Raw genomic sequence first — 427,223 nt, 5'->3', positions numbered from 1 at the left:
ATACTCTGATTATGGTTCTGCTTTTTATGGAGAAGAATTAGTATTTGCTTCAGCAAGAGATACAGGAGGTGTTTTTAGTAGAAAACACAAATGGACCAACCAATCGTTTACTAATTTGTATCAATCAAAAGTAGGTGGCGATGGAAATTTACAAGAAGCAGATAAATTCTCAAAATCTACCAATTCAAAGTTTCACGAATCAACACCTGTTTTTACTAAAGATGGAAAAACAATGTACTTTACCCGAAACAATTATGTTGATGGTAAAAAGGGAAGAAGTGGCGAAAAAGTAATGCTATTAAAAATATTAAAAGCAACTTTAGTTGACGATAAATGGGGAAATGTAGTCGAATTGCCTTTCAATAGCAATGAATATAGTGTAGCACATCCAGCACTTTCACCAGACGATAAAACGTTATACTTTGCCTCAGATATGCCAGGAACTCTTGGAGCATCTGATTTATACAAAGTGTCAATTGATGGAGATAGTTATGGAGAACCCGAAAATCTTGGAGCCGTATTCAATACAGAAGCCAGAGAAACTTTTCCGTTTATAAGTGATGAAAACGAATTGTACTTTGCCTCAGACGGACAATTAGGTCTTGGAGGTTTAGACATCTTCGTATCAAAAATGGAAGAAGATGGAACTTTTAAGGAAGTACATAACGTTGGAGCACCAGTAAATGGTAAAGATGATGACTTTGCTTTTCTAATCGATACGCAAACAAAATTCGGTTTCTTTACCTCCAATAGAGAAGGTGGACAAGGATATGATGATATTTATAAGTTTAAAGAAAACATTCCGTTGCCATATAAATGTGAACAAACATTGGCCATTGCGGTGGTAGATCAAGAAACAGGAGCAGTTATTCCAAATGCGCAAATCACCTTAATGGATGAGAACATGCAAACAATTGAACAGGTTTTTGCAGATGAAAACGGAAAATACACTTTTGAGAAAGATAAAATTGAATGTGATAAAGATTATACAGTTCGTGTAACCGGAATCAATGGATATTCATCAAATGAAAAACCAGTTCACACAGCAGAGAAAACAGGAGAAACATTTGTTGAAATTCCGTTAGAGAAAAACAGAAAACAAATTACTACTGGAACCGATTTAGCAAAAACATTTGGAATTGAAATGATTTACTTCGATTTAGATAAATCAAATATTAGAAAAGACGCAGCAGCAAAATTAGCTATAATTGTAGAAGTAATGATTGATCATCCAACAATGAAAATTGATGTTCGATCTCACACAGATTGTCGTCAAACGTATGAATATAATATGGCTTTATCTGACCGAAGAGCTAAATCAACTATTAATTGGTTAGTCAAACAAGGAATTGCAAAAGACCGTTTAACAGGTCGCGGATATGGAGAAAGCAAATTAGTAAACGATTGTGGTTGTGAACCAACGAATGATTCTACTTGTACAGAAGAAGAACACCAAAAAAATAGACGAAGTGAATTTATTATTTTAGAAATGTAATCATAATAAATCAAGATAAAGCATAAAAAAGCCATCTCAATAACGAGATGGCTTTTTTTTATACTTTACAATATTGACTAAGTTTATTTTTTTATAAAAATATTGGTGTAGAATTTTTGACCAATTTCATTCTCTCTAATTGATATTCCGAAGTGAGTATAATCCCCATCTAAATTATCTTTATGACTTTGGCTTTTTAACCAAGCTTTTATCACTGATTTTGGAGTTGAATAATTATAAGCAACATTCTCTCCAACTTTCAAAGCACCAAGAGCACTGTGTAAATTTGATTGTCTTTGTGCAAAATTAGCGTGACCAATTATATTAGTTTCAACCATCTCATCTGAATGTTCAGAAGATATATAAGAAATGTGATTAATTTTTTCCAATTTAGTAAACCCTACTGAATCCCTATATTTATTTATTAGATCTAAAGTTTCATTTTCAACTTCACTATAATCATAAAACTGTACAACTTCTACTGATTCAATTGAAGCTTCTTCTGGGCTTGAACAAGAAACCATGGTGAATATAACAACTGCTGCAGTTGCCATAATTCTTAAAAATTTAGCATTCATAGTAGGTTAAGATTTAGAATTTTTAAAAGTTTTAGGGATGCTTTTAAAAAACTTATTAATATTTATATTTGTTTTGTTTTACTAAATTATAAATAATTAATACACAAAAAAACCTTTTTGCTAAATATACAAGGAAACAGTAAAACCTTTACGGTAAAACCACATTATGGAGCTAATCTTTCAATTTTCCATTCAAAATCATCCATAATAGTAAAAATTATTCTATCATGAAGTCGGTTAGGACGACCTTGCCAAAATTCTACTGAAATTGGCTTAACTAAAAAACCTCCCCAATTTTCCGGTCGTGGTATTACTTTTCCTTCAAAAGAATGTTCAAGTTCTTTTAATTTATTCTCTAAAAATTCTCTATTTGGAATTACATTACTTTGTGGAGAAACTATTGCACCTAATTTACTTCCGTCGGGTCTTGAGTCAAAATAATTATCTGAAATTAAATCTGGAGTTTTTTCAGCAATTCCTTTGATAATGACTTGTCGTTCGGCAACTGGCCAAAAAAAAGATAAACATACATTTGGGTTTTGTAGTAATGCCTTACCTTTTTCTGAATCGTAATTGGTATAAAAAATAAAACCTTCTTCGTTAAATTTTTTTAATAGCACTACTCTACTTTTTGGAAAACCATCTAATCCAATTGTAGAAACTGTCATAGCATTTACTTCTCCAACACCATCATATTCTTCTACTTCATGAAACCACTTGTGAAATAAATTGATTGGATCTTCTGGAATTGAATTTTCTAACAATTCACTCTTTTCATATGATTTTCTATAGTTTCCTAAATCTTTCATGGTTAACCTAATGTTTTATGTTACAAATTTACGAAGAATAAACTTTATAAGTATGCCTAACAAATGTTAAATAGCCCTGATGGGAATGGCATCTCCCGATTTATCGGGAATAGAATGGACAGCAGGAAAATGGTAGCTAGATAAAGACGAAAGTTTCGCTTAAAAAAAAGATTCTGAATCAAGTTAAGAATGACAAAAAACAAAAATGTTTAAAACTCAAAACTTTTTCCGTCATCAGCTAAGTGGATGCTCTCAAAAATGGGTTGCGCTTCTTCTTTAAACAGTTCAATGTTTCCATAACGCGTAGAATAATGTCCCATTATAAGATTTTTGACATTAGCTTTTTTTGCAATTTCAGCAGCTTGTTTTGCCGTTGTGTGCATGGTTCTTTCTGCCAAATGAGCTTCGGTTTCCAAGAAAGTACTTTCGTGATACAAAACATCAACATCTTTAATTATAGGTAAAATATCTTCGTTATAAACCGTATCGCTGCAAAAAGCATAACTTTTTTCGTAATCTGGTTCAAAGGAAAGTTCAGTATTTGGAATAGTTCTTCCGTCTTCTAAAGTCACATCGCCCCCAAACTGAATTTTTTGGTAATAGCAAGTATCAATTTTGTAACTTTCTACAGCTTCAATGTTTAACTTACGCTTGATGTTTTTTTCTTTGAACAAATATCCATTGGTGTAAACTCTATGTTTTAAAGGAATAGTTTTCACTTGAACTTTTTCATCTTCAAAAACGACTTCACTTTCGGTTGAACTTAATTCTTGAAAGTATAAATTATAACTTGTGTAAGAATTGGAAATTTTTAGTTGCAACAGAATAATTTCTTTAATGCCAACTGGACCGTAAACATGTAAATCGTTTTCTCTATTTAATAAAGTGAAAGTTGAAATTAAACCGATTAAACCATAAAAATGATCACCATGTAAATGTGAAATAAAAATATGATTGATTCTTGAAAATTTGATTTTTTGCTTGCGCAATTGCACCTGAGTTCCTTCGCCACAATCGATTAAAAAAAGTTGATTTTTTAGCTCTAAAACTTGAGAAGTTGGATTTGTAAATGTTCTTGGTGTAGCAGCGTAACAACCTAAAATATTAATTTTCAATTTATTTCTTGTTTTCTAATTTGCTTAATAGTATAATTTGATATAAGGCTAATCCTGTAGCAAAAAGAGAAATTACTATTCTAATATATTCAAAATTTCCAGATTTGAAACCGTTTATAATATGCAGTGCTAATGAAAGACTAAAAAGTATTAAAAGAAAAGCGTATAAGAATATTTTAACTTTGTTTGTCATTTTTTATGTTTTTAGAATCCTAAATCACGTTCAATTTCTTCCATTTCGATTATATCATGAGCTTCTAAAACTGTTGGAACTACTAATAAATTATCTGGAATTGCATTAAAATCGATATTTTCTGCAACGAAAACTAGTGTTTTATTCTCTTTTTTGTGTTTTTTGGCTAAATCTTTAACTTCTAATAAATTATTGATGCTTAGATTTTCGTCTTTTGTTACATCTAAAATTAGGTTTTGCTCTTTATAAGTATTGAATTGATCAGACAACTTTTCAATAAAACTAGAAAAATTCCCTTGAGTATCTCTGATAATGGTTGTATGTCCTTTTTGTTCTACTTTCATTTTATGCTGAATTAATTTCAGTATCTTTTCAAATAAACTGAAATATTATTTTACTTTATTGTTTAATCTTACTTGCTAAAAGATAAATCACAGCCATTCGAACTGCTACTCCATTTTCAACTTGGTTTAATATTACTGAATGATTTGAATCAGCTACATCTGAAGTGATCTCAACACCTCTATTTATTGGTCCAGGATGCATGATTAAAATTTCTTTGTTTAATGAATCTAACAAAGTTTTATCTAAACCATATTGCTGTGTATATTCTCGTGTTGATGGAAAATAATTCACATCTAGCCTTTCGTTTTGAACACGTAACATGTTAGCAACGTCACACCATTCTAGAGCTTTTCTTAAGTTGGGCTCTACCAAAACGCCTAACGATTCAATGTATTTTGGAATTAAAGTTTTTGGTCCACAAACCTTAACTTCAGCACCTTGCATTTGCAAAGCATATATATTTGACAAAGCAACTCTTGAGTGTAAAATATCACCAACAATCACAACTTTTTTCCCACCTACATCACCTAATTTTTCACGAATAGTATAGCTGTCTAACAATGCTTGCGTTGGATGTTCGTGCGAACCATCACCAGCATTTACAATACTTGCTTTGACATTATTTGCTAAAAAATGAGCTGCTCCAGCATTACTATGCCGCATAACAACCAAATCTACTTTCATAGAAAGAATGTTATTAACAGTATCTATTAAGGTTTCTCCTTTTTTAACAGAAGATTGAGCAGCAGAAAAACTAATAACATCAGCTGAAAGGCGTTTTTGAGCTAATTCAAATGATAATTTGGTTCTTGTACTGTTTTCAAAAAAGATATTTGCAATAGTAATATCCCTTAATGAGGGTACTTTTTTAATAGGACGATTAATGACTTCTTTGAAATGATCTGCCGTTTCAAAAATTAAATCAATATCGTTTTTATTAATGTATTTTATGCCTAGTAAATGATTTACTGATAGTTCTTTCATTTATTTTGTTGTTGTTGTTGTTGTGTGTTCTCTTTTCTCTTTCTTCTTTGTTCTATTTTCTTTCCAAATAAACAGCATCTTCACCATCATTTTCTTTCCAATTTACGACTACTTTTTCATTATTAATCGCATCCACTTGTCTTCCTCTATAATCGGGTTGAATAGGCAAATGACGACTAAAACGTCTGTCAATTAATGTCAAAAGTTCAATTTCTGCTGGTCGTCCGAAAGATTGAATGGCTGTTAAAGCCGAACGAATACTTCTTCCTGTATATAGCACATCATCGATAAAGACGATTTTTTTATCTTCAACTATGAAATTAATTTCGGTTCTATTAGCTTCAAGGGGTTTTTCTCCTCTCCTAAAATCATCTCTAAAAAAAGTAATGTCTAAAAAACCAACTTTTAAATCTTTGATTTGGTAATCTTCTTTTAATATTGAAGCTAATCTATTGGCTAAAAATGTACCTCTTGGTTGGATTCCAATAAGGATTGTATTTGAAAAATCGAGATGATTTTCAATTAACTGACAAGCCAAACGATGCAGTATGATATTGACTTCCTTTGCAGTGAGCAATATTTTTTGACCCATAATGTAGTGTTGTGTTTGGTTGGTAAAAATACATAAAATTTTGGATATTCGGATATTGGATGTTCAGATTTTCGGATATGTAGCCGTAAAATAACTATTATCTGAAAATCTATTGTCTGAAAATCTGAAAATCTATAAAAATTCTTTCTATTTTTGCACCATGGGAAAAAAACGTACAGAAAAAGTAATTTTCGAAAATGTAGAAGTTCTTGATGCAGGTGCAAAAGGAGTTTCAGTAGCAAAAGCACCAGAAGGACAAGTAATATTTTTACCTAATGTTGTGCCTGGTGATGTAGTTGATGTGCAAACTCTAAAAAAGAGAAAAGCCTATTTTGAAGGAAAAGCCATAAAAATTCACAAATATTCTGAACATAGAACTGAGCCCGAATGCCAACATTTCGGTGTTTGTGGTGGTTGCAAATGGCAAAATATGAAGTATAGCCAACAACTTTTCTACAAAAATCAGGAAGTTTTTAATAATTTGAAACGTATTGGTAAAATTGAATTACCTGAATTTGAAGCCATTTTAGGTTCAGAAAAGCAATTTTTCTATAGAAATAAAATGGAATTCGGCTTTTCAGATTCGCGTTGGATGACTTATGAAGAAATCGAATCTGGAAAAGAATTTGACAATAAAAATGCACTAGGATTTCATATTCCAAGAATGTGGGATAAGATTTTAGATATTGAAAAATGTCATTTGCAAGAAGATCCTTCAAATGCTATTCGTAATGAAGTTAGAAGTTTTGCCAATGCAAATAACATGACTTTTTTCAACCCAAGAAATCATGAAGGTTTATTGCGAACTTTAATGATAAGAACAGCTTCAACTGGAGAAATCATGGTATTGATTCAGTTTTTTGAAGATGATAAAGCAAATCGTGATTTGATGATGAATCATTTGGCTGAAACTTTCCCTACGATTACTTCATTATTATATGTAATCAATAGTAAACCTAACGATACTATTTACGATCAAGATGTGAAATTATTTAAAGGTCGCGAATATATTTTAGAAGAAATGGAAGGTTTGCATTTTAGTATTAATGCTAAATCTTTCTATCAAACAAATTCTGAACAAGCTTATGAATTGTATAAAATTACTAGAGAGTTTGCTGGTTTAACAGGAAATGAACTAGTTTATGATTTATATACTGGAACAGGTACAATTGCTCAATTTGTTTCAAAAAACGCAAAAAAAGTAATTGGTGTTGAAGCTGTACTAGAAGCAATTTTAGACGCTAAAGCTAATGCTGAACGCAATACTATAACAAATTGTGAGTTCTATGTTGGAGATATGAAAAATGTCTTTAATGACGAATTTATAGCTCAACACGGTCATCCTGATGTTATCATAACTGATCCACCGAGAGATGGAATGCATAAAGATGTTGTGGCTCAGATTTTAAAAATTGCTCCAGAAAAAGTGGTTTATGTAAGTTGTAACAGTGCAACACAGGCTAGAGATTTAGCTTTGATGGACGAGCAATATAAAGTTACTCGAGTTAGACCAGTTGATATGTTTCCACAAACACATCATGTGGAAAATGTTGTACTTTTAGAAAAACGTTAAATAATATTGTTTCGGGTTTAATAAGAATAACTTTGAACTTGCAATTGAAATTTGAACTTAAACTTGAATATGAAAAAATATATAATTACATCTTTAGTATTGCTATTAGCGGTATCCTTTTGGAATTGCGAAAAAGATGATATTTGTGCAGAAACAACACCAACAACACCAAAACTTGTTATTGAGTTCTTCGACAAACTAAATGGTGACAATAATAAAAACTTAACTAATCTTCAGTACTTTGAAATTAATTCTACAGATACACTCACTTCAAATGCAGTAAGTACATTAAGTATTCCTTTAAGAACAACAGAAAGCAGTACAACGTTTAGACTTATATTAAACGGAAATGATAATGATCTTACAAATGATATAATTGATGATATAACTATAAATTATGAAAGAAATGAAATCTACGTTTCACGTGCTTGTGGTTATAAAACTAATTTTATATTAAATGAATTAGATGGCTTTACAACAACAAACAATTGGATATTTGTTTCAGGAATAGCAAACAACATAATAGATAACGAAGATGAAACACATGTCAAAATATATTTTTAGTTTACTTTTCCTGTGTTTTTCTTTTATTGGATTTTCACAAGTAAAAAACGATACTATAAAAGAGAAATATGGTGTTCGTGTTGGAGTTGATTTACATCGCATAACAAAATCATTATATGACAAAGATTATCAAGGAATAGAATTTGTAGGTGATTACAGAATTTCGCAAAAGTTTTATGTGGCTGGAGAATTAGGCAACGAAGAAAGAACTTCAGATGATGACAGATTCAACTTCACAACAAAAGGAACCTATTTTAAAGTTGGTTTTGATTACAATTCTTACGAAAATTGGTTGGACATGGAAAACATGATTTTTGTAGGAATGCGTTATGGTGTAAGTACTTTTAATCAAACGTTAAACACCTACTCTATTTATGATTCAACAAATTATTATGGCTTAACGACTCTTGAATCTGGTGAAAAATTTGACGGTCTAAATGCAAGTTGGATAGAAATTGTTGGAGGTTTAAAAGCAGAAGTTTTTAATAATTTATATGTTGGATTTTCTGTTCGATTAAACTATTTAGTTTCCAATAAAAAGCCAAATAATTTTGATAATTTATTCATTCCAGGTTTCAACAGGACATATGATGGTAAGTTTGGAACTGGATTTAATTACACACTAAGCTACATGATTCCTATTTATAAAAAAAATAAGAAAAACTGATATTGTAATATAACTTCTTCATAAACATTTGTTATTAAAATATTATTTTTTCATTTAAATTTTTATATCAAGATCTAAAGTTTTATTTTTACCTACTTAGTACATATAAAATGAAGATAATCAAAGAGATCAATGTTTTTAGAAGGAAAGTAACTAAATTATTAACTAATTCGATTGGTAATTCCCATAGAAATTATTCTGATATAAAATTCATTGATGATCTTTCTAAAATTAAACGAATTTTAATTATTAGACCTAATCATAGATTAGGAAATACTTTACTGTACACTCCAATGATTCAGGAAGTTATTGAAATTTTTCCTAATGCAAAAATTGACTTATTTGTTAAAGGAGAAGTTGCTAAAGTTGTTTTTCAAAATTATGAACCTATTAGAAATTATATAGTTTTACCTAAAAAACATTTTAAAAAATTACATCAATACTTATACAGATGGTTTTTATTAATTTTCAAAAGGTATGATTTAACAATAAATATTGAAGCAAAATCATCATCCGGTAAGATTGCTACTGAACTTTCAAATGCAAAATATAAATTTTATGGGACCGAATTTGATAATATCATCAAATTTAATGCTAAACAAAAACATTTTGCAAAATTACCTGTTTACAGGTTTCGCAATTATATCTATAATTCTTCTCTTGAAAAAATAAATGAAGAACCAATAAAAGAACTTAATTTACGCATAAGCGAAAGTGAAATAATAAATGCTAACGAAAAATTAAATTTAATAGTTCCTTTTAAGGAAAAGCAAACTATATCTATTTTTACATATGCAACTGGAGACAAATGTTATAGTGAAAATTGGTGGAATGAGTTTTATTCAAAACTACTTATTAAATTTCCAAATTATAATATAGTTGAAATTTTACCTGTTGAAAACGTATCACAAATTAATTTTAAAGCTCCAACTTATTACAGCAAAGACATTAGGGAAATAGCTGCATTTATATCAAATACAAAATATTTCATCGGTGCTGATAGTGGAATGATGCATTTAGCCTGTGCTACAAAAACTCCAGTAATTGGTCTTTTCGCTGTTACTCCTATTGAAAAATATGGCCCTTTTGGAAAAAACAAAACCGGCATTAACACTAATACTAATTCTATCGATCAAATAATTGAACAAATCGATAAAACATTAACTAAATAAGCTTACTTAATCTCTCTCAATCCTTTTATAAAAATCCATTTCATAAATAATTTTTCTCCTTCACTAGTTTTTACCGTTTGAAATTTTGGAGCCAAAAGAGTTGAAATCACAAAACTTGTAGCTGCAATCCATAGGCCTTGTAAAACACCAAATGTCATTACTACAAAATAGGAAATTATGTAGAAAAATGTAAATCCTAAAAGGTTAAATAAAAATGCTTTTGTTTTTTTGCTCATTTTTTTAATTTTAAAAGGTTAAAAGGCAGTTTGAAAATCTAAAATCTGAAAATCCGTTATCCAAATTAATCTACTTGAAACTTAGTTCTCTTGCTTCCTGCATACATTTCATATTTTACAAAACGAGTTTCTAATTTTCCATTAAACAATTTAATTTTTCTTGAAGGTCTTAAACCTACAAACTTTAATCCTTCTAAATTAGCTGTAATAAACCAAGCATTTGTGTTCGAATAATTATTCTTTAAAGTATCACCAATTTCTCTATAAAAACGCTCCATTTTAATATTCAAACGTTCTCCATAAGGTGGATTAAAAACCATGTGTAATGGTCCTTCTGTTTGCTTTTCTGTTTCAAAGAAGTTAGCTTCTCTAATTTTTACAAACTCATCTAAATTAGCATTTTTGATATTATCTTTAGCTTTCATCACAGCACTTGGAGCTTTATCATATCCAGTTATTGTGTAATGAAAATCACGTGTTTTCTTTAATAATGATTCTAAAATCTTATCAAATAATTCACTATCCCAATCGCTCCATTTTTCAAAAGCAAATTCTTTTCTATTGATATTTGCTGGAATATTACAAGCGATCATAGCCGCTTCCGCTAAAATAGTTCCACTTCCACACATTGGATCTATAAAATGTGATGTTCCGTCCCAACCAGATAGCAACAACATTCCTGCTGCTAAAACTTCGTTTATAGGTGCAATATTTGTTGCCGTTTTATAACCTCTTCGGTGTAAAGATTCACCTGAAGTATCTAAAGAAACTGTTACTAAGTCTCTATCAATATGAACATGAATTTTTACATCTGGAAAATCTTTATCAATATCAGGACGAGTTCCTGTTTTGTCTCTAAATTGATCCACAATAGCATCTTTTGATTTCAAAGCCACAAATTGACTGTGATTGAAATGATCTGAATGCAAAGTCGTTTCAATTACAAACGTTTGGTGTTGGCTTAAATATTTACTCCAATCTATTCTTTGAATTCCATCATACAAAGACTTATCATTAAAAGCCTTGAATTCATTTATAGGTTTAAGGACTTTTAAAGCTGTACGCAAAGCTAAATTTGCCTTGTACATAAATCCTTTGTCTCCATAAAAAGTCACTACACGAGTTCCAACTTTAACATGTTGAGCACCTAATTGTATTAATTCTTTTTCTAAAAGCTCTTCAAAACCAAATAAGGTTTTGGCAACCATTTTAAAATTTTCTTCCATTCTTTGTTAAATTCCAAATTTAAAAATTCCAAATTCCAAAAAATCGGAATAAGTTCTGCAAAAATACACTAATTTTGCAAGATGAATCCAATGGAAAAAGAATTAATGTCAATAAATACGAATAAAGAGAATGAAAAATGGTTTGCTTCATGGTTTGACACCAAGTATTACCACATTTTATATAAAGATAGAGATTACAATGAAGCGCAAGTTTTCATGGATAATTTAACCCATTACCTAAATTTACCAGAAGAAGCCAAAATATTAGATTTAGCTTGTGGAAAAGGGCGTCATTCTGTTTATTTAAATTCTTTAGGATATGATGTAACTGGAGCTGATTTATCTGAAAATAGCATTATTGAAGCTTCAAAATCTGAGAATGAAAAACTACATTTCAAAGTACACGATATGCGTGATGTTTGTGATAGTAAATATGATGCTATTTTCAATTTATTTACCAGTTTTGGTTATTTTGAAAGTGATGATGACAATTTAACAACTTTAAAAGCCATAAAGCACAGTTTAACCGAATATGGTTTTGCTTGTATTGACTTTATGAATGTTGATTTTGTAATTGAAAATTTAGTTCCAGAAGAAGTAAAAACGGTTGAAAACATTGATTTTCACATTAAAAGATATGTTAAAGACAATCATATTTATAAGGAAATAGATTTTGAAGATAATGGTGAAAAATTTCATTACACAGAAAAAGTTCAAGCTTTACGTTTAGCCGATTTTGAACGTATGATGGAAGAAGCTGAAATATATTTACTAGATATTTTCGGAAATTACAAATTACAGCCTTTTTACAAAAACAAGTCAGAACGTTTAATTATGATTTTTAAATAATGAACTATTCTATTTATATATTCCCTTTGTTATCAGTTGTTATAGGCTATTTGATTGCAAGTTTCATACAACCAAAAAACAAAAAAAACTTAAAATTACTTTTAGCTTTTAGTGGTGCTTTTTTGTTATCCTTAACTGTAATGCATTTGTTGCCTGAAGTTTATGCAGCAGAAGCCCTTTTGCATGAAGGTCACAATCATGAAGGTCATTCTCATGGAACAAGTATAATTGGTCTTTTTATTATGATTGGAATTGTGTTTCAAATTATTTTGGAATATTTTTCAAAAGGTGCTGAACACGGTCACGTTCATGGTCATGACAAAATGAATACGATTCCTTGGTTATTGTTTTTTAGTTTGTGTTTACATGCTCTTTTAGAAGGAATGCCAATTAGTCAACACAACGAATTAGCTTACGGAATTGCGATTCACCACTTCCCTATTGCGATTATTTTGACTTTGTTTTTTATTAATGCTGAACTAAATAGAAAAGCAATTCTATTTTTTATGTTGGTTTTTGCATTTATGACGCCTTTGGGAACTTACATTTCCTCAAATTTAAATTTCTTAACCGAATATTACACTCAAATTTCTGGAATTGTAATTGGTATTTTATTCCATATTTCATCAACTATAATTTTCGAAAGTAGTGAAGGCCATAAATTTAATTTAGCTAAATTAATTGCTATTGTTTTAGGAATTACTTTAGCTGTTTTTATGTAAAAGTCATGAATTATAAGATAAAATTGTTACTTTGTACTTTCCTTTTCAGTTCATGCTCTAAAATGACTTTAAAGAATATTGATCATAGTGTTATTCTAAATAATGAATCAACATTTTGTATAGCCAATAGAGAAGATAAAATTGGAACAGTTAGAAATTTAAGCCAATTTTTGGAAAACGAAGGCATACATGTTGTTCCATTTGAAAATGCAAAAAATGCAATCGAAAATAGACTAAATTATGCGAACAATGTTGTTGAAAAAGATATTGAAAAAGCATTTAACATAAAAAATATAAATTCAGTTTATTCTATTGTACTTGATTATGATTATCAAAAAGATTTTATTGATTTAAAATATAAGCGTTTTAGATATAGTATAGTTGATTTAAATACAGGAAATCCTATTATTTGGGGATTTTCATATAGCAATGATATGGAAACAACCTCAAAAACATTAAAAATATTAGCCAAAAAAATTAAAAAACGAATGACTAATTAATATTTCTCTAAACTTTTTAACTTACAGAAATGAATTTTACAAAAACAACTGAGCAAGCTTCCAAGTACCAACATTTAGAAAAAATGTCGGTTTCAGAATTGCTTTCCAATATAAATAACGAAGACAAAACAGTTCCTTTAGCGGTTGAAAAAGCTTTGCCACAAATTGAAAAATTAGTCAAAAAAGTGGTTGCTAACATGAAACTAGAAGGTCGCTTATTCTACATTGGAGCAGGAACTTCTGGACGATTGGGAATTTTAGATGCCTCTGAATGTCCTCCAACTTTTGGTGTTCCATTTGATATGGTAATTGGATTAATTGCTGGAAGTGATGTAGCTATCAGAAGAGCTGTTGAAAATGCAGAAGACGACACCGAACAAGCATGGAATGATTTAAATGAATGCATGATTACTGACAAAGATATTGTAGTTGGAATTGCTGCTTCTGGAACAACTCCATATGTGATTGGTGGTTTAGAAAAGTGTAACGAAAAAAACATCACAACGGCTTGTATTACATGTAATGAAGGAAGTCCGTTATCCAAAGTGGCTAAATTTCCAATAGAAGTTGTTGTTGGACCTGAATTTGTGACAGGAAGCAGCCGAATGAAAGCGGGAACAGCTCAGAAATTGGTTTTGAATATGATTTCTACTTCAGCTATGATTCAATTAGGGAAAGTCAAAGGAAACAAGATGGTTGATATGCAGTTAAGCAACAACAAGCTTGTAGATAGAGGTGTAAAAATGATTATGGATGAAATTAATGTTGATTACAAATTAGCTGAAATATTGCTTAAAAAATACGGAAGTGTTAGAAAAGCGGTTGAAAACTTTAAACCTTAATTACTATAACATGCCAACAAACAAAAAAATACTAGCCAAAGGAATACAATATTTATCAGGAGCTTTACCTCTTCTGTTTATTGGACCAGTTGTTATAAATACTTCTTTTAAAAACCAAAATCATCCTTATTATGAAATAGTTTTAGGCATTGGTGTTTTTTGCTGTGCTTTAGCTATATTTTTTATGTTTAAAGGAGTTACCACAATTGTAAAAAGCCTTTTCGATGGAGATAAATAATATTTTTCTAGTTAGTGTAAAAAAGCAAATGCTTTATTATAAAACGGTTTCTGAAAAAGCAATGGATCAATTAGAAGAAGAACAACTTTTTGCTTCGGTTAATGAAAATACCAATTCAATTGCAACTATAATAAAACATATGGCGGGAAATATGCTTTCACGTTGGACCGGTTTTTTGAATTCTGATGGAGAAAAAGAATGGAGAAATCGTGATAGTGAATTTGAAAATACAGTTAATTCAAAAGAAGAAATCTTGAAAATTTGGAATGAAGGCTGGAATTGTTTTTTCAAAGCCATTGAAGAATTAAAACCTGAGCAACTTTCACAAATAATTTATATTAGAAACGAAGGCCAAACTGCTTTAGATGCAATAAACAGACAATTGGCACATTATCCATATCACATAGGACAAATTGTTTTTTATGCAAAAATGCTAAAAAAAGATGAATGGACAAGCTTAACAATTCCGAAAAATAAATCTAATAATTACAATGCTGAAAAATTTGCTCAAGAGAAAAGTAATAAGCATTTTACTGATGACGAATTAAAAAAATTACAATAAAAAAGATATTCAGATTTTCTGATTTTAGATTTTCAGAAATAAAAAAACAATTATGAAATACAATTTACAATTCACATTATACAGTTTACTTTTTCTTCTTACGTCTTGTTACAATCAAGAACGCAACTGTAAGGATTTTAAAACAGGTAAATTCAAATCGGAAATAGAGGTTGATGAAAAAAAATTTATTACTACTTTCGAACGTAATGATTCCATTCAAATAGAAACTTATGAAGGCATAACTGACTCATATGATGTACGATGGACAAACGATTGCGAATACATTATAAAAAATAGTAAGCCGAAAAACATGGCAGAAAAAAAAGCACTTCAAGTAAAAATATTGACTACTTCAAAAAATTCGTATACTTTTGAATACAATTTTGTAGGTGAAGCAATAAAACAAAAAGGAATCGTTTACAAATTAGATTAAAACAATACTAACAATAAATCTTAATTAAATGGAAGTTTTTTTAAATGCAGATGCTTGGATTGCCTTATTAACCTTGACTTTTTTAGAGATTATTTTAGGTATTGATAACATCATCTTTATTTCAATTGTAACAGGTAAATTACCCCAAGAAAAACGAAAAAAAGCTACACAAATAGGATTATTTTTAGCGATGTTTATGCGAATTGCTCTTTTATTTGGGATTACGTTATTAATTGCTATGAAAGCTCCTTGGTTTAGCTTTGATTTTGGGTGGTTCTCTGCCGAAATCACTGGTCAAGCTTTAATCCTATTATTAGGTGGATTATTTTTAATCTATAAAAGTACCAAAGAAATTCATGAAAAGGTAGATCATAAAGGTGAAGAAGAAATTACGCTGAAATCTGCTGCGAAAGCAACTTTTAGTAATGTTATTATACAGATCTTAATGATAGATTTAATATTTTCCGTAGATAGTATTTTAACTGCTGTTGGAATGACAAATGGTCTTGAAGGTGCTTTAATTATTATGATTACTGCAGTTGTGATTTCAGTTGGAATTATGATGCTTTTTGCAGTTCCTGTTGGAAATTTTGTCAACAAAAATCCATCTATTCAAATCTTAGGATTAGCGTTCTTAATCTTAATTGGTTTTATGCTAATTACAGAAAGCATGCATTTATCAAACGCTGAATTAGCTGGTCAACATGTTGGTGCGGTTCCAAAAGGATATTTATATTTTGCAATTGCTTTCTCTTTAGGTGTTGAGTTTATAAACATGACTATGAGAAAGAAAAAATAAAGCAAAAAAAAGCTTCTCGTAATTGAGAAGCTTTTTTTTAATTATTTTTTTTTTTAGTGAACAGTATTAGAACTTGCCACAACTTTAAACAAATTAGCCAAAACTAAATTGAGTTCTTTTTTAGTAATGCTATTTGAACCACGCCATCTACCAATAATAACACCATTTTTATCTATTAGAATTTTCTGTGGAATTGAATAAACAAAATAGCTTTCTAATAAAGGAACATCATTTGAAATTAAAGGAATATTTTTAAACATTTCAATTTTTTGTGCTACAATTGACTTTCTTAAAACTTCCATATTATCATCAATAGCTATATTTATTACCTCTAATCCATTTTGATTATACTTCTGAAAAACTTCTTTTAAATAAACATTTTCATCAATACAGGACTGTGAAGTAGTATTTCCAAAAGTTAATAAGACATATTTACTATTCTTAAATGAAGCTAAACTCAAAGTTGTATTGCTTATATCTTTAACAACAAAATCAGGAGCATCACTACCAATATTGCTGTTTTTAAAATTAATTAATTGTTCTTTTAATTGCAGTCCTTTTGGGCTGTTTTGTAAATCAAAAGATAACGAACTAAATAAGGCATTAAAAACTTCATACTTATCGGTTGCTTCCCGTTTTGTTACTTTATAGTGCAAAACATCTAAAGATATTTGATTAGAAGGAAACTGTCTAATAAAACCAAATTCATTATCTAATTCTTTAGCCGTATTTTTATCAGAAACAACGTCTAATTCTTCAATTTTTTTGAATAAATTATTCTTAATAATTGTATCTGTTGTATAACTTATCTTTTCATAAATAACTTTATAAATAGATGTTAAAGAATCGCGTGTTTTAAAAGTTGGTTTATGAACTTCGTTTAGCTTATTAATAATCTCTTTTTGTAATTTAGGATCTTGTGCATTTATAGTTAAAATACTAAAAAAAGCAATAACAAATAAAAAAATATTTTTAAGCTTTAGACCTTTCATGATATTTAGATTTAAAAATTGTACTTATTAACAGTAAAATTAATTATTTTATTATCAAATACAGTCAATAAAACCAGCTATTATTTTTCAGTTATTAACATTTTAAGCGGTTTTATTAACAGTTAAATAGCAGAAATGTTTATTATTTTAATCTAATGATAATGTAATTTGACCATCATCTTCTAAATCAGTTTTTATATCCTCAGACACATTGTCTTCTCCTTCAACTTCTATTTCTTCAGGAACTTCAGGAATTGGTTCTTCATAAGGAATTGGCTCTAATAAATTGATTTGTTTCACTTTATCCGTAGTCAATTGATTTCCTTGAGCTTTTATTCCTTTTAAAGCTATGAAATCTTCGATATCAACTTGTAACGTTTCTTTTTGTTCTCCTTTAACTTTGGCAAAAACTACCTCAGCCATTGGTTTCCAATCGGTTGAAACAATCTCTAATTGAGACTTTTCGTGCTCTGAAATAAAAATTTCTTCCTTATTTTCATTTTCCACCAAGAAACGTTTTATGTAATAACGTTCTTTTTCACCATCATAATAAATAGCAGAAATTGGTTTGTTTGGATTCCATTTTTCCATCACAATCATGTCTGAATCAAAGTGCGTTGTCAATTCGGGAATAATAGTTTTTAACTTACCTGATTGATTTATAATTAACAACCTATCATTGGGTCTAAATTCACCTAATAACTCACCTCTTCCATCCACGTTTAATCTTTGAACCGTGTCATCAAACCAAACTTTTCTTGGTCTTAATGTTGAAATTCCTTTCTCTTTTAATTCAATTTTCTTGATTGGATATTTTGTAACTGTATTTCCTTTTGAACTTCTTCCTTTTATTAAAATATCAGTAAAATCTAAATCCCATTTCAGTTTTTTAACACTACCTACTTGGCGTAAAAGTATCGTTATTGTTTCGGCTTCACCATTTGGATTTGCTGAAAAATATAAAATTTGTGACCCTGGTTTTTCTTGTGATAAATGATACTCTTTATCACGAGTAATGCTTGAAACATTAAAACGTTTTACAAACGAAGCACCGTTTTTTCCATCACGATAAATCACATTATAAATTGTACGCTTATCATTTTTATCAAAAATAGCAATGTGAATAATGTCTTTTCCAATAAATTTCTTTTCATCAACTTTTGTAACTACCATTCTTCCATCTCTCAAGAACACAATTACATCATCAATATCAGAACAATCCGCTACATATTCATCTTTCTTTAAACCTGTTCCTAAGAAACCTTCTTCTTTATTCACGTAAAGTTTTGTGTTTCTTAAAACCACTTTTGTAGCTTCAATATTTTCAAAACTTCTTAACTCGGTTTGACGTTCTTTGCCTTTACCATACTTGTCTTTCAACATCTGGAAAAAAGCTATTGTATAGTCAATTATAGTATCTAAATCATGTTTAACGCGTTCCATTTCGGCTTCTAACTTCGAAATAACATCATCAGCTTTATCAGAGTCAAAACGCGTAATACGAATCATTGGAATTTGCGTTAATTTCTGCAAATCATCATCATTAATTTCTCTAACGAAATCTTTTTTGAAAGGCTCAAAACTCTTATATAAATATTTATTTAAAGATTCTCTATCAGAATACAGTTTGAAATCAATATACATTTCTTCGCGAATGAATATTTTTTCTAACGTAGAGAAATGCCATTTATTTTCCAATTCATCTAACTGAATTTCTAATTCGCGTTTAAGCAATTGAACTGTTCTGTTAGTCGAAATTTTCAACATTTCAGAAACTCCGATAAACATTGGTTTATTATCTCCAATAACACATCCTAAAGGAGCAATTGACGATTCACATGCTGTAAAAGCGTATAAAGCATCAATCATTTTATCTGGTGAAATTCCTGGAGTTAAGTGAATTAAGATTTCAACCTCAGCAGCTGTATTGTCTTCAATTTTCTTAACTTTTATTTTTCCTTTATCATTTGCTTTCAGAATACTATCAATCAATGTAGAAGTATTTGTAGAAAACGGAATTTGAGTAATAACTAAAGTTTGCTTATCTAATTGTGAAATTTTAGCACGAACACGGACTCTTCCACCACGAAGACCATCGTTATAGTTTGAAACATCTGCAATTCCAGCTGTTGGAAAATCTGGATACAAGGTAAATGGTTTTCCTTTTAGTATTTTGATAGACGAATCTATTAATTCTACAAAATTATGAGGTAACACTTTTGTGGAAAGTCCAACTGCAATTCCTTCAGCACCTTGAGCTAAAAGCAATGGGAACTTAACCGGTAAATTTACGGGTTCAGCACGACGACCATCATACGAAGTTCCCCATTCTGTAATTTTTGGAGAAAATAAGATATCGTGACCCAATTTAGAGATTCGAGCTTCAATATAACGAGAAGCTGCAGCAGAATCACCTGTAAGGATATTTCCCCAGTTACCTTGCATATCGATAATCAATTCCTTCTGACCGATTTGCACCATAGCATCACCAATACTGGCATCTCCGTGAGGATGATACTGCATGGTGTGTCCAACGATATTCGCTACTTTATTGTAACGACCATCATCTAACTCTTTCATCGAGTGCATAATTCTACGTTGAACCGGTTTAAAACCATCTTCAATAGCAGGAACAGCACGTTCTAGAATTACATACGAAGCATAATCTAGAAACCAATCCTTATACATTCCGGTTACTTTCGTAATCGTTTCTTCTGGATCTTCGTTGTTTTCATAGAAATTATGTCCTGATGTATGTATTTCATCAAAACCTTGGTTTTCTTGTTCTTGATTCTCTTCTTCTGGGTTTATGTTTTCTTCGTCTTCGTCTTTCATTTTTATGCTGAATTATTTTCAGTATCTAATATCTAAATTCAAAATCACTGCTCACTTAAAACTGAACACTGAACACTACTCTTTTTCAATCACATCTAACTCAACCTTCAAGTTGTTTATGATAAACTCTTGTCGGTCTGGTGTATTTTTACCCATGTAAAATTCTAGTAACGTTTCAATTGATGTAGCCTTATCTAACATGACTGGATCTAATCTAATATCTTCCCCAATAAAAAACTTAAACTCATCGGGCGAAATCTCTCCCAAACCTTTAAATCGAGTTATTTCTGGTTTTGGTTTTAACTTTTCAATAGCTGCTTTCTTTTCTTCATCGCTATAGCAATAAATGGTTTCTTTTTTATTACGAACTCTGAATAAAGGTGTTTGCAATATATATAAATGTCCATCTTTAATCAACTCTGGAAAGAATTGTAAGAAGAACGTAATCAATAACAATCTAATGTGCATTCCATCGACATCGGCATCCGTTGCTATTACGATATTGTTGTAACGCAAATCTTCCATCGATTCTTCGATATTTAAAGCAGCTTGTAATAAATTGAATTCTTCATTTTCATATACAATTTTCTTTGACATTCCGTATGAATTCAAAGGCTTTCCACGTAAACTAAAAACCGCTTGAGTATTTACATCACGACTTTTAGTAATTGAACCCGATGCAGAATCTCCCTCCGTAATAAAAAGTGTACTTTCTAAACTTCTTGGGTTTTTCGCATCCATTAAATGCACTCTACAATCGCGTAATTTTTTATTGTGAAGGTTTGACTTCTTTGCTCTGTCTTTGGCTAACTTACGAATTCCTGATAATTCTTTACGTTCTCTTTCAGCTTGAAGAATCTTACGCAATAAAGCATCAGCAATTTCAGGATTTTTGTGTAAATAATTATCAAATTTGACTTTGATAAAATCGTTTATAAACGTTCTTACTGTTGGACCATTTGGACCAATATCTGTAGAACCTAATTTAGTTTTCGTCTGACTTTCAAAAACAGGTTCTTCAACTTTAACTGCTATTGCAGAAACTATTGATTTACGAATATCTGAAGCCTCGAATGGTTTGTTATAGAATTCTTTTATACTTCTGACAATTGCTTCTCTAAAAGAACTTAAATGCGTTCCACCTTGTGTTGTGTTTTGTCCGTTTACGAAAGAATGGTATTCTTCTGAATATTGAGATTTACTATGTGTTACTGCAATTTCGATATCTTCACCTTCTAAATGAATGATTGGATAAACCATATCTTCTTCAGCGATGTTTTCTTCTAACAAGTCTTTTAGTCCGTGTTCAGAAAAATATTTTTCACCATTAAAATAAATAGCTAAACCACGGTTAAGGTAACAGTAGTTTTTAAGCATCTTAATGATGTACTCATTTCGAAACTTATAATTTTTAAAAATGGCTTCATCAGCTATGAAAGATACTTTTGTACCTTTTCGTTTAGTTGATTCTTGAACATCTTCTTCTAAGATAAGATTTCCTGCAGAAAATTCAGCTGCTTTTTGTTGGTTATCTCTTACTGATTCAACTCTAAAATAATTTGATAAAGCATTTACGGCTTTCGTACCAACTCCATTTAGACCAACCGATTTTTTGAAGGCTTTTGAATCGTATTTTCCACCCGTATTCATTTTAGAAACTACATCAACTACTTTCCCTAAAGGAATTCCTCGGCCATAATCACGAACCGTTACCATTTTATCTTTTATGGTTACTTCTATTGTCTTACCTGCACCCATTACGAATTCATCGATACAGTTGTCAATAACCTCTTTGATTAAGATATATATACCATCATCTGGAGACGAACCATCACCAAGTTTTCCAATATACATACCTGGTCGCATACGAATATGCTCTTTCCAATCGAGTGAACGTATGTTGTCTTCGTTATACTGAATTTGATCTGACATAAGATGTTTGAGAATTTAGGCTAATATACTGGAAATAGAGAGAATTTAAAAGGTTTAGAATTAGAAGATATTAAGAATGTTATTCACAATTTTTGAGAGGAAATAGAGAAAAGAAGAAAGAAACTAGAAAAGTGATTATTGAAATTAAAATTTGTTTATATTTGACGAAATTACTTACAGGTGTTTTAATTTAAAGTATCAAAATATTAACTAAAAATAAAATGCATTTTAAAAAAATAACAATAGCATTAATCTTTTTCATTACCTCAATGTATAGTCAAAATGAAATGTATTTAGGTTTAAATTCTGGATTAACCTATTCTAAATTCAGAGGAAATGATTATTTCAAAAACATGGATTCTCAATTGGACTTTTTAATTGGAACTTCATTTGATATTCATTTAACAGAGAGAATATTATTAGCAACAAATATTAATTATGAACGTAATTCTGTAAAAAAATATTACGAATATTTTGGTCCTGGAGTAATCGGTGGAATAACTGGAATTCCTTTTGGACAAAGCTCTGCTTCAAGTTCCACACCAAAAAATAAATTTCAAACTCGATTTGAATACATAAACATACCCATAACGATTAAATACTTATTGAATTACGAAAAAAAATTATATGTAAATGCTGGTGGTTATTTAGGTCATCTTATCAATGTTAAAAACATTGATGATGGAAAAGAAAGTGATTTAGACTTTAATAATCAGTTTAAAAAAGCAGATTATGGTTTAGTTTTAGGAATTGGATATAACTATACATTCAACCCAAGTAATTTCTTATCTATTGAATTGAGAGACAATTACGGAATTAAAAATATAAATATAGATGAATCATATACCTTTAAAAACACAAAACGTAATTCACTTAATCTGATACTAAATTATCATTTTAAAATTTAAACTATTTTAATTTAGATAAAAAAACCTGCAATAAAATCGCAGGTTTTTCTATTTTTTATTCTCTATATTCTATTCTCTATAATTACACATTAAAACGGAAATGCATTACATCACCATCTTTAACGATATATTCCTTTCCTTCTACTCTTAATTTTCCGGCTTCTTTTACTTTAGCTTCTGAACCAAACGATGAAAAATCTTCGAAGGCAATAACTTCTGCACGAATGAATCCTTTTTCAAAGTCGGTATGAATAACTCCAGCAGCTTGTGGTGCAGTGTCTCCTACTCCAATTGTCCAAGCTCTTACTTCTTTTACACCAGCTGTAAAATAGGTTTGTAAGTTTAATAATTTATAAGCTGCACGAATTAAAACGGCTGAACCTGGTTCAGTCAATCCCATATCTTCTAAGAACACTTGACGTTCTTCGTAACTTTCTAATTCTGTAATATCTGCTTCTGCTCCTACTGAAAGGATAATTACTTCTGCATTTTCGTCTTTTACTAATTCTCTAACTTGTTCTACGTATGCGTTTCCTTTTACTGCAGATTCTTCATCTACATTACATACATATAAAACAGGTTTTAAAGTAATTAATTGAAAGTCTTCCATTAAAGCTTCTTCATCTGCATTTTGAGGTACAACTGTACGAGCCGATTTTGCTTGCAACAAAGCTTCTCTAATTCTATCTAGTAAAGCTTTTTCGGTTTGAGCTTCTTTGTTTCCAGTTTTGGCTGCGCGATTTGTTTTTTCTAAACGTTTTTCAACAGTTTCTAAATCTTTTAATTGCAACTCAATATCGATAGTTTCTTTATCGCTAACTGGATTTACTTTTCCTTCAACGTGAACGATATTATCATTGTCAAAACAACGTAAAACATGAATAATAGCGTTGCATTCTCTAATATTTCCTAAGAATTGATTTCCTAAACCTTCCCCTTTACTTGCACCTTTAACCAAACCTGCAATATCTACGATATCAACTGTTGCCATTTGCACACGTTCTGGTTTAACCAATTCTTCTAGTCTGTTAATTCTTGGATCTGGAACGTTTACTACTCCAATGTTTGGTTCAATAGTACAAAAAGGAAAGTTAGCACTTTGCGCTTTTGCGTTTGATAAACAATTGAATAAAGTTGATTTTCCTACGTTTGGTAATCCTACAATTCCTGCTTTCATATCTTAGGTAATGGGTTATGGGTAATCGATTTTAAAAGTTTGCAAATATAGAAAATGTAAACTTACTTTCTTAAGTTATTAATAATATCTTTTTCGGTTTCAGTTAACAAAACTCCTGTATCAACATCCCAATATTCAGTAAGAATACTATCTTTCTTATTTAATAACGTTTTTTCTTTAAAGATATCTGTTTCTTGGTATTTGAAAATATTGGTCCTAAACTCAGTTATGATAAGATAATTACTGATTTCAAACTTCGTTTCCTTTTTATTTTTTTCGGTTGTAAAACCTATCTCTTCTTTTGAATTGGCTAAATAATAATCTTTAGTTTCAACTCTGTAAGTAGTTCTGAAATTTGATTTATATGTTTTTCGGTTTTTAAAATCTAATATTTTTGAAGTTTTTTCAGCTCTATTTTCTGGTAAAAAAGAATTGACTTCTAAAATTAGTTTTTTCTTACTGTCATATAATATAGCGTACTCTGACATATAACCATCAACTGTTGTATAAGGTTTGATTTTTAAAAGTAGATAATTTTTATTTTGAGGATAAGTCAATAATTGAAAGTCATAATGTTTCTTAGCTTTTGAATCCAAAACTTCATCTAAATATTTAAATTGATAATAGTTTTCCATTAAGTTATTTAGGTTATACCCTAATAGATCTTTATCAAATTCGTCAACAAGACCAATGGTTCGATTTTGTTCTACTAAAATATCAGTCTTTAGCGTTCTTTTATCCTCTAAAATTTGAAAATTTACTATTCCATCATTGTAAAAAACATGCTTGTTATCTCTTTTAAAAAATTCTCTTGAAAAAACACGTAAATTAGCTGGAACAGTTATTTTCTTGATTGAATTTTTAATCAAATCTTTAAGGATATCTTGCGGATGTTTATCCGTTAAAATAACTTCTTGCAGTAATTCGGTTTCTTTTTCGAGCGTTATGATGTTAGTTCCATCTTGAATTAGCGTACTCGATTTAATTTGAAGTTTTTTATAAGAAGTATGAGAAATTTCTATTAAGGAAGGTCTTGTTAAACTCAATTGAAAAACACCTTCAGAATTACTTATTAAACCTTGATTGGTTCTAAGCACAGTAATTACAGCATCTTCAATGGGTAAATCTGTATCTGCATCTTTTAAAATTACAGTAATTTCTGCTTGAGAAAAACTCATCAGCGAAAAAAATAGAAAAAATAAAAGGCAAATTTTCTTGATATGTTTATCTTGTTTATACAATTTGCACCACTTTAAAATTCACAACAAATTTATTCTAAATTAATAGAATTCAAAGACTTTTCAATAAAGATTTTTTAACAAGAATTAGCCAAGTAATTAACAATCCAAGTGGTAATTATGTAATGAATTTAAAAAATAGTAAAACGCAAACTAATCAATTCCAACTAAATTTGTAGAGTAATTAACTAAAAATTTAAAATTATGAAAAATTTAATAGTAACACTATCCTTAATCTTATGTACAAGTTACGGATTTGCTCAGAACAAAAATGTTCAAACAGAAGAAAAAACCACCGTTAGAACCATTAAAGATTCGGATGGTGAGAAAAAAATTGTAAAAAAGGAAGAAACAAAAGAAATTCAAAATATTGAATTTGAAAAAGATGCTAAAAATACCTTAAACAAAGAAATGAAACAAACACCTGTAGAAGTAACTTCTACTACTGAAGTAAGTGTAGATGGTGTAACGCGCTCTATTGATGTAGATCGTTCTGCTTACTACGAATTAAATGGAAAAAAATATGAAGTTGCAGTAAACAAATCTGGGTATAACTTAAAAAATACAAGTGGTGAAAATTTGGGTATCTTAAGAAAAACTTCAAACAACAATTATATTTATGTTGAGAAAAACAAAGTTTCTGTCGGTTATTTTGACCAAGAAGGAAACTTAATTTTAGAAACTTATGATCCTAAAAATGATGTTTTGATTGTCAATAAATATATAATGGTTAAATAATAATATTAAATGTATTAAAAAAAAATCCTGAAACTAGTTTCAGGATTTTTTTTATTTTTATTCATTATGCAAAAATGCTTGTCTATTTAATAGCGTTTCTTCGCTTTCTACATGCTCATCATCAGGAACACAACAATCAACCGGACAAACTGCTGCACATTGTGGTTCTTCATGAAAACCTTTACATTCTGTACATTTTCCGGGAACAATATAGTATAAATCATCAGAAATTGGTGTTTGAGCAACATCTGAATCTACTTCTGTTCCATCAGGTAATATTACTTTACCAGAAAGTTTGGTACCGTCTTTATATCTCCAATCATCTGCTCCTTCATAAATTGCTGTGTTTGGACATTCTGGTTCACAAGCACCACAGTTAATGCATTCGTCTGTTATTATAATTGCCATTTTATATACTTTAAAAGTTATAAAGTCAAGTCGTAAGTCAAAAGCTAAATACTTTAGACATTATGATCTTAGACTTTGAACTAATTATCTTATTTTTGCACAAAATTACGATGTTATCTATTTAAAAACAAGTTACAAATGTTACAAATGTCAAAAATTGAAATAAAAAATAGTTTTGTTGAATTAGGAAATTTTCTAAATCAGTTTACATTAGATGAAAATACCAAAAATGAAGCTGTAAAAAATAATGATACTTTTTTTGATGCTTTTGTCGATTTGATTCACTTATCACAATCACATAATGGTTGGTTTACACCAGAACAAGTCTATTTTTCCATTCAATCTTGGGCTAAAGCTTTAACTGAAGAAAACCTTAGCCAGTGGCTTTCGGCTTATGATTTAAAAGAAACTGATCCAAAAAATATTGGATTAATTTTAGCTGGAAATATCCCATTAGTTGGTTTTCATGATTTCCTTACAGTTTTAATTACAGGTAATAATGTCTTAGTAAAAACATCTTCAAACGATCAACATTTAGTTAAGTTTTTAGCAAAATACTTAATAGCTTTAGATGAAAGATTTGAGAAAAAAATAACTTTTGTTGAAGGCAAACTAGAGGGTTTTGATGCTGTAATTGCCACTGGAAGTAATAATACATCTAGATATTTTGATTATTATTTTAAAAAAGTTCCAAATATTATTAGAAAAAACAGAAACTCCGTTGCCATTTTAACAGGAAATGAATCAAAAGAAGAGTTGACTAGCTTAGGGGAAGATATTTTTAGATATTTTGGTTTAGGCTGTAGAAATGTTTCTAAGTTATTTGTTCCAAAAGGATATAATTTCAAAGATTTTTTTGAAGCAATTTTCGAGTATAAAGATGTTATTTTCTATGAAAAATATGCTAATAATTACGATTACAACAAAGCAGTTTTTCTAATGAGTTTATACAAATTATTGGACAATGAATTCTTGACTTTAAAAGAAGATACAAGTTACTCGTCTCCTATTTCAAGTGTGTTTTATGAATTTTATGATGATTTGGATGAAGTTAAATCAAGATTAAAATTAGATGAAGAAAAAATTCAATGTATCGTTTCTAACAATATAGTCGAAAATAGTATTGCTTTTGGTCAAACACAAAAACCTATGCTTTGGGATTATGCTGATAATGTAGATACTATTGAATTTTTAAACCTTTTACAATAAAGAGAAGAGCCTCCTTTCGGAAAGCTCTTCTCTAACAAAAAACAAATCTAAACTAAATTTATGACTTAGGTGTAACCACTGAATCAATTACATGAATTACTCCATTTGATTGGTTTACATCTGAGATAGTAACTTTTGCTGACGCACCATTTTCGTCTGTTAAATAAATATCCTTTCCTTTCATCCAAGCTGTTAATGTTCCACCACTAACTGTAGTTAAAGTAGCTTTTCCATCTCCTTTTTTGATGGCTGCCATTAGGTCTTTTGCATTCATTTTTCCAGCAACTACGTGGTAGGTTAACACGGTTTGTAACAATTTCTTGTTTTCTGGTTTTAATAAAGCTTCTACTGTTCCGGCTGGTAATTTATCAAACGCTGCATTTGTTGGGGCAAAAACGGTGAATGGTCCTTCTGACATTAATGTTTCAACTAAGTCTGCGGCTTTTACAGCGGCTACCAAAGTTGTGTGATCTTTTGAGTTGATTGCATTTTCAACAATATTCTTTGAGGGATACATTGGTGCACCACCTACCGTTACTGTTTTTTCTTTTTGAGCAAATGCACTTCCTGTTGACATAAACGTGAATGCAATCAAAGCCATTGATAAAATTTTTGTAGTTTTCATAATTCTTTTTTTTTATTAAGTTATAATGTCATTTACGATAGAAGTCCAAGTTTGGTTTTAAAAATATTTACTTTTATAATATTTAACAATTACAATTGATAAAAAACTTGTTTTTTGCCTTAACTACAACGTTATTGTTAATAAGATAGCGGTATTTTTGCTAAATTAAAACCTTCGTTTTATTCTCGTTTTCCGAAATTTGCATTGTTAAATTAACTACTTACAACATAAAAAATGAAAAAACACAATTACAGTGCTGGTCCATGTATTTTACCACAAGAAGTTTTTGAAAAAGCTTCACAAGCCATATTAAACTTTAACAATTCAGGATTATCTATATTAGAAATATCTCACAGAAGTAAGGATTTTGTTGCTGTAATGGATGAAGCAAGAGCCTTAGCTTTAGAATTATTAGGATTAGAAGGAAAAGGGTACCAAGCGCTATTTTTACAAGGTGGTGCAAGTTTAGAGTTTTTAATGGTTCCTTACAATTTAATGAAAATCGATGGAAAAGCAGCCTATTTAGATACAGGTACTTGGGCAAGTGGAGCAATTAAAGAAGCTAAACCATTTGGAGAAACACTAGTAGTTGCTTCTTCTAAAGAAAGTAATTATACTTTTATTCCTAAAGACTATATTATCCCAACTGATGCTAATTATTTTCACTGTACATCAAATAACACAATATTTGGAACTCAAATGAAATCATTTCCAGAAACTAATGTTCCTGTGGTTTGTGATATGAGTTCAGATATTTTTTCAAGAACTTTAGATTTTTCAAAATTTGATATCATATATGCAGGAGCTCAAAAAAATATGGGTCCAGCTGGAGCAACTTTGGTAGTAGTTAAAGAAGAAATTTTAGGTAAATCTGGAAGAAATATCCCAGGCATAATAAATTATGAACAACATATTTCTAAAGAAAGTATGTATAACACACCTCCAGTTTTTGCAGTTTATACATCTTTGCTTACCTTGCAATGGTTAAAAAATAAAGGTGGAATTGCTGGAATTGAAAAAGAAAACGAAGCAAAAGCTGCATTATTGTATGCAGAAATTGATAGAAACCCACTTTTCAAAGGCGTTGTTGCTACCGAAGATAGAAGTACTATGAATGCAACTTTTACCTTAAATAATGAAGCACATCAAGAAATTTTTGATGCTATGTGGAAAGCAGCTGGAATTTCTGGTATAAACGGACACCGTTCTGTTGGTGGATATAGAGCTTCAATGTACAATGCTTTACCTATTGAAAGCGTTCAAGTATTAGTTGACGTCATGAAGGAATTAGAGAAAAGTGCTCAATAATGAGTCGCAGTATTCAGTTAAATAAATAATCATTGCTTTTCGGCTTTAGCCAAAGGAAAAATAAAATAATAACAATAATAAGCATCGAAAGATGTTGAAATAAATTAAGCATAAAAAATGAAAGTATTAGCCAACGACGGAATTTCAGATAGTGGAGTAAAAGCCTTAGAAAAAGCCGGTTTCGAAGTAATTACAACAAAAGTAGCTCAAGAACAAGTTGAAAATTATATAAACAACAACAAAGTTGACGTAATTTTAGTTAGAAGTGCAACAAAAGTTAGAAAAGACATCATTGATAATTGTCCAAGTTTAAAAATTATTGGTCGTGGTGGTGTTGGTATGGATAATATCGATGTCGATTACGCTCGTGGTAAAGGTTTACATGTAATTAATACTCCTGCTTCTTCATCTGAATCTGTTGCAGAATTAGTTTTTGCTCATTTATTTAGTGGTGTACGTTTTTTACATGATTCTAATAGAAATATGCCTCTTGAGGGAGATACAAATTTCAATGGATTAAAAAAGGCTTATGCTAACGGAATGGAATTAAGAGGTAAAACTCTTGGTATTATTGGTTTTGGACGAATAGGTCAAGCTGTAGCTAAAATGGCGTTAGGATTAGGTATGAAAGTTATTGCTACTGATAAATATGTTGGTGAAGCTGTAATTCGTGTTGACTTCTATAACGGTCAATTTATAAATGTAGATATTATAACAGAACCATTAGAAGATTTATACAAACATGCTGATTTTATTACTTTACATGTTCCAGCTCAAGATGGTTATGTAATTGGAAAAGATGAATTAAAAATGATGAAAGATAATGTTGGAATAATTAATGCTGCAAGAGGTGGAGTAATTGATGAAGTTGCCTTAGTAGAAGCCTTAGATGAAGGTAAAGTCTTATTTGCAGGTTTAGACGTTTTTGAAAAAGAACCAACTCCAGAAATGAGAATATTAATGCATCCAAAAATTTCTTTAACGCCACATATTGGTGCTGCAACAGACGAAGCACAAGATAGGATTGGAACAGAACTTGCTGAACAAATAATAAGTTTACTTAAAAATAATTAATATTTTTTTTATATTTAACAAATTTTAACTTTTAAAAAACTTATTTATGTCAGGAATTTTAGATTTATTGAATAGCGATTTAGGGAAGCAACTCGTTAGTAACATTTCAGAAAAAACGGGAATTAATGCTACTCAAGCTAGTGATGTAGTTTCGTCAAGTGTACCGGCTTTATTAGGTCAAATGCAAAACAATATACTTTCAGGCGAAGGTGCAAGTGGTTTGTTGAGTGCTCTAACAAGTGGCAAACATGATGGAAGTATATTAGATAATCTAGGAGGATTTTTAAATGGTGGAGATTTTTCTGACGGAGATAGAATTCTTAACCATGTTGCTGGCAACAAACAAGATACAATGGTTCAAGGTTTAAGTGCAAAAACTGGAGTAGATTCTAGTATTATATCTAAAATCTTACCAATGCTTGCTCCTATTATTATGGGATATTTAGGAAAACAAACAAAAAATAGCGGTGTATCTACAACTCCAGATTTAGGTGGACTTCTAGGAGGATTACTTGGAGGAGGAAATGATTCATCTGGTGGAAGTTCTTTGGGAGGCTCATTATTAACTTCAGTTTTAGATCAAAATGGTGATGGTAAATTAGACGTTAGTGACGCTATGTCTGCCCTAAGTGGGAGTGGAAAGAAAAAAGGTGGATTAGGAGCTCTTCTTGGAGGTCTATTTGGAAAAAAATAAAACTACTTAAAAATACTAATGTTAAAAGCATCGGCTATGTCGATGCTTTTTTTTATCTTTATAGACTAATTCATAATACTATGAAAACTTATATTTCAATATTTACCTTAGTATTTGTTTTGCTTTTTAGCTGTAACTCAACTAAAGAGACTATTAGTAATGATAAGCCTCGTATAGAAAGTGATACAATTCGTATTGCAAATGATGATATTGAATATGAAGTATTTATCATAGATGGCGGATTTACAAGTTGGTTTAATTCAAGAGCAAAACCAAGAAGTTTTTATACTCTAAGTTATCTAGAGGCTAGAAATCATTTTTGGGTTTTAGAATGGAATAGAAGAGCAAATATGCCTACCGTTTATAATTCAAATCTTTATGAAATGCCTATAAATTATGAAACTAGCATAGATTATGGGTTTGAAGTAAATTACATGATATTCAACTACTTAACTTATTTTCAGTTAACTAACAAGCAACAATTAGGAGGTTTTCCTGCACGATTATAACATAATGAACAAACTTAAAAAACGCTGGAATGTGACTTCAAACTGGCAATTAACTATAATTTTTATCGTATTTGCTATTACAGGTTCAACAGCAGCTTATCTTTCAAAACCAATTACAAATTATTTAGGAATAACTAAAGAAACAATGTCATTATGGATTTATTGGCCTATACGAATTCTAATTCTTTTTCCAATTTATCAAGTAATGCTAGTATTAATTGGCTCTTTGTTTGGTCAATTTAAGTTTTTTTGGAACTTTGAAAAAAAGATGTTAAACAGAATGAAATTAGGTTTTTTTACGGACTATATTGATAATAAATTAAATAAAAAAGACACATTTAAATAATGTGTCTTTTTGTTATTATAAAATATTAATTTAAGCTTCTTTTTTAAAAATATACCTGTAAATCCAAGTCAAAGTAAAAGTTGGAATAAAATCTATAAAAGGAAAAGCTTCTTCAATAAAACTTATAACACCGGCTACTTTGCCCGTTGTTCCTTTATACATTGCCATCATTATAAAACCTGAAATTGGAGCCCAAATAATATCTGTTGCTTCAGCAAAAACAGGAACTACATAAGATAACATTCCAATTAAATCGAAGATAATTCCTAAAACTAACTTCGTTTTTTTATCACTTTTAGCTTTAGAATGAATAATTTCTATATTCTGATTTGACATTCATAATAATTTTAAATTCAATTATAAATATACAAATAAGATGCCAATTATTTTTCCTTATTTATCAAACGATAAAAATCGTCTCTAAATTCTTTTTGATTAAAAACTCCTCCATATTGTAAAGTTGAAGTATAACTACTTTCATCTTTAATTCCTCTACTAGAAACGCACAAGTGAGAAGCTTCCATAATTACCATTACATTTTCTGTATCAAGAACTGTTTTCAATTCATTGAAAATCTGCATAATCATTCGCTCTTGAACTTGAGGTCTTCTTGCATAATAATCAACAATTCTATTCAATTTTGATAAACCTATCACTTTTCCTGAAGAAACGTAACCCACATGAGCCTTTCCTACAATTGGCAAAAAATGATGTTCACAAGTTGAGTTAAAGCTTATATTAGCTTCGACCAACATTTTATCATAATGATACGAATTGTCAAACACCGAAATTTTAGGTTTATTTGCAGGATTTAAACCCGAAAAAATTTCCTTAACAAACATTTTAGCAACTCTGTGAGGAGTTCCTTTTAAACTATCATCTGTTAAATCTAAACCTAATTCTTTCATGATGACTTCAAAATGCTCCTCAATTACAGACATTTTATCCTCATCTGATTTATCAAAAGCATCTGGTCTCAACGGAGTTTCCGCAGAGGTCATTTGGTGATTATCACCTACAATTTCAAATAATTCTTTTTCAATAGTGGTATTCATAGCAATTTTTCCCTTCTATTTTAATTTTGATTTATAATATTTTCTCAATTTCTCGAGCTTTGGCGCAATAACCATTTGACAATAACCCTGTGAACTGTTTTCGTTATAGTAATTTTGATGATACTCTTCTGCTTTATAAAAAACTACTGCAGGAGAAATAACTGTTACAATAGGATCCTCATATAATTTTTCTTTTTCAATCAATTCAATATATTCTTCTGCTTCTTTCTTTTGAGCTTCTGAATGATAAAAAATTTCACTTCTATATTGAGTTCCAACATCAGCTCCTTGTCTATTTAAAGTTGTTGGATTATGCGAACTGAAGAATATTTCAAGCAAATCTTTGTACTGGACTAGTTTGGGATCATAAGTGATTTCGATTGCTTCTGCATGACCCGTAGTTCCTGTTCCAATTTCTCTGTATGATGGGTTTTTAGTTGTGCCTCCCGTATAACCTGATACAACTTTTTCTACTCCTTTAATTTCTAAAAAAACTGCTTCTGTACACCAAAAACATCCACCTGCAAAAGTGGCAATTTCTTTTCCTTCTTCAATATTCATTTTAATAGGTTCTTTAAATTCTTTAATTTGACTTACAACTTTAGGCTCATTTGATTTACAAAATCCAAGTGACAATAAGGATACTAACAAAAATACTTTCATAATTTATGATTTTTTGTTTAACAAATATACAAAATAATTAAACAATATTAAGTTTTTAACTTTTATTTATAAAAATATATACGCTCAAAAAGATAAATTGGTTTTATTAAATAACAATAATCTCTATGCATACAAAGAAATGTTTTACAAAAAATAATTATTAAAACAAAGATAATCAGATACATTATAAAATAAAATTAAAAAAAAACATGAAATGGAAATACTATAAATAATCACAAAAATATTATAATTTAAAAAAGCACAAGAATTATAAATTTGTAAAGTAATAATAAACAAACCATTTGTTTTAAATACAAAACAATAAACTAATTACTAATTAAAAACTATTTATTATGTTAAGATGGACGATTATATTTATTATTCTGGCTATAATTGCTGGAGTTTTAGGATTTGGAGGAATTGCAGCAGGAGCAGCAGGTATTGCTAAAGTATTATTCTTTATTTTTATAGTACTTTTTATTCTATCGCTAATTAGAGGTAGAAAATAACAAACAAATTTTTATTTTAAAAAATGCAAGTTGAGTAATAATAAGTCTTCTTGCATTTTTTTATACTTAATACTTTAAATAAATATCAAGCTATTTTACAAAACACAAAAAATCTTTGTTTCTTTGTACAAATAGTTAAAAATGATAAGAGCGACTCAGTTACATAAATATTATGGTGATTTACAAGTTTTAAAAGGTGTAAATCTTCATATCAAATCTGGTGAAATCGTTTCAATAGTCGGTGCTTCTGGTGCAGGAAAAACCACATTATTGCAACTTTTAGGAACTTTAGACAAACCAACCATTCAAAACAATTCGTCTCTTTATATTGATGGAACAGATGTTTTGACATTAAATGATAAGGATTTATCAAAGTTTAGAAATCTTAATTTGGGATTCATTTTTCAATTTCATCAATTGTTACCTGAATTTACTGCTTTAGAAAATGTATGCATTCCAGCTTTTATTGCTAAAAAAAGTAAAATTGAAACAGAAACTGAAGCCAAACGGTTATTAGACTATTTGGGATTAAAAGATAGAATAAATCACAAACCAGGTGAGCTTTCTGGTGGTGAACAACAAAGAGTTGCTGTCGCAAGAGCTTTAATAAACAAACCGAAAATTATTTTTGCTGATGAACCTTCTGGAAACTTAGATACACAATCTGCGGAACATTTACATCAATTATTTTTTAAATTGCGTGATGAATTTGGTCAAACATTTGTAATCGTAACCCATAACGAAGAATTAGCAGATATGGCTGACCGAAAATTAGTTATGAAGGACGGAAATATTATGGTTTAATGAATAAATCCGAATTAAAAGATTTCTTGGACGAAAAGGTTATTCAATACAATAATTTTGATTTTATTGAAAGTGATCCTATTCAAATTCCACATTTATTTTCTTTAAAAGAAGACATCGAAATTGCAGGATTTTTGAGTGCAACAATTGCATGGGGAAATCGCAAAATGATTATCAAAAACTCCAAAAAGTTAATGAACATAATGGGAAATTCTCCTTATGACTTTATAATGAATCATTCTGAAGATAATTTAGAATCGTTTGATAATTTTGTACACAGAACGTTCAATGCCTTAGATGCCAAAACGTTTGTGAAAGCTTTACAAAACATCTACATCAATCATGATGGTTTAGAAGCTGTGTTTGCTAAAAATCAAGAGGAAAACAGCATGCAAAAAAGCATTCATGAGTTTAAGAAAGTTTTTTTTGAAATTAAACATTTGCAAAGAACACAGAAACACGTTTCAGATCCTTTAAACAATAGTGCAGCCAAAAGAATCAACATGTATTTACGATGGATGATTAGAAATGATTATAAAGTAGATTTTGGTATTTGGAAAACTATTCCCACTTCCAAATTATCTTGTCCTTTAGATGTACATTCTGGAAATGTAGCCAGAAAACTAGGCTTGCTAAAAAGAAAACAAAACGATGGAAAAGCATTAGCTGAATTAGATTTAGCTTTACGAAAATTAGACAAAAACGATCCAGTTAAATATGATTTTGCTCTGTTTGGTTTAGGTGTTTTTGAAGGTTTTTAAAATAAAAAAAATCCTAAACAAGTTAGGATTTTTTAATAGTTTGGTTGGTTTGGTTGTTTGAATCTTAGTTATAAACAGATTCTTTTTTGAAATGAACAGCAAGTAAGTAATAAACAACTGCTCTATATTTGTTTTTATTTGAACGTCCATATTTTTCAATTACGGCATCAATTGCTTTATCTAACTCTGGACCGTCTTTTAATCCTAATTTTTTAACTAAAAAATTGTTTTTTACTGTAGCTAATTCTTTTTCGTCAGAACCAGCAACAGTTGCAGAATCTGCATTGTAAATTGAAGGACCACAACCTACAGTTACTTTAGTTAATAAATCCATGTCCGGAGTTACTCCACATTTATCTTTTAAATCTGCAGCATATTTTACGATTAATTCGTCTCTTTTACTCATTTTTATATAGTTTTTTTATTAATAATAGAAATCAAATTTAGTTAAAAAAATTAACATTTAAAATAGTTAGTCAATATTTTATTATTAATTTTTTCTGGTGTGAAAATTTCTAATATTGAAGGATTATCATTTAGATTCATAAATAATTGCCATTGATTTTCTAAACTAGTTTCATCCTTTGCTTGATAATAAGTAAAGTCAAACATTTTAGCCAAATTAGATGCATTTAAATGATGTGAAGTTTCAAAAAATGTATTAAAAACTTCCGTTTCTTGATGTCCTGGCAAAATTCTAAAAATTCCCCCACCACTATTATTAATTAGTATAATTTTAAAGTTTTTAGGAATATAATTGTTCCACAAAGCATTACTATCATAAAAGAAACTAATATCACCCGTAATAAAAATAGTTGGCTTATTTGATTGTAAAGCAGCTCCAATTGCAGTTGATGTTGAACCATCTATTCCACTTGTTCCTCGGTTGCAAAAAACTTCAATAGATTTATCAATAGTCACTAATTGTAAGTAACGAATAGCCGAACTATTACTGACTTGCAGTTGAATATCTTTTGGTAAATTATGACTTACAAATTCAAATGCTTTAAAATCGGAAAAAGGAATTTCATTTATATATTCAATATGTTTGCCTTTTCTTACCTCATTTATTTTTGAATAAAAATCTTTATAAGTACTTTCAACTTTAATTGATTTAGTCAACAATTGTCTAAAAAAATCATTTGGTATTGTTTTAAAATGTTGAGATAAACTTCCGTAAGTATTGTAAGCTCTTAATGTATCAATATGCCAATGTTCTTTTGGTTTATATTTTCTCAAAAAGGCTTTGATTCGTTTTGAAACAACCATTCCTCCAAAAGTAATTAAAATTTCTGGTTGAAAATCCTTAAAATCATCATCCGAAAATGGAGTAATTAAAGTATCAATTGTATCAATAAAAGTTTCATGATGTAAATTAGAAGTCTTTTCCGTCAAAACTACAACAGAATCATCTTTGGCTAAAATTTCAATAAGTGAACTTTCAATCGAATTAGGTTTTAATTCACCTACTAAAATTAATTTCTTTTTAGCTGAATTCCATTGTTGAATAAACTTCTCATCTAAAGCGAATTCAATACTTTCATTTTCAAAAGGAAGCAATTTTGGAGTAACTGAAAGTGCTGAAACTAAATCATACAAAGGTTCTTCAAAAGGAACGTTAATGTGAGTTGGTCCTTTTTTTGAAATAGCTTCATGAATGGCAACATTAATTTTTATATCGTTATCATTAGAAGCGTATTCGGTTAAATTAGCATTATACAAACTGTGATTGGCAAATACATTTTCTTGACGAATGGTTTGTCCGTCACCAATATCAATTTTATCATGTGGTCTATCTGCACTAACTACAATTATTGGAATTTGACTATAAAATGCTTCAGCCACAGCTGGATAATAATTTAATAATGCTGAACCAGAAGTACAAACTAAAGCCACAGGTTGGTTTAATTGTTGAGCCATTCCTAAAGCAAAAAAAGCAGCACAACGTTCATCTGCAATACTATAACATTTAAAATAATCTTGTTGATTGGAAAAACCAATAGTCAATGGTGCATTTCTTGAACCAGGAGAAATTACGATATGTTGTATTCCTTTTGCTTTAAAAATTTCGATTAAACTTTGTGCTAAAGGTATTTTTGGGTAAATCATTTTATACTGAATTTACTTCTTCTGAATTTATTTCAGAATTTAAGTATTTATTTATTTTTACAAAGATACAAAGTTGTTAAGGTTATTACTTTTATTGAATAAACTTTTTACCTTTGACAAATATTAAATTTTTATGAATTTTAAAGTTAGAAATGCAACTGAAAAAGATTTAGAGGAAATTTTAGAAATTGTAAATTATAATATTCTAAATACAACTGCTATTTATGATTATGAACCAAGAACTTTGGAACAGCAAAAAGCAATTTTTGACGAGAAAACAAAAGCAGATTTTCCGTTAATTGTCATTGAAATTGATAATGAAATTGCAGGTTTTGGAACTTATGGTACATTTCGTTTTAAAGAAGGTTATAAATTTACAGTGGAACATTCTGTTTATGTTTCTATAAATCATCAAGGAAAAGGGCTAGGAAAGCTTCTTCTTGCTGAATTAATTGAATTAGCCAAAAAACAAAAACGCCACACCATGATAGCGGTTATTGATGCCGAAAATCAAAATAGTGTGGAATTTCATAAACAATTTGGGTTTAAAACTGCCGGAATCATTAAAGAATCTGCCTTTAAATTTGACAAATGGCTAGATACTGTTTTTATGCAATTACTGCTATAAATTTAAAATTTTACTTTTCCTGTTTTTAAATATTCTATTGCATTTTCAATTGATTTTTGGGAAGCTCTTTCTACGATTAGTTTATAATTTCTTTCTGAATAATCAGATTCACCAGTGGCGTAAAATTCGGCAACAGATTTTTTAATTATCTTATCATAAATCTTTACTCTACATCTCACAGTGCTCTTTTTCTTATCAGAATTACCAATGTTTGCAGAATAACTAGTGTTGTGAGAATCTTCGAAAAAAGCTGTAATTTTCACATCTTCAATTGAAATTATATAATCGAAATCAGTGGTGTCAAAAATTGTTTCAATATCTGAATTACCATCTAAAATGGTTACACTTTTGTATAATTGCTTTGATTTTAATTCTGCCTCGAAACTATCGATAAAGTAAGCAGAATACACATTTTTAGTTTGAAAATTTTTCTCAAACTCTTTATCAAATTCATATAACAGGACATTGTTTCTTGAAATTAAGGCTACACTTTTTGATCCATTGGTAATCGATTCTGGTGTTTTCTTTAACTCTTCAATGTATGTTTTTGAACAAGAAGAGCTAATCAAAAGGACTAGAAACAAACAGAAAACCTTAAATAATCTAATCATATTAAAAATAATTTAGTTTATCCTTCAATCCATTTTATAACAGAAGCATCAGTTGGCAATGTTCTTGGCGCGATCACTTTTTCTAATTCACCGTTTTCATTAATCAAATATTTTTGAAAATTCCATTGAACTTCACTGTCTTCTAATCCGTTTTTACTTTTCTGTGTTAAAAATTGATACAATTTATGCATGTCACTTCCTTTTACTGAAATTTTTGACATCATAGGAAAAGAAACACCGTAATTTTGCTCACAAAAAGCAGCAATTTCTTTATCTGTTCCAGGTTCTTGAGAACCAAAATTATTGGCAGGAAAACCAACAATTACAAAATTTTTGTCTTTGTATTTTTCATAAATAGCTTCCAAATCTTTGTATTGAGGCGTTAAACCACATTCTGAAGCTGTGTTTACTACCATGATTTTCTTTCCTTTTAAGGTAGAAAAATCAAATTCAGCACCATATAAATCAGTAACTTTAAATTGATAGATATTCTCTTTTGTCATAATTGTTGGGTTGTTTGCAGCAACTGTAGCTACTTTTTCTTGAGCTTTATTTTGACAGCTAAATAAAAGTGTAGTTAATACAATTGCAATGAATGAATTTTTCATGAGTTTTCTTTTTTATTTCAAATATACACAATCAAAAGTTTTCTCCTTGTTAACAAATGATAAATTATTCTAAAAAACGAAAGCTTTATGTACCTTTGCAAAAATTACATTTATGTCAAACAATTATATTGGATATCATTTTACAATAAGTCCAAAAGAATTAGGAAGCGAAATATTAGTAGCAGAGTTAGAAGATAAAGCTTTTGAAAGTTTTATGGAAACAGAAGAAGGAGTTTCGGCTTATGTTCAAAAAGAATTATGGTCTGAAGACATTTTAAATGATGTTTCCATTTTAAGTAATGAAGAATTCAAAATATCATATAAAGTTGAAGAAATTGAACAAGTAAACTGGAATGAAGAATGGGAAAAAAACTTCGAAGCTATTGATGTAGATGGAAAATGTCATGTTAGAGCACCTTTTCATGCTAAGACAGATGCTGAATTTGATATTGTTATTGAACCAAAAATGAGTTTTGGAACAGGTCATCATGAGACAACTCACATGATGATTCAACATTTGTTAGAAATTGATGTTACTAATATGAAAACCCTAGATATGGGTTGTGGCACAGCTATTTTAGCTATTTTAGCTGAAATGAAAGGAGCAAAACCTATTGATGCTATTGACATTGATAATTGGTGTTATTTGAATTCAATAGAAAATGCTGAACGTAATAATTGTTCTCAAATTACAGTTTATGAAGGTGATGCTGAACTTTTAAAAGGAAAAAAATATGATTTAATCATTGCAAACATCAACAGAAATATATTATTGAATGACATGCAGCAATATGTAGATTGTTTAAATCCAAAAGGAACAATTTTATTTAGTGGATTTTATACTGAAGACATTCCGTTTATAGATGAATCATGTACCTCAAAAGGATTAACATATGTTAAAAAGTTTGAAAGAAACAATTGGGTATCTTTAAAATATGTAAATTAGCGTTAACAAATTCAAGAATAAAACAAAACATATAACCTATTACCCATAACCCTTTACCAAAATAGAAATGAGTACTAGAGAAAAAATACAAGAAGAAGTTGACGTCCTAGAAGATTATGGACTAAACAACGAAATAGTTTTATATAATGATGATGTCAATACGTTTGACCATGTTATAGACACTTTAATAAGAGTTTGTGAACACACAAGTGAACAAGCTGAACAATGTGCTATTTTAGTACATTATAAAGGAAGGTGTACCGTTAAAACAGGAAGTTATGATGAACTCAAACCACAATGTTCCTCTTTATTAGAAGCTGGCTTGAGTGCTGAAATAGAATAAAAAAATCCCTTTCAAATTGAAAGGGATTTTTTATTTAAATCTTTTATAATATTATCTTCTAGTAAATACCGTAATATCTACTGAATCATCATCAGGATCAGTGTATTTTAATTTTAATGTAGTATCTGTTAATTCTAAAATTTCTGATGTGTATGTTTCACCTGAATCTGTTATAGTTAAATTATTTCCACTTCTAGCCCATGCAGCTTCATAAATAGATTCTTCACAAACAACACTTCCAAAAGTTTCATAATAGAAATCTTTTATAACACCACCAGCTAATATTTGAACATAATCCTTATTACAATCTGCTGTGTGTTGATAAGCCACAAGCTCTCCTGTAAAATTTGTTTCTTGAGAATATTCCCAACTTCCTTCGATTGAAGCTTCCTTATCATCATCTTTATTACAAGATACTAACGTTACTGTAGCTGCTAAAAATAACAATACTAATTTTTTAAATTTTTTCATTTTTTGTTTTTTTATTGATTAATTCCGGCAAATATATATTTTTTATTTAAACAAAAAATAGTTCATTGTTAATTTTATTAACAAAAAAACACTTACCAATAGTAAGTGTTTTTTAATATTAAACATATAAAATATTTTAACTCATTTTTCCAATTGCGCAACTCACATAAGATTTAGCTTTAGAGCCTAATGAATTATTTTCTCCATCTTCAGGATAACCAGCTTTTTTGAGTGATTCTTTTACTTTTTCAAGAATAATTTCAGTACAATTTAATGTAATTAAACTTTCGTCTACATTGACAATAATATCCGAAACTCCTTCTATCTCTTTTAATTTATTTGCAATTGTATTGGCACAACCACCACATTTTAAATTTTGAACGTATATTTTATTTTCCATGACTTTATAATTTACACAAAAATACAAAAACAGAAAACTTAAATGTGTTACAAAAGTTACTTTAACAGTTAATTAATGCGGTAATTTATCTTTTACAATCCCGTAAATGAAATTACCCAAAAGAGCTCCAACTAAAACCACTAAAATCGGAATTATTCCTACTCCCAATAAAACGAATATTGGGCCAGGACAACATCCAACTAAAGCCCAACCTAAACCAAACATTATTCCGCCAATAATATATCTAAAAGAGGCTCTTTCTTTGTCTAAAATCTCAATAGTATGACCTTTATAGTCTTTAATATCTTTTTTCTTTAGAAATCGAATACCAATTACTCCTGTAAAAATAGCCGTAAAAATAACGCCATACATATGAAAGGATTGAAAGTGAAACATTTCATATATTCTATACCATGAAATAGCTTCTGTCTTGGTTAAAACAATTCCAAATATAAATCCCACAAGTAAAAATCTAAATATCTTCATTTTAAAATAGTAAAGGAATTATGAAATATGAAGTAATTAATCCACCTATAAAAAAACCAATTACGGCAATTAATGAAGGAAGTTGTAAATTACTTAAGCCCGAAATTGCGTGTCCAGAAGTACATCCACCGGCATATGGAGTTCCAAAACCAATTAACAAACCTCCAATTAATAAGATTGAAAATCCTTTAGGTGTTTGCATAGTTTCCATACTAAAAATAGCATCTGGAACAATTTTTCCGTTTGGAGCATCAATATTTAAGGCATGTAGTTGCTCAATTGTTTTAGGATTAATTTTAACTATATTTTCACTGCTTAGAAATTGTGTGGCAAAATAACCTCCTAGAATTGCTCCTAGAACCATCGCTAAATTCCATTTTTGTTCTCTCCAATCAAAATCAAAATATTGACTAGCTCTTTTTGCTCCTCCGATTGTGCAAAGGGTTCTTAAGTTAGAAGACATTCCGAATGATTTACCAAAATAAACCAATGCTAACATTATCATACCAATTAGAAACCCAGAAATTGACCAATGCCAAGTTCCATATATAAAATCCATATAGTAAATTTTAAGCAAATATAATTAATGTATTCAATTCCATAAACATTTATTACTTTTATAGCGTTATTAATTTAAAAGAACAGAATGGAAAAGTTTAAAATCGAATTAAAATGGGCTATTATATTTTCAATAGGCTTATTAATTTGGATGTATTTTGAAAAAACAATGGGCTGGCATGATGAAAAAGTAAAATTTCAACCTATTTATACTATGCTTTTTGGAATTATTTCTATTTTAATTTATGTTTTGGCTTTACAAAATAAAAAGAAAACTTATTACAACAACAAAATTGATTGGAAACAAGGTTTTTTATCGGGAGCCATCCTTTCCTTGCTAGTTGCTATCTTTACTCCTGTTGTTTTGTACATTACATTCGAATATATTTCTCCAGATTATTTTACAAACATCATCAATTATAAAATTAAAAATTCTAAGATGACTTTAGAAGATGCTGAAAAATATTTTTCTCTATCAAATTATATGTATACAAATACTTTTTCGACCTTATCCAATGGGATTGTTATAAGTGCTATTATTTCATATTTTATAAAATCTAAAACCAATTAACATGAAAAAATTAATTTTAATTTTCACAATTATTTTTATTACTTCATCATGTATAAGTACAAAGTCAACTATTAAAAATATTGATAATGATGCAATAAGACCAATGATTAAGAATGGGATGTTTGTTTTTACCGAATATGCTACCGATTCAAAATATGGCGTTGATGCAGATTATCCAGTAAATATTGGACTTATTAGTGAAAGATCAGAAGAATCCTTCATCAACTATTTTTTTAAGGGACTTGAAGGTCCAAATGGAGAAAATATTGAATTTAAAAAAATAGATACCTGTTGTCCGTTTCCAACTTTACATTCTAATATGGGAGCAGGATTATTATATATGTATGAAGTAAATTTAGAAGGTTCGTCAAAAAAACAGACATTCTATTTTAATATATTTGAAAAGGGAAACATAGTTTGTCCTAAAGGTTTTAAAATTAGAAAAATTGAATAAGAAATTAAAATTATCCTAATGTAACATAAGTAACCTTTTAAACTTCGGATTAGAAGGTTTTTCTTTTTATCTTTGCAACTTCAAAAACAACACATTATGAACATAAACAATATTCCACAAATAAAGCATACAACTAGTGGTAATTTCTTTCTTTTAGCTGGTCCTTGTGCTATTGAAGGTGAAGAAATGGCAATGAGAATTGCAGAAAAACTAGTATCAATTACTGATAAATTAGAAATTCCATTCGTATTTAAAGGTTCTTTTAAGAAAGCTAATCGTTCTAGAATTGATAGTTTTTCTGGAATTGGAGATGAAAAAGCTTTAAAGATTTTACAAAAAGTTTCAAAAGAATTTGGAGTTCCAACGGTAACTGACATTCATACTAATGAAGATGCTGCAATGGCAGCCGAATATGTAGATATTTTACAAATTCCAGCCTTTTTAGTTCGTCAAACAGATTTAGTTGTAGCTGCAGCCAATACAGGAAAAACAGTAAACTTGAAAAAAGGACAATTCATGAGTCCTGAAAGTATGAAACATGCTGTTCAGAAAGTATTAGATTGTCAAAATGAAAACGTTATGGTGACAGATAGAGGAACCATGTTTGGCTACCAAGACATGATTGTAGACTTTAGAGGAATTCCAACCATGCAACAATATGCAACTACTGTTTTAGATGTAACGCATTCTTTACAACAACCCAATCAAACTGCTGGTGTAACTGGTGGTCGTCCAGATATGATTGAAACAATAGCAAAAGCTGGAATTGCAGTTGGTGTTGACGGAATCTTCATTGAAACACATTTTGATCCTGCAAATGCAAAAAGTGATGGAGCAAACATGTTGCATTTAGATTATTTCGAAAACTTAATGACAAAGCTAGTAGCCATTCGTAAAACCGTAAATCAATTTTAATTTTTAATACTATAATGAAGCAATCATTTTTAATGGTTGTACTAACTTTTTGTGTGTTTTCACAGTACACCTTTTCGCAAGAAACAGTCGAAAATCCTGAAAAATACACGGCACATAACAAAGGTAAATTTTATGTTTATTGGGGTGGAAATAGAGAAACTTTTTCTAAATCAGACATCCGTTTTAAAGGAGCAGATTATGATTTTACATTGTATGATGTAGAAGCACATGATAAACCAAAAGGATGGCATACAGATTATATCAATCCGGCAAGAATGACTATTCCTCAAACTAATTTTAGAATGGGTTATTTCATTAACGATCATTACAATATTTCTCTTGGTGTAGACCACATGAAATATGTAATGTATCAAAACAAAAGAGTTGATTATTCAGGAAATTATCCAAATCCTGGAACATATAACGAAAATCCTATAGGAAATCAATTGACTTTAGATGAACAATTTCTGACCTTTGAACATACAGATGGTTTGAATTATGTTAATACTGAAATTGCTCGTGTAGATGATATTTCAAAATTATTTAAATTACCTAATACAGATAAGTTTCAAGTGAATACAGTTGGTGCGGTTGGAGTTGGATTATTATTTCCTAAAACAAATGCAAAAGTACTTTCAAAAGACAGACACGATGATTTTCATGTTTCTGGATTTGGAGCTTCTGCTAAAGTGGGTTTAAACTTTACTTTTTTCAAACACTTTTTTGTACAAACTGAATTAAAAGGAGGTTATATAAATATGAACGATATTAGAACAACTACTTTAAGCGATGATACTGCAGAACAAAAATTTTGGTTCCTGCAACGAATAATTGTTCTTGGTGGAATTTTTAGGATTTAATCATTGAAAAACTAAAAAAAAGTCGCTTTATTAATTTAAAGCGACTTTTTTTTTATAATTTACTGATAAAGTTACTATACAAATCTTTGTATTGGTAACCCGAATCAACTCTGTTCTTGGTTAATTTCTTATATTCTACTAAAGCCCAAAGAATAAATTCTTTCATAAAGTAAGCATCTTCTTTTGAAGTCTCAGGTTGGTATTTTTTTACTAGAGTATCTAAAGGTTTTACTTCATCTAATATTTTTTGATATTCTGTATTACTCTCATCATCTAGTAATTCAAAACCGCTTTCGTTGAAAAACCATTCTAATAAATCCGTATAAGCATTTTTCTCATTTTCCTTTTCTAATTTTTCAATCTTTGGAAAATATCCTGGAAATAAAGTATGAATCGCATCGCCAATTAAAAATTGAGCAACTGTTGCAGCTCCTTCTTGTTCACCTTCATAAACTAATTCTACTTTTCCTGTGATGGCTGGAATAATTCCAATAAAATCTGATAATCTTACGGTAGTTTTTTCTTCTCCAGCTAATAAAGCTCTTCGTTCTGCTGTTGAAATTAAATTTTCAAAAGCTGTAATGCTCATTCTTGCAGAAACGCCACTTTTAGCATCAATAAACTCACTGTCTCTGGCTTCAAAACTTATTTGTTCTAATAAATCTTTCGCTAAACTTGGTACGTAAACAGTTTCTGACTGATTGTCATCCAATTTAGATTCTTGTTCCGTAATAGTTCTTGCAATTCCTATACTTTCGGGATAATGGGTTAATATCTGCGAACCAATTCTATCTTTCAAAGGTGTTACAATGCTTCCTCTATTGGTATAATCCTCTGGATTAGCTGTAAAAATAAATTGCAAATCTAAAGGCATTCTCAGTTTAAAACCACGAATTTGAATATCACCTTCTTGCAAAATATTAAACAAAGCTACTTGAATACGGGCTTGTAAATCAGGTAATTCGTTAATCACAAAAATACAACGATTTGCTCTTGGAATCATCCCAAAATGAATCACTCTTTCGTCAGCATAATTAAGTTTTAAATTCGCAGCTTTTATTGGATCAACATCACCGATTAAATCGGCAACCGTTACATCTGGCGTAGCTAATTTTTCAAAGAAACGTTCGCTTCTATGTAACCAAGTAATTGGAGTTTTATCACCTTTTTCTTCAATTAAATCTTTAGCAAATCTTGAAATTGGATTTAATGGATCATCATTAATTTCTGAACCTTCAACAACCGGAATATATTCATCTAAAAGTTCAATCATCTTTCTAGCCAAACGAGTTTTAGCTTGACCACGAAGTCCTAATAAATTAATATTATGTCGCGACAGAATAGCTCTTTCCAACTGAGGAATAACGGTATTTTCAAAACCGTGAACACCTTCAAAAGTAACATCACCTACCTTTATTTTGTTGCGCAAATTAGTTCTTAATTCGTCTTTTATGTTTTGGGATTTGTATCCTGATTTTTTTAATTCTCCTAATGTTTTTATGTTTTTCATATATAATTTTATAATGTGTGCTTATTTTTTTTTATTTTTTGGAACACAGATTTAAGAAATTTTAAAAATCTATGTAATTTTTAAATTGTGAAAACTATCGAATCTTCTTCTTCCTATTGGTTTCATAATCCTGAAAAATCATTTCTCCTAAACCTTTCAAACCGGTATAAAATGCTTTTCCTTGATTGGCTTCTGTAAAATGATTCACAAATTGTTGTAAATAAGGATCTTTGGCAATCATAAACGTAGTAATTGGAATATGTAATTTTCTAGCTTGAGCAGCTTGATTGTAGCACTTATCAACAATATATTGATCTAAACCGTTACTGTTCATGTAATATTCACCATTTTTCTCCCGAACACAACTTGGTTTTCCATCGGTTATCATGAAAATTTGCTTGTTGGTGTTTCGTTTTCGTCGTAAAATATCCATAGCTAATTGCAATCCAGCTACAGTATTAGTGTGATAAGGTCCAACTTGTAAATAAGGTAAATCTTTAATTTTAATGGTCCACGCATCGTTTCCAAAAACTAAAATATCTAAAGTGTCTTTTGGATATCGTGTTGTGATTAGTTCGGCTAAAGCCATCGCTACTTTTTTGGCTGGCGTAATTCGGTCTTCGCCATAAAGAATCATGCTGTGTGAAATATCAATCATTAAAACCGTGCTCATTTGCGATTTATGGTGACTTTCCTCTACAATCAAATCGCGTTCCGTTAGCATAAACTCTCCTACCCCATTATTGACTTGTGCGTTTTTAAGACTTTCGGTTAATGAAATTTGTTCGACTGAATCTCCAAAATTATATTCCCGAAAATCACCTGTTTGTTCATCTCCTTTTCCAGATTGTTTTGATTTGTGATTTCCTGATGCTGATTTTTTAAGATTGCCGAAAATTTGATCTAAAGCCGATTGACGAATAGCTCTTTCGGTTTTAGAAGTAATTCCCATTCCACCCGTTCCGTCAGGTTTTAGTTCTTCTCTGATGTATCCTTTTTTCTTTAAATCTTCTATAAAATCATCAATTGTATAATCTGGAGTTGTTAATTTGTATTCCATATCCAAATTACGTAACCAATCAATAGCTTCATCAAAATCTCCAGAAGTATGGATTATTAATTCTTTAAAAATAGTAAATAACTTATCGAATGGTGATTCGTAAGGTGCTTCATAATTTTTAAAATAGAATCCTGATTTGTTCACTTTATTCATAGGTATAAAATTAAGAATAAATGATTAAAGTAAATTATAACGAGTATTAATGTTTAGTTAAAGATATAAGGCCTTGACTTCCAATAAAACCTCATTTAAAACTTTATTATCAATGCTTTTTAGGTTAACATATCGCAATGAAGTAACCAATTTCCTGTCTTTATCAATCATTTTATCTTTATGTCTTTTTAAAAGATGCCCTTTCATAAAACACAAATCAATGGCATTTTCTTTTTTTAGTACATTTAGATAACAAAATGGTTTCTTCTTATAATAATAAAATGGCATATGCCATTTAAAAAGCAATTCAACTTCAGGAATAACCTGTTCAACAACAGCAAATAAATGCAAGATTATAGCTTGATAATGTTCAGGTTGTTTTAAGATGTATTCTTCAGCTGGTTTCATTTTTTATTGCTTTACTTCTACTTGATTAGTTTTTTTACGAATAAGTTTATTGCTATATTTAAATAACAAAAAAGCTAAAAAACTAGCAATTACAATTATTACAATCTGTCCTAAAACATAACCAGTTTCTTCACTTCTACTTACTACGTCTACTGGAATTTTTCCTGAAATCATACTATAAATTGTTCTAGCAATAGCTACAAAAATGTATAAACTCATTCCTTTTAATATGTATCCTAAAATTTTCATTTTTCTTTTTTTTCAAAAATAGTCAAAAAAAATAGTTCATCATTGAAAAATATTTATTTACTTTGCAATTCAAAGTACTTTATAATGGAAAACGAAAAATATCTTCAAGACATTGCCGAAATAAAAAACATGATGAACAAATCTTCTCGTTTTTTATCATTGAGTGGTTTATCCGGAATTTTAGCTGGTTTTTATGCTTTAATTGGAGCTTTTTTGGCTAATAATATTATTAAGTACACATATGATTCAAGATACATAATTGTTAGAGGTCAATCTAATCCTATAACAATTGAAAGTGCTATCAAGCAACTTTTTGTAATTGCAGCAGCAGTTGTAATTCTTTCCATCATTACGGGAATACTATTAAGTAGAACAAAAGCTAAAAAATTAGGAGAAAGTCTTTGGGATGTTTCTTCAAAACGATTGGTGGTTCAATTTGCAATTCCGTTAATTAGCGGTGGATTATTTTCTTTAGCACTACTCTATCAAGGATATTATGGCTTGATTGCTCCTGTCACGCTAATTTTTTACGGTTTAGCTTGTGTAAATGCAAGTAAATATACATTAGGTGATGTGAAATATTTAGGTTTAACCATGATTTTGATAGGATTAATTTCGACTTTCTTCATTGGCTACGGCTTATTTTTCTGGGCAATTGGATTTGGCTTTTGTCATATTGGATATGGATATGTCATGTTTAGAAAATATGATAGAAAATAAGGATTGAAGATTGTTTAAAATTTAAAATTGTAACCTTTTAAACTCACAACGTCTTAACCTTTAACAGATACTGAAACGAGTTCAGCATTAATTATGAAAAACATCATACAAAACATAAACAAAGCATTTGATCACAGGATTCGTCTTGGGATTATGTCTGTATTGATGGTCAATGAAAGTGCTGATTTCTCAACTTTAAAAGAACTGTTAGGTGTTACTGACGGAAATTTGGCCAGTCACGCAAAAGCTTTGGAAAATGAAGAATATATAACGGTAGAAAAACAATTTATTGGTAAGAAACCAAACACAAGTTATATTGCTACAAGAGAAGGACGAATTGCCTTTAAAAATCATATTGAAGCCCTTGAAAAATTAATCTCAAAATCATAAAACCTTTTTTTTATCTATTTACTTTGAAATTCAAAGTACTTTTAATTACTAAATTATGAAAGAAATCATCATCGAAAAATTGTACAAAATCGTAAAAGTTCCTTATGAATTTTTATTCAAAAATGCTTCTCCTTGGGAAGTTAGTATTTCAGAATTTATTAACCTTCCTGAAGAAAGTTTAGGATTTCATTTAGGTTGTTTGTTACTGAAATATAACCTTGAACCACAGCCAAAACTTGAAGAACACGATATCTATCATGTGTTAACTGATACTGGAGTTTTAGTTACAGATGAAATTAACATGCAGTTTTATTTATTGGGAAACGGTAAAAAATCACCTTTTGTGTTTATGGTTATTGCAACTGGACTTCTTTTCTACCCTTTTAAAATCAAAACTTACATTGAATCTTATAAAAAAGGCAAAAAAGCTCATCAATTCTATCACTTAGATTTTTTAAAAATGTTACCTATTCCATTAAAAACTATAAAATCTACTTTTAATATTCAATAATTATGCAAACTATTTTTCAATTGTATCAATCGAACAAAAGGCTCAATAATTTATTATTCGCTTTTGGCTTTTTTTGCCTTTGCTTATCATTAATTCGAGTCAAAATAACTACTTCAATTTACTTGATGTTTCTGATTTGGAATCTATTTTTAGCTGTAATTCCTTTTCTATTAACAAGTTATTTAAAAACTATAAATCCATTGGATAACAAATTCAAAAACGGAATAATCGTTTTAATTTGGTTGTTGTTCTTGCCTAATTCTTTTTACATCATAACAGATTTTGTGCATTTATCCTTATCCAGTTCTTACACTTTTTGGTATGATTTATTGCTGATTAGTTCATATGCAACTCTTGGTTTTTTATTAGGAATCATATCCTTACAAGATTTTGAAAAATCACTTTCAGCCAAATTCAGTTCCTTACTACTATCAATTTTAGTTTTTAGTATTTCAATTTTATCAGGTTTTGGAATTTATTTGGGAAGAGTTCTTCGTTACAACAGTTGGGATATTTTACAAAATCCTATTGATCTACTTACAGATTTATTAGACATTTTTTTTACAACAAAATCATTAGGATTTTCAATCTTGTTTGGTTGTTTCATCTATTTTATTTTTCGAATTTCAAACTATTTCACAATAACTATTAATTAATAACATCATGGAAGAAATATTAAAAAACCCGTTTTATCAAAAAAATTATATTCCTATTTTATCCTTTACAATTGGGACAATCCTATTGTCATTATATGCAATAACTAAAATTGATATGTTACCAATTATTGGACTTTTCTATATCTATTTAGCTCTATTTATTAATTTTTGTTATCTAATTGCTATGATAATTCTACACTTCATTGAAAAGCGAAATAATCAAGAAACATTAATAAGAATAGGAATTGCCTTATGTAATATTCCAATTACTCTTTTTTATATGTATTTAGTTTTTAACGTAATACATTAACCACAAAACCTTATAAACTTTTAAACACATAACCTTTTAACCATTAAAAAAAACACCATGGAAAATCAAACACAGTTACCTCAACAAAAGCCTTCGTTCTTTCAATCTAACACAGCCAAAATGATTATGGTTGGATTGCTTTGCCTCTTCTTGTTAATTCCCTTAGAATTAGTAAAAGGACTAATTTCTGAACGTTCACAACGTAAAAAAGAAATGACACAAGAAGTCAATACACTTTGGGGTTCAAGCATTAAATTTTATGGGCCAATTTTGAGTGTTCCTTATTATGAATCTTATAATGTTGAAGATACAAAACACAATGTTACAATTCAGACTAAAAAAGTTATTAAAACAGCTTATTTTTTTCCAGAAACGCTAAATAATTCTTCTGTAATTAAGAAAAGTAAGCCTTTAAAAAGAGGTTTGTATGAAAATGTTGTCTTTACTTCAACTATGGATTTTGATGGAAGTTTTAGCAAACCAAATTTTGAAAAACTAAATATTGCTCCAGAAAATATTATTTGGGAAAAAGCAGCTGTTATTATCAACACCACTAATTTAAAAAGTATTAAAAGTGATTTAAATATCAGTTTAAACAATACTAAATACGCAATTGAATCTAGTAATTTAAAAGTATCTTCAAAATTTGGAACCTTAAAATCGGATAGTTTTAATTTTAATGAAATTCAGAAAGAAGGTGAAATTAATTTCAACTTTCAAATGAAGTTCAACGGAAGTGAGAGCGTTCAATTTATTCCGATTGGAAAAACAACCAATATCAAATTAGATTCAGATTGGGATTCACCAAGTTTAATAGGAAGTTTTGCAGCCAATGAAGAAAATAAGAAAATTGACAGTACAGGATTTCATGCAGAATGGAAAGTTTTAGAAATCAACCGACCATTTTCACAACAATATGAAGAACAAATCCCCAACTTAAACGACTATTTATTTGGTGTAAAATTATTGGAAACTGTAGATCAGTACCAACAAAACGAAAGAGCTTCAAAATATGGCTTTTTGGTAATTGGATTAACGTTTTTAGTCTTCTTTTTGATTCAATCGATTAGTAAAATCAACATTCACATTTTTCAATATACTATGATTGGGTTGGCTTTAGTGATGTTTTACACTTTATTGATTTCGATTACAGAACATTCTACTTTCTCGATAGCTTATATAATTGCTGCGATTAGTGTCATTATAATGATTACACTTTATTCGATTTCGATTCTAAAAAACAAAAAATTTCCTTTCTTTATCGGAATTTCATTAACCGCATTGTATGCCTTCATATTTGTAATTATTCAATTAGAAGATTATGCTTTATTAGTTGGAAGTATTGGTTTATTCGCAATTCTTGGAGCAGTGATGTATTTTTCTAAAAAGATTGATTGGAATAATTAGAATAGATTTTCGGATTTTCGGATATTGGATTTTCGGATAAAAAAAAACCACAGATTCATATTTTAAATTTGTGGTTTTTGTTTTTATTTATTTCCGTTGGTTAAAAACCAAACGGCAATGAGCTGATCCATTTTCGAAAAATCAAATAATCTAAAAATCGAACAATCTATTTCCCATCTACATAATCTTGCAAATAGGCAAAACGTTCGGTTAATTTTCCGTTTTCTGTTACTCTTGCTCTTGCTAAAACGCCATCTTTATCCTCATTAAAAAATGCTGGAATTACTCTTTCTAAAAACACTTCGCCAAAACCTTCACTGGCATCTTTTGGTAATTCACATGGTAAATTATCAACGGCCATAACTACAACGGCTGATGGATGTGTAAATGGAACTTCTTTATCTTCACTTGCTAAATATCCATATAAAGGTTCAGCAATAGTACTTGGACGAATTGTACAAGCTACTGGTCCATCAATATCACATGAAATATCTGCTACAACTTTAAGTTTGCATTTTGAAGATTTAAGCATTTCTTTACTTAAGATAATTGGTGCTCCGTTTCCATAAAAATGTCCAGCCATGAAAACATCTGACATATTGGCAAACTTTTCAAAATCAGATTCATATTCTGATGGATTATTATAAAAATCAAGTTTTTCTAAAACTTGTCCGTCTTTTCTTTTGTTATAATCTAAAACATCAATAAAAGTATAAACAGGAACATCATATCTTTTATTCAAATAATCTTCTACAGAAACCTCTTTCATTTTCATTGCATCCAACATTTCTTTGGCACCATGAGCTACTTTTCCGCTTCCTGTTAAAACGATTTTTATATTTGGAAGTTGATTTCTTTTTAATCGTTCAATCAATGTTTTTTGATCAGGTAATGTTTCAGCTTTAGCTAAATTGAACAATTCGTATTTCATTCCGAAAGCTCTAATTCCGTTATAAGCACCAACTATTCCTGCATAACGACCAAAACCAATTAAACGGTGATTTTTTTCATTTACTATGGTTTCATGATCATATAATTGGATGTTTTTCTCTAAAATAGCTAAAAGTAAACTACGATTATAAGGCTGTTTTTTTATAGTATGTGAAAAGAAAAAATAATTTTTATCCGCAATTAAAGCATCTAAAGGAACTTCCTTAACTCCAATTAAAACATCACAATCAGTCATATCAGATACAACTTCAAAACCTTTTTCTTTGTATTGTTCATCCGTAAATATCCTTACATCAGAAGATTCAACTTTAATTTCAGCCTGAGGAAATTCATTTTTAAAAGCTTCTAATCTAAATGGAGAAAATACCACTCTTCTATCAGGTGGGTTTTTACGTTCTTTTATGATTCCGAATTTCATTTTATACAGGATTTTGTTCAACTACTTTCGAGGTAAACTTATTATTAATTTTAAGTCTACAAATATAGCTTTTGAATAACTAGTAACAAAAGATTTTTTAATTGATAAAATAATAGTAATTTTGGCATAGTTTTAGAGTTCATTGCAACAGTATTTACTGTAAGCTGAATACTGAATACTAAAAAAGGGGTCGACTGGTTTTGACAGCGAGTGGAATTAACTAGTAAGCACGTCGAGCATTGTATGTTTTGCTCGTAAATCCAAATGTATAACACTTTACACGGCGAAAATAATTACGCTTTGGCTGCATAATCTGAATTATAGTAAGATAATGCCTCGCTCCTACTAGGTAGGAAAGCCGGATTCTCCTTAAAAGCCTTGGTTTATGGCGTTTAGCTCAGGAGAACCGTAAAAGTAAACCTAGAGACGGTGATACTTTAAATCCGTTTTGAATTAGTAAAGTTAAGCAGAGAGTGGTTGTTTTTAACCTAGCTTTTTGTCGAAAATCTAATTAAAAACTAAGCGCGTAGAAAGCTTTTTGATTGCTTGTTTGGACGAGAGTTCGATTCTCTCCGACTCCACTTTTAAGAATTCATTTTAGACTAAAACCCTGTAAATCGTATGATTTACAGGGTTTTTTGTTTTCACTAGTCTTCAAATTATTCAATTAATAGTATTTCGTTGGTGCTAAAATCGGTTACCCAAAAAAATGTAAAACTAAGGTAACCGAATTTCATGTTAGCCCAGTAATGATAAGCTGTTCAAAAGATGAACATCTTGACAGATAATGATTAAATAATTAATTTGAATAACTCTAAAGTCACCACAAAATGAAACACAAAATGTCAATTCTTTTCTACGTGAAAAGTTCTAAAGCATCAAAAAAAGGACTATCTCCAATTTATCAGAGAATAACAATTAATGGTTCACGAATAGAATTAAGCACCTCAAAGTTTGTAGAAAAATCAAAATGGAATGCTGCAGCGGGTAAAATGAAAGGTAGTAATGAAGAAGCAAGACTAATAAATAGTCATCTTGACATCTTAAAATCTAAAGTTTATGAAACTGAAAATTGGATGATTAATAACAATCTTGAGATTAATACACAAACTTTTAAAAACAAACTTTTAGGGATTGAAGAAAAGCAGCGTAAACTAATTTTGATTTTTGAAGACCACAATAAAAAAATGAAGGAATTAATAGGCAAAGAATTTTCAATAAACACCTATAAAAAATATGAAACTACACTAAGTCATACCAAGGAATTTTTACAACACCAATATTCAATTAATGATATATCTATAAAACATGTTGGTATTGCATTTATAAATGATTTTGATTTCTACTTAAGAAATATCAAAAACTGCAACAACAACTCTACTATTAAATATATAAGAAACTTTGGTAAGATAATTAAACAATGCTATGTGAATGATTGGATTGAAAAGGATCCATTTCTAAAATACAAAGGAAAGGTCAGAGAAGTTGAAAGAATATTTTTAATCCAGGATGAAATAGAAATTTTATTAAACAAAGAATTTAAAATAAAAAGATTAGAGCTTGTTCGTGATATGTTTCTATTCAGTTGCTTTACTGGACTTGCTTATGTAGATGTTTTTAACTTGACCAAATCAAATATTATTATTGGAATAGATGGTGATAAATGGATTTCAACTCACCGTCAGAAAACTGAATCAGCTTCTAAAATCCCAATTCTCCCAGTTACTCAAATGATAATTGATAAGTATACTGATAATCCACAATGCTTAAATGAAAATCGCTTACTTCCCATTCTGTCAAATCAAAAAATGAACGCTTACTTAAAAGAACTAGCCGATATTTGTGAAATAGATAAAGAATTAACTTTTCACATAGCAAGGCACACTTTTGCAACAACTGTGACACTTAATAATGGTGTGCCGATAGAGAGCGTTAGCAAAATGCTCGGACATAAAAATCTAAGAACTACCCAACATTATGCAAAAGTACTAGATAAGAAAGTTAGTGAAGACATGAAAATTCTTAAAAATCTCTTTAATTTAAAAAACTGTCTGACAACTACAATTAAAAACATCTCATAATTGTTATAAATTCAACTAAAAATGACTTTATTGTTATAATATTAAAAATATTCAATATTTTTTAAATAAAAAAATCGATTAAATGTTAATATTTTTCGATTAAGTGAAAACCGTAAATAAAATGATTTAAAACCGTAATTAACATTTAATTCATAGTATTATATTTATAAAAATTAATTTAACCAATTGATTTTATTTTCATTATAATATAAAATTCTTATTTATGAAAAAAGCTATATCCCTTGTTTTTACATTATTATTTATTCAATTATCTTACACACAAGATAGAGTTACACATTCTTGTGCATCTGATGAAGTTCATATTAAAGCATTGAAACAGAATAATTCTTATAAAGAAAGGTTTGAAAAGAATAATGCAGATTGGATGGAGTATGCAAAAAAAAGAAAAGCTTTTAATCCTGTAAATGGTAAAAGTTCACAAGCATTAATATATACTCAAAAGAAATTAACTGTTGTTTTTCATGATATTACAAATAATGTTGCACCACAATCCTATTTGATTAATAGTAGTGGTAGTTATCAATATATTGTTGACAACTTAAATTCTATTTATTCAGGTGCTAATTTATCTCCAAAATTACCTGGCAACAATGTAGAAATTGATTTTTGCTTAGCATTACAGGATACTAATGGAGATTCCTATTCTGTGACACAGAGTCATTATCAAACCGATTTGACAGAAGTTGACGGTGACTCAAAACTAGACATAGTAGATGCCGTAACTAATTTTTCTACACAAATACGATTTCCGACTACTGAATATATAAACATATATATCGTTGATGTAATCGCTGATGGCACTATAGGAAATACAGCAGGTTTTGCTTCATTACCACCAGCTCATGGTAACATAGCTGATGGTATTTTTATTGAAAGAACATTCTTAATGGATAACATTAATTTAAACAATAACATGAATGTTTTAGCACATGAAATGGGTCATTATTTAGGTTTATTCCATGTTTTTGGAATTTGTGATCCTGATACTATAGCTAGTTTTCCTCAATGTTCTTGCGATAACACTAACCCATTTTATAATGGAGACATGGTGGCTGACACTCCTCCAAGTAAGCTTGATTTTTCACAGGTAAATTGTGCTACAACCTATGATACTTGTACACTAGATTCCTTTAATGATGACAAATCAAATTATATGGACTATGGTAATTTTAGTTGCCAAGATAAATTCACTGCTGGTCAAATCGAAAGGATTCATTTTATGTTGGAACATCATTTCGGACCAAGAGAATCTTTATTAAATACTAATTCTTGTGCTAATTGTTCGGCAATGGATGGTTGCTCATTTACAATTAATTCTCCTCAAATTGGAGTTAACAATGAAGTTTCGGCTGATACACCTAATATTACATTTAACCTAACTACTACCTGCAATAATAGTCCTACTTTAAATTATACTTGGCAAATTACAAATCTTGATAACGGGAATACTTTCGCAACTAGTAGTGGAAGCACTTTAAATACAACTATCGGTTTTGTAGGTAATTATCAAATTATTTTCACAGCCACTTTAAGTACAAATAGTAATTGTTTTGAACAAACTGCATATATATTTAAAGTAATACCAGCATCAAATAGCAGTGGTTCTCAGGGTACTCTTTTTTGTAATTCTATTTCAAACTTATCATGGACAAATCCTAATTTAGAAAGAGTTCAATATAGTGGAGGATGGAGTTTAAATCCTGGTGCCACAAATCTTACCGATTACAATTTTACATCAACAGCTCGTTATACGGATTCAGATTCCAACTTTGAGCCAGATAGTTTCGATATCATAAGTCAAGGTAATTTTAATGATGTCAACTTTCCTCGGTTAACTTTACCTGCTAATGTTAACGACATAATACGTGTAGGTAAAATTATTAATAGTACTAATAACCTTCATAATGGAGCTGCATATTATACAAAAGTGACTTTTAAGCCTACTCCTGACAATTGTAAATTTTTGGTACATTGTTTAGGTGCTAGGCAAATAACAAGTAATCAGAACGGAGCTAGTTTAGGTTTTTTGGTGCAATTGTCCTACGAATCACCGTTTGATCCTGGAAATATTAAACATATTGGTCTATCGGAGTGGGGTGAATTATGGGAAAATAGTGGAAACGGTGCCGTATCCCAATTTTACGATAAATATAATAATGTTTTCTCCCATCCTAGTCAATTTAATTCAATTCCTGTTAATACATACAATGGTGTTGATTATGTAACAACGGGACAATGGAATGCGCAATTATTAGATTTTAGTGAGTTTGCTATTTTAAACAATGGTTCTTCTCAAAATTTCGAAGTAACATAACCTTCTTTGCTAGAACGAATGATCAATTAAATGCCTCACAGCAAGCCTATGCTTATTTTGGAATAGAATGTGTAGGCGGTGGCTTTCCTGATAATTTTGATTTTGCTGTTTCCGATTATGATTTACCTTGCCAGATAGCAAACCCAGAAATAGCATGTATTGAGACAAATCCTCTACCATATCCCAGTTATTTTACTGAAGAAGCTATTTTAGATTATAGCATACTACTTAATAATGACATAAATTATGCTTTCTCTGAATTAACTTTTGAGGCTTCTTATAATAATGTGAACTTTTTCCCTTATTATCCTTTGCCATTAAATTATTTTTGCCATCAAGATGTTCTTAACAATCCGTTTAGATTTTTTAGAATTAATTATAAAACTTTTACACAGAGTATCAGTAAAATATTTAGAATTTCTAATCAATTTGTTAATCCTAATCCTCCTTGTCCAAACACTACTGCTACAGAAATTGCAGGCACAATTATACACAATCCCGCAACTCATATATATTACTTCTGTCCTGGTGATGCAGATTTTGATCTAGGTCCATTATTTAATCCACCATGCTTCTCAGCGGCATCACAACCAAGTAATCAGTATGTTTTCAGGTGGAAGTTAGATGATACAATTTATCCTACATTGGGGAATTCTTCAATAGTGGATTACACAAATTTAAATTTACTTTTGAATGAGCCTAATGCAGTTAACTGTTCAGCAAAATTAACACGAGAGGTTCAATATATCGATCCATACTGTCAAAATAAAACATGGTATAAAACTGAAGAAATAATATTTTATGTTATTAATATAGGTCAAGTACCTAATACTCTAAATATATCAGGTTTGAGTGATTTCTGTTTGGAAGATCATTTAAGCTTTACTATCGAAGACTTCCAACTTCGTAGCTGTCCTCAAACTCCTATACCACCATTGTTGCCTGGTATAATTAATAATATAGTTATCCAATTAACTACTTCAGTAGGAGTTCCAATTGGTGCTCCACAAACAATTGCCCTGCCATTTTTAAACGTATCAACTGATATAGTTTTTGATATACCTAATATAGATACTAGTGGAAACTTTCTGTTCCCTATTGGTTCCAATACTGTAAATCTTGAAGTTCAAATGAACTTATATGGTTGCTCAAAAACAATAATATTCAAGAATATAGATTTCAATATAGCCCCTCAAGCACTAGCTGGATCAATTTTACTTTCTATTGATTGTGAGGAAGAAGTTAATATAATAAGTGTAGATGACGGTATTACAAATGTCAACTACACTTGGGAATTTTCAACAAATGGAGGAGGCACTTATTTGCCAATACCCTTTGCTCCAGGAGATGCTAATTTAGATAGTGCAACTTCTTATTTTTCAACTTTTCCAGTTTTGGTAAGGAGGAGATCCAATGCGTTTCCATTATGTGGTGGACCTGCATTTACAGAGGCTATAGAATTGAATGATCCATCTACACCATTTTTAGCATTCAATTTACCTGCTACTTTATGCAACGGTGTTGTACCTCCTATATTACCTGAAATCTCAAACTACGGTATTTCTGGCAATTGGAATGAATCTACAATAGAGACAAGCGTACCGGGGACATATACCTACGTATTTACTCCAAATTCAGTAAATTGTTTAAATCCTTTCGAATATGTAGTAACAATTCTTGCTAACTGCGAAATATTCCTGTCATGGGATGGAGAGGTAGGTTGTCAACAAAGTTATGATATTGGTGAAGCACCTCCAGTAGAAGATGTCGATATTACCAATAATGATTGTATTAGAGTATGTGAAAATAGTGTATTTACTTTTTCACTAACAGGTAGTGTAAGTTTAATTACTTCAACGGACTGGCTTATTACAGGTGGAACGTTGTCCAATGAAAGTAGCACAAGTTGTGATATTACTTGGGATGCTGGTGTTTCTGCCTATGCTCTACAAGCTGTTGTTCATTTAACGGATGGTACTATCAAAATTGTAAACAAATGTATTGAAAAGGTCAATGCACCTATTGCACAAATTGGAATCTTACCAGATTTAGAAACTACATATTACTCGGCTTGTATTAATAGTCCAGTAAATTTTGAAAACCTATCATCAAATAATGGGGGAAATGAAAATCTATATTACCAATGGTATTTTGGAGATGAAACCTATTCTACCGAATTTGAACCAACACACACTTATACGCATCCAGGAGATTATGATGTAATTTTAACGGTTTCAAATGGATGTAGTTGTGTGAGTACCCACCAGGTTACTGTCCATGTATCTGAAGAATCAATTGAGATTACATGTCCATCGGTAGCATGTGAAGGGCAATTATCAACCTATAGTATCAACGAAGAACTACTTAACAGTAATTGCAGTGTCCAATGGACGGTAATTGGTGGTCAAATTGTAGGCCAAGATTATGACGTATCAAGTATACAAGTTATATGGGACAATATTGATCAAGATGGTTTTGGATATGTGTTAGTACAATCAAATGAATGTGCAGAATGTATCTCTTCAGTTAAAATTCCTGTTGTAAAAAGCGAAGGAGTTATTATTGGTGAAATAGATATTTGCTCATACAGCCAAAACTTATACACTTTACCACAATGGCCAACTACAGAGTTTAATTGGTCATTAAATAATAATGGTACTGGTTCTAATTTAGGAGTTTCAAACCAAAGAAATGAAATTTTTATTAATGCAGAAGATCCTGCAACGCTAGTGCTTTCATGTCAATATTACAACACTTTATTACAATGTGGTGGCAATGCAACATTAATCATCAATGTAAAACCAAATCTAAATGTCAATGGCCCTCTAACTACATGTCAAACCAACAACGAAGAGTATGAAATACTGCTGGCAAATGGTATTTCTGTAATTAATTTAAATTATACGGTTAATGGACCAAATAACTTTAACTCATCTGGAACTTCACCTACGTTTGACATTACTTTTCCCTACGCAGGTATTTATACGTTTACAGTAACGGCAGATAATTATTGTATGCAGCATCCTTTTGAAGTAAAAGTTGAATCCTTACCAGACGCTCCAACGACAATCGCTGGAAATGCAGTTATTTGTCTAGGAAATATAGAACAGTACAGCTGCCCTGCTCCAGAAGGTGCTTCAACTTCGTGGACAGTGGAAGGTGGCAGCATATTAGGATCTTCTGTAGGCAATCAAATAGTGGTTAATTTTGATAGTGCAGCTAGTGTCTACAGCGTTAGTGCCTCTTATGTTTACGAAAACTGTGCTACACTTCCTTTTGAAATGGTACTTAGCACACCTCAATTAGATACCACAATAACAAGTAATGAGACAACCGTTTGTGGTAGCTCTATGGGAACCTATTCTGTTGCAGAAACAGATTCTGATATTTATGTTTGGACTATTGATCCAGCAAGCGCAGGGAGCATCAGTACAGGTCAAAACGAAAATGAAATTACCGTGCTTTGGAACCAACAACCCCAAACGGCACAAGTAAAAGTGGCCATGCGAAAATGCGGACAAGACTTTAATGGAACACTTGGTGTGGTAATACAAGATGCCCCTACGGCTACAATAGCATTAGTTAGTAGTCCTGCCTGTGCAGGTTCACCCACATCTTTCACTTTAGATTTATCTCCTAATATTGCTTATTCTTACTCAACATGGGATTTTGGAGATAATACTGGTTTAGTCAACTTTTTTGCAGGTGATCCAATAATTCATGTATATAATGATCCGCTTTTAGACAATACCAATTATGATATTAATGTAACGGTACATGGTGTAAGCACTTGCGAATTTAACGTTACAGCTAATCTTCAAATTGTGGTTTCACCTTCCCCTATAATTGACGTTGTACCAAACAGAAATTATAATTTACAGTGGGAAATTATACCAGAGGTTGATATGAATTATACAGTAGTACTTCAAAATGGGTATAGCGCTTCAGATATAATACAGTGGTTTCACAATGATGCAGCTATTCCTGCTCCAATTGGGAATCAAGCTACAATTAATGCTTCTGAATTGGGGGAATATTATGCTATAGTAACTAATGAACATGGTTGTACTTCATCTACTATTACGTACACAACTATTGATTCCACACCAGGAGGAACAGGAACTGGAGGAACTCCAGGACCAACTTGTCCAACTCCTCCTGCCATTGCAACTACCGTAACGTCAACCGGTTGTCAAGAAATAACTATTGATATTACAAATTCTGGAGTACCAGGAACTATCTTCAACTGGGAGTCCATTTCTGGTTCAAATGCTAATGTAATGTCAACTACAAACAGTTCTTTTCAAGCTAATAATATACTTCCAGGACATTATTTTGTACCAGTATTTGCAACATACCCTGCGGCATCAGGATTTTGTGGTAGAAGGATTTTAGTAGAAGTCACAATACCATATCTTGCCGACTTAAAATACAATATCGTTTGTAATGACGCCACAGATGATTACACCGTCGAACTTTTAGATTACTCCCAGTATTTTGTAGATACACCCATAGAAACTTTTCAATTTACAATCAATGGTGGAACCTCATGGGTAAACGGTTCATTAAATGCGGATGGTATTAATAGTGCAATATTTCAACTACAACCTGGAACAACATATAGTATAGGTATTAAAATTGGTCGCTCTGGTTTTGAAGATTGTATAACATATAAAACCTTAACAATACCAGGATTACCTAATGCTGATTTTGTAGTACCCACAAGCGTATGTCTAGATACGGCTATGCAGTTTATAGCACCTACAAATACAGATCCTAATGTGACTTATACTTGGTATTTCATTACTGATGGATCTAGTAATTTACAACAACATCCTGTTAAGACATTTACTGAAGTAGGTACATATCCAGTTAAACTTACTGTAGCCAATCAATTTGGATGCGTAGATACTAGAACATATAATATCCAAGTGTATGGAGAAAAATATAATAATGGATTGTTAAATATCAATCCTTCTAATACTTGTATTGGTGAAGATTTAACAATAAGTTATGATACTGGAATATTCGGTATTGATTTACCATATACTTATTATTGGTATCATAATGAAGTAACAAATCCACCTTTTGCCGTTACATCTGCTCAAAACAATGAAATAATAGTCACAGATCCTGGTCAATATTTCGTATATGTTGCAGATATCAATGGGTGTTTAACATACACCACCAAACCTGTATCAGCTGTATTTCTCCCAGCACCTGCACAACCAGTTCTTACGGGCACGGAAACAATTTGTATTGGTGGAACAAGCATTGTAAAAGTGCCAACAAACCCTTCTTTAACTTATTTATGGTCGTTAAATGGTATTTTACAACCGCAGTGGAATGGGCTAGCGGAAGTTGGCATGATTCATAATCAACTTGGCAGCTATACGTATGAAGTTATTGCACAAATACAATCCGCTTCTGGTGATTTTTGCACAAGCGAAGTGGCAACTTTTGAGGTAGAGGTCATTGCACAACCTGTCGTGCCAACCATAGGTTTTGATTTTGACTCTTGTAGTCCCTACCATGTTAATGTTTTTGTAACCAATCCGCAAGCAGGTATAGCATATACTTGGAGTAATGGAGCTACAGGAGATAGTACGGAAATGATTCATGATGGCCCTATCAAGGTAACAGCAAAATCACCAAGTTGCCAAGTATCAGCTCAAATTGATTTGCCTTTAGACCTATACATGCATACATGGTATTTTCCAACAGGTTGTTACAATTTATGTGATTTAATTAGAAAAGAGCAAAATTATATCATTGGCCCTTTAGTTGAATTTACAGAGTGGCAATGGATTCAAGATAGTCAAGTAACTGGTGTAGGTTCAGGTCAAGTGCCTCATATTAATAGTCTGGAAACTGGAAACTATCAATTATTTTTACAGACACCTTTTTGCAATACCACACTTTCAAATCTAAGTATTGAAAAAAGAGAATGTAATAAATGTCAAATTGAGTTTGAGGTTGCTGGAATTACTCCAATGATGATTAATGAACAATGCTTTTACCAATTGGATTTATTCATTGGCAATTCTTACGGTACTAATTTTCAAGTCAATTTAGCTTCAGTTGGGTTAGAAGGGTATTTTGTACAAAGCTCATTTGTAGTACCTATGGGGGGTGCTATGTTTTCTGTTCTGTTTTTTCCTTTGAACGGCTTTAATGGAGGAACCACAACCCTGTCGGTTCAAGGTACAATTGACACTGAACAATGTTACAGTGAAATTGAATTTGAAGTACCTCCATTGTGCCAAGGGGCAGGAAAACAATTGGCTAATGATATAGAAAACCAAAGCTTTGAAGAGTTAAAATTACTTGTGGCACCTAACCCAACTGATGGTAACACTTCAATATATTACAATTTTGGAGTAACAAAAAACAACATGCAAATTGAATTAATGGATATGTATGGGAGAATATTAAAATTAATAAAAACAGATAAGGTCAGCGGATTAATTGAAATAGATTGCAGTCCTTTTGAAGCTGGTCAATATTTAATAGTAATGAAGCAGGAAGATCTAATCATTAAAAATAGCAAATTAATAATTAAATAATTTTTAGTATTTTTAAACAATATTATAAACAACAATATCCTTTTGTTTTGACTAAAGGATATTGTTTATAATTTTAAAAAACCTTGTTTTTAAGAGAAACTCAAATCTTGTCAAATAATAATATATTAAAAGAACATCATGAAAAAATTACTACTACTAACATTCTTAATAACAAACATAACCTTCAGTCAATCCTTTCAATGGGGAAAAAGAGGTGGAGGTAATAATAGCATATCATTTGAAGAAGATGCGGAGCAACCATTAAAAATAGTAACGGATGCAGCCAATAATGTGTATACTATTTCAAGAGTTACCAGTACAGGTTTAGATGTAGATGGCAATACAAGACCTTTTTATGATAGTGGTACGGAATATGATTTTGTAATAAGTAGTTTTGCTTGTGACGGGACGTATAGATGGTCTAAAACAATTGGAGGGTTTGGTTTTGAAAACTTATTTATGGAAAGTGATGGTTTCGGTAACATTTTTATTGGTGGTAGATTTGCTAATTGTGTTAATACCTCATACTTGTCTCAAATAGAAGGGGATATCGTTATATCTCAAACACCACAGGATTGCCGAGTCTTTTTTTTAGTAAAGTTTGATACTAATGGTGTAATGCAATGGTTTAAGAGACCACAAAGTATGGGTTTAACTCCATCACAAAGTATTAGTCAAACAGCAAATCTAGGGCTTCAAGTTGATTCTTTAGGAAATAGTTATTGGTTAGTAGCCTTACCTCCTGGTACTTATGCCGATGGAGCATTTATAAGTACAGAGTCAACCACAAAATTTTTCATTTTTAAATACGATACCAACGGAAATTTTATTAATGCTACTTTAATGGACTTTAATACATTAGGTTCATTTATACTAAACTTACGCTTTTATCGCAATGCACAAACGGGTCAATATTATTTAACAAGTTACAAAGCAAATTCGGGTAGTGCATCTGCAACTTTAGGAACTTCAACGGTTGCTGGGTCCTTTTTTATTGCCAGCTTTGATACTAATGGTCAAAAACTATGGCATCAAGAAGATGCCGCAGGAACTAATGGATATTATTTTGAGTCCCATAACTTAATAACGGACTCTTCAAACAATATTTATTTTGCTGGTAAAATTTTAGGTAATAATGGTGTAAATTTTATGGGATTTACAGTTTCAGCTATTGGCAACATTCCTTTTATTATTAAATTAAACCCCACAGGTAGTTCAATTCTTTGGTCAACTTATCCTAATATACCTGGCACCTATCGCGCTTGTGGTCTAGCCCTGAAAGGTAATGAAATAGGATATTCAGGTATGTGTTTTGGCTCAACAGTTACATGGGGAACACAAAGTATTTTTGGTTCAAATACCAATGAAGGTTCTGAAGTTTTATTAGGTCGTTTTAATACAACAACAGGGGATTGTCTAGGATTAGTCAAAATTCCTGGTAATGTTGGATTTGATGATTATGGAACAGCTTTGGCTGTAGATTCATCAGGTGATTACATCGTTGGTGGTCGATTTGGTCAAGAATTATTTATAAACGGTACTACATTAACCAATCAAGGCTCACAATCAGATTTCTTCATTGCAAAATATGCAACCACTCCTTGTTCAACAGCAAGTACAGATGGTTTTGATAAAGAACAAGGTTTAAACTATTACCCAAACCCAGTAAACGATATCTTAACCATAGACATTAAAGAAAATTCAAATTTCACACTATACAATCTACAAGGAAGAACAATAAAACAAGGAAAACTATCACCAGCACAAAACACCATTGATTGCAGTGCTTTATTTTCAGGTTGTTATATGCTTCATGTTGAAGACAGTAATAATAATAATAATAATAACAAACACGTGGTCAAAGTCATTAAAAACTAATCTTTTGAAAAAACTACTACTCCTAACATTCTTAATATCAAACATAACCTTCAGTCAATCCTTTCAATGGGGAAAACGAGGTGGAGGTAATAACAGCATATCTTATGATTTAGATGCTGAGCAACCTTTAAAAATAGTTACTGATTCTAACAACAATGTATACACTATTTCAAGAGTAACCTCTACTGGTTTAGATGTTGATGGCAACACCAGACCCTATTATGATAATAGTACAGAATTTGATTATGTATTAAGCAGCTTTGCTTGTGACGGATCCTATAGGTGGTCAAAAACTATTGGTGGTTTTGGATTTGAACGAATGTTTATGGATACAGACGGACAAGGTAATGTGTATGTTGGTGGCAAATTTGTTAACTGTGTAAATACCTCTTATCTCTCTCAAATTGAAGGAGATATTGTAATTTCACAAACTCCACAAGATTGTCGAGTATTGTTTTTGGTAAAGTTTGATACGAATGGAGTTATGCAGTGGTTTAAAAGGCCACAAAGTTCTGGTTTAACTCCTTCTCAAGGCATTAGTCAAAATGCTAATTTAGGACTTCAAGTTGATAATTTAGGAAATAGCTATTGGTTGCTATTACTACCTGATGGTACATATGCTGATGGTACATTTGTAAATACGGCAATGGGTTATAATATTTTTGTTTTAAAATATGATACAAATGGAAATTTTATAAGTTCCACCTTAATGGACTTTTCTGTTAGTGGTTCATTTGGTCAGAACTTACGTTTTTACCGCAATCCACAAACGGGGCAGTATTATCTAACCAGTAATAAATCCATTTCAGGTAGTGCTTCAGCAACTTTAGGCACTTCAAACGTGGCTGGTTCCTTCTTTATTGCCAGTTTTGATACCACTGGTCAAAAAATGTGGCATCAAGAAGACGCTGCTGGAACTACTGGTTCAAATTTTGAGTCATACAATTTAGTAACTGATTCTTTAAATAATATCTATTTTGCAGGTAAAATTAAAGGAAATAATGATGTAACATTTATGGGATTTACTGTTCCTGGTATTGCTGAATTAACTACATATATTATAAAGTTAAACCCTACAGGAAGTACTCTTTTATGGGCAACTAAACCCGACAACATATATGGTACATATTCAGCATGTGGTTTAGCAGTAAACGGCAGTGAAATTGGATATACGGGAATGTGTTTCGGTTCTTCTTACACATGGGGTACTCAAAGTATTTTTGTTTCAAATGTAAATGAAGGAACAGAAGTCTTACTAGCCCGATTTAACACTTCAAATGGTGATTGTTTAGGATTGGTCAAAATTCCTGGAAATATAGGTTTTGAAGATAGCGGAACTGCACTAGCAGTTGACTCTTCCGGTGATTACATCGTTGGTGGTCGATTTGGTCAAGAATTATATATAAACGGTACTACATTAACCAATCAAGGCACTCAATCAGATTTCTTCATTGCTAAATATGCTACTACTCCATGTACTGTAGCAAGTACAGAAGGTTTTGAAAAGATCCAACGTTTAAACTATTATCCAAATCCAGTAAACAATACCCTAACCATTGACATTAAAGAAAATTCAAATTTCACGCTATACAATCTACAAGGAAGAATCATAAAAGAAGGAAAACTATCACCATCACAAAACACTATCGATTGCAGTGAATTAGTTTCAGGTTGTTATATGCTTCATGTTGAAGACAGTAATAATAATAATAATAACAAACACGTGGTCAAAGTCATTAAAAACTAATCTTTTGAAAAAACTACTACTCCTAACATTCTTAATATCAAACATAACCTTCAGTCAATCCTTTCAGTGGGGAAAGCGTGGTGGAGGTAATAATAGTATTTCATCTGATGAAAGAGCAGAACAAGCTTTAAAAATTGTTACTGATTTAAACAATAATGTCTATACTCTTTCGAGAGTTACCAGTATAAGTTTAGATGTGGATGGCAATACGAGACCATTTTATGATAGTGGTACGGAATATGATTTTGTATTGAGTAGTTTTGCTTGTGATGGGACGTATAGGTGGTCAAAAACAATTAGAGGATTTGGTTTTGAACAACTTTTTATGGATACAGATAATCAAGGTAATATTTATATAGGAGGGAAATTTGCTAACTGTGTCAATACTACATATCTGTCACAGATTGAAGGTGATGTTGTAATTTCACAAAATCCACAAGATTGTAAAGTAATGTTTTTAGTGAAGTTCGATACAAATGGTCTAATGCAGTGGTTTAAAAGACCTCAAACTGGTAGTTTAACTCCCTCACAAGGAATCAGTCAAGCGGGAAATTTTGGACTTGAAGTTGATAATTTAGGGAATAGTTATTGGTTTGTAGCGGTTCCTCCTGGAACATATGCAGATGGAGCGTTTACAAGCACAGAATCATCCACAAAGTTCTTTGTTTTCAAATACGATACAAACGGTAATTTTATTAGTGCCACATTATTAGATTTTATAGTATCTGGCTCTTTTGGTCTAAATCTACGCTTTTATCGCAATCCACAAACAGGGCAGTATTATTTAACCAGCTACAAAGCCAATTCGGGTAGTGCCTCTGCAACTTTAGTAGCTTCCACTGTTGCTGGTTCGTTTTTTATTGCAAGTTTTGATACCACCGGGCAAAAACTATGGCATCAAGAGGATGCGGCAGGAACTAATGGATATTATTTTGAGTCCCATAACTTAATAACGGACTCTTCAAACAATATTTATTTTGCTGGTAAAATTTTAGGTAATAATGGTGTAAATTTTATGGGATTTACAGTTTCTGCTATTGGCAAATATGCTACTAGTCCGTGCTCTACAGCAAGTACAGAAGGTTTTGAAAAAGAGCAAGGTTTAAACTATTACCCAAATCCGGTTAACAATACCCTAACTATTGACATTAAAGAAAATTCAAATTTCACGCTATAAATCTACAAGGAAGAACAATAAAACAAGGAAAACTATCACCATCACAAAATACCATTGATTGCAGTGAATTAGTTTCAGGTTGCTATATGCTTCATGTAGAAGACAGTAATAACAACAAACAAGTAGTCAAAGTAATCAAGAATTAAAATAAAAACAGCAAGAAAGTTTAAAAAAATCAGCGAGAATTAGCGTTTGACAAAGTCAATCCGTTTCATTCGCGTTCCAAACCCACAAAATAGACAACCGACAACAAACAACAAATTATAAAGATTTCTCTAATTTTTTCAACCTGTGTTCCAAAAAACTAATTTCACTTTTCACTAAAAAAAACCAAGAACTAGAAAACCACAAATGAAAAAAATTTTACTCTTAACATTTTTAGTATCTAACCTAGCATTTAGCCAAACCTTTCAGTGGGCAAAACGAGGTGGTGGTAATAATAGTATTACAAGTACTACGATATATAGGGCTGAAGAAGCTATAAAAGTTGTAACAGATGCTAATAATAATATCTACACAATTTCAACTGTTACCAAAACTGGTTTAGATGTGGATGGGAATACAAGACCTTTTTATGATAGTGGAACTGAATTCGATTATGTAATAAGCAGTTTTGCATGTGATGGTTCTTACAGATGGTCAAAAACAATTGGAGGATATGGTTTTGAACAAATCTTTATGGATTCTGACGGACAAGGTAATATTTTTGTAGGTGGTAAATTTGTAAATTGTATAAATACTACCTACCTCTCACAAATTGAAGGTGATCTAGTAATATCGCAAAACCCACAAGACTGTAGAGTATTATTTTTGGTAAAGTTTGATACCAATGGGGTAATGCAGTGGATTAAAAGACCGCAAAGTATGGGTTTAACTTCTTCTCAAGGTATTAGTCAAAATGCTAATTTAGGTTTTCAAGTTGATAATTTGGGTAATAGCTATTGGTTATTAGTAGTTCCACAAGGTACTTATGAAAATGGTGCATTTGTAAATACACTAACAGGTATAAATTTTTTTATTTTTAAATACGATACTAATGGAAATTTTTTAAGTGCCACACCTATTGATTTTTCAGTTAGTGGATCTTTCGCTCAAAACCTACGATTTTACCGCAACCCACAAACAGGTCAATATTATTTAACCAGTAATAAATCTATTTCCGGGAGCGCAACCGCTTCTTTAGGTACTTCAACGGTGGCTGGTTCTTTTTTTATCGCTAGTTATAATACTGCTGGGCAAAAAATGTGGCATCAGGAGGATGCTGCTGGAACATCTGGTAGTCTTTTTGAATCCTATGATTTAACAACAGACACTCTTAATAATATTTATTTTTCAGGTAGCATATTTGGTAATAGTAGTGTTCTTTTTATGGGGTTTACTGTACCTCAAACTGGGGACAAACCTTTTATAATAAAGTTAAACCCTTCTGGAACATCTTTATTGTGGTCAACCTATCCTCAAGATATAAATGGTACCTATAATAGCTGTGGATTAGCGGTTAATGGTAATGAAATTGGTTATACAGGTATGTGTTTTGATTCTACATATACTTGGGGTACACAAAGTATTTTTGCATCAAACACTAATCAAGGTACAGAGGTTTTATTTGGTCGTTTTAATACTACAACTGGAGACTGTTTGAGTTTAGTAAAAATTCCTGGTGATAATGGATATAGTGATTCTGGTTCTGCTCTAGCTGTAGACTCGTCAGGTGATTACATTATTGGTGGTGGTTTTGGACATAATCTAACTGTGAATGGTACAACAATAACCAACGAGGGTTCACAAAGTGATTTCTTTATTACAAAGTATGCAACTACTGCATGCTCTACGGCAAGTACAGAAGATTTTGATAAAGAACAGGGTTTAAATTTTTATCCAAATCCAGTAAATGATATGTTAACTATTGATATTAAAGAAAATTCTAATTACATTTTATATAATCTTCAAGGAAGAATCATAAAACAAGGGAAATTATCTTCATCACAAAACACTATTGATTGTAGTGATTTAGATTCAGGGTGTTATATGTTACATGTTGAAGACAGCTTTAATAACAAAAAGGTTGTCAAAGTACTAAAAAACTAATCTTTTGAAAAAACTACTACTCCTAACTTTAATAATAAGTAATATAACCCATAGCCAAACCTTTCAATGGGCAAAACGTGGTGGTGGAAACAACAGTATCACAACAGGAGGTTTAACGGTAAGAGCCGAAGAAGCTATAGATGTTGTTACTGATTTAAATAATAATATTTATACTATTTCTAGAGTTACCAAAACTGGATTAGATGTGGATGGTAATACGCGACCATTTTATGATACAGGTACTGAATTTGACTTTGTAATAAGTAGTTTTGCTTGTGATGGTTCATATCGTTGGTCAAAAACTATTGGAGGAAAGGGTTATGAAATTATGAATTTAAGATCTGATGGCCAAGGAAGTATATATGTAGGAGGAAGATTTGGAGGTTGTCAAGATAATTCTTATCCTCCTCAAATTGAAGGGGATGTCCTAATTTCACAAAGTCCACAAGATTGTAGCTTAATCTTTTTAGTTAAATTTAATACCGATGGAGTAATGCAATGGTTTAAAAGACCCCAAAGTACTAATGTTTCTCCGTCAGTTGGATTTGGTCAAACAGGTTCTTATGGTCTCCAAGTTGATGATTTAGGAAATAATTATTGGTTGGTAGCAGTTCCACCAGGTTCATACGAAAACGGTGCTTTTATAAGCACAGAATCAACTACAAAATTTTTTATTTTTAAGTATAATACTAACGGTACGTTTGTTAGTGCTACACTTATGGATTTTATGGTTAGTGGTGCATTCATACAAACATTACGCTTTTACCGCAACCCACAAACAGGTCAATATTATTTAACCAGTAATAAATCTAATTCAGGCAGTGCAACAGCAACTTTAGGTACTTCAACGGTGGCTGGTTCTTTTTTTATCGCTAGTTATGATACTAATGGTCAAAAATTATGGCATCAAGAAGATGCAGCTGGAGCTACAGGTTCAAATTTTGAATCGTATGATTTAACAACTGATACTCTCAATAATATCTATTTTGCTGGTAGAGTATTTGGTAATAGTAGTGTTCTTTTTATGGGGTTCACTGTACCTCAATCAGGAGCAAAAACTTATATTTTAAAATTAAATTCAACAGGAACATCACTATTATGGTCAACCTATCCTCAAGATATAAATGGTACCTATAATAGCTGTGGATTAGCGGTTAATGGTAATGAAATTGGTTATACAGGTATGTGTTTTGATTCTACATATACTTGGGGTACACAAAGTATTTTTGCGTCAAATGCTAACCAAGGTACAGAAGTATTATTTGGACGATTTAATACAGCCACTGGTGACTGTTTAAGTTTAACTAAAATTCCTGGTGATAATGGGTATAGTGATTCTGGTTCTGCTTTAGCAGTAGACTCATCAGGTGATTACATTATTGGTGGTGGTTTTGGACATAATCTAACTGTAAATGGTACAACAATAACCAACGAGGGTTCACAAAGTGATTTCTTTATTGCAAAGTATGCAACTACTGCATGCTCTACGGCAAGTACAGAAGATTTTGATAAAGAACAGGGTTTAAATTTTTATCCAAATCCAGTAAACAATATTTTAACTATCGATATTAAAGAAAATTCAAACTACATTTTATATAATTTACAAGGAAGAACAATAATACAAGGTAAATTATCTTCATCACAAAATACAATTGATTGTAGTGATTTAGTTTCAGGTTGTTATATGTTACATATTGTTGATAGTAATGATAAAAAACAAGTTGTGAAAGTTTTAAAAAATTAATCTTCTAAATCGCATAAAATTATTATTTTCAAAATAGATTAAAGCAAATTAATACATAGAAAAATTTATGTTATAAAAAATATAGACACTTCCTTATAGGAAGTGTTTTTTTTATATTTAATACCTATCTATTTTAAAAAATTACGTTTAAATTTATACTACTCAATTCCCGAATCGAACACCATAACTTTAGTTTCAAACAAACCATTACTATAATTTTGAACATGTAAATGCTATTCATAAGCATACAAACTACTTCAAAATAAACTAGTAATAATGGCTCAAAACCAACAACAAATTAAAGACATTTATCAAATGCTATTTGAAATGGCAACTGGTAATTTATCATTGCGTATCACCGAACAATCAGAAAACTCATTGATAAACGAGGTAGCTAAAACGCTCAACACGATAGCAGAAAAACTACATCAAATCATACTTGAAAATGGATTTATAAACCCACACTACACCTACCAAAACTTAGTGCAAATCACCATTGTCCTCAACAGTGATTTCCAAATCATAAGCTTCAGCCCCAACCTCCCAAACTTTTTAAATAAAAAAACTAAAGATTTTATAAATTCAGAATTTATAAACCTCCTATCCAAACAATCAATTCCCCTGTGGAAAAAAATAAAAGACGAAATAAACAAAGACGATAAATACCACAACACAATCCAACTAATATTCATCGATAGCAACAAACAATTAGTTCCGACATTTTGCACAATTTACAGACTATACTTCACCAATAATATTTTCATATCATCAGTAACAACAATCCTACAAGACATCACATCTGATAATTCAAAAGCCACACCAAGAAAATCAGATGCTGTAATCATCCAAGAAGTATATGAATACATAATGAGTCATTTAGAAGAACCTTTACCAACCTTAAAAGAACTTTCCCATATTTTTGGAACGAATGAATTCAAATTAAAGGATGGATTCAAACACTTCTTTAAAACAAGCATTTATAGATTCTACACAGAGCAAAGACTAAAACAAGCTCATGCATTAATTCTTCAAACCAATTTCCCTTTAAAAGAAATAGCTTTCATGAGTGGATTCAATGACTACACCAATTTTTCAAAAGCATTCAAAAAACAATACCACTATCCTCCTAGCGATTTAAAAAGAAATGAAGACTAGAAGCTTAACTTTTTTTTGAACAAGTATAAATCCTTATCTAACAAGAGATATCAATTTTTATTATAGAATTTTACGAAACAATAAAGTAAAATTGATATAATGAAAAACAATTTAAAATTTGTATTATTATCAACAATAAGTTATCTATTTGTTTTCTTATTCACATATGCTGCAGTCAGTAAATTGATAGAATTTCAAAACTTTCAAGCGCAACTGGGACAGTCACCTTTAGTAAGCGCATACACAGGTTTCATTTCTTATGTCCTTTTAATTATAGAATTTGGCATCGCTTTACTGCTGGTAATACCTAAAACACGTTATATAGGTTTGGTAACTTCTTTTACTTTAATGGTAATGTTTACAGTTTATATAATCGTTATTCTAAACTATTCCTCATTCATACCATGCTCATGCGGTGGAATTCTCGAAAATTTAAATTGGAAAGAACATTTGGTTTTCAATTGTATTTTTACATTAATTGCTGCAACAGGTATATTCCTAATGGCTAGTAATAAATTTAAAACTATTCTTAAACTTTTTTCACTAACTATAACAAGTACAGCTATAATTCTGACTTTATACCTACTGTCAGAAGAAAGCATGCATCAGGAAAATCCATTTATTAGACGATTCATACAGGGATCATCTTATAAAATAGCAGAAGTAAAATTAGATAATAATTCAAAATATTTTGCAGGTACAGATGGAAAAAATATTTATCTAGGCGATAACCTAGCTCCACTACATATTATAGCATATGACTCGACTCTAAAAATAAAGAAGCACTATAAAATTGAGTTAGAAAGAGAAGATTTTCCTTTCATGTCCGTACAAGTAAGAATTGATTTCCCACACTTTTATTTAATGGATGGAACGGTACCAGTAATTTACAAAGGGAACATTTCTGACTGGAAAGCAAGATTATGGATGTATAACAACAATTACTATTTCTCAAAAGCAGAAATTATTTCAGAAAATAAAATAGTTTTTCGTGCTCAAGAAATTAAAACTTTAAACAACGTTTTAGGTATTTTTTCATTCAATGATAGCTTGGAGATAAAATATGCTCCTAAGTTATTAGAAAAACAAATTGATGGTTTTTTTGACACAGATGGTATGCTAAATGTAGATAGAAATAATAATAAAATTGTCTATACATATTACTACCGTAACCAATACATTATTGCTGATAAAAATATTGAACTTGTAAAACGAAGAAACACCATAGACACCACAACAAAAGCAAAGCTTAAAATAGTTAATATAAAAGAAACTGGACAAAGAAAAATAGCTTCACTTCCAGCTACGGTTAACCAAATTACAACAACTCACAATAATTTACTCTATGTAAACTCTAAATTAATAGGGCGTTTTGAACCTAAAGAAATGTGGAAGCAAGCATCAATTGTTGATATATATAATAGTGATAAAGGTACTTATTTATCAAGCATCTACATATATGATGTAAATAAAGAAAAATTAAAATCGATGTTTGTTTTAAAGGACAAACTTTATGTAATAATTGGGCAACACTTGCATATATATAAACTTAACATCATTAATAATAATATTAAGTAAAAAATTAATAAAACCATACTGGCCAGTGGCAGGATTGAGACTGAAAACCTGTAGAAAAGAGTAAGTCAAAAAATATAATTTAAATAACATTACCATGAGAACATTTGTAAAAGTGATTTTGCCTGTATTGGCATTCACATTAGCTAGTGCCGCAGCAGTTGGCACTAAAACAGCTAAAGTTGAAGAAGCAAATAAACCAGTTCTAATTACTGGATTTATTCAAAACCCTTCTCCTTTAAACTGTAAGCCTGTTCAAGTAGATTGTTCTGAAGCTATTACAGAGCAAACTTGTATGTCTACTGAAGCTATTCCAAGACAAGTTTGGAAAAAAAATGCTGCAAACGCTTGTAGTTTAACCTTGTACAAAGTAACTCACTAAGTACTAAAAAAGAATATGCAGTTTCCTTAAATTGAAACTGCATATTTTAATTTTAATCTTCCACATCAGCCTTCATCCATTTAGCCTTTGGCTCATCTTTCAAATAATATCCAAACCAATCAAACATTTTATGGGTTAAATCCACTTGATTTTTTGGACTAGTAAATATATGCCCATCATTTTCATATACTAACATTACGTGTTCCTTTTTCAATCTTCTCAAAGCAGCATATAAAGTTTCACTTTGTCGAGGTGACACAGCAGTATCCAATTTTCCTGCCCATGTCAAAAGTGGCGTAGTAATCTTTGATGCATTATGCAAAGGTGAATTGGAATAATAAGCCCCTTGATTGTCATAAAAAGGAAAACCCATGCGTAATTGCTGATTTTCATAACGCCAAGCTTCCATAGTGTTACCATTCAAACTAAAACTGAAATAACTTTCCACAATATTAGCTACACCACATCCACTAATAGCAGCTGCAAATAGATCGGTTTGGGTTATAATAATGTTAGTTTCATACCCTCCAAAAGACTGACCCATTAAACCTATTTTAGCAGCATCGGCAACACCCATAGCAATAACTTGATTCACAGCAGCAGTAACACAATCTTTAGCCGATTTTCCTGGATTACCACTTTCATAAACAATATCAGGTAACAAAACCGCATAACCATTGGTTGTAAAATTAGAAACATTAAAACCTACACCGTTATGCAAACTTGGGTTTACGTATGCATGAACTTTCTGTGAAAGATTTTCATAAATGGAAACAACCAAAGGATAGGTTTTACCTTTCTCATAAGAGGCTGGATAAAACAAAGCACCTTTTATAAAATTTCCTTTACTATCTTTATAATAAATCATTTCAGATGTTCCCCATTGATACCTATAATGTTGAGAATTACTTTGAAAAACAACCTTTGATGATTTTCCATTCTTAAAAAATAAAGCAGGCGGTTGGTCAAAGCGTTGTTTCATATAAATGTAAGCATCCTTTTCTTTTGCTTTGCTTAAATTAGTAATAGAAGCTTCTTCCATAACCAAAACCTTTGGTTCTTGATTAGTAGACAAACTATAGTAGCCTTTGGCACCAGAAACCAAATCTACTGACTCTAATAAAATATCTTGTGTCAAGTCATAAACAGATATAGGTGTTTTAGCATAGTTAAATTCCTGAACATTTGAAATTGCTGTTTCATGAATTCTAAATTGCAATTGGATTTCTTTCCCCTTGGTTAATCGTATTCTTTGCACACCATCAGGTGAGATTTTCCAAATATCGTTATAATCATAACACAACAAAAAGCCATCACCCTTCGTCCAGCCAGCTTGTCCCCACAAATGCAGTTCAGTACCCGGATCATTTACATAATTGTCCCAAACCACGTTGAGTCCTTTGGTCAGATTTACATGTTTTTGAGTAGCTATTGTATAACTCCACCAATTTCCATGCTTGTAGTAGGAAATATAACGCCCATCAGGTGAAAAACTCAAATGCGTATTATATCCCGAGAACGCTTCAAGAAAAAATACTTTCTTTCCTGTTGGTAGAGACATTAAATAATAATCCATCGGCGCAATCCATTCATATTGGGGTTCATATTGTTTCACATCAGCAACCAAAGCGTAATCTTGAGTACCGTTTAAAGCTATCCAAGATTGACTTTCAGTGCTAAGTTGCCTTACTAAACCATTCTTTGGATACCAAACAGCCAAATAGTTCGGATGACTATTTTCTTCTTTTAATTTTCTACTTCGATAAATAAATTGGTCTTGGGCATGCCAAATTTCAACATCTTCCTTTACAATAATAGTGTCTTTAGATAAAGTTGGAGTAATGCCAAAAAAAACTTTTTGACCATCTCGAGAAACACTTAATTCAGCGTTATAACTAGGTAGTATTCTACTGTTATTTATAAAATTACTAGCTATAGATTTTAATATATGTAACTTTTCAGCCCCCAAATCATAATAATTCAGAGATATTTCTCCATCATTAATAGCATAAAAAGCAAAAGAATTGGCGCTAACTTGCCACTTAAACAACTCCTCTACTTTGCCTTCAATTGTACTTAAAATTTTTGGCTTTAAGGCACCATTAAAACGCAACAGTCCAATAGTACTTTTACTACCATCCAAAGTAGCATAAACTAACGATGTATTTTGGTAATTAAAGGCATAGGTGCTAACAGCTTCAATGCTATTTACTATCTCACCATTCTTTCTTACAACAAGTGTGTTCTGATTTTCAAGGGTCACGAGATAAGTGCCATCTACCGATAAACCATAGTGCGTAACTTTAGGCATAACAATTTCTTTACCCGTTTTTAAATTAAAAAGGACTAAGTTGTCTTCACGTTGAAAAGCAAAACTTTCCTCTTTAATAAAATTCCCAGCCAATACATTAGGAAAAGTAATCTTTTGTTGTGTTGAGGTATGCACTAGAAAAGTAGTATCAATAGAATTTTCATACGACAAACGATAGCTAGTCCAGTTCCCTTTGTCAGAAAGCTGTTCACCACTCATTTTACTCCATAAGGAATAATCAGATTCAGTTAAGTTCTTTTGGGGTAGCTCCTGCCCCATTAAGGGACAGGGAACTAACACAAATAAGAGGAATGCAAGCACTCCATAAAATCCAGTTAAAAAAGAAGTTCTCATTAATAGCCTGGATTTTGAGTTAAATTCGGATTAACCAATAATTCATTTTCAGGTAGCGGCCAAAATTGGTCGGTAGTATTCCATCCTGGTTTTACTTGAGGTAAGACCGTATTAATAAAACCATTTCGTTTTAAATCAAAAAAACGATGACCATATTCTGTAAACAACTCGTGGCGACGCTCTAGCATAACAGCTGCAACAATTTCATCAGCAGTAACAGCAGTAGTACTGGCTAAACCAGCCAATTGTCTTACCTTATTTAGATCTTCTTTAGCACTACTCAATTCTCCCTGTCGAGCTCGTGCCTCTGCTCGAATTAAATACTGCTCACTCAAACGGAAAATAATGGAGTATTCTAAAGAAGTTCCCGTATTACTTTGTTGTTTATATTTATGCGCATGATACCAAGTAGTGGTGCCATCACTTATGGCAGCAACCCAATGCGTTTTTCGCAAATCATTTGTAGCAAAAGAGTTAAATAATTCCGAACTAAGTCCAATATAAGGAGGAGGCCCACTTTCAAAAATAAATAGCTCTCCTTCATCCGTATTATTCCCTTCTAATTTTGGAGAAAATTGCCAAATGGTAGTACTACTTTCTTTTAAGAAAACAGCATCAATATCATCTTCCCATGTATACAAAGAATTATTAATCACTGCTGAAGCAGCATTTGAAGCTTCTGCCCATTGCCCAGCATACATATACATTCTAGCCAATAAAGCTGAAGCTGTTGAACGATTCGGACGAACGCGTTCAGGAGAAACATAAGCATCAGGCAGCAAAGTAACAGCCCTTTCCAAGTCATTTATCATCATTTCAAATACATCAGCAACAGGCATGCGTTCTTCAAGCCTATTGGTAGCATAATCGGTACTAATAATGTAAGGCACATCTCCATAAACACCAACTAAATAACCATGAACCAAAGCCCTAACAAATAAAGCTTCTCCAATAAATTGGTTCTTATCGGCATTACTTAGCGCAGTTGAATTCTCACAGCCTTCAATAACAGCATTAGCACAATAAATCTGATGATAACTTGTGTTCCACTGTTGAGAAACGAGTGCATTAGTAGCCAAAAGATTATTAGAAAAAAACGGAAAGATATTCTCATCGGTACCACCATAATAAACTAATTCATCCACATACATCCCTAAAACAGCGGTCGAACCACCAGCACTTCCCGACAAAAAACCATCATCTCGAAGTTTAGCATAAATAGCTGCCATGGCAGCATTAGCTGTATTGCTGTCTTCAAAAACCGCACTCCCAGTTAATTGTGAATTTGGCGTGTCTACAGTTACGAACTCATCACAGCCTAAAAACGCCAAAAGCGTCAATACAGAAATCATTCTTAGTTTTAAATTTTTCATAAATAGTTAAGTTAGATTAAAAAGTTAGCTTCGTCCCCACTGTAAATACTTTTAGCGGTGGTAAAACATTCGTGAATTTAGTTTCAGGATCACCAGACTTATACTTTGTAAAAGTTAAGAGGTTTTGACCCTGTAAATAAAGTTGACATTGTATTTTCTGATGCCTAAGTAAAGGCAAATCATAAGTCAATGAAATGTTTTTTAAACGCACATAAGAAGCATCTTCAATGGCGGCATCACTTCGAACATAACGCGAATAGGCAGTAGTTAAAGCGCTATTTCCACCAGCCGTAAAAGGTTGTTGATTTTCCGCATCACTAACAGTGGCCAATTGATTTATAGCCAGACCAGGAACACCATTTATAGAGCTAAAGGCTTGTTGTTTAACAAACTGAAACAAAAAATCCAATTGTAAATTCTTATATTTAAATTGATTTTGCAATCCTCCAAAGAATTTCGGATTCAAATCAGCAACCGCTTTACGATCTCCAGCTGCAGTTATAATTCCATCACCATTCAAATCTTCAAACTCATAAGCACCGGTTGCTGAACTCATTCCTGTATAATGATAAATTTTAATAATACTTGTAGGTTCACCAACTACATATAAATTAGCATAGGTTGACCCTTCAAGTCCTGGATAGGATATCAGTTTATTTCGACTAGCTGAAATATTAAAATTTGTAGTCCAGTCAAAGTTTTTACGTTGAAAGTTTACGGTACGCAAAGTTAACTCCAACCCACTATTTTGTACCGTAGCATCAAGATTACCATTTAAGGAAGGAAAACCCGTAGTACCTGGCAATGGAATACCAACTAATTGATTCGAAGATCGATTGCGATAATAAGCAGCAGTCAAAAATATACGGTCATTAAAATAACCCGTTTCTACGGCTACCTCAAACTTTTTACTTGTCTCCCATCCAAAGGCTGGATTAAACAAACGGGTTGGGTCTAAACCAATCGTACCCTCATAATTGGTGCCCGAAGAAGCATAAGTATCCAAAAATTGATAATCTCCAATTTGGTCATTTCCAGTCGTTCCATAACTAGCTCTCAATTTTCCAAAACTCAAAACCGAATTATCTGCTAAAAAAGATTCCTTTGAAAACAACCAAGCAGCACCCACAGCACCAAAAGTGGCAAACTGTTTTCCTGGTCCAAAGCGGCTCGAACCATCTCTTCGTCCTGTAACATTTACTATATAACGATTATCGTATGTATAATTCAAACGAGCAAAAAAAGCTTGATACTTATAAATAGTCTCATCACTTAAATCAACTGTTTTTAAAGAGGCAGATGCCAGATCATTTAACAGACTATTACTAGCAAACCCATACCCATTTATATACAAACGATTCGTTTTTTGTTGCTGAAAAGTACTACCTACTAAAGCTTCAACTTTTCCCTTTCCTGTACTTGCATGCCAATGCAGTTGAGGTTCTGCAATCCAAGAAGTTCGATTTGTCAAATTAGTACTTAAAAATGAAATCTCACTACCCACACCATATGCAGGGTTATATATAGTTGAAGGCTGTGCATTTAGCTCATTATTCGTCAAATCAGAATACCCAAAACTACTTTTTAAGGACGTGTTTTTAAAAATGGTATAGGAAAGAAGCGTGTTAGCAACCAGATCTTTTGTTTTTGAAGTAAACTTTGATTGCAAAACAGCTAACGGATTGTCCCATGTACTGTCCTCCCAATTCAAATTACCTTCCTCATCATAAATGGCAGGTGCATTTGGTGATAAAGTTCGAGAAATCGCAGTTAAATTAACAGTCGGCTGATTGTTTTTTTGAGAGCTATAAGTTCCCGAAAAAGTTAAGGTAAACTTCTCATCTACCGATTTATGGTCCATACTAAAATGAGCAGCACCCTTTTTATAATTGAAATCTCCTGGGTAAACAGTCGTTTCATTGCGATAGGTTCCACTCAATAAATACTTAGTTTGACTACTACCTCCAAAAACGGAAGCCTGCACATTAGTGATGTTTGCCGTACCACCTATAAACTCCTTTTGCCAATTAGTGTAGCGATTTCTATCCCAAGTTCCGTTTACATCATAAGCATAACTAGGATAAGTAGTAACACCATCATTAGCAAAAGCTAGTTCTCGCATAGCAAGGTATTGTTGGGTATTCATTAATTTAGGCAAACGAGTTACTGTCCCAAAACTAGTGGAACTATTCACAGTAAAAGAAGTAGCTCCTGCTTTACCTTTTTTAGTAGTAATTAGCACTACCCCATTAGCTCCTCGTGAACCATAAATAGCAGTCGCATCGGCATCTTTGAGTACCTCTATACTCTCAATATCAGAAGGATTAATAGAATTTAAGGGACTAGTCAAACTAGGTGAAAAACCGGAAGTAGAAATCGCACCAATTGTCTCCGATGAATAAGGAACACCATTTATTATGTACAAAGGCTCATTACCATCAGCCCGCAAACTATTTTGTCCCCTAATTTTTATAGAAAATCCACCACCAGGTGAACCACTATCTTGCCGAATATCAACCCCTGCCATCCTACCTTGCATCGTAGCAAGTAGATTGGTTACAGGCTGTTTTTCAATATCATTTGCTGAAATACTAGAAATACTACTCGTACGTTCTTTTTCTTTTACAGTATAATAGCCTGCATTGACAATGACTTCTCGCAGTTGGGTAGTGTCTTCTTGCAACACAACATTAAACACATATTGATTGCCAACAGCAACTTCTACCGTTTTATACCCCACAAATGAGAATACTAAAGTATCGGTGGGTAAAACACTTAGAGTATAATTCCCCAACTCATCAGACAGCGTGCCTTGTGCTTTGTCTTTAACTTGAATAGTAACTCCAGCTAAGACACCACTGGCATCAGAAGTGCTGCCCGTAACGGTGACGGTTTGCGTATAACCCACTGTTATACAAAAAAATAAAAAAATAGAAAATAATTTGGGCAAAGGTAAAGCAGCCCAAAGCGGAAAAAGTGAAAATTTATTCATACTTTTGGTTTAGTTAAATGAAACATTAGTTTTCTTTGTCTAGACTTCCTAACGAGTTGGCCGACGAGGTAGGAAGTCATTTTTGTCATTGCGAGGTACGAAGCAATCTGCCTCTGCTCACCGAAGTGCATCCGTCTTTGCGAGGTACAGCCTGTTCCGTTTTTACGGAAAAGCAATCTGCCTCTGCTCACCGAAGTGCATCCGTCATTGCGAGGTACAGCCTGTTCCGTTTTTACGGAAAAGCAATCTGCCTCTGCTAACCGAAGTGCATCCGTCATTGCGAGGTACGCGGCAATCCGTCATTGCGAGGTACGAAGCAATCTCATCCCGAGAAACTCGAGACACATAAATGTATTTCTATATAATCATAGGCAATATTTTAAAATTTAATAACTTGTTTAAAAATATCTTGTTAAGCTGACTCACATATACTGAAGTAATTTCAATAAGTAAGTATCTATAAACCTTTCACTTCTTACTCAACAAAAACGCTATCGTAGAACAGACAAACAAAAGACAACTTAGAAATGTCAACCAACAACCAACAACCAATAAAAAAACCGAGAATGTACCGCATAAAAAAAGGCATGGAACTCAGCTTATTGCACTAGAGGTACTGGTAATACCGAGCAACAATAAGTGAGCCCACGCCATAGACGTGAGCATCTTACTTATCATTTCGTTCCTTTTAAAATTACCAGTTTTCTAAGACGAAATTCAAAGCGAATGCTTCAATATTGTATTTGAAGAATCGCAAATATATTAATTCAAAGACAAATATAAATAAAATATTTTTAATATGGTATATGTACCATTGATTTTTTATTAAAATTAGTTGCTCTTTGTAATACTAACATTTGAAATATATTTTGACTAAAATAGAACAATATATAATTGACAAAATTAAGACATTACGAAAAGAGCATTGTCTTACACAATTAGAGCTTTCGCAAAAACTAGATATGAGCGATAGTTTTATTTCTCATGTTGAAGCACCTTCTAAAAGAGCAAAATATAATATCAATCACCTCAACAGAATAGCAGAAATATTCAATTGCTCACCAAAAGATTTCTGGCCCGATAAACCTCTATAAAATAGTATTCAATTCGCGAATCACATACTATACTATTAGTTTTTGCAATTTCATTTTTTCAACTTTGAATTCAAATCAAGCAAACTTTCCTTGGTTCAAAGTCAAATTATGGAATGGTATGAAATAGTAATATTGGTTCCGGTTGTCATTTTAGGAATTTACATAAGAGGTAGAATTTATGACAATAAAAACAACTACCATAGAGGCAACGATTGGAAAAATAAAAAAAAGAACAGATTTTAAAAATGCTTCATAGTATTTTTTATTTATTGCAATCGAGAAAACCCGTAATATAGGTTTATCAACACAACAAATCACTATTAATGATGTTTCATAGTAAAATAATCAGGTTTATCCTGACAATACAACTATAAAGCATAATTAAATAATAATTGATACAACCTATAATTATATTTTGTATCATTGTAGTCAGGTTCATCCTGACATTAGCACTATGAAGCATAAATACATCTCTACACAATCCAACGAACTTTTATCGTACTTCAATGATAAAGGGAAAGTGTGTTTTGACTCTAAAACTGCTTTAAAAGCTTTTCCAGAGGCAAAAGAAAGTACAGTCAGAGAACTATTGAGCGATATGACTAAAAGAGGCTTGCTAATGAGAATTAAAGACGGTATATATTACATAATTCCGTACGAAGAAAATGCAGAAACCTTTATGCCCGATTGGCACCTAATAGTAAAATATTTAGTAAAAGACACAAAACACTACATCGGATATTATTCAGCATTACAAATTCACAATCTAATAACACAGCCTTCTTTAAAAGAACAAATTGTGGTTTCCAAACAAATAAGACCCTCTGAAATTAAAATAAAAGACATCACATTTCAATTCATATACCACAATGAAAGCCATTTTTTTGGCGAAAAGAAAACTTGGATTGACAACTTCAATAAAGTGACCTGTTCAGACATTGAAAAAACAATTATAGATTGCCTTTTCAAACCAGATTATGCAGGTGGAATTGTCGAGGTGGCTAGAGCAATATACAGTACAAAAGAAAAAATAGATTACCACAAGTTGTTAGAATATGTTATAAAATTCAAATCTCAAGCAGTCATTAAACGTTTAGGGTATCTATTAGAACTGTTTGAAATAGAAACACACATAATTCAAGAATTACAAAAAAGAAGAACAGCTTCTTATGTAGTGTTAGATACCGAATTACCTAAAACAGGTAAAAGAAACAGCCGATGGAGCATACAGCAAAATTTAGATACAGAAACCATTAAATCAGCCATGTTCACATGATTAAACCAGGTGAAATACAACAAAAAGCAAACAAAGTAGGTGTGCGTGACCAACAAATCGAAAAAGACTACATCTTATCATGGATTCTTTGGGGAGTAGCCTCGCACGAACAGCTATCAAAAACGCTAGTTTTCAAAGGAGGTACAGTGTTAAAGAAAGTATATTTTGAAGACTATCGCTTTTCAGAAGATTTAGATTTTACCTTATTGGATAATGAAATTTCTAACGAACAAATTTTTGAATGGTTCAAAGAGACTTTCGAAGAAATAAAGGAAGAAGCCAATATTCCTTTAGAAATTATTGACGATAACGAACATGAAGACGGTGGCATTAATTTCTATATAAGTTACATTGGCCCATTAGGAGGAATGGGAAACAACAAACGGGTTAAAGTAGATATCTCAAGAAGTGAAACTTTAGAATTTGAACCAGTAAAAAAAGAAGTACTTATTGACTATACAGATTTGGAAGAACACAGTTTACTATGTTATCCTTTAGAAGAATTATTAGTCGAAAAATTACGCTGTACCATGCAACGCATGCAACCAAGAGATTATTATGACATTTGGTATTTAGTAGAAATGGAAGGAATGGATGTGGAGTATTACACAAATGAGTTCCGGAACAAATGCACGAGCAAAGAATTAAAACCAGAAGATTTTCATAAAAAATTAGAACAAAAACTACCGCAATACAAAGCACGTTGGACAAAATCGATGAGCGATCAAATCAAAGATTTACCCGATTTTGAGCAAGTGGAAAGAGAAGTGAGTAGAAAGATTAAGGGATTTATGGCATAATAATGATTAAAAAAATCACTTTTAAATACAAATATTTTATTCTTGATTAAATATCATTAATGATGATTAAAAAAGTAAAATTATAAATTAAATAATTTGAAAAACGAAAAACATACTCGCAAAGAAATCATTGATATCCGACTAAAAGAATCGGGTTGGAATCTTAATGACTTAACGCAAGTAGTTGAAGAATTCAATATTAATGTAAATTCAAATAATATTGTTAATGACCCAGAATCGAAGTATGATAGTCGTCAATTTAGTGATTATGTTTTATTAGGAAAAGATGGTAGAGCATTAGCAGTTGTTGAAGCAAAAAAAACAAGTGTTGATGCAGAATTAGGAAGAGAACAAGCAAAACAATACTGTATAAATATACAAAATGTGTCTGGTGGTGAACTTCCTTTTTGTTTTTACACCAATGGACACGATATTTATTTCTGGGATATTGGAAATTATCCTCCAAAAAGAGTATTAGGATTTCCAAAACGTGATGATTTAGAGCGTTACTTATACATTAGAAAAAACAGAAAACCTCTAGCGACTGAATTAATAAATACTGATATTGCAGGTCGTGATTATCAAATACAAGCGATTCGTTCAGTTATGGAAGGTATCGAAAAGAAACATCAAAAATTTCTTTTAGTAATGGCTACTGGCACAGGGAAAACCAGAACATGTATTGCTTTAGTTGATGCATTAATGCGAGCAGGATGGGCAGAACGTGTATTGTTTTTAGTAGATAGAATTGCTCTACGAAACCAAGCTTTAGATGCTTTTAAGGAACACTTACCTAATGAGCCTCGTTGGCCTAAAATTGGAGAAAAGAATATAGCAACTGATAGACGTGTTTATATTTCTACCTATCCTACAATGTTGAATATCGTTAGAGATGAAGTAAATAGTTTATCTCCTCATTTTTTTGATTTGATAGTAGTCGATGAAAGTCATCGAAGTATTTACAATACGTATGGTGAAGTATTGGATTACTTCAATACTACTACATTAGGTTTGACAGCTACACCAACCGATGTGATTGACCACAATACATTTAAATTATTTGAATGTGAAGATGGTTTGCCTTCTTTTGCTTATTCCTATGAAGAAGCAGTAAACAATATCCCTCCTTATTTGTGTAATTTTCAAGTAATGAAAATTCAAACAAAATTTCAAGAAGAAGGAATTAGTAAAAGAACAATCACTTTAGAAGACCAAAAGAAACTTATTTTAGAAGGTAAAGAAGTCGCTGAAATTAACTTTGAAGGAACTCAACTTGAAAAAGCTGTTATTAACAAAGGTACTAATGTTACTATTGTTAAGGAATTTATGGAAGAATGCATAAAAGACCCAAATGGTGTTTTGCCAGGTAAAACTATATTCTTTTGTTCTACAATTGCTCATGCTAGACGTATAGAAAAAATATTTGACGCTTTATTTCCTGAGTATGTTGGCGAATTAGCAAAAGTAATGGTTTCAGATGATCCTAGAGTTTACGGCAAAGGTGGTTTGCTGCATCAATTTACTAATAATGATATGCCTCGTATTGCGATTAGTGTTGACATGTTAGATACAGGAATTGATGTTAGGGAATTAGTGAATTTAGTTTTTGCCAAACCTGTATTTTCATACACTAAATTTTGGCAAATGATTGGTCGTGGAACACGATTAATTGAACCTAAAAAAATAAAGCCTTGGTGTCCTGAAAAAGACACATTTTTAATTTTAGACTGTTGGGATAATTTTGAATATTTTAAAATAAATCCAAAAGGAAAAGAATTAAAATCACAAATACCTTTACCTGTTCGCTATTTTGCATTAAGATTAGATAAAATAGAATTAGCTTTGGAGCTTGATAAAAGTAGCATTGCAATCAAAGAAATTAATAAATTACGTTTACAACTTTTAGAATTACCTATAAATTCGGTCGTTATTCAAGATGCAAGTTCTGATATATCAATTGTAACTTCCGATGATTTTTGGAACAATTTAAACGCAGGTAGCATTGATTTTTTGAGACAAAGAATAAAACCTCTATTTAAGACAGTTTCTCAAACTAATTTTAAATCGATGCGTTTTCAAAAAGATGTATTAGAATTATCTATTTCACATCTAGCTGAAGAAATAGTACAATTTGATACTTTAAAAGAGAATATTATTACTATCGTTAGTGAATTGCCTTTAACAATAAATAGTGTTGCTAAACATAAAAACTATATACAACAAGTAAAAAGTAACCATTTTTGGAAAGTAATAAATGATGAAGGTTTTGATGAGTTAGCAGATATTATATCACCATTAATTCATTTTAGAGAAACTTTAAACGCAAAAACTGCTATAACTAACCTAAATTTACACGATGTTTTAAAAACAAAAGAAATGGTAGAGTTTGGCCCACAAAATGAAGCGGTAAGCATTACAAAATATAGAGAAATGGTTGAAGCAAAAGTTGCCGAACTTACTAAACAAAACCCTATTTTACAAAAATTGAAAGAAGGCAAAACTATAACTGAAGAAGAAGCACAACTTTTAGCAGATGAATTACACGAAACTGACCCTCATATAACAGAATCCTTATTGAGAAAGGTTTACAATCATCAAAATGCTAAATTCATTCAGTTTATTAAACATATTTTGGGAATTGAAATTTTGGAACGTTTTGACGAACAAGTAAGCAAAGCAGTTCAACAGTTTATTACAACACACACCTATTTGACTACAAGACAAATAGAGTTTTTAAGTTTATTGAAAAACTATATTATTGAAAGAGGAACAATTGAAAAACGAGATTTAATTCAAGCTCCTTTTACTATCATTCATCCAAAAGGAATAAGAGGTGTTTTTACACCAACAGAAATAAAAGACATACTAGTTTTAACACAAAAATTTGTAGCCTAATATGATAAAAGATATAAGAAATAAGTTAATTGAATTAGCGAGATTAAAAACAACTTGGACTTATTCTCATTTAAATGACCAATTACAACTAGGTCTCAATTTTGATAGCTCTTATGATAGGGACTTAATTGGTGAATGGCTAGGTGAAGTTTCTGTTCATGAATTTAATAAGAATAGACCTTTGTTAAGTGCTTTAATCACACATAAAAGTAATAAACGAGAACAAGGTGATGGCTTCTATAAATTATGTGAACAAATATATGGCAAATCATGGCAAGATTTAAAAGCAGATAAAAATTGGGAAAATAAAGTAATAGCTGATTGTTTTACTTTTTGGACTAATGCTGATAATTATAAAAAATTTAAAAATGACAATTAAAACACAATAAATGAGCTTAATAAACAGCAACCCTCAAATTGCCTCAAAAATAAATGATCTTTGGAGTAAATTCTGGAGCGGTGGAATTTCTAACCCATTGACAGCCATAGAGCAAATTACCTATTTGCTTTTTATGAAAAAATTAGATGAAAACGATTTAAAAAATTTATCTGATGCTGAATTTACTGGAGAAACTTTTTTCTCAAAATTTGAAGGAATTTACTATGCTACCAAGCAAGAAGAAGAACTACAACAAAATGGTATAGATAAACAAAAACTTCGTTGGAGCGAATTTAAACGCTTACCAGCAGATGAAATGCTTCAACACGTACAACGTTTTGTGTTTCCATTTATAAAGCAAATTGATACAGAAACCTCTCCGTTTGTTAAGCACATGGCAAATGCTGTTTTTATTATTCCAAAACCATCCTTATTGTTAGAAGCTGTAAAAAGCATTGACGATATTTTTGACTTAATGGAACAAGATGCCAATGAAAATGGACAAGATTTTCAAGACATTCAAGGAGATGTTTATGAAATGTTGTTAAGTGAAATTGCATCTGCTGGAAAAAACGGTCAGTTTAGAACACCAAGGCATATTATTAAATTGTTAGCAGAATTAGTTGACCCAAAACTTGGACAACGTATTGCTGACCCAGCTTGTGGAACTGGTGGGTTTTTATTAGGTGCTTATCAATATATGGTAACCCAATTAGACAAAGAAAAAGCCAAACAAATACCAGATGAAGACGGTTTTATTCGTAGCAGTAGAAGTGCTTTAATGACCGAAGAAGTAAAAAATATTTTAGGCAAAAGTTTACAAGGTTATGATATTGATCAAACAATGGTGCGTTTAGGTTTGATGAATTTAATGATGCACGGAATTGATAGCCCACAAATTGATTACAAAGACACATTAAGCAAAAGTTATATTGAAACCTCTGAATATGATGTCGTTTTAGCGAACCCACCGTTTACAGGCAACATTGATAAAGGTGATATAAATGAAGAATTACAGCTAGGCACTACTAAAACCGAATTATTATTTATTGAACGTATTCATAATATGTTAAAAATGGGTGGTACAGCTGGTATTGTAATACCACAAGGGGTATTGTTTGGTTCTGGAAAAGCTTTTATAGAAGCCAGAAAATTAATGATTGAAAAGTCAGAATTAAAAGCAGTAATTACAATTCCTAGCGGAGTATTTAAACCTTATGCTGGTGTTAGTACTGCCATTCTAATTTTTACTAAAGGTGGTGAAACCGAAAATGTTTGGTTTTATGACATGGAAAGTGATGGCTATACTTTGGATGACAAACGTGCCAAACTTAAAGAAAATGATGGTAGTGATAATTACGGTGATTTACAAGATATTATAAAAGAGTACAAAGTTAGAAGTGTTAAAAAAGAAAATGACCGAAAAGGAAAACACTTTTTTGTGCCTAAAAATGAAATAAAGGATGAAAGCTATGAATTAAGCTTTTCTCGTTATAAAACAGATGATTTTCAAGAGATTGAATACGAAAAGCCTAAGGTTATTTTAGTCAAATTATTAGGTAACTATAATGAAAAGGGAGAATTAGTTGAAAAAGGTTTAGAGCAAGAAATTTCGGAAAAATTGAATGAATTAAAAGAGTTGTTTTAATGGATAAAATGAAAACATTAAGTCAAATAATTAGCCCAAATGGAATATTTAATGATGGTGATTGGATTGAAAGTAAAGATCAAGATCCAAATGGAGAAGTTAGGATAATACAACTTGCTGATATAGGTGATGGTTATTTTGTAAATAAATCGAATAGATTTATGAATTTAGCTCAAGCAGAAAGATTAAAATGCACTTTTTTACAACCTGGAGATGTTTTAATGGCCAGAATGCCTGACCCAATTGGTAGAGCATGTATTTTTCCAAATATCAATACAAAAGCTGTTACTGCGGTAGATGTTTGTGTTATTCGTCCAAACAACCCAAAAATAGATAACCTTTTCTTAAAATATATAATTAATAATGATTTATTTCGTCGTGAGATAAATAAACATATAACAGGAACTACAAGAAAGAGAATTTCACGTAAAAACTTAAATAAAATTAAGTTTAACTTACCAATAATAGACAACCAAAAACGCATTGCGAAAGTATTAAGCGATTGTGAAACGCTAATTGAAAAAAGAAAAGAAAGTATTACTTTATTAGATGAATTATTGAAGTCTACCTTTTTAGAGATGTTTGGTGATCCTGTTAAGAATGAGAAAGGTTGGAAAATAGTTCCTTTATCTAAATTTGGCACAATAGAAAGGGGAATATCAAAACATAGACCACGAAATTCTCCTAAATTATTAAATGGTGTTCATCCATTAATACAAACTGGAGATATAGCTAATTCTAGTACATATATTGAAAAATATACTAAAACATATTCTGACTTAGGTCTTGCACAAAGTAAAAAATGGCCTGCAGGAACATTATGTATTTCAATTGCTGCAAATATTGCTAAGACGGGTATTTTGAAATTTGATGCTTGTTTTCCAGATAGTGTTGTTGGCTTTATTGTAGATAAAAATTCTGCAACAAACTTTTTTGTTCATCATTTATTTGCTTTTTTTCAAAAAATATTAGAAAAAAATGCACCAGCAGCTGCTCAAAAAAACATTAATTTGGCTATTTTAAGAAGTTTTAAAGTACCACATCCACCCATTGAATTACAGCAAAAATTTGATGAAATTGCATTAATAATTGAAGATTTAAAAAGCAAATATAAATATCACTTAAAAGAACTAGAAGACTTATACGGTAGTTTAAGTCAGTTGGCTTTTAAAGGACAACTTGATGTTAGTAGAGTATTACTGAGAAAAACAAAATATTTTTCAGCTGATTCAAATGAAACTCCAGAAGACTTTAAAAAGGAAATGGACAAGTCAATTGGCCAAATTACAACTCCAGTTGCTGGCTCTTTAGAACCTACAAAAGTTGTAAATAAAATTCCAGTGTTTTTAGAAAAGGAGATATTAAAGCTTAAAGTCATTCCAAAAGTAAAAAGAGACATAACTAATTTGTCTTTAGCTGACTTTTATGGTATTCCTGTAGATATTCAAGCTTCAAGAGAGAATATAGATTTTGACTTTATGGGTGATGATGTATTTTATCAATTTTTACTAAAAGACCATTTTAAAAATAAGTCTTTTACATCACAAGATTTGTTTGAAAAGCTACATAATTTTTTCTATCATAAAGGTGATATGGATTTTGATAATGAAAAATGGAAGAATATTATATTCCAATTTATAGATGCCAAACCACCTTTATTAGAACAAATTTATGATGATGAAGATAATACTGTAAAACTAAAACTAACCGATGAGGCTTATAAGGCTTAAAATAAATCAGACCAACGGTTTCCGTTCTCTTAAAAAAGGTTTCGAGATGTATTTCTTACGAGATTTTCATTTTAATGATGCTACCGAATTTAATCCTTACTTATTAGCAGGAACTAATGGTAGTGGAAAGTCGAATATATTAGAAGCTTTAGCCGAAATATTTTTCCATTTAGATTGTATTTATTTAAGTAAAAAGCCTGATTATTTTGAAAAAAGCAAAGAAAACCCAAAAGGCTTTGAGCCAAAAAAATCAAGAATAAATGCTTACGAATTAGAATATTTTACTTTTTTAGATAAGAATGTTTTTCCAAATGAAGTTGATTATACAAAAAAAGCTCATATTCGAATTGTAAAAAAAACTAATCTTCCTCCAAAAATTACTTGGTTATATAAAGAAGAGTTTATTCATGATTCAGAATTAAATGCTAAAGAAATAAAACACTTATTGCCTGAATATGTAGTGGGTTATGCATCAGGAAATAATGAAACGTTGAGTTTGCCTTTTTTCAAAAGTCGTTACCTACAATATGATGCCTATTTGCAAGATTTAATTAGTAGTGAATTTGTTGATCCAAAACCTGAAAACTCTTTAGTTTATTTAGATGAAACTTTTAGTCAAGCTATTTTGTTAACTAACTTATTAATGTATGATAATGTTGATGATGAAGAAATAGAGAATAAAAAAGAAAATAAAATTCTAAAACCTTTTAAAGATTACGTAAAACTTCAAGATGTAGAATCGTTTCAATTAATTATTAGAACAGATAAGGAAATTGAAACAGCTTCATTTGATAATACAGAGGGCAATCCTAGATATGGTGGTACAGATAAAATAAAATTATTACATAATATTGATTTACAATCTGATGAAAAAAGTATATTCATTAGGTCATATTTAGAGAAATTAAAACGTTGTGCTACTTATTCTCAAGAACAACGACATTATGATACATACGCAGAAGATGGTTATGCAGAAAATTATTTTGATGATAGAGGTTATTTAATTTTAGATTTTAACGTAAATAAGGCCACAAAGAAGGCTTTTCAATTTCATTTTGAAAAAAATCCATTAAAGCTTTTTGAATTGTTTCAGTTGTTATTAGTTTTAGATAACAATGAAGTAACTATTAAAAACAAACAACGAGCTTATAGTTCGGAAAATATTTTTATCAATCAAGATATTCATCAAATTCCACTTGAAGAAAGTAGAATCTTGAGATTTAAAGATTTTTACATAAGAAAGGAAAATTTAACAAAAGGTATTTATACAAAAGCATTATCTGATGGAGAACATCAATTTTTACACACTTTAGGTCTTTGCTTATTATTTAAAGACACACGTTCCTTATTTCTATTAGATGAACCTGAAACACATTTTAATCCAGACTGGAAAGCGAAGTTTATTTCTAGTATTAGAAATTGTTTTAACAAAGAAGAAGATGACAGCAGTGAAACAATGCGAGAAATGTTAATTACAACTCACTCTCCTTTTTTAATTTCTGATAGTAAAAGTGATTATGTTTATGTATTTAAAAAGAATGATAAAACTGGAAAAGTTGAAGAAATGGTACATCCTGAATTTCAAACTTTTGGTTCTTCTGTTAATAAAATAGGAATACGAATTTTTGAAATGCCAAATACTATTGGAGAATACGCACAGCAAAGAGTAGAAGAATTTAAAACTGAATTTCTATTATTAAAAACACCTAAACAAATGGAGGAATTAATAATCAGAATCAACAAAGAATTAGGAGAATCTGTAGAACGTATTTTATTAGTAAATGAAATTATAACTAAAATAGAAAGTTTAAAATAATGTTATTTACATACAATTACATACCACATCATATAGAAAAACTTCAAGAATATCTTGATTTTTTATTTTTTGAAGTTTGGTGCAAAGCAGATGGGGATTTTAATGTAGATAAACTGGAAAATCATGGAGAATTACAGCAGATATATATTGATTTAGGTAATTTAGAAGGGGCTTGGGCTTCGTTTTTTAATGGTAGCATAGAGACTATTTATAAAGAGTTTCTAAAACTAGATTCTGTCTATATCACAGAACTTATAAATAATTATGAAATTAATAACAATATCGAAAATCTTTGCTATAACAAAGATCTTCTGCCATTGACATATGATGATATTAAAGAGAATAATCCAAATTTAGCTAAAGCTCTTAAAGATTTTTATTCTAAAATTTATGGAAGTAATTCACCTTTTAATTTAGAAGTTTTTGGTTTCTTAAATAAAGTTTTAATTACTGATTATGACACCCAATTTATGACAGCTAATAACAAAGAAATTTGTCCTTTTTGTGGTATTAATCACTTAAAAGGTAATAATCATAGTTACAGAGAAGCCTATGATCATTTTATTCCGAAAGGTACATATCCATTTAATACTTTAAATTTTAAAAATCTTACACCAATGTGTAATGAGTGTAATTCTACCTACAAACTGACTAAAGTTCCTATATTTAAAAAAAATCCAAAAAAAATTGATCCAATTAAAAATAAAGATAATAGAAGTTTAGCTTTTTATCCATATGCTGAAAACCATCCAGTTATAGAGTTTTCTGTAAAAATTAATACAAGTAATATTTTACAATTAAAAACAGATGAAATTGAATTATCTATTGATTCGAAAGGTTATGAAGAACAAATAGAATCTTGGATTAGAGTTTTTGGTTTGGATGAGCGTTATAAAGCTTTGTTATGTAGTCCAAGTGCAGGAAAAGATTGGTTTAATTCAATAATGGATGAGTACCAAAATGCTGAAGCACTATCTGATATAAATGGAGCAGAACAATATTATAATGTAATTCTAAAAGATGCAAGAAAAAATATAATTTCAGGTCAAGGATTTATTAAAAGTGTTTTTCTAGAAGAATGTAAAAGTAAAGGATTGTTTGAAAAAAAATATAACGATTAAGTGATAATATATAAATTAAGTTTTATTCAAATAAATAACTTAAAATTAAAATAATTACAAAATAAAACGTTATTACAAGAATTAAAAAAAAAATTTAAGTCTACAGTATGAATCCTGAAAGTATCATAGCAATCCTAGCAAATATAGTAGCCGTTTTAGTTGCTGTTAAAAATGATATGCCTATATTATATCTTTTAAAAAAAACCTTTTTTTAATTTTTTTTGACACACAAATTTCTTCTGGGTAGTAAACTTTGCATATTCTATAGTGGTTTATATCATTTCAGGATTCAAACCTGTGACCTACTCTTATAAAATAATTACATAATTGTTCACTTATTTGTGAACAATTATGTATATTTGCAAAAGCATTTCACCACCAATATGAAAATAAAATTTCAAAAAGCATATTTAGAAGACATATACCAAGGGAACACCAAACCCTACAAAGAATATAAATCCAACAAGCAGTTGGTAGTCCAGTATGTAAAAACAATAAACAAGCTTAAAGCAATCACACACATTAAACAACTCTTTCAATTAAAAGCACTACGCTATGAAAAACTTACAGGTAATTTAAAAGGATTGAGTGCTGTAGCAGTTAATATGCAGTACAGAATCATCTTTAAAGAAGTAGCTTCCACTTCAAATGAACTCCTTATCGATATTTTAGAAATCGAAGAACTGAGTAAACATTACGAATAGTAAGAACGAACCTAACAAAATTGAAAAAATGACAACCACAAACACACAAATACCTGCTTTCGCAACACATCCTGGTACCATATTGCTAGATGAAATTGAGGCAAATGATTTCTCGCAAATAGATTTTGCTAAAATGATTGGGTTCAGCAGAACGCAATTAAATGAGATAATCAAGGGCAAAAGAAACATCAACGCAGATTTAGCTTTATTACTAGAAAAAACACTAGGTATAGATGCAGAATACTGGATGGAAGCTCAAAAAAACTACGACCTAGACAAAGCCCGCATTGAAGCAAAAAATAAGGCCCAATTAGAAGCTATAGAAGTTTGGAACGTAGGTAAAGAATTCATTCCAGTTTCTTTTTATAAAAAAGAAAAAATACTATCAGGTAATCCTGTAATAGACAATCAAACAGTTAGAGAGATTTATGGAGTTGCTAACATAGACCAATTAGCAGCATTAAGAGTACAACATACCTATGCACGCTTTAAAAAATCTACAAAATTAAAATACGACCTTGTAAATATTATGGGTTGGGTAAAACTAGTACAATTTAGAGCAAAAGAAATGGTAGTACCTGCTTTTGATCACGAAAACAAAGAAAAATTAGTAGAAGAACTTAAAACTATTATTCTTAAAAATAAAGAGGTACTAAATAAAGTACAATCAAAATTAAAAGAATACGGTATAAAATTAATTTACCAAACCAAAGGAGAAAAAACACCAGTAGATGGAGTTTCATTCTGGAGCAATGGAAACCCAGCTATTGGAATGACTTTAAGACACAAGCGTTTAGATAATTTTGCATTTACCCTTTTTCACGAATTAGGACATGTTTACGAACATTTAGTAAATAACAATACAGCTGAGTTTATAGACCTAGATATAAAAAGTGAAGAAGAAGAATACAAAAATTCAGCAGAAGAAAAAGAAGCCAATGCTTTCGCACAAAAAGGGTTAATAAATGAACAAGAGTGGAAAGAATTTAGTAAAAATTTAGAATTCAAAAACAATGATGAAAGCATAAAAGCTTTCGCTAAAAAAGTAAAAATACACCCATGTATTGTAAGAGGTAGAATCTGTTTTACTTTAAATGATTACCGTTCATTCACAGGAATCAGTCACGATATAAAGTAAATTGCCACTCCTTCCCAACGCTCCTAAAAAAAGTACTGTCATGGTTTTTGTCCCACCGCACATCAAGCGCTCTGCCTATTGGCTAAAATATTTTATTTAAAAATAAAAATATCTAGTACCACGTCATTCAAAAAGCTGGCTTAAGGCTCAAATTCTTATACCGCAGAATTGCAATAGGTGTTAACACACCTAAATGAAAAAAAATATATTTGAAAAAGCAATTCACAACTTATCAAGTGTAATTCAAATTATTTAAACAGTTGGCAATCATAAGTAAAAATACAATTTTGAATTAAAAATCAGTGAACACCTATAAAAAATAAAATTAGTGAAATAAAGCAACTCACAATTGGTCTTTGCTACTAATCATCCATTTTTTAGTATATTTGTATTTCCGAAGCAAGACATTGTCAAGCTTCCACCCAAATGCCAGTCGCTACAGATTGGCTTTTGGCTTTTCAGTCGAATTTCAGTAGTACAAATGAAATTTCAAATGCTTTACTCATCATCAACATGAAAATAGTCAAACTAAAAAGCTCAATGATATTCAATGATATCTTAAAGGATAAGTAAACAAATCGTAATGTAGATTATACACTTTTTTTATTTCTTTTAACCCTTTTCATTAGAGAGCTGTTCTTTTGCGTTCAACTAAAATAGTAAGTATTATTTTTTAATATGTAAACAAAAATGTTTACATTTGTGCTATGACATTTCAATTAGAAAAATACAAAGGCATTCATCCAGGTATCATTTTAGAGCGTTTATTAGCTAAAAAGAAGATGCCTCAACGTCCTTTTGCCTTATTATTAGGAGAACATCCACAAACAATTAATGCAATTACCAAAGGGCGTAGAAACTTAAACACTGCTCTAGCATTAAAAATTGAAAACGAATTGGGTTTAGAAGAAGGTGCTTTAGTTTTTCTTCAAGCGTATTATGATATAGCTGAAGAAAAAAATAAAAAGCTTCACAGTGCTAACTTACCAATTTTACGTAAAATTCTTTTTTGGGATACGGATATGTCTAAAATAGATTGGGAAAAACAATATAAAGCAATTATTCAAAGGGTATATGAACGTGGTAGTGAAATAGAAAAAAAAGAGTTAGAAAAGTTCTATGGAATTACTAAAATTGAAACAACTCTTCACGTTGCAAAAAGAAAGCCTTACACCATTTACAAAAACAAACAAAAAGTATAATGTTGCATTATAACACAGTAAACGAATTATTAAAAATTAGTCTCGTTACCATAATGAACGCTCCTGTTTTTCAAAATTTCAGATTGGTTGGGGGCACTGCTCTAAGTTTGCAAATTGGTCATAGAGAATCCATCGATATAGATTTATTTACAGATGCTGATTATGGTACTATAAATTTTGACGAAATCGAGTCTTATTTAAAAAGTAACTTCAAATATGTCGACTCATTAAATGTACCTCCTGCATTTGGAAAGGCATATTTTATTGGAGAAGATAAACATAATACGGTTAAATTAGATATTTTTTATACGGATACATTCATACAACCTATTATCGTGGAGGATGATGTAAGAATGGCTACAATTGAAGAAATTATTGCAATGAAGGTGGATGTAATTCAGAGAGGTGGTCGAAAAAAAGATTTTTGGGATTTACATGATTTAATCGATTCATATAGCGTCACTAAAATGTTGGAGTTACATCAACAAAGATATTCTTATACACATGACAGAGAATTAATTATTCAGAACTTTACAGAATTTGAACAAGCTGATGATGATCTAACACCAATCTGTTTCAGAGGCAAATACTGGGAATTCATAAAAGAGGATTTAGAAGAAATTATGGTGAAATTTAAAAGGGAGTAAAAAGGTTTTTAATAGTATATTTGCACACCCTTATTTCAAGGGCAATAGACAGCAAATAGAATAAAGAATGAATTTTATACTAAGAGATAATAAAAATAAAGTGTACCAAAGCTTTTGGGGAGAAAGCAAAGAAAACGAACAACGCATTGCCCAAAACACCAAAACAATATACCTCAAAACAAAACAACATCTGATCATAAATTACGTCACTCCAAATTTTGACATAGAAGAGCACCTAGGCACTGGTTGGAAAAACGATCAAGAATTATACAATCGCTTAATAGACCATTATAACAGCTTGGAGTACGAAAACCTTAAACCGTAGCAAGCATAGTACATAGAAGTTCCTCTACCACTTCCCTCTTATTCTAAAATACCTTTAGTAACCAAACCTTGAATATCCCTCAAAGAAGTATCAGTAGACACTTTTGTGATTTTAGTATATTTAAAAAAACTAAGTTTGCCAATAAATCATCTTACAGTAACTACAATATCTTTTGTTACCTAGCATTGAAAGTAATCTTAAGATGCATTTCCTCAAAAAAAAACCCCCTTTAAGGTCAAAGAAGTAGTGACATCAGTATATGTTTTAGAAACCAACAAGAAAGTAACAAAACTATTCAAGCAGGATAAAATAAAGATAATTACCTCAAAAAAGAACAAGGATTAAAAGAGGAGAAATAATTATCCAATAAATTTCGACATTAATAATACTACGCAATTCGGGAATTATACTATTCAATTCGGGAATTAAACAAACAACAATTTTTCATAATCAATACCAAACTATAGATTTGCTACCTAACTAATCAATGATCAGCTTAGCAAATGAAAAACTTTTCAGACGGTTTACTAACCTCACTAGAAAAACAGTTAGAAACAATTTACAGAGTAGATGACAGACCAATTGTACATGCCGAAAAAGCTATCAAAGCAACTATAAGTACATTTGAAGAATTAAAATCCTTTGTCATAAAATATACTTTTAACAGCAAAGACGAAGAAATAGAGTTTTTCAAAAATATAAAACCAAAAGTAGCCAGCAAACTGATTTACTACAACGAAATCTACAATATAGAAATTAACAAACCATCAGGTTCAAAGAAAGTTGTTAAAAAGTATTATGTAAAAGAACAAACTAAGCTTAAAGACTTCTACTACTCCAATAAAGACTTCTACAAATATTACAGATCTGGAAGTAATAGCTTAGACAAAAAATATTTCCTGAGAAGAAAGCACGATATTCGTTTGACACTCGACAGCTCCTACTTTCAATCGGATTATTCTTTTGCAACATCACACGATTTTAAAGTGGCCCAAATACTAGCGCATCAAGACTTGCAAAAGTATTTAGAATTAAAACTTAGAAAACATAAAATAAATCATATAATAAGTCCAAGCCAACAACAAAATACATCAGCCCTAAAATGGACGGGTTCAAAAGTAGCTTTAGTTGAACTAATGTATGCACTACATACAGAAGGAGTGCTAAACAATGGAAACCTTAGCCTAAACGAAACCGCTAAAAACATGGAAGTCCTATTCAACATAGAATTAGGTCAATTCAACAGAATCTTTTCCGAAATAAAAAAACGAAAAACAATAGAAACAACAAGTTTCCTAGACAACTTGAAACATAACCTAACCAAAAAAATCCAAGATGCTGATGAAAAATAATAGCATAAAAATTTCTCCAAAAACTTCACATCCCTATGCAGGAGCGAACCCACAAAACAGACAACAGATTTTCGGATGACAGATTTTCGGACAACAATCAACAAACGACCAACAACAAATTATAAAGATTTCTCTAATTATTTAAATCTGTGTTCCAAAAAATCAGCGAGCATCAGCGTTTAGCAAAGTCAATCCTTATCATCCGTGTTCTAAAACTACAATCTTATTCAACAACTAATTTCTGCTGTCTCAATACTGTATTACTATCCTTAACAACAATTAAATAAACCCCAGCTTGATAAGTACTAGTGTTTACTTGCAATTCCCCACTTGACGAAGATAATTTATATTGGTTAATAGCTCTACCCGAAATATCATAAACTTCAACGTTTGTATTCTCGACATCTAAATCATATTGAATAGTAACTAAATCCCGGGCAGGATTAGGATATAAAGAAAATACTTTATCTTTTTGAAAATTTGCTGAACTTAAAGGAGTAACACAAACGTTTGGACTTAATTGAGGTGTATTATAATAATTAGTATCATAATTTGTGCCATTCCCAAACTCTCCATAATAATTAGTACCCCAAAACCAAACTGTTCCATCTGTTTTAGTTGCCATTGTAGTATAAAAATTCCTAGCTTGTACAGTATCCCAATTGGTATCTGTCCCTATTTGGGTTGGTACTAAACGATTTGTTGATGTACCATCACCTAATTCACCACTGGAATTTACACCCCAAGCCCATAAAGTACCATTTGCTTTAACACCAAATGAAGTACCATTTCCAGCACAAAAAAACTTCCAAATTTCAGTTGTAACTTGTTGTGGAATATTAGTAACTGTTGGTGTTCCTCCAACACCTAAACCAAGCCCTCCTCCCCAAGACCATAATGTACCATCCGTTTTCTGAGCTAAAATATGAGATCCACCAACACTCATTCTTACCCAATTCGTTCCTGTTCCCACTTGTGTAGGAGTAGATACTGTATAAGTTCCAGAACCAGCAACAATTATTGATGAAGGATTGGAACCCCAACCCCAAATAGTACCATCGGCTTTTATAGCAAAAGCTGTTCTATTAGTTCCTGTTGCAATATCAACCCAGTCAGTGGCTGTTCCCACTTGTATAGGTGATAATTGCTGTGCTGTCGCTGGTGAATTACCTAATTGATATTCATCGTTTTGACCCCAAGCCCATATGGTACCATCTGCCTTAAGCGCTATAGTAAAAAAATACGAAGGAGCAACTTTTACCCAATTAGTAGCAGTGGTGATTTGTTGAAATGTATTAAATTGTTGTGTAGTAGAATTAACTCCTAAACAACCAAATTGATTATTGCCACATCCCCATAAAGTACCATCATTTTTAATGGCAAATGTATTAGCAACACCGTTTCTAACATTATTCCAATGCGTTGCTGTTCCCAATTGAATTGGATTCGGTTCTGTGTCATTTGTAGTTGTTAGATTACCATAAGATGCGGCTCCCCAACCCCATAAACTACCATCTGCTTTTTTTGCTGTTGTATGAGCACCTCCAAAAGTTAATTCTTCATAACATTGAGCATTAGCTCCAATACTAAAAGTGTAAAATAAAATAAATAGTAAAATTTTCTTCATAATAATTTAATTTAAAAGAGGCAGGCAGTGCCTACCTCTTTTGGTTTTTTAATATAATTTTTTGTTATTCTATAATTAATTTTTGTTGCAATAAAATTGTATCGTTTTGTTTTACAATAACAATATAAATACCAGCTTGATAAGTACTAGTGTTTACTTGCAATTCCCCTCTTGAAGAAGATAATTTATAATGGTTAATAACTCTACCAGAAATATCATAAACTTCAACGTTTGTATTCTCGACATCTAAATCATATTGAATAGTAACTAAATCCCTAGCAGGATTAGGATATAAAGAAAACACTTTATCTTTTTGAAATGCGGGAGTACTCAACGGTGTTACACAAATACCTGTAGTTTGTTGCGGTGTATCATAATAGGTACTGCCATAGTTAGACCCATTTCCAAATTCTCCATAATAGTTTAAACCCCAATACCAAACTGTTCCATCCGTTTTGGTTGCCATAGTAGTAGAAAAATTCCTTGCTTGTACAGTGTCCCAATTGGTATCTGTACCTATTTGTGTGGGAACATTGTGATTTGTAGAAGTACCATCTCCTAACTGTCCATTGGTATTAAGTCCCCAAGCCCATAAAGTACCATCGGTCTTAATTGCAAACGAAGTATTAGTTCCTGTAGTAAAATTTTTCCATGTAGCTGTTGATATTTGATGCGGAATATTAGTTACCGATGGAGTACCCCCAACACCTAAGCCTATACCCCCTCCCCAAGACCATAATGTACCATCTTGTTTCTGTGCTAATATATGAGCTGGTCCCAAACTCATCTTTACCCAATCGGTATCTGTTCCTACTTGTGTGGGTGTGCTTACGCTAGAAGTTCCAGAACCAGCAACAATTATTGAAGAGGGATTGGAACCCCAACCCCAAATAGTACCATCTGCTTTTATAGCAAAAGCTGTTCTACTAGTACCTGTAGCAATTTCTACCCAATCAGTTGCAGTACCCACTTGTATTGGTGATAATTGCTGAGCTGTTGCAGGTGAATTACCTAATTGATAAGTATCATTTTGTCCCCAAGCCCAGATTGTACCATCAGATTTTAAAGCAATAGTGAAAAAATAAGATGGTGCCACTTTTATCCAATTAGTAGCAGTGGTGATTTGTTGAAATGTATTAAATTGTTGTGTAGTAGAATTAACTCCTAAACAACCCAATTGATTATTGCCACATCCCCATAAGGTACCATCATTTTTAATGGCAAATGTATTAGCAACACCATTTCTAACACTATTCCAATGCGTTGCTGTTCCCAATTGAATTGGATTCGGTTCAGTGTCATTTGTAGTTGTTAGATTACCATAAGATGCGGCTCCCCAACCCCATAAACTACCATCTGCTTTCTTTGCTGTTGTATGAGCACCTCCAAAAGTCAACGATTCATAACATTGAGCATAAGTTCCGGTAGTAAAAGAGTAAAATAAAATAAATAGTAAAATTTTCTTCATAATAATTTAATTTAAAAGAGGCAGGCAGTGCCTACCTCTTTTGGTTTTTAATATAATTTTTTGTTATTCTATAATTAATTTTTGCTGTAATAAAATCGTATCGTTTTGTTTGACAATAACAATATAAATACCTGCTTGGTATGTACTAGTGGTTAATTGCAGTTCTCCTTTTGAAGCAGCCAGTTTATAAGTATTAATAGCTCTACCAGAAATATCATAAATCTCAACAATAGCATTATCAATACCTAAATCATACGCAATAGTAACAAAATCCTGAGCAGGGTTAGGATACATTGAAAACATTTTATCTTTTTGAAAAACAGGACCAGCCAGTGCAGTAACACAAACACCTGTAGTCTGCTGTGGAGTGTTATAATAATTAGTATCATAACTTGTACCATTACCAAACTCACCATAATAATTTTCTCCCCAATACCAAACCGTACCATCAGTCTTTGTTGCCATTGTAGTAGAAAAATTTCTTGCTTGTACAGTATCCCAATTGGTATCTGTTCCTATTTGGGTTGGTACTAAACGATTTGTTGATGTACCATCCCCTAACTGTCCATTGGTATTTACACCCCAAGCCCATAACGTTCCATCTGCTTTAATACCAAATGAAGTACCTGAACCATTTGAAAAATTTTTCCATGTATCATTAGTTACTTGTTGAGGAATATTAGTTACTGAAGGAGTTCCTCCAACTCCTAAAGCTGTACCTCCTCCCCATGACCACAAAGTACCATCTTGTTTTTGAGCTAAAATATGTTGACCACCAACACTCATTTTTACCCAATCAGTTGATGTGCCAACTTGTGTAGGAGTAGATACTGTATAAGTACTAGAACCAGCAACAATAATGGAAGATGGGTTTGAACCCCAACCCCAAATTGTACCATCGGCTTTTATAGCAAAAGCTGTCCTACTAGTTCCTGTAGCAATTTCTACCCAATCAGTTGCAGTTCCTACTTGAATGGGAAATAATTGTTGAGATGAAGCTGGCGAATTACCTAATTGATACTCATCATTTTGACCCCATGCCCATATAGTTCCATCTGCTTTTAAAGCAATAGTAAAAAAATAAGATGGTGCTACTTTTATCCAATTGGTCGCAGTGGTGATTTGTTGAAATGTATTAAATTGTTGCGTTGTAGAGTTAACGCCCAAAGAACCCAACTGATTACTTCCACAACCCCATAGAGTTCCATTATTTTTAATGCAAAAGGTATTAACAACACCATTTTTTAAAACACTCCAATCATTTGCTAGTCCTAATTGAATTGGTAACGGTTCTGAATCATTACTATTATTGGTACTCAATTCGCCCCAAGCTGATAATCCCCAACCCCACAAAGTACCATCAGCCCTTTTTGCTGTGGTATGAGAACCTCCAAAAGTTAATTCTTCATAACATTGAGCATTAGTACCAGTACTAAAAGTGTAAAATAAAATAAAAAGTAAAATCTTCTTCATAATAATTTAATTTAAAAGAGGCAGGCAGTGCCTACCTCTTTATAATAATCTAGATTTCCTTTATTCAACAACCAACTTCTGCTGTTGCAACACCGTATTATTATCCTTAACAACCACAATATAAACCCCTGATTGATAAGAGCTAGTATCCAATTGCAATTCTCCCATAGAACTAGCCAATTTATAGGTATTTATACCTCTACCAGAAATATCATAAACCGAAACAGTACCATTATCAATACCTAAATCATATTGAATAGTAACAAAATCCCTAGCAGGATTAGGATACATAGAAAACATTTTATCTTTTTGAAATTCAGGGTTAGACAATGCAGTAACACAAACACCTGTAGTTTGCTGTGGCGTATTATAATAAGTACTACCATAGTTTGATCCATTACCAAATTCTCCATAATAGTTTAACCCCCAATACCAAACAGTTCCATCAGTTTTTGTTGCCATTGTAGTAGAAAAATTTCTAGCTTGTACGGTATCCCAATTGGTATCTGTCCCTATTTGGGTTGGTACTAAACGATCTGTTGATGTACCGTCTCCTAACTGACCATTTGTATTAAGTCCCCATGCCCATAAAGTACCATCAGCTTTGATTCCAAAAGATGTACTCCCACCTGCACAAAAATACTTCCATACATCAGTAGATATTTGTTGCGGAATATTAGTAACTGATGGACTTCCTCCCACACCTAATCCAAAACCACCTCCCCATGACCATAAAGTACCATCTTGTTTTTGAGCTAAAATATGTTGACCACCAACACTCATTTTTACCCAATCAGTTGATGTGCCAACTTGTGTAGGAGTAGATACTGTATAAGTACTAGAACCAGCAACAATAATGGAAGATGGGTTTGAACCCCAACCCCAAATTGTACCATTAACTTTTATAGCAAAAGCTGTTCTATCAGTTCCTGTAGCAATTTCTACCCAATCTGTTGCTGTACCAACCTGAATTGGTGACAATTGTTGTGGAGTAGCTGGAGAGTTACCCAATTGATATTCATCATTTTGACCCCATGCCCAAATGGTACCATCTGATTTTAAAGCAATAGTAAAAAAATAAGATGGTGCCACTTTTATCCAATTGGTCGCAGTGGTGATTTGTTGAAAACTTGTGAAATTTTGAGCCGATGAATTAACTCCTAAACAACCATACTGATTAGTACCACAACCCCACAATGTACCATCATTTTTAATGGCAAATGTATTAGCGACACCATTTCTAACACTATTCCAATCCGTTGCAGATCCCAGTTGTATTGGCAAAGGTTCGGACACATTAGTAGATGTTAAATTTCCATAAGATGCCGCTCCCCAACCCCACAAAGTTCCATCAGCTTTTTTGGCTGTTGTATGAGCACCACCAAAAGTTAACTCACTATAACATTGAGCATTGATAGTAATTGAAAATGTATAAAATAAAATAAATAGTAAAATTTTCTTCATAATTTTTATAATGTAAAAGAGGCAGGCAGTGCCTACCTCTTTTTAGTTAATGTTAATAATTTTATTTTCTTAAAATTGTTATTCGATAATTAATTTTTGTTGCACTAGTATTGTATCGTTTTCTTTGACAACTACGATATAAATACCCGCTTGATAAGTACTCGTCTGTATTTGTTCTTCTCCTGTAGACGAAGATAATACTTTTTGACTAATACTTCTACCTGCTAAATCATAAATTTCTAAGGTTGCCGTAGATGTATTTAAGGTGTAACTAATGGTTACATTTTCTTTGGCAGGATTAGGGTAGATTTTTATTTCTTGAGTTTCGACAACTAAATTTGCTGTTTTATCCCCATTCATGTTTCCAATTTTAGTACTAAAACCATCACAAGTTGGAATCCTTACTTCAAAATCATAAAAACAATCCTCATAACCAAATTCTCCGACTCCACTTTTAAAATTTCATTTTAGACTAAAACCCTGTAAATCGTATGATTTACAAGGCTTTTTTATTTTTAATACTACTTAAGCTATTAATGAAAGATCAACTAGAAAAAAAACAGTTTACCAAAATAAAAATTGGTACTCTAATTCTTAAACACAAAACAACTATTCATTTCTATCTAAAAAAGTTTTATAGCCGCCAAAATAGTTGAGTAAAAATATTTATTTGTAGAAGTAATTAAATTCAAATTCTTACCTTAAGAAAAAAATCTTAAATACTTTATTAACTTTCGAGAGAAATAATTGTTTATTTATAAAAATAGTTGCTTAATCATAAAATATTTAAAGAACTAAATTTTTATCAAACAAGGAAAGACTCCATGATCTTGAGAAGCTTTGTAAATAATACCATATATTTATTGTAATTAATCAAGTTAAACAGCTTTATTGTGGTACAACTTTCTTACATATTTTTTTTAAAGATAACATTTAATTAAAATTATTACTTTTATTGACTACACATATACATTTTTTATGCAAAAAATAATCTTCATAAAGAGAAATATTTATGGAAATTTTATAAATATATTTTACAATTATACAATGTGAATTTTTAAATATTTTTTTACCTTGTAAAGTTCTTGCTGAGAAAGAATAAAAATTTACACAAATTGAAAACTGAATTAAAAATACTTCACCTAGAAAATAGAATTACTGATGCACAATTAGTAGAAAAAATCTTGAAAAAAGGAAATAATCAATTTGAGAAAATGATTGTTGAGAACATAACAGACTTCAAAAAGGCTATTAAAAATTTTAATCCCGATATCATAATTACAAGTCACACAATTCCATCATTAGATTCTTTCGAAGTAATAAAAATTCTTAAAAAAGAAAAAATAAAGATTCCCTTATTATTACTTTTGGATACTGTTTCTGAAGAATATTTCGAAGAAATAATGAAAGAAGGTGCAGATGGTTATATTTTTAAAGAACGCTTGCATTATCTTCCTTATGTTATTCTTGATGTTATGGAGAAAAAGAGATTAGAACAGAAACTACTAGAAAGTGAAACTTTTAATAAGAACATACTTTCAGCTATAAATACACACATAGGTGTGATAGATTTTAAGGGAAATCTAATAGCGACAAATGAGGCTTGGGATAATTTCGCAAATGAAAAAGAAATAACATCATTGCACAGTATTTCTATAGGTGGTAATTACTTTGAGACTTGTAAGCAAGCAATAGAAATTGGTGATAGTAATGCGACAGAGGTCTACAACGGAATTCAATCTGTTATAAAAAAGGAAAAACTCTCTTTTGAGATGGAATATCCTTGCCATTCAAAGAATCAACAACGATGGTTTGCACTTAGCGTCAAAAAATTTGGAATTAATATAAATAAAGTTGTCATTTCCTTACATGACATTACCAAAAGAAAGATAGCAGAAAACAAACATCTCGACACTTCAGTTGAATTGCAAAAAACACTTTCTGAACTAAGTAAAATACTCGATTCTTCATTAGATGTTATTTGTTCAATAAATACTCAGGGTGAGTTTGTGTATGTGAGTCCTGCATCCCAACAAATTTGGGGTTATACACCTGCAGAGCTAATCGGTAGTAAATTTATAAAAATAGTATATAATGAAGATATTGATTTTACAATCAAAACGGCTAAAAAAATTTATCAAGGACTTACAATACCATTATTTGAAAATAGGTACGTACACAAGAGCGGTAGATTGGTATCACTTTTGTGGTCAGTAAATTGGGATGAAAAGCGTCAATTAGTCTTTTGTATAGCAAAAGATATTACAGATCAAAAACGAATGGAGGAATCCATAAAAAGCGAAAGAGATCAATTTTATGATATGTTTCTAAAAGCACCATCTGCTATTGGTATGTTAAAAGGTAGCGAGCATGTTTTTGAAATGGCAAATCCTCTTTATCTTCAATTAACTGGTAAAAAAAATATTATTGGAAAAACAGTTGCCGAAGTGCTTCCTGAAGTAGTTGAACAAGGATTCATTAGTATCCTAGATCATGTTTACAAAACCGGGGAATCGTATACTGGTTCTGAGATGATGGTTAAAGTAGATACGAAAGAAAATGGTGAAATGACCGATTTCTATATAAACTTTGTTTACCAAGCCTACAGAAATATAAAAGGAGAAATAGAAGGTGTTTTCTTTTTTATAAATGATATAACAGAACAAATAATTTCTAGGAAAGAGATTGAAAAAAGTGAAAAGCAATACCGTCAGATTGTTGAAACTACACAGGAAGGAATTTGGCAACTTGATGAGCATAATAAAATAATTTTTGTAAATAAAAAGATCTGTGAAATACTTGAATATTCAGAAGAAGAAATAATAGGTAAAGAGCATTTATATTTCATGGACGAGCATGAAAAAGAAAAAGCTATTATAGCCTTTGAGAGAAGAAAAAGTGGAATCTCTGAAAATTTTCTCATTAATTTTATATCAAAAAATGGAAAACAAGTTCTAACCAATATATCAGCTACACCTATTATTGATGATCAATCAAATTTTAAAGGATCATTGGGCATGATTACAGATATTACTGAAATGAAAAAAGCAGATGAAGAAAACAAATTCAAAGCCAATCTTTTAAACACTATTGGACAAGCTGCAATTGCAACCGATATAAATGGTATAGTAAACTATTGGAACAAAGCAGCAGAAAATATTTATGGTTGGACAAAAGAAGAAGCTATTGGAAATCATATAGTCGATATTGCGACTACGGAAAACACGAAAGAACAAGCCGAGCAGATAATGGAGAAACTAAAAATAGGTAAAACATGGTCTGGCGAATTTAAAATGAAAAAAAAGAATGGGATCAATTTTCCAGCCTTAGTTACTAATTCTCCAATTTATAATGAAAATAATAACTTAACTGGTATAATTGGAATTTCTTCTGACATCTCTGAAATTAAGAAATTAGAAAAACTTTTAGAAAAAACTAATAGACTAGCAGCAATTGGTAGTTGGGAAATTGATGTGCTTAAAGGAACCGTTTTCTGGTCAGACATAACAAAAGAAATTCGTGAAGTAGATAAAGATTATGAACCAAAATTAGGTGTAGGAATAAGTTATTTTAAAGCAGGTAATGATAAAGACACTATACGTAAAAAAGTTAAAGAATGTAAAGAAAATGGCACTCCTTGGGATGAAGAATTACAAATTTTAACCTTTAAAGGAAATTATAAATGGGTACGTACAATTGGTGAAGGAGAATTTTTAGATGGTAAATGCATAAGAATACATGGAAGTTTTCAGGATGTTACTGACCGAAGAAAAGTAACGGAAGCTTTGCGAATATCTCAGTCAAACCTTCAAGCTATTATAGAAAACACAGATGCTGCTATTTTTTCACTTGATAGTGAATTGAGATACATAGCTTTCAACAAAAGTCTTGAAAATAAAGTTAGATATACATATGGAATAGAATTAAAAATTGGTGACCATGCTGTAACATTTCTTGAAAAATTAGCACCTGAAGAAGCACAATTCTGGAATGATATCTATACAAAAGCGCTCACTGGTGAAACAGTGAAATTTGAAAAAGAGTTTACTGTAGAAAGTAAATATAATTGTTCTAGTTTTACTATTTATCCAATATGGACCAATAAAACCATTATTGGTATTTCTTGTTTTGTTCATGATATAACCACTCAAAAAGAAGAACAAAATCAAAAAGAAAAAATGATTTATGATATTGTTCAGCGAAACAGTGACTTAGAACAATTCTCTTATATTGTATCTCATAACTTGCGTTCACCAACAGCTAATATTATAGGTTTTGCTGATATTTTACAAGATGAAACACTTACTTCGCAAGAACGCAAAGAATTACTTCAAGGACTTTCTGATTCAGTATTAGGGTTAGATACTATCATTAAAGATATTAATACCATTTTGCAAAGTAAACGCGAAGTCCACAAGAAAAAAGAAGTAATAATCTTTTCTAAACTTGTGGATGACATTCAAGTAAGTATAGGGAATTTAATTGATAAAAATACTACACAGATTATTACGGATTTTTCAAAAGTAGGCGAAATATTTTCTTTAAAAGTTTACATTTATAGCATATTTTATAATCTTATCAGTAATAGTATTAAATATAGCAAACCAAACGAACAACAGCTCATTGAAATTAAAAGTAAAGAAGAAAACGGAAAAATAATACTTACCTTTAGAGACAATGGTTTGGGTATTGATATGAAAACCAAAGGCGATAAAGTTTTTGGCCTTTATAATCGTTTCCATTCTCACGTTGAAGGAAAAGGTATGGGTTTGTTTATGGTGAAAACTCAAATAGAATCTCTTGGTGGTATAGTTTCTGTTGAAAGTGAACTTAATAAAGGAACAAAATTTACTATCGTATTTGATAACTAAATTCAAATTAAAATGATACAACTAACAAAACGTTTTCTGTTAATAGACGATGACCGAATTAACAATTATATCACAAAAATGATTTTACAAAAAACATTTGAAGGAGTAGAGGTTATAGATTTTATTGATGCAGAAGTAGGATTGGAATTTATAAAATCTGAACCTAAAAATATTGTTATTGATGAAAAAACTACTCTTTTTCTCGACATCAATATGCCTTCATTATCAGGATGGGAATTCCTCGAAGCATTTGCCCTTTTTGATGAAGAAATAAAAAATCAATACAATATTTACATCCTTTCATCTTCTATTAACACTAGTGACATAAACTTAGCAAATGAAAATCATTTTGTTTTAGATTTTATTGAAAAACCAGTTAACAAAGTAAAGCTTGTCAAACTCTTTAGTTAGTTAAAAAAAGTACCATATTCATATATTGTCATATAAAACAGATTAGATTACTTTTATCATTATTAAATTTTCTTGCAACTAAATATTTTTATTTGAAGAATAAAATCCAAAAGTTACTGTTATTTAACTTTTTTAATTCATCAATTTCCTTTAGAATTCTCTAACAAATTTACCACCAAACAATAAAAAAAGTAATATAAGACTCTTTATATTTTTGCCAACATAATAAAGCTTGTTTTTCTTTAATACTAATATTAATTTGTTTTTCAACACCTTTAAAGTCTGACCAAATTTCGTTTTCAAATGAATCCATTCCCCATTCTTTTTTAGAAGGTATAAAATAAGTTTTCTCTGGATTATCATGGTCAATAAATGTTTCCAAGTTTATGTAGTAGCCTTTTATAGCTTTTTCATAAATAGGGCTAAAACTTGCTTTATATTCATAAGGAATAAATAATGAAACTAATAAACAAAGCGCTTGAGAAACTTCGTTAATTTCTATAGCATTAAATATCGATTTAGCACAATCATGGTAAAGCAACGGAAATTGCTTTGTTTTTAATTTTTCTAATTTCTCTTTTAAAGAATCATTTCTATTTGGTCCAATCCAGTTATTTAATGGTTCTGGAGAAATGTTTGGATCAAATAGATAAAACTTATAGGCTAACTCTATATGAATCAACTGTTTTGTTTTTTCATTTTCAATAATAAAATCAATTTCTCCTATGGTTTTTTTATCTTCAATTACCTGAATATTTTCATATTGCACATTGTAGTTGGTAGATGCTTTAATTAATTCAGAGACTACTTTTTCTACCAAATGACCTAATCTTATGTTGGTTGGTAGTTGAAATTCCAAATCCGCTTTTAGATTTAGTTCTGATAAATCAAAAGTTTCTAAACCCGTAACAGAAAAATCTAAACTATTCGTTTTTAAAATTGATGTTATTCTTGCCTTTGCTTTCATTTAAATTTTTACTCTTTTATGTGAAACTTTAAATTTATACTCCCGTTTTTCTTAAATAAAGTTACCCTAAATCATGAACTTAAGTTACAAAATATTTTAGATGCTTTTGAAGTTGATTTGTATTATTTTTAACTAACTCTAATTTAATTAGCAAGAAAGAAGTTACATAAAAAATCGAATGCAAAGGAAAATTGAATGTCTATTTACAACAAACATAACGAGTAATTAATTAAAGATTTTGTTGTGCTCTAATTATCTTTTCGGCAGTTACATTAGCAGAATATATAGCACCATCCATATATCCAGGAAATTGTAAAGATGATTCAGAACTTGAAATTAATAATTTATCATCAAATAAAGTCTTGCTGAAAATTGGATTTCCATTATTCTCATGAGGATATAAAAAAGTATCTGATACTTCAAAAGTATTTTCTTCTTTGCTCCATACACATTCCTCATAATCAATAAATTCTTCTATTTTTACTCCAAAAGCTTTTTTTAATTGATTAATTACACTCAAACGTCTTTCTAAATAAGTAAGATTCTTAAAGGATGAATTGATAAAACCACATAGTGCGAATTTCGATCTTGCATGATTACAATGATCATATAATTCATTAATAGGACCTGTATTACTATAAAAAGTCCCACACAAGTTTTCTTCTTCCCAAAAGGGTTTACTATAAGTCAAAGCAACCTTAATTGAATCTTCCATCCATGTATGTGTTTGTTTGGCAACATCCATTAAATTTTGAGGTAAATGAGGCTCAAACACTATTTTTTTTGACCACAATTTTGGTGGAATGGCTAAAACAACCATTTTCCCCTCAAATATTTCTTTGGAAATTACTTGAACAGTATTTTTATGGAATTTAATACTCTTCACGGTTTGATTCAGCAAGATATCGTTTTTATCTAGTTTTTTTAACAATGTGTTTATTAAATTAGATGTTCCTTCAGAGATTCTATAACTAGGTTGTTGACTCGGAATTTGTATAGATTGAATAGGTGCAACATCTGAGGATTGAAAAAAGACATTACTATCCATATGTTGTTGAAAATAATCAATCTCTAATTCTTCTAGAAGCGCAAATAGATGTTTATGCTGATTAGTAAACCATGTTGCACCCATTTCTACAGGTGTATTATTTGTTCCATATACAGTGTTGATTCTTCCACCAACTCTATTCCTTGCTTCTAAAATTTTAAATGGAATTCCTTCTTTCTTTAACCGGTAACCTGTCAAAAGTCCCGATAAACCAGCTCCAATTATTATTACCATTTTTTAATTAATTCAATTTAATCTTTTTCTGAAGATTTTTTTATTTGTCATTCCTAATAAATCATAACTTTTTTCAAGTAGCATTAGTATTTTTAACCAATCACTAATTACAACAAATATAAAACAATAAATTACAATTATTAAAAATGGTTCTTTCGATGTCAGTGTGATTGTATACAACTAATATTTATAAACAATAAATTAAAGCTAAAAAAGTATCTAATCTCTTATTTTTATTTACTTCCTATTAATTGAAAGTAATTCTAAATATTTTCGATAAATGATTTATTATTCATATCTTCCTACGAAAATTAACTATGATATTCGCTAACACAAATAAAGAAATAACGCTAATTTATAATTCTGAAGAACATGTTGGTCGACAAATTTTGGCTTACGCACAAATTGACAATATACCTATTCATGACATAGATTTAGTACACATGAAATTGACAACTACACAATGGGCTGAATTAGCAACTAGAATGGGAGTTAATATGCGAGAATTAGTAAACACAGAAAGTTCTGATTTTCTGCAGAAATTTGGACATATGAAACAATTATCGGACGATGATTGGTTAAAATTACTAGTTCATAATCCAAGTATATTAAAAGCACCAATTGTTATGAAAGGAGATAAAATAGTGATGATGACTAACCCTCAAGACATGCTTTATTTTGTTAAATAAAGGTTCTAATAAGAATTAAATATTACTTCTGAGCATTAACTAATTGTTAATAGTTAATAATAAACCTTGTATAATAATTAGGCTCTTAAAAATATATTATAGCTAATCATTAATGAATTAGCTCTAAAACAAACAAGAACATTTTGTCTAATATAAAATTTAGTAAACTTTAAAATTTATAAATAATATATCAGATGCTTTTACTATTTTAGTTTTTTAAGTCCTAAAACATTTATGATTACTGATTCCTTAATAAAGTTTGTACCTTTCTCTCATGATGAATTAAATGACATCCTTTCTCATTTTGAAAAAGAATGTGTCCAAAAAAATCAAGTTTTAATAAAAGAAGGTCAGGTTTGTAATAAATTATATTTTGTAGAACAAGGTATTGGAAGAAGTTATTACCTTAAAAAAGATGGTAAGGAAGTAACGCAATGGTTCTTTGGTGTTGATAATTTTATGTCTAGCGCAGATAGCTTTTTTCATCAAAGTCCTAGCTTTTATTATTTAGAGATTTTAGAAGATTCAGTTCTATATAGTATTACAAAAGAAAAAATGGACATATTATTAGCCAAATACCACAAAATGGAAAAACTTATAAGGCTGTTGTCCATCGAAATGTTTACTAAAATTGTGCATAAACTAAATGCTGTTCAATTTCAGACAGCTAAAGAGCGTTATGATTATATGCTTGCTGAATTTCCAGATATTTCAAACCGTGTGCCTTTAGGTCATATTGCATCTTACCTCGGAATGACGCAAGAAACACTTAGTCGAATAAGAAACAATGTTTCATCATAATAAGTACTAGTTTCATTTTTTGATATAGGTCAAAAGAAGACAGTTTTAATTTGAGTAATTTTGCTTTATAATAATTAAACCCTTTTACAATGCAAACAAGACAACTCCCACTACATATTCTTTTTTTAGCCATTGCATTATTAATTTTATCAACTCCAGCAAAAGCTCAACAATTAGATCCAGCTGTAAAAGATCTTATAAGCAAAGCCTTAGATAAAAGTCATAGTATTCAAATCAAAAGTTTTGATGCACAACAAGCAACTATTGATCAAAAGTTAGCAAAGTCTGTATTTCTGCCTAAAGTTACATTTAATGGTAGTTACACTCGCTTAGATGATGATATAACTTTTGGAAGCGACACCGAAAACCTTTTGTTGGCAACACAAAAACTTCTTATTAAGGAAGCAGCAGGAATTCCTTTCAATAGTGCTTTCCCACAAGGAATTTCATTGACTCCTATTCCTAATTTACAAAATAAAAATATATTAAAATCGGCTATGGATGTCGATTGGATTCTATTCAGTGGTTTTGAAGCTAGTAATGCACTTAAAGCAAGCAAGCATAAAGAAGCCTCTATAAATTATTTAGCTATGGCTGAAAAGGATAAAATAGCTTTAAATATCATAGAGACTTATGATAAACTAGCTTTAGTTTATGCCTCCAAACGTGTGCTAATAGCTTCCGAAAATTACTTAAAAGAACAAGAGTTTTATGTAAAAAAAGCCATTGAAAATGGATTAGCAACGCCAATTGTCCGCAAAAAAATTGAATTAGCTCAACAACAATTAGCTGGAAAAATGTTAGAGTTTAATCAGAATAAAAAGATGCTGATTGAAGTACTTCATCAGCTGACTAGTGAAAGTAAGGAGCGTTTAACATTCCTTAATCCTCAATTAGAACCTTTTACATCAGACTCTTTATCAAAATCTGAAAAGAGAAATGAAATCAAGGCTCTTGAGGAAGCGGAAAAAGCAATCTTATTTAAATCTAAAATGGAAAAAAGCAGTTTTATACCAAAGCTCGCTTTAAAGGGACATTATGAGTTTTTAGAAAGAGATTTATCATTGTTAGACCCAAAATGGTATGTTGCTGTTGGAGTAAAGTGGAATGTATTTGATGCTAATCAATCTAGATTAAAAAGCGAGGCAACTCAATTAGAAGGCATGAAATACAGAGAGCAATTAGATGAAGCTGATGAAATGATTGCCTTAAGCATTATTAAAGCCGAATTGACTTATGAAGCTTCCTTACAAAATACTGATATGATTAAAAAAGAGATTGAATTAACTCAAGATACTTATGAAATGGTTAATAAACAATATAGAAATGATCTTACGTCAATAAGAGAGGTACTTGATGCCTTAAATGATTTAGAAAAAGCAAATTTTAAATTACAACAATCCTATTTTGATCAAAGAAGAGCAGTCACAAATCTTCTTTATGCTAAAGGGAAACTTAATTACTAATAACCGAATAAAAGTTTTAAAAATGAAATCAATAATAAGAATAGTTACTTTAAGCTTTATAATGATAGTTATTAGTTCTTGTGCTAATGATAAAATCACAGAATATAGAGGGAAAGTAAAATTTGAAACCATAGCAGTAAGTACAAAGCTTGCCGGAAGAATTAACAAAATTTATGTAAAAGAAGGCCAAACAGTCAAAAAAGGGGACACGCTTGCTTATATAGATATTCCAGAAGTAAATGCAAAAATGATGCAGGCAGAAGGAGCTATTACTTCGGCAAAAGGTCAATTAAATATGGCTTATAAAGGAGCAACCGCAGACCAATTAAATCAAATTGATGGTCAGATTGATGCCGGAAAAGCTCAATTAAACTTTGCCCAAGAATCCTACAATCGACTACAAGCTATGTATAAGGATTCTCTAGTGAGTTTACAACAGTTTGATGAAGTAAAAATGAAACTTAAAATGGCAAAAGCTCAAGTTGCGTCATTAAATGCTAAACGAAAAGAGGTAAGTAATAGTGCCCGTATTGAGCAAATTGATCAAGCTAAAGGGCAATTAGATAGAGCTGTTGGTGCTAAAGAAGAAGTACTTTCTGCAGAAAATGAAAAATATTTAATAGCTCCAGCAAACATGACTATTGAAACAATAAGTCTTCAAGTAGGTGAATTGTTAACACCTGGTTTTACTATGTTCAATGGATATGAAAAGAATAGCATGTATTTCCGATTTACAATACCAGAATCAAAAATTTACGATTTCAAAGTAGGGAAGAAATTGACTTTAGTTAATCCTTATACAAAACAAGAAACTAAAGGTGAGATCACAGCTATAAAACAACTAGCTAATTATGCTGACATTACAAGTACTGCACCTTTATATGAATTATCAGAATCCATTTATGAACTAAAAATTGTACCAACTTCTAAACAAGAGAATCAGTCTTTTTTTCTAAATGCTACCATTCTCCTAAAACAATAAAACAATGAAAGATTTTATTAGACTAGTTAAAGTAGAATTTTCACGTATTTTTTCAAACAATGTTTTGCTAGCCATTTTTATTGGTGCACCTATATTCTATGGATTTATATTTGGTTACGTCTATCAACAAGGTAAAGTCGTAAACTTACCAATTGTTATTGTAGATCAAGACAATAGCCCAGCTTCTGACAAGATAATTGATGCTTTTTCAGACAATGAAGTCTTAATGATCAGTGACGTTCGCTATAGTACAGGCCATATCCTTGCAGAAATGCCCATAAAGCAATATGCAGCTATCATAACACTTCCAACAAATTTTGAAGCTGATATTTTTCAAAAAAGGCATCCCGAAATACAAGTTGATTTAAACATGGCAAACATTGTAAATGCCAATACTGCAAGTAAAGCCATTCAGTCGGTTTTAATGACCATTAATGCCGGAATTGAAATTGAAGGTTTAAAGAAAACGGGCTTACACCCTACTCAAGCTGTTGCATCTTATGAAAGTTTCAAAATTAATTTTAATAAGCTTTATAATTCAACAGGAAACTATGTAACTTTTATGCTACCTGGTATGCTTGCGGCCATAATGCAACAAATTATTTTTTTAGCAATGGCCTTAGTTTTTTCAAGAGACTTTGAAGATAATTATTTTGGAAGTCTCGTAAAAGAAAGCAGGTTTTCTCTTTACCATATTGCAGTCAAATCTACACCCTTTTTTATAATGATTCCTATAATGTGGGCAATTGTAAGTTTGTTTATTCCTTACTTTCAAATTGAGGCAGATGTCTTTAATTTTCCCATGTTAATTTTAGTCACACTATTAACATTAGCGTCTATGTTTATTGGTATGTTGTTTTCTTTAGCAATTCCTAGTCAACTAAAGGCAACAGAACTTCTAATGGTTATATCTACACCAGCTTTTGTACTTAGTGGATTTACATGGCCAACAATAGCTTTTCCAGATGCTATATCGAATGTGGCACAATTTATTCCTTTAACACAATTTCTAAGTGCTTTTAGAAAGATAGCCTTTTACGGAGGAAACGTATCATCTATTGCTCCAGAAATTAATAAATTATTGCTTATAATTTTTGTTTCTTTTATAACTATGGTGCTATTACTTCAGTATAAAATTTATAAGCATAACAAAAGAACACAAGAAGACTTTAATCTCGAACAAAATTAATTAAGATGGTAGAGGAAAGTGCTTTAGAAAAGATTTATAATAATTATGATCCCGATGTTCTTGGTGATGGGTTTCAAAAACTAACACTTATACTTTCTGATGATTATGAGGGTAAGGTAACAGCTAATTTAATCCGTCGAAAATCAGAAAACGAGTCAGAAAAAGCCATCTTATATATACATGGTTTCAATGATTATTTCTTTCAGGAAGAAATGGCTAAAAAGTTTAATGAAGAAGGATTTAATTTCTATGCTTTGGATTTACGAAAATATGGACGATCTTATTTAAGCCATCAAAAACTTAATAATGTCCGTTCTCTTTTGGAATATGATGAAGAAATAGACCTTGCCTTACAAATAATTAAATTAGAAAAAAACCATCAAGTAATTATAAAAGGTCATTCTACTGGTGGTCTTATTTTAACTAATTACGCGGTAAATCATTTAAATAGCAATCTTTTTCATGGTTTAATCTGTAACAGTCCATTTTATGAATTTAATTTAAATTTCTTGGAACGTCAAATAGGCATTCCCCTTCTTTCATTTCTGGGTAATTATTTTCCTAACATTAAGATATCAGCTGGTTTTTCAGAATACTATGGTCACAGTCTTCATATAGGAAAGCAGGGAGAATGGAATTATTCCTTGGTATGGAAACCTCATAATATACCGAAAGTGAATTTAGGGTTTATTAGATCAATTCATATAGCTCAAAAAAACATAAGACAACATACTATTATAGATGTGCCCGTTCTTGTGATGCATAGTGATAAATCTATAGATGAAAAAGAGTGGTCTGAAAACTATAAAAAAGCTGATGCAGTTTTAGATGTGCATCAGATTAAAAAATATGCTAATAAACTTACTGGTAATGTAATGGTTATTGAGATTGAAAAAGGACTTCACGATTTAGTGCTTTCAAAGAAACCAGTAAGAGAAAAGGTTTACAAAGAAATGTTTGATTGGATTAAAAAAAAAATAATTAAATAATATGATTATGAAAAACGAAGTAAAAACAACACTTATTCAAAATATATTTAGAGTCTTATTAGCACTTTTTATGATTTACGCTGGATTTAGTCACTTGACTTTTAATCGAATTGATTTTCAAGCTCAAGTCCCTGATTGGATTCCATTAAGCAAAGATTTAGTAGTAATCTTATCTGGAATAGTAGAAATTGGATTAGGTCTTACCTTATTATTTTGGAAAACACAACGTGCCAACATTGGCTTAGCACTTGCACTATTTTTTATTCTAGTTTTTCCAGGAAATATTGCTCAATACCTAGATGGTAAAGATGCCTTTGGTGCTTTAGATTCGGATCGAGCACGTTTAATTCGGTTGTTTTTTCAACCTGTATTAATTGTTTGGGCTTTATGGTCTGCTGGTTCTTGGAAAGCTTGGAAAATGAGAAAAGAATAAAATTCTATTAAAAAAGGAAAAATGTTAATTCCTTATTTCTTACTAACTTTTTTCTTTGGTATTTTAATAAAAACTTGAGTGCCATTTCCATCGCTACTAATAATTTCAATTTTACCTTTGATAGTATTTATCCGCTGCTTAATGTTTTTCATACCAATACCGTCTGTTGTTTTTGAGGTATCAAATCCAATTCCATTATCGATTACAGAAATAGTAAGTAATTTTTTTGAGGTTGTTAGTATAATCGTACAATTTTCAGCTTTAGCATATTTGTTAACGTTTGAGCATAGCTCTTGTAAAATTCTATAAATATTAATTTTGATGACAGAGCTATAATTATCCCATTTTATTGATGGTTCAATTTTACATGAATATACTGTTGGAGAAATTTCATCTATTGTTTCTACAACTTTGTTTAATAAATATTTATAATCTATTTGATTAAAATCTGTTTCATGATCTAAATCGTGTGATAAGTCTCTTATTTCTCGTTCAATTTTTTGAAGTTCAGTTATATGTGTTAATCGCTTTTCTTTAGTAAATTCATCATCAGAACTATTTAAAAATCCGAGATTTAATCTAACGCTATAAATATCATTCATAACACCATCATGCAATTCTTTTGCAATCCTATTTTGAACATTTTCTTTGATTTTAACCAATTGAATTTGATTCTCCTTAACTAATTCATATAATTCATTATCAGCAGCTTTTCTTAATTCTAAAAATTCAATTTCTCTTTTCTGTGCTTTTCTATGTCTAATTCCTAAAATAATCAAAAAAGCAATTATTAAAAAAGAACCAATTAAAAGAAGATTAAAATTTCGTTTAATTAATTGTTCATTTGCACTTTCAAGCTTATTAGTTTCATATTCAATACGAGCAAATTTATTACTACTTGATCTTTGCTGTCTTATAATACTATCACTCACCTTTATATACTCATTTTTGTAATAGGCACTTTTGGGTAAATCTACCTTTGATAAAAAATCTAATGATTTAAGAATTTCGTTACCACTATTAAAACGCTTTGATAACATTAAAGCCTCATTAAAATACTCTTTAGCCTTTAATGAATCTTTTAGAATTAGACGAAATTCTCCATAATATAAGATCTTGTAGAGATAACCTTTATCATTTTTGTTGTTTTTATTTAAGAAAAGTGCTTCTTCAAACAATTTATTTGCTTCATCAAGATCTCCATTTTTCATTTTAGAATAAGCCAAATTTCCAATTACTAGGTTGTAAAGGTTTGGCCATTTCTCTTTTAATTCTTTGGATTTTACTTTACTTAATTCAGATATTGACTTTTTGTATGCTCCTTTTTTATCATATATATTACATAAGTTAATCACATTTAAAACATAATAATCATATATTGATTCGATATCGTCTTTATAGTCTTCGCTTAAGTCATAATAAACTTCTTCTGCTAAACGGAAATAATATAAAGCTTTATCATATTCTTCTAATTCGTTATGTATAGAACCTTGAAGTGAATAACATGAATATTTTAACTTGTAATTTGTAGAATTGCTTAAGTTTTGTAAAGCTTTTATAACTTCCAGTTCACTTTCAGCGTAATTTCCTTCATAAAAAAGCAAATATGACTTATTAAAATAGACTTTCGCTAACTTTCCCTTATTATCTAGTAATCTGAATATTTTCTCTGATTCTTTATAATAATAGTAAGCGCTGTCTTTTTTTGTGAATTCATAACAATCACCCATGTAATATAAAGCTCTACCCATTCCAACTGAATCCGATAGTTTTTGTGATATATCAAAAGCTTTTTTACTTAGGTTAAAAGATTTTTTATTGTCTTTTAAATAATAGTATTCCGCAGATAACTTAAGTGTTAAGTTTTTAGCAAAAGTGTCATTAGGCATATTATCAATTTTCTTTAAAATTGAATCTAAAAAAAAGGCTTTGTCTTCATTAGAAGACAAAGCATATTTTTCTGAACCTAAAAATGCAATTAGATTATTATCTTTTATTTCTTTTCTTGAACAAGAAATTAAAAAAGCGGTAAGTAATAAAATGAAAAGATATAAATATTTATTTCTCAAATCTTCTTTTTATCAAATATATAAAATCTAATTGAAACTATAATTAAATTAGTCTTTATCTTTTTTGATATATGGTTCACCTTCTACAGTTTTAGTGCTAGAGTCTCCTAGAGAATCACCTTCTCTTGCAAAAATAGATTCGTCAATATTTTGATTAACTTTTAAGTTTTGAGTTGGTTCAATTGATTCAGTTTCAGCAGTACATGAAACAATAAATAATCCTGATGCAATAGCGGCTAATGTTAAAAATTTTTTCATAATAGGTAAATTTAGATTTGTTTTTTTTTGGGGTTTGTATTCAAATTTTTTATTGGACACATATTTATATACAAAGGCAGGGAAACCTTTCTAATAATAATTAAAGAATTCCCTTTCTTTAATTACTAACAATGCATCAAATTTTAATTGTTTTGAACAGTACAAATTTATTGAACCTCTCAGAAAATGAACTATAAACCAAGTGACAATTAGTAAGTCGCATTATGGTTTAAGTAAGTAACCTATAATTTAATGTAACTGACAATATTTATTAACCAATTCTTCGAATAATGGTTTCAATATTGTCTTTATAAGTTCTTGAAAAAGGAAGTTTGTATTCATTATTAAACAAATAGCAATCAGATTTACTAATATTTATCCTACTCACATAATTAATGTTTACTATATAACTGTTGTGAATTCTAAAAAAATAAAAAGGCAATTGACTTTGGAAAAACTTTAATGTTTTGAATCCAGAAATTACTTTACCATTTTTTAAATAGAAATCTGTCGTATTGTTGTCAGCCATTAGATAAACAATATCTTCAAAAGGAATAAAATAATAATCGCTATTGGTTTTAATACATAAGTTTTCTTGTACTGATTTTTTAGAAAACATTCCATATTTCAAGAAGGCTTTTCTAATTTCAAATATGGTTAATGGTAATAAGATATAATCCATTACTCCATATTTAATAGCTTTATAGGCGTTTTTATCTTCTTTATTTATAGCTATTATATAAGGTAAGTGTTCGATATAACGTTGAAGTTCTAGTATAAAATGAAGAGGTATATCATCTGTAAAATGAAAAAAGATAAGTTCAGGCTTTTTTTCAATTATCGCATTAAGTGCATTTTCGAAATCACTATAAACTCCTACACATACAAAATCAACAAATTGCTGAAAATCATTCATATGATTTTCAACTGCTTTTGTTGAATCAATAATAATATAGGAATTAAGCACTAGTTATTAATTTTGAACAAAATTAATCTCCTAAAACGGTTATTCAATACGGTTAAACCGTAAAACACTTACGGTTTATGCCTTATCTTTAAAGCAAATTAGTTACAAAATGTTTTTTTAATATAATGGGATACTCATTTCAAGTAAAGTACTAGCTAGAATTAAAATTATATTTCTTTAAAAAAAACATTGTTAAAATAGATATTTAGATAAAAGGCACTGAAAATTAACTTATTGAAGTTAAAAAAACTTAATTTAATGTACCAAATTTTACTTAATTTAGCCCATCAAATAATAAAACAAAATTAATGCTAAGAATTTCCAAATTCTATTTAATTATAATACTCTTTTTATATAATAGTCAAAATATATGGTCTCAAAATATTTTAGACAACTTAATAATTAAAAAGACACTTTCTCAAGATTGGGAATTAGATAGTATCGATAAAAAAGGAACATTTAAATTAGTTTCTTATCGACCAATATATGTTACTGCTGGAAGATGGACAAGTAAACCAAATTCTAAACCTTTTAGCGAAAACCCAGACTATTCAGCTACAGAAATTGATGATTATAATAAATTTGAAGCTAAATTTCAGATAAGTTTTAAAACAAAAATTGTTCAATCTGCTTTTTTTGGTTTAGGAGATATTTGGGTAGGTTATACTCAAAAAGCACATTGGCAAGTGTATAACAAAAAGTTCTCAAGAGCTTTTAGAGAATTAAATTATGAACCAGAGGTAATCTTTAATTTCCCATTAAAAACTAAACTTTTTACAGGAAACATAAGGAATGTTGGTTTATCTCTAAATCATCAATCTAATGGAAAAGATTTACCCAATTCGAGAAGTTGGAATAGAATTATTTTTAATATCGGTTATGAAAGTGATGATTGGATAGTAAATTTTAAACCATGGATTCGTCTTAAAGATGAAGATGATGAAAATCCAGAAATCACTAAATATATTGGAGATTCTGAAGTTTATGTTGGCTATCACTATTTAAAACATGAATTTTATGCAATTGCAACTCACCCCTTAACATCATTAAAAAGAGGAGGAATACAACTAAATTACGTTTTTCCTATCAAAGGACACATTAGAGGACAAGCGCAGTTTTTTCATGGTTACGGAGAAACTTTATTGGATTATAATCACAGACAAACAACATTGGGAATTGGAATATCATTTGCTAATTGGTAATCTAAAAAGATTTTCATATTTTTAAATTAAATTTATATAGATAATGAAAAATAATTTTTTAATAATACTATTCATTTTTTCTACTACTTTAGTTTATTCTCAAACCGTTTCTATTGACAGTTTGCAACATTATGAAGGCAAGAAAGTTACAGTTTGTGCAAAAGTACAAGGTATATTTGTATCCAATAAAACCAAGAAAACTACGTTTATTAATTTTGGGAATCCTTATCCAAAGGAGAAGTTTGTGGTTGTAATATTCGAAAAAGACTTAGTAAATTTTAGTTATAACATTCCAACTCATTTAAAAAACAAAAAAGTTTGCATAACGGGAATTGTTAAAATGTATAAAGGAAAACCCGAAATTATTGCAACAAAAGAAGAACAAATCGTAATTCAGTAAAAATAAAATAAAACAAAATGAAATTATATTATTTACATGAAAACAATGTAAATGTTGGTCCATTTAATATTGAAGAATTAAAAGCAAAAAAAATAACATCATTTACTCCAATTTGGTGTGAAGGTTTTGATACTTGGAAAACTGCTGGTGAAATTGATGAATTAAAACCCATTTTAAATGAATTACCATCACCAATTCAAGCCTCTAATCTTAATGAGAAACCTATTTATATAGAACCAAAAGATAACTTTTTAGGTTTTAACAAAAGAAATGTCCTTTTAGTTATAGTAGGATTTGCTATCGTTTTGTTCACCTTAATTATTATGAATTATCAATCCAATAAAATAATTAATATTGAGAAAGCTAATAAAGAAACTCAAAAAGAAAATTACCTAAAAAAGATTGAAAGCCAAAAACAAAAGTTAGAAGAACAATCCAAAATTTTAACTGAAAAAGGTGAAGCCGAAAAAGATCGATTTAATAAATCGCGAATAAAAGCAGATGAAGATACTTATAAGGAGATTTTAAATGCTATTTCAAATAGTTATAAAGCATTAGAAGACGCAAAAGATGATTTAGAAAAAGCTAAAGGATATAGAATTTTTCGTTCGGCAAAAAAAAAGGAACAGCAAATTAATGATGCAGTTTACGAAATTGAAATTTGGCACCGTAAAATTGAACTCTTAAAATTAGAAAAACGCGAAATTGAAATTCGATTGAATTGATTAATCTTGAACCATTAAGAAGTTAAGGTTTTAAAATAAAAAATGTTTTACTTTACTTAGTAAATATAAGTCAAAAGGAATTGAGGTTTAAGAAATATTAATTTCTAATATTTCTTAATTTGTTACTAGTAAAAAAAACATAAAATAGCACATCTTAATTTTTGACATCGTATTTTTGCAATATGAATGATAATTTCACAAATGAATTTTTCGGTATTGGAATACAAAATGGTAAAACTCCAGAAAATCTTGGCGTTTTGTGGCGTTCAGCTCAAAATTTAGGAGCAAGTTTTATTTTTACTATAGGAAATAGATATGCAAAACAAGCTAGTGACACACATAATGCAGTAAAATCTATGCCTTATTTTCACTACGAAAATTTTGAAGATTTCTTTAAAAACCTACCTAAAGGTGCTCGTTTGGTTGGAGTTGAACTAGATGAAAAAGCCGAACATTTAGAAACATTTCATCACCCAAGACGTTGTGTTTATCTTTTAGGCGCAGAAGATAACGGATTAACGAAAGCTGCTATTGAAAAATGCCATGCTTTGGTAAAATTTAAATCAGAGATGAGTTTAAATGTTGCTGTTGCCGGAAGCATTGTACTTTATGATAGAGGAATTAATAAACCTAGGTCATAAAAAAACCGAAACTTACATTTCGGTTAATATTTTATTTTTTGTTTTTAACTTTACAAGTATTTACTCCAAAAATTGTATAAGCTGGGCAAAATTGAACTGAAGAAGTAACAACCATTAAAATCCCTACTACTAAGAGAACCCACATTAATGTTCCTTCAACGACATTACCCATAACTAATATTAGCGCAATAATTCCTATCATAATTCTTAGAAATCTATCACCATTTCCTACATTTTTTTTCATAGCCTTTTAGTTTTTTAGTTAATTTTCAATAGGTTTGCTTGCTGCATTCCAGCCAATCATTCCACCATCTAAATCATATACTTGTTTAAAGCCATTGTCTCTTAAAATAGCTGCTGCTTTAGCACTTCTTCCTCCAGATTTACAATAAACCATAACCGGTTTTTCTTTGTCCAAAGATGCAATTTTAGCTTCAAAATCGTCAGAAGTAACATCCATATTTACTGCATTGACAATATGCCCGTCAGAAAATTCTTCTGTAGTTCTTACATCTATTATTTGGCTAGTTGATTCTTTCATTTGTTCTTCAAACTTATTAGAATCTACTAAATTAACGCCTTCTTGTTGTTTTACACATGAACAAGCCATTACTAATAAAACACTTAAACTTAAAAATATATTTTTCATCCTTTTAATTTTTTATAAAAATACTAAAAATTTATTTAATTTTTATGTTGATTAATAATTTCTACTAATTGATTTTTGCTTAAAACTCCAGATTGTCTCCAAAGCATCTTTCCTTCTTTAAAAAGCATAAAGGTCGGAACTCCTCTCACCATAAACTCAGCAGCCAAATCTTGATGCTGATCAACATTAATTTTAATAATCTTTACAGCATCCTTTACAGCAGTTTTTGTTTCTTGTAAAATGGGTGACATCATTTTACATGGTCCACACCAATCAGCATAAAAATCAACTAGTACTAACTGACTTTGGTTTATTATTTCATTAAATTTTGCGTTCATAATCTTTAATTGTTTAAAACAAATTTACGACATTAAGCGACCTAAATATGTAATAAATGTTACAAATCTCAAATATGATAATTATCATTTTTAATTTGAAAAACCTACACTATTTTTGAGTAAATTAAAATAGTCATGTTGCAAACGCTTGTACAAAAATATAATGTTCCTGGACCAAGATACACAAGTTATCCGACTGTTCCTTATTGGGAAGAAAAATTATTTTCAGTAGAGAAATGGGAAGCTTCATTTAAAAAATCATTTGATGAATCAAATATTACTGAAGGTATAAGTCTCTATATTCATTTACCTTTTTGTGAAAGTTTATGCACTTTTTGTGGTTGCAACAAACGAATTACAAAACGTCATGAAGTAGAACATCCGTATATAGATGCAATTTTAAAAGAATGGAAATTATATTGTGACTTATTATCTAAAAAACCAATTATTAAAGAAATTCATTTAGGTGGCGGAACTCCAACTTTCTTCTCTCCTGAAAATTTAAAACGCTTAATTAACGGAATTTTTGAGAAAGCTGAAAAAGCACCTCAACATGAATTCAGTTTTGAAGGTCACCCAAACAATACAACACGCTTACATTTACAAACCTTATACGATTTGGGTTTTAGAAGAGTTAGTTTTGGAGTTCAAGATTATGCAGAAAAAGTTCAAGAAGCTATTCATAGAATTCAACCTTTTCATAATGTTGCAAAAGTCACTTTTTGGGCAAAAGAAATTGGTTATACTTCTATTGGTCATGACTTGATTTTTGGATTACCTTTTCAGACTTTAGAAGACGTTTTGGATACAATTGACAAAACAAAATCTTTACAACCAGATAGATTAGCTTTTTATAGTTATGCTCATGTGCCTTGGATAAAAGGAAACGGCCAAAGAGGTTTTAAAGACGAAGATTTGCCAAAAGATGATGAAAAGCGTGAATTGTATGAAAAAGGTAAAATTCAGTTAGCTAAAAATAATTATATCGAAATTGGAATGGATCATTTTTCTTTGAAAGAAGATAGCATGACCAAATCGTTTGAAGAAGGAAAATTACATAGAAATTTTATGGGTTATACTTCATCAAAAACACAGTTGATGATAGGCTTAGGGGTTTCCTCTATTAGCGATAGTTGGTATGCTTTTGCTCAAAATGAAAAGACTTTAGAAGATTATTATACTCGTTTAGAAAAAGATGAATTACCTGTTTTTAGAGGTCATTTATTAACGGATGAAGATTTAATCATTAGAAAACATATCTTAAATTTGATGTGTCAGTTTACTACTTCTTGGGAAGATGATGCTATGAAGTTCAAAGAAATCAATGACGTTATAAAGAATCTTCAGGAAATGAAAGCAGATGGTTTGTTAGCTATAGTAGGAAATTCAATACTAGTTACTGAAAAAGGAAAACCTTATGTGCGTAATATTTGTATGGCTTTTGATTTACGATTGATTAGAAATGCACCACAAACACAATTGTTTTCAATGACGATTTAGATTGTTAGATTTTTGGATTTTTCGAACTATCTAACTATCAACACTAATGGCAATTCGCTTCTGGTTGCACAAACAGGCTCATATTACTTGGAGAAATGTATGGAATATCTAACCCTAAACCTCTTACTATAAATAACATTCCAATTAAAATAGTTAGAATTGGAATAGCTTTTTGAATAGTGTTTCTTGTTTTTGGTGTGATGAAATTAGCAATATAAACTACAGCGCTCATCATAGGAATAGTACCTAAACCAAACAAAAACATATAGAATGTTCCCAATGATACACTTTGCATTGCAATTGCGCCAAATAAAGCCACATAAACCATTCCGCAAGGCAAATAACCATTAAGTAAGCCAATTGTGAAAAGAGACTTATAACTTTTGTTTTTGAATTGTTTTCCTAAACTTGATTTTACGTTGGAAATTACTTTATAAACAGGCCTTGAAAAATTATAACGAGCAAAAACTTTTTCAGGAACAATTGCTACAAGTATCATTAATAAACCTACTATAATTGAAAGTTGTTGTTGTAATCCGGCAATGAATAATCCTTTTCCCAATAAACCAAATAACAATCCTAAACTTGAATAAGCTGTTAATCTTCCTAAATGATAAGTGAAAATTTGAGATGTTTTTTTAGCAGGATTATTTCTATCAACAGGTAACATCATAGCAATTGGACCGCACATTCCTATGCAGTGAAAACTACTTATTAACCCTAATATGATAGCTGAGTAAATCATTTTTTTAAAATTAAAAAGTGTGTTTTAGATAATGGATTAAAATAAATACTAATAACCAATAAACTAATTAAGAATCACCATTACCTAAAAGCACACCTTTTTTTAAATTCTAATATTTTAAATTCTAATAATAAATTGTTTCTTTATTTAAATAGTTGGAATCATTATAAGACCAATCTACAGAAATGTCCCAAAGACCACCAACCAAATTACTATTAGGTATGAGCAAATTTGAAGAAGATAATGAAATTGGAATTTCAAAATCTAATTTTTGGCTTGATGGTCTGTATAAGGACACTTTTCCTTTAATGTTTTTATAATCAAAATCAGATGGGAAAACAATTGTTAATCCTTCAGCTGATTTTTTAACCACAACTTTTTGTACCAATTTATTAGCACTTTGTTGTTTTTCTATATTTCCTTGAACTTGTTGTTCTTTTTTATAGTAATCTTCTGTAACTAATTCATTATCATATTTGGAATCTGATTGTACTTTAAACACAAAGTATAAGATGAATGTAATGAATAGTCCAAAAGCTATAACTATTGCTGTTCCCCAATTAATTTTCATTTTTTTTATTTTCTATAATGAATTATCTAAATATTCGAAAATCTTAATTAAAACTTCTTGGTCCTAAAAAGTTAGTTTTTGTAGTTTCAATAAGTTCGTCTTTGTTGTATATTTCTATTTTAACTCTGGTTTTATCTCCTTCTAAGAAAGCTGGATTTATTTCAATAAACAATGTTCCTTGAGCTAAACCTTCTTTATCTATTTTTACGTAAGGATTTCCGACCAATTTAATAGTTCCTTTTGGACTAACCAATTTAAAATAAACACTATCAAAATCTTTAACCGTCTTATTTACGATTTTATAAGTAAAAATATTACTGATGTTTTCTCCTTTGTGTTCAAATAATTGTCCTGGTAATCTTAAAACTGTAGCTTCAACATCATTTCTCATGAATAACAAACTAATCAAAACTCCAATCAATATAGTTAAAACAGCAATATAACCTTTCATACGAGTCGTTATTCTAAACTTCTCTTTTGTAACGATTTCGTCTTCACTTGCGTAACGAATTAATCCTTTCGGTAATCCCACTTTTTCCATAATGGTATCACATTCATCAATGCAAGCGGTACAGTTTACACATTCTAGTTGAGTTCCGTTACGAATATCAATTCCAGTAGGACAAACGACTACGCATTGATTACAATCGATACAATCTCCTTTACCAGTTTCTGCTCTATTTTCTCTTTTATCCCATTTTGCTCTACCTGTTTCTCCTTCTCCTCTTACATGGTCATAGGTAACATTAATAGATTGATTATCTAAAAGAACACCTTGCATTCTTCCATAAGGACAAGCAATAATACATACTTGTTCTCTAAACCAAGCAAATACAAAATAGAAAATACTTGTAAAAATCAGTAAGGCAACTAATGTGCTTATGTTTTTAGCTGGTCCTTCTGTTATGTATTGAATTAATTTATCACTTCCAATTAAGTAAGCTAAAAATACATTCGCAATTATAAATGAAATTATAAAGAAGATAACCCATTTGGTTACTCGTTTTTTAATTTTATCAGCGTCCCATTTTTGTTTATCCAAACGCATTTGAGAACCTCTATCACCATCAATCCAATATTCTATTCTTCTAAAAACCATTTCTAGAAAAATAGTTTGCGGACAAAACCATCCACAAAATATTCTACCAAAAGCTACTGTAAAAAGTGTTAACCCTACAACACCCACAATCATTGCCATTACAAATAAATGAAAATCTTGTGGCCAAAAAGGAAACCCAAAAATGGAGAACTTTCGCTCCAATACATTAAAAAGTAAAAACTGGTTGCCATTAATTTTAATAAATGGTGCTGACAATAAAAAAGCTAATAAGATGTAACTTAATATCTTTCTTTTATCATAAAATTTTCCTGAAGGTTTTTTGGGAAATATAAAATTTCTTTTCCCTTCAGTAGTAATTGTTCCTATGGAATCTCTAAAACTTTCGTCTGGTAATTTTGACATAACTTCTGTGTTTTAAATACTTTGTTCTAAAACGAATTAAAAAAGGTTTTAAGCAACAACTTAAAACCTTTTTATTTTTTTATTTTGTTGCTGTAGAATCTACAACTGTTTCAACTTTTGCAGTGTCACTTGCTACTGCACCTTCTGCTTTGTATAGAACAGCTTCTGGTTCTGTTGGTTTTGGTTCTTTTGGATTAGAGCCTTGTAATGAAAGTACATAACTTGCTACTTTTTGCATTTCGGTTGGTTTTAATTGATCTTTCCAAGAAATCATTCCTTTTCCAGATCTACCTCCTTCTACAAGTGTATTAAATACATTTTTAATTCCACCCCCTAAAATCCAATATTCATCTGTTAAGTTTGGACCAATTGCTCCACCAGCATCAGCTCTGTGACAAGCTACACAGTTTGTTGTAAATATAGCTTTTCCTTCTGCTAATGATGTTGCATCAGTTAATAATGTAACACTTTCTTTATCCATTAAGTCTGGAGCTGTTTTTAAATATTCTTTAATATCTATATCAGCTTGAGCCATTTCTGCTTCAAACTCTTCTGCTTGAGTATAATCTCCATATATTTGAAAACGAATAAAGTAAACAACAGCAAAGATTACGCAACCATAAAACAAATATACCCACCAAGGTGGCAATACATTATCTAGCTCTTTTATGCCATCATAATCATGTTCTAACATTACATCTTCTTCTTGCTCAATTGACTTAGAACGTGTCATTTTTGCAACAATTCCTTGATAGAATTTACTTTCTGTAAAAGGTAATGCTTGTGCTTCTTTTAATTGTTGTTTTTGTTCTGCAGATAATAAATGATATGTTACATTATCAACTGCACTTACAACTATTTCTATTGCGATTAATAAAAACAGAAATACTCCTAAAAATAAGGATACCATTGGAAATTCTATAAAGGCAGGTTTAGCTCCTGAATCTATAAAGTATTCCATTGCTGCAAAAACAATTGCAAAAAGAACAGGAACTCTTACATATGCTGGAATTAATTTTTTCATCTTTAACTTGTTTTAATTTTAGCTTAGCTTTTAGTTTGAATAAAGTTCCTCTTTCCTTTTCAAAAAGCAAGAGGAAACTTTAATTATTGTTCGTCTTTAAATGGTAATTCACTCAATTCTTTAATCTTATCTTTGCTGTAAGTCATTGCCCAAACAAAGAAAGATACAAAAACTATAAAGAAAATAACCAACGATATTATAGGATAAATATCTACTCCATTGATAGTTTCAAGATTGTGTTTTATAAATTTTAACATAACTCTGGATTTTTAATTATTCTGTTTTTTTACTTTAATATCTGTACCTAATCGTTGCAAATATGAAATAAGTGCAACAATTTCTCTATCTTTCATTGGAACAAATTCTTCTCCTCTGGCAGCTGCAGCTTTTTTACTTGCCTCGTAAGATTTAACAAAATCTGGATCATTACTCAAGTTTTTCTCAATTTGAGCCGATTGTATATCCATATTTTTTCTAGCATTTGCAATATCTTCTTTAGTATATGGAACTCCTAAAGTTACCATTACTTCCATTTTCTTCTCAATATACTCATGATCCATTGGTTCGTTAGCATACATCCATTTGTAACCTGGCATAATAGAACCAGATGATGTACTTTGTGGATCCCACATGTGATTAAAGTGCCAATTATCATTATACTTTTGTCCAACTCTGTGTAAATCTGGACCAGTTCTTTTAGAACCCCATAAGAATGGGTGATCATAAACATATTCTCCTGATTTAGAATATTCACCATAACGTTTTACTTCAGAACGGAATGGACGAATCATTTGCGAGTGACAGTTATTACAACCTTCACGGATATATAAATCTCTACCTTCTAATTCTAAAGGTGTATAAGGTTTAACACTTGAAATAGTTGGAATGTTAGATTTTACAACCAACATTGGAACTATTTGAACAATTCCACCAATAGCAACTGCAACTGTAGTTAATATTGTAAACTGAATTGGTCTTCTTTCCAACCAAGAATGCCAAGCTTCACCTTTTAATTGTTTGTTAGAAATTTTTACTAAAGCTGGTGCTTCTGCTAATTCATCTTCCACAGGTGAACCTGCCATAACCGTTCTAACTATATTGTAAACTAACACAAGAATACCAATAAAATATAATGTCCCACCAACAGCTCTCATAGCATACATTGGCATAATTTCAGTTACTGTTTCAAGGAAATTTCCATAAACTAATGAACCGTCAGGATTAAATTGTTTCCACATTGAAGCTTGTGTAAATCCTGCAACGTACATTGGTAAAGTGTATAAAATAATACCTAAAGTCCCAATCCAGAAGTGGAAATTTGCTAATCCTGTAGAGAATAATTTTGTTTTTGTCATTCTTGGTATTAACCAATAAATCATACCAAAAGCCATAAATCCATTCCATGCCAATGTACCAACATGAACGTGTGCTACAATCCAATCTGTATAGTGAGCAATTGCATTTACGTTTTTAAGAGATAACATTGGGCCTTCAAAAGTTGCCATACCATAACCTGTAATTGCAACTACGTAGAATTTTAAAACAGGATCAGTTCTAACTTTATCCCAAGCACCTCTTAAAGTTAATAATCCATTAATCATACCACCCCAAGATGGAGCAATCAACATAATTGAAAATACAACTCCTAAATTTTGAGCCCAATCTGGTAGTGCTGAATATAATAAATGGTGAGGTCCAGCCCAAATATAAATGAAGATTAAAGACCAAAAGTGAATGATTGATAATCTATAAGAATAAACAGGACGATTTGCGGCTTTTGGCACATAATAATACATCAATCCAAGAATTGGTGTTGTAAGGAAAAACGCTACTGCATTATGTCCGTACCACCATTGCACTAAAGCATCTTGAACTCCAGCATAAGCTGAATAAGATTTAAATGCAGAAACTGGAATTTCGATACTGTTGAATATATGAAGCAAAGCAACTGCAATAAACGTAGCTAAATAGAACCAAATAGCCACATATATATGTCTTTCTCTTCTTTTTATAATTGTACCTATCATATTTACCCCAAAAGCAACCCAAATAAGTGCAATTGCAATATCAAATGGCCATTCTAATTCGGCATATTCTTTAGAAGAAGTATAACCTAAAGGCAAAGTAATTGCTGCTCCAAGAATTATTACTTGCCAACCCCAAAAGTTTAATTGACTTAAGAAATTGCTATACATTCTAGTTTTTAAAAGTCTTTGTAAAGAATAATAAACTCCTCCAAAAACAGAATTACCTACAAAGGCAAAAATAACTGCATTAGTATGTAATGGTCTTAATCTTCCGTAACTTAACCATGGAATTCCATCGGTCATATTTGGAAATAAATACATGAAGGCTACTAAAAGACCTACCAACATTCCTATAACTCCAAAAGCAATTGAAGCATAAAGGAAGTTTCTCACAATTTTGTTGTCGTAATAAAATTGTTCTTTCTCCATAATTAATTCATTTTTTGTTTATCTGTTTTTGTCAATTTGTTTGTACTCTTTACTAATTCATCATCGAATAGCATTCTGACTGATGGCGTATAATCATCATCATATTGTCCACTCTTAACTGCTTTTATAAAAGCAAACAAGAAGACAACCGCAACGAATATACTTACTGTGATTAAAATATAAATAACACTCATACCTTTAAGTTTACTTAGCAAATGTACTACCGATTAGAATCATAAAATATGACAAATGTCATACTTTAAAATTTTGTTAAAATTATTTTTTATTGCATTTTCTTAGCGTAAAAGTTACTCATTATAGTTACAAAACTAACCACTGTAATCGAACTTAATGGCATTATAATAGCAGCAACTAATGGTGACAGATTACCCGTAATAGCAAATGATAAACCAACAATATTGTACAATAATGACAAGCCAAAACTCATGTATATTGTTAGCATAGCATTTTTAGAATACTTCAAGAAATAACCAATTTTCGAAAATTGAGTTGCATCAATAATTCCATCACAAGCAGGTGAAAATACATTTACATTTTCTGAGATAGAAATTCCAACGTTACTTTGAGCTAATGCTCCAGCGTCATTTAAACCATCACCAATCATCATTACATTTTTGCCTTGTTTTTGAAGACTTTCAATATATTCTAGCTTTTGTTCTGGCTTTTGATTGAAAATTAACTCAGTGTCTTTTGGTAATAAAGATTGAAGGTTTTCCATTTCTCCTTCATTATCACCTGAAAGAATTTTTAATTCATACTTGTTACTTAATTTTTTAAACAATTCCTCTACTCCTTTTCTGTATTGATTATCGAAGACAAAATATCCTTTATATTCATTATTTATTTTTATATGAACTTTTGTTTGTTTGGTATCGCTTTCATCCGTAATTCCAATTAATGAAGCAGAACCTATTAATACAATCAAATTATTGGCTTTAGCAACAATTCCTTTTCCGGTTATTTCTTCAAATTCTTGTATTTCCAGTTTAGGTGAATTCGGCAAAAATTCATAAATCTTTCTACTTAATGGATGATTTGAACCTCGAATAACACTTTTTAATAGGGATAATTCTTCACTTGTTAAATCATTTCCTTCAAATTCAATATTTGATTTTTTATTGGAAGTAATGGTTCCAGTTTTATCAAAAACTATAGTATCTACTTTGGCCAATTGTTCAATTACTGTTGCATTTTTGAGATATAATTTTTGTTTTCCCATAATTCGTAATACGTTTCCTAATGTAAAAGGAGCTGTTAATGCTAAAGCACAAGGACAAGCCACAATTAAAACTGCTGTCAGCACATTAAAAGCTGTTGAAACATCAATAAACAACCAAAAAATAAAAACAACTAAAGCTAATAATAATAAAATAGGTGTGAAATATTGACTTACTTTATCCGTTATCGTTTTATGTTTTTGATCTATTTTCTTTTGAAAAATATCATTACTCCATAATTGGGTTAAGTAACTTTGTGAAACAGAAAATAAAACTTCCATTTCAATTACACTTCCTATCATTCTTCCACCAGCATATAATTTATCTCCTGATTTTTTTTCTATTGGAATAGCTTCACCAGTAACAAAACTGTAATCAATTGAAGCTTTTTCAGCAATCAAAATCCCGTCAACTGGAATTAATTCTTGATTTCTAATTAACAATCGATCTCCTTTTTCAATATCATAAACTTGAACCGGAATTTCAGTTCCGTCTGAATTTAATTTGGTAATTGCAATTGGAAAATAAGACTTATAATCCCGTTCAAAAGAAAGAAAACTATATGTTTTTTGCTGAAACAATTTCCCTAATAACATAAAGAAAATCAATCCGGTAAGACTATCGAAAAATCCTTGTCCGTAATCAAAAACAATATCAACTGTACTTCTAACAAACATAACTAGAATTCCTAAAGCAATAGGAATATCAATGTTTAACATTTTAGATTTGATGCTTTTATAAGCTGAAACATAATAATCTGAAGCTGAATATAAAAATGATGGCAAAGCCAATGCAAAAATCAACCATCTAAAAAATCCTCTGTATTGATTGATCCAAAATTCATCAACTTCAAAATATTCTGGAAAAGATAATAACATAATATTTCCAAAACAGAAAAAAGCAACTCCAGCTTTGTAAATTAAACTTCGGTCTACTTCTTTTTTACCTGTTTCGTAATTATCTAGACTTATGTATGGTTCATATCCAATTGAACTCAATAAATAAACAATATCTTTAAGTGAAGTGTCTGTTGAATTAAATGTAATTCGGACTTTCTTTTCAGGAAAATTAACTTGAGAAGAACTTATTCCACTCTGCAGTTTTTGTAAATTTTCCAAAATCCAAATACACGAGCTACAGTGTATGTGAGGAATATAAAGTGAAACAATAGAAGTTGTATCTTCTTGAAATTCCAGCAGTTTTGTAATAATTTTTTCATCGTCTAAAAAATCGTATTTTCCTTTAATCTCTTGTGGTGTTGCACCTGGTGCATTTTCAAAATCATAATAACAAGATAAATCATTCTGACTAAAAATTTCATAAACAGTCTTGCAACCATTACAACAAAAACTTTTTTCGTCAAAAACAACTTCGTCTTTTTTTATAATTTCATTACCACAATGGAAACAGTTATTTGTATCCATAAATTTGCTCTTTTTACCTGTAACAAAGGTTGCAATTGTTGATAAAATAAAATATGATATTTGTCATACTTTAAGTATATTTGTAAAAGGTTAAATAAATAATCAATGAGTAATTGCGACCAATGCATAGTTAGACAGTTTAGCTCTTTAAAAGCTCTTAGAAAAGAGGAATTAATTAAGATGGCTAATTGCAAAACTTCTTACACCATTAAAAAAGGGGACCCTATTTTTGAAGAAGGAGATACCGTTAATGGAGTTTATTGTGTAAAAGAAGGTGTTTGTAAAATGACAAAACTATCTGATAATGGAAAAGATCAAATAGTAAAACTAGCCAAACCAGGTGAACTTCTTGGTCAAAGGTCTTTAATTAGTGAAGAAGCTGTAAACTTAAGCGCAATTGCTTTAGAAGATATGGAAGTTTGTTTTATTCCTAAATCTGAAATCATGGGTTTCTTTAATGAAAACAATCAATTCTCAATGAATGTGATGAAAAACATTTGTGATGATTTAAAAATAGCAGATGACCATATGGTAAATATGGCACAAAAAAATGTAAAACAACGTTTGGCTGAAACCTTATTATATTTAGAAGAAAATTTTGGCATAAATGAAGACAATACTTTAAGACTTCAATTGTCTAGAGAAGAATTAGCTGGAATTATTGGAACAGCCACAGAAAGTTGCATTAGATTGCTATCTGAATTTAAAAAACTAAAATTAATAGAACTTACTGGAAAAAAAATTACTTTACTAGATAAGATAGCTTTAAAAAAAATAGCATAAAAAAAGAGCCAATTGGCTCTTTTTTTTTATTCAACAGGTCCATCCCATTCGGACATTCCTCCTAATAAATTGTAAGCTTTTTCAAAACCTAGTTGATTCATTATAGCACAAGCTTGAGCACTTCTTCCGCCAGCTGCACAATAAACATAGTAATTTTTATTTTTATCTAATTCATCTAACATATAGATAAAGCCTTGACCTTTATATATATCAATATTTAATGCTCCTGGTATTTTCCCATTGTTAAATTCATCATCGGTTCTAACATCAAGAATAACAGCATTTTCATCTGCTAAAAAGTTACTCCACCACTCTTTTTTATCTAAATTCATATTCTTATTAATTTTACAGCAAAGTTACACTCAAAAATATAATTAAAAAATTTTAACAAAAAATTAATTAACACTTGTATATACAATTAAAAAATATGTTACATTTGTACCGTTAATATTTGTATATACAATTATGAAAATTGAAGATATAATTAGAAGTAAAAATCCAGTTGCAATTGAAAAGAAAACACTACTTAATGTTTTGTATTCTCAAATAGTTATTGCTGAAAAATTTAATGAAATCTTAAAACCATTTGATGTATCTGCTGAGCAATTTAATGTTTTACGAATTTTAAGAGGACAAAATGGAAAACCAACGAATATGTTCACTATACAAGAACGAATGATTGCTAAAACAAGTAACACAACTCGATTAGTTGATAAACTTTTATTAAAACAATTAGTTACTCGAGAAATTTGTCCTGAAAACAGAAGAAAGATGGAAGTTGCAATAACTCAAAAAGGATTAGATTTATTAGTGACCTTAGATCCTTTAATTATTGAGCATGAACAATTTTTTGCCAAAAACTTGAGCGATTCAGAATTAATAATATTAAACGAATTATTAGAAAAATTTAGAAAGTTATAATTTACAAAAACAATTAATATAATATGAATACATTTTTAGAAAATCAAAATTGGCGCTATGCAACAAAGAAATTTGATGCTACCAAAAAAATATCAAATCAAGATTTAGAAACTTTAAAAGAAGCAATTCAATTAAGTGCTTCATCTTATGGCTTACAACCTTATAAAGTTTTAATTGTTGAAAATACTGAAGTAAGAGCAAAGTTACAACCTGTTTCTTGGGGGCAATCGCAAATTGTGGAAGCTTCTCACTTATTTGTATTTGTAAATTTAGTTGATGTACAAGACAATCATATAGATGACTACGTGACAAATTTGGCTACAACTAGAGGGTTAAAAGCAGAAGATTTAAAAGGATATAGTGATTTTATGAAATCGAAACTTGTGCCATTATCTTCAGAAGCAAAATCTACTTGGACATCAAAACAAACTTACTTAGCGATGGGTAATTTATTAAATGCTGCTGCTGAATTAAAAATTGATGTAACTCCAATTGAAGGTTTTGAACCAGAAAAATACAATGAAATTTTAGGATTAGATAAGTTAGGTCTTAATGCTTCATTAGTAGCAACTATTGGATATCGCCATGAAGAAGATGCTACACAACATTTTCCAAAAGTAAGAAAACCAATTAACGAATTATTTATAACAATATAATTAAAATAAAAACTAAAAATTAAAATAAAATGAAAAATTTAAAATCAATTGCATTAGCATTAGTAACATTAGTAACAATTTCTGCAACAGCTCAAAAAACAGTAAAAGTTGATGCTTCAAAAAGTAAAATTAACTGGGTTGGAAAAAAAGTTACTGGAAAACATGAAGGTACTGTAAACTTAAAAGAAGGTGCTTTAATTTTTGACGGAAAGAAATTAGTTGGTGGAAATTTCACTGTAGATATGACAAGTATCGCAGTTACTGATTTACAAGGTGGATCAAAAGCAAAATTAGAAGGACATTTAAAAGCTGATGACTTTTTTGGAACTGATAAATATGAAACTTCAAAATTAGTTTTCAAGAAATTCGCTGCTAAGGAAAATAACACTTACACTATTTATGCTGACTTAACTATCAAAGACAAAACAAATGAAGTTGTTTTTGACATAATAGTAAAAGACAATACTGCAACTGCTGAAGTAGTAATTGACAGAACTAAATACGGAATAGAATATAATTCAGGAAGTATTTTTGATGGCTTAGGAGACAAAGCTATTAGTGATGACTTTACTTTAAATGTAGTTTTAGTATTCTAATAAAAAAATAAATTGGGAAGAAATGCTATGAAAAAGGGCTATTCATGTTATGTGAATAGCCTTTCCCTTTTTTTATTCGGTAAAATTAAGTTTGATGATTTTATTTTTTCCAGCTGCAAAAGCCGTTTTATTATTTAAAAAACGAATGGTATATAATTCTTTATCTACATTTAATTGTTTCCAAGAATTCCCGTATTCATTTGAGTATTGAATTCCGTTTGCACCAACAGAAACCAATGACTTTCCTTTACTATCTGGAACAAACTGTACACAAGAACCGTAACCAAAACCTGCTCCATTTGCCACTAATTTCCAAGTTTTTCCACCATCAAAAGTCATCGCTTTATTATTTGAGTTATCATTTGGTTTTTCATAATTTCCACCAGTTATAAAACCAATTTTATCGTTATAAAAATCGGCTGAAAAAATTCCGGTCATTACTTCACCTTGAACTATTGGTGTTGCATAAACTTGCCAATTCTTTCCAAAATTATCACTTACAAAAACTCTTGATTTCTTTCCACCTGAAACTAAAAACACTTTAGAATTAGTTATTATTAAATTAGAATTACTTGCCGCAAAAGCAGCTTCTCCTTCTTCAACTTTCGGTAAATCATCACAGCTGACTTTTCTCCAAGAATTTCCTCCATCAGTAGTAATAATTACGGATAAACAATCATCTGTTGGATCACCCATTGCCATTCCATTTAAATCATCTTTAAATTGCATTGAATCATAAAAAACCTTTTCATTTAATTCAGTATAAACAATTTGTTGCGAATTATCTTTCTTGGAAATTCTATAAACATTAGCCGGATTTCCAACGGGCAACAAAAATAAAAAGTATTTGGTTTGAGCTATACTTCGTATTTCATTTACAATTGTATCCGATTGAATCTTGAATTTTGAAACTTCATTAGTAGTTAGATTTACTTTTCCATAATTACCATCATTTCCTGCATACCAAAGATAATTTTCATCCGTTAAAATAGCTCTAATACTTATTTTCTCATCTAAAATTGATTCTATTTCAACTTTAGAATAGTAAGTGTTTATTTCTTTTTGAGAACTACAAGCACTTATTATTAGCAAAATAAAAATGTATTGAAAATATTTCATCATAATTTGTTTTTGTAAAGTTAGGAAACAATTCTAAATTCAAACTATAAAACTACAATTTTACAACTTATTGATTAATAATGTATTAAGTGTTTAAATTAAACTTTGGCACGAATATTGAATATTCTTAATCGAATGTAAAAATTCAAAAAAGTTTAGTAACTTAATACTATATATCATGAAAAAATTATTTACCCTTGCCCTTTTATTTAGTTTAACAACAATGTTTGTTAATGCTCAAGATAAAACGACCGTTACAGCAAATTCATCTGAAATTAGTGATAATTTAGATTTAAGAGCTATTGCTACAATATTTGGAGAATCTTCTGACTTAGAAGATTTTGAAAAAAGAATAAACGATCCAAAAGCTCAAATTAGTAATCTAGACTTAAACGATGATAATTATGTTGATTATTTACGTGTAATTGAATCTATTGAAGGAAACGATCACATTATTGTAATTCAATCTGTAATTGACAAAGACTTATATCAAGATGTAGCTTCAATTGAAGTGCAAAGAGATAAAAACAATAAAGTACAAGTACAAGTTGTTGGAGATGTATATATGTATGGTGATAATTACATTTACGAACCTGTATATGTTCATACACCTGTAATTTACACAACATTTTGGGTAAACAATTACCGTCCATATTATTCTAGTTGGTATTGGAATTATTATCCTTCATATTACTCATATTGGAATCCTTTCCCAATATTCAGATATAGAAATCATATAAATATATACATTGGAGGATATGGTCACTCTTACAACTATGTAAACTATAGAAACTGTAGAGTTTCATATAATGCTTATTACGGAAGAAGAGCACATGGTTATGAAACAAGATATCCAAATCGTTCATTTTCTCATAGAAACGCAAGTGTTTCTAACAGACATGAATTAGACAGAACTAGAGATGTAAGAACTGTAAATACAAGAGAAAGAGGAAATACGCAACCTAGAATTGAATCTTCTCCAAGAGGCAGTAGAAATAATGCTTCAACAAGAGATGAAAGTCCTAGAAGTACAAATTCAACAAGAGCAACAACTTCAACAAGAGATGAAAATCCTAGAAATGCTTCATCTTCTCCAAGAGTAAATAGTTCTACAAAAAATGAAAATCCAAGAACTAATACTTCTACAAGAGATGAAAGTCCAAGAAACACCTCTTCTTCTCCAAGAGCAAATAGTTCTACAAGAAATGAAAATCCAAGAACGACAACTTCTTCTCCAAGAAGTAACACTTCTACAAGAAATGAGAGTCCAAGAAACACTTCTTCTTCTCCGAGAGCAACTAGTTCATCAAGAACTAAATCATCTCCTAGAGTAAATACTTCTTCTCGTTCAAATTCTGGTTCAAGTCCACGAGTTAGTTCACCGTCAAGAAGTTCATCTCCATCAGCGGGAAGCTCAAGAGGTTCTTCTTCAAAGAGAAGTTCATCAAGAGGTGGCTCATCAAGAGGTGGAAGAGAGTAAAATAATCATCAAGTTCCAAAAAGAAAAGACCGCATTAATTGTGGTCTTTTTTTATGATTAAAAAATTCCATAAACACATTATTAATACTATCTTTGCAAGCTGATTAAAAAAGAAATGAGATTACATAGAAATTTAGTATTTACAGTTATTGATTCACTAATGGCCATCTTTAATGAAGGTGCTTATGCCGATAAAATGGTAGCACAAGCCTTAAAAAAAGATAAACGTTGGGGAAGTCATGACCGAAAATTTGTTGCCGAAACTATCTACGAAATAGTTCGATGGAAAAGATTATACACCGAAATTGCCGAAGTAAAAGATCCTTTCACAAGAGATGATATTTGGAGAATTTTTGCAGTTTGGGCTGTTTTAAGAGGAATTAAATTACCCGATTGGAAATATTTTGAAGCTACTCCAACCCGAAAAATCAAAGGACGTTTTGACGAATTAACTAAAATTAGAAAATTCAAAGAAGCTATTCCAGATTGGATTGATGAATTAGGTTTAAAAGAATTAGGAAAAGAAGTTTGGGAAAAAGAGTTAACAGCTCAAAACGAACAAGCAAAAGTAATTTTAAGAGTTAATACTTTAAAAACTACGAAAGAAAAAGTGCGTTCTATTTTAATGGACAACAATATTGAAACAGAATTAATTAATGACCAACCAGATGCGCTTGTATTAAAAGAAAGAGCAAATGTGTTTATGATTCCTGCTTTTAAAGAAGGTTTTTACGAAGTACAAGACGCTTCATCACAACTAGTAGCTTACTTTTTAGATGTAAAACCTGGAATGAGAGTAGTTGATACTTGTGCTGGTGCTGGTGGAAAAACATTACACTTAGCTTCCTTAATGGAAAACAAAGGGCAATTAATTGCCATGGATATTTATGAAAGTAAATTGAAACAATTAAAAATTCGTGCCAAAAGAAATGGAGTATTTAATGCTGAATTTAGAGTAATTGATACAACAAAAGTTATCAAACGTTTACACGAAAAAGCAGACAGAGTTTTAATTGATGCTCCATGCAGTGGTTTGGGAGTTCTAAAAAGAAATCCAGATAGCAAGTGGAAATTGCAACCAGAATTTATTGATAACATCAAAAAAGTTCAAGAAGAAGTTTTGCATAATTATTCGAAAATTGTAAAACCAGGTGGAAAAATGGTATACGCTACTTGTTCTATTTTACCTTCTGAAAATCAAGAACAAGTTCAAAAATTCTTAAAAACAGAAGAAGGACAAAAATTTAAATTAGTAAAAGATCAAAGCATATTAGCACATCAATCAGGTTTTGATGGGTTTTATATGGCATTAATGGAAAAAAAATCATAATTAAATTGCTATGAAAAAGAATTACATTTTAATATTTTTATTGAGTGTGTCAATCGGTTTTGCACAAATTCCTACAGGATATTATAGTTCTGCAACTGGTACTGGCTATACCTTGAAAACTCAATTATATAACATAATAAAAAACCACAATGATCAAGGTTATGGTGCCTTATGGACTTTATATAGTAGTACTGCTTTTAGAGATAACTACTATGAAAACAATGGTTCTCTTTTGGATATGTATTCCGAAAATCCAACCGGAAGTGATAGTTATGAATATACTTCAACATCACAACAATGTGGAAATTATTCTGGTGAAGGTTCTTGTTACAATAGAGAACACTTAGTACCACAATCTTATTTTGACAACTATGCTGTTGACCCAATGAAAAATGATGGCCATTTTGTTGTGCCTAGTGATGGATACGTAAATGGGCAGAGAAATAACTTTCCTTTCGGAAAAGTTGGTTCAGCTTCATGGACTTCTACAAATGGTTCTAAAAAAGGAAACAATTTAAATTCAGGTTATTCAGCTGGATACAGCAATACAGTCTTTGAACCTATAGATGAATTTAAAGGGGATATTGCAAGAAGCATTTTTTATTTTGCAACAAGGTATGAAAATATAATGTCTAACTTTTACACGACTACAGGTGCATCTACTGATGCAAAAGTTATGTTTGATGGTTCAAATAATAAAGCATTCTCTGATACTTTTTTAAACATCTTAATCACTTGGCATACAAACGACCCTGTTTCTGCTAAAGAAATAGCTATTAATAACAGAGTTTTTCAACATCAAGCAAATAGAAATCCATTTATTGATCATCCAGAATATGTATGTCAAATTTGGCCAACACAATGCGCAACACTTTCAACGCAGGATTTTGTTAGTTTAGACGGTATTTCCGTTTATCCAAATCCATCAAATAATCATACCATTAATATTCAATCTGAAGTAGCTTTAGACGAAATTCAGTTAATAAATCTTAACGGACAGTTAATTCAAGTAATTAAAAAACCAGTATTTAACAACAATACTTATAGTTTAGATAATTTACCTCAAGGATTTTATTTATTAAGATTAAGTTCAGAAAATCAATCGGTAACGAAAAAGATTATCGTTAACTAATACAACATTTTGATTTCTTTTACTCCATAATTTTTTATGGAATCATCTTCTAGTAAAACTTGAAGTTGACCAACAGAAGAAACACCTTTAATAATTCCCATAAATTTTTGTTGATTTTTATCTTCAAAAGTTGTGGGAATTTCTTTTTTAAATAAGTTATCTAAATATTTTTTCCACAACAAATCACTTTTAATTCGCACTAAAGAAATGTTTTGTTTCAAGTTTTCTAATACATTATTTAGAACATTATCTAGGTTATAATCTAAACTTTCTAAAAGTTTTAAAGATGTAACATTATTAACAGTGTTAAAATAAATTTGATTAACATTCAAGCCAATTCCGATTACAGAATAAATTTCTCCATTTTGTTGAATAGCGTTTTCGATCAAAATACCAGCAATTTTCTTATTATCTGCCATAATGTCGTTTGGCCATTTAACAGCACATTTTTTACTTGTCAGTTGATTTAAGGTTTCTAAAACACTTAAAGCTACAGCAATATTTAATGCAAACAACTCAGTCGGACTCATTATTAAATCCCTGACTAAAACACTAAACGTTAAGTTTTTACCTGCTTGACTATGCCATTCAGCATCACGTTGCCCTCTACCCTTTTCTTGGTTGTTTGTTACTACAATTGTAAAGTTATCGACAAACTGTTTTCGCATTAAATGCTTTAAATAGTCATTAGTTGAGTTTGTGGCATCTAGTTTGATGATATTCATATGCAAAAATAATTTTTGTAAACTTTTGTTAACGTTCAAATGTAAAGACAAATTTTGTTAAATTTGCATAAAGTAAAAAAATTAGATGACTAAAAAGAAAGTGAATAATGATGATTTGATAGCAAATATCATTAAAGGTATAGAAGATGTAAAAGGAAACGATATTAATATTCTTGATTTAAGAGAAATTGACAACACCGTGAGCGATTATTATATTATCTGCAACGGAAATTCTAACACCCAAGTTAACGCTATTGTTAACTCCATCCAAAAAGTAGTTTCAAAAGAATTAAAAGACAAGCCTTGGCATGTTGAAGGTTCTGATAATGCAGAATGGGTTCTTATGGATTATGTTAATGTAGTAGTTCATGTCTTCCAAAAGCACATTAGAGAGTATTATAACATTGAAGGTTTGTGGGGCGATGCCAAAATCATTTCATTAGAAAACAAAAATTAAATATGTCAAAAGATAATAATAAAAAACCAAACTTTAAATTTAGTCCTTGGTATATATTCCTTTCAGTACTTGCCTTATTTTTCATTATTCAATTGGCATCTTCTGGAGTTGATTTAAGCAATCCTAAACCAACTACAATTTCAAAATTTAATGAACTTTTAGATTCCTCTCAATTAGAAAAAGTTGTTGTATTTAATGGAAAAACTGCTGAGATTTTCTTAAAAAAAGAAGTATTAAAAGATAAAAAATACGATGCGGTTAGCAAAGATGTACTAGGCAAAGTTAATGAAAAAGGACCTCATTATTTATTAGAAAATATTGGTAACGAAGAACTTTTTCAAAAGAAACTTGTAGAAGCTTCCGACAAAGGTTTAATAACTAATTATGATTTTAAATCAACTGGCGATTGGACTGAAATTTTCTTTTCATTTTTACCAATACTTATTTTAGTAGGTGTTTGGATTTATATGATGAGAAGAATGTCTGGTGGCGCAGGTGGTGGCGGTGGAAGTCAAATTTTTAGTATTGGAAAATCTAAAGCTAAATTATTTGATGAAAAAACAGATGTTAAAACAACATTTGCAAATGTAGCTGGCTTAGAAGGAGCAAAAGAAGAAGTACAAGAAATTGTTGAATTCTTAAAAACTCCAGAAAAATATACTGCACTAGGTGGAAAAATCCCAAAAGGTGCCTTATTAGTTGGTCCTCCTGGAACGGGAAAAACATTATTAGCTAAAGCCGTTGCTGGTGAAGCTAAAGTTCCTTTCTTTTCTTTATCAGGATCTGATTTTGTGGAAATGTTTGTAGGTGTTGGTGCTTCACGTGTTCGTGATTTATTCAAACAAGCTAAAGAAAAAGCTCCTTCAATTATATTTATTGATGAAATTGATGCTGTTGGTAGAGCTAGAGGAAAAAGTAACATGTCAGGTGGAAATGATGAAAGAGAAAATACTTTAAATCAACTTTTGACTGAAATGGATGGCTTTGGTTCAAATTCTAATGTAATAGTTATTGCCGCAACAAATAGAGCCGACGTATTAGATAAGGCTTTATTAAGAGCTGGACGTTTTGACAGACAAATATATGTTGATTTACCAGATATTAGAGAACGTAGAGAAATTTTTGAAGTACACTTAAAGCCACTAAAAAAAGTTGAAGGGTTAGATACAGAATTTTTAGCAAAACAAACACCAGGTTTCTCTGGAGCTGATATTGCTAATGTTTGTAATGAAGCTGCTTTAATTGCAGCCAGAAACGACAAAAAAGCAGTTGATAAGCAAGATTTCTTAGATGCTGTAGATAGAATTATTGGTGGTTTAGAGAAGAAAAATAAAATCATCACTAAAGAAGAGAAAAGAGCTATTGCAGTTCACGAAGCTGGTCACGCAACAGTAAGTTGGATGTTAGAACATGCTGCACCATTAATCAAAGTAACAATTGTTCCTCGTGGGCAAAGTCTTGGAGCTGCTTGGTACTTACCAGAAGAAAGACAAATTGTTCGAACAGAACAAATGTTAGATGAAATGTGTGCTACTATGGGTGGTCGTGCTGCAGAAAAAGTTATTTTTAATAAAATTTCTACAGGAGCATTAAGTGATTTAGAGAAAGTAACTAAACAAGCCAAAGCAATGGTTACTATCTATGGACTAAATGAAAAATTAGGAAATATCACATATTATGACTCTTCTGGTCAAAATGAATATAATTTTTCTAAACCCTATTCTGAAGAAACAGCTAGAATTATTGATGATGAAATTTCTATTTTAATTGAAGGTCAATATCAAAGAGCGATCAAGTTGCTTGAAGATAACAAAGACAAATTAAATCAATTAGCAGATATTTTAATTGAAAAAGAAGTAATTTTTAAAGATGATTTAGAAACTATTTTTGGTAAAAGAAAATATAATTCTGCAGAGGAAATTATAAGTCCAACAATCGAAGATATAGCCTAAGGTTATTAACAATTGTTTATTAATAAAAATTCTTAATTCATATTTAATATGAGTTAAGAATTTTTATCTTTGATTAAATTCAAAAATCCAGCCATACATGAACATTTTCAAAAAAATATTTGGCAACACTTCAGAAGACGATAAAGATTCACAAGGAAGTCCTTATGAACCAGAAATAGATACTCCAATAGACGAAAAGTTTACTTTTAATTTTAAAAATAACGGTGGCAAGTTTTTATACTGCGAAAACCTTAATGAATTAAGAGAACAGTTTGAAAACATATTAGAAGAAAACGATTGGTTCGAAAGTCAAGTTTTATGTCATGATGAAAAATTATTTTCCCTTTTAGACGAGAATAAGCTAGCATACAAAGACATCGGAACACCTAAATTCTTTTTTACAATTTGTGAAGATTTAATATCGGATGATGGCTCTATCTTGTTTTCTTCAAAACAATTTAAACAATATAAAGCGAACGAATTGCCATGTGATATGATAGTTTTTGCTACCACAAGTCAAATCGTTGGTAATAAAAGTGATGGATTAAGAAATATCAAAAAGAGATATGACAAAGATTATCCATCTAACATAACAACCATAAAATATTTTGAAAAAGCAAAAGAAGAGGACTTTCTTCATTACGGAAGCAGTCACAAAAACTTATACTTATTGCTATTAGAAGATCTATAAATGAATGAAACTTTAACCAGATTATTATCAGGTATAGTTTATATAGTTTTGTTACTGTCTGCTATTTCCTATTCAACCACTAGTTTTTTTATACTATTTGGGGTGTTTATGATAATTGCTATAAACGAATTCTGCAATCTTGTTAAAATTCCAAAGATTTTACCGCTTCTTATTGGTGTTATCATTTACTATTTTTTTACGTTTGGAAACATTACTGATGTCAGTATTGTAAATTCTCTATTAGCCGTTACTTTGGTAGTTTCCATAAAAGCTATGGCATTTCTCTTTTCTAAAGAAGGACTACCTTGTTCAACCATTGACAAGTATCTTTATACATTAGGCTACATTATTTTATCATTTCTTTTTATTACAAAAATTCCTTTCGGAATAAATGGCTACAATTCAAAAATAATAATCGGAATTTTTATTCTAATTTGGACAAATGATACTTTTGCTTATATTGTAGGTAAATCAATAGGTAAGAACAAACTCTTTGAACGAATTTCGCCAAAAAAAACAATAGAAGGGTTTATCGGTGGACTAGTATTTAGTATCTTAGCAAGCATTTTAATAGCAAAATACTTCATAGGTTCTTCTAGCAATAGTACTATGTATATTTGGATTGGAATTGCCTTCATCGCTAGCATTTTCGGCACTATTGGAGATTTAGTTGAATCGAAATTTAAAAGAATTGCTCAAGTTAAAGATAGCGGAAATATTATGCCTGGTCATGGAGGTGTGTTAGACAGGCTAGATAGTATTATATTTGTTGCACCATTTGTTTATTTATTTTATCAAATTTTATATTATGTTTCATAAAGAAGGAAGAAAAATTATTTTAATTACAGTTATTATATCTGTAGCGTTGTTATTAGTTTCTGATGTGTTTGACAATTTTTGGATAAGTAAGCTTATTCAAGTTTTAGCAGTAGTAATATTAATTTTAGTATTACAGTTTTTTAGAAACCCTAAAAGAGATGTCGATAATAGCGACAATCATATAATTGCTCCAGTAGATGGCAAAGTTGTAGTTATTGAAGAAGTTTTTGAACCAGAATATTTTAAAGATAAAAGAGTAATGGTTTCTATTTTCATGTCACCTATTAATGTGCACGTGACTCGTTATGCTTTAAACGGAATTGTAAAATACAGCAAATATCATCCAGGAAAATACCTAGTAGCTTGGCATCCAAAAGCAAGTGAAGAAAACGAAAGAACAACTGTAGTTGTAGAAAATCGTGTTTATGGCGAAGTAATGTACAGACAAATTGCTGGTGCATTAGCTCGTAGAATTGTAAACTATGCTGAAGTTGGAATGCGAGTTGTTCAAGGAAAAGACGCTGGTTTTATCAAGTTTGGTTCAAGAGTAGATTTATATTTTCCAATTGGAACTCCTATTGATGTGAAATTAGGACAGAAAGCAATTGGTGGAGTTACTGTATTAACAAAAAAACAATAAAATTGAACAGCGAAGAACTAAATATATTATTTGATGAAGCATTTGAAAATGCTAATAAAATCGAAAAAGAGTCGGTTCCACCAAATATGCAACTAGTTCTATATGGTTTATACAAACATGCCACTTCTACTCGACCTTCATTAAACATTGAAGCCTCACAAGACGCAAATGACTTAAAAAATGCCTTTAAAATGAATGCTTGGATGCAAGTAAATCATTTATCAATTGATGATGCTAAAGAACAATATATTACTTTAATAAACTCTCTTTTAAAGGAAAGAAAACTTTAATTTTCAAAACATATTATATCAAAATGAAAAAATTAGTACTATTTAGTCTGTTTTTTATTTCATTATTATTTTCTTGTAAAAGAGAAAAAGTACTTCAAGAAGTTCAATTACCAGATCCAAATGCCGTTGAAGAAATTATTTATGCAAATCCTGCAGAAGTAAAAACAAATGACAAACCATTTTCTATGAATGGATTAGCTTATCAGTATAATGATTTAGAACCTTATATTGATGCTAAAACTATGGAAATTCACTATTCAAAACATCATTTAGGTTATGCCAATAAATTAAATACAGCCATAAAGGACACTGAATTTAAAACAAGTACAATTGAAGAAATTCTAAATAAACTAGACTTAAACAATTCATTTCTTCGCAATAATGCTGGTGGATACTACAATCATAATTTATTCTTTGAAATTTTAAGTCCAAAAAAAGGAACTAAACCTAGCAGTACTTTTGGCGAAGCAATAATTAGAGATTTTGGTTCATTTAGTAGTATGAATGATAAAATCACTGAAACATCAACAAGTCTTTTTGGTTCTGGTTGGGTTTGGTTACTTGTGGATAAAGAAGGTAAATTAAAAATTTCTCAAACAATCAATCAAGATAATCCACTTATGTCAAACGCTATTGAAAAAGGAACTCCAATTTTAGCTATTGATGTTTGGGAACATGCTTATTATTTAAAATACCAAAACAACAGAACAGAATATATTGAAGGCCTTTTTAACATTATAAACTGGGATATTGTTTCAAAAAAATACGACAATTCTATAGCTCTTAAACTATAATTATGAAGAATATTATCTTTTTACTTTGCTTTACTACTTTATTTATTTCTTGTAAAGAAGACGAAAAAATAGTTAGCGAAGAAGTTGAGTCAGAAAATATAAACTCACAATGGAGTGATTTTGATTTAAATGGAAATGTAAAATCTACTTTAGAATACACTACAGCAGAAAAAAGAGATGAAACAAATATTAATTCAGTGCGTAAATTTGAAAATCAATTTAATCCTGATATTGCATTAACGTTTGATGAAAATGGAAAATTAATAAATAAAATTACTTATAGCGAAGACGGTACTATTTCTGAAGATATTATCTATGAAGGAAAAAACAAGATAATTTCCATTAAAAACTTTACTAATCCAAATGAATATATAGAAACAAAATACACTTGGGATAATACTAAAAACACTATTATTACACGACGTTTCAATGGTTTACAAATGTTAGATAAAGAAGTTTTTTTATTTGAAAATGGTAAGAAAATTGAAAAATACAAATATGATAGCCATGAAAATCAAGCAGATAGAACAAGTTATTCTTATGACAATGACAATAGAGTTACAGAAGAAATTTATTTTCAAGGCAAACCTATAATGCAATCTAGACTTTCTATTGAATATGACAATAATGGTAATAAATCAATAGAAATAATATACAATAAAGACTTTAAAGTCATTACCAAAACAACTTATGAATATGATGGTTCTAATCAGTTATTAAGCACAAAAACTTATACTGATAAAGGAAGTTTAGATGCTGAATTATTCAGAACTTATGATGACAAAAACCGTTTAATTTCTAAAGGAAGCTTTGAAGTTTTTGATAATTCAAACAACAAAGAAGATTTTGAATATGATGAAAAAGACAATACAACTTCATGGAAAATTTATAAAAACAAAAAATTACTTTCTAAAACAACGTATACGTTCGATGTAAAAAACAATCTAACTTCTGAAATTGTTTATTCACCAGATGGAAAAATAACACACAAAAAAATTGTTGAATATACTTATGACAAAAATGGAAATTGGATCACAAGAAAGTCAACAATTGATAATTTAGTTTTATATACTTCTAGAAAAATTGAATATTATAAATAATTTTCAAAACAATTAGTCTTCTAAATCATCGTAATTTTTAGCTGTAGAATACGTTCTCCATTTTTCAATACAAACTTGTATATCTTGAGGAATTTCTGAATCAAAACGCATAAATTGTTTTGTAATTGGATGTTCAAAACCTAATGTTTTAGCATGAAGCGCTTGTCTTGGTAACACTTTAAAACAATTATCTACAAATTGCTTGTATTTAGTGAAAGTAGTTCCTTTTAGGATTAAATTTCCACCGTAGCGTTCATCATTAAACAAAGTGTGACCTATATGCTTCATATGAACTCTAATTTGGTGAGTTCTTCCTGTTTCTAGCTTACAAGCAACCAAAGTTACATAACCCAAACGTTCTAAAACTTTGTAATGCGTTACAGCAGGTTTTCCTTTATCTCCATCCACATCGTAAACAGACATTTGCATTCTATTAGTAACGTGTCTATCAATATTACCTTCAATTGTACCTTCATCTTCTTCTACATTTCCCCAAACGATTCCAATATATTCTCTTTCAGACGTTTTATCAGCAAATTGCTTCGCTAAATAAGTCATAGCAAATTCAGTTTTTGCTACTACCAACAAACCAGAAGTGTCTTTATCAATTCTATGCACCAAACCAGGACGTTCAGAGCTATTCATTGGCAAGTTGTCAAAATGATAAGCCAAAGCATTTACAAGCGTTCCAGTATAGTTTCCATAACCAGGATGCACCACTAAACCAGCAGGCTTATTTACAACCAACAATTGATCATCCTCATAAACAATATCTAAAGGGATATTTTCGGGAATAATCAAATTCTCAAATGGTGGATATTCTAATAAAATACGAACAACATCAAAAGCTTTGACTTTATAATTCGATTTTACTGGAACATCATTTACAAAGATATTTCCGTTCGTGGCAGCTTGTTGAATTTTATTCCTGGTGGCATTTTCAACTAAGTTCATTAAAAATTTATCAACTCTTAATGGTGCTTGACCTTTAGTCGCTTCAAATCTAAAATGTTCAAATAAATTTTCGTCTTCTAATTCAGCTTCTATATTTTTTCCTTCTTCAATCATTAGTATTCTCCTTCTGTTTTTGGAACATCAGCATCAATTTCAGGTTTGTTTATTTGCAATGAATCAATCATTCCATCTAAATCAGATTCTTCAAAAGTTCTTTTCCCATCACCTAAATCTAGATCAATTCTAGAATTTTTAAGAACCTTATCCCCTTTTTTTAATACTTTTCCGTTATGTCTTGCTACTAAAACTAAGTCTTTTGCTAAATTTGGCTTATAGGTAATATCACCTTCTTGCAAACCTAATGCTCTGAATGTAGCTTGTATTTGTCTGTATGTTTTTTCTTCTAAATCTGGTAAAGTGATCATTGCATAACCACCAGAATTAATTTTGACATATATTTTTCGTCCATCTTTTACTTTTTCACCTGCTTCAGGATCTTGTTCCACAATAGAATAAGGTGGAAAATCCTTGTTATAATCAACTGTATCAAGAACTACCGCTTCAACACCAAGGTCAGCTAATTTTTCTTCAGCGATTTCAATTTTCATTTTCTTTAAGTCTGGCACATCGATTTCTTCACCATGTCTGGTTCTAAAATCTAAAAAATTCACCAATAAAAAGCCAAATACACCTACAATTATAATTGCGATTACTATCTGTTTAACAAAAGTCCAGCTCTTTAAAAATTCAAAAATTCTCATAAATTTTAATTTTAGCAAAGATATAAATTTATAGTTTGATTTACCTATCTAATAATAACCATAAAAGTAGCATTTTATTATTTATTCATTTATTTTTAATAAAACAGCAAATACTAACCCTCAGATAAATAAAATATGATATTTTTGTAAGGAAGTATATATTCAATTTAATATGAACATAGCAGTAGTAATGGGTGGATATTCTGACGAATCAGTAATTTCACTTCGAAGCGGACAATTAATTTTAAACAATTTAGATCAAGACAAATATAACATTTATGAAATTCATATCTTGTTAGAAGGTTGGTTTGCTATTGTTGATGGAGAAAAACTTTCCATTAACAAAGCCGATTTCTCCTTTTCTGATGGTTTTTCTACTACTCACTTTGATGTGATTTTAAATACCGTACACGGAACTCCTGGCGAAGACGGGCATTTACAAGCTTATTGGGAACTATTAGAAATTCCGTATGCTGGTTGTAATTATTATCAATCTAGTTTAACTTTTAATAAACGTGATACGCTTTCAGTGCTATCAAAATTTAATATTCCTAGAGCAAAATCTATTTATGTTTCAGAAGGAAATATTGATTTTACTTATGAAGATGTTGTTGTCGATTTAGGCTTACCTTTTTTCGTAAAACCGAATCAATCTGGAAGTAGTTTAGGAATTTCAAAAGTAAATTCGAAAGAAGAATATGAAAAAGCCTTGATTTTTGCTTTTGCAGAAGATAAAGATATTTTAATTGAAAGCTTCTTAGATGGAACGGAAATTTCTGTTGGCGTTTTAAATTACAAAGGAAAAACTACGGTTTTAGGTTTGACAGAAATCGTTTCTCACAATGACTTTTTTGATTATGAAGCCAAATATTTGGGTAAATCCGAAGAAATAACTCCAGCTAGAATTAGTCCAGAAATGACCGAAAAAGTCACTACAACAGCAATTAAAGTCTACGAATCATTAAGAATGAAAGGTTTTTCAAGAGCAGAATACATTATTATGAATAACGAACCTCATTTTATAGAAATCAACACGAATCCTGGATTAAGCCCACAAAGTATATTTCCACAACAAGCTACTTATGCAAATATTCCAATGAGTGATTTGCTAGATAGCGAAATTGAATTAGCTTTACAGAACAAACCTATTTGGAAGAAATAAAATAAATCATGATAAATTATCAAAAATATATTGAAATAGATTCTGAATTAAGATTCGGAAAACCAATTATTATTGGAACAAGAATTTCTGTTTATGACATTTTAAATTGGCTAGCAGATGGAATGACATTTGAAGAAATTATTATTGATTTCCCAGAGCTCAATGAAGAACAAATCAAAGCTTCTTTAGCTTATGCAGCTGATAAAGTACACAAAACTAGAGTTGCCTCGTGAAATTGTTATTTGACCAAAATGTTTCATTTAGAATTGTAAAAAAGATTGAAACATTTTTTCCAAATTCAAATCAAGTTGGACAACTTGGAATTGAAAACAATTCAGATAAACAAATATGGAAGTATACAAAAGACAATGATTTTTCTGTAGTAACTTTTGATGCTGACTTTTTTGAAATTTCAAATTTAAAAGGTCATCCTCCAAAAATAATTTGGTTAAGGACAGGTAATTTAACAACGAATAACATAATTGAAATATTAATAAGCAAAAAAGAAATTTTAATTGACTTTCTTCAAAACCCTTTATATGAAGAGATTAGTTGCTTAGAAATTAAATAAATTCAGCAAAAATGAAAAAAGCAATTTTCCCAGGATCATTTGATCCCATTACAAACGGACACTTTGACATTATTAAAAGAGGAATTTCCCTATTTGATGAAGTTATAGTTGCCATTGGTGTAAATGCTGAAAAAAAATACATGTTCACTCTTGAAGATAGAAAACGCTTTATTGAAGAATCTTTCAAAGACGAACCAAAAGTAAAAGTGATTACTTACACAGGATTAACAATCGATTTATGCAAAAAAGAAAAAGCGCAATTCATTTTAAGAGGTTTAAGAAATCCAGCTGATTTTGAATTTGAAAAAGCCATCGCTCATACTAATAGAGTATTATCCAAAATCGAAACTGTGTTTTTATTAACAGCAGCAAGCACTTCTTATATTTCGTCAAGCATTGTGAGAGATGTACTTAGAAATGGTGGTGATATTACTAAATTAGTTCCAGAAGCAGTCTTGAAAAAGGGTTAAAAGGTTAAAGGTTTAAAAGGTTATAAGGCAAAATTTCATCCTTGTCATTCTGAACTTGATTCAGAATCTCTTTTATATATTATGAGTTTGAATATTCGTGAAAGTTCGTCAAATCAGTGTTATCGTCGTTCTTTTTTAACCAAATAGGCACATAGAATTGTTTTATACTAAAAAAATGTTTCGCTTTACATATTATTCATATACTCTTTGCGTAAAACTTTGCTCCTTTGCCTTTAATTTTTTTTTATTTCTCCAATTTCTTTAATCTGTGTTCCAAAATCCAAAATCCGAACATCCAAAATCTGAAAATCAGAAAATCCATTACAAAACCTTACCTTTGCATCTTCAAAAAAAATAAAAGCCAAAATTATAATGCAAAAAGTACTGAATCTTTTCGATTTCAAACAAAAAGTAGATTATAAAACCGAAATCCTTGCAGGTTTAACAGTTGCTATGACTATGATTCCAGAATCGTTGTCGTTTGCTATATTAGCTGGTTTTCCTCCATTAGTTGGATTATACGGAGCATTCATCATGGGAATAATCACTGCAATTTTTGGTGGTCGTCCTGGAATGGTTTCTGGTGGTGCTGGTGCAACAGTTATTGTATTAATTGCCTTAATGAATTCTAACGGCCTAGAATATGTGTTTGCAGCTGTTGCCTTGGCTGGAATCATTCAAATAGTTGTAGGATTACTTAAACTAGGTAAATTTATTCGATTAGTGCCACAACCTGTAATGTTTGGTTTCGTAAACGGATTAGCCGTAATAATCTTTATGTCGCAATTAGAACAATTTAAAACCATTATTAACGGACAAAGTGAATTATTATCAGGTTCACCTCTATATATCATGGCTGGATTAGTGGCTTTAACTATTGCTATTATCCTTTTCTTTCCAAAAATAACTAAAGCTGTTCCGGCTTCTTTGGTTGCTATTATTGTTGTTTTTGCAGTCGTTTTAATCTTTAATATTGACACCAAACAAGTTGTAGATATTGCTTCTGTTAGTGGAAGCCTTCCTCCTTTTCATATTCCTCAAATTCCTTTTACATTAGAAACTTTTAAAATCATTTTGCCTTATGGTTTAATCATGGCAGCTGTAGGTTTAACAGAAGGTTTACTGACGTTGAATTTAGTAGACGAAATCACAGGAACAAAAGGAAACAGTAACCGCGAATGTTTAGCTCAAGGAACTGCCAATATTGCCAACGGGTTTTTCTTTGGTATGGGTGGTTGTCCAATGATTGCCCAAACTTTAGTTAATTTATCGTCTGGTTCTAGAGCTAGATTATCTGGAATTGTGGCTGCATTAACCATTTTAGCCATCATTTTATTTGGAGCACCTGTAATTGAATTATTACCAATGGCTGCTTTAACTGGAGTTATGATTATGGTTGCTATTGGAACCTTTGAATGGGCAAGTTTTAGAGCTTTTACCAAAATGCCAAAATCTGATATTTTTGTGATGTTGGTGGTGACTTTCGTTACGATTTTAATGCATAATTTAGCTTTAGCCGTTTTAATTGGAGTCATTATTTCAGCTTTAGTTTTTGCTTGGGAAAATGCCAAAAGAATTCGTGCAAGAAAATTCACAGATGATAATGGAGTGAAACATTATGAAATTTTTGGCCCATTATTCTTTGGTTCAACTACAGCTTTTGCTGAAAAATTTGATGTACAAAACGATCCAAATGAAGTTATTATTGACTTTGCAGAAAGCCGAATTGCCGATATGAGTGCCATTGATGCTGTAAATAAAATTACGGAACGTTATGCTGCCGTAAACAAAGTGGTTCACTTAAAACACTTAAGTAATGATTGTATTGAATTACTTAATAATGCCAAGGCTATCATTGATGTAAATATTATAGAAGATCCAACGTATAAAGTTGTTCCTGCTAAATAATTCAAAGTGTCTTCGACAGGCTCAGACTGACATTTCGGACTTCATTTATGTTTTGTTGAATATAGAACATAATATCTTCTATTAATTCATAAACAATTGATACCACAATTATCACACTGAGCTCGTCGAAGTGCTTGTATAAACAAAAAAGCTAAAAATCTACCTTTGATTTTAGCTTTTTTTGTTCCACTAAAAATATATTCTAAAATAAAACTTAAGGCTTTGTTAAGCAATTCCTCTTTCTGTGTTAAAAAAGTTAAAAGTAAATTAAATAAAATTTTTGAAACCTAAAATCATTCTACTTTTATTTGAAATAAAAACAAATCTATATTATGAAAAAATTACTTTTAGTAACTGCTTTAGCGGTTTTTGGATTTTCGAATGTAAATGCACAAGAAATTAAATTTGGTGTAAAAGGTGGACTTAACTTTGCTTACCTTAGTGGAGACAATACTGGTGACTTAGAACCTGTAACCGCTTTTAACTTTGGAGTTATGAGCGAAATTTCTATTACAGACAAATTCTCGTTTCAACCAGAACTTATGTATTCTGGACAAGGTTTTAGTTTTAAAAATGATGACAATCCTATTGCATTAAGTTACATTAACCTTCCTTTAATGGGTAAATACTATGTGATTAAAGGCTTAAGCCTTGAAGCTGGACCACAAATTGGTTATTTAATTGGTGCAGATTATGATGGTTTAGATCTTAAAGACAACTACAAAAAAGTTGACTTTGGAGCAAACTTTGGATTAGGTTACAAACTAGACAACGGAATTAATTTTGGTGTGCGTTACAATTTAGGATTATCTAATATTAACGATTTAAGAGGTCAATCGGATAAAATTAAAAACAATGTGTTGCAAGTTTCTTTAGGGTACTTCTTTTAAGAATCACAAACACCATTTTTATAATAAGAAAGCTAAAAGTTAGAAATAATTTTTAGCTTTTTTTTTGATTGTGGGAAACCGTAATGTTTGCTTGTTTTGTTTTTATATATTTACAATTGATTACAAATATTTATTAGTGTTTTTAAGTAATACACACTAATACTTTTATATTAAAGCAAAAAACTGCAAAAAAAAATGATAGATATTACCAAAAAATTACCCATTTCATTAATTACTCTTTTGAATAACTTTAATGCAAAATTAATTCCTTTTCGAAAAAAAACAGAATTAATTGCTACAACAAGTAGAGTTAATTTTAACAATAGTAATTATGAAAACATAAAAACAAAATATATTATTAAAGACACTAATTTCTTTTTTGAAATAAACTTTATAATTGATGTTGATCTAATTTATTGGCAATACTATCCTGAAACAAAAGATTCAAGTAAAAAAACATCTCAAAGAAAAATTTTATTTGACAAAAAATCATCTAGTCAATTAGAAACTGAATTAACAAAATGGGAAGAGAATATTTCATTAATTGATAAAATTGAAAATCCTTTAAATTTTTTTTCAAAAGATAAAATAATTGAATTTTACTCGAAAGAGATTCAACAAAAAATAAGTTTTAACGAATTTGAAGATGAACTGCCTCTTGCCTCTGAAAAACAAGAATTAGCAATAATATTAATTGAAAAACAAGAGGAGTTTTTAGAAGTTGAATTAATAGAAATAGAAGATATAACTTCCCAAAAGTATAAAGATTTAAGTAAAGCAAAGGACAATTTAAAAGAATTAAAAGAAAATATTTCTCAAATGACAATTTCTGAAGTAAAACATAAATGGAGTCTTTCGTTTGGAACTATTATTAAATGGTCAAAAAATAAATTCATAATTTTTATGAAAATAGACAAAGCAACTGGAAATGATATATCAAGATTAATTGGCAGTTTTTTAGGAGGCGTATTTGGAATACAAAAAATTGAATAAATTATTTATAGATTTTAACCTTTTAAAAAAACCTTCTCAAAAAGAAGGTTTTCTCTTATAAAATATAATATGAATCTTAATTAATAAGACCTATCTTCTTCCTCTTCTTTCTTCACAACCTTTCGAGCCACTTCAATTTTAAATTTCTTTCCTTTCATTTTTTGATCTTGGATGTTCTTTAAAAACTCAGTTACTTTTCCATATTTCACAGCAGCAAACGAAATAAAATCTTTTACTTCAATTAAACCCAAATCTCCTTTTTCTAATTTTCCTTTTTGCGAAAAGAACCCAACAATGTCAAATTTATTCAACTTGTTTTTCTTTCCACCACTAATATAAATCGTCTGAAATTGTGGTGGTCTTGGCAATTTTGTCGTTTCTGTAACTACTAATTTTTCTAAACTATAATCAAAGTACTCCAACTTCTTTTCACTTTCGTGAATCAAAGCGTAAGCCGTTCCAGAAGCTAACATACGAGCCGTACGACCATTTCTGTGGGTAAACTCATCTTCTTTTAAAGGTAAATGATAATGAATAACATGCTTCATTTCTGGTATATCCAAACCACGAGCAGCCAAATCTGTCGTAATCAAATAGCTCATACTTCCATTTCTAAACTGAATCAGTGCACGTTCACGTTCCTCTTGATCCATTCCTCCGTGATAAAATGTTGCGTAAATTCCTTTTTCATTCAACATATCACTAATTCTTTCTACAGCATCACGATGGTTGCAAAACACAATCGCACTTTCTCCTTTTAAAGAGCAAATCAACTGAAAAAGCGTATTTATCTTATCTTTTTCTTTAGAAATGACCAATTTCACGTCTAAATTGGAGTTTTCTTCTTCTTCAACAATAAAATCTAAAACCGTTGGATTTACAACTCGTGTATATTTCGGAATTTCAATTCCAGCTGTAGCTGAAACTAAAACACGTTTATTTAACTTCGGTAAACGACTAATGATAAAAGACATTTCTTCATGAAAACCCAGTTGTAAGGATTTGTCAAATTCATCTAAAACTAAAGTCGTGATATTTTCCACATCAAACGATTTTCTGTCTAAATGATCTCCAATTCTTCCTGGAGTTCCAATTAAAATCGCTGGTGGATTGCTTAAGTTCTTAATTTCTGTATCCAATGAATGGCCACCATAACAAATATTTACTTTGTAATTCGTTCCCATTTTCTTCCAAACTTGCTCAATTTGAAGTCCCAATTCACGTGAAGGAACTAAAATCAAACACTGAACATTATTGATGTTTTCTTCCAAAAGTTGAAAAATAGGCATCAAAAAAGCTAAGGTTTTCCCTGAACCTGTTGGAGAAAGTAATAAAACATTATTATCTTGAAGAATCGTAGTTTGTGCTACTTCTTGCATTTCATTTAGGCTTTCGATTCCTAAATTGACAAGTAAATTTGTCGAATGGTGATTTGTATTCATGGGGCAAAGATAAGAATGATTGTTGATTGAAGATTAACGATTTTTGATTTTTGAAGAATTAATTTAATTACAACAACAAAATGAAACAACTGAAACTAATTAAAACTAAAAAAACACTATTTTTGAGCTATTAAACCAAACATCATGCGTCAAATAATTACATTATTGCTTTTAAGTTCATTTTTTTCCTATTCACAAGAAAAATACTTGACTCCTTTTGAAAAAGGAAACGGCAATCAATCGACAACTTATGAAGAATGTATTGCTTACTATAGACAATTAGACAGTGCTTTTGAAACGGTTTATCTAAAAGAAATGGGTAAAACCGATAGCGGTGAACCTTTGCATATCATCATTTTTAATCCAGATAAGCAATTTAGTTTTACACAAATAAATAGAGATAAAGCTGTCATTTTAGTGAACAACGGAATTCATCCAGGTGAACCAGATGGAATTGACGCCACTATGATGTTAATTCGTGATTTGGCAACCAAAAAGGTTTCTGTTCCAAAAAACACCGTTTTAGTAGCTATTCCAGTTTATAATATTGGTGGAAGTTTGAATCGAAATTCACATTCAAGAGCTAATCAAAATGGTCCAGAGGAATATGGTTTTAGAGGAAATGCAAGAAACTATGATTTAAACCGTGATTTTATAAAAACAGATTCAAAAAATTCGAAGAGCTTTCAAGAGATTTTTCATTTGGTAAATCCAGATATGTTTATTGACAATCACGTGAGTAATGGTGCTGATTATCAATACACTTTTACTTGTATTGCGACACAACATCAACGTTTAGGTGGCAAATTAGGTGAATTTTATAAAACTGAAATGCATCCAGCCATTGTAAAAGATTTACAGAAAAAAAAGACAGAAAGCGTTCCTTACGTAAACATTCACGGTGATAAACCAGATGATGGATTTGCTCAATTTATGGATACACCAAGATATGCTACTGGCTACACAACACTTTTCAATGCAATTGGTTCTGTGCCTGAAACACATATGTTAAAAGATTTTTCAAATCGTGTAAAAGTGACTTATGAATATATGGTTTCGAGTATAAATTATGTGGATAAAAACTATCAAAAAATCAAAGCCTTAAAAGCTGAAAATCTAGAGAATTATAAAGTGGGAAATCTTTATCCTTTACTTTGGGAACTTGATTCTACAAAAATTTCTACCATTGCTTTTCGTGGTTATGAAGGTGCTTACAAACCAAGTGATGTTTCTGGAAAACCAAGATTGTTTTATGACAGAGCAAAACCATTTACCAAAAATATTCCATTTTATAATGATTATAAATCGACAAAAGACGTCGTGATTCCTGCTTATTATGTGGTTCCAAAATCACAGTGGACGATTTTAGATTTGTTGGAAGTCAACCAAATTAAAATGACGGAAATTCAAAATGATACCTTAATAGATGTCGAAAGTTATAAAATTGCAGATTATAAAACCTCTAAAAATCCTTATGAAGGACATTATGGGCATTATAATACCGTTGTAAGTTCAAAAGTAGAAAAGTTAAAATTCAGAAAAGGAGATTTTTTAATAAAAACCCAACAAAAAGGGGTGAAATATCTTTTAGAAACCTTAGAACCAGAAGCAGTTGACAGTTACTTTAACTGGAATTATTTTGATCCTATTTTACAACAAAAAGAGTATTTTTCAGCCTATGTTTTTGAAGATTTAGCTAAAGAAATTTTAGATAAAAATCCAACTTTAAAAGCTGAATTTGAAGCTAAAAAGAAATCAGATGTTGCTTTTGAAAAAAGTGGTGAAGCTCAATTGGATTGGATTTACAGACATTCAGAATATTTTGAAAAGGCTTATTTGCAATATCCTGTTTATAGGGTAAATTAAATAGTTTTAAATTAAATTTTCTTCTTTAAAAATTTTCAAAGCTTTTTCAGTTTCACTTTTACCATTAGAAAATGAACTTGGTAGCATTATTAATCTTTTATTTAATATATTATTTTCATCATTAAAATAAATTTCAAAATAAGCTCTAGTTAAAAAAGGTTTTGCTTTAATAAAAACAACTTTTTCAATTGAATTTCTAAAAACAATTGGAGTTGTTGAAGTATTTCTACTAGTTATAATTCCATAAAATAAATAGAGTCCAAGAGAAAGAAAAAACAACGAAAAAACATAATCTTTATTAATAAAGACTGCATAAGATTTATATAATAAAAAAACAGAAATCAATCCATAAATAATTAAAACTCTATTTATATTATTACTAACAACAACTTTACTAATGTCATCTATATTTAAATCTTTAGATAAAATAATTTTATCATTAAATACGTGACAATAACCAATTTTAGCTTTAAAGATTTTATTTTCTTCTGAATTCATAAGTTGTAAACGGTTTAAAAAAACAAATTTCACGAATTAACAAAGGTTACTTCGTGAAATTTGTGTGATAAATTATTAAATATTAATGATTGTGACCTTCATGACTTTCTACTAAATCCATTTCACAAACTGGACATTTACCTGGAGCATCATACATTTTTCCTTTTTCACAATCCATTGGACATGCATAACTTGCCATGTGCATTTCTTCTGCTGGCATTTCTCCTGTAGCTTCAACACTAGTTTCTGTGGTCACTTCTTCTTTTGCTTCTTCTTTACAAGACACAAATGTTAGCGTTGCGATTGCGAATACAAACATTACAATTGATTTCTTCATTTTTTTATATAGTTTAAAATTAATAATTCGATTTTTATTTTTCTTCTTCAAACAACAATTTAATATTCTCGTACGAATTTTCTAAAAGTGTTGGAACATCCCTTGGGTTAATCCATTCCACTTTTTCAATGCCTTCTTCGGCTTGTCCTTCCGTTGTCCCATCAAAAGTAGAATTCATTTCATACCAAGTCGTTATTTTTAATTTATAGCGACCATTTCGTTTAAAAACATGGTACGTTTTTTGTAATTTCTCAATAATTGATAAACCATTTACACCTGTTTCTTCCTCAACTTCTCGCATGGCTGTTTCTTCCATGGTTTCGTTTTTTTCAGTTCCACCTTTTGGCAAATCCCATTTTCCATTCCTAAAAATGAATAAAATATCTCCTTTTGCATTTTTTACCAATCCACCACCTGCTTTTACGACAGGTATTTTTGACTTCAATGTCTTTAATAATAAGGATTCATCAGGATGATACAAAAATGCTTTTTGAATTTTATTCTGAAATATTTTAACGATAAGTTTTTTGATATCAATGCTTTCCAGAAGAAATAGTTGAAAGTCGGTTTCTTTTTCTATTTTATTTGTCAAAAAAAGTGGCTTATCGTTCACAAAAACTTTATACATTTGCAATATGATTTTTAATAACAACACAGCACATAAAACAGCCGAATTGCTTTTACAAATAAACGCAATTAAATTAAATACTGAAAATTATTTTACTTGGGCTTCTGGCTGGAAGTCTCCAATTTATTGTGACAACCGTTTAGTACTGTCTTTTCCGCCTATTAGAAACTACATTCGAGATGAATTTGCTAAACAAATTGAAAACCAATTTGGAAAGCCAGATGTCATTGCAGGTGTTGCGACTGGAGCTATTGGAATTGGTATACTTGTTGCAGAAGAATTAGGACTTCCGTTCGTATATGTTAGACCTGAAGCTAAAAAACACGGTAGACAAAATCAAGTGGAAGGTTTTTTACAAAAAGGACAAAACGTAGTAGTCGTTGAAGATTTAATCAGTACTGGTGGAAGTAGCTTAATGGCTGTGGAAGCCTTACGCAACGAAGGTGCAAACGTTAAAGGAATGGCTGCCATATTCACTTATGGTTTTGATGTTTCAAAAGACAGCTTTAAAAAAGCAAACATAGATGTTTATACATTAAGTGATTATAACACACTTTTAGCAAAAGCCGTTGAAAAACAATATGTAACTGAAAAAGAAATGGAATCTTTGATTGAATGGTCAAAAAGTCCGTCTACTTGGAATCAAGAATAGTGTTCAGTGTTCAGTTTTTTTATTGGTCAGTCATAAATGTCAAATATAGAAGGTAGAAAAAATTAATAACTAAAAAAACACTTTTTACTATTAGTATTAGTGATAAAAAAATAAAAAATGAATTTAGAAAGTCCAAAAGTTACAGTAGAAAAATCGGCTCAATATTTATTTGAACAATTATCTGATGTAAAGAATTTTGAAAAATTAATGCCAGATAACATTGCGAAATTTGAAGTAATTGATGAAAATTGTTTCGAATTTGGTTTAAAAGGTATGCCTGAAATTAAATTAGTTAAAAAAGAATTCACTCCAAATTCAAAAATTGTTTTGGGAGCAGCTTCAAGCAAATTACCTTTTACATTAACAGGTAAAATCAACGAAATAGCAGAAAACAAAACTGAAGTTCAATTGCATTTTGATGGGGATTTTAATCCAATGATGGCTATGATGATAAAAGGTCCAATTGGTAAATTTATTGAAACATTAGCTTCAAATATGGGGAAATTGTAACATTTATGGACAAAAATCTTTACATAATTTCTGGATGTAATGGAGCTGGAAAACTACAGCATCTTTTACAATTCTCCCTGAAATACTAAATTGTAAGGAATTTGTAAACGCAGATGAAATAGCTAAAGATCTTTCACCATTTCAACCTGAAAGTGTTGGATTTGAAGCTGGAAGAATTATGCTAAACCGAATAAATGAATTATTAGACAAAGAGTGTACTTTTGCTTTTGAAACTACTTTAGCCGCCAAAAGTTACAAATCAAAAATTATTGAAGCCAAGGCTAAAGGATATAAAGTTAAATTATTGTTTTTTTGGTTACAAAATGTTAATTTAGCTTGTGAAAGAGTAAAAACTAGAGTTTTAGAAGGAGGACACAATATTCCAACTGAAACTATAAAAAGAAGATATACAAGAGGAATTAAAAACTTATTTGAAATTTATTTACCAATTGTTGATGATGTTATGATTTTTGATAATTCATTTGGTTTAAATGAGATTATAGCTGAAAAACATTTCGATGGTGAATTATCAATAATTAACTTAGAAAAATTCAATTTACTTAATACAAAAAAAAATGAGTGATACAGAAAAAAGTAAAGAAGAACATAAAAAAATTGTGAAAGCAATGGAAAAAGTCTATGAAAACTTAATCCTTTTCAAAAAGAAAATGAACAGTGATTTGGTTATTCTAAAAGATAACAAAATTGTTCACATAAAACCTTAAACCTTTTCTAACCGAAGAGGTTTTTTTATGCCTTTTACACAAAGAATAAAGTTGTACCTTTGCACAAAATTATTACAATGAATTCTTTTTCTGACTTTGATTTACCAAAATCACTACAAAAAGCCCTTGATGAATTAGGTTTTGAGAAACCTACTCCAATTCAAGCAAAAGCCTATAAAGTTATACTTTCGGGTAGAGACGTTATGGGAATTGCTCAAACAGGAACAGGAAAAACGTTTGCTTACCTTTTACCAATTTTAAAACAATGGAAATTCGTTGCAGATTTGCACACTCCAAGAGTAGTAATATTAGTTCCAACACGTGAATTAGTAGTGCAAGTAGTAGAAGAAATTGAAAAATTAACAACCTACATGAATATCCGTACTTTAGGAATTTATGGTGGTGTAAACATTAACACCCAAAAAACTTCAGTTTATACTGGAACCGATATTTTAGTAGCAACTCCGGGTCGAATTATGGATTTGGCTTTGGATAACGTAGTTCGTTTTGATACGCTTCAAAAATTAGTGATAGATGAATTTGATGAAATCTTAAATTTAGGTTTTAGAACGCAATTGACTGCTATTTTATCAATGATGCGAACTAAAAAACAAAACATCTTGTTTTCTGCAACTATGACAGAAGAAGTGGATGAATTGTTAGACGAATATTTTGATTTACCACTAGAAGTTTCATTGGCTCCAAGTGGAACTCCATTAGAGCAAATTAGCCAATATATTTACAGCGTTCCCAATTTCCTTACGAAATTAAACATCTTACAACATATTTTAGAAAGCGATGAAACTACTTCTCGTGTGCTAATTTTTATAAATAGTAAACGTATTTCTGAATTAGTAGATGACTTTTTAGAAGAACATTTTGCAGGTCAATTTGGTGTAATTAACTCCAATAAAACACAAAACTATCGTTTAAATACTATGGAAAGTTTTCAAAGCGGAGAATTACGTGGTTTAATTACGACTGACATTATGGCTCGTGGATTAGATATTACTGATATTACTCACATTTTCAATTTACAGTTTCCTGATGAACCAGAGCGTTACATTCATAGAATTGGTAGAACAGGTCGTGCTGATAAAGAAGGTGTTGCTATAAGTTTCATTGCTCCAAAAGAAGAAGATATGCTTTTTGAAGTGGAAAAATTGATGAATCAAGAAATTGAAATCCTTGATGTTCCTAAAGACGTTGTTGTTGAAGTTCGAAAATTAGAATTCGAGAAAGACAAAGTCAAAATGAAAGTGAAGAAGAAAAAAGAAGACAACGAAAGAGGTGCTTCTTTTCATGAAAAAAGTGAGAAAAACAGTAAAGTCAATCTTGGTGGTCCAGGAAAACGTTATAAAAAAGTTTCAGGTTCAACAAATAGAAATATGGAACGAAAACGTGATGCTAAACGCAGGAATAAGAAGTAGAGATTAGTTGACAGTGTTCATATTGTATAACATTATATAAATTGCCGTTCGGCTTTAGCCAACGGTTTATAAAATTATATAAAAGAGGCCTTAGCTAATGGTTAGATTATTGATTTTTAAAATTATGATTAATTTTTGAGCACAGATTTAAGGAATTGGAGAAATTGATGTAATTGAAATTGAATTTTGAGATTGCAATTGACATTGATTTTGCTTACTTTTGAAAAATTAAATTTTTGATGCAATTTAAACACCCAGAAATTCTATACTTTCTTTTTTTATTGGTAATTCCAATTATCGTACACTTATTCCAATTAAGACGATTTAAAAAAGAGTATTTCACGAATGTCAAATTGCTGAAACAACTCCAAATTCAAACTCAAAAAAGTTCTACAATTAAAAAATGGTTGCTTCTTGCGACTCGTTTATTATTGCTTGCTGCTTTGATATTTGCATTTGCTCAACCTTTCTTTAAAGGAAAAGATGATGATAAAAAGAACAACGAATTGGTTATTTTATTAGATAATTCTTTTTCCATGCAAGCGAAAGGAAATAAAGGTGAATTGCTAAAAAGAGCTGTTCAAGAATTGATTGAAGAAACTCCAGAGACTAAAAATTTATCTTTATTGACAAGCAATGATGTTTTTTGGGACACAGATATCAAATCCATTCAAAAAGAATTACTGAATTTAAAATACAGCGGAACACCTTTTGAAATTGACAATCTAATTACAAAAGTACAAGCTAAAAAACCAAATACTTCTATTGATTATGTGATAATTTCTGATGCAATAAATGTAGAGTCAAAGAAAACGACTTCGCTTTCTGAAGGAAATTCTCTTTATTTTATGGATGCAATTGCTCAAAACAAAAACAATGTAAGTATTGAAAATGTTACGCTTTCGCAGAATTTAGATCAGTTTTATGAAATAAAAGTCACCTTAAAATCATTTGGTGAACAGGAAAACGGAATTCCTCTTTCAATTGTAAATGGTGCAAAAAATGTAGCCAAAACTATTGTGAATTTTAAAGAAAAAGAACAAACTGTAATTTTCACTTTACCAAAAACGGATTTTCATGGATATGCCCAAATTCAAGATAAAGGGTTAAACTACGACAACACTTTTTATTTCAGCATTGAAAAACCAAAGAAAATTAAAGTCACAGCCATTGGAACTGCCGATAAAAATGCTTTTCTAAATAAAATTTATATTAAAGATGAATTTGATGTTACTAATTATACGATTTCAGAAATTAACTATAGTGAATTAGAAAATCAGCATACAATTGTTTTGAATGAATTAGAAGAAATTCCGAGTTCATTAGCTACAAATTTGAATGATTTTTATGCAAAAGGCGGAAACGTGATTATAATTCCATCAGCAACAATTTCATTAGATAAATTGAATAGTTTGACGAATAAAGTTGGAAATACGAATTTTACTGCTAATCAAAATCAAGAAAAGAAAATTACGAAGATTAGTTTTTCTCATCCTTTATATCAAAATGTTTTTGAGAAGAAAATCACAAATTTTCAATATCCAGAAGTCAAACAAAGTTTTGCTTTAAGCTCAAAAGGTTTACCTATTTTACAATTCGAAGATGGAAGTTCGTTCTTGCAGTCTTCAAGCAATCAAGTTGGAAGTATTTATACGTTTTCTGCACCAATTAATAAACAAAACTCAAACTTTCAGAACTCGCCATTAATTGTTCCTACTTTTTATAACATGGCTCAAACTAAAGGAAATTCAGGTAAATTATCACATATAATTGGAGAAAATGAGGTGGTTTTAATTGATGCTATTACTAGTAAAGACGAAGTAATTTCGATTCAAAATGAAGACGAAAGTTTTATTCCAATGCAACAGATTTTGAATACCAAAATTAAATTATCATTAGGTGATTTACCTGAAAATTCAGGGAATTTTGCTGTTGAGAAAAAAGAACAAAATTTAAAAAATATAAGTTTCAATTACTCTCGAACAGAAAGTGATTTAGAATCGAAAAACGAAAATACTTTTGATAATTTCACTAAAGTAAATGATATTTCAACAGTTTTTAATGAAATAGAATCATCACGAAGTTCTAAAGAATTTTGGAAATGGTTTACTATCTTAGCCTTACTCTTTTTGGTTAGTGAAATGCTGATTCAGAAATTCGTTAAATAGTAATTATAACTAAAACAACAACACAACTAAACAATTTTCAAATGAAAAATGTTATACTAAAACAAGCCACTATTATTGATATTGAAAGTAAGTTTCACCATAAAAAAATGGACATTACTATTGAAAATGAAACAATAACTTCCATTGATAAATCGGCAAAAAACCCAAACAAATTAGAAGAAATATCTTTAGATAATCTTCACGTTTCGCAAGGATGGTTTGATTCTTCGGTAAGTTTTGGAGAACCCGGTTTTGAAGACAGAGAAACTATTGCCAACGGATTAAAAGTAGCTGCAAAAAGTGGATTTACTGATGTTGCTTTACAACCTAACTCCTATCCTATTATTGATAATCAAACGGCAATCTCATTTGTAAAACAAAAAGCTAATGGCTTTGCAACAAATTTATTTCCAATTGGAGCTTTAACCAAAAATAGCGAAGGTAATGATTTAGCCGAATTATTTGACATGAAAAACGCTGGAGCAATTGCTTTTGGGGATTACAATAAGTCAATGGACAAAGCTAATATTCAGAAAATTGCTTTACAATACGTGCAAGATTTTGACGGTTTAGTAATATCATTTTCTCAAGAAAAAAGTTTGAGAGGAAATGGTGTTATGAATGAAGGAGTTGTAAGTACCCAATTAGGTTTGAAAGGAATTCCAGCCATGGCAGAAGAAATTGATTTGATTAGAAATCTATCAATTTTGGAATATACTGGTGGAAAAATGCATATTCCAACAATTTCAACGGCTAAATCGGTTGCTTTAATCAAAGAAGCCAAAAAGAGAGGCCTGAATGTGACTTGCAGCGTTTCAGTTCATCATTTAACATTGAATGAAACGGTTTTAGAAGGGTTTGATTCAAGATTCAAAGTTGCACCACCTTTGCAAATAGAGTTAAATAGAAAAGCCTTAATCAAAGGAATTACTGATGGAACAATTGATATGATAACTTCAGATCATAATCCAATAGATATTGAACACAAAAAACTAGAATTTGATTTAGCTAAAAACGGAACGATTGGCTTAGAAACTGCTTTTGGAATGCTTCAAAATATACTTTCAACAGAAACAATAATTGAAAAATTAGTTAACGGAAAAACAGTTTTTGGACTAGAAAAAAACACTATTCAAGTTGGAAATAAAGCAAGTTTGAGTTTATTTAATCCAAATAAAGAATCAACTTTCACAAAAGAAAACATACTTTCAAAATCAAAAAACTCAGCTTTTTTAGGACAAACTTTAAAAGGAAAAGTGTATGGAATTTATAATAATGGAAAATTAGAACTATAATGGAAAACTTAGAAGATATCAACAAAGGAAAAAATATTGCAATAATAAGTTATTTAACTATTATTGGAACTATAATTGCCTTTTTAATGAATAATGAAGATCAATCAGAATTTGCTAAATTTCATATTAGACAAGCGTTAGGAATTTTTATTTCATTCTTTTTACTAGGTTATTTTATAGGTTATTTTGACAGTTGGATGATAACTTCAGCTTTTTGGGTCTTTATTTTTGTACTTTGGGTTTACGGATTTATTGCTGCATTAAATGGAGAAAAAAAAGAAATGCCGATTGTTGGTCCTTTCTTTCAAAAAATTTTTAAAAACATATAATTTATGGCATTACAACATTTAGTTAGGGAACCAAAAGTTAAATTAGAAAAAAATCCAGCTATTATTTTATTACATGGTTATGGAAGTAACGAAGAAGACTTATTCTCATTTGCAACTGAAATACCAGAAGAATATTACGTAATTTCTGCTCGTGCACCTTATGACATGATGTATGGAAGTTATGCCTGGTACGCAATCAATTTTGATGCAGATGAAAATAAATTTTCTGATTTAGATCAAGCTAGAAGTTCACGTGATTTGATTGTTGAGTTTATAGACGAATGTATAGCAAAATATGATATTGATGCTGATAAAGTTTCTCTATTCGGCTTTAGTCAAGGCGCAATTTTGAGTTCCGCTATAGCTTTATCATATCCTGAAAAAATCAATAAAGTTGCAGCATTAAGTGGTTATTTGAATACGGAAATTGCAACTGAAGATTATTTGAAAAATAATGTTTCAAAAGTAAAATTCTTTGTTTCTCACGGAATCGTAGACCAAGTAATTCCGATTGATTGGGCAAGAAAGACGAAACCTGCTTTAGAAAATTTAGGAATTAATGTAGTTTACAAAGAATATCCAATTGGACATGGTGTTTCTCCACAAAATTTTTATGATTTTAAAGATTGGTTGCTGAAAAATTAATTATTTTTCTTCAACATCTGAACCCACAACTGCTTTAATAGCTGTTTCGGCAGCTCTATAAGTAATAGAATCATTCACGGATAAGGTATAACCAGTTTTTAATGAAAGCTTGTAGTCGTTTTTGAAGAAATCTTCTTTTTGAGATTTTCTAGTAAAATAAACTGATTGGGGTAAATCTTGTAAAAAAACTTCAGCTTTTAATTTATCTTCATTCAAAAGCACATAAGCACTTTTTGAAGGTTCTAAATTAGCTAAATCATCAATTGGATTTAATCGATAACCTTCATCTGAAATTCTAATACAATCGTCTTTAATAATAGACCATTTATAACCGGCTTCTTTAACACATCCATTTTTATCTTTTTCAATTGCTATGCTTAATTCTGGTACTGAATCAATTTTAACCATAGTATTAACTTCCTTTTTCTTCAATACATAATCGCAAGAAGTGAAGAATGTAAACAATAAACATAAAAGCATAAACTTTTTCATGGTCTAATAATTGAATGCTAAATTTAGTAAATTTATTTAATATATAATTTATTTTATAAAGTTGCTTCAAATAAAACGGTATCAATCGTTTCAAATTCAGTTGGTTTATCGCCTACAATAAAGTATTTTAAAAGTACTTCTCCCCAAATTTTTCCATTAGAAAATTCGGCAATAACCCATCTATGATTTACCATTTTAATTCTACTAACTAAGAAAGCTTTTCCGTCAATCATATCATATGGAATTAATGGATTTCCTGCTTTGTTTGCATTTAAAGCATTGATGTCGTTATTAACTTTTTCAATGATTTTATTGTAATCCATACCTTTATTATAAAAATATTCTTGTGCATAATCGTTATTCTTCAAATCAAAAGAATTATTTTCAGAGAATGACTTTAATGAATCACGAGAAATTTTTAAATATTTTTTTGAATTCAAAATTTGCTGTTCTTTAGCATCCAGAATCTTATTAGAGTTAACATATTGAAATATATTAATCAACAAAGAAAAAATGAATAAGTATAAAATCGTATTCTTCATAACTATAAATTTATTATATTTTTATTTCTAAATTATCATAAGCTAAATAAACATTTTCTGGCAACTTTTGTTGCACTTCTTCATGAAAACCTAACAAATGACTTATGTGTGTTAAATAAGCTTTTTTTGGTTGGACCAAATGTATAAAATCTAAGGCTTCTTTTAAATTAAAATGTGTGTTATGTTCTTCTTCTCTTAACGCATTAATTACTAAAACTTTGACACCAATTATTTTTTTAATTTCAGCTTTTGCAATAGTTTTAATATCTGTTAAATAGACAAAATCATCAATTCTATATCCAAAAACTTGCAAATTTCCATGCATAGCATTTATTGGACTAATAGTTTTCTTATTGATTTGAAAATTATGATCTTCTAAAACTTCATTTTTTAAAACAGAAGGTGCACCAGGATATTTATTTTCATCATTAAAAATATAATCAAATCTTTTTGATAAATTATTTAAAACGCGTTGATGTGCATAAACTGGAATGTTTCCTTGTCGGAAAAAAAACGGACGAATATCATCTAGACCAGCGGTGTGGTCTGCATGCTCATGCGTGAATAAAATGGCATCAATTTGTGTGCATTTTGAAGTTAACATTTGTTGCCTAAAATCTGGCCCACAATCAATTACAACAGAAAAATCTTCATCTTGTATCCAAACAGAAACCCTTAATCTTTTATCCTTACTATCTGTACTTAAACACACGGAATGATTGCTGCCAATTACTGGAATTCCTTGTGATGTTCCCGTTCCTAAAAAATAGATCTTCAATTTGTTATTTTTATGTAAAAATAACTAAAAAAAATTTATATAATAAGTACCTTTGTAAAACGTTTTACAATAAAAACTACAATTGTGACTGAAATTAAATTAAGAGGAGACAAAGAGATAGAGCAAATACCTTCGCTAAAAGACAAGGCATTGCGTATAAATCTGAACGAACATATTTATGGAACTTTTGCCGAAATTGGTGCTGGACAAGAAACGGTTCGTCATTTTTTTAGAGCAGGTGGTTCATCGGGAACAATTGCAAAGGCAATGTCAGCTTATGACAAAGACTTTAGTGATGCAATTTATGGTGAAGAAATAGATGGTAGATATGTAACTGAAAGTCGTTTGCGTAAAATGTTAGCGCATGAAACTGATTTAATGGAGCAACGCTTAAAGCGTGAAACACATCCAAATAAGATGTTTTTTAGTTATGCCAATACTGTTGCAACAATTGATTTTGCTAAAAAATTTAAAGGTCATGGTTGGGTTGGAATTAATTATCAAGTTGAACCAAACGAAGCCTATAATGAAATAATTTTACACATTCGTTTTAAAGAAACTGATGCAAAATTACAACAAGAAACACTTGGTACTTTAGGTGTAAACTTAATTTATGGTGCATTTTATAAATACAATGATCCCAAAAAATTATTACGCTATTTATATGACCATTTAGATAAAGACCAATTAGAAATTGATTCTATCAACTTTTCTGGACCACGTTTTGAAAATGTTGACAATCGATTAATGAGTTTACAATTGGTTAAAAACGGAATGACTGATGCTGTAATGTTTAATCCAGAAGGAAAAAACATACTTCCAGCAGCTGTTTTATACAAAAAAAATATTCTTGCTTTAAGAGGAAGTTTTAGACCTGTAACTAAAGTCAATATGAATATGTACAAACGTTCGCTAGAAATGTTTGTGCAAGAAAACAAAGTTGATAAAGACAATACATATGTGATTTTTGAGATTACATTATCTAATTTACGTTCTGAAGGAGAAATTGATGAGCGTGACTTTATGGATAGAGCAGAGTTGCTTTGTTCATTAGGACAAACGGTAATGATATCGAATTTCCAAGAATATTATAAAGTAGTTGAGTATTTCTCTACTTTTACTAAAGCTCGCATGGGATTAGCTATGGGTGTTAATAACTTAGTAGATATCTTTGATGAGAAATATTACCGTCATTTAAGTGGTGGAATTTTGGAAGCTTTTGGAAAACTGTTTTACAGAGATTTAAAAGTATATTTATATCCAATGGAAGGAGAAGATGGTGAAATTATTAATTCTCAAAACTTAAAAGTTCATCCACGTATGAAAGAGTTATATAAATTCTTTGCTTACAATGGAAAAGTGGTTGATATAGAAAATTATGAAAAGAATAACTTAAAAATATTCTCTAGAGAAGTTCTAAAACAAATTTGTGCTAATGAACCTGGTTGGGAAGATAATGTTCCAGAAGGTGTGCCAGAATTAATTAAGAAAGATAATCTTTTTGGTTTCTTAGAACATTGTGAAGTAAAAAAATAGAAACTTAAAATATAACTTTACAAAATCCTCATTTATAAATTTAAATGAGGATTTTTTATTTTAATAATCTATATTTGAAACAGAAATTTATTTGTATTAAAATACTCTATTATGTATAAAACATCACTTATTCTTATTTTATTTTTATTCTCTTTTCCATTATTTGCTCAAACAGATTCAACAAATATTGCTTTTGTAGCTTATTGGGAAGAAGGTGACAGTTATGATTATAAGGTTACAAAAACGAAACAAAAATGGAAAAAAGAAGTATTAACCGAGAATAAAATACAAAGTTATAATGCAAACTTTTTGGTTTTAAAATCTACACCAACTTCTTATACTATAAAATGGAGTTTTGAAAATGACTTAAATTCAAACTTAAATTTAGATGAAGATATATTAAAAAAAATATCAAAAAATAAGAATATTGACATTATTTATAAAACAAGTGAAACTGGAGTTTTTCAAGAAATTGTTAATTGGAAAGAAGTTAGTAAATTATATAAAAATATTTTTGACGACATCATTAAATCCTATGCAAAAGACGAAAAAGGAAAAGAAATAAAAGAAGCTCTTAAACCATTTCAAGATATTTACAATTCTAAAGAAGGTATTGAACAATTAATTTTAAAAGAAATTCAATATTTTCATTTCCCAATGGGTTTAGAGTTTGATACGAAAGAAATTATAGAATTCGAAGAGGAAATACCTAATATGTTTGGAGGAAATCCAATAAAAGCAAATGCTAAATTATTTTTTGAAAAAGTTGATACAGAAGAAGGGTTCTGTATTTTTAAACATGAAATGACTTTAGATAAAGAAGATACATCAAGAATTTTAGCTGAAGTTTTTGCAAAAATGAATTTAAAAAGCAATGAGTTAGAAAAATTAATGAAAGAAGCTGTATTTTTAATTGAAGACAAAAACATTTTTGAGTACTTTTATTATCCTGGAATTCCGAGTAAAATAGTAAGTTTAAGAGAAAGTAACATTCAAGTTAATAATGAAGATGGTAAAAGAATAGAAAAAATAGAAATAGAACTCATAACTTATGATTGAGTGAATTCTATTTCTATTTTATAGATTAAAATTTTTGTGGTTTTTACTTCAAAATTTGAGCAGCATGCTCCTTAGTTTTTACTTTTTCAATAACTTCTTCAATAATTCCTTTTTCATCAATAATGAAAGTGGTTCTGTGAATACCATCATATTCTTTTCCCATGAATTTTTTTGGTCCCCAAACTCCAAATGCATTGATAACACTTTTTTCTTCGTCAGCTAGTAATGGAAAAGGTAAATCATATTTTTCTATGAATTTTGTTTGTGCTTTAGCACTATCTGCACTTACTCCTAATAAAGCATAATTTTGAGTTTCAAATTTATTGAAGTTATCTCTTAAATCACATGCTTCTGCTGTACAACCAGGGGTACTTGCCTTTGGATAAAAGAAAACTACTAATTTTTTTCCTTTATAATCAGCTAATTCATGTTGCTTTCCGTTTTGGTCTAATCCTGAAAAGTTTGGTGCTTTGTCACCTGTTTTTAAAGTTGTCATTATATTGTAGTTTATAAATTATTATTGAATTTGTACTTGAGTTTGCAATTGTTTAATTTTACATTTCAAATTTACAAAAATGACCAAGAAAGAGCGAGCAACTTTTGTTATAAATACGTTAAATGACTTATATCCTGAAATTCCGATTCCGTTAGATCATAAAGACCCTTATACGCTTTTGATTGCAGTTTTGTTGTCTGCACAATGTACAGATGTGCGTGTGAATCAGATAACTCCTATTCTTTTTGCAAAAGCGGATAATCCATACGATATGATAAAAATGTCTGTGGAAGAAATTAAAGAAATAATTCGTCCTTGTGGTTTATCGCCAATGAAATCTAAAGGAATTTATGGTTTATCACATATTTTGATTGACAAACATAATGGTGAAGTGCCTCAGAGTTTTGAATATTTAGAAGAATTGCCTGCTGTGGGACATAAAACAGCAAGTGTTGTTATGAGTCAAGCTTTTGGAGTTCCAGCTTTTCCTGTAGACACACATATTCACAGATTAATGTATCGTTGGAATTTAACGAATGGAAAAAACGTAGTTCAAACCGAGAAAGATGCTAAGGCTATATTTCCTAGAGAATTATGGAACGAGTTACATTTGCAAATCATTTGGTATGGAAGAGAATATTCGCAAGCTCGTGGATGGAATTTAGAGAAAGATATTATTACCAAAACTATTGGCAGAAAATCTGTTTTGAATGAGTATAATAAGAAATTGAAATAAAGTTACTTTTCTAATTTCTGAACTAAATTAAGAATGACAAAAAATCAAAAAAAAATCCTGATATTTTCTATCAGGATTTTTCTTTAATTAGCTACAAATTCAAAATTTAATTTTCCAACTTTAACAACATTGAATGCTGCTGAATAACTTAAAATCAATTGAATAGTTTCTTTTTTAGGTAACATTTTTGAAGACGCTAATTTTTCTTTAGAGTAAATTTTTGCCATAAATATTTGTTTGTTTATACTATAACGAAAATGAAAAATAAATATTGTATAAATGTTAAAATTATTTATTTCGCAAAATAAAAGAGCCATTTTGAGAATATCAGAATGACTCTTAAAGTATAAACATAACTAAACAAATTCTAATTTGTCAAAACAATCTGATTTTTCTCTATTAATTTTCTTAAATTCATTAGAGCATAACGCATTCTTCCTAATGCAGTGTTAATACTTACTCCTGTTTGTTCTGAAATTTCTTTGAAACTTAAATCCTCATACATACGCATTACTAAAACTTCTTTTTGATCATTTGGTAATTCTTCGATTAAACGTTTTAAGTCTTCTTCTACTTGTTCGGTTATCATTTGCCCTTCAATAGTGGAAGAGTTGTCTTTGATAAATTCAAAAATAGAATAGGTTTCTGTTTCTCTAGTCATTGGCATTTTCTTGTTTTTACGATAATGGTCAACAATAAGATTATGAGCAATACGAATTACCCACGGAAGAAATTTACCTTCCTCGTTGTATGATTTTGTTTTAAGATTTTTGATTACTTTAATAAAAGTGTCCTGAAAAATATCATCGCATAAATCACGATCATTTAATTTAGAATAAATGAATCCGTATATTCTTGATTGATGTCTTTCTATTAAATGTGACAGGGCTTGTTCATTTCCTGATACATATTGCTGCACTAAAATTCCGTCAGGGAGTTGATTATTAGCCATAATAATACCTTTTAAATTTGGGTTAAGTAATTTTTAAAAAGTATTTTTTTGCTATAGGCTAATGAATGTTGGAATTATTTATGCTTCAAATGTAACATAAATATTTCTTAAAATCCAAATATAACTCAAACTTTTATTCAAAAAAGTGATAAAAATGTACTTTTTTGAATAAAAATTAGCGTTTTTATTGTTAAACGTAATAAGCTTAAAGTACAGAAATAGTTAAACAGCTATTTTTAATTCACAATCATTTTTTTAATGATTTTTCTATTTTCTGAATAAATAGCTAATAAATATATTCCTTTTGAAAGTTGTTTTATATCAATTTCATTGCTCTCCGGTGATACTTTCATAACCAAATTACCAGCTAAATTATATATTTCTAATTTATCAATAGAATCAATTGAAGAAACGGTTAAATAATCTGTTACTGGATTTAAAAATGTAAATCTATCTAATTTAGAAATAGTTTCTTGTCCCAACGTACAGTTATCTCCAACTACATAAGTAAAATATTTTGTTACAGACAAACCTCCCATATAGGCAAATTTAACTGCATAACTAATTGTTTGTCCAGAAGTTAAACCTGTAATGGTATTTGTAAAAGTATTTCCAGAAACATTTGTCATTTGCGTTTCCATAAATGGGCTTTGTCTCCATAAATAAGCTACAACACCTACTTTATCTGTATCTAACATTTCAAAAGTCACTTTTACATTGCTTCCAAGAGTTTCAAAAGCGTAATTATATCCCAACGAAAATGAACCTTGTTGTGCTTCAGTATCTGATCCAGCACAAGCCGTTGTTCCTAAAGTTGTAGCTGTAAGGCTTATAGGATTATTTATAAAATTATTATTGGCTATATCACTTGCTGATACTGAAAAAATGTAATTTGTATTAGACTGTAAATTTGGAATAATGACTGATTTTTGAACACCAGACGTATTGGCAAATGTAAATGTTTCGCTACCATAAGCAATAGTGTAGACCACTGTTCCGGAATTATCGTCAGCATTAAGAAGTAATTCTATTGAAGAACTTGTAACTGCTCCAATTGAAGCTGTAAAATTAGTTGGCGCTTGATTATCAACTAATGTGTTTTGATAAACTCTAACGTAATCAATTTCCATCGTACTTTGCGTAAAACTTGAAGGTATTGATCCTGCAACTCCTCCCATTGCAATATTTAACAACATATATTGTTCTGAATTAAAAGGCCAATTACTTGCATTTTTAACTGCAGGATTATAAGTGTAAAAAATGACGTTATCTATCAAAAAACTAATTTGATAAGGTGACCAATTCATAGAATAAACGTGAAAATCATTTCCTAAATTAGAAGCAATTGTTCCACCTACATTTGTTGTGTTTCCAAAAGAAGAAGGTGTATGAAGAGCACTTTGAATATAATTTGTAGGTTGTGATGGAGTGATTCCATATTCCATGATATCAATTTCTCCACAAGCTGGCCAATTGGTAGTACCGTAAATGGCATCAAAAAAACCACCATCTTCATTTATATTTTTCCCTAGCGTCCAAATTGCAGGCCATGTACCTTGAGCAACTGGAATTTTTGCACGTACATCTATCCTTCCATATAAAAAAGCAAACTTAGAATTTAATCGTGCCGAAGTGTATTGTTTTGTATATCCTTGATCTGTGAATGTCTCTTTTTTTGCAACTATATTAAGAAAACCTGCGTCTACAAAAGAATTTGATAATTGATTTGTATAATGTTGTTGTTCTCCGTTATACCAATTTCCTCCTGAAGGAATCTGAGTTTGATGAAACCAATTGCTCGAATTAACGGCTCCATTAGTAGAAAACTCATCCGACCATACCAAATCGTTATAAGTCACATCAACCTGAGCAAAACATAAAGTTGTAAATAGAAATAATAATACTGTATTTTTTATATTATTCATCTGTATATTTTAAATTTTCGTTTTTATCCCAAACACCCCAATGCGCACCAACTTCACCTTCTGGACCTGTTTTCCATGATTCATCAAAAGAAGAAAAATAGAAAATATCAATATTTGCTTCTCTAGACCAAAGTTGAGAGTTGATAAAATATTTCATGGCATTTTCTTCTGAAGGATGTGAACCTTTAAAACTTTCCCCTTTACTTGGCCAACCTGTTTCAGTAATGATTATTTTTTTGCCTTTTCCAGCCTCTAAAGCTTGATAAAACATACTCTTCATATGTGCTAAAGAATAATCCATTTCACAACCTTCCCAATAAGGATAACAATTGGTTAATATAACGTCACAAGCTTCAGTTATTCTTGGCTTTATGGTGAATTCATAATAAGCATCAACATATCCGACAGGAATATTTGTTGGAATTTCTTTTTTAACTCTTGCTATAAAATCTAATAATTCGTCTTCAGATAAATCTTTTCTGTACATAACTTCGTTACCAACAGCAGCTATATCTACAAAGCCTTCCTTTGCCAATTGAATTAAACCTACAATTTCTTTTTCATTTACTTTTGGATCATGTCCTAACCAAGCTCCAACGAGGGTTTTAATCCCCATTTCTTTGGCTATTTTAGGAATAAATTCATTTCCTTCCGTACAAGAAAAAGAGCGTACCCATTTTGTGTAGGGAGCAATGATTTTCATTCTTCTTCTTACTTGTTCTTCTGAAATAATGTCACCAGGCTTTTGTCCATCTTCATATAAGCTGAAACATATTCCGTGCATTCCAGCATCTAATACTTCTACAAAATGATTCTTGATTTCTTCTGCAGATTGCTCAGTAAAATCAAAACCATTTGTGTAATCAGTATTGTTATAATCAATAGATTCCGCGTAATTAAAATAATCTTTTCTAAATGACATTTTATTGAGTATTTAATTTTTTCTTTTTTTCAGCTCTTCTCTCTTCTAATTCTTTTTTGATTTTACTGACTCTGTCTTCATTAAGGCTATAATTCCACATTATCCAGACAGCCAGTCCAGCTGTTAGAGAAGGTATGATTATATCCGCAACTCTTAAGTCATTCATGGTTTCTAAAGTTTGAACTGAGTTCCCTGCATCAAACCCTACTATTGTTAAAACTAATCCACCTAATGCTAACGCAATAGATTGCCCAATTTTCACCATCCACCAATAAACGGCTCCAAATGTTCCTTCTCTTCTTGGCAAACCGTTTCTTAATTCATCTAAGTCACAAACATCTGCAGTCATACTCATCATTAATGTAAATAATCCTCCTAATCCAAATGCCATAAAAGGAATTGGTAATAGTAATATTATTGGCATTTCTAAAGAAAACTTAACTACACCCACTTGTAATATTACATCATTGAAAAGCACAGCCGTATTTTCGTCTACCACAACAAAACCCCACCATTTTAGTATATATCCAATTATTGAAATAAATGTTGAAATTATAAATGCATTTCTTTTTCCATATTTATTTGCCATCCAAGAAACTATTGGAATTATTATAACCGCAGTTGCGAAAGCTCCTAAAATAGAAAATATAGCAGGTACAGTTCCAGCCATTTCATAACTTCCGTTATACATATAAAAGACAATAATAAAATAACTAAAAGAAGCTACCATCTGAAAACCATTGAACACTAAAAATGTTGCTCCACACAAACGCATAAAAGGCATGTTTTTAGTCATGTTTTTAATGTTCTGTATTAATATTTTAAGATTACCTGCTAAATTTTTAAAGGTTATTTTTGCTTTACTATCATCATCAGAAACATCTATCTCTCTACAGAATAAAGCTGGCAAAATACCAAAAATCAAACAAGCAAAACCAACGTAAAGCGATAAAGTTCGAACACCATCTGCTTGAGTAGCAAACAAATCTTTATTGGCAATTAATACCCAAAACAAAGGAACAATCATCCAAGATATTTGTCCTACCATATTGGCAATTCCCATTAATCTTGTTCTTTCTTTGGTGTCGGAAGTCATTTCATACCCCATTCCAATAAGTGGTGTAGAAAAAATGGTATTAGCAAAAATGAATAGAATTGAAAATGATAAGAAATACCAGAAATTATAAGCAGATCCATTTTCTTCAAACATTTGCCATTGAATTACAAACAGAATTGAAGATAATATAGCTCCAACAAATATGTAGGGTCTTCTTCTTCCCCATCTTGATGATGTATTATCTGTGATAAAACCCATAATTGGATCTGATAAGGCATCAAAAAATCTTGGAATTGCAGCTAATAACCCCGCAATAGCAGGTTCAATTCCAAAAGCGGTTATCAAGAAAAATGAAAATACACCTAATGCTCCAGGTAATAAGTTATTAACTAAATGTCCTGAACCAAAAGCAGCTTTTTGAAGCATTGGTACTTTTTCAGTATTAGAGAGTTTGACTTGTGTCATATTATATTTTTTATTTAACCTTTAATAAGTACTGTTTGCAAAGCTTTTGCAGGAATAGTTATTGTTGTTTTCTTGTTTTTTAAATTTAATTCTATACTATAATTTGTGTCTGTCGGATTAAAAATAGCTACTGCAATACTTCCGTTTGGATTTTTTACTGCTGTAGAAACCACATCTTTTGAATCAATTACACAACCAATTTTTACTGCACCAGGTCTCATAAATTTGCTAAAATGGGCCATTGTATAATATAAAGGTGTAAAGTAAACTTCGTCTTTTTCTGGATCTACAATTACAGGAGCAACACACCAGTTTTTGAACCAATTTGGACCTCCTTGTCGGTCTAAAACCATATTCCAATCAATCCAACCATCAACATGATTATTTAAACAACCTATAATGTCATTGGCGTAACGATTTACAGGAGCATATTTTGGATGCAAGTATTTATCTTTTTCGCTTGCCCAGTCCCAACCCCAATCGGTAGCTTCTTTTTTCCAATACCAAGCATCATCTTGCCAATGTGGAATTTCAGAATCTATACAGCCTTCTGTTTCAATTAAGTATTTGTTGGGTGCTTTATTATGAGCATATTGTAAATCTTCTGGGAAAACTTCATAGGTACTTTCATACCAGTGAATGGCCATTCCTGCAAAGTATTTAGAAGATTTTTCATCTCTATACATTTCGTCTGCCCATTCTTTTATTCCAGCTCGGTTTTGGTCGTACCCTAATATTTTAGTTTTTCCCCAACCGTCTTTTTCTAATTTTGGACCTAAATGATTCTGAACAAAATCTGTCATTTCTTTAGGAGAAAAATGAGTGCTTTCCCAATTATTTCCATTTCCGTGAGGTTCGTTGATTACTGTTACACCCCAAATATCAATTCCTTCTTTTTTATAAGCCGTTAAATATTTAGAAAAATACAAAGCAAAAACATCATTGTATTCGGGTAATAATTTTCCACCTACAAAATTTTTATTGTCTTTCATCCAAGGTGGACAAGACCATGGTGAAGAAATAATTTTAAATCCGTCTTTTGAAATCGCTTTTGCATCTAATATCATTGGAATTAAATCATCTTTATCATCTTCAATAGTAAAGTTTTCCAATGTCATGTCATTTTCGACTTTAGCATAGGTATAATTGCTTAATGAAAAGTCGCATGATGCTATGTGAGTTCTAGTTAATGAGTAATTTGCTCCTTCTTCACTAAAATAAGCGTCAAGTACTTTTTTGCGATTTTCTTTGCTCAAACGATTGAGTAAATAAGCCGAAGATTCCGTAAAAGATCCTCCAAAACCAGTAATTGTTTGAAATTTTTCATCTGAATTTAAGTTAATAGTAATTAGACTATCACTTTTAGCAAATTCTGTAACTTTTGTTAAAGAGTTTCCTGCTTCAGAAGTTTCATAAACCTCTACTTGTAAAGCATCATTTTTTTTATCACAATTGATCATTGTCAAAATTAAAAAGGTGAAAAATAAGTATTTTATATTGTTCATAATCTTAATGTCTTGGTGGAGTTAAAACCGTTTTCATTAGGTTTTCGCTGTTACCCTTAAACGTTTTAGTTATTGATTTTCCGTTTCGTTGTAATTTTTCAAAAGCCTTATCATCAACATATTTCCATAAGGCATATTTTGCTTTTCCATCCACAGTAAAAATTCCGAAATGATTTTCAGATCCTAAAGGATTTCCACTATCTTTCCATGGTTCATCAAATGCTTCAAAGAAAAAACATGAAATTCCTTCTTTGTTGGTCCATTCTCTCATGGCATTATAATAATAGGCTTGTTTATATTCGTCTGAAGCTTTAGAACCTTCATTTCCATAAAAACCATCCGAACTTGAAGCCCAACCTGTTTCTCCAATATGAATTGGTTTGTTAGGACTAATACTTCTTACATAATTTTGAACAGCATTGTATTGGTTTTTAGCAAATAATACGGCTCTATTCATTGCTGCATCCGTTAAATCCTTTTTTGGTAAGTTGCCTTGATGATTTGGTATTTTCCAAAATTCAGGATTATAATGTGTGTTGTGAAAAGGATACGTATGCATAGAAACATAATCTACAGCTTTAACTAAATCTTCTAAATCTTTTACTTTATAAGTATCGTCTAATCCACCCCAAGAGGCAAAATCATCCGAACAAGTAATCCACAAATCCTTTGATAATTTATTATCTTTTTTAAGCTTTTGTAAATGATTTACCCATTTTAAAATTACATTAGGTTGCACAAAATATTCTTCTGCCCATTTGACCATTGCTTCATTTCCAACAGCAATAATTTTTACAATTTCTGGATATTTATTGGCTAATCTGACAGCTTCATCAATTTCGATAGCATTTCTTTCGCTTTCTACATCATGATTTTTTTCTAAATCTGTCCACGCATTTTGGCAGTCAATCCAAGCCCCTAACATTAAGTACATTTCGAAATCAGGATCTTCTTTTTTTAACTCAGCAATTGCTTTTAAAACATTTGAAGCATGTGCTAAATGAACATTATAAGTACGAACAACTTTTATATTCATGGCAGCTAAAATCAGTAAATCTTCTTTTAATTGTGCTATAGTTGGTTGAATTTCTCTACTATTCTTTCGATAACCTCCATAACAAATGGCTAAGTAGTTTGGATTTCCTAATATGTCTTTTGCGGTCACTTCTTTAGTTTTTGGGGCATTATTGATCTTAGTCACTTTTTTACATGAAACTACAATCAAAAGCATTGCTAGTAGAGCAATAGATTTAATTCCTAATTTCAGATGTAATAAAGAGTTACTATTCATTTTATTATTTTAATTCGTTTTCTATGACGTTTACTACAATATGATCTATTTCATTTGTTCTTTCAAAAACTTGTTTGCTTGTTTTATCATCTAGAATTAAAGCATCAAACTTTTTATTTGTGGTGTCATTGTAGACAACTTCTATACTTTTTTGGTTGGATATTTTATAAATAACCGGAATTTGACAATAAGTAAAACAAAGCGAATTTGATTCTATTTCAATAGCTTTTGGATTGAAATTTAAATCCACATAATTAAATGTTTTAGTTGCTACAAGAAACTCATCTTTACGCAATAAACATGGATTAAAATATAGGTTTCCATTTTTTACAAAGACACCAAGTTCTCCAAATCGGCTTAATATATCTTCTTTTACTTGACCTGTCATTCCTGGTTGCTGTGCTCCTTTTCCTGCTGGTGTATGTGAATATGGATCGGTTGGAAATGCTCCGTATAAAGCTGGTGATTTATGTACACCAATTCCTTCATTAATTTCGTAATAATGCTCTAACAATCTTCCTATAACTTCTGCTGATTCATTTTCTTCTACTGCTTTTAAGCAACATTCTTGAACTGCTAATTGCAATTTAGAAACCATGTGCCAATAAATTGAACCTAAACCTTCATAACCATAAAAAGTTCCAGAACGACCCGTAAATGATTTGTGATTAAAAACATCTTCAAAAGCTTGTAAAACTTGTTTCTTATCTTTTTCAGCTTGTGTCGCAAAAGAAGTTTTCGCTAATGATGCTAATGCTTTTTCTAAATCAGCTGCGTTTTTGAAATTTCCATTGAAATGATATTCACCAAAACAGTCTTTTTCAATGATTTGAGTATTATTATTAGCTACTAAAGTTGTAAGCAGCTCAGATTTTGAGACAGCATCTTTTGAAATGTTGTTTTTCTCTATAAAATTTGGTAATTCTTTATTTGGATAAAGAATGTAACTGTATTGGTCTTTTCTAAATAGTTTACTATTTTTTAGTGCATCAAGAACATTTAAGGCTTCTTTTGAAGACAAATAGCCTGAACTTAAAACAGCCACTTGACCTTCTAGCATTTCGCTTAAATAAGAAATTGAAACCTCTTTTTCGTTTTCAACTGTCATTAAATTATAAGCATGATAGAGATTGTCTTCTCTTTTATTTGCTTCAATAGAATGGTCGATAAATTTCAAACTTACTTTAATAAATCTTTTTAAACCAGCCATGGAATGGGTTCTTTTATTTCCCCAAAACCCATTTTGATAGACTTGATTACGATATTCTGAAGCTGCTTTTCCAAGAGCGTCTAAAATTACTTTTCTGTCTGAATCATTGAATTTCCCTTTTAATAAAGACTCATGTTTTATTAAATTCTCTCTTATTGAATGATAAAATTCTACCATTTCATTTGAAAGTTTAATACTTTCTATTTCAGAATTTTCAACTAAATTTTCGAAATAATTTAAGAATCTTCTCAAGTAATATAAAGTTACCATTGAAACTCCATTTCCAACTAATGCATTGTTGGCATCATTCCATTCAGGTCGTTGTGTGTTTAACCAAATTCCGCCTTCTGGAATGAAGTTTGACATTTTAGCCAAAACCGTAGCCAACATTTTTTCTATGAAGTTTACCTTATAGATTTCACCATTTGAGTCTTTTAATAATGCACCATCAGCTCCAATTTTATTTCTTTCTTCACGAATTTGTTCATCTAATTTGTGATTAAATTCAATGGTGTCTTTTGGATGTTTTAGAATATCTTCATAAGATTTGATAACATAAGGTACATTAGCATACACGAAAATATCTTTATTAAAATAGGCTTCTAATTTTTTGGGTTGATGCTTTTCAATTATTTCTAAGAACTTTAACAAATAAATGATTTGATGATCACCCCAATATCCAATATATGACCAGGGATTATCTTCTTCAACAGTTTCCCAATCAAAACCATCTTTTGTTACACGGTACGGATTGTATCCGTCAAAAGTGGTTGCGTTTAAGAATTTATGAATCATATTTTCAATAAAGTCAGGAAAAGAATGCGCTAAAGCTTCCCAATTTTGGAAAATATCTCTCCAGTTTCCTTCGTAATCTAATATTTTTGAACCATCAATTTCACTTTGCGTATTGATTGAAAATTTATTCCATGGACGGCTTGGATCACCGTGTCTTCTGCTAAATTTTAGGGGTAAATATTCTAAACTCAAACGCTCGAAATCTGAATTCTTTTGTTTAGAAGCAAATTCTTTTAAAGTTTCTAGCGAAAATAATTCTGGTAAATTATTTAAGATTTTTTCTAATTTTTGAAAAACCAGTTTGTTTCCTTTCTCAATATATTTAAGAAAATCTTGCTTTTCTATTTGGTAATTGAAATCGAAAATTCCACCACGCATGATATTGAATAATGTATTGGCAAAATGACGCGTATCTCTTAAATTGTCGTTGGTTAATTGCAAAGCATCTGATGAAGCATTTAGAGCAATTAATTTTTTAGTACCTAATTCAATATCTTGATTAATTAATTCTTGGATATTTTTTTCAGTTTGAATGGTATTAATGGTTTGAGCCACATCAGAATGATCTTGATTTACGTTGGCAACCATCATCCATTCATGATTTGAATTCTCTTTTAAAGTGATTTCAGTATTTAAAAAATAAGCTCCTTTTTCACCTTTAACATCATTTTCTGGAGTAACTTTTAGTTTATTTCTAAAGTTTGAAAGCTGCAGAGAAGAAACCAAATAATTTGGATTATCTAATCCTAAAGACCAAACAATATTTGACTTTAAAGCTTCACTTGGTTCTGCTTTATCTACGATAATTGCACTTAAAGCAAAAATTCCTAAACCACTTTTTTGATGTAACTGACTTCTTTTATAAGCATCAACTAAGTTACTAGCTGCATTTTGCAAATCACTACTTACACCATAAGGCATAATGTTTTGAATTCCGTCAATTAATTCAATTTTATATTCGTTTTCAGAATCATTAATTAATTCAGATTTTCTAACAAATCCATATTTATCACTTGAATTCCATTGATAACGATAAGTGATTTCTAAATCGTGGTTTACTTCTTCAAAAATTACTTTATTTCCGTAAAGGTTTTTGTATAAATTTCGAGAAATTGCGTATTTATTAACTGAAAAACGTTCAGAAAAAGGTTCCCAAACATGAATTTTATTATTAAAATGAATTTGAAAAATAGATTTACTTCCTGTTAAATCAAAAGATTCTGTAATCTTATCATCAGTGTAATAAGGAAAAAGTGCAAATTCGGCATTTTTTCTACCAGCTGTTAACCCTCCATTACTAGAAATAAACATCCAGTGATTGGAATCACTTACAATACTCATAAAAAAAGGACGCATAGCATCGTTGTTGGCTATTTTATAATATTTTTCACCTTCTAATAAAATGACATCCATAGATACCTTTTTATTTTCCTTTTCATTTTCAACACTTATGGTTTGACTATTACTCATAATTTTTTTTAAAGAATTCTATACTGTTATTTTAATATTAGGCATTAAAAAACTTAATCAGGCATTAAAAAAAGCCTGATTTAAATATTTTAAATACCTTATTAAATATTTTTTTTATTTTTTTCTATTGATATACTCTTACGTAATCTATTAACATTTCTTGAGGAAAAACGGTATTACTATTTGGCGCTCCATCAAAGTTTCCACCAACTGCAAGATTAAGAAGCATGTAAAATGGATTGGAATTAAAAACCCATTCTCCGGTTGCATCCTCTGGAGTAATTTGATTATATAAAACACTATCTATGTAAAAATTTACATAATTTGGACCCCATTCTACACCATATATATGAAAATCAGTATCAACTCTACTATTTGTAAAACTATACGATTTTGTTATTGCTGTACCTCCAGAATAACCTGGTCCATGCAGTGCTCCAGAAACAGTTAAAGGCTGACTTCCTTTGTTTTCCATAATATCAATTTCACCACATTGAGGCCAACTATTGATATCAATGTTACTTCCTAACATCCAAAAAGCTGGCCACAAACCTTTACCAGATGGCAATTTCATTCTAGCTTCGAAACGACCGTATTTTTGTTCAAATTTACCTTTTGTAGTAATTCTTGCAGAAGTATATCCAGAACCCATGTAAAGTTCTTGAATAGCTGTTATTTTTAACATCCCATTTTCTACTTTAATATTTTCAGGCCTGTCTGTATAATATTGAAGTTCGTTGTTACCCCAGCCATCTCCACCAGGTCCTTTTCCAATATCGTAATTCCATAAAGCGCTGTCTGGTGCCCCATCAACACTAAATTCATCTTGTAATACTAATTTATCTAAGGTTGTTACTGTTTGTTTTTCATCTGCAGAACAACTTAGCAACAATGAAAATGTGCCAAAAAGGAAAAAAGATTTGCAACTATTTTTAATATATATATTCATTTTTTATTTTTTTAAATTTTTATTAGTGCTTGGATTAGAATCAATTATAATAATAAATATTATCTACATAAATTAAGGAACCATCTCCACCTTCTAAAATAAGTTGTGCAAGGTGTGATCTACTAGCTAACGTAGGCATCGTAGAAAAAGGAATATCTATAGATATCCAATTTTGGGATACTAAAGTTGGAGCTGTGAAAGTTGTAGAATGTCTTGTGTCGTCGCCACCTCCAAACACACCATCTGCACCAAAATCTACAACTAGAACTCTTAATTGCCTTCCTGGAGCAATTGATCCTGGAATGAAAACATCTAAATGAACGTGAGTCATTGCAGTTGCATCTACTGTTGGACTACTATATTCGATACCTACAAAATTAAATATTGTATAATTTAATATATTATCTCCTTGAACAGAGAAATCATTAGAAACAGTTGTCTGCCAAGGTTGCCAATAACCATTATAATAATTTACAGGAACATTTGAATAAACATCTGAAAAAAGTGAAATTACATTTGCTTGACTTTTTGTAGGAGTTGGAGCGTGAACAAATGCACCAGCACAATTGATTGTTAAACTTCCTGTTACAGAAGCTCCTCCGAATGTTGCATTTATAAGAGCAGTTCCAGTACTTAGAGAAGTTACAGAACCAGAAGAATCTACAGTAGCTACAGCTGTATTTGAAGAATTAAATTGCAAATAAGATGGACTGATTGATATTGTTTGATTGTTTCCATTTGCTAAATTATATGTGGCAGTAACACCATCAATTAGAGAATTTACACCAACATAAGAAGTTTCAGTTTGATTATTACCATTTAGTATAGACACTTGCCCTTGTGAAATCGTTCCTAGTTTTTCAAATTTTAATTCATCAATCCAAAAAGTATATCCATTTTCATCTTCAGGTCCTTCTGCATACCAGAACATACCTCTCTCTTGGGTAAGTTTTGAAGCATCTGGAATTGGAATAATATATTTTTTCCAATTGGTTGTTAAGTGGAGGTTTTGTATGCTTACTTCATATTTATTTTCTCCAAAATCTTGGCCATAACCTATTTCATTGATTTTACCTGCTTTAGTACCTTTTGCCCAAAATGTTAAAGCATTATACTGCGTTAAATCTCTACCTCCATTATCATCTCTAAATATTGCTCCAGCAAATGCACCTTCCGCATCACCAAAATTAGGAACATCAAAACGCATAGACGAAGAACCAGAGTATTTTGTTTGGCTATCAACTGTAAAAGCATCAAGTTTTGAATTTTCATATGGATAATACTCTAATCCACTACTAAAACCATCTATAAAAATTTCGGCTGCTGATGAAAAACCAGTTTGAACTGCATCATCAGATAAGTCTCTATCACAGTTTATATTAACTAGTAGTACAAAGCCTAAAATTAAACTGAACCTAAAATAATTATATTTTTTCCTTTTCATTTTTTTTCTTTTTAAATTAAAAAACAACTTACTAATTATGGAAATATAGATTATCAATATAGACTTTTGCAGAACCAGAAGGTTGAGCAACAAGTATGTACTGAGCTATATGTTGTTTAGCCGTTAATCCTGTAAAATTACTTAGTGGAATATCATAACTAATCCACTGACCTTGTGATGGAGCTGTAAAGTTCACCTGGTGTTCTGTATCATCACCTCCGCCAAACGCTGCATTTGCTCCAAAATCTACAAGTTTTAAAGAAAAAGAAGTAAAATTTGGTGACCAAACATCTATATGAATATGAGTCATAGTAGTTGCATTTATTTGATTGTTTACCGTTTCAATTCCTACAAAATCTAAGTTTGAATATTCTTTTGTAGCATTTCCAGCTATTGTAACATCTGTAAGTGTAGCTGCTGACCATGATGTTTTCCAAGTATCAACAGGTACATTAGTATATTGATTGCTAAAAAGTGAAATAACATTTGCTGCAGGAACAGTTGGCGATGGTGCTGCAACAGTAGGTGTGCTTGGTATAATACTTCCATCATTATAAAAGTAGATATTGTCTACAAAGAATGCAGATGGCGCTACTCCAGTCGTTGAGTCTAGAACTATTTGTCCAAGTTGACTTCTGTTAGTTAAGCCAGTGATATTAAAATCTACACTAATCCAATTACCTGAAACCAAAGTTGGTGCAGCTACTGTATAGCTTATTTGAGTATCATCTCCTATTGGGTTTCCATTAAAGTCATTATTAACTACTCCGTCAGCACCCAAATTTCTTAATTTAAGTCTGATTGTAGAACCAGTGGGAAAACTTCCTGGAACAAATATGTCAAAATGCATAGTTGACATTAATGAAGCATTGATTGTAGGAACATTTTGATTAAATTCAATACCTACAAAATTATAATTTAAATAATTTAAAACATTATCCCCATTAACTTCAAAATGACTTGAAGTTGTTGTTTGAAAGGGTTGATAGTTACTTGTTAAAAAGTCAACAGGTTGATTTGTGTAAGCATCACTAAAGATAGAAATAACTTGATTTGCATTTTCTGTTGGTGTTGGAGCCGAAACAAAAGCACCAATAGATTCGACATTCAAGACTCCTACTGCATTTACACCAGCTAAAGTTGCTGTTATAGCAGCGTTACCCGATCCTACAACAGAAACGTTACCCGTTTCATTTACTGTTGCCACAGATGTAGCACTTGATGTAAATTCAAAATATGCTGGAGCCGAATTTACAGTAATATTTTGACCTGAAGGTAAATTAAAAGTCCCACTAAAACCGCTAAGTGTTGTACTACCTCCAATAACTGAAGTGATATTTTCTGTATTACCATTTAAAATTTTAGGACTTAGTTGACCAATAGTCCCTAATTTTTCAAATTTAAGTTCATCAATCCAAAGTGTGTATCCAAAACCACCTGTTTCTTGAGTTCCGGCAGCGTATCTAAACATTCCTTTTTCTTGTAATAATTTTGAAGCATCTGGAATTGGAATAATATATTTTGTCCAAATAGTTCCTACACTAACATTTGTTACAGTAGCCATATATTTATTTGGAAAAAAATCTTCACCAAACCCCATTTCGGCAATGTTTACACCTTGAGAAGATTTAGCCCAAAATGTAAGCGCATCATAACCTGATAAATCTCTGCCTGCTCCATCAATTCTAAAAATAGCTCCTGCATAATTTCCTTCTGGATCGTTTGCATTAGGTATGTCAAATCGCATTGAAGAGGTACCTTTATAGCTAACTTCATTATCCACAGACCAAGCTGTTGCTTTTGAACCATCATAAGGAAAGTAAAAATTACTTCCCATTCCAACTGGTGAATCTGTAAATATTTCACCTGCTTTAGAAAAGGTTGATAAATTAGCATCTTCTGATAAATCTCTTTCACAATTAATACCAGTCAATAAAACCAATACTAAAAGGAAAATGTTTTTTAAATAATTAATTTTTCTATTTTTCATTTTTTCATTTTTTTTTATTATTTACCAATATTGATATGAATATAAGTTCTTATTTCCCATTCTGAACCATTTCCAAATCCTACAGGACTAATAGTTGGTGAAGTAGCAAATTCTGATGCCACTAAATTAGGAGAGTATCTTGGTGAATATTGATCAAGAGATCTCCAAATTCCCATAATCCCAATTTTAGTATCTGGTAAAATAAACCAATCTGGTTTTCCAACTGAAGTTGAAATGTCTATTGATGATTGTACAGGATAAGTTAAGTTAAAATCTCTATGATAATCATAAGGACCCCAATCGTTAATTTTTAATGAAGAAATTACTTTAACTTTTTTATAAATTACTCTAATATCTCCACCAAATCTTTCAATTAATCTAGTATCGCTTCCATTTGCTTGTGCATTTCCAAAATAGAAGTTAGCAATTAAACCTAATTCTGGACTAACCTTAGATACTATACGAGTATTGTTTTCCCATAAATCATGTGCAGGTGCAGAATTTGCAAAAGCAAAAGAAGAACGATTGCTTAAAAAACCAATGGCTGCATCTTGTGTAGTAGGCAAATGACGGAAAACAAAATCATTACTAAAAGCAAATTTTGCATCTTCCGACCTATCATTATCCCATTCATAAAACCATGTTCCTGGAGTTGGATCATAAGTAAAAAGTAATTCACCACCAACTGTTTCTCTATTTGCTCTAACTATAAAAGGATCATCTTGAATGTTTCTCAATCTTCCTGGTGAGTTTACATCATTAGGCATTGCATCTAATAAAGGTTTTTGCCATAAGAAGTTTGGAGCGATTTGGAAATTACCTATACCATATGTTAAACCCGCTAAAAAATTAGCTTGATTTCCACTTCCACTATCTTTTAATCTCCATCCTGTAAATGTTTGTGTATTATCAGCACCACCGTTTGCAACAAGTCCCATTACAGCTGCTTGAGTATAAACATTGAATGCTCCGCTAGAGAAAGTTATTTTTGCTTTTCCTCCCCAATTGTCTTTTGATTTTACTGTATCATCATAAACTGTATAGTTTCCTGAAGTTCCAGTTGCATATTGAAAAGTTCTACCATTTAAAGGTTGTCCTCCCCAAATACCACCAAATTCAAATCCAAAATCAGAAACTTTAGTTTTAAAAGCTATTGTAGCTCTACGTGTTTTAGGAAGTGGAATTGCTATAGATGTAAGTGCTGCAGATGCTTTCGAGATATCTTCATGATAAACAATTGCTGCATCAAAAACACCTAATTTTCTTTGATATTTTAATAAGTAAGCTGGATTGGCTCCCCACCAAAGTTGTGGTCCAAAAGCAGCTTTTAATCCGTTTAAACTTCTTTTTCCATCAATTTCAAAACCCAAAGTTTCTCCATTATAGATATCTAAATTGGGACCGTAATTTGATTCTGAATATAAAGCAAAGAAATCACCTTCATACCCCCAATGGTAGTGACCAGATCTGTAAAACCCTCTTAATTCAAAATCTTTAGCATTCCAAGAATATGTTGCATTATAAACTTGAACTCTATTTACATCATTTAAAGTTACATTTCCATTATCTGTGTTAACTGTTATTGGTCTTCCTCTGTTTTCGTAGAAAATTTCATTAATTGGATTTTCTGCAACATGACCTAATATATTAACGTTCACATTTGCTTTCATGTTAGGTGCTGGATTTCCTTCAACACCAACATAGTAAGATTGCATGTGATCAAATCCTAATTTATTTGGATAGGTTGTATTGTTATCATCAGCTGTTTCTGGAGTTGTAATTAAACTTCCTCCAGTATTAAATGTTGTAAATTCAGCTCTTAGATTACTAATTTTTAAAATATCTGAATCATTACCACCTAAAGCAGCTTTATCTCCTCTTGCTCTTAAAACAGCATCCATTAATTGAATATTACTAAAATATCTATCAACACTCTCTAAAGTAGTCCCATTTTCATAAGGGTTTAAATAATGTGCTTCTTTTAAAGCATAATATGCAGCACGAGGATATAAAGTATATAATCCTCTTGCATTAGTTGGCCCTTTTGCACAAATTCCAAACCATTCTTCGTTCATGTTATTTTCACCAACTTTATAATCTGATTGATACCCACCATTTGACCATGAAGCATTGTTATCGTGAACATCTAGATTTTTTGTTTGTCCAAATTTCCACCAACCATCACTAAACTGAAATGTAAATCCACCCAATGAATTATTAGCTTTACCTAAACCAGCAGCATTTTCATATATTTCTTTCCAGTTATTAACCATATAATATGCTTGTGATTTTTGATCTTCAGCATTATCAATTGCGTTAAAAGCATCTGCACCAAATTCGGTAAATAAAATTGGTTTTTTTAATTTATTTTTTACTTCATCAAAAGCATTTCCGAAAGAAACACCTCTATACATATTTGTTCCTAAAATATCTATATCTTTACACTCCTCTACAATAATATCTAAAAATAATAAATCACCATTACATATTGCCATTGGGTGATTTTTGTCTGTTTTTTTCATTTCAACAACAGCTTCATTGAAAAGTGCATACATATCTTTTGCTCTAAGCGTAGACTTTCTATCTTCTAAGGGAATGTCTTCTGTTTCTGCTCCGTCCCAAAATAATCCGTAGTTGTTTTCATTTCCTAAAAGGAATAATAGTAAACCTCGAGTATTTTTGTACTCTTCTACCATTTCTTTAGTTTCTTTGAGTAAAATTTCTCTTGTTGCTGGATTAGAATAATTTGTGTTAGGAGTCCAAGTTCCATTAATAGTTAAACCATACCTTCCAAATGAGTGATTAAGCATTGTATAAATACCATATTTATCATAAATATATGTAATCCATTTTGGCTGCACTCCTGTGTATTGACGTATTGTATTTACACCCATGTTTTTTAGCAAACTCATTTCATCATCTAAAGCTGCTTTAATAACATCATCTGATTGAGTCCATAAACTGTAAGAATAATTAGTTCCAATTGGAGTATAATCCCAATTCATCCCATTAATTATAAGATTTTTTCCATTGACAACTAATTTCATTCCATCTGCATTATTTAAGACAACTACATTATCCGCTTGTGCATAAATTGTAGATGAAAAACATCCGATGATTAGTAATAAAATAATTTTTCTCATTTGATATACTTGTGTTTAAAGTTTAAAGTAAAAATTTAATTTGTTTAAAATAGTTATTATCTCTTCTATAAAATTTTGAAAATAATTAAAATGGCTATTTCAGAAATAATGACTCCTTTTAATAGCATTATTGAATTTTAAAATTAAACTAATAATTGTAAAAAAAATAAAATTAACTACAACAAAAAACATACATTACAATAAATGCAGTGTTTTAATGTCATAAATTCATAAAAAATCCTTTATTAACAATAAATTAAGATTCAACTAATTTAAATATTAAAAAGGTTTTTAAAGTCTAAAAATTGACAATGTTGTACTCTTGTATAGGTAAAAAGCAAATACTGTATAGGCTAAATTGATAAAATATATTCAACTAATCCTTGTTCATGCGTTAAATCTATTTTTTTTCGCAAACGATATCGTTTAATCTCTACACTTCTTACAGAAATATTGATTAAAGGAGCTATTTCTTTTGAAGATAAATTTAGTCTTAAGTAGGCACAAAGTCTTAAATCATTTGGAGTCAAACTAGGATGAAGCCCTTTTACTTTTTTGATAAAATCCTTGTCAGCATTATCGAACGCTTCTTTAAAAACATTCCAAGTGTCTTCTTCTTTTACATTTCTTGTAATTGTCGAAATTATAGATTTTATGCTTCTGTTTGATGTATCTTCTGTTGAACTTTTTAAGTCTTCTTTTATAATATTTAATAGTTCTGTTTTCTTAATTAAATTCATGGTTGAAACAGCTAATTCTTTATTTTTCTTATCTACTGTCTCACTTAACTGCTCATTTTTAATTTTCATTATTTCTTGAGCGCTCTCTAATTCTTTTAATTCAAGGAGAAGGTTATTTTCTGCAATAATTTTTTCGTGTTTATTTTCATGAAAATTATAATATACTCTATTGATATAATACACTATAATTAAAAACAAAATAATATAAAACAACATAGCAAAATTACTTAAATACCAAGCTTTTTTAATAGTAAAAGAATAAGATGCAATATTCTTTGTGATTGAATTAGTAATCTTTGCACGAACACTAAAAACATAATCACCGGAAGGTAAGTTTTTAAAAACTGCATTTGATTTAGAGTTCCATTCGCTCCATTCGTTTTGAATTCCTTCTAATTTATATTGATATTCAGCATTTATATATTTATCGTATTCTGGAATAGTAAAATTAAAAACTATATTATTATCATCATAATTAAAATTCCCTTCATCTAAAATTGAAGAATTAACCGATTTTTTATTTAAAACATTAGTTGAAACTCCAGTTATTGAAACTTTATAATTAGTGAATTTTATTTCCTTATTTTTAAGTACATAATAACCATCTGTTGTACCTATTAAATAAGTTTCATCACTAATCTGATTAATGTTTTCATAACCAGGCATCGAGTTTGTTAATGATGAAGGTATAGGTAAACTATTTTTCTTTAAGTCGTGTGTCATTTTACTTGAAGAAAAATAATGAATATAATTCTTTGTAAAAAACCATAAGTTATTTGATTGATCTACAACCATTTTACCAGTTACATATTCATCTTTTTCAAAAACACTACTTAATAATGAATCTTTTTCAAACTCTTTACTTATTGAATTTAATTTAAAAACACCTACTCTTGAAGCGTAATAAATTTGATTATTATATTTAATTAAACTTGCGTTTTTTCCTTTAAGAGGTTTCTTGTATTCAAAGAAATTTGAACTTGCTGTTAGTTCTTTATTAACTTCAAACCTGTAGATTCCTTTATATTCATGACCTACATAAATAACGTTCTTTACTATTTCAAAATATTTTGAAGAGTAATCAAATCCTTTAATTTTATTTTTAAAAACCCATTTGTTATTCTGAAATTCTAGTACTGAAATACCTAAATAATTACCTTGAAGAATAATATTCTTATTAGAAGGTAAAGGTTCAAATTTCCAAGTTCCTGACTGATTATAAATTAACGATGCACTATCGCTATTTATGACAAAAGTCCCTGAATCATGACCGCAAAAAAGAGTTCCGTTATGAAGAAATAAAGACCATACTTGTCCTTTCGTACCTTGAATAAATGTGAAATCTGAATTAGAATTAATTGATTTATAAAATAAGCCTTGATTAGTTCCAATATATAATTTATCGTTTTGAATAGCAGAAGTATAGACTGTTCCAATGACACCAGTATTATCAGTATAACTTTTTATGGGCGATTGTAAATTGATACAATTAATTCCATTATCTAAACCAATCCATAAATTTTTGTCTACATCTTCAAACAGCGAAAGCACAGTATTGTTGCTCAATCCGTCATTTTGAGTAATCTTATATTTTAATTCTCCTTTATTATCTAATATGTAAATTCCATTTGAAATTGTTCCTAAAGTAAAACTTCCATCGTTTAGAACTTCAGAATTATATATACTACTTTGTTTTAATTCATTATCAACATTAGTTCTATATCGGTTTAGTTGACCATTTTTATAGGAAAAAATTCCTTGCATTTGAGTAACCAACAGTAAACCATCATTTGATTCTATAAGATTAATAATTTTGTTATCTTTTACAATAGGATCATTTAAAAAAAGTTTACTTTTCCCTTTTTCAATTTCAAATAAACCATCATTAGTTTGAAAGAAAATTCCATCAGAAGTTTTATATGCTTTGAAAATAAAGGCTTTAGGAGCAATAATAGAAAATTCCTTAGTTTTTGTATTGTAAGCATATATTTTCTGTAATGATTGAAAGAGAATCCAATTGTCATAATTTAAAATTCCCCAAAACTGTTCATCATCTACAAGTTTATTTTTTATTTTTTCACTTAAAGAATTATATTTTAACTGACCATTTTTTTGTCTTTCCCAATAACCAAATTCCATATAAGAACCCGTATAAATTTTATCTTCTATACATTTTACTGATCGAATAATTGCTTCATTTGGTGAAGGATATAAAGTCCACATTGAACCATTAAACTCCAACAAACCTTCATTGTTTGCAAAGAACATAAAATGATTTTCATCTTGTGAAATCATCCAGTTTTGAATACCAGCTTGATAAGTACTTTGTGTATATTTTGTTATAGGAGGCAATTCTTGTCCATAACAAAATATTGAAAATAAAAAGAGTAATAAGGAAAGTTTTGAAAGAATATTTTTAATGTACATTGTCTTAATAAATAATTTTAAAGATATATAATAAAATTGATTTATGATAAATATGAAGAAAAAAAAATCTCTTTTAACAAGTGTTTCTATTTAATTTATTGACATTAAAATTTATGTTAAAGGAACAACTCATTTACTAATAAACAAAAAAAAGACTGTCTTCTCAGACAGTCTTTTCATAATTTGAAAGAATTAAAAAATTAGTTTTTGATTAACTTAATAACCTTAGTTCCTAATTCTGAAGTAACATTAGCGAAATAAATTCCATTTGCTAATTCAGCAGCATTTAATTCTATAGTTGTATTATTTGGTAAAACTTCTTGAACTTTTTTACCCATTACATCAAATAAAACCACTGAAGTAATATTTTGTTTTGATGTAATATTCCATACATTTTGAGTTGGGTTAGGGTATACATTAAATAAAGATAATTCAAAATTTGAGTTACTCAATACTGTGTTTTTATGTAAATATAAGTTATCATAATAAACAGTTCCTAAATCTGAAGTGATAACAAATTGTACTAAATCATTTCTGTTAGCATTTACAACTGGTGTAAAATTAGTTAAAGGGATATCTAAAGAAATCCATGTTCCTGGATTAGGATTAGTCAAGAAATTTGCATTAGTAGTTGAAAATTCAATTGCATTTGCTTCACCAGCTCCACCATTCCAATTAGAAAATTTAATGTTAAAACTTTTATCTAAAGTTGGAGTCGCTGTCCAAATATCCATGTGGAAATATGTAAACGATGATGCATCAAATCTACCGCTTAAAAAAGCTACACCTTCACAACCTAAACCTGTGATTTTATTTGTATCGTTACCAAGTATAGATACTAATGAAGTATTAGCTCCACACCAACTTGTATTAAAGGTATTGTCATTTGACGGTTGACCATCTACTCCAGCATAATTAAGAACTGCAATTGGAGCATAAGCGTTACTAAAAATTGATTTAACGTCCGCAACTGGTCTATTTGGTGGAGTTGGTGCAGCTGTAGCTGGTCCTTCTATTACATAATTAACAGTATATGTTTTTGTTACCGTAGTGTTTTGCGACGTTACTACAACAGTTGCACTACCAGGGATAGCAGTTGCTTGAGTTGTTACTTGAGTTGCGTTTGTATCATTAGTAGTTACACTAGTTATCTGTGGTACAACAGTAGTACCAGCTGGCAATCCTTTTGTGTAAGCAATAGTGTTTGGAGAAAAACCTGCTATAGTTGCTCCATCAACTTTTAAATCACTTAAATTTGCATCTGAACCAGCAGCAACTGGAGTTTTCCAGAAGTAAATATTATCTAAATAAATAGTAATTGGCACCGTACTTCCAGCACCATTAGCAGCAAATTTCATTTGAAACACTGAATCCCAAGTCATTCCGGTAAAGGCACTTTTTGGAATATCAACACTATACCAAGAACCTGCAGTATGATTTATTGTTACTAAAGTCTCTCCTGCTCCAGTTCCATTATTAATAGGACTAACTTGTAAAATAGAATTAGCTGGATTAGCACTTGTCCAAACATCAACATGTAAGAACTCCATGTTAGATAAACTTTGAGAAGTAAGCTCTGTTCCTTGATAATTAAAATTTGGATAAGCTAAAACAAAGTTTGTACCGCCACCAGTAGGATCAAAAGTAGGATTAACTGAAGCAAAACCACTTTGTCCCCAGTTTGGATTATAATTTGTTGCAATAGTAGTATAAGTATCACTAAATACTGATTTTACATCTGCAGCAGCCTTAGTAGGTACTGGTGCATTTGTTGTTGGCTGTGCAAACGCAAGCCCAAAACTTAGCAGTGCACATAGAATTAAAGTAGTTTTTTTCATAATATTCATTTATTTATGTTATTAATTTCGACATTATAAATATATCCATAATTTAATTATCAATATCATAATTCTTGATATAGAAACTATACAACAATTTTTTTTTGATAAAACATTAAAAAAGCCATTAAACTAAAGAAAAACAGTGCTTTATAATTTTACAAAAACTTCTAATAAATTTACAAAAACGTTAATTACAACGGTTTCGTATAGGTAATGTATAGGTGTTTTACTGTAGGTTTTTAGCTATTTATATAATAATATTACTAAGATTTTTTTAATTATGTAGAAAACAACAAAAAAAACAGATTCTTTTCCATAAATAGCATTTCATTTTTTAAGTATTTTTTAAGAATATACAACCGTAATTATTTATGACTAAAGGTTTTATTTACGTAAATTTGCACTTCTTTACAAAATGCTATGATTAAAACCGATTTTTCCAAATTAGAACCAAAAAAAAATATCCTAATAAAAGGAGCACAATTACACAATCTTAAAAACATTGATGTAGCAATTCCTAGAAATAAACTAGTTGTAATAACTGGTCTGTCAGGTTCAGGGAAATCGAGTTTAGCTTTCGATACACTTTATGCTGAAGGACAACGAAGATACGTAGAAAGTTTATCTTCTTATGCAAGACAGTTTTTAGGTCGTTTAGACAAACCGAAAGTAGATTACATAAAAGGTATTGCGCCAGCAATTGCAATCGAACAAAAAGTAAATACAACAAATGCTCGTTCAACCGTTGGAACTTCTACAGAAATATATGATTATTTAAAGCTACTATTTGCTCGAATTGGTAAAACTTTCTCTCCTATTTCTGGAAATGAGGTTAAAAAAGATTCCCTTGCTGATGTAGTTAAACATATTCAAACTTTAGAACAAGATAGTAAATGGTTATTAATTGCTCCTATTCATTTAGAAGAAGGTAGACCTTTAGAGGATAAATTAAAAGTTCTGTTACAACAAGGTTTCGCTAGAATTATAGTTGATAACGAAATGATTCGTTTAGATGCAATTGAAGATTTAAAATTTGATAAAAAAGAAGTTATTCTTATTATTGATAGAATCATTGTCAAAAAAGATGATGAAGAGTTTATGAATCGCTTGGCTGATGCCATTCAAACAGCTTTTTTTGAAGGAAAAGGAACGTGTTACTTACAAGAAGTCAATACCAATAAAAGAATTGGATTCAGCAATAATTTCGACCTTGATGGGATGAATTTCTTAGAACCAAATATACATTTATTCAGTTTTAATAATCCTTATGGAGCTTGTCCAACTTGTGAAGGTTATGGAAGTGTAATTGGAATTGATAATGATTTAGTGGTTCCAAACACTGCTTTATCGGTCTACGAAAACGGAATTTTTCCTTGGCGAGGTGATAGCATGGGTTGGTATCGTGATCAATTGGTGAATAATTCACATAAATTTGATTTCCCAATTCACAAACCTTATTTTGAACTTTCAGAAGAACAAAAAGCTTTAATTTGGGAAGGAAATAAATATTTCACTGGATTAAATGATTTCTTCAAAGAATTAGAAGAAAAAAATTATAAAATTCAAAATCGTGTGATGCTTTCACGTTATCGTGGAAAAACAAAATGTCACACATGTAAAGGTAAACGTCTTCGTATTGAAGCAACTTACGTTAAAATTGCTGGTAAAAACATTTCAGATTTGGTTGATTTACCGATTTTAAAGTTGATGGCTTTCTTTAAAGAGTTGACTTTAAACGAATATGATGCAATCGTAGCCAAACGTTTATTAATCGAAATCAACAACAGATTAGAATTTTTATATAAAGTTGGATTAAGCTATTTATCACTAAACCGAAATTCAGCTTCACTTTCTGGTGGAGAATCACAAAGAATAAATTTAGCCACTTCATTAGGAAGTAGTTTAGTCGGTTCAATGTATATTTTAGACGAACCAAGTATTGGATTACATCCAAAAGATACAGAACAATTGATTGAAGTCTTAAAAAATCTTCGTGATTTAGGAAATACTGTAATTGTTGTAGAACACGACGAAGACATCATGAAAGCTGCTGATATGATTATCGATATTGGTCCAGAAGCAGGAACAAACGGTGGTTATTTAGTCGCACAAGGAACTTATGATGAAATTCTAAAAGCTGATTCTTTAACAGCAAAATACCTGAATGGTGAAGAAAAAATCGAAGTTCCAAAAAAACGTAGAAAATTTAAAAATCACGTTGATGTAATTGGTGCAAGAGAAAATAATCTTCAAAATCAAAACTTTACGTTTCCATTAGAATGTCTTACCGTTGTTACTGGAGTTTCAGGAAGTGGAAAAAGTACCTTGGTGAAGAAAATATTATTTCCAGCCATAAAAAAGAGTTTAGAAGGAATTAGTGAAAAAGCTGGTCAATTCACTGAATTAGCAGGAAGTTATTCTAACATAAAACATATTGAATACGTTGATCAAAATCCAATTGGAAGAAGTTCGCGTTCAAATCCTGTGACATATATCAAAGCTTACGATGATATTCGTGATTTATATTCGAAACAATCGGTTTCAAAATTGAGAAATTATCAAGCTAAACACTTCTCTTTCAATGTAGATGGCGGAAGATGTGAGACTTGTAAAGGTGATGGATCTGTTACTATCGAAATGCAATTTATGGCTGATGTTCATTTAGAATGTGAAACTTGTGGTGGAAAACGTTTCAAAAAAGAAGTTTTAGAAGTTAAATATGAAGAGAAAAACATCGATGACATTTTAACCATGACCATTGATGATGCTTTAGCTTTCTTTACAAAATATGACCAAAAGAAAATATATCAAAAATTACAACCTTTACAAGATGTTGGATTAGGTTATGTACAATTAGGTCAATCTTCTTCTACTCTATCTGGTGGAGAAGCACAACGTATTAAATTAGCATCATTTTTAGTAAAAGGAACCATTAAAGACAAGGCTTTATTTGTTTTTGATGAACCTACAACTGGATTACACTTTCACGATATTAAAAAATTATTAGCCTCTTTTGAAGCTTTATTGGAAAAAGGTCATTCAATCATCGTAATTGAGCACAATTTAGATTTAATCAAATGTGCTGATTATATCATTGATATTGGTCCAGAAGGTGGAGAATTTGGAGGAAAACTAATGGCTTTTGGAACTCCAGAAGAAATTGTAAAAAACAAAAATTCGGTTACTGGGAAATATTTGATGGAGAAACTTTAGAATTTGTTTCAGATGTTTCAGGTTTATTTTGTTAATTTACGTTTGTAAAATCAAAAAATGAATTTAGATAATATAGAATTTTTAAGTGTAAAGGAACAAAAAACTTCGTTTCCTAAGCATTATCACGAAACATTTTGTATTTCTCTAATTTATAGTGGAATTGAACAAATAAGTCTAGAACATCAATGTATTTATAGCGAAAAAGGGAGCATTTCTATAACAAATCCTTACGAAATTCATTCGAATCCAATTATTGATTCTTCGTCCATAATTAAGTTTGACACTATTTATATTTCCAAAGATTTAGTGAAATACATCTTTAATGGACAAAATATATTTTTCACCAATAGAAAAATAAATAATCCAAAAGCAAATCTTTTATTTATTCAATTAAAAGAAGCTTTAGATTCTAGTGATTTATTAAAAACAGAACAATTACTAATTCAGTTTTTAACTATTTTAAAGTATTATTCAGATGAAAAAATAGAAGAATACTCAGAACTAAACTTCAATTCATTGAATAATATCAACACTTATATTGACAATAACATAACTAATAAACTTAATTTAGAAGAGTTGTCTAAAGTTGTAAATATTAACAAATTTGGATTTGCTAAAAAATTTAAAGCTTCGACAGGAATGTCACCAATGAATTATATTTTGATGAAAAAAATATTTTCAAGCAAAAAACTAATTACACAACATTCAGATTTAACTCAAATTGCTTTTGATTACGAATTTTCAGATTTGTCTCATTTTTCAAATACTTTTAAACGTTATGTAGGCGTTTCACCAAAGGAATATCAAAATAAAAATTCATTTATTTTATAATTGCCAAGATTCTACAAGTTCAATAAACTCCATTTAAATAAATTTGTAGCATAAATAAGTACTATGAAAAATATTTTACAACTAGTTTTGGTATTGTTTTCAATATCTACGCTTTTTTCTCAATCTATTGATGATGAATTTTCTAAAGATAAAATGAAAAAAGATTTTGAAGTTTATAAAAACATCAGAATAAAAGCAAATTCAGGTTTATATAAACATCGTTCAAAAACAGAAATAGACAGTATTTATAATTGGGCTGAAACAGAAATTGAAAACTCAAAAACATATAGAGATTTTTATAATATAATATGTCAACTTTCAGATTTTGAAGGAAGTACTCATAATAGCATAACAATTTCATCTAAAAAGTGGAAAAATCTTTTAGCAGAAAAAGAAGGTTATTTTCCTTATCCAATAAAATTAATTGAAGGCAAATGGATTTTAAATTTTCAGACTGATGAAATTCCGTTAGGTTCAGAAATTATTTCTATTAATGGAAGAAAAATGTCAGAAATTGCAAAGGAATTATACAAATATTATGAAACTGATGGAAAAAATATCACTGGAAAACAAATTGGATTAACATCTGGTTTTAGCAAATATTATAGATATAATTATGGATTAGAAAACACTTTTGAAGTAATTTATAAAGTATCCAATTCTGAAAACGAATTAAAAATAAATTTAAAAAGTATTGGGTTTATTGATAGTTATAAAAATAAAATAAAAAGATATTCAGAACCTTTTGATAAACTAGATTTCACTGATAGTGATGATTTAAAAGAAAAATATAACTATAATGAAATAAATTCCAAAACAGGAATTTTAACTATCAATACATTTGCAATTGGTGACAACGCTGAATCACCAGAACATAAAGAATTTGTAACATTTTTAGATAGTACGTTTTTAGCTGTCAAAAATAATAACATAAAAAATCTTATTATTGATGTTAGACACAACGGTGGTGGAACAGATCCAAATGATTTAGTAGTTTATGACTATCTTACCAAAAGAAATTTTTCAGAAAACAAAAGTGCTTGGATTAGTTTCAATAAAATACCTTATTTGAGATATATTGAAACAAAAGTTCCAACGTTTCTAAGGTTTTTAGGTGTTATTAAACATAATAAATACCTTCAAAAAGAATTTCCAATAGAAATTGATGGAAAATTTTATCAAGACGAAACAAGTGAAGATCATGCGATAAGAGTTCCAAATAAAAACGCTTTTTATGGACAAATATATTTATTAATTAGTCCAAGAGTTGCTTCTGCTGGAAGTAATTTTGCTAGTTTGGTTGCAAGTAATGATAACGTAACCATAATTGGTGAGGAAACACAAGGAGGTTATTACGGACATAATGGTCATAGTCCAATTTCATATATTTTACCAAAGTCAAAAATTAGTACAACTTTTTCAATTGTTAATATAGAACAAGATGTTATTGAAAAAGAAAATCAACTAAAGCATAGAGGAATTATGCCAGATTATGAAATTACTCAAACCTATTCTGATTACTTAAACCATATTGATACACAAATGAATTCTTTACTTGATTTGATTGATAAAGAGAAGTAATGAGATTTGTTTCAGATGTTTCAAGTTTTTTTGTTTCAGTTTTTTAAATTTGTTTGATTTTTTTCATAAATTTGATTAAATAAAATTAATATGGAAACTGTTTCAATAGATACAATAACTAAAAAACTAAAAAATGCACCTCAAAGTGTTATTGAGCGTGTTATTGGTTATGTTGATGCAATTATGGAAAATTCTAAAGAAACTAAACCGTATTCATTAACAGAAGAACAACAAAATCTTCTTAATGAACAAGTAGGTCTTGATATAAAAGAATATACTGAAGCAGGTAAACTGTATTCAAATTTGAAAGACAAACATGAATTATAAGGTTTTACTTTCTCCAAAAGCTTCAAAAAACATAGATAATGCAATTGATTATTATAGTAAAGAAGTAAATAAAAAAGTAGCGCTAGATTTTTTAAAGGATTTTCAAAATGTTTATAAAGCACTAGAAAAAAATCCTTTTTATCAAATTCATGATAGTAATTATCGTTTTCTTCCTCTTAAAAAATTTCCATATGTAGCTTTTTATATTTTAGATGAATTGAATAAAACTGTACTAATAAATGCTGTTTTTCATACTTCACAAAATCCAAATAAGATTTAACTTCAATAAGTTAAGTCAATTTTTACTTCTATAACAATCTATTTTTCAATCACTTAAAACTCATTAACAACTCATTGACAACTGCTTAACGTATTCTGGCACAGCTATTGGATTTAAGTAACCAAACAACAATGAATTTAAATTGTTGAATTGTTTAACCTTAAATTATAGAAGTCATGAAAAAAATTACACTTTTAGTAGCAAGTTTATTACTTATTGGTAATGTAACTATCGCATCAGAGAAAAATGTATTTGGTGCAACGGAGGAAGGTTATCGCTTTATTACAGATTATAGAGATGCTGACCCAATTGTTTTCAAAGAAAGAGGAGTTGAATTCTTCATCTTTTTAGATGGTCAATTCGATTTTAATACACAACCAACTGTTTCAGGAACAAGAACTCGTACTGAAAATATGAATGGAACTTATGGAGCACCTGGAGTTAGAACAGTAACTGTTTCAAACACATATTATGGTCCATCACGTGGAGGAATTATTATTCAACATGATAATCAAGGACGAGTTAGACGTGTAGGAAACGTGTTCATTAATTATGATGCTTATGGAAGAGTTAAAAGAATTGGTTCTGTTTATATGAAATACAACAGTTTTGCACTGAAACAAGTAGGAAATATGAAAATCATCTACAACCGAAGAGGACAAATTATAGATATTGTGGGTTTTGTAAACTATTACAACCAAGGAAACAATTATAATTTTGGAGGAAATGGTCATGGAAATGGAAACGGTTACGGAAATGGAAATGGAAATAACAACAACTATGATTCAGATGATGATTTCTACTATTACAAAAAAGATGGTAGCAAAGTAAAAATGGACGAAGACGATGTTATAGAAATTAAACGTGAAGAAACAGATAGAAAAGTTAAAAAATAGTTTGGTTAGTTTGTTAGTTTTTAAAAGTCCTGTAAGCAGAAATGTTTACAGGATTTTTTATTTTTTCAATTTACTCAAAACGTTTTCCATAACTACATTAATATCATTCGATAATTTCAATTTATAACTTAAAAATAAGTAAATAATTGAAACTAAAATTGATTTTAAACAAATATTAACTACAGGATGAAACGGAAATTCCCAAAAATAAAACCCTAAAAAACAAACAATTAATATTCCAAAAGCAGTGATGGTTTTTGAAGTAAAAGGAAACAAATTCATTCGTTTTACCACAAAAAGTAATTTAGACAAACTATATAAAGTAATCGAAATCATAGTTGCAAAAGCTGTTCCTTCTAATCCATATAACGGAATAAAAATCATATTTAAAAGAATAGTTAATATTACTAACAAAACTCCTAAAAACAAAACCGTTTTATAATATTTTGAATTGAAAATAATAGCATTATTATTGCCTAATATCAAATCGAAATATTTCGATAATCCTATAGTAAACACCACAAAAACTCCTGCTGCATATTCTTCTCGCATCAACAGATATAATTGATTTATGTTTACAAGAATTCCTAAGAATATTAAACCACCAACAATTTGCAAGGTAATTGATGTCTTTTTATACAAATCATTTAGTTCATCATGTTTATTTTCATTCATCAATTTGGCAGTAATTGGATACGTAATTTGGTGCATAGCTCTACTTGGAACTGCAATTACAGTAGCAATAAAAACAGCCACAGAATAATAGGCTATATTTTCAATTTTGACGTAATTATTCAACATAAATTTGTCAATTTCTAGAAACAAATTCGCAATTCCACCAGTTAGAATAATGAATAAACTATAAGTGATAACGGCTTTCGAATTAGACGGAATTTTAAATTTAAAGGATGGAAATCTAACTTTATAAGCATAAATTTTCATCAATATCATAGCTAAAAAATAAATCCCCATTAAGGAATAAACAAATTCAGAAGGAGTTATATAGTTAAAATAAACTGCAAAAAGACTAATCGTTACAAGGATTCTTAAGAAAACTTCTTTTATAAAATTGCCTAAAACCGATTGTAAATGCACTTTAACCCAAGCGTAAAATATCTCAAAATATCCCATACAAAGTCCGATGACAGGAATTTGCCAGACATAATCATAAACAATTGGATTTTTTTCTGACAATAATGAAGCAATTTGATGATAACCAAAATAAGCAATCAACGAAAACGGAATTATCAATAATAAAGGTAGAAACAATACAAAGGTTAAAAACGATGATTTTTCTTCTTCAGTTTTATATTCATTGAAGTATTTTACCAAAGTATTATGCACACCAAAAGCCATTAAAGGCATCATAATATTAGCTGCAGACAAAACATAACCAACTAAACCATAATATGTATCACCCAAAAAATGAACATACATATACAAGGTATTAATAGCTCCAATAGCAAAACCAATGTAAGTAATTACAGTGTTTTTTAAAGATTGTTTTAGAACTATTCCCATTTTAGCTAGTGATCAGTGATCAGTAATTAGTGTTCAGTTAAAAGAGTTGCTAACTGTTCTGTTAGTTTTTTTCTACTGTATTTTTGTAATCCAATTGCATTTACTTGTAACGTATTTTGCTTGAATTGCTTGTAATAAGTTTCAATTTGTGATTTCAAAGCCTCTTTTTCATCATAAGTAAAGAATACTCCAGTGTTTGTTTCTTTAATAATATTTTTGAAATCTGCATTTTCTGGTCCAATGGCTAAAATAGGTCTTTCGGAAACCATATATTCAAACAATTTACCTGGAATAATGCAATTCGTCGCTTCTGAATCTATTTCAATTAATAACAAAACTTGCGAACTTCTTTGTTCTTGTAAAGCTTCACTATGCGAAACATAACCCAAATGATTTACATATTTTTCTAATCGAAATTCATTTATAGTTTCTAAAACTTCTTTGCTAACTGCTCCAATTAATTTCAGTTGAAAATCGTTTGCAAAATCTTTATTTTCTTTGACTAATTCAGATAAAACTTTCCATAAAATACGTGGATTTCTTTCCGATAAAAATGAACCAATATGCGCTAATGTGAATTTAGAATCCATTGATTTTTTCTCAACTTTTTCAATGTCATAACCGTTCGTAATGACTTCAATTGGTTTTGAAGTAATTTGTTCAAATTCTGTTTTTGTGGTTGGTGAAGTCACTATTAATTGGTCACAACTATTCATGACTTCTTTTTCTAAATCTTTATGTTTTTTTGCTGATTTATCAGATAATTTCAATGCTTTATGATACCCAATAGTTGTCCAAGGATCACGAAAATCGGCAATCCATTGGATGTTATTTTGTTTTTTTAAACCTAATCCAATTAAATGTACACTATGTGGTGGACCAGTTGTAATTATGGTTTCTATTTTATGTTCTTCAATATATTTTTGAAGGAATTTTATAGATGGTTTTACCCAAAAAATTCGTGCATCTGGAATAAACATATTTCCTCTTATCCACAGTAAAGTTCGTTCTATAAAAGATTGTTTTTTCTTATTCGGAATAATTCCTGAACTGATTTTTTTTGTTTTATTTTTCGATAAAAACGAAGCAAAACCATAAGGTTCAAAAATAGGTTGTTTTAATATTGTAACTTTATCAGAAACTTCTTGAACTAAATTTTCATCTAACAAAGGATAAGTAGGATTTTCTGGAATATAAACTATTGGTTGTACTCCAAAATCAGGTAAATATTTTACAAATTTTAACCAACGTTGTACGCCTGGTCCACCAGCTGGAGGCCAATAATAGGTGATGATTAAAGTTTTGTTTGTTTTAGGTTTCAAAGTTATTTGGTTAAAATTTAATCATTATTTGGATTATTAATTTTATTTAACTCTTCTAAATCTAATTGGTCTTTTAGTCTATTAGTTGCTTTTTTTGCTTTTATAAGATTATCATAATCAATAAAATTAACTGGAACATTTCCCATAATTACTTTTGTTGCTTTATCTAATAATTCCTGAAAAGGAATATTTTCTAAACCTTTAACAGAAGTCATAACATCTAATCGCAGACCAAAAAACAAGGTAAAATCTGTCCAACCTGGAATAAATTGCATTGTTTCGATAGATTCAAAATCACCAATTCCTATTTCAATAAAAGCTTTTCTTAAATTTTTTCTATTTTCTAAAGAGTCTTCAATTAAAATGTCTAAATCACCTGTGTTTCTGGTATAGCCATAAATATTTACAGCAAATCCACCAATTGTAATGTATTTGACATTGTTCTCTTCGAAGATTTTCCAAATATTTATTATTTCTTCAATCATTTCTTATTTGGATATACTTTAGGTGCGTTTTTTAAAGCATAAGAAAGTTCCATTAACTTTAAAAAACGTTGTAATCGTTCAGCATAAGTTAGCTTTTTTATTTCAGCTATACGTTTTGCTTCAATATTTTTAGGTTTATCGTGATTAAAATTTGATTCTTTCATTTTATAGTTTCTTTAATTCATCACTCAAAAATCGTTACTCTTCAATCTTCAATCCTTTTTTATTTTTATTCTCAAAATAAATTCCACCTATCAACAATAACAACATTCCAATGCAACTAAATAAAACAATTGTGCTTCCCGTTTTTACAACTTGTGGTTCAAATTTGAATTCGATTGTATGATTTCCTGCTGGAACTTCTAATCCTCTTAAAGCATAGTCAACTCGATAAATTGGAGTTTCTTTTCCATCTATTGTTGCTTTCCAACCGTTTGAATAATACATTTCAGAAAACACTGCAAAACCAGCATTAGAATTTGTTGATTTGTATTTTATATAATTTGGTTTGTAATCAATTAAGTCAATTTTAGCTAGAGAATCTCTTTCGAAATCACCAAAAGGCTTCCCTTTAACCTTTAATGCTGTTGGATTAATTACAGCTATATCTTTGGTTCTTAAACTATCTAAAGCTTTCATTTCTTCATCTGAAGAAATAACATTTAGTACTTTCTCAACAAACCAAGCATTTCCATTTGCGTCTGGGTTTAATAAAGCTACATCTTCTCCTTGTTCGTTAGCTTTAATAATATATTTAGTATTTAACATATTATAAACTTGAAGGTTGTTTTTGGCTATTTGATAATCAAACAATTGTTGCATTCTTCTTGGTTTCACAGCACTATAACCACCAAGCGATTTATGAAAATAAGAAGTTCTTGCACTACTCATATTTCCGGCAGCTTCAAAAACTCTAAAATGGGTTGTGTCTTGTAATATGTTTTGATCTGCTTCGGTCATTTGATAAGGCATATCGATTTCTCTTTTTGACTTGAAGTTTTCATCATTTACATATTTTTTATCTACTAAGAATAAATCAAAAACCATAACCAATCCTACTAAAATAATAGCCGTATTTTGAGCTAATTTATTCTTTAATGATGCATACAGAACAATAAAAACTATTGCTAAAAATCCTAAAGAACGAAATACGTCTGAAGAATACATCGCTGCTCTATCTTCTTTTAGAACACTCATGAAGTCATAACCATAAGATTCAGCATAATAACCATCAGCTGGTCCAGAGAAGTTGAACATTCCTTTAAACAATAACAATGAAATTAGAATTCCACCAACGATAGCTCCAGATTTCCATAAGGCATTCCATTTTTGAGCATCATCAGATTTATAAAAAGAATACAGTCCTAAAATAGCTAAAATAGGCATGCATAATTCCAATAAAACTTGAATGGATGAAACAGCTCTAAATTTATTATATAATGGAACATAATCGATAAAGAAATCCGTTAGTAATGAGAAGTTTTTTCCCCAAGAAAGGAATAATGAAATTAAAACTCCAGCAACTAAAGCATACTTGACTTTTCTTTTTTCTACAAATAATGCTAAAACAGCTAAAAAGAAAACAATAATTCCGATATAAGCTGGTCCAGAAACACCAGGCTGATCTCCCCAATAGGTTCTTAATTGTTTTGTTATGACTGAAGCTTCTGCTTCACTTGCTCCTTGTGACATTACATATTGAAACATTTCTGAATCTTTACCTAAATCCTCATAACTAGCGCCACCAAAAAGTCTTGGTGAAATTAAGTTTAAACTTTCTGCAACTCCATAACTATAATCAGTGATATATTCATAACTCATTGCGTTTGAACTTTCTTTTTTAGAACCATCTGGTTCATAAGTCAGTTCACTATCACTTCTTGTAGAAAATTTAGCATATTCTGATGTTGCTAATAAACTTGTTGCGTTTGAACCAATAGCAAAAAGTCCAGCAATCGCAAAAACTCCAACCACTTTGGCTAAACCTTTAAAATCTTTTTCTTTGATGAATTCTACAAAATAATAAATTGAAACTACTAAAAGTAAAATCAATAAATAATAAGTCATTTGAAAGTGATTCGCTTGAATTTCTAAAGCTGCAGCAATCATAGTTAGTAATCCACCAACAATATACTTTCGTCTAAAAACCAACAAAACACCAGCTAAAACCATTGGCATATAAGCAATAGCATGAGCTTTTGCATTGTGTCCAGCTCCAATAATGATAATCATATAAGTCGAAAAACCGAAAGCTAAAGCTCCAAAAAAGGCTTTTAACGGATCAACTTTTAAAACTAATAACAATATATAAAATCCTAAAAAATATAGAAATAAATAATCTGCTGGTCTAGGTAAAAAACGTAAAACATCATCAAAGTGACCAATAAAATCGTTTGGATATTTAGCACCTAATTGATAAGTTGGCATTCCACCAAAAGCACTATTTGTCCAATAAGGTTCTTCGTTGGTTTCATTTCTAAAATCATTTTGTTCTTTTGCCATTCCAGTATATTCTGCAATGTCATGTTGGTAAATCTGTTCTCCTTTTAATACAGGATAAAAATAAATTACGGCTACTATTACAAAACCAAGAATAGCTAATAAATGTGAAGAGTATTTTTGCAAATTTTTCATGCTAAAGAATAAATATTTAAAGGTGCTAAAGTAAATAAAAAAAGGATATCGTTAAAATATCCTTTCTGTTATTGTTCAAATGTTATTAATCTACTTCTTCATAATCAATATACTCTCCTACTTTCTTCTTTTCCTGAGGCTTAACTGTTGACTGTGAATTATTTTGAGAAGTGTTTTGTTGATAATTTTGTTGTTGCTTAACTTGGTCTTCCATTTTTTGTTGCACTTTATTCATGGCTTTCTTCATTAAAATAGGTGCAAAAATTCTCAATAAGAATTTAAACAAATAATAAAATAAAACTATGTAAGCTAACGTTCTTAATAAACCTGTAAATGATGCTTCTATCATTGTAATCTAATTTTAAAATTCAAAAATACAATTATAAGTACTAAAAACCCATAAATTGTTTCTTAAATTTATGATAAAATAACTACTTTTGAAAAACTTATTTAAGCCAATTATGAAAAAATCAACACAATTTCTCCTTTTATTCTCTTTATTATTTGTTGAAATGGCTTCTGCTCAATATACAGATGTAATTAATTCTAATAGGCCAGGAAAATCAATGATGGCTTTCTCTGTCGGAAAATCAGTAATTCAATTAGAATCGGGAGTCTTTGCAATAAATGAAAATCATGATTTAATCGGATATGATGCCAATGGTTTTGGAGTTGATTTTGCTCTAAGATGGGGAGTTATTAAAGAACAAATGGAAGCTGTTGTCGAAATTCAATATCAAAATGACACATATACAAGTCCATTAGAAGAATATAAAAGAAGTGCCTTAAGAACTACAGTTCTGGGAGCTAAATATTTAGTTTATGACCCAAATAAATATTATGAACAGAAAGTAAATATTAGAAGTTGGAAAGCCAATCAAGGTTTTAAATGGAGACAATTAATTCCTTCTGTAGGTATTTTTGCTGGTGTAAATCTAAATTTTTCTGATAATCCATATAACTATAATTCGAGGTTAATTGAACCAAAAGTTAGTCCAAAAGTAGCTTTAATTACACAAAACACTTTTGGAACACGTTGGGTATTGGTTGGAAATTTAATTTACAACAAATTTACTTCCGATTTCAAATCATTAGAATACATTGCAACACTTACGCATGGAATAAACCAACAATGGTCAGTTTTTGTAGAAAATCAAGGCTATAAAGGTGATTTGTATAGTGATATCGTTTTTAGAGCTGGTGGAGCATATCTTATCTCACCTAATATGCAAGTTGATGCTTCATTTTCTAAGAACATTAAAAATACACCTTCAATAATGTATGGTGGTGTTGGAATTTCTTGGCGTTTTGATAAAAATTATCAAGAAGTAAGAATAAAATCTCCTGAAGACAGAAAAAAGGATAAAGCAAATAAAAGTGCTAAGAAAAAAGAGCCTAAACTAAATAAGAATAAAGAAAAGAAATTAAAAAAGTCTAAAGACGAAGAATAATTTCACCCAACCACAATGATTGAAATAAAAGAAGCCAAGTCCAAAAAAGAAATGAAAGATTACGTAATGTTTTCTTTTGAACTATATAAAAACAACCCTAATTGGATACCACCAATTATTGCAGAAGAATTAGAAACATTTGATAGAGATAAAAATCCTGCTTTTCAAAGTGCAGAAGCACATTTTTATTTAGCCTATAAAGACAATAAAATTGTAGGTAAACTTGCCGCTATAATTAATTGGGATGAAGTAAAAATTCTTAAAAAAAGTAAAGTCCGTTTCGGTTGGTTTGATGTTGTTGATGACATTGAAGTCACCAAAGCACTGCTAGAAAAGGTATACGAATTGGGTAACAAACATAATTTAGAAATGGTTGAAGGACCAATTGGTTTTTCTAATCTAGATAAAGTTGGTGTTTTAACTGAAGGATTTGATCAAATCGGAAATATGGTAACTTGGTACAGTTTACCTTATTACAAAGAGCATTTTGAAAAACTGGGTTTAACTAAAGAAAAAGAATATTTAGAAAGCACTTTTTCATTTAGCAATATAAATCCAGAACCCTTTCAAAAAGCTAGTGCTCTAATTAAAAAGCGTTACGAATTAAGGTCATTAAATTTTACTAAGACAAAAGACATTATGCCTTATGTCGATAAAATGTTTGATTTATTTAATGATACTTATGCAAAACTACAATCATTTGTAGCTATTAATGATGTTCAAAAAGAGTACTTTAAAAAGAAATATATAAGTTTTATAAATCCAGAATTCATAAAATTCATTATAGATAAAGATGAAAAAATGATTGCCTTTGCTATTGTTATGCCTGGGTTTAGTGAAGCACTTAAAAAAGCAAATGGCAAATTATTCCCCTTTGGATTTTATCATTTATTAAAAGCTAAAAACAATTCTAAAGAAGTAGTATTCTATTTAATTGGTGTTGCACCAGAATACCAAAGTAAAGGTGTTACGGCTATTATTTTTGATGAATATTATACAGTTTGTCAAGCAAAAGGTATAGAAACTTGCGTACGAACTCCGGAATTAGAAGAAAACACTGCTATTCAAAAGCTTTGGAAGCATTTTAATAGTAAGATTACTAAACGTAGAAGAACTTATAGTAAGAAACTTTAGTCATTAGGCATTAGGCATTAGGCATTAGGCATTAGGCATTAGGCATTAGGCAAAAATAAATAAAATGAACTTCATCCCATTTCCAAAAATAGAATCAAAAAATCTTATCCTTAGAAGAGTTTTAGAATCAGACTGTAAAATTATTTTATACCTACGTTCAGATGAAGAAATCAATAAATTTATTGAGAGACCAGAACATAGAAAAACAAAGACTATTGAAGAAGCTAAAAAGTTTATCCTGCAAATAAATGAAAACATTGAAACCAATAAATCAATTACTTGGGGAATAACTTTAAAAAATGAACCGAAAATTATTGGGACAATTTGTTTGTGGAATTTTTCTGAAGATAATAAAACTGCCGAAATTGGATATGATTTAGAACCAAAATTTCAAGGAAAAGGAATTATGAGTGAGTCTTTAAAATCTGTTTTAGACTATGGTTTTACAACTTTAAATTTAGATTTAATTGAAGCTTATACTCATCAAAAAAATGAAAATTCTAAAACTTTATTAGAACGAAACAACTTTAAACTTATTTCGGCTAAAATAGATGAAGACAACCTAAATAATGCTGTTTTTGAAATAAAAAACCCAATACTAAATAAATAGCATTGGGTTTTTTATATAAGTAAAATTCTGAAAATCTATAATCCGAATATCAGAAAATCTATAAATTATGCGTCCATATCAACCTTAGTTGCTTCTGCAATTTTTCTATAAGTTCCGTTAACTAATTTTTCTCTAATTATTTCAAAAGCACTTAAAGTAGTTTCAATATCTTCTATAGTATGTGAAGCCGTTGGAATCATTCTCAACAAGATTATTCCTTTTGGAATCACAGGGTAAATTACAATCGATAAGAAAATACCGTAATTTTCTCTTAAATCATTTACCATAACCATTGCTTCTGGCACACTTCCTTCAAGATAAACTGGAGTTACACATGTATTTGTATCACCAATATTAAAGTTTCTTGCTTTTAAACCGTTTTGTAAGGCATCTACATTTACCCAAAGTTTATCTTTTAAACCTGGATTATCTCTCAATAATTGCAATCTCTTCAAAGCACCAACAGTTTGAATCATTGGCAAAGATTTAGCAAACATTTGAGAACGTAAGTTATATTTTAAATAATCAATAATTTCTTTATCAGCTGCTAAAAAAGCACCAATACTTGCCATAGATTTAGCAAATGTTGAAAAATAAACATCAATTCCGTCTTGACAACCTTGCTCCTCACCTGCTCCAGCACCAGTTTTACCTAAAGTACCAAAACCATGAGCATCATCAACCAATAAACGGAAATTATATTTTTCCTTCATGGCAATAATTTCTTTCAATTTTCCTTGTTGACCACGCATTCCAAAAACACCTTCTGTAATGAATAAAATTCCACCACCAGTTTCAGTAGCCATTTTTGTAGCACGTTGCAAGTTTTTTTCCATACTTTCCAAGTCATTATGCCTGTAAGTAAAACGTTTTCCCATATGTAAACGAACACCATCAATAATACATGCGTGAGCATCAACATCATAAACAATAATATCATTTTTAGTCACTAAAGCGTCAATACATGACATAATCCCCTGATAACCAAAGTTTAACAAATAAGCCGATTCTTTTTGTACAAAAGCTGCTAATTCATTTTCTAATTGTTCGTGCATATCGGTATGACCACTCATCATACGAGCACCCATTGGATAAGCAGCACCATATTGAGCAGCAGCATCAGCATCAGCTTTTCTAACATCAGGATGATTTGCTAAACCCAAATAGTCATTAATCGACCAGTTAAGCACCTCTTTTCCTTTAAACCTCATTCTTGGACCAAGTTCACCTTCCAATTTTGGAAAAACAAAATAACCTTCAGCTTGCGATGCCCATTTCCCTAATGGACCTTTATTTTCTTGTATTCTTGCAAATAAATCTTTTACCATAATATCTTAAAATATAGTTTTAAAAACTCGGCAAAAGTACAAATAAAAAAAAGTTTATACTAATTTATTTTTGGGAGTTTGCAAAACATCAAAATTTAGTAATAAACACTAACCAACTGTTTTGCAACGTGCTATCCACTATATCTTTTGTAATTTATTTATTTTAAGAAAAAAATAAATTACAAAAGGATGCCGTTTCTATCACTAACTCGAAAAAAAGAATAAAAAATTAGATTTATATTAAATAATGGATGTATATTTGCACCCGAACGACACAGCAATGTGGTTACACGTTCATCATGAAAGTCGATCGCTCCAGATCGGCTTTTGTACTTTTAGGCAAGTTCAGTTTCTGAAAATCCTATATCTGAAAATCATAAAATCTAATATTATGAAACTCGTTTTCGCTTCCAACAACAAAAATAAAATCATTGAAATTCAACAAATGCTACCTGAATCGATTACTATTTTAAGTTTAGAAGACATTGGTTGCAAAGAAGAAATTGAAGAAACTGCTGATACTATTGAAGGAAATGCAATCTTAAAAGCAAATTATGTCACAGAAAAATATGGTTATGATTGTTTTGCAGATGATACTGGTTTAGAAGTAGATGCTTTAGACGGTGAACCTGGAGTTTATTCAGCAAGATATGCTGGTGAACAAAAGGACTCCAATGACAATATGGATAAATTACTTTTTAATTTAGAAAAACACTCTAATAGAAAAGCCCAATTTAAAACCGTCATTGCTCTAAATCTTAACAAAGAACAACATCTTTTTACTGGAATCGCAAAAGGAAACATTATTAAAGAAAAAATTGGAACTCAAGGTTTTGGTTATGATCCAATTTTTGTTGCAGAAAATGATACTCGTACTTTTGCTCAATTATCTATTGATGAAAAAGCAATTATAAGTCACAGAGGAATTGCTGTTAAGAAACTTATAACTTTTCTTTCTAAAATTTAAACTTTTTGATATAGCGAAGGTAAGTACCATTTATATTTGACAGCCAAAAGCCTAAATGAAATCATAAACAATGATGTTATCAAGTACAAAATATCATGATTTAAATTAATTTTTTGCAACACAAAAAACATAATTCCACCAAAAATACATACCGTTGCATAAATTTCTTTTCTAAATATAACCGGAATTTCATTACATAGAATATCTCTAATAACCCCACCAAAACTTGCGGTTATTGTTCCAAGAGCAATACATATTATTGGATGCAATCCAAATTCAATTCCTTTTTCTATCCCAATTATAGTAAAAACACCCAATCCTATTGAATCAAACAAAAACAATGAAATTCGCAATTTTTCTAAATGTCTTTTAAAAAATATAGTAATAAAGTAAGCTAATACAATTATATATAAATAGGTCAAGTCTTCCATCCAACCTACTGGAGTTTTTCCTATTAGGATATCACGCAAAGTACCTCCACCAAGTGCTGTTACAAAGGCTATTATAAAAACACCAAATGCATCAAGTTTTTTATTCAATCCAGATAAAACTCCAGAAATAGTAAAAACAAAAACCCCTATTATATCTAAAATTTGAAACATTTTTTAACCTATTTAATTAAAACCTGACAAAAGTAGAAAATATTTAACTGCTTAATGAATCAATTTGAGTTAATTTTAAGATTAAAAGAGCTGAAATTGAACATTTTACAAATAATTAGCATATCCCACTTATAATCAATACCTTTGCACCCAATTTAAAATACTTTATGAATAAATTTGAACAATTAGGTCTGAATGAATCGTTACTGCTGGCGATTAAGGATCTAGGATTTGAAAATCCGTCAGAAGTGCAAGAAAAAGCGATTCCGGTTTTATTAGAAAAAAACACAGATTTAGTTGCTTTAGCACAAACAGGAACAGGGAAAACAGCAGCATTTGGTTTTCCAGCAATCCAAAAAATTAATGTAGAAGATAGAAACACTCAAGTTTTAATCTTATCGCCAACTCGTGAGCTTTGTTTGCAAATAACAAACGAAATGAAGAATTATGCGAAATACATTAAAGGTTTAAACACCGTAGCAATTTATGGTGGTGCAAGCATTACAGAACAAGCAAGAGAAATTAAGAGAGGAGCACATGTAATTGTAGCAACTCCAGGTAGAATGCAAGACATGATTAATCGTGGATTGGTAAACATTAAAAACATAAATATTTGTGTTTTGGATGAAGCCGATGAAATGTTAAACATGGGATTCTATGAAGATATAGTTGCTATATTATCAGATACTCCAGAAGATAAAAACACATGGTTATTCTCTGCAACAATGCCAGCTGAAGTTGCTCGTATTGCAAAGAAATTCATGAAAGAACCAGCTGAAGTAACTGTAGGACACAAAAATGCAGGATCTAAAACTGTATCACATGAGTTTTATGTAGTAAATGCTCGTGATAGATATGAAGCATTAAAACGTTTAGCCGATTCAAATCCAGATATATTTTCTGTGGTTTTCTGTCGTACAAAACGTGATACACAATCAGTTGCTGAAAAGTTAATTGAAGATGGTTATAACGCTGCAGCTTTGCATGGAGATTTATCTCAAGCACAACGTGATGGTGTAATGAAATCTTTTAGAGGTAGACAAATTCAAATGCTTGTAGCTACTGACGTTGCTGCTCGTGGAATTGATGTTGATGATATTACTCACGTAGTAAATTATCAATTACCTGATGAAATTGAAACGTACAATCACCGTTCTGGTAGAACTGGTCGTGCTGGTAAAACAGGAACTTCAATCGTAATTATTACGAAAAGTGAGTTACGTAAAATTTCTTCTATTGAAAGAATCATTCAACAAAAATTTGAAGAAAAAACTATTCCTTCTGGAATTGAAATATGCGAAATACAATTATTGCATTTAGCTAATAAAATTAACGATACAGAAGTTGATCACGAAATTGACAACTATTTACCTGCTATTAATGATGTTTTATCTGGATTAGATAAAGAAGAATTAATTAAAAAAATAGTTTCTGTAGAATTCAACAGATTTTTAGAATATTACAAAAAGAAACGTGATTTATCAGGTTCTGGTGAAAGAAGTGAAAGAAGTTCTGAACCAAGAGAATTTAAAGCTGGTGATGATGTTAGGTATTTTATCAACATTGGATCTAGAGATGATTTCGACTGGATGCAGTTAAAAGATTTCTTAAAAGAAACCCTTGATTTAGGTAGAGATGATGTATTCAAAGTAGACGTAAAAGAAGGTTTCTCTTTCTTTAATACAGACGCAGAACACATGGAAAAAGTTATGTCAGTAATCAATGGTTTTGACATGAATGGAAGAAGAATCAACGTTGAAATTTCTAAAAATGACGGTGGCGGAAGAAGAGATCACAACGGAAGAAGTGGTGGTGGAAGAAGCTCTGGTGGCGGAAGAAGTTCTGGTGGTGGATTTAGAGGAAGTCGTGACGGTGGAAATCGTGATGGCGGAAACAGAAATTTTACTAAAAGAGATTCAGGTTCTGGAAGTGGTGAAAGAAGAAGAAGTTCATCTTCATCAGATGCTCCAAAAAGAGAAAGAAAAAGCTCTGAAGGAGAATCAAAAGGATTTTTTGAAAAAGCTAAACGCTCAAGAAGAAGCGAATAAATAGTTAATATTCTTATAAAACTGCAAAATATCTCTAATTGATTCGTATTTTTGAGTCAATATTTAAAAGATGAGATATTTTGTAGTTTTTTTATGCCTTTTAGTTACCTCTTTTGGTTTTTCTCAAACCAAAAATGATTCGGTGGTGCTTGTTGAGAAAGTTAAAGGTACAGTTGTAAGTATTGAAACATTACTCCCAATGAATAATGTACATGTCATAAACACAACTCAGGTAAAAGGTACTGTTACAAATGGAAGCGGTCAATTTGAAATTGAAGGTGTTGTAAATGATACTATAATTTTTACTTATTTAGGTTTTGAAACTGTAAAAACTGTAATCACAAACGACTGGATTAAAAATAGTACTACAAAAATTAAACTTACCGAAAAAATTTATGTCTTAGACGAAATCAAACTTTCGCAATACAATCTTACTGGTTATCTTGAAGTTGATACTAAAATCATTCCTGTTAACGAAAACTACAGAGCCAATATTACTGGTTTACTAGCTGCTTATGAAGTAGGTGACCGTTCTCCAAATGCTTTAGGAAGAGTTGTTCGTTCGGTGTTAAATCCTGCAGATTTTTTATATAATACGTTTAGTAAAAAAACGAAAGAAATGAAAAAGCTAAAACAAATGAAAGCAAATGAAGACATTAGAAAGCTTTTAGCTACTAAATATGATAGAGAAACATTAGCTTCTTTGTTAGAAATTGATAAAGATGATATTCCTTTAATATTAGAAAAATGCAATTATTCGCAAGACTTTATAAAATCTGCCAATGATTTACAAATTCTAGATGCAATAAGTGGTTGTTATGAAGAATATAAAATGTTAAAACGCTTATAGATTTTCATAAAACCTACCTTCTACATTTTTAATATCTTTAATTGTTTTCCTAGCCCAATCGATACGTTTTTCAAGAATTTCTTCTTCAGATAAATGCCAATTTATATCTGAATTACGCAATCTGTTTGTAATATCTTGAATGATAATTGCAGCTGAAACAGAAATATTTAAACTTTCTGTAAAACCAACCATAGGAATTTTCAAATAACCATCAGCTTGTTGCATTACCTCATCAGATAAACCATCTATTTCAGTTCCAAAAAATAAGGCAGAAGGTTTTGAAATATCAAAATTTTCAATCGTACAAGATTCATTATGTGGCGTTGTAGCGATAATTTGATAGCCTTTTTGACGTAAATCATCAATACAAGCCTGACTAGAAGCATGTTCATTTATATCAACCCATTTTTGGGCACCCATTGCAATTTGCTTGTCAATAGCTTTTCCAAATCTTTGTTCTACAATATTTAGTTCTTGAATACCAAAAACTTCACAACTACGCATAACAGCACTTGTATTATGCATTTGAAAAACATCTTCAACAGCAATAGTAAAATGTTTTGTTCTATTTGATAAAACGTCTAAAAAACGTTGTTTTCTGTTATCTGTAAGAAACCCTTCTAGATAAGTAAGTAAGTCTAATTTTTCCATTTGGGCAAAGATAGATAATTTGATTTTAGTACAAAAAAAACGTCAGCTTAAGATCAAATAAAGACTTAAACTGACGCAAACAAAATAAAAACTAATCCATAACAATCATCCTACCGATCATTAAAAACTATACCCTATTTTTATTTTTGCAAAAAATGGTGTTCCTGGTGTAAAATGAATTTCTTCAACCGATTGAGCTTCATTTTGTAATCTTGATTCGGTTAAAAATTGTGTTTCATTCCATTTGGTATTGAAAATATTTTCAACTGTTAATCCTATATTAAAATTGTTTATTTTATAATTCACATTAAAATCTGATACAAAATATCCTTTGGCAACTACTGAATTATCTTCATTTGCAGCTCTATCACCTAAATATCTATATTTGATTCCTGCAGAAAAACCTTTGTAATCTTTTAGAGTAATTCCACCTGTTGAAGAAAATTTTGGAGCTAAAGGAATATATTCTTCATAATCAACTCCAGTTCTTGCAAAAGCATAATTTCCATCAAAATCAGCAAAAACATAATCACTTAATTGGTATCTGAAACCTAAATCAACTCCATATCTTCTAGATTTTCCTGAAGCTTCCACTACTCCAGCATCACCAACATAGACAAATTCCTGTTGAGAAAACAAAGTCCATAAAGCTGTATTGATAATTAAATTACGAGTTGGTTTCCAAACATTTCCCACATCAACTCCAAAAACACTTGGTACAACTTCTTTGTCTTCTTGCAAAGCTACTCTTGAATCATTCGAATGAAATCCAAAACCAGATTTAATAAAATATTCGACATTATTACTTTGAGAATAACTCAAATTTAATTTTGGTGAAGCCTTAACTGCAGTTGTTGATAATGTTTTAAACATTGGTTCTAAAGCATCTTGGTAATTAAATTTAAAATAATCTAATCGAATAGCTGGTGCAATTTTAAATTTATTGAATTTGAATTCTGAATTAAAATAACCGTACATATTTGATTCATCAATATCACCTAACTGAATATTTTCAAGAACTTCTTGTCTGTTTAAAGTACGAGATAATTCAATTCCATCAATTTCATCCGCTCTAAACCCTACTCCACTTTGTAAGGAAACAACAGTTTCATCTAAAAATATTTTTTTATTGAACTCTGTATTTGCTCCATATAAATTACGGCTTTCTTTTTGTTTAATTTGATCACCATTTATCGGGTCAACTAAGAAAAATGTAAAGTTTGAAAAAAGTGTAAAATCATATTTTGAATAAAACACATTAGTTTTTACAAAGGTATTTTCGTCAATGGATTTTTGATGTGAAACAATAAAGTTTGTTCTACTTGTGAAACCTCCTTCTGTATCATCAACAGCACCAAATCTAGAAATAGTTCCATTGTCTACTAAACGGTTTGGAATTTGTCCTGAAGCATCCCAACGGCTTGAAAACCTTGAAGCTTGTAGTGTTAAATTTGACGAATTATCTAATTGCACATTATACTTTCCAAAAATATTAAATCGGTTGAAGTTTTGAGGTGAATCAAAAGGTCCATCTGTCAATATATATTCAGTTGCAATGTAAGCATTTTGCTTTTTGTTGTTTTCTAAAAGGTTAAAAAGTCCAACCATACGCGTTGTATTAAATTGTCCAGCTTCTAATGTAATAGAACTATTGTCTAATTTATCTTTCGTTTGAAAACTCACAAATCCCGCTGTTGCAAAATTTCCTTGATTGGCTTTGTAAGGTCCTTTTCCGAAATCGATTTTATTAACGGTTTCTGGAATAATAAAGTGTAAATCCGAATAGCCTTGACCGTGCGCGTGAGAAACCATGTTTATTGGCATTCCATCAACACTTAGTGCGACATCTGTTCCGTGATCAACATCAAAACCTCTTAAAAATATTTGTTCAGCTTTTCCACCACCAGCATGTTGTCCAATAAATAATCCTGGAACTTTTCTAAGAATTTCTTGAGAAGAATTGACTGGATTTGTCATTAAATCAATTTTAGTGATATTATTTGTTGTATTGATTCCAGAACTTAAAACTACTTCATTAAGTTGAATAATATCATCTTCCAAAATAACTGATAATCCTAGATTAATATCATCAACTGAAACAATACTAGTTTTATAGCCTAATTTACTGATTCGTAAAACATCTCCATTTTGAGTTTTTTCTATGCTAAATTCACCTAAATCATTAGTGTGTGAATGTGAGTCTGAATTAAGATTAATGATGTAAACTTCACTTAAAATACTTTCATCAGAATCCATAATTTTTCCTTTCGCTATTTGTGCTGAAACTATAGAGTAACAACACAGTAGCAATACTGTTATATAAAATTTCATGTTGATTTTGTTATAAGTTCTTAATCTTGCTTTCTAAACTTGGACCTAATTCATAAATACTAGCTAATAATTCTTTTTTCATTGGAGCAATTTCAGCTGTTTTATTATTTGCTTTTAGAATTTCTGCGTTATGATAAACAATATTAGGTTCAAAAGATTTTCCTATTGTATATTTCTCAATAATTTCCAAAGCTTTTTCTTTTTCTCCAATTTTGAAATAACTCCAAGCCAATAAATCATAAGATTCTGGTGTTGGTCTGTTTTCGATTTCTTTTTGAGCAATTTTTAAGGCTGCATCGACTTGTAATGGCTTTTCGGCCATAAGTAAAACATTGTATTTGTTATACATGTCACCATAATCGTGTGAAGCTAGAATTTCATTATAAGTTTTAATAGCTTTTGCTTCCTCAACTTTATTATTTTGAAATTCTGCAATTTCAGCTTTCAATAAATATAAATCAGGTACTAAATGTTTTGATTCAATAGTATTTATAATTTCTAAAGCTTGTTCTGGATTTCTTTCGTGAGAAAAAGATATCCAAGCTATCCCTTTTAAAGCATAAGTATTGTTATTGTCCTCTTCTAACGTTTTTAGATAATACTTGTAGGAATCATCAATTCTACCAGCATGACCATAAAAATCTCCAATATTAGAATAAACCCAAATTTTTAAACCTTTATTATTTTCATTTTCAGCAATTTTTAATGCTTTTTCCATACTAGAAATAGCTGTATCTAAATCACCTTTGTGATCATTCCATTTCGCTAAACGAATTAAATAATCAAAATCATTAGGTAATTGAATAGCTGTTAATTTTTCTTTAGCCGAATCATAACTTCCTAATTCCATATAAACATCAAAAAGCATTTTATTGGTTCCCATTCTATTTTCACCTAATTTTTCTGCTTTTTCTAAATGTGATAAAGCTTCTTTAAAACGGTGTTGAGAAATATAGTTGCGAGCAATTGCTCTGTGTATTCCTGAGTTTTGTTCCACAAATTTTTCATTTGCTTCTAATAAAAGTTTTTCAGCTTTGTATAAGTCATCAATTGATCCTTTAATTTCGAATAATCGAGAATATTGAGAAGCTAAAGTTATTAAATAAGAAGACTGATTTGGTGCAGCATCAAATTTCGTCTGCCAAAATTCGATTTCCTTATTTATATCTTGTAGTTTTTTGTTATCATTTACTTCTAAATAAGCTTTATAATCTTCTTTATTAGTAATTTGATTTGATTTTTTGGATGTACAATTAGAAAACACGAATGGTATTACTAAAAGTAAAATCAGCTTTATTATTTTGTTAGTTTTCATTGTAGGTAGGTTTTTATTTTGTTTTGTTTTGTTTGAAAATTAAAAGAGCGTAATTAAAAACTACGCTCTTTTAAAAAGTAATTCTACCAAGGAGATGCTAAGTATGGAAAAGATGTTAAAAACGCTTTGTCATTTGATCCTACATTATCCGAAGTTAATCCAGGATTATCAGCAGCCATTGGCCCACCGAAGATTAAAATTAATTCCACATCAATAACATCATCTCCTAAAGCTCTTCCAGTTAAAACGTTTGTTCCATCATAAAAAGTTGTTGGAGCAGTTGTAGAAACATTTAAAACGTCAGTTGCTAAAACAGATGTGAAAGTTGGAGCATCTAAACCTAATAAATTTGTTGTATAACCTGCATTTAAAGCTAAAAGTTTCGTTTGAAAAGCTGATTGAAAACTTGCACCCATTGCAGAAGGTGTAGTTGTATTAAAAGCATCTTTGTTACCAGAACTTACAAATACTGTGTTAATGGCTGGTCTACCCATTTGATCTTGTTGTGTATAAGTTCCACTAAAATCAATTTCAGTTTGCGAATCAATCGGTTGTGATGTAAAACTATCATCATCACTACATCCAACAAATAAAATTGATGTTAGAATTGAAGCCGTAGCTACTATATTTTTTATTGTTTTCATATTGTTATTATTTAAAGTGTTTGTAAAAATTATTTTTTCTTAGTTTCAACCCAAGTATTCAATGTTCCTGTACCTCCTAAAAGAGATTTTGGTAACTCAACTACAATTGACATTACATTTGAACCTGCAAATGTATCTGAACCAGGATTATTAAATGAAGTTGCAGTTCCAGCAATAATTGCAGAATACTGACCAAAGTCAAAGAAGAACGGATCATCTCTTAAACCAGCAAACATTTTCGCTCCATTATTTGTAGTAATAATTGGTTCACTTCCATATGGAGTAATAGATATACTTCCTAAAGGTTTTTCTGTTTTAACCATACTAGTTGTTCCTGCTGTTCCTGGTGCTACAGGACCAAAGAAAAACATAACTCCATTTCTTGGAATTGCTTGAATAACTAAATCTTCAACATTATCTCCATTGTTGTCAATGTTAAATTCTACCATTACATTTTCATCAAATGAAGCTGATGAACTTGCTGTTGGCGTAATTAAACCTTGAACATTTGCTACAAACACCATATTGTCTGTATTTGAACCTTGAAAAGCATAAAAATCAGTAATGTCTGATTTTCCTCCTGCAACAGCTGGGGCATCAATGTGATCCGCTGCAATTAAAGTAATTGCTAAAACTCCCGTTAAAGCCAACCCTAATAAAATTTTTGATTTTTTCATTTTGTTAGTTTTTAAATTATTAAATTATTTTTATCCTTATTAAATGTATGCGATACACATTTCAATAATAGATTTATAACTACAGTTACGAGAGAACTTTCGTTTTGGTTTTAAAAAAGATGAAAAAAAATTTATTATTTATTTTTTTACTACTTTTACCACTATGGAACAAGAAGAATTAATAAAGGAATTACTAAAAAAAGATGATAAATCTTTTACTCTATTATATGATAACTATTCAAAAAGTTTATATGGAGTGATTTATAATCTTATTAGAAATACTGAAGAAGCAGAAGATGTGCTGCAAGAAGTATTCGTTAAAATCTGGAAAAACATAGATTCTTATAATGAATCTAAAGGTCGTTTATATACATGGATGCTTAATATTGCTAGAAATACAACCATCGACAAATTACGTTCTAAAAACTTTAACAACAGCCAAAAAAACTTATCTTCCGATAATTTCGTACATATACTTGAAGATAGCTCGAGAGCTACCAATAGAATCGATGCTATTGGTATAAAAGAGTTTATCATGAAGCTGAAACCAAAGTGTGTACAAATAATAGATCTTTTGTTCTTTCAGGGTTATACCCAGCAAGAAGCGTCAGATGAATTAGAGATGCCATTAGGGACAGTAAAGACGAACAATAGAAATTGTATGAACGAATTAAGAAAAATGATCCATGACTAGTAAAGAATATATCGAATCAGGAATTTTAGAATTATATGTTTTTGGAAAACTTTCCGAAGCAGAAAATAATGAAGTCCAACAAATGATGGCTGACTATCCTGCCGTAAGACAAGAAGTAATTGCCATAGAAAATACTGTAATTGATTTATCACAGAGCGTTGCCCCAAGGTTATCTGCAACAAATTATGAGAAAATTAGAAATCAGATTTTAGACAAACGCAAAGTCGTTAAAATGAGTCCTTCTAAATCTAATTGGTCATCTTATATTGGATGGGCAGCTGCAGCAGTACTTGTAGTTGGATTTGGATTACAGTTAAATAAACTAAATGATACTAATAACACAATTGATAAATTAGGCGCTGAAAAATCAGTAATGCAAGAATCAATAGTAGATTTAGAACTTAAGAAAAAAGAAGCAGAAACAGTTTTAGCCATTGTTAGAGATAATAATAATCAAGCTGTTGCACTGGCTGGACAAGCTGTTTCTCCAGAATCTTACGCAAAAGCATATTATAATAAAGTCACAAAAGAAGTTTACGTTGATGTTGCTGGTTTACCTACTCCGCCAAAAGGAAAAGTATATCAAGTTTGGGCTTTAAAACTTACTCCATTAACACCAACAAGTATTGGAGTCTTAGATAACTTTACAGCTGACAATACTAAAGTATTCAAAGTTGATAACGCTCAAGATGCAGAAGCATTTGGAATTACTTTAGAACCAACTGGAGGAAGTGTTTCTCCAAACTTAGAACAACTTTATACATTAGGAAAAGTTTAAAAAATTCTAAATAAAATAATTAAATCCTTCAGATAATTTTTATTATTCTGAAGGATTTTTTTTATATTTGATATGACAAGTTTAATCTAAAAAAAACCGTTTTTACAGAAAATAATATGAAAAAAATTGTTGTATTAACTGGTGCTGGAATAAGTGCCGAAAGTGGCATCAAAACCTTTAGAGATGCAGATGGTTTGTGGGAAGGACATGACATTATGGAAGTAGCTTCTCCTGTTGGATATATGAACAATCCTGAATTAGTCTTAGACTTTTACAACAAAAGAAGAAAACAACTTGCTGAAGTACAACCCAATTTAGCACACACCATTTTAGCTGAATTAGAAACTGACTTTGATATCACAATCATTACTCAAAATGTGGATGATTTACACGAACGAGCAGGAAGCACTAAAGTCATTCATTTACACGGAGAATTATTAAAAGCAAGAAACGAAAAAGATATAGATTCAATAATCAATTGGAATAAAGATATTATTTTAGGAGATTTAGACTGTAATAACATCCAACTACGACCACATATTGTTTGGTTTGGTGAAGAAGTTCCAGAAATGGAAAAGGCTATGGAAATTATAGAAGAAGCAGATTATTTATTAGTTATTGGAACATCATTGCAAGTTTATCCAGCTGCTGGTTTAATTAATTATGTGAATGAAGATGTTTTGGTTTATTATATAGATCCAAAACCTGCAACCATTTATGATTTAGATAATCCTTTAAAAGTTATTCCGCTTTCAGCAACCGAAGGCATGAAGATTGTTCGTGATGAATTTAGAAGATTGAAATAAGTTTTAAATGAATAAACAAACTTCAAAAAAAATACATAAAAAAAATGAAAAAAACAGCATTAATTACAGGAGCAAGTAGCGGAATTGGTGAAGAATTTGCTAAAATACATGCTGAAAAAAGAGGAAATTTGATAATTGTTGCTAGAAGTGAAACCAAATTAAAAGAATTAAAAAAAGAACTCGAAGATAGATATAAAATAGATGTATTTGTAATTGTAAAAGATTTGACTGAAAAAAATGCAACAAGAGAAGTTTATGAAGAAATAAAAAATGCAGGTTTAAAGGTAGATTACTTAATTAATAACGCAGGTTTTGGTGGTATAGGTAAATTTAATGAAAGAGATTTAGAACAAGACATGGCAATGATAAATTTAAATATAAGTGCATTGACTTCCTTAACACATTACTTTTTGCAAGATTTCATTAAAAATAATGAAGGAAAAATTCTTAACGTTTCTTCAACTGCGAGTTTAATGCCAGGACCTTTGCAAGCTGTTTATTTTGCAACAAAAGCTTTTGTGTCTTCTTTTAGTAACGCAATTGCAGAAGAATTAAAGAATACAAATATCACTGTTACTAATTTAATGCCTGGAGCAACCGAAACTCAATTTGGAAAAATATCAGGTATGGATAAAACTATAATGTTTAAAAAAACTGCTAGTGCTAGAAATGTTGCAAAAGCTGGATATATTGGAATGTTAGATGGTAAATTAGATGTTATTTCAGGTCTTACTTTTACACAAAAGATAATGACTTTAATGATTCCGTTAATTCCAAAAAAGATTTTGTTAATGCAAGTGAAAAAAATGCAAGAAGTAAAATAAAACAAAATTATAGTTGATAATGTCCCAATTGTTAATTTTTAAAAAACTAATCAATATACTTATAAAAAGTTTTAAACTAATAACTGATAACTAATCACTAATCACTATTTTTGCATTTCTTTACATCACAACACAAAAAAAATGCAAAACCTAACGGAATTAAACGCTATTTCTCCAATCGACGGACGTTATAGAAACAAAACAAAATCATTAGCACCTTATTTTTCTGAAGAAGCTCTAATTAAATACAGAGTTTTAGTGGAAGTTGAATATTTTATTGCTTTGTGCGAATTGCCTCTAACACAACTTGAAAGTGTCGATGTAAAAAAGTATGAAGCCTTACGCGATTTATATAAAAACTTCAGTACAGAAGATGCACTTTGGATAAAAAACACTGAAAAAACAACAAATCATGATGTTAAAGCGGTTGAATATTTCATCAAAGAAAAATTTGAAGCTTTAGGATTATCAAAATATAAAGAGTTTATCCATTTTGGGTTGACTTCTCAAGATATTAATAACACTGCAATTCCACTTTCTACAAAAGAAGCTTTTGAAGATTGTTATTTACCAACCCTAATTTCTTTAGTTCAAAAATTAAAAGAGTTGAGTGTAGAATGGAAAGACATTCCTATGTTAGCAAGAACTCACGGACAACCAGCTTCTCCTACTCGATTAGGAAAAGAAATTTTAGTTTTTGTAGAACGAATTGAAGAACAAATGCGTTCGTTATTCAACGTTCCTTTTGCTGCCAAATTTGGTGGTGCAACTGGAAATTACAACGCGCACAAAGTGGCTTATCCAAACCAAGATTGGAAACAATTTGGAACTGATTTTGTAGAAAATGCTTTAGGTTTACATCATTCTTTTCCAACAACACAAATAGAGCATTACGATCATTTTGCAGCGTTTTTTGATGCTTTAAAACGTATTAACAACATAGTATTAGATTTAGACAGAGACATTTGGACTTATGTTTCTATGGAATATTTCAAACAAAAAATAAAAGAAGGTGAAATTGGTTCATCAGCAATGCCACATAAAGTAAATCCAATAGATTTTGAAAATAGTGAAGGAAATTTGGGAATTGCCAATGCGATTTTCGAACATCTTTCTGCTAAATTACCAGTTTCTCGTTTACAACGTGACTTGACTGATAGCACGGTTTTAAGAAATATTGGTGTCCCATTCGGACATACTTTAATTGCTTTCGAAGCAACTTTAAAAGGTTTAAACAAATTGCTTTTAAATGAAAGTAAGTTTGCAGAAGATTTAGAAAAAAATTGGGCTGTTGTTGCAGAAGCGATTCAGACAATTTTAAGACGTGAAGCTTATCCAAACCCTTATGAAGCTTTAAAAAATTTAACAAGAACAAATACGGTTATCAATAAAGAATCTATTCATGCTTTTATTGAAACGTTGAATGTTTCAGATGAAATTAAAATTGAATTGAAACAAATTACTCCAAGTAATTATTTAGGTATATAAATAGACTTTACTTAGAACTTTTAAAATCCTGTTATTCTTTTAGCAGGATTTTTTATTATTTAAAAAGTTAATTAAACTTAAAAATATTGCCTAAATTTAAACGAATAATTAACTTTATAAAAAAACTTGATGTCAATACCATTAGTCGCTAGCACTACTGTTCATATACCAAATTTAATTAATGATTTAGGATTAATCCTAATTACAGCGGCTATTGCAGTCTTGATTTTTAGAAAGTTAAAGCAACCATTAGTTTTAGGATATTTAGTAGCTGGATTTTTAGCTAGTTCACACTTTTCATTTTTTCCTTCAGTAAAAGACACCAATAGCATTACAGTTTGGGCTGAAATCGGAGTTATATTCCTATTATTCAGTTTAGGATTGGAATTTAGTTTTAAAAAATTACTTAAAGTTGGAGGAACTGCTTCCATAACCGCTTTAACCCAAATTATTTGCATGATAGTTCTTGGATATTATGCTGGTAAATTTATGGGTTGGAACGAAATGAACTCTATATTCTTAGGTGTGATTTTATCCATTTCTTCTACAACAATTATCCTAAAAGCGTTTGATGAATTAGGAGTAAAATCACAAAAATTTACAGGTAACGTAATTGGTGCTTTAATTGTACAAGATATTGTGGCCATTTTAATGATGGTTTTACTGTCAACCATTGCTGTAAGTCAACAGTTTTCTGGTACAGAATTGATTCAATCTCTGTTTAAATTAGGATTCTTTTTAATCATTTGGTTTGTTTCTGGAATCTTTTTTATTCCAACTTTATTAAAAAAACTAAAACCCCTTTTTACAGATGAAACACTATTGATAATCTCATTAGCGCTATGTTTATTCATGGTGATTTTTGCTGCTGGTGTCGGATTTTCTCCAGCATTAGGAGCTTTTATAATGGGTTCAATTATTGCTGAAACGAATGAAGCTGAACATATAGAACATCTAGTAAAACCTGTAAAGGACTTATTTGGAGCCGTTTTCTTCGTATCTGTTGGAATGTTAATAAATCCTGATACATTAATAGAATACGCATTTCCAGTAATGATTTTGACTCTAATTACCATTTTTGGACAATCTATTACTTCCACTATTGGAACCATAATTTCTGGTCAACCTTTAAAAGAATCCATTCAGACCGGAATGAGTTTATCGCAAATTGGAGAATTTTCTTTTATTATTGCTACGCTTGGAGCTTCCTTAAATGTTACAGGTGATTTCTTGTATCCAATTGTTGTAGCCGTTTCTGCAGTCACAGCATTTACAACTCCTTATATGATAAAATATGCATCACCATTTGCAGGTTTTGTTGAGAAAAAACTACCCAAAAGATGGGTTAAAAGAATTGAAATCTATAGTGCAAATGCACAAGCTATAAAAACGGTTAGTACTTGGCAAAAAGCTATAAAAGAATATGTTTTTCAAGTTTTAATTCACTCAATTATTTTATTTGCTATTATTCAAATGTCAAAAAGATATTTATTGCCTTTGATGGATGATTATAGTTACGGAAATATTGTTGCAGCTGCAATAACATTCGTCATTATAGCTCCATTTTTATGGGCTGTATCCTTACGTAGAATTGCTACGGTAGAAGTACAAGAATTATTAAAAAACAAAAAGCATCATGGACCTATTTTTGTTTTAATTTTCATTAGGATGATAATCGGTCTCTTCTTTATTGGAATGATGTTAAACAACTTCCTTTCACCAGGAATTGCTGTTTTGGCTTTCGTGTTTTCAGTTGTAATTATTATGTTATTTCCGAAAAAAATCAATAAACTTTATTTAAAAATTGAAAATCGATTTGTTAAAAATTACAACCAAAGAGAGCTTTCTGTGAAGAAAATTAATCGAAACAATTTATCTCCTTGGGATGGTCACATGGCAAATTTTGTAATTGTTCCAGAATCTGATTTAGTAGGAAGACCTTTAGAAGAAATAAAAATTAGAGAAGAAATTGGAGTTAATATTGCTTACATCAAGCGTGGAAACTTACATATTAACATTCCAACCAAATATGAAAAATTATATCCAAGCGATGAAATTTTTGTAATCGGAACTGACATTCAAGTAAAAGAGTTTGGTGATTATTTGAAAAAACATGAGTTTAAGGTGCTTCAAGAAGAAGATTCTGATATTATTTTACAACAATTTGAATTAGAAAAGCAAGATTTCATTGGAAGAACCATTAGAGAATCTGAATTAAGAGAACAAACAAAAGGTTTAGTAGTTGGTGTGGAACACAACGGAAGAAGAATATTAAACCCTGAATCTAATTTTATTTTAAGTAAAAATGATATTGTTTGGGTTGTTGGTGATCGAAAAAAGATTGTCTCATTCTTCGAGTAATTTAATTAAAAGAAGGTATTATTAAAACTATTAATATGAAAGTAATTATAATAACATTATTAATTTCAATGAGTATTTTTGCTCAAAAAAATGAAAAACCCAACTCTAAACAGGTTCAAACTGAAATATGGTTAAAACAATTTAAAGAAATACAGTCTGATTCTGAAAAAATTACAATGATTAAGGAAAAAATCCATTCCGATACACTTTTTAGTAATAATAAAAATAGAATCATTTTAGATAATCCAAGAAATCCTGAAAAACATATATGTAAAATATTATTTATAATTAATTTTGAAAATAATTATTACGATATAGATTTACTTGAAACTCCTAAATTATCAAAAATCATGAATAATATTAATTTAAAAAATATTACTTCAATCGAAATACCTACAAATAATGAAAATGTAAAATATTTTGGAGAATTAGGTCGTTGCGGAGTAATTAAAATGACATGTAATAAAAAACTGTATAGAAAATTAAAAAGAGTCTTTTAGTCTAATTTTTTTTAAATTGAAAAATAATAATTAACTGATTAACAAATCATTAACAAGTGGCATAAGTTTTGATTTGATATAAACATCAAAAAAAGTCTTATGAAAAAATTGATTCTTCTTCTACTTACATTCATTCTGATTTCTTGTCAAAAAGAGAAAAAAGAGGAATTAGAAACTGAAAACGAAATTTCAAAAGTTGAAAAAATAAGTACCTTACTTCAAACAGATAAACTTCAAAAGTTTGAATTTGTTTTAAATAAAGACACAGTTTTTATTGGTAAAGAAGGAACAAAAATTATTATTCCAAAAGACTTATTTGAGAATTATACCAATGGAAAAATTACTTTTGAATTAAAAGAATTCTATTCTAAAGAAGATATGATTTTAAATGGTTTATCAACTCTTACAGATAAAGATGAACTACTAGAATCATCAGGAATGTTTTATATCAACTTTAAAGAAGAAGGAAAGCAATTAATTATTAAAGAAGGAAAAAATTACAAAGTAGAAGTTAGTAATAAACCATTATCCAATAGTAATATTTATTATAATGACAATGATTCTATTTTTAAATGGAAATTGAGTGAAGATAAAATGTTTACTTCAATTCCTGATATTGTTAAAAACTATAAATTTGGTTTAAAAAATGGAGACGGTGGTTATTATAAAGATGTTTTAAATAATGAATTAACAAAAATAAAAAAACAAGATTCACTTGAATTGTTAAAACTTGTAGGAAATTCACAAAAAGAAATCTTTGTTTTAGGTGATTCTTTAATCGAAAATAATGAATGGGATTATGGTATAACTGGTAATAAAACAAGTTCTAAAGAAAGAAATAAAATCTTAAAAAAAATTAAAAAGATATATGACACAAATAATGAATTATACTTTTTTACAGCCAACAAACTTGGTTGGATTAACATAGATAAAATACTAATCTATGAATCTCAAAAAGATTTTAAATTCGAAATAAAAAATAATAATAAATTAAATACTTATAATCTTTCATACATCTATTTGAACAACAAAACATATATTGATCAATTTGTTATTGACACTAATTTTAATTCAATTATAAAAATTGCTGGTAAAATAAAAGGTGTAATCTATACTATTAATAGTGAAGAAATCTACTTCGACACATTTTATATTGATGCAAAAAGCAAAGCCAACTTCGAAATCAATTTAAAAGAAACTACACTAGAAAAACTAAAACAAGAATTAATTTCGCAATAAGTAGTATCTTTATCATTTAGGATAAAATCTACCAAAACAATTGAAAAACGCACAAAATAAAAAAAAAAAATGGACAACCTGTCCAGAATGTAAAGGGCAAGGCAAAAAAAGCCAAAAGCTCAAAAAGAAAGTGCGTTTACAATACCAAAGAGAAGTAGAAGAATTTGAACAATCCAATCAAAAAGGAACTGAACCAATTCGACCAAAAGCTCATTTAAGTACCTGTTTAAATTGTTCCGGTTCTGGATTAATATCAAGCGAAAAATTCCCGGAAATTGATATAGAAAACTATCCAACTATTGCCATAATTGGTGCCGGAATTGGTGGAGTGGCTTTAGCAGTTGCTTGTTTGCATCGCGGAATTCCTTTTACATTATACGAACGCGATGAAAATTTTGAAGCACGTTCACAAGGCTATGGTTTAACATTACAACAAGCCAGCAAAGCCATTGAAGCATTCGGAATTTTCTCTTTAGAAAATGGTATAGTTTCTACAAGGCATTTGGTTCATACAACAGATGGAAAAGTAATTGGAGAATGGGGAATGCGAAAATGGTTGCAATCTGAACCAAAAAAATCACCCAAAAGAACCAACATTCATATTGCACGACAAGAATTACGATTAGCTTTACTAGAACAATTGGGTGGATTTGATGTTGTAAAATGGAATCATCAATTAGTTGATTTTAAAGAAAATGACGATCAAACTGTTGATTTAAGTTTTCAAGCAAATGGAATTCTAAAAAAGACTAAAGCCGATTTAGTAGTTGGTGCTGATGGCATTAGAAGTGCTGTCAGAAATATTTTGATTAGTGATGAAATTTCACCTTTACGCTATTTAGATTGTATTGTAATTTTAGGAATTTGTCCTTTGTCAGCTCTTGGAGATGTTGATAAATCATTATTAGATTCTGCTACAGTATTTCAAACAGGAAATGGGAATGAACGAATCTATATGATGCCTTATGATGCCAATTCAATTATGTGGCAATTGAGTTTTCCAATGGTAGAACAAGAAGCCAAAGATTTAAGTTCAAAAGGAAAGAAAGCACTTAAAGAAGAAGCTATAAAAAGAACAGAATGGCACGAACCAATTCCACAAATAGTAAAAGCTACATTGGAATCTCAAATTTCTGGTTATCCTGTTTATGATCGAGCATTATTGCAGCCCGAATTATTAGAAAAAGGAAAACAAATAACTTTACTTGGAGATGCAGCACATCCAATGAGTCCATTTAAAGGACAAGGAGCCAATCAAGCTTTATTAGATGCTCTTTCATTAGCTCGAAAAATTCACAAAGAATGTAGACCCTTTTCCAATTGGAAAGAAAAAGGAATCAGAAAAAGTGTATTAACCGATTTTGAAGCCGAAATGCTAAAGCGAAGTGCTAAAAAAGTTAAAGATTCAGCCGCAGCAGCCGATTTTCTTCATTCTGATATTTTACTTAATGTAGGTGATGAGCCTCGAGGTCGTTGTTTGAAAAGAGTTGATTCTAAGAAATAAAAGAATATTATTTTAGTTTTACAAAAAATCCATTAGCAAAAACTAATGGATTTTTTATGTACATAATATAAAAATTCTGAATCGAGCTCAGAATTATAAATTTCTATTTAAACTATTTTACTAAAAACTAAAAACTGAAAACTGCAAACTAAATAAAATCTAGTATTCACTAAACTGCAAACTACTCAAATTCTTATAAATTCCATTTTCAATTTCGAGTAATTCTTTGTGCGTACCTTTTTCGGCTATTTTTCCGTCATTTAAAACTAAAATAGCATCAGCACTTCTAATCGTTGACAATCTATGTGCAATGATAATACTTGTTCGTCCTTTCATTAAATTTTCTAAAGCTTCTTGCACTTGTTTTTCACTTTCGCTATCTAAAGAAGAAGTGGCTTCATCTAAAATTAAGATACTTGGATTTTTTAACAAAGCACGAGCAATGGCAATTCGTTGCCTTTGTCCACCTGAAAGTTTTATGCCTCGTTCTCCAACTAAAGTGTCGAATTTTTCAGGGAAACCGTTTACAAAATCTAAAGCGTTGGCTTGTTTTGCAGCAATTAATATTTCTTCTTCTGTTGCATCTGGTTTTCCGTAAGCAATATTTTCTCGAATACTTCCACCAAAAAGAATTACATCTTGTGGAACAATACTCATATTTCCGCGAAGATTTTCTAAATCAAAGTCGTAAATATTGGTGTCATCAATTAAAATTTCTCCCTTATCTATATCATAAAAACGAAGTAAAAGTGACGAAATAGTAGATTTTCCAGCGCCACTAGGTCCAACAATCGCAATCTTTTGTCCAAATTTAGCTGTAAAACTAACTCCTTTTAAAACCTGAATTTCTGGTCGTGAAGGATAAGAAAAACCAACATTTGTAAACGTTACATTTCCTTTTATTTTTTCTTTGGAATGATTTTGAGTCGCATTAATTTTTTCAGGAACTTCATCTAAAAGTTCAAAAACACGTTCGGTTGCTCCAACTGCTTTTTGAATTTGCGCATACAATTCGGCAATTCCACCAAAAGAAGCTCCAATAAAAGTTGAATATAACACAAAAGAAATTAATTCACCAATACCTTTTATTTCTCCATCAATACACAAAATCACACCATACCAAACCACCACAACAATGGCTCCAAACAAACAAAAAATGATGAAAGAAGCAAAATAACCACGGTAAATTCCTCCTTTAATGGCTAATTTTACAACTTCGTTAATCTTTCCTCTGTAACGTGCTATTTCGTACCATTCGTTAGCAAATGCTTTTACATTAGAAATTCCTTGCATCGTTTCTTCTACAATAACTTGACTTTCGGCTACTTGATCTTGAACACTTTTAGAAAATTTTCGGATAAATCGACCAAAAATAACAGCTGCAACCGCAACAACAGGAACAATGCAAAGCATCATTAATGTTAGCTTTAAACTTATGGTGGCTAGAAAAATTATTCCTCCAATAATTAGAATGAATTGTCTTAAAAACTCAGCAATAGTTGTAGTTAATGTATCTTGAATTTGTGTAATATCTGAACTTATTCGGCTATTTAATTCTCCTACACGTTTTTGCGAGAAAAATGTCATAGGCAACTTTATCAAATTGCTATATAAAGCCAATCTGATATTTGCTAACGTATTTTCGGTAAAATTGATAAACAACGATAATCTAAAAAACGAAAAAACAGACTGCAATAACAAAATCACCATCAAACCTAAAGCTATATTTTGGGCTTTAACCAAATCTTTATTAGTGACACAATCAACCAACATTCCCAATAACATAGGAAAAGCCAATGCTGTTCCACCTGTTAAAAGTAGAAATACCAAGCCAACATAAAATTTCCATTTATGGGTATCTGCATATTTAAAAATCTGTACTGCTTTGCTTAAGGTACTTGCGTTAAGTTTTGATTTGGGTAAATCATTCTCTTTGAATCGAGCCATTTAGTATTTTTATTTTTTGGATTTTTCTAACATTTTCCTACACTTCAAATATAAAGCTAAAAATGAGATTCCTATAATTTCTAAAATAGAAAACTTCCCGAAAAACGAGAAGTTTTGATTTTTTTTTAAAAATTTTAAATTCTAAATTTAAAATCTATCTTGAATAGTTTGGTGCTTCTTTAGTAATCGTAACATTATGAGGATGACTTTCTCCTATTCCACTTGTTGTAATTCTAATAAAACGGCCTGTATCTTGTAATGTAGCAATATCTTTTGAACCACAATATCCCATTCCGGCTTTTAAACCACCTACGAATTGTTGCATACTTTCGTTTAATTCTCCTTTGTAAGGTACACGACCTACAATTCCTTCTGGAACTAATTTCTTAACATCATCTTCCACATCTTGAAAATAACGGTCTTTTGAACCATCTTCCATAGCTTCAATAGAACCCATTCCTCTATAGGATTTGAATTTTCTTCCTTCAAAAATAATTGTTTCCCCTGGAGATTCTTTTGTTCCAGCTAATAAGGAACCTAACATTACACAATCAGCACCAGCAGCAATCGCTTTTGGAATATCACCTGTGTAACGAATTCCACCATCAGCAATTACAGGAACACCACTTCCTTTTATAGCAGCAGCCACTTCAATCACAGCCGAAAATTGAGGAAATCCAACTCCAGCCACAACTCTTGTAGTACAAATTGAACCTGGTCCAATTCCGACTTTTACACCATCTGCACCATTTTCTACTAAATATTTAGCAGCTTCTGGTGTAGCAATGTTTCCAACCACAACATCCAAATCAGGAAAAGAAGCTTTAACTAATTTTAAAACATCTACCACTCCTTTTGTATGTCCGTGAGCTGTATCAATAATTACTGCATCAACTCCAGCATTTACTAAAGCCGTTGCACGTTCTACAGCATCAGCCGTCACTCCAAGAGCAGCAGCAACACGTAAACGTCCGTATTGGTCTTTATTAGCGTTTGGTTTTTGAGTCAGTTTTGTAATATCTCTAAAAGTGATTAATCCAGCTAATTTATTATTGTCTCCAACCACTAATAATTTTTCAATTTTATGATCTTGAAGAATAATTTCGGCTTGTTGCAAGGTTGTACCAGCTTTTGCAGTTACTAAATTTTCTGATGTCATTACTTCGGTAATTGGACGATCGTTTTTACGTTCGAAACGCAAGTCTCGGTTCGTCACAATACCTTTTAAAGTCATGTGTTCATCTACGATTGGAATCCCTCCAATTCCATGTTCTTTCATGGCTCTTTTGGCATCACCAACAGTCGCATTTAATTGTAGAGTAACAGGATCGATTATCATTCCAGATTCAGCCCGTTTTACTTTACGAACTTCGGCTGCTTGTTTTTCGATAGACATATTTTTGTGTAAAACACCTATTCCACCTTCTTGAGCCATAGCAATTGCCATAGCGCTTTCGGTTACTGTATCCATCGCTGCAGATACAATTGGCGTATTCAATGTAATGTTTCTAGAAAATTTGGATTTAATGCTAACTTCTCGTGGTAAAACTTCTGAGTAATTAGGAACTAATAGTACATCGTCATAAGTAAGTCCTTCTCCGATGATCTTTGTTGTGTGTGCGTTCATTGCAATTTAGTTTATGCTGAATTAATTTCAGTATTGTAGTAGTTAAATTGCATGCAAATATAGTATAAAAAAGTATTCAGTGGTCAGTTTTTAGTGTTCAGTTTCAATAATTACGAGATTTTTTTAGCCCAGATAGCAATGAAAAGCATTTTTTTGAAGAATTCTATTTTTTGTTGTTGTAAAAAAGCGACCAAAGGAAGCTCTTTTTATGACTTACAAAAAAAGGATTGTTGAAAAAATCTTGTAATGTATAGCTGGAATTGCTTCTAATGATAATTCGTAAAAATCTTCAAAGCTTCATTATAAGAACTTTCAAAACTCATAGCATGACAATTAGTATCTACTTTTGCAGCAGTGAAATAAGATAATAATTTCTCTGTTGGCATATTTCCGGTTAAATCATCGGCAGCCATTGGACAACCACCAAAACCTTGAATGGCACCATCAAAACGATGACAACCTGCTTTGTAAGCTGCATCCACTTTTTCGTGCCATTTGTCTGGAGTTGTGTGTAAATGTGCTCCAAATTCGATATTAGGATATTTTGGAATTAAGTTTGAAAACAAGTAATCAATCACTTCTGGAGTTGAAGTTCCAACTGTATCGGAAAGCGAAAGAATTTTTACTCCCATTTTATCCATTTTTTCGGTCCATTCTCCTACGATTTCAACATTCCATGGATCACCATAAGGATTTCCAAAACCCATTGACAAATAAGCTACAACTTCTTTGTTGCTTTTATCGGCAATTTCAAGGATTTCGTTGAGCGTTACAAGAGATTCAGCAATAGTTTTATGTGTATTTCGCATTTGAAAATTCTCGGAAATCGAAAAAGGAAAACCTAAATATTGAATTTCTTTGTGTTCAACAGCCATTTGCGCACCTCTTGTGTTGGCAATTATAGCTAAAAGTTTGCTTTGTGTTTGCGACAAATCTAGTCGTGCTAAAACTTCGGCAGTATCAACCATTTGCGGAATTGCCTTTGGAGAAACAAAACTTCCAAAGTCTATAGTATCATAACCTACTCTTAATAAAGCTTGAATATACTGAACTTTTTTCTCTGTAGGAATAAATGTTTTGATGCCTTGCATAGCATCTCTTGGACATTCTATTATTTTGACTTTTGGCTTCAATGATTTGCTTTTAAAATGCTAAGGTATGAAGAATTTGACGGATAAAAAAAATTAAAGTATTCCTTATTTATGGAATAATAGTTAATATTCCTTAAAAGTGGAATAATTAATAATATTCCGTATTTATGGAATAATTAAAATAATTTTAATATATTTGATTTAGTTTTTCTATCAACTAAAAGAAAAAAGTTAAAAAAAAGAAGATGATTTGCATTATAACAGGAGATATAAAAGGTTCACGTAGAGCAAAATCTTCCAATTGGATGGATGGTTTAAAGAAATTGTTTTTACAATTTGGAAAAAATCCGGGTGATTGGGAAATTTATCGCGGTGATGAATTTCAGTTAGAAATAAAAAACATTGAAGAAGCTTTGCTAAAAGCATTTTTAATAAAAGCATTTTTAAGAACTATTTCATTGGATGCAAGAATGAGTATTGGTTTTGGTGATAAAACATTCAAATCCAAACGAATATCCGAAAGTAATGGAACTGCTTTTATAAATTCGGGTGAAGCTTTTAACTTGATGAAAAAAAATAAAATCACCTTAGTCTTACAATCTCCGAGTAAAGAATTTAATAAGGAAATGAATTTGTTATTGCGTTTAGGACTTTCTTTTATGGATAATTGGCTTTCACAACAAGCTGAATTTGTGTTTTTAGCTATTCAAAATCCAACTATTTCTCAAGAAGAAATGGGAGAAAAGTTAAACATAAATCAAGCAGCAGTGAGTAAAAGAAGAAAAAGAGCTAATTTTGATTTGTTATTAGAAATAAATGCTAGTTATATTGAAAAATTAAAAATGCTTGAAATATGATGCTATTATTCACAAAACTTTTATTGGCACATTTGATTGGTGATTTTATATTGCAACCAAACAAATGGGTTTCAGACAAAGAAAAAAAGAAAGAGAAAAGTATGTATTTGTATATACACACAGCTCTTCATTTACTTTTGATGTTGCTATTTGTAGCTGAAGCTGATTTTATAGTTTATGGAATTCTTTTAGCCGTTTCACACGGAATTATTGACTTACTAAAACTGAAATTTCAAAAGAAAAAGACGAAACGCATTTGGTTTTCAATTGATCAGTTGTTGCATTTAATAATGATTTTTATAATAGTTTTAACTTATAACAACACTTCAATAGATTTTCAAAATATAGATAATAGAATTTGGATTTTAATAACTGGAATAGTTTTGTTGACGAAACCAACTTCGATAATTATTAAAAATATAATTTCAATTTGGACACCTGAAAGTAAAAACAAAGAAGATAATTCGTTGCAAAACGCTGGAAATTATATTGGAATTTTGGAACGCTTATTTGTATTTTGCTTCATTATTACCAATCATTTTGAAGCTATTGGGTTTTTATTGGCTGCAAAATCAATCTTTAGATTTGGTGATTTAAAAGAAGCAAAAGATCGAAAACTTACAGAATATGTTCTTATTGGAACCTTATTAAGTTTTGGAATCGCAATTTTAGCTGGTTTATTAGTTGAATTTGGAACGCAAATTAGTTTTTATTAGAAAGGTTAACACGAATTTACACGAATTATCACAAATTTATAGGCTAAATTAAACTGAACTTTTCTTAAGCAAGGCCTTATTAATTTCTTTGATCAATTTTGGACCTTCATAAATAAAACCTGTGTATAGTTGTATTAAACTTGCACCAGCATCTAATTTTTCTAAAGCATCTTTTGCACAGTGAATTCCTCCTACTCCAATAATTGGAAATGATTTATTGCTTTTTTCTGACAGAAAACGAATTACTTCAGTTGAACGATTAGTTAATGGTTTTCCAGATAAACCACCCATTTCTGATTTGTTAGCTGATTCTAGGCCTTCACGAGAAATAGTTGTATTTGATGCAATAACTCCAGCTATTTTAGTTTCGTTTACAATTTCAATAATATCTAACAATTGTTCGTTTGTTAAATCTGGGGCAATTTTTAACAGAATTGGTTTTGGCTTATTTTTCTTTAAATTAAGATTTTGTAACGTATTCAACAAAGCTTTCAAAGGTTCTTTTTCCTGAAGTTCTCTTAAATTTGGAGTGTTTGGTGAACTTACATTCACAACAAAATAATCAACATAATCAAATAAAGCTTCAAAACAAATTACATAGTCGTTTACAGCTTCTTCATTTGGAGTGATTTTGTTTTTTCCGATGTTTCCACCAATTAGAACACCATTGTTTTTTTTAAGTCTAATAATCGCTTCTTCAACACCACCATTATTAAAACCCATACGATTAATGATTGCTGAATCTTCTTGCAATCTAAAAAGTCGCTTTTTAGGATTTCCTTCTTGTGGCTTTGGAGTTAAAGTTCCGATTTCAATAAATCCGAATCCGAAATTCGATAATTCTTGGTATAGTTTTGCGTCTTTATCAAATCCTGCTGCTAAACCCACTGGGTTTTTGAATTTTAATCCGAATACCTCTCGTTCTAATTTTAGACTTTTTACTTCGTAATACGAATTGATTAAACTTCCTACAAAGGGAATTTTATGTAAAAAACGAATTAAAGAAAAAGTAAAGTGATGTACTTTTTCAGGATCAAATTTAAATAAAATGGGGCGAATTAATAAACGATACATAGTAATTGTGTTGAAATGCAAAAATAGGTATATAAAAAAAATGTCCCACTAAAAAAGTGAGACATTTTAATAATTTAATTATATTTTGAAACGTTTTCTGTCTGTTTCTGTCAAATAGATTTTTCTTAAACGAATAGATTTTGGTGTAACCTCCACATATTCATCTTTTTGAATGTATTCCAAAGCTTCTTCTAGAGAGAAAATGATTGGAGGAATAATTCTAGCTTTTTCATCATTTCCAGAAGAACGAACGTTAGATTGTTTTTTAGCTTTCGTTACGTTGATACACATATCATCAGAACGAGAGTTTTCACCAATAACTTGACCTTCATAGATTTCAGCATTTGGTTCAACGAAGAATTTACCTCTATCTTGTAATTTATCAATAGAATAAGGGATTGCTTTTCCGTTTTCCATAGAAATTAACGAACCATTATTACGTCCTGGAATTGCTCCTTTGAAAGGCTCATATCCTATATAACGGTGTGACATAATTGCCTCACCTGCAGTTGCAGTTAATAATTGATTACGTAATCCGATAATTCCACGTGATGGAATGTTGAATTTGATAATCATACGTTCACCTTTACCTTCCATAGAAAGCATTTCACCCTTACGTAATGTAACAAATTCCACAGCTCTACCAGAAAGATTTTCAGGTAAATCGATTGTTAATTCTTCAATTGGTTCACATTTTTTGCCATCAATTTCTTTGATGATAACTTGTGGTTGACCGATTTGTAATTCGTATCCTTCTCTTCTCATTGTTTCAATAAGAACAGATAAGTGAAGTACACCACGACCAAAAACCATAAATTTATCTGCTGAATCAGTTTCACCCATTTTCATGGCTAAATTTTTCTCTAATTCTTTAGTCAGTCTATCTCTAATGTGTCTTGATGTTACAAATTTACCTTCTTTACCAAAGAAAGGAGAATCGTTAATTGTAAATAACATACTCATTGTCGGCTCATCAATAGCAATTGAAGCAAGTCCTTCAGGGTTTTCATAATCAGCAATAGTATCACCAATTTCAAAACCTTCCACACCAATAATTGCACAAATATCTCCAGCAATAACTTCTTGTACTTTTTTACGTCCAAGACCTTCAAAAGTATGTAATTCTTTAATACGTGATTTTGTTATAGTACCATCTCTTTTTACTAATGAGATTGGCATTCCTTCTCTTAAAACACCTCTTTCAAGACGTCCAATTGCAATACGACCTGTAAAACTTGAAAAGTCTAAAGATGTAATTAGCATTTGAGGCGTTCCTTCAGAAACTTTAGGAGCTGGTACATTTTCGATAACCATATCTAATAATGCTTCAACATTATCAGTTACGTTTTCCCAATGGTCAGACATCCAGTTATTTTTTGCAGAACCATAAACAGTTGGAAAGTCTAATTGCCATTCTTCTGCACCTAATTCAAACATTAAGTCAAAAACTTTTTCATGAACTTCTTCAGGAGTACAGTTTTCTTTATCTACTTTATTGATTACAACACATGGTTTTAATCCTAAGTCAATAGCTTTTTGTAACACGAAACGCGTTTGAGGCATTGGCCCTTCAAATGCATCTACTAAAAGACAAACACCATCAGCCATGTTTAATACACGTTCTACTTCTCCACCAAAATCCGCGTGACCAGGTGTGTCGATAATGTTGATTTTTGTTCCTTTATATTGTACAGAAACGTTTTTAGAGGTAATCGTAATTCCTCTTTCACGCTCTAAATCATTGTTATCTAATATTAAATCACCTGTGTTTTCGTTATCACGAAATAATTGACAGTGATACATAATTTTATCAACCAAGGTAGTTTTACCGTGGTCAACGTGTGCAATAATTGCAATGTTTCTGATAGATTCCATCTTATTTTTTTAGTGGTGCAAAGGTAATACTTATTTTCTAATAAAATACTAACCAATGCATTACTTTACGTATATTTACTATTTCTTAACTTAATCTCATAAAAAAAGCCCTCAAAAGAGGGCTTTGAATTATTAAAATTTGTAAATTCTTATAAAGAAGCTACAAATTTAGTTAACTTAGATTTTAAGTTTGAAGCTTTGTTAGAATGAATAATATTCTTTTTAGCTAATTTATCAATCATTGAAAATACTTCGTTCAATTTTATTGTTGCATCAGCTTTATCAGTAGCCATACGAATTGCTTTGATAGCATTACGTGTAGTCTTATGCTGATATTTGTTGATTACTCTTTTCTTCTCGCTTGTTCTAATTCTCTTTAATGCTGACTTGTGATTTGCCATTTTTTCTTAATTTAATTGTAATAATTATTTATAAACTACTAGTTAAAAAAGAAAAACCTCCCACAATTGTAAAACAATCACTTTGGTTTTAACTAATAAAACAAAAAATAGAGACACTACCTTTTATTTTACAAAACTTATTTACAACTAATTGTAGCCCGTAGGGGAATCGAACCCCTCTTACATGGATGAAAACCATGCGTCCTAACCGATAGACGAACGGGCCAGTAATCCAGTAATTTCAATATTTGTAGCCCGTAGGGGAATCGAACCCCTCTTACATGGATGAAAACCATGCGTCCTAACCGATAGACGAACGGGCCAATATTTCTGTATTGCGGATGCAAAAATACAACTATTTTTTATTTTCGCAACAGAAATTTATTATTTTTTAATATGCTTTTGCAAATAAAACTCTACGCTCTGATTTTGAACCAGTTAAAACACACTTTCCTTCTTCAATAGCGCCATCTAAAGGGATGCATCTGATAGTTGCCTTAGTTAATTCCTTAATTTTCTCTTCAGTTTCTGCCGTTCCATCCCAATGTGCCGACACAAAACCATTTTTATTTTCTAAAACATCCTTAAATTCTTCAAAATTCTGAACCTCAGTTATATGCGTGTCTCTATACTTTAATGCTTTATTAAATAAATCAGATTGAATTGTCTCTAATAATTCGGAAATATAACTTACAACTCCTTCTTGAGCGATAATTTCTTTAGTTAAAGTATCTCTTCTTGCAATTTCGAAAGTTTTATTTTCTAAATCTTTTGGACCAACTGCAATTCGAACAGGAACACCTTTCAATTCCCATTCAGCAAACTTAAATCCTGGCTTATGTGTCGTTCTATTATCAAACTTAACAGATATATTCAGTTTTTTAAATTGAGCTACTAAATCATTTACAACAACTGAAATTCTTTCAAATTCCTCATCTGTTTTAAAAATAGGCACAATTACAACTTGAATTGGAGCTAAATTTGGAGGTAACACCAAACCCAAATCATCTGAATGCGTCATAACTAGAGCACCCATCAAACGCGTAGAAACACCCCAAGAAGTTCCCCAAACGTATTCTTGTTTTCCTTCAGCATTTGCAAATTTTACATCAAAAGCTTTGGCAAAATTTTGACCTAAAAAGTGAGAAGTTCCTGCTTGGAGCGCTTTTCCATCTTGCATTAATGCTTCAATACAATAAGTTTCTTCTGCTCCTGCAAAACGCTCTGTTTCAGTTTTTAACCCTTTTATTACAGGAATTGCCATAAATCTTTCTGAAAAATCAGCATAAACATTCATCATTTTTTCAGATTCCTCTATAGCTTCTTGTTTTGTAGCATGAGCTGTATGCCCTTCTTGCCATAAGAACTCAGCTGTTCTTAAAAACAAACGTGTACGCATTTCCCAACGAACAACATTTGCCCATTGATTAATTAGTAATGGTAAATCCCTGTAAGACTGAACCCATCCTTTATATGTTGACCAGATAATAGCTTCACTAGTTGGACGAACAATTAGCTCTTCTTCTAATTTAGCATTTTCATCAACTTTTAATTTTCCAGGATTGTCTTCATCATTTTTTAAACGATAATGAGTTACAATAGCACATTCCTTTGCAAATCCTTCAGCATTTTTCTCCTCTGCCTCAAACATACTTTTGGGAACAAAAAGGGGAAAATAGGCATTTTGATGACCTGTTTCTTTAAACATTCTATCTAATTCGGCTTGCATTTTTTCCCAAATTGCATAACCATATGGCTTAATTACCATACATCCTCTTACTCCTGAATTCTCTGCTAAATCGGCTTTTACAACTAATTCGTTGTACCATTTAGAATAATCCTCTGCTCTTTTTGTTAAGTTTTTACTCATTACTAGTGAATTGGCATAAAAATTGTTACTATTTCTTATATAAATTTTAACTAAAATATTCGACAAAACTAACTATTTTTGTGATGTCCAACAATAAAAACTTGCTATTATGAAAACTATTTACCAAACTTCAATTAAAAACTACCGATTGTTGCTCCTAAGTTTAGTATCGATTGGTATAACTTCATGTGGTTCTTTCAAGAATTCTTCTTATGAAGATAATGATGGAATTTACAGCTCATCAAAAAGAGAAACCACACTAGATGAAACTCAAACCTACACTCAAGTGCAACCAAATAATGTCTACGTTGACAAATTTAAGGATATGCAAGATGAATTTGAGGAAACTGAATATTTTACTGATGTAGATTCCTATACTTCAAATGAAACTGATACCGTATACGTTGTAGAAAGAAGTTATGCCGGATGGGGAAATAATTCAGATCAAGTAAATGTTAACTTCTATAATAACGGATGGAATAACTGGGGTTATGGCTATAATTCTTGGTATGGTCCAGGATGGAATAATGGATTCTATTTTGGGAACACTTGGGGATTAGGATTTAACTATGGTTGGAATAATTGGTATAATCCTTATTTTGGTTATGGTTACGGCTTTAATAATTGGGGCTATAACCCATATTATGGTTACAACAATTTCTACGGAGGAAATTATCGAGGAAATGTATCATACAATGCTGGTACCAGAGGAATGAGTAGATATAATCCGGCTAATTCTGGAAGAAGTTCTGGAAGAACAGCAACTGTTACCGGAAGAAACAATCAAATAGGAAATTCTACTGTAAGAAGTCCAAGAACAAGATCTTCATCCATAAACACAAATAACTCTCCTAGAAATACTACTACAAGTCCAAGAACAACTTCGCCAAGAAGCACAACTTCTCCAAGAAGTATAAATAGTCCTAGAACAACAACATCTCCGAGAACAACTACAACACCACGAAGTAGTTCAACTCCTAGAAGTAGTAATTCGGGGGGAAGTTTTGGGGGAAGTAGATCATCAGGTGGTTCTTCTGGTGGAAGTTCTGGTGGTGGACGTTCATCAGGTGGTGGCGGTGGTCGTGGAGGTCGCGGTTAAAATTAATTGATTAAGAAAAAAGAAAAAATACTATGAAAAAAATATTCTTATCCTTATTACTAGGAACATCATTTATTGGCCTTTCGCAAGAAACAACACCAAGCGATGCACTTAGATATGCTGTAGAAGATTTAAATGGAACAGCTAGATTTAGAGCAATGAGTGGTTCAATGGGAGCAATTGGCGGAGATTTATCTGCTATCAATATCAATCCTGCTGGTTCTGTTGTCTTTAAATACAATACGTTTAGTGCTACAGTTTCTGGTTTTAACCAAAAAAATAATTCTACTTATTTTGGTTCAAGATCGAGTGAAAATGATTTTAAGTTAGATATTAATCAAATTGGAGCTGTTTTTGTTTTTGATAACACCAATGATAGCAGTGATTGGAAAAAATTAAGTTTTGCCATCAATTATGAAAACACAAATAACTTTAATAATCAACTATTTTCAAAAGGAACCAATCCTAACAATTCAATAGGTAATTATTTTTCAGATGCTGCTCAAGGTTATCAATTAGAATATTTACAAACACAACCCGGAGAATCAGTAAGTAGCCTATACAATTATCTTGGAGAAACTGGAGGTTTAGGCTTTGGTGCCCAACAAGCAATGTTAGGATATCAAGGTTTTATTGTAAGTGCTTTTGACGATACAGATTCAAATAACGTTGATTATTTTACAAATATACCTGTTGGTGGAAATTATTACCAAGAAAGTTATATCAAATCTAAAGGATACAACGGAAAATTAACTGGAAATTTTGCAGCTAATTATAATGATATTCTTTCTTTGGGTATGAATTTAAACATTCATTTTACAGACTACACAAAGTCTTCTTCTGTTTATGAAAGTAATAATAATCCAGAATATACTACTGGTTCAACTGTCAAGAGAATTCAATTTGACAATGATTTATACACTTATGGCAGAGGTTTTTCTCTTAACTTAGGAGCAATAGCAAAGGTTACTGAAGAATTTAGATTAGGAATTGCTTATGAGTCACCTACATGGTATGCTTTAAATGATGAGTTATCACAACGCCTAGTTGTTGTAAATTCTGATGCTAACGGAACTTATACAGATGTAGTTGATCCAAATGTTGTGAACGTTTATCCTAGCTACAATGTAAAAACACCGAGTAAGTGGACAGGAAGTGCTGCTTATATTTTTGGAAGTAATGGTTTTATTAATGTAGATGTGTCTTCTAAAGATTACAGCACAACAACATTCAGACCTAAAAATGATGCATTATATGCTTCTTTAAATGATAACATGAGTGCAAATTTAAAAAACACAATTTCATATAATGTTGGTGGTGAATATAAAATTAAACAAATTAGTTTAAGAGCTGGTTATAGATTTGAAGAAAGTCCTTATAAAGTTGATGCAACTTTTGGAGATTTAATTGGATATTCTGGTGGATTAGGCTATAGTTTCAACAATGCTAGAATTGATTTATCTTACGCAAACACCCATAGAAATTACAATCAAAGCTTCATTTCATCTGGAATGAATGATCAAGCTAGAATCAATAATAAAAATGATACTGTAAGCTTAAGTTACACTGTTACCTTTTAAAAATCACATATAAAAAATCGAAAAACTACTTCAAAAGAAGTAGTTTTTTTTTATTTGAAATAGTTATGTTAATAAAGAAAATCATAAATATTACTCAAACCAAAACAATTACATTTAAAAAGCGTAATTTTGCACTCCAAAACTCAGAAATAAACTTTCAATTCTATGAGAACCAAATCGTTAAAGAAAAATAAAATCAATGTTATTACGCTAGGATGTTCAAAAAACGTCTATGATAGTGAAGTTTTAATGGGACAATTAAAAGCCAATGGCAAAGAAGTGACTCACGAAGCTAAAGAAGATGAAGGAAATATCATCGTAATCAACACTTGTGGTTTTATAGACAATGCAAAGGAAGAATCAGTAAATATGATTTTAGAATATGCTGATAAAAAAGAAAGAGGTTTAGTTGACAAGGTTTTTGTAACTGGCTGTTTATCTGAACGATATAGACCGGATTTAGAAAAAGAAATTCCGAATGTGGATCAATTTTTTGGTACAACCGAATTGCCTTTATTACTAAAAGCATTAGGTGCAGATTACAAACACGAATTGATTGGTGAACGTTTAACTACAACTCCAAAAAATTATGCGTATTTAAAAATTGCAGAAGGTTGTGATAGACCTTGTAGTTTTTGTGCCATTCCATTAATGCGTGGTAAACACGTCTCTACTCCTATTGAACATTTAGTTATTGAAGCTGAGAAATTAGCTAAAAACGGAGTTAAAGAGTTGATTTTAATTGCTCAAGATTTAACATATTACGGTTTAGATATTTACAAGAAAAGAAATTTAGCAGAATTACTAGAAAATTTAGTAAAAGTTGAAGGAATTGAATGGATTCGTTTGCATTATGCATTTCCAACAGGATTTCCGATGGAAGTTTTGGAATTGATGAAACGTGAACCAAAAATTTGTAATTATATTGATATTCCGTTACAACATATTTCTGATAGTGTTCTAAAATCGATGAGAAGAGGAACAACTTATGAGAAAACAACTAACTTATTAAAAGACTTTAGAAAAGCTGTTCCAGAAATGGCAATTCGCACGACTTTAATTGTTGGTTATCCTGGAGAAACTGAAGAAGATTTCCAAATTTTGAAAAACTGGGTTGAAGAAATGCGTTTTGAAAGATTAGGTTGTTTTACTTATTCTCACGAAGAAAATACACATGCTTATAATTTAGTTGATGATGTTCCAGAAGATGTGAAACAAGCCCGTTCTCTTGAAATTATGGATATTCAGGCACAAATTTCTTGGGATTTAAATCAAGAAAAAATTGGTCAGACTTTTAAATGTGTGATTGACAGAAAAGAAGGTCAACATTTTATTGGAAGAACTGAATTTGATAGTCCAGATGTAGATAATGAAGTTTTAATTGATGCTTCAAAATTCTATTTAAAAACAGGAGATTTTGTAATGTTAAAAATTACTGATGCTACAGAATTTGATTTGTATGCTGAACCAATATCTTAAAAAAGAGATAATTATCACAACTAATTATTATTTTTTATATCTTTACTTTTTAAAGACACTAATAAAATTAAATTATGAAAACAAAAATTATATTTTCATTTGCATTTATTATGTTTGCTTATGTTATGCAAGCACAATCTAATGAAGTGGAAATTTATACCGAAGATTCAAAATTATTCACAGTTTTCATTGATGGTGTTAAAATGAATCAAAGTCCCTTATCAAATGTGAAATTTACTTCTACAAAAACGGAAAACATAGATTTCAAAATAGTATTTGCTGAAAACGAAACAACTTTAGAAAAAAAGGCTGTTCAAATGATTTCAAATGCAAATAAAATGTCATACACAAACGGAGCAAGAGCTGTTTATTTATTAAAAGTCACAAACGGTAGTTATGATTTAATTCAAACAATTGTTACCAATAGAACAAATTCAGATCAAAAAGTTTTAGACTAAGTCAATATAAAAATTAATTTAAGAGCCTCATTTTTTTAATGAGGCTTTTTTCAAACCTGATATTTATCATATTTTTTTAGATTTTAAAAAGTTAATTTTAAATAATTAATTAAAACCAATAGATATGATTAAAAAACACAATTTAGCAGAAGCATTTCCAGAGTTTGAACAAAAGATTCACACTTTAAAAGTTGAAGACAATCATTTTAAAATTTTATTTGACAAATATGATGAATTAGATCATGAAGTTTATAGAATTGAAACGGATACTGAACCTGCTTCTGATGAAGCCTTAAATGATTTAAGAGTAGAACGTGTAAGATTAAAAGATGAAATATATAATTATTTAAAAGAAAATTAATCGATATTAATTAGTAATTGAATCCCTATGAATTTAGTAATTTGTGGGGATTTTTCTATATTTGAAAAAATTAAACTTTATGTTTCTACGAACAGAGCTAATGGCTTCAAAAAAACTTATTGGATTTTCAACTGAAACATCATTGGCAAATGATCAAACGGCTGTTATCTGGAAAAAGTTTATGCCTCGCTTAAAAGAAGTTAAAAATGCCATTTCAGCAGATTTATTTTCATTACAAATTTATGATTTTCAAAAATTTCAAAAATTCACACCTCAAACAATTTTTAAAAAACATGCATTAATTGAAGTTAGAAACTTTGACTTGACTCCAGATGGTTTTGAAGAATTTGTACTTCAATCTGGAAAATATGCCGTATTTTTACATAAAGGAACAAGTGCTGATTTTCCTAAAACAGCACAATATATTTATGCTGAATGGTTACCAAATAGTGATTATGAATTAGATGATCGTCCTCATTTTGAAGTTTTAGGAGATAATTATAAAGGACATGAAGATCCTGAAAATGAAGAGGAAGTTTGGATTCCAATTAAATAAGATATTAAATATTCGGATTATAGATTTTCAGAAAATTAAAATATAAAATTATGTGGAAAGAAGAAAACAATACGTTAACACAAACCTTTAAATTTAAAAACTTTGTAGAAGCTTTTGGGTTTATGAGTAAAGTTGCTTTAGTTGCCGAAAAAATGAGCCATCATCCTGAATGGAAAAATGTGTACAATACAGTTGAAATTATTTTAACAACGCATGATGAAGGTAATACAATTACTGAAAAAGACAGAAAATTAGCTAAATCAATTGATGAAATTATTACTAATTAATATTATCCAAAACTCTGTTAATTCTAATAAAACGTTTTGCATAATAAGCTTCTTTAACTGAAGAAACAATTACTCCACGGCTCACAGATGAATGAATGAAAAAGATTTCATCATCAATAACTTCTGTAATCATTCCAACATGATTTACTGATCCACGACCATTAGTAGAAAAGAAAATTAAATCTCCTTTTTGAGCTTGTGTTTTCTTAACTTTTTTACCCGTTCTCGATTGTTCGTTTGAAGTTCTAGGCAGTTTAAAATCCAATTGAGAGAATGTGTAACACATTAAACCAGAACAATCAAATCCACCACTTTTTGTACCACCACTTCTGTATCTTGTACCTAAATGCTCAGAAGCAATTGCAATTAATTGATCAGCACTTTCTAAACTTTCATAAGACATTAATGGAGCATCTTCAATAAATTCTTCTAATTCAGCATAAACAACGGCTGGTTTCGTTAAAGTATTCGCAGTTCCTTTTTTTATAATTAATTTTCTTCCTGGAAAAATTCTATCACCAACTTTAGGATTTAATTCTTGTAATTTAGCCAAAGTTATTTTATTTAATCTAGCAATACTCATTAATGTTTCTCCTCTTACGACTACATGTGTTACTTCACCTGAATCATCTGGTTCTTCTACATCATCATCAGCAGCCGCCATACTTTCAACTTGTAATGAACTTGGACTTATTACCTTAATAGGTGCTACTTTTGGCTCAATAATTTCTTTTTTAGCTTTTTCTTTTCCTTTTCTAATGACTATTTTTTCATCAATTTGAAGTTTGACATCTAAACCTGGATTAAGCTTTTTTAATTCTTTAAAACTTACATCGTACTTTTCAGTAATATGACTTATTGTTTCCCCTTTTTTTACTGAGTGAATTAAATCATTTGAAGTCGATGCTTCTTCTTTTTTATTAGATTTAGCGTCTTTGGAATTTTTATTTTTAGTCAAAGCTAATTTAGTTCCAACTTGTAATTTATTTGGTGAAACAGACGGATTAAAATCTTTTAATTCTTCTATACTTATATCGTATTTCTTTGCAATAGTGTAAAAAGATTCACCTGAAGCAACTTCATGAAAATCTTTTGTGATTTTCTTTGTTGCTTTTCCTGTTGGAATAACTAAAATTGCATTTAATTGTAATGTTTGTCCTTTTGCTTTCGGATTTAACTCATAAATATCTGATTCACTTACTCCATATTTTTTGGCTATAGAATAGAATGAGTCTCCACTGACTACTTTATGCTTTGTTGTTTTTTGAGCAAAAGCAAAAGAGTTAGATAGAATAAAAAACAATATAATTAATAAAAAACGATTCATTACCAAATAGTTAAAAGACTTTTATTGAGTTTTAAAAGTTTGACAAGATAAAAAATCTAAACTTATTAAATCGATTTTAACTTTATTTTAATTCATAAAAAAACCACCTTTTCAGATGGTTTAAATTTTATAAAGGAATGTTTCCGTGTTTACGTTTGGGTGTATCAACTACTTTGTTTTCCAACATACTAAATGCTTTGATTAATTTCCTTCTAGTAAATTTTGGTTCAATAACCTCATCTATAAAACCTCTTTGAGCAGCTTTGTAAGGATTAGCAAATAATTCGGCATATTCAGCTTCTCTTTCTTTTAGCTTTTCTTCTGGATTTTCTGCTGCAGCAATTTCATTTTTAAAGATAATTTCTGATGCTCCTTTTGCTCCCATTACGGCAATTTCTGCACTTGGCCAAGCAAAATTCATATCAGCACCAATGTGTTTTGAATTCATTACATCATAAGCTCCACCATAAGCTTTTCTTGTAATAACTGTAATTCTTGGCACAGTTGCTTCACTAAAAGCGTATAATAATTTGGCACCGTGAACGATAATTCCGTTCCATTCTTGATCAGTTCCTGGTAAAAATCCTGGGACATCTTCTAAAACTAATAATGGAATATTAAATGCGTCACAAAAACGAACAAAACGAGCCGCTTTTGTAGAACTATTTACATCTAAACAACCTGCTAAAACCATTGGTTGGTTAGCTACAATTCCGATACTTCTTCCACCTAATCTTGCAAAACCTACGATAATATTTTCAGCAAAATCTTTATGAATTTCGTAGAAACTATCTTCGTCAATAATATTCCCTATAACATCATGCATATCATAAGGTTTATTAGCATTATCCGGAATAATTGTGCCTAATTTTTCTCTGATTTCATCATTTAAAACATAGTCCAATTTTGGAGCAGTTTCTCTATTATTTTGAGGTAAATAACTTAATAAACGTTTGATATCCTCTAAACATTCCACTCCATTTGGTGAAGTAATATGAGCTACACCAGACTTTGTAGAATGCGTACTTGCACCACCTAATTCTTCTGAAGTTACTGTTTCATTAGTAACCGTTTTTACAACACTTGGCCCAGTCACAAACATATAACTCGTTCCTTCAACCATCATAGTAAAATCGGTCATCGCTGGAGAATAAACGGCTCCACCAGCACAAGGTCCCATAATAGCAGAAATTTGAGGAATTACACCGCTAGATTGTACATTTTTGTAAAAAATATCAGCATAACCTCCTAAAGAACGTACACCTTCTTGGATACGTGCTCCACCAGAATCATTTAGTCCAATCATTGGAGCACCATTTTTAAGTGCCATATCCATCACTTTACAGATTTTTTCAGCATGAGTTTCTGATAATGAACCACCAAAAACTGTGAAATCTTGAGCAAAAACATAGACTAATCTTCCGTTTATTGTTCCGTAACCTGTTACAACTCCATCACCATAATAGACTTCTTTTTCCATTCCAAAATCAGTTGTTCTATGTGTAACTAACATTCCAATTTCTTCAAAAGAACCTTCATCCATAAGATAATTTACACGCTCTCTTGCTGTAAGCTTCTTTTTTTCGTGATGTTTTGCAATTCGCGCTTCGCCTCCACCTTGTTTGGCTAAGGCTATTTTATCGTTTAATGTTTTTATTTTGTCTTGCATTTATTCTGAACTTGTTTCAGAATCTTTTCAACAAAGATTCTATATGTTTAAATTAAAATTTAGTTTGGAAGTTTTACCCTTTTCAAATCATTCAAATATTGTTTTAAAGCTATCATGGCTGCAATTTCTGCTTCCGTTTTATGTTGAGCTTTTAATTTTTCGGCATCATAATAATTCTTTACAAAACCTGTATCAAATTCTCCTGAACGAAAGGCTTCATGTTGCATAACAAATTTTCCAAATCCTAAAGTTGTGGCAACTCCTTCTACATGATAATTATCGATGGCTTTAATCATCAAAGCAATGGCTTCTTCGCGATCTTTACCATAAGTTATTAATTTAGAAAGCATTGGATCGTAATAAATTGGAACATCTGTACCTTGTTCAATTCCGTTATCAACACGAATTCCTTCTCCTTCTGGTAAAATGTAAGTGCTTAAAAATCCTACGTTTGGCAAGAAATCATTTAAAGGGTCTTCTGCATAAACACGAAGTTCCATGGCATGACCGTTGATTTTTAAATCTTCTTGCTTCATTGGTAAAGCTTCACCTTGTGCGACTTTTATTTGCAATTCGACTAAATCTAATCCTGCTATAATTTCAGAAACTGGATGCTCTACTTGCAAACGCGTATTCATTTCTAGGAAATAGAAATTGTGTTTATCATCTAGTAAAAACTCAACTGTTCCTGCTCCTAAATAGTCACATGCTTTGGCTACTTTTACAGCAGCTTCACCCATTTTTTTACGTAATTCTGGAGTTAAAACAGCTGAAGGAGCTTCTTCAACCACTTTTTGATGTCTTCTTTGAATACTACATTCGCGTTCAAAAATATAAAGGATATTTCCGTGACTATCAGCCATCACTTGGATTTCGATATGTCTTGGTTTCGTTACATATTTTTCAATAAAAACTGAACCGTCTCCAAAAGCATTTACAGCTTCTGAAATAGCTCTATTCATTTGTGAAGTAAAATCAGCTTCTTTTTCTACAATACGCATTCCTTTTCCACCACCACCTGCGGCAGCTTTAATCAGAATTGGAAATCCGATTGATGTTGCAATTTTCTTCGCTTCTTCAATATCAGTAATAGCTTCCTCAGTTCCAGGAACCATTGGAATATCGTAATCTTTTACGGCTTCTTTGGCAGCTAACTTATTTCCCATCATTTCAATAGCTTTGGATTTTGGTCCAATAAAAATGATGTTGTTTTTTTCGCATAATTCAGCAAATTGAGCATTTTCACTCAAAAATCCGTAACCTGGATGAATTGCGTCAACTCCTAATTCTTTGGCAACTTCTATAATTTTATCACCTCTTAAATACGATTGACTTGAAGCTGCTTCTCCAATGCAAACCGCTTCATCAGCAAATTTTACATGCAATGCATTTCTGTCAACTGTTGAATAAACAGCGACTGTTTTGATGCCCATTTTTTGAGCAGTTTTCATTACTCTAATCGCAATTTCACCACGATTGGCAACTAATATTTTTGTTATCTTTTTTATCATTATATTTTTTTTGACCGCAAATTCGCAAATTAATTTAATTCTATAATGTTTCAATATTTCGCATTCTACTGAACACTAAAAACTGAACACTGATCACTAATTACTCAAACTCAATTAATAATTGTCCTTTTTCAACAGCATTTCCTTTTTCTACTGCAATAGATTTTATAATTCCATCTCTTGGAGAAAGGAAACTGTTTTCCATTTTCATGGCTTCTAAAATTAGTAGAGGGTCATTTTCTTTCACTTCTTGTCCAACCGAAACATTTATTTCTAGGATTAAACCTGGCATAGGTGCTTTGATTGCATTGATGACTTTTGTTTTTCCAGCTTCAATTCCCATAGCTGTAATTAATTGGTCTAATTCGTTAGCAATGGCTACTTCGTAAACCGAATTATTTACTTTAACTGTGTATTTTTTTGCAGCTAAATCTGTTGAAACAACTTCAATTAAGTAAGGTTTATAATCTTTTAAAACGTGAAATTTATCATTAGACAACTGAACTTCATCTAATTGTCGTAAATCGCCTTCATTGAAATCAAAGTTATTTTCTTGATTTACTGAAAGTTTATAAGTAGTACTCATATTTTAATTTTTAGGAAATGTAAAAATACAAAAAAGAAAACGTTTTCGTAAATGAAAAATTGGTAAAATGATATAGTTGATGAAAAAGTACATTTTACTATTTATACGATATGCGTTAGTGATGGGAACGGCATCCTTTTTTTTGGTTTGTACTTCGACAGGCTCAGCATGACAAACCAAAAAAAGATACAGTGGACAGCACGACCTGAAAGGGAACGCCCAAATAATTATAAAACTAACAATCCTATTTCTCTCAAAGAATTTATAGATTTTGAGTACCAAAACAATTCGAAATCTTCTAAATTCGTTTCATAATCTGATTTTAATTGAGAAAAAGTCAGTTTACTGTTTGAAGTGATTGAAATCTTCTCTAAAATTTGGATTAACCATTCACCTTGCTCTTTTTCGACTGTAATTTCTGTCACGTTTTTTTTATCGTGAAACATGAGTTGCATCATTTCCCAACTGTTTCCTTTTTTGGATTTGGTGAAAGTTTCATGACTTGGTTTTCCTCCTATCCAAACTATTTTGGCTGAAGGTTTTGTATTGAAATCTGACTCATTTTGAAGTGCATTATGAATAAAATCGGATTGAATTTTGGTGTTTGGAATTTTGAAATCAAACCAATCTTGCAAAGGATAATCGAAACAAATTCCGTGCATATAATTGAATAACGACTTCTTTAAACCAAAGCTGAATTTCTCGTGATTGATTCCGGTTTTATCTTTGAAAGCTATATCGTTATTGGCAAAAGTGATTTCGTTTTGTTGTGGAATTACTCCGAATTCTTCTGGAAACATTCCTACGGGAGAATGGGCTGTCATGGCAAATTGATGCCAAAATCCAGATTGCATAACACCAAGCTCAAACAATTGACGTACCATTTCTAAGCTATCCACCGTTTCTTGAATCGTTTGTGTTGGATAACCGTACATTAAATAAGCGTGAACCATGATGCCACTTTCTGTGAAATTTCTAGTCACTTGAGCAACTTGTTCAACAGTTACACCTTTTTTGATAAGTTCTAAAAGTCGGTCTGAAGCCACTTCTAAACCACCAGAAACAGCAATACAACCAGAAGCAGCTAATAAAACACATAAATCTTGTGTAAAACTTTTCTCGAAACGAATGTTGGTCCACCAAGTCACTTTTAGATTTCTTTTTAGGATTTCTAGAGCGACTTCTCTCATTAAAGCTGGTGGAGCAGCTTCATCTACGAAATGAAAACCGTTTTCTCCAGTTTGTATAATAAGCTCTTCCATTCTATCTACCAAAGTTTTGGCAGCAATAGGTTCGTATAATTTTATATAATCTAATGAAATATCACAAAACGTACATTTTCCCCAATAACATCCATGTGCCATGGTTAGTTTATTCCAACGACCATCAGACCAAAGACTATGCATTGGATTGGCAATTTCGATTACGGAAATATATTTGTTTAAAAATAGATCTGAATAATCTGGAGTTCCAACTTCGCTTTGTTTGTAATCGGGTTTTGTTGTGTTGTTTTTGTAGACTATTTCGTTGTTTTCAAGTAGAAAAGTGCGTTTAAACTCGTTGGAATTTGGATTTTTAATATTGGAATTTAAAAGTTCAATAGGAAGTTCTCCGTCATCTAAAGATATAAAATCGAAAAACTCAAAAACTCTTTTATCTGATAAGCTTCGTAATTCAGTATTTGGAAAACCACCACCCATTGTAATTTTAATTTCTGGGTAATTGATTTTTATAAATTGTGCACATCGAAAAGCACTGTACAAATTCCCTGGAAAAGGAACAGAAAAACAAACTAATTTTGGTTGTACATCTTCTACTCTTCCTTTTAATATTTTTAAGGTAATTTTATCTATAAAGGTTGTTTCGTTTTTTAGTTCGTTGTATAATTCATCAAACGAATTGGCACTTCTGCCTAAACGTTCTGCGTAACGACTGAAACCAAAATTTTCGTCAATACATTCTACAATAAAATCGGATAAATCTTCTAAATATAATGTCGCTAAATGTTTGGCTTTATCTTGCATTCCCATAGAACCAAAAGCATAATCTAAATCATCCACTTGATCAAAACGAGAAGCTTCTGGCAAGAAGTTTCCACTACAAATTTGCCTGGCTAATGTTGGATTATTTCCTTGTAAAAATGAAATTACATTATCAATTGTGCTGCTATAATCGTTATGAAGCGTATAAATTCGTTGACAATTTTCTGAAACTCTCTCACCAGAAACTTGAAACAAATTTTCTAAACCTTCTTTTGAAAACATTTTTAAAATCACTTCTATACCTAAATCCATTTGAAACGAGTCAATGTTTTTGGTGTTTAGAAAACCTTTTAAGTAAGCCGTTGCTGGATATGGTGTATTCAGTTGGGTAAAAGGTGGTGTGATTAAGAGTATGTTTTGCAATGGAAATGTTTTTGCAAAGGTAAAGTATATTTTAAGATTTCTATAATACTTTAAAAAATGTAATTTACTACTTTTACAAAAAATTAAAACTATGCCATCTGACTGTATAAGCTATCAAAAATCAGGATATTTTTCTACTTTAATGAATGATTATTTAGGGGAACAAGCCAATTTAAAAGCATTGTACAATAGATTTCCTAAGTTGGAAAACTTTTCTGACCAAATCGAAGAGAAAAAAAACAACTTTTCCATTGAAAACAGAAATATCCTAGTTGATTCGTTAACCATTCAATACCAAAACTTTGAAACTTCTGAAACAACTTCAAAAAATATTAAACTCTTAAGCGAAGAAAATACTTTCACAATAACAACGGGTCACCAATTGAATTTATTCACTGGACCATTGTATTTTTTGTATAAAATTATTTCGACTATCAATCTTTGTGAGCAGTTGAAAAAAGAATATCCAAATCAAAATTTTGTTCCGATTTATTGGATGGCAACTGAAGATCATGATTTTGAAGAAATCAATCATTTTTGGTTTAAAGGAGAAAAAATTACTTGGCAAAAAGATAGTTTTGGTCCTGTTGGAAGACTTTCTACTGAAGGATTGAAAAAAGTTTTTGAACACTATTCAAGTGAATTAGGTTTAGGTCAAAATGCTGATTTTCTAAAAGACTTATTTAAAAAAGGATATTTAGAACATAACAATTTAGCTGATGCGACTCGTTATATTGCTAATGAAATTTTCAAAGAAAAAGGTTTAGTAATTTTAGATGGTGATGATAAAAACTTGAAGCAATTATTTATTCCTTTTGCGAAAGAAGAATTAGTAAATCAAACTTCGAGTGAAGTGGTTTTAAAAACTAACGAACTTTTATCTGAATATAAAATTCAAGTCAACCCGCGTGAAATTAACCTGTTTTATATTGAAGACAATTTAAGAGAACGAATCGTTTTTGAAGACAACAAATACACTGTTTTAAATACAAAGTATTCTTTTTCGGAAAGTGAGATTTTATCCGAATTAGAAAATCACCCTGAAAAATTTAGTCCAAATGTAATTTTACGACCTTTATATCAAGAAGTGATTTTACCTAATTTATGTTATATTGGTGGTGGTGGAGAATTGGCTTATTGGTTGGAATTAAAATCAAATTTTGAAGCTAATAACGTGACTTTTCCAATGCTTTTACTTCGTAATTCAGTGCTAATTGCTACAGAAAAACAAGTTCAAAAAGCAAATAAATTAGAATTGAGTTGGGCCGATTTATTTAGCAAACAACAAGATTTGATTAGTCATAAAACAAAAGCTTTATCGAATTTTGATATTGATTTCACTACGCAAAAAGAACATTTAAAAAAGCAATTTGCTGATTTATATGAAATTGCTGCAAATACTGACAAATCATTTATTGGAGCTGTAAAAGCACAAGAAGTCAAACAAATAAAAGGTTTAGAGAATTTAGAAAAACGTTTATTAAAAGCTGAAAAAAGAGTTTTAGCTGAAAAACTAGAGCGCATTACTTCTTTGCAAGATGAGTTGTTTCCAAAGCAAAGTCTTCAGGAACGAAAAGCTAATTTCTCAGAATATTATTTAGAATTTGGACCAGAATTAATTCATAAATTGTTTGCTGAATTGAAACCTTTGGAACAAGAATTTGGAATTGTAGTTTTATAATTACCTTTTATTTATAAATTGAAATAAACTTTTTTGTAATTTTATGCTAAATTAATTCATTATGAATATTTTAGAAGAAAGAAAAAAGTTAATTGCTAAAATTAACAAAATAGAAAACCCTGAAATTTTAGAAAGAATCTCACTTATTGTTGAAGATTCTGCAACTTTATTAAATGAAAATCAAATTAATGAAGTTAGAGAAAGACGTGTTGAATATCTAAAAAATCCAGAAGAAGTGATTTCTTTAGAGGAATTTAAAAGCACGATTAAAACTAAATATGGCTTTTAATATTCTTTTAAGTAAAAAAGCATCGATTGAAATTGAAAATGCTATTACTTATTATAGCGAAATAAACAAAAATTTAGGGGAACGATTTTATGCTGAATTTTTAGAAAATCTGAATTATATAAGAATTAATCCGTTTTTATTTCAATTAAAATTTGATGTTTATCGAGAAGTTCTTTTAAAAACTTTTCCTTTTGTAATTGTTTTTGAAATTATTGATAATTCGATAATTGTGAACGCTGTTTTTGATACTTCACGAAATCCCGAAAAGAAATAAACCTCATTCGATTTTTTTCAAATGAGGTTTTAATTTATAAATTTTAATCTTCAATAACTTCTTCTACTTCAAATTCTGAATCTATTTCTTCAATATCTAAAGGATCTTCCATGGTTTGAACTTCAATTTTAGAGTCTTTTACTAAATTGAATTTTTCTAACTTTTCTAAATCACCTTCTTCACCACTAAAATACGGAAAAACATCCATAATTGCTGATTCTGAAATAGCTGGAATGGTATAATCGCCCATAGTGTTTTTCATCGCATGGATTGTATTATCGTAAGCTTCTTTTACATCATTAGCTTGTATTAACAAATACATGTTTGATTTACGTTCTTTTCCGCTTTCTTCGTCATACGCTATTAATGAAACTTTTGACCTAAACCATCTATCTGCCTTTTCGAAAGGATGAATTTCAGCATAGTTGGCTACTTTAATATTTGTGATTTTAAATTCTTCACTTACATAAGCCGACATTTCTTCATTCATTCTTCTTTCTGCCTCTGTATAGGACATTGCATCAACTAAATAAGGTTCTGTCGCAATCTTTTGTACGCCATTCTCATCAATTTTTCTGTATTTTACTTTACACTCATACCAAGTTGCACTCATATCTTTTTTTTTATTTTTATGGATGTCAAAGATAATTTTAAAGAAAAAAGAACTACTATTTTTTAACAAATAGATATTCACAATTTTATAAAACAGTAATTCTATTTAAATTATACACATTACAACCTAGTAAATAAAAAAAAACCCTTCTCTTCTAGCCCTGATAGGAATGGAAATCCTCGAAGAGATTGGAATGGATAGCAGGAAATACATAGCTAAGAAAAGCCCGAGCAAATCGCTTCAAATTATTTTAAATCATATTTTAGATAAGTTGAAAAGAATCTGAAATACTGAAATAAATTCAGCACTTGCAAGTTCAGATTAAATGCTTACTTTTGCACTCGAATTAAAAAAAAATAAAAAAGCTATGGCAACGAATAGAACTTTTACAATGATTAAGCCTGATGGAGTTGAAAATGGACACATCGGAGGAATTTTAAATATGATTACTGAAGGTGGTTTCAGAATTGTAGCAATGAAATTAACGCAATTAACTATAGCTGACGCTAAAGAATTTTATGCTGTTCATGCTGAAAGACCATTTTATGGTGAATTAGTTGAGTTTATGACAAGAGGTCCAATCGTGGCTGCTATCTTAGAAAAAGAAAATGCTGTTGCTGATTTTAGAACTTTAATTGGTGCTACAAATCCTGCTGATGCTGCTGAAGGGACTATTCGTAATAAATACGCTACTTCAATGGGTGAAAATGCAGTTCATGGTTCAGATTCTGATGAAAATGCTGCTATTGAAGGTGCTTTTCATTTTGCTGGAAGAGAAATGTTCTAGTAATAGTTTCAACTAAAAATATTAAATCCCGCTTCTTCATTGAAACGGGATTTTTTTATTTAAATTTTTCCATAATTTCTGTTACAACTTTGTCTGTTTTAGCAAATCGTTGTTTTCGTTCCAAATTTCTTGGAGGAGCTACTCTTTCTAAACAATCAGAAACGGAACAAGATTCACAAGTCACTCCAACTTGTCTTATAGGAATAGTAGCATCTTGTAAAAAACTAATTTTATTTATAGAATGAGACGAAATTAAAATTCCCAATGAGATACTTCTAAAATATCCTTTTCTAAACGGATCTTTTGTTGCAGATGAAAGTACTAAATATCTATTTTCAGTGTGTTGATAAGAAGATATTTGGTAATCAAACAAATGAGACTCCTTTGAAGTAGCAATCTTTTGCAACGTTTTTATTGAAACCCAACGTCTGCAATAATGTTCATTTCTCTCGTTTGCATGTGGTTCTAGCAGATTTGTAATATGCAACTCTTTTGTCAGTTGAATATCATTTCTTTCTGGCTTATGTGAAAAACGCAAGAAAAATAAGTTTTTTAAATTAAAATCTTTAGGTAATACATTTGTTAAACGTTGGTAGAAAGTTTCAGGTGAATCTGTGAATTTATCCATTAATTTTTGAAAATCTTCAGCAATAAATTCTTTATTTTCAAAAAACATCTTTAATTCTTTAACTAATATTTTATGTGGAATTAATAACGAACCTGCAAAATACGAAGCCATAAAATTATTTAAAACCTGATCAAAACTTTCAAATTTTATCCAAGAAAAAGTATAAAGTCTATCTGAAATTTCCAAGAAATTATAAGCAATTTCTTTAGCATAAATAAACATTCTTTGTGAATTATCTGTTTCCGATGAAACCAATAAAGTTTTAGAAGTTGGCACAAAAACCGAACGTAAACTATTCAATTCAGTATGTTGGGTTAACTCTTCATTATTAATAGTGTAACCATATTCTTCAACTAAAATCTCTTCTAAGTCTTCAACCTTTAAACGCTTATTTAAGTCTATGGAATAAGCTTTGGCAAATTTTTCGACTTGCACTTCAATTTCTTCAAAATAATTATTATTAGCTTCTTGGTATGAACGTAAAGCCGCTAGAAAAAAACTTTCACGCGTTAAATTATAATGTTTTGCAATTTCAAAAAGGGTACTGATAAAAGCATTGACTTTTATTGGTGCTTCTGCAATTATATCAATTAAATTACTTTCTTTTATTCCAAAAACTTCTAACGGGATTTCTTTTAAGATTCGCGATTGCAATATTTCTCCAATTGGAGCTAAGTTTTTATCCAACTTTAAAGAAACCATTTGGTCATAAGTAGTGTCTAATGCTTCTGACAATACTAATATTTTATCACGTTTTGGATATTTTTTACCTTTTTCAATTTCATTTAAATACGATTTTGAAAGTCCAGTAACTTTAGCCAAGCCAAATAATGACAAATTTTTATCTGTTCTTAATTGCTTTAATTTTAATCCAAAAATCAATCGAATATATTCTTCTTCTATCATTTTTTCTACATTAAACCTTTCACTAAGCCAATTTAAAGCAAAATACTTGGTTACTTATAGCTACAAATATACATTAAATCAAAATAAAAAACACCACTAAAAAATATTTTTACATTTTAGCGAACGTTCGCTTGTTTTGTAATTTATTTTTTTATAATATTGTCCCAGCTAATCATTTAACTTCCATTACTATGAAAACAGTAACACAAAATAATGTTCAAGTTGTTAATCATTCCGAGGCTAATTCAATACTTACAGAAGAAGCCTTAACTTTTTTAGAAACGCTTCATGTTAAATTCAATTCACAAAGAATAGAACTTTTAGCAAAAAGAAAAATCCAACAACAAAAATTTGATCAAGGAGAAAAACCAAAATTTCTAACAGAAACCGAACATATTAGAACATCAAATTGGACAGCTGCTCCAATTCCAGAAATTCTTTTAGACAGAAGAGTTGAAATCACAGGACCAGTTGACAGAAAAATGGTGATTAATGCTTTAAATTCGGGAGCAAAAGTTTTCATGGCAGATTTCGAAGACAGTTGTTCGCCAACTTGGTCCAACTTAATGGAAGGACAACAAAATTTAAAAGACGCTATAGATAAAACCATTTCTTTAGAGCAAAACGGTAAAAAATACAACCTTAATAATGAAACAGCAACATTATTAGTTCGCCCAAGAGGATTACATTTAGAAGAAAAACATTTAAAACTAAATGAAGAATTTCTTTCTGGTGCTTTGGTCGATTTTGGCTTATTCTTTTATCACAATGCTAAAACTCAAATAGCACAAGGTTTAGCGCCCTACTTCTACTTACCAAAACTTGAACATTATGAAGAAGCACGTTGGTGGAATGATGTGTTTATTTTTGCTCAAGAGTATTTAAATATTCCTCAAAAATCTATTAAGGCTACAGTTTTAATTGAAACCATAACGGCTAGTTTTCAATTAGATGAAATCATTTATGAACTAAGAGATCACATGGCTGGCTTAAATTGTGGACGTTGGGACTATATTTTTTCATACATCAAAAAATTAAAAAAACATACTGATTTTATAGTTCCTGACAGAGATCAAGTAACAATGGCAAGTCCATTTATGGAAGCTTATTCACTAAGAGTTATACAGATTTGTCATAAAAGAAATGTTTTAGCTATTGGAGGAATGGCAGCTCAAATTCCAATAAAAAATGACGAAGAAGCCAATAAAATGGCCTTTGAAAAAGTAAAAGCTGACAAAATACGTGAAGTCAAAAATGGTCATGATGGAACATGGGTTGCTCATCCTGGATTAGTTCCTTTAGCAATGAATGTTTTCAATGAGTTTATGACAACTAAAAATCATTTACATATAAAACGTCCAGAAATTAACATCACAGAAGAAAAGTTATTAGAATTACCAAAAGGAACAGTAACATTAAAAGGAGTTCATAAAAACATCAATGTTGGAATCTTATATATTGAATCTTGGTTAATGGGTGTTGGAGCAGCAGCATTATACAATTTAATGGAAGATGCAGCTACAGCTGAAATTTCAAGAGCACAATTATGGAATTGGTTAAACAAGGAAGTAATTCTTGAAAACGAAGAAAAATGTACAGCTGAATTATATAATCAAATCATTAAAGAAGAATTAAATACCATCAAAACCTATGTAGGTGAAATAAGATATGCTAATGGAAAATTTGATTTAGCTACAAAATTATTCTCAGAAATGATTTTAAATAAAGAGTTAGATGATTTTTTAACCCTAAAAGCTTACCAATATTTAGACTAAAAAAAACTGCCAGGTGCTAGAACACCTGACAGTAAATTCAAATAATTATAAATAACTATTCAAAAATCACAACAAAATTATGAAAACAAATGCAAGAATTCAACAATTAGTTACAGATTGGACTACAAACCCAAGATGGAAAGGTATTGAAAGACCTTATTCTGCAGAAAAAGTAATTACATTACAAGGTTCTTACCAAATTGAATATTCGATTGCTCGTCGTGGAGCTGAAGTTCTTTGGCATAAATTAAACAATCAAGAATGGGTTGCTGGCCTTGGTGCTTTAACTGGAAATCAAGCCATTCAAGAAGTTGATGCTGGATTAGAAGCTATTTATTTAAGTGGTTGGCAAGTAGCTGCTGATGCAAATGTAGCTGGAGAAATGTATCCTGATCAATCTCTATATCCTGTAAATAGTGTTCCTCAGGTTGTTAAAAGAATAAATAATGCCTTATTGCGTGCAGATCAAATTCAATCCGTAAATGGAATTGAAAATAAAAAAGACTATTTAGTTCCTATTGTTGCTGATGCTGAAGCAGGCTTTGGAGGAAATTTAAATGCTTTTGAATTGATGAAAGCTATGATTGAAGCTGGTGCAGCTGGTGTTCATTTTGAAGACCAACTTTCGTCGGCAAAAAAATGTGGGCATTTAGGAGGAAAAGTTTTAGTCCCAACTCAAGAAGCAATAAACAAACTAGTTGCTGCTAGATTAGCTGCTGACACGATGAATGTTCCCACATTAATTGTAGCAAGAACAGATGCTGATGCAGCTAATTTATTAACCAGTGATATTGATGAAAGAGATAGAAAGTTTTTAACTGGAGAAAGAACTCCAGAAGGCTTTTTTCACGTAAATGCAGGGATTGAACAAGGTATTGACAGAGGATTATCCTACGCACCGTTTGCAGATTTAATTTGGTTAGAAACTTCGACACCTGATATTGAGGAAGCAAGAAAATTCGCTGAAGCAATTCATACTAAATTTCCAGGAAAATTATTAGCCTATAACTGTTCTCCATCCTTTAACTGGGCAGCAAAATTATCGGTTGCTCAAATGGAAACTTTTAGAGAAGACATTGCTAAAATGGGCTATAAATTCCAATTTATAACCTTAGCCGGATTCCACGCCCTAAATACCTCTATGTTTGAATTAGCCTTAGCTTACAAGAAAAAAGGAATGGCTGGATATTCAGAATTACAAGAAAAAGAATTTGCTTTACAAGCCGAAGGCTTTAGAGCAGTTAAACATCAAAATTTTGTAGGAACAACTTATTTTGATGAAGTACAAAATACAGTTACAGCTGGATTATCATCAACTGTAGCCATGAAGGGTTCAACGGAAACAGCACAATTTTAATTGGCATTTGTTTTATTGAAAAATGTTCTTAATTAGTTAAAAGAAATCTCAATTTATTTTGGGATTTCTTTGTTTTATCTCAAAACTAAAGACTTTACTACTTCTTTACCCATTTCTTCATTAATCATTTTAATGATTTTGTCTTTTCCATAACTTAATTCATTTCTCAAAACAGCTGAAGATAATTTTACATATAATGTTTCTCTTTTTAAAAGAACTTCTTCGGTATAATTGTTTACACCATTTCCCATTAAATTTTTCCAAGCTTGTTCCACGTCAATTTTGTCCATTCCAGAATCTAATTTATTGACTTGAATGAATTCTTTTAGAATGTCCTCCATGGAATGTTCTTCGTTAAATCGCTTTGCCATTATTAATGTATATCGTAAAATGTATGTTGAAAATATGTTTCGCTACAATCTATAAAGCCTAGTCAAAACTAAAGTTATTTTTTTGTAAATAAAACAGGCCTTTTGTAATGGTATTCTAATTGATTTTTATTTTTTACAACAAGTTTTTCATTACTTATCGATAGAATTTCTTCTTTCCATTTTGCAAAATCAGTCTTATAGTTTATGTAATAATTTCCATCTTTAACTTCTATTGTAAAGGCTTCCGAAACATCATTTGTTAAAAATGTCCCATCAAATTGTTGCATGCCTTTTCTTCTTGTACCAGAATCTCCTTTAATTTCAAAAAAATCGAAGGTCTCACTTGCTTTATATTCTTTGTCTTCACCATCAGGAAGAATTACTTTTTCAATTTCCCAATAACCACTAAGGTTTTGGATATCAGTTTCTTTTACAGCTTGTTTGCACGAAACCAAAAAAACGAATGCCATTGCAAATAATAACTTTACCTTCATAATTTAAATATTGCACTAAATTACAAATATTTAGTTTCTGATTAAACTATTTTATACTTTTATTGTCTAATAATAGGTATTAAAGTTAAATTCCTTAATTATGAAAAAAATAGCTATTATCATCCCAATTATTATTCTACTAATTTCATGTTCAAAAGATGATGAAATCAGTGTGAATGATCCTGCGTCAGAGAACATTTACTTTCCTCCAAATGGATCTGATATTTGGGAAACAAAATCGAGCAGTGAATTAAGTTGGAACGAAAATAATTTACAACCTTTATTAGACTATTTAGAATTAAAAAACAGCAAAAGCTTTATTATTCTTCATGATGGAAAAATTGTAGTAGAACATTATTTTGGCACTCATACAGCTACAACTCCATGGTATTGGGCTAGTGCTGGAAAAACATTAACGACTGCAGTAAGTGGTATTGCTGAACAAGAAGGTTTAATAAATATTAACAATAAAGTATCTGATTATTTAGGCACTGGTTGGACGAACGCTCCTTTAGCTAAAGAAAATTTAATTACCTGCAAAAATTTATTATCTATGACCTCAGGTTTAGATGATACAAATGATGGAGTAACTACTGCTGACTTACAGTATTTAGCTGATGCTGGCTCAAGATGGGCTTATCACGGAGTGTTTTTTAAATTACAAGATGTTATTTCACAATCTGCAAATCAAACATGGGATAACTACTTTAATACAAAGTTAAAAAATCCAATAGGCATGAGTGGAGCATGGCTTTCAACAGTGACAGAAAATGTATATTGGAGTAACACAAGAAGTATGGCTCGTTTTGGACTTATGATGTATGCAAAAGGAAAATGGAATTCAACTCAAATTATCAATGAGAATTTTTTAAATGCTGCTACAAGCACTTCTCAAAATATTAATCAAGCTTATGGCTATTTATGGTGGTTAAATGGAAAATCAAGTTATCATTTACCACAAAGTCAATTTGAATTTAGTGGAAGCTTAATACCAAATGCTCCAAGTGACATGTATTGTGCTTTAGGCAAAGACGATCAAAAGATTTATGTCGTACCAAGTAAAAAATTGGTAATTATACGAATGGGGAATTCAGCTGATGAAACAAATTTTGCTTTATCTGATTTTGACAATATACTTTGGGGAAAAATTAATGCTTTTATCAATTAATTAAAAAACTAACAAATAGTTAAACCATTAAGAAATCAAACTATTTTATCTAGTAAACAAATTTCTTAACGGTTTGATTTATGCTTATTTTTTAGCTATTTTTTTTGATACAAATAACAGATGTATTGCATAAAAAAACAACACAAAAGAAAGCAATCTTAGCAAAACTAATATGTTTTCGTTATCAAAAAGAAAAGGGATTAAAGCTAGTACAATAGCTATGATTGCTATTACTAAAGGACTTCTTAAAAGCGATTTATCCATATAATTATTTAAAAAATGAATCTACAAACTCTATTTTGTTAAAAACCTGAAGGTCATCAATTCCTTCACCAACACCAATATATTTTACCGGAATTTGAAATTGATCCGAAATTCCAATTACAACTCCTCCTTTTGCTGTTCCATCTAATTTAGTAACAGCTAAACTTGTGACTTCTGTTGCTGCTGTAAATTGTTTGGCTTGTTCGAATGCATTTTGACCTGTTGAACCATCTAAAACTAACATTACATCATGTGGTGCATCTACAACCACTTTTTGCATTACTCGTTTTACTTTAGTCAATTCATTCATCAAATTGATTTTATTATGCAAACGTCCAGCAGTATCAATAATTACAACATCAGCGTTTTGTTTTACTGCAGATTCTAAAGTATCGAATGCTACAGAGGCAGGATCACTTCCCATTTTTTGTTTTACAATAGGAACTCCAACTCTATCAGCCCAAATTTGAAGTTGGTCAATTGCAGCTGCTCTAAACGTATCTGCTGCTCCAAGAACAACATTATAACCTGCTTTTTTATATTGTGATGCTAACTTTCCAATAGTAGTTGTTTTTCCAACACCATTTACACCAACTACCATTATTACATAAGGTTCACCAGTTTTTGGAATATTAAATTCAGTTTCATTACCTTGATTAGTTTCAGATAATAAACCAGCAATTTCTTCACGTAGGATTTTGTTTAATTCGTCAGTTCCTAAATATTTATCATTAGCAACACGTTTTTCGATACGTTCAATAATTTTTAATGTTGTGTTTACACCAACATCAGAAGAAACTAAAATTTCTTCTAAATTATCTAAAACCTCATCATCAACTTTAGATTTTCCGGCAACTGCTTTAGATAATTTTGAAAAAAATGAAGATTTAGACTTCTCTAAACCTTTATCTAAAGTTTGCTTTGCCTCTTCACTTAAGTTTTGGTCTTTTTTATCTGAAGAAAATATCTTTTTAAAAAAACTCATTTGGTAAGATTATTAAATTTCAAACAAATGTAAAAATAAAAAAGCTACTTTCAAACGAAAGCAGCTTTTCTATATATTATTTTATTGTCTTATTTCTTTTTTAAGAACTCGTCAACAAGTTCTGGAGCCATAACTGACTCAACGAAAGTATAAGCACCAGACTTTGGAGACTTAACCATTTTTATTGCTTTGGTTAATCTTTTTGAAGCTGTTTGTAATGTTGCTACGGTTTTCTTTGCCATAATTGAATATTTTATGAAGTTTTACAGAAGTAAAATTTCTTATTATTTAATTTCTTTGTGAACTGTTACTCTTTTTAAAACAGGATTGAATTTTTTAATTTCCAATCTGTCTGGAGTGTTTTTTTTGTTTTTAGTAGTGATATAACGAGAAGTTCCAGCTACACCAGAAGCTTTATGCTCAGTACACTCTAAAATAACTTGTATTCTATTACCTTTCTTTGCCATCTTTTTATATTTTTTTTAGAGGTTTTCGGATTAAAATTTCAGTCCGTTAGCTTTTGCTTTTTTCATCGCAGCAGTAATACCTATTTTGTTTATTGTTTTTAAAGCAGCAGCAGATACTTTCAAAGTAACCCACTTATCTTCTTCTGCAACATAAAAACGTTTTTTAAATAAGTTCACAGAGAATTTTCTCTTTGTCTTATTCATAGCGTGAGAAACATTGTTTCCGGTCATCGCTCTTTTTCCTGTAAGTTCACAAACTCTTGACATTATTGAAATCTTTTTATCGTTATTCTAAATAAGGGTGCAAAGAAACAAAATTTATATTAATATACAAACAAAGTTTATTCTTTTTTTTAAATTTCTTTATATACCATTTCAAAGGCTTTATTTACAGCTCTATCGATTACTTTTTCTCTTGGTTGTCCAAACTCAAATCGTTCTACAAAAACGTTATTAGGTGTAGCTATTGCAATGTAAACAACTCCTAAGTCAGCCTCAGAATCTCCTTTAGATGGACCTGCATTTCCTGTTGTAGCAATTGCATAATCAGACTGCATAATTTGCTTCACATTCTTCACCATTTCTAATGCAACTTCTTCACTTACAACAGAGTGCTTTTCAATAGTCTCTTTTAAAACCTTTAAAACATCTATTTTTGATTGTGTTGCGTATGTTACTAAACTGCCTTTGTAATAAGCGGATGCACCTCCAATAGCAGCCAACATTTGCCCAATTTTGCCACCAGTACAACTTTCTGCCGTTGCAATTGTAAGTCCTTTTTCTTTTAATTTTCTTCCTAGAACAACCTCTATTGAATCGTCTTCTTCAAAACCTACAATTATATCTCCGATTAAAGGAATTAAAGTTTCCACTTGATTTTTGATAGCTTCTTTTAAGATATCTTCATCTATTCCACGAGCTGTTAATCGCAAACGAACTCTTCCTGGACTTGGCAAATAAGCCAATTTAACAAATAAAGGCAAGTTATTTTCCCAATCTTCTATTTGTTCAGCCACCATACTCTCGCCTCTTCCATATGTCATTATGGTTTGATGAACAATAAATGGTCTTTTAAACTTTTGCATTAAATTTGGAATCACTTCATTATCCATCAAGTATTTCATTTCATAAGGAACTCCTGGTAACGAAATAAAAATGGTGTTTTCATGTTCCATCCACATACCTGGTGCTGTTCCCATTTTATTGAACAAAATCTTAGCTTTTGATGGAACAAGTGCTTGATCTTTATTTAATTGTGTAATTGGTCTTTTGTAAAAACCTTCAATAATGTCAGTAACGTGTTTTAAAACGTTAGCATCTTCAACAAGAAAATCATTGAAGTAATCACAAAAAGTTTTTTTGGTAATATCATCTTTTGTTGGACCTAATCCACCTGTAATAATTACGACATTTACTTTATTTTGAAGTTTTTGAAATGTAGAAATAATATGCTCTTTATCATCTGATATTGAAAGCATTTCATGTGTTGCAATTCCGATTTTATCTAAAGCTTTTGCTATATATGACGAATTAGAATCTACAATTTGACCTATTAGAATTTCATCACCAATAGTAACAATTGTTGCCTGCATACCTATTTTATATTATGGTTTTTTCTAATTTCTTTTGAAGCTAAATCAACTTGCTCCTTAAGTAATTTAAAAACTTCTTTTACCTCTTTTTTCTTGCCTTCTTTTTTAGTCCAAGCCATAATTTGATTGACTTCTTCATAAGCTAAATCTACCCCTAATAAATCAAGTGTCGGTTTAATTTTATGAGCTGCAGCGTAGGTTTTTTTAAAGTCTTTTATCTTTATCCCTTCTTTCATTTGTTTTAACTCAAATGGAACTTCTTCCAAAAAAAGAGTCAGTATTTGATTAACAAATTCGACATCATTTGAGGATATATCATATACCTTAGCTAGATTATAATGTATTGCCATTATTTAACTTGAATTTTAAATAGTTGTTTTCCTTCGATAAAACCTGTTAGTTCATCACCATTTTTTACTTGTGCGACTCCTTTTGGTGTTCCAGTAAAAATAATATCACCTTTTTTTAAGGTAAAATATTGTGAAACATAAGAAATCAATTCATCAATTTTCCACAACATTAGACTTGTATTTCCTTGTTGCACAATATTTCCGTTTGAATGCAATTCAAAGTTAATGTTTTCTAATGATTTAAATTCTTCTTTTGGTAAAAATTCTCCAATCATAGCAGAACCATCAAATGCTTTTGCTTTTTCCCAAGGCAATCCTTTAGCTTTTAACTCAGCTTGAACATCTCTTGCTGTAAAATCGATTCCTAATCCAATTTCTTCATAGTAAGTATGTGCAAATTTTGGACTAATATATTTTCCAACCTTACAAATCTTAACCAAAATTTCTACTTCATGGTGCACATCTTTACTAAAAGCTGGAATCACAAATGGAAATTTTTTAAGAATTGGAGCTGTGTCTGGTTTCAAAAAGATAACAGGTTCTGTTGGCTTTTCATTATTTAATTCAGAAATATGGTCAGCGTAGTTGCGACCGATACAGATGATCTTCATAGCAAAGTGGTCAGTGGTCAGTTTTTAGTAATCAGCTTGGATACTGACCACTAATAACTGAACACTTTATTTAGTGTTTAACTTTCTTAATTTAATAGCTGTCAGTACTTTTTTAGTATATAGTGGAAAATCAGCATTTTGCAACCAACTGAAATAACCTGGTTCTTTATCTAAAACATCATCAACTAAAACTCCTTTGTGTTTTCCAAAAGAGAAAACTTCTTGATCATCTTTGTTTAAAGCGATGAATCCAGCAAAATCTACTGAACGTTTTCTTGTCGTAAACTCAGACAAAACCTTCATATCGTTTTCTAAATCTGGATATCTATCTAATTGTGCTTTTAGAATTTCATAAGTTGCCATTGTATCAGCTTCTGCAGAATGGGCATTTTCTAGACTTTCACCACAATAAAACTTATAACCAGCACTTAATGTTCTTTCTTCTTTTTTATGGAAAATGGTCTGAATATCAACCGAGACTCTATTTTTCATATCAAAATCAACTCCAGCACGAAGCATTTCTTCGGCTAACAATGGAATATCAAATCTATCTGAGTTAAACCCAGCTAAATCTGAATCTTTAATCATATTATAAACTTGTGTTGCTAATTCAGAAAAAGGTGGTTCGTTGGCAACTTTTTCATCTGTAATTCCATGCACAGCAGTTGTTTGTGGTGGAATTGGAATAGTTGGATTTACCAACCACGTTTTACTTTCTTTATTTCCGTTTGGATATACTTTGAATACTGATATTTCTACGATTCTATCTTTTGCTACGTCTATTCCTGTTGTTTCAAGGTCGAAAAAGCAGATAGGTCTAGTTAATTTTAATTCCATTATATAATTTTATAGGGCAAATATAATTTTTTGAAAACTGTTTCACTAAAATTTAAATGATAAATTTAGGTTAATATCAAGGAACAATTCTTTTTCCGAAATTTATTAGAATATGTGGTTTTACGAATCCAGTTGTTTTGGTTCTCATATTACCTTCATAATCAGCAATTATTAAAGTTGGATAACTCCTTACTTTATATTTATCCAAAATTGCATTTCCTTCTTCAGTTTCACCATCAATTGCAACACAAATGAAGTTTTTATTGAAATATTCACCAACTACTTCGTCTTTGAAAGTAGTCTTTTTTAATTTTTTACACGGTCCACACCAACTGGCATAAACATCTAAAAAAACGGGTTTATTTTCTTCTTTTGCTTTTGCTAATGCTTCTGAGTAAGTTCCTTTAAAAAAATCAATTCCTTTTTTATAAGGTTTATTTTCTTTTGATGAAAAAGACAAAAAAAGAATACTTATAAATAAAACTAAAAACCTTTTCATTGATAATTATTTAATTTCAAGCAAGTTATAAAAAAAACCGTCAAATTTGACGGTTTTTTTATTTGAATTATATTTCTCTATTAATATCCCAAGCTTCAAGATATTCGGCTACTCGTTTTACGAAACTTCCACCTAATGCTCCATCTACTACTCTATGGTCATAACTATGTGATAAAAACATTTTTTGACGAATTCCAATAAAATCACCTTCTGGAGTTTCAATAACTGCTGGAACTTTTCTGATGGCTCCAAGTGCTAGAATTCCAACTTGTGGTTGATTAATAATTGGAGTTCCAAACACTGAACCGAATGTTCCAACATTTGTTACTGTATATGTTCCACCTTGTGTATCGTCTGGTTTTAATTTTCCTGTTCTTGCTCTGTTAGCTAAATCGTTAACTGCTTTTGCCATTCCGACTAAATTCAATTGATCTGCATTTTTGATAACAGGTACAATTAAATTTCCGTTTGGTAAAGCTGCTGCCATTCCTAAATTGATATTTTTCTTTTTAATGATATAATCACCATCAACAGAAATATTTATCATTGGAAAATCTTTTATTGTTTTTGCAACAACTTCCATGAACAAAGGAGTGAATGTTAATTTTTCGCCTTCACGTTTTTCGAAAGTGTTTTTAACTTTTTCTCTCCATTTAAACATATTTGTCACATCCACTTCAATAAATGACTGAACGTGAGCAGAAGTTTGTAAAGAAGCAACCATATATCCCGAAATCAGCTTACGCATTCTATCCATTTCAATGATTTCATCTCCACCATTTACTGAAACTGGAGCTAATTTAGGAGTTTCAACTTTAGCAGTTGGTTGCTGAACTTGAGCAACTGGTTGAGCTACAACTTTTTCAACTGATGCATTTCCTCTAGTAGCAACAAAGTCAAGAATATCGTTTTTTGTAATACGACCTTCTTTACCTGTTCCATTAATATTATTTAATTCTGCAACTGAGATTCCTTCTGCAGCAGCTATGTTTTTTACTAATGGTGAAAAGAATTTATCTGATTCAGAAAAATCTGGCACAAAATTTAAATCTGTTTTAGCAGACGAAATTTGTTCTTCGATTTGTTGTGCAGCAACAGGTTCACTTGATTGAACTGGTGCTAAAACTGGTTCAGCAACACTTCCTCCTTCTGTTTCAATGATTGCGATAGTTTGTCCTACTTGAACTACATCATCAACATTGAAAAGAATTTCCGTCAAAACACCTGAAACCTCACTTGGCACTTCACTATCTACTTTATCGGTAGCAATTTCAAGTACAGCTTCATCCATTTCAATAGATTCACCTACCTTTTTTAACCAATTTGTAATGGTAGCTTCTGCAACACTTTCTCCCATTTTAGGAAGTTTTAATTCAAATTTTGCCATATTGTTACTATATCGTTTGATTCTTTTGATTCGATTGCAAAATTAATAAAAGTTTTGACTATTTAACTCGAATTCAAAAAATATATTACTCTTTTTTATTGATTCACTAATTTAGGATTTCTTGAATAACTTCACCTCTATCATTTGAATTATTACTTCCAATACAATAGTTTGATGATTTTATATAGTTCTTATATGTAATATTCATGGCCTTATTTAGTTCCATAAAAGCTATAATCTCTTTAAAACTAAACGAATTTGTATCAAAAATCAATTCAAAATTCTTGCTTAAATCATTTTTAAATTTATCAAAATCAGTTAAATAAGTGATTTTTTTATTCAAATTTAAGGAGAAATTATTTTTTGAAAAAACTATGTATTCATCAATTTCAACTTTTTTGTTTTTTTGTTGATTTTTCTTAATCAAACTAAAAGTGAAAGCACCAAATTGCATCATTAAATCAAAAACAATCGATTTCTTAAAATGCTTTTTATAGAAAAACTGCATTGCTTCACGAAAATGTTTCATGTACAAACCATCACGAACTGTGCTTTCTCCTTTATAATGAATTACTGAAGTTTCATGAAAATAATAATTAATCTTTCCTGATTTTAAAACCATGTAACTCAAATCAATATCATCTGAATACATGAAACAATTTTCATCAAAACCATCAACTTTATTGTATAAATTACTTTTCATCATCATAAAAGCACCGACTAAAATATCGACTTTTCCTGATTGATTTTCAGTAATATGTTGAGCATAATATTTATTAAAAAAACTTGAATTAGGAAGAAATTTATACAACCCAAAAATCTTTGTAAAAGCAACCCAAGGAGTTGGAACACCTCTTTTTGATTCTGGCAAAAAATTACCTGTTCCGTCAATTAATTTACATCCTATTATTCCAGAATTCAGATTGCAGGATTCAGATTGCAGAATTTTAGTAAACGTATCTTCTGCAACAACTGTATCCGGATTTAAAATACATAAATATTTACCTTTTGCTTCTGCAACACCAATATTATTTCCTTTTGGAAAACCTGAATTTTCTTTATTTTCTATGAGTTTTACATTCGGAAATTTCTCCTTCATCATGGCACAACTATCATCTGATGAATTATTATCAATCACTATAATCTCACCATCAATGTCTTCAAGTGCTTTTTGAACACTAAAAACACATTGCTCCAAAAAGTAGCGAACGTTATAATTGAGAATAATTACCGATAATTGCATAGTGCGAATATAATTAAAGTTTAAAACTATTTACAGCAACAATTTATTTAATTGAGAAAATCTTAATATCTTCGAAGTTCAAAATAACACATACTCCTAATTAATAATCAAATAACTATTCAAAATGAAATTTTTATTAAAAACATTACTACTTCTAATGTCATTAAATATGTTTTCACAAGAAGACATCAAATCAAATTATGACAAAAAAGAAGTATATATTCCAATGCGAGATGGAGTAAAACTTTACACGGCTATTTACACTCCAAAAGATATTTCTAAGGATAAAAAATATCCTATGCTAATGCAAAGAACTTGTTACAGCATTGCTCCATATGGTGAAGAAAATTTCAAGAAATCACTTGGACCAAGTTCTTTTTTAGAAGAAGATAAATACATTTTCATTTATCAAGATGTTCGTGGAAGATATATGAGTGAAGGACTTTTCACTAACATGACACCTCAAGTTGAACACAAAACTAAAAAAGATGTTGATGAAAGTACTGACACTTATGACACTGTTGATTGGTTAGTAAAAAATATCAAAAATAATAACGGAAAAGTTGGTCAATACGGAACATCTTATCCAGGTTTTTACACAGCTGTTGGAACCATTGCAAATCATCCTGCTTTGGTTGCTTCATCACCACAAGCTCCAATTTCTGACTTCTTTTTTGATGATTTTCATCACAATGGCGCTTTTGTAATGGGATATTTTAGAACTTTTCCTGTATTTGGTGTTCAAAAAACTAAAGCCGAAAAAGATGGTTGGTACATGAGTCAGTTTATTAGACCAACTTCTAAAGATGGTTCTATTTTCTTTAATGAACTTGGTACAGTAAAAGAAGCTACTGACAAATATTATAAAGATAATTTTTTCATGCAAGAAATAGTTGATCATCCAAGTTATGATTCATTTTGGCAATCTAGAAATTTATTACCTCATTTAAAAAATATAAATCATGCTGTAATGACTGTTGGTGGTTGGTTTGATGCTGAAGATTTAGCTGGACCATTGAATATTTACAAAACCATTGAAAAAACAAGTCCAAAAGCAAAAAACACAATCGTAATGGGACCTTTTTCTCATGGTGCTTGGGCAAGAGAAACTGGAAAACATTTTCATAATGACATCTATTTTGGCGATAGCATTGCCACTTTTTATCAAAAAAATATTGAATTTAAGTTCTTCAATCATTATTTAAAGAGTAATTCAAAAAATGCTGTTGCACTTCCTGAAGCTTACATGTTTGATACAGGAAAAAAAGTATGGAATGAATTCACCAATTGGCCACCAAAAGAAAGTTCAAAATTAAATTTCTATTTAAATTCAAATGGACAATTAGAAAAAGAGAAATCTAAAAATAATTCTTATTCAGAATATTATAGTGATCCAAACAATCCTGTACCAAGTAGTATCAATTATGGAGAATATAACGGATTTACACCAAGAAATTACATGAGTGAAGACCAACGTTTTGCTTTAAACAGACCTGATGTAATAACTTTTACAACAGATTATTTAACAGCAGAGATGACTTTAGCTGGAGAAATTATGGCAAAATTAAAGATTGCTTCCTCTTCTACTGATGCAGATTTCATTGTGAAGTTAATCGATATTTATCCTGCTGATGAACCACAAAATGCAGATAAACCAGAAGTCTTATATGCCAATTATCATCAAATGGTCCGCAGTGAAGTAATGCCAGCTCGTTTCAGAAATAGCTTTGAAAAACCTGAAGCATTAACTCCAAACCAAACTACTGAAGTGAATTTTAGATTACAAGATGTTTTACATACTTTTAAAAAAGGACATAAAATTCAAATTCAAGTTCAAAGTACTTGGTATCCAATGATCGCTGTGAATCCTCAGAAGTTTTTGGATAATCAATATTTAGCTAAAAAAGAAGATTACACTAAATCATTTATCAAGATTTTTAATGATAGTCATATTGAAGTTGAAGTCTTAAAATAAGAAATTAAAGCTGTCTGAAAAGGCAGCTTTTTTTATTTGCAATCAAAATATTGTTTCATCATTGGCAATAAACTACTTTTGCACTTTTAAATTACACTATGAATTACTTATCAGTAGAAAATATATCAAAAGCTTATGGCGAACGTGTTTTGTTTGAAAACATTTCGTTTGGAATTAACAAAGACCAAAAAATAGCTTTTATTGCCAAAAATGGTTCTGGAAAAACAACCATTATGAACATGTTGAATGGTTTCGATGAACCAGATACTGGTCAGGTTATTATTCGTAAGGAAATTAAAATGGCTTTTTTATCACAGACAAACAATCTTGATGATGAATTAACAGTTGAAGAAAGTATTTTTGCAAGTGATAGTGAAGTTTTAAAAGCAATTCAACGCTACGAAAAAGCATTAGAAAATCCAGAAGATGAAGAAGTATATCAACTTGCTTTTGACGACATGGATCGCTATGATGCTTGGGATTTTGAAACACAATACAAACAAATTCTTTCTAAACTTAAATTAGACGATTTAAAGGTAAAAGTAAAAGGCCTTTCTGGAGGACAAAAGAAACGTTTAGCATTAGCTATCATTTTAATTAGTCGCCCAGACTTATTGATTTTAGATGAGCCAACCAATCACTTAGATTTAGAAATGATTGAATGGTTAGAAAGTTATTTTGCCAAAGAAAACATTACTTTATTCATGGTTACTCACGACCGTTTCTTCTTAGAACGTGTTTGTAATGAAATCATTGAATTAGATAACGGAAAATTATACCAATACAAAGGAAATTATTCTTACTATTTAGAAAAAAAAGAAGAACGAATTGCTTCTGAGAATGCAAGTGTTGACAAAGCTCAAAACTTATTCGTAAAAGAATTAGCTTGGATGAGACGTCAACCAAAAGCTAGAACTACAAAATCGAAATCGCGTCAAGATGATTTTTATGTGATTAAAGAAAAAGCAGAAAGTCGTAGAAAAGAAAATGTAGTTGAATTAGAAATCAACATGGAACGAATGGGAAGCAAAATCATTGAATTGGTTAAGCTAAACAAAAGTTTTAAAGACAGAGTTATTTTAGATGATTTTACTTATGCTTTTCAAAGAGGAGAACGTATCGGAATTATCGGAAAAAACGGAACTGGAAAATCAACTTTCTTAAATATAATGACTCAAACAATGCCACCAGATTCTGGAAAGGTAATTGTTGGAGAAACTATCAAAATTGGATATTACACACAAAGTGGAATCAATCCAAAACCTGGACAAAAAGTAATTGACATTATTAAAGAATATGGTGAATATATTCCGTTAACCAAAGGGAAAATTATTTCGGCTTCGCAATTATTGGAGCGTTTCTTATTTGATGCTAAAAAACAATACGATTTCGTAGAAAAATTAAGTGGTGGTGAATTGAAACGTTTGTATTTATGTACAGTTTTAATTCAAAATCCAAATTTCTTAATTCTGGATGAGCCTACAAATGATTTAGATATTGTGACTTTAAACGTGTTAGAAAGTTTCTTATTAGATTTCCCAGGAAATTTATTAGTTGTTTCTCACGATAGATATTTCATGGATAAAATTGTAGATCACTTGTTTGTGTTCCGTGGTGAAGGAGAAGTAGAAGATTTTCCAGGAAATTATTCTGACTTTAGAGCTTATGAAGATTCAGCAGAAGTGCAACAAAAAGAAGACAACAAAGCTGAAAAAAAAGACTGGAAACAACAAAATAACACATCTAGTTTAACCTTCAACGAACAAAAAGAATACCAAAAAATCGAAAGAGAAATCAAAGATTTAGAATTCGAAAAAAGCAAAATTGAGCAATTATTTACTGATGGAAAAGTAGCAGATGATGCCATTGAAAAAAAGGCAAATGAATTACAAAACATCATAAAGAAAATGGAAGCTAAAGAAGAACGTTGGTTCGAACTTTCAGCTAAAATGGAAGGTTAATTATTACACAGAGTTACACAAAGAATACCCAAAGAACCTCAAAGTTTTTAATATTTTCTTTGTGAATCTCTGCTGAAAACCTTTGTGAATCTCTGTGTAACAACAATGATACAACAAATAAAGTCATATCTAAATTTCTTAAAAAACTCCAGCAATCAACATGGAGTTCATTCTCCTTTTGTATATAGTTTGATTACAAAATGTTTTTATGACAAGAAAAAATATGTTGAATATGAAATTCTTAATCAATATAGAAAATCGCTTTTAGAAAACAAAAACTTCATTGAAGTGACAGATTTTGGAGCAGGTTCAAGAGTTTTCAAATCCAATAAAAGACAAATATCCAAAATTGCAAAAACTGCTGGAATTTCACCTAAAAGAGCTAAACTATTATTTAGAGTTGTAGACTATTTTCAACCTGAAACCATTTTAGAAATAGGAACATCCTTAGGATTAGCCACTTCTGCCATATCTTTAGGAAATAAAGCTGCTAAAATAATTTCTTTAGAAGGTTGTTCAAAAACCCAAGAACAAGCTCAATTGCAATTTCAAAAATCAAATTTCAATAGAGAAAACATTAAATTTATCAATACAAAATTTGAAGATTACCTACTAAACTGCCAACTGAACACTGAACACTGCCAACTAATTTATTTCGACGGCAACCATTCCAAAAAAGCCACATTAGATTATTTCGAACAATTACTTCCAACAATCACAAACGAAACTGTTTGGATTTTTGATGACATCCATTGGTCAAAAGACATGGAAGAGGCTTGGGAAATCATTAAAAATCATCCAAATATAAAAGTCACAATCGATACTTTTCAATGGGGATTTGTGTTCTTTCGTAAAGAACAAGAAAAAGAACATTTCATCATCAATCCACGAAAAAATTTTAGTACATATATATTTCAAAAGCTAAAAATTTAAATATCTTTAACGAATGAATACTAACGCTATTTTTGAAAATAATAAAAATTGGATAGCCCAAAAACTATCCAAAGATCCCGAATTTTTCACCAAATTGGCAAAAGGACAATCTCCAGAATTCTTATACATCGGCTGTTCTGATAGCCGTGTAACTGCTGAAGAAGTTATGGGTCTAGAACCAGGACAAGTTTTCGTTCATAGAAACATTGCTAATATGGTTCCCAATACCGATTTAAGTTCAATGTCCGTTATTAATTACGCCGTAAACCAATTAAAAGTAAACCATATTATTGTTTGTGGACATTATGGTTGTGGTGGAATTTTAGCAGCAATGCAACAAGCTGACTTAGGCATTTTGAATCCATGGTTAAGAAGTATTCGTGATGTATATCGAATTCATAAAGCAGAATTGAATGCTATTGTATCTGATGAAGAAAAATACAAACGTTTAACCGAACTAAATGTGCAAGAGCAATGCATTAATGTTATCAAAACTGCAGAAGTTCAAAAAGCATCAAACGAAAGAAATTTAAGAGTACATGGTTGGGTTTTTGACTTAGAGTCAGGAAAATTAATTGATCTAAAAATTGATTTTTATACGATATTAAAAGGCATCACTGAGATTTATAAAATAGATAGTTAAAATATTTTCTTCCATTTCGTAACAAAATCAACATTTATCCTACTTATAAATAGCTCTTAAATTATAATTCGTTAATCAGCAATCTAAAATCAAAATGTCACAACCCATAATAGAAATTAAAGGAATTACAAGAGATTTTCCACTAGGAAATGAAATTGTTTACGTACTTAAAGGAATCGATTTAACCATTCAAAAAGGAGAATACGTTGCCTTAATGGGACCATCAGGTTCTGGAAAATCTACCTTAATGAATATTTTAGGTTGTCTTGACACACCAACTGCAGGTTCATACATGTTAAACGGAAAGTTAGTCAGTGAAATGCACGACGACGAATTAGCCGGAATTAGAAACACAGAAATCGGGTTCGTATTTCAAACGTTTAATTTAATGCCAAGAACAACAGCATTAGATAATGTTGCCTTGCCAATGGTTTATGCTGGTTACTCAAAATCAGAAAGAAACGAACGTGCAACCGAAGTTCTAACCCAAGTTGGATTAGCCGACAGAATGGATCACAAACCTAACCAACTTTCTGGTGGTCAACGTCAGCGTGTAGCTGTTGGACGAGCTTTGGTCAACAAACCATCTATCATTCTTGCCGATGAACCAACAGGTAACTTAGATAGTAAGACTTCTTTAGAAATCATGGGTCTTTTCAACGACATTCACGCCAACGGAAACACAGTGATTTTAGTAACTCACGAAGAAGATATTGCTGCATATGCACACAGAATTATTCGTTTACGCGATGGTATTATTGAAAGTGATGTAAAAAACAAGTAATTCAGAAGCAAATGACTTGGTCTTTATTTACCATCCTTATTCCTGCTGTCCATTCTATCTTTTTTTTTCAAAAAAGGATGCCATTCTCATCAGGGCTATCAGATAAATCATTTTTACTTTTATAAACTTTAGGCTATCTTTGATAAAATTTATTAAGTCATGATTATTCTTCTATCAATTATTATATTGTTATACATCGTTTTAAAGGTTTTGCATAAAGTATATCCCAATAGTATGAATCATCAAAAAACGTTTCATTTAAAGTCAAACAAGAAAAGTGATAATGAAAAAGAATCTATATAAAATACTTAAAGTAGTTACTTTACTAATTATAGTTTTTTTTGGATTACTCTATTTTTTTCAAGAAAAAATCATATTTCTTCCAGAAAAACTAGATAAAAACTACAACTTTGCTTTTGAAAATGAGTTTGAAGAATTGAGTTTCAAAACAAATGATAATACAACTTTAAATGGACTATTATTCAAAGCAAAAGAATCTAAAGGTTTAATATTCTATCTTCATGGAAATGCAGGTTCATTAAAAAGTTGGGGATATGCTTCAGATTTATATACTAAATTTGATTACGACATATTTATATTAGATTTTAGAGGTTTTGGAAAAAGTGATGGAACAATAAAAAGTGAAGAACAATTATTTCAAGACAACCAACTTGTTTACGATCAATTAAAAAAGAAATATACTGAAAAAGACATTATCGTAATTGGATATTCTATTGGTTCTGGAATGGCTGCAAAATTAGCTTCAGACAACAATCTAAAACATTTAATTTTACAAGCACCATATTATAGTTTAACTGATTTAGTAAAAAGTAAATTTTCATTTATTCCTTCATTTCTTTTAAAATATAAAATAGAAACAAATAAATTTCTCAAAGATTGTAAAATGCCTATAACAATATTTCACGGTGATAATGACAATGTGATATATTATGAATCATCAGTAAAATTAAAAAATCAATATAAAGACAAAATAAATTTTATTACATTAAACGGACAAAGTCATAATGGTATTAATGAAAATTATGATTACGCTTTTCAATTAATGGATATTTTAAAATATAAACCCAAAGAAAATCTAAATTCTGATTTCTAAATTCTAAATTTAAAATGAAAGTTTACACAAAAACAGGAGACAAAGGAACCACAGCCCTTTTTGGAGGCACAAGAGTTCCAAAACACCATATAAGAATCGAAAGCTATGGAACCGTAGATGAATTAAATTCATACATAGGGTTAATTCGTGACCAAGAAATAGATTCACATTACAAAACAGTTTTAGCCGAAGTTCAAGACAGATTATTTACGGTTGGAGCCATTTTAGCAACACCTCCAGAAAAAGAAACTTTAAAAAACGGACAACCAAGACTTCAAAATTTAGGTTTAGTTGAAACTGACATCGAGTTCTTGGAAAAAGAAATTGACACTATGGAAGAATCACTTCCGCAAATGACACATTTTGTTTTGCCTGGTGGACACACAACCGTGTCATATTGTCATATTGCCCGTTGTGTTTGTCGTAGAGCTGAACGTTTAGCTGTCCATTTAAATGACTTAGAGCCTACAAACGAACTTGTTTTGACATACCTAAACCGACTTTCTGACTATCTTTTTGTGTTGGCACGAAAGTTGTCTTTAGACTTAAAGGCTGAAGAAGTAAAATGGATTCCAAGGAAGTAAGTTTGCAGTATTCAGTAAGCAGTAATCAGTTACAGTTTAATGCTATTAAGTATGTGTTTTAATACTAATTACTGAACACTAAAAACTGAACACTGAACACTAAAAAAAACACGTTCTTAAAAATAATTATAAAATAAATCAAAAAAAACTTGACTTTTTAAGTTAAAAATTTATTTTTGCACAAATTTAAATCGATAAAAGATGTATTGGACATTAGAATTAGCGTCATATTTAAGTGATGCACCTTGGCCAGCAACCAAAGATGAGCTTATTGATTACGCTATTAGAGCCGGAGCTCCATTAGAAGTAGTTGAAAATCTACAGTCTATTGAGGATGAAGGAGAGATCTACGAATCAATGGAAGAAATTTGGCCAGACTATCCAACAGACGAAGATTATCTTTGGAACGAGGATGAGTATTAAAAATAATAAATAATCACAACAAAAAAGTCTCAACTTGAGGCTTTTTTTTTGGTTATATTTACAAACAATTAGATAAAACAAACTATTATGAGTTTTTTAAATTCAATATTGAAGGCTTTTGTGGGTGATAAATCCGAAAAAGACGTTAAAGCCATTCAACCACTTGTAGCTAAAGTTCACACTTTTGAAAAAGCTTTAGCTGCCTTATCTCACGATGAATTAAGAGCTAAAACGGCTGAATTCAAAGAGAAAATAAAATTAGCTAGAGCAGAAAAAGATGCTAAAATTGAATCTCTTAAAACAGACGCTGACAACACAGCTGATATTGATGCAAGAGAAGATATTTATGCAGCAATTGATGTTTTAGAAGCAGAAGCTTATGAGATTACAGAAAAAGTATTAAACGAAATACTTCCTGAAGCCTTTGCAGTGATTAAAGAGACAGCTAAACGTTTTAAAGACAATACAACTTTAACCGTTAAAGCAACTCCAAAAGATATCGAATTATCAGCTACAAAAGCTTACATAAATATAGATGGAGATAATACAACTTGGTCTAACTCATGGGATGCTGCTGGAAAAGCCATCACTTGGGATATGATTCACTACGATGTACAGTTAATTGGTGGTGTGGTTTTACATCAAGGTAAAATTGCCGAAATGCAAACAGGTGAAGGTAAAACATTGGTAGCAACACTTCCTTTGTATTTAAATGCCTTAACTGGAAATGGTGTTCATCTTGTAACAGTAAATGATTATTTAGCAAGAAGAGATAGTACTTGGAAAGCTCCTTTATTCGAATTTCACGGAATGACTGTTGATTGTATTGATAACCACCAACCAAATTCACCACAAAGAAGAAAAGCATACAACGCAGATATTACATACGGAACAAATAACGAATTTGGTTTCGATTATTTACGTGATAATATGGCTCATGCTCCAGAAGATTTAGTACAACGCAAACACAATTATGCAATTGTAGATGAAGTTGACTCGGTTTTAGTAGATGATGCTCGTACACCTTTAATAATATCTGGTCCAGTTCCACAAGGAGACAGACAAGAATTTAGTGAATTAAAACCTAAAGTTGAAAACCTGGTTAGTTTACAAAGACAATTAGCAACAGGATTTTTAACAGAAGCTAAAAAATTAATCAAAGAAGGAAACACTAAAGATGGTGGTTTTCAATTATTGAGATCATATAGAGCCTTACCAAAAAGTAAAGCATTAATCAAATTTTTGTCGGAAGAAGGAATTAAACAATTACTTCAAAAAACAGAAAATCAATATATGGCAGACAACAATCGTGAGATGCCAAAAGTTGATGAAGCATTATATTTTGTAATTGAAGAAAAAAACAATCAAGTTGAATTAACCGATAACGGAGTTCAATTTTTATCACAAGATACAGATTCAAGTTTCTTTGTTTTACCAGATATTGGAACTGAAATTCACAAAATCGAAAAAGCAAATCTTTCAAAAGAAGAAGAAGCTGAAAGAAAAGACGATTTATTTAAAGACTTTTCAATCAAATCTGAACGTATTCATACTTTAACGCAATTACTAAAAGCGTATTCTTTATTTGAAAAAGATACTGAATATGTTGTAATGGACAACAAAGTGTTAATTGTTGATGAGCAAACAGGTCGTATTATGGATGGTCGTCGTTATTCTGACGGATTACACCAAGCGATTGAAGCCAAAGAAAACGTAAAAATTGAAGCTGCAACGCAAACATTTGCTACAGTAACTTTACAGAATTATTTCAGAATGTACAGCAAATTAGCTGGTATGACTGGTACTGCTGTAACTGAAGCTGGTGAATTATGGGAAATTTATAAATTAGATGTTGTTGAAATTCCAACAAACAAACCTATTGCTCGTAATGATAAAGAAGATTTGATTTACAGAACAGTTCGTGAAAAATTCAATGCTGTTATTGAAGATGTTGTAAAATTATCAAATTCTGGTCGTCCAGTATTAATTGGAACAACTTCTGTTGAAATTTCAGAATTATTAAGTCGAATGTTAAAAATGCGTGGCATTCAACACAATGTATTGAATGCAAAAATGCACAAAAATGAAGCTGAAATTGTAGCTGAAGCAGGAAACCCTGGTGTTGTAACCATTGCAACAAACATGGCTGGTCGTGGAACGGATATTAAATTATCTGCTGAAGTAAAAAAAGCAGGTGGTTTAGCAATCGTTGGTACAGAACGTCATGATTCTCGTCGTGTTGACCGTCAGTTACGTGGTCGTGCTGGTCGTCAAGGAGATGTTGGTAGTTCTCAATTCTATGTTTCTTTGGAAGATAACTTAATGCGTTTATTTGGTTCTGAAAAAGTAGCCAAAGTAATGGATAGAATGGGATTACAAGAAGGTGAAGTTATTCAGCATTCGATGATGACTAAATCTATTGAACGCGCTCAGAAAAAAGTAGAAGAAAACGCTTTTGGTGTTCGTAAACGTTTATTAGAATATGATGACGTAATGAACGCTCAAAGAGAAGTAGTATACAAAAGAAGACGTCATGCCTTACATGGAGAACGTTTAAAGGTCGATATCGCGAATATGATGTATGACACTTGTGAACTTATCATTCAAGAAAATAAAGGTGCTGGTGACTTTAAAAACTATGAATTTGAATTGATTCGTTATTTTTCAGTAACTGCTCCAATTACAGAAAGTGAATTCAACAAACTTTCAGAAATGGAAGTTACCGGAAAAACTTATAAAGCTGTTTTAGCACATTATGAAGAAAAAGTAATTCGCAATGCAGAAGAAGCTTTTCCAGTAATTAAAAATGTATACGAAAACAACAACGGAAAATATGAACGAATAGTAGTTCCTTTTACAGATGGAATTAAATCTCTAAACGTAGTTACAAATCTTGAAAAAGCATATGCAACTCAAGGTAAATCGTTAGTTGGTGATTTTGAAAAGAACATTACTTTAGCTATTGTTGATGAAGCTTGGAAAAAGCATTTACGTAAAATGGATGAAATGAAAACTTCGGTTCAGTTAGCAGTTCATGAGCAAAAAGATCCTTTATTAATCTATAAATTTGAAGCATTCAAGTTATTCAAAAAAATGATTGATAATGTGAATAAAGAAGTAATTTCATTCTTGTTTAAAGGTGATTTACCTTCTCAAAATCCAAATGAAATTCACGAAGCTAAACAAGAACGTCAACAAGAAAACTATACAGAAAGTAAAGAGTCAACTGAAATTAATGATTCAGCTGATGCCAATAGACGAGCTGGTCAAAATGCAAGTCAACAAAGACAAGTTACTGAAACTATAGTTAGAGACACACCTAAAATCAACCGAAATGACACTGTTACTATAAAACATGTAATGAGTGGGAAAACGGAAACTATGAAGTTCAAAAAAGCAGAAAGCATGCTTACTTCTGGTGAATGGGTTTTAGTATAAAAATTTAGAAATAAGAAATAAGAAATAAGAATTTAGAAATCCTCAATTGAAAAATTGGGGATTTTTTTTGGCAATAAAATTCGGATAAAATCGTTAATTTTAAAACAAAGCAGTGAAAAAAATTATCTTTATACTTTCTGGAATGGCACTATTCTTAACTTTAGTCAGTTTTGGATTTTATGCAGTTAGTAAAATGATTTACAACAGTTGCTCTTGTGAACAGTTTAATATTGACAATATCGAATTACGAACTAGAATCAATATTCCAAATGTAAAAAATGTTGAATGTACTTATAATGAGAGAAAAAAAACTAAAAAAGCCACATTTCTAATTGATACAGAAAAAATAGATTTAGATTATTATATCAAGAAAAATAAATTAGTAAAATCTGATTATGGTGAATTGTATGTTAAATCAAATAACATAAAAGTCATTCATACAAAGGAGTTTTAAATAAAAAAACAGGAAAATTAAATATTGAAATTAATTTTAAAGATTAATTTTGACTCTGTTTATTTCTATGTCTAATTGAAATAACCATTGCAACAATTAATACAATATTAGAAATAATTCTTAAATAGAATCCTTTATCATCTCCATTGAAAACATAATTATACAAATTAAAAATCAGTAATAATGAACTTGCAATTATAACAAAATAAGGTAACTTATTTTTCATTTATTTTTTCTTTAAATATATGTATTTTCCAATTTCAATCTCTTCATTACTCACAAAAAACAATTTTCCGTCATTATAAATGGCTTCTATCAAATAATGACTTCCTTTGAAATAATTCTGACTAACAATAACTTTCAATTTTGAATCATCAGCAACTTGCAATTGATTTGGATAAATTAATAAAGTTTCAGTTGAATCATCGTCAAAATAACTAGCCTTAATTTCATTAACATCATCAAAAAGTGAAGCTACATAATAATTAGGTGGATTTGCGATTAACGTTTCGGGAGAACCATTTGCAATTTGTTTTCCGTCTTTTATCACAATTATTTCATCTACAAATGGCAAATAATCGTTTTCATCGTGAGAAGCAATTATTGTTGTAATATTATGTTCTTTCAGGTATTTAAAAAGACTTCTTCGTAAACTATTTTTCCTAAAATTATCTATGTGACTAAAAGGTTCATCTAATAGTAACACTTCAGGTTCTAAAGCTAAAACTCTGGCCAAAGCTACTCTTTGCATTTGTCCACCACTTAAAAATTTGGCTTTTACATTGGCAACTTCTGTCATTTCAACAATTTCGAGTAATTCTAGAATTCGCTCTTGTTTTTTTTCTTTATCAATATTTGACAAATACTTTCCAACATTTTCAGCAACCGTTATAAAAGGCATCAAATCAAAATCTTGAGCCAAATATTTCATAAAATCCATTCCAGGAACCAAATTGTATTTTGGACCTAAAACTTCTTCATCTTTCCAAAAAATATGACCTTTATCTAAATCATGTAAACCATAAATAAGTTTTAACAACGTACTTTTTCCACAACCACTTTCACCAATAATAGCAAGATTTTTTCCTTCATATAATTCATAAGAAAAGGTTGGAATAGTTTTTTGTTTTAAATAAGAAAACGAAATATTTTGAATCGAAAGCATAGCTAATTTTAAAATTACAAATTTACAATTAAATAAAAAAAGAGCACTACTCTTTTCAAAGTAATGCTCTTTTCAACAAACAAACTAAAAACTAATTGTATTTTTCGTACTGTTTTGTATCAACTCTAGATTTTAAATCGTGTAATAAATTATATAATCCAAAAAATGTTCTGTTGATGTATAAAAAATGTTTAGAACCTCTATTTCCATTCATTTTTCTTAATTGGGTATCTTTTGAAAAATCTTCTCCCATTGCAGCAATTTGACCAAAGAATTCAGTGTCAGAAAAGTCAAAAGAATCACCATGAAAGGGTTTAGTGAACAAACTCAATAAACGGTGAAATAAAGCTGTAAAATACTCAACTTCTTTTGGTGAATCATCTTCTCTAAGAATTTCTAATTCATATAACTTAGCGTTAAAAAGCTTAGGATTATCAATAATTTTTGGATCAGCCAATTGAAAATAAGGCACATAAAAATCTTCTGGAACTTGTTTAATACAGCCAAAATCAATCGCAATTAAATTCCCTTCTTTATCTACCAAAAAGTTTCCTGGATGAGGATCTGCATGCACTTGTTTTAATTTATGAATTTGATACATGTAAAAATCCCATAAAGCTTGACCCAATTTATCTCCTAATTCTCTATCTGTATTATGTGCTGTGAATTCAGATAAATGTTCACCGTGCATCCAATCCATTGTAATTACCTTTTCGGATGAAAGTGCATCATAATATTTTGGGAAACGTAAATTCTCAATTTGGGCACACGCTTTTGAAATTTCATTCCCTTGACGCAATTCCAAATTATAATCCGTTTCTTCCATCAATTTATATTCCACTTCTTTGAAATATTTTTCCGAATCTTTACCTTTTAAATTAAACATTTGAATAGCAAACGGTTTCACAATAGCCAAGTCAGAGCCAATACTATCAGCAACTCCAGGATATTGAATTTTGACAGCCAATTCTTTTCCGTCTTTTGTAGCTTTGTGCACTTGACCTATACTTGCAGCGTTTACCGAATTTTCAGAAAATGTATCAAAAACATCTTCTGGAAATTTATTTAAATATTTTTTGAAGGTTTTTCTAACCAAAGGAGCAGATAAAGGTGGAACAGAAAATTGAGCTAATGAAAATTTTTCTACGTATGCTCTAGGCATAATGTTTTTCTCCATACTCAACATTTGTGCTACTTTCAAGGCACTTCCTTTAAGGTTCTTTAATCCGTCATAAATATCTTCGGCATTATTTTCATTCAACTTATCTTTTGTCAAAGAAGGATTAACGATTTTTTCACCATAATAAGCCAAATAATTTCCACCAACTTTGAAACCCGTTTTTACTAGTTGTCCAGCTCTTTCAATTTTGTTAGTCGGTATTTTATCTAATGTTTTCATATCTTTTTTTTATGCTGAACTTGTTTCAACATCTTTTCAAAATTATCTTGTCATTCTGAACTTGTTTCAGAATTTGGGCGTTCCCTTATAGGTCAGGCTTTCCGCACTCGCTTTTAGGGTTTTGTCAAACCCTAAAGAGCTTAAACAATGCTCCAATCCTTAACGCAAATCTCGCTTGTTAATTAAATCGTTCTTTCCAAAGAAACTTTCCTAAATCTATTACACTTTCAAGTGGCGTTGTATCTAGAACATCTAAAACAGCTTTTACTGATTTTTCAATCATAATATCTGTTTTCTCAAATCCTTTTGAGGTATCGTCTAACCAAAATTTAAGTAAAAACAAAAACTGAATCCAAGCACCTTCTGCAAATAACGGTTTAGTAATTCTTTGAATTTGTTCATTTTTAGGCTCTTCATTCTCATCAATAATTTGATTAATAAATGATTTGAAATGTGTTCTCAACCCTTTTAATTGTTTCAAATTTTTTAAACCCTCTTTATTTTCTTTTAAAGTAAAATGAACATAGCTTCTGTTTAAAGTAAGTACTTCGAACATTGTAAAATATAATGATAATAACTTATTTCTATTTGAATAAGAAGCAAAATTTTCATCTTTTGTTAAATTTGAAGCTGTATTTTCGTAGAACTTAATCCAGATATCTTCCTTCAAAGCATCAATTGATCCATAAAAGCGATAGAAATCAGTTTCCTCAATTTCGTTTTCTTTACAAAACAAGTATACATTTTTAGGTTCAGCATTATTAGATAAAACGCTATCCATATATAGAGATACAAGAGTATTGTCGTCTATTTTTTTCTTTTTGGTTGTAGTTTTTTTAACTGCCATAATTGTATTTTTTAATAACGATATAAATTTACAAAATATGTTTAACTTATTTATAGATATATTAAACAAAGTTATGTTAAATATTTTTCATTATTTTTGAAATAAAAATGCGTACCTATTTCATACTTTTTTTAATTCTATTTATGAACTCGTGCTCTTTAGATAAAACTGAAGAAGTTATTAATCAAGTTCCTAAGAGCAAAACTTTTTATAAAGGAATGGATTTGTCATTTCAAATGGAATTAGAAAGTTACAACCTATCATATAAGGACAAAAACAACAATCCAATAGAGATATTATCTTTCGTTAAACAAAACGGTTGTAATTTAGTTCGTCTAAAAATCTGGCACACACCACTTGACGGTCAAAACACGTTAGCAAAAGTAAAAGCTTATGCTTTAAAACTGAAAGCGCAACAAATTGATTTTTTATTGGATTTTCATTATTCTGATTATTGGGCAGATCCATCTAATCAAACACCACCTCAGGCTTGGCAAAATTTAACACAAGACCAAATAAGACAAGAAATATATTTGTATACAAAAAATGTTTTATCGGAATTGAGCAATCAAGGTACAATGCCAAAAATTATTCAAATAGGTAATGAAACAGATAGTGGTTTTTTATGGAATTATGGAAAAGTGTGGAATGAATTCAATGCCAATTGGAGTAATCTAGCTCAATTATATACTAAGTCAGCCCAAGCTGTTAGAGAAGTTGGAGGAAGTGAAGTAAAAATAATGCTACATCATTCAAGTGTTGAAAATTCTATTTATTATTTCAATAAATTAGCTCCATTTAGTTTAGACTATGACGTTATTGGTGTTTCCTATTATCCTCAATTTCAAATAAAAGATTTAGATTTGGTGCAGACCAAATTAAATACGTTAGCATCAACTTTCAGTAAAGAAATAATGATTGTAGAAGTAGCTTATCCTTTTACATTAGATTATAATGATTCAAGCGCTAATTACATTGGGTTTTCAAGTCAAATCATTACTAATTATCCTGCAACTCCTTCAGGTCAAAAAGACTTTATGCTTAAAATGATTTCAATTCTTAAAAACATTCCAGATAATAAAGGAATTGGTCTTTGTTATTGGGCACCAGATTGGGTTGCTTTTACTGGAAATCAGGTAACTTCTACTGCAGGAAGTTCTTGGGAAAATCAATGCTTATGGGATTTTAATTTAAAAGCATTACCTGCTATGGATGTCTTTCAATAAAAAAGCTACCTTAAATAAGATAGCTTTATATAATTTGTATTTAAAAAAATGTTATTTTCCTGCTTCTGTTTCAGCATCCTGAATCATTTTGTCGTTTGCAGTAATTGCAAACTCAACTCTTCTATTTTTACTTCTTCCTTCTACAGTTTCATTATCTGCAATTGGATCAGCTATTCCTAAACCCTTTGTTTCAAAACGTGCAACACTTAAGCCTTTTCCTGCCAAGTAATTTTTTACTGAAGCAGCTCTTTGTTCTGATAATTTCTGATTAAAATCAATTGATCCTGTACTATCAGTATATCCAAAAATTGTAATATCTGTGTCAGCATAGCTTTTAAAAACTGGAATTAATTTATCTAAATTAGCCTGAGCTGATGCGGTTAAGGTAGATTTACTTGTGTCAAAACGAACTGCATTTTCTCCTAGAACTAATTTAATTCCTTCTCCTACTCTTTCAACTTCTGCACCAGGCAAAGCTTCTTTAATTTCACGAGCTTGTTTGTCCATTTTGTTACCAATAACTCCTCCGGCAACTCCACCAACTACTCCACCAAGAACTGCTCCTAATTCAGAACTTCCTCCTTTTACATTATTTCCTATAACTGCACCTAAAACTGCTCCAGCAGCAACTCCAATAGCAGCTCCTCTTTGAGTTTTGTTAGTGTTTTTTGCAGCTTCACAACCTGTTAAAACGATTCCTGCAATTAAAATAAAACTTAAACTTTTTAATATTGAATTTTTCATCTGTATGTTTTTAATTATTGTTTTTGAAATTGGTAAGTCACTTCTTTCATTGAACCTCCAACATTGATTTTATCTATTAATTCAAAGCTTGTTTCTGTAACATTAGCTACTCTTAATATATATCCTTGATTTACTTTTTTTGCTTTGTAATCATTTATAATTTTCATTACAAAATTTCCTTCCTGGTTTATGTACCAGGTAATAGGTGAACTAAATGAAATGCAACTTGCATCATTAAGTGTCATAGTTCCTTTATTATTGTTAGAAACAAATTTCCAAGTACTACCTAAAAAACATTTTGAATCAGCTAAATCAAATGAAGTCACTTTAATATAATCTGAACCAGGAAAGCTTACGTTTGTAACTGTCCAATCTCCTTTTATAATTCTTTCAACTTTATTATCAACATTTGTGTTGGTAACTGACTGTGATTTACAACCAATCATAGTGATTGTAATCAGTAATAATAGTAAACTTTTTTTCATAATTTATTGTTTTTTATTTGTGTGGATACAAATTTGGTATAATCCAGAATCTAATATATATCTAACAATAGAAAATCTGATGAGAAACCCAATTTATTTCTTTACAAATTTAAGCTAGAATTTAATAAGTAACTTATAAAATTTCAAATTAATTTAACAAAATTCCAACATCAGTCAATTTGTCAGATGAAATGCAATTGGTACTCTATTTGTCTATTGTAAAGTCAAATTGTTTAACCTAAAAAAATACAGATATGACAACAGGAAAAATTAATGTTTCAGTAGAAAACATCTTTCCCTTAATCAAAAAGTTCTTATACAGTGATCACGAAATTTTCTTGCGTGAACTTATTTCAAATGCAACCGATGCCACTTTAAAATTAAAACACTTAGCGAGCATTGGAGAATCAAAATCAGAATATGGAAATCCTATTATTGAAGTAAAAATCGATAAAGAAGGAAAGAAATTACACATTATTGATCAAGGTTTAGGTATGTCTGCGGAAGAAGTAGAAAAATACATCAACCAAATTGCTTTTTCTGGAGCTGAAGAGTTTTTAGAAAAATATAAAGATTCAGCTAAAGATTCAGGTGTAATTGGTCATTTTGGATTAGGATTTTATTCTGCTTTTATGGTAGCATCAAAAGTAGAATTGATTACAAAATCACACACTGATGCGCCAGCTGCTCATTGGACATGTGATGGAAGTCCAGAATTCACTTTAGTTTCTAGTGATAAAACTACAAGAGGAACAGAAATCATTTTACATATTGCTGAAGATTCTTTAGAGTTTTTAGAAGAAAGTAAAATTGGTGGCTTGTTATCTAAATATAACAAGTTCATGCCTATTCCAATTAAATTTGGAACAAAAACTGAACAACTTCCATTACCTGAAGGAGCAGAAAAAGATGCAAAACCAGAAGAAATTGAAGTTGACAACATTATCAATAACCCAAATCCAGCTTGGACAAAATTACCAACTGAATTAACAGATGCGGATTATAAATCGTTCTACAGAGAAATGTATCCAATGCAATTTGAGGAGCCATTGTTTCACATTCACTTAAATGTAGATTATCCTTTTAATTTGACTGGAATTTTATATTTTCCAAAATTGTCTTCTGACATGCAAATGCAAAAAGATAAAATTCAGTTATACCAAAACCAAGTTTACGTTACAGATAATGTAGAAGGAATTGTACCTGAATTCTTAACAATGTTAAAAGGTGTAATTGATTCTCCAGATATTCCTTTGAATGTTTCTCGTTCTTATCTTCAGGCAGATGGAAATGTGAAGAAAATTTCAAATTACATCACTAAAAAAGTGGCTGATAAATTGAAATCATTAATCACTGAAAACCGTGAAGATTTCGAGAAAAAATGGAACGACATTAAAATTGTATTGGAATACGGAATGCTTTCTGAACCAAAATTCTATGAAAAATCAGCTGCTTTTACATTATATCCAACAGTAGATGACACATACTTTACTTTAGAGGAATTAAAAGAAAAAGTAAAAGATACACAAACGGATAAAAACGGAAAACTAGTTGTTCTTTATGCTTCAAACAAAGAAGCGCAACACAGTTATATTGCTGCTGCAAAAGACAAAGGGTATCAAGTTTTATTATTAGATAGTCCAATTGTTTCACATTTAATTCAGAAATTAGAAAGCGACAATGAAAACTTAACTTTTGTACGTGTTGATGGTGATGCAATTGATAAATTGATTGAAAAAGAGGAAACTCAAATTTCAAAATTATCGGATGAAGAAACAGAAACCTTAAAAACTGCGATTGAAGCTGTTGTTCCAAAAGAAAAATATAGCGTTCAATTAGAAGCAATGGATAGCAATGCTGCGCCATTTATGATAACTCAACCTGAATTCATGAGAAGAATGAAAGAAATGAGTCAATCTGGTGGTGGCGGTGGAATGTTCGGAATGGGCAATTTCCCAGAAATGTACAACTTGATTGTAAATTCAAATTCTGAATTCGCGACTTCTTTATTAAATACAAAAGACGAAACGGTTAAAGCAAACTTGGTCAAACAAGCTTTAGATTTAGCCAAACTATCACAAGGTTTATTAAAAGGAGAAGAATTAACTGCTTTTGTGAAACGTAGTTTTGAGACTATAAAATAATCAACTTTGTCATTCTGAACTTGATTCAGAATCTCATTAAAAATCAAAACCTGCAATTGAAAACTTGCAGGTTTTTTTTGCAGTTTTGAGTTTCAAAAACAAAATATATTATCAATTAAAAATGGAGAAATTTTTAAATATTTATTTTTATAATTTTTATTTATTATATAGGTTTTTAGGAAAAATAATAGCTGTATATCTAAACCCATTTGCTTGGATTAATAATTTTAGTAAAATGAAGTTAGGTTCAAAATTATTTTTTCAGCACATGGAAAATAACTTCCCAACCTTTTTACATAGATATAAATATGATCAAAGAGTGAAATTTTATTTTATACCTTTTCTAACTTTAGTAAATTTATTTATTATAACTATTTCACTCTATTTATTGAATTTAAATATTGCAAAATATTTTTTTATTGTGTTGAATATAAGCTTTTTCTTATCGTTAATTGAAGCTTATACTTATCTATTTAATAACAATAAATATCAAAACTATTTTGAAGAGTTCTATGACACTAAAAAATATAATTTTCCATTAACAACATTTTTATCTATATTAGTAATGCTATGTCTTTGGTTATATATCATCTGTAATAGCTAAAATAGTTGCTGAAATAAATTCAGCATAACAAAGATAAACCTGTGAGTGAAAACTTGCAGGTTTTTTTTGTATGTTTGAGTTTCTTAGACTAAATCTATATGAATAAATTAATTAATCTTTGCATAATATTCTTTTTCATTAAAGTAAATGCTCAAGATAAATTTATAGAAAACGTAGCAAAACCATTATTAAAAAATCAATTGTATATTGAGAAAGTTTTTGTGCACACAAATAAAGCATCATACAATAATGAAGAAACTATTTGGTTTCAAACATTTGTTGGAAACCAAAAAAACGAACCTTCACAAAGCACATCTTTACTCTATGTCAATTTAATTAATGATACTGGAGATATTATTTATTCACAAAATATTTACATTAACAAAGGGATTGGAGTTGGACAAATTGAATTGCAAAACAACCTCACAACTGGGAAATATTATATTCAAGCCTTTACAAATTATATGAAAAACTTTGGTGATTCTAATTTATTTATGAAAGAAATTACTATTAATGGAATAAAAAATGAAAAAAAAATAAAAAGTAAAAACTATTATGATATTCAATTATTTCCAGAAAACGGATATTTAGTTGAAAATCTTGAAAATACCATTGCAGTCAAATCGCTTTTTAATGGTTTAGGAAATGAATTTGAAGGTAAAGTATTCAATACTAAAAATGAAGAAGTTGTAAATTTTAAAAGCAAACATTTAGGAATGAGTTCTTTTAAGTTCATGATTAAAGAAAATGAAAAGTATTATGCTTCAATAACGACAAATGACACTTTAATAAAAATTGAAATTCCTAAAGCGTTAAAAAATGAAATCAAATTAGATATTATAAATAATAAATCAGAAAAACTAATTGTAAAACTCAGCAGCAGTTTAGATATTGATTTAATCAATAATAACTACACCTTACTATTTCATCAAAAAAATAATTTATTTGATTACATTACCATTTCAGATGAAAGACTTCTAAATTCCAATATTGAAATCAATAAAAAAAAATTAAGTAAGGGCATTAACTCAATTACACTTTTCAAGAATTTAATTCCAATCGGAACTAGAAAAATTTACATTGATAATTCAAATGAAAACCCTCAACTAGAAATTGAAAAAACCAATACTACAAAAGACTCTATTACTTATAAATTAAAAATTAAAACTAATAAAACTCCATTAAAGGCAAATTTAAGTATAAGTGTTTTATTAGAAAATGATATTAAAAATGATGAATCTAGTTCTATAAAAAGTGCATTCTATTTATCACCTTACATCAGAGGATTTATTGAAAAGCCTTCATATTATTTCAATTTAAAAAATATAAATAGATTAGAATATATTGATTTACTTTTACTAACTCAAGGTTTTGAAAAATATAATCTTGATGAGTTTATTGCAAATCTAAACCCAACAGAAAAATTTGATTTTGAAAATGGTTTTAACTTAAAAGGAAGTGTCAAACCAACTTTGAGCTCACATTTAGGCATAATGTCAAAAAGTGATTTTTTAATTCAAAAAGTATATATAAACAATTTTAAATTTAATTTTCACAACTTATTACTCTACAAAAATGACGAAGTTAAGATAGGTTTTTTAAATGATAACAATGAACTAATACAACCCAAAGAAATAACTATAGACGAGAATGAACAAGACATAAGTTTCTTTAAAAACAACTTGAAACCTAGTTATAAAGTTATTAATAAAACAATTGAAAATGTAGAAACAAGTAGTATTAACCTAACTAATACAACAATTCTGAGAGAAGTAACGCTTGTTGAAAAAAGCAGACTAAACAATAGAGAATCTGAAATTCAAAAAAAATACAAAAAAATGGTTTTTGATATAGGTGCTTATTATGAATTAGAATTACCCGAAAATAAAAATAAAAACGAAGAATTATTTTTAAGCTATTTTTTGAAAGATCAAAACATTACATTAGTCAATTGGAAAGGTTTAGAGAATTATTTGGAAATTTCTCCAACAAAGGAAGCCGTTTTATATGTAAATGGAAAAAAGTTAAGATCAGATGAGATTCCTTCATTGAGAATAAAAATAAAAGATGTTGACACTTTTTTAAAACAACCATTTCAAAATTTTATTAAGTACCAAATCTTTACAAATGATAATTATAATAATGATATTATTGAACTATTTGACAAATTTGTCATAAAAAATGGATATGACAAAAACCGTACTTATTACAATCCAGCATATGATTTTTTTGAAAAAAATAAAGTCATTGAAGTTGACTGGAAAACAAATTTAAAAACTAATGAGCAAGGAGAAGTTGAATTTAAAATTCTCAATACTAACATCACATCAAAATTATTATTTGGATTAGAAGGATTTTCTGATGGTGGAAAATTAATAAGCGAACAATTATATAATTAATTATTCGATTATCTCTTCAAGTAAAGTAAGTAGAAAAAATTACTTATATTGGCATTATAATGATAAAATTACTCAAATAATCAATTTTTTTGAGTAGAATATTGAAAGTAAATAAGAAATTTTATGTTGAATTTATTTAAAAAAGTAGTAAAAAAAATAAGTGGTCAAGATGAACCACAAAAAAATCTTGTAGATATTTTCACCGAAGAAAAAGTTAGTGACTATATTGGGGATAAAATTGCTAGTCATGAAACAGGTGGAATTTGGATTAAAGTACAAGAAATAGCTGAATTTCATTTCTTAAATGTTACAATTGTTGGAACTCAAAATATAAAAACCCAAAACGGAATTACTTTTGACTTCATAGCAAAAGACAAAACCTACGAATTAAATTCTGACACAAAAGAAATAAAGTCAGAACCTTCAACTGTTTCCAATCAATTCGTTACTCAATTTAGTTTTGACATCACAGAAGTAGATTTTGATATAATGTTAACCGAAGGAATTACTATTGAAGTAAAAAGTAATAAGCAAACTGAAGAGTTTATCGTTATTAAAGAATAAGAATAATTTCCACAGGTTAATTAGTAAAAATTCTTGTAATTAGTGTCAACTTTTTTTCGAATTCTCTAATTGAAGTAACAAAAATCAACTTCCAACGTCTTATGTTCACAACTAAAAACTAAAACTTTGGAAACTATACTTTCGATAAAAAATCTGAATAAAATATTTGGTAAAAAAGTTCACGCAGTAAACAACGTTTCTTTTGAAATTCAAAAAGGAAATGTGTACGGAATTTTAGGTCCAAATGGCTCAGGAAAATCAACAACACTAGGAATCGTTTTAAACGTTGTCAATAAAACTTCAGGAGAATTTTCTTGGTTCAATGGAACTATGGAAACCCATGAAGCGTTAAAAAAAGTAGGTGCAATTATTGAAAGACCAAACTTTTATCCTTATATGACAGCTCAAGAAAATTTAGAGCTAGTCTGTAAAATAAAAGACATTCCCTACACAAAAGTTATTGAAAAGCTAGAACTAGTTGGATTACTTGAAAGAAAGGATTCAAAGTTTAAAACCTTCTCTTTAGGAATGAAACAACGTTTAGCTATTGCTTCTGCCCTATTAAATGATCCAGAAATTTTAATTTTAGATGAACCAACAAATGGTTTAGATCCGCAAGGAATTCGTCAAATTAGAGATATAATTCGATTAATTGCTTCACAAGGAACAACGATTTTATTAGCTTCCCATTTATTAGATGAAGTCGAAAAAGTTTGTACTCATGTAGTTGTGCTTCGTTATGGAAAAATGCTTTATCAAGGTTTGGTAGACGAAATGGCTTCAAATGAAGGCTTCTTCGAATTACAAGCCAATGACAATGCTCTTTTAATGCAAGTTTTAGACAATCATCCATCAGTTAAAAATTGTATAGAAGAAGAAGGAAAAGTAATTGTTCATCTAAAAGGTAAATTAGAAGCTGAAGAGTTAAACCAATTTCTTTTTGAGAACAAAATCATCCTAAGTCAATTAATCAAAAGAAAACACAGTTTAGAAGAGCAATTCTTACAATTGACTAAATAACCAATTCCATTACTCCCATTACCTAAAACTATAAAAATGATACGATTACTCAATATAGAATTTCAAAAGCTTTGGAAAAACAGAGCAAGCAAAGTATTAACTATAACTTACTTTGTTCTATTAACGTTAATTTCATTAATTGCTGCTGTTGAATTTGACATTGGTCCTATTCATATAAGTGTTGCTGATCAAGGGGTTTTTAATTTTCCCTTTATTTGGCATTTTAATACTTATGTGGCTGATTATTTCAAGATATTTTTGGCTGTTGTAATTGTTTCCATGATGGCAAATGAGTACAGTTATGGAACCTTAAAACAGAATTTAATTGACGGAATGAGTAAGAAAGAATTTGTGCTTTCTAAATTTATTACGGTTGTTTTATTTGCTTTAATTTCAACTTTATTTGTTTTTATTGTATCCCTAATTTTAGGTACGATGTATTCTTCTTACACTGAAATTGGAATCATTTTTTCGCAAATTGATTATTTATTGGCCTTTTTTGTAAAACTTGTAGCCTTTTTCTCTTTCTGTTTATTCCTAGGCGTTTTAATTAAACGTTCAGCTTTTGCTTTAGGTTTTTTGCTTTTTTGGTATATGTTTGAAGGTATTTCATTTGCCATTCTTAAATTTTTAATTTTAGGACAAAAAAATAATGAAGAAACTTTTATTGATAAAATATACGATTTTATGCCTTTAGAATCTATGTCAAATTTAATAATTGAACCACTAACAAGATTAAATTTTGCTAAAACCATTGGTAGTCAAGTTGGTATTGAAAATATAAAAGATTATAGCGTTCACTATACAACTCTTATAATTGTGTTAATTTGGACTGCAATATTTATTTTTGGTTCATATTACATAGTAAAGAAAAGAGATTTGTAGTATCTTTGCCTTCGCTATGAAAGGAATAAAATATATAATACCGCTTATTTTAACTGTATTTTTTTGTCAAAAAAATTACAGTCAATACATTACAACTGACGAAAATTATACAGCTCAACAGTTAGTACAAGACGTTTTAATTAATAGTCCGTGTGCAACGGTTTCTAATTTTTCTGTTTCAGGAGGAAATTTCACTTCAGGTGAAAAAAGTTACGCTTATTTTGATGGAACAGGTTCTACTTTTCCATTTCAAAACGGAATTGTTTTAAGTACAGGGAAAGCTTCAAATACTCAAGGTCCAAATAATTCATTATCTGATGATGGGAACGGAATGGGATGGAATGGTGATCAAGATTTAGAACAAGCTTTAAATATTACGAATACTATAAATGCTACAATTCTAGAATTTGACTTTGTTTCTGTCGGAAATAAATTTAGTTTCGATTATATTTTTTCATCAGAAGAATATCAAGGAACTGCACCATGTCGATATTCTGATGGTTTTGCCTTTTTGCTTAAAGAAGTTGGCTCAACCAATAATTATCAAAATTTAGCTTTAGTTCCTAATACAAATACACCTGTTTTGGTCACAACTGTTCACCCACAAATCTCTGGTGGAAATGGTTGTCCAGCCATAAACGAACAATATTTTGACGCCTTTAATGGAACAGAACATCCAACCAATTTTAATGGTCAAACAGTAGTTTTAACGGCCAAAGCAGATATAAATCCAAACGTTTTATATCATATAAAATTAGTTATTGCTGATGAAGAAAATTATAGATATGACTCAGCGATTTTTATTGGCGGTGGAAGTTTTAATTTTGGTTTAGATTTAGGAGATGACCAATTAATTGCTGATGGAAATCCATTGTGCCAGAATGAAAATTTGGTTTTAGATGCAACTCAAGCTGGAACTAATACTTATCAATGGTATCAAGATGGAAATTTACTTGCTAGTGAAACAAATCCAACTTATACTGTCATTTCAGGAGGAAATTATTCAGTGGAAGTAAATATTAATGGTTTATGTATTTCTGAAGGAGAAATTGAAATTGAATACGCTCCAACTTTAATTGTAGCAGAAGATGAGTTTATTCAATGTGATACAGATGGAACTCAAGATGGATTTTCAAGTTTTGATTTAAATACTATTAAAAACCAAATATTCTCAAATTTACCAACATCATATGTAGTTGGTTTTTTTGAAACAACAACTAGTACAACTTTATTACCTGCAAATTACACAAATACAATTGCAAATCAACAAGTTATTTATGCTAAAATAATGAATATTCAAGGTTGTTATTCGGCTTTTCCAATTACCTTAAAGGTAAATACTATTTTGTTAGGTCAAAACGAAATCATTGGTTTATGTAATGGAAGTTCAACAACATTATCAATAGCAAACGGTTTTACATCTTATAGTTGGAATACAAATCCCATTCAAACGACTAATCAAATAAATATAAATACAGCAGGAAATTATACTGTCACAGTAACAAATGCAGATGGTTGTTCGACAACAAAAACTTTCACAGTTGAATTATCTGAACCTGCGACAATTACAAACGTCATTGTAAACGATTTTAGCAATAACAATACAGCTACAATTGAGGTTGTTGGAAATGGAAATTATGAATTCTCGTTAAACGGAATAAATTACCAAGCAAGTAATACATTTACAAATCTTCAAACTGGAAATTATTCTTTCTTCGTAAAAGATACAAAAGGTTGTGGCATTACACCTGGAACTTTTCAAATATTAGCAGCTCCTAAATTTTTCACACCAAATGGTGATGGTTTAAATGAGTATTGGCAAGTTCCTTTATTAGCTTTGCAACCTAAAACCATTATTACTATATTTGACAGATATGGAAAGTTAATTTACAGTTTCAAAGCCAATCAAAATGGTTGGGATGGAAAATTTAATGGTGAAACCCTTTTTGCAGATGATTATTGGTACACCATAGTTTTTGAAAACGGAAGAATTGTAAAAGGACATTTTAGTTTAATTCGTTAACTATGTTGAAAAATTTATTTTTAGTAGCAATCGGTGGAGCTTCAGGCAGTGTCCTGAGGTATTTAGTTCATTGGATTGTTTCTAAAAAATCGATTTCGAATTTTCCCTATCAAACTTTTATTGTAAATATCATTGGTTGCTTATTTATTGGCATACTTGTTGGCTATCTAGCAAAAAACAATAGCCAAAATGAAACCTTAAAACTCCTTTTAATCACAGGTTTTTGTGGAGGTTTTACCACCTTTTCAGCTTTTGGATTAGAAAACATAAACATGATTCAGAATCAAAATTACCAACTAGCCTTTATATATACTTCTCTATCATTAATTTTAGGAGTTTTAGCTGTTAGTTTAGGAATATTCATTTCAAAATAATTAAAATATAAATGTTTAATCAAACAGAATTACAAGAACTAAAAGCACTTTTATTAGCTCCCAAAAAAATCAGCATTATTCCACATAGAAATCCAGATGGTGATGCCATGGGTTCTACTTTAGCTTTATATCATTTCTTAAAAAAACTAGATCATCAAGTTGTAGTAGTTGCTCCAAATGAATATCCTGATTTTTTAGCTTGGTTACCAGATGCAGATAAAATTCTTGTTTTTGAACGTGAAAACGACAGAGTCAAAAAAGAAATTGAAAGCAGTAAATTAATTTTCACTTTAGATTTCAATGCTTTACATAGAACAGGTGATGTTATGGGAGCTTATCTTGAAACATTAGATATTCCGATGGCGATGATTGATCACCATCAAGCACCAGACGATTATGCTAAATTTACTTTTTCAGATGTAGCTTATGGTTCAACTTGCGAAATGGTTTATCATTTTATAGTTGCATTAGGCTATAGAGACAGCATTGATAAAGAAATAGCTACTTGCATTTATACAGGAATCACAACAGACTCAGGGAGTTTTAGATATCCAAAAACAACAGGAACAACACATAGAGTTGTAGCTGATTTAATTGATAAAGGAGTAAACAATTCAGTAATTCACAACCAACTTTTCGATAATTCTTCCATGAATCGTCTTAAAATTCTTGGAATGGCATTAAATAATTTAGTTGTTTTACCAGAATATAAAACGTCATATATTACTTTATCACAAGATGAATTAGATAGTGCAAACAACCAAAAAGGAGACACTGAAGGTATTGTTAATTACGGATTATCTATAAAAGGCATAGAGTTTGCAGTAATTTTTATCGAAAATAAAGAAGAAGGAATTGTAAAAATATCATTCCGTTCTCAAGGAGATTTTGATGTAAATGCATTTGCCAGAAATCATTTTAGTGGTGGCGGACATATAAATGCTGCTGGAGGAAAATCATTGTTATCGTTAGAGGATACTGTAAAAAAATTTATTGCTATTTTAGCAGCTGAAAAAAAATAAAAATGAAAAAACTAACCGTACTACTAATTTTAAGTTCATTCTTTGTTAATTGTACAAACCAACAAGCTCGAAAACCAATTTCTCAATCGTCTGGTTCATTTATTAATGAATCTATCGAAAGAAATAAGGTGCTTATTGCTGATGAAGAAAAAGCTATTGAAAATTTCATTAAAAAAGATAGTTTAAATCAATATATTTCATCCCCAAAAGGCTATTGGTATTCATACAACACCAAAGTTGATCAGGCAACAGTAACACCAGTTAGAGGTGACATTGCTTATTTTGATTATGAATTAAAAAGTTTAGATGGAAAAATAATTTATACCAAAGCTGAATTAAAGCCACAAACTTATTATGTGGACAAAGAAAATATTTTAATGGGTTTACGTGACGGAATTAAAATAATGAAAAAAGGAGAAGAAATCACCTTTCTTTTCCCTTCTCACATAGGTTATGGTTACCACGGTGACAACGATAAAATAGGCACAAATGAACCATTACTTTGCACAGTAATATTAAAGGAAATTAAAAAAGATACTTCAAACAAATAATTTAAAAATGAAAAAAATAAGTTTATTTTTTATAGCTCTAGTAGCTTTATTTACATCTTGCAAGAACAACCCTTATGCCGATTTAGGTGACGGTTTATTTGCTAATATTGAAACTTCAAAAGGAGATATTATTGTAAAATTAGAATACAAAAAAACACCTATTACTGTTGCTAATTTTGTTTCTTTAGCTGAAGGGAAAAATCAGTTTGTAGAAGAAAAGTTTAAAAACAAACCTTTTTATGATGGATTAAAATTCCACAGAGTTATTGCCGATTTCATGATTCAAGGTGGTGATCCAATGGGAACAGGTGAAGGTGGACCAGGTTACAAATTTAAAGACGAATTTGATGAAACACTTAAACATAATAAAGGTGGAATCTTATCAATGGCTAATGCTGGACCAGGAACTAATGGTTCACAATTTTTTATTACCCATAAAGAAACGCCACATTTAGATAATTTACACACAATTTTTGGTGAAGTGGTTAAAGGAATGGAAAACGTAAATTCTATTGTACAAGATGATTTAATTTCTAAAGTAACAATTATTAGAAATGGTTCTGATGCCGAAAAATTTGATGCCGAAAAAACTTTCAATGCTTATTATAAAGATGAAGCAAAAGCCCTAAAAATTGCTGAAGAAAAAGCCAAAAAAATTAGCACAGAAAAAGAAGCTTACCTTATTGAAAAAAGAAAAGAAGCTACAAAAACAGCTTCGGGTTTAGAATATGTAATCATAAACAAAGGAACGGGAGCAAAACCAAAAGTAGGTACTCAAGTATTTGTTAATTATGCAGGGTATTTTGAAAATGGCGATATGTTTGACACAAGCTATGAAACTATTGCAGAACAATACGGTCGATTAGATGACAGAAGAAAAGAAATGAAAGGATATCAACCATTCCCTTTTCAGTATGGAGAGAAGAAAGGATTAATTCCTGGATTTATAGAAGCCTTAGAAAACATGAAGTTTGGTGACAAAGTAATTGCTTATATTCCGTATCAATTAGGATATGGAGAACAAGCAAATGGACCAATTCCTGCAAAATCTAACTTAATTTTTGAAATAGAAATGCTTGAAAAAGCACCACAATACTAAATAAATATTTAAAATGAAAAAACTCATAGCACTTGCATTGTTATTTACTTCAATCTTCACTTTTGCACAGACAGAAGATGGATTATATGCACAAATGAAAACCAACAAAGGCGATATTTTAATTAAATTAGAATACCAAAAGACACCAATAACTGTTGCAAATTTTGTTTCGTTAGCCGAAGGAACAAACCCTTTTGTGGAAGGAAAGTTAAAAGGAAAACCTTTTTATAATGGATTAAAATTCCACAGAGTTATAGCCTATTTTATGGTACAAGGAGGCGATCCTGATGGAATTGGTTCTGGTGGACCAGGTTATAAATTTAAAGATGAATTTGATCCATCATTAAAACATACCAAAGGAGGAATTCTTTCTATGGCAAATGCTGGACCAGAAACAAACGGTTCACAATTTTTCATTACACACAAAGCAACACCTTGGTTAGACAACAAACATAGTGTTTTTGGAGAAGTTCTTGAAGGAATGGATGTAGTAAATGCAATTGCTCAAGGTGACCAAATAATGGAACTAAACATCATAAAAGTTGGTTCTGAAGCAAATAAATTTGATGCTAAAAAAGTGTTCAGCGATTATTATGGTAAATTAGGAGAAGAAGCTAAAGCAGCAAAAGAAATAGCTGAAAAAGCAGCAAAAGACAAAATGGCTTTCTTAACTAAAATGAGAAAAAAAGCTACTAAAACAACTTCTGGATTAGAATATGCTTTTATCACTAAAGGAAAAGGAGCTAAACCAGCTGCAGGTACAAGTGTCCTAATTCATTATGCAGGATATTTTGAAAATGGAGACATGTTTGATAGTAGTTATGAAGAAGTAGCAAAAGCTTACGGAAAATATGACCACAGAAGAGCTGACAGCAATGGATATCAACCTTTTCCTTTTGAATATGGAAAAAAAGAGGGTTTAATACCTGGATTCATCGAAGGATTAGAACAAATGAAATTAGGGGATAAATTACTAGTATTCATTCCTTATAATTTGGGATATGGAGAAAAAGGGGGTGGACCAATTCCAGCAAAAACAAATTTAGTTTTTGAAATTGAAATGTTAGAAAAAGTTACTCCTCAATAATCTTAAATATAGAAAAAGTCAAAAAGCCTTTACGTAATTGTAAAGGCTTTTTTTATTATATTTGAAGTTAACAATTTAAAAAAATGAAACCAACTGAAGACCATAATCAAAGGATAGCAAAATTGACTTTCGCCTCAGTCTATCCAAATTATGCTTCAAAAATTGTAAAAAAGATAGAATCATTCAAGAATTACACCAAGTAATTGAATAGCTAAGAGATTTTGATGAAGTAAAACTTCAAGAATTAATTGACAATAAAGATACTTTTGAAACCTTTTTTCAAAAAGCAACTCTTAACCCAAATGCAAATCTTATAAAAGGAGTTATTTGTAGTCATCGTATAGAAGAAATTGAAAATACTTTAACCCAACAAGTACGCTATTTAGATAAACTAGTAGACGAACTAGCCAAAGGAAAAAAATAGAAAATATATTAAGAAAATCATAAACAAAGTCAGATTCGATAAAACGATATAAGTTTTTGGTATATTTGATAAAAGCTGAAAAAATCAAAAATATATCAAATGAAAGCACTTATAATCGGAGCTACAGGAGCAACAGGGGAAGAATTATTACAAATGATTTTAAAAGATGACACATACAAACAAGTTGACATTTTTGTAAGACGAGAAGTAAATATAGAGCATGAAAAATTAAAAGTTCATATAATAGATTTTGACAAGTCCGATGAATGGAAAGCACTAGTAAATGGAGATGTTTTATTTTCTTGTTTAGGCACAACCCTTGAAGCAGCTGGAAGCAAAGAAGCCCAATGGAAAATTGATTACGGTTATCAATATGAGTTCGCCAAAATTGCTCAAGACAATAATGTAAACAATTATGTTTTAATTTCCTCTTCTAATGCATCTTCTAACTCCTTACTTTTTTATACAAAAATGAAAGGAAAATTAGAAGAAGCTGTGAAAGCCCTTTCCTTTACAAAATTAATTATTTTTAATCCACCCATTTTAATAAGAGAAGGCAGTGAACGAAAAATGGAAGTTATAGGAATTAAAGTAATTAAATTCTTCAATAAATTAGGTCTATTCCATTCACAAAAACCAATGGAAACAAAACTGTTAGCAAAAGCAATGATAAAAGCAGTAAAAGTTTTGTATAATGGACAACATTCTATAGTAGGACAAAATATTTTGAAATTTACTTAAACAAAAGTATTGAACAAACATTTAAAAAATTTAGAATTATTCCTAAAAAGCTCCAACTTCTATAAAGGAATCAGGCTATCTTTTGCTGTAGTAACACCTTTTGTTGTGCTATCTCTTTTAGGGTATTCTCAGTTTGCTCCTGCTATTGTGGTTGGTGCGTTCTTAAATGCTCCTGGAGATATTCCTGGAAGTTTAAAACGAAAAGTCAATGCCATTTTAATTAGTATTGGGTTAACCATGTTAATTACAACCATTATACTTTTTTCGAAAACCTACTTCCCTATTCTATTGTTCTCTATGGCTATAATTTCGTTTATAGTTTCTCTAATATCCGTCTATGGTTTTAGAGCTTCATTAGTCTCTTTTTCTGGTCTATTATCCATGGTAATTGCCTTTGCCATACAAAAAGAAACTGCTCAAGAAATTCTAACACATGTTGGACTTATGGGAATTGGTGGACTTTGGTATTTACTTGTATCCTACACCTTTCAAAAATTGGCACCACAAAAAGATAAAAACCAACTCTTGTCAGACACGCTAGGTCTCATTGGTAAATATCTAAAACTAAGAGCTAAACTTTTAACCAAAAGAGAGGAACGGGAGGCACTCATGAAACAAGCCTTAGTATTACAAACCCAAATAAATGAAAAACATGAAACCTTAAGAGAAGTTCTTTTTACAGGAAGAAAACGTTCAGGACGATCGCATTACGATGAAAAAGAACTCTTAATATTTATTTCGTCTGTCAACATATTTGAGCTTGTAGAAGCCAAACATCTCGATTACCATGAAATAGACAGAATTTTTAGCGATAAAAAACACCACCTAAAAGCCTCAAAAAATCTAAATAAGGTGATGGGTAATCACCTCATAAAACTAGCTGAACTACTCATTCAAAATAATAAACTTCCCAATAAAGATAGCTTATTAAAAGCTTTATCAAATTCGAATGAAGCCATTGCAGAATATATAGAAGAAGTAAAACTTCCAAAGGCACGGGAAGGAGCATTAGTTTTAAAAAACCTATACGACTATCAAGAACTACTGCTAGAAGAAATAAGAGCTATTCGTAGAGTAATGGCTAATGTAGAAAACGCTTCTAAAGTATCATTCAAACGACAAGATGCAAGTCAATTTTTAACCCTACAAGAATATAACTTAAATGTAATCATTCAAAACCTTAGCTTTAACTCCAATCTTTTCAGACATGCTCTTCGCTTTACAGTAGCTATGTTATTTGCATTTATAGTAGGAACAATACTAGATATTCATAACACCTATTGGATTCTCTTAACCATTATTGTAATTATAAGGCCTAATTATGGACTAACCAAAGAACGTTCAAAAGATCGTATTATCGGAACATTCATTGGAGCTGCCATAGCCATTGCAATTGTATTACTAACTCAAAACACAATCGTTTACGGAGTTTTAGCCATAATATCTTTAACTTTATCCATAGCCCTAATTCAGCAAAATTATAAATCCGCTGCTGCCTTAATTACCATCAACATTGTTTTTGTTTACTCCTTAATAAATCCCAATGCTTTTGAAGTTATCCAATACAGAGTTATAGATACCATTATAGGTGCCATCATTGCTATTGTTGCTAATTATATGTTATGGCCTAGTTGGGAAGTCAACAATTTAAAAAATGTACTTGTTAACGCACTTAAAAAAAACAAAAGCTATATTTTAGCCACAAAAGACTTATACCATGAAAAAGAGAAAAATCTACTAGCTTATAAAATAGCTCGAAAAGAAGTGTTTTTAGCCATAAGCAATTTAAACGCTGCTTTTCAACGACTTACGCAAGATCCTAAATCAAAACAAAAGGAATTTGAGTTGATCTATAATCTTGTAACCTTAAACCAAACCATGGTTTCAGCCATAGCTTCTATTGGGAGTTTCATTATGAATCACAAAACTACACCAGCCTCACAAGAGTTTGATGTTTTGATTGAAAAAATTGCAAACACTTTGCAAATAGCTTCAGAACAATTAGAAGGCAAAAATCCTGAACAACAAAACGATGAAAAGACCATAAAAGAAGCAGAAGAAACACTATTAAAAACTTTTGAAGTCCTTTCCAAAAATAGAGATGAAAACATCGAAAAAGGAAATACAGAATTACATACCGATACGCTTCACCATTTACAAGAAGCCTATCTAATCTCCAACCAACTAACTTGGTTAAAATCCCTTTCCGAAAACTTAAGAAAAGCAACTGAAAGTTATAGTCAAGTAATTTAGATTACTTAATCATTTATTTTATACTTGTAGATTCACTAAAGCCATCAAATTATACTTTCATTTAAAAATAAAACTGTAACAATCTGTGAAAAAATTTGTCTAATAGATTCATCATCAATCAAATCAAATGTACAAATTAACAATCACCATGTTACTATTAGTCGTTGGCCTAACTAGTAATGCTCAAAGCACATCTTTTCAACCCGTTCAAAAACAAGATGGTTGGAAAGTCGAAAGTCAACTTTTAGGAAACGAAACCATCAAAAAAATGGACAGCCTTGTTTCAGCAAATCAATTCAAGCAGATTACTAGTATTGTAATCGCTCACAACGGAAAAGTAATCTTTGAAAACTATTACAATGAGAGTAATTCTGACACAAAACAGAATACACGTTCCGCAACAAAAACAATTACAGGAACACTTATTGGAACATTACTTCAAAATGGATCTTTAAAATCGGTTAATGAAGTCGCTTCAAAATTCTCAAAAGTCAAAGACCTACAAAATCCAGACAAACGAAAAGATAAAATCACAATTGAAGATTTACTTACCATGTCTTCCATTTTAGAATGTGACGATTGGAATGAAAACTCACGCGGACAAGAAGAACGCATGTACATCATAGAAGATTGGGTAAAATTCTACTGGGATTTGCCAATTAAAGGATTTCCTGAATGGATAAAAAAACCAAAAGATACAAAATACGGTAGAAGTTTTAGTTATTGTACTGCTGGAGTAGTTGTTTTGGGCGATGTGATAAATAACGTTACAGGTTCATTAGAAAAATATGCAGACAAAGCCCTCTTTTCAAAACTAGGAATAACAGATTATCATTGGCAAATGACACCAACAGGAATTCCAATGACTGGTGGTGGATTAGGACTAAAAAGTCGTGATTTATTAAAAATAGGTCAATTATATTTGAATAAAGGAAAATGGAATAACGAACAAATCATTTCAGAAGATTTTGTTACTGAATCAACTAAACCACATGCTGAAGTTGGAATGTTCGACTATGAATATGGCTATTTATGGTGGTTGTCTGAATTTGGAAAAGAAGAAAAGGAAAAAGCCTATTTCATGACAGGAACTGGTGGAAATAAAGTAGCTGTTTTTTCTGAATTAGATTTAGTGGTGGTTTTAACAAGCACTTATTTTAATGGAGGAATGGAATCGCACAACCAAACCGCAAAATTATTGGATGAATACATCATTCCCGAAATTAAAAAACTAGACAAATAAAATCAATCAATCAAATCATGAAAACAATCAATACTATATTAATCTTAATACTTACAACTCAATTTGCACTTGCACAATCACGAGCAACAAAAGTGGATTCTATTTGTAAAGCAATTGCACTTAAAAATCCAGATATTGTAATGAGCATCGGATTCGTTGACAACGGAAAAGAATATTTCTTCAACTACGGAAAAATAAGTCGAGAGAGCAACATAGCAGTTGACGAAAACACAGTTTATGAAATAGGTTCAGTCACCAAACTTCTAACCGGAAATTTAATAGCACAAGCAGCCAACGAAGGAAAATTAAAAACAGATGACTTTATAGACAATTACCTTCCAAAAGAATACAAACTATCAGAAGAGATTAAAGGAAAAATAAGAATTTCTGACTTAGCTTCACATCAATCTGGTTTGCCTGATTTTGACTTTAAAGAACTAATGGAATCAAATCCTAAACAACCTTTAGACATTGATATAGAAAAAGTTCATGAATTATTAAATGAAAAAACGACTTTAAAAGATTATGGTGAATATCGATATTCTAACATAAACTTTGTAATAATGGGTATGATATTAGAAAAAGTGTACGATAAAAATTATGATACAATTCTAAGAGAAAAAATACTAATTCCCCTAAAAATGAATCAAACATTAACAACAGACTTCAATTTGAAAAACAAAATTGTAGGTTATGATTTAGAAGGATTGGAACAAGAATTTTTAAACTGGAACTCAATTGTTGCATCAGCAGGATTAATAAAATCCAACACAGTTGATATGTCAAAATTCCTAAAAGCCTTATTGTCAAAAAAAGGAAAAATCGCAAAAGCAACCACAATTACCGAACAAACTTATTACAAAACAGAAGATAGAGAAATGGCTTTTGGACAACAAATAGAAAGAAATGGAACAGATAGTTTCTTCTATAAAACAGGAAACACATTAGCTTGTTCTGCAATTTTAGCTTACGACAAAAAAACCAATTGGGGAATGATAATCCTTTTAAACCAAAGTAATTCTAAATTAATAGCCGAATTAATAAACACAAGTTTTGAAGAGGTATTACTTAAAAAATAGATTACAAAAAAAATAAAATCTATATCTATGAAACAAAACTTATTGCTAGTCTTTATACTAGTTTACACAACTACTTTTGCTCAAAAATTAGAATTGAGTGACACTATTGCACTGACTATTAACGAACATAATACCATCTTTGTAAAAGCCGTTTTTAATGTAAAGGACACTTTAAACTTAAATTTTGATACTGGAACAACCGAATTAATTTTAACAAATAATGTGTTAAACAATAAACTCATATCTAAACCAGAACTCTATAGTACTTTTTATAATTTAAAAATCGGAAAAACGAATTACAAAACTAAAGTCTATGATGCCGAATTAGCCGGACACGGAACAGATGGAAGATTTGGATGGGACTTTTTTAAAGGAAAAATAGTCGAGCTAAATTACGACAAGAACGCATTAATTATTCATTCCGAATTACCTAAACACGTAGCATTAGACCGTAAATTTACAAAACTCAAAATGGAATTCTGGAAAGACTTATTTTTGATTTCTAGTGAAATTAAAGAAAATGGTGTTACAAACGAAAACCTTTTTCTTTTTGATACTGGTTTTGATAGAACTGTAATGTTGGACAATGATTTATTAAAAGAAGGCAACTTTCCAACCAACAAAATGAAAGTTATCAAAAACAAAATCATGAAAGGAGCACAAGGAAACGAAATATCCGTTATTATTTCGAATTTGAAAGTTTTAAAGATCGGAAAATATAAACTTAAAAATATCCCTGTACAAATAACAACAACTCAAAAGCCATTGAAGGATAAAAACATACATATTCTAGGAAACGAAATTTTAAAAAGATTTAATATATTCTTAGATTTTCAAAATAATATCGTCTATCTAAAACCAAATAATATGTATAACGATTTATACATAGACGAAAAAAAAAGTGATCAATAATAGCTAAGTATTTTTAGCATGAAAATAAGTTTATCATAAGTTAAAGAAATAAAACACAAAGACCTCATGAATACCGATTCTAATAAAATTGAAATCATTGCATTTAATGAAGCGTTAAAAGACTACATAAAAACATTAAATTATGAATGGTTAGAAAAATATTTTCGTGTCGAAACAGGTGATTTTATAGCACTTTCTAATCCTAAAGAACATATTATTGACAAAGGTGGATTCATCTATTTCGCCAAATTGAACAATGAAATAGTAGCAACAGTTTCACTATTAAAAAAATCAGAAACCATTTATGAAATTGGAAAAATGGCTGTAACACCCAAAGCACAAGGAAATAAAATAGGAAACCTTTTAGTAGAACACTGTCTAGAAATTGCCAAACAAAAACAATTTAAAAAACTCATACTTTACTCAAATACAAAATTAGAAGCAGCCATTAATTTGTATAGAAAACATGGGTTTGTCGAAACAACTTTAGAAGAAGGTCTTTACGAAAGAGCAAATATTAAAATGGAAAAGAAACTTTGAATTAACTAAAATATGTACCCATAAAACATCAATAAAAGTAATATCTTTTAGTATATTTAATAAAGCAAATTAACCACAAATAAAAAAACTATGAAACTAGGAGCATTCTCAATAAGTCTAGCCGTAAAAACATTCACAAGTCAAAAGAATTCTATGAAAACTTAGGTTTCAAATACAAAGGAGGAAACATCGATCAAAACTGGATTGTCCTAAAAAATGAAACAGCCGTAATCGGACTTTTTCAAGGCATGTTCACAGAAAACATCATCACATTCAATCCAGGTTGGGACAGCAACGCGCAAAATATTGAAGAATTTGATGACGTTAGAATCATTCAAAATCACCTAAAAAAATTAGGAATAGAACTAACGACTGAAGCAGATGAAAAAACAACTGGTCCTTCACACATAACCTTATCAGATCCTGACGGAAACAATATCCTTATTGACCAACACAGATAAGATATTACATACTTATATATTGAAAAAAAAGAATTATGAAATATGCCATTAAAGCAAATTCTGTTTCAAAAAACGATGCTAACTTAAGCATCAAACAATCCAAAACTAATTTTGGAACAACTCCGGAAACAGCTGATACATTACCCAATCCAGCCGAGTTGTTCTTAGGATCATTTGCAGCATGCATTCTCAAAAATGTTGAACGTTTCTCCACCTTCATGAATTTCGAATACTCAAAAGCAGAAATCACGGTGAGCGCAACACGTTTAGAGAAACCACCTAGAATGGATGAAATAAACTACGAATTATTAATATATAGCCAAGACAAAAGCTTAAATTTAGAATTGCTGAAAAAAAACATCGAAAAATTTGGAACTATATTTAATACTGTACAAGTCTCTTGCGCTATCGTTGGTAATATCAAAAAAATAAAAGAATAAATCTTCCCAAATACTAACAGGAAAAAAAGTGTGCTAAAAACAGACAAATTGAATCAAAATTAACCATTCAGATTTCCTTTAGAAAAAACCAAAAGCATTAATACAAAATCAATCTTAAGTGTAAATACTATATACTTTCAATAAGTTCATTTTATATTAATTAAATTCCTGCTTTTACCTCTACTCTATTCAAACTATTATAAAACAAAAAGTAACCATTATAATTCTATAATAATTACTAATAATCGTGTAACGCCTCAAACTAAATGTCTTTGTATATTGAAGTTCTATTATAAAACTACAAAAAAACAAAGAAACTATGAAAGCATTGCAAATAATAAAATATGGAGAAATTAAAGACAGTTTATCTATCAATGAGGTAAAAAAACCTACTTTAAAACCAAATGACATTTTAGTTGAAGTTAAAGCAGCTTCTTTAAATCCAATTGATTACAAAATGGTGGAAGGTAAATTGAAAGAGATGATTTCTTTAAATTTACCAAGTACAATAGGTTTTGATGTAAGTGGTGTGGTGGTTGACAAAAGTGCAGATGTAAACAATTTCGAAATAGGAGACGAAGTATATTCCAGGGTACCACAAGAACAAATGGGAACTGTAGCAGAATTTGTAAGTATCAAAAGTAACTTAGTTGCTAAAAAACCCTCAAATATCTCTTTCGAAGAAGCAGCCGGATTACCATTAGCAGGTCTAACAGCAATACAAGCCTTGGATCGAGTCGGTATTAAAGAGAACGATAGAATTCTTATTCATGCTGGTTCTGGTGGTGTAGGTAGTTTTGCAATTCAGTATGCAAAAGCAAAAGGAGCTATCGTTTATACTACTACCAGCAGCAAGAATGTAGACTGGGTAAAAGCTTTGGGTGCCGACAGAGTAATTGATTACAAAACGGAAGATTACAAAGAAGTTGCCCAAAATTTAGATATCGTTTTTGATACTTTGGGAGATGATTACACTTTTGATGCCTTTAAAATTATTAAAGAAGGTGGAAAAGTGACTACAATAGTAGGTCCACCTGACGAAGAAACAGCAAAACAAATGGGCATGAAAGAGTATAAGTTATCCGAAAAATTAGCTAGATTAATTAAAGAGAAAGATGCTATTTATAAACTAACCTGGATGCAACCTAACGCTGAACAACTAAAAACTATAAGTAAAATGGTTGAAAACGGAGATATCCAGCCAATAATAGATCTGATTTATCCTTTAGAAGATGGAGTCGATGCCTATTTATACTTAGCAACTGGAAAAGCCAAAGGAAAAGTAATTATTAGCATGTCCTAAACAGCTAAAATAAATAAACAAAATTATAATTTTAAAAAATACAGAAAACATGACTAACAATAAACAAAACATATTAGTAGCCGGAGCAAACGGAACAACAGGAAGAATTATTATTAACTTATTAAAAGAATCTGACAACTATAGCCCTATAGCCATGGTTAGAAAACAAGAGCAAAAAGACCGCTTTGAAAACGAAAATGTTTCAGCGGTATTAGCCGATTTAGAAAAGGATTTAAATCATGCTGTACTTAATGTGAATAAAGTAATTTTTGCTGCAGGGTCAAAAGGTAAAAATGTAATTGGAGTAGATCAAGAAGGTGCAAAAAGACTAGTTGATGCTGCTAAAAATGCTGGAGTAAGTAAGTTCGTTATGTTAAGCACAATGGGAGCTGACAATCCTTCTGTGAGTGATGAACTTGAAGACTATTTAAAAGCAAAACAAAATGCTGATGAGTACCTAAAAGTAAGTGGCTTGGATTATAGTATAGTAAGACCTGGTTCTTTAACAGATAAAGAAGGTACAGGTAAAGTTCTGCTGAAAGAAAAAATTGAAAATCACGGAAGTATTTCAAGAGCAGATGTTGCTCAAACCTTAGTTGGAGTTTTGGAAGATGATGTAAAACACAATAAGGTTTTTGAAATTCTAACGGGTGAGACTCCAATTGAAAAGGCAGTTATTCACGATTAAGTAAAAACAAATTACACTTTAAATATATCAAAGAGGAAAGTAATGTTTGAGGCAAATGAATATTATGCGAATCCAGAAATGCTTTTAGCATCAAGATATCCAGCTTGTTTTGATAGGGTTCTAAACTTAGTTGTTAAAAGGGTTAAGTCAAGAGAAACAAGTGTAAATTTAAAAATAAACATAAAACAAATCGAAAAGTTGTTTTTGATTGGTACAAAATATTCCAGAAGTAAGCCTAGAAAAAGCCCAAGATTTGACAGAAACGGCACATTAAGAGTGTCCATATTCTAAAGCAATACACGGCAATATCAAAGTTAAATTAAATGTAACAAACCAATAAAAAAATAAAATTATGAATATCAAGAAAGTAACAATAGCAGGTAGTGGTGTTTTAGGATCTCAGATTGCGTTCCAAACTGCATTTCACGGATATGATGTAATGGTTTACGACATCAGCGATGAAATATTAGAAAAATCAAAAACTGCCTTTCAAAAATTAGGTGAAGCTTTTAAAACAGATTTGAATGCTACGCAACAACAAGTAAATGAAGCAATGAAGCGTTTAAGTTTTTCTTCAGATTTGGCTTCAGCTATAGATGATGCTGATTTACTTATTGAAGCTGTTCCAGAAAAACCAGCTATAAAAATAGCTTTTTATACAAAACTTGCAGATTTGGCACCCAAAAAAACCATATTTGCAAGTAATTCATCAACAATGTTGCCTAGTCAGTTTGCTGAATCTACAGGTAGACCAGCTCAATTTGTAGCTTTGCATTTTGCTAATGAAATTTGGAAACACAATACAGCTGAAATCATGGGACATCCCGGAACAGATCCAAAAATATTTGATACCATAGTAGCGTTTGCAAAATCTATAGGAATGGTTGCCTTACCATTAAAGAAAGAACAGCCTGGCTATATAGTTAACTCATTATTAGTTCCTTTATTAAGTGCTGGACTAGACTTATTAGTAAGAGGTGTTTCAGATGTTGAAACTATCGATAAAACTTGGATAGTTGCTACAGGTGCTCCAACAGGACCATTTGGAATTTTAGATATAGTGGGCATTACAACAGCCTATAACATTAATAAAATGGAAGCAGATAAAACAGGAGATCCAGTAAAACAGCAAGTAGTTGATTACCTAAAAGAAAATTTTATTGATAAAGGAAAATTAGGTGTTGCAACTGGCGAAGGCTTTTACAAATACCCAAATCCTAGTTTCAAAGAAGCTGATTTTTTAAAATAGAATCAAGGAACTAATAGAAAATGTTAAGTATTTTTTTTTACAAAAAAAACATATCTAAATAAGACTATAAAAATATGTAAACCTAAATGGTTTAAAAGGTTTCCAGATAATATGTAAATATTATCTGGAAACCTTTTTTGTTATAGTTGAAAATCACAACCAAACCCTTTTAAATACAAAAAATATAAATTATGAGATTTTTGTAAGATTTTATGCAGTACATCAACTTTTTAATTATATTTGATAAAAAATAAACAGTTAATAGCATTCCTTTTGTTGAGAAAAACCAATAGCAAATCATATGAAAAAAATAACTAAAATTCTGATGTTAATAATAGTAATCGGAATTACAAGTTGTGGACCAAAAATCACTTCAAATTTTACGAATCCACTACCCAAATTATCAATTGATGAAAATGTCGCACTATTAGACATCGAACACAACATACCAGAAAACGTTGTAAAAGTTGGTGATTTAAGATTTCAAGACTCAATGTTAGCTACAGATTGTAGTTTTAATAGCTTAATGAATAAAGCAAGAATTGAAGCAAGAAAAAATGGAGCAAACATTGTAAAAGTAATAGAAAAGAAGAAACCCGATTTGTGGAGCACTTGCTACCGTTTAAAAATCGAACTTTATAAATATGATGGAGACGTTTCATCATTACCTCAATACACATTAAAAATTGACTAAATCTAAAACAAAAACAATGAAAACTATTATTAAAGCCACAGTACTTTCCTCAGTTATACTACTTTCAAGTTGTGCAACCATTATTTCAGGTTCAAGGCAAACTATAGAAATAACTTCAGAACCAAGTACTGCACAAGTGTTTATCAATGAAGTTCAAGTGGGACAAACACCCCTTCAAAAAACGCTAAAAAGAAACCAAGAATATCAATTAACTCTAAAACTTGACGGATACAAAACATACGAAACAAAACTTAAAAAGAAGTTTAATGCGTGGTATATCGGAAATATTCTTTTAGGTGGTTTTGTCGGGCTTATTATTGACCCAATTACTGGAGCAATGTACCAACTAAAGCCAGAACAAATTGACGGAAATTTAAAAAGTGGAACAACCTATAAAACAGAAGATGGAAACGTGTTCATAAAAATAACCATGGAAATTGATCCTACTATGGAAAAAGTTGGACAATTAGAAAAGTTATAATAAAAAACTACACAACAAACCTCATAAAACGTTACAGGCTCAACAATTCTCTAGAAAACATAAACATATTTCCAGAGAATTTTTTCATATATTTTTATTTGATCTACTACTAATTAAAGTAGTAAAACGTTGTAATAAATTTCAAGAATGAATAAACTTTTCACGCTACTACTATTATTTTTACTTATATCCTGTAAGAATGATAATTCCCAAGAACAAAAAGATAAAGACTTAAAATCGGAATATTCAGAAACCATCAAAGAGGAATACGAACTCTACAAGCCAAATGAACAAGCAAAAGCTGTTTTGATACTATTTGGTGGTTATCCAGAAAGCATTGAAGATATAAAAAGAGAGTTTAAAATACTTGAAACAACAAAAAGTAAGGATATAGCGGTCCTATTTTTAAATTATAATCAGAAACTTTGGTTAGAAGAAAACGAAAAAAACCAATTGGCAAAACAACTTCAGGAAATATTTGAAGAAAACCAATTGCCAACGAACAACATTTACATTGGTGGGTTTTCTAGTGGTGGAATTGTAAGCCTTATGATAAGTGATTACATACTAGGAATAAAACAATTCTACATCAAGCCAAAAGGCGTTTTCATTATTGATTCACCAATTGATTTAGTAGCATTGTACACTTCATCAGAAAAAAATATAGAACAAAATTTTTCAGAAGTTTCTGTGCAAGAAAGCAATTGGATAATAGAAAATTTAGGAAATGCTTTAGGTAACCCTAAAGACGACATTGAAAACTACGAAAGCAAAGCTGTATTTACTTTTAGAACGAACAATACTTCTAACTTACAACACTTAAAAAACACTAAAATCAGACTTTATACAGAACCCGATTCTCTTTGGTGGAAAAAGAACCGAATGGCAGATTATGAGCAAACAAATGCTTTCTACATAAAAAAGGTTGCAGAGCGCTTAAAGGAACAAGGTTTTAAAAAAGTTGAGTATATTCCATCAACTAATAAAGGATATAGAGCAAATGGAGATAGACATCCACACAGTTGGTCAATAGTCGATAAAAACGATTTGGTAAATTGGATCTTGACTAAATAAAACTAATTATCATACTTTAAAAACTAAAACGCTACCAAAACTTACTAAAAAAAGAACATCAAAAAATTCTAAACACCTTACAACAGTGTATAAGTCTCATTAAAAACCTTTTAACGACAATAAATTACATTTAATCGTTTAAAAATTAAATAAATACTTATATTTGAAAGCACATAAAATAGTATACATCTTAAATGAATACATTTATATTTCATAATTAAAATTTCTTTTTAAGAATATTAATTATGAATCTATAAACAACATTTATTTAAGTTAACTCGTTTTTTAAAATATGAAATATTCATTAATATTTATATTGTCACTATTTACAACTCACATATTTTCTCAAACGGAAATTGATAGTTTAGAGGCACTACTTCCTCATAAAAAAGATATTGAAAAAGTTAAAACTTTAAATAGCATAAGTTATGCTTATTGGGGTATTGCTCCAGATATAGGTATAGAATACGGAAACCAAGCCTTTGATCTTGCTACCGAACTGAAAAGTAAAGAGGATATAGGTAGAGCATTAGGAAACATAGCAATTAATCAATGGGCAAAAAGTGAATTTAACCATGCACTTGAAAACAACCACAAAGCACTATTAATTTACGAAGAGATTAATTACCTAGAAGGTATAAGCGTAATAAGCAATAATTTAGGTTCCGTTTATTTAGACCTTTTCGATTATGAAAATGCCTTAAAATATGATTTCAAAGCACTAAAAATAGCTCAAGAACATGATTTTAAAGATATTTATATACTTACTTTAAGCAACATCAGTTCCATTTATTTGGAACAGAAAAATTATGCTAAAGCACAAGAATACATTAAAGAAGCTATTGAAGTATCCGAAAAAGAAAATATCAAAGTTAATACAGCTTCTCAACACACTACCCTAGGCGAAATATACAAACTAAAAGAGGACTACAATAAAGCATTAGCATCGTACAAAAAAGCCCTAAACATTTACAAGAAAAATGAAAACAATTACGGAATAGCCATAAGTTTATACAATATAGGCGACACAGAATACCTTCTTGAAAACTACAACAGTGCCTCAAAATACTTTAAAGAATCACTAACCTTAAGTAAAAAAATTAACGACCAACTTGGAGTTTTATTAGCTAACAAAGGAATCGGACAAGTATACAAAGAACAACAAAAATACAACGAAGCCTTAATGCATTATGACATTTCACTTCAATTATCTAATAAATTAAAAGCAAAAAAAGACAAACTAGACATTTATAAAAACTACTCAGAACTTTACAAGGCTATGGGCAGTTATGAAAAAGCATTAGAATATTTAGAAAAACACAATCAACTAAGAGATAGCATTCATAACGAAGAAAGTTCCGATCAAATTGCAGAAATGCAAACAAAATACGGAACCGAAAAAAAAGAAAAAGAAAACGAATTATTAAGAAAAAATAACCAAATTCAAGAATTAGCAATTGCCAAACAAACCAACATAAGAAACTCTTTTATTGCCCTAACTCTTTTAGTTATTCTATTGATTATAATACTTTACAGCAGATTTTCAATTAAGAAAAAAGCAAACAAACAACTCGTTCTTAACAACGAAATCATTTCTAAACAAAGAGACGAACTAAAACAAATAAACTCAACCAAAGACAAATTCTTCAGCATTATTTCCCACGACCTTAGAGGTCCATTCGGAAACATTGTAAGCTTCACCAATCTTCTAGCAGAAGACTACGATAGTTTTAAGGATCAAGAAAAAAAAGAAATCATAGGTCAATTAAATAATTCCGCAAAAACAACTTTTGAATTGTTAGCCAACTTATTAACCTGGTCACAAACACAAACCGGACAAATAGACATCAATAAAGAAAACCTAAACTTAAAAAACCTAATAGACACTAGTTGTGCTGCCTATGTATGTGTTGCAGCACAAAAAAAGATTGACATAACGTGCAAAGTTCCAAAAGAAACCAACGTCTATGTAGATAAAAATACTGCATCAGTCATAATTTCAAACCTAATTAATAATGCCATAAAATTCACTCCCGAAAAAGGAACAATAACCGTAGATTTTAAGGAAAATATAGAAACCTCAGAACTACACATTATCGATTCTGGAGTAGGAATGTCAAAAGAAACCATCTCAAAACTATTTAAAATAGAAGAACACGTATCCACCAAAGGAACCAACAACGAAGACGGAACAGGACTAGGTCTAGTCCTAAGCAAAGAGTTTATACTTAAAAACGGTGGAAACATCTCAGTAACAAGCGAACCCGGAAAAGGAAGTCATTTCATAATCTCCTTTCCCAAAGAAAAAAATGCTTAAATTCTATTTGCATAATAAAGAATAAAAAATACTTTTTACTGAAAACCACAAATACACAAACAAGTACTTGTGGTTTTTTCATGCATACAATTAAGGAAAAATAAATCCTTATCCTGAAATTTTAACTTAATTCAAACCAATCAAAAAACAACTACAACAACAATAAATGAACAATTAGTTGTAAATTTGAATGTCCTATTATAAGACAAAGTTCCCCTAATAATTTCAAACAAAACCAGTGTGATGAAATACAAACACTTAGTACACGAGATAAAAGAAAACAGCCAGCATTTTAACACCAAAAATGCCATCTACTATAAAAATAATGAGCTTAAAAAATGGGAAGGCATTTCTTGGCTAGACTTTAATTCTCAAATAGAAAAAATAGCAAAAGCATTGTTAAACTACGGAATAACAGTACAACAAAACATCGCAATTTTTTCTGAAAACAAACCCAATTGGATCATTGCCGATTGCGCAATCATGCGAGTTAGAGCCGTAACAGTTCCCATTTATGCTACAAACTCAAAGAAAGAAGTCGAATATGTTATAAACGATGCCGAAGTAAGTTTACTATTCGTAGGCGATCAAAACGAATACGACAAAGCGCACGAACTGCTAGAAACTTCCAAGTATTTAAAACTAATTGTAGCCTTAACCAAAACTATCAAACTTCATCCTTCAAATAACTCAATTTATTTAGAAGATTTTACATCATTTGAACCTACAAAACAGATTGAAACAGAACTTCAAAAAAGATACGACGAATGTAATTACGATGACATAGCAAGCATCATTTACACTTCTGGCACAACAGGAGAACCCAAAGGTGTTATCTTAGATTACAATAATTTTGGAGCATCATTAGTGGCACATGATTACGAATTAGAAGTTTCCGACAAAGACATCACACTAAGTTTTCTACCTTTAAGCCACATTTACGAACGCAGTTGGGTATTCTTCTGCCTAAAAAAAGGAATGGAAGTCTATTTAAACCAAGACCCAAAAAAAATTGCAGAAGTTTTAAAAGAAGTAAAACCAACCGTAATGTGCACGGTTCCAAGAATATTTGAAAAAATATTTGCAGCTATCCAAAGTAAAAGAAAAGAAGCTTCCCCTACAAAAATGAAACTCGCAAGTTGGGCTTTAGGAATAGGTAATAACTATTACAACAAACACCAAAGATTAGGCATAAAAGTACCCGCAATTTTAAACCTAAAATTCAAAATAGCAGACAAATTAGTCTTGAGTAAATTACGCGAACTATTTGGTGGTCGCATAAAATTCATGCCTTGCGGAGGTGCACCTTTAGCCGCAGACATGGTTTCCTTTTTTCATTCCTTCGGACTCAACATTAAATGCGGCTATGGCTTAACCGAAACCACAGCCACAGCGACTCTTTTTGGAGATACACATTTCGAATTCAATTCGGCCGGAAAACCCATCGAAGGAACACAAATTAAAATTGGCGAAAACGACGAAATTTTAGTAAAAGGACCTGGTGTAATGAAAGGCTACTACAAAAAACCAGAAGCAACGGCAGAAGTATTCGAAAACGGTTGGTTTAAAACAGGAGATGCAGGAAGAATAGACCAAAAAGGAAACTTAATAATCACAGACCGAATTAAAGACCTAATGAAAACTTCGGGTGGAAAATACATTGCTCCTCAAAAACTAGAAACAGCACTTATTAACGATTCGTTTATAGAACAAATTGCAGTTATTGGAGACCAACAAAAATACGTAACCGCATTAGCAGTACCAAGTTTCGAAAACTTAAAGAAATACGCACTAGAACACAAAATAAAGTTTAAAAATATAGAAGATTTAATTACAAACAACCAAATCATAGCCCTTTTCGAAAAACGAATTGAAGAAATGCAAAAAGAATTTTCTAGTTTTGAAAAAATAAAAAAAATCACCTTATTACCTAAAGAATTTAGCATAGAAGCTGGAGAAATAACAGCAACCCTAAAACTAAAACGAAAAGTAATCGAAAAAAAATACAAAGAACTTATTGATAAAATGTACAAAGAGTAAGTACTTTTTTTGAATAGATATACACTGGTAGGATTTATTTCCACTTAAAATAACTAAAATAGAACATATCACAACCAAAAAAAAACTGCCATAATTTTTCTATGTATTTGATAGACCAATAAACGACAAATTTAAACCTACAGAATGTCCAAAGTAAAGACCATAAGAGAATTACAAAATCTAACTCAGGAAGAATTATCAAAAAATTCAGGAATCTCAGTAAGAACAATTCAACGAATTGAAACAGGCATAGAACCCAAAGGACATACGAGAAGAGCTATAGCAAAAGCACTAGATGTGAAGGAAAATCAATTGCTCAACAATAAATCAAATCCTAAAACTAATAGTCTCAATAACAAAATTGAACCTACAGATGTTGAAGTAATCAACTATGCTGCACTGAAGCTAATTAATCTTTCATCAATTCTATTCATTATAATTCCTCCTCTTAATATTCTCGCTCCACTTCTACTTATGGTTGTAATGAAACAAAAAAACAAACTAACCAATCAACTTATTTCCGTTCAAATGCTTTGGACAATTAGTGGACCAATTGTTTTTTTGTTAGGTATATTCTTAAAACTTGGAAATAAGTTTACAATAGCACTCATACTACTAATTGTGCTATCTAATGTATTCATTATACTGCGAAATGCATACGAAATAGACAAAAACAAGAAACTATACTTCAAGCTCAATTTCAACATGATATAATAATTGACAGGCTTTTGTCGGGTTATTGTCGTGCAGATTTTTAGCAGAATAAAAATGATTTTCCAAGCTTTGTAAAAAAATAATTAGCACAGCAAAACGAAATTTATTATGATAAAAAAAAGTATCTTATACCTTATAACAGCAATCGCATTTGCAGGAAATAGCATAGCACAAGCAGACAAAAATTCAGAACTCTATAAAACAATCCTCTCAAAAGACAGTTTACTTTTCGAGGTTGGTTTTAATACATGCGACATTAAACAATTCGAAAACCTATTAAGCAGTAATCTAAAATTCTATCATGATATAGACGGAATCTCAGATAAAACAAAATTCCTTTTTGACTTAAAAAATGGTCTTTGCAAAAATCCAGAAAAACGGCAAGTAAAAAGATTTTTAGTAAAAGAAAGCACTCAAATTTTTCCACTTTATAAAAATGGAATACTTTATGGAGCAGTTCAAAACGGAGAACACATGTTTTTAGAAGAAAGAGAAACTCAAGCTGGAATTGCAAAATTCACAAATGTTTGGCAATTAGAAAAAGGAAAATGGAAATTGACAACTTCATTTAGTTTTGACCATAAAGTCTATGAAAATCAAACGACAGAAAAATCATTTTTTGATAACGATGCCGAAATTGAAAAATGGTTGAAAGAAAATAAAGTACCAACACTCGGACTTGGTATAATTGAAAATGGAAAACTAAAACAAATAAAAGTCTTTGGAGAAATCTCTAAAGGAATTGCTGCACCTTACAACACCATTTTCAATGTAGCCTCATTAACAAAACCAGTCACAACAATGGTAGCCTTAAAATTGATTAGTGCAAACAAATGGGATTTAGACGAACCTCTTTATAATTACTACACAGACCCAGATATTACCAACGACCCAAGAAATAAAAAAATAACAACACGAATTATTTTAAGCCATCAAACAGGTTTTCCCAATTGGAGGTATTTAAACAAAGACAAAAAATTAAACTTTCAATTCGAACCTGGTACACAATACCAATATTCCGGAGAAGGAATGGAATATCTACGAAAAGCTTTAGAAAATAAATTTCATAAATCTCTAGAACAATTAGCAGACGAACTCATTTTTCAACCCCTAAAAATGAAAGACACCCAATTCATTTATGATAAAAATGTAGACGAAACAAGATTAGCAATTGGATACGACAAAGATGGAAACCCATACGAACCACAAAAAAACAATACAGCAAATGCAGCAGATGATCTATTGACAACAATAGAAGATTATGGCAAATTCCTAGTTAGCATAATGAATGAAGAAGGACTTTCAAACGAAATTGCAGAAGAAATGAAAACGAATCAAGTTGCTATCGGCAAAGGCAAACATTTCGGACTAGGATTTGAAATTTACCCTTTAGATAACAACGAAATTGCCTTATCACATGGTGGTTCAGATAAAGGGGTAAATACCATCGTATTTATGGTACCAAAAACGAAACAAGGCCTTTTACTATTTACTAATTCAGATACAGGAACAAGTGTTTACGAAAGCTTAATAAAACAATATTTAGGCGAAAAAGGACAAAAAATAATAGACATAGAAACAAAATAATAAAAACAACCCCTTTTTCCCTATCTCGCAATATGCTTTTCTACCTTCTTTCTTCAAACATTAATAAAATAATTTAATAGCGTTTATAACATTTTAAGCAACGTAATAGTATTTTAGTTATATTTGAGAGAACAAAAAATAAAGCCTTTATCATAAAAACTAAAATAAATTGTATCAGTAGCTATACCTTAATGATACATATTTAACCGCTAGCAACAAGACTAAAAAAATCCAAATAAAAACAAAATTATCTAAATTAAGAATGATAGAGAATAAGACACTAAATTTTCTAAAAAAATTAAATTCTAATAATTGTTTTGTAGGTGGTGGTGTATACAATCCACAACCTAATGAACTAAAAAAAAAATTCGTAATAAAATAAATAATTCTTTTGGTGAGTGGCATAAAATAATTTCAAATCAAGCGTTTGAAAAAAGATTTCCTAGTGGAATTCATAATTCAGGAATGCTATTAAGAAGTCCTAAAGAATTTGATGATGATAATCCAGCCATTGAATTTTTAAAGATGAAAGGATTTTATACTCAAGAAAGTATATCAGATAAGGAAATGCAATCGAATTTAGTTTTGGAAAAAATCATAGATTATTTTAAATATGTAACACCATTAGTTGACTATTTAAACGATGCAATTGAATAATAAATAAAGTCAAACTAGAAAAAAGGCATGTATTCAAAGATCAAATTGAGCAAGAATTAAAAAAGATAAAACTACAATTAATAACTAACGTCAACACCGAATACATTTTAGTAATATTCATAGCCTACAAATAAAAATCTTCCTAATTTTATAAATCAGTGTTCCCAAAACAACACTAAAAATCCTCAAAACCCGCTTTAAAACCACAAACCATACAACATAAAACACACAAAAGAATGAAAAAAACAATCCTGTTACTATTCTTAGCTTCAATAGCCTTCAACTGCAAACAAGCCACTATAACCTACAACGACCCAATTCCAAAGCACGACAGTTTAAAAATTACTTCAAAAGTGCTAAATGAAGACAGAACAATCAACATTTGGACACCACCAAACTACGAAAAATCAAACGACAGCTTACCAGTGCTATACATGCCAGATGGGGGAATCAAAGAAGACTTTCCACACATGGCCAATACATTAAGTGAACTAATCGCAGCTAACAAAATCCCTCCCTACATACTAGTTGGTATAGAAAACACAGACCGAAGAAAAGACCTTACCGGACCTTCAAAAGTAGCCTACGATTTAGAATACATAAAAAATCCAGGAGGTTCAAATAACTTTAGAAGCTTCATCAAAAACGAATTGATACCTACCATAAATAAAAACTACAGAACCAACGCTAAAAAAGCTATCATCGGAGAATCTTTAGCAGGTCTTTTTGTAGCAGAAACATTTATACTAAACCCAAAATTGTTTGACAATTACATAGCCATAGATCCCTCTTTGTGGTTCAATGAACAATATTTAGTTAAGAATTTTGAATCCTTAACCAAAAACAACGACTACACAAACAAAAAGCTTTGGTTTGCGGGATCAGATGCCGAGGATATATTTAAATACACTAAACAGCTAGAAGAAAAACTAAAAAAACAAAAACCATCCTTCACTTGGAACTACTCAGATGAACCAACAGAACAACACAACACTATCTTTAGAGCCACAAAAGAAAAAGCATTAATCTGGACATTAAACAATTAAAAAAAAATAAAAATTCCTCTAATTTTATAAATCTATGTTCCAAAACCCTATGAAACCTATCCAAAGCAAAGCACCCATACCTTCAAAGAAAAATCTATGTGCCTGTTTGATTAAAAACTACCTATAAACCAAAAGAAATCTACAAAAACTAGCGTTTGACAAAGTCAATGCGGATAATCAGCAGTCAAAACACAAACCTTTTTATCTTCATAACCTTTTTACAAGTAAACAGTTAAACCATTAAAAACTGTAATTAATAGACTTTTGTGAGATTTTAAACAACTTATAAAGTTTATACTTATATTTGACATAAGAAGTTATAATAGAGCATTTTGTGATGAATACCAACCACTTAAATGCAAATAAAATAAAACACTCATGAGAAAAATTACTTACAAACTATTAACAAGTCTTCTTTTTACTTTATGCATAACTAATGTTTGTCATAGCCAATACACTACCAAGCAAGTAGATTCTATCATGGCTTATGCTATGGAAAAATTTAATGTGGCCGGAGTAGCAATAGCTATAGTAAAAGACGGAAAAATAATCCATTCAAAAGGCTACGGAGTTAAATCAGCTGTCACAAAAAGTCCCGTAAACCAACACACCAATTTTGCAATTGCATCTAACAGTAAAGCTTTCACCACGGCAGCACTAGCAATTCTAGTCGAAGAAGGTAAAATAACATGGCAAGACAAGGTTAAAGATCATATTCCTGAATTCAAGATGTACAATCCTTATGTAACTGAAAACTTTAATATTCAAGATCTATTAACGCACCGAAGTGGTCTTGGATTAGGAGTTGGAGACCTCATGTTTTTTCCCGACGGTTCAGACTTTACAATCGATGATTTATTAGCAAGTTTTCAGCATTTTAAACCTGTATCTGCTTTCAGAACCCAATTTGATTATGACAACTTATTGTATTTAGTCGCTGGTGAAGTTATTAAGCGAACCTCAGGCATGTCATGGGAAGACTTTATTTCAAAAAGAATTTTCCAACCGCTTAAGATGGATAATTCTTTTGCAGCTTTAGATAGAGTAAAAGATAAAAGCAACTTGGCGAAACCTCATGATTCAAATTCAGGGACTTTAAAAGTACTACCCGATTTTAAAGAAATGATAAACGGTGCAGCCGGTGGAATTTATTCAAATGTAGATGATATTTCTAAATGGATGCTTATGCATTTAAACAACGGAAAGTATGATGATGAGCTAAAAAAACAACTATTTACAAAAGAATCACAACATGAAATGTGGAAAATACATACCGTAACGGAAGCAAATAGAAATCCACGTTATAACTCCCATTTTTCAGGGTATGGTTTAGGATGGGATTTATCGGATATTAAAGGAAATATGAGCGTTTCACATACAGGTGGACTGCCAGGAATGTTATCCAAAACAATTATGATTCCAGACATTAATTTAGGGGTTGTCATTTTAACAAATACAAGTGATGACGGTGCCGGTATTTTCTTGGCCGTTTCAAATACAATTGTAGATAGTTATTTGGGGCTAGATAATTTTGGATGGATAGATAAATATGCAAGCTATTTTAAAAACAGAAAAGAAGAAGGAGATGCTGTTACTAAAACAGTTTGGGAAACAGTTAAAAATGCTGATCACTCACAACTAAAACTGGAGGATTACATTGGTATTTATAAAGATGCTTGGTTTGGCAATGTAGAAGTTTTTATGAAAGGAGATAAATTATGGATGAAGGCACATAAATCACCAAAACTTAATGGAGAAATGTTTTTTTATAAAGCCAATACTTTTGCCATTAAATGGGAATACCAAGACATGAATGCAGATGCTTTTGCTATGTTTTCGTTAGATGAAAATGGAAAAGCACAAAGCATAAAAATGAAAGGAATATCGCCTAATATAGATTTTAGTTTTGATTTCCATGATTTAGATTTAAATAGAGTTGACAAGAAGTAATTACTTGGTCCTACCCTACTTATAAAAATTTCTCAAATTTCATAAATCCGCGTTCCAAAAAAACATTAACAAATAAAATCCGCGCAAATCAGCGTTTGACGAAGTCAATCCGTCTAATCCGCGTTCCAAAAACACAACACCTCTTAACCTTTTATCCTCATAACCTTCTAACCCATTCCTCCAATTTAAAGAAAACCGCAATGAAAAACATACAAACAAAGCTATGCCTACTTATACTACTAGTGTCACAAACAATAGATGCACAAAACTTTGAGGAAATAGAAGGATCATATAGCCAGGGAAGCACAGCTGGAATTTATATATACAACGATGGAACATTTGCCTTGTACGGATATGCAACCTTAGTATTTGGAGAATATAAAATAGAAAATGAAGAAATAGCATTTACACCAGACATTCCAAAACAAGCGTTTTCTATTATGGGTCGAAAAAATATGAAAATTGAAAACGGTGCTAATTTTACTTTTACAAGAAAATTTGACGATGACGGACCAACATTTATAAAAATAGATGAAGCAAATTTTCAACCTCTATTTGATGAAAGCAATGAGGGCGGAAGACCTAATTACACAATAGATTTTGCCAAAAAACCAAAAACAATTAGTCTAGGATTACAAACCCCAAATAACAAACACATTTACAACACAAATACATTTAGTCTGGACAATGAGTACAATGAATTTCTAGTATTCTATTATCCAACCAATTCCGCACAGAAACCTTTTAGAGGACAAATTAGCACCAAAGAAGGAGACACAGCTTTGGTTTGTGGATGGGGAACATTCATAAAAGCAAAAGTAGAAGAAGAAGAAAGTGGAGAAGATGAAATGATTAGATTTTTGAATCAATACAAAAAAGAAAGGCAAAACAATAAAGACGCAAAAGAAGTTTATTTAAACGATCAGTTAAAAACGGCCAACGGTTATAATTATTTATCCGAACAAGAAAACATATTCGACATTACTAATTACGTATTTGACGAAAAATCCAACAAATACATTCATAAAGACCTATACCAAAAAGGCAAAAACTATAGAAATGCTGTAGTTAATGACTATCACGACGAAGATATACTTCTAAAATATCAGGTAATAGAAACCAGTAGTGTATCTAATACTAAATATAACGAACTAAAAATCCTAAAAAAACCACTATTGCCCAACGAAGTCTCTGAAAAAAGAAAAGAAAAAGAAGAAGAAGAATTAGAACAAGCCAATGAAAGACTTGGAGAAGAAATCCAGTTAGATCTGCTATACGAGCAAACCTATATTGAACCAATTCCTGAAGCAGATAAAACAAAGAAAAAGAAAGAAAAGAAAAAGAAAAAAGAGTAAAACAAAACTTCTTACAACACAATATATAAAACCAAAACCCTATTCTCAAAACCTCATAACCTACAATCAACTTTTTGTTTATATTTGAAACAACTAATATAATAATGCTACTATCCTGTTAAATAGAAGCTAAGCTAATAATAAACTACTACCGAAAAAAACGTAGAATTATAAATTAATGGAAAAATTTGAAACTAAATTTACTAAAAATGATATAAAAAAGATAAAACGCAAAAGAAGCCTTTCAAACCTAGCCTATATCATTGCTTTTTTTATGTTGGGTTCTTCTATTTATTTTTTTAATGATTCATTTGACATAGTAATGAAAATAATTTTTTACGTGTTTTTTGGTATAACATTATTTGCAACTGTAAGTATACTTTTTGGAGATAATTCAAAAAAAGACTTGAATGAAAAAATAAAAATAGTCACAAAAGTAATAGTTACACAAAAAAGAATAAAATCTGATTCAGATACAGGCTCACATTATATAGTAGAATTTCAAGAAAGTGACGATATTAAAGAATATTATGTAAATTATAAAATGTATGATAAAATAAAAATAGGTGACAGTATTGAATTAGAGTACAGTAAGACTTCTTTATGGATTCTCAAAGCGGTTTGGAATAATATCGACCTTGAAAACAATAAGTATGTGAAATAAAACTAGTTTACAACAACGCTTAGCAAAAATGTTTTTCGGCTTGATTTTCCTTTAAAAAAAAACTCTACCCACAAACCCTCTTAACCTTTTAACCTTTTAACCCAATTCAAAAAATTTCTCTAATTTTATAAATCCGTGTTCCAAAAACCATAAACGAATAAAATCCGTGCAAATCAGCATTTGACGAAGTCAATCCGTCTAATCCGCGTTCCAAAAACACAACACCTCATAACCTTTTAACCACTTTCCTTCTTCCCTTAAACATTAAAAAATACAATCAACAAATTTTTGTAAAACTCCATGCAGTTGCATAATTTTTTATTTTTTATGATAAAAAGAAAAATCACTTCCACAAACTTTAAGAAATATTAGGGAAAGAACCAAAGTTTAAAAAACTACCTTGAACAAATTAAAAGATTCACTATAATAAGTACATAAGAATTTGCTTTTTTATGCAAACTCAATAAATCAGCCAACAAAATACCTTAGCCTTCAAAAACAAGAAAGACTAACAGTTGGTTTGCAAAGGTTTATATCTCGAAAAAATTGTAGAAGCTACACAACTCAATTAACTCCATTATAATATAGTATATGAAAGAAAATCCATTAACTATGGAAATACTGTTAGAACAACTAGCAGGATTAAACATCATCCAAATCGCAGCCATTCCAATGATTTTACTAGTAATAATCGAATGGATAATAACAATTGTTAAAAAAAAAGAATATTACAATAGCTTAGATACAATATCGGCCACAGTTATAGGTCTGGTAAATGTAGGTATCTCAGCACTATTAAAAATAGGAATATTTGGAGTTATGTTATTCTTTTATAACGTCGTTCCATGGAGTATTCCAAGCGAGTGGTGGGCTTATGTGCTTTGTATCATTGCGATTGATTTTTTCAGATATTGGTCCCATAGATTAACCCATGTAAATCGTTTTTGGTGGGCAACCCATGTCACACACCACAATTCAGAAAAATACAATTGGTCAGTAGCGTTTCGATTGGGTTGGACACAACACATCAAATTCATCTTCTTTATTCCAGTTATGCTAATGGGGTTCAACCCAGTAGTGTTTTTTATATGTCACCAAATCGAAGTACTCTATCAATTCTGGGTCCATACCGAATACATTAGAAAATTACCAGCACCTATTGAATATATTTTCGTCACACCGTCACACCACAGAGTACATCATTCCAGAAATGCCAAGTACCTAGACAAGAACTTTGGATCAACATTTATTTTTTGGGACAGATTATTCGGAACATTTCAAGCAGAAGAAGAACAAACACTTTACGGAATTACCACACCAATTAATTCCTACAACCCCATTACTCTAAATTTTCACGAATGGAAAGACATGTTCTCAGATGTTGCTAAAAGTAAATCTATAAAAGAAGCCTATGCAATGATGTTCACAAGCCCATCTAAATTAGAAGCAGTAAAAGCAGAATTCAAATCTACTTATTTACAAAAAGAGCAAACATCAATTAAAAGACCATGAAAGAACTGATAGAGCAAATAGAAAGAAAAAATAACGAATTAGAAATCATAAAAACTAAAATAGGCTTTCCGCTCCTCTATTCTCACGCACAAACGGAAACTGAATTACTACTACTAAACAAATCAATTAACGGATTTAGAAATACAAGCCGTCCAGCAAACTCAAATTCAAAATCAAAAAGAGTTAATCATAGACCAACTCGCAGAATATATAAAAACAATAGAAAAATCAGAACAGCATAAGTTTTCCATAAAGCAAGGCTTGAGTTTTAAATACTTTTACTTAGCTCCATTAATTAATATCAAACAAATTTCTTTTTTCACCCAAAAAGGCATAGCAACTGTAAATTATAACCTAACTTTAGATGAAAATGATTCTGTAACAAACAAAGAACCCTTTGTAGATTATTTAAAAACAAAAAAAGCAGAAGCAACAAACATCTTCAACTTATTAGAATTATATAAATTCTACAAATCATTTGCTCACACATCAAAAAACTTCACCTAATAAACAGTTAAACCACTAAAACATGAAACAACAAGATAGTTTAACCAAAAAAATTTCCGAAATCACCGCTAAAATTCAAACCGAATACCCAGAACTCATAAAATACTTAGACGAAATTCCAAGAAACTTCCACAGTACAGGAAACGGAAAAGTAAGTCAAAAAGCACTTCAAGACTATCTTAATTCGCTCAATGATTTACTAAAAACCTACGCAAAAGAACACTAGAAAACAGATAACAACAACAAAAACATAAAAATGGAAACAAAAAACAACCTAGGCATCTGGATGGATCATTCAACTGCGCAATTAATTGACAGCTCTTCTAACAGCAATCATTCAATAAATTCAGAATTTACTTTTGACACCAAAGAAGAAGCGCTCAACAAAAGCGAAAGCCTCATGCACAACAAAAGGCAACAAATGCATAAAGCTTACTTTAAAGAAATTAGCGATCAAATTTTAAAGTATAACCATGTCCTTCTTTTTGGACCCACAAATGCAAAAGTAGAACTACACAATTATTTAAATAAAGATTCCCATTTTAAAAACATAAAAATCGATGCTCAGCCAGCAGATAAAATGACAGATAAGGAAAAAAATGCTTTTGTAAAAAATCATTTTCAAAACTAATATAGATCCAAAAAAAAAAGCTTTCATTATTGGAAGCTTTTTTTTTAATAAAATCAATCAACGCTAAAGAAGCCCAAAAAAATACCTTTTACCTAATCCCAAGAATGCTATAAAACGTTTTCACTTCACAAGCTTAAAACTGCTTAACTTTTGGAGATTTACAATCGATAAGTTTTTCATAAAACAAATAAAATCCTTATAAATCGGCGTTCCAAAAACACAAATCCTATTAACCTCTTAACCCTTTTCTCCCATTCTCCTCTTTATTCTATGTTCTATGTTCTATGTTCTCTCTCCCTTTCTCCTCTTCACCCCATCTCCCTTTCTCCCCATCTCCCTCTCTCCCCATCCCCCATTCACCCTTTCTCCTCCACTCCACTTCACCGTTAAAAAAAGTACTTAATAGAATTTAATAACTTTTAAATCGATACTATAAGTTTTTAGATATATTTTAAAAATAACAAAACCTAATATTAAATAGCTATAATAATAATAATATGCTAACTATAGTATGTAGTATGAGTAAAACAATAAACTTACTTTGTGCTAACTATAGTATACTCAATGAACGCAGAATTATCAAAGAATTTCGGTAAAATAATTATTGAATTCCGTAAAGAAAAGAAAATTTCTCAAGAAGAACTTGGCTTTCGATCTAACCTCCATAGAACCTATATAGGAATGATTGAACGAGGAGAAAAAAACATAACCCTTGAAAATATTGATAAATTGTCAAAAGGTCTTGATGTATCTATGAAGTTAATTTTTGAAAAATTAAATAAACTAATTATAATATGGAAAAATATTTTTTTGAAAAATTTATAGAAAAAGAAAACAGAATATTTGGAGAACTTAATGAAATTGACCAATTTCAAAAAAGTCAAAATGTATTTCATTGTCGTTACATAGTTAAACCTTTTGCAGACAGAAAAGCTTATTATCAAATTGTAGATGAAACTGCAAGAAAATATATATTGCATTGGGTTTTAGGCGAAGACCCGTATCCAGAATGGGGACATGAAGTGAAACTTTTCAAAAAAGATGTTGAAAAAATTATTAAAAGACGAGATAATTTTGAAAAAACAATATCTTTAATGAAAAATTAATAGAATGATTAAACTTTATTCGACTTCAAATAAAAAAATTTTAGAAATAGTAAATAAGTCCGAAGCAGAACTCAACAAATTTATTTCCCAAAATTGGGAAGCATTCTTTCCGCAATATTTATTTATAAAAAGTGAGTTTTCAGTAGAAGGAAATGTTCGTAGTAAGGGAACTTCTGGACGAATAGATATTTTAGCTTTCAATCCAATAAGTAATAAGTTTGTTGTATTTGAATTAAAGAAAGATAAAGATAAAAATATTCGAAATCAAGTTAGTGATTATAAAGATTATATTGAAGATAATTTTAGTCAAATATATCTTATGTCATTACAAAAACATAAAGCCCCTTTACCATTATTTGATAAAATATCAAAAGATTCAATTGAAGTGGTAATGATTGCTAAAAGTTACTCATCAACTGATATAGAAAGAGTAAAAAAAAGTTCAAGTAGAAACTTGACGACCTTGATTCGTTATATGTGGTTTGAAAATGAGTTACTACTGATTGATTATATTAATAATGATCCCGATGATTTATTTGAAAAAGAAAATGCCGAAAAATTAAAAAAAATCAAAAACATTATTGAAAACAAAAAATCACTTTATGCTGACGTTGAATCATTCCTTTTCGGCAAAGAAGAAGCTCAAAGATTATTTAAGATCTTTTATGAATCATTAAATAAAGTTGGCAAAACTAATTTAATTGTTCAAGCTAGTAAAATTAAAATTGAATTAAATAATCAATCCTTTTCGATTATTGGCTACGCTGGAAAAACTGGCAGAAAATGCTTTTTAGTAGTGAATACAAATATTGACCAAGTTACAAAACTAGGTAAGATAGTTGATGATAGAATTCGTCCAAATCAAAAAAAGAAAGGAAGTATTGGTTCTGAAAGATATGAAGTATTTTTAACCACAGAATTAGAATTAATGAACTTCATTTCAATTATAGAAAATAATTTTCAATCTAATTAATTCTCTAATTTAGTTGTGGAGATGGCGTTTTTTTAAAAGAAATTCAACAAGAAAATTACCAATATAAATCTGTTACAGCAATTGAATTTGATGAAATTGAAGCAGAGAAATCAGCAGCAATTGGGTTACAAAATTCAACTGTAATTAATGATGATTTTCATAAATATTGCATTAACACAGAGAAGAAATTTGATTTAATAGTAGGAAACCCACCATACATTAGATATCAGTATTTCAATAAAGAACAACAACAATTTGCTGCCACAATATTTGATAAAGCAAAATTAAAGTACTCAAAATTAACAAACGCTTGGGTTTCTTTTGTAGTTGGTTCTTCTTTACTTTTAAAAGAAGAAGGTAAAATTGATTTTGTTTTACCAGCTGAAATTCTACAAGTTTCATACGCTCAACCATTGAGAGAGTTTTTAGCTCATTTCTATAATAAAATTAACATTGTTTCTTTTGAGAAGCTTGTGTTTCCAAATATTCAACAAGAAGTAGTACTACTATTGTGCGAAAAAAATAATTCTAACTCTCATTTAATTGAACACTTAGAATTAAGAGACGCAGAAGAATTACAAAAATTAGATTTATCTAAATTAAAAAGTCCTAAAAAGAGAATAGATTTTAAATCAAACAAATGGACTTTTTATTTTCTTGAACAAGAAGAAATTGACTTACTTGAAAAATTTCAATCAGACAAAAAAATTAAACAACTTGGAGAATACGCAAAAGTAGAAGTAGGCATTACAACTGGTTCGAATCCATTTTTTACAGTTCCACTTTCAACTGTACAATTTTATAATCTAGAAAAATATGCAAAACCATTAGTTGGCAGAAGTGTACAAGTTCCTAGTGCAATATTCACAAATGAAGATTGGAATAAAAATAGAGATAAAGAAGCTAGAACACATTTTCTTTCTTTCCCAAAGATGGAAATTTAAATGGTTCTCTTGGAGCTAGAGACTATATAGCATGGGGTGAAGAAGAAAAAATTAATGAAGGTTATAAGTGCCGCATAAGAGATGAATGGCAAATTGTACCATCACAAAGAATCTCTGAAGCACTTTTCATTCGTAGAAATAATAAATATCCTAAATTAATAATTAATGAAGCTAACGCTTATACTACAGACACAATGCATCGTGTTACTGTTAAACCAAACATTGATTTAAAAGCTTTAACTGCTAGCTACTACAATTCCTTATCATTAGCGTTTTCAGAAATTTGTGGAAGAAGTCACGGGGGAGGTGTTTTAGAATTGATGCCAAATGAAGTAGAAAGAATTCTATTACCATATAATGAAAATAATTATGATTTACTTCCTCTAATTGACAAAATGATAAGAGATAAAAAAGATATTTCCGAAATATTAAAAATAACAAATCAAAAAATACTTAAAGAAAACTTTGGTCTATCTAACTCTGAAATTGAATTAGCTGATAGTATTTGGAAAAAACTATCTAATAGAAGGTTAAATAGAGGTAAATAGAATTAATTTAAATCAAACTTAAAGTTTCACCAAAAACCCCAACCCTCGAAAACCCTTACAAATAAAGACTTTGTAAGAAATTTATATTTTTGTAGTAAAATTGTCATACTATTTGTTAAATAATTAAAATATATTTTATAATTTTAGTTTAATAATAACACTTAAACACAATTATTTATGGCATCAAAATCCGAAGTAGGGCATGCAAAAAATGTTGCAAACTTTCAAGACCTTATTGAATTCGTCGTGGGATACGGCGCAACCTACAATCCTTCAAAAGACAGTTTAAAACTGTCAAAACTCAAAGCACTAAAAGCAGAAGGAGACACAAGATTAGCAGATCTTATTGTTCAAAACACAGCCTACAACGGCAAAGTAAACGAACGCATGCTGGCATTTAGCAATCTTAGAAAATTAGGCACCCGCTTAATCTCTGCTATAGAAACCACAGATGCTTCAAAAGAAACCATTAAAGACGCCAAAGGTTTTAACCGCAAAATTCAGGGCAAAAGAGCTTCGCAACCACAAACGCCTACAGACCCAAATGCTCAAGCACCTAACACAATATCCACAAGCCAACAATCCTATGATCAATTAATTCAACACTTAGCGGGTTTAAAAGAAGTGCTAAAATCAGAAGCTACTTTTGCACCCAACGAAAACGAATTAAAAATCGCAACCTTAGAAGAGTTGATTATAGACCTTACCAAAAAAAATAATGCCGTAGCAGCAGCTTTTACTAAAGTAAGTAATTCGCGAATCGCAAGAAACAAAACCTTATACACAGCTCAAGTCAATCTCTACGAAACAGCCTTAGACGTAAAAAAATATGTAAAATCAATATTCGGAACAGGCAGTCCAGAATACGCACAGGTGAGCTCTTTAAAATTCAGCAAACCTAGAGCCTTATAATTGCTCTAAAAATAAAATACCTTACTGCAAAAAAAGACTTAGTGCCAACGCATTGAGTCTTTTTTAGTTTTATAAAAAATCCACAACAACAAAAAAGAATTATGCCTTGACATAAAAGAAATATGCCTTGACACAAAAGAATTATGCAATGACACAAAAGAATTATGCCTTGACACAAAAAAAATATACTTTGACATAAAAGAATAATCTCTTGACACAAAAGAAATATGCATTGACACAAAAGAAATATACTTTGACAAAAAAGAAATATGCTCTGACATAAAAATATTATGCTCTGACATAAAAGAATTATGCCTTAACATAAAAGAATTATGCTCTGACATAAAAGAATTATACCTTGACACAAAAGAAATATGCCTTGACATAAAAGAATTACGATAAAACCGCAAAAAATAAATTAATCCGCGAAAATCCGTTTAATCTGTATAATCCGTGTTCCAAAAAAAAACAGAAAAAATAAAACCATCAACGTTAAAAAAAACAAAAGACCATTTACGAACCGGCAACAATTCCTTAAATTTAAACAACCAACAAAAACAGATTACAAAAAACAGATTTCAGACAACCAACAACCGACAACAAAAAAACAAACTGAAACAAAAAAAACCACTGAAACAAACTCAACCATGATACTAGATAACAACAAACTAACAGCCTTCACACCCCTATTCTACTTAGTATGGTCAGATGATTTGCTAACCCAAAAAGAATTTCAAACCCTACATACATTTATAACAGCCCAAACATGGCTAACCCAAAAAGAACAAGAATACCTATTTCATAAAATCGATGTAACAAATCCTCCATCCCGAGAAACGTTAAACACTTGGTACCTAGAGTTAAAAGAAATTGTAAATCAAAACCCAAGTACAGCATCACTTTATGATATGGCTTTGGCTTTATCCCACAACAACACCCACATAAAAGCATTAGACACAGCTTTCAAAAAAATAGAAGTAGACTTAGGCATATTAGGAGAAGAATTCATAAGCAATTTCAAATCAAATGAAGACACCTTCACCTCAAGAAGCCAAACCAACACCAGTTTTGAAGTCGCAAAACTAACTTCCTTTTTAGACGGAGCACAAGCACCCATCATAAACAAAGTAAAAGAAGTACTTTCAAGACCAGAGTTCGCATACGAGACCTCAACAGACGTCAACGTTTACAGAGAAACAGTCTACGAATGGTGTAAAATCTTAGCCAAAGAAAATTTTGGAAACATGGCTTATCCAAAAGAATACGGTGGAGGCGGCAACATAGAAGATTATTTCGCAATTATGGAAACCTTAAGTTATCACGACCTAAGTTTAGTCATAAAGTTCGGCGTACAATTCGGCCTTTGGGGAATGAGCATCCACTCTTTAGGAACAACCAAACATTATGAGAAATACTTAAAAGATGTAGGTTCTCTAAAACTACCAGGCTGTTTCGCAATGACCGAAACCCATCACGGTTCCAACGTAAAAGGTTTAGAAACCACAGCAACTTACGACCACAAAACCAAAACATTCACCATACAAACCCCAAACAAAAACGCACAAAAAGAATACATAGGCAACGCAGCCACACACGGACAAATGGCAACCGTTTTTGCCAAACTAGTAATAGACGAAACAGACTACGGAGTAAATGCTTTCATAGTTCCCATAAGAGACGAAAAAGGAAATACCATAAAAGGAGTCACCATCGGAGATTGCGGTCACAAAATGGGCCTAAACGGAGTAGACAACGGAACTTTAAGTTTCGACAACGTAGTAATTCCAAAAGAAAACATGCTAGACCGTTTCGCATCCGTAAATGAACAAGGAGAATTCGAAAGTCCAATAGCGAGTGACAACAGAAGATTCTTCACTATGTTAGGAACTTTAGTCGGTGGCCGAATAGGAATACCAAGATCAGCCCTAGCAGCAGCCAAATCCGGATTAACCATAGCCATAAAATACGCAGACCAAAGAAGACAATTCGGTCCAGAAGGTGGTTCGGAAATACCAATCCTAAACTACAGAATACACCAAAGAAGATTGTTACCACATTTAGCCAAAACCTATGCAATTCACTTCGGATTACAGTATTTAACCAATCGCTTCACCACAAGAACCGAAGAACAAATGCAAGAAATAGAAGCCTTAGCCGCAGGAATGAAAGCGTATTCCACATGGAGCACAACAGCTATTCTACAAGAATGCAGAGAAGCTTGCGGAGGAAAAGGCTACCTATCTGAAAACAGAATCGATGCGCTAAAGAACGACAGCGAAATATACACCACTTTCGAAGGAGACAATACCGTACTAATGCAATTAGTAGCCAAAAACAGATTATCAGAATTCAGAAAGTCCTTCGGAGAAATGGGTTCGATGGGAATCATAAATTACGTCTACGAGAATGCCAAAACAGCTCTAGCTGAAAAAAATCCAATCACCACAAGAAACACAGACGAAGAACATCTATTAGATAATGACTTTCACTTAAAAGCATTTCAATATAGAGAAAAAAGCATCGTAGCATCAGCCGCAAACCGAATCAAAAAACTAATAGACAAAGGCATGGAACCGTATGATGCCTTCAACGTAGTACAACACCAAATGTTAGAAGTAGCACAAGCCTACCTCGAACGCGTGACATTAGAACAATTCCAACAAGCCATAGAAACTATCGAAGATGAAGCAGTTAAAACAGCCTTAACTAAAGTCGCACAACTATATGCTTTACATCAAATAGAAAAAAATAAAGCCTGGTATTTAGAACAAGGATATATGGAAGCCGTAAAAACAAAAGCCGTCAGAAAAATGGTCAATCAATTATGTTGGGATATTCGTCCCGATGCAATTGCTTTGGTTGATGCATTTGCAATTCCAGACAGTTGTTTGGCAGCACCAATTGCTTTTCTATAAATAGATAAAACATTAGTAATTAAAACTATAAAAATCATGAGTAAACCAGACTTCAGTAGTTTAAAAGTTCTATACATAAACTGCACCTTAAAAAAATCCCCAGATAAAAGTCACACCGACACCTTAATGAACGTCTCCAAAGAGATCATGAAAAAGGAAAAAGTCAGCATAGAAGAATTCCGATTCATAGACCACAACATAGCCACAGGAATCTACCCAGACATGACAGAACACGGCTGGAAAGAAGACGAATGGCCAACTCTTTTCAAAAAAGTCATGGAAGCAGACATTCTAATTGTAGGAACACCCATATGGTTAGGAGAAAAATCTTCCGAATGCCAAAAGCTAATCGAAAGATTATACGCAATGAGCAGCAAAACAAACGAAAAAGGACAATACATATTCTACGGAAAAGCAGCAGGTTGCGTAATAACAGGAAACGAAGACGGAGTAAAACATTGTGCCATGGGATTACTTTATTCATTACAGCACGTGGGTTACTCCATTCCACCCCAAGCCGATGCAGGTTGGATAGGAGAAGTCGGACCAGGACCAAGTTACGGAGACACCGAATGGCAAGGCAAAAAAATCAGCCCACCTTTAGGCACAGATTCAGACTTCACCAACAGAAACACCACCTTCATGACCTATAATTTATTACACTTAGCACAGATGCTCAAAAGTCAAGGAGGCTACCCAAAATACGGAAACTCAAGAGAAGACTGGGACAACGGCAAACGCTGGGAGTTCGAGAATCCTGAGTACAGGTAAAAAAAAACCAACACTTAAGACAATTAAATTAGTATTCACCTTATAAATAATTCCCATATTGGGAATTATTTATATCTTTGTAAAAAAACTATTGAGAGTAATTGCTAAAAAAGTACTACGCGATTTTTGGGAAGTTCACACAGACTGTGAACAGCAACTAAAATCTTGGTATAAAGAAACTTGCAAAGCAGAATGGAAAAATTCTAATCAAATAAAAGCTGCATATCCAAGCGCAAGTATTTTAAGCGACAACAGAATAGTATTTAATATAAAAGGAAATAATTACAGATTAATAGTCAAAATTAACTTTGAATATGAGATGGTTTGGGTAAGATTCATTGGAACTCACGCAGCATATGACAAGATTAATGCAAATACCATATAAACATGAACATAAATCTTATAAAAACGGAAAGCGATTACAACCAAGCCCTAGAAAGACTTGAAATAATCTTTGATGCAAAAAAAGATTCTAAAGATGGTGATGAATTAGAACTATTAGGCATCTTAATTGAACAATATGAAAATGAAAATTTTCCAATTGATTTACCTGACCCAATTGAAGCCATTAAATTTAGAATGGAACAAATGGGCTACAATCAAAATGATTTAGCTAAAATTATTGGTTTAAAAAGTCGTGCAAGTGAAATTTTAAATAGAAAAAGAAAACTATCGTTAGAAATGATAAGACAAATACATTTAGGTCTTAATATTCCAACTGACGTATTGATTCAATCCTATTAAATAAAACTAATACTCAAACTTACCAAACTCACTTGTAATAGTAAGTTTCTTAGTCTTGTTCTGATGAAGATCAGAATCTATAGCTTCCACCCTACCCACAATTTGAGCCTCAACCCCAAATGATTTTGAAATCTCTATAATGTCATTTGCAATAGCTTCGTCTACATAAAGTTCCATTCGGTGACCACAATTAAACACTTGGTACATTTCTTTCCAATCCGTTTTAGATTGTTCTTGTATCAATTTAAATAAAGGAGGCACAGGAAATAAATTATCTTTAATCACATGCACATCATCCACAAAATGCAAGACTTTAGTTTGCGCTCCACCACTACAGTGAACCATTCCACAAATTTCTTTTGGAGTATATGTATCCAAAATCTTTTTAATTATTGGAGCATAAGTTCTAGTAGGAGAAAGCACCAACTGACCAGCGTCAATAGGAGAATCTACCACAGCATCCGTTAATTTAACTTTACCAGAATAAACCAATTCATTCGGAACAGCAGCATCAAAACTCTCAGGATATTTCTCAGCCAAATACTTATCAAACACATCATGACGCGCAGAAGTCAAGCCATTGCTTCCCATTCCACCGTTATAACTTTTCTCATAGTTAGCTTGTCCAGAACTCGATAATCCAACGATTACGTTTCCTGGTTTTATATTAGCATTGTCAATAACATCAGCACGTTTCATACGAGCCGTAACTGTTGAATCCACAATAATAGTCCTAACTAAATCACCAACATCAGCAGTCTCTCCACCCGTAGAATGAATCGTAACACCAAATGTTTTTAGCTCCGCAAGCAATTCTTCCGTACCATTAATAATAGCAGACAAAACCTCAGCAGGAATCAAATTCTTATTACGACCAATTGTTGAAGAAAGCAGAATATTATCTACAGCTCCCACACATAAAAGATCGTCGATATTCATAATCAAAGCATCTTGAGCAATACCTTTCCACACCGAAACATCACCAGTTTCTTTCCAGTACATATAAGCCAACGAAGACTTTGTACCAGCTCCATCAGCATGCATAATGATACAGAAATCCTCATCATTAGTCAAATAATCTGGAATAATTTTACAAAAAGCTTTAGGAAAAAGCCCTTTATCAATGTTTTTAATAGCATTATGAACATCTTCTTTAGCAGCAGAAACTCCACGAAGATTATAGCGTTGACTTGAATCAGAACTCATTGTTGTAGTTTGTTGTTGTTGTCCGACAAAGATATAAAAATGATTAAGGATAATCTAATGAAAAGAGATTTTCGGATGTTCGGATGTTTAGATTTTGGAACACTGATTTAAGAAATCAAAGAAATTAGAACGCAGATGACACAGATGTAACGGATTTACACTGATTTTACTCAATAAGTCAATAAATACTTAGATAAACAATACAACTATTTAAACTATGAAAAGCAAAACGACTATTCAACACAAACAAAATCTATAATTCTAAGTGGTTTAAAAAAAAGAAGCTGAGTCACTTAAATAAATTCAGCACAAGCAAGTTCAGCTTTACAAGGTTGAAAAATTATATCTATTTATATGAACTATATTTCCGAAAATCCAATATCTGAAAATCCGAAAATCCAAAAAAACTATTTCTTCACAATCAAAATCTCAACTCTTCTATTGGCAACACGTTCCTCTTCATTCTGTTCCGGAATTGGATACAAAGGCATAGAACTCCCAAACCCTTGAAAACTAACTCTAACGGCTCTAATCCCTTGATATACTAAAAATTGTTTAATGGCTTTTGCTCTTTCTCTTGATAACATAATTGAACGAGAATCGGTCACATCTGCATTGCAGCAAACATGACCTTGAATTTGAATTTCTAATCTTGGATTATTTTCCATAATTCTAAATAAATCATATAAAATCGGTCTAGACTCATTCATAACTCCAAACGTATTGTGATAAAAATTAATGTCTTTTAAGATTAATGTTTTACCTTCTTTAGTTTTAGCAATGCGCTCTTCCAAAGGAGCATCATCTCCTATAATTTCATCTAGCACAAAAGTAGAGTCAACGATAATTTCAACTTCTTCTTCTATACCTAATATTTCGTTTTCACGTGCTAAATCTTTTTCTTCTATATAGTAAATAGTTACTTTTCTATTTTCAGCTTTGTTTTTTGATTGGTTAAAATTCTCTCCATAACTTCTGCTTTCAAAATCTTCTCTGAACGGAACTTTTTCTTTAATAATCTCAAAAATGTGCTTTACTCTTTTTTTGGATAATGTGTCATTGTAACCACTAGTTCCATCTTCATCGGTATAGCCGTTTATGGCAACAATTTTGTCTTTGGCATGAAGTTTCATCCAGTCGTTTAGCTTCTTGTTTTCTGTTTTAGTTAATTCGAATTTATCGCTATTAAAATAAACGGCAAATTGTTCTTGAGCAAAAGTATTCGCTATAAAAAAGAAAAGAAAAATGGATAAGAAAGACTTCATTTTAAGGTTTTAAGTTAAGAAAACTAAGTAACGACAATTTTATTACATAAAAAAACTTGCCATAATTAATTATTGAGTGTAAAAATATTGAATCTAACATTAGTTTTATTTTACTTCTAATTAGTATTGCGAATGGAATAAATAATTTAAATAAAAACGTTTAAAGTTATCCTTTAGTATATTCGATAATGAAAATCTATTCCCAGTCAGGCATAGTTGTTCCTATAAAAAGAGTCTCTCTTGAATCAATTGTTCCTATCTGATATTTTTGAATATAACGTGTACTCAAAAAGTCATTAGATGTGTTTACAAAAATAACTTCAGCTTCATTAGGAGAATATCTAACATCTAAATCTACTGTTCCTGGTGGTTTTTGCGTTAGCAATTCTGAAGTAGTACCTGTAGAAAAAACGTGTTGAAATATTCGAGTATCTAATTGTCTATAATTAGCATTTTCAAAACCAGAAATATCTCTAGTAAAAAGTAATTTTTGTCCTGAAACAGAAAAGTCTAATCCACCAACTGCTCCAGAAACAGGTGTAATTACTTGTGTTAAAAATATACCGCCAGAACTGATGATATAAATTTCTGCACTATACCCATTAAGATTATTGGTTTTTAAGGCAATTTTTGTTCCGTCAAAACTCCAATCACATTCAGAAATTAATTTGTTGGTTGGTGTTTGAAATAGTTGGGTAAGTCCACTTCCATTATTTCCAATTCTATAAAGTCTATCAAAATTAGGATAGATAAGTTGACTTCCATTAGTATTCCAAGAGAAATTAACGTAATCGGAATTAAAACCAGCAATAGGTACAGAATTTGTAACCTTAAATACACCTGTTCCATCTGGGTTCATGGTGTAAATATGGTTTTGTGCTCCATTAGAACGAATGAAAGCTATTTTATTAGATTGGTTATTTTTTCTAGGTCTCCAACTATTGGTTGCTGAATCGGTCAATTGAATTTCATTTCCGTCATCATCACTAGTGAAAATTACATTATTTTGGCCAATTTTCTTTACATATAAATAACGAGTTGTTGGGAAATTAGTAGTTGTAAATGACCTTACAGTACTATAGACTAATTCATTAATTCCGTCTGAAGCTGTTACTTGCCAAAAATATTTCACTCCATAAACGAGATTTGTTAATTGAAAGGTTGTATCCGAAATATTTGAATAGACTACTTCGTTAGTATTTGCATCATTTTTTAATATGACTTGAAACTCCAAAGTATCATCTTCTGGATCTGTAGCTGTCCAACTCAAATTAACTTGAATGCTTTGATTTATAGCATTATCAACAGGACTAACCAAAACTGGTGCATTAGGTGGTTTATTGTCGCTTGTTGATAGTTCTAATTCAAACACTAATTCGGTATTGGCACCATTTGTAATTGTTGCTGCTTCAAACTTGGTTATGTACCCATCTTTTTTAGCTTGATAAGAATAATCTCCCACAGGAACATCTATCATGCTGAAATTTCCGTCTTCATCCGTAAAAATAATACTAGAATTTGGACTAGAAAATACTTTTACATTTGGAATAGGCTCAAAAGTACCAGATTCAACGACTCTACCAGAAACAGTTCCAAACTGAATTTCTTCAATGCTATCTTCACTACAAGAAAAGAGAAGTAGTAAAAAAAATAAGCTCAATTTTATATAACTATTTTTCATGTTTCTTTATATTAAATGCTATTTAAAATAATAGGTTAGTCCAGTTCCAAATCGGTAATAATAATCATCTCTTTTTCCTGCAACTAAAAAATCTACTTCATCACTAAAAGTTAAATTATGTTCTCCAAAAATTCTAAACCCAAAGTTATCTGTAACTAAATACTCTAAACCAAGACCATATTGAAATTTAAAATGTGTGTAATCTGAAGTTTTAGTAGTTGCGAAACCTAAACCTCCAAAAACAAAAGGTGTTAACTTGTCTTTAGGTAAAAATAAAATTTCGGTATTAGCATCAAAGGTTAAATATTCAAAACTTTTTCGGTTTTTATTATCGAATTTATTCCAACCAGCAGATAGAGATAGATTTACACTTTCAGTAAAAAAATACTTCAAACTTCCTTTAATAAAAGGCCTAAAAAGTGGGTTGGGATAATCTCCTTGAATTCTTGTTGCTCCTCCTGAAAACTCCATTGCAAAATCAGATCTTCTTTTAGTTAATTTTCTATTATATATTGCTGATGAATCGGCTACAGATTCTGCTATTTCGTAGTTTTTTATCAATTCGTCGATTTCAGCTTGAGGTGCATCAGCAAACCAAATTTTATCTTTTATACCTTCTAAAACTAAAGATTCAACAGCTTTTTCAATAGCTTCTGTAACTGCCATTTGTACAGGTTCATTTGTTGTATATCCTGTTTCGACTTCTAAAAGTCTTTTGAATTTTACATATCTAAAAAAACTTTGATCAATAGCTTGAGAAAAAAGTGTCTTAGAAACATAAACGGATTTCAATATTTTCCCATTGGAAGTTGAAATCATTCTGAGGTAAATGGTTACTCTATCTTGTCTGTATTTTGTAGAACCACCTGCACCAAAGTATCTTGCACCAAATCCACCCGTAATTATATTTGAGTCGTAAGATACAATTCCACCTTCAAGTAAAACTCCCGCGTATAATAGTGGTGTTAATTGAGGTTCATTTGTGTTTTTTGAATATTCTTGTCTTGTAGAACGAATAAGGTTTCGCTCTTGCAATAGGTTACCAATATTTTCGCGTTCAATTGGAATAAACCATTTTGAATCTTCTAAGGCTTTAATTAAAATGGAAGTTGCTCCTTGCGTAACGGCTGTACTAAAAGTACTTCCAACTTCTGAAGCTTTATATTGTCCTGTTTGATCTCTAAACTTATAAATCCCTATGACAACAGGTTCTTTAGGTTTAGGTAAATTTTTCAACAATGATGTTGCAGGTGTACTTTCACCAATAATGGCTCTTTCAATCCCTGTAGGTTGATTATAATAAGCACTGCAACCATATAAAAAATAAATGGCGAAAAAAAAATAGTAAAGTCTTTTCATAAATAAATTTACGGATTTGGGATAATTACTTGTGTTTGTTCACCGGTAGTAGTATCTAAAATACTTATGGTTAATCCACCATCTGACGGATAAACATCTATTGATAAGCTTCCAAAAGTATATGTTCCTTCTGAGATGCCATCATTTCCAAATTGCTCTGCAAATAATGATCTTGAAACTTGATTTAAAAGTTGAGAATTTAAATTATCTATAAATTTTTCTAATTCTGTTTTTTTATCCGTTTCAATCCCATCGTCCTTTAATTTATTTTGAGATTCAGCTGAACTTAACAGCCATTGATAATTGAAAGTATCACCACCAAATGCAGGGTTTTTTGGCTTATAAACCAAATCTTGGGCACTCATTGAAAATGAAAAAAAAACTGTTAAAAGTAGAATTGAAAACTTCATGATTTTAGGCTTTTATTTAATATTGGGTAATGTATTTTTTTTCGTTTTCTAATTTTTTTAAAAACTGATAGGTTTCATATAATGCCGTTTTTGCCATTGCTTCTAAAAATTCTTCATCTGGCCTTGCTAAGAATTCAAACACAACGTTATTTTCAACCATAATTATAATTTTGGTATTTCTTCCAAAACTTAATTCTTCATTTATTTTGACAATTTGCTTTGCATTTAAATTATAATCTCTATACAAATAATAAAAATTATCATAAAAATCTTTTCCCATTTTGGTTTTTGTTTCATCAGTTACTATTCCTGATAATTCAATGCCATCATCTAAAATGATTACTTTATCCTTTTTTTTTTCGTCGCTAATTATGACTCTATCTTTACTAACAATTTGGTTGTTTTCATCATAAAAAAGCAACAGAACTATTATTTCATCTTGACTAGTTCTATTAATTTGTGTTGTGGAAAGGTTTTTGTTTTGATTGGCTTCAAGAGTAAAAACTCCCTCTTGATTATTTGTAGAACGATTTTCTGATTTGATGTTTTTTTTAATAACTGATAATTTATAAGTCATACTTTGAATAATGTCCGTTAAATTTTCAGCAGTACCTGTAATTTTAATATTTCCTTCTACTTCTTCAAGAACGATTTTTGCTTTTACATCTACTTCTTTATTTTGACCATAAAAAGTAAAATTCACTAAAAGTAAAAAAACAAAAAGCATTGAATATGTAGTTGATTTTTTCATTTTATTGATTAATTATAATTATTGAAGTACCATTTCCCGTTTGAGAAATCTTCATTTCTCTTGACAATGAGTTTGTGCCAATATTTTGAATATTTTGATTATTTCCATTTTGATTTAATTCCATATTTACTTTATAATTGGTGTAATACGTTAAATCGCTAATTGTATTTCCATTTCCTGTTTGTGAAATACTTTGGTTTAATTCTGGTGTGTCTTTAATTAAATCAATTGAATTATTGTTACCATTTTGTGTCATAAATAGATTTGAATTATCTGAATTGACAGTAGCATTTATTACATTATAAGCTCCAATTTGTTGAATATTAACTTTATTTTGGTTTAATTGAACTTGATTTAATTTATCCGTCATAGTAGAAACTACAAATAATGAGTTTTGTTCAGATTCAAAAAGTGAAGAACTATATTGTTTAAAGTCACCATTAGTATCTTTTTCTTGAGAAAAACCAACTTGTGTAAAAATGATTGCAAATAATACTATGTATATTTTTGATTTCATGATATGGTTTTTTAAATAATATAGATGAGATAGTTCATCTAAAGAGAACTATCTCATCTTGTATTAAAAATTAGTTAGATTGTGTAACTGTTGAAACGTTTCCATTACCAATTTGTCCTACAGTACTCATATGTAATTGACCTGTTTGGAAAGTATTAGCAACATTTAAGTCACCTAATTGATTGATAGTAGAACCATTCATATCACCAGTTTGTACTGATCTTGCATAGTTATCATCACCATTTTGATCATGACTTGAACTGTTATCATCACCAAGTTGGTTTTGTCTAGAAACATTACTGTCACCTCTTTGAATTGCATACGCATAGTTGTCATCACCAACTTGTTTTTGCCATGCATCATTATTTGATGTAACTGAACCTAAACCTTGATCAATAACTGCATAATTAGTGTCACCAGTTTGGATTTGTTCTGCAACATTAAATCCGCCACTACTAATGTCGTTTTGGTAAACTAAAGCATAATTTCCATCTCCAGTTTGTTTTTGACTTGACCAGTTGTCAGTATCACCTTGGTAAGCATTTGCATCATTACTATTTCCGTTTTGACGTTGAATTGCGTAATGATTAGTCCCTACTTGAGAAATCATTGCATCATTTAAGCTACCAACTTGTTTTTGGTCAGCCATGTTATCATCTCCTAATTGAGTGATATAAGCTAAATTTCCAGGTGAAGAGTTTGGTCCTGAACTTTGATCTTGAATAGCAGTGTTACCATCTCCTGTTTGAGTAGTAGTTGCATAATTGTTGTCAAAACGTTGTTTTTGAGTAGAAGTATTACCATCACCTGTTTGTGTAGTAATAGCTTCATTGCTTTCTGCAAAACCAACACCTTGATCGATTGTAGCATCGTTGTTATCTCCTAATTGAATAACATCCGCTTCATTAAAATCTCCATCTTGTTTAACATCCGAATCATTAGAAACACCGTTTTGATTAACATCGGAATCGTTTGATTCTCCACTAATAGCTGAGTTAGAACCTAATTGATTCACAACAGAATTGTTAGTCATACCGACTTGCAACACATTAGACTGGTTGGTTGTACCATCTTGAGAAACACTACTTACGTTGCCTTGGGCAAATGCAGTTCCCGTAGCCACTAGAAAGGCCACACTTAAAATTAAGTTTTTCATAATATAAATATTTAATTGGTTACAATTTCAATATTTGGGGCTGAAAAAACTTTTAAAATTTAAAAGAATTATTTTTCTTCAATAAAAAAAAACATCTTGTACTTGCAGGGATACACAATTACATAATTATACAAAAGTATAATTTTCGTTATGCTCTACTATTAATAAATAGTTTAGGTTAGAAACATAACTTTCGCTCATTGAGTTCAAATTTAAAATAATTTTTCAGACTACCAAATTTATTTTAGCTAAAACCTCTAAATTTTCGATGAAACAAGTAAAACAATCGTTAAAATGTTATTTTTTTATTAAAAAGATACTCTAAAAAATGTATTAATTGTAAAATAAATAGTTAAAAAACTATTTAAACATAAAAAAGGGTTTACTCTATAAAGAATAAACCCTTTTGTTAACTTAAGTATGAACTATTTTGAAAATAACAGCTCTCTATATTTTGTTAATGTCCACATTTCATCATCAACCATTAATTCTAATTTATCTGCGTGTTCTCTAATGATTTCAAAATAAGGTTTTACTTTATCACAATAAGCAGCAGCCATTTTTTCAATGTCAGTTAAATTGTTTGCTTCCTTACGCTCATCAATCATTTTTTCAACATTTATATTAATTCCTTCAATATGTCCAGAAATCTCCTTAATCATTGAAATTTGCTCTTTGGCTACTTTTTCATACTCTTTTCCGAAAATTTCTTTTAAACCTCTAACATTTTCTATTAAAGTATTTTGGTATTTAATAGCTGTAGGAATTACATGATTACGAGCAATATCTCCTAGAACTCTACCTTCAATTTGAATTTTCTTAGTATATTCTTCTAATTCAATTTCGTAACGTGATTCAACCTCAACATGGTTCATTATGTTTAATCCTTCAAATAAATCCATTGCTTTTTTTGAAACTTTAGCTTTTAATGCTTCTGGTGTTGTTTTATGATTGCTTAATCCACGTTTTTTTGCTTCAATTTCCCAAGCTTCACTATACCCATCTCCTTCAAAAAGGATTTTTTTAGTACCTTTAATATATTCTCTCAACACATTAAAAATAGCTTCGTCTTTCTTTAAATCTTTTTTCTTGATTAAAGAATCAACTTCTTTTTTGAAATCCATAAGTTGTCTTGCAACCATTGCATTCAATGTAGTCATCGAAGTAGCACAATTTGCAGTTGAACCAACGGCTCTAAATTCAAATTTATTTCCTGTAAAAGCAAATGGTGATGTTCTGTTTCTATCAGTATTATCTAACAATACATCTGGAATTTTTCCAACAACATTTAATTTTAAATCAGTTTTTTCTTCTGGAGAAAGTTTTCCATTAGTTACACCTTCTAATTCTGCTAAAACCTTTGTCAACTGAGCACCAATAAAAACCGAAATAATTGCTGGTGGTGCTTCATTAGCTCCTAATCTATGATCATTACTTGCAGAAGCAATTGCAGCTCTTAATAATTCTTCATTATCGTGAACTGCCTTAATTGTGTTGATAAAGAAAGTCAAGAACTGAAGATTACTCATTGGCGTTTTTCCTGGAGCTAATAAATTAATTCCAGTATCAGTAGCTAAAGACCAGTTATTGTGTTTCCCTGATCCATTAACTCCTTTGTATGGTTTTTCATGAAATAAAACTTTATATTCATGACGTTCTGCAACTTTTTGCATTACATCCATTAATAATGAATTATGGTCCACCGCTAAATTAGTTTCTTCAAAAATTGGAGCTAATTCAAACTGACTTGGAGCTACTTCATTATGTCTAGTTTTAACTGGAATTCCTAAAAGCATACATTCGTTTTCTAAATCTCTCATATAATTTAATACACGAGTTGGAATTGAACCGAAATAGTGATCATCTAATTGTTGTCCTTTTGCTGCAGTGTGACCTAATAAAGTTCTACCTGTCGCCATAATATCAGGACGTGAGTTAGCCAATGCTCTATCAACAAGGAAATATTCTTGTTCCCAACCTAAAGTTGGTGTTACTTTTTTAACGTTTTTATCGAAATACTTTGCTACTTCTGTTGCAGCATCATCAATTGCATTTAATGCTCTTAATAATGGAGCTTTGTTATCTAAAGATTCTCCTGTGTAAGCAACGAAAACTGTTGGTACACAAAGTGTAGTTCCATAAATAAATGCTGGCGATGTTGGATCCCAAGCTGTATAACCTCTTGCTTCAAATGTGTTTCTAATTCCTCCATTTGGAAAAGAAGAAGCGTCTGGCTCTTGTTGTACCAATTGATCTCCACCAAATTTTTCAACAGGATCAGAACCATCAAAAGATGTTTCGAAGAACGCATCATGTTTTTCAGCTGTTCCACCTGTTAAGGGTTGAAACCAGTGTGTATAATGAGTCACTCCTTTAGAAAGCGCCCATTCTTTCATCCCTAATGCAATATAATCTGCTAACTTTCTGTCAATCTTTGTTCCGTGTTGTACAGCACTTTTTACAGCTTTATAACCTTCAGAAGTTAAAAACTGACGCATAGTTTTATCATTAAAAACATTGCTTCCAAAAATGACTGATTTTTTATCTAATTCTTCTACATTTACTGGTGTTCTTGAATTAGCTTTTTCAAGTGCTCTAAAACGAATTGTTGACATAATTATTGAAAATTTAAGTTATACCCTGTTATTTAGATGCAAATATAAGCAAATAATCAAATAAAAATATTTTTGCCCCTAAAATTTTAGGGTTAAATTAAAATAGTAATAAAATATTGATAATTCAATAATAAAGAAGTAATCCATTATATTTGTAACTTAAATTGGTAGAAATTATGATAGTTTGGATTATTTTTATTGCGTCAATACTATTTTTCTTGGCCTTAGACTTAGGGGTTTTTAACAAAACTCCGCATATAATAAGCTCTAAAGAAGCAGGAATTTGGACAGGAATTTGGGTCATTATATCCTTTTTATTTTCAGGTGTAATTTATTGGATTTACTCCAATGGTTTTATCGAAAACCCTTCAAATATAACACCCACATTAGCTTCCATGAAGTTCATAACAGGTTATTTGATTGAACTTTCGCTGAGTGTTGATAATATATTTGTTATTGCTGTTATATTTTCATCGTTTAAAATCCCACAGAAATATCAACATAGAGTTTTGTTTTGGGGAATTCTTGGTGCAATAATTTTTAGAGGTTTAATGATTTACTTTGGTGTAATGTTAATCAATAAATTCAGTTGGATGGTTTATGTTTTTGGTGTATTTTTAATTTTTACAGCTGCAAAAATGTTGTTTAAAAAAGAAGATGAAGAAGTTTTTAATCCCAAAAAATCATTTGTTTTTAAAGGTTTGAGAAAGGTGATGCCAATCACCATGCACATGGAAGGAGAACACTTTTTTGTTAGAAAACGTAAAATTTTATTTGCTACCCCTTTATTTGTTGCGCTTATTGTAATTGAATTAATGGATGTTCTTTTTGCTATGGATAGTGTTCCTGCAATTTTAGCCATTACTTCTGATGGCTTTTTAGTTTTTAGTTCTAATATTTTTGCAATTTTAGGCTTACGTTCTATGTATTTCTTTTTGGCTAATATGTTAGAAAAATTCAGTTACCTTGAATATAGTTTAATTGCAATTTTAACGTTTGTTGGAATTAAAATGTTAGCTCACGATTATATTGAATTACCAGAATGGGCTTCCTTAGGTTTTATTGCCTTTTCATTATTAGCAGGAATAGCCTATTCTTTATACAGAGATAAACATGAAAAATAAAAAAGAGGCTACTTTTCAGCAACCTCTTTTAAAAACAAACTAATCTAACCAAACTAACAAACTATTTTTAATTTTTTAATCTAACTTTTTAATTTTTGATTCTTTATAACCTAACATTTCTATTGTAGCGTTGTAATCTGAGTAATCAACTTTATTTGCCATTTTAAATGAGCCAGGAACAACTACTAATCTAAATGTTTGATTTTGTGTCCAAGCAGTTGAAAAACTACCTAAGTTAGCATTTGAATCTAAAAAAAGATTAACATCATATCTTGTAAAATCATAATTGTAATCTAATTCTACTCCGCCATCGAAATAATAGGTTTGAGGCATTATTCTCCAAACATCAGATCCGTTAACAACATCATATAAATGGTAAACTAAAACTGTATCTGAATTATATATAGCTGGATTAAATGTAACCAACTTACTAAAATCATTATTTGGTCCAAAAGAAGTAGTTACTTCAAAAACTTCACTTACGTAAGTGTTATTTATTTGCTGAACTTGTGCTGGTGGTGTATCATTAACGGTACAACTGTTTAGTGTTATCATTCCGATAAAAGCTAAAATAAGAGTAATTTTTTTCATGATATTTATTTTTAATTGATTAACGATTTTAATACTTATTCAATTGCCGTGCCAAACTTTTTATTTAACAAAAATTTGTACTTTTGAAAAATGAAAGAAAAGAATCATTTATATATGATAATGTTGGGCTGTAGACCTAAAGGAAGGGTAACAGAACAACACGATATTTTTTTTGGAATAGGAAGCTCATTAGCTGAATTAATTCCGTATATGAAACAATTTTGGCCAGAAGCAAAAGGTAAAATTCATATTGATGCTTGGCAAAAAGTTACTTGTATAGATGGTTTTTCTATTGAAGTAGTAGATCGAAATCAAACTATTGAAAATACAGAAAATTTATTTTTTATTAACCTAGGTGGTTATAAAGAAAATGAATTTGAAGAATATCATTATAAAGTTTTGACCGTTGCAAAAAGTAAAGCTTTAGCAATTAAGAACAGTAAGAAGACTACTTTTTTTAAACATTGTGGTTTTGAAGGAGCAGGAGCTTCACATATTGATGATAAATTTGGAATTGATGTAGATGACATTCATAGAATTAATGATATCTTATCAGAAGAATTCAAATCAAAATTTCAAATAAAAATCAGAGAAACTGCTAATGAAATAGAAGACCAAAAACATATTGGATATTTAAAACTTGACAAAAAAAACACCTTAAATTTATAATTATGGGAAGAAATACAGAAAAGAACATCAAAAAACACAACGATAAATTACACAAAGAACAAGACAAAGCAAAAGCTAAAAAAGTGGCTCGTGCTGAAAAATTAAAAGCTATTGTTCGTAAATTTAATGAAGAGAAAAACAGTTAGTCCCAATTTTACAATTCCTTTACTTCTTAATTTTTAAGACACATTTTAATAATGTTAAAAAAATAAATTGATGATTTTGAGGTAACCCTTTCAACCTCATTTATAAGGTAAGTTTGTACAAACAACAATAAACTTATCTTATGAAAATTAAATTTACTTTACTTTTATGTTTACTAACCTACTTTGTACAAGCACAGCTTACTTCTGCTGGAGACATTGCATTTGTTGGGTTTAATGCAGATGGCGATGACGATATCGCATTTGTGACTTTTAAAGAAATTCCAGCAAATTCTACTATCATTTTTTGTGATTCTGAATGGAATGGAACAAGTTTTGGTACTGACGAAGGAGATTTTACATGGTCTTCTGGTGCTACAATTATTCCAGCAGGAACTATTATTTCAATTAACAATGTAAGCGCAACGATTACTCCATCAATTGGAAGTATCACTGTTAATAATGCTGGTGGACTTTCTAGTTCAAGTGATGCCATGTTTGCTTTTTTAGGATCTTCTCCTAGAACTGTTTCAACTATGTTAGCTGCAATTTCAAATTCTTCAACTGGTTTTGGAGATTTAACAAATTCGGGTTTAACTTTAGGAACTACTGCTATTACTTTACCCGAAGGGACTGACATGGCAAACTATAACGGTGTTAGAACTGGTTTAGATGCTAACGGATATTTATCTCAGTTAAACAATCTAGCTAATTGGCAAACAGAAGACACTTCTGCTGACGATCACAACAATGGTACAACTCCAGATTTACCATTTAATGCAACTCAATTTGTGATTTCTGCAAACGATACTTCTGCTCCAACAGTTGCTATTGTAAATGTATTGACTCAAAACTCAGTTGAAATTATTTTCTCTGAAAGTTTAAATCAAGCTACAGCTGAAACTATTGCAAATTATGTTTTTGCTCCAAGCTTAACAATTTCGAGTGCTGTTTATAATGCTACATTGAACTCTGTCAAATTAACTCATACAGGTTTTACCGTTGGAAGTGCTTATCAATTAACAGTAAGTAATGTTCAAGACATGGCTAATAATGCTTTATCACCAACTTATGTAAGCCCCAATTTATATTACAATGCTTTATCTTCAGGATTAATTATTTCTGAAATTATGTATAATGCTCCTTCTGCAAATTCAAATCAATTGGAGTTTATTGAAATTTATAACAATTCAACATCAACAATTGCTTTAGGCGGAATTAAAGTTAAAGACGAAAGCAACTTTATTTTCGAATTTGAAGAATTAAACCTTGCTGCCAATGGTATTGTTTTACTTGCAACTGACAAAACAAGTGCAGATGCTTTTTATGGGGCTTCCTTTATTGATTTGCCTCAAGGAATTAGTAATGCTTTAGGAAATGGAGGCGAAAATCTTCAAATTTTAAATTCAACTGGAGTAATTATTAGTCAAGTTGATTATGATGATGCAACTCCTTGGCCATTATCACCTGATGGAAATGGTCCTTCTTTAGAATTAATGAATCCAAATGGTAATTTAAATGATGGAACAAATTGGGCACCAGCAACAAATTTAGTTGGACAATCAATTGGTTTAGATGTATTTGCTTCACCTGGAACTTTCAATCCTATTATTACTTCAAATTTATCTTTTGCTACTGAAACTACTATTATAAATGAAAATGATGGAACTGCTTCAATTACAATTAATCTTTCAAATGCTTCAGCTTCTATCGTAACTGTTGATGTTGCAATTCTTTTAAATTCAGGAACAGCTACAAACGGAACAGAATATGTTTATACAAATGAAACCGTAACTTTTCCAGCTAATTCAACTTCACAAGTTATTTCAATTACTTTGAACAATGATATGGTTGCAAATGGAGATACATATTTTGTTTTAAAGCTTCTAAATCCAACTGGAGCTAATCTTAATGGGATTTCTCAAAGCTTACTTTATATTTTAGATGATGAAACTGATGCTCCAACAGCTTCAAATGCATTAAACATTAACTATTTATCAAGTTATTTAGTGGACGCAACTGGTTCGGCTGAAATTGTAGCTCATGATCCAACAACGCAACGTTTGTTTGTGATGAATTCAACCGCAGCTAAAATTGAAGTATTAAACTTTTCAAACCCATCAGCAATAACTCCAATCCAATCAATAGATTTATCTTCATACGGAATAGGAGGAACAAGTATCACTGTTAAAAATGGCATTGTAGCTGCAACAATAGAAGGAGCTAATTTTGGCAATGGAAAAGTAGTTTTTATGGACACAAATGGAACAATTGGTTCAATCGTTGAAGTAGGCGTACTACCAGATATGATTACATTTACTCCAGATGGCACAAAAGTTTTAACAGCAAACGAAGGACAACCAAATGATGATTACACAATTGATCCAGAAGGAAGTATTTCAATCATAAATGTTACTGGTGGATTTAACAATGTTCAGCAATCGGATGTAACAAATTTAAACTTTAATGCTTTTGATAGTCAATTAGTAGCTTTAAGAACTAGTGGTGTTCGTATTTTTGGAGTTAGTGCAACAGTTTCTAAAGATGTTGAACCAGAATACATTACCATAGCAGATGATGGATTAACGGCTTGGGTTTCTTTACAAGAAAACAATGCAATTGCTACTATTAATTTAGTTACAAATCAAATTACAGCTATTAGTCCATTAGGATTAAAAGATCATAATCTTTCAGGAAACACACTAGACAGTTCTGATCAATTTGGAGCAATATTTATGGGAAATTGGCCTATTAAAGGAATGTATATGCCCGATGCAATTGCTAATTACACAGTTGCTGGAACAACTTATTTAGTTACTGCTAATGAAGGTGACGCAAGAGATTACAACGGTTTAGCAGAAGAAGTTCGAGTTGGTAGCAGTTCATATGTTTTAGATCCAACAGTTTTCCCTAATGCTGATATCCTTAAAATGAATTCTAATCTAGGAAGATTAACAGTTACTAATGCAACTGGTGATACTGATAATGATGGTGATTTTGATGAAATTCATGTTTTTGGAGCACGTTCTTTTAGTATTTGGAATACAACAACAGGACAAATAGTTTTTGACAGTGGTGATGATTTTGAAAAAATTACTGCAAATGACCCTACTTATGGAGCCTTATTCAATGTAAGTAACGACAACAATAATTTAAAAAATAGAAGTGACAACAAAGGTCCAGAACCAGAAGGAATTACTGTTGCAACAATAAATGGTGCTACTTATGCTTTTATTACATTAGAAAGAACTGGTGGATTAATGACCTATGACATTACAAATCCATTAGGGCCAACATTTGTGTCTTATAAAAATAACAGGACCTTAGCAACTGTTGGTGGAGATTTAGCTCCAGAAGGAATCATTTATATTGCTCCAACTGTTAGTCCTCTTGCAAAAGGATTGGTCGTAATGGCGAATGAAGTAAGTGCAACAATTAGTGTTTATGAAATTACAAATGATGTTTTAACAAATGAAAATTTCACTACTACATCTACTGCTTTTATAGTTTATCCAAATCCAGTTAAAGATGGAATAGTTTATTTTAACAGAGAAGTTTCAGTGAGTCTTTTCGACATTTCGGGAAGAAAAATTACGGAACAAGAAAATATATCCAGTTTAGAAATGAATTACCCAAAAGGAATTTATCTTCTCAAAACTAAAGATGGTTTAGTTGAAAAAATCATTGTTAAATAAGTTGTTATTAATTCTGATTAACCTAAAAGGTCTTTCGAAAGAAAGGCCTTTTTTTTTACTTTATATGGAAATTATATTAAAAGTAATGAATACTATGTAAATTAATAAGTTGGGTTTACATATAATTTTGCAAGATAACTTTTAAACTAAAAATTATGAAAATTAGTAAAATCATCGGAATTGTTTTAATTCTTGGATCCTTATATCTAGGTTATTTAGGCATTAATAAAGTTGCAAACAACAGTGCTGAACTTAACGTTTTAGGATTAAAAATCGATGCCTCTAATGATTCTGGAAAAGAACAAGGCTTTATATACATTGGATTAGCTATAGTTTTATTGGGTAGCGGAGTTTATTCAATAAACAAGGAATAATCATAAAGATCTTTCAAATTGAAATCTCTTATTTATTGCCTTAATATTCTGTAATTAAAAGTAAAAATCATGTAAATAATATAAGAAGGATTAGCAATACTTTTACACCATCAAATTATTATTAATCTTAAATTTTTAATTATGAAAAAGAAAATAGCGATTTTAGCTACTAATGGTTTTGAAGAAATTGAATTAACATCACCTAAAGAAGCATTAGAAAAAGAAGGTTGGTTAACAGAAATTGTTAGTCCAGAAACAGACAGTATTAAATCATGGGCTTCGACAGATTGGGGAAAATCATATAAAGTAGATAAAACATTAGAAAATGCTAATCCAAGTGATTACGATGCATTAATGCTTCCTGGTGGAGTTATTAATCCTGATAATTTACGAACAAATGAAAAGGCCTTAGCATTTGTAAAAGCTTTTTTTGAAGTAGGAAAACCAGTTGCAGCTATATGTCATGGACCACAAACATTAATAAGCGCGGGTGTAGTCGAAGGCAGAAAAATGACTTCTTATCCTTCTATCAAAACTGACTTGATGAATGCAGGTGTTGAATGGCAAGACAAAGAAGTTGTAGTTGACAAAGGTTTAGTAACAAGTAGAAATCCAGATGATTTACCAGCTTTCAATAAAAAAATGATTGAAGAAATAAAAGAAGGTAAACACGAACACTCTTTTTAAAATTAAACTATAAAAATAAAAAAGGTCAAACTATTAAGTTTGACCTTTTTTTATAGGACAAGAACTTTATTACATATTACGTCTATATTGCCCACCAACTTCAAACAAACCGTTTGTAATTTGACCTAATGAACATACTTTTGTTGCTTCCATTAATAATTCAAATAAGTTTTCGTTTTTGATGGCTGCATCTTGTAATTTAGTTAATTGCTCTTCTACTATATCTTCATAAGTGATATGCAATTGTTTTAACATATCTATTTGATATTGTTTTTCCTCTTCTGTAGCACGAATAACCTCAGCTGGAATTACAGTTGGAGAACCTTTTGAACTCAAGAATGTATTTACACCAATAATTGGAAATTCTCCTGTGTGTTTCAACATTTCGTAATGCATTGATTCTTCTTGAATTTTACTTCTTTGGTACATCGTTTCCATGGCACCTAAAACTCCACCTCTTTCTGTAATTCTATCAAATTCCGTTAAAACTGCTTCTTCTACTAAATCAGTTAATTCTTCAATAATGAATGAACCTTGAATTGGATTTTCGTTTTTTGCTAAACCTAATTCTTTATTAATAATCAACTGAATTGCCATTGCTCTACGCACTGATTCTTCTGTTGGTGTTGTAATAGCTTCATCATAAGCATTTGTATGTAATGAATTACAGTTATCGTAAATCGCATACAAAGCTTGTAAAGTTGTACGAATATCATTGAAATCAATTTCTTGTGCATGTAAGGAACGTCCTGAAGTTTGAATGTGATATTTTAACATTTGTGCTCTTTCATTTGCACCATATTTAGCTTTCAAAGCTTTTGCCCAAATTTTACGAGCAACACGACCAATTACAGCATATTCAGGATCAACTCCGTTAGAAAAGAAGAATGATAAGTTTGGTCCGAAATCGTTAATGTTCATTCCACGACTTAAATAATATTCCACATAAGTGAAACCATTAGAAAGTGTGAAAGCTAATTGTGTGATAGGATTTGCTCCAGCTTCAGCAATATGATATCCTGAAATTGAAACCGAATAGAAATTACGAACGTTTTGCTTGATGAAATATTCTTGCACATCACCCATTAAACGTAAAGCAAATTCTGTAGAGAAAATACAAGTGTTTTGTGCTTGATCTTCTTTCAAAATATCAGCTTGAACCGTTCCACGAACTTGTGATAATGTTTTTACTTTTATCTCATTATATACATCTAAAGGTAAAACCTGATCACCTGTTACTCCTAAAAGCATTAAACCTAAACCGTTATTGCTTTCTGGTAAATTTCCTTGGTATTTTGGTCTTTTTGTTCCTTTAGCTTTATAAATTGCTTCAATTTTAGCTTCTGTTTCTTTTTCTAAACCATTTTCAACAATGTATTTTTCACAGTTTTGATCGATGGCTGCATTCATAAAGAAACCTAACAACATTGGTGCTGGTCCATTAATTGTCATTGAAACTGATGTTAAAGCATGACTCAAATCGAAACCTGAATACAATTTTTTAGCATCATCTAAACAACAAATTGAAACTCCAGCATTTCCGATTTTTCCATAAATATCTGGACGTAAATCTGGGTCATTTCCATATAATGTTACACTATCAAAAGCTGTTGATAAACGTTTTGCTGGCATTCCTTGACTCACATAATGGAAACGTTTGTTAGTTCTTTCTGGTCCACCTTCACCAGCAAACATCCTACTTGGATCTTCTCCTTCTCTTTTAAAAGGATATAATCCTGATGCGAATGGAAATTCTCCAGGCACATTTTCTTGTAAATTCCATTTTAAAATATCTCCCCAAGCTTGGTATTTTGGTAACGATATTTTAGGAATTTGAGAATGCGATAAAGATTCGGTATGCGTTGCAATTTTTATTTCTTTATCACGAACTTTAAACGTGTAAAAAGGATTTTTATATTTCTGAACTTTTTCATCCCAAGTAAGAATTACTTCCCAGTTATATGCGTCTAAGTCCATTTTTATTTTATCAAATTGTTGCGTTAACAATTCTAAAAACACTTTATTTTCTTCTGTTCTATTTAAGGATTCGGCTACGATTCCTGCTTTATCTATTTCAGGAAGATTTCCGTTAACCGATTCAATAGTTTTGAAAATTCCGTATAATTTTTGAGCTACCTCAACTTGCGTTAAAGCCGTTTCATCATATTTTCTATTACTTTCAGCAATTTCAGACAAATAACGTGTTCTGTGTGGTGGAATAACATAAATTTTCTCACTCATTTCACGTGTAATTTCGAAAGTCGATTTTAAATCAACACCTGTTTTTTCTACCATTTTATCCATGATAGATTTATATAAAGTGTTCATTCCAGGATCGTTGAATTGAGAAGCAATTGTTCCAAACACAGGCATTTCGTCAGGATTTACATCCCAAAGATTATGATTGCGTTGGTATTGTTTTTTAACATCGCGAATAGCATCTAAAGCTCCACGTTTGTCAAATTTATTTAAAGCTACTAAATCAGCAAAATCCAACATATCGATTTTTTCTAATTGTGTTGCAGCTCCAAATTCTGGTGTCATTACATATAAAGATACATCAGAATGTTCGATGATTTCTGTATCTGACTGACCAATTCCAGAAGTTTCAAGAATAATTAAATCATATTTTGCTGCTTTTAATACTTGAATGGCTTCATTTACATATTTCGACAAAGCTAAATTAGATTGACGAGTTGCTAACGAACGCATATAAACTCTAGGATTATTGATAGCATTCATACGAATTCTATCTCCTAATAAAGCTCCACCAGTTTTTCTTTTTGATGGATCGACTGAAATTAATCCGATAGTTTTTTCAGGAAAATCAATTAAAAAACGTCTAACTAATTCATCAACTAAAGAAGATTTACCTGCTCCACCTGTTCCTGTAATTCCTAATACCGGAGTTTTTGAAGTTTCATTCTTTTTGTGAATGGCATCCATAGTTTCCTTTGCAATTTCAGGAAAATTTTCTGCCGAAGAAATAATTCTAGCAATTGCTGTAGGAACTTTTTCCTCTAAATGATTAAATTCACCGTTTAATTTATCACCAATAGGATAATCAGAACGTTTTACTAAATCGTTAATCATTCCTTGTAATCCCATGGCACGACCATCATCGGGAGAATATATTTTTTCTACTCCGTAAGCTTCTAATTCTTTAATTTCTGTTGGAAGAATAACTCCTCCTCCTCCAGCAAATATTTTTATGTGACTAGCACCTTTTTCCTTAAGTAAATCGTGCATGTATTTTAAATATTCTGTATGTCCTCCTTGATACGAAGTCATTGCGATAGCATTTGCATCTTCTTGAATAGCTGTGTTTACTACTTCATCAACGCTTCTATCATGTCCAAGATGAATTACTTCACAACCTGTTGATTGGATAATTCTTCTCATGATATTAATTGCAGCATCATGACCATCAAAAAGTGAGGCAGCTGTAACAATTCTTACTTTATTAATAGGAGTATAAGGTAACTGTGGTTCCATTTTAAATAATTATCAATTTTTAATGGTGCAATTTACGAATTAAATAAATTTTATACGATTTAAATATTTTAAAATTTGAATTCTAAATTGAGGCACTATATTTGCACATCTAATAATTAATTAAAAAACAATTAAAATGAAAAAAATATTTTTAGTAGTATTTGCCACAACAATTTTTTCAGGATGTGCAGAATTACAACAAGTTGTCGATCAACTTCCTCAAGGAACAGTGGGATTAAGTCAATTAGATATTGCTAATGGATTAAAAGAAGCTTTAGATAATGGTATCGAAAAACAAGTTTCAAAATTAACGGCAACAGATGGTTTTTTAAAAAATGAAGCTGTAAAAATATTGTTACCCCAAGAATTACAAACAGTTGATACCAAGTTAAGACAAATTGGGCTTTCTAGTTTAGCTGATGAAGGTTTAAAGGTTTTAAACAGAGCTGCTGAAGATGCGGTTAAAGAGGCTACTCCAATTTTTGTAAATGCTGTAAAAAACATGTCTTTTAATGATGCAAAAAATATTTTAATGGGTGATAATGTTGCTGCAACAACTTATTTACAGAGTTCTACTTCTACTGCTTTATATTCAAAATTCAACCCTGTAATTAAAAGTTCGTTCGCAAAAGTTGGAGCTGATAAAGTTTGGACAAACATTATAACAAAATACAACAGTCTTCCTTTTATTACTAAAGTGAATCCAGATTTAACAGATTATACAACAACTAAAGCAATGGAAGGTGTCTTTAAAATGATAGCTGTTGAAGAGCAAAACATCAGAACTAACTTTAGCTCAAGAAGTTCCGATTTATTGAAAAAAGTATTTGCTTTGCAAGACAAAAAATAGTCTGTTTATTTGTTTCTAAAATTTTAGAAATCAATAACATATAAATAACATACAATTAACATTGACTAAAAAAATATTGACGACATTTGTAGTGTTGAAAAACAAATAAGTTTGGTTGAGTTAGTTAGTAAAAAAGAAATCGTTAGTCAGAAGCTATCGGTTTTTTTTTATGCCAAATTTTTCAGGAATTGAATAGAAACTTCATTGAATTTTTGTGCCTGTTCTATATTAACAACATGACCACAATCTTCAATAACATTTAACTTCGAAGAATTATAATGGCTTTTCACAACTTCCTTAATGGATGGTAAAAACATATAATCTTCACTTCCCATTACATATAAAGTTGGTATATTTAATTCAATTTGTCTAAAATATTTTAGTAAAGGATTTATTTCTGCTGTAAGTTTAAACCATTTTATAAATTCTTTTTGGTATAACTTTTTAGCTTCATTAATAAAAAATAATCTTGATTGCTTGTGGTTTGCTTTTGGCATTATTATAAAAGCAAACAATTTATATAAAATCAAATAAGGTAAGACGTGTTTAAAAACATTTCCGACTTTCATTAATATTTGAGAGCGAAAGTTCATTTTTAAAATAGCACCACCTAGAATCATACTTTTTACTCTTGTTGGATGATTTTCTGCTAATTGACGAATTAAAATTGTTCCTAAAGAAATCCCGACAAAATGAGAAGCTTCTATTTTTAGATAATCAATTACTTCTAAAATATCATCTGCAATTGCGTTAAAAGTATATTTTGATGAAGTTACTTTTAATATACTTTTAGATTCTCCATGGCCACGTAAATCTAGAAGCAAAACATTATAATGCTTTTGGAATTCTCTTATTTGTTTGAACCAAATAGAAGAACTTCCTCCTGCACCATGTACAAAAGTTATCCAATCTTGACTTATTTTGTTTTTATAAATAGTGTAAGAAAGCAAATTGATTTATTTAAGGTCCAAAAATAGTGTTTTAATGCCTAAAACAATAATTAATTTATTCCTAAATTTTTCCGTGTAGTTGCTTGAAGTATTCAAACGATTTTAGAATTCGACTTCCATACCAAGAAAACATTTCTCCGTCCACAAAAACAGTTTTAGCATGATGTGTAAAGCGTCCGATTTCAAAAGCATCTTCATCTTTAAAAGGATAAGGTTCTGAAGACAAAAAAACCAAATCAGGATCACCTTCTAAACGAATCTTTTTTAATTCTACTTCAGGATATCTTCCTTTTTCTTTGTAAATATTTTCGAAAAGATTTAATTCTAATAATGTATTAATAAACGTTTCTTTTCCGGCAACCATATGTGGGTTTTTCCAAATAAAATAAGCTGCTTTTTTGGAAGGTTTATCTTTAATGAAATTCTGAAAATCTTGATAAGAAAAATTGATTTTATCATGCCATTTTTGAGATTCAACTCTTTTACTGAAAAGCTTTCCAAAATCTAAAATCATTTGTAAATTGTCTTCAACTGTATAAATATCAGTTACAATAACTGGACAAATTTGACTTAGTTCATTTACAATTTCTTTAGTATTTTCTTCTTTATTGGCAATAATTACATCCGGTTGTAAAACTTTTACTTTTTCAAAATTTACATTTTTAGTTCCACCAACAATAGTTTTTGTTGCCTTGAAATGAATTGGATGCACACAAAATTTTGTAATTCCAACAATAGAATCTTCTAAACCTAAATCATATAATAATTCGGTTTGAGATGGAACAATAGAAACAATACGTTTTGGAGTTGTCTCAAAAATATGATGATTCCCTATTTGGTCTTTATAATTAATCATTTTTTATCCAAAAAATTCGAAACTTGTTTATAATTAGTTATGAGAATTAAACCTAACATGAAATTAATTATTCCTACAATAAAATTAAAATAATCAACTTCATAACCATATATTGAATTATTTGAAGATTTAGTTTTGAAAATATTTATAATTTCAAAAAGTATCCTTGGGAAATTATCTACAAGTAAAAATCCTCCTATTAATAAAATTGCAAACTTGAATATTTCTTCATTGTTAAAATTTCCAAATATTATTTTATCATCATCATAGCCTTTATCTAAACTTAATTTATTAATAATAAAATCTGTCTTAAAAAGTAAAATTAAGAAAAAAGTAATCATTAATAATGTTGATCCTAAAATAACAAACATCATCCAAATTTCTTCTTTATAAATTGATAGGGTAGAAATATTTCGAGGTAAAAAAGTAAACAAAGAAATGATCATTGAATACAAACCAAAAAGTTTAATAATAATTCTAAAAAAATCTTTTTTTGTCATAATTCTACTTGTTCAATATAACTTCCATTTCTTGTTGTAATTTCATGGCTTCTTCCCTAGCCTTTTGTGCAAAATTTTCTTGGTTTGAAGCATAAATAATTCCGCGTGACGAATTGATTAAAAGCCCAACCTCATCATTCATTCCATATTTACAAACATCTTGCAGATTTCCTCCTTGTGCTCCAACACCAGGAACCAATAAAAAGCTTTTTGGAACTATTTTTCTAATTTCAGCAAAATATTCAGCTTTAGTTGCTCCAACTACATACATTAGATTTTCAGCATTTTTCCAATGTTTAGAAGTTTCTAAAACTGTTTTATAAAGTTCTTTTCCTTCTACAATTTTAGTTTGAAAATCAAAAGCACCTTCATTTGAAGTCAAGGCTAACATAATAGTATGTTTGTCTTCAAAAGCTAAAAAAGGTTCAACCGAATCTTTTCCCATATATGGAGCGACTGTCACCGAATTAAAATTCAAATCTTCAAAAAAAGCTTTGGCATACATGGATGAAGTGTTTCCAATATCACCTCGTTTTGCATCAGCAATAGTGAAAATTTCAGGATAATTTGAATTAAGATATTCTATAGTCTTTTGAAGTGATTGCCAACCTTTAATTCCATAAGCTTCATAAAATGCTGTGTTTGGTTTATAAGAAACACACAAATCGTGAGTAGCATCAATTATAGCTTTATTGAATTCGAAAATTGGATCTTCTAACTCTAATAAGTGTTTCGGAATTTTATTTAAATCAACATCTAAGCCAATGCAGAGAAATGATTTTTTAATTTGAATCTGTTGAAATAGTTGTTCTGTAGTCATTTGTAGTTTGTTGTTGGTGCAAATTTACAAACTTGAATTCAATAAACTTAAAATTTTATAAGAATCCTCAAAAATTCTGTAAGGCGTTTACCATGTTGTAGTAATATCTTTGTACAGAACATTTTAAACAACTAAAAAATTATTACAAATGGATACTAAATTAGGAATACCTCAAAAAGACATGAAAACTAATGTTAAAAATCTAACCGTAGTTTTAGCAAGTGAAATGGTTTTATATGTAAAAACTAGAAAATTTCATTGGAATGTAGCTGGAAACAGTTTTATGGAAATGCATAAACTTTTTGAAGGGCAATATAATGAACTAGAATTAATCATAGATGAAGTAGCTGAACGAATTGGAAAGTTAGGCGATAAAGCTATTGGAACTATGAAAGAATTCAATGATCATTCAGTTTTGAAAGAATGTACTAAATACGAAGAGAAAGATGCAATGGTCAAAGAATTATTAGAAGACTATAGAACATTAATAAATAAAATTAGAGATTTCATTAAGGAAACTGAAGAAACAGATGATTTTGGAACAGCAGATTTCTTAACTGCTATAATTCAAAAACATGAAGAACAAGCCTGGATTTTAAGACGTTACAACAACTAAAATTCAATAATAAAATAATTATTAATTCAAAATTTGAAACTATGAACACAACAGAAATTAAAGGAAACTGGAACGAGTTTAAAGGAAAAATGAAACAACAATTTGCAGATTTAACAGATGATGATTTGCTTTTTGAAGAAGGAAAAGAAGAAGAATTCTACGGAAGAATTCAACAAAAAGTCGGAAAGACTAAAGATGAAGTTAAAAAAATGATTGCAGAATTATAATCAACTTCTAAAATTAATCTAGCTGTCTATATATTTATTGGTATCCTAATAAGTTATTAATATATTTATAGGCAGTTTTTTATAAAAAACCAAATGGATAGTACTACCAATAAAACGCACATTGTTCAAGACTTACTAGCATTCGTATTGATTGTATTCTTAGCATATATGTTGCAAGATTTTTTAATTCCAATTCTTTTTGCTATTCTTTTGAGTGTTTTGGTATATCCTATTGTACGCTTTTTTGAAAAAAGATTGTGTTTTAATAGAATTATTTCTATTCTGATTGCTATATTAATTTTCACTACAATTATCTTTATTATTTTTGTTTTAATTGGTATTCAGTTTCAAGATATCATGGACAAAAGTGACATGTATTATGATAAGATTCTAGAAAAAACCAACATCTTAATTAGAGAAACAGAAAATTCAACTGGTATTGAAAGTGAAGACATAGTTGGTGGAGATAATATTGAAGTCAAAGAAATTGTAAAAAGAAATTCTAATAAAATATTTCAATTTATTTCAAGTTCTGGTAGTATTTTAAGTGATTTCGTTTTAACACCATTGTACATGTTCTTTTTCTTGTTATATAGAAGTTTCTTAATAAGCTTCCTATATAAAGCTACTTCTAAAGTGAGTAACAAAAAAAACATGAGAGTTATTTTGAACCAACTTTATGATGTACAACAAAATTATTTAGTCGGTTTAGTAAGTGTAATGGGAATTGTTGGATTACTTAACAGTATTGGTTTATTAGCTCTAGGAATAGATTATCCTTTTTTCTTTGGTTTTTTATGTGCTTTATTATTATTAGTCCCTTATATCGGAATTATTATTGGTTCACTAATGCCTGCATTAGTTGCTTTAGCCACAAAAGACTCCTATTTATATTCTGTTGGTGTGATAGCTATTTTTGGCTTTATACAATTTATAGAAGGAAACTTTATTACACCTAAAATTACTGGCTCTAAAGTATCTTTAAACTCATTTGCCTCTATATTAGTGATTATATTATTCTCCATGTTATGGGGAATTCCAGGAATGATTTTAGCTTTACCAATTACTGCTTCCTTAAAAGTCATTTTTGATCATTCTGTAAAATTTAAATCTATTGGCTTTGTTTTAGGAGAAGCCGAAGAAAAATATTTTACTAATAAAGCAAAATACAGATTAAAAAAATGGAAGAAAATCCGAAAAAACAAAAAGACATCTTAATATAACTTATTAGTATACTTGAAAAAAGCCGCAAAATTTACTCTACGACTTATTCTACTTTTAGTAGCATTATTCCTACTGATAGTTATAGCATTACAAATTCCGTTTGTTCAGAATTTTGTAAAAGATAAAGCAGTCACTTATCTTGAAAATAAAATAAAAACTAAAGTTGAAATTGGAACTATCGAAATAGGTCTACCTAAAAAAATTATTTTAAATGATGTCTATTTCGAAGATCAATCGAACGATACTTTATTGGCTGGGAAATCTTTAAAAATTGACATTAGCTTATTTCAATTATTCAATAATAAAGTTGAAATTAATTCAATTGATTTAGAAAAAATCACGGCTAACATTAGTGTAAATAAAGAGTCTGTTTATAATTTTGACTACATTATAAAAGCGTTTAAAACTCCAAACCAACCAAAAACAGATGAAAAAGGGATGGAAATTTCGATTAAGAAAATTAATCTTAATGCTATTAAATTTTCATATAAAGATGCTGTTGCTAAAAACAATATTGACTTATTCATAAATCATTTTGATACAACTATTGATAAATTTGATTTGAATAATTTAACTTTTGATGTTCCTGAAATAAATCTAAAAGGTTTAAAACTTTCTTTAAATCAAGACATAGAAGAAGCTACAAAAAAAGCCTCTAAAAAAATTAAAGATGAAGCTGATACAAACACTTTAAAATTAGTCCTGAAAAACATTAATCTTGAAAACATTGATGTTACCTATAAAGATGCAATCTCAAATTTAGATACAAAAATTCAATTTGAAAAGCTAAAAACACAAGTCAAAACTATTGATTTAGAAAAACAAATCATAGCTTTAAATTCAATTGAATTAAACAAAACAAATGGTAAGTTTACTTTAACAAAGTCGGCTAAAATCACTCAAGAAAATACTGAAAGTAATTCAAGTTTACCATGGAAAATTGATGTTGAAGACATTTCAATTACGGATTTTAATTTTGAATTTGACAACAACAATGAATTAAAAACACAAAAAGGAATTGACTTTAATCATTTAAAATTAAACGAATTAAACTTTAAAGGAAACTCTTTTGCAATCAATAACGATACTTACAACGGATTTATTAAATCCTTTAAGTTTAAAGAAAAAAGTGGTTTTCAATTAGATGAATTAGCAACCGATTTTAGTTATACTTCAAAAGGTGCTTCTTTGAAAAATTTATCACTAAAAACACCTCAAACTACTCTACAAAATAATATTTTGGTGACTTATCCTTCAATCAAAGCTGTGAATGAGAATTTACAAAACTTGACTTTAGAGGCAAATCTAGTCGACAGCAAAGTCGGCTTCAAAGATGTTTTATTACTTGTTCCTGACTTAAATTCGAATGATATTTTTAAAAATAATCCTAATGCAATTGTAAATTTCAATGCCATTATAAATGGAAAAATGGATGATTTAAAAATAAACACTTTCAATGCAAATGGAATTGGAAACACAAAAGTTGACCTTAAAGGAACAATAACAGGTTTGCCAAATATTGATAAAAGTATTTTTGATTTAAGTATCATAAATTTTGAAAGTACATCCAAAGATATTTATGCCTTCACACCAAAAAATACAATTCCAAACACAATTCAATTACCTCAAAATTTCAATCTTAAAGCAAACTTTAAAGGAAGCATCAATGTGTTCGAAACGAATCTAGATTTAAAAAGTTCACTTGGGAATGCAATTGTGGAAGCTACTTTTGATCAATCTAGAAAAAACAATGAAAAATATATTGCTGATGCAAGTGTAGAAAATTTCGATTTAGGTAAATTCATAAAGAACAATCAATTCGGAAAAGTAACGGCAAATGCAACAATAAATGGAAGAAGTCTTGACCCTTCAACTGCAACTGCAAAATTGACTTCAAAAATTATTAAAGCTAGATTTAACGAATATGATTATAAAAACATAAACATTAATGGAAACATTGACAATGGATTATTTGTTGCGAATGCGAGATCGACTGATCCAAATTTAAACTTTATTTTAGATGCAAAAGGTTCGTCAAATTCAGATAAACCTACATTAGATTTAAAATTAAACCTTGAACTTGTTGATTTAAACAAATTGAATCTTCATGCTGGTCCATTAAAAATGAGAGGAAACATCACGGCTAATTTTGATGATTTGAATCCAGATAATTTGAATGGAAAAATCAATATTAATAATTTTCTTGTTGCTTTAGAAAAAGAGCAGTTTCCTTTAGACACAATAAGTATTAGAGCAGTTTCGACTCTTGAAAAAGATTCTATTATTCTAAAATCACAATTTGCAAACGGAATTATTTCTGGAAATTATAAACTATCAACCATTGCAAATCAACTGTCAAATTCTATTTCAAAATATTATCAATTAGATAAAAAATATGCCAAGAATGAAGAAAATCAGAATTTAGATTTTGAATTCGTGATTAAAGACAATAAAATCACTAAAAAAATAATTCCTGAACTTATAGAATTATCAGAAATCACATTAAAAGGAAGTTACAATTCAGTGAACGATTCCATTGCAATTAATGCTTCAATTCCAAGATTAAATTATGCTAATAATGAAGTTTCAAATGGTGTTTTAAAAGTCAATACACAAGAAAATGCTTTACGTTATGATTTATCTTTAGGTAAAATTAAAAACGAACAATTTGAGATTCCAAAAACTACTTTAATTGGTAAATTAGAAGATAACAAAATTGATTATGCCTTAAATATTAAAGATGCAGAAAGCAAAGACAAATACATTATTTCTGGAATTTATAAAGACAGTTTAGGCAATTCAATCCTAAGTTTTAATCCTGAAAAATTACTTTTAAATTATGAAGATTGGACCGTAAATGAAAATAACGAAATAAAACTAGCGAAAAACGGAATTATAATTCGTGATTTTATTCTTAAAAACAACCAACAATCTTTTTCATTTCAATCGGAAAACAATTCAGCCACTTCTCCAATTGTGGCAAAATTTGAAAACTTTAAAATAGAATCTTTAACAAGTATTGCTAAATCTAATTTTGAAATTGGTGGAGCCATTAATGGTGAAGCTACAATTAAAAATATCACCACTACTCCATTGTTTGTGGCTGATTTAAACATTGAAAACCTAAAAGTTAAAAATGATACAGTTGGAAACCTCAACTTAAAAGTAGATAATAAAACGGCTAACTTATATAATGCAAACGTAACTTTATCAGGTTTAAACAATCAGCTAAATATTGATGGAAATTATAATATTAGTAATGAAAGTCTAGATTTTATTTTAGACATTCAAAAGCTTCAAATGAAATCGCTACAACCTTTTACGTTAGAAAACTTAAAAGAAAGTGAAGGTTATATGAATGGAAAATTAGAGGTTTCTGGAAAAGCTACTAATCCAAATGTAGATGGAAAACTTAAGTTTAATAATGTTGGTTTTCTAGTTGTTTCTTTAAATTCAAAGTTCAACTTGATTAATGATCAAATTACATTTAATACTAATAAAATACTATTTAATGATTTCAAGTTACAAGACGAAAACGGAAATCCATTAAAAATAAATGGCTCAATTGATAGTAAAGATTATACTAATTTAGGATTTGATTTGAATGTTGTAGCTAAAAATTTTAGAGCTGTAAATTCAAAAGCCAAAGACAATGATTTGTTTTATGGTGAATTGTATTTAGATAATAATTTAGGCATAAAAGGAACTTTAGAAAGTCCAATTATTGATGGAACAGTCAAAATAAATGCTGACACAAAATTCGCAATTATACTTCCACAAAGTGATCCATCCATTGCTGATAGAGAAGGAATTGTGGAGTTTATTGACCAAGATCAACCTGTTTTAATTACTATTGAAGATCCAACAAAACAAATTACACAAACTGAAGTAAGAGGAATTGATGCTTCGGTAAATATTGCTATTGATAAAGATGCAGAGATTTCTATCATTATTGATGAAGCTAATGGTGATTTTTTAAAATTAAAAGGTGAAGCCGAATTAACAGGTGGAATTGACCCTTCAGGAAAAACAACTTTAACAGGAAAATATGAATTTACTGGTGGTTCTTATGAAATGAATTTTAATTTAATCAAAAGAAAATTTGACATCAAACCAGGTAGTTACATTCTTTGGACAGGAGAACCAACAACTGCAAACGTAGATATAACTGCGATTTACAAAGTAGAAGCTTCTCCATTAGATTTAGTAGATGACCAATTGGTTGGAATTTCAACTGAAACTCGAAATACATACAAACAAAAAATCCCGTTTGAAACAGAATTAAAAATGAACGGGGAATTATTACAACCAGAAATTTCATTTGACATAGTGCTACCTGATGGAAACAATAGTGTTTCTGCAGAAATAATTGATGCTACCCAAGCTAAATTAGCACAAATAAGAAATGATGAAGATGCTTTAAACAAACAAGTTTTTGCATTATTATTACTGAACCGTTTCATTGGTGAAAATCCTTTCCAAAGCGAGACTGGTGGAGTTAGTGGTGCCTTTTTAGCCAAACAAAGTGCTAGTAAAATTTTATCGCAACAGTTAAACAATTTGGCTGGAGATTTAATTAGTGGCTTCGAATTGAATTTTGATCTTGAAGCCACTGAAGATTATACTTCTGGACAAAAAGAAGACAGAACGGATTTAAATGTTGGTCTTTCAAAACAATTATTAAATGATCGTTTAAAAGTTACTGTAGGAAGTAGTATTGGTCTTGAAGGTGCGCAACAAGAAAACCAACAAGCTTCAACAATTGCAGGTGATGTAACGGCAGATTATTTGATTACAAAAGATGGTCGTTATAAATTTAGAGCTTACAGAAAAAATAATTACCAAGTAGCTTTGCAAGGTCAAGTTATTGAAACAGGTGTTGCCTTTATCATTACCATGAATTACAATAAGTTTAAAGAATTATTTCAAAAAAGTCGCGAAGAAAAAATAAAAGACAGACAAAAAGATAAGAAAAAGAATGAGACTAAATAATTACATCTTACTATTTTTAGCAGTTTCAATTCTCTTGAGCTGTAGCGGAACAAGTAAAATTCCTGAAGGAGATTTATTGTACGTGGGTCATACTATTGAAATTGAAAAAGGCAAAGAATCTAAAAAAATAAGAAAGTCAATAGAGTCAGAATTAGATGGATTAATTCGTCCAAAACCTAATAAATCTTTTTTAGGAATGCGACCAGCACTCTTTTTTTATAACGTTTATGATACTGTAAAAAAAGAAAAAGGGTTTAAACATTGGGTAAAATATAAATTAGGAGAAGAACCTGTGTTAATGAGTGAAGTTGATTTAGAGTACAATAAAAAAGTCATTCAAAATTATGTAGAAAATAAAGGTTTTTTTAATGCTGAATCCAAAGCTGATTCAACTAGAACTGGTAAAAAAGCAAAAGCTAATTATCAAATAAAATTAAACAATCAATATAAAATTAAGTCCATTGTTTATCCTAAAGATTCTATTCTTTTGAGCCAGGAAATTAATAAATTAAAGGAAAAAAGTCTTTTAAAAATAGGAAAACCCTATGATTTAGATCAAATAAAAAATGAACGATCAAGAATTGATGCAAGTCTAAAAGAAAGAGGTTTTTATTATTTTAATGAAAATTACCTGTTAATTCAAGTTGATAGTACTGTTGCGAATCATGAAGTAGATTTGATTTTAAAAATCAAACAAGACATTCCTGAAAAAGCTAAAAATCAATATAAAATCAATGATATTATTGTCTACCCAAGTTTCAATTTAAAAAGAGACACAATTTCTTCCAAAAAAACAGACACAATTAAGTATCAAGATTTGACCATCATTGACAATAAAACCGTTTTTAAACCTCTAATTTTTGAAAAAACGTTATTGTTTAAAAAAGGAGATTTATACAATAGAACTACGCACAATTTATCACTAAATAGATTGATTACCTTAGGAACTTTTAAATTTGTCAAAAATGAGTTTAAAGAAAATGATACTATTAAAAATCAATTAGATGCTTATTACTATTTAACGCCTTTGCCTAAAAAATCAATTCAGGTTGAGACTTTAGCAAAAACCAATTCAGCCAATTATTCCGGAACTGAATTAAACATCAATTGGAGCAATAGAAATACTTTTAAAGGAGCAGAATTATTAAAAATTTCAGCATTTGCTGGATTAGAAGTGCAAGTTTCTGGACAAAATAACGGTTTTAATGTATATCGTTTTGGAGGTGAAGCAAGTCTGACTTGGCCACGATTTATTTCTCCAATAAAAATGAGTTCAGGAAGTGCTTATGTTCCCAATACAAAAGCATTAATTGGCTATGAATATCAATTAAGAACACAACTTTATTCGTTAAAAACATTGAATACTTCCTTTGGCTACATTTGGAAAGAAAATGAGAGAAAAGAACATGATTTAAATGTGGTTAATATTGCTTACACCTCATCGAACAATGTTTCAGATTTATATAAATCGCAAATAGCTACAAATGCTTCTTTGCAAAAAGTAATTGATAAGCAGTTGATTTTAGGAACTACTTATTCTTATACTTATACCAATACAATGATTTCCAATAAAAAAAACAACATTTATTTTAAAGGTGGACTTGATTTATCGGGAAATTCTACTGGTTTAATTTTAGGAGCTAATGATAGTGATAACCCTAAATCAATTTTAGGTGTTCCATTCAGTCAATATACTAAAGCTGAAGTTGAATTTCGTCATTATTACAATTTTAGTAAAGAAACAAAACTCGCTAGTAGAATTATTATTGGTGCAGGAATTCCTTATGGAAATTCAAAAGAATTACCTTTTATAAAACAATTTTTTATTGGCGGAACAAGTAGCATTAGAGCTTTTAGAGCAAGATCAATTGGTCCAGGAAGTTTTAATGGAAATGATACAACTAATTCTTTTTTACCCGATCAATCAGGTGACTTAAAGTTAGAAATGAATGCCGAATTTAGAGGACAAATTTATGATTTAGTAAAAGGAGCAGTTTTTGTAGATGCAGGAAATATTTGGCTTTTAAATGAAGATACTGAAAAACCTGGAGCTAAGTTTTCAAGCAAGTTTTTAAACCAATTAGCAGTTGGAACTGGAGTTGGATTGCGATTTGATTTTAATTTTCTAATTCTAAGAACTGATTTGGCTTTTCCATTAAGAAAACCATATTTACCTCAAGGACAAGAATGGGTAATTGATGATATTAGCTTTGGAAATTCAACTTGGCGAAAAGATAATTTAGTCTTTAATTTAGCAATTGGTTATCCGTTTTAATACAAAAAAAGGCTTTTCGAATTGAAAAGCCTTTCTTATAAGTTTGATTTTTGATTTGATTAGAATTTTAAATCTCCTTCTCTTCCAATATCCATTTTTAAACCTGTTGCAGCTTGTGTAGCTATTTTTAATAATGAAATAATTTTTCCATTCTTATTATCCCAATAGTGTACATCGTTTGGTTTAACACAAATGACAGAAACATTAGGATCTTTTTTTCCTTCATCAAACCATGCCTTTGCAATCGGAGACCATAATTTTTCAATAATTTGTTGATCTTTAAAAATTTCAGCATTTCCAAAAATGGATACAAATTCACTTTCGCTGTTATTGGTATAAAAAAGTTGCACTCTATTATCTGCTTTAATCTCAAAATTTTTATTGCTTTGTGAAGAACTTATAAACCATAAATTTCCTTCTTCATCTATTTCTGTACTTGCCATTGGTCTAGTTTTAATAGGTAATGATGTTAAATCCGTACAAAATAAACAAGTTCTTGTTTCACTAATTAATTCTTGTAATTTTTCAATTGCTTTTTTCTCGAATAAGTTTTCTATTTTGCTCATAATTTATATTTTTTAGTTACTTCAAAGCTATGAAAACTAAACACTTAAGTCATTACAAAATTTTAAGTAAAACTTATAGAATGTCAAGGCAATATGCTATATCATATAATAAAAAACTGAAATTGTGTAAATAAAGATGAGTCCATTTAACTTAAATTTGACCAAAATAATTTATTAAAGAAAATGAGTAAAAAATCACTTTCATATCAAAATAATAAATCACTTTTATCAGTAATAAAAGAGAAAGGTATTGCATTTTTTATAAATGTAGCTAATGTGGTTGATTACTTGAAAAACATTACTCGGAATTTATTTTCAAACAAATTCGAATTTCAAGAATTTTTAAAGCAATGTTACCAAATAGGAAATAAATCCGTCGGTTTAATTTCAATAACCGGAATTATTATTGGTTTAGTATTGACTATACAATCAAGACCACCATTAGTTGAGTTTGGCGCAGTTGCTATGTTACCAGGAATGGTTGCTGTTTCCTTAATTAGAGAAATGGGACCTGTAATTACAGCCTTAATCTGTGCTGGAAAAATAGGATCAAGCATGGGAGCTGAATTGGGTTCAATGCGTGTTACAGAACAAATTGACGCTATGGAAGTTTCCAATACAAATCCAGTAAATTTTCTAATTATTCCAAGAGTTTTAGCCGCAACAGTTATGATTCCAATTCTAACTTTATATGCTGATGCCATTGGAATTTTCGGAAGTTGGTTAGGCGTAAACATTAAAGATGATGTAAGTCTACAACTATTCATAACACAAGCTTTTAAAAGTGTAGAGTTTATTGACATCATTCCTGCTATTATAAAATCCTTCTTTTTTGGAGCTGTAATAGGTTTGGTAGGATGCTACAAAGGGTTTAATGCAGGAAGAGGAACAGAAAGTGTTGGAATTGCTGCAAATTCTGCAGTAGTAACCGCTTCATTATTATTAATCATTGTAGACTTAATTGCTGTACAAATAACCGATTTACTATAATGGAAAAAAATATAATCATAGACATTAAAAATCTCAAAAAAAGCTTTGGTGATCAAAAAGTACTTGACGGAGTTACGCTTCAATTACACGAAAAAGAAAATTTAGTAGTATTAGGAAAATCAGGTTCAGGAAAATCGGTTTTGATAAAATGTATTGTTAGTCTTTTAAAACATGATGAAGGAAGCATTCAAGTTGGAGATAATGAATTAACCGATATTAATGAAGAAGACTTAATTGAAGTTCGTAAAAAAATTGGGTTTCTATTTCAAGGTGCTGCTCTTTATGACTCAATGACTGTTAGAGAAAATTTGACTTTTGCCCTTTCAAGATTGAAAGAAGAGTTTTCAAAAGAAGAAGTTACAACTAAAATTGAAGAAGCCCTTGCCAATGTTAGCATGCCTGATTCAATCGACAAAATGCCTTCTGAACTTTCTGGAGGAATGAAAAAAAGAATTGGTTTAGCAAGAACTTTAGTCGTTAATCCAAAAATCATTCTTTATGATGAACCAACTACAGGATTAGATCCAATTACTTCAGACGAAATAAGTAATTTGATTAATGACACTAAAACAAAGTTTAATAATTCATCTATAATAATTACTCACGATATCAAATGTGTAAAAACTGTAGCTGATAGAATTATAATGATAAAAGACGGAAAAGTATATAAAGAAGGAACATTAGAAGAATTTACAAAAGATAGTGATCCCTATATTAAATCATTTTTTAAATAAGAAAACATGACAACAAATAAAAACACATATAAAGTCAAACTCGGAATTTTTGTATCTTTAGGCTTATTGATATTATTCGCAATAATATTTTTTATAGGTTCTAACCAAAATTTGTTTAGTTCTAAATTTAAAATTTCCACCAATTTTAGCAACGTTAGTGGTTTACAAGTTGGCGGTCAAGTTCGTTTTTCAGGTATTTCTGTGGGAACAATTGAGAATATCGAAATTATAAATGATTCAACTGTAAATGTTATTGCTACCATTGATAATGATGTCAAAAAATTCATCAAACAAGATAGCAAAGCTTCCATAGCATCAGAAGGAGTTATTGGTGATAAAATTTTAACCATATCACAAGGAAGTGCAAAGTCACCAGAAATAAAAGATGGTGCAAAAATAAAATCGTTTGAACCAGTGGAGTTTGACGATATACTTTCATCTATAAAAGTTACGGCTGAAAATGCAGAAATAATTACAGACGAATTAGCTCTTTTACTAACAGATATTAATAATGGTGAAGGAACAATTGGGAAATTAATGAATGACGAAGGAATGGCTAAAGATCTAGACAGAACAATGGAAAATTTAAGAAAAAGTTCCAAAGGTTTAGAAGAAAATATGGAAGCTGCAAAACATAATTTTCTATTAAGAGGTTATTTTAAAAAGAAGGAAAGAGAAAAAGAAAGAGCCAAAAAAGAGGCTGAAAAAGAAGCAGAGAAAAACAAAAAATAAATTCTTATATATGTATTCAGAAATAGACACATTCAAACAATCTATATCTCAATCTTGGTCGGGTTTGATTAGTCATTTACCAACTCTAATATTTTCAATAATTATATTTATTGCTGGTTTACTTATTATTAAATTAATCAATAAATATGCTAACAAAATTATCGTTTCTAAAGCAAATGATCCGCTAATAGCTGATTTCATCTTGAGCATAATTTCGTTAGTCTTAACTATAATTTTGTTCGTAATTTGTTTAGGGATTTTAGGTTTTGATGATGTAACAAATAAAATTTTAGCTGCAGCTGGATTATCTACATTTATAATTGGTTTTGCTCTGAAAGATATAGGAGAAAATTTCTTAGCAGGAATTTTAATGGCTTTTCAAAGACCTTTTAGAATTGGAGATTTAATCCAAATAGACAATGTAAAAGGAAGGGTTATTCAAATGAATTTGCGTTCGACTACTATTAAAACTTTAGACGGAATTGACGCCTATATTCCAAATGCTTCTATCCTAAAAAACAATCTAGAAAACTTTACTATAGATGAGCTAATGCGAAGTGATTTCATAGTTAGTGTAGCTCATGATGATAAAATTGATAATGCTTTTGAATTAATCAATTCTATTTTAAAAGAAAATGAATTCGTCTTAAATATTCCAATGCACGCGGTACTCGTAGATAAAATTGAAAATGACATTGTGAATATTGCTGTCTTTTATTGGTATAGAACAGATGAAGTTAAAGCACCAGGTGGAAAATTAAAATCTGATTTACAATTACTTATTTATAAAAAATTAAAATCAAATGGGTTTAATTTACCAACAACAATTGTTTCCTACGAAAGAATCGAAAAGAATTAAAAATATTAATTTTTATTTTAATAAATTTACGAAATAAAGAATTAGCTATGAAAGTATTTATAAAATTTGATTTTAACTCAATATGTAAAAAGGTTCTCGAGGAGAAACTAGAGGAACATCAAATAAAACATAAGGTTTTAGGTTTTGGAGAAATCGAATTTTTAGAAAAATTATCTAATGATCGATTAGAAGCATTTAACAATTCATTGAGTCCATATGGGATAGAAATAGTTGAAAATCAGAAGTCAATCTTAATCCAAAAAATTAAAGATACAATTGTTGATATGGTTTTTAATGAAGATAGTAATATTACTGTAAAAAGTTCTGTTTACATAGCCGAAAAACTTGGTCATAGTTATGGTTATTTATCCAATTTATTTTCAGAAGTAACCTATACTTCTATAGAAAACTTTATTATTATGCAGAAGATAGAACTTACCAAACAATTAATAATTAGCAATCAATTATCTTTAACAGAAATTTCATTTAAATTAAATTATTCGAGTGTTGCGCATTTAAGTTCACAGTTTAAAAACACAACCGGAATCACACCATCAGCGTTTCAAAGAATTATAAAGAAACGCAGGGAAAACGCAACTAAAAACATAAATTAAAAACTATGCAAGAAGATTATATCCTAATTACTTTAGCAGACGATGACGAAGATGACAGGTTGTTTTTCACTGACGCATTTGATGAATTAAAAATAAATACGGTTGTAAATACAGTTAAAAATGGTCGTGAATTAATTAATTTCTTAGATCATCCTGAAACCGTTTTGCCTAATATTATTTTTTTAGATTTAAATATGCCTATTCTAAACGGAATTGAATGTTTAAAAGAAATAAAACTTAATGATCGATATAAAGATATAGCTGTTGCCATCTACTCTACATCATCTTCTGAAGCAGATGTTGAAAATACTTTTGTGTTGGGGGCAAATATTTACATTAAAAAGCCAAGTAACTTTAACGACTTAAAAAAAATACTCTCCGATGTAGTTACAATAAATTGGCAATATCACACTAGCGGATTAAATAAAGATAATTTTTTACTTAGACTATAATGCCACTAAAAGATATTAAACATAAATCCTCTGTATTTCATAAAATCATTTTTACAATAAGTTTATTTGTAATTCTATTTATTGGAGCTATTACATTTAAACACATCAATAATATATCTGACTCTTCAAAATTATTGATGCATACTTATGAAGTCAATTTAGAGTTAGAACATCTATTTTCATATATAAAAGATTCGGAAAATAGTATGAGAGGTTATTTAATTTCAAAAGACACACTCTATTTAGAACCATACAGAACAGCAACAAAAAATGTAAACAATACTTTTTTACAGTTAAAAAAATTGACGTATGATAATCCACAACAACAACAAAACCTACAAGATCTTTTTAAAATAGTTAATAAAAGATATGAATACATGAAAACGTATTCAGAACAAAATAGAAGAGTTGATATTTCTAGAAACATTAATTTTAAAAAAAACTTTAGAGAAAGTAGTAAATTGTTAGTTGACATTAGAGACAAATTAAATGAAATGGTTGATTTAGAAGAAACTTATCTCAAAAAAAGGAATTCTGAGTATAATGATCAAATTTACTTAACACCTATTCTTACTTTAGGTATTTTATTTATGACTTTAATGCTTTTAATATTTGCTTACAACCAAACAACTAAAGATGTAGATAAGTTACAAGCAGCAAATACCAAATTAAATAAATCTCAATTTTTAAGTTATCAAGCAGAAATTCTCTCCCATTTTGGGACTTGGGAATGGAATTTAAATAATGACAAATTAATTTACTCAGACAATCTATATCGTATTTTAGGTGCTGAGCCACAATCGTTTGAAGCGAATAATGATAACTTTTTAAAATATGTTCATCCTGATTATATTGAATCTGTTAATGTTATTATGCAAAAAATATTGGATAATGAAGAACTTCCTTATTCTTATTTTAAGATTCAAAGAGCTGATGGACAAACAAGGTTACTTAGAGCTACTGGTAAACTTTTTGTAGATAAATTAGGAAACAAAACAGTTTTAGGTGTAACAGAAGACATTACAGAAGAACATCTTAAAGGGGAATTGCTAAAAAGTAGTAATGAAGATTTAATAAAGGTAAATAATGAATTAAAAATATTTGATGAATCAAGCAGACAAGCTGAAATATTAGGTCAATATGGAAGCTGGGTTTTGAACTATGATACACTTGAATTTAAATATTCAGATAACAAATTCAGATTATTGGGATGTGAACCTCAATCATTTAATCCATCAATAGACAAATTATTAGAGTTTGTTCATCCAGATGATAGACAAATCGTTATTGATGCTAATGAAAGTGCTATGAAAACAAAGCAAATTCCAACAATGGATTACAGAATCATTAGATCTGATGGAGAAATTAGACACTTTAAAACCATTGCAAAATCCTTTAAAGATTTAAGCGGAGTAGCTAGTATGATTGGTACAACTCAAGATGTAACAGAAGATTATATTAAAAGTGAGCAACTAAAAATACGTAACAAAGAACTAGAACAAAATATTAAAGAGTTAAGTGAATTTAACCATGTTGCCAGTCACGACTTACAAGAACCTTTAAGAAAGATTCAGACATTTATCTCTAGAATAAATGATAAAGAAAAAGAAAATTTATCTGATTTTGGAAAAGAATATTTAACCAGAATTGAAAAAGCATCTAACAGAATGCGAGTTCTAATAAATGATTTATTACAATATTCAAGAACAAATAGAACAGAAAAAATATTTGAAAAAACAGATTTAAACGAACAGTTTAATAATAGCCTTTTAGAATTATCTCAAAATATTGAAGATAAAAGAGCAATAATAAATCACAACAAACTACCTGAAATTACTGGCATAAGCTTTCAAATGCAACAACTTTTCACAAACTTATTGAGCAACTCACTAAAATATGCTAAAGAAAATGTGGCACCAATTATTAATGTTGAACTATCTGAAACAGTAGCTAAAAATGAATCAAGGTTAAAAGATTCAACTACAAAAAAGTATTATAAAATTGAATTTTCGGATAATGGAATTGGCTTTGACCAAGAGAATGCCGAAAAAATATTTCTATTATTTAATCGTCTTCACGGAAAAACAGAATACCAAGGAACTGGTGTTGGTTTAGCTATTTGTAAAAAAATTGTAGAAACTCATGATGGGCAAATATTCGCATCAAGTCAGTTAGGACAAGGAGCTACTTTTACTATTTATTTTCCTGTGTAATCATTTAGAGGTACTTTATAATTTGTATAAATTAAATAAAAAATTATGTGGTTTATTATTGCTTCTTCTCTTCTATTATTGGCAAGTATTTTACCTTTAATTAATTGTACTCATTGGTTTTTTAGAGTTTTTCAATATGGTAAAATCCAAATTGTTTCGCTTCAACTAGTGCTTTTAGCAGCAAGCTTTATTTTAGTACCCGAAGTAACTAAGCTATTGATTACCTTACAATTTTTTACTTTAATATTTATAATTTTACACTTAATTACACTTTATAAATTCACACCTTTCTATAACAAAGTACAAAAAAGAGTTGTCGAAAGATCTTCAGAGAAAATAACAACTATATCCGCAAACATATATAAAGAAAATAAAGATTATAAAAGATTTATAAAATTAATTCAGAAGTACGACCCCACGATATTCTTAACATTAGAATCAGATTCTAAATGGGATGATGCTTTAAAAATTTTTGATGAAGATTATCCTTTTCATATCAAAGTTCCACTAGAGAATACTTACGGAATGCACTTATTTTCTAAAATTGAAATAACAGCACATAAAGTTCATTATTTTATTGCCGATGACTTACCTAGTATTGAGGCAAAAATGCAAACGAAAGATGGTTATACATTTACTTTTTTTGGAGTACATCCACCACCACCAAGTCCTACTGAAGAAAAAAATTCTAAAGAAAGAGATGGCGAATTACTAAGCGTAGCTAAAAGGATAAAAAAAAATGCTGACACTTGTATAGTATTCGGGGATTTTAATAATGTCGCATGGGCAAAATCATCCATATTATTTAGAAAAACAAGTGAAATGCTGGACGGAAGAATGGGAAGAGGCTTCATATCAACTTATCATGCTAAATATTTCTTTTTAAGATTTCCGATAGATTTAATTTTTCATACTTCTGATATATTTATTGATGAGTTAAAGAAATTAGATTATTTTGGTTCAGATCATTTTCCGATATATTCAAAATTTTCAATAAATAAAGAAAAATCAATTCAGGATGAAGATTTAGAAAAACTTGAAAAGGAAGATGAAAAAAATGTTAATTCGTTAATTAAGGAAGGCAAAAAAGAAAAGAGCGACAACAGGAACTAAAACCTTCTTATTTGATTTTAAACCAAATAAAAATTTTAATCAAAAACAATTAATAAATTCTAAAATCATTATTGATTACCAATTGTTACATGAAAATTATATAACACTCTATTAAAATTTAATAAGTTACTTAAAGTATTTTTAGTGAAATTTGTAATAAAATTACATTATGTTAAAGTACCCAAACTTAAAAATTGCAACATATACTTTTGCTTTTATATTAACTCTAATTCTATTTTTGTCTTGTAATGATAAGAAAGAAAAAACTTATAGCAATGGTATTTTTAATGAAAAAAATATAGAGGTTGAATCAAATATAAACTTTAAGTCTGTAGCTGTCTTAAATGAAAATAATAAAAAGATAATTGATATTGCTTCAATTGCTTTTAACAATTCTAAAGAACTTAAAGAATCTCAAGTAATTTTAAAAATTAAAAAAGACCATCAAAATATAGAATTTGAGTTGAAAAGAATTACAAATGAAAATTTAATTATAATTCCTGAACCAATCTTTGATTTAAATCTAAATAAAAATTTCTTAAAAGGAACAAATTCTAGTTATTACTTAATTTCACTACTTGAAAAGGAAATTAATAATCAAATAAAATTATTAGATTCTATTGAAAAAATTTCTCAGGACGCACAATTCAAATCTTTTGCTGACAAATCAAAAGAAGTTTTAATTGACAATAATGATTCCCTGGAACAATTACTTGAACTATAAAATATGAATTCCTTTAAAAAATATATGGTAGAACTTTTGCAAGTTATAAAAAATGCTTTTAGCGGTTTTTTAGAACACAAAGTTTTGAAAATGAGTGCTGCGCTTGCCTATATTACGATGTTTTCGCTTGGACCATTACTTTTAGTAATTTTATTCTTGTCAGATATCTTTTTAGGAAGAGAAGCAATAGAAGGTACTATTTATAGTCAAATTCAAAACTTTGTTGGACCATCTAGTGCCAATCAAATTCAGAACATAATTGAAAATTTAGCTTTGTCAAACGAAGGTACTTTTGCTGGAATTATTGGTGTAGTGACTTTATTAATTGGAGCAACATCAGTTTTCGCAGAAATACAAGATTCAATAAATACCATTTGGGGAATTAAACCTAAGAAACAATCTGGGCTTTGGTTGTTTATAAAAGCTCGTTTGTTATCTTTTGGGGTAATCGGAAGTTTTGGTTTTATACTTTTAGTTTCTTTAGGATTATCAACTATAATGGATACTTTAAGTGATCGATTTTTCTCTCAATTTACAGAATCATCAATTTACATTGTTTATATAGCCAACAACATAATTACATTTAGTATAATCTCTTTATTATTTGGAGCAATCTTTACCATTTTACCTGATGCAGAAATAAAATGGAGACAAGTTAGGTTAGCCTCTTTTGCAACCGCTATTTTATTTATGATCGGAAAATTTTTAATCTCTTTTTATATAGCAAATTCGAACTTACAAGATGTTTATGGAACAGCAGGATCATTTGTTGTATTAATGGTTTGGGTTTATTACTCTTCTGTCATATTATATTTTGGCGCTGAATTTGCTAAAAGCTATGCTGTCAAATTTTCAAATCCTATTTCTCCCTCTAAATTTGCAGATTTCATCCATTCAGTAGAAGTAGTTTCAGAAGAAAAAAACAACAAAAATTTAGACAAAGAACTGCAAAGCATTAAAAAAAAAATCTATGAATAAGTAGTAATACTTAATGCTATTTAAATCTATCCAAAAACTCCTCTATAAACAAGAGGATTTTTTTTTATGATTACATTTTAAATACATGATGGTAATTCTATAAAAAATCTAAAATATCTTATAACGCAAAAGCATCAATACTGTTGCATCTTTGTAATGTAGAAATCGAAAAGATTATAACAAAAAAACAACAACAAAAAAACTATTACTATGAAAAACAAAATTCAATTATTTTCGGCTCTTATCTTTTGTTTTGGAGCAACATTAACAAATGTACAAGCTCAAACAAATGATTCTTCAAACGCACAGATTGGTGTTAAAGGTGGTGTAAACTTTTCAAACATGTACACAGAGGACGTAGATGACAACAATGTGTTGACCAGTTTCAATTTAGGGTTTTATGCCTCAATTCCTGTAACAGGTTTTCTATCTATTCAACCGGAATTTTTATATAGTAGAAAGGGATCAGAATTAGTATATGACAATGCTTTTGCTACAGGAACAGCAAAATTTAAATTAAACTATATTGAAGTACCTGTATTATTAAAAGTTAATGTAACTAAAAACTTCAACGTTCATGCTGGTCCATACTTTGCTTATTTAATTGATGCACAAGTAACTAATGAAACTAATGGTGGAACATTTGATTTTGAAGACAATTTAAACAATGATGATTTCAATAAATTTGATGTAGGTTTATCTGCTGGATTAGGTTTTGACTTTGAATCAATCGGAATTGGAGCACGTTACAACTATGGATTATCTACAGTAGGTAAAGAAAGAAGTTTTGGCGGAACATCTTATACATTTCCTGATGGAAAAAACAGTAACATAAGTGTGTATTTAGCACTAAAATTAAATTAATCAATATCACTTAACAAATAGAAAACATGCAAAACTTATTATATTTAGTCGCAGTTGTATTGGTAATATTATGGGCTTTAGGCTTCTTCGTTTACAGCGCAGGTGGATTAATTCACATATTATTAATAATAGCAGTAGTAGCAATCTTATTAAGATTGATCAAAGGAAAAGGAATTTAAAATAAAATATTAAAAATTAACTATTAAAATAAACATTATGAAAACAAGTAAAACAATAATCGGAGTATTAAGCGGAGTAGCTGTAGGTGCAGCATTAGGAATATTATTTGCTCCAGATAAAGGATCTAAAACTAGAAAGAAAATTGCTAAAAAAACTAATCAAGCTAAAGATGACTTAAAAGATAGTTTTGATGAATTCTTAGATACCGTTTCAGACAAGTATAATTCATTAGTAAGCACTGGGGAAGATTTACTAGAAGAAGGAAAAAAAGAATTAAAAAACGCAAAAAAAGAAATTTCTAAATAATATATAAAATGGACAATATTGCAACAAACATGGAACAATTATATCAAAAAGCGAAAGACTATACTGAAATAAGTATTGAACTTTTTAGACTTAATGCAATTGATAAAACAGCAGATTTAGTTTCTTCTCTATTATCAAGATTTATTTTAGCCATGTTTGTTACAATGTTCACTTTGTTTGTAAACATAGCTTTAAGTCTTTATATTGGTAAATTATTAGAAGAAACATATCTAGGCTTTTTAATTGTTTCAGGAATTTATTTAGTGTTATCAATTGTCATCTTACTATACAGTGACAAACTGTTAAAGAAACCATTGACCAATTTAGTAATTGCAAAATTATTAAAAACTAAAGATAAAAGAAACTATCCAAATATATCAGAGAATGAAGAAGCATAGAAATCAAAATGAAAAATTAGATAGAGCAATTGCTGAGTTAGAACTTCAAAGAGATTTAAAGTTTGTGGAACTTAAGCAGCAATTATCTTTAACCTATGAAAGTGTTAAACCAATTAATATTTTAAACCAATCATTAGTTGATTTTAAAGAATCTACGGAAGTTAAGTCAAATTTACTTCAATCAGTACTAAGTATTGCTGGTGGATATATTTCAAAAAAACTTTTAGTTGGCAAATCACATTCTACATTTAAAAAAATAATGGGATATGTTGTGCAATATGGTGTCACTAATTTCATTTCAAAAAAAGTCGATCCTAATCAATAATAGCTATGAAGAACATCACAAAATTTAGTGTCTTAGTTTGTTTACTTTTAATCGTAAACAGCATGTATTCTCAAGAAAATGTAGAAAAATATGAACGCAATTTCAAGTTTGGAATTGGATTAAATTCAGGTTTACCCTTCAATGATCCTTATGAATTTAATTTAGGAGGAGATGTTAGATTACAATACAACATTTCAGAAACTTATTCACTTTCATTCACAACTGGTTTTAATAATTTGTATGTGAAAGATGATGGAAAAAGTTTCAACTATATTCCTATAAAAGTAGGATACAAAACATTTCTATTTAGTAACGAATTTTATGTTATGGGTGAAATTGGAGCCGCTTTATCGGTAACAGATGAATACGACCAAAACAGTATGTTGTTTGCGCCAAGTCTTGGATATGCAACAAAATACATTGATATAAGTGTTCGATACGAATTCCTTAAAGACTTTCCAATCGTAAAAGATAATGCAGCTGATCATGGATTAGGTCAAATAATGCTTAGACTTGCGTACGGATTTGATTTATAGAAAGGTAATTATATAACACTTTCAAATAATTATATAACTGCTAAGGATACAATAAACAATAATTTTATAAAATAATTTAAAACTTAAAAAGATATGAAAAATTTAAAATTGGCTTTAGGATTAGTTGCATTGGCAACAGTATTTACATCATGTAAAGATGAAAAACAAGAAATGGCACAAAAATCTGTTGACTCATATGAAAAATATGTAGATTCTATCAGTAATGTTGCACAAGCAGAAGCTGCAGCGAACTGGGAAGCTATTCAGACAGATTATGAAAAAATGAAAATGGATGCTGAAGCATCTCTTACTGAAGCAAAAGACAAAGAAGCTCTTCAAACAAAAGTTGATAACTCTTCAACAAAATATGAAGAATATAAAGTAAAAGTTGTCGCTGAAAATGAAAAAATGAATGCTGACAATTCTAAAATGATGATGTACAAATCATTCTTTGGAGATTCTTATGTTAGTGATGACATGAAGTTTAATTGGGTAAACAAAGATAACATCTTAAGTGTTTATGAAAACTTTTATGCTACAGTTGAAAAAAATAAAGATTCTTATTCAAGAGAAGATTGGGATGAAATTAAATTGACTTACGAAGCTTTAGATACTAGAAAAAATACAGTAGAAAATGAAGGCTTATCATCTTCTGATAACAGAAAAATTGCTGGAATTAAAGTAAAATTTGCTCCAATGTATACGGTTAACAGAATGGGATCAAAGTCTGAAGAAAATGCAGATGCAAAAAAATAATTGTTAACTCACAATTAGTTTAGAGGTTAATAAAAAAAACAGCGAGAATTATCTCGCTGTTTTTGATTTTATATATAGATACATAGTTTAAAAAACTTCTGACTCTTTTAATTTTTCTGTATTATTTACCAATTGAAGTTCGTCAATAAATTTTTGAATTTTACCATTCATCACTCCATCCATATCAAAAACATCTAAACCAATTCGATGATCCGTTACACGACCTTGTGAATAGTTATACGTTCTAATTTTAGCAGAACGGTCACCACTACTTACTTGCGATGTACGCTTAACAGCATCTTCGGCTTGTTTAACAGCTAATTCTTTTTCATATAAACGAGAACGTAGTACTGTAAAAGCTTTATCTTTATTCTTATGCTGCGATTTTTGATCTTGACATTGTGCCACCAAACCAGTTGGAATGTGTGTTAAACGAACAGCAGATTTTGTCGTATTTACCGATTGACCACCAGGACCAGACGAACAGAAAAAATCTACACGAACATCATTCATATCAATTTGAACATCAAATTCTTCCGCTTCTGGCAAAACCATTACAGTTGCTGCAGATGTATGAACACGACCTTGTGTTTCAGTTTGAGGAACACGTTGTACACGATGCACACCAGCTTCAAATTTTAAAGTGCCATATACATCTTCTCCAGTAACTTCAAAAATAACCTCTTTAAAACCACCAGAAGTTCCTTCACTAATATCAACTACAGAAGTTCTCCAGTTTCTACTTTCACAATATTTAGTATACATTCTAAATAAATCTCCTGCAAAAATTGATGCTTCATCTCCACCAGTTCCTGCTCGGATTTCAACCATAACATTTTTGGCATCTTCTTCATCTTTCGGAATCAATAAAAACTTAATTTCATCATCCAATTGTGGCATGCGCTCTTTAGCTTCATCTAACTGCATTTTTGCCATTTCAACCATTTCGGCATCAGAACCATCTGATATTATTTCGTTAGCTTCTTCAATATTGGCAGTTAAATTTATTAATTCTTCACGCTTTTCCATTAGGTCTTTTAAACCTTTATATTCTTGAGTTAATTGCACATAACGTTTTTGATCCGAAATAACATCAGGTTGAATAATCAAATCTGATATTTCATCGAAACGCTGTTTTACATATTGAAGTCTTTCTAACATCTTGTATTCTTTTATTGGAGTGCAAAGATAATGAAAAAACATAGACATAAGCAATGTTAACATTTCACTTTTTTTAATTTGAAAATCAACATGTTAAAACTTTTATTTAAAATAAGTCTAAATAAACTTTGTCAATTAAAAAACACGTATTATTTTTGCATCGTTATTTTAATTAAATCTAAATAAGTAATGAGAAGAATATATTTAACAGTAGCGATTTCACTTTTAAGTTTAAGTTTTTATGCCCAAGATAGTTATAAATATGAGGGAGATGTTACTCTTGAAAATGATACTGTAAAAATCAAAAAATACAACCTTCAAGAAGTGGTTGTGACAGGAAAAAACATTGACAACCCTATTTCGATAGGAAAAACGTCAATAAAACCAATGGATTTACCACAAGCTTCTTCTGTAATTACTAATATAACTTTACAAAATCAACAGGTAAACTCTATTACAGATATTTTAAAAAATGCTAATGGTGTTTACATTATGGGAACAACTGGTGGTTATCAAGAAGAAATTGCCTCAAGAGGGTTTTCGCTTTCTAGTTCTAATACATTTAAAAACGGAGTTAGATATTTTAACGGAATGAGCATTGAAACTTCTGGCTTAGAAAGAGTAGAATTTTTAAAAGGAAGTGCTGCAATGCTTTTTGGAAACGTTTCTCCAGGTGGAATTCTGAATTTAGTAACCAAAAAACCTAAATATGATTTTGGTGGTGAAGTAGGATTCAATTATGGAAGTTTCAACACAATAAAACCAACTTTAGATGTTTATGGTGCTTTAAACAAGAACAAAACAGCTGCATTTAGAATAAATAGTTCTTATGAAACAGCTGATAGCTACAGAAATAATGTAGAATCTGAACGTTTTTATATCAACCCGTCATTTGAATTTAAACTTTCAAAAAATACTGATTTATTAATCGAAACAGATTTCACAAAAGACTCAAGAACACCAGATTTTGGTGCTGGAATTATAGATTATAAAGTAGTTGATTTGCCTCGTGATAGATTCTTAGGTGTTTCTTGGGGTAAATATGATAGCCAACAATTTGCAAATACAATTACCCTTAACCACAGATTTAACTCAAACTGGAATATAAATTTTGTAAATGGTATTCGTTATTATGATACAGAATTATTCTCAAACACAAGACCAAATACAGGTTCAAATGGAGGAGTACAAACAAATGGTGATTGGAACAGAAGCATTCAAAAAACTGAAGCAAAAGATAATTATTTTATGCAACAACTAGATTTAAAAGGTCTATTCACAACTGGAAAAATAGAACATAACGTGTTATTTGGTGCTGATGTTGAAAACTTTAAAACTTCTACAACTGCATATAATCAATTTTCTAATTACGATACCGTAAATATTTTTGAAGATTACAATCCAGCAAATGAAGCCGCAATACCAACTTTAACAGAAAATACTTTAACAAAAGCTCCTATTAATCGTTTTGGTGTTTATGCACAAGATTTAATAAGTTTTTCAGAAAAAATTAAAGTTTTAGCAGGAATTCGTTACAGTTATCAAGATACAAGAAGCGACGTTTTAAAATATAGTGATGGAAGCATTACACCAACAAAAAACTATGATGATGCTTTTTCACCAAGAGTTGGATTAATTTATCAACCAACAAAAAATCATTCTTTATTTGCAACTTATTCAAACTCATTTGAAATCAATACAGGTCAAGACGAGACAGGTAAAGCATTGGAACCTTCAATTGTAGATCAATATGAAATTGGAATAAAAAACAAATTATTTACAGATAAATTATATCTAAATGTAACAGCTTATCAAATTTCAAACGATAAATTCTATCAACAATCTTTAGCTAATGGTAACTCATATTCTTATGTAAAAGTCTTAACTGGTGAAGTAAGAAGTAAAGGTGTAGAAGTAGACATTACAGCAAATCCATTAAAAGGTCTAACAATGATTGCAGGATATAGCTTTAATGAAACTAAATTCTTAGACGAAGGTTATTATATTGCAGGAAGTTTATTAAGATATAATCCAAAAAATACAGCTAATTTAAGTGCAAATTATTTATTTAGTGAAGGAAAATTAAAAGGGATAAACTTAGGATTAATTTCGACTTATTTTGGCGAAAGATACGCAGGACGTTCAACAAGAACGCAAGTTGCAAATGATAACAGACAATTAATTTATTTACAAGATTTTGTACAAGTTGATGCTACTTTAGGATATACATTTAAGCAATTTAGAATTAGTACAAAATTAAGTAATGTCTTTAATGAATTAAATTACAATGTTCACGATGATAATAGTGTAAATCCTATTGCACCAAGAAACTACTCAATTGCTTTAAATTATAAATTTTAATCACACATGAAAAAAATTAATGCAAGAGAATTACACAGAGATTTAGGGTATTTCTTTTTAGGATTAATCATAATATTTGCTTTTTCAGGAATTTTGATGAACCACAGAAACGATTGGCATCCTGATAAATATACCCTTGAAGCAAAAGCAATTGAAATCTCCTTACCAGAAGAATCTCAAATTAATGATGCTTACGCTGAAAACTTAGCCAAAGAATTAAAAATTGATGATAAAGTAAAACGTCACATGGTACGAAAAGGTAAATTCAAAATACAATTTGAAAATACCGAAGTTGAAATTGATGTTAAAACAGGTAAAGGCGAAATAATACAATTTATTAAAACACCATTAATAAGTCAATCTATGTTATTACATAAAAACACTTCAAATTGGTGGATTTACTTTTCAGACATTTTTGGAATTTCATTAATCATTATTGCAATTACAGGAACATTAATGGTCAAACATGGTAAACACACCTTTAAAAGAAGAGGTTGGAAACTGGCTATAGCTGGTCTACTCTTTCCAATTCTATTTTTGTTAATTTTAAGTTAGATTTTTAAACTCCGATTCATTTCGGAGTTTTTTTTTGATTTTGTTAAAATATCCTAAATAATTTTATTATTTCAAAGCAAGTGCTTAGTTTTGTAATGTATTAAAAAATTAATGGCAAGAACTAAGAAATATAACGAACAAGAAGTAATAGAAAAAGCAATGACTCTTTTCTGGAAGAATGGTTATGAAAATACTTCTGTTCGAATGCTAGAAAAAGAAATGGGCATAAATCAGTTTTCGATATATGCAAGTTTTGGCAGTAAACATGGTGTGTTTTTAGAAAGTCTAAAATGTTACAAAGCAAAAAACAACAATATGTTCGTGAAATTAAAAAACGGGACAAATGGTGTTGAAGATATTAAAACTTTCTTTTATGACTCAATAAACAAACCAAATGAATTAGCCAATCAAAAAGGGTGCTTATTCACCAATACATATAATGAATTTGCTGATATTGAAGATCAAATGATAAAAAGTCAGATGAACGAATTCATGGATAATTTAAAAATGCTATTTATAGAAAAATTAGCAACAGATGCTTCTAAGGATGAAGAAACTATTCTAAAACAAGCTAATTATTTATTATTAGCTAAACATGGATTAGCTGCAGCAACAAGAGTAAACGACAAAAAAGAAATAGAAGATTATATTGAATTTACCTTCAAAAACATATAACTTTTTTTTTACACTAAACTAAGCATATGCTTAGATATGAATTATTAAAATAAATTAAAAATTAAAACTATGACAACATTAAAAATTCACACTATTGAATCTGCACCAGAAGGAAGTAAAGAATTATTAGAACAATCCTTAAAAACTAACGGAATGATTCCTGGTTTACATGGAGTTTTAGCTGGTGCTCCAGGTATATTAGAAGGGTACCAAACTTTACATAAATTATTTACAGAATCTTCTTTTGATAAAGATGAATTAACTGTAGTATGGCAAACCATCAATGTTGAGCACGCATGTCATTATTGTATACCAGCTCACACAGCTATTGCTGGTATGATGAAAGTAGATGAAAACATTACCGAATCTCTAAGAAACGAAACTCCTCTAGAAAACCCAAAATTAGAAGCACTTAGAACTTTTACATTAGCCATAACTCGTAATCGTGGACATGTATCTTCAGAAGAATTACAAGCATTTTATGCAGCTGGTTATACTGAAAGACAAGTTTTAGAAATTATCTTAGGTTTATCACAAAAAGTAATCAGCAATTATACAAATCATATTGCAAATACACCTGTAGACGCACCTTTCCAAAAATTTGCTTGGACTAAATAATAAAATTACTAAGTCACAAATAGACATTATCGTATATTGTGACTTAATAAAAATAAAAATATGATAAAATTAGATATAATATCAGACGTAATGTGTCCTTGGTGCATCATTGGTTTTAGACGTTTAGAAAAAGCGATTAAAGAAATGGGAATTCAAGATCAAGTAGAAATTGAGTGGCAACCTTTCGAATTAAATCCAAATATGCCTTCAGAAGGAGAAGAAATTCAAGAACACATCACTAGAAAATATGGTTCTACTTTAGAACAAAGTAAAAAATCTCAAGAATTACTTACGTCATTAGGTGCAGAAGTGGGTTTCACTTTTGATTATTTTGATGGAATGCACATCGTAAATTCTAGAGAAGCTCATGTATTACTTCAATATGCAAAAGAAAATGACAAACAAACTGAATTAAATATTCGTTTTATGGAGGCATTTTTTAGTGAAAGAAAAGATGTTTCTAAAAGAGAAATTCTTCTTCAAGAAGTTGAAAAAATCGGACTAAACAAGGAAGAAGCTTTAAAGAGGTTAAATGATAAAAATGCTCTTGATGAAATTCAAAATATTGAAAATTATTGGCAAAGCTTAGGAATTTCTTCAGTTCCAACAATAGTATTTAATCGAACTAGTGCATTAAATGGAGCGCAACCTGTTGAAGTTTACAAGCAAGTGTTAACTGAAATTTTAGAACAAAAATAAATATATCAAGTTCTGATTTAAAATAAAAAATAAATATGATTCTCAAAAAAAATATATTAATAATAGCTTCTTTAGTTTTAGCATTGTCAAGCTGCAATAGTAAAAAGACAGAAGATGTTGATTCAAAAGAAGAAACAAAAAAAGAAGTTACAATGGAAACAACTAATAATTCACCCTTAGATTCACTACTAAATATTAAAAAAGAAGAATTTGAAAAAAAAGCTTCAGAAGAAAAGAAACAAATTTATGCAGATGGCTTAGCTGATGTAAAAAATTCTGGAATACTTGAGAGAGCTTTAAATGTTGGTGATAAAGCACCTAATTTTACTTTAAAAAATGCATTAAACAAATCAGTTTATTTGTATGATGAACTTAAAAATGGTCCAGTAATTCTAACATGGTATAGAGGTGGTTGGTGTCCATATTGCAACATTACATTAAATTTTTTACAAGAAAAATTACCTGAATTTAAAAATGCTGGAGCTACTTTAATTGCATTAACTCCAGAAAAACCCGATAAATCTTTAAGTACAACAGAAAAAAACAAATTAGAATTTACTGCTTAAGTGATTTAGACAATAAAATAGGAAAAGAATATGGAGTTGTATTTACACTAACAAAAGGTGTAGCATCGATTTACGAAGAAGCTTTTGGTTTAAGTGAATATAACGGAAATAAAGATAACGAATTACCATTAGCAGCCACTTATGTAATTGACAAAAACGGAATAATTCAATATGCCTTTTTAGATGAGGATTATAGAAAAAGAGCTGAACCTAACGAAGTTATCAAAGCTGTTGAAAAGCTAAAATAATAGTAATGAAGAATAACAGAAGAAATTTCATTAAAAATATTGGAATTATGGGAACAACAGGATTAATAATGCCAAACATAGCTCTTGGAAACACTCAAGAGAATGAGATTAAAAGTATAAAAAAAGTTAGACCAAAAGTTTTATTTTTTGATGTAAACGAAACACTTTTAGATCTTACTCAAATGAAGCAACAAGTAGGTAAAGCATTAAATGGCAGAGAGGATTTATTATCATTATGGTTTACAACAATGTTACAATATTCATTAGTCACCTCAGCAAGTGGACAATATGAGCATTTTGGAAACATAGGCGCAGCTGCATTACAAATGGTAGCAGCCAATAATAATATACAAATTTCTGAAACCGAAGCTCGAAAAACCATAATTGAATCATTAAGAGGTTTACCAGCACATCCAGAAGTTAAAAATGCTTTAGCTCAATTAAAAAAAGACGGTTATAAACTTGTATCATTTACAAACTCTTCAAACGAAGGTGTTAAGAAACAATTTGAAAGTGCAGGTTTAACCGAATATTTTGAAGAAAGATTAAGTGTCGAAGATGTTGGAAAATTCAAACCATTTAGAGATACTTATGATTGGGCAGCCCGAAAAATGGATGTAAAACCCGAAGAATGTATGCTAATTGCAGCACATGGCTGGGATGTTGCTGGAGCACTATGGGGAGGTTGGAGAGCTGCTTTTGTAAGCAGACCAGGACAACAAATTTTTCCATTAGCGCCAAAAACTGAAATCAATGAATCTGATTTAAATAAAATCGCAGCTATTTTAGTTAACTACTAAAAAAAAGAGGGGTAAATTTAAATTAGATCCTGAAACTCTAAATCGTAAAAAAGGTATCTTTATATTACTCAAATTTGACTATCAAAAAATAATTTAATATTAAAAAAAGGTTTATAGTTTATTTATAAACCTTTTTTTTAATTCATATAATTCTATAACATTCGATAAAAAACATATAAATAAATTGATTAATAAAGTTTTAATTTTATAAAAAAATTAGAAATCAAAAATGAAAAATTCAAGTATACTATTAATCATTACGTTACTATTATTTACAAGTTGTGCTTCAAAAAAATATAAAAATGTTAATTATCTAAATGAAACGGATGAAAAGACGGAACAACCTACTTTAAACATCTTTACACCAAGCAGCTCAAAGTACACTAATAATCAAGTTGTCATTTTTGTTCATGGTGGAAATTGGAATTCTGGTGATAAAAAAACATACAACTTTATTGGTAGAAATTTCGCTAAGAAAGGAATTACAACTGTTATTGCAGGTTACACTTTAAGTCCAAAAGCAAATTATGATGATATGGCAAAAGAAATTGCAAAAGCAGTGACTTGGACAAAAGAACATATCAGTGACTATAAAGGCAATCCTAATGAGATATTTTTGACAGGACATTCTGCTGGTGGACATTTAATTGCTTTAATTGGAACTAATCCAAAGTATTTAGAAGATAAAAACATCATCAAAGGAATAATTCTAAACGATGCAGCTGGATTAGATATGAAACATTATTTAGAAGAAAATTCACCTACAAACAAAAATGATTATTTAGCAACTTGGAGTAATAATCCTAAAGAATGGAAAGATGCTTCTCCTATTTATTTTGTAGACGAAAATACGCCAAAAATGATGATTTATTTAGGAAGTAAAACCTATGAATCTATAAAAATTGGAAATTCGAGATTCATCAACGAATTAAACAAATATCAACCTAATGTTAAACCTATTATTTTAAATAAAAAACATGCTCCAATGGTAATTCAATATATAATTCCGTGGAGCAAACGTTATAAAGAAATACTAGAATTCATGAAAAATAAATCTTAATTTAAAAATCTGTAATATGACTTTAAAAGACAAAACAATTTCAAAAGGATTTATTATTGCAGGATTAATGAATAGTTCAGTCCTTCTTTTTTCAAGGTTATTTACAAATACTACAATTCCTGAATTTGATCCTGATGTTATGTCAAATTTCGGATTATTAATGATTTTTATTTGGGGCTTAGCTTACATATCAGTTGCTAAAGTTTTTAAAAACGTTAAATGGCTAATCGCAATTTTTGCTGTTGAAAAATTTATTTATGGTTATATTTGGATAAATTGGTTACTTAAGAACAATCTATCAGCTGTCTTTGAAAAGGATTTAATGGCTGGAGTATTTTACGCTATTTATGGAGCTAATGATTGGCTCTTTTTTATCTTTTTTTCATTTGTTTTTATTAGATTAATGAGATCTAGGAATAGTGAATAATATTTCTAAATCTTATTCAATTCAAAAATTAAATATATTTCTAAATATTTTTTATGATTTGTTAAAGCTTTCATTTACAAAATTTTAGTAACTTTATTAAGTAATTTTAAATTTTGAATTATGGAAACTTCAAAAAGATTTAATCAGGCTATAAAAAAATTATACAACGCTTTTCACAATGACACCTTAAACCCAGAATCATGTACAGAATGTGCCGTTGGAAACATACTAGATAATAAAGACTTTTGGAAACATTTATCAGATTGTCATGGTGCTGTAAAACTTAATTATGTTGGTTTAATAAATCAAAATTTTGGAAAAAAATTCAATGGTTATTCTCCTATAGAATTATTACAAATTGAGATGGAATTTTTATCAAAATGTGGGTATAAGCTGCCTTTAAAACACCTCAAAAATGCTAAAAAGAACATCAGTAAGAACACCTTATTCCTTGGTTTATGTGGTGTTGTAGAATTGCTTTGCAAGTTTGATAATGTTCCTAATATAATGGATTGTTCCAAGTTATTTGCTTACAATGATAACAATCCAAAAAACGAAATTTTAGAAATGATAAACTAAAAAAAATTAAAAAGCCTCATTTCAAAAATGAGGCTTTTTAATTTCTATATTATTTATTTTAGTTTTTAACTGGAATATTCTCCAAAACTTCCAATACAAATTTCCAATACTTTTGAGCAGAAGAAATACTAGCTCTTTCATCTGGACTATGTGCTCCTTTGATTGTTGGTCCAAAAGAAATCATATCCATATCTGGATAATTTGTTCCTAAAATTCCACATTCTAATCCAGCGTGACAAGCTACAACATCTGCTTTCTTACCGTTTTGTTTTTCATAAATTGAACTCAAAACATCTAATATTTCAGAATTTGCGTTTGGTGTCCAACCTGGATAACTTCCAGAAAATTCAACTTCACAACCCATTAATTCAAAGGCTGAACGTAATGAATTCGCTAAATCAAATTTGGCAGTTTCTACAGAAGAACGTGTTAAACATTGTACAGATAATTTTCCTTCACCAACAATTACTTTAGCAATGTTGTTTGAAGTTTCAACTAAATCAGCAAAATCAGCACTCATTCTATAAACTCCATTGTGAGCTGTGTACAACGCACGAACTAAAAAGTATTGAGCCATTGGTGGCATAACTTTAGCTGGAGTAATTTCTGATTTCTCGATTACTACCTCTAAATTTGGTTCCGTTGTTTTTAATTCAGTTTTAATGTCATTGATGATATCTTGCATGTCAAATACGAAAGCTTCATCATAAACATCTGCAATTACAACTTGTGCAACACTTTCTCTTGGAATTGCGTTACGTAAACTTCCTCCTTTTATAGAAGCAATTTGTAATCCAAAATCATCAAAACCATCAAATAAAAGACGATTCATGATTTTGTTAGCATTTCCTAATCCTTTATGAATATCCATTCCTGAATGTCCACCACTTAAACCTTTTACAGTAATAGTATAACCTACAGCGTTTTCTGGAGTTTCTTCTTCGTCATATTCAGCCGTTGCAGTAACATCTACTCCACCAGCACAACCTATGTCAATTTCGTCATCTTCTTCAGTGTCTAAATTTAAAAGAATTTCTCCTTCTAACATTCCACCTTGTAAACCCATTGCACCAGTCATTCCGGTTTCTTCATCAATTGTGAACAAAGCTTCAATCGCTGGATGTTTGATAGTTTTACTTTCCAAAACTGCCATAATCGTAGCAACTCCTAACCCATTGTCTGCTCCAAGTGTTGTTCCGTTTGCACGAACCCAATCCCCATCAACATACATTTCAATCCCTTGTGTGTCGAAATCAAAATTAGTATCGTTATTTTTTTGATGCACCATATCTAAATGCGATTGCATTACGACGGTTTTTCTATTTTCCATTCCTACTGAAGCTGGTTTTTTGATGATTACATTTCCAACTTCATCTTTTACTACTTCGAATCCTAATTTTTTTCCGAAATCCATCATAAAAGCAATGACTCTTTCTTCTTTTTTAGAAGGTCTAGGCACTGCATTTAAATCTGCAAATTTGTTCCAAAGCTCTTTAGGTTCAAGGTTTCTTACTTCTTGGCTCATTATATTTATGTTTTTGTAAGTTTCAAAGTGCAAAGTTACAAAGTTTAATTTCTTTAGGAATTGATTTGTAGTTATATTTACGTTTTTAAATCAATACTGTGCAAAGAAAATACATTTTACCTATACTATTAATTGTCCAAATCATCCTTGTAAAAACTTTAGCTTTCGTTCCTAAAAGTATAGAAAACTATTATAGTAATGGCCTCTACCCTATTCTTTCAAAAGGTTTGAGACTTATTTTTGGTTCGCTTTCTTTTTCTTTTGGAGATGTGATTTATGGCGTTTTAATTTTCTTATTAATCAAATGGATTTTAAAAAACAGAAAAGGGTTTTTCAAAAATTGGAAAGCAAATGGACTTAGGATTCTAAGCATTCTGTCTATATTTTATTTCTTCTTTCATTTTTTATGGGGAATGAATTATTATCGAATTCCGATACATGAAAAATTGAAAATCAATAAAGAATATGCATTAGCTGATTTAGAAAAGTTGACTAAAAAAATGATTGAAAAATCAAATCAATTACAATTAAGAATAACATCAAATGATTCAGTTGCTGTAATAAATCCCTACACTGAAAAAGAGATTTTTGAAATGGCTCAAAATGGTTATCACAAGTTACCAAAAGATTTAAAAGAATTTGATTATCATACCAAAAGTATTAAACAATCCTTATTTAGTATGCCTTTGAGTTATATGGGCTTTGGTGGTTATTTGAATCCATTTACTAATGAAGCTCAAGTCAATTATTTGAAACCAAAGTATTCAACACCTTTTACTACTTGTCACGAAATGGCACATCAAACGGGAATTGGTTCTGAAAGTGAATGTAATTTTATTGGTTATTTGGCTGCTATAAATAATTCAGATGATTATTTTCAATATGCTGCATACACAACTGCAATTAGATATTGTCTTAGAAACTTAGAAGAAATCGAAGAAGGAAAAAGTAAAATATATCTAGAAAAATTAAACAAAGGTGTTTTGAAAAACTTCAACGAAAATGAAGTCTTTTGGAAAGAATATGAAACTCCAATCAATAATTTCTTTGAATACTTCTACGATAATTTCCTAAAAGCGAACCAACAAAAAGATGGTTTAGAAAGTTACAGTAAGTTTATTGGGTTGTTGATTGGTTATGAGAAAATTAGTTCTTAGATAAATGATCCAAAGTGTTTTCTACTTTATATTTTGGATTATTTTCTAAAAAAACATCGAAATAAGCTGTATGAGTAGCTCCCAAAATAATTAAGACTCTATCGTTTTTAGTCAATGGAATATCACAAAAATTAGAATACATTCTTAGGTTTCGTTTATAAAAATCAGTAATAATATCAGCACCTTCATATTTTTCATTGGTATGCATTGTTGCTAAAAAATTATAAAAATTAAACGTTTCCATTTTATATTCTTTCGTATTTATTTTATAGAATTGTTCCAATAAAGGCAGGTTATTTACCTCTTTATAGGAATTCATTTGATTCACCACAAATAAACTATCAGATGCATTTCTGTTTGCTAAATCAATTAAACTAGGATAATCAAAACCCATTTGGTCATCTATCCCATAAATGTATTTCACATCACTTAATCTAGCTGTTTCAAAAGCAATAGCATTTAATTCTTCTGAGTAATTCAACCGATTGGATTGATCTATTATATATTTTTGAAAAACTTCATTTACAAAAGAATTATTGTCGGGCTGCATTTCAATACAAATTACTGTAGGCTTGTATGCAACTAAAAATTTTACAATTTTATTAATATCTTCTTTTACTTGTAAATCTTTTAAATCTCTAACAGCTGTATTTGCATCAGAAGTATGGGTTAAATGTGCTGAACCAAAATTTAAAACACTAATTTTTTCTGAATTATTAGACATAATACCTTTATCTTTTAATGAATTACAGCTAAAAAATAAAATCGACAAAATGACAATCAAAAAACGCTTCATAAGTACTAGTAATTTTGAATTAACAATAATATTATATTTCATCGCTAGTAAAACTAACGGCTTGCTTCTTTTTATAAGGTCGAATAATTAATCGGGCTTCTCTATCAAAACGAATATAATTATAAACCCAATTTAGGAAAACAACCGCTTTATTTTTGAAGCCAATTAAAGAAAACAAATGCACAAACATCCAAACAAACCAAGCAAAAACTCCACTGAACTTATAATTTGGTAAATCTACAACAGCTTTGTTTCTTCCTATTGTTGCCATTGAACCTTTATCTTTGTATTCAAAGGGTTTCATTGATTTTTTATCTAGCAATCTTACTATATTATCTGACAATTGTCTTCCTTGTTGCATAGCAGGTTGAGCCATCATGGGATGACCTTGAGGAAATTCTTCGGAAATCATGGAAGCAATATCACCAACAGCAAAAATATTTTCATAACCAACAACTTGATTAAATTCATTGACTTTAATTCGATCTGCTCTAGCAATTAAACTTTCTGCAGATAAACCATTTACTAATGCACCTTGAACACCAGCTGTCCAAATAACAGTTGCACTATCAAATGTTAGATCAGAATTTGACGTTACTATTCTCCCATCATAGCCTGTTACACGAACGTTTTTCCAAACACTAACACCTAATTTTATTAAAAATTCTTCTGCTTTTTTTGAAGCATTTTCGCTCATAGTATTCAGAATTCTATCACCGCTTTGAATTAGATTAATTTCCATTTTTCTAACATCTAAATCAGGATAATCTTTAGGAAGAATAGCTCTTTTCATTTCAGCTAAAGCTCCAGCTAATTCAACGCCAGTTGGTCCACCACCTACTAAAACAAAATTCATTAAACTGTGACGTTCTTCAATATCATTGGTTAGTAAAGCTTGTTCAAAATTTTCTAAAATTAAACTTCTTATATTTAGAGATTGCGGAATGGTTTTCATGGCCATACAGTTGCGTTCCATTTCTTGATTTCCAAAAAAATTGGTTTTGGAACCCGTTGCTAAAACTAAGTAATCGTATTTTAATTCACCTATATCTGCAATTATTTTATTGTTTTTAGTGTCAATCTCTTTAACATCAGCCAGACGAAAATAAAAATCATTTTTTTCCTGAAGTACTTTTCTAATAGGGTAAGCAATCGAATCAGGTTCTAAACCACCTGTTGCGACTTGATACATTAAAGGTTGAAAGTTGTGATAATTATGTTTGTCTAATAAAACAACTTGTATGTTTTTATTGCGAAGTTTTTTGGCTAATGCTATTCCTGCAAAACCACCACCTATTATTACTAATCTAGGAAAACTGGAGCGTGATATATTCATTATATTCAATGATTTTTATAGTAAAACAAATATACAATTGTTAGTCAATTTTTTATAGATTTTATGAATTCATTCATTGAATTACTATTTATCGACTAAACGTGCTAAAAAAATCAGTATACTTGTAACAACATTCACTTTTGGTATACTTATAGATATGAATCCAGAATCAGAAGAACTTTTTGTAAAGCAATTACAAGAAAACCAGAATATAATCCACAAAATTTGTAGGCTATATACTTCTGATGATGACTCGCACAAGGATTTGTTTCAAGAAATAACAATTCAATTATGGAAAGCTTTTCCGAAATTTAGAGGTGATTCTAAATTTACTACTTGGGCTTATCGTGTTGGATTAAACACTGCAATTACACTTTATAGAAAAAAGAAACGGACAATTGACACCATTGAGTTTAACAATACTTATCATAGGGTAAAACAAGAGGATTACAATTTTGAAGAAGAAGAACAACTAAAATTACTCTACAGTGCTGTTGATCAATTAAATGATATTGAAAAAGCCTTGGTTTTTTTATACATAGAAGATAAAGATTATGCTGAAATATCGGAAACTTTAGGAATTAGTGAAGTAAATGCCAGAGTGAAAATGAATCGTGTAAAAGGAAAATTAAAAAAAATATTAAATCCGTAAAAATGGATGAACTAGATATACTAAAAAAAGATTGGAAGAAGAAAGACCATTCTTTTAATCAAATAACCGAAAAAGAAATTTATGGAATGCTTCATAAAAGATCGTCGTCTATTGTGAAGTGGATTTTGATTATAAGCATTTGTGAATTTTTGATTTTAAGAATACTCGATATTTCAAGCTTTTTTGATAAGTCAAGCATCAAAATGATGGAAAAAAATCATCTATATAACTTTAATTTATTTATAACCGTTTTTAATTTGATTGTATTTTCAGGTTTTATTATTTATTTCTATAAAAATTTTAGAAAAATAAGTGCAGCTTCTTCTGTCAAAAAATTAATGTCAGATATCTTAAAAACAAGAAAAATAGTAAAATATTACATCTGGTATAATTTGCTTTTAGTTAGTATTACTACCTTTTTTGTCCTTAATTCTTTTTTTAAATACAACAAAGAAATTAACGAACTTTATGAAAAATTTCCAGCTATTTTTATAATTAGTAGTATTGTTATTATTGCCGTTATTGTAACGTTGTTTTGGATTATATATAAACTTTTATATGGAATTTTATTAAAACGTTTAAACAACAATTACCAAGAGTTAAAAAAACTTGAAATATAAATAACATGAAACGAATTCTTTTTATTTTTACTTCAATTCTGTTCAGTTTTGCTACTAATGCTCAAGATCTAGAAAAGAGTTTACTCTGGAAAATTTCTGGAAATGGATTAGAAAAACCTTCTTACCTTTTTGGAACAATGCATGCTGTTTGTGAAATAAATTTTGACGATGCTATAAAAAAAGCATTAGATGAAACTTCACAAATGTATCTTGAGATTGATATGGATGACCCAACTTTACAAGCAACCATGATGAAGGGAATGATTATGAAAGATGGTGTAACAATGTCTTCCTTAATGACCGAAGAGGAAGTAAAAATAGTAGATGCTTTTCTAAAAGAAAACATAAGTATCTCTATTAAAATGGTTGATAAATTTAAACCATTTATGATAAGTGCTATGTTTATTCCAAAACTTTTAGAATGTCCAATGCAAACCATTGAAACGGAATTAGTAAAAATTTCGAAAGAACAAAAAGAAGAAGTTTATGGTTTAGAATCAATTTTAGATCAATTAACTGTTTTTGATAAAATTCCTTATAAAACTCAAGTTGAAGAATTAGTCAAAACAGCAAAAGACAACATGGTTAATGATAAAGCAGAAATGAAAAAAATGCTAGCTATTTACAACGACAAAGATATTGAAGGAATGTTAGATTTAATGGATGAATCTGAAAACAAAATTTCATCTAATTTTAATGACGTCTTATTAAACGATAGAAATGATAATTGGATTCCGATTATAGAAAAGGTTTCTAAAGAGAAGCCTACTTTCTATGGAGTTGGTGCAGGACATTTAGCTGGAGAAAATGGTGTTATAAAACTCTTGCGTAAAAAAGGCTATAAAGTTGAAGCTGTAAAATAAAAAAAAACCATCAAATTAATGACGGTTTTATTTTTAATACTTCCACTTTCTATCGTTGTTGAGTTTTGCTTCTTCATCTAAAACTTCTGCTGGAATTACTTTTAAGAATGATTCGTGTTGTTCTATAGCATATTCCATTTTTTCTACAACATCATCAACGGTATCATTATCATAATCAATTTTCAGAGGTTCTTTGATTACCATAGATTGCAGAATACCTTTCTTTTTAATTCTTAACCCTTTTCTATCAAAAGATCTTCTAAAACCATCAATAACAACTGGAACGACAATTGGTCTATGTTGTAATATAATATGAGCTGTACCTTTTCTTACTGGTTTAAACGAACGAGTGGTTCCTTGTGGAAATGTGATTACCCAACCATCATCTAAAGCAATTTTTATATTTTCGGTATCACTTGGGTTAACTTCCCTTTTTACATCTTTACCTTCAGCTCTCCAAGTTCTTTCAACAGTTATGGCACCAACATAAGATAATATTTTTGGCAAAATTCCAGATTCCATGGTTTCTTTTGCAGCAACATAGTAAACATTCATTTTTGGATTCCAAAGATATCCAACGTTTTTAATATTATCTTCTCTGCCTTTTAAACTAGCATTAAACACATGAAACATAGCCACAACATCAGCAAAGTATGTCTGATGGTTAGAAATGAAAAGCACATTTGTGTCCGGTAAATTTTTTATAATTTCAGAACCTTCAATATGCATTTCATTAAAGCCTCTGTACCTTCTATGTGTCAAAGCACCAAAGATTCTAATTAACCATTTCTTTAAGAATAATATATGTCCAAAAGGATTTCTTTTAAATAAACCCATAATATTTTAATTTTTTTTCAAGACTACAAAAGTAATAAAACCTTTTAAATTATAGCCTTTTTGATGTTTTCCTTTAACTCACTCATCATCATAGCTGTTGCGCCCCAAACAACATATTTTTCAACCATAAACGCAGGAACCTCTAAATCAACAGCATAAGAAGTTGTCATTTTAACAATTGAAACAGTAGCATCATCTAAAAAAAGCGATAATGGAAACTCCAAAACACGCTTAACTTCATGTAAATCTGGAATAAATTGTAATTCTTCGTGAGAAATTCCCATGTAAGGATATACTAAAAAATTACTTGGTGGAATATAAATTTCACTAAAAGGCTTAATTACTTGTATTTTTTCAGGATGAATTCCAACTTCTTCATGGGTTTCTCGCAAAGCTGTTTCTTGTAAATCTAAATCCTCTATTTCAACTTTTCCACCAGGAAAACCTATTTGAGATGAATGCACACCAGGATATGTGTTTCTAACTATTAAAGCTAAGTGTGTTATCCCATTTTTAGGATAAAACAACATTAAAACAGCAGCTTTTCTAGGTTTCTTATCAAGATAATTCATTTCCTTTAAAAAAGAAATTCGTTCCAATGGTGCCATTTTTGCATGAGCATCTGAAGAAAGAAGTTTTTCTTTCTGTATTTTTGGAATATATTTGATAAAATCAATAAAAAGCATACTTTTATTTTTAATTCTAAGTTTAAAGATAATCGAAATTTTAATTTCAACACAAATTTCCTATAAAAATGTTTAGTAAAGAAGAAGCACAACGTATAAAAAGAGAGTTTTGGGTAACTTTTGCCGAAGAACATCCAAGAAAATGGATATTATACAACACCAAAATAAAAGATGTTGCGTTTAAATTCTATATAGATAATAAAAAAGCACAAGTTTTACTTGAAATAGAACCAAAAGACGAAAAAAACCGTATAGTATATTATGAGAAGATTGAATCGCTAAAAACTATATTATTAGAAGAATATTTACCTGATGCTGTTTTTGAACGTGATCTATACCTGCAAAACGGAAAAGCCATAAGCCGAATTTGGGTAGAAAAATTGAACGTAAGCAGTAATAATAAAAACACATGGCCAGAAGTATTTGATTTTTTTAATGAAAAAATGGATGCTTTTGAAAGGTTTTTCTTTGAATATGAAGATTATATAAAAGATTTAAAAATAAACACATAATCAAGTTGATGTTCTAAATCTAACATGAATTTGATTTAATTAAAATTAATTTTGACTAAAATAAATAAGTTATGAAAAAGATTTTTGCATTAGTGCTATTAGTAACATTACAATCTTGTTACTCACAGAAAAAAGAAGAAATGAAACCATCTATTGTTAAAACCGAAGCCGAGTGGAAAGCACAATTAACGCCAGAACAATATCAAGTACTGAGAGAAAAAGGTACAGAAAGAGCGTTTACTGGAGAATATTGGGATCATTTTGAAAAAGGAAATTACGTTTGTGCAGCTTGCAACAATGTTTTATTTTCTTCGGAAATGAAATTTGAATCAGATTGCGGTTGGCCTTCTTTCGATAAAGCTGTAAAAGGTTCTGTAAAATATAATGAAGATTTTAGTTTCGGAATGGCAAGAACAGAAGTAGTTTGCGCTAAATGTGGTGGCCATTTAGGTCACGTTTTTGATGATGGTCCAAAAGAAACTACTGGAAAACGTTTTTGTACTAATTCAGTTTCCGTTAAATTCGTACCAGAAGGAAAAGAAGTGGAATAAAGAGCGATCAATTTATCATATTAAATAAATTATTAATTTTAAAATCAAAATTCAAAACATGCTCATAGCTTCTATAAAGGAAAATTTCAATGAAATAATTAGTCTTTTGTCTAGTTTAGAAAGTCAGCAATATACTGTTTGTCATCAAGAATTAAGCAACGCAACAATTGGTGAACACACTAGGCATATTATCGAAATGTATCAATCTTTGCTAAAAAACTATGAAAATGGAAATGTAAATTATGATAAACGTGATAGAAATTTAAGCATTCAAACTGATATTGAATATGCTATTAATTGCATAAATGAAATATTGTCAGAAATTGAGAAACCCAATAAAGAATTATTCCTTGAACAAGGCATTGAAAGAATAAAATACAGTATTTCAACAAATTACGAAAGAGAATTACTTTACAATTTAGAACATAGTATTCATCATCAAGCGTTGATAAAAGTGGCTGTTTTAAAACATCCATCTATTCAATTAAGTGAAAATTTTGGAGTTGCAAAATCAACAATCGAATATAGAAATCAATGTGTACAGTAAGTTTTGTCCCGCTAAAAGATAGTTATTGCATAACTTCAAATAGAGATGAAAGTATTTTAAGAGAAAGAGCAATTCCTCCAACTAAATACATAATCAATAATAAAGAAGTTTACTTTCCAAAAGATCCAAAGGCAGGAGGAACATGGTTTGCTCATAACAATAAAAGTTCAATTGTTTTACTAAATGGAGCAAGAGAAAAACACATTCATAAATCAAATTACAGAAAAAGTAGAGGACTAATCGTTTTAGACTTAATTTCATCTGTAAATCCAATTCAAGAATGGGATTCAATTGACTTAGACAATATCGAGCCTTTTACAATTGTATTATTTTGTGAAGAGAAATTATTTCAATTGCAATGGGATGAGATTGAAAAAAATTGTATTGAGTTAGATGCAAATAAAAATCACATTTGGTCATCATCCACTTTATATAAAAAAGAAAAAAGAGAAGAGAGAGCAGCTTGGTTTCAAGATTTCATGTTATCTGAAAATGAAATGAATAGCCAAAAACTATTAAATTTCCATCAATTTACTGAAAGTGATAATAAAAACTTCGGACTTCAAATTAATAGAAACAATATTTTAAAAACTATTAGCATTACCCAATGTATTATTTCTAAAAATAATATTACATTTAATTACATTGATTTATTAGACTAATGAAAAGCACTAAATTATTTTTACATAAACTAACAAATTGGGAATATTGGCCTTATCAAGTGCTTTATACACCTGTCTATTTTCAATATTTATACTATGTTTTTAGAACAAGGTCATTCTTCTTTTTTAATGCCTCAAATCCTACTATTAAAAATGGAGGTTTTTTTATGGAATCTAAAAAAGAAATTTATGATTTAATTCCTCAAGAGTATTATCCAAAAACACTTTTATTTAAAGCTAAAGAAGATATAGAGATAGTTAATAAGCTTTTGACAGAAAAAGAAATAAAATTTCCTTTAATTGCTAAACCTGACATTGGCTTAAGAGGAACAGCTGTTAAAAAAATTGATAATTTAAAGGAGTTAGAAAAATACATAAAGCAAGCAAATTTCGATTTTTTAATTCAAGACTTAATTCCCTATGAAAACGAAATTGGATTATTCTATGTAAAATTACCAAATTCTGATAAAGGATTACTAACAGGAATTGTTTCAAAGGAATTCCTAATCTTAAAAGGAAATGGAATAAACACAATCAGAGAACTTCTTTTACAAGACCCTAGATTTGAATTACAAATACCAGTTTTAGAAAAAGAATTTTCCGAAATTATTGATACTATTTTAGAGACCAATAAAAGTATAAATTTAGTTCCTTATGGAAATCACTGCAGAGGAACAAAATTTGTAGATGCAAGCCATAAAATAACACCAAAAATGACTGAATCCTTCAACGAAATATGCTCAAAAATAGAAGGTTTTCATTTTGGAAGAATGGATATAATGTACAGTAATTATTCAGATTTAGAACAAGGCAGAAATTTCCAAATAGTAGAAATAAACGGAGCTATAAGCGAACCAACACACATGTACGACCCAAAACACTCCTTATTATATGGATGGAAAGAACTAACCAGACATTTTCATTACATGTATTTAATAAGTAAAGAAAACCGTAAGAAAGGAGCTAAATATCTAACTTTTAAAGAAGGAGTTACAGAGTTTAAAAATCATCACAAACATTACGATAGAATTCTAGAATTTTAAAAAACGAAACCCAATTCGCAAGAGTTGGATTTTTTTTTGTGCGTGTCCCTTTGGGCCGGGCTATCCGCACTCGCTTTTTTTGTTTAAAGTATTTTACAAAAAAGAGCTCAAACAATTGCTCCTATCCCTCACGCAATCCACGTTACTATTCATATTTGAGTTTTAATACAACTTTTACACAGTAAATAACTTCATTAATTGGAGTTTGGTTTCTATTTTTTATAAATACAGCCGTATTTAGAGTTTTCTAGAAAAGTTTAAAACAACAAAAAACCCTTATCAACTAAATGATAAGGGTTTCTAAAGAAAGGCGACGACATACTCTCCCACATTACTGCAGTACCATCTGCGCAATCGGGCTTAACTTCTCTGTTCGGAATGGGAAGAGGTGAGCCCCGACGCAATAACCACCTTAAGCTGGTTTGCAAGGGTATCCCGATGTATCGGGACAACGTTACAGAATATCTTAACATACTGAGATAAATAAATTTAATATTTT

409 protein-coding genes, 2 tRNA genes, 1 rRNA gene, 1 other RNA gene and 3 pseudogenes are annotated in these 427,223 nt (G+C 30.1%); 262 read left to right on the top strand and 154 right to left on the bottom strand.

The window, feature by feature from the left end; genetic code table 11:
* Nucleotides 1-1,495, top strand: a 1,495-nt coding sequence (locus G507_RS0104850) for an OmpA family protein (protein ID WP_026716431.1), incomplete at its 5' end; no start/stop codon positions are given.
* Nucleotides 1,496-1,578: 83 nt separating this feature from the next.
* Here the strand turns inward: G507_RS0104850 and G507_RS0104845 are convergent.
* From G507_RS0104845 to pyrR, 7 genes are all read right to left on the bottom strand, one after another.
* Complete coding sequence (locus G507_RS0104845) at nucleotides 1,579-2,073, bottom strand: CAP domain-containing protein (RefSeq protein WP_026716430.1); 495 nt, start codon at nucleotides 2,071-2,073, stop codon at nucleotides 1,579-1,581.
* A gap of 164 nt (nucleotides 2,074-2,237) precedes the next feature.
* Nucleotides 2,238-2,882 carry a pyridoxamine 5'-phosphate oxidase gene (gene pdxH / locus G507_RS0104840; protein WP_026716429.1) on the bottom strand — a complete coding sequence of 215 codons (645 nt, stop codon included), beginning with the start codon at nucleotides 2,880-2,882 and terminating at the stop codon, nucleotides 2,238-2,240.
* Nucleotides 2,883-3,091: 209 nt separating this feature from the next.
* Complete coding sequence (locus tag G507_RS0104835) at nucleotides 3,092-3,997, bottom strand: ribonuclease Z (protein WP_026716428.1); 906 nt, start codon at nucleotides 3,995-3,997, stop codon at nucleotides 3,092-3,094.
* 1 nt (nucleotide 3,998) lies between these two features.
* On the bottom strand, nucleotides 3,999-4,190 hold the full coding sequence (locus G507_RS0104830; RefSeq protein WP_026716427.1) for a hypothetical protein: 192 nt from the start codon (nucleotides 4,188-4,190) through the stop codon (nucleotides 3,999-4,001).
* Nucleotides 4,191-4,201: 11 nt separating this feature from the next.
* Complete coding sequence (locus G507_RS0104825; protein ID WP_026716426.1) at nucleotides 4,202-4,534, bottom strand: hypothetical protein; 333 nt, start codon at nucleotides 4,532-4,534, stop codon at nucleotides 4,202-4,204.
* Nucleotides 4,535-4,589: 55 nt separating this feature from the next.
* Nucleotides 4,590-5,519, bottom strand: a complete 930-nt coding sequence (locus tag G507_RS0104820) for an aspartate carbamoyltransferase catalytic subunit (protein WP_026716425.1) — start codon at nucleotides 5,517-5,519, stop codon at nucleotides 4,590-4,592.
* A gap of 52 nt (nucleotides 5,520-5,571) precedes the next feature.
* Nucleotides 5,572-6,111, bottom strand: a complete 540-nt coding sequence (pyrR, locus tag G507_RS0104815) for a bifunctional pyr operon transcriptional regulator/uracil phosphoribosyltransferase PyrR (RefSeq protein WP_026716424.1) — start codon at nucleotides 6,109-6,111, stop codon at nucleotides 5,572-5,574.
* A 160-nt stretch (nucleotides 6,112-6,271) separates the two neighbouring features.
* On the opposite strand from pyrR, the gene rlmD reads away from it, so the two are divergent.
* The 4 genes from rlmD to G507_RS0104795 all read left to right on the top strand — a co-directional run bounded on the left by rlmD (nucleotide 6,272) and on the right by G507_RS0104795 (nucleotide 10,087).
* Nucleotides 6,272-7,684: a 23S rRNA (uracil(1939)-C(5))-methyltransferase RlmD gene (gene rlmD, locus G507_RS0104810; protein WP_026716423.1), complete on the top strand. Its 1,413-nt coding sequence runs from the start codon at nucleotides 6,272-6,274 to the stop codon at nucleotides 7,682-7,684.
* A gap of 69 nt (nucleotides 7,685-7,753) precedes the next feature.
* Nucleotides 7,754-8,248: a DUF6452 family protein gene (locus G507_RS0104805; RefSeq protein ID WP_026716422.1), complete on the top strand. Its 495-nt coding sequence runs from the start codon at nucleotides 7,754-7,756 to the stop codon at nucleotides 8,246-8,248.
* Nucleotides 8,229-8,915 carry a DUF6048 family protein gene (locus G507_RS0104800; protein WP_084518933.1) on the top strand — a complete coding sequence of 229 codons (687 nt, stop codon included), beginning with the start codon at nucleotides 8,229-8,231 and terminating at the stop codon, nucleotides 8,913-8,915. The genes G507_RS0104805 and G507_RS0104800 overlap by 20 nt, the downstream gene beginning before the upstream one ends.
* Before the next feature lie 110 nt (nucleotides 8,916-9,025).
* Nucleotides 9,026-10,087 carry a glycosyltransferase family 9 protein gene (locus G507_RS0104795; RefSeq protein ID WP_026716420.1) on the top strand — a complete coding sequence of 354 codons (1,062 nt, stop codon included), beginning with the start codon at nucleotides 9,026-9,028 and terminating at the stop codon, nucleotides 10,085-10,087.
* Between the two features lie 2 nt (nucleotides 10,088-10,089).
* Here the strand turns inward: G507_RS0104795 and G507_RS0104790 are convergent, their stop codons facing one another.
* Nucleotides 10,090-10,323, bottom strand: a complete 234-nt coding sequence (locus tag G507_RS0104790; protein WP_026716419.1) for a hypothetical protein — start codon at nucleotides 10,321-10,323, stop codon at nucleotides 10,090-10,092.
* A 65-nt stretch (nucleotides 10,324-10,388) separates the two neighbouring features.
* Nucleotides 10,389-11,549, bottom strand: coding sequence for a THUMP domain-containing class I SAM-dependent RNA methyltransferase (locus G507_RS0104785; RefSeq protein ID WP_026716418.1), 1,161 nt, complete (start codon nucleotides 11,547-11,549; stop codon nucleotides 10,389-10,391).
* An 81-nt stretch (nucleotides 11,550-11,630) separates the two neighbouring features.
* Between G507_RS0104785 and G507_RS0104780 the strand changes: the two genes are divergently transcribed.
* The 8 genes from G507_RS0104780 to G507_RS0104745 all read left to right on the top strand — a co-directional run bounded on the left by G507_RS0104780 (nucleotide 11,631) and on the right by G507_RS0104745 (nucleotide 16,494).
* On the top strand, nucleotides 11,631-12,398 hold the full coding sequence (locus G507_RS0104780) for a class I SAM-dependent DNA methyltransferase (protein ID WP_051191491.1): 768 nt from the start codon (nucleotides 11,631-11,633) through the stop codon (nucleotides 12,396-12,398).
* On the top strand, nucleotides 12,398-13,120 hold the full coding sequence (locus G507_RS0104775) for a ZIP family metal transporter (protein ID WP_026716416.1): 723 nt from the start codon (nucleotides 12,398-12,400) through the stop codon (nucleotides 13,118-13,120). Before G507_RS0104780 ends, G507_RS0104775 begins: the two co-directional genes overlap by 1 nt.
* A gap of 62 nt (nucleotides 13,121-13,182) precedes the next feature.
* Nucleotides 13,183-13,620: a hypothetical protein gene (locus G507_RS0104770; RefSeq protein WP_026716415.1), complete on the top strand. Its 438-nt coding sequence runs from the start codon at nucleotides 13,183-13,185 to the stop codon at nucleotides 13,618-13,620.
* Nucleotides 13,621-13,649: 29 nt separating this feature from the next.
* Nucleotides 13,650-14,462: an N-acetylmuramic acid 6-phosphate etherase gene (murQ, locus tag G507_RS0104765; RefSeq protein WP_026716414.1), complete on the top strand. Its 813-nt coding sequence runs from the start codon at nucleotides 13,650-13,652 to the stop codon at nucleotides 14,460-14,462.
* A gap of 10 nt (nucleotides 14,463-14,472) precedes the next feature.
* The gene (locus G507_RS0104760; RefSeq protein WP_026716413.1) at nucleotides 14,473-14,700 is read left to right on the top strand and encodes a DUF6095 family protein; all 228 of its coding nucleotides are present in this window, start codon (nucleotides 14,473-14,475) and stop codon (nucleotides 14,698-14,700) included.
* Complete coding sequence (locus G507_RS0104755) at nucleotides 14,687-15,262, top strand: DUF1572 family protein (protein WP_026716412.1); 576 nt, start codon at nucleotides 14,687-14,689, stop codon at nucleotides 15,260-15,262. Before G507_RS0104760 ends, G507_RS0104755 begins: the two co-directional genes overlap by 14 nt.
* A 52-nt stretch (nucleotides 15,263-15,314) precedes the next feature.
* Nucleotides 15,315-15,695 carry a hypothetical protein gene (locus tag G507_RS0104750; protein ID WP_026716411.1) on the top strand — a complete coding sequence of 127 codons (381 nt, stop codon included), beginning with the start codon at nucleotides 15,315-15,317 and terminating at the stop codon, nucleotides 15,693-15,695.
* A gap of 28 nt (nucleotides 15,696-15,723) precedes the next feature.
* Nucleotides 15,724-16,494: a TerC family protein gene (locus G507_RS0104745; protein WP_026716410.1), complete on the top strand. Its 771-nt coding sequence runs from the start codon at nucleotides 15,724-15,726 to the stop codon at nucleotides 16,492-16,494.
* Between the two features lie 53 nt (nucleotides 16,495-16,547).
* On the opposite strand, the gene G507_RS0104740 is transcribed toward G507_RS0104745, so the two are convergent.
* The 3 genes from G507_RS0104740 to G507_RS0104730 all read right to left on the bottom strand — a co-directional run bounded on the left by G507_RS0104740 (nucleotide 16,548) and on the right by G507_RS0104730 (nucleotide 22,253).
* Nucleotides 16,548-17,486, bottom strand: a complete 939-nt coding sequence (locus G507_RS0104740) for a TlpA family protein disulfide reductase (RefSeq protein ID WP_026716409.1) — start codon at nucleotides 17,484-17,486, stop codon at nucleotides 16,548-16,550.
* A gap of 147 nt (nucleotides 17,487-17,633) precedes the next feature.
* Nucleotides 17,634-20,321 (bottom strand): DNA gyrase/topoisomerase IV subunit A, encoded by a 2,688-nt coding sequence (locus G507_RS0104735; protein ID WP_026716408.1) that lies wholly within the window; start codon nucleotides 20,319-20,321, stop codon nucleotides 17,634-17,636.
* Nucleotides 20,322-20,396: 75 nt separating this feature from the next.
* Complete coding sequence (locus tag G507_RS0104730; protein ID WP_026716407.1) at nucleotides 20,397-22,253, bottom strand: DNA topoisomerase IV subunit B; 1,857 nt, start codon at nucleotides 22,251-22,253, stop codon at nucleotides 20,397-20,399.
* 221 nt (nucleotides 22,254-22,474) lie between these two features.
* Here G507_RS0104730 and G507_RS0104725 point away from each other — a divergent pair, with 221 nt between their 5' ends.
* Nucleotides 22,475-23,161: an outer membrane beta-barrel protein gene (locus tag G507_RS0104725; protein ID WP_035665620.1), complete on the top strand. Its 687-nt coding sequence runs from the start codon at nucleotides 22,475-22,477 to the stop codon at nucleotides 23,159-23,161.
* Between the two features lie 82 nt (nucleotides 23,162-23,243).
* Here the strand turns inward: G507_RS0104725 and ychF are convergent, their stop codons facing one another.
* Together ychF and G507_RS0104715 are read right to left on the bottom strand one after the other, a co-directional pair.
* Nucleotides 23,244-24,338, bottom strand: a complete 1,095-nt coding sequence (ychF, locus tag G507_RS0104720; RefSeq protein WP_026716405.1) for a redox-regulated ATPase YchF — start codon at nucleotides 24,336-24,338, stop codon at nucleotides 23,244-23,246.
* Between the two features lie 62 nt (nucleotides 24,339-24,400).
* The gene (locus G507_RS0104715) at nucleotides 24,401-25,516 is read right to left on the bottom strand and encodes a hypothetical protein (RefSeq protein WP_051191490.1); all 1,116 of its coding nucleotides are present in this window, start codon (nucleotides 25,514-25,516) and stop codon (nucleotides 24,401-24,403) included.
* A gap of 264 nt (nucleotides 25,517-25,780) precedes the next feature.
* Between G507_RS0104715 and G507_RS0104710 the strand changes: the two genes are divergently transcribed.
* Complete coding sequence (locus tag G507_RS0104710) at nucleotides 25,781-26,314, top strand: hypothetical protein (protein ID WP_026716403.1); 534 nt, start codon at nucleotides 25,781-25,783, stop codon at nucleotides 26,312-26,314.
* 57 nt (nucleotides 26,315-26,371) lie between these two features.
* Here G507_RS0104710 and G507_RS0104705 read toward each other — a convergent pair whose 3' ends face one another.
* A complete protein-coding gene (locus G507_RS0104705) occupies nucleotides 26,372-26,722 on the bottom strand; it encodes a 4Fe-4S dicluster domain-containing protein (protein WP_026716402.1) in 351 nt (116 codons plus the stop codon).
* Between the two features lie 147 nt (nucleotides 26,723-26,869).
* On the opposite strand from G507_RS0104705, the gene G507_RS0104700 reads away from it, so the two are divergent.
* Nucleotides 26,870-27,931 carry an acyl-CoA reductase gene (locus G507_RS0104700; protein WP_026716401.1) on the top strand — a complete coding sequence of 354 codons (1,062 nt, stop codon included), beginning with the start codon at nucleotides 26,870-26,872 and terminating at the stop codon, nucleotides 27,929-27,931.
* A gap of 58 nt (nucleotides 27,932-27,989) precedes the next feature.
* Here the strand turns inward: G507_RS0104700 and G507_RS0104695 are convergent, their stop codons facing one another.
* The gene (locus G507_RS0104695; RefSeq protein ID WP_026716400.1) at nucleotides 27,990-28,556 is read right to left on the bottom strand and encodes a fasciclin domain-containing protein; all 567 of its coding nucleotides are present in this window, start codon (nucleotides 28,554-28,556) and stop codon (nucleotides 27,990-27,992) included.
* Nucleotides 28,557-28,790: 234 nt separating this feature from the next.
* Between G507_RS0104695 and serC the strand changes: the two genes are divergently transcribed.
* From serC to G507_RS0104670, 5 genes are all read left to right on the top strand, one after another.
* On the top strand, nucleotides 28,791-29,864 hold the full coding sequence (gene serC, locus G507_RS0104690; RefSeq protein ID WP_026716399.1) for a 3-phosphoserine/phosphohydroxythreonine transaminase: 1,074 nt from the start codon (nucleotides 28,791-28,793) through the stop codon (nucleotides 29,862-29,864).
* Between the two features lie 117 nt (nucleotides 29,865-29,981).
* Nucleotides 29,982-30,938: a D-2-hydroxyacid dehydrogenase gene (locus G507_RS0104685; protein ID WP_026716398.1), complete on the top strand. Its 957-nt coding sequence runs from the start codon at nucleotides 29,982-29,984 to the stop codon at nucleotides 30,936-30,938.
* Nucleotides 30,939-30,984: 46 nt separating this feature from the next.
* Nucleotides 30,985-31,632: a DUF937 domain-containing protein gene (locus G507_RS0104680; protein ID WP_026716397.1), complete on the top strand. Its 648-nt coding sequence runs from the start codon at nucleotides 30,985-30,987 to the stop codon at nucleotides 31,630-31,632.
* 80 nt (nucleotides 31,633-31,712) lie between these two features.
* A complete protein-coding gene (locus G507_RS0104675; RefSeq protein ID WP_026716396.1) occupies nucleotides 31,713-32,141 on the top strand; it encodes a DUF6146 family protein in 429 nt (142 codons plus the stop codon).
* Nucleotides 32,142-32,145: 4 nt separating this feature from the next.
* A complete protein-coding gene (locus tag G507_RS0104670) occupies nucleotides 32,146-32,487 on the top strand; it encodes a DUF6787 family protein (RefSeq protein ID WP_026716395.1) in 342 nt (113 codons plus the stop codon).
* Nucleotides 32,488-32,517: 30 nt separating this feature from the next.
* Here G507_RS0104670 and G507_RS0104665 read toward each other — a convergent pair whose 3' ends face one another.
* From G507_RS0104665 to msrA, 3 genes are read right to left on the bottom strand one after another with little or no spacing between them, the layout of a single operon-like run.
* The gene (locus G507_RS0104665; protein WP_026716394.1) at nucleotides 32,518-32,823 is read right to left on the bottom strand and encodes a hypothetical protein; all 306 of its coding nucleotides are present in this window, start codon (nucleotides 32,821-32,823) and stop codon (nucleotides 32,518-32,520) included.
* A gap of 47 nt (nucleotides 32,824-32,870) precedes the next feature.
* Nucleotides 32,871-33,542 (bottom strand): GTP cyclohydrolase I FolE, encoded by a 672-nt coding sequence (gene folE, locus G507_RS0104660; RefSeq protein WP_035665617.1) that lies wholly within the window; start codon nucleotides 33,540-33,542, stop codon nucleotides 32,871-32,873.
* A 15-nt stretch (nucleotides 33,543-33,557) separates the two neighbouring features.
* Nucleotides 33,558-34,103 carry a peptide-methionine (S)-S-oxide reductase MsrA gene (gene msrA, locus G507_RS0104655; RefSeq protein ID WP_026716392.1) on the bottom strand — a complete coding sequence of 182 codons (546 nt, stop codon included), beginning with the start codon at nucleotides 34,101-34,103 and terminating at the stop codon, nucleotides 33,558-33,560.
* Between the two features lie 455 nt (nucleotides 34,104-34,558).
* Between msrA and G507_RS17525 the strand changes: the two genes are divergently transcribed.
* The 3 genes from G507_RS17525 (at nucleotide 34,559) to G507_RS0104640 (ending at nucleotide 36,279) form a co-directional block, all read left to right on the top strand.
* Nucleotides 34,559-34,714, top strand: coding sequence for a DUF1328 family protein (locus G507_RS17525; RefSeq protein WP_026716391.1), 156 nt, complete (start codon nucleotides 34,559-34,561; stop codon nucleotides 34,712-34,714).
* 141 nt (nucleotides 34,715-34,855) lie between these two features.
* Nucleotides 34,856-35,518 carry an ABC transporter ATP-binding protein gene (locus G507_RS0104645; protein WP_026716390.1) on the top strand — a complete coding sequence of 221 codons (663 nt, stop codon included), beginning with the start codon at nucleotides 34,856-34,858 and terminating at the stop codon, nucleotides 35,516-35,518.
* Nucleotides 35,518-36,279, top strand: coding sequence for a TIGR02757 family protein (locus G507_RS0104640; protein WP_026716389.1), 762 nt, complete (start codon nucleotides 35,518-35,520; stop codon nucleotides 36,277-36,279). Before G507_RS0104645 ends, G507_RS0104640 begins: the two co-directional genes overlap by 1 nt.
* A gap of 64 nt (nucleotides 36,280-36,343) precedes the next feature.
* On the opposite strand, the gene G507_RS0104635 is transcribed toward G507_RS0104640, so the two are convergent.
* Both G507_RS0104635 and menD read right to left on the bottom strand, forming a co-directional pair.
* On the bottom strand, nucleotides 36,344-36,685 hold the full coding sequence (locus G507_RS0104635; RefSeq protein ID WP_026716388.1) for a DUF2853 family protein: 342 nt from the start codon (nucleotides 36,683-36,685) through the stop codon (nucleotides 36,344-36,346).
* A gap of 50 nt (nucleotides 36,686-36,735) precedes the next feature.
* On the bottom strand, nucleotides 36,736-38,388 hold the full coding sequence (gene menD, locus G507_RS0104630) for a 2-succinyl-5-enolpyruvyl-6-hydroxy-3-cyclohexene-1-carboxylic-acid synthase (protein ID WP_026716387.1): 1,653 nt from the start codon (nucleotides 38,386-38,388) through the stop codon (nucleotides 36,736-36,738).
* Between the two features lie 133 nt (nucleotides 38,389-38,521).
* On the opposite strand from menD, the gene G507_RS0104625 reads away from it, so the two are divergent.
* Complete coding sequence (locus G507_RS0104625) at nucleotides 38,522-39,016, top strand: GNAT family N-acetyltransferase (RefSeq protein ID WP_026716386.1); 495 nt, start codon at nucleotides 38,522-38,524, stop codon at nucleotides 39,014-39,016.
* A 2-nt stretch (nucleotides 39,017-39,018) separates the two neighbouring features.
* Here the strand turns inward: G507_RS0104625 and G507_RS0104620 are convergent, their stop codons facing one another.
* A complete protein-coding gene (locus G507_RS0104620) occupies nucleotides 39,019-39,627 on the bottom strand; it encodes a hypothetical protein (protein WP_157496487.1) in 609 nt (202 codons plus the stop codon).
* Nucleotides 39,628-39,644: 17 nt separating this feature from the next.
* Complete coding sequence (locus G507_RS0104615; RefSeq protein WP_035665615.1) at nucleotides 39,645-40,235, bottom strand: glutathione peroxidase; 591 nt, start codon at nucleotides 40,233-40,235, stop codon at nucleotides 39,645-39,647.
* Nucleotides 40,236-40,347: 112 nt separating this feature from the next.
* Between G507_RS0104615 and prmA the strand changes: the two genes are divergently transcribed.
* Together prmA and G507_RS0104605 are read left to right on the top strand one after the other, a co-directional pair.
* Entirely contained in the window at nucleotides 40,348-41,181 is an 834-nt protein-coding gene (prmA, locus tag G507_RS0104610; protein ID WP_026716383.1) for a 50S ribosomal protein L11 methyltransferase, read from the top strand.
* 67 nt (nucleotides 41,182-41,248) lie between these two features.
* Complete coding sequence (locus G507_RS0104605; protein ID WP_026716382.1) at nucleotides 41,249-41,524, top strand: ATP-dependent Clp protease adaptor ClpS; 276 nt, start codon at nucleotides 41,249-41,251, stop codon at nucleotides 41,522-41,524.
* 51 nt (nucleotides 41,525-41,575) lie between these two features.
* On the opposite strand, the gene G507_RS0104600 is transcribed toward G507_RS0104605, so the two are convergent.
* The 4 genes from G507_RS0104600 to G507_RS0104585 form a co-directional block, all read right to left on the bottom strand.
* The gene (locus G507_RS0104600; protein ID WP_026716381.1) at nucleotides 41,576-41,995 is read right to left on the bottom strand and encodes a lipocalin family protein; all 420 of its coding nucleotides are present in this window, start codon (nucleotides 41,993-41,995) and stop codon (nucleotides 41,576-41,578) included.
* A gap of 136 nt (nucleotides 41,996-42,131) precedes the next feature.
* Nucleotides 42,132-42,395, bottom strand: coding sequence for a heavy-metal-associated domain-containing protein (locus tag G507_RS0104595; RefSeq protein ID WP_026716380.1), 264 nt, complete (start codon nucleotides 42,393-42,395; stop codon nucleotides 42,132-42,134).
* Between the two features lie 72 nt (nucleotides 42,396-42,467).
* Entirely contained in the window at nucleotides 42,468-42,881 is a 414-nt protein-coding gene (locus G507_RS0104590) for a DUF6691 family protein (RefSeq protein ID WP_026716379.1), read from the bottom strand.
* Between the two features lies 1 nt (nucleotide 42,882).
* Nucleotides 42,883-43,440 carry a YeeE/YedE family protein gene (locus G507_RS0104585; protein ID WP_026716378.1) on the bottom strand — a complete coding sequence of 186 codons (558 nt, stop codon included), beginning with the start codon at nucleotides 43,438-43,440 and terminating at the stop codon, nucleotides 42,883-42,885.
* A gap of 87 nt (nucleotides 43,441-43,527) precedes the next feature.
* Between G507_RS0104585 and G507_RS0104580 the strand changes: the two genes are divergently transcribed.
* The 4 genes from G507_RS0104580 to G507_RS0104565 all read left to right on the top strand — a co-directional run bounded on the left by G507_RS0104580 (nucleotide 43,528) and on the right by G507_RS0104565 (nucleotide 46,239).
* Nucleotides 43,528-44,010: a DUF4199 domain-containing protein gene (locus G507_RS0104580; RefSeq protein WP_026716377.1), complete on the top strand. Its 483-nt coding sequence runs from the start codon at nucleotides 43,528-43,530 to the stop codon at nucleotides 44,008-44,010.
* A 1-nt stretch (nucleotide 44,011) separates the two neighbouring features.
* Nucleotides 44,012-44,464: a hypothetical protein gene (locus G507_RS0104575; RefSeq protein ID WP_026716376.1), complete on the top strand. Its 453-nt coding sequence runs from the start codon at nucleotides 44,012-44,014 to the stop codon at nucleotides 44,462-44,464.
* 96 nt (nucleotides 44,465-44,560) lie between these two features.
* Nucleotides 44,561-45,379 (top strand): 3-deoxy-8-phosphooctulonate synthase, encoded by an 819-nt coding sequence (gene kdsA, locus G507_RS0104570; RefSeq protein ID WP_026716375.1) that lies wholly within the window; start codon nucleotides 44,561-44,563, stop codon nucleotides 45,377-45,379.
* Nucleotides 45,380-45,393: 14 nt separating this feature from the next.
* A complete protein-coding gene (locus G507_RS0104565; protein WP_026716374.1) occupies nucleotides 45,394-46,239 on the top strand; it encodes a hypothetical protein in 846 nt (281 codons plus the stop codon).
* A 52-nt stretch (nucleotides 46,240-46,291) separates the two neighbouring features.
* Here G507_RS0104565 and G507_RS0104560 read toward each other — a convergent pair whose 3' ends face one another.
* The 4 genes from G507_RS0104560 to G507_RS0104545 form a co-directional block, all read right to left on the bottom strand.
* On the bottom strand, nucleotides 46,292-47,749 hold the full coding sequence (locus tag G507_RS0104560) for a MoxR family ATPase (protein ID WP_026716373.1): 1,458 nt from the start codon (nucleotides 47,747-47,749) through the stop codon (nucleotides 46,292-46,294).
* Between the two features lie 94 nt (nucleotides 47,750-47,843).
* Nucleotides 47,844-48,962, bottom strand: coding sequence for a vWA domain-containing protein (locus tag G507_RS0104555; RefSeq protein ID WP_026716372.1), 1,119 nt, complete (start codon nucleotides 48,960-48,962; stop codon nucleotides 47,844-47,846).
* A gap of 57 nt (nucleotides 48,963-49,019) precedes the next feature.
* Entirely contained in the window at nucleotides 49,020-49,370 is a 351-nt protein-coding gene (locus G507_RS0104550; protein WP_026716371.1) for a DUF1801 domain-containing protein, read from the bottom strand.
* A gap of 3 nt (nucleotides 49,371-49,373) precedes the next feature.
* Complete coding sequence (locus G507_RS0104545) at nucleotides 49,374-49,619, bottom strand: hypothetical protein (RefSeq protein ID WP_026716370.1); 246 nt, start codon at nucleotides 49,617-49,619, stop codon at nucleotides 49,374-49,376.
* 84 nt (nucleotides 49,620-49,703) lie between these two features.
* Between G507_RS0104545 and G507_RS0104540 the strand changes: the two genes are divergently transcribed.
* From G507_RS0104540 to creD, 6 genes are all read left to right on the top strand, one after another.
* Nucleotides 49,704-50,339, top strand: a complete 636-nt coding sequence (locus G507_RS0104540; RefSeq protein ID WP_026716369.1) for a hypothetical protein — start codon at nucleotides 49,704-49,706, stop codon at nucleotides 50,337-50,339.
* Between the two features lie 93 nt (nucleotides 50,340-50,432).
* Nucleotides 50,433-50,729 (top strand): winged helix-turn-helix domain-containing protein, encoded by a 297-nt coding sequence (locus G507_RS0104535; RefSeq protein WP_026716368.1) that lies wholly within the window; start codon nucleotides 50,433-50,435, stop codon nucleotides 50,727-50,729.
* Nucleotides 50,730-50,784: 55 nt separating this feature from the next.
* Complete coding sequence (locus G507_RS0104530; RefSeq protein WP_026716367.1) at nucleotides 50,785-51,240, top strand: hypothetical protein; 456 nt, start codon at nucleotides 50,785-50,787, stop codon at nucleotides 51,238-51,240.
* A 125-nt stretch (nucleotides 51,241-51,365) separates the two neighbouring features.
* Nucleotides 51,366-51,896 (top strand): DUF1361 domain-containing protein, encoded by a 531-nt coding sequence (locus G507_RS16430; protein WP_051191489.1) that lies wholly within the window; start codon nucleotides 51,366-51,368, stop codon nucleotides 51,894-51,896.
* Nucleotides 51,897-51,903: 7 nt separating this feature from the next.
* Complete coding sequence (locus tag G507_RS17615; RefSeq protein ID WP_157496486.1) at nucleotides 51,904-52,206, top strand: hypothetical protein; 303 nt, start codon at nucleotides 51,904-51,906, stop codon at nucleotides 52,204-52,206.
* Nucleotides 52,207-52,263: 57 nt separating this feature from the next.
* Complete coding sequence (gene creD, locus G507_RS0104520) at nucleotides 52,264-53,613, top strand: cell envelope integrity protein CreD (RefSeq protein ID WP_026716366.1); 1,350 nt, start codon at nucleotides 52,264-52,266, stop codon at nucleotides 53,611-53,613.
* 166 nt (nucleotides 53,614-53,779) lie between these two features.
* Here the strand turns inward: creD and G507_RS0104515 are convergent, their stop codons facing one another.
* On the bottom strand, nucleotides 53,780-54,982 hold the full coding sequence (locus G507_RS0104515; RefSeq protein ID WP_026716365.1) for an NAD(P)-dependent oxidoreductase: 1,203 nt from the start codon (nucleotides 54,980-54,982) through the stop codon (nucleotides 53,780-53,782).
* 186 nt (nucleotides 54,983-55,168) lie between these two features.
* Here G507_RS0104515 and ssrA point away from each other — a divergent pair.
* The 13 genes from ssrA (at nucleotide 55,169) to G507_RS0104460 (ending at nucleotide 77,710) form a co-directional block, all read left to right on the top strand.
* Nucleotides 55,169-55,566, top strand: a transfer-messenger RNA (tmRNA) gene (ssrA, locus tag G507_RS17520).
* Between the two features lie 276 nt (nucleotides 55,567-55,842).
* Entirely contained in the window at nucleotides 55,843-57,063 is a 1,221-nt protein-coding gene (locus tag G507_RS0104510) for a tyrosine-type recombinase/integrase (RefSeq protein WP_026716364.1), read from the top strand.
* A gap of 223 nt (nucleotides 57,064-57,286) precedes the next feature.
* A complete protein-coding gene (locus tag G507_RS0104505) occupies nucleotides 57,287-59,398 on the top strand; it encodes a M43 family zinc metalloprotease (RefSeq protein ID WP_026716363.1) in 2,112 nt (703 codons plus the stop codon).
* A 287-nt stretch (nucleotides 59,399-59,685) separates the two neighbouring features.
* On the top strand, nucleotides 59,686-65,964 hold the full coding sequence (locus G507_RS0104500; RefSeq protein ID WP_026716362.1) for a PKD domain-containing protein: 6,279 nt from the start codon (nucleotides 59,686-59,688) through the stop codon (nucleotides 65,962-65,964).
* 138 nt (nucleotides 65,965-66,102) lie between these two features.
* On the top strand, nucleotides 66,103-67,842 hold the full coding sequence (locus G507_RS0104495) for a T9SS type A sorting domain-containing protein (RefSeq protein ID WP_026716361.1): 1,740 nt from the start codon (nucleotides 66,103-66,105) through the stop codon (nucleotides 67,840-67,842).
* Between the two features lie 4 nt (nucleotides 67,843-67,846).
* Nucleotides 67,847-69,589, top strand: a complete 1,743-nt coding sequence (locus tag G507_RS0104490) for a T9SS type A sorting domain-containing protein (RefSeq protein ID WP_169627279.1) — start codon at nucleotides 67,847-67,849, stop codon at nucleotides 69,587-69,589.
* 4 nt (nucleotides 69,590-69,593) lie between these two features.
* Entirely contained in the window at nucleotides 69,594-70,766 is a 1,173-nt protein-coding gene (locus G507_RS0104485; RefSeq protein ID WP_157496485.1) for a hypothetical protein, read from the top strand.
* Entirely contained in the window at nucleotides 70,763-70,912 is a 150-nt protein-coding gene (locus G507_RS17985; RefSeq protein ID WP_084518932.1) for a T9SS type A sorting domain-containing protein, read from the top strand. The genes G507_RS0104485 and G507_RS17985 overlap by 4 nt, the downstream gene beginning before the upstream one ends.
* A gap of 205 nt (nucleotides 70,913-71,117) precedes the next feature.
* On the top strand, nucleotides 71,118-72,854 hold the full coding sequence (locus G507_RS0104480; protein WP_026716358.1) for a T9SS type A sorting domain-containing protein: 1,737 nt from the start codon (nucleotides 71,118-71,120) through the stop codon (nucleotides 72,852-72,854).
* Between the two features lie 4 nt (nucleotides 72,855-72,858).
* Nucleotides 72,859-74,598 carry a T9SS type A sorting domain-containing protein gene (locus G507_RS0104475; protein WP_026716357.1) on the top strand — a complete coding sequence of 580 codons (1,740 nt, stop codon included), beginning with the start codon at nucleotides 72,859-72,861 and terminating at the stop codon, nucleotides 74,596-74,598.
* Between the two features lie 276 nt (nucleotides 74,599-74,874).
* Nucleotides 74,875-75,753, top strand: a complete 879-nt coding sequence (locus G507_RS0104470) for a helix-turn-helix domain-containing protein (protein WP_026716356.1) — start codon at nucleotides 74,875-74,877, stop codon at nucleotides 75,751-75,753.
* Between the two features lie 99 nt (nucleotides 75,754-75,852).
* Nucleotides 75,853-77,331 (top strand): MauE/DoxX family redox-associated membrane protein, encoded by a 1,479-nt coding sequence (locus tag G507_RS0104465; protein ID WP_035665610.1) that lies wholly within the window; start codon nucleotides 75,853-75,855, stop codon nucleotides 77,329-77,331.
* Between the two features lie 94 nt (nucleotides 77,332-77,425).
* The gene (locus G507_RS0104460; protein ID WP_026716354.1) at nucleotides 77,426-77,710 is read left to right on the top strand and encodes a DUF6520 family protein; all 285 of its coding nucleotides are present in this window, start codon (nucleotides 77,426-77,428) and stop codon (nucleotides 77,708-77,710) included.
* A gap of 52 nt (nucleotides 77,711-77,762) precedes the next feature.
* Here G507_RS0104460 and G507_RS0104455 read toward each other — a convergent pair whose 3' ends face one another.
* The 3 genes from G507_RS0104455 to G507_RS0104445 all read right to left on the bottom strand — a co-directional run bounded on the left by G507_RS0104455 (nucleotide 77,763) and on the right by G507_RS0104445 (nucleotide 84,740).
* Nucleotides 77,763-80,300 (bottom strand): S9 family peptidase, encoded by a 2,538-nt coding sequence (locus G507_RS0104455; protein ID WP_026716353.1) that lies wholly within the window; start codon nucleotides 80,298-80,300, stop codon nucleotides 77,763-77,765.
* Nucleotides 80,301-80,374: 74 nt separating this feature from the next.
* The gene (locus G507_RS0104450) at nucleotides 80,375-81,748 is read right to left on the bottom strand and encodes a RagB/SusD family nutrient uptake outer membrane protein (RefSeq protein ID WP_026716352.1); all 1,374 of its coding nucleotides are present in this window, start codon (nucleotides 81,746-81,748) and stop codon (nucleotides 80,375-80,377) included.
* 16 nt (nucleotides 81,749-81,764) lie between these two features.
* Nucleotides 81,765-84,740: a SusC/RagA family TonB-linked outer membrane protein gene (locus tag G507_RS0104445; RefSeq protein ID WP_026716351.1), complete on the bottom strand. Its 2,976-nt coding sequence runs from the start codon at nucleotides 84,738-84,740 to the stop codon at nucleotides 81,765-81,767.
* Between the two features lie 869 nt (nucleotides 84,741-85,609).
* Between G507_RS0104445 and G507_RS0104435 the strand changes: the two genes are divergently transcribed.
* From G507_RS0104435 to G507_RS0104360, 16 genes are all read left to right on the top strand, one after another.
* The gene (locus G507_RS0104435; protein ID WP_026716349.1) at nucleotides 85,610-85,834 is read left to right on the top strand and encodes a helix-turn-helix domain-containing protein; all 225 of its coding nucleotides are present in this window, start codon (nucleotides 85,610-85,612) and stop codon (nucleotides 85,832-85,834) included.
* Between the two features lie 108 nt (nucleotides 85,835-85,942).
* Complete coding sequence (locus G507_RS17935; protein ID WP_281169375.1) at nucleotides 85,943-86,077, top strand: hypothetical protein; 135 nt, start codon at nucleotides 85,943-85,945, stop codon at nucleotides 86,075-86,077.
* Nucleotides 86,078-86,288: 211 nt separating this feature from the next.
* Nucleotides 86,289-87,110: a type IV toxin-antitoxin system AbiEi family antitoxin domain-containing protein gene (locus G507_RS0104425; protein ID WP_026716348.1), complete on the top strand. Its 822-nt coding sequence runs from the start codon at nucleotides 86,289-86,291 to the stop codon at nucleotides 87,108-87,110.
* Nucleotides 87,107-87,910, top strand: a complete 804-nt coding sequence (locus G507_RS0104420) for a nucleotidyl transferase AbiEii/AbiGii toxin family protein (RefSeq protein ID WP_026716347.1) — start codon at nucleotides 87,107-87,109, stop codon at nucleotides 87,908-87,910. The genes G507_RS0104425 and G507_RS0104420 overlap by 4 nt, the downstream gene beginning before the upstream one ends.
* Nucleotides 87,911-88,006: 96 nt before the next feature.
* A complete protein-coding gene (locus G507_RS0104415; RefSeq protein ID WP_026716346.1) occupies nucleotides 88,007-90,805 on the top strand; it encodes a type I restriction endonuclease subunit R in 2,799 nt (932 codons plus the stop codon).
* Between the two features lies 1 nt (nucleotide 90,806).
* Complete coding sequence (locus tag G507_RS0104410) at nucleotides 90,807-91,184, top strand: hypothetical protein (protein WP_026716345.1); 378 nt, start codon at nucleotides 90,807-90,809, stop codon at nucleotides 91,182-91,184.
* A gap of 10 nt (nucleotides 91,185-91,194) precedes the next feature.
* On the top strand, nucleotides 91,195-92,832 hold the full coding sequence (locus G507_RS0104405) for a class I SAM-dependent DNA methyltransferase (RefSeq protein WP_026716344.1): 1,638 nt from the start codon (nucleotides 91,195-91,197) through the stop codon (nucleotides 92,830-92,832).
* Between the two features lie 8 nt (nucleotides 92,833-92,840).
* The gene (locus tag G507_RS16425; protein WP_169627278.1) at nucleotides 92,841-94,562 is read left to right on the top strand and encodes a restriction endonuclease subunit S; all 1,722 of its coding nucleotides are present in this window, start codon (nucleotides 92,841-92,843) and stop codon (nucleotides 94,560-94,562) included.
* The gene (locus G507_RS0104395) at nucleotides 94,543-96,378 is read left to right on the top strand and encodes a restriction system-associated AAA family ATPase (protein ID WP_026716343.1); all 1,836 of its coding nucleotides are present in this window, start codon (nucleotides 94,543-94,545) and stop codon (nucleotides 96,376-96,378) included. Before G507_RS16425 ends, G507_RS0104395 begins: the two co-directional genes overlap by 20 nt.
* Nucleotides 96,378-97,499: a hypothetical protein gene (locus G507_RS17270; RefSeq protein ID WP_051191486.1), complete on the top strand. Its 1,122-nt coding sequence runs from the start codon at nucleotides 96,378-96,380 to the stop codon at nucleotides 97,497-97,499. Before G507_RS0104395 ends, G507_RS17270 begins: the two co-directional genes overlap by 1 nt.
* A 359-nt stretch (nucleotides 97,500-97,858) precedes the next feature.
* A complete protein-coding gene (locus tag G507_RS16415; protein WP_157496484.1) occupies nucleotides 97,859-98,203 on the top strand; it encodes a type II toxin-antitoxin system RelE/ParE family toxin in 345 nt (114 codons plus the stop codon).
* Nucleotides 98,204-98,231: 28 nt separating this feature from the next.
* Nucleotides 98,232-99,341: a HigA family addiction module antitoxin gene (locus G507_RS0104380; RefSeq protein ID WP_026716342.1), complete on the top strand. Its 1,110-nt coding sequence runs from the start codon at nucleotides 98,232-98,234 to the stop codon at nucleotides 99,339-99,341.
* Between the two features lie 707 nt (nucleotides 99,342-100,048).
* The gene (locus G507_RS0104375; RefSeq protein WP_026716341.1) at nucleotides 100,049-100,543 is read left to right on the top strand and encodes a helix-turn-helix transcriptional regulator; all 495 of its coding nucleotides are present in this window, start codon (nucleotides 100,049-100,051) and stop codon (nucleotides 100,541-100,543) included.
* Nucleotides 100,543-101,190: a nucleotidyl transferase AbiEii/AbiGii toxin family protein gene (locus G507_RS0104370; protein WP_026716340.1), complete on the top strand. Its 648-nt coding sequence runs from the start codon at nucleotides 100,543-100,545 to the stop codon at nucleotides 101,188-101,190. Before G507_RS0104375 ends, G507_RS0104370 begins: the two co-directional genes overlap by 1 nt.
* A 67-nt stretch (nucleotides 101,191-101,257) precedes the next feature.
* Nucleotides 101,258-101,515: a hypothetical protein gene (locus G507_RS0104365; protein WP_026716339.1), complete on the top strand. Its 258-nt coding sequence runs from the start codon at nucleotides 101,258-101,260 to the stop codon at nucleotides 101,513-101,515.
* 503 nt (nucleotides 101,516-102,018) lie between these two features.
* Entirely contained in the window at nucleotides 102,019-102,867 is an 849-nt protein-coding gene (locus tag G507_RS0104360; protein WP_026716338.1) for an RteC domain-containing protein, read from the top strand.
* A gap of 223 nt (nucleotides 102,868-103,090) precedes the next feature.
* Here G507_RS0104360 and G507_RS16410 read toward each other — a convergent pair whose 3' ends face one another.
* The 5 genes from G507_RS16410 to G507_RS0104330 form a co-directional block, all read right to left on the bottom strand.
* Nucleotides 103,091-104,494, bottom strand: coding sequence for a T9SS type A sorting domain-containing protein (locus G507_RS16410; protein WP_051191484.1), 1,404 nt, complete (start codon nucleotides 104,492-104,494; stop codon nucleotides 103,091-103,093).
* Nucleotides 104,495-104,558: 64 nt separating this feature from the next.
* Complete coding sequence (locus tag G507_RS16405) at nucleotides 104,559-105,962, bottom strand: T9SS type A sorting domain-containing protein (RefSeq protein ID WP_051191483.1); 1,404 nt, start codon at nucleotides 105,960-105,962, stop codon at nucleotides 104,559-104,561.
* 63 nt (nucleotides 105,963-106,025) lie between these two features.
* Nucleotides 106,026-107,435: a T9SS type A sorting domain-containing protein gene (locus G507_RS16400; RefSeq protein WP_051191482.1), complete on the bottom strand. Its 1,410-nt coding sequence runs from the start codon at nucleotides 107,433-107,435 to the stop codon at nucleotides 106,026-106,028.
* Between the two features lie 60 nt (nucleotides 107,436-107,495).
* Complete coding sequence (locus G507_RS16395; protein WP_051191481.1) at nucleotides 107,496-108,899, bottom strand: T9SS type A sorting domain-containing protein; 1,404 nt, start codon at nucleotides 108,897-108,899, stop codon at nucleotides 107,496-107,498.
* 78 nt (nucleotides 108,900-108,977) lie between these two features.
* Nucleotides 108,978-109,259 (bottom strand): T9SS type A sorting domain-containing protein, encoded by a 282-nt coding sequence (locus G507_RS0104330; protein WP_026716337.1) that lies wholly within the window; start codon nucleotides 109,257-109,259, stop codon nucleotides 108,978-108,980.
* A 755-nt stretch (nucleotides 109,260-110,014) separates the two neighbouring features.
* Here G507_RS0104330 and G507_RS0104320 point away from each other — a divergent pair.
* Nucleotides 110,015-113,770, top strand: a complete 3,756-nt coding sequence (locus G507_RS0104320) for a PAS domain S-box protein (RefSeq protein ID WP_026716336.1) — start codon at nucleotides 110,015-110,017, stop codon at nucleotides 113,768-113,770.
* Nucleotides 113,771-113,782: 12 nt separating this feature from the next.
* Nucleotides 113,783-114,181 carry a response regulator gene (locus tag G507_RS0104315; RefSeq protein ID WP_035665607.1) on the top strand — a complete coding sequence of 133 codons (399 nt, stop codon included), beginning with the start codon at nucleotides 113,783-113,785 and terminating at the stop codon, nucleotides 114,179-114,181.
* A gap of 169 nt (nucleotides 114,182-114,350) precedes the next feature.
* Here the strand turns inward: G507_RS0104315 and G507_RS0104310 are convergent, their stop codons facing one another.
* Together G507_RS0104310 and G507_RS0104305 are read right to left on the bottom strand one after the other, a co-directional pair.
* A complete protein-coding gene (locus G507_RS0104310) occupies nucleotides 114,351-115,148 on the bottom strand; it encodes a DUF1853 family protein (protein ID WP_035665605.1) in 798 nt (265 codons plus the stop codon).
* 229 nt (nucleotides 115,149-115,377) lie between these two features.
* Entirely contained in the window at nucleotides 115,378-116,430 is a 1,053-nt protein-coding gene (locus G507_RS0104305) for a flavin monoamine oxidase family protein (RefSeq protein WP_026716333.1), read from the bottom strand.
* Nucleotides 116,431-116,747: 317 nt separating this feature from the next.
* Here G507_RS0104305 and G507_RS0104300 point away from each other — a divergent pair, with 317 nt between their 5' ends.
* The 7 genes from G507_RS0104300 to G507_RS0104270 all read left to right on the top strand — a co-directional run bounded on the left by G507_RS0104300 (nucleotide 116,748) and on the right by G507_RS0104270 (nucleotide 122,979).
* The gene (locus tag G507_RS0104300; RefSeq protein WP_026716332.1) at nucleotides 116,748-117,119 is read left to right on the top strand and encodes an arsenate reductase family protein; all 372 of its coding nucleotides are present in this window, start codon (nucleotides 116,748-116,750) and stop codon (nucleotides 117,117-117,119) included.
* A gap of 234 nt (nucleotides 117,120-117,353) precedes the next feature.
* Nucleotides 117,354-117,920: a Crp/Fnr family transcriptional regulator gene (locus G507_RS0104295; protein ID WP_026716331.1), complete on the top strand. Its 567-nt coding sequence runs from the start codon at nucleotides 117,354-117,356 to the stop codon at nucleotides 117,918-117,920.
* Nucleotides 117,921-118,009: 89 nt separating this feature from the next.
* On the top strand, nucleotides 118,010-119,386 hold the full coding sequence (locus tag G507_RS0104290) for a TolC family protein (RefSeq protein WP_026716330.1): 1,377 nt from the start codon (nucleotides 118,010-118,012) through the stop codon (nucleotides 119,384-119,386).
* A 22-nt stretch (nucleotides 119,387-119,408) separates the two neighbouring features.
* Complete coding sequence (locus G507_RS0104285) at nucleotides 119,409-120,368, top strand: HlyD family secretion protein (RefSeq protein ID WP_026716329.1); 960 nt, start codon at nucleotides 119,409-119,411, stop codon at nucleotides 120,366-120,368.
* Between the two features lie 4 nt (nucleotides 120,369-120,372).
* Nucleotides 120,373-121,557 carry an ABC transporter permease gene (locus G507_RS0104280; protein ID WP_026716328.1) on the top strand — a complete coding sequence of 395 codons (1,185 nt, stop codon included), beginning with the start codon at nucleotides 120,373-120,375 and terminating at the stop codon, nucleotides 121,555-121,557.
* Between the two features lie 5 nt (nucleotides 121,558-121,562).
* Entirely contained in the window at nucleotides 121,563-122,546 is a 984-nt protein-coding gene (locus G507_RS0104275; RefSeq protein ID WP_026716327.1) for an alpha/beta hydrolase, read from the top strand.
* Nucleotides 122,547-122,553: 7 nt separating this feature from the next.
* Nucleotides 122,554-122,979 carry a DoxX family protein gene (locus G507_RS0104270; protein ID WP_026716326.1) on the top strand — a complete coding sequence of 142 codons (426 nt, stop codon included), beginning with the start codon at nucleotides 122,554-122,556 and terminating at the stop codon, nucleotides 122,977-122,979.
* 32 nt (nucleotides 122,980-123,011) lie between these two features.
* Here the strand turns inward: G507_RS0104270 and G507_RS0104265 are convergent, their stop codons facing one another.
* The 3 genes from G507_RS0104265 to G507_RS0104255 all read right to left on the bottom strand — a co-directional run bounded on the left by G507_RS0104265 (nucleotide 123,012) and on the right by G507_RS0104255 (nucleotide 126,273).
* The gene (locus G507_RS0104265) at nucleotides 123,012-125,048 is read right to left on the bottom strand and encodes a tetratricopeptide repeat-containing sensor histidine kinase (RefSeq protein WP_026716325.1); all 2,037 of its coding nucleotides are present in this window, start codon (nucleotides 125,046-125,048) and stop codon (nucleotides 123,012-123,014) included.
* 48 nt (nucleotides 125,049-125,096) lie between these two features.
* Nucleotides 125,097-125,306, bottom strand: coding sequence for a hypothetical protein (locus G507_RS0104260; RefSeq protein WP_157496482.1), 210 nt, complete (start codon nucleotides 125,304-125,306; stop codon nucleotides 125,097-125,099).
* A 271-nt stretch (nucleotides 125,307-125,577) separates the two neighbouring features.
* Nucleotides 125,578-126,273 (bottom strand): LytR/AlgR family response regulator transcription factor, encoded by a 696-nt coding sequence (locus G507_RS0104255; protein ID WP_026716323.1) that lies wholly within the window; start codon nucleotides 126,271-126,273, stop codon nucleotides 125,578-125,580.
* A gap of 308 nt (nucleotides 126,274-126,581) precedes the next feature.
* Here G507_RS0104255 and G507_RS0104250 point away from each other — a divergent pair, with 308 nt between their 5' ends.
* The 4 genes from G507_RS0104250 to G507_RS0104235 all read left to right on the top strand — a co-directional run bounded on the left by G507_RS0104250 (nucleotide 126,582) and on the right by G507_RS0104235 (nucleotide 129,241).
* Nucleotides 126,582-127,475: a phospholipase A gene (locus G507_RS0104250; protein ID WP_026716322.1), complete on the top strand. Its 894-nt coding sequence runs from the start codon at nucleotides 126,582-126,584 to the stop codon at nucleotides 127,473-127,475.
* A gap of 43 nt (nucleotides 127,476-127,518) precedes the next feature.
* Nucleotides 127,519-127,875 carry a hypothetical protein gene (locus G507_RS0104245; RefSeq protein WP_026716321.1) on the top strand — a complete coding sequence of 119 codons (357 nt, stop codon included), beginning with the start codon at nucleotides 127,519-127,521 and terminating at the stop codon, nucleotides 127,873-127,875.
* A gap of 17 nt (nucleotides 127,876-127,892) precedes the next feature.
* Nucleotides 127,893-128,600, top strand: a complete 708-nt coding sequence (locus tag G507_RS0104240) for a DUF4339 domain-containing protein (protein ID WP_026716320.1) — start codon at nucleotides 127,893-127,895, stop codon at nucleotides 128,598-128,600.
* 182 nt (nucleotides 128,601-128,782) lie between these two features.
* Nucleotides 128,783-129,241 carry an RNA methyltransferase gene (locus G507_RS0104235; protein WP_026716319.1) on the top strand — a complete coding sequence of 153 codons (459 nt, stop codon included), beginning with the start codon at nucleotides 128,783-128,785 and terminating at the stop codon, nucleotides 129,239-129,241.
* Between the two features lie 31 nt (nucleotides 129,242-129,272).
* Here G507_RS0104235 and G507_RS0104230 read toward each other — a convergent pair whose 3' ends face one another.
* The 3 genes from G507_RS0104230 to trxA are packed head-to-tail and all read right to left on the bottom strand — an operon-like array spanning nucleotide 129,273 to nucleotide 130,228.
* Complete coding sequence (locus G507_RS0104230) at nucleotides 129,273-129,485, bottom strand: YgaP family membrane protein (protein ID WP_026716318.1); 213 nt, start codon at nucleotides 129,483-129,485, stop codon at nucleotides 129,273-129,275.
* Between the two features lie 18 nt (nucleotides 129,486-129,503).
* Nucleotides 129,504-129,890, bottom strand: coding sequence for a rhodanese-like domain-containing protein (locus G507_RS0104225; RefSeq protein ID WP_026716317.1), 387 nt, complete (start codon nucleotides 129,888-129,890; stop codon nucleotides 129,504-129,506).
* 35 nt (nucleotides 129,891-129,925) lie between these two features.
* A complete protein-coding gene (gene trxA, locus G507_RS0104220) occupies nucleotides 129,926-130,228 on the bottom strand; it encodes a thioredoxin (protein WP_026716316.1) in 303 nt (100 codons plus the stop codon).
* A gap of 135 nt (nucleotides 130,229-130,363) precedes the next feature.
* Between trxA and hemN the strand changes: the two genes are divergently transcribed.
* Nucleotides 130,364-131,728 carry an oxygen-independent coproporphyrinogen III oxidase gene (gene hemN, locus G507_RS0104215; protein ID WP_026716315.1) on the top strand — a complete coding sequence of 455 codons (1,365 nt, stop codon included), beginning with the start codon at nucleotides 130,364-130,366 and terminating at the stop codon, nucleotides 131,726-131,728.
* Between the two features lie 43 nt (nucleotides 131,729-131,771).
* Here hemN and G507_RS0104210 read toward each other — a convergent pair whose 3' ends face one another.
* The 8 genes from G507_RS0104210 to G507_RS0104180 all read right to left on the bottom strand — a co-directional run bounded on the left by G507_RS0104210 (nucleotide 131,772) and on the right by G507_RS0104180 (nucleotide 140,648).
* Nucleotides 131,772-132,473, bottom strand: a complete 702-nt coding sequence (locus G507_RS0104210; RefSeq protein ID WP_026716314.1) for a sulfite exporter TauE/SafE family protein — start codon at nucleotides 132,471-132,473, stop codon at nucleotides 131,772-131,774.
* Nucleotides 132,474-132,597: 124 nt separating this feature from the next.
* Nucleotides 132,598-133,044, bottom strand: coding sequence for a FixH family protein (locus G507_RS0104205; RefSeq protein WP_026716313.1), 447 nt, complete (start codon nucleotides 133,042-133,044; stop codon nucleotides 132,598-132,600).
* A gap of 43 nt (nucleotides 133,045-133,087) precedes the next feature.
* Nucleotides 133,088-134,506: a cytochrome c oxidase accessory protein CcoG gene (gene ccoG, locus G507_RS0104200; RefSeq protein WP_026716312.1), complete on the bottom strand. Its 1,419-nt coding sequence runs from the start codon at nucleotides 134,504-134,506 to the stop codon at nucleotides 133,088-133,090.
* A 79-nt stretch (nucleotides 134,507-134,585) separates the two neighbouring features.
* Nucleotides 134,586-135,530, bottom strand: coding sequence for a cbb3-type cytochrome c oxidase N-terminal domain-containing protein (locus G507_RS16390; RefSeq protein ID WP_035665602.1), 945 nt, complete (start codon nucleotides 135,528-135,530; stop codon nucleotides 134,586-134,588).
* 83 nt (nucleotides 135,531-135,613) lie between these two features.
* Nucleotides 135,614-135,787 (bottom strand): cytochrome C oxidase subunit IV, encoded by a 174-nt coding sequence (locus G507_RS17510; RefSeq protein WP_084518927.1) that lies wholly within the window; start codon nucleotides 135,785-135,787, stop codon nucleotides 135,614-135,616.
* 12 nt (nucleotides 135,788-135,799) lie between these two features.
* Nucleotides 135,800-137,986, bottom strand: a complete 2,187-nt coding sequence (gene ccoN, locus G507_RS0104190; protein WP_026716311.1) for a cytochrome-c oxidase, cbb3-type subunit I — start codon at nucleotides 137,984-137,986, stop codon at nucleotides 135,800-135,802.
* A gap of 2 nt (nucleotides 137,987-137,988) precedes the next feature.
* Nucleotides 137,989-138,180, bottom strand: coding sequence for a cbb3-type cytochrome oxidase assembly protein CcoS (ccoS, locus tag G507_RS0104185; protein WP_026716310.1), 192 nt, complete (start codon nucleotides 138,178-138,180; stop codon nucleotides 137,989-137,991).
* 89 nt (nucleotides 138,181-138,269) lie between these two features.
* Nucleotides 138,270-140,648 (bottom strand): heavy metal translocating P-type ATPase, encoded by a 2,379-nt coding sequence (locus G507_RS0104180; RefSeq protein ID WP_026716309.1) that lies wholly within the window; start codon nucleotides 140,646-140,648, stop codon nucleotides 138,270-138,272.
* A 105-nt stretch (nucleotides 140,649-140,753) separates the two neighbouring features.
* Between G507_RS0104180 and G507_RS0104175 the strand changes: the two genes are divergently transcribed.
* The gene (locus tag G507_RS0104175) at nucleotides 140,754-141,431 is read left to right on the top strand and encodes a Crp/Fnr family transcriptional regulator (RefSeq protein WP_026716308.1); all 678 of its coding nucleotides are present in this window, start codon (nucleotides 140,754-140,756) and stop codon (nucleotides 141,429-141,431) included.
* 26 nt (nucleotides 141,432-141,457) lie between these two features.
* Here G507_RS0104175 and G507_RS0104170 read toward each other — a convergent pair whose 3' ends face one another.
* Nucleotides 141,458-141,763: a rhodanese-like domain-containing protein gene (locus G507_RS0104170; protein WP_026716307.1), complete on the bottom strand. Its 306-nt coding sequence runs from the start codon at nucleotides 141,761-141,763 to the stop codon at nucleotides 141,458-141,460.
* A gap of 133 nt (nucleotides 141,764-141,896) precedes the next feature.
* On the opposite strand from G507_RS0104170, the gene G507_RS0104165 reads away from it, so the two are divergent.
* Genes G507_RS0104165 through G507_RS0104155 form a run of 3 tightly spaced genes read left to right on the top strand, consistent with a single transcriptional unit; the run spans nucleotide 141,897 to nucleotide 143,604 of the window.
* Nucleotides 141,897-142,352 carry a MarR family winged helix-turn-helix transcriptional regulator gene (locus G507_RS0104165; RefSeq protein WP_026716306.1) on the top strand — a complete coding sequence of 152 codons (456 nt, stop codon included), beginning with the start codon at nucleotides 141,897-141,899 and terminating at the stop codon, nucleotides 142,350-142,352.
* A gap of 23 nt (nucleotides 142,353-142,375) precedes the next feature.
* Nucleotides 142,376-143,008, top strand: a complete 633-nt coding sequence (locus G507_RS0104160; protein WP_026716305.1) for an NAD(P)H-dependent oxidoreductase — start codon at nucleotides 142,376-142,378, stop codon at nucleotides 143,006-143,008.
* 29 nt (nucleotides 143,009-143,037) lie between these two features.
* Nucleotides 143,038-143,604 (top strand): YceI family protein, encoded by a 567-nt coding sequence (locus G507_RS0104155; protein WP_026716304.1) that lies wholly within the window; start codon nucleotides 143,038-143,040, stop codon nucleotides 143,602-143,604.
* A 72-nt stretch (nucleotides 143,605-143,676) separates the two neighbouring features.
* Here the strand turns inward: G507_RS0104155 and G507_RS0104150 are convergent, their stop codons facing one another.
* Entirely contained in the window at nucleotides 143,677-144,726 is a 1,050-nt protein-coding gene (locus tag G507_RS0104150) for a sialidase family protein (protein ID WP_245575593.1), read from the bottom strand.
* A gap of 175 nt (nucleotides 144,727-144,901) precedes the next feature.
* On the opposite strand from G507_RS0104150, the gene G507_RS0104145 reads away from it, so the two are divergent.
* The 3 genes from G507_RS0104145 to G507_RS0104135 all read left to right on the top strand — a co-directional run bounded on the left by G507_RS0104145 (nucleotide 144,902) and on the right by G507_RS0104135 (nucleotide 148,665).
* Nucleotides 144,902-146,203, top strand: coding sequence for a hypothetical protein (locus G507_RS0104145; protein WP_026716302.1), 1,302 nt, complete (start codon nucleotides 144,902-144,904; stop codon nucleotides 146,201-146,203).
* Between the two features lie 115 nt (nucleotides 146,204-146,318).
* Entirely contained in the window at nucleotides 146,319-147,533 is a 1,215-nt protein-coding gene (locus tag G507_RS0104140; RefSeq protein WP_026716301.1) for an RsmB/NOP family class I SAM-dependent RNA methyltransferase, read from the top strand.
* Between the two features lie 10 nt (nucleotides 147,534-147,543).
* Nucleotides 147,544-148,665, top strand: a complete 1,122-nt coding sequence (locus G507_RS0104135) for an endonuclease (protein WP_026716300.1) — start codon at nucleotides 147,544-147,546, stop codon at nucleotides 148,663-148,665.
* On the opposite strand, the gene G507_RS0104130 is transcribed toward G507_RS0104135, so the two are convergent.
* Complete coding sequence (locus tag G507_RS0104130; RefSeq protein ID WP_026716299.1) at nucleotides 148,662-149,390, bottom strand: biotin--[acetyl-CoA-carboxylase] ligase; 729 nt, start codon at nucleotides 149,388-149,390, stop codon at nucleotides 148,662-148,664. The two genes, G507_RS0104135 and G507_RS0104130, sit on opposite strands and share 4 nt — an antisense overlap.
* Nucleotides 149,391-149,475: 85 nt before the next feature.
* On the opposite strand from G507_RS0104130, the gene rsfS reads away from it, so the two are divergent.
* The 8 genes from rsfS (at nucleotide 149,476) to G507_RS0104090 (ending at nucleotide 156,133) form a co-directional block, all read left to right on the top strand.
* Nucleotides 149,476-149,847, top strand: coding sequence for a ribosome silencing factor (gene rsfS / locus G507_RS0104125; RefSeq protein WP_026716298.1), 372 nt, complete (start codon nucleotides 149,476-149,478; stop codon nucleotides 149,845-149,847).
* A 2-nt stretch (nucleotides 149,848-149,849) separates the two neighbouring features.
* Nucleotides 149,850-151,799, top strand: coding sequence for an ATP-dependent zinc metalloprotease FtsH (gene ftsH, locus G507_RS0104120; protein ID WP_026716297.1), 1,950 nt, complete (start codon nucleotides 149,850-149,852; stop codon nucleotides 151,797-151,799).
* Nucleotides 151,800-151,896: 97 nt separating this feature from the next.
* Nucleotides 151,897-152,490 (top strand): lactate utilization protein B/C, encoded by a 594-nt coding sequence (locus G507_RS0104115; RefSeq protein ID WP_026716296.1) that lies wholly within the window; start codon nucleotides 151,897-151,899, stop codon nucleotides 152,488-152,490.
* Nucleotides 152,491-153,309, top strand: a complete 819-nt coding sequence (locus G507_RS0104110; protein WP_026716295.1) for a phosphatidate cytidylyltransferase — start codon at nucleotides 152,491-152,493, stop codon at nucleotides 153,307-153,309.
* Complete coding sequence (locus G507_RS0104105) at nucleotides 153,299-153,949, top strand: phosphatidylserine decarboxylase family protein (protein WP_026716294.1); 651 nt, start codon at nucleotides 153,299-153,301, stop codon at nucleotides 153,947-153,949. Before G507_RS0104110 ends, G507_RS0104105 begins: the two co-directional genes overlap by 11 nt.
* Nucleotides 153,950-153,951: 2 nt before the next feature.
* Nucleotides 153,952-154,239: an acyl-CoA-binding protein gene (locus tag G507_RS0104100; RefSeq protein ID WP_026716293.1), complete on the top strand. Its 288-nt coding sequence runs from the start codon at nucleotides 153,952-153,954 to the stop codon at nucleotides 154,237-154,239.
* 23 nt (nucleotides 154,240-154,262) lie between these two features.
* Nucleotides 154,263-155,033 carry a superoxide dismutase gene (locus tag G507_RS0104095; RefSeq protein ID WP_026716292.1) on the top strand — a complete coding sequence of 257 codons (771 nt, stop codon included), beginning with the start codon at nucleotides 154,263-154,265 and terminating at the stop codon, nucleotides 155,031-155,033.
* Between the two features lie 2 nt (nucleotides 155,034-155,035).
* Nucleotides 155,036-156,133 (top strand): RHS repeat domain-containing protein, encoded by a 1,098-nt coding sequence (locus tag G507_RS0104090; protein WP_026716291.1) that lies wholly within the window; start codon nucleotides 155,036-155,038, stop codon nucleotides 156,131-156,133.
* A 12-nt stretch (nucleotides 156,134-156,145) separates the two neighbouring features.
* On the opposite strand, the gene G507_RS0104085 is transcribed toward G507_RS0104090, so the two are convergent.
* Nucleotides 156,146-157,201: an RluA family pseudouridine synthase gene (locus G507_RS0104085; RefSeq protein WP_026716290.1), complete on the bottom strand. Its 1,056-nt coding sequence runs from the start codon at nucleotides 157,199-157,201 to the stop codon at nucleotides 156,146-156,148.
* Nucleotides 157,201-157,848, bottom strand: a complete 648-nt coding sequence (locus G507_RS0104080; protein ID WP_026716289.1) for a PASTA domain-containing protein — start codon at nucleotides 157,846-157,848, stop codon at nucleotides 157,201-157,203. The genes G507_RS0104085 and G507_RS0104080 overlap by 1 nt, the downstream gene beginning before the upstream one ends.
* A gap of 172 nt (nucleotides 157,849-158,020) precedes the next feature.
* Between G507_RS0104080 and G507_RS0104075 the strand changes: the two genes are divergently transcribed.
* The 7 genes from G507_RS0104075 (at nucleotide 158,021) to G507_RS0104040 (ending at nucleotide 163,842) form a co-directional block, all read left to right on the top strand.
* Nucleotides 158,021-159,010: a D-alanine--D-alanine ligase gene (locus tag G507_RS0104075; RefSeq protein ID WP_026716288.1), complete on the top strand. Its 990-nt coding sequence runs from the start codon at nucleotides 158,021-158,023 to the stop codon at nucleotides 159,008-159,010.
* 8 nt (nucleotides 159,011-159,018) lie between these two features.
* On the top strand, nucleotides 159,019-159,243 hold the full coding sequence (locus G507_RS0104070) for a DUF433 domain-containing protein (protein ID WP_035665599.1): 225 nt from the start codon (nucleotides 159,019-159,021) through the stop codon (nucleotides 159,241-159,243).
* A complete protein-coding gene (locus tag G507_RS0104065) occupies nucleotides 159,240-159,581 on the top strand; it encodes a DUF5615 family PIN-like protein (protein WP_026716286.1) in 342 nt (113 codons plus the stop codon). Before G507_RS0104070 ends, G507_RS0104065 begins: the two co-directional genes overlap by 4 nt.
* An 11-nt stretch (nucleotides 159,582-159,592) precedes the next feature.
* Complete coding sequence (gene coaD, locus G507_RS0104060; RefSeq protein ID WP_026716285.1) at nucleotides 159,593-160,051, top strand: pantetheine-phosphate adenylyltransferase; 459 nt, start codon at nucleotides 159,593-159,595, stop codon at nucleotides 160,049-160,051.
* A 372-nt stretch (nucleotides 160,052-160,423) separates the two neighbouring features.
* Entirely contained in the window at nucleotides 160,424-161,959 is a 1,536-nt protein-coding gene (locus tag G507_RS0104050) for a SulP family inorganic anion transporter (RefSeq protein WP_026716284.1), read from the top strand.
* A gap of 332 nt (nucleotides 161,960-162,291) precedes the next feature.
* Nucleotides 162,292-162,849 carry a porin family protein gene (locus tag G507_RS0104045; protein WP_026716283.1) on the top strand — a complete coding sequence of 186 codons (558 nt, stop codon included), beginning with the start codon at nucleotides 162,292-162,294 and terminating at the stop codon, nucleotides 162,847-162,849.
* Between the two features lie 195 nt (nucleotides 162,850-163,044).
* Nucleotides 163,045-163,842, top strand: coding sequence for a hypothetical protein (locus G507_RS0104040; RefSeq protein ID WP_026716282.1), 798 nt, complete (start codon nucleotides 163,045-163,047; stop codon nucleotides 163,840-163,842).
* An 80-nt stretch (nucleotides 163,843-163,922) separates the two neighbouring features.
* On the opposite strand, the gene G507_RS0104035 is transcribed toward G507_RS0104040, so the two are convergent.
* Nucleotides 163,923-165,284 (bottom strand): DEAD/DEAH box helicase, encoded by a 1,362-nt coding sequence (locus G507_RS0104035; protein ID WP_026716281.1) that lies wholly within the window; start codon nucleotides 165,282-165,284, stop codon nucleotides 163,923-163,925.
* 144 nt (nucleotides 165,285-165,428) lie between these two features.
* Here G507_RS0104035 and G507_RS0104030 point away from each other — a divergent pair, with 144 nt between their 5' ends.
* A complete protein-coding gene (locus G507_RS0104030; RefSeq protein WP_026716280.1) occupies nucleotides 165,429-167,150 on the top strand; it encodes a M14 family zinc carboxypeptidase in 1,722 nt (573 codons plus the stop codon).
* Between the two features lie 6 nt (nucleotides 167,151-167,156).
* On the opposite strand, the gene G507_RS0104025 is transcribed toward G507_RS0104030, so the two are convergent.
* The 3 genes from G507_RS0104025 to G507_RS0104015 all read right to left on the bottom strand — a co-directional run bounded on the left by G507_RS0104025 (nucleotide 167,157) and on the right by G507_RS0104015 (nucleotide 168,613).
* Nucleotides 167,157-167,648 (bottom strand): hypothetical protein, encoded by a 492-nt coding sequence (locus G507_RS0104025; protein WP_026716279.1) that lies wholly within the window; start codon nucleotides 167,646-167,648, stop codon nucleotides 167,157-167,159.
* 82 nt (nucleotides 167,649-167,730) lie between these two features.
* Nucleotides 167,731-167,985, bottom strand: a complete 255-nt coding sequence (locus G507_RS0104020) for a heavy metal-binding domain-containing protein (protein ID WP_157496478.1) — start codon at nucleotides 167,983-167,985, stop codon at nucleotides 167,731-167,733.
* A 34-nt stretch (nucleotides 167,986-168,019) separates the two neighbouring features.
* Nucleotides 168,020-168,613, bottom strand: coding sequence for an NUDIX hydrolase (locus G507_RS0104015; RefSeq protein WP_026716277.1), 594 nt, complete (start codon nucleotides 168,611-168,613; stop codon nucleotides 168,020-168,022).
* Nucleotides 168,614-168,620: 7 nt separating this feature from the next.
* Here G507_RS0104015 and pyrE point away from each other — a divergent pair, with 7 nt between their 5' ends.
* The 9 genes and pseudogenes from pyrE (at nucleotide 168,621) to G507_RS0103970 (ending at nucleotide 176,367) form a co-directional block, all read left to right on the top strand.
* Complete coding sequence (gene pyrE / locus G507_RS0104010; RefSeq protein WP_026716276.1) at nucleotides 168,621-169,265, top strand: orotate phosphoribosyltransferase; 645 nt, start codon at nucleotides 168,621-168,623, stop codon at nucleotides 169,263-169,265.
* Between the two features lie 117 nt (nucleotides 169,266-169,382).
* Nucleotides 169,383-169,775 (top strand): SRPBCC family protein, encoded by a 393-nt coding sequence (locus G507_RS0104005; protein ID WP_026716275.1) that lies wholly within the window; start codon nucleotides 169,383-169,385, stop codon nucleotides 169,773-169,775.
* A 5-nt stretch (nucleotides 169,776-169,780) separates the two neighbouring features.
* A pseudogene (locus tag G507_RS16385) lies at nucleotides 169,781-170,358 on the top strand (ATPase).
* The gene (locus tag G507_RS17740; protein WP_169627277.1) at nucleotides 170,351-170,500 is read left to right on the top strand and encodes a hypothetical protein; all 150 of its coding nucleotides are present in this window, start codon (nucleotides 170,351-170,353) and stop codon (nucleotides 170,498-170,500) included. Before G507_RS16385 ends, G507_RS17740 begins: the two are co-directional and overlap by 8 nt.
* A gap of 77 nt (nucleotides 170,501-170,577) precedes the next feature.
* The gene (locus G507_RS0103990; protein WP_026716274.1) at nucleotides 170,578-171,930 is read left to right on the top strand and encodes a DEAD/DEAH box helicase; all 1,353 of its coding nucleotides are present in this window, start codon (nucleotides 170,578-170,580) and stop codon (nucleotides 171,928-171,930) included.
* 239 nt (nucleotides 171,931-172,169) lie between these two features.
* Nucleotides 172,170-174,098, top strand: a complete 1,929-nt coding sequence (locus G507_RS0103985) for a vWA domain-containing protein (RefSeq protein ID WP_026716273.1) — start codon at nucleotides 172,170-172,172, stop codon at nucleotides 174,096-174,098.
* Nucleotides 174,099-174,139: 41 nt separating this feature from the next.
* Nucleotides 174,140-175,393: a dihydroorotase gene (locus G507_RS0103980; protein WP_026716272.1), complete on the top strand. Its 1,254-nt coding sequence runs from the start codon at nucleotides 174,140-174,142 to the stop codon at nucleotides 175,391-175,393.
* Nucleotides 175,393-175,722 (top strand): DUF4870 domain-containing protein, encoded by a 330-nt coding sequence (locus G507_RS0103975; RefSeq protein WP_026716271.1) that lies wholly within the window; start codon nucleotides 175,393-175,395, stop codon nucleotides 175,720-175,722. The genes G507_RS0103980 and G507_RS0103975 overlap by 1 nt, the downstream gene beginning before the upstream one ends.
* Nucleotides 175,723-175,725: 3 nt before the next feature.
* Nucleotides 175,726-176,367, top strand: a complete 642-nt coding sequence (locus G507_RS0103970; protein ID WP_026716270.1) for an alpha/beta hydrolase — start codon at nucleotides 175,726-175,728, stop codon at nucleotides 176,365-176,367.
* Here G507_RS0103970 and G507_RS0103965 read toward each other — a convergent pair whose 3' ends face one another.
* Genes G507_RS0103965 through G507_RS0103955 form a run of 3 tightly spaced genes read right to left on the bottom strand, consistent with a single transcriptional unit; the run spans nucleotide 176,368 to nucleotide 178,179 of the window.
* Nucleotides 176,368-176,859: a hypothetical protein gene (locus G507_RS0103965; RefSeq protein ID WP_026716269.1), complete on the bottom strand. Its 492-nt coding sequence runs from the start codon at nucleotides 176,857-176,859 to the stop codon at nucleotides 176,368-176,370.
* A 53-nt stretch (nucleotides 176,860-176,912) separates the two neighbouring features.
* Nucleotides 176,913-177,401 (bottom strand): hypothetical protein, encoded by a 489-nt coding sequence (locus tag G507_RS0103960; protein WP_026716268.1) that lies wholly within the window; start codon nucleotides 177,399-177,401, stop codon nucleotides 176,913-176,915.
* A 13-nt stretch (nucleotides 177,402-177,414) separates the two neighbouring features.
* Nucleotides 177,415-178,179 (bottom strand): MBL fold metallo-hydrolase, encoded by a 765-nt coding sequence (locus G507_RS0103955; RefSeq protein ID WP_026716267.1) that lies wholly within the window; start codon nucleotides 178,177-178,179, stop codon nucleotides 177,415-177,417.
* Nucleotides 178,180-178,260: 81 nt separating this feature from the next.
* Between G507_RS0103955 and G507_RS0103950 the strand changes: the two genes are divergently transcribed.
* Together G507_RS0103950 and G507_RS0103945 are read left to right on the top strand one after the other, a co-directional pair.
* Entirely contained in the window at nucleotides 178,261-179,715 is a 1,455-nt protein-coding gene (locus G507_RS0103950) for a hypothetical protein (RefSeq protein WP_026716266.1), read from the top strand.
* 111 nt (nucleotides 179,716-179,826) lie between these two features.
* A complete protein-coding gene (locus G507_RS0103945) occupies nucleotides 179,827-180,774 on the top strand; it encodes a hypothetical protein (RefSeq protein WP_026716265.1) in 948 nt (315 codons plus the stop codon).
* A 43-nt stretch (nucleotides 180,775-180,817) separates the two neighbouring features.
* Here G507_RS0103945 and bcp read toward each other — a convergent pair whose 3' ends face one another.
* Nucleotides 180,818-181,270, bottom strand: coding sequence for a thioredoxin-dependent thiol peroxidase (bcp, locus tag G507_RS0103940; RefSeq protein ID WP_026716264.1), 453 nt, complete (start codon nucleotides 181,268-181,270; stop codon nucleotides 180,818-180,820).
* Nucleotides 181,271-181,349: 79 nt separating this feature from the next.
* Between bcp and G507_RS0103935 the strand changes: the two genes are divergently transcribed.
* The gene (locus G507_RS0103935) at nucleotides 181,350-182,006 is read left to right on the top strand and encodes an endonuclease III domain-containing protein (protein WP_026716263.1); all 657 of its coding nucleotides are present in this window, start codon (nucleotides 181,350-181,352) and stop codon (nucleotides 182,004-182,006) included.
* Between the two features lie 83 nt (nucleotides 182,007-182,089).
* Here the strand turns inward: G507_RS0103935 and G507_RS17735 are convergent, their stop codons facing one another.
* From G507_RS17735 to G507_RS0103865, 14 genes are all read right to left on the bottom strand, one after another.
* Nucleotides 182,090-182,233 (bottom strand): hypothetical protein, encoded by a 144-nt coding sequence (locus tag G507_RS17735; protein ID WP_169627276.1) that lies wholly within the window; start codon nucleotides 182,231-182,233, stop codon nucleotides 182,090-182,092.
* A gap of 140 nt (nucleotides 182,234-182,373) precedes the next feature.
* Complete coding sequence (locus G507_RS0103925; protein ID WP_026716262.1) at nucleotides 182,374-182,958, bottom strand: RNA polymerase sigma factor; 585 nt, start codon at nucleotides 182,956-182,958, stop codon at nucleotides 182,374-182,376.
* A 236-nt stretch (nucleotides 182,959-183,194) separates the two neighbouring features.
* On the bottom strand, nucleotides 183,195-184,883 hold the full coding sequence (locus G507_RS17730; protein ID WP_051191479.1) for a family 16 glycosylhydrolase: 1,689 nt from the start codon (nucleotides 184,881-184,883) through the stop codon (nucleotides 183,195-183,197).
* A complete protein-coding gene (locus G507_RS0103915; protein WP_026716261.1) occupies nucleotides 184,876-185,805 on the bottom strand; it encodes a glycoside hydrolase family 17 protein in 930 nt (309 codons plus the stop codon). Before G507_RS0103915 ends, G507_RS17730 begins: the two co-directional genes overlap by 8 nt.
* 1 nt (nucleotide 185,806) lies before the next feature.
* Nucleotides 185,807-187,327 carry an MFS transporter gene (locus G507_RS0103910; RefSeq protein ID WP_026716260.1) on the bottom strand — a complete coding sequence of 507 codons (1,521 nt, stop codon included), beginning with the start codon at nucleotides 187,325-187,327 and terminating at the stop codon, nucleotides 185,807-185,809.
* 14 nt (nucleotides 187,328-187,341) lie between these two features.
* Entirely contained in the window at nucleotides 187,342-188,832 is a 1,491-nt protein-coding gene (locus G507_RS0103905; protein ID WP_035665593.1) for a glycoside hydrolase family 30 protein, read from the bottom strand.
* A gap of 4 nt (nucleotides 188,833-188,836) precedes the next feature.
* Nucleotides 188,837-190,123 (bottom strand): glycosyl hydrolase family 17 protein, encoded by a 1,287-nt coding sequence (locus tag G507_RS0103900; protein WP_084518926.1) that lies wholly within the window; start codon nucleotides 190,121-190,123, stop codon nucleotides 188,837-188,839.
* 4 nt (nucleotides 190,124-190,127) lie between these two features.
* Nucleotides 190,128-193,598, bottom strand: coding sequence for a hypothetical protein (locus tag G507_RS0103895; protein ID WP_026716257.1), 3,471 nt, complete (start codon nucleotides 193,596-193,598; stop codon nucleotides 190,128-190,130).
* A gap of 124 nt (nucleotides 193,599-193,722) precedes the next feature.
* Nucleotides 193,723-194,547 carry a glycoside hydrolase family 16 protein gene (locus G507_RS0103890; RefSeq protein ID WP_026716256.1) on the bottom strand — a complete coding sequence of 275 codons (825 nt, stop codon included), beginning with the start codon at nucleotides 194,545-194,547 and terminating at the stop codon, nucleotides 193,723-193,725.
* Nucleotides 194,548-194,587: 40 nt separating this feature from the next.
* Complete coding sequence (locus tag G507_RS0103885) at nucleotides 194,588-195,991, bottom strand: Ig-like domain-containing protein (protein WP_026716255.1); 1,404 nt, start codon at nucleotides 195,989-195,991, stop codon at nucleotides 194,588-194,590.
* Between the two features lie 31 nt (nucleotides 195,992-196,022).
* Nucleotides 196,023-197,981 (bottom strand): Ig-like domain-containing protein, encoded by a 1,959-nt coding sequence (locus tag G507_RS16375; protein ID WP_084518925.1) that lies wholly within the window; start codon nucleotides 197,979-197,981, stop codon nucleotides 196,023-196,025.
* A 17-nt stretch (nucleotides 197,982-197,998) separates the two neighbouring features.
* A complete protein-coding gene (locus tag G507_RS0103875) occupies nucleotides 197,999-201,124 on the bottom strand; it encodes a glycoside hydrolase family 2 TIM barrel-domain containing protein (RefSeq protein WP_026716254.1) in 3,126 nt (1,041 codons plus the stop codon).
* Nucleotides 201,125-201,477: 353 nt separating this feature from the next.
* Nucleotides 201,478-204,291 carry a helix-turn-helix and ligand-binding sensor domain-containing protein gene (locus G507_RS0103870; protein ID WP_026716253.1) on the bottom strand — a complete coding sequence of 938 codons (2,814 nt, stop codon included), beginning with the start codon at nucleotides 204,289-204,291 and terminating at the stop codon, nucleotides 201,478-201,480.
* Nucleotides 204,292-204,491: 200 nt separating this feature from the next.
* Nucleotides 204,492-206,129 (bottom strand): T9SS type A sorting domain-containing protein, encoded by a 1,638-nt coding sequence (locus G507_RS0103865; RefSeq protein WP_026716252.1) that lies wholly within the window; start codon nucleotides 206,127-206,129, stop codon nucleotides 204,492-204,494.
* Between the two features lie 423 nt (nucleotides 206,130-206,552).
* Here G507_RS0103865 and uvrA point away from each other — a divergent pair, with 423 nt between their 5' ends.
* From uvrA to G507_RS0103835, 6 genes are all read left to right on the top strand, one after another.
* Nucleotides 206,553-209,345 carry an excinuclease ABC subunit UvrA gene (uvrA, locus tag G507_RS0103860; RefSeq protein ID WP_026716251.1) on the top strand — a complete coding sequence of 931 codons (2,793 nt, stop codon included), beginning with the start codon at nucleotides 206,553-206,555 and terminating at the stop codon, nucleotides 209,343-209,345.
* 57 nt (nucleotides 209,346-209,402) lie between these two features.
* On the top strand, nucleotides 209,403-210,176 hold the full coding sequence (locus G507_RS0103855; RefSeq protein ID WP_026716250.1) for an AraC family transcriptional regulator: 774 nt from the start codon (nucleotides 209,403-209,405) through the stop codon (nucleotides 210,174-210,176).
* Between the two features lie 63 nt (nucleotides 210,177-210,239).
* Complete coding sequence (locus G507_RS0103850; protein WP_026716249.1) at nucleotides 210,240-211,757, top strand: S41 family peptidase; 1,518 nt, start codon at nucleotides 210,240-210,242, stop codon at nucleotides 211,755-211,757.
* 90 nt (nucleotides 211,758-211,847) lie between these two features.
* Nucleotides 211,848-212,084: a hypothetical protein gene (locus G507_RS0103845; RefSeq protein ID WP_035665591.1), complete on the top strand. Its 237-nt coding sequence runs from the start codon at nucleotides 211,848-211,850 to the stop codon at nucleotides 212,082-212,084.
* Nucleotides 212,074-212,364: a type II toxin-antitoxin system RelE/ParE family toxin gene (locus G507_RS0103840; protein ID WP_026716247.1), complete on the top strand. Its 291-nt coding sequence runs from the start codon at nucleotides 212,074-212,076 to the stop codon at nucleotides 212,362-212,364. The genes G507_RS0103845 and G507_RS0103840 overlap by 11 nt, the downstream gene beginning before the upstream one ends.
* 176 nt (nucleotides 212,365-212,540) lie before the next feature.
* Nucleotides 212,541-213,260, top strand: coding sequence for a hypothetical protein (locus G507_RS0103835; RefSeq protein WP_026716246.1), 720 nt, complete (start codon nucleotides 212,541-212,543; stop codon nucleotides 213,258-213,260).
* 57 nt (nucleotides 213,261-213,317) lie between these two features.
* On the opposite strand, the gene G507_RS0103830 is transcribed toward G507_RS0103835, so the two are convergent.
* The 6 genes from G507_RS0103830 to G507_RS0103805 form a co-directional block, all read right to left on the bottom strand.
* Nucleotides 213,318-214,781, bottom strand: coding sequence for a lipopolysaccharide biosynthesis protein (locus G507_RS0103830; RefSeq protein WP_026716245.1), 1,464 nt, complete (start codon nucleotides 214,779-214,781; stop codon nucleotides 213,318-213,320).
* A 26-nt stretch (nucleotides 214,782-214,807) separates the two neighbouring features.
* Nucleotides 214,808-216,103: a glycosyltransferase family 4 protein gene (locus G507_RS0103825; RefSeq protein ID WP_026716244.1), complete on the bottom strand. Its 1,296-nt coding sequence runs from the start codon at nucleotides 216,101-216,103 to the stop codon at nucleotides 214,808-214,810.
* 17 nt (nucleotides 216,104-216,120) lie between these two features.
* On the bottom strand, nucleotides 216,121-216,588 hold the full coding sequence (locus G507_RS0103820; RefSeq protein WP_026716243.1) for a hypothetical protein: 468 nt from the start codon (nucleotides 216,586-216,588) through the stop codon (nucleotides 216,121-216,123).
* A complete protein-coding gene (locus G507_RS17725) occupies nucleotides 216,585-216,752 on the bottom strand; it encodes a hypothetical protein (protein ID WP_169627275.1) in 168 nt (55 codons plus the stop codon). Before G507_RS17725 ends, G507_RS0103820 begins: the two co-directional genes overlap by 4 nt.
* Nucleotides 216,753-216,786: 34 nt before the next feature.
* Nucleotides 216,787-219,222, bottom strand: coding sequence for a YfhO family protein (locus tag G507_RS0103810; protein WP_026716242.1), 2,436 nt, complete (start codon nucleotides 219,220-219,222; stop codon nucleotides 216,787-216,789).
* Nucleotides 219,223-219,307: 85 nt separating this feature from the next.
* Nucleotides 219,308-219,571, bottom strand: coding sequence for a hypothetical protein (locus tag G507_RS0103805; protein ID WP_026716241.1), 264 nt, complete (start codon nucleotides 219,569-219,571; stop codon nucleotides 219,308-219,310).
* Between the two features lie 112 nt (nucleotides 219,572-219,683).
* Here G507_RS0103805 and G507_RS0103800 point away from each other — a divergent pair, with 112 nt between their 5' ends.
* The 3 genes from G507_RS0103800 to G507_RS0103790 all read left to right on the top strand — a co-directional run bounded on the left by G507_RS0103800 (nucleotide 219,684) and on the right by G507_RS0103790 (nucleotide 222,417).
* The gene (locus tag G507_RS0103800) at nucleotides 219,684-220,673 is read left to right on the top strand and encodes a transporter (RefSeq protein WP_026716240.1); all 990 of its coding nucleotides are present in this window, start codon (nucleotides 219,684-219,686) and stop codon (nucleotides 220,671-220,673) included.
* Nucleotides 220,674-220,688: 15 nt separating this feature from the next.
* Nucleotides 220,689-221,807: a hypothetical protein gene (locus G507_RS0103795; RefSeq protein ID WP_026716239.1), complete on the top strand. Its 1,119-nt coding sequence runs from the start codon at nucleotides 220,689-220,691 to the stop codon at nucleotides 221,805-221,807.
* Nucleotides 221,808-221,871: 64 nt separating this feature from the next.
* Complete coding sequence (locus tag G507_RS0103790) at nucleotides 221,872-222,417, top strand: GNAT family N-acetyltransferase (protein ID WP_026716238.1); 546 nt, start codon at nucleotides 221,872-221,874, stop codon at nucleotides 222,415-222,417.
* Between the two features lie 65 nt (nucleotides 222,418-222,482).
* Here G507_RS0103790 and capB read toward each other — a convergent pair whose 3' ends face one another.
* Nucleotides 222,483-223,745, bottom strand: coding sequence for a cysteate-C-fatty acyltransferase (capB, locus tag G507_RS0103785; protein WP_026716237.1), 1,263 nt, complete (start codon nucleotides 223,743-223,745; stop codon nucleotides 222,483-222,485).
* Between the two features lie 391 nt (nucleotides 223,746-224,136).
* Here capB and G507_RS0103780 point away from each other — a divergent pair, with 391 nt between their 5' ends.
* Nucleotides 224,137-224,712: a non-canonical purine NTP diphosphatase gene (locus tag G507_RS0103780; protein ID WP_026716236.1), complete on the top strand. Its 576-nt coding sequence runs from the start codon at nucleotides 224,137-224,139 to the stop codon at nucleotides 224,710-224,712.
* Here the strand turns inward: G507_RS0103780 and G507_RS0103775 are convergent.
* Nucleotides 224,709-225,314 carry a trimeric intracellular cation channel family protein gene (locus G507_RS0103775; protein ID WP_026716235.1) on the bottom strand — a complete coding sequence of 202 codons (606 nt, stop codon included), beginning with the start codon at nucleotides 225,312-225,314 and terminating at the stop codon, nucleotides 224,709-224,711. The two genes, G507_RS0103780 and G507_RS0103775, sit on opposite strands and share 4 nt — an antisense overlap.
* Before the next feature lie 167 nt (nucleotides 225,315-225,481).
* Here G507_RS0103775 and G507_RS0103770 point away from each other — a divergent pair, with 167 nt between their 5' ends.
* Nucleotides 225,482-227,362 carry a DEAD/DEAH box helicase gene (locus G507_RS0103770; RefSeq protein WP_026716234.1) on the top strand — a complete coding sequence of 627 codons (1,881 nt, stop codon included), beginning with the start codon at nucleotides 225,482-225,484 and terminating at the stop codon, nucleotides 227,360-227,362.
* 70 nt (nucleotides 227,363-227,432) lie between these two features.
* Nucleotides 227,433-228,212, top strand: coding sequence for a carboxypeptidase-like regulatory domain-containing protein (locus G507_RS0103765; RefSeq protein WP_026716233.1), 780 nt, complete (start codon nucleotides 227,433-227,435; stop codon nucleotides 228,210-228,212).
* Here the strand turns inward: G507_RS0103765 and G507_RS0103760 are convergent.
* From G507_RS0103760 to G507_RS17925, 5 genes are all read right to left on the bottom strand, one after another.
* On the bottom strand, nucleotides 228,207-228,863 hold the full coding sequence (locus G507_RS0103760; RefSeq protein WP_026716232.1) for a TrmH family RNA methyltransferase: 657 nt from the start codon (nucleotides 228,861-228,863) through the stop codon (nucleotides 228,207-228,209). The two genes, G507_RS0103765 and G507_RS0103760, sit on opposite strands and share 6 nt — an antisense overlap.
* A gap of 120 nt (nucleotides 228,864-228,983) precedes the next feature.
* Nucleotides 228,984-231,194 carry a TonB-dependent receptor gene (locus tag G507_RS0103755; protein WP_026716231.1) on the bottom strand — a complete coding sequence of 737 codons (2,211 nt, stop codon included), beginning with the start codon at nucleotides 231,192-231,194 and terminating at the stop codon, nucleotides 228,984-228,986.
* A 10-nt stretch (nucleotides 231,195-231,204) separates the two neighbouring features.
* A complete protein-coding gene (locus G507_RS0103750; RefSeq protein ID WP_026716230.1) occupies nucleotides 231,205-232,509 on the bottom strand; it encodes a tetratricopeptide repeat protein in 1,305 nt (434 codons plus the stop codon).
* A gap of 83 nt (nucleotides 232,510-232,592) precedes the next feature.
* Nucleotides 232,593-233,183, bottom strand: a complete 591-nt coding sequence (locus G507_RS17930) for a DUF4331 family protein (protein WP_415776895.1) — start codon at nucleotides 233,181-233,183, stop codon at nucleotides 232,593-232,595.
* Nucleotides 233,183-233,830 (bottom strand): DUF4331 family protein, encoded by a 648-nt coding sequence (locus tag G507_RS17925; RefSeq protein ID WP_026716228.1) that lies wholly within the window; start codon nucleotides 233,828-233,830, stop codon nucleotides 233,183-233,185. The genes G507_RS17930 and G507_RS17925 overlap by 1 nt, the downstream gene beginning before the upstream one ends.
* A gap of 163 nt (nucleotides 233,831-233,993) precedes the next feature.
* On the opposite strand from G507_RS17925, the gene G507_RS0103735 reads away from it, so the two are divergent.
* From G507_RS0103735 to G507_RS0103695, 9 genes are all read left to right on the top strand, one after another.
* Entirely contained in the window at nucleotides 233,994-234,524 is a 531-nt protein-coding gene (locus G507_RS0103735; RefSeq protein ID WP_026716227.1) for an RNA polymerase sigma factor, read from the top strand.
* Complete coding sequence (locus G507_RS0103730) at nucleotides 234,517-235,302, top strand: anti-sigma factor (protein ID WP_026716226.1); 786 nt, start codon at nucleotides 234,517-234,519, stop codon at nucleotides 235,300-235,302. The genes G507_RS0103735 and G507_RS0103730 overlap by 8 nt, the downstream gene beginning before the upstream one ends.
* Before the next feature lie 116 nt (nucleotides 235,303-235,418).
* Nucleotides 235,419-236,108 (top strand): SIR2 family NAD-dependent protein deacylase, encoded by a 690-nt coding sequence (locus G507_RS0103725; RefSeq protein ID WP_026716225.1) that lies wholly within the window; start codon nucleotides 235,419-235,421, stop codon nucleotides 236,106-236,108.
* A gap of 44 nt (nucleotides 236,109-236,152) precedes the next feature.
* On the top strand, nucleotides 236,153-236,932 hold the full coding sequence (locus tag G507_RS0103720; RefSeq protein ID WP_026716224.1) for an SDR family NAD(P)-dependent oxidoreductase: 780 nt from the start codon (nucleotides 236,153-236,155) through the stop codon (nucleotides 236,930-236,932).
* Nucleotides 236,933-237,073: 141 nt separating this feature from the next.
* On the top strand, nucleotides 237,074-238,420 hold the full coding sequence (gene purB, locus G507_RS0103715) for an adenylosuccinate lyase (RefSeq protein ID WP_026716223.1): 1,347 nt from the start codon (nucleotides 237,074-237,076) through the stop codon (nucleotides 238,418-238,420).
* A gap of 129 nt (nucleotides 238,421-238,549) precedes the next feature.
* Nucleotides 238,550-240,781 carry a monovalent cation:proton antiporter family protein gene (locus tag G507_RS0103710; RefSeq protein ID WP_157496477.1) on the top strand — a complete coding sequence of 744 codons (2,232 nt, stop codon included), beginning with the start codon at nucleotides 238,550-238,552 and terminating at the stop codon, nucleotides 240,779-240,781.
* Between the two features lie 35 nt (nucleotides 240,782-240,816).
* Nucleotides 240,817-241,281: a hypothetical protein gene (locus G507_RS0103705; RefSeq protein WP_026716221.1), complete on the top strand. Its 465-nt coding sequence runs from the start codon at nucleotides 240,817-240,819 to the stop codon at nucleotides 241,279-241,281.
* 99 nt (nucleotides 241,282-241,380) lie between these two features.
* A complete protein-coding gene (locus G507_RS0103700; protein ID WP_026716220.1) occupies nucleotides 241,381-242,520 on the top strand; it encodes a hypothetical protein in 1,140 nt (379 codons plus the stop codon).
* Nucleotides 242,521-242,560: 40 nt separating this feature from the next.
* Complete coding sequence (locus G507_RS0103695) at nucleotides 242,561-244,024, top strand: FAD-dependent oxidoreductase (RefSeq protein WP_026716219.1); 1,464 nt, start codon at nucleotides 242,561-242,563, stop codon at nucleotides 244,022-244,024.
* A gap of 159 nt (nucleotides 244,025-244,183) precedes the next feature.
* Here the strand turns inward: G507_RS0103695 and G507_RS0103690 are convergent, their stop codons facing one another.
* The 3 genes from G507_RS0103690 to G507_RS0103680 all read right to left on the bottom strand — a co-directional run bounded on the left by G507_RS0103690 (nucleotide 244,184) and on the right by G507_RS0103680 (nucleotide 248,689).
* Nucleotides 244,184-245,971, bottom strand: coding sequence for an ABC transporter ATP-binding protein (locus tag G507_RS0103690; protein WP_026716218.1), 1,788 nt, complete (start codon nucleotides 245,969-245,971; stop codon nucleotides 244,184-244,186).
* 154 nt (nucleotides 245,972-246,125) lie between these two features.
* Complete coding sequence (gene guaB / locus G507_RS0103685; RefSeq protein ID WP_026716217.1) at nucleotides 246,126-247,598, bottom strand: IMP dehydrogenase; 1,473 nt, start codon at nucleotides 247,596-247,598, stop codon at nucleotides 246,126-246,128.
* A 266-nt stretch (nucleotides 247,599-247,864) separates the two neighbouring features.
* Entirely contained in the window at nucleotides 247,865-248,689 is an 825-nt protein-coding gene (locus G507_RS0103680; protein ID WP_415776894.1) for a hydroxymethylglutaryl-CoA lyase, read from the bottom strand.
* Nucleotides 248,690-248,934: 245 nt separating this feature from the next.
* Between G507_RS0103680 and G507_RS0103675 the strand changes: the two genes are divergently transcribed.
* Together G507_RS0103675 and G507_RS0103670 are read left to right on the top strand one after the other, a co-directional pair.
* Nucleotides 248,935-249,546 carry a hypothetical protein gene (locus G507_RS0103675; RefSeq protein WP_026716215.1) on the top strand — a complete coding sequence of 204 codons (612 nt, stop codon included), beginning with the start codon at nucleotides 248,935-248,937 and terminating at the stop codon, nucleotides 249,544-249,546.
* Nucleotides 249,546-250,262: a DUF3307 domain-containing protein gene (locus G507_RS0103670; protein WP_026716214.1), complete on the top strand. Its 717-nt coding sequence runs from the start codon at nucleotides 249,546-249,548 to the stop codon at nucleotides 250,260-250,262. The genes G507_RS0103675 and G507_RS0103670 overlap by 1 nt, the downstream gene beginning before the upstream one ends.
* Before the next feature lie 48 nt (nucleotides 250,263-250,310).
* Here the strand turns inward: G507_RS0103670 and G507_RS0103665 are convergent, their stop codons facing one another.
* The 6 genes from G507_RS0103665 to proS all read right to left on the bottom strand — a co-directional run bounded on the left by G507_RS0103665 (nucleotide 250,311) and on the right by proS (nucleotide 255,482).
* Entirely contained in the window at nucleotides 250,311-251,336 is a 1,026-nt protein-coding gene (locus tag G507_RS0103665) for a quinone-dependent dihydroorotate dehydrogenase (RefSeq protein WP_026716213.1), read from the bottom strand.
* A 78-nt stretch (nucleotides 251,337-251,414) separates the two neighbouring features.
* Nucleotides 251,415-253,211, bottom strand: coding sequence for a translational GTPase TypA (gene typA / locus G507_RS0103660; protein WP_026716212.1), 1,797 nt, complete (start codon nucleotides 253,209-253,211; stop codon nucleotides 251,415-251,417).
* A gap of 149 nt (nucleotides 253,212-253,360) precedes the next feature.
* Entirely contained in the window at nucleotides 253,361-253,612 is a 252-nt protein-coding gene (gene rpsT / locus G507_RS0103655; RefSeq protein WP_026716211.1) for a 30S ribosomal protein S20, read from the bottom strand.
* A 154-nt stretch (nucleotides 253,613-253,766) separates the two neighbouring features.
* Nucleotides 253,767-253,838: transfer RNA gene (locus tag G507_RS0103650), tRNA-Glu, on the bottom strand.
* Nucleotides 253,839-253,863: 25 nt separating this feature from the next.
* Nucleotides 253,864-253,935: transfer RNA gene (locus G507_RS0103645), tRNA-Glu, on the bottom strand.
* 68 nt (nucleotides 253,936-254,003) lie between these two features.
* On the bottom strand, nucleotides 254,004-255,482 hold the full coding sequence (gene proS / locus G507_RS0103640; RefSeq protein ID WP_026716210.1) for a proline--tRNA ligase: 1,479 nt from the start codon (nucleotides 255,480-255,482) through the stop codon (nucleotides 254,004-254,006).
* Between the two features lie 109 nt (nucleotides 255,483-255,591).
* Between proS and G507_RS17815 the strand changes: the two genes are divergently transcribed.
* From G507_RS17815 to G507_RS0103605, 7 genes are all read left to right on the top strand, one after another.
* Entirely contained in the window at nucleotides 255,592-256,581 is a 990-nt protein-coding gene (locus G507_RS17815) for a sulfur globule family protein (protein ID WP_026716209.1), read from the top strand.
* Between the two features lie 32 nt (nucleotides 256,582-256,613).
* A complete protein-coding gene (locus tag G507_RS0103630; protein WP_026716208.1) occupies nucleotides 256,614-258,161 on the top strand; it encodes an OmpP1/FadL family transporter in 1,548 nt (515 codons plus the stop codon).
* 165 nt (nucleotides 258,162-258,326) lie between these two features.
* Nucleotides 258,327-259,640 carry a 30S ribosomal protein S12 methylthiotransferase RimO gene (rimO, locus tag G507_RS0103625; RefSeq protein ID WP_026716207.1) on the top strand — a complete coding sequence of 438 codons (1,314 nt, stop codon included), beginning with the start codon at nucleotides 258,327-258,329 and terminating at the stop codon, nucleotides 259,638-259,640.
* A 74-nt stretch (nucleotides 259,641-259,714) separates the two neighbouring features.
* Complete coding sequence (locus tag G507_RS0103620) at nucleotides 259,715-260,098, top strand: hypothetical protein (protein ID WP_026716206.1); 384 nt, start codon at nucleotides 259,715-259,717, stop codon at nucleotides 260,096-260,098.
* Between the two features lie 124 nt (nucleotides 260,099-260,222).
* The gene (locus tag G507_RS0103615) at nucleotides 260,223-260,459 is read left to right on the top strand and encodes an HP1242/YdcH family protein (RefSeq protein ID WP_035665585.1); all 237 of its coding nucleotides are present in this window, start codon (nucleotides 260,223-260,225) and stop codon (nucleotides 260,457-260,459) included.
* Nucleotides 260,460-260,538: 79 nt separating this feature from the next.
* A complete protein-coding gene (locus tag G507_RS0103610; protein WP_026716204.1) occupies nucleotides 260,539-261,015 on the top strand; it encodes a GyrI-like domain-containing protein in 477 nt (158 codons plus the stop codon).
* 50 nt (nucleotides 261,016-261,065) lie between these two features.
* Nucleotides 261,066-261,302 (top strand): 4a-hydroxytetrahydrobiopterin dehydratase, encoded by a 237-nt coding sequence (locus tag G507_RS0103605; protein WP_026716203.1) that lies wholly within the window; start codon nucleotides 261,066-261,068, stop codon nucleotides 261,300-261,302.
* Here G507_RS0103605 and G507_RS17255 read toward each other — a convergent pair.
* The 5 genes from G507_RS17255 to G507_RS0103575 form a co-directional block, all read right to left on the bottom strand.
* Complete coding sequence (locus G507_RS17255) at nucleotides 261,295-262,629, bottom strand: C40 family peptidase (RefSeq protein WP_051191478.1); 1,335 nt, start codon at nucleotides 262,627-262,629, stop codon at nucleotides 261,295-261,297. The genes G507_RS0103605 and G507_RS17255 overlap by 8 nt on opposite strands.
* A 127-nt stretch (nucleotides 262,630-262,756) precedes the next feature.
* On the bottom strand, nucleotides 262,757-264,298 hold the full coding sequence (locus G507_RS0103590) for an acyl-CoA carboxylase subunit beta (protein WP_026716202.1): 1,542 nt from the start codon (nucleotides 264,296-264,298) through the stop codon (nucleotides 262,757-262,759).
* Nucleotides 264,299-264,357: 59 nt separating this feature from the next.
* Entirely contained in the window at nucleotides 264,358-265,797 is a 1,440-nt protein-coding gene (gene accC / locus G507_RS0103585; protein ID WP_026716201.1) for an acetyl-CoA carboxylase biotin carboxylase subunit, read from the bottom strand.
* Nucleotides 265,798-265,909: 112 nt separating this feature from the next.
* On the bottom strand, nucleotides 265,910-266,395 hold the full coding sequence (locus G507_RS0103580) for an acyl-CoA carboxylase biotin carboxyl carrier protein subunit (protein ID WP_026716200.1): 486 nt from the start codon (nucleotides 266,393-266,395) through the stop codon (nucleotides 265,910-265,912).
* A gap of 227 nt (nucleotides 266,396-266,622) precedes the next feature.
* Nucleotides 266,623-268,800, bottom strand: coding sequence for a B12-binding domain-containing radical SAM protein (locus G507_RS0103575; RefSeq protein ID WP_026716199.1), 2,178 nt, complete (start codon nucleotides 268,798-268,800; stop codon nucleotides 266,623-266,625).
* 91 nt (nucleotides 268,801-268,891) lie between these two features.
* Between G507_RS0103575 and bshC the strand changes: the two genes are divergently transcribed.
* The 3 genes from bshC (at nucleotide 268,892) to G507_RS0103560 (ending at nucleotide 271,044) form a co-directional block, all read left to right on the top strand.
* Entirely contained in the window at nucleotides 268,892-270,481 is a 1,590-nt protein-coding gene (bshC, locus tag G507_RS0103570; protein ID WP_026716198.1) for a bacillithiol biosynthesis cysteine-adding enzyme BshC, read from the top strand.
* A 61-nt stretch (nucleotides 270,482-270,542) separates the two neighbouring features.
* On the top strand, nucleotides 270,543-270,770 hold the full coding sequence (locus G507_RS0103565; protein WP_026716197.1) for a hypothetical protein: 228 nt from the start codon (nucleotides 270,543-270,545) through the stop codon (nucleotides 270,768-270,770).
* On the top strand, nucleotides 270,760-271,044 hold the full coding sequence (locus G507_RS0103560) for a type II toxin-antitoxin system RelE/ParE family toxin (RefSeq protein WP_026716196.1): 285 nt from the start codon (nucleotides 270,760-270,762) through the stop codon (nucleotides 271,042-271,044). Before G507_RS0103565 ends, G507_RS0103560 begins: the two co-directional genes overlap by 11 nt.
* Before the next feature lie 43 nt (nucleotides 271,045-271,087).
* Here the strand turns inward: G507_RS0103560 and G507_RS0103555 are convergent, their stop codons facing one another.
* Nucleotides 271,088-271,657, bottom strand: coding sequence for a DUF4494 domain-containing protein (locus G507_RS0103555; RefSeq protein ID WP_035665638.1), 570 nt, complete (start codon nucleotides 271,655-271,657; stop codon nucleotides 271,088-271,090).
* 367 nt (nucleotides 271,658-272,024) lie between these two features.
* On the opposite strand from G507_RS0103555, the gene G507_RS0103550 reads away from it, so the two are divergent.
* Nucleotides 272,025-272,444, top strand: a complete 420-nt coding sequence (locus tag G507_RS0103550; RefSeq protein WP_026716194.1) for a nucleoside-diphosphate kinase — start codon at nucleotides 272,025-272,027, stop codon at nucleotides 272,442-272,444.
* Nucleotides 272,445-272,499: 55 nt separating this feature from the next.
* On the opposite strand, the gene G507_RS0103545 is transcribed toward G507_RS0103550, so the two are convergent.
* Nucleotides 272,500-273,978, bottom strand: coding sequence for a helix-turn-helix domain-containing protein (locus tag G507_RS0103545; RefSeq protein ID WP_035665582.1), 1,479 nt, complete (start codon nucleotides 273,976-273,978; stop codon nucleotides 272,500-272,502).
* 191 nt (nucleotides 273,979-274,169) lie between these two features.
* Between G507_RS0103545 and aceB the strand changes: the two genes are divergently transcribed.
* Together aceB and aceA are read left to right on the top strand one after the other, a co-directional pair.
* The gene (aceB, locus tag G507_RS0103540; protein WP_026716192.1) at nucleotides 274,170-275,753 is read left to right on the top strand and encodes a malate synthase A; all 1,584 of its coding nucleotides are present in this window, start codon (nucleotides 274,170-274,172) and stop codon (nucleotides 275,751-275,753) included.
* Nucleotides 275,754-275,832: 79 nt separating this feature from the next.
* Nucleotides 275,833-277,110 (top strand): isocitrate lyase, encoded by a 1,278-nt coding sequence (gene aceA, locus G507_RS0103535; RefSeq protein WP_026716191.1) that lies wholly within the window; start codon nucleotides 275,833-275,835, stop codon nucleotides 277,108-277,110.
* A gap of 74 nt (nucleotides 277,111-277,184) precedes the next feature.
* Here aceA and G507_RS0103530 read toward each other — a convergent pair whose 3' ends face one another.
* Together G507_RS0103530 and G507_RS0103525 are read right to left on the bottom strand one after the other, a co-directional pair.
* Nucleotides 277,185-277,481, bottom strand: coding sequence for a DciA family protein (locus tag G507_RS0103530; RefSeq protein ID WP_026716190.1), 297 nt, complete (start codon nucleotides 277,479-277,481; stop codon nucleotides 277,185-277,187).
* Nucleotides 277,482-277,555: 74 nt separating this feature from the next.
* Complete coding sequence (locus G507_RS0103525; RefSeq protein ID WP_026716189.1) at nucleotides 277,556-277,975, bottom strand: lipocalin family protein; 420 nt, start codon at nucleotides 277,973-277,975, stop codon at nucleotides 277,556-277,558.
* 100 nt (nucleotides 277,976-278,075) lie between these two features.
* On the opposite strand from G507_RS0103525, the gene G507_RS0103520 reads away from it, so the two are divergent.
* Complete coding sequence (locus tag G507_RS0103520; RefSeq protein ID WP_026716188.1) at nucleotides 278,076-279,143, top strand: serine hydrolase domain-containing protein; 1,068 nt, start codon at nucleotides 278,076-278,078, stop codon at nucleotides 279,141-279,143.
* 268 nt (nucleotides 279,144-279,411) lie between these two features.
* Here the strand turns inward: G507_RS0103520 and ftsY are convergent, their stop codons facing one another.
* The 11 genes from ftsY to G507_RS0103460 all read right to left on the bottom strand — a co-directional run bounded on the left by ftsY (nucleotide 279,412) and on the right by G507_RS0103460 (nucleotide 287,378).
* Nucleotides 279,412-280,392, bottom strand: a complete 981-nt coding sequence (ftsY, locus tag G507_RS0103510) for a signal recognition particle-docking protein FtsY (RefSeq protein WP_026716186.1) — start codon at nucleotides 280,390-280,392, stop codon at nucleotides 279,412-279,414.
* A gap of 89 nt (nucleotides 280,393-280,481) precedes the next feature.
* Nucleotides 280,482-280,634 carry a DUF4295 domain-containing protein gene (locus tag G507_RS17500; RefSeq protein ID WP_008253891.1) on the bottom strand — a complete coding sequence of 51 codons (153 nt, stop codon included), beginning with the start codon at nucleotides 280,632-280,634 and terminating at the stop codon, nucleotides 280,482-280,484.
* Between the two features lie 42 nt (nucleotides 280,635-280,676).
* Complete coding sequence (gene rpmG, locus G507_RS0103500; protein ID WP_011963553.1) at nucleotides 280,677-280,859, bottom strand: 50S ribosomal protein L33; 183 nt, start codon at nucleotides 280,857-280,859, stop codon at nucleotides 280,677-280,679.
* Between the two features lie 30 nt (nucleotides 280,860-280,889).
* Nucleotides 280,890-281,126, bottom strand: a complete 237-nt coding sequence (gene rpmB / locus G507_RS0103495) for a 50S ribosomal protein L28 (RefSeq protein ID WP_026716185.1) — start codon at nucleotides 281,124-281,126, stop codon at nucleotides 280,890-280,892.
* 86 nt (nucleotides 281,127-281,212) lie between these two features.
* Nucleotides 281,213-282,451 (bottom strand): CinA family nicotinamide mononucleotide deamidase-related protein, encoded by a 1,239-nt coding sequence (locus tag G507_RS0103490; RefSeq protein WP_026716184.1) that lies wholly within the window; start codon nucleotides 282,449-282,451, stop codon nucleotides 281,213-281,215.
* Nucleotides 282,452-282,453: 2 nt separating this feature from the next.
* Nucleotides 282,454-282,801: an Hpt domain-containing protein gene (locus G507_RS0103485; protein ID WP_026716183.1), complete on the bottom strand. Its 348-nt coding sequence runs from the start codon at nucleotides 282,799-282,801 to the stop codon at nucleotides 282,454-282,456.
* A complete protein-coding gene (locus tag G507_RS0103480) occupies nucleotides 282,801-283,412 on the bottom strand; it encodes a fumarylacetoacetate hydrolase family protein (protein ID WP_026716182.1) in 612 nt (203 codons plus the stop codon). Before G507_RS0103480 ends, G507_RS0103485 begins: the two co-directional genes overlap by 1 nt.
* Nucleotides 283,413-283,478: 66 nt before the next feature.
* Complete coding sequence (locus tag G507_RS0103475) at nucleotides 283,479-284,249, bottom strand: 3'-5' exonuclease (protein WP_026716181.1); 771 nt, start codon at nucleotides 284,247-284,249, stop codon at nucleotides 283,479-283,481.
* A gap of 76 nt (nucleotides 284,250-284,325) precedes the next feature.
* Nucleotides 284,326-284,748 carry a thioredoxin family protein gene (locus G507_RS0103470; RefSeq protein ID WP_026716180.1) on the bottom strand — a complete coding sequence of 141 codons (423 nt, stop codon included), beginning with the start codon at nucleotides 284,746-284,748 and terminating at the stop codon, nucleotides 284,326-284,328.
* A gap of 67 nt (nucleotides 284,749-284,815) precedes the next feature.
* On the bottom strand, nucleotides 284,816-286,135 hold the full coding sequence (locus tag G507_RS0103465) for a dihydrolipoamide acetyltransferase family protein (protein WP_026716179.1): 1,320 nt from the start codon (nucleotides 286,133-286,135) through the stop codon (nucleotides 284,816-284,818).
* Nucleotides 286,136-286,241: 106 nt separating this feature from the next.
* A complete protein-coding gene (locus tag G507_RS0103460; protein WP_026716178.1) occupies nucleotides 286,242-287,378 on the bottom strand; it encodes a glycosyltransferase family 2 protein in 1,137 nt (378 codons plus the stop codon).
* Between the two features lie 124 nt (nucleotides 287,379-287,502).
* Between G507_RS0103460 and G507_RS0103455 the strand changes: the two genes are divergently transcribed.
* From G507_RS0103455 to G507_RS0103410, 10 genes are all read left to right on the top strand, one after another.
* Nucleotides 287,503-289,353 (top strand): CocE/NonD family hydrolase, encoded by a 1,851-nt coding sequence (locus tag G507_RS0103455; RefSeq protein ID WP_026716177.1) that lies wholly within the window; start codon nucleotides 287,503-287,505, stop codon nucleotides 289,351-289,353.
* A 98-nt stretch (nucleotides 289,354-289,451) separates the two neighbouring features.
* Nucleotides 289,452-291,314: an ABC-F family ATP-binding cassette domain-containing protein gene (locus tag G507_RS0103450; protein WP_026716176.1), complete on the top strand. Its 1,863-nt coding sequence runs from the start codon at nucleotides 289,452-289,454 to the stop codon at nucleotides 291,312-291,314.
* 105 nt (nucleotides 291,315-291,419) lie between these two features.
* Nucleotides 291,420-292,247, top strand: a complete 828-nt coding sequence (locus tag G507_RS16360; RefSeq protein ID WP_051191477.1) for an O-methyltransferase — start codon at nucleotides 291,420-291,422, stop codon at nucleotides 292,245-292,247.
* 13 nt (nucleotides 292,248-292,260) lie between these two features.
* The gene (locus G507_RS0103440) at nucleotides 292,261-292,890 is read left to right on the top strand and encodes a carbonic anhydrase (RefSeq protein ID WP_026716175.1); all 630 of its coding nucleotides are present in this window, start codon (nucleotides 292,261-292,263) and stop codon (nucleotides 292,888-292,890) included.
* Nucleotides 292,891-292,984: 94 nt separating this feature from the next.
* Entirely contained in the window at nucleotides 292,985-293,674 is a 690-nt protein-coding gene (locus tag G507_RS0103435; protein WP_026716174.1) for an ABC transporter ATP-binding protein, read from the top strand.
* Nucleotides 293,675-293,957: 283 nt separating this feature from the next.
* The gene (locus G507_RS0103430) at nucleotides 293,958-294,788 is read left to right on the top strand and encodes an alpha/beta hydrolase (protein WP_026716173.1); all 831 of its coding nucleotides are present in this window, start codon (nucleotides 293,958-293,960) and stop codon (nucleotides 294,786-294,788) included.
* A gap of 14 nt (nucleotides 294,789-294,802) precedes the next feature.
* On the top strand, nucleotides 294,803-295,372 hold the full coding sequence (locus tag G507_RS0103425) for a cob(I)yrinic acid a,c-diamide adenosyltransferase (RefSeq protein WP_026716172.1): 570 nt from the start codon (nucleotides 294,803-294,805) through the stop codon (nucleotides 295,370-295,372).
* Nucleotides 295,373-295,573: 201 nt separating this feature from the next.
* Nucleotides 295,574-295,795: a DUF2795 domain-containing protein gene (locus G507_RS0103420; protein WP_022828503.1), complete on the top strand. Its 222-nt coding sequence runs from the start codon at nucleotides 295,574-295,576 to the stop codon at nucleotides 295,793-295,795.
* A gap of 87 nt (nucleotides 295,796-295,882) precedes the next feature.
* Nucleotides 295,883-299,233: a preprotein translocase subunit SecA gene (gene secA, locus G507_RS0103415; protein WP_026716171.1), complete on the top strand. Its 3,351-nt coding sequence runs from the start codon at nucleotides 295,883-295,885 to the stop codon at nucleotides 299,231-299,233.
* A gap of 112 nt (nucleotides 299,234-299,345) precedes the next feature.
* Nucleotides 299,346-299,687: a hypothetical protein gene (locus G507_RS0103410; protein WP_157496476.1), complete on the top strand. Its 342-nt coding sequence runs from the start codon at nucleotides 299,346-299,348 to the stop codon at nucleotides 299,685-299,687.
* A gap of 43 nt (nucleotides 299,688-299,730) precedes the next feature.
* On the opposite strand, the gene G507_RS0103405 is transcribed toward G507_RS0103410, so the two are convergent.
* The 4 genes from G507_RS0103405 to G507_RS0103390 form a co-directional block, all read right to left on the bottom strand.
* A complete protein-coding gene (locus G507_RS0103405) occupies nucleotides 299,731-299,913 on the bottom strand; it encodes a hypothetical protein (RefSeq protein WP_026716169.1) in 183 nt (60 codons plus the stop codon).
* Nucleotides 299,914-300,852, bottom strand: coding sequence for an ABC transporter ATP-binding protein (locus G507_RS0103400; RefSeq protein ID WP_026716168.1), 939 nt, complete (start codon nucleotides 300,850-300,852; stop codon nucleotides 299,914-299,916). It abuts the gene before it with no gap.
* A gap of 91 nt (nucleotides 300,853-300,943) precedes the next feature.
* Nucleotides 300,944-302,251: an ABC1 kinase family protein gene (locus tag G507_RS0103395; protein WP_026716167.1), complete on the bottom strand. Its 1,308-nt coding sequence runs from the start codon at nucleotides 302,249-302,251 to the stop codon at nucleotides 300,944-300,946.
* Between the two features lie 178 nt (nucleotides 302,252-302,429).
* Nucleotides 302,430-303,098, bottom strand: coding sequence for a TetR family transcriptional regulator C-terminal domain-containing protein (locus G507_RS0103390; protein WP_026716166.1), 669 nt, complete (start codon nucleotides 303,096-303,098; stop codon nucleotides 302,430-302,432).
* Nucleotides 303,099-303,205: 107 nt separating this feature from the next.
* Between G507_RS0103390 and G507_RS0103385 the strand changes: the two genes are divergently transcribed.
* On the top strand, nucleotides 303,206-304,324 hold the full coding sequence (locus tag G507_RS0103385) for a glycoside hydrolase family 53 protein (RefSeq protein WP_084518924.1): 1,119 nt from the start codon (nucleotides 303,206-303,208) through the stop codon (nucleotides 304,322-304,324).
* A gap of 51 nt (nucleotides 304,325-304,375) precedes the next feature.
* Here the strand turns inward: G507_RS0103385 and G507_RS0103380 are convergent, their stop codons facing one another.
* Together G507_RS0103380 and G507_RS0103375 are read right to left on the bottom strand one after the other, a co-directional pair.
* A complete protein-coding gene (locus tag G507_RS0103380) occupies nucleotides 304,376-305,068 on the bottom strand; it encodes a YiaD family glycine zipper/OmpA-like lipoprotein (RefSeq protein ID WP_026716164.1) in 693 nt (230 codons plus the stop codon).
* Between the two features lie 14 nt (nucleotides 305,069-305,082).
* Nucleotides 305,083-305,553 carry a lipocalin family protein gene (locus G507_RS0103375; RefSeq protein ID WP_026716163.1) on the bottom strand — a complete coding sequence of 157 codons (471 nt, stop codon included), beginning with the start codon at nucleotides 305,551-305,553 and terminating at the stop codon, nucleotides 305,083-305,085.
* A gap of 254 nt (nucleotides 305,554-305,807) precedes the next feature.
* Here G507_RS0103375 and htpG point away from each other — a divergent pair, with 254 nt between their 5' ends.
* The 51 genes and pseudogenes from htpG (at nucleotide 305,808) to G507_RS0103100 (ending at nucleotide 356,800) form a co-directional block, all read left to right on the top strand.
* Nucleotides 305,808-307,697, top strand: coding sequence for a molecular chaperone HtpG (gene htpG, locus G507_RS0103370; protein ID WP_026716162.1), 1,890 nt, complete (start codon nucleotides 305,808-305,810; stop codon nucleotides 307,695-307,697).
* Between the two features lie 702 nt (nucleotides 307,698-308,399).
* A complete protein-coding gene (locus tag G507_RS0103360; protein ID WP_026716160.1) occupies nucleotides 308,400-310,700 on the top strand; it encodes a hypothetical protein in 2,301 nt (766 codons plus the stop codon).
* A gap of 123 nt (nucleotides 310,701-310,823) precedes the next feature.
* Nucleotides 310,824-311,264 (top strand): hypothetical protein, encoded by a 441-nt coding sequence (locus G507_RS0103355; protein ID WP_026716159.1) that lies wholly within the window; start codon nucleotides 310,824-310,826, stop codon nucleotides 311,262-311,264.
* A gap of 126 nt (nucleotides 311,265-311,390) precedes the next feature.
* Nucleotides 311,391-312,284 carry an ABC transporter ATP-binding protein gene (locus G507_RS0103350; RefSeq protein WP_026716158.1) on the top strand — a complete coding sequence of 298 codons (894 nt, stop codon included), beginning with the start codon at nucleotides 311,391-311,393 and terminating at the stop codon, nucleotides 312,282-312,284.
* A 36-nt stretch (nucleotides 312,285-312,320) separates the two neighbouring features.
* On the top strand, nucleotides 312,321-313,169 hold the full coding sequence (locus G507_RS0103345) for an ABC transporter permease (protein WP_026716157.1): 849 nt from the start codon (nucleotides 312,321-312,323) through the stop codon (nucleotides 313,167-313,169).
* Between the two features lie 16 nt (nucleotides 313,170-313,185).
* Nucleotides 313,186-315,192 (top strand): choice-of-anchor L domain-containing protein, encoded by a 2,007-nt coding sequence (locus tag G507_RS0103340; RefSeq protein ID WP_026716156.1) that lies wholly within the window; start codon nucleotides 313,186-313,188, stop codon nucleotides 315,190-315,192.
* 2 nt (nucleotides 315,193-315,194) lie between these two features.
* Nucleotides 315,195-315,566 (top strand): fluoride efflux transporter CrcB, encoded by a 372-nt coding sequence (crcB, locus tag G507_RS0103335; RefSeq protein WP_035665574.1) that lies wholly within the window; start codon nucleotides 315,195-315,197, stop codon nucleotides 315,564-315,566.
* A gap of 11 nt (nucleotides 315,567-315,577) precedes the next feature.
* Entirely contained in the window at nucleotides 315,578-316,588 is a 1,011-nt protein-coding gene (locus G507_RS0103330; RefSeq protein ID WP_026716154.1) for a DHH family phosphoesterase, read from the top strand.
* 2 nt (nucleotides 316,589-316,590) lie between these two features.
* A complete protein-coding gene (gldI, locus tag G507_RS16355; RefSeq protein ID WP_035665571.1) occupies nucleotides 316,591-317,139 on the top strand; it encodes a gliding motility-associated peptidyl-prolyl isomerase GldI in 549 nt (182 codons plus the stop codon).
* A gap of 7 nt (nucleotides 317,140-317,146) precedes the next feature.
* Nucleotides 317,147-318,238 (top strand): peptidylprolyl isomerase, encoded by a 1,092-nt coding sequence (locus G507_RS0103320; RefSeq protein ID WP_026716153.1) that lies wholly within the window; start codon nucleotides 317,147-317,149, stop codon nucleotides 318,236-318,238.
* Nucleotides 318,239-318,251: 13 nt separating this feature from the next.
* Nucleotides 318,252-319,325 carry a peptidylprolyl isomerase gene (locus G507_RS0103315; RefSeq protein ID WP_026716152.1) on the top strand — a complete coding sequence of 358 codons (1,074 nt, stop codon included), beginning with the start codon at nucleotides 318,252-318,254 and terminating at the stop codon, nucleotides 319,323-319,325.
* 83 nt (nucleotides 319,326-319,408) lie between these two features.
* Nucleotides 319,409-319,772, top strand: a pseudogene (locus G507_RS17495) (DUF2200 domain-containing protein).
* A gap of 76 nt (nucleotides 319,773-319,848) precedes the next feature.
* Complete coding sequence (locus G507_RS0103310) at nucleotides 319,849-320,490, top strand: NAD(P)H-binding protein (protein ID WP_026716151.1); 642 nt, start codon at nucleotides 319,849-319,851, stop codon at nucleotides 320,488-320,490.
* Nucleotides 320,491-320,499: 9 nt separating this feature from the next.
* Nucleotides 320,500-322,743, top strand: a complete 2,244-nt coding sequence (locus G507_RS0103305; RefSeq protein WP_026716150.1) for an FUSC family protein — start codon at nucleotides 320,500-320,502, stop codon at nucleotides 322,741-322,743.
* Between the two features lie 127 nt (nucleotides 322,744-322,870).
* Nucleotides 322,871-323,986, top strand: coding sequence for a serine hydrolase domain-containing protein (locus G507_RS0103300; RefSeq protein WP_051191475.1), 1,116 nt, complete (start codon nucleotides 322,871-322,873; stop codon nucleotides 323,984-323,986).
* Nucleotides 323,987-324,003: 17 nt separating this feature from the next.
* Nucleotides 324,004-325,065 carry a serine hydrolase domain-containing protein gene (locus G507_RS0103295; RefSeq protein WP_026716148.1) on the top strand — a complete coding sequence of 354 codons (1,062 nt, stop codon included), beginning with the start codon at nucleotides 324,004-324,006 and terminating at the stop codon, nucleotides 325,063-325,065.
* A 27-nt stretch (nucleotides 325,066-325,092) separates the two neighbouring features.
* Nucleotides 325,093-325,977 (top strand): pepsin/retropepsin-like aspartic protease family protein, encoded by an 885-nt coding sequence (locus tag G507_RS0103290; RefSeq protein WP_211218970.1) that lies wholly within the window; start codon nucleotides 325,093-325,095, stop codon nucleotides 325,975-325,977.
* Between the two features lie 66 nt (nucleotides 325,978-326,043).
* Nucleotides 326,044-326,517, top strand: a complete 474-nt coding sequence (locus G507_RS0103285) for a GNAT family N-acetyltransferase (protein WP_026716146.1) — start codon at nucleotides 326,044-326,046, stop codon at nucleotides 326,515-326,517.
* A 104-nt stretch (nucleotides 326,518-326,621) separates the two neighbouring features.
* The gene (locus G507_RS16350; protein WP_342662427.1) at nucleotides 326,622-326,978 is read left to right on the top strand and encodes a VOC family protein; all 357 of its coding nucleotides are present in this window, start codon (nucleotides 326,622-326,624) and stop codon (nucleotides 326,976-326,978) included.
* A 35-nt stretch (nucleotides 326,979-327,013) separates the two neighbouring features.
* Nucleotides 327,014-327,418 (top strand): OsmC family protein, encoded by a 405-nt coding sequence (locus G507_RS0103275; RefSeq protein WP_026716145.1) that lies wholly within the window; start codon nucleotides 327,014-327,016, stop codon nucleotides 327,416-327,418.
* A gap of 319 nt (nucleotides 327,419-327,737) precedes the next feature.
* Nucleotides 327,738-328,721 (top strand): NADP-dependent oxidoreductase, encoded by a 984-nt coding sequence (locus G507_RS0103270; RefSeq protein WP_026716144.1) that lies wholly within the window; start codon nucleotides 327,738-327,740, stop codon nucleotides 328,719-328,721.
* A gap of 49 nt (nucleotides 328,722-328,770) precedes the next feature.
* A complete protein-coding gene (locus G507_RS0103265; RefSeq protein ID WP_026716143.1) occupies nucleotides 328,771-329,409 on the top strand; it encodes an SDR family oxidoreductase in 639 nt (212 codons plus the stop codon).
* A gap of 42 nt (nucleotides 329,410-329,451) precedes the next feature.
* On the top strand, nucleotides 329,452-329,700 hold the full coding sequence (locus tag G507_RS17490) for an OsmC family protein (protein ID WP_211218969.1): 249 nt from the start codon (nucleotides 329,452-329,454) through the stop codon (nucleotides 329,698-329,700).
* A gap of 61 nt (nucleotides 329,701-329,761) precedes the next feature.
* Complete coding sequence (locus G507_RS0103255; RefSeq protein WP_026716141.1) at nucleotides 329,762-330,658, top strand: 3-hydroxyacyl-CoA dehydrogenase; 897 nt, start codon at nucleotides 329,762-329,764, stop codon at nucleotides 330,656-330,658.
* Nucleotides 330,659-330,959: 301 nt separating this feature from the next.
* The gene (locus tag G507_RS0103250) at nucleotides 330,960-331,352 is read left to right on the top strand and encodes a hypothetical protein (protein ID WP_026716140.1); all 393 of its coding nucleotides are present in this window, start codon (nucleotides 330,960-330,962) and stop codon (nucleotides 331,350-331,352) included.
* Between the two features lie 16 nt (nucleotides 331,353-331,368).
* Nucleotides 331,369-331,833, top strand: a complete 465-nt coding sequence (locus G507_RS0103245; RefSeq protein WP_026716139.1) for a PEGA domain-containing protein — start codon at nucleotides 331,369-331,371, stop codon at nucleotides 331,831-331,833.
* A gap of 147 nt (nucleotides 331,834-331,980) precedes the next feature.
* Nucleotides 331,981-332,907: a hypothetical protein gene (locus G507_RS16345; RefSeq protein WP_051191474.1), complete on the top strand. Its 927-nt coding sequence runs from the start codon at nucleotides 331,981-331,983 to the stop codon at nucleotides 332,905-332,907.
* A gap of 292 nt (nucleotides 332,908-333,199) precedes the next feature.
* The gene (locus G507_RS0103235; protein WP_035665563.1) at nucleotides 333,200-335,224 is read left to right on the top strand and encodes a tetratricopeptide repeat-containing sensor histidine kinase; all 2,025 of its coding nucleotides are present in this window, start codon (nucleotides 333,200-333,202) and stop codon (nucleotides 335,222-335,224) included.
* Between the two features lie 243 nt (nucleotides 335,225-335,467).
* Nucleotides 335,468-337,264, top strand: coding sequence for an AMP-dependent synthetase/ligase (locus G507_RS0103230; RefSeq protein WP_026716137.1), 1,797 nt, complete (start codon nucleotides 335,468-335,470; stop codon nucleotides 337,262-337,264).
* 144 nt (nucleotides 337,265-337,408) lie between these two features.
* A complete protein-coding gene (locus G507_RS0103225) occupies nucleotides 337,409-337,978 on the top strand; it encodes a helix-turn-helix domain-containing protein (protein WP_026716136.1) in 570 nt (189 codons plus the stop codon).
* A gap of 108 nt (nucleotides 337,979-338,086) precedes the next feature.
* Nucleotides 338,087-339,565, top strand: coding sequence for a serine hydrolase domain-containing protein (locus G507_RS0103220; protein ID WP_026716135.1), 1,479 nt, complete (start codon nucleotides 338,087-338,089; stop codon nucleotides 339,563-339,565).
* Nucleotides 339,566-339,931: 366 nt separating this feature from the next.
* On the top strand, nucleotides 339,932-340,222 hold the full coding sequence (locus G507_RS17250; protein WP_084518923.1) for a DUF2461 family protein: 291 nt from the start codon (nucleotides 339,932-339,934) through the stop codon (nucleotides 340,220-340,222).
* Nucleotides 340,223-340,458: 236 nt separating this feature from the next.
* A complete protein-coding gene (locus tag G507_RS0103210; RefSeq protein ID WP_026716133.1) occupies nucleotides 340,459-341,268 on the top strand; it encodes an alpha/beta hydrolase in 810 nt (269 codons plus the stop codon).
* A gap of 378 nt (nucleotides 341,269-341,646) precedes the next feature.
* On the top strand, nucleotides 341,647-343,218 hold the full coding sequence (locus tag G507_RS0103205; protein WP_026716132.1) for a serine hydrolase: 1,572 nt from the start codon (nucleotides 341,647-341,649) through the stop codon (nucleotides 343,216-343,218).
* A 200-nt stretch (nucleotides 343,219-343,418) separates the two neighbouring features.
* Nucleotides 343,419-344,573 (top strand): hypothetical protein, encoded by a 1,155-nt coding sequence (locus G507_RS0103195; protein WP_026716131.1) that lies wholly within the window; start codon nucleotides 343,419-343,421, stop codon nucleotides 344,571-344,573.
* Nucleotides 344,574-344,751: 178 nt separating this feature from the next.
* Nucleotides 344,752-345,237 (top strand): hypothetical protein, encoded by a 486-nt coding sequence (locus tag G507_RS0103190; RefSeq protein WP_026716130.1) that lies wholly within the window; start codon nucleotides 344,752-344,754, stop codon nucleotides 345,235-345,237.
* Nucleotides 345,238-345,828: 591 nt separating this feature from the next.
* Nucleotides 345,829-346,749 carry a sterol desaturase family protein gene (locus G507_RS0103185; protein ID WP_026716129.1) on the top strand — a complete coding sequence of 307 codons (921 nt, stop codon included), beginning with the start codon at nucleotides 345,829-345,831 and terminating at the stop codon, nucleotides 346,747-346,749.
* Nucleotides 346,746-346,991 carry a hypothetical protein gene (locus G507_RS0103180; RefSeq protein ID WP_026716128.1) on the top strand — a complete coding sequence of 82 codons (246 nt, stop codon included), beginning with the start codon at nucleotides 346,746-346,748 and terminating at the stop codon, nucleotides 346,989-346,991. The genes G507_RS0103185 and G507_RS0103180 overlap by 4 nt, the downstream gene beginning before the upstream one ends.
* 19 nt (nucleotides 346,992-347,010) lie before the next feature.
* On the top strand, nucleotides 347,011-347,256 hold the full coding sequence (locus tag G507_RS0103175; RefSeq protein WP_026716127.1) for a hypothetical protein: 246 nt from the start codon (nucleotides 347,011-347,013) through the stop codon (nucleotides 347,254-347,256).
* 22 nt (nucleotides 347,257-347,278) lie between these two features.
* Nucleotides 347,279-347,482, top strand: a complete 204-nt coding sequence (locus tag G507_RS0103170; RefSeq protein WP_026716126.1) for a hypothetical protein — start codon at nucleotides 347,279-347,281, stop codon at nucleotides 347,480-347,482.
* A gap of 30 nt (nucleotides 347,483-347,512) precedes the next feature.
* Entirely contained in the window at nucleotides 347,513-347,887 is a 375-nt protein-coding gene (locus G507_RS0103165) for a hypothetical protein (RefSeq protein WP_026716125.1), read from the top strand.
* A 564-nt stretch (nucleotides 347,888-348,451) separates the two neighbouring features.
* The gene (locus G507_RS16335) at nucleotides 348,452-348,712 is read left to right on the top strand and encodes a helix-turn-helix domain-containing protein (protein ID WP_051191473.1); all 261 of its coding nucleotides are present in this window, start codon (nucleotides 348,452-348,454) and stop codon (nucleotides 348,710-348,712) included.
* Complete coding sequence (locus tag G507_RS0103150; RefSeq protein WP_026716124.1) at nucleotides 348,682-348,993, top strand: hypothetical protein; 312 nt, start codon at nucleotides 348,682-348,684, stop codon at nucleotides 348,991-348,993. Before G507_RS16335 ends, G507_RS0103150 begins: the two co-directional genes overlap by 31 nt.
* Before the next feature lie 4 nt (nucleotides 348,994-348,997).
* Nucleotides 348,998-349,966 carry a PDDEXK family nuclease gene (locus G507_RS17245; protein WP_026716123.1) on the top strand — a complete coding sequence of 323 codons (969 nt, stop codon included), beginning with the start codon at nucleotides 348,998-349,000 and terminating at the stop codon, nucleotides 349,964-349,966.
* Nucleotides 349,967-350,007: 41 nt separating this feature from the next.
* Nucleotides 350,008-350,910: an Eco57I restriction-modification methylase domain-containing protein gene (locus G507_RS17855; protein ID WP_342662426.1), complete on the top strand. Its 903-nt coding sequence runs from the start codon at nucleotides 350,008-350,010 to the stop codon at nucleotides 350,908-350,910.
* A gap of 26 nt (nucleotides 350,911-350,936) precedes the next feature.
* Entirely contained in the window at nucleotides 350,937-351,458 is a 522-nt protein-coding gene (locus G507_RS17850) for a hypothetical protein (protein ID WP_415776893.1), read from the top strand.
* A 177-nt stretch (nucleotides 351,459-351,635) separates the two neighbouring features.
* Nucleotides 351,636-352,370: a hypothetical protein gene (locus tag G507_RS0103125; RefSeq protein WP_026716119.1), complete on the top strand. Its 735-nt coding sequence runs from the start codon at nucleotides 351,636-351,638 to the stop codon at nucleotides 352,368-352,370.
* 647 nt (nucleotides 352,371-353,017) lie between these two features.
* Complete coding sequence (locus tag G507_RS0103115) at nucleotides 353,018-355,285, top strand: acyl-CoA dehydrogenase family protein (RefSeq protein ID WP_026716117.1); 2,268 nt, start codon at nucleotides 353,018-353,020, stop codon at nucleotides 355,283-355,285.
* A 36-nt stretch (nucleotides 355,286-355,321) separates the two neighbouring features.
* Nucleotides 355,322-356,056, top strand: a complete 735-nt coding sequence (locus G507_RS0103110; RefSeq protein WP_026716116.1) for a flavodoxin family protein — start codon at nucleotides 355,322-355,324, stop codon at nucleotides 356,054-356,056.
* A 91-nt stretch (nucleotides 356,057-356,147) separates the two neighbouring features.
* Entirely contained in the window at nucleotides 356,148-356,441 is a 294-nt protein-coding gene (locus tag G507_RS0103105) for a type II toxin-antitoxin system HigB family toxin (RefSeq protein ID WP_026716115.1), read from the top strand.
* A 2-nt stretch (nucleotides 356,442-356,443) separates the two neighbouring features.
* Nucleotides 356,444-356,800, top strand: coding sequence for a helix-turn-helix domain-containing protein (locus G507_RS0103100; protein ID WP_026716114.1), 357 nt, complete (start codon nucleotides 356,444-356,446; stop codon nucleotides 356,798-356,800).
* 6 nt (nucleotides 356,801-356,806) lie between these two features.
* Here G507_RS0103100 and G507_RS0103095 read toward each other — a convergent pair whose 3' ends face one another.
* From G507_RS0103095 to G507_RS0103050, 9 genes are all read right to left on the bottom strand, one after another.
* Entirely contained in the window at nucleotides 356,807-358,006 is a 1,200-nt protein-coding gene (locus G507_RS0103095; protein ID WP_026716113.1) for an AIR synthase related protein, read from the bottom strand.
* 407 nt (nucleotides 358,007-358,413) lie between these two features.
* Nucleotides 358,414-359,271, bottom strand: a complete 858-nt coding sequence (locus G507_RS0103090) for an OmpA family protein (RefSeq protein WP_035665556.1) — start codon at nucleotides 359,269-359,271, stop codon at nucleotides 358,414-358,416.
* A 196-nt stretch (nucleotides 359,272-359,467) separates the two neighbouring features.
* Nucleotides 359,468-360,952, bottom strand: a complete 1,485-nt coding sequence (locus G507_RS0103085) for a carboxypeptidase regulatory-like domain-containing protein (RefSeq protein WP_026716111.1) — start codon at nucleotides 360,950-360,952, stop codon at nucleotides 359,468-359,470.
* Between the two features lie 18 nt (nucleotides 360,953-360,970).
* Nucleotides 360,971-362,311, bottom strand: a complete 1,341-nt coding sequence (locus G507_RS0103080) for a CsgG/HfaB family protein (RefSeq protein WP_026716110.1) — start codon at nucleotides 362,309-362,311, stop codon at nucleotides 360,971-360,973.
* Between the two features lie 8 nt (nucleotides 362,312-362,319).
* The gene (locus tag G507_RS0103075) at nucleotides 362,320-362,721 is read right to left on the bottom strand and encodes a curli production assembly/transport component CsgF (protein ID WP_026716109.1); all 402 of its coding nucleotides are present in this window, start codon (nucleotides 362,719-362,721) and stop codon (nucleotides 362,320-362,322) included.
* Between the two features lie 16 nt (nucleotides 362,722-362,737).
* Nucleotides 362,738-363,472: a curli production assembly/transport protein CsgE gene (locus tag G507_RS17845; RefSeq protein ID WP_245575592.1), complete on the bottom strand. Its 735-nt coding sequence runs from the start codon at nucleotides 363,470-363,472 to the stop codon at nucleotides 362,738-362,740.
* 1 nt (nucleotide 363,473) lies between these two features.
* Nucleotides 363,474-363,989, bottom strand: coding sequence for a hypothetical protein (locus tag G507_RS0103060; protein WP_026716108.1), 516 nt, complete (start codon nucleotides 363,987-363,989; stop codon nucleotides 363,474-363,476).
* A gap of 70 nt (nucleotides 363,990-364,059) precedes the next feature.
* The gene (locus tag G507_RS0103055) at nucleotides 364,060-365,145 is read right to left on the bottom strand and encodes a hypothetical protein (RefSeq protein WP_026716107.1); all 1,086 of its coding nucleotides are present in this window, start codon (nucleotides 365,143-365,145) and stop codon (nucleotides 364,060-364,062) included.
* A gap of 425 nt (nucleotides 365,146-365,570) precedes the next feature.
* On the bottom strand, nucleotides 365,571-367,760 hold the full coding sequence (locus tag G507_RS0103050) for a glutamine synthetase III family protein (RefSeq protein ID WP_026716106.1): 2,190 nt from the start codon (nucleotides 367,758-367,760) through the stop codon (nucleotides 365,571-365,573).
* Nucleotides 367,761-367,936: 176 nt separating this feature from the next.
* Between G507_RS0103050 and G507_RS0103045 the strand changes: the two genes are divergently transcribed.
* Nucleotides 367,937-368,884 (top strand): TerC family protein, encoded by a 948-nt coding sequence (locus tag G507_RS0103045; protein WP_026716105.1) that lies wholly within the window; start codon nucleotides 367,937-367,939, stop codon nucleotides 368,882-368,884.
* Between the two features lie 75 nt (nucleotides 368,885-368,959).
* On the opposite strand, the gene G507_RS0103040 is transcribed toward G507_RS0103045, so the two are convergent.
* The gene (locus G507_RS0103040; protein ID WP_026716104.1) at nucleotides 368,960-369,475 is read right to left on the bottom strand and encodes a hypothetical protein; all 516 of its coding nucleotides are present in this window, start codon (nucleotides 369,473-369,475) and stop codon (nucleotides 368,960-368,962) included.
* A gap of 90 nt (nucleotides 369,476-369,565) precedes the next feature.
* Here G507_RS0103040 and G507_RS0103035 point away from each other — a divergent pair, with 90 nt between their 5' ends.
* The 5 genes from G507_RS0103035 (at nucleotide 369,566) to G507_RS0103015 (ending at nucleotide 375,043) form a co-directional block, all read left to right on the top strand.
* The gene (locus tag G507_RS0103035) at nucleotides 369,566-370,144 is read left to right on the top strand and encodes a DUF1543 domain-containing protein (protein WP_026716103.1); all 579 of its coding nucleotides are present in this window, start codon (nucleotides 369,566-369,568) and stop codon (nucleotides 370,142-370,144) included.
* 2 nt (nucleotides 370,145-370,146) lie between these two features.
* Nucleotides 370,147-370,290 carry a hypothetical protein gene (locus G507_RS17605; protein ID WP_157496475.1) on the top strand — a complete coding sequence of 48 codons (144 nt, stop codon included), beginning with the start codon at nucleotides 370,147-370,149 and terminating at the stop codon, nucleotides 370,288-370,290.
* Nucleotides 370,291-370,430: 140 nt separating this feature from the next.
* On the top strand, nucleotides 370,431-373,982 hold the full coding sequence (locus G507_RS17225) for a choice-of-anchor I family protein (protein WP_051191472.1): 3,552 nt from the start codon (nucleotides 370,431-370,433) through the stop codon (nucleotides 373,980-373,982).
* Nucleotides 373,983-374,137: 155 nt separating this feature from the next.
* Nucleotides 374,138-374,356, top strand: a complete 219-nt coding sequence (locus tag G507_RS0103020; RefSeq protein WP_026716102.1) for a hypothetical protein — start codon at nucleotides 374,138-374,140, stop codon at nucleotides 374,354-374,356.
* A gap of 141 nt (nucleotides 374,357-374,497) precedes the next feature.
* On the top strand, nucleotides 374,498-375,043 hold the full coding sequence (locus G507_RS0103015; protein ID WP_026716101.1) for a type 1 glutamine amidotransferase domain-containing protein: 546 nt from the start codon (nucleotides 374,498-374,500) through the stop codon (nucleotides 375,041-375,043).
* A 69-nt stretch (nucleotides 375,044-375,112) separates the two neighbouring features.
* Here G507_RS0103015 and G507_RS0103010 read toward each other — a convergent pair whose 3' ends face one another.
* Nucleotides 375,113-378,538, bottom strand: coding sequence for a methylmalonyl-CoA mutase family protein (locus G507_RS0103010; protein ID WP_026716100.1), 3,426 nt, complete (start codon nucleotides 378,536-378,538; stop codon nucleotides 375,113-375,115).
* Nucleotides 378,539-378,674: 136 nt separating this feature from the next.
* Here G507_RS0103010 and G507_RS0103005 point away from each other — a divergent pair, with 136 nt between their 5' ends.
* On the top strand, nucleotides 378,675-379,388 hold the full coding sequence (locus G507_RS0103005; protein WP_026716099.1) for a DUF4197 domain-containing protein: 714 nt from the start codon (nucleotides 378,675-378,677) through the stop codon (nucleotides 379,386-379,388).
* A gap of 167 nt (nucleotides 379,389-379,555) precedes the next feature.
* Here the strand turns inward: G507_RS0103005 and G507_RS0103000 are convergent, their stop codons facing one another.
* From G507_RS0103000 to pyrF, 4 genes are all read right to left on the bottom strand, one after another.
* Nucleotides 379,556-380,338: an alpha/beta fold hydrolase gene (locus G507_RS0103000; RefSeq protein WP_026716098.1), complete on the bottom strand. Its 783-nt coding sequence runs from the start codon at nucleotides 380,336-380,338 to the stop codon at nucleotides 379,556-379,558.
* Between the two features lie 61 nt (nucleotides 380,339-380,399).
* Nucleotides 380,400-381,194 carry an ABC transporter substrate-binding protein gene (locus tag G507_RS0102995; protein WP_026716097.1) on the bottom strand — a complete coding sequence of 265 codons (795 nt, stop codon included), beginning with the start codon at nucleotides 381,192-381,194 and terminating at the stop codon, nucleotides 380,400-380,402.
* Complete coding sequence (locus G507_RS0102990; protein ID WP_026716096.1) at nucleotides 381,191-381,694, bottom strand: hypothetical protein; 504 nt, start codon at nucleotides 381,692-381,694, stop codon at nucleotides 381,191-381,193. Before G507_RS0102990 ends, G507_RS0102995 begins: the two co-directional genes overlap by 4 nt.
* 4 nt (nucleotides 381,695-381,698) lie before the next feature.
* A complete protein-coding gene (gene pyrF / locus G507_RS0102985; protein WP_026716095.1) occupies nucleotides 381,699-382,514 on the bottom strand; it encodes an orotidine-5'-phosphate decarboxylase in 816 nt (271 codons plus the stop codon).
* A gap of 148 nt (nucleotides 382,515-382,662) precedes the next feature.
* On the opposite strand from pyrF, the gene G507_RS0102980 reads away from it, so the two are divergent.
* The 5 genes from G507_RS0102980 (at nucleotide 382,663) to tamL (ending at nucleotide 391,848) form a co-directional block, all read left to right on the top strand.
* Nucleotides 382,663-383,130, top strand: a complete 468-nt coding sequence (locus G507_RS0102980; RefSeq protein ID WP_026716094.1) for a Dps family protein — start codon at nucleotides 382,663-382,665, stop codon at nucleotides 383,128-383,130.
* A gap of 41 nt (nucleotides 383,131-383,171) precedes the next feature.
* Nucleotides 383,172-383,357: a CsbD family protein gene (locus G507_RS0102975; RefSeq protein WP_026716093.1), complete on the top strand. Its 186-nt coding sequence runs from the start codon at nucleotides 383,172-383,174 to the stop codon at nucleotides 383,355-383,357.
* 93 nt (nucleotides 383,358-383,450) lie between these two features.
* Nucleotides 383,451-384,575 carry an AI-2E family transporter gene (locus G507_RS16315; RefSeq protein ID WP_051191471.1) on the top strand — a complete coding sequence of 375 codons (1,125 nt, stop codon included), beginning with the start codon at nucleotides 383,451-383,453 and terminating at the stop codon, nucleotides 384,573-384,575.
* An 18-nt stretch (nucleotides 384,576-384,593) separates the two neighbouring features.
* Nucleotides 384,594-389,573, top strand: coding sequence for a translocation/assembly module TamB domain-containing protein (locus G507_RS0102965; RefSeq protein WP_026716092.1), 4,980 nt, complete (start codon nucleotides 384,594-384,596; stop codon nucleotides 389,571-389,573).
* Entirely contained in the window at nucleotides 389,560-391,848 is a 2,289-nt protein-coding gene (gene tamL, locus G507_RS0102960) for a translocation and assembly module lipoprotein TamL (protein ID WP_035665551.1), read from the top strand. The genes G507_RS0102965 and tamL overlap by 14 nt, the downstream gene beginning before the upstream one ends.
* A gap of 59 nt (nucleotides 391,849-391,907) precedes the next feature.
* Here the strand turns inward: tamL and G507_RS0102955 are convergent, their stop codons facing one another.
* Entirely contained in the window at nucleotides 391,908-392,414 is a 507-nt protein-coding gene (locus G507_RS0102955; protein WP_026716090.1) for a pyridoxamine 5'-phosphate oxidase family protein, read from the bottom strand.
* Nucleotides 392,415-392,597: 183 nt separating this feature from the next.
* On the opposite strand from G507_RS0102955, the gene G507_RS0102950 reads away from it, so the two are divergent.
* From G507_RS0102950 to G507_RS0102875, 17 genes are all read left to right on the top strand, one after another.
* Nucleotides 392,598-393,404, top strand: coding sequence for an MlaE family ABC transporter permease (locus G507_RS0102950; RefSeq protein ID WP_084518922.1), 807 nt, complete (start codon nucleotides 392,598-392,600; stop codon nucleotides 393,402-393,404).
* Nucleotides 393,404-394,138, top strand: a complete 735-nt coding sequence (locus tag G507_RS0102945; protein ID WP_026716088.1) for an ABC transporter ATP-binding protein — start codon at nucleotides 393,404-393,406, stop codon at nucleotides 394,136-394,138. Before G507_RS0102950 ends, G507_RS0102945 begins: the two co-directional genes overlap by 1 nt.
* A gap of 6 nt (nucleotides 394,139-394,144) precedes the next feature.
* Nucleotides 394,145-394,870 carry an MlaD family protein gene (locus tag G507_RS0102940; protein ID WP_026716087.1) on the top strand — a complete coding sequence of 242 codons (726 nt, stop codon included), beginning with the start codon at nucleotides 394,145-394,147 and terminating at the stop codon, nucleotides 394,868-394,870.
* Nucleotides 394,871-394,880: 10 nt separating this feature from the next.
* Nucleotides 394,881-395,729, top strand: coding sequence for a mechanosensitive ion channel family protein (locus G507_RS0102935; protein ID WP_026716086.1), 849 nt, complete (start codon nucleotides 394,881-394,883; stop codon nucleotides 395,727-395,729).
* A 47-nt stretch (nucleotides 395,730-395,776) separates the two neighbouring features.
* Nucleotides 395,777-396,343, top strand: coding sequence for a helix-turn-helix domain-containing protein (locus G507_RS0102930; protein WP_026716085.1), 567 nt, complete (start codon nucleotides 395,777-395,779; stop codon nucleotides 396,341-396,343).
* Between the two features lie 5 nt (nucleotides 396,344-396,348).
* Nucleotides 396,349-396,795: a response regulator gene (locus tag G507_RS0102925; protein WP_026716084.1), complete on the top strand. Its 447-nt coding sequence runs from the start codon at nucleotides 396,349-396,351 to the stop codon at nucleotides 396,793-396,795.
* On the top strand, nucleotides 396,795-399,008 hold the full coding sequence (locus G507_RS17220) for a PAS domain-containing protein (RefSeq protein ID WP_051191470.1): 2,214 nt from the start codon (nucleotides 396,795-396,797) through the stop codon (nucleotides 399,006-399,008). The genes G507_RS0102925 and G507_RS17220 overlap by 1 nt, the downstream gene beginning before the upstream one ends.
* Before the next feature lie 45 nt (nucleotides 399,009-399,053).
* The gene (locus G507_RS0102915; protein ID WP_026716083.1) at nucleotides 399,054-400,121 is read left to right on the top strand and encodes an endonuclease/exonuclease/phosphatase family protein; all 1,068 of its coding nucleotides are present in this window, start codon (nucleotides 399,054-399,056) and stop codon (nucleotides 400,119-400,121) included.
* 169 nt (nucleotides 400,122-400,290) lie between these two features.
* Entirely contained in the window at nucleotides 400,291-400,845 is a 555-nt protein-coding gene (locus tag G507_RS0102910; RefSeq protein WP_026716082.1) for a hypothetical protein, read from the top strand.
* 3 nt (nucleotides 400,846-400,848) lie between these two features.
* Nucleotides 400,849-401,823: a YihY/virulence factor BrkB family protein gene (locus G507_RS16305; protein WP_051191469.1), complete on the top strand. Its 975-nt coding sequence runs from the start codon at nucleotides 400,849-400,851 to the stop codon at nucleotides 401,821-401,823.
* A gap of 210 nt (nucleotides 401,824-402,033) precedes the next feature.
* Complete coding sequence (locus G507_RS0102900) at nucleotides 402,034-402,687, top strand: porin family protein (RefSeq protein ID WP_026716081.1); 654 nt, start codon at nucleotides 402,034-402,036, stop codon at nucleotides 402,685-402,687.
* Nucleotides 402,688-402,713: 26 nt separating this feature from the next.
* The gene (locus tag G507_RS17600; RefSeq protein ID WP_157496474.1) at nucleotides 402,714-402,866 is read left to right on the top strand and encodes a lmo0937 family membrane protein; all 153 of its coding nucleotides are present in this window, start codon (nucleotides 402,714-402,716) and stop codon (nucleotides 402,864-402,866) included.
* 37 nt (nucleotides 402,867-402,903) lie between these two features.
* On the top strand, nucleotides 402,904-403,173 hold the full coding sequence (locus tag G507_RS0102895) for a YtxH domain-containing protein (RefSeq protein WP_026716080.1): 270 nt from the start codon (nucleotides 402,904-402,906) through the stop codon (nucleotides 403,171-403,173).
* Nucleotides 403,174-403,181: 8 nt separating this feature from the next.
* Nucleotides 403,182-403,571 (top strand): hypothetical protein, encoded by a 390-nt coding sequence (locus G507_RS0102890; protein WP_026716079.1) that lies wholly within the window; start codon nucleotides 403,182-403,184, stop codon nucleotides 403,569-403,571.
* The gene (locus tag G507_RS0102885) at nucleotides 403,558-403,896 is read left to right on the top strand and encodes a hypothetical protein (protein ID WP_026716078.1); all 339 of its coding nucleotides are present in this window, start codon (nucleotides 403,558-403,560) and stop codon (nucleotides 403,894-403,896) included. The genes G507_RS0102890 and G507_RS0102885 overlap by 14 nt, the downstream gene beginning before the upstream one ends.
* Before the next feature lie 5 nt (nucleotides 403,897-403,901).
* Entirely contained in the window at nucleotides 403,902-404,432 is a 531-nt protein-coding gene (locus G507_RS0102880) for a hypothetical protein (RefSeq protein ID WP_026716077.1), read from the top strand.
* 93 nt (nucleotides 404,433-404,525) lie between these two features.
* Nucleotides 404,526-405,188: a hypothetical protein gene (locus G507_RS0102875; protein ID WP_026716076.1), complete on the top strand. Its 663-nt coding sequence runs from the start codon at nucleotides 404,526-404,528 to the stop codon at nucleotides 405,186-405,188.
* A gap of 87 nt (nucleotides 405,189-405,275) precedes the next feature.
* Here G507_RS0102875 and prfA read toward each other — a convergent pair whose 3' ends face one another.
* Nucleotides 405,276-406,349 carry a peptide chain release factor 1 gene (gene prfA / locus G507_RS0102870; RefSeq protein WP_026716075.1) on the bottom strand — a complete coding sequence of 358 codons (1,074 nt, stop codon included), beginning with the start codon at nucleotides 406,347-406,349 and terminating at the stop codon, nucleotides 405,276-405,278.
* Nucleotides 406,350-406,538: 189 nt separating this feature from the next.
* Here prfA and G507_RS0102865 point away from each other — a divergent pair, with 189 nt between their 5' ends.
* The 10 genes and pseudogenes from G507_RS0102865 (at nucleotide 406,539) to G507_RS0102820 (ending at nucleotide 414,937) form a co-directional block, all read left to right on the top strand.
* A complete protein-coding gene (locus tag G507_RS0102865) occupies nucleotides 406,539-408,710 on the top strand; it encodes a TonB-dependent siderophore receptor (protein ID WP_026716074.1) in 2,172 nt (723 codons plus the stop codon).
* Nucleotides 408,711-408,716: 6 nt separating this feature from the next.
* On the top strand, nucleotides 408,717-409,265 hold the full coding sequence (locus G507_RS0102860) for a PepSY-associated TM helix domain-containing protein (RefSeq protein ID WP_026716073.1): 549 nt from the start codon (nucleotides 408,717-408,719) through the stop codon (nucleotides 409,263-409,265).
* Between the two features lie 111 nt (nucleotides 409,266-409,376).
* Nucleotides 409,377-409,940 carry a TetR/AcrR family transcriptional regulator gene (locus G507_RS0102855; protein ID WP_026716072.1) on the top strand — a complete coding sequence of 188 codons (564 nt, stop codon included), beginning with the start codon at nucleotides 409,377-409,379 and terminating at the stop codon, nucleotides 409,938-409,940.
* A 69-nt stretch (nucleotides 409,941-410,009) separates the two neighbouring features.
* Nucleotides 410,010-410,558: a carboxymuconolactone decarboxylase family protein gene (locus G507_RS0102850; RefSeq protein ID WP_026716071.1), complete on the top strand. Its 549-nt coding sequence runs from the start codon at nucleotides 410,010-410,012 to the stop codon at nucleotides 410,556-410,558.
* Between the two features lie 60 nt (nucleotides 410,559-410,618).
* Nucleotides 410,619-411,257, top strand: coding sequence for a DsbA family oxidoreductase (locus tag G507_RS0102845; protein WP_026716070.1), 639 nt, complete (start codon nucleotides 410,619-410,621; stop codon nucleotides 411,255-411,257).
* A gap of 35 nt (nucleotides 411,258-411,292) precedes the next feature.
* Nucleotides 411,293-412,071 (top strand): annotated as a pseudogene (locus G507_RS17955) (peroxiredoxin-like family protein).
* Nucleotides 412,072-412,076: 5 nt separating this feature from the next.
* Nucleotides 412,077-412,871 (top strand): haloacid dehalogenase type II, encoded by a 795-nt coding sequence (locus G507_RS0102835; RefSeq protein ID WP_026716069.1) that lies wholly within the window; start codon nucleotides 412,077-412,079, stop codon nucleotides 412,869-412,871.
* 229 nt (nucleotides 412,872-413,100) lie between these two features.
* Nucleotides 413,101-413,931: an alpha/beta hydrolase gene (locus G507_RS0102830; protein WP_026716068.1), complete on the top strand. Its 831-nt coding sequence runs from the start codon at nucleotides 413,101-413,103 to the stop codon at nucleotides 413,929-413,931.
* A gap of 16 nt (nucleotides 413,932-413,947) precedes the next feature.
* Nucleotides 413,948-414,358, top strand: a complete 411-nt coding sequence (locus G507_RS0102825; RefSeq protein ID WP_026716067.1) for a hypothetical protein — start codon at nucleotides 413,948-413,950, stop codon at nucleotides 414,356-414,358.
* A 120-nt stretch (nucleotides 414,359-414,478) separates the two neighbouring features.
* Entirely contained in the window at nucleotides 414,479-414,937 is a 459-nt protein-coding gene (locus G507_RS0102820; protein ID WP_026716066.1) for a hypothetical protein, read from the top strand.
* A 58-nt stretch (nucleotides 414,938-414,995) separates the two neighbouring features.
* Here G507_RS0102820 and G507_RS0102815 read toward each other — a convergent pair whose 3' ends face one another.
* Nucleotides 414,996-416,462 carry an aminoacyl-histidine dipeptidase gene (locus G507_RS0102815; protein WP_026716065.1) on the bottom strand — a complete coding sequence of 489 codons (1,467 nt, stop codon included), beginning with the start codon at nucleotides 416,460-416,462 and terminating at the stop codon, nucleotides 414,996-414,998.
* 98 nt (nucleotides 416,463-416,560) lie between these two features.
* On the opposite strand from G507_RS0102815, the gene G507_RS0102810 reads away from it, so the two are divergent.
* On the top strand, nucleotides 416,561-417,619 hold the full coding sequence (locus G507_RS0102810; RefSeq protein ID WP_026716064.1) for a DUF3810 domain-containing protein: 1,059 nt from the start codon (nucleotides 416,561-416,563) through the stop codon (nucleotides 417,617-417,619).
* On the opposite strand, the gene G507_RS0102805 is transcribed toward G507_RS0102810, so the two are convergent.
* Nucleotides 417,609-418,343: a DUF5694 domain-containing protein gene (locus G507_RS0102805; protein ID WP_157496473.1), complete on the bottom strand. Its 735-nt coding sequence runs from the start codon at nucleotides 418,341-418,343 to the stop codon at nucleotides 417,609-417,611. The genes G507_RS0102810 and G507_RS0102805 overlap by 11 nt on opposite strands.
* 103 nt (nucleotides 418,344-418,446) lie before the next feature.
* On the bottom strand, nucleotides 418,447-419,751 hold the full coding sequence (locus G507_RS0102800) for an NAD(P)/FAD-dependent oxidoreductase (RefSeq protein WP_035665540.1): 1,305 nt from the start codon (nucleotides 419,749-419,751) through the stop codon (nucleotides 418,447-418,449).
* 157 nt (nucleotides 419,752-419,908) lie between these two features.
* On the opposite strand from G507_RS0102800, the gene G507_RS0102795 reads away from it, so the two are divergent.
* Genes G507_RS0102795 through G507_RS0102785 form a run of 3 tightly spaced genes read left to right on the top strand, consistent with a single transcriptional unit; the run spans nucleotide 419,909 to nucleotide 421,886 of the window.
* Nucleotides 419,909-420,403, top strand: coding sequence for an RNA polymerase sigma factor (locus G507_RS0102795; protein ID WP_026716061.1), 495 nt, complete (start codon nucleotides 419,909-419,911; stop codon nucleotides 420,401-420,403).
* 2 nt (nucleotides 420,404-420,405) lie between these two features.
* Nucleotides 420,406-421,023 carry a hypothetical protein gene (locus G507_RS0102790; RefSeq protein ID WP_026716060.1) on the top strand — a complete coding sequence of 206 codons (618 nt, stop codon included), beginning with the start codon at nucleotides 420,406-420,408 and terminating at the stop codon, nucleotides 421,021-421,023.
* A 5-nt stretch (nucleotides 421,024-421,028) separates the two neighbouring features.
* Nucleotides 421,029-421,886: a TraB/GumN family protein gene (locus G507_RS0102785; RefSeq protein WP_026716059.1), complete on the top strand. Its 858-nt coding sequence runs from the start codon at nucleotides 421,029-421,031 to the stop codon at nucleotides 421,884-421,886.
* A gap of 33 nt (nucleotides 421,887-421,919) precedes the next feature.
* On the opposite strand, the gene G507_RS0102780 is transcribed toward G507_RS0102785, so the two are convergent.
* Nucleotides 421,920-422,723 (bottom strand): lysophospholipid acyltransferase family protein, encoded by an 804-nt coding sequence (locus G507_RS0102780; RefSeq protein ID WP_026716058.1) that lies wholly within the window; start codon nucleotides 422,721-422,723, stop codon nucleotides 421,920-421,922.
* A 44-nt stretch (nucleotides 422,724-422,767) separates the two neighbouring features.
* The gene (locus tag G507_RS0102775) at nucleotides 422,768-423,409 is read right to left on the bottom strand and encodes an NUDIX hydrolase (protein WP_026716057.1); all 642 of its coding nucleotides are present in this window, start codon (nucleotides 423,407-423,409) and stop codon (nucleotides 422,768-422,770) included.
* A gap of 68 nt (nucleotides 423,410-423,477) precedes the next feature.
* Between G507_RS0102775 and G507_RS0102770 the strand changes: the two genes are divergently transcribed.
* From G507_RS0102770 to G507_RS0102750, 5 genes are all read left to right on the top strand, one after another.
* Nucleotides 423,478-423,921: a DUF4268 domain-containing protein gene (locus G507_RS0102770; RefSeq protein WP_026716056.1), complete on the top strand. Its 444-nt coding sequence runs from the start codon at nucleotides 423,478-423,480 to the stop codon at nucleotides 423,919-423,921.
* A gap of 71 nt (nucleotides 423,922-423,992) precedes the next feature.
* A complete protein-coding gene (gene msrB, locus G507_RS0102765; RefSeq protein WP_026716055.1) occupies nucleotides 423,993-424,472 on the top strand; it encodes a peptide-methionine (R)-S-oxide reductase MsrB in 480 nt (159 codons plus the stop codon).
* Nucleotides 424,473-424,530: 58 nt separating this feature from the next.
* Nucleotides 424,531-425,019 carry a DinB family protein gene (locus G507_RS0102760; protein ID WP_026716054.1) on the top strand — a complete coding sequence of 163 codons (489 nt, stop codon included), beginning with the start codon at nucleotides 424,531-424,533 and terminating at the stop codon, nucleotides 425,017-425,019.
* Nucleotides 425,007-425,681 (top strand): NRDE family protein, encoded by a 675-nt coding sequence (locus G507_RS0102755; protein ID WP_026716053.1) that lies wholly within the window; start codon nucleotides 425,007-425,009, stop codon nucleotides 425,679-425,681. Before G507_RS0102760 ends, G507_RS0102755 begins: the two co-directional genes overlap by 13 nt.
* Nucleotides 425,681-426,724 carry a D-alanine--D-alanine ligase gene (locus G507_RS0102750; RefSeq protein WP_026716052.1) on the top strand — a complete coding sequence of 348 codons (1,044 nt, stop codon included), beginning with the start codon at nucleotides 425,681-425,683 and terminating at the stop codon, nucleotides 426,722-426,724. Before G507_RS0102755 ends, G507_RS0102750 begins: the two co-directional genes overlap by 1 nt.
* Before the next feature lie 305 nt (nucleotides 426,725-427,029).
* On the opposite strand, the gene rrf is transcribed toward G507_RS0102750, so the two are convergent.
* A 5S ribosomal RNA gene (gene rrf, locus G507_RS0102745) occupies nucleotides 427,030-427,139 on the bottom strand.
* Nucleotides 427,140-427,223 lie beyond the last annotated feature (84 nt).

This window comes from Flavobacterium gelidilacus DSM 15343 (assembly GCF_000422685.1).
In the GTDB taxonomy this organism is placed as follows: domain Bacteria; phylum Bacteroidota; class Bacteroidia; order Flavobacteriales; family Flavobacteriaceae; genus Flavobacterium; species Flavobacterium gelidilacus.
The sequence above is the reverse complement of the archived record's forward strand: the minus strand, read 5'-3'. Positions and strand labels throughout refer to the sequence as shown.

Excerpts from the sequence above, each read along its gene's own strand:
- prfA (WP_026716075.1), bottom strand. The coding sequence starts at position 406,349 with ATGTTAGAAAGACTTCAATATGTAAAACAGCGTTTCGATGAAATATCA.
- gldI (WP_035665571.1), top strand. The coding sequence starts at position 316,591 with ATGAAAAAACTAACCGTACTACTAATTTTAAGTTCATTCTTTGTTAAT.
- G507_RS0104395 (WP_026716343.1), top strand. The coding sequence starts at position 94,543 with ATGAGGCTTATAAGGCTTAAAATAAATCAGACCAACGGTTTCCGTTCT.
- G507_RS0102900 (WP_026716081.1), top strand. The coding sequence starts at position 402,034 with ATGAAAAACAAAATTCAATTATTTTCGGCTCTTATCTTTTGTTTTGGA.
- G507_RS0103890 (WP_026716256.1), bottom strand. The coding sequence starts at position 194,547 with ATGAATATATATATTAAAAATAGTTGCAAATCTTTTTTCCTTTTTGGC.
- G507_RS0104595 (WP_026716380.1), bottom strand. The coding sequence starts at position 42,395 with ATGGAAAATAAAATATACGTTCAAAATTTAAAATGTGGTGGTTGTGCC.
- G507_RS0103545 (WP_035665582.1), bottom strand. The coding sequence starts at position 273,978 with ATGATAGAAGAAGAATATATTCGATTGATTTTTGGATTAAAATTAAAG.
- aceA (WP_026716191.1), top strand. The coding sequence starts at position 275,833 with ATGAAAACAAATGCAAGAATTCAACAATTAGTTACAGATTGGACTACA.
- G507_RS0104740 (WP_026716409.1), bottom strand. The coding sequence starts at position 17,486 with ATGAAAGGTCTAAAGCTTAAAAATATTTTTTTATTTGTTATTGCTTTT.
- G507_RS0102795 (WP_026716061.1), top strand. The coding sequence starts at position 419,909 with ATGAATCCAGAATCAGAAGAACTTTTTGTAAAGCAATTACAAGAAAAC.
- G507_RS0104145 (WP_026716302.1), top strand. The coding sequence starts at position 144,902 with ATGAAAAAATTATTTACCCTTGCCCTTTTATTTAGTTTAACAACAATG.
- G507_RS0104235 (WP_026716319.1), top strand. The coding sequence starts at position 128,783 with ATGAATGATAATTTCACAAATGAATTTTTCGGTATTGGAATACAAAAT.
- ftsY (WP_026716186.1), bottom strand. The coding sequence starts at position 280,392 with ATGAGTTTTTTTAAAAAGATATTTTCTTCAGATAAAAAAGACCAAAAC.
- G507_RS0103090 (WP_035665556.1), bottom strand. The coding sequence starts at position 359,271 with ATGAAGTCTTTCTTATCCATTTTTCTTTTCTTTTTTATAGCGAATACT.
- G507_RS0103990 (WP_026716274.1), top strand. The coding sequence starts at position 170,578 with ATGAATTCTTTTTCTGACTTTGATTTACCAAAATCACTACAAAAAGCC.
- G507_RS0103690 (WP_026716218.1), bottom strand. The coding sequence starts at position 245,971 with ATGGCTCGATTCAAAGAGAATGATTTACCCAAATCAAAACTTAACGCA.
- G507_RS0103465 (WP_026716179.1), bottom strand. The coding sequence starts at position 286,135 with ATGGCAAAATTTGAATTAAAACTTCCTAAAATGGGAGAAAGTGTTGCA.
- G507_RS0103885 (WP_026716255.1), bottom strand. The coding sequence starts at position 195,991 with ATGAAAAGGAAAAAATATAATTATTTTAGGTTCAGTTTAATTTTAGGC.
- G507_RS0103375 (WP_026716163.1), bottom strand. The coding sequence starts at position 305,553 with ATGAAAAAAAGTTTACTATTATTACTGATTACAATCACTATGATTGGT.
- G507_RS0103455 (WP_026716177.1), top strand. The coding sequence starts at position 287,503 with ATGAAATTTTTATTAAAAACATTACTACTTCTAATGTCATTAAATATG.
- G507_RS0104730 (WP_026716407.1), bottom strand. The coding sequence starts at position 22,253 with ATGTCAGATCAAATTCAGTATAACGAAGACAACATACGTTCACTCGAT.
- G507_RS0103385 (WP_084518924.1), top strand. The coding sequence starts at position 303,206 with ATGCGTACCTATTTCATACTTTTTTTAATTCTATTTATGAACTCGTGC.
- G507_RS0103665 (WP_026716213.1), bottom strand. The coding sequence starts at position 251,336 with ATGTATCGTTTATTAATTCGCCCCATTTTATTTAAATTTGATCCTGAA.
- G507_RS0104590 (WP_026716379.1), bottom strand. The coding sequence starts at position 42,881 with ATGAAGATATTTAGATTTTTACTTGTGGGATTTATATTTGGAATTGTT.
- G507_RS0104360 (WP_026716338.1), top strand. The coding sequence starts at position 102,019 with ATGAAAAACTTTTCAGACGGTTTACTAACCTCACTAGAAAAACAGTTA.
- G507_RS0104465 (WP_035665610.1), top strand. The coding sequence starts at position 75,853 with ATGAAAAACAATTTAAAATTTGTATTATTATCAACAATAAGTTATCTA.
- G507_RS17225 (WP_051191472.1), top strand. The coding sequence starts at position 370,431 with ATGAAAATTAAATTTACTTTACTTTTATGTTTACTAACCTACTTTGTA.
- G507_RS0103190 (WP_026716130.1), top strand. The coding sequence starts at position 344,752 with ATGGAAAAATTTGAAACTAAATTTACTAAAAATGATATAAAAAAGATA.
- G507_RS0103725 (WP_026716225.1), top strand. The coding sequence starts at position 235,419 with ATGAAAAAAATTGTTGTATTAACTGGTGCTGGAATAAGTGCCGAAAGT.
- rimO (WP_026716207.1), top strand. The coding sequence starts at position 258,327 with ATGAGAACCAAATCGTTAAAGAAAAATAAAATCAATGTTATTACGCTA.
- guaB (WP_026716217.1), bottom strand. The coding sequence starts at position 247,598 with ATGAACGCACACACAACAAAGATCATCGGAGAAGGACTTACTTATGAC.
- G507_RS0103005 (WP_026716099.1), top strand. The coding sequence starts at position 378,675 with ATGAAAAAAATATTTTTAGTAGTATTTGCCACAACAATTTTTTCAGGA.
- G507_RS0103230 (WP_026716137.1), top strand. The coding sequence starts at position 335,468 with ATGAAATACAAACACTTAGTACACGAGATAAAAGAAAACAGCCAGCAT.
- G507_RS0103165 (WP_026716125.1), top strand. The coding sequence starts at position 347,513 with ATGGAAACAAAAAACAACCTAGGCATCTGGATGGATCATTCAACTGCG.
- G507_RS0104545 (WP_026716370.1), bottom strand. The coding sequence starts at position 49,619 with ATGAAAATTTTAGGATACATATTAAAAGGAATGAGTTTATACATTTTT.
- G507_RS0103675 (WP_026716215.1), top strand. The coding sequence starts at position 248,935 with ATGATTTGCATTATAACAGGAGATATAAAAGGTTCACGTAGAGCAAAA.
- G507_RS0103340 (WP_026716156.1), top strand. The coding sequence starts at position 313,186 with ATGAAAGGAATAAAATATATAATACCGCTTATTTTAACTGTATTTTTT.
- G507_RS0103080 (WP_026716110.1), bottom strand. The coding sequence starts at position 362,311 with ATGAAAAGACTTTACTATTTTTTTTTCGCCATTTATTTTTTATATGGT.
- G507_RS0104420 (WP_026716347.1), top strand. The coding sequence starts at position 87,107 with ATGATTAAACCAGGTGAAATACAACAAAAAGCAAACAAAGTAGGTGTG.
- G507_RS0103775 (WP_026716235.1), bottom strand. The coding sequence starts at position 225,314 with ATGTTTCAAATTTTAGATATAATAGGGGTTTTTGTTTTTACTATTTCT.
- G507_RS0102890 (WP_026716079.1), top strand. The coding sequence starts at position 403,182 with ATGGACAATATTGCAACAAACATGGAACAATTATATCAAAAAGCGAAA.
- G507_RS0102805 (WP_157496473.1), bottom strand. The coding sequence starts at position 418,343 with ATGTCTAATAATTCAGAAAAAATTAGTGTTTTAAATTTTGGTTCAGCA.
- G507_RS0102860 (WP_026716073.1), top strand. The coding sequence starts at position 408,717 with ATGAAAAAAATTAATGCAAGAGAATTACACAGAGATTTAGGGTATTTC.
- G507_RS0103435 (WP_026716174.1), top strand. The coding sequence starts at position 292,985 with ATGTCACAACCCATAATAGAAATTAAAGGAATTACAAGAGATTTTCCA.
- G507_RS0103290 (WP_211218970.1), top strand. The coding sequence starts at position 325,093 with ATGAAACAAAACTTATTGCTAGTCTTTATACTAGTTTACACAACTACT.
- G507_RS0103835 (WP_026716246.1), top strand. The coding sequence starts at position 212,541 with ATGAAAAAAATTACACTTTTAGTAGCAAGTTTATTACTTATTGGTAAT.
- G507_RS0103555 (WP_035665638.1), bottom strand. The coding sequence starts at position 271,657 with ATGAGTGCAACTTGGTATGAGTGTAAAGTAAAATACAGAAAAATTGAT.
- G507_RS0103050 (WP_026716106.1), bottom strand. The coding sequence starts at position 367,760 with ATGTCAACAATTCGTTTTAGAGCACTTGAAAAAGCTAATTCAAGAACA.
- G507_RS0104700 (WP_026716401.1), top strand. The coding sequence starts at position 26,870 with ATGTCAAAAATTGAAATAAAAAATAGTTTTGTTGAATTAGGAAATTTT.
- rsfS (WP_026716298.1), top strand. The coding sequence starts at position 149,476 with ATGACTAAAAAGAAAGTGAATAATGATGATTTGATAGCAAATATCATT.
- G507_RS0103390 (WP_026716166.1), bottom strand. The coding sequence starts at position 303,098 with ATGGCAGTTAAAAAAACTACAACCAAAAAGAAAAAAATAGACGACAAT.
- G507_RS0103985 (WP_026716273.1), top strand. The coding sequence starts at position 172,170 with ATGCAATTTAAACACCCAGAAATTCTATACTTTCTTTTTTTATTGGTA.
- G507_RS0104800 (WP_084518933.1), top strand. The coding sequence starts at position 8,229 with ATGTCAAAATATATTTTTAGTTTACTTTTCCTGTGTTTTTCTTTTATT.
- G507_RS0103355 (WP_026716159.1), top strand. The coding sequence starts at position 310,824 with ATGTTGAATTTATTTAAAAAAGTAGTAAAAAAAATAAGTGGTCAAGAT.
- G507_RS17500 (WP_008253891.1), bottom strand. The coding sequence starts at position 280,634 with ATGGCAAAGAAAACCGTAGCAACATTACAAACAGCTTCAAAAAGATTA.
- G507_RS0104315 (WP_035665607.1), top strand. The coding sequence starts at position 113,783 with ATGATACAACTAACAAAACGTTTTCTGTTAATAGACGATGACCGAATT.
- G507_RS0103840 (WP_026716247.1), top strand. The coding sequence starts at position 212,074 with ATGAATTATAAGGTTTTACTTTCTCCAAAAGCTTCAAAAAACATAGAT.
- G507_RS0103765 (WP_026716233.1), top strand. The coding sequence starts at position 227,433 with ATGAGATATTTTGTAGTTTTTTTATGCCTTTTAGTTACCTCTTTTGGT.
- G507_RS0104230 (WP_026716318.1), bottom strand. The coding sequence starts at position 129,485 with ATGAAAAAAAATGTAGGAAATGGTGATAGATTTCTAAGAATTATGATA.
- proS (WP_026716210.1), bottom strand. The coding sequence starts at position 255,482 with ATGAGTAAAAACTTAACAAAAAGAGCAGAGGATTATTCTAAATGGTAC.
- G507_RS0103010 (WP_026716100.1), bottom strand. The coding sequence starts at position 378,538 with ATGGAACCACAGTTACCTTATACTCCTATTAATAAAGTAAGAATTGTT.
- G507_RS0103820 (WP_026716243.1), bottom strand. The coding sequence starts at position 216,588 with ATGATTGAAGAAATAATAAATATTTGGAAAATCTTCGAAGAGAACAAT.
- G507_RS0104820 (WP_026716425.1), bottom strand. The coding sequence starts at position 5,519 with ATGAAAGAACTATCAGTAAATCATTTACTAGGCATAAAATACATTAAT.
- pyrE (WP_026716276.1), top strand. The coding sequence starts at position 168,621 with ATGATTTTTAATAACAACACAGCACATAAAACAGCCGAATTGCTTTTA.
- G507_RS0104280 (WP_026716328.1), top strand. The coding sequence starts at position 120,373 with ATGAAAGATTTTATTAGACTAGTTAAAGTAGAATTTTCACGTATTTTT.
- G507_RS0104205 (WP_026716313.1), bottom strand. The coding sequence starts at position 133,044 with ATGAAAATTAATTGGGGAACAGCAATAGTTATAGCTTTTGGACTATTC.
- G507_RS0104715 (WP_051191490.1), bottom strand. The coding sequence starts at position 25,516 with ATGAGTTTTTCTCAAGCAGAAATTACTGTAATTTTAAAAGATGCAGAT.
- G507_RS17740 (WP_169627277.1), top strand. The coding sequence starts at position 170,351 with ATGAGTGATACAGAAAAAAGTAAAGAAGAACATAAAAAAATTGTGAAA.
- G507_RS0103895 (WP_026716257.1), bottom strand. The coding sequence starts at position 193,598 with ATGAGTAATAGTCAAACCATAAGTGTTGAAAATGAAAAGGAAAATAAA.
- G507_RS0103320 (WP_026716153.1), top strand. The coding sequence starts at position 317,147 with ATGAAAAAAATAAGTTTATTTTTTATAGCTCTAGTAGCTTTATTTACA.
- G507_RS0103550 (WP_026716194.1), top strand. The coding sequence starts at position 272,025 with ATGGCAACGAATAGAACTTTTACAATGATTAAGCCTGATGGAGTTGAA.
- G507_RS0103980 (WP_026716272.1), top strand. The coding sequence starts at position 174,140 with ATGAAAAATGTTATACTAAAACAAGCCACTATTATTGATATTGAAAGT.
- purB (WP_026716223.1), top strand. The coding sequence starts at position 237,074 with ATGCAAAACCTAACGGAATTAAACGCTATTTCTCCAATCGACGGACGT.
- G507_RS0103430 (WP_026716173.1), top strand. The coding sequence starts at position 293,958 with ATGAAAAAGAATCTATATAAAATACTTAAAGTAGTTACTTTACTAATT.
- G507_RS0104795 (WP_026716420.1), top strand. The coding sequence starts at position 9,026 with ATGAAGATAATCAAAGAGATCAATGTTTTTAGAAGGAAAGTAACTAAA.
- G507_RS0103945 (WP_026716265.1), top strand. The coding sequence starts at position 179,827 with ATGTATAAAACATCACTTATTCTTATTTTATTTTTATTCTCTTTTCCA.
- G507_RS0102955 (WP_026716090.1), bottom strand. The coding sequence starts at position 392,414 with ATGAGCAAAATAGAAAACTTATTCGAGAAAAAAGCAATTGAAAAATTA.
- G507_RS0103100 (WP_026716114.1), top strand. The coding sequence starts at position 356,444 with ATGAACATAAATCTTATAAAAACGGAAAGCGATTACAACCAAGCCCTA.
- G507_RS0103300 (WP_051191475.1), top strand. The coding sequence starts at position 322,871 with ATGTACAAATTAACAATCACCATGTTACTATTAGTCGTTGGCCTAACT.
- prmA (WP_026716383.1), top strand. The coding sequence starts at position 40,348 with ATGTCAAACAATTATATTGGATATCATTTTACAATAAGTCCAAAAGAA.
- G507_RS0103735 (WP_026716227.1), top strand. The coding sequence starts at position 233,994 with ATGGAACAAGAAGAATTAATAAAGGAATTACTAAAAAAAGATGATAAA.
- G507_RS0104095 (WP_026716292.1), top strand. The coding sequence starts at position 154,263 with ATGAAAAAATTAGTACTATTTAGTCTGTTTTTTATTTCATTATTATTT.
- G507_RS17725 (WP_169627275.1), bottom strand. The coding sequence starts at position 216,752 with ATGAAAGAATCAAATTTTAATCACGATAAACCTAAAAATATTGAAGCA.
- G507_RS0104635 (WP_026716388.1), bottom strand. The coding sequence starts at position 36,685 with ATGAGTAAAAGAGACGAATTAATCGTAAAATATGCTGCAGATTTAAAA.
- G507_RS0104260 (WP_157496482.1), bottom strand. The coding sequence starts at position 125,306 with ATGAAAAAATTTTTAACATTAGCCGCTATTGCATCAGGATTATTTATT.
- G507_RS0102975 (WP_026716093.1), top strand. The coding sequence starts at position 383,172 with ATGAACACAACAGAAATTAAAGGAAACTGGAACGAGTTTAAAGGAAAA.
- G507_RS0104790 (WP_026716419.1), bottom strand. The coding sequence starts at position 10,323 with ATGAGCAAAAAAACAAAAGCATTTTTATTTAACCTTTTAGGATTTACA.
- G507_RS0103040 (WP_026716104.1), bottom strand. The coding sequence starts at position 369,475 with ATGAAAAAAATTACTCTTATTTTAGCTTTTATCGGAATGATAACACTA.
- G507_RS16390 (WP_035665602.1), bottom strand. The coding sequence starts at position 135,530 with ATGAAAAAATTAATTCCAGCATATGTAAGAGTTCCTGTTCTTTTTGCA.
- G507_RS0104305 (WP_026716333.1), bottom strand. The coding sequence starts at position 116,430 with ATGGTAATAATAATTGGAGCTGGTTTATCGGGACTTTTGACAGGTTAC.
- G507_RS0103520 (WP_026716188.1), top strand. The coding sequence starts at position 278,076 with ATGAAAAAAATAGCTATTATCATCCCAATTATTATTCTACTAATTTCA.
- G507_RS0102950 (WP_084518922.1), top strand. The coding sequence starts at position 392,598 with ATGAGTAAAAAATCACTTTCATATCAAAATAATAAATCACTTTTATCA.
- G507_RS0104515 (WP_026716365.1), bottom strand. The coding sequence starts at position 54,982 with ATGAAATTCGGAATCATAAAAGAACGTAAAAACCCACCTGATAGAAGA.
- G507_RS0104015 (WP_026716277.1), bottom strand. The coding sequence starts at position 168,613 with ATGTATAAAGTTTTTGTGAACGATAAGCCACTTTTTTTGACAAATAAA.
- G507_RS0103235 (WP_035665563.1), top strand. The coding sequence starts at position 333,200 with ATGAAATATTCATTAATATTTATATTGTCACTATTTACAACTCACATA.
- G507_RS0103440 (WP_026716175.1), top strand. The coding sequence starts at position 292,261 with ATGAATACTAACGCTATTTTTGAAAATAATAAAAATTGGATAGCCCAA.
- G507_RS0103560 (WP_026716196.1), top strand. The coding sequence starts at position 270,760 with ATGGCTTTTAATATTCTTTTAAGTAAAAAAGCATCGATTGAAATTGAA.
- G507_RS0104560 (WP_026716373.1), bottom strand. The coding sequence starts at position 47,749 with ATGAAAAACATAAAAACATTAGGAGAATTAAAAAAATCAGGATACAAA.
- G507_RS16430 (WP_051191489.1), top strand. The coding sequence starts at position 51,366 with ATGTTTCTGATTTGGAATCTATTTTTAGCTGTAATTCCTTTTCTATTA.
- G507_RS0104585 (WP_026716378.1), bottom strand. The coding sequence starts at position 43,440 with ATGGATTTTATATATGGAACTTGGCATTGGTCAATTTCTGGGTTTCTA.
- G507_RS17525 (WP_026716391.1), top strand. The coding sequence starts at position 34,559 with ATGTTAAGATGGACGATTATATTTATTATTCTGGCTATAATTGCTGGA.
- rpmG (WP_011963553.1), bottom strand. The coding sequence starts at position 280,859 with ATGGCAAAGAAAGGTAATAGAATACAAGTTATTTTAGAGTGTACTGAG.
- G507_RS0104775 (WP_026716416.1), top strand. The coding sequence starts at position 12,398 with ATGAACTATTCTATTTATATATTCCCTTTGTTATCAGTTGTTATAGGC.
- G507_RS0104495 (WP_026716361.1), top strand. The coding sequence starts at position 66,103 with ATGAAAAAATTACTACTACTAACATTCTTAATAACAAACATAACCTTC.
- G507_RS0103615 (WP_035665585.1), top strand. The coding sequence starts at position 260,223 with ATGATTAAAAAACACAATTTAGCAGAAGCATTTCCAGAGTTTGAACAA.
- G507_RS17935 (WP_281169375.1), top strand. The coding sequence starts at position 85,943 with ATGGAATGGTATGAAATAGTAATATTGGTTCCGGTTGTCATTTTAGGA.
- G507_RS0102850 (WP_026716071.1), top strand. The coding sequence starts at position 410,010 with ATGACAACATTAAAAATTCACACTATTGAATCTGCACCAGAAGGAAGT.
- G507_RS0102820 (WP_026716066.1), top strand. The coding sequence starts at position 414,479 with ATGGAAACTTCAAAAAGATTTAATCAGGCTATAAAAAAATTATACAAC.
- G507_RS0104380 (WP_026716342.1), top strand. The coding sequence starts at position 98,232 with ATGACAACCACAAACACACAAATACCTGCTTTCGCAACACATCCTGGT.
- G507_RS0103960 (WP_026716268.1), bottom strand. The coding sequence starts at position 177,401 with ATGAAGAATACGATTTTATACTTATTCATTTTTTCTTTGTTGATTAAT.
- G507_RS0104825 (WP_026716426.1), bottom strand. The coding sequence starts at position 4,534 with ATGAAAGTAGAACAAAAAGGACATACAACCATTATCAGAGATACTCAA.
- G507_RS0104050 (WP_026716284.1), top strand. The coding sequence starts at position 160,424 with ATGCAAAAAGTACTGAATCTTTTCGATTTCAAACAAAAAGTAGATTAT.
- G507_RS17845 (WP_245575592.1), bottom strand. The coding sequence starts at position 363,472 with ATGAAAAAATCAACTACATATTCAATGCTTTTTGTTTTTTTACTTTTA.
- G507_RS0103170 (WP_026716126.1), top strand. The coding sequence starts at position 347,279 with ATGAAACAACAAGATAGTTTAACCAAAAAAATTTCCGAAATCACCGCT.
- G507_RS0103210 (WP_026716133.1), top strand. The coding sequence starts at position 340,459 with ATGAAAAAAACAATCCTGTTACTATTCTTAGCTTCAATAGCCTTCAAC.
- G507_RS0104830 (WP_026716427.1), bottom strand. The coding sequence starts at position 4,190 with ATGACAAACAAAGTTAAAATATTCTTATACGCTTTTCTTTTAATACTT.
- G507_RS0103845 (WP_035665591.1), top strand. The coding sequence starts at position 211,848 with ATGGAAACTGTTTCAATAGATACAATAACTAAAAAACTAAAAAATGCA.
- ccoN (WP_026716311.1), bottom strand. The coding sequence starts at position 137,986 with ATGGAGAAAGAACAATTTTATTACGACAACAAAATTGTGAGAAACTTC.
- G507_RS0103450 (WP_026716176.1), top strand. The coding sequence starts at position 289,452 with ATGAATTACTTATCAGTAGAAAATATATCAAAAGCTTATGGCGAACGT.
- rpsT (WP_026716211.1), bottom strand. The coding sequence starts at position 253,612 with ATGGCAAATCACAAGTCAGCATTAAAGAGAATTAGAACAAGCGAGAAG.
- G507_RS0103475 (WP_026716181.1), bottom strand. The coding sequence starts at position 284,249 with ATGGAATTAAAATTAACTAGACCTATCTGCTTTTTCGACCTTGAAACA.
- G507_RS17730 (WP_051191479.1), bottom strand. The coding sequence starts at position 184,883 with ATGAATAATATAAAAAATACAGTATTATTATTTCTATTTACAACTTTA.
- G507_RS16425 (WP_169627278.1), top strand. The coding sequence starts at position 92,841 with ATGAAAACATTAAGTCAAATAATTAGCCCAAATGGAATATTTAATGAT.
- G507_RS0104480 (WP_026716358.1), top strand. The coding sequence starts at position 71,118 with ATGAAAAAAATTTTACTCTTAACATTTTTAGTATCTAACCTAGCATTT.
- G507_RS0104130 (WP_026716299.1), bottom strand. The coding sequence starts at position 149,390 with ATGAATATCATCAAACTAGATGCCACAAACTCAACTAATGACTATTTA.
- G507_RS0102845 (WP_026716070.1), top strand. The coding sequence starts at position 410,619 with ATGATAAAATTAGATATAATATCAGACGTAATGTGTCCTTGGTGCATC.
- G507_RS0103875 (WP_026716254.1), bottom strand. The coding sequence starts at position 201,124 with ATGAGAAAAATTATTTTATTACTAATCATCGGATGTTTTTCATCTACA.
- G507_RS0103630 (WP_026716208.1), top strand. The coding sequence starts at position 256,614 with ATGAAAAAAATATTCTTATCCTTATTACTAGGAACATCATTTATTGGC.
- htpG (WP_026716162.1), top strand. The coding sequence starts at position 305,808 with ATGACAACAGGAAAAATTAATGTTTCAGTAGAAAACATCTTTCCCTTA.
- G507_RS0103605 (WP_026716203.1), top strand. The coding sequence starts at position 261,066 with ATGTGGAAAGAAGAAAACAATACGTTAACACAAACCTTTAAATTTAAA.
- kdsA (WP_026716375.1), top strand. The coding sequence starts at position 44,561 with ATGAACATAAACAATATTCCACAAATAAAGCATACAACTAGTGGTAAT.
- G507_RS0104030 (WP_026716280.1), top strand. The coding sequence starts at position 165,429 with ATGCGTCAAATAATTACATTATTGCTTTTAAGTTCATTTTTTTCCTAT.
- murQ (WP_026716414.1), top strand. The coding sequence starts at position 13,650 with ATGAATTTTACAAAAACAACTGAGCAAGCTTCCAAGTACCAACATTTA.
- G507_RS0104625 (WP_026716386.1), top strand. The coding sequence starts at position 38,522 with ATGAATTTTAAAGTTAGAAATGCAACTGAAAAAGATTTAGAGGAAATT.
- G507_RS0103525 (WP_026716189.1), bottom strand. The coding sequence starts at position 277,975 with ATGAAGGTAAAGTTATTATTTGCAATGGCATTCGTTTTTTTGGTTTCG.
- creD (WP_026716366.1), top strand. The coding sequence starts at position 52,264 with ATGGAAAATCAAACACAGTTACCTCAACAAAAGCCTTCGTTCTTTCAA.
- G507_RS0102825 (WP_026716067.1), top strand. The coding sequence starts at position 413,948 with ATGACTTTAAAAGACAAAACAATTTCAAAAGGATTTATTATTGCAGGA.
- G507_RS0102915 (WP_026716083.1), top strand. The coding sequence starts at position 399,054 with ATGTGGTTTATTATTGCTTCTTCTCTTCTATTATTGGCAAGTATTTTA.
- G507_RS0103870 (WP_026716253.1), bottom strand. The coding sequence starts at position 204,291 with ATGTACATTAAAAATATTCTTTCAAAACTTTCCTTATTACTCTTTTTA.
- G507_RS16305 (WP_051191469.1), top strand. The coding sequence starts at position 400,849 with ATGAATTCCTTTAAAAAATATATGGTAGAACTTTTGCAAGTTATAAAA.
- G507_RS17245 (WP_026716123.1), top strand. The coding sequence starts at position 348,998 with ATGATTAAACTTTATTCGACTTCAAATAAAAAAATTTTAGAAATAGTA.
- G507_RS0103760 (WP_026716232.1), bottom strand. The coding sequence starts at position 228,863 with ATGGAAAAATTAGACTTACTTACTTATCTAGAAGGGTTTCTTACAGAT.
- G507_RS0102935 (WP_026716086.1), top strand. The coding sequence starts at position 394,881 with ATGTATTCAGAAATAGACACATTCAAACAATCTATATCTCAATCTTGG.
- G507_RS0104470 (WP_026716356.1), top strand. The coding sequence starts at position 74,875 with ATGGCTCAAAACCAACAACAAATTAAAGACATTTATCAAATGCTATTT.
- G507_RS0104550 (WP_026716371.1), bottom strand. The coding sequence starts at position 49,370 with ATGAAACCAGCTGAAGAATACATCTTAAAACAACCTGAACATTATCAA.
- G507_RS0103085 (WP_026716111.1), bottom strand. The coding sequence starts at position 360,952 with ATGAAAAATAGTTATATAAAATTGAGCTTATTTTTTTTACTACTTCTC.
- G507_RS0104565 (WP_026716374.1), top strand. The coding sequence starts at position 45,394 with ATGAAGCAATCATTTTTAATGGTTGTACTAACTTTTTGTGTGTTTTCA.
- G507_RS0104135 (WP_026716300.1), top strand. The coding sequence starts at position 147,544 with ATGAAAAAGAATTACATTTTAATATTTTTATTGAGTGTGTCAATCGGT.
- G507_RS0104600 (WP_026716381.1), bottom strand. The coding sequence starts at position 41,995 with ATGAAAAAATTTAAAAAATTAGTATTGTTATTTTTAGCAGCTACAGTA.
- G507_RS0104070 (WP_035665599.1), top strand. The coding sequence starts at position 159,019 with ATGATAAATTATCAAAAATATATTGAAATAGATTCTGAATTAAGATTC.
- G507_RS0104115 (WP_026716296.1), top strand. The coding sequence starts at position 151,897 with ATGAACATTTTCAAAAAAATATTTGGCAACACTTCAGAAGACGATAAA.
- tamL (WP_035665551.1), top strand. The coding sequence starts at position 389,560 with ATGAGACTAAATAATTACATCTTACTATTTTTAGCAGTTTCAATTCTC.
- G507_RS0104330 (WP_026716337.1), bottom strand. The coding sequence starts at position 109,259 with ATGAATGGGGATAAAACAGCAAATTTAGTTGTCGAAACTCAAGAAATA.
- aceB (WP_026716192.1), top strand. The coding sequence starts at position 274,170 with ATGAAAACAGTAACACAAAATAATGTTCAAGTTGTTAATCATTCCGAG.
- G507_RS0104085 (WP_026716290.1), bottom strand. The coding sequence starts at position 157,201 with ATGATTGAAGAAGGAAAAAATATAGAAGCTGAATTAGAAGACGAAAAT.
- G507_RS0103810 (WP_026716242.1), bottom strand. The coding sequence starts at position 219,222 with ATGAAAAATTTGCAAAAATACTCTTCACATTTATTAGCTATTCTTGGT.
- G507_RS0104225 (WP_026716317.1), bottom strand. The coding sequence starts at position 129,890 with ATGAAAAATATATTTTTAAGTTTAAGTGTTTTATTAGTAATGGCTTGT.
- G507_RS0102980 (WP_026716094.1), top strand. The coding sequence starts at position 382,663 with ATGGATACTAAATTAGGAATACCTCAAAAAGACATGAAAACTAATGTT.
- G507_RS0104155 (WP_026716304.1), top strand. The coding sequence starts at position 143,038 with ATGAAAAATTTAAAATCAATTGCATTAGCATTAGTAACATTAGTAACA.
- G507_RS17490 (WP_211218969.1), top strand. The coding sequence starts at position 329,452 with ATGTTTGAGGCAAATGAATATTATGCGAATCCAGAAATGCTTTTAGCA.
- pyrF (WP_026716095.1), bottom strand. The coding sequence starts at position 382,514 with ATGACTACAGAACAACTATTTCAACAGATTCAAATTAAAAAATCATTT.
- G507_RS0102930 (WP_026716085.1), top strand. The coding sequence starts at position 395,777 with ATGAAAGTATTTATAAAATTTGATTTTAACTCAATATGTAAAAAGGTT.
- G507_RS16395 (WP_051191481.1), bottom strand. The coding sequence starts at position 108,899 with ATGAAGAAAATTTTACTATTTATTTTATTTTATACATTTTCAATTACT.
- G507_RS0102770 (WP_026716056.1), top strand. The coding sequence starts at position 423,478 with ATGTTTAGTAAAGAAGAAGCACAACGTATAAAAAGAGAGTTTTGGGTA.
- G507_RS0103580 (WP_026716200.1), bottom strand. The coding sequence starts at position 266,395 with ATGAGTACTACTTATAAACTTTCAGTAAATCAAGAAAATAACTTTGAT.
- G507_RS0103905 (WP_035665593.1), bottom strand. The coding sequence starts at position 188,832 with ATGAACAATATAAAATACTTATTTTTCACCTTTTTAATTTTGACAATG.
- G507_RS0103225 (WP_026716136.1), top strand. The coding sequence starts at position 337,409 with ATGTCCAAAGTAAAGACCATAAGAGAATTACAAAATCTAACTCAGGAA.
- G507_RS0102945 (WP_026716088.1), top strand. The coding sequence starts at position 393,404 with ATGGAAAAAAATATAATCATAGACATTAAAAATCTCAAAAAAAGCTTT.
- G507_RS0104040 (WP_026716282.1), top strand. The coding sequence starts at position 163,045 with ATGATAGATATTACCAAAAAATTACCCATTTCATTAATTACTCTTTTG.
- G507_RS0102855 (WP_026716072.1), top strand. The coding sequence starts at position 409,377 with ATGGCAAGAACTAAGAAATATAACGAACAAGAAGTAATAGAAAAAGCA.
- G507_RS0103720 (WP_026716224.1), top strand. The coding sequence starts at position 236,153 with ATGAAAAAAACAGCATTAATTACAGGAGCAAGTAGCGGAATTGGTGAA.
- G507_RS0104090 (WP_026716291.1), top strand. The coding sequence starts at position 155,036 with ATGAAGAATATTATCTTTTTACTTTGCTTTACTACTTTATTTATTTCT.
- G507_RS0104175 (WP_026716308.1), top strand. The coding sequence starts at position 140,754 with ATGAGTAATTGCGACCAATGCATAGTTAGACAGTTTAGCTCTTTAAAA.
- G507_RS17605 (WP_157496475.1), top strand. The coding sequence starts at position 370,147 with ATGGGAAGAAATACAGAAAAGAACATCAAAAAACACAACGATAAATTA.
- G507_RS0104140 (WP_026716301.1), top strand. The coding sequence starts at position 146,319 with ATGAGATTACATAGAAATTTAGTATTTACAGTTATTGATTCACTAATG.
- G507_RS0104760 (WP_026716413.1), top strand. The coding sequence starts at position 14,473 with ATGCCAACAAACAAAAAAATACTAGCCAAAGGAATACAATATTTATCA.
- G507_RS0104750 (WP_026716411.1), top strand. The coding sequence starts at position 15,315 with ATGAAATACAATTTACAATTCACATTATACAGTTTACTTTTTCTTCTT.
- G507_RS0103255 (WP_026716141.1), top strand. The coding sequence starts at position 329,762 with ATGAATATCAAGAAAGTAACAATAGCAGGTAGTGGTGTTTTAGGATCT.
- G507_RS0103310 (WP_026716151.1), top strand. The coding sequence starts at position 319,849 with ATGAAAGCACTTATAATCGGAGCTACAGGAGCAACAGGGGAAGAATTA.
- G507_RS0104245 (WP_026716321.1), top strand. The coding sequence starts at position 127,519 with ATGAAAAATAATTTTTTAATAATACTATTCATTTTTTCTACTACTTTA.
- bshC (WP_026716198.1), top strand. The coding sequence starts at position 268,892 with ATGCCATCTGACTGTATAAGCTATCAAAAATCAGGATATTTTTCTACT.
- G507_RS0103530 (WP_026716190.1), bottom strand. The coding sequence starts at position 277,481 with ATGGCAAAGCGATTTAACGAAGAACATTCCATGGAGGACATTCTAAAA.
- G507_RS16375 (WP_084518925.1), bottom strand. The coding sequence starts at position 197,981 with ATGAAAAATAGAAAAATTAATTATTTAAAAAACATTTTCCTTTTAGTA.
- G507_RS0103020 (WP_026716102.1), top strand. The coding sequence starts at position 374,138 with ATGAAAATTAGTAAAATCATCGGAATTGTTTTAATTCTTGGATCCTTA.
- G507_RS0103045 (WP_026716105.1), top strand. The coding sequence starts at position 367,937 with ATGATAGTTTGGATTATTTTTATTGCGTCAATACTATTTTTCTTGGCC.
- G507_RS0102760 (WP_026716054.1), top strand. The coding sequence starts at position 424,531 with ATGCTCATAGCTTCTATAAAGGAAAATTTCAATGAAATAATTAGTCTT.
- G507_RS0102815 (WP_026716065.1), bottom strand. The coding sequence starts at position 416,462 with ATGAGCCAAGAAGTAAGAAACCTTGAACCTAAAGAGCTTTGGAACAAA.
- G507_RS0104555 (WP_026716372.1), bottom strand. The coding sequence starts at position 48,962 with ATGAATAAAGTGAACAAATCAGGATTCTATTTTAAAAATTATGAAGCA.
- G507_RS0103265 (WP_026716143.1), top strand. The coding sequence starts at position 328,771 with ATGACTAACAATAAACAAAACATATTAGTAGCCGGAGCAAACGGAACA.
- capB (WP_026716237.1), bottom strand. The coding sequence starts at position 223,745 with ATGGTAAAAGATTTATTTGCAAGAATACAAGAAAATAAAGGTCCATTA.
- folE (WP_035665617.1), bottom strand. The coding sequence starts at position 33,542 with ATGAATACCACTATTGAAAAAGAATTATTTGAAATTGTAGGTGATAAT.
- G507_RS0103680 (WP_415776894.1), bottom strand. The coding sequence starts at position 248,689 with ATGCAAGGCATCAAAACATTTATTCCTACAGAGAAAAAAGTTCAGTAT.
- G507_RS0104210 (WP_026716314.1), bottom strand. The coding sequence starts at position 132,473 with ATGATTTACTCAGCTATCATATTAGGGTTAATAAGTAGTTTTCACTGC.
- G507_RS0104165 (WP_026716306.1), top strand. The coding sequence starts at position 141,897 with ATGAAAATTGAAGATATAATTAGAAGTAAAAATCCAGTTGCAATTGAA.
- G507_RS0102885 (WP_026716078.1), top strand. The coding sequence starts at position 403,558 with ATGAAGAAGCATAGAAATCAAAATGAAAAATTAGATAGAGCAATTGCT.
- G507_RS0104035 (WP_026716281.1), bottom strand. The coding sequence starts at position 165,284 with ATGAATACAAATCACCATTCGACAAATTTACTTGTCAATTTAGGAATC.
- G507_RS0103485 (WP_026716183.1), bottom strand. The coding sequence starts at position 282,801 with ATGGCAATACATTATAATCTAGCTAAGGTATATGATATATCCTCAAAT.
- G507_RS0104710 (WP_026716403.1), top strand. The coding sequence starts at position 25,781 with ATGAAAAATTTAATAGTAACACTATCCTTAATCTTATGTACAAGTTAC.
- G507_RS0103295 (WP_026716148.1), top strand. The coding sequence starts at position 324,004 with ATGAAAACAATCAATACTATATTAATCTTAATACTTACAACTCAATTT.
- menD (WP_026716387.1), bottom strand. The coding sequence starts at position 38,388 with ATGATTTACCCAAAAATACCTTTAGCACAAAGTTTAATCGAAATTTTT.
- G507_RS0103780 (WP_026716236.1), top strand. The coding sequence starts at position 224,137 with ATGAAACTCGTTTTCGCTTCCAACAACAAAAATAAAATCATTGAAATT.
- G507_RS0103850 (WP_026716249.1), top strand. The coding sequence starts at position 210,240 with ATGAAAAATATTTTACAACTAGTTTTGGTATTGTTTTCAATATCTACG.
- G507_RS0102835 (WP_026716069.1), top strand. The coding sequence starts at position 412,077 with ATGAAGAATAACAGAAGAAATTTCATTAAAAATATTGGAATTATGGGA.
- G507_RS0104755 (WP_026716412.1), top strand. The coding sequence starts at position 14,687 with ATGGAGATAAATAATATTTTTCTAGTTAGTGTAAAAAAGCAAATGCTT.
- ccoG (WP_026716312.1), bottom strand. The coding sequence starts at position 134,506 with ATGTCAAAATTACCAGACGAAAGTTTTAGAGATTCCATAGGAACAATT.
- G507_RS0102880 (WP_026716077.1), top strand. The coding sequence starts at position 403,902 with ATGAAGAACATCACAAAATTTAGTGTCTTAGTTTGTTTACTTTTAATC.
- G507_RS0103245 (WP_026716139.1), top strand. The coding sequence starts at position 331,369 with ATGAAAACTATTATTAAAGCCACAGTACTTTCCTCAGTTATACTACTT.
- coaD (WP_026716285.1), top strand. The coding sequence starts at position 159,593 with ATGAAAAAAGCAATTTTCCCAGGATCATTTGATCCCATTACAAACGGA.
- G507_RS0104285 (WP_026716329.1), top strand. The coding sequence starts at position 119,409 with ATGAAATCAATAATAAGAATAGTTACTTTAAGCTTTATAATGATAGTT.
- G507_RS0103965 (WP_026716269.1), bottom strand. The coding sequence starts at position 176,859 with ATGAAAAAGTTTATGCTTTTATGTTTATTGTTTACATTCTTCACTTCT.
- G507_RS0102755 (WP_026716053.1), top strand. The coding sequence starts at position 425,007 with ATGTGTACAGTAAGTTTTGTCCCGCTAAAAGATAGTTATTGCATAACT.
- serC (WP_026716399.1), top strand. The coding sequence starts at position 28,791 with ATGAAAAAACACAATTACAGTGCTGGTCCATGTATTTTACCACAAGAA.
- G507_RS0102875 (WP_026716076.1), top strand. The coding sequence starts at position 404,526 with ATGAAAAATTTAAAATTGGCTTTAGGATTAGTTGCATTGGCAACAGTA.
- G507_RS0102750 (WP_026716052.1), top strand. The coding sequence starts at position 425,681 with ATGAAAAGCACTAAATTATTTTTACATAAACTAACAAATTGGGAATAT.
- G507_RS0103900 (WP_084518926.1), bottom strand. The coding sequence starts at position 190,123 with ATGAATAGTAACTCTTTATTACATCTGAAATTAGGAATTAAATCTATT.
- G507_RS0103195 (WP_026716131.1), top strand. The coding sequence starts at position 343,419 with ATGAAAAACATACAAACAAAGCTATGCCTACTTATACTACTAGTGTCA.
- G507_RS0104425 (WP_026716348.1), top strand. The coding sequence starts at position 86,289 with ATGAAGCATAAATACATCTCTACACAATCCAACGAACTTTTATCGTAC.
- msrB (WP_026716055.1), top strand. The coding sequence starts at position 423,993 with ATGAAAAAGATTTTTGCATTAGTGCTATTAGTAACATTACAATCTTGT.
- G507_RS0102785 (WP_026716059.1), top strand. The coding sequence starts at position 421,029 with ATGAAACGAATTCTTTTTATTTTTACTTCAATTCTGTTCAGTTTTGCT.
- G507_RS0103710 (WP_157496477.1), top strand. The coding sequence starts at position 238,550 with ATGTCAATACCATTAGTCGCTAGCACTACTGTTCATATACCAAATTTA.
- G507_RS0104605 (WP_026716382.1), top strand. The coding sequence starts at position 41,249 with ATGAGTACTAGAGAAAAAATACAAGAAGAAGTTGACGTCCTAGAAGAT.
- ccoS (WP_026716310.1), bottom strand. The coding sequence starts at position 138,180 with ATGAGTGTTATTTATATTTTAATCACAGTAAGTATATTCGTTGCGGTT.
- G507_RS0103935 (WP_026716263.1), top strand. The coding sequence starts at position 181,350 with ATGACCAAGAAAGAGCGAGCAACTTTTGTTATAAATACGTTAAATGAC.
- G507_RS0104180 (WP_026716309.1), bottom strand. The coding sequence starts at position 140,648 with ATGGATACAAATAACTGTTTCCATTGTGGTAATGAAATTATAAAAAAA.
- G507_RS0103205 (WP_026716132.1), top strand. The coding sequence starts at position 341,647 with ATGAGAAAAATTACTTACAAACTATTAACAAGTCTTCTTTTTACTTTA.
- G507_RS0103700 (WP_026716220.1), top strand. The coding sequence starts at position 241,381 with ATGAAAAAATTGATTCTTCTTCTACTTACATTCATTCTGATTTCTTGT.
- G507_RS0104170 (WP_026716307.1), bottom strand. The coding sequence starts at position 141,763 with ATGAATTTAGATAAAAAAGAGTGGTGGAGTAACTTTTTAGCAGATGAA.
- G507_RS0104405 (WP_026716344.1), top strand. The coding sequence starts at position 91,195 with ATGAGCTTAATAAACAGCAACCCTCAAATTGCCTCAAAAATAAATGAT.
- G507_RS0104460 (WP_026716354.1), top strand. The coding sequence starts at position 77,426 with ATGAGAACATTTGTAAAAGTGATTTTGCCTGTATTGGCATTCACATTA.
- G507_RS0103055 (WP_026716107.1), bottom strand. The coding sequence starts at position 365,145 with ATGAAAAACTTAATTTTAAGTGTGGCCTTTCTAGTGGCTACGGGAACT.
- G507_RS0104685 (WP_026716398.1), top strand. The coding sequence starts at position 29,982 with ATGAAAGTATTAGCCAACGACGGAATTTCAGATAGTGGAGTAAAAGCC.
- G507_RS16405 (WP_051191483.1), bottom strand. The coding sequence starts at position 105,962 with ATGAAGAAAATTTTACTATTTATTTTATTTTACTCTTTTACTACCGGA.
- G507_RS0103705 (WP_026716221.1), top strand. The coding sequence starts at position 240,817 with ATGAAAGTAATTATAATAACATTATTAATTTCAATGAGTATTTTTGCT.
- G507_RS17255 (WP_051191478.1), bottom strand. The coding sequence starts at position 262,629 with ATGAATCGTTTTTTATTAATTATATTGTTTTTTATTCTATCTAACTCT.
- G507_RS0104020 (WP_157496478.1), bottom strand. The coding sequence starts at position 167,985 with ATGAAGAAATCAATTGTAATGTTTGTATTCGCAATCGCAACGCTAACA.
- G507_RS0102995 (WP_026716097.1), bottom strand. The coding sequence starts at position 381,194 with ATGATTAATTATAAAGACCAAATAGGGAATCATCATATTTTTGAGACA.
- G507_RS0102925 (WP_026716084.1), top strand. The coding sequence starts at position 396,349 with ATGCAAGAAGATTATATCCTAATTACTTTAGCAGACGATGACGAAGAT.
- G507_RS0103250 (WP_026716140.1), top strand. The coding sequence starts at position 330,960 with ATGAAAAAAATAACTAAAATTCTGATGTTAATAATAGTAATCGGAATT.
- uvrA (WP_026716251.1), top strand. The coding sequence starts at position 206,553 with ATGATTAAAACCGATTTTTCCAAATTAGAACCAAAAAAAAATATCCTA.
- G507_RS16360 (WP_051191477.1), top strand. The coding sequence starts at position 291,420 with ATGATACAACAAATAAAGTCATATCTAAATTTCTTAAAAAACTCCAGC.
- G507_RS0103915 (WP_026716261.1), bottom strand. The coding sequence starts at position 185,805 with ATGTCATTTAGAAAAGATTATTTTAATTACGCGGAATCTATTGATTAT.
- G507_RS0104370 (WP_026716340.1), top strand. The coding sequence starts at position 100,543 with ATGTTGCATTATAACACAGTAAACGAATTATTAAAAATTAGTCTCGTT.
- G507_RS0103855 (WP_026716250.1), top strand. The coding sequence starts at position 209,403 with ATGAATTTAGATAATATAGAATTTTTAAGTGTAAAGGAACAAAAAACT.
- G507_RS16410 (WP_051191484.1), bottom strand. The coding sequence starts at position 104,494 with ATGAAGAAAATTTTACTATTTATTTTATTTTACACTTTTAGTATTGGA.
- G507_RS17600 (WP_157496474.1), top strand. The coding sequence starts at position 402,714 with ATGCAAAACTTATTATATTTAGTCGCAGTTGTATTGGTAATATTATGG.
- ychF (WP_026716405.1), bottom strand. The coding sequence starts at position 24,338 with ATGAAAGCAGGAATTGTAGGATTACCAAACGTAGGAAAATCAACTTTA.
- G507_RS0104645 (WP_026716390.1), top strand. The coding sequence starts at position 34,856 with ATGATAAGAGCGACTCAGTTACATAAATATTATGGTGATTTACAAGTT.
- G507_RS0103565 (WP_026716197.1), top strand. The coding sequence starts at position 270,543 with ATGAATATTTTAGAAGAAAGAAAAAAGTTAATTGCTAAAATTAACAAA.
- G507_RS0102865 (WP_026716074.1), top strand. The coding sequence starts at position 406,539 with ATGAGAAGAATATATTTAACAGTAGCGATTTCACTTTTAAGTTTAAGT.
- G507_RS0103925 (WP_026716262.1), bottom strand. The coding sequence starts at position 182,958 with ATGGCTAATAATCAACTCCCTGACGGAATTTTAGTGCAGCAATATGTA.
- G507_RS0103470 (WP_026716180.1), bottom strand. The coding sequence starts at position 284,748 with ATGAAAAGGTTTTTAGTTTTATTTATAAGTATTCTTTTTTTGTCTTTT.
- G507_RS0104240 (WP_026716320.1), top strand. The coding sequence starts at position 127,893 with ATGAAATTATATTATTTACATGAAAACAATGTAAATGTTGGTCCATTT.
- G507_RS0103770 (WP_026716234.1), top strand. The coding sequence starts at position 225,482 with ATGAATAAATTTGAACAATTAGGTCTGAATGAATCGTTACTGCTGGCG.
- G507_RS0104455 (WP_026716353.1), bottom strand. The coding sequence starts at position 80,300 with ATGGGGCAGGAGCTACCCCAAAAGAACTTAACTGAATCTGATTATTCC.
- G507_RS17925 (WP_026716228.1), bottom strand. The coding sequence starts at position 233,830 with ATGAAAAAATCAAAAATTTTATTAGGGTTGGCTTTAACGGGAGTTTTA.
- G507_RS0103620 (WP_026716206.1), top strand. The coding sequence starts at position 259,715 with ATGAAAACAAAAATTATATTTTCATTTGCATTTATTATGTTTGCTTAT.
- G507_RS0103795 (WP_026716239.1), top strand. The coding sequence starts at position 220,689 with ATGATTGAAATAAAAGAAGCCAAGTCCAAAAAAGAAATGAAAGATTAC.
- bcp (WP_026716264.1), bottom strand. The coding sequence starts at position 181,270 with ATGACAACTTTAAAAACAGGTGACAAAGCACCAAACTTTTCAGGATTA.
- G507_RS0104665 (WP_026716394.1), bottom strand. The coding sequence starts at position 32,823 with ATGTCAAATCAGAATATAGAAATTATTCATTCTAAAGCTAAAAGTGAT.
- G507_RS0104295 (WP_026716331.1), top strand. The coding sequence starts at position 117,354 with ATGATTACTGATTCCTTAATAAAGTTTGTACCTTTCTCTCATGATGAA.
- G507_RS16345 (WP_051191474.1), top strand. The coding sequence starts at position 331,981 with ATGAATAAACTTTTCACGCTACTACTATTATTTTTACTTATATCCTGT.
- G507_RS0103185 (WP_026716129.1), top strand. The coding sequence starts at position 345,829 with ATGAAAGAAAATCCATTAACTATGGAAATACTGTTAGAACAACTAGCA.
- G507_RS0104620 (WP_157496487.1), bottom strand. The coding sequence starts at position 39,627 with ATGATTAGATTATTTAAGGTTTTCTGTTTGTTTCTAGTCCTTTTGATT.
- G507_RS0104695 (WP_026716400.1), bottom strand. The coding sequence starts at position 28,556 with ATGAAAACTACAAAAATTTTATCAATGGCTTTGATTGCATTCACGTTT.
- G507_RS0102790 (WP_026716060.1), top strand. The coding sequence starts at position 420,406 with ATGGATGAACTAGATATACTAAAAAAAGATTGGAAGAAGAAAGACCAT.
- G507_RS0103425 (WP_026716172.1), top strand. The coding sequence starts at position 294,803 with ATGAAAGTTTACACAAAAACAGGAGACAAAGGAACCACAGCCCTTTTT.
- G507_RS0104275 (WP_026716327.1), top strand. The coding sequence starts at position 121,563 with ATGGTAGAGGAAAGTGCTTTAGAAAAGATTTATAATAATTATGATCCC.
- G507_RS17220 (WP_051191470.1), top strand. The coding sequence starts at position 396,795 with ATGCCACTAAAAGATATTAAACATAAATCCTCTGTATTTCATAAAATC.
- G507_RS0103015 (WP_026716101.1), top strand. The coding sequence starts at position 374,498 with ATGAAAAAGAAAATAGCGATTTTAGCTACTAATGGTTTTGAAGAAATT.
- typA (WP_026716212.1), bottom strand. The coding sequence starts at position 253,211 with ATGGAATCTATCAGAAACATTGCAATTATTGCACACGTTGACCACGGT.
- hemN (WP_026716315.1), top strand. The coding sequence starts at position 130,364 with ATGTTGCAAACGCTTGTACAAAAATATAATGTTCCTGGACCAAGATAC.
- G507_RS0104735 (WP_026716408.1), bottom strand. The coding sequence starts at position 20,321 with ATGAAAGACGAAGACGAAGAAAACATAAACCCAGAAGAAGAGAATCAA.
- G507_RS0103800 (WP_026716240.1), top strand. The coding sequence starts at position 219,684 with ATGAAAAAATCAACACAATTTCTCCTTTTATTCTCTTTATTATTTGTT.
- G507_RS0104445 (WP_026716351.1), bottom strand. The coding sequence starts at position 84,740 with ATGAATAAATTTTCACTTTTTCCGCTTTGGGCTGCTTTACCTTTGCCC.
- G507_RS0104005 (WP_026716275.1), top strand. The coding sequence starts at position 169,383 with ATGAATTTAGAAAGTCCAAAAGTTACAGTAGAAAAATCGGCTCAATAT.
- G507_RS0104770 (WP_026716415.1), top strand. The coding sequence starts at position 13,183 with ATGACTTTAAAGAATATTGATCATAGTGTTATTCTAAATAATGAATCA.
- G507_RS0103275 (WP_026716145.1), top strand. The coding sequence starts at position 327,014 with ATGAAATATGCCATTAAAGCAAATTCTGTTTCAAAAAACGATGCTAAC.
- G507_RS0104410 (WP_026716345.1), top strand. The coding sequence starts at position 90,807 with ATGATAAAAGATATAAGAAATAAGTTAATTGAATTAGCGAGATTAAAA.
- G507_RS0104375 (WP_026716341.1), top strand. The coding sequence starts at position 100,049 with ATGACATTTCAATTAGAAAAATACAAAGGCATTCATCCAGGTATCATT.
- G507_RS0102940 (WP_026716087.1), top strand. The coding sequence starts at position 394,145 with ATGACAACAAATAAAAACACATATAAAGTCAAACTCGGAATTTTTGTA.
- G507_RS0104250 (WP_026716322.1), top strand. The coding sequence starts at position 126,582 with ATGCTAAGAATTTCCAAATTCTATTTAATTATAATACTCTTTTTATAT.
- G507_RS0104615 (WP_035665615.1), bottom strand. The coding sequence starts at position 40,235 with ATGAAAAATTCATTCATTGCAATTGTATTAACTACACTTTTATTTAGC.
- G507_RS0103420 (WP_022828503.1), top strand. The coding sequence starts at position 295,574 with ATGTATTGGACATTAGAATTAGCGTCATATTTAAGTGATGCACCTTGG.
- G507_RS17815 (WP_026716209.1), top strand. The coding sequence starts at position 255,592 with ATGAAAACTATTTACCAAACTTCAATTAAAAACTACCGATTGTTGCTC.
- G507_RS0104450 (WP_026716352.1), bottom strand. The coding sequence starts at position 81,748 with ATGAAAAATTTAAAACTAAGAATGATTTCTGTATTGACGCTTTTGGCG.
- G507_RS0104110 (WP_026716295.1), top strand. The coding sequence starts at position 152,491 with ATGAATGAAACTTTAACCAGATTATTATCAGGTATAGTTTATATAGTT.
- G507_RS0103805 (WP_026716241.1), bottom strand. The coding sequence starts at position 219,571 with ATGATAGAAGCATCATTTACAGGTTTATTAAGAACGTTAGCTTACATA.
- G507_RS0104365 (WP_026716339.1), top strand. The coding sequence starts at position 101,258 with ATGAATTTTATACTAAGAGATAATAAAAATAAAGTGTACCAAAGCTTT.
- G507_RS0104745 (WP_026716410.1), top strand. The coding sequence starts at position 15,724 with ATGGAAGTTTTTTTAAATGCAGATGCTTGGATTGCCTTATTAACCTTG.
- G507_RS0102775 (WP_026716057.1), bottom strand. The coding sequence starts at position 423,409 with ATGCTTTTTATTGATTTTATCAAATATATTCCAAAAATACAGAAAGAA.
- G507_RS17735 (WP_169627276.1), bottom strand. The coding sequence starts at position 182,233 with ATGGCAAAAATTTACTCTAAAGAAAAATTAGCGTCTTCAAAAATGTTA.
- G507_RS0103150 (WP_026716124.1), top strand. The coding sequence starts at position 348,682 with ATGGAAAAATATTTTTTTGAAAAATTTATAGAAAAAGAAAACAGAATA.
- G507_RS0102830 (WP_026716068.1), top strand. The coding sequence starts at position 413,101 with ATGAAAAATTCAAGTATACTATTAATCATTACGTTACTATTATTTACA.
- G507_RS0103610 (WP_026716204.1), top strand. The coding sequence starts at position 260,539 with ATGTTTCTACGAACAGAGCTAATGGCTTCAAAAAAACTTATTGGATTT.
- G507_RS0103075 (WP_026716109.1), bottom strand. The coding sequence starts at position 362,721 with ATGAAGTTTTCAATTCTACTTTTAACAGTTTTTTTTTCATTTTCAATG.
- G507_RS0102800 (WP_035665540.1), bottom strand. The coding sequence starts at position 419,751 with ATGAATATATCACGCTCCAGTTTTCCTAGATTAGTAATAATAGGTGGT.
- pyrR (WP_026716424.1), bottom strand. The coding sequence starts at position 6,111 with ATGGGTCAAAAAATATTGCTCACTGCAAAGGAAGTCAATATCATACTG.
- G507_RS0103970 (WP_026716270.1), top strand. The coding sequence starts at position 175,726 with ATGGCATTACAACATTTAGTTAGGGAACCAAAAGTTAAATTAGAAAAA.
- G507_RS0103730 (WP_026716226.1), top strand. The coding sequence starts at position 234,517 with ATGACTAGTAAAGAATATATCGAATCAGGAATTTTAGAATTATATGTT.
- G507_RS0103670 (WP_026716214.1), top strand. The coding sequence starts at position 249,546 with ATGCTATTATTCACAAAACTTTTATTGGCACATTTGATTGGTGATTTT.
- G507_RS16335 (WP_051191473.1), top strand. The coding sequence starts at position 348,452 with ATGAACGCAGAATTATCAAAGAATTTCGGTAAAATAATTATTGAATTC.
- G507_RS16400 (WP_051191482.1), bottom strand. The coding sequence starts at position 107,435 with ATGAAGAAGATTTTACTTTTTATTTTATTTTACACTTTTAGTACTGGT.
- secA (WP_026716171.1), top strand. The coding sequence starts at position 295,883 with ATGAGTTTTTTAAATTCAATATTGAAGGCTTTTGTGGGTGATAAATCC.
- G507_RS0103480 (WP_026716182.1), bottom strand. The coding sequence starts at position 283,412 with ATGAAGATCATCTGTATCGGTCGCAACTACGCTGACCATATTTCTGAA.
- G507_RS0104780 (WP_051191491.1), top strand. The coding sequence starts at position 11,631 with ATGAATCCAATGGAAAAAGAATTAATGTCAATAAATACGAATAAAGAG.
- G507_RS0103460 (WP_026716178.1), bottom strand. The coding sequence starts at position 287,378 with ATGCAATTATCGGTAATTATTCTCAATTATAACGTTCGCTACTTTTTG.
- G507_RS0104535 (WP_026716368.1), top strand. The coding sequence starts at position 50,433 with ATGAAAAACATCATACAAAACATAAACAAAGCATTTGATCACAGGATT.
- G507_RS0104530 (WP_026716367.1), top strand. The coding sequence starts at position 50,785 with ATGAAAGAAATCATCATCGAAAAATTGTACAAAATCGTAAAAGTTCCT.
- G507_RS0103110 (WP_026716116.1), top strand. The coding sequence starts at position 355,322 with ATGAGTAAACCAGACTTCAGTAGTTTAAAAGTTCTATACATAAACTGC.
- G507_RS0104310 (WP_035665605.1), bottom strand. The coding sequence starts at position 115,148 with ATGAAAGCAAAGGCAAGAATAACATCAATTTTAAAAACGAATAGTTTA.
- G507_RS0103405 (WP_026716169.1), bottom strand. The coding sequence starts at position 299,913 with ATGAAAAATAAGTTACCTTATTTTGTTATAATTGCAAGTTCATTATTA.
- G507_RS0102895 (WP_026716080.1), top strand. The coding sequence starts at position 402,904 with ATGAAAACAAGTAAAACAATAATCGGAGTATTAAGCGGAGTAGCTGTA.
- G507_RS0104725 (WP_035665620.1), top strand. The coding sequence starts at position 22,475 with ATGCATTTTAAAAAAATAACAATAGCATTAATCTTTTTCATTACCTCA.
- G507_RS0103395 (WP_026716167.1), bottom strand. The coding sequence starts at position 302,251 with ATGAAAACATTAGATAAAATACCGACTAACAAAATTGAAAGAGCTGGA.
- G507_RS0104300 (WP_026716332.1), top strand. The coding sequence starts at position 116,748 with ATGATATTCGCTAACACAAATAAAGAAATAACGCTAATTTATAATTCT.
- G507_RS0104575 (WP_026716376.1), top strand. The coding sequence starts at position 44,012 with ATGAAAAAATTAATTTTAATTTTCACAATTATTTTTATTACTTCATCA.
- G507_RS0104105 (WP_026716294.1), top strand. The coding sequence starts at position 153,299 with ATGTTTCATAAAGAAGGAAGAAAAATTATTTTAATTACAGTTATTATA.
- G507_RS0102910 (WP_026716082.1), top strand. The coding sequence starts at position 400,291 with ATGTTAAAGTACCCAAACTTAAAAATTGCAACATATACTTTTGCTTTT.
- G507_RS0102780 (WP_026716058.1), bottom strand. The coding sequence starts at position 422,723 with ATGGGTTTATTTAAAAGAAATCCTTTTGGACATATATTATTCTTAAAG.
- G507_RS0102990 (WP_026716096.1), bottom strand. The coding sequence starts at position 381,694 with ATGACAAAAAAAGATTTTTTTAGAATTATTATTAAACTTTTTGGTTTG.
- msrA (WP_026716392.1), bottom strand. The coding sequence starts at position 34,103 with ATGAATATTGAAGAAGGAAAAGAAATTGCCACTTTTGCAGGTGGATGT.
- G507_RS0103345 (WP_026716157.1), top strand. The coding sequence starts at position 312,321 with ATGATACGATTACTCAATATAGAATTTCAAAAGCTTTGGAAAAACAGA.
- G507_RS17510 (WP_084518927.1), bottom strand. The coding sequence starts at position 135,787 with ATGTTAAAATTTATAAAACACAATCTTGAAACTATCAATGGAGTAGAT.
- G507_RS0103180 (WP_026716128.1), top strand. The coding sequence starts at position 346,746 with ATGAAAGAACTGATAGAGCAAATAGAAAGAAAAAATAACGAATTAGAA.
- G507_RS0103975 (WP_026716271.1), top strand. The coding sequence starts at position 175,393 with ATGGAAAACTTAGAAGATATCAACAAAGGAAAAAATATTGCAATAATA.
- G507_RS0103125 (WP_026716119.1), top strand. The coding sequence starts at position 351,636 with ATGGCATCAAAATCCGAAGTAGGGCATGCAAAAAATGTTGCAAACTTT.
- G507_RS0103380 (WP_026716164.1), bottom strand. The coding sequence starts at position 305,068 with ATGAAAAATTCAATATTAAAAAGTTTAAGTTTTATTTTAATTGCAGGA.
- G507_RS0104670 (WP_026716395.1), top strand. The coding sequence starts at position 32,146 with ATGAACAAACTTAAAAAACGCTGGAATGTGACTTCAAACTGGCAATTA.
- G507_RS0104705 (WP_026716402.1), bottom strand. The coding sequence starts at position 26,722 with ATGGCAATTATAATAACAGACGAATGCATTAACTGTGGTGCTTGTGAA.
- pdxH (WP_026716429.1), bottom strand. The coding sequence starts at position 2,882 with ATGAAAGATTTAGGAAACTATAGAAAATCATATGAAAAGAGTGAATTG.
- G507_RS0103315 (WP_026716152.1), top strand. The coding sequence starts at position 318,252 with ATGAAAAAACTCATAGCACTTGCATTGTTATTTACTTCAATCTTCACT.
- G507_RS16315 (WP_051191471.1), top strand. The coding sequence starts at position 383,451 with ATGGATAGTACTACCAATAAAACGCACATTGTTCAAGACTTACTAGCA.
- G507_RS0103755 (WP_026716231.1), bottom strand. The coding sequence starts at position 231,194 with ATGAAATTTTATATAACAGTATTGCTACTGTGTTGTTACTCTATAGTT.
- G507_RS0103115 (WP_026716117.1), top strand. The coding sequence starts at position 353,018 with ATGATACTAGATAACAACAAACTAACAGCCTTCACACCCCTATTCTAC.
- G507_RS0104505 (WP_026716363.1), top strand. The coding sequence starts at position 57,287 with ATGAAAAAAGCTATATCCCTTGTTTTTACATTATTATTTATTCAATTA.
- G507_RS17270 (WP_051191486.1), top strand. The coding sequence starts at position 96,378 with ATGTTATTTACATACAATTACATACCACATCATATAGAAAAACTTCAA.
- G507_RS0103750 (WP_026716230.1), bottom strand. The coding sequence starts at position 232,509 with ATGAAAACTAACAAAATAATAAAGCTGATTTTACTTTTAGTAATACCA.
- trxA (WP_026716316.1), bottom strand. The coding sequence starts at position 130,228 with ATGAACGCAAAATTTAATGAAATAATAAACCAAAGTCAGTTAGTACTA.
- G507_RS0104270 (WP_026716326.1), top strand. The coding sequence starts at position 122,554 with ATGAAAAACGAAGTAAAAACAACACTTATTCAAAATATATTTAGAGTC.
- ftsH (WP_026716297.1), top strand. The coding sequence starts at position 149,850 with ATGTCAAAAGATAATAATAAAAAACCAAACTTTAAATTTAGTCCTTGG.
- crcB (WP_035665574.1), top strand. The coding sequence starts at position 315,195 with ATGTTGAAAAATTTATTTTTAGTAGCAATCGGTGGAGCTTCAGGCAGT.
- G507_RS0104080 (WP_026716289.1), bottom strand. The coding sequence starts at position 157,848 with ATGAGAATTTTTGAATTTTTAAAGAGCTGGACTTTTGTTAAACAGATA.
- rpmB (WP_026716185.1), bottom strand. The coding sequence starts at position 281,126 with ATGTCAAGAGTTTGTGAACTTACAGGAAAAAGAGCGATGACCGGAAAC.
- G507_RS0103400 (WP_026716168.1), bottom strand. The coding sequence starts at position 300,852 with ATGCTTTCGATTCAAAATATTTCGTTTTCTTATTTAAAACAAAAAACT.
- G507_RS0104150 (WP_245575593.1), bottom strand. The coding sequence starts at position 144,726 with ATGATGAAATATTTTCAATACATTTTTATTTTGCTAATAATAAGTGCT.
- G507_RS0103490 (WP_026716184.1), bottom strand. The coding sequence starts at position 282,451 with ATGCAGGCAACAATTGTTACTATTGGTGATGAAATTCTAATAGGTCAA.
- G507_RS0103285 (WP_026716146.1), top strand. The coding sequence starts at position 326,044 with ATGAATACCGATTCTAATAAAATTGAAATCATTGCATTTAATGAAGCG.
- G507_RS0104845 (WP_026716430.1), bottom strand. The coding sequence starts at position 2,073 with ATGAATGCTAAATTTTTAAGAATTATGGCAACTGCAGCAGTTGTTATA.
- G507_RS0104075 (WP_026716288.1), top strand. The coding sequence starts at position 158,021 with ATGAACATAGCAGTAGTAATGGGTGGATATTCTGACGAATCAGTAATT.
- G507_RS0103220 (WP_026716135.1), top strand. The coding sequence starts at position 338,087 with ATGATAAAAAAAAGTATCTTATACCTTATAACAGCAATCGCATTTGCA.
- G507_RS0104290 (WP_026716330.1), top strand. The coding sequence starts at position 118,010 with ATGCAAACAAGACAACTCCCACTACATATTCTTTTTTTAGCCATTGCA.
- G507_RS0104640 (WP_026716389.1), top strand. The coding sequence starts at position 35,518 with ATGAATAAATCCGAATTAAAAGATTTCTTGGACGAAAAGGTTATTCAA.
- G507_RS0104160 (WP_026716305.1), top strand. The coding sequence starts at position 142,376 with ATGAATACATTTTTAGAAAATCAAAATTGGCGCTATGCAACAAAGAAA.
- G507_RS0104675 (WP_026716396.1), top strand. The coding sequence starts at position 31,713 with ATGAAAACTTATATTTCAATATTTACCTTAGTATTTGTTTTGCTTTTT.
- G507_RS0103790 (WP_026716238.1), top strand. The coding sequence starts at position 221,872 with ATGAACTTCATCCCATTTCCAAAAATAGAATCAAAAAATCTTATCCTT.
- G507_RS0103865 (WP_026716252.1), bottom strand. The coding sequence starts at position 206,129 with ATGAAAAAAACTACTTTAATTCTATGTGCACTGCTAAGTTTTGGGCTT.
- G507_RS0104045 (WP_026716283.1), top strand. The coding sequence starts at position 162,292 with ATGAAAAAATTACTTTTAGTAACTGCTTTAGCGGTTTTTGGATTTTCG.
- G507_RS0104025 (WP_026716279.1), bottom strand. The coding sequence starts at position 167,648 with ATGAATTCAGAAGAAAATAAAATCTTTAAAGCTAAAATTGGTTATTGT.
- G507_RS0104680 (WP_026716397.1), top strand. The coding sequence starts at position 30,985 with ATGTCAGGAATTTTAGATTTATTGAATAGCGATTTAGGGAAGCAACTC.
- G507_RS0103330 (WP_026716154.1), top strand. The coding sequence starts at position 315,578 with ATGTTTAATCAAACAGAATTACAAGAACTAAAAGCACTTTTATTAGCT.
- G507_RS0104540 (WP_026716369.1), top strand. The coding sequence starts at position 49,704 with ATGGAAAACGAAAAATATCTTCAAGACATTGCCGAAATAAAAAACATG.
- G507_RS0103830 (WP_026716245.1), bottom strand. The coding sequence starts at position 214,781 with ATGGGAATAGTTCTAAAACAATCTTTAAAAAACACTGTAATTACTTAC.
- G507_RS0104805 (WP_026716422.1), top strand. The coding sequence starts at position 7,754 with ATGAAAAAATATATAATTACATCTTTAGTATTGCTATTAGCGGTATCC.
- G507_RS17615 (WP_157496486.1), top strand. The coding sequence starts at position 51,904 with ATGGAAGAAATATTAAAAAACCCGTTTTATCAAAAAAATTATATTCCT.
- G507_RS0104785 (WP_026716418.1), bottom strand. The coding sequence starts at position 11,549 with ATGGAAGAAAATTTTAAAATGGTTGCCAAAACCTTATTTGGTTTTGAA.
- G507_RS0103035 (WP_026716103.1), top strand. The coding sequence starts at position 369,566 with ATGAAAGAAAAGAATCATTTATATATGATAATGTTGGGCTGTAGACCT.
- rlmD (WP_026716423.1), top strand. The coding sequence starts at position 6,272 with ATGGGAAAAAAACGTACAGAAAAAGTAATTTTCGAAAATGTAGAAGTT.
- G507_RS0103360 (WP_026716160.1), top strand. The coding sequence starts at position 308,400 with ATGAATAAATTAATTAATCTTTGCATAATATTCTTTTTCATTAAAGTA.
- G507_RS0103270 (WP_026716144.1), top strand. The coding sequence starts at position 327,738 with ATGAAAGCATTGCAAATAATAAAATATGGAGAAATTAAAGACAGTTTA.
- G507_RS0103095 (WP_026716113.1), bottom strand. The coding sequence starts at position 358,006 with ATGAGTTCTGATTCAAGTCAACGCTATAATCTTCGTGGAGTTTCTGCT.
- G507_RS0103910 (WP_026716260.1), bottom strand. The coding sequence starts at position 187,327 with ATGACACAAGTCAAACTCTCTAATACTGAAAAAGTACCAATGCTTCAA.
- G507_RS0103590 (WP_026716202.1), bottom strand. The coding sequence starts at position 264,298 with ATGCAAGACAAAATAAAAACATTAAACGATAAAATAGCCTTAGCCAAA.
- G507_RS0103060 (WP_026716108.1), bottom strand. The coding sequence starts at position 363,989 with ATGAAATCAAAAATATACATAGTATTATTTGCAATCATTTTTACACAA.
- G507_RS0104580 (WP_026716377.1), top strand. The coding sequence starts at position 43,528 with ATGGAAAAGTTTAAAATCGAATTAAAATGGGCTATTATATTTTCAATA.